Source organism: Streptococcus gingivalis, from assembly GCF_035544715.1.
GTDB lineage: Bacteria > Bacillota > Bacilli > Lactobacillales > Streptococcaceae > Streptococcus > Streptococcus gingivalis.
The window spans coordinates 518,143-979,515 of sequence record NZ_JAYKTO010000001.1 but is presented as its reverse complement, the minus strand read 5'-3'; the positions used below and the strand labels follow the sequence as shown (position 1 = coordinate 979,515).

Annotated in this window: 449 protein-coding genes, 12 tRNA genes, 3 rRNA genes, 2 other RNA genes, 5 pseudogenes, 2 riboswitches and 2 other annotated features (2 of these 475 cut by a window edge); of the genes and pseudogenes, 411 read left to right on the top strand and 60 right to left on the bottom strand. The window is 41.5% G+C overall.

Annotated elements, in window-relative coordinates; all coding sequences use genetic code 11:
* Both pbp1a and recU read right to left on the bottom strand, forming a co-directional pair.
* Positions 1-1,234, bottom strand: partial view of a penicillin-binding protein PBP1A gene (gene pbp1a / locus SM122_RS04855; protein ID WP_021154545.1) — the 5' portion only. 881 nt of this gene lie to the left of the window's left edge; only the first 1,234 of its 2,115 coding nucleotides appear in the window; its start codon is at positions 1,232-1,234; the stop codon falls past the left edge of the window.
* Positions 1,235-1,828, bottom strand: coding sequence for a Holliday junction resolvase RecU (gene recU, locus SM122_RS04850; RefSeq protein WP_195529697.1), 594 nt, complete (start codon positions 1,826-1,828; stop codon positions 1,235-1,237).
* A gap of 64 nt (positions 1,829-1,892) precedes the next feature.
* Here recU and SM122_RS04845 point away from each other — a divergent pair, with 64 nt between their 5' ends.
* From SM122_RS04845 to SM122_RS04825, 5 genes are all read left to right on the top strand, one after another.
* Positions 1,893-2,420 (top strand): DUF1273 domain-containing protein, encoded by a 528-nt coding sequence (locus SM122_RS04845; RefSeq protein ID WP_023920293.1) that lies wholly within the window; start codon positions 1,893-1,895, stop codon positions 2,418-2,420.
* 69 nt (positions 2,421-2,489) lie between these two features.
* Positions 2,490-2,831: a cell division regulator GpsB gene (gpsB, locus tag SM122_RS04840; RefSeq protein WP_003010351.1), complete on the top strand. Its 342-nt coding sequence runs from the start codon at positions 2,490-2,492 to the stop codon at positions 2,829-2,831.
* Between the two features lie 16 nt (positions 2,832-2,847).
* Positions 2,848-3,213, top strand: an RNA gene (gene rnpB / locus SM122_RS04835) — RNase P RNA component class B.
* Between the two features lie 66 nt (positions 3,214-3,279).
* Complete coding sequence (locus SM122_RS04830; protein ID WP_195529696.1) at positions 3,280-4,437, top strand: THUMP domain-containing class I SAM-dependent RNA methyltransferase; 1,158 nt, start codon at positions 3,280-3,282, stop codon at positions 4,435-4,437.
* Between the two features lie 11 nt (positions 4,438-4,448).
* Entirely contained in the window at positions 4,449-5,873 is a 1,425-nt protein-coding gene (locus SM122_RS04825; protein ID WP_195529695.1) for a cell division site-positioning protein MapZ family protein, read from the top strand.
* A gap of 78 nt (positions 5,874-5,951) precedes the next feature.
* Here the strand turns inward: SM122_RS04825 and SM122_RS04820 are convergent, their stop codons facing one another.
* Entirely contained in the window at positions 5,952-6,434 is a 483-nt protein-coding gene (locus SM122_RS04820) for an S-ribosylhomocysteine lyase (protein WP_061455957.1), read from the bottom strand.
* 234 nt (positions 6,435-6,668) lie between these two features.
* On the opposite strand from SM122_RS04820, the gene SM122_RS04815 reads away from it, so the two are divergent.
* The 13 genes from SM122_RS04815 to SM122_RS04755 all read left to right on the top strand — a co-directional run bounded on the left by SM122_RS04815 (position 6,669) and on the right by SM122_RS04755 (position 20,973).
* On the top strand, positions 6,669-8,276 hold the full coding sequence (locus SM122_RS04815) for a ribonuclease Y (RefSeq protein WP_049492366.1): 1,608 nt from the start codon (positions 6,669-6,671) through the stop codon (positions 8,274-8,276).
* 106 nt (positions 8,277-8,382) lie between these two features.
* Positions 8,383-9,015, top strand: coding sequence for a guanylate kinase (gene gmk / locus SM122_RS04810; RefSeq protein ID WP_049486051.1), 633 nt, complete (start codon positions 8,383-8,385; stop codon positions 9,013-9,015).
* Between the two features lie 25 nt (positions 9,016-9,040).
* Positions 9,041-9,355: a DNA-directed RNA polymerase subunit omega gene (rpoZ, locus tag SM122_RS04805; RefSeq protein ID WP_003010339.1), complete on the top strand. Its 315-nt coding sequence runs from the start codon at positions 9,041-9,043 to the stop codon at positions 9,353-9,355.
* A gap of 63 nt (positions 9,356-9,418) precedes the next feature.
* Complete coding sequence (locus SM122_RS04800; RefSeq protein ID WP_049486052.1) at positions 9,419-11,827, top strand: primosomal protein N'; 2,409 nt, start codon at positions 9,419-9,421, stop codon at positions 11,825-11,827.
* 11 nt (positions 11,828-11,838) lie between these two features.
* On the top strand, positions 11,839-12,774 hold the full coding sequence (gene fmt, locus SM122_RS04795) for a methionyl-tRNA formyltransferase (protein WP_324737844.1): 936 nt from the start codon (positions 11,839-11,841) through the stop codon (positions 12,772-12,774).
* A complete protein-coding gene (rsmB, locus tag SM122_RS04790; RefSeq protein ID WP_049473351.1) occupies positions 12,764-14,077 on the top strand; it encodes a 16S rRNA (cytosine(967)-C(5))-methyltransferase RsmB in 1,314 nt (437 codons plus the stop codon). Before fmt ends, rsmB begins: the two co-directional genes overlap by 11 nt.
* A 21-nt stretch (positions 14,078-14,098) precedes the next feature.
* Positions 14,099-14,839 carry a Stp1/IreP family PP2C-type Ser/Thr phosphatase gene (locus SM122_RS04785; RefSeq protein WP_049474471.1) on the top strand — a complete coding sequence of 247 codons (741 nt, stop codon included), beginning with the start codon at positions 14,099-14,101 and terminating at the stop codon, positions 14,837-14,839.
* A complete protein-coding gene (pknB, locus tag SM122_RS04780) occupies positions 14,836-16,704 on the top strand; it encodes a Stk1 family PASTA domain-containing Ser/Thr kinase (protein ID WP_049473349.1) in 1,869 nt (622 codons plus the stop codon). Before SM122_RS04785 ends, pknB begins: the two co-directional genes overlap by 4 nt.
* 119 nt (positions 16,705-16,823) lie before the next feature.
* Entirely contained in the window at positions 16,824-17,519 is a 696-nt protein-coding gene (gene liaF, locus SM122_RS04775) for a cell wall-active antibiotics response protein LiaF (protein WP_049483467.1), read from the top strand.
* Positions 17,516-18,532 carry an envelope stress sensor histidine kinase LiaS gene (locus tag SM122_RS04770; RefSeq protein ID WP_195529693.1) on the top strand — a complete coding sequence of 339 codons (1,017 nt, stop codon included), beginning with the start codon at positions 17,516-17,518 and terminating at the stop codon, positions 18,530-18,532. The genes liaF and SM122_RS04770 overlap by 4 nt, the downstream gene beginning before the upstream one ends.
* Positions 18,529-19,161, top strand: a complete 633-nt coding sequence (locus SM122_RS04765; protein WP_049473347.1) for a response regulator transcription factor — start codon at positions 18,529-18,531, stop codon at positions 19,159-19,161. Before SM122_RS04770 ends, SM122_RS04765 begins: the two co-directional genes overlap by 4 nt.
* A gap of 44 nt (positions 19,162-19,205) precedes the next feature.
* Positions 19,206-20,606 carry a bifunctional Cof-type HAD-IIB family hydrolase/peptidylprolyl isomerase gene (locus tag SM122_RS04760; protein WP_324737843.1) on the top strand — a complete coding sequence of 467 codons (1,401 nt, stop codon included), beginning with the start codon at positions 19,206-19,208 and terminating at the stop codon, positions 20,604-20,606.
* Between the two features lies 1 nt (position 20,607).
* Positions 20,608-20,973, top strand: coding sequence for a S1 RNA-binding domain-containing protein (locus SM122_RS04755; RefSeq protein ID WP_049496180.1), 366 nt, complete (start codon positions 20,608-20,610; stop codon positions 20,971-20,973).
* 49 nt (positions 20,974-21,022) lie between these two features.
* Here the strand turns inward: SM122_RS04755 and cysK are convergent, their stop codons facing one another.
* Both cysK and SM122_RS04745 read right to left on the bottom strand, forming a co-directional pair.
* Positions 21,023-21,946, bottom strand: a complete 924-nt coding sequence (gene cysK, locus SM122_RS04750) for a cysteine synthase A (RefSeq protein WP_223141298.1) — start codon at positions 21,944-21,946, stop codon at positions 21,023-21,025.
* Between the two features lie 122 nt (positions 21,947-22,068).
* A complete protein-coding gene (locus SM122_RS04745; RefSeq protein WP_070589936.1) occupies positions 22,069-22,710 on the bottom strand; it encodes a YigZ family protein in 642 nt (213 codons plus the stop codon).
* Between the two features lie 55 nt (positions 22,711-22,765).
* Between SM122_RS04745 and SM122_RS04740 the strand changes: the two genes are divergently transcribed.
* The 17 genes from SM122_RS04740 (at position 22,766) to SM122_RS04660 (ending at position 31,597) form a co-directional block, all read left to right on the top strand.
* Positions 22,766-24,064: a DEAD/DEAH box helicase gene (locus SM122_RS04740; RefSeq protein ID WP_324737842.1), complete on the top strand. Its 1,299-nt coding sequence runs from the start codon at positions 22,766-22,768 to the stop codon at positions 24,062-24,064.
* On the top strand, positions 24,061-24,726 hold the full coding sequence (locus tag SM122_RS04735) for a ComF family protein (RefSeq protein WP_151191408.1): 666 nt from the start codon (positions 24,061-24,063) through the stop codon (positions 24,724-24,726). Before SM122_RS04740 ends, SM122_RS04735 begins: the two co-directional genes overlap by 4 nt.
* Before the next feature lie 81 nt (positions 24,727-24,807).
* Positions 24,808-25,350 carry a ribosome hibernation-promoting factor, HPF/YfiA family gene (hpf, locus tag SM122_RS04730; protein ID WP_003010301.1) on the top strand — a complete coding sequence of 181 codons (543 nt, stop codon included), beginning with the start codon at positions 24,808-24,810 and terminating at the stop codon, positions 25,348-25,350.
* Between the two features lie 310 nt (positions 25,351-25,660).
* Positions 25,661-27,209: ribosomal RNA gene (locus SM122_RS04725) — 16S ribosomal RNA — on the top strand.
* Positions 27,210-27,262: 53 nt separating this feature from the next.
* Positions 27,263-27,335 (top strand) — tRNA-Ala (locus SM122_RS04720).
* A gap of 123 nt (positions 27,336-27,458) precedes the next feature.
* Positions 27,459-30,362: ribosomal RNA gene (locus SM122_RS04715) — 23S ribosomal RNA — on the top strand.
* Between the two features lie 79 nt (positions 30,363-30,441).
* Positions 30,442-30,557: ribosomal RNA gene (rrf, locus tag SM122_RS04710) — 5S ribosomal RNA — on the top strand.
* Together the 16S, 23S and 5S rRNA genes with 11 tRNA genes alongside form the textbook arrangement of a ribosomal RNA operon.
* Positions 30,558-30,690: 133 nt before the next feature.
* Positions 30,691-30,763: transfer RNA gene (locus SM122_RS04705), tRNA-Val, on the top strand.
* Between the two features lie 2 nt (positions 30,764-30,765).
* Positions 30,766-30,838, top strand: a tRNA-Asp gene (locus SM122_RS04700).
* Positions 30,839-30,862: 24 nt separating this feature from the next.
* A tRNA-Lys gene (locus SM122_RS04695) sits at positions 30,863-30,935 on the top strand.
* Between the two features lie 6 nt (positions 30,936-30,941).
* A tRNA-Leu gene (locus SM122_RS04690) sits at positions 30,942-31,023 on the top strand.
* Positions 31,024-31,040: 17 nt separating this feature from the next.
* Positions 31,041-31,113, top strand: a tRNA-Thr gene (locus SM122_RS04685).
* Between the two features lie 23 nt (positions 31,114-31,136).
* Positions 31,137-31,208: transfer RNA gene (locus tag SM122_RS04680), tRNA-Gly, on the top strand.
* Between the two features lie 7 nt (positions 31,209-31,215).
* Positions 31,216-31,301, top strand: a tRNA-Leu gene (locus SM122_RS04675).
* A gap of 19 nt (positions 31,302-31,320) precedes the next feature.
* A tRNA-Arg gene (locus SM122_RS04670) sits at positions 31,321-31,394 on the top strand.
* Positions 31,395-31,430: 36 nt separating this feature from the next.
* Positions 31,431-31,504 (top strand) — tRNA-Arg (locus SM122_RS04665).
* A gap of 19 nt (positions 31,505-31,523) precedes the next feature.
* Positions 31,524-31,597 (top strand) — tRNA-Pro (locus tag SM122_RS04660).
* Positions 31,598-31,695: 98 nt separating this feature from the next.
* Here SM122_RS04660 and ntdP read toward each other — a convergent pair.
* The 3 genes from ntdP to SM122_RS04645 form a co-directional block, all read right to left on the bottom strand.
* Positions 31,696-32,229 (bottom strand): nucleoside tri-diphosphate phosphatase, encoded by a 534-nt coding sequence (gene ntdP / locus SM122_RS04655; protein ID WP_003005798.1) that lies wholly within the window; start codon positions 32,227-32,229, stop codon positions 31,696-31,698.
* Between the two features lie 109 nt (positions 32,230-32,338).
* Positions 32,339-33,121 carry a recombination regulator RecX gene (recX, locus tag SM122_RS04650; protein ID WP_155168774.1) on the bottom strand — a complete coding sequence of 261 codons (783 nt, stop codon included), beginning with the start codon at positions 33,119-33,121 and terminating at the stop codon, positions 32,339-32,341.
* Positions 33,122-33,131: 10 nt separating this feature from the next.
* Positions 33,132-33,908 (bottom strand): aminoglycoside 3'-phosphotransferase, encoded by a 777-nt coding sequence (locus SM122_RS04645; protein WP_049485509.1) that lies wholly within the window; start codon positions 33,906-33,908, stop codon positions 33,132-33,134.
* A gap of 55 nt (positions 33,909-33,963) precedes the next feature.
* Here SM122_RS04645 and rlmD (SM122_RS04640) point away from each other — a divergent pair, with 55 nt between their 5' ends.
* The 8 genes from rlmD (SM122_RS04640) to SM122_RS04605 all read left to right on the top strand — a co-directional run bounded on the left by rlmD (SM122_RS04640) (position 33,964) and on the right by SM122_RS04605 (position 41,814).
* Positions 33,964-35,316, top strand: a complete 1,353-nt coding sequence (rlmD, locus tag SM122_RS04640; RefSeq protein WP_049485510.1) for a 23S rRNA (uracil(1939)-C(5))-methyltransferase RlmD — start codon at positions 33,964-33,966, stop codon at positions 35,314-35,316.
* Positions 35,317-35,348: 32 nt separating this feature from the next.
* Positions 35,349-35,585: a DUF1858 domain-containing protein gene (locus tag SM122_RS04635; RefSeq protein ID WP_003014300.1), complete on the top strand. Its 237-nt coding sequence runs from the start codon at positions 35,349-35,351 to the stop codon at positions 35,583-35,585.
* The gene (locus SM122_RS04630) at positions 35,582-36,925 is read left to right on the top strand and encodes a DUF438 domain-containing protein (protein ID WP_155168776.1); all 1,344 of its coding nucleotides are present in this window, start codon (positions 35,582-35,584) and stop codon (positions 36,923-36,925) included. The genes SM122_RS04635 and SM122_RS04630 overlap by 4 nt, the downstream gene beginning before the upstream one ends.
* A gap of 2 nt (positions 36,926-36,927) precedes the next feature.
* Positions 36,928-37,182 carry a DUF1912 family protein gene (locus SM122_RS04625; RefSeq protein ID WP_013903179.1) on the top strand — a complete coding sequence of 85 codons (255 nt, stop codon included), beginning with the start codon at positions 36,928-36,930 and terminating at the stop codon, positions 37,180-37,182.
* Positions 37,183-37,362: 180 nt separating this feature from the next.
* The gene (locus SM122_RS04620) at positions 37,363-37,710 is read left to right on the top strand and encodes a helix-hairpin-helix domain-containing protein (protein WP_003011968.1); all 348 of its coding nucleotides are present in this window, start codon (positions 37,363-37,365) and stop codon (positions 37,708-37,710) included.
* A 288-nt stretch (positions 37,711-37,998) separates the two neighbouring features.
* Positions 37,999-38,577, top strand: coding sequence for a flavin reductase family protein (locus SM122_RS04615; RefSeq protein ID WP_155168778.1), 579 nt, complete (start codon positions 37,999-38,001; stop codon positions 38,575-38,577).
* Positions 38,564-39,133 carry a GNAT family N-acetyltransferase gene (locus tag SM122_RS04610; RefSeq protein WP_155168780.1) on the top strand — a complete coding sequence of 190 codons (570 nt, stop codon included), beginning with the start codon at positions 38,564-38,566 and terminating at the stop codon, positions 39,131-39,133. The genes SM122_RS04615 and SM122_RS04610 overlap by 14 nt, the downstream gene beginning before the upstream one ends.
* Before the next feature lie 29 nt (positions 39,134-39,162).
* Positions 39,163-41,814 (top strand): valine--tRNA ligase, encoded by a 2,652-nt coding sequence (locus SM122_RS04605; protein ID WP_155168782.1) that lies wholly within the window; start codon positions 39,163-39,165, stop codon positions 41,812-41,814.
* A 71-nt stretch (positions 41,815-41,885) separates the two neighbouring features.
* On the opposite strand, the gene SM122_RS04600 is transcribed toward SM122_RS04605, so the two are convergent.
* Complete coding sequence (locus SM122_RS04600; protein WP_049483445.1) at positions 41,886-42,500, bottom strand: TVP38/TMEM64 family protein; 615 nt, start codon at positions 42,498-42,500, stop codon at positions 41,886-41,888.
* 182 nt (positions 42,501-42,682) lie between these two features.
* Here SM122_RS04600 and SM122_RS04595 point away from each other — a divergent pair, with 182 nt between their 5' ends.
* From SM122_RS04595 to SM122_RS04550, 10 genes are all read left to right on the top strand, one after another.
* Positions 42,683-43,210, top strand: a complete 528-nt coding sequence (locus SM122_RS04595; RefSeq protein WP_155246332.1) for a YqeG family HAD IIIA-type phosphatase — start codon at positions 42,683-42,685, stop codon at positions 43,208-43,210.
* Positions 43,211-43,212: 2 nt separating this feature from the next.
* Complete coding sequence (yqeH, locus tag SM122_RS04590) at positions 43,213-44,319, top strand: ribosome biogenesis GTPase YqeH (protein ID WP_324737841.1); 1,107 nt, start codon at positions 43,213-43,215, stop codon at positions 44,317-44,319.
* Positions 44,320-44,538: 219 nt separating this feature from the next.
* The gene (yhbY, locus tag SM122_RS04585; RefSeq protein ID WP_003005853.1) at positions 44,539-44,850 is read left to right on the top strand and encodes a ribosome assembly RNA-binding protein YhbY; all 312 of its coding nucleotides are present in this window, start codon (positions 44,539-44,541) and stop codon (positions 44,848-44,850) included.
* Between the two features lie 21 nt (positions 44,851-44,871).
* The gene (locus SM122_RS04580; RefSeq protein ID WP_003012335.1) at positions 44,872-45,504 is read left to right on the top strand and encodes a nicotinate-nucleotide adenylyltransferase; all 633 of its coding nucleotides are present in this window, start codon (positions 44,872-44,874) and stop codon (positions 45,502-45,504) included.
* Positions 45,501-46,097: a bis(5'-nucleosyl)-tetraphosphatase (symmetrical) YqeK gene (yqeK, locus tag SM122_RS04575; RefSeq protein WP_013903187.1), complete on the top strand. Its 597-nt coding sequence runs from the start codon at positions 45,501-45,503 to the stop codon at positions 46,095-46,097. Before SM122_RS04580 ends, yqeK begins: the two co-directional genes overlap by 4 nt.
* Positions 46,098-46,598 carry a cysteine hydrolase family protein gene (locus SM122_RS04570; RefSeq protein WP_195326848.1) on the top strand — a complete coding sequence of 167 codons (501 nt, stop codon included), beginning with the start codon at positions 46,098-46,100 and terminating at the stop codon, positions 46,596-46,598.
* A 14-nt stretch (positions 46,599-46,612) separates the two neighbouring features.
* The gene (rsfS, locus tag SM122_RS04565; protein WP_155168784.1) at positions 46,613-46,966 is read left to right on the top strand and encodes a ribosome silencing factor; all 354 of its coding nucleotides are present in this window, start codon (positions 46,613-46,615) and stop codon (positions 46,964-46,966) included.
* 444 nt (positions 46,967-47,410) lie between these two features.
* The gene (locus SM122_RS04560) at positions 47,411-48,151 is read left to right on the top strand and encodes a class I SAM-dependent DNA methyltransferase (RefSeq protein WP_277754748.1); all 741 of its coding nucleotides are present in this window, start codon (positions 47,411-47,413) and stop codon (positions 48,149-48,151) included.
* 6 nt (positions 48,152-48,157) lie between these two features.
* Positions 48,158-49,255 carry a nucleotidyltransferase gene (locus SM122_RS04555; protein ID WP_155168788.1) on the top strand — a complete coding sequence of 366 codons (1,098 nt, stop codon included), beginning with the start codon at positions 48,158-48,160 and terminating at the stop codon, positions 49,253-49,255.
* Positions 49,256-49,375: 120 nt separating this feature from the next.
* Positions 49,376-50,092 (top strand): YebC/PmpR family DNA-binding transcriptional regulator, encoded by a 717-nt coding sequence (locus SM122_RS04550; RefSeq protein WP_003005873.1) that lies wholly within the window; start codon positions 49,376-49,378, stop codon positions 50,090-50,092.
* Between the two features lie 51 nt (positions 50,093-50,143).
* On the opposite strand, the gene SM122_RS04545 is transcribed toward SM122_RS04550, so the two are convergent.
* Genes SM122_RS04545 through SM122_RS04530 form a run of 4 tightly spaced genes read right to left on the bottom strand, consistent with a single transcriptional unit; the run spans position 50,144 to position 52,887 of the window.
* Complete coding sequence (locus tag SM122_RS04545) at positions 50,144-50,446, bottom strand: DUF5960 family protein (RefSeq protein ID WP_049514180.1); 303 nt, start codon at positions 50,444-50,446, stop codon at positions 50,144-50,146.
* Positions 50,427-50,798 (bottom strand): hypothetical protein, encoded by a 372-nt coding sequence (locus SM122_RS04540; protein ID WP_155168790.1) that lies wholly within the window; start codon positions 50,796-50,798, stop codon positions 50,427-50,429. Before SM122_RS04540 ends, SM122_RS04545 begins: the two co-directional genes overlap by 20 nt.
* Positions 50,795-52,207: a Y-family DNA polymerase gene (locus tag SM122_RS04535; protein WP_155167935.1), complete on the bottom strand. Its 1,413-nt coding sequence runs from the start codon at positions 52,205-52,207 to the stop codon at positions 50,795-50,797. The genes SM122_RS04540 and SM122_RS04535 overlap by 4 nt, the downstream gene beginning before the upstream one ends.
* Before the next feature lie 2 nt (positions 52,208-52,209).
* On the bottom strand, positions 52,210-52,887 hold the full coding sequence (locus tag SM122_RS04530; RefSeq protein WP_324737840.1) for a helix-turn-helix domain-containing protein: 678 nt from the start codon (positions 52,885-52,887) through the stop codon (positions 52,210-52,212).
* A 160-nt stretch (positions 52,888-53,047) separates the two neighbouring features.
* Between SM122_RS04530 and asnA the strand changes: the two genes are divergently transcribed.
* The 14 genes from asnA to trpB all read left to right on the top strand — a co-directional run bounded on the left by asnA (position 53,048) and on the right by trpB (position 65,926).
* Complete coding sequence (gene asnA, locus SM122_RS04525) at positions 53,048-54,040, top strand: aspartate--ammonia ligase (RefSeq protein ID WP_003005888.1); 993 nt, start codon at positions 53,048-53,050, stop codon at positions 54,038-54,040.
* Positions 54,041-54,287: 247 nt separating this feature from the next.
* A complete protein-coding gene (gene rsmD / locus SM122_RS04520; protein ID WP_031575882.1) occupies positions 54,288-54,827 on the top strand; it encodes a 16S rRNA (guanine(966)-N(2))-methyltransferase RsmD in 540 nt (179 codons plus the stop codon).
* On the top strand, positions 54,817-55,305 hold the full coding sequence (gene coaD / locus SM122_RS04515) for a pantetheine-phosphate adenylyltransferase (protein ID WP_155168794.1): 489 nt from the start codon (positions 54,817-54,819) through the stop codon (positions 55,303-55,305). The genes rsmD and coaD overlap by 11 nt, the downstream gene beginning before the upstream one ends.
* Entirely contained in the window at positions 55,289-56,368 is a 1,080-nt protein-coding gene (locus SM122_RS04510) for a SepM family pheromone-processing serine protease (protein ID WP_155168796.1), read from the top strand. The genes coaD and SM122_RS04510 overlap by 17 nt, the downstream gene beginning before the upstream one ends.
* Positions 56,369-56,530: 162 nt before the next feature.
* Positions 56,531-57,241, top strand: a complete 711-nt coding sequence (ccdA2, locus tag SM122_RS04505) for a thiol-disulfide oxidoreductase-associated membrane protein CcdA2 (RefSeq protein WP_155168798.1) — start codon at positions 56,531-56,533, stop codon at positions 57,239-57,241.
* Positions 57,242-57,267: 26 nt separating this feature from the next.
* Positions 57,268-57,591 carry a hypothetical protein gene (locus SM122_RS04500; RefSeq protein WP_004219828.1) on the top strand — a complete coding sequence of 108 codons (324 nt, stop codon included), beginning with the start codon at positions 57,268-57,270 and terminating at the stop codon, positions 57,589-57,591.
* Between the two features lie 56 nt (positions 57,592-57,647).
* Positions 57,648-58,208, top strand: a complete 561-nt coding sequence (locus SM122_RS04495) for a TlpA family protein disulfide reductase (protein ID WP_154358963.1) — start codon at positions 57,648-57,650, stop codon at positions 58,206-58,208.
* A 12-nt stretch (positions 58,209-58,220) separates the two neighbouring features.
* Positions 58,221-59,342 (top strand): peptide-methionine (R)-S-oxide reductase MsrB, encoded by a 1,122-nt coding sequence (gene msrB, locus SM122_RS04490; RefSeq protein WP_155125252.1) that lies wholly within the window; start codon positions 58,221-58,223, stop codon positions 59,340-59,342.
* A 58-nt stretch (positions 59,343-59,400) separates the two neighbouring features.
* A complete protein-coding gene (locus SM122_RS04485; protein ID WP_023917426.1) occupies positions 59,401-60,135 on the top strand; it encodes a response regulator transcription factor in 735 nt (244 codons plus the stop codon).
* Positions 60,132-61,844, top strand: coding sequence for a cache domain-containing sensor histidine kinase (locus tag SM122_RS04480; protein ID WP_155168800.1), 1,713 nt, complete (start codon positions 60,132-60,134; stop codon positions 61,842-61,844). Before SM122_RS04485 ends, SM122_RS04480 begins: the two co-directional genes overlap by 4 nt.
* Positions 61,845-62,128: 284 nt before the next feature.
* Positions 62,129-62,704 carry a YutD family protein gene (locus tag SM122_RS04475; RefSeq protein ID WP_155168802.1) on the top strand — a complete coding sequence of 192 codons (576 nt, stop codon included), beginning with the start codon at positions 62,129-62,131 and terminating at the stop codon, positions 62,702-62,704.
* A 6-nt stretch (positions 62,705-62,710) separates the two neighbouring features.
* Positions 62,711-63,799 (top strand): 23S rRNA (adenine(2503)-C(2))-methyltransferase RlmN, encoded by a 1,089-nt coding sequence (rlmN, locus tag SM122_RS04470; RefSeq protein ID WP_154358750.1) that lies wholly within the window; start codon positions 62,711-62,713, stop codon positions 63,797-63,799.
* Positions 63,786-64,313: a VanZ family protein gene (locus SM122_RS04465; protein WP_155168804.1), complete on the top strand. Its 528-nt coding sequence runs from the start codon at positions 63,786-63,788 to the stop codon at positions 64,311-64,313. The genes rlmN and SM122_RS04465 overlap by 14 nt, the downstream gene beginning before the upstream one ends.
* 67 nt (positions 64,314-64,380) lie before the next feature.
* Positions 64,381-64,616: a binding site (T-box leader), on the top strand.
* Between the two features lie 122 nt (positions 64,617-64,738).
* The gene (gene trpB / locus SM122_RS04460) at positions 64,739-65,926 is read left to right on the top strand and encodes a tryptophan synthase subunit beta (RefSeq protein WP_324737839.1); all 1,188 of its coding nucleotides are present in this window, start codon (positions 64,739-64,741) and stop codon (positions 65,924-65,926) included.
* Between the two features lie 6 nt (positions 65,927-65,932).
* Here trpB and SM122_RS04455 read toward each other — a convergent pair whose 3' ends face one another.
* Complete coding sequence (locus tag SM122_RS04455; protein ID WP_155168808.1) at positions 65,933-66,592, bottom strand: prepilin peptidase; 660 nt, start codon at positions 66,590-66,592, stop codon at positions 65,933-65,935.
* A gap of 87 nt (positions 66,593-66,679) precedes the next feature.
* On the opposite strand from SM122_RS04455, the gene SM122_RS04450 reads away from it, so the two are divergent.
* Together SM122_RS04450 and SM122_RS04445 are read left to right on the top strand one after the other, a co-directional pair.
* Positions 66,680-66,898, top strand: a complete 219-nt coding sequence (locus tag SM122_RS04450; RefSeq protein WP_003017930.1) for a YqgQ family protein — start codon at positions 66,680-66,682, stop codon at positions 66,896-66,898.
* Positions 66,898-67,281, top strand: coding sequence for a rhodanese-like domain-containing protein (locus SM122_RS04445; RefSeq protein WP_125826167.1), 384 nt, complete (start codon positions 66,898-66,900; stop codon positions 67,279-67,281). Before SM122_RS04450 ends, SM122_RS04445 begins: the two co-directional genes overlap by 1 nt.
* A 43-nt stretch (positions 67,282-67,324) precedes the next feature.
* Here SM122_RS04445 and SM122_RS04440 read toward each other — a convergent pair whose 3' ends face one another.
* On the bottom strand, positions 67,325-68,050 hold the full coding sequence (locus SM122_RS04440; RefSeq protein WP_031575919.1) for a 16S rRNA pseudouridine(516) synthase: 726 nt from the start codon (positions 68,048-68,050) through the stop codon (positions 67,325-67,327).
* 177 nt (positions 68,051-68,227) lie between these two features.
* Here SM122_RS04440 and typA point away from each other — a divergent pair, with 177 nt between their 5' ends.
* The 13 genes from typA to ileS all read left to right on the top strand — a co-directional run bounded on the left by typA (position 68,228) and on the right by ileS (position 83,154).
* On the top strand, positions 68,228-70,075 hold the full coding sequence (gene typA / locus SM122_RS04435; protein WP_155168810.1) for a translational GTPase TypA: 1,848 nt from the start codon (positions 68,228-68,230) through the stop codon (positions 70,073-70,075).
* Between the two features lie 23 nt (positions 70,076-70,098).
* Positions 70,099-70,347 carry a DUF3165 family protein gene (locus SM122_RS04430; RefSeq protein ID WP_004219693.1) on the top strand — a complete coding sequence of 83 codons (249 nt, stop codon included), beginning with the start codon at positions 70,099-70,101 and terminating at the stop codon, positions 70,345-70,347.
* 90 nt (positions 70,348-70,437) lie between these two features.
* On the top strand, positions 70,438-71,787 hold the full coding sequence (gene murD, locus SM122_RS04425; RefSeq protein WP_155168812.1) for a UDP-N-acetylmuramoyl-L-alanine--D-glutamate ligase: 1,350 nt from the start codon (positions 70,438-70,440) through the stop codon (positions 71,785-71,787).
* A 1-nt stretch (position 71,788) separates the two neighbouring features.
* Positions 71,789-72,871, top strand: coding sequence for a UDP-N-acetylglucosamine--N-acetylmuramyl-(pentapeptide) pyrophosphoryl-undecaprenol N-acetylglucosamine transferase (locus SM122_RS04420; RefSeq protein ID WP_070465413.1), 1,083 nt, complete (start codon positions 71,789-71,791; stop codon positions 72,869-72,871).
* On the top strand, positions 72,855-74,078 hold the full coding sequence (locus SM122_RS04415) for a cell division protein FtsQ/DivIB (RefSeq protein WP_125826170.1): 1,224 nt from the start codon (positions 72,855-72,857) through the stop codon (positions 74,076-74,078). The genes SM122_RS04420 and SM122_RS04415 overlap by 17 nt, the downstream gene beginning before the upstream one ends.
* A 142-nt stretch (positions 74,079-74,220) precedes the next feature.
* On the top strand, positions 74,221-75,609 hold the full coding sequence (gene ftsA, locus SM122_RS04410) for a cell division protein FtsA (RefSeq protein ID WP_155168814.1): 1,389 nt from the start codon (positions 74,221-74,223) through the stop codon (positions 75,607-75,609).
* Positions 75,610-75,624: 15 nt separating this feature from the next.
* Positions 75,625-76,890, top strand: coding sequence for a cell division protein FtsZ (ftsZ, locus tag SM122_RS04405; protein ID WP_003005955.1), 1,266 nt, complete (start codon positions 75,625-75,627; stop codon positions 76,888-76,890).
* A 2-nt stretch (positions 76,891-76,892) separates the two neighbouring features.
* A complete protein-coding gene (locus SM122_RS04400; protein WP_155168815.1) occupies positions 76,893-77,561 on the top strand; it encodes a YggS family pyridoxal phosphate-dependent enzyme in 669 nt (222 codons plus the stop codon).
* A gap of 9 nt (positions 77,562-77,570) precedes the next feature.
* Positions 77,571-78,206 (top strand): cell division protein SepF, encoded by a 636-nt coding sequence (locus SM122_RS04395; protein ID WP_155168817.1) that lies wholly within the window; start codon positions 77,571-77,573, stop codon positions 78,204-78,206.
* 1 nt (position 78,207) lies between these two features.
* Positions 78,208-78,471 carry a YggT family protein gene (locus tag SM122_RS04390; protein ID WP_324737838.1) on the top strand — a complete coding sequence of 88 codons (264 nt, stop codon included), beginning with the start codon at positions 78,208-78,210 and terminating at the stop codon, positions 78,469-78,471.
* Positions 78,472-78,477: 6 nt separating this feature from the next.
* Complete coding sequence (locus SM122_RS04385) at positions 78,478-79,269, top strand: YlmH family RNA-binding protein (RefSeq protein WP_324737837.1); 792 nt, start codon at positions 78,478-78,480, stop codon at positions 79,267-79,269.
* 9 nt (positions 79,270-79,278) lie between these two features.
* Complete coding sequence (locus SM122_RS04380) at positions 79,279-80,106, top strand: DivIVA domain-containing protein (protein WP_315377116.1); 828 nt, start codon at positions 79,279-79,281, stop codon at positions 80,104-80,106.
* A gap of 255 nt (positions 80,107-80,361) precedes the next feature.
* On the top strand, positions 80,362-83,154 hold the full coding sequence (gene ileS / locus SM122_RS04375; RefSeq protein ID WP_324737836.1) for an isoleucine--tRNA ligase: 2,793 nt from the start codon (positions 80,362-80,364) through the stop codon (positions 83,152-83,154).
* A gap of 102 nt (positions 83,155-83,256) precedes the next feature.
* Here the strand turns inward: ileS and SM122_RS04370 are convergent, their stop codons facing one another.
* The 3 genes from SM122_RS04370 to SM122_RS04360 all read right to left on the bottom strand — a co-directional run bounded on the left by SM122_RS04370 (position 83,257) and on the right by SM122_RS04360 (position 86,599).
* Positions 83,257-83,559, bottom strand: a complete 303-nt coding sequence (locus SM122_RS04370; protein WP_003012157.1) for a DUF1827 family protein — start codon at positions 83,557-83,559, stop codon at positions 83,257-83,259.
* Positions 83,560-83,626: 67 nt separating this feature from the next.
* Complete coding sequence (locus SM122_RS04365) at positions 83,627-84,076, bottom strand: NUDIX hydrolase (protein ID WP_004219690.1); 450 nt, start codon at positions 84,074-84,076, stop codon at positions 83,627-83,629.
* Positions 84,077-84,340: 264 nt separating this feature from the next.
* Positions 84,341-86,599: an ATP-dependent Clp protease ATP-binding subunit gene (locus tag SM122_RS04360; protein ID WP_324737835.1), complete on the bottom strand. Its 2,259-nt coding sequence runs from the start codon at positions 86,597-86,599 to the stop codon at positions 84,341-84,343.
* A gap of 248 nt (positions 86,600-86,847) precedes the next feature.
* Between SM122_RS04360 and SM122_RS04355 the strand changes: the two genes are divergently transcribed.
* The 18 genes from SM122_RS04355 to metG all read left to right on the top strand — a co-directional run bounded on the left by SM122_RS04355 (position 86,848) and on the right by metG (position 103,017).
* A complete protein-coding gene (locus tag SM122_RS04355) occupies positions 86,848-87,078 on the top strand; it encodes a DUF1797 family protein (protein WP_003005989.1) in 231 nt (76 codons plus the stop codon).
* 165 nt (positions 87,079-87,243) lie between these two features.
* A complete protein-coding gene (locus SM122_RS04350; protein WP_041826248.1) occupies positions 87,244-88,098 on the top strand; it encodes a bifunctional methylenetetrahydrofolate dehydrogenase/methenyltetrahydrofolate cyclohydrolase in 855 nt (284 codons plus the stop codon).
* Positions 88,099-88,111: 13 nt separating this feature from the next.
* Positions 88,112-88,885 carry an HAD-IIB family hydrolase gene (locus SM122_RS04345; protein WP_049487481.1) on the top strand — a complete coding sequence of 258 codons (774 nt, stop codon included), beginning with the start codon at positions 88,112-88,114 and terminating at the stop codon, positions 88,883-88,885.
* 52 nt (positions 88,886-88,937) lie between these two features.
* Entirely contained in the window at positions 88,938-89,813 is an 876-nt protein-coding gene (locus SM122_RS04340) for an NAD(P)H-hydrate dehydratase (protein ID WP_324737834.1), read from the top strand.
* Positions 89,814-89,822: 9 nt separating this feature from the next.
* Positions 89,823-91,277 carry a glycoside hydrolase family 32 protein gene (locus SM122_RS04335; protein ID WP_324737833.1) on the top strand — a complete coding sequence of 485 codons (1,455 nt, stop codon included), beginning with the start codon at positions 89,823-89,825 and terminating at the stop codon, positions 91,275-91,277.
* A 74-nt stretch (positions 91,278-91,351) separates the two neighbouring features.
* Positions 91,352-91,549 (top strand): type 2 periplasmic-binding domain-containing protein, encoded by a 198-nt coding sequence (locus SM122_RS04330; RefSeq protein ID WP_070589596.1) that lies wholly within the window; start codon positions 91,352-91,354, stop codon positions 91,547-91,549.
* 152 nt (positions 91,550-91,701) lie between these two features.
* Positions 91,702-93,042 (top strand): exodeoxyribonuclease VII large subunit, encoded by a 1,341-nt coding sequence (xseA, locus tag SM122_RS04325; RefSeq protein ID WP_324737832.1) that lies wholly within the window; start codon positions 91,702-91,704, stop codon positions 93,040-93,042.
* Complete coding sequence (locus SM122_RS04320) at positions 93,020-93,232, top strand: exodeoxyribonuclease VII small subunit (protein ID WP_003006013.1); 213 nt, start codon at positions 93,020-93,022, stop codon at positions 93,230-93,232. Before xseA ends, SM122_RS04320 begins: the two co-directional genes overlap by 23 nt.
* Positions 93,229-94,104, top strand: a complete 876-nt coding sequence (locus tag SM122_RS04315; RefSeq protein WP_324737831.1) for a polyprenyl synthetase family protein — start codon at positions 93,229-93,231, stop codon at positions 94,102-94,104. The genes SM122_RS04320 and SM122_RS04315 overlap by 4 nt, the downstream gene beginning before the upstream one ends.
* Positions 94,097-94,915 (top strand): TlyA family RNA methyltransferase, encoded by an 819-nt coding sequence (locus SM122_RS04310; RefSeq protein ID WP_324737830.1) that lies wholly within the window; start codon positions 94,097-94,099, stop codon positions 94,913-94,915. The genes SM122_RS04315 and SM122_RS04310 overlap by 8 nt, the downstream gene beginning before the upstream one ends.
* Positions 94,905-95,339, top strand: coding sequence for an arginine repressor (locus SM122_RS04305; protein WP_003006022.1), 435 nt, complete (start codon positions 94,905-94,907; stop codon positions 95,337-95,339). The genes SM122_RS04310 and SM122_RS04305 overlap by 11 nt, the downstream gene beginning before the upstream one ends.
* A 6-nt stretch (positions 95,340-95,345) precedes the next feature.
* Positions 95,346-97,004 carry a DNA repair protein RecN gene (gene recN / locus SM122_RS04300; RefSeq protein WP_324737829.1) on the top strand — a complete coding sequence of 553 codons (1,659 nt, stop codon included), beginning with the start codon at positions 95,346-95,348 and terminating at the stop codon, positions 97,002-97,004.
* 20 nt (positions 97,005-97,024) lie between these two features.
* Positions 97,025-97,753: a metallophosphoesterase gene (locus tag SM122_RS04295; protein ID WP_324737828.1), complete on the top strand. Its 729-nt coding sequence runs from the start codon at positions 97,025-97,027 to the stop codon at positions 97,751-97,753.
* Between the two features lie 89 nt (positions 97,754-97,842).
* The gene (locus SM122_RS04290) at positions 97,843-98,676 is read left to right on the top strand and encodes a DegV family protein (RefSeq protein ID WP_070594395.1); all 834 of its coding nucleotides are present in this window, start codon (positions 97,843-97,845) and stop codon (positions 98,674-98,676) included.
* A gap of 110 nt (positions 98,677-98,786) precedes the next feature.
* Positions 98,787-99,062, top strand: coding sequence for an HU family DNA-binding protein (locus SM122_RS04285; protein WP_003006038.1), 276 nt, complete (start codon positions 98,787-98,789; stop codon positions 99,060-99,062).
* A 464-nt stretch (positions 99,063-99,526) separates the two neighbouring features.
* Positions 99,527-99,973, top strand: a complete 447-nt coding sequence (locus SM122_RS04280; protein ID WP_003006041.1) for a Fur family transcriptional regulator — start codon at positions 99,527-99,529, stop codon at positions 99,971-99,973.
* A 144-nt stretch (positions 99,974-100,117) separates the two neighbouring features.
* On the top strand, positions 100,118-100,810 hold the full coding sequence (locus SM122_RS04275; RefSeq protein ID WP_003012031.1) for a phosphoglycerate mutase: 693 nt from the start codon (positions 100,118-100,120) through the stop codon (positions 100,808-100,810).
* Positions 100,811-101,025: 215 nt separating this feature from the next.
* Complete coding sequence (gene metG / locus SM122_RS04270; RefSeq protein ID WP_324737827.1) at positions 101,026-103,017, top strand: methionine--tRNA ligase; 1,992 nt, start codon at positions 101,026-101,028, stop codon at positions 103,015-103,017.
* Positions 103,018-103,522: 505 nt separating this feature from the next.
* Here the strand turns inward: metG and SM122_RS04265 are convergent.
* Together SM122_RS04265 and SM122_RS04260 are read right to left on the bottom strand one after the other, a co-directional pair.
* Entirely contained in the window at positions 103,523-103,729 is a 207-nt protein-coding gene (locus tag SM122_RS04265; RefSeq protein ID WP_003006064.1) for a helix-turn-helix domain-containing protein, read from the bottom strand.
* Positions 103,730-103,739: 10 nt separating this feature from the next.
* The gene (locus tag SM122_RS04260; protein ID WP_155168846.1) at positions 103,740-104,261 is read right to left on the bottom strand and encodes a DUF2975 domain-containing protein; all 522 of its coding nucleotides are present in this window, start codon (positions 104,259-104,261) and stop codon (positions 103,740-103,742) included.
* Positions 104,262-104,509: 248 nt separating this feature from the next.
* Here SM122_RS04260 and SM122_RS04255 point away from each other — a divergent pair, with 248 nt between their 5' ends.
* The 3 genes from SM122_RS04255 (at position 104,510) to SM122_RS04245 (ending at position 110,287) form a co-directional block, all read left to right on the top strand.
* A complete protein-coding gene (locus SM122_RS04255; protein WP_155168848.1) occupies positions 104,510-105,772 on the top strand; it encodes a DUF6287 domain-containing protein in 1,263 nt (420 codons plus the stop codon).
* A 344-nt stretch (positions 105,773-106,116) separates the two neighbouring features.
* Positions 106,117-107,049: a metal ABC transporter solute-binding protein, Zn/Mn family gene (locus tag SM122_RS04250; RefSeq protein WP_155168850.1), complete on the top strand. Its 933-nt coding sequence runs from the start codon at positions 106,117-106,119 to the stop codon at positions 107,047-107,049.
* Positions 107,050-107,056: 7 nt separating this feature from the next.
* On the top strand, positions 107,057-110,287 hold the full coding sequence (locus SM122_RS04245; RefSeq protein ID WP_324737826.1) for a pneumococcal-type histidine triad protein: 3,231 nt from the start codon (positions 107,057-107,059) through the stop codon (positions 110,285-110,287).
* A gap of 88 nt (positions 110,288-110,375) precedes the next feature.
* On the opposite strand, the gene SM122_RS04240 is transcribed toward SM122_RS04245, so the two are convergent.
* Positions 110,376-111,560 (bottom strand): DUF2974 domain-containing protein, encoded by a 1,185-nt coding sequence (locus SM122_RS04240; RefSeq protein WP_155168854.1) that lies wholly within the window; start codon positions 111,558-111,560, stop codon positions 110,376-110,378.
* Between the two features lie 169 nt (positions 111,561-111,729).
* On the opposite strand from SM122_RS04240, the gene SM122_RS04235 reads away from it, so the two are divergent.
* The 5 genes from SM122_RS04235 (at position 111,730) to SM122_RS04215 (ending at position 116,378) form a co-directional block, all read left to right on the top strand.
* Positions 111,730-112,407 carry a response regulator transcription factor gene (locus SM122_RS04235; RefSeq protein ID WP_003006080.1) on the top strand — a complete coding sequence of 226 codons (678 nt, stop codon included), beginning with the start codon at positions 111,730-111,732 and terminating at the stop codon, positions 112,405-112,407.
* Positions 112,400-113,374, top strand: coding sequence for a sensor histidine kinase (locus tag SM122_RS04230; RefSeq protein ID WP_324737825.1), 975 nt, complete (start codon positions 112,400-112,402; stop codon positions 113,372-113,374). The genes SM122_RS04235 and SM122_RS04230 overlap by 8 nt, the downstream gene beginning before the upstream one ends.
* A gap of 115 nt (positions 113,375-113,489) precedes the next feature.
* Complete coding sequence (locus tag SM122_RS04225; protein WP_272107311.1) at positions 113,490-113,618, top strand: hypothetical protein; 129 nt, start codon at positions 113,490-113,492, stop codon at positions 113,616-113,618.
* Between the two features lie 15 nt (positions 113,619-113,633).
* Positions 113,634-114,392 (top strand): ABC transporter ATP-binding protein, encoded by a 759-nt coding sequence (locus SM122_RS04220; RefSeq protein WP_049486585.1) that lies wholly within the window; start codon positions 113,634-113,636, stop codon positions 114,390-114,392.
* Positions 114,393-116,378: an FtsX-like permease family protein gene (locus SM122_RS04215; protein WP_049486586.1), complete on the top strand. Its 1,986-nt coding sequence runs from the start codon at positions 114,393-114,395 to the stop codon at positions 116,376-116,378.
* Positions 116,379-116,745: 367 nt separating this feature from the next.
* Here SM122_RS04215 and SM122_RS04210 read toward each other — a convergent pair whose 3' ends face one another.
* A complete protein-coding gene (locus SM122_RS04210; protein ID WP_003012241.1) occupies positions 116,746-117,009 on the bottom strand; it encodes a SemiSWEET family transporter in 264 nt (87 codons plus the stop codon).
* 288 nt (positions 117,010-117,297) lie between these two features.
* On the opposite strand from SM122_RS04210, the gene SM122_RS04205 reads away from it, so the two are divergent.
* The 13 genes and pseudogenes from SM122_RS04205 to SM122_RS04140 all read left to right on the top strand — a co-directional run bounded on the left by SM122_RS04205 (position 117,298) and on the right by SM122_RS04140 (position 130,888).
* Positions 117,298-117,555, top strand: coding sequence for a SemiSWEET family transporter (locus tag SM122_RS04205; protein ID WP_003006102.1), 258 nt, complete (start codon positions 117,298-117,300; stop codon positions 117,553-117,555).
* Between the two features lie 107 nt (positions 117,556-117,662).
* Entirely contained in the window at positions 117,663-118,040 is a 378-nt protein-coding gene (locus SM122_RS04200; RefSeq protein WP_324737824.1) for a YbgA family protein, read from the top strand.
* Positions 118,041-118,406 (top strand): TIGR02328 family protein, encoded by a 366-nt coding sequence (locus tag SM122_RS04195; RefSeq protein ID WP_324737823.1) that lies wholly within the window; start codon positions 118,041-118,043, stop codon positions 118,404-118,406.
* A 126-nt stretch (positions 118,407-118,532) separates the two neighbouring features.
* Positions 118,533-121,526, top strand: a complete 2,994-nt coding sequence (locus tag SM122_RS04190; protein WP_324737822.1) for a type I restriction endonuclease subunit R — start codon at positions 118,533-118,535, stop codon at positions 121,524-121,526.
* A gap of 417 nt (positions 121,527-121,943) precedes the next feature.
* Positions 121,944-122,822, top strand: a complete 879-nt coding sequence (locus SM122_RS04185; RefSeq protein WP_324737821.1) for a hypothetical protein — start codon at positions 121,944-121,946, stop codon at positions 122,820-122,822.
* A gap of 131 nt (positions 122,823-122,953) precedes the next feature.
* Positions 122,954-124,186, top strand: a complete 1,233-nt coding sequence (locus SM122_RS04180; protein ID WP_324737820.1) for a restriction endonuclease subunit S — start codon at positions 122,954-122,956, stop codon at positions 124,184-124,186.
* Between the two features lie 165 nt (positions 124,187-124,351).
* Positions 124,352-124,717, top strand: coding sequence for a type II toxin-antitoxin system RelE/ParE family toxin (locus SM122_RS04175; RefSeq protein ID WP_324737819.1), 366 nt, complete (start codon positions 124,352-124,354; stop codon positions 124,715-124,717).
* Positions 124,707-125,000, top strand: a complete 294-nt coding sequence (locus SM122_RS04170; protein WP_021144391.1) for a helix-turn-helix domain-containing protein — start codon at positions 124,707-124,709, stop codon at positions 124,998-125,000. The genes SM122_RS04175 and SM122_RS04170 overlap by 11 nt, the downstream gene beginning before the upstream one ends.
* Positions 125,001-125,021: 21 nt before the next feature.
* Positions 125,022-126,623, top strand: a complete 1,602-nt coding sequence (locus tag SM122_RS04165) for a type I restriction-modification system subunit M (protein WP_324737818.1) — start codon at positions 125,022-125,024, stop codon at positions 126,621-126,623.
* 115 nt (positions 126,624-126,738) lie between these two features.
* Complete coding sequence (locus tag SM122_RS04160; RefSeq protein WP_129824376.1) at positions 126,739-127,650, top strand: Rpn family recombination-promoting nuclease/putative transposase; 912 nt, start codon at positions 126,739-126,741, stop codon at positions 127,648-127,650.
* A 152-nt stretch (positions 127,651-127,802) separates the two neighbouring features.
* Positions 127,803-128,726 (top strand): L-lactate dehydrogenase, encoded by a 924-nt coding sequence (locus SM122_RS04155; protein ID WP_129824375.1) that lies wholly within the window; start codon positions 127,803-127,805, stop codon positions 128,724-128,726.
* Positions 128,727-128,975: 249 nt separating this feature from the next.
* Positions 128,976-130,034 (top strand): annotated as a pseudogene (locus SM122_RS04145) (Rpn family recombination-promoting nuclease/putative transposase).
* 314 nt (positions 130,035-130,348) lie between these two features.
* The gene (locus SM122_RS04140; RefSeq protein WP_155168870.1) at positions 130,349-130,888 is read left to right on the top strand and encodes an NADPH-dependent FMN reductase; all 540 of its coding nucleotides are present in this window, start codon (positions 130,349-130,351) and stop codon (positions 130,886-130,888) included.
* Between the two features lie 30 nt (positions 130,889-130,918).
* Here the strand turns inward: SM122_RS04140 and SM122_RS04135 are convergent, their stop codons facing one another.
* On the bottom strand, positions 130,919-131,614 hold the full coding sequence (locus SM122_RS04135) for a VIT1/CCC1 transporter family protein (RefSeq protein WP_003006131.1): 696 nt from the start codon (positions 131,612-131,614) through the stop codon (positions 130,919-130,921).
* A gap of 481 nt (positions 131,615-132,095) precedes the next feature.
* Entirely contained in the window at positions 132,096-133,490 is a 1,395-nt protein-coding gene (locus SM122_RS04130; protein WP_155168872.1) for an MFS transporter, read from the bottom strand.
* 322 nt (positions 133,491-133,812) lie between these two features.
* Between SM122_RS04130 and SM122_RS04125 the strand changes: the two genes are divergently transcribed.
* From SM122_RS04125 to SM122_RS04100, 6 genes and pseudogenes are all read left to right on the top strand, one after another.
* The gene (locus tag SM122_RS04125) at positions 133,813-135,105 is read left to right on the top strand and encodes a PTS transporter subunit EIIC (RefSeq protein ID WP_155168874.1); all 1,293 of its coding nucleotides are present in this window, start codon (positions 133,813-133,815) and stop codon (positions 135,103-135,105) included.
* A pseudogene (locus tag SM122_RS04120) lies at positions 135,092-135,948 on the top strand (alpha/beta hydrolase). The gene SM122_RS04125 and the pseudogene SM122_RS04120 overlap by 14 nt, the downstream one beginning before the upstream one ends.
* A gap of 83 nt (positions 135,949-136,031) precedes the next feature.
* Positions 136,032-137,150 (top strand): DUF4767 domain-containing protein, encoded by a 1,119-nt coding sequence (locus SM122_RS04115; protein ID WP_324737817.1) that lies wholly within the window; start codon positions 136,032-136,034, stop codon positions 137,148-137,150.
* 213 nt (positions 137,151-137,363) lie between these two features.
* Positions 137,364-137,933, top strand: a complete 570-nt coding sequence (locus tag SM122_RS04110; protein WP_155168877.1) for a hypothetical protein — start codon at positions 137,364-137,366, stop codon at positions 137,931-137,933.
* Positions 137,934-138,112: 179 nt separating this feature from the next.
* Positions 138,113-138,880 carry an ABC transporter ATP-binding protein gene (locus SM122_RS04105; RefSeq protein ID WP_031576714.1) on the top strand — a complete coding sequence of 256 codons (768 nt, stop codon included), beginning with the start codon at positions 138,113-138,115 and terminating at the stop codon, positions 138,878-138,880.
* Positions 138,873-140,876: an FtsX-like permease family protein gene (locus SM122_RS04100; protein ID WP_129299576.1), complete on the top strand. Its 2,004-nt coding sequence runs from the start codon at positions 138,873-138,875 to the stop codon at positions 140,874-140,876. Before SM122_RS04105 ends, SM122_RS04100 begins: the two co-directional genes overlap by 8 nt.
* A gap of 99 nt (positions 140,877-140,975) precedes the next feature.
* On the opposite strand, the gene SM122_RS04095 is transcribed toward SM122_RS04100, so the two are convergent.
* Positions 140,976-142,940 carry a peptide ABC transporter substrate-binding protein gene (locus SM122_RS04095; RefSeq protein ID WP_150905657.1) on the bottom strand — a complete coding sequence of 655 codons (1,965 nt, stop codon included), beginning with the start codon at positions 142,938-142,940 and terminating at the stop codon, positions 140,976-140,978.
* Between the two features lie 259 nt (positions 142,941-143,199).
* Between SM122_RS04095 and SM122_RS04090 the strand changes: the two genes are divergently transcribed.
* From SM122_RS04090 to SM122_RS04005, 18 genes and pseudogenes are all read left to right on the top strand, one after another.
* Positions 143,200-143,529: a PadR family transcriptional regulator gene (locus SM122_RS04090; RefSeq protein WP_003012258.1), complete on the top strand. Its 330-nt coding sequence runs from the start codon at positions 143,200-143,202 to the stop codon at positions 143,527-143,529.
* Positions 143,523-144,323 (top strand): hypothetical protein, encoded by an 801-nt coding sequence (locus tag SM122_RS04085; RefSeq protein WP_324737816.1) that lies wholly within the window; start codon positions 143,523-143,525, stop codon positions 144,321-144,323. Before SM122_RS04090 ends, SM122_RS04085 begins: the two co-directional genes overlap by 7 nt.
* Positions 144,320-145,150, top strand: coding sequence for a hypothetical protein (locus tag SM122_RS04080; RefSeq protein ID WP_003006164.1), 831 nt, complete (start codon positions 144,320-144,322; stop codon positions 145,148-145,150). Before SM122_RS04085 ends, SM122_RS04080 begins: the two co-directional genes overlap by 4 nt.
* A 77-nt stretch (positions 145,151-145,227) precedes the next feature.
* A complete protein-coding gene (locus SM122_RS04075) occupies positions 145,228-146,619 on the top strand; it encodes an APC family permease (protein ID WP_155168886.1) in 1,392 nt (463 codons plus the stop codon).
* 105 nt (positions 146,620-146,724) lie between these two features.
* Entirely contained in the window at positions 146,725-146,961 is a 237-nt protein-coding gene (locus SM122_RS04070) for a DUF2829 domain-containing protein (RefSeq protein WP_000141913.1), read from the top strand.
* Positions 146,954-147,652, top strand: a complete 699-nt coding sequence (locus SM122_RS04065) for a 3-oxoacyl-ACP reductase (protein ID WP_155168888.1) — start codon at positions 146,954-146,956, stop codon at positions 147,650-147,652. Before SM122_RS04070 ends, SM122_RS04065 begins: the two co-directional genes overlap by 8 nt.
* 381 nt (positions 147,653-148,033) lie before the next feature.
* Entirely contained in the window at positions 148,034-148,693 is a 660-nt protein-coding gene (locus tag SM122_RS04060) for an ABC transporter ATP-binding protein (protein ID WP_049483424.1), read from the top strand.
* 4 nt (positions 148,694-148,697) lie between these two features.
* Positions 148,698-149,873: an ABC transporter permease gene (locus SM122_RS04055; RefSeq protein WP_229042347.1), complete on the top strand. Its 1,176-nt coding sequence runs from the start codon at positions 148,698-148,700 to the stop codon at positions 149,871-149,873.
* Positions 149,874-149,998: 125 nt separating this feature from the next.
* Positions 149,999-150,496: an NUDIX hydrolase gene (locus SM122_RS04050; protein ID WP_049483425.1), complete on the top strand. Its 498-nt coding sequence runs from the start codon at positions 149,999-150,001 to the stop codon at positions 150,494-150,496.
* Positions 150,493-150,933 carry an ASCH domain-containing protein gene (locus SM122_RS04045; protein ID WP_155168889.1) on the top strand — a complete coding sequence of 147 codons (441 nt, stop codon included), beginning with the start codon at positions 150,493-150,495 and terminating at the stop codon, positions 150,931-150,933. The genes SM122_RS04050 and SM122_RS04045 overlap by 4 nt, the downstream gene beginning before the upstream one ends.
* A gap of 401 nt (positions 150,934-151,334) precedes the next feature.
* Positions 151,335-152,714, top strand: coding sequence for a bifunctional UDP-N-acetylglucosamine diphosphorylase/glucosamine-1-phosphate N-acetyltransferase GlmU (glmU, locus tag SM122_RS04040; RefSeq protein WP_155168891.1), 1,380 nt, complete (start codon positions 151,335-151,337; stop codon positions 152,712-152,714).
* 9 nt (positions 152,715-152,723) lie between these two features.
* Positions 152,724-153,269 (top strand): NUDIX hydrolase, encoded by a 546-nt coding sequence (locus tag SM122_RS04035; protein WP_070666328.1) that lies wholly within the window; start codon positions 152,724-152,726, stop codon positions 153,267-153,269.
* Positions 153,270-153,280: 11 nt separating this feature from the next.
* Entirely contained in the window at positions 153,281-153,616 is a 336-nt protein-coding gene (macP, locus tag SM122_RS04030; RefSeq protein ID WP_155168893.1) for a cell wall synthase accessory phosphoprotein MacP, read from the top strand.
* Between the two features lie 24 nt (positions 153,617-153,640).
* Positions 153,641-154,333 (top strand): 5'-methylthioadenosine/adenosylhomocysteine nucleosidase, encoded by a 693-nt coding sequence (locus tag SM122_RS04025; protein WP_155168895.1) that lies wholly within the window; start codon positions 153,641-153,643, stop codon positions 154,331-154,333.
* Between the two features lie 22 nt (positions 154,334-154,355).
* Complete coding sequence (locus tag SM122_RS04020) at positions 154,356-154,664, top strand: YjgN family protein (protein ID WP_049473168.1); 309 nt, start codon at positions 154,356-154,358, stop codon at positions 154,662-154,664.
* A gap of 104 nt (positions 154,665-154,768) precedes the next feature.
* Positions 154,769-155,392 (top strand): endonuclease III, encoded by a 624-nt coding sequence (nth, locus tag SM122_RS04015; RefSeq protein WP_049506625.1) that lies wholly within the window; start codon positions 154,769-154,771, stop codon positions 155,390-155,392.
* A gap of 266 nt (positions 155,393-155,658) precedes the next feature.
* Positions 155,659-157,626: a peptide ABC transporter substrate-binding protein gene (locus SM122_RS04010; RefSeq protein ID WP_324737815.1), complete on the top strand. Its 1,968-nt coding sequence runs from the start codon at positions 155,659-155,661 to the stop codon at positions 157,624-157,626.
* A gap of 168 nt (positions 157,627-157,794) precedes the next feature.
* Positions 157,795-158,004 (top strand): annotated as a pseudogene (locus SM122_RS04005) (PaaI family thioesterase); the annotation flags it as partial.
* Between the two features lie 106 nt (positions 158,005-158,110).
* On the opposite strand, the gene SM122_RS04000 reads toward SM122_RS04005, so the two are convergent.
* From SM122_RS04000 to SM122_RS03990, 3 genes are all read right to left on the bottom strand, one after another.
* Positions 158,111-158,704, bottom strand: a complete 594-nt coding sequence (locus tag SM122_RS04000) for a helix-turn-helix domain-containing protein (protein ID WP_031577145.1) — start codon at positions 158,702-158,704, stop codon at positions 158,111-158,113.
* A gap of 170 nt (positions 158,705-158,874) precedes the next feature.
* Positions 158,875-159,261, bottom strand: a complete 387-nt coding sequence (locus tag SM122_RS03995) for a bleomycin resistance protein (protein WP_070505835.1) — start codon at positions 159,259-159,261, stop codon at positions 158,875-158,877.
* 11 nt (positions 159,262-159,272) lie between these two features.
* A complete protein-coding gene (locus SM122_RS03990; RefSeq protein ID WP_070505833.1) occupies positions 159,273-160,100 on the bottom strand; it encodes an exodeoxyribonuclease III in 828 nt (275 codons plus the stop codon).
* A 135-nt stretch (positions 160,101-160,235) separates the two neighbouring features.
* On the opposite strand from SM122_RS03990, the gene SM122_RS03985 reads away from it, so the two are divergent.
* From SM122_RS03985 to SM122_RS03915, 15 genes are all read left to right on the top strand, one after another.
* Positions 160,236-160,703, top strand: coding sequence for a DUF3290 family protein (locus SM122_RS03985; protein ID WP_070505831.1), 468 nt, complete (start codon positions 160,236-160,238; stop codon positions 160,701-160,703).
* Positions 160,700-161,332 (top strand): DUF421 domain-containing protein, encoded by a 633-nt coding sequence (locus SM122_RS03980; RefSeq protein WP_272107339.1) that lies wholly within the window; start codon positions 160,700-160,702, stop codon positions 161,330-161,332. Before SM122_RS03985 ends, SM122_RS03980 begins: the two co-directional genes overlap by 4 nt.
* A gap of 292 nt (positions 161,333-161,624) precedes the next feature.
* Positions 161,625-163,676: a penicillin-binding protein PBP2B gene (gene pbp2b / locus SM122_RS03975; RefSeq protein WP_195189684.1), complete on the top strand. Its 2,052-nt coding sequence runs from the start codon at positions 161,625-161,627 to the stop codon at positions 163,674-163,676.
* Positions 163,677-163,686: 10 nt separating this feature from the next.
* Positions 163,687-164,283: a recombination mediator RecR gene (gene recR, locus SM122_RS03970; protein WP_021152853.1), complete on the top strand. Its 597-nt coding sequence runs from the start codon at positions 163,687-163,689 to the stop codon at positions 164,281-164,283.
* 76 nt (positions 164,284-164,359) lie between these two features.
* Positions 164,360-165,406, top strand: coding sequence for a D-alanine--D-alanine ligase (locus SM122_RS03965; RefSeq protein ID WP_150905683.1), 1,047 nt, complete (start codon positions 164,360-164,362; stop codon positions 165,404-165,406).
* A gap of 277 nt (positions 165,407-165,683) precedes the next feature.
* Entirely contained in the window at positions 165,684-167,051 is a 1,368-nt protein-coding gene (locus tag SM122_RS03960) for a UDP-N-acetylmuramoyl-tripeptide--D-alanyl-D-alanine ligase (protein ID WP_150905685.1), read from the top strand.
* 56 nt (positions 167,052-167,107) lie between these two features.
* Positions 167,108-167,803 (top strand): YwaF family protein, encoded by a 696-nt coding sequence (locus SM122_RS03955; protein WP_031577111.1) that lies wholly within the window; start codon positions 167,108-167,110, stop codon positions 167,801-167,803.
* Between the two features lie 28 nt (positions 167,804-167,831).
* The gene (locus tag SM122_RS03950) at positions 167,832-168,518 is read left to right on the top strand and encodes a YwaF family protein (RefSeq protein WP_031577112.1); all 687 of its coding nucleotides are present in this window, start codon (positions 167,832-167,834) and stop codon (positions 168,516-168,518) included.
* 13 nt (positions 168,519-168,531) lie between these two features.
* Positions 168,532-169,212 carry a YwaF family protein gene (locus tag SM122_RS03945; RefSeq protein WP_031577114.1) on the top strand — a complete coding sequence of 227 codons (681 nt, stop codon included), beginning with the start codon at positions 168,532-168,534 and terminating at the stop codon, positions 169,210-169,212.
* A gap of 58 nt (positions 169,213-169,270) precedes the next feature.
* Positions 169,271-171,196, top strand: a complete 1,926-nt coding sequence (locus tag SM122_RS03940; RefSeq protein ID WP_324737814.1) for a DUF2207 domain-containing protein — start codon at positions 169,271-169,273, stop codon at positions 171,194-171,196.
* A 185-nt stretch (positions 171,197-171,381) separates the two neighbouring features.
* The gene (locus SM122_RS03935) at positions 171,382-172,929 is read left to right on the top strand and encodes a peptide chain release factor 3 (RefSeq protein WP_070450462.1); all 1,548 of its coding nucleotides are present in this window, start codon (positions 171,382-171,384) and stop codon (positions 172,927-172,929) included.
* A gap of 78 nt (positions 172,930-173,007) precedes the next feature.
* Positions 173,008-173,388 (top strand): PH domain-containing protein, encoded by a 381-nt coding sequence (locus SM122_RS03930; RefSeq protein WP_004219989.1) that lies wholly within the window; start codon positions 173,008-173,010, stop codon positions 173,386-173,388.
* Positions 173,389-173,429: 41 nt separating this feature from the next.
* Positions 173,430-174,338 (top strand): magnesium transporter CorA family protein, encoded by a 909-nt coding sequence (locus tag SM122_RS03925; protein ID WP_003006305.1) that lies wholly within the window; start codon positions 173,430-173,432, stop codon positions 174,336-174,338.
* A 788-nt stretch (positions 174,339-175,126) separates the two neighbouring features.
* Positions 175,127-176,698, top strand: a complete 1,572-nt coding sequence (locus SM122_RS03920; protein ID WP_324737813.1) for a DEAD/DEAH box helicase — start codon at positions 175,127-175,129, stop codon at positions 176,696-176,698.
* A 353-nt stretch (positions 176,699-177,051) separates the two neighbouring features.
* Positions 177,052-177,945: an aldose 1-epimerase family protein gene (locus SM122_RS03915; RefSeq protein WP_070595120.1), complete on the top strand. Its 894-nt coding sequence runs from the start codon at positions 177,052-177,054 to the stop codon at positions 177,943-177,945.
* A gap of 16 nt (positions 177,946-177,961) precedes the next feature.
* On the opposite strand, the gene SM122_RS03910 is transcribed toward SM122_RS03915, so the two are convergent.
* From SM122_RS03910 to SM122_RS03900, 3 genes are all read right to left on the bottom strand, one after another.
* Positions 177,962-178,225 carry a GIY-YIG nuclease family protein gene (locus tag SM122_RS03910; RefSeq protein ID WP_049472126.1) on the bottom strand — a complete coding sequence of 88 codons (264 nt, stop codon included), beginning with the start codon at positions 178,223-178,225 and terminating at the stop codon, positions 177,962-177,964.
* Positions 178,215-178,961, bottom strand: a complete 747-nt coding sequence (locus tag SM122_RS03905; protein ID WP_021152863.1) for a tRNA1(Val) (adenine(37)-N6)-methyltransferase — start codon at positions 178,959-178,961, stop codon at positions 178,215-178,217. The genes SM122_RS03910 and SM122_RS03905 overlap by 11 nt, the downstream gene beginning before the upstream one ends.
* A 234-nt stretch (positions 178,962-179,195) precedes the next feature.
* Entirely contained in the window at positions 179,196-181,535 is a 2,340-nt protein-coding gene (locus SM122_RS03900; RefSeq protein ID WP_155168913.1) for a cation-translocating P-type ATPase, read from the bottom strand.
* A gap of 175 nt (positions 181,536-181,710) precedes the next feature.
* Between SM122_RS03900 and SM122_RS03895 the strand changes: the two genes are divergently transcribed.
* The 14 genes from SM122_RS03895 to SM122_RS03830 all read left to right on the top strand — a co-directional run bounded on the left by SM122_RS03895 (position 181,711) and on the right by SM122_RS03830 (position 198,381).
* A complete protein-coding gene (locus SM122_RS03895) occupies positions 181,711-182,457 on the top strand; it encodes a lysophospholipid acyltransferase family protein (RefSeq protein WP_003006324.1) in 747 nt (248 codons plus the stop codon).
* 66 nt (positions 182,458-182,523) lie between these two features.
* A complete protein-coding gene (locus SM122_RS03890; RefSeq protein ID WP_031573507.1) occupies positions 182,524-183,192 on the top strand; it encodes a helix-hairpin-helix domain-containing protein in 669 nt (222 codons plus the stop codon).
* Positions 183,173-185,419 (top strand): DNA internalization-related competence protein ComEC/Rec2, encoded by a 2,247-nt coding sequence (locus tag SM122_RS03885; protein ID WP_031573504.1) that lies wholly within the window; start codon positions 183,173-183,175, stop codon positions 185,417-185,419. Before SM122_RS03890 ends, SM122_RS03885 begins: the two co-directional genes overlap by 20 nt.
* A 75-nt stretch (positions 185,420-185,494) precedes the next feature.
* The gene (locus SM122_RS03880; RefSeq protein WP_031573501.1) at positions 185,495-186,097 is read left to right on the top strand and encodes a DUF805 domain-containing protein; all 603 of its coding nucleotides are present in this window, start codon (positions 185,495-185,497) and stop codon (positions 186,095-186,097) included.
* Between the two features lie 23 nt (positions 186,098-186,120).
* Positions 186,121-187,155 (top strand): DNA polymerase III subunit delta, encoded by a 1,035-nt coding sequence (gene holA, locus SM122_RS03875; RefSeq protein ID WP_049474295.1) that lies wholly within the window; start codon positions 186,121-186,123, stop codon positions 187,153-187,155.
* 88 nt (positions 187,156-187,243) lie between these two features.
* On the top strand, positions 187,244-187,849 hold the full coding sequence (gene sodA, locus SM122_RS03870) for a superoxide dismutase SodA (protein ID WP_003006336.1): 606 nt from the start codon (positions 187,244-187,246) through the stop codon (positions 187,847-187,849).
* 210 nt (positions 187,850-188,059) lie between these two features.
* The gene (locus SM122_RS03865) at positions 188,060-189,532 is read left to right on the top strand and encodes a helicase HerA-like domain-containing protein (protein WP_324737812.1); all 1,473 of its coding nucleotides are present in this window, start codon (positions 188,060-188,062) and stop codon (positions 189,530-189,532) included.
* A 98-nt stretch (positions 189,533-189,630) separates the two neighbouring features.
* Positions 189,631-190,698 carry a serine hydrolase gene (locus SM122_RS03860; protein ID WP_324737811.1) on the top strand — a complete coding sequence of 356 codons (1,068 nt, stop codon included), beginning with the start codon at positions 189,631-189,633 and terminating at the stop codon, positions 190,696-190,698.
* 317 nt (positions 190,699-191,015) lie between these two features.
* Positions 191,016-191,705: a Crp/Fnr family transcriptional regulator gene (locus tag SM122_RS03855; RefSeq protein WP_324737810.1), complete on the top strand. Its 690-nt coding sequence runs from the start codon at positions 191,016-191,018 to the stop codon at positions 191,703-191,705.
* A gap of 237 nt (positions 191,706-191,942) precedes the next feature.
* Positions 191,943-193,172: an arginine deiminase gene (gene arcA / locus SM122_RS03850; protein WP_324737809.1), complete on the top strand. Its 1,230-nt coding sequence runs from the start codon at positions 191,943-191,945 to the stop codon at positions 193,170-193,172.
* Between the two features lie 95 nt (positions 193,173-193,267).
* Positions 193,268-194,284: an ornithine carbamoyltransferase gene (gene argF / locus SM122_RS03845; RefSeq protein WP_126403994.1), complete on the top strand. Its 1,017-nt coding sequence runs from the start codon at positions 193,268-193,270 to the stop codon at positions 194,282-194,284.
* 85 nt (positions 194,285-194,369) lie between these two features.
* A complete protein-coding gene (arcC, locus tag SM122_RS03840; RefSeq protein ID WP_048789627.1) occupies positions 194,370-195,314 on the top strand; it encodes a carbamate kinase in 945 nt (314 codons plus the stop codon).
* 203 nt (positions 195,315-195,517) lie between these two features.
* Entirely contained in the window at positions 195,518-197,029 is a 1,512-nt protein-coding gene (locus SM122_RS03835; RefSeq protein WP_006596655.1) for a YfcC family protein, read from the top strand.
* Between the two features lie 17 nt (positions 197,030-197,046).
* Positions 197,047-198,381, top strand: coding sequence for a dipeptidase (locus SM122_RS03830; protein ID WP_324737808.1), 1,335 nt, complete (start codon positions 197,047-197,049; stop codon positions 198,379-198,381).
* A 29-nt stretch (positions 198,382-198,410) separates the two neighbouring features.
* Here SM122_RS03830 and SM122_RS03825 read toward each other — a convergent pair whose 3' ends face one another.
* The 3 genes from SM122_RS03825 to SM122_RS03815 are packed head-to-tail and all read right to left on the bottom strand — an operon-like array spanning position 198,411 to position 200,103.
* Positions 198,411-198,881, bottom strand: coding sequence for an arginine repressor (locus SM122_RS03825; RefSeq protein ID WP_003006364.1), 471 nt, complete (start codon positions 198,879-198,881; stop codon positions 198,411-198,413).
* Positions 198,882-198,892: 11 nt separating this feature from the next.
* Positions 198,893-199,921 carry a tRNA preQ1(34) S-adenosylmethionine ribosyltransferase-isomerase QueA gene (gene queA, locus SM122_RS03820; protein ID WP_303469383.1) on the bottom strand — a complete coding sequence of 343 codons (1,029 nt, stop codon included), beginning with the start codon at positions 199,919-199,921 and terminating at the stop codon, positions 198,893-198,895.
* An 11-nt stretch (positions 199,922-199,932) separates the two neighbouring features.
* On the bottom strand, positions 199,933-200,103 hold the full coding sequence (locus tag SM122_RS03815; RefSeq protein WP_003006369.1) for a hypothetical protein: 171 nt from the start codon (positions 200,101-200,103) through the stop codon (positions 199,933-199,935).
* 125 nt (positions 200,104-200,228) lie between these two features.
* On the opposite strand from SM122_RS03815, the gene SM122_RS03810 reads away from it, so the two are divergent.
* From SM122_RS03810 to alaS, 10 genes are all read left to right on the top strand, one after another.
* Positions 200,229-200,936, top strand: a complete 708-nt coding sequence (locus SM122_RS03810; protein WP_324737807.1) for a glucosamine-6-phosphate deaminase — start codon at positions 200,229-200,231, stop codon at positions 200,934-200,936.
* A 188-nt stretch (positions 200,937-201,124) separates the two neighbouring features.
* The gene (locus SM122_RS03805) at positions 201,125-202,471 is read left to right on the top strand and encodes a DUF1958 domain-containing protein (RefSeq protein ID WP_324737806.1); all 1,347 of its coding nucleotides are present in this window, start codon (positions 201,125-201,127) and stop codon (positions 202,469-202,471) included.
* 70 nt (positions 202,472-202,541) lie between these two features.
* Complete coding sequence (locus SM122_RS03800; protein ID WP_195487053.1) at positions 202,542-203,714, top strand: MFS transporter; 1,173 nt, start codon at positions 202,542-202,544, stop codon at positions 203,712-203,714.
* Positions 203,715-203,881: 167 nt separating this feature from the next.
* Positions 203,882-204,463 carry a lipoprotein gene (locus tag SM122_RS03795; RefSeq protein WP_155168933.1) on the top strand — a complete coding sequence of 194 codons (582 nt, stop codon included), beginning with the start codon at positions 203,882-203,884 and terminating at the stop codon, positions 204,461-204,463.
* 73 nt (positions 204,464-204,536) lie between these two features.
* Positions 204,537-205,487, top strand: a complete 951-nt coding sequence (locus tag SM122_RS03790) for a competence protein CoiA family protein (RefSeq protein WP_155168935.1) — start codon at positions 204,537-204,539, stop codon at positions 205,485-205,487.
* Between the two features lie 72 nt (positions 205,488-205,559).
* On the top strand, positions 205,560-207,362 hold the full coding sequence (gene pepF / locus SM122_RS03785) for an oligoendopeptidase F (protein ID WP_049486343.1): 1,803 nt from the start codon (positions 205,560-205,562) through the stop codon (positions 207,360-207,362).
* Position 207,363: 1 nt separating this feature from the next.
* The gene (locus SM122_RS03780; RefSeq protein ID WP_031573456.1) at positions 207,364-208,083 is read left to right on the top strand and encodes an O-methyltransferase; all 720 of its coding nucleotides are present in this window, start codon (positions 207,364-207,366) and stop codon (positions 208,081-208,083) included.
* Positions 208,084-208,155: 72 nt separating this feature from the next.
* Positions 208,156-209,100 (top strand): peptidylprolyl isomerase PrsA, encoded by a 945-nt coding sequence (prsA, locus tag SM122_RS03775; protein WP_155168936.1) that lies wholly within the window; start codon positions 208,156-208,158, stop codon positions 209,098-209,100.
* A 253-nt stretch (positions 209,101-209,353) separates the two neighbouring features.
* A complete protein-coding gene (locus tag SM122_RS03770; protein ID WP_070589439.1) occupies positions 209,354-209,839 on the top strand; it encodes an LURP-one-related/scramblase family protein in 486 nt (161 codons plus the stop codon).
* A gap of 24 nt (positions 209,840-209,863) precedes the next feature.
* On the top strand, positions 209,864-212,482 hold the full coding sequence (gene alaS / locus SM122_RS03765) for an alanine--tRNA ligase (protein WP_004219906.1): 2,619 nt from the start codon (positions 209,864-209,866) through the stop codon (positions 212,480-212,482).
* A 374-nt stretch (positions 212,483-212,856) separates the two neighbouring features.
* Here the strand turns inward: alaS and nrdF are convergent, their stop codons facing one another.
* The 3 genes from nrdF to nrdH all read right to left on the bottom strand — a co-directional run bounded on the left by nrdF (position 212,857) and on the right by nrdH (position 216,422).
* Complete coding sequence (gene nrdF, locus SM122_RS03760) at positions 212,857-213,816, bottom strand: class 1b ribonucleoside-diphosphate reductase subunit beta (RefSeq protein ID WP_155168938.1); 960 nt, start codon at positions 213,814-213,816, stop codon at positions 212,857-212,859.
* Between the two features lie 113 nt (positions 213,817-213,929).
* Positions 213,930-216,089: a class 1b ribonucleoside-diphosphate reductase subunit alpha gene (gene nrdE / locus SM122_RS03755; protein WP_031573442.1), complete on the bottom strand. Its 2,160-nt coding sequence runs from the start codon at positions 216,087-216,089 to the stop codon at positions 213,930-213,932.
* Positions 216,090-216,203: 114 nt separating this feature from the next.
* A complete protein-coding gene (gene nrdH / locus SM122_RS03750; protein ID WP_003006408.1) occupies positions 216,204-216,422 on the bottom strand; it encodes a glutaredoxin-like protein NrdH in 219 nt (72 codons plus the stop codon).
* A 476-nt stretch (positions 216,423-216,898) separates the two neighbouring features.
* Here nrdH and SM122_RS03745 point away from each other — a divergent pair, with 476 nt between their 5' ends.
* From SM122_RS03745 to SM122_RS03630, 24 genes are all read left to right on the top strand, one after another.
* Complete coding sequence (locus SM122_RS03745; RefSeq protein ID WP_003006411.1) at positions 216,899-217,162, top strand: phosphocarrier protein HPr; 264 nt, start codon at positions 216,899-216,901, stop codon at positions 217,160-217,162.
* 4 nt (positions 217,163-217,166) lie between these two features.
* On the top strand, positions 217,167-218,900 hold the full coding sequence (gene ptsP, locus SM122_RS03740; protein ID WP_155168940.1) for a phosphoenolpyruvate--protein phosphotransferase: 1,734 nt from the start codon (positions 217,167-217,169) through the stop codon (positions 218,898-218,900).
* Between the two features lie 339 nt (positions 218,901-219,239).
* Positions 219,240-221,147 (top strand): 1,4-alpha-glucan branching protein GlgB, encoded by a 1,908-nt coding sequence (glgB, locus tag SM122_RS03735; RefSeq protein ID WP_031573435.1) that lies wholly within the window; start codon positions 219,240-219,242, stop codon positions 221,145-221,147.
* Between the two features lie 50 nt (positions 221,148-221,197).
* Entirely contained in the window at positions 221,198-222,340 is a 1,143-nt protein-coding gene (locus SM122_RS03730; protein ID WP_324737805.1) for a glucose-1-phosphate adenylyltransferase, read from the top strand.
* The gene (glgD, locus tag SM122_RS03725; RefSeq protein WP_324737804.1) at positions 222,330-223,466 is read left to right on the top strand and encodes a glucose-1-phosphate adenylyltransferase subunit GlgD; all 1,137 of its coding nucleotides are present in this window, start codon (positions 222,330-222,332) and stop codon (positions 223,464-223,466) included. The genes SM122_RS03730 and glgD overlap by 11 nt, the downstream gene beginning before the upstream one ends.
* Entirely contained in the window at positions 223,466-224,893 is a 1,428-nt protein-coding gene (gene glgA, locus SM122_RS03720) for a glycogen synthase GlgA (protein ID WP_003012102.1), read from the top strand. Before glgD ends, glgA begins: the two co-directional genes overlap by 1 nt.
* 233 nt (positions 224,894-225,126) lie before the next feature.
* Entirely contained in the window at positions 225,127-231,081 is a 5,955-nt protein-coding gene (locus SM122_RS03715; protein WP_324737803.1) for a ZmpA/ZmpB/ZmpC family metallo-endopeptidase, read from the top strand.
* Positions 231,082-231,309: 228 nt separating this feature from the next.
* Complete coding sequence (locus SM122_RS03710) at positions 231,310-231,510, top strand: F0F1 ATP synthase subunit C (RefSeq protein ID WP_003006433.1); 201 nt, start codon at positions 231,310-231,312, stop codon at positions 231,508-231,510.
* A gap of 33 nt (positions 231,511-231,543) precedes the next feature.
* Entirely contained in the window at positions 231,544-232,257 is a 714-nt protein-coding gene (gene atpB, locus SM122_RS03705) for a F0F1 ATP synthase subunit A (protein ID WP_023917700.1), read from the top strand.
* A gap of 19 nt (positions 232,258-232,276) precedes the next feature.
* Positions 232,277-232,771 (top strand): F0F1 ATP synthase subunit B, encoded by a 495-nt coding sequence (gene atpF, locus SM122_RS03700; RefSeq protein ID WP_155168944.1) that lies wholly within the window; start codon positions 232,277-232,279, stop codon positions 232,769-232,771.
* Positions 232,771-233,307, top strand: a complete 537-nt coding sequence (locus tag SM122_RS03695; RefSeq protein ID WP_024055549.1) for a F0F1 ATP synthase subunit delta — start codon at positions 232,771-232,773, stop codon at positions 233,305-233,307. Before atpF ends, SM122_RS03695 begins: the two co-directional genes overlap by 1 nt.
* Before the next feature lie 15 nt (positions 233,308-233,322).
* Positions 233,323-234,828: a F0F1 ATP synthase subunit alpha gene (gene atpA / locus SM122_RS03690; protein ID WP_324737802.1), complete on the top strand. Its 1,506-nt coding sequence runs from the start codon at positions 233,323-233,325 to the stop codon at positions 234,826-234,828.
* 15 nt (positions 234,829-234,843) lie between these two features.
* Complete coding sequence (locus SM122_RS03685) at positions 234,844-235,725, top strand: F0F1 ATP synthase subunit gamma (protein WP_324737801.1); 882 nt, start codon at positions 234,844-234,846, stop codon at positions 235,723-235,725.
* Positions 235,726-235,813: 88 nt separating this feature from the next.
* Positions 235,814-237,220 (top strand): F0F1 ATP synthase subunit beta, encoded by a 1,407-nt coding sequence (gene atpD, locus SM122_RS03680; protein WP_031573407.1) that lies wholly within the window; start codon positions 235,814-235,816, stop codon positions 237,218-237,220.
* 13 nt (positions 237,221-237,233) lie between these two features.
* Positions 237,234-237,653, top strand: coding sequence for a F0F1 ATP synthase subunit epsilon (locus SM122_RS03675; RefSeq protein WP_003002471.1), 420 nt, complete (start codon positions 237,234-237,236; stop codon positions 237,651-237,653).
* 96 nt (positions 237,654-237,749) lie between these two features.
* Positions 237,750-237,980, top strand: a complete 231-nt coding sequence (locus tag SM122_RS03670; protein ID WP_003006458.1) for a DUF1146 family protein — start codon at positions 237,750-237,752, stop codon at positions 237,978-237,980.
* Between the two features lie 66 nt (positions 237,981-238,046).
* Positions 238,047-239,330 carry a UDP-N-acetylglucosamine 1-carboxyvinyltransferase gene (gene murA, locus SM122_RS03665; protein WP_031573401.1) on the top strand — a complete coding sequence of 428 codons (1,284 nt, stop codon included), beginning with the start codon at positions 238,047-238,049 and terminating at the stop codon, positions 239,328-239,330.
* Complete coding sequence (locus tag SM122_RS03660; protein WP_003006464.1) at positions 239,320-239,508, top strand: DNA-directed RNA polymerase subunit beta; 189 nt, start codon at positions 239,320-239,322, stop codon at positions 239,506-239,508. Before murA ends, SM122_RS03660 begins: the two co-directional genes overlap by 11 nt.
* Positions 239,509-239,591: 83 nt before the next feature.
* Positions 239,592-240,431 carry a DNA/RNA non-specific endonuclease gene (locus SM122_RS03655; protein ID WP_023917705.1) on the top strand — a complete coding sequence of 280 codons (840 nt, stop codon included), beginning with the start codon at positions 239,592-239,594 and terminating at the stop codon, positions 240,429-240,431.
* Between the two features lie 81 nt (positions 240,432-240,512).
* The gene (locus SM122_RS03650; protein WP_023917707.1) at positions 240,513-241,235 is read left to right on the top strand and encodes a M57 family metalloprotease; all 723 of its coding nucleotides are present in this window, start codon (positions 240,513-240,515) and stop codon (positions 241,233-241,235) included.
* A 104-nt stretch (positions 241,236-241,339) separates the two neighbouring features.
* Complete coding sequence (locus tag SM122_RS03645) at positions 241,340-243,247, top strand: ABC-F family ATP-binding cassette domain-containing protein (RefSeq protein WP_023917708.1); 1,908 nt, start codon at positions 241,340-241,342, stop codon at positions 243,245-243,247.
* Positions 243,248-244,123: an XRE/MutR family transcriptional regulator gene (locus SM122_RS03640; protein WP_023917710.1), complete on the top strand. Its 876-nt coding sequence runs from the start codon at positions 243,248-243,250 to the stop codon at positions 244,121-244,123.
* Between the two features lie 21 nt (positions 244,124-244,144).
* Complete coding sequence (locus tag SM122_RS03635; RefSeq protein ID WP_023917712.1) at positions 244,145-245,323, top strand: MFS transporter; 1,179 nt, start codon at positions 244,145-244,147, stop codon at positions 245,321-245,323.
* A 108-nt stretch (positions 245,324-245,431) separates the two neighbouring features.
* Complete coding sequence (locus tag SM122_RS03630) at positions 245,432-246,619, top strand: MFS transporter (RefSeq protein ID WP_272106484.1); 1,188 nt, start codon at positions 245,432-245,434, stop codon at positions 246,617-246,619.
* Positions 246,620-246,642: 23 nt separating this feature from the next.
* Here SM122_RS03630 and SM122_RS03625 read toward each other — a convergent pair whose 3' ends face one another.
* Genes SM122_RS03625 through murT form a run of 3 tightly spaced genes read right to left on the bottom strand, consistent with a single transcriptional unit; the run spans position 246,643 to position 249,069 of the window.
* Positions 246,643-246,927: a lipopolysaccharide assembly protein LapA domain-containing protein gene (locus tag SM122_RS03625; RefSeq protein ID WP_272106485.1), complete on the bottom strand. Its 285-nt coding sequence runs from the start codon at positions 246,925-246,927 to the stop codon at positions 246,643-246,645.
* Positions 246,928-246,937: 10 nt separating this feature from the next.
* On the bottom strand, positions 246,938-247,726 hold the full coding sequence (gatD, locus tag SM122_RS03620) for a lipid II isoglutaminyl synthase subunit GatD (protein ID WP_324737800.1): 789 nt from the start codon (positions 247,724-247,726) through the stop codon (positions 246,938-246,940).
* On the bottom strand, positions 247,726-249,069 hold the full coding sequence (gene murT / locus SM122_RS03615; RefSeq protein ID WP_272106487.1) for a lipid II isoglutaminyl synthase subunit MurT: 1,344 nt from the start codon (positions 249,067-249,069) through the stop codon (positions 247,726-247,728). Before murT ends, gatD begins: the two co-directional genes overlap by 1 nt.
* Before the next feature lie 103 nt (positions 249,070-249,172).
* On the opposite strand from murT, the gene cdaA reads away from it, so the two are divergent.
* From cdaA to whiA, 11 genes are all read left to right on the top strand, one after another.
* Positions 249,173-250,021, top strand: a complete 849-nt coding sequence (gene cdaA / locus SM122_RS03610) for a diadenylate cyclase CdaA (RefSeq protein ID WP_070673848.1) — start codon at positions 249,173-249,175, stop codon at positions 250,019-250,021.
* Positions 250,018-250,767 carry a CdaR family protein gene (locus SM122_RS03605; RefSeq protein ID WP_324737799.1) on the top strand — a complete coding sequence of 250 codons (750 nt, stop codon included), beginning with the start codon at positions 250,018-250,020 and terminating at the stop codon, positions 250,765-250,767. Before cdaA ends, SM122_RS03605 begins: the two co-directional genes overlap by 4 nt.
* Before the next feature lie 21 nt (positions 250,768-250,788).
* On the top strand, positions 250,789-252,138 hold the full coding sequence (gene glmM, locus SM122_RS03600) for a phosphoglucosamine mutase (protein ID WP_272106488.1): 1,350 nt from the start codon (positions 250,789-250,791) through the stop codon (positions 252,136-252,138).
* 47 nt (positions 252,139-252,185) lie between these two features.
* On the top strand, positions 252,186-253,511 hold the full coding sequence (locus tag SM122_RS03595; RefSeq protein ID WP_324737798.1) for an Ig-like domain-containing protein: 1,326 nt from the start codon (positions 252,186-252,188) through the stop codon (positions 253,509-253,511).
* Positions 253,512-253,628: 117 nt separating this feature from the next.
* A complete protein-coding gene (locus tag SM122_RS03590; protein WP_003011566.1) occupies positions 253,629-253,760 on the top strand; it encodes a DUF4044 domain-containing protein in 132 nt (43 codons plus the stop codon).
* A gap of 33 nt (positions 253,761-253,793) precedes the next feature.
* Positions 253,794-255,107, top strand: a complete 1,314-nt coding sequence (gene obgE / locus SM122_RS03585) for a GTPase ObgE (protein WP_023917726.1) — start codon at positions 253,794-253,796, stop codon at positions 255,105-255,107.
* Positions 255,108-255,158: 51 nt separating this feature from the next.
* Entirely contained in the window at positions 255,159-255,323 is a 165-nt protein-coding gene (locus SM122_RS03580; protein WP_003006512.1) for a hypothetical protein, read from the top strand.
* Positions 255,324-255,341: 18 nt separating this feature from the next.
* Positions 255,342-255,725 carry a RidA family protein gene (locus SM122_RS03575; protein ID WP_003006514.1) on the top strand — a complete coding sequence of 128 codons (384 nt, stop codon included), beginning with the start codon at positions 255,342-255,344 and terminating at the stop codon, positions 255,723-255,725.
* A gap of 77 nt (positions 255,726-255,802) precedes the next feature.
* Positions 255,803-256,693 carry an RNase adapter RapZ gene (rapZ, locus tag SM122_RS03570; RefSeq protein WP_009732574.1) on the top strand — a complete coding sequence of 297 codons (891 nt, stop codon included), beginning with the start codon at positions 255,803-255,805 and terminating at the stop codon, positions 256,691-256,693.
* Complete coding sequence (locus SM122_RS03565; protein ID WP_003017791.1) at positions 256,690-257,667, top strand: YvcK family protein; 978 nt, start codon at positions 256,690-256,692, stop codon at positions 257,665-257,667. Before rapZ ends, SM122_RS03565 begins: the two co-directional genes overlap by 4 nt.
* Positions 257,664-258,581, top strand: coding sequence for a DNA-binding protein WhiA (gene whiA, locus SM122_RS03560; RefSeq protein ID WP_003006525.1), 918 nt, complete (start codon positions 257,664-257,666; stop codon positions 258,579-258,581). Before SM122_RS03565 ends, whiA begins: the two co-directional genes overlap by 4 nt.
* 454 nt (positions 258,582-259,035) lie before the next feature.
* Here whiA and SM122_RS03555 read toward each other — a convergent pair whose 3' ends face one another.
* Positions 259,036-260,004 (bottom strand): NAD(P)/FAD-dependent oxidoreductase, encoded by a 969-nt coding sequence (locus SM122_RS03555; RefSeq protein ID WP_031573342.1) that lies wholly within the window; start codon positions 260,002-260,004, stop codon positions 259,036-259,038.
* Positions 260,005-260,183: 179 nt separating this feature from the next.
* Here SM122_RS03555 and rpsU point away from each other — a divergent pair, with 179 nt between their 5' ends.
* Positions 260,184-260,360: a 30S ribosomal protein S21 gene (gene rpsU, locus SM122_RS03550; protein WP_000048054.1), complete on the top strand. Its 177-nt coding sequence runs from the start codon at positions 260,184-260,186 to the stop codon at positions 260,358-260,360.
* Positions 260,361-260,461: 101 nt separating this feature from the next.
* Here rpsU and mscL read toward each other — a convergent pair whose 3' ends face one another.
* Positions 260,462-260,842 (bottom strand): large conductance mechanosensitive channel protein MscL, encoded by a 381-nt coding sequence (mscL, locus tag SM122_RS03545; RefSeq protein WP_031573326.1) that lies wholly within the window; start codon positions 260,840-260,842, stop codon positions 260,462-260,464.
* A gap of 214 nt (positions 260,843-261,056) precedes the next feature.
* Between mscL and dnaG the strand changes: the two genes are divergently transcribed.
* The 11 genes from dnaG to lepB all read left to right on the top strand — a co-directional run bounded on the left by dnaG (position 261,057) and on the right by lepB (position 273,324).
* Complete coding sequence (dnaG, locus tag SM122_RS03540) at positions 261,057-262,835, top strand: DNA primase (protein WP_155168963.1); 1,779 nt, start codon at positions 261,057-261,059, stop codon at positions 262,833-262,835.
* A gap of 2 nt (positions 262,836-262,837) precedes the next feature.
* The gene (gene rpoD, locus SM122_RS03535; protein ID WP_155168965.1) at positions 262,838-263,947 is read left to right on the top strand and encodes an RNA polymerase sigma factor RpoD; all 1,110 of its coding nucleotides are present in this window, start codon (positions 262,838-262,840) and stop codon (positions 263,945-263,947) included.
* Positions 263,948-264,167: 220 nt separating this feature from the next.
* Positions 264,168-264,497 (top strand): metal-sulfur cluster assembly factor, encoded by a 330-nt coding sequence (locus SM122_RS03530; RefSeq protein ID WP_004220168.1) that lies wholly within the window; start codon positions 264,168-264,170, stop codon positions 264,495-264,497.
* 171 nt (positions 264,498-264,668) lie between these two features.
* A complete protein-coding gene (locus SM122_RS03525) occupies positions 264,669-265,376 on the top strand; it encodes an ABC transporter ATP-binding protein (protein WP_118228334.1) in 708 nt (235 codons plus the stop codon).
* Positions 265,377-265,385: 9 nt separating this feature from the next.
* Entirely contained in the window at positions 265,386-266,180 is a 795-nt protein-coding gene (locus SM122_RS03520) for a hypothetical protein (RefSeq protein WP_049506670.1), read from the top strand.
* A 103-nt stretch (positions 266,181-266,283) separates the two neighbouring features.
* Positions 266,284-266,632, top strand: a transfer-messenger RNA (tmRNA) gene (ssrA, locus tag SM122_RS03515).
* Between the two features lie 8 nt (positions 266,633-266,640).
* Positions 266,641-266,728 (top strand) — tRNA-Ser (locus SM122_RS03510).
* A gap of 95 nt (positions 266,729-266,823) precedes the next feature.
* On the top strand, positions 266,824-269,925 hold the full coding sequence (locus tag SM122_RS03505) for a DNA polymerase III subunit alpha (RefSeq protein WP_324737899.1): 3,102 nt from the start codon (positions 266,824-266,826) through the stop codon (positions 269,923-269,925).
* A gap of 84 nt (positions 269,926-270,009) precedes the next feature.
* Positions 270,010-271,023, top strand: a complete 1,014-nt coding sequence (gene pfkA, locus SM122_RS03500; protein ID WP_070673889.1) for a 6-phosphofructokinase — start codon at positions 270,010-270,012, stop codon at positions 271,021-271,023.
* Between the two features lie 69 nt (positions 271,024-271,092).
* The gene (pyk, locus tag SM122_RS03495) at positions 271,093-272,598 is read left to right on the top strand and encodes a pyruvate kinase (RefSeq protein ID WP_031576612.1); all 1,506 of its coding nucleotides are present in this window, start codon (positions 271,093-271,095) and stop codon (positions 272,596-272,598) included.
* A 165-nt stretch (positions 272,599-272,763) separates the two neighbouring features.
* Positions 272,764-273,324, top strand: a complete 561-nt coding sequence (lepB, locus tag SM122_RS03490; RefSeq protein WP_003006560.1) for a signal peptidase I — start codon at positions 272,764-272,766, stop codon at positions 273,322-273,324.
* Positions 273,325-273,411: 87 nt separating this feature from the next.
* Here the strand turns inward: lepB and SM122_RS03485 are convergent, their stop codons facing one another.
* Complete coding sequence (locus SM122_RS03485; RefSeq protein WP_031576616.1) at positions 273,412-274,605, bottom strand: cation diffusion facilitator family transporter; 1,194 nt, start codon at positions 274,603-274,605, stop codon at positions 273,412-273,414.
* Positions 274,606-274,803: 198 nt separating this feature from the next.
* Between SM122_RS03485 and pcrA the strand changes: the two genes are divergently transcribed.
* From pcrA to SM122_RS03470, 3 genes are all read left to right on the top strand, one after another.
* Positions 274,804-277,089 (top strand): DNA helicase PcrA, encoded by a 2,286-nt coding sequence (gene pcrA / locus SM122_RS03480; protein WP_155168970.1) that lies wholly within the window; start codon positions 274,804-274,806, stop codon positions 277,087-277,089.
* A gap of 367 nt (positions 277,090-277,456) precedes the next feature.
* Positions 277,457-278,731 (top strand): DUF2130 domain-containing protein, encoded by a 1,275-nt coding sequence (locus SM122_RS03475; protein WP_155168973.1) that lies wholly within the window; start codon positions 277,457-277,459, stop codon positions 278,729-278,731.
* 3 nt (positions 278,732-278,734) lie between these two features.
* On the top strand, positions 278,735-279,535 hold the full coding sequence (locus SM122_RS03470; RefSeq protein WP_155168975.1) for an alpha/beta fold hydrolase: 801 nt from the start codon (positions 278,735-278,737) through the stop codon (positions 279,533-279,535).
* A gap of 36 nt (positions 279,536-279,571) precedes the next feature.
* On the opposite strand, the gene SM122_RS03465 is transcribed toward SM122_RS03470, so the two are convergent.
* Positions 279,572-280,888 (bottom strand): FAD-containing oxidoreductase, encoded by a 1,317-nt coding sequence (locus SM122_RS03465; protein WP_003006573.1) that lies wholly within the window; start codon positions 280,886-280,888, stop codon positions 279,572-279,574.
* A gap of 180 nt (positions 280,889-281,068) precedes the next feature.
* Here SM122_RS03465 and truB point away from each other — a divergent pair, with 180 nt between their 5' ends.
* The 13 genes from truB to SM122_RS03400 all read left to right on the top strand — a co-directional run bounded on the left by truB (position 281,069) and on the right by SM122_RS03400 (position 293,690).
* Positions 281,069-281,965 (top strand): tRNA pseudouridine(55) synthase TruB, encoded by an 897-nt coding sequence (gene truB, locus SM122_RS03460; protein ID WP_173018881.1) that lies wholly within the window; start codon positions 281,069-281,071, stop codon positions 281,963-281,965.
* A gap of 4 nt (positions 281,966-281,969) precedes the next feature.
* Positions 281,970-282,905, top strand: coding sequence for a bifunctional riboflavin kinase/FAD synthetase (locus tag SM122_RS03455; RefSeq protein WP_155168979.1), 936 nt, complete (start codon positions 281,970-281,972; stop codon positions 282,903-282,905).
* A 309-nt stretch (positions 282,906-283,214) separates the two neighbouring features.
* A complete protein-coding gene (locus SM122_RS03450) occupies positions 283,215-283,616 on the top strand; it encodes a Spx/MgsR family RNA polymerase-binding regulatory protein (protein WP_009732658.1) in 402 nt (133 codons plus the stop codon).
* 12 nt (positions 283,617-283,628) lie between these two features.
* Positions 283,629-283,907 (top strand): UPF0223 family protein, encoded by a 279-nt coding sequence (locus SM122_RS03445; protein ID WP_003003480.1) that lies wholly within the window; start codon positions 283,629-283,631, stop codon positions 283,905-283,907.
* Positions 283,897-284,667 (top strand): inositol monophosphatase family protein, encoded by a 771-nt coding sequence (locus SM122_RS03440; protein WP_023917761.1) that lies wholly within the window; start codon positions 283,897-283,899, stop codon positions 284,665-284,667. The genes SM122_RS03445 and SM122_RS03440 overlap by 11 nt, the downstream gene beginning before the upstream one ends.
* Entirely contained in the window at positions 284,668-285,972 is a 1,305-nt protein-coding gene (locus SM122_RS03435; RefSeq protein WP_155168981.1) for an RsmF rRNA methyltransferase first C-terminal domain-containing protein, read from the top strand.
* A 107-nt stretch (positions 285,973-286,079) separates the two neighbouring features.
* Positions 286,080-286,946, top strand: coding sequence for a phosphate ABC transporter substrate-binding protein PstS family protein (locus SM122_RS03430; protein ID WP_324737797.1), 867 nt, complete (start codon positions 286,080-286,082; stop codon positions 286,944-286,946).
* 16 nt (positions 286,947-286,962) lie between these two features.
* Entirely contained in the window at positions 286,963-287,874 is a 912-nt protein-coding gene (gene pstC, locus SM122_RS03425; RefSeq protein ID WP_003003307.1) for a phosphate ABC transporter permease subunit PstC, read from the top strand.
* Positions 287,864-288,748 (top strand): phosphate ABC transporter permease PstA, encoded by an 885-nt coding sequence (pstA, locus tag SM122_RS03420; protein WP_003006597.1) that lies wholly within the window; start codon positions 287,864-287,866, stop codon positions 288,746-288,748. Before pstC ends, pstA begins: the two co-directional genes overlap by 11 nt.
* Before the next feature lie 10 nt (positions 288,749-288,758).
* Positions 288,759-289,562: a phosphate ABC transporter ATP-binding protein PstB gene (pstB, locus tag SM122_RS03415; protein ID WP_003011874.1), complete on the top strand. Its 804-nt coding sequence runs from the start codon at positions 288,759-288,761 to the stop codon at positions 289,560-289,562.
* Positions 289,563-289,591: 29 nt separating this feature from the next.
* The gene (gene pstB, locus SM122_RS03410) at positions 289,592-290,350 is read left to right on the top strand and encodes a phosphate ABC transporter ATP-binding protein PstB (RefSeq protein WP_003003393.1); all 759 of its coding nucleotides are present in this window, start codon (positions 289,592-289,594) and stop codon (positions 290,348-290,350) included.
* 12 nt (positions 290,351-290,362) lie between these two features.
* Entirely contained in the window at positions 290,363-291,016 is a 654-nt protein-coding gene (gene phoU / locus SM122_RS03405; protein WP_003006603.1) for a phosphate signaling complex protein PhoU, read from the top strand.
* A 130-nt stretch (positions 291,017-291,146) separates the two neighbouring features.
* The gene (locus tag SM122_RS03400) at positions 291,147-293,690 is read left to right on the top strand and encodes a M1 family metallopeptidase (protein ID WP_155168983.1); all 2,544 of its coding nucleotides are present in this window, start codon (positions 291,147-291,149) and stop codon (positions 293,688-293,690) included.
* Positions 293,691-293,746: 56 nt separating this feature from the next.
* Here SM122_RS03400 and SM122_RS03395 read toward each other — a convergent pair whose 3' ends face one another.
* Positions 293,747-294,280 carry a biotin transporter BioY gene (locus SM122_RS03395; RefSeq protein WP_021152981.1) on the bottom strand — a complete coding sequence of 178 codons (534 nt, stop codon included), beginning with the start codon at positions 294,278-294,280 and terminating at the stop codon, positions 293,747-293,749.
* Positions 294,281-294,484: 204 nt separating this feature from the next.
* Between SM122_RS03395 and SM122_RS03390 the strand changes: the two genes are divergently transcribed.
* From SM122_RS03390 to SM122_RS03370, 5 genes are all read left to right on the top strand, one after another.
* On the top strand, positions 294,485-295,024 hold the full coding sequence (locus tag SM122_RS03390) for a hypothetical protein (protein WP_003006614.1): 540 nt from the start codon (positions 294,485-294,487) through the stop codon (positions 295,022-295,024).
* A gap of 135 nt (positions 295,025-295,159) precedes the next feature.
* Positions 295,160-295,840, top strand: coding sequence for a response regulator transcription factor (locus tag SM122_RS03385; RefSeq protein ID WP_037607818.1), 681 nt, complete (start codon positions 295,160-295,162; stop codon positions 295,838-295,840).
* On the top strand, positions 295,824-297,185 hold the full coding sequence (locus SM122_RS03380; protein WP_155168985.1) for a sensor histidine kinase: 1,362 nt from the start codon (positions 295,824-295,826) through the stop codon (positions 297,183-297,185). Before SM122_RS03385 ends, SM122_RS03380 begins: the two co-directional genes overlap by 17 nt.
* Before the next feature lie 29 nt (positions 297,186-297,214).
* On the top strand, positions 297,215-297,595 hold the full coding sequence (gene gloA, locus SM122_RS03375; RefSeq protein ID WP_324737796.1) for a lactoylglutathione lyase: 381 nt from the start codon (positions 297,215-297,217) through the stop codon (positions 297,593-297,595).
* Between the two features lie 109 nt (positions 297,596-297,704).
* Positions 297,705-299,087 (top strand): polysaccharide deacetylase family protein, encoded by a 1,383-nt coding sequence (locus SM122_RS03370; RefSeq protein ID WP_324737795.1) that lies wholly within the window; start codon positions 297,705-297,707, stop codon positions 299,085-299,087.
* Between the two features lie 42 nt (positions 299,088-299,129).
* Here SM122_RS03370 and SM122_RS03365 read toward each other — a convergent pair whose 3' ends face one another.
* Together SM122_RS03365 and SM122_RS03360 are read right to left on the bottom strand one after the other, a co-directional pair.
* Entirely contained in the window at positions 299,130-300,215 is a 1,086-nt protein-coding gene (locus SM122_RS03365; RefSeq protein ID WP_324737794.1) for a DEAD/DEAH box helicase, read from the bottom strand.
* On the bottom strand, positions 300,212-301,192 hold the full coding sequence (locus SM122_RS03360; protein WP_324737793.1) for a Gfo/Idh/MocA family protein: 981 nt from the start codon (positions 301,190-301,192) through the stop codon (positions 300,212-300,214). The genes SM122_RS03365 and SM122_RS03360 overlap by 4 nt, the downstream gene beginning before the upstream one ends.
* Positions 301,193-301,319: 127 nt before the next feature.
* Here SM122_RS03360 and SM122_RS03355 point away from each other — a divergent pair, with 127 nt between their 5' ends.
* The 16 genes from SM122_RS03355 to SM122_RS03280 all read left to right on the top strand — a co-directional run bounded on the left by SM122_RS03355 (position 301,320) and on the right by SM122_RS03280 (position 320,152).
* Positions 301,320-302,030 carry a glycosyltransferase family 2 protein gene (locus tag SM122_RS03355; RefSeq protein ID WP_155168993.1) on the top strand — a complete coding sequence of 237 codons (711 nt, stop codon included), beginning with the start codon at positions 301,320-301,322 and terminating at the stop codon, positions 302,028-302,030.
* 1 nt (position 302,031) lies between these two features.
* Positions 302,032-302,361, top strand: a complete 330-nt coding sequence (locus tag SM122_RS03350; RefSeq protein WP_155168995.1) for a DUF2304 domain-containing protein — start codon at positions 302,032-302,034, stop codon at positions 302,359-302,361.
* A complete protein-coding gene (locus SM122_RS03345; protein WP_125826270.1) occupies positions 302,351-303,634 on the top strand; it encodes a lipopolysaccharide biosynthesis protein in 1,284 nt (427 codons plus the stop codon). The genes SM122_RS03350 and SM122_RS03345 overlap by 11 nt, the downstream gene beginning before the upstream one ends.
* Entirely contained in the window at positions 303,630-304,406 is a 777-nt protein-coding gene (locus SM122_RS03340) for a glycosyltransferase family 2 protein (RefSeq protein ID WP_125826376.1), read from the top strand. Before SM122_RS03345 ends, SM122_RS03340 begins: the two co-directional genes overlap by 5 nt.
* A 9-nt stretch (positions 304,407-304,415) precedes the next feature.
* Positions 304,416-305,894 (top strand): DUF2142 domain-containing protein, encoded by a 1,479-nt coding sequence (locus tag SM122_RS03335; RefSeq protein WP_155168999.1) that lies wholly within the window; start codon positions 304,416-304,418, stop codon positions 305,892-305,894.
* 82 nt (positions 305,895-305,976) lie between these two features.
* Entirely contained in the window at positions 305,977-306,906 is a 930-nt protein-coding gene (locus SM122_RS03330; RefSeq protein ID WP_155169001.1) for a glycosyltransferase family 2 protein, read from the top strand.
* Entirely contained in the window at positions 306,903-308,804 is a 1,902-nt protein-coding gene (locus SM122_RS03325; protein WP_155169003.1) for a hypothetical protein, read from the top strand. Before SM122_RS03330 ends, SM122_RS03325 begins: the two co-directional genes overlap by 4 nt.
* A gap of 65 nt (positions 308,805-308,869) precedes the next feature.
* Complete coding sequence (gene rfbD, locus SM122_RS03320; protein WP_061590794.1) at positions 308,870-309,721, top strand: dTDP-4-dehydrorhamnose reductase; 852 nt, start codon at positions 308,870-308,872, stop codon at positions 309,719-309,721.
* Between the two features lie 107 nt (positions 309,722-309,828).
* Positions 309,829-310,977, top strand: a complete 1,149-nt coding sequence (cps2T, locus tag SM122_RS03315) for a beta 1-4 rhamnosyltransferase Cps2T (protein ID WP_155169005.1) — start codon at positions 309,829-309,831, stop codon at positions 310,975-310,977.
* Positions 310,974-311,915 carry a glycosyltransferase family 2 protein gene (locus tag SM122_RS03310; protein WP_155169007.1) on the top strand — a complete coding sequence of 314 codons (942 nt, stop codon included), beginning with the start codon at positions 310,974-310,976 and terminating at the stop codon, positions 311,913-311,915. Before cps2T ends, SM122_RS03310 begins: the two co-directional genes overlap by 4 nt.
* Positions 311,915-312,721 carry an ABC transporter permease gene (locus SM122_RS03305; protein ID WP_003003247.1) on the top strand — a complete coding sequence of 269 codons (807 nt, stop codon included), beginning with the start codon at positions 311,915-311,917 and terminating at the stop codon, positions 312,719-312,721. The genes SM122_RS03310 and SM122_RS03305 overlap by 1 nt, the downstream gene beginning before the upstream one ends.
* Complete coding sequence (locus tag SM122_RS03300) at positions 312,721-313,944, top strand: ABC transporter ATP-binding protein (RefSeq protein WP_003015769.1); 1,224 nt, start codon at positions 312,721-312,723, stop codon at positions 313,942-313,944. Before SM122_RS03305 ends, SM122_RS03300 begins: the two co-directional genes overlap by 1 nt.
* Positions 313,945-313,956: 12 nt before the next feature.
* Complete coding sequence (locus SM122_RS03295; RefSeq protein ID WP_155169009.1) at positions 313,957-315,306, top strand: glycosyltransferase; 1,350 nt, start codon at positions 313,957-313,959, stop codon at positions 315,304-315,306.
* Between the two features lies 1 nt (position 315,307).
* Positions 315,308-317,056, top strand: coding sequence for a rhamnan synthesis F family protein (locus SM122_RS03290; protein ID WP_155169011.1), 1,749 nt, complete (start codon positions 315,308-315,310; stop codon positions 317,054-317,056).
* On the top strand, positions 317,056-319,581 hold the full coding sequence (locus SM122_RS03285; RefSeq protein WP_155169013.1) for an LTA synthase family protein: 2,526 nt from the start codon (positions 317,056-317,058) through the stop codon (positions 319,579-319,581). The genes SM122_RS03290 and SM122_RS03285 overlap by 1 nt, the downstream gene beginning before the upstream one ends.
* Before the next feature lie 94 nt (positions 319,582-319,675).
* On the top strand, positions 319,676-320,152 hold the full coding sequence (locus SM122_RS03280; RefSeq protein WP_003003650.1) for an EbsA family protein: 477 nt from the start codon (positions 319,676-319,678) through the stop codon (positions 320,150-320,152).
* A gap of 9 nt (positions 320,153-320,161) precedes the next feature.
* Here SM122_RS03280 and SM122_RS03275 read toward each other — a convergent pair whose 3' ends face one another.
* Positions 320,162-320,362 (bottom strand): ferredoxin, encoded by a 201-nt coding sequence (locus SM122_RS03275; protein WP_155169015.1) that lies wholly within the window; start codon positions 320,360-320,362, stop codon positions 320,162-320,164.
* Positions 320,363-320,407: 45 nt separating this feature from the next.
* Between SM122_RS03275 and SM122_RS03270 the strand changes: the two genes are divergently transcribed.
* The 17 genes from SM122_RS03270 to SM122_RS03190 all read left to right on the top strand — a co-directional run bounded on the left by SM122_RS03270 (position 320,408) and on the right by SM122_RS03190 (position 334,492).
* Complete coding sequence (locus SM122_RS03270) at positions 320,408-320,863, top strand: SAG1386/EF1546 family surface-associated protein (RefSeq protein WP_155169016.1); 456 nt, start codon at positions 320,408-320,410, stop codon at positions 320,861-320,863.
* A 14-nt stretch (positions 320,864-320,877) separates the two neighbouring features.
* Positions 320,878-321,558: a (d)CMP kinase gene (gene cmk / locus SM122_RS03265; RefSeq protein WP_155169018.1), complete on the top strand. Its 681-nt coding sequence runs from the start codon at positions 320,878-320,880 to the stop codon at positions 321,556-321,558.
* 23 nt (positions 321,559-321,581) lie between these two features.
* Positions 321,582-321,710: a sequence feature (ribosomal protein L20 leader region), on the top strand.
* A gap of 16 nt (positions 321,711-321,726) precedes the next feature.
* The gene (infC, locus tag SM122_RS03260; protein WP_003003721.1) at positions 321,727-322,257 is read left to right on the top strand and encodes a translation initiation factor IF-3; all 531 of its coding nucleotides are present in this window, start codon (positions 321,727-321,729) and stop codon (positions 322,255-322,257) included.
* A gap of 33 nt (positions 322,258-322,290) precedes the next feature.
* Positions 322,291-322,491, top strand: a complete 201-nt coding sequence (gene rpmI, locus SM122_RS03255) for a 50S ribosomal protein L35 (RefSeq protein ID WP_003003453.1) — start codon at positions 322,291-322,293, stop codon at positions 322,489-322,491.
* A 49-nt stretch (positions 322,492-322,540) separates the two neighbouring features.
* Positions 322,541-322,900, top strand: a complete 360-nt coding sequence (gene rplT, locus SM122_RS03250; protein WP_037596870.1) for a 50S ribosomal protein L20 — start codon at positions 322,541-322,543, stop codon at positions 322,898-322,900.
* Between the two features lie 300 nt (positions 322,901-323,200).
* Positions 323,201-323,668, top strand: a complete 468-nt coding sequence (locus SM122_RS03245; RefSeq protein WP_049490930.1) for a deoxycytidylate deaminase — start codon at positions 323,201-323,203, stop codon at positions 323,666-323,668.
* Between the two features lie 170 nt (positions 323,669-323,838).
* Entirely contained in the window at positions 323,839-324,279 is a 441-nt protein-coding gene (locus SM122_RS03240) for a hypothetical protein (RefSeq protein ID WP_155169020.1), read from the top strand.
* A 219-nt stretch (positions 324,280-324,498) separates the two neighbouring features.
* On the top strand, positions 324,499-324,846 hold the full coding sequence (locus SM122_RS03235; protein ID WP_241679644.1) for a hypothetical protein: 348 nt from the start codon (positions 324,499-324,501) through the stop codon (positions 324,844-324,846).
* Between the two features lie 143 nt (positions 324,847-324,989).
* Positions 324,990-326,216, top strand: a complete 1,227-nt coding sequence (locus SM122_RS03230; protein WP_155169022.1) for an ABC transporter permease — start codon at positions 324,990-324,992, stop codon at positions 326,214-326,216.
* 397 nt (positions 326,217-326,613) lie between these two features.
* Positions 326,614-327,804, top strand: a complete 1,191-nt coding sequence (gene metK, locus SM122_RS03225) for a methionine adenosyltransferase (protein ID WP_324737792.1) — start codon at positions 326,614-326,616, stop codon at positions 327,802-327,804.
* A 192-nt stretch (positions 327,805-327,996) separates the two neighbouring features.
* Complete coding sequence (locus SM122_RS03220; protein ID WP_049471988.1) at positions 327,997-329,256, top strand: UDP-N-acetylglucosamine 1-carboxyvinyltransferase; 1,260 nt, start codon at positions 327,997-327,999, stop codon at positions 329,254-329,256.
* Positions 329,257-329,312: 56 nt separating this feature from the next.
* On the top strand, positions 329,313-329,864 hold the full coding sequence (locus SM122_RS03215; RefSeq protein WP_324737791.1) for a GNAT family N-acetyltransferase: 552 nt from the start codon (positions 329,313-329,315) through the stop codon (positions 329,862-329,864).
* Positions 329,857-331,134: a CBS-HotDog domain-containing transcription factor SpxR gene (spxR, locus tag SM122_RS03210; RefSeq protein ID WP_003006721.1), complete on the top strand. Its 1,278-nt coding sequence runs from the start codon at positions 329,857-329,859 to the stop codon at positions 331,132-331,134. The genes SM122_RS03215 and spxR overlap by 8 nt, the downstream gene beginning before the upstream one ends.
* Before the next feature lie 21 nt (positions 331,135-331,155).
* Positions 331,156-332,016, top strand: a complete 861-nt coding sequence (locus tag SM122_RS03205; RefSeq protein ID WP_003003694.1) for a methionyl aminopeptidase — start codon at positions 331,156-331,158, stop codon at positions 332,014-332,016.
* Between the two features lie 83 nt (positions 332,017-332,099).
* Positions 332,100-333,071, top strand: coding sequence for a YihY/virulence factor BrkB family protein (locus SM122_RS03200; RefSeq protein ID WP_155169026.1), 972 nt, complete (start codon positions 332,100-332,102; stop codon positions 333,069-333,071).
* Between the two features lie 252 nt (positions 333,072-333,323).
* Positions 333,324-333,788: a MarR family winged helix-turn-helix transcriptional regulator gene (locus tag SM122_RS03195; protein WP_155169028.1), complete on the top strand. Its 465-nt coding sequence runs from the start codon at positions 333,324-333,326 to the stop codon at positions 333,786-333,788.
* On the top strand, positions 333,785-334,492 hold the full coding sequence (locus SM122_RS03190) for a B3/B4 domain-containing protein (RefSeq protein WP_049523405.1): 708 nt from the start codon (positions 333,785-333,787) through the stop codon (positions 334,490-334,492). The genes SM122_RS03195 and SM122_RS03190 overlap by 4 nt, the downstream gene beginning before the upstream one ends.
* Before the next feature lie 25 nt (positions 334,493-334,517).
* On the opposite strand, the gene SM122_RS03185 is transcribed toward SM122_RS03190, so the two are convergent.
* Complete coding sequence (locus SM122_RS03185; protein ID WP_003006737.1) at positions 334,518-334,961, bottom strand: GtrA family protein; 444 nt, start codon at positions 334,959-334,961, stop codon at positions 334,518-334,520.
* 28 nt (positions 334,962-334,989) lie between these two features.
* Positions 334,990-335,096: riboswitch (PreQ1 riboswitch) on the top strand.
* Between SM122_RS03185 and SM122_RS03180 the strand changes: the two genes are divergently transcribed.
* From SM122_RS03180 to pulA, 4 genes are all read left to right on the top strand, one after another.
* On the top strand, positions 335,094-335,603 hold the full coding sequence (locus SM122_RS03180; protein WP_003006740.1) for a QueT transporter family protein: 510 nt from the start codon (positions 335,094-335,096) through the stop codon (positions 335,601-335,603). It overlaps the preceding riboswitch by 3 nt.
* Positions 335,604-335,846: 243 nt before the next feature.
* Complete coding sequence (ligA, locus tag SM122_RS03175) at positions 335,847-337,805, top strand: NAD-dependent DNA ligase LigA (RefSeq protein ID WP_324737790.1); 1,959 nt, start codon at positions 335,847-335,849, stop codon at positions 337,803-337,805.
* A 9-nt stretch (positions 337,806-337,814) separates the two neighbouring features.
* Positions 337,815-338,777 carry a diacylglycerol kinase family lipid kinase gene (locus SM122_RS03170; RefSeq protein WP_003006748.1) on the top strand — a complete coding sequence of 321 codons (963 nt, stop codon included), beginning with the start codon at positions 337,815-337,817 and terminating at the stop codon, positions 338,775-338,777.
* Between the two features lie 78 nt (positions 338,778-338,855).
* On the top strand, positions 338,856-341,165 hold the full coding sequence (gene pulA, locus SM122_RS03165; RefSeq protein WP_324737789.1) for a type I pullulanase: 2,310 nt from the start codon (positions 338,856-338,858) through the stop codon (positions 341,163-341,165).
* Between the two features lie 52 nt (positions 341,166-341,217).
* Here pulA and SM122_RS03160 read toward each other — a convergent pair whose 3' ends face one another.
* The gene (locus tag SM122_RS03160; protein ID WP_070586093.1) at positions 341,218-343,377 is read right to left on the bottom strand and encodes an LTA synthase family protein; all 2,160 of its coding nucleotides are present in this window, start codon (positions 343,375-343,377) and stop codon (positions 341,218-341,220) included.
* Positions 343,378-343,607: 230 nt separating this feature from the next.
* On the opposite strand from SM122_RS03160, the gene SM122_RS03155 reads away from it, so the two are divergent.
* The 15 genes from SM122_RS03155 (at position 343,608) to msr(D) (ending at position 359,534) form a co-directional block, all read left to right on the top strand.
* Positions 343,608-344,771, top strand: a complete 1,164-nt coding sequence (locus tag SM122_RS03155) for a class I SAM-dependent rRNA methyltransferase (protein WP_155169034.1) — start codon at positions 343,608-343,610, stop codon at positions 344,769-344,771.
* Positions 344,768-345,445: a type I 3-dehydroquinate dehydratase gene (gene aroD / locus SM122_RS03150; protein ID WP_031574997.1), complete on the top strand. Its 678-nt coding sequence runs from the start codon at positions 344,768-344,770 to the stop codon at positions 345,443-345,445. The genes SM122_RS03155 and aroD overlap by 4 nt, the downstream gene beginning before the upstream one ends.
* Positions 345,435-346,307, top strand: coding sequence for a shikimate dehydrogenase (aroE, locus tag SM122_RS03145; RefSeq protein WP_031575000.1), 873 nt, complete (start codon positions 345,435-345,437; stop codon positions 346,305-346,307). The genes aroD and aroE overlap by 11 nt, the downstream gene beginning before the upstream one ends.
* A 162-nt stretch (positions 346,308-346,469) precedes the next feature.
* Complete coding sequence (gene aroB, locus SM122_RS03140) at positions 346,470-347,543, top strand: 3-dehydroquinate synthase (RefSeq protein WP_049474749.1); 1,074 nt, start codon at positions 346,470-346,472, stop codon at positions 347,541-347,543.
* A gap of 6 nt (positions 347,544-347,549) precedes the next feature.
* Positions 347,550-348,716 (top strand): chorismate synthase, encoded by a 1,167-nt coding sequence (gene aroC, locus SM122_RS03135; protein WP_155169036.1) that lies wholly within the window; start codon positions 347,550-347,552, stop codon positions 348,714-348,716.
* 16 nt (positions 348,717-348,732) lie between these two features.
* Positions 348,733-349,839, top strand: a complete 1,107-nt coding sequence (locus SM122_RS03130; protein WP_155169038.1) for a prephenate dehydrogenase — start codon at positions 348,733-348,735, stop codon at positions 349,837-349,839.
* 100 nt (positions 349,840-349,939) lie between these two features.
* Entirely contained in the window at positions 349,940-350,278 is a 339-nt protein-coding gene (locus tag SM122_RS03125; RefSeq protein ID WP_003014453.1) for a YlbF/YmcA family competence regulator, read from the top strand.
* Positions 350,279-350,450: 172 nt separating this feature from the next.
* A complete protein-coding gene (gene aroA, locus SM122_RS03120; protein WP_155169040.1) occupies positions 350,451-351,734 on the top strand; it encodes a 3-phosphoshikimate 1-carboxyvinyltransferase in 1,284 nt (427 codons plus the stop codon).
* On the top strand, positions 351,727-352,212 hold the full coding sequence (locus SM122_RS03115) for a shikimate kinase (RefSeq protein WP_155169041.1): 486 nt from the start codon (positions 351,727-351,729) through the stop codon (positions 352,210-352,212). The genes aroA and SM122_RS03115 overlap by 8 nt, the downstream gene beginning before the upstream one ends.
* Positions 352,203-353,057, top strand: a complete 855-nt coding sequence (gene pheA / locus SM122_RS03110) for a prephenate dehydratase (RefSeq protein WP_155169043.1) — start codon at positions 352,203-352,205, stop codon at positions 353,055-353,057. The genes SM122_RS03115 and pheA overlap by 10 nt, the downstream gene beginning before the upstream one ends.
* Positions 353,054-354,367 carry an LCP family protein gene (locus tag SM122_RS03105; RefSeq protein WP_324737788.1) on the top strand — a complete coding sequence of 438 codons (1,314 nt, stop codon included), beginning with the start codon at positions 353,054-353,056 and terminating at the stop codon, positions 354,365-354,367. Before pheA ends, SM122_RS03105 begins: the two co-directional genes overlap by 4 nt.
* A gap of 62 nt (positions 354,368-354,429) precedes the next feature.
* Positions 354,430-355,785 (top strand): 23S rRNA (uracil(1939)-C(5))-methyltransferase RlmD, encoded by a 1,356-nt coding sequence (gene rlmD / locus SM122_RS03100; RefSeq protein ID WP_324737787.1) that lies wholly within the window; start codon positions 354,430-354,432, stop codon positions 355,783-355,785.
* Between the two features lie 392 nt (positions 355,786-356,177).
* The gene (locus SM122_RS03095) at positions 356,178-356,348 is read left to right on the top strand and encodes a hypothetical protein (RefSeq protein WP_002941306.1); all 171 of its coding nucleotides are present in this window, start codon (positions 356,178-356,180) and stop codon (positions 356,346-356,348) included.
* A 385-nt stretch (positions 356,349-356,733) separates the two neighbouring features.
* Entirely contained in the window at positions 356,734-357,951 is a 1,218-nt protein-coding gene (mef(A), locus tag SM122_RS03090) for a macrolide efflux MFS transporter Mef(A) (RefSeq protein ID WP_024052921.1), read from the top strand.
* 119 nt (positions 357,952-358,070) lie between these two features.
* Positions 358,071-359,534, top strand: a complete 1,464-nt coding sequence (gene msr(D), locus SM122_RS03085; RefSeq protein WP_000420313.1) for an ABC-F type ribosomal protection protein Msr(D) — start codon at positions 358,071-358,073, stop codon at positions 359,532-359,534.
* 117 nt (positions 359,535-359,651) lie between these two features.
* Here the strand turns inward: msr(D) and SM122_RS03080 are convergent, their stop codons facing one another.
* From SM122_RS03080 to SM122_RS03060, 5 genes and pseudogenes are all read right to left on the bottom strand, one after another.
* Positions 359,652-359,951 (bottom strand): DUF5960 family protein, encoded by a 300-nt coding sequence (locus SM122_RS03080; protein WP_048716980.1) that lies wholly within the window; start codon positions 359,949-359,951, stop codon positions 359,652-359,654.
* On the bottom strand, positions 359,938-360,306 hold the full coding sequence (locus tag SM122_RS03075) for a hypothetical protein (protein WP_150866938.1): 369 nt from the start codon (positions 360,304-360,306) through the stop codon (positions 359,938-359,940). The genes SM122_RS03080 and SM122_RS03075 overlap by 14 nt, the downstream gene beginning before the upstream one ends.
* Positions 360,303-361,718: a Y-family DNA polymerase gene (locus SM122_RS03070; RefSeq protein WP_150866936.1), complete on the bottom strand. Its 1,416-nt coding sequence runs from the start codon at positions 361,716-361,718 to the stop codon at positions 360,303-360,305. Before SM122_RS03070 ends, SM122_RS03075 begins: the two co-directional genes overlap by 4 nt.
* A 154-nt stretch (positions 361,719-361,872) precedes the next feature.
* A complete protein-coding gene (locus tag SM122_RS03065; protein WP_224783665.1) occupies positions 361,873-362,067 on the bottom strand; it encodes a hypothetical protein in 195 nt (64 codons plus the stop codon).
* Between the two features lie 2 nt (positions 362,068-362,069).
* Positions 362,070-362,360 (bottom strand): annotated as a pseudogene (locus SM122_RS03060) (S24 family peptidase); the annotation flags it as partial.
* Positions 362,361-362,389: 29 nt separating this feature from the next.
* Here SM122_RS03060 and SM122_RS03055 point away from each other — a divergent pair.
* From SM122_RS03055 to SM122_RS02935, 25 genes and pseudogenes are all read left to right on the top strand, one after another.
* The gene (locus SM122_RS03055; RefSeq protein ID WP_241679647.1) at positions 362,390-362,626 is read left to right on the top strand and encodes a hypothetical protein; all 237 of its coding nucleotides are present in this window, start codon (positions 362,390-362,392) and stop codon (positions 362,624-362,626) included.
* 81 nt (positions 362,627-362,707) lie between these two features.
* The gene (locus SM122_RS03050; protein ID WP_046391402.1) at positions 362,708-364,444 is read left to right on the top strand and encodes a hypothetical protein; all 1,737 of its coding nucleotides are present in this window, start codon (positions 362,708-362,710) and stop codon (positions 364,442-364,444) included.
* Positions 364,445-365,129: 685 nt separating this feature from the next.
* Positions 365,130-365,558 (top strand): aminoglycoside 6'-N-acetyltransferase, encoded by a 429-nt coding sequence (gene aac(6') / locus SM122_RS03045; protein WP_155169051.1) that lies wholly within the window; start codon positions 365,130-365,132, stop codon positions 365,556-365,558.
* 47 nt (positions 365,559-365,605) lie between these two features.
* Positions 365,606-366,214: a Type 1 glutamine amidotransferase-like domain-containing protein gene (locus SM122_RS03040; RefSeq protein ID WP_155169053.1), complete on the top strand. Its 609-nt coding sequence runs from the start codon at positions 365,606-365,608 to the stop codon at positions 366,212-366,214.
* A 168-nt stretch (positions 366,215-366,382) separates the two neighbouring features.
* Entirely contained in the window at positions 366,383-367,012 is a 630-nt protein-coding gene (locus SM122_RS03035) for a TetR/AcrR family transcriptional regulator (protein ID WP_002890498.1), read from the top strand.
* A gap of 278 nt (positions 367,013-367,290) precedes the next feature.
* Positions 367,291-368,031 carry a hypothetical protein gene (locus SM122_RS03030; RefSeq protein ID WP_155169055.1) on the top strand — a complete coding sequence of 247 codons (741 nt, stop codon included), beginning with the start codon at positions 367,291-367,293 and terminating at the stop codon, positions 368,029-368,031.
* Positions 368,032-368,165: 134 nt separating this feature from the next.
* Positions 368,166-368,903 carry an ABC transporter ATP-binding protein gene (locus SM122_RS03025; RefSeq protein ID WP_155169057.1) on the top strand — a complete coding sequence of 246 codons (738 nt, stop codon included), beginning with the start codon at positions 368,166-368,168 and terminating at the stop codon, positions 368,901-368,903.
* A gap of 2 nt (positions 368,904-368,905) precedes the next feature.
* Positions 368,906-370,588: an ABC transporter ATP-binding protein gene (locus SM122_RS03020; protein ID WP_155169059.1), complete on the top strand. Its 1,683-nt coding sequence runs from the start codon at positions 368,906-368,908 to the stop codon at positions 370,586-370,588.
* 258 nt (positions 370,589-370,846) lie between these two features.
* Positions 370,847-371,599, top strand: a complete 753-nt coding sequence (locus tag SM122_RS03015) for a CPBP family intramembrane glutamic endopeptidase (RefSeq protein WP_150905908.1) — start codon at positions 370,847-370,849, stop codon at positions 371,597-371,599.
* An 88-nt stretch (positions 371,600-371,687) separates the two neighbouring features.
* Complete coding sequence (locus SM122_RS03010) at positions 371,688-372,179, top strand: phosphoribosylanthranilate isomerase (protein ID WP_150905910.1); 492 nt, start codon at positions 371,688-371,690, stop codon at positions 372,177-372,179.
* A 119-nt stretch (positions 372,180-372,298) separates the two neighbouring features.
* Positions 372,299-372,439 (top strand): annotated as a pseudogene (locus SM122_RS03005) (VOC family protein); the annotation flags it as partial.
* Between the two features lie 21 nt (positions 372,440-372,460).
* Positions 372,461-372,784 (top strand): TfoX/Sxy family protein, encoded by a 324-nt coding sequence (locus tag SM122_RS03000; protein WP_003006804.1) that lies wholly within the window; start codon positions 372,461-372,463, stop codon positions 372,782-372,784.
* A gap of 301 nt (positions 372,785-373,085) precedes the next feature.
* On the top strand, positions 373,086-374,138 hold the full coding sequence (locus tag SM122_RS02995) for a DMT family transporter (RefSeq protein ID WP_324737786.1): 1,053 nt from the start codon (positions 373,086-373,088) through the stop codon (positions 374,136-374,138).
* Positions 374,139-374,304: 166 nt separating this feature from the next.
* On the top strand, positions 374,305-374,913 hold the full coding sequence (locus SM122_RS02990; RefSeq protein ID WP_324737785.1) for a Type 1 glutamine amidotransferase-like domain-containing protein: 609 nt from the start codon (positions 374,305-374,307) through the stop codon (positions 374,911-374,913).
* Between the two features lie 72 nt (positions 374,914-374,985).
* Positions 374,986-375,477 carry a phosphoribosylanthranilate isomerase gene (locus SM122_RS02985; RefSeq protein WP_254804003.1) on the top strand — a complete coding sequence of 164 codons (492 nt, stop codon included), beginning with the start codon at positions 374,986-374,988 and terminating at the stop codon, positions 375,475-375,477.
* Positions 375,478-375,879: 402 nt separating this feature from the next.
* On the top strand, positions 375,880-377,346 hold the full coding sequence (locus tag SM122_RS02980; RefSeq protein ID WP_223325680.1) for a hypothetical protein: 1,467 nt from the start codon (positions 375,880-375,882) through the stop codon (positions 377,344-377,346).
* A complete protein-coding gene (locus SM122_RS02975; protein ID WP_324737784.1) occupies positions 377,343-378,476 on the top strand; it encodes a hypothetical protein in 1,134 nt (377 codons plus the stop codon). The genes SM122_RS02980 and SM122_RS02975 overlap by 4 nt, the downstream gene beginning before the upstream one ends.
* Positions 378,477-378,708: 232 nt before the next feature.
* Positions 378,709-379,485 carry an alpha/beta fold hydrolase gene (locus SM122_RS02970; RefSeq protein ID WP_223325678.1) on the top strand — a complete coding sequence of 259 codons (777 nt, stop codon included), beginning with the start codon at positions 378,709-378,711 and terminating at the stop codon, positions 379,483-379,485.
* A 32-nt stretch (positions 379,486-379,517) separates the two neighbouring features.
* Positions 379,518-380,255 carry a DUF4336 domain-containing protein gene (locus SM122_RS02965; protein ID WP_003003604.1) on the top strand — a complete coding sequence of 246 codons (738 nt, stop codon included), beginning with the start codon at positions 379,518-379,520 and terminating at the stop codon, positions 380,253-380,255.
* A gap of 259 nt (positions 380,256-380,514) precedes the next feature.
* Complete coding sequence (gene relB, locus SM122_RS02960; protein WP_049497549.1) at positions 380,515-380,808, top strand: type II toxin-antitoxin system RelB/ParD family antitoxin; 294 nt, start codon at positions 380,515-380,517, stop codon at positions 380,806-380,808.
* Positions 380,801-381,139 (top strand): type II toxin-antitoxin system RelE/ParE family toxin, encoded by a 339-nt coding sequence (locus tag SM122_RS02955; RefSeq protein WP_023026905.1) that lies wholly within the window; start codon positions 380,801-380,803, stop codon positions 381,137-381,139. Before relB ends, SM122_RS02955 begins: the two co-directional genes overlap by 8 nt.
* A 12-nt stretch (positions 381,140-381,151) precedes the next feature.
* The gene (locus SM122_RS02950) at positions 381,152-381,589 is read left to right on the top strand and encodes a hypothetical protein (RefSeq protein WP_324737783.1); all 438 of its coding nucleotides are present in this window, start codon (positions 381,152-381,154) and stop codon (positions 381,587-381,589) included.
* A 172-nt stretch (positions 381,590-381,761) separates the two neighbouring features.
* Complete coding sequence (locus SM122_RS02945) at positions 381,762-381,962, top strand: helix-turn-helix transcriptional regulator (protein ID WP_003003382.1); 201 nt, start codon at positions 381,762-381,764, stop codon at positions 381,960-381,962.
* A complete protein-coding gene (locus tag SM122_RS02940; RefSeq protein WP_037615666.1) occupies positions 381,949-382,467 on the top strand; it encodes a DUF3278 domain-containing protein in 519 nt (172 codons plus the stop codon). Before SM122_RS02945 ends, SM122_RS02940 begins: the two co-directional genes overlap by 14 nt.
* A gap of 24 nt (positions 382,468-382,491) precedes the next feature.
* The gene (locus SM122_RS02935; RefSeq protein WP_407700472.1) at positions 382,492-382,935 is read left to right on the top strand and encodes a GNAT family N-acetyltransferase; all 444 of its coding nucleotides are present in this window, start codon (positions 382,492-382,494) and stop codon (positions 382,933-382,935) included.
* Between the two features lie 279 nt (positions 382,936-383,214).
* Here the strand turns inward: SM122_RS02935 and SM122_RS02930 are convergent, their stop codons facing one another.
* Both SM122_RS02930 and SM122_RS02925 read right to left on the bottom strand, forming a co-directional pair.
* Positions 383,215-384,000, bottom strand: a complete 786-nt coding sequence (locus SM122_RS02930) for a CPBP family intramembrane glutamic endopeptidase (RefSeq protein ID WP_070845504.1) — start codon at positions 383,998-384,000, stop codon at positions 383,215-383,217.
* Positions 384,001-384,004: 4 nt separating this feature from the next.
* Positions 384,005-384,892 carry a helix-turn-helix domain-containing protein gene (locus tag SM122_RS02925; RefSeq protein WP_324737782.1) on the bottom strand — a complete coding sequence of 296 codons (888 nt, stop codon included), beginning with the start codon at positions 384,890-384,892 and terminating at the stop codon, positions 384,005-384,007.
* Between the two features lie 350 nt (positions 384,893-385,242).
* On the opposite strand from SM122_RS02925, the gene SM122_RS02920 reads away from it, so the two are divergent.
* The 18 genes from SM122_RS02920 (at position 385,243) to SM122_RS02835 (ending at position 403,122) form a co-directional block, all read left to right on the top strand.
* Positions 385,243-386,262, top strand: coding sequence for a DNA/RNA non-specific endonuclease (locus SM122_RS02920; protein WP_155125324.1), 1,020 nt, complete (start codon positions 385,243-385,245; stop codon positions 386,260-386,262).
* Between the two features lie 119 nt (positions 386,263-386,381).
* Positions 386,382-386,558: a hypothetical protein gene (locus tag SM122_RS02915; protein WP_003017298.1), complete on the top strand. Its 177-nt coding sequence runs from the start codon at positions 386,382-386,384 to the stop codon at positions 386,556-386,558.
* The gene (locus SM122_RS02910; protein ID WP_023023568.1) at positions 386,558-387,169 is read left to right on the top strand and encodes a Fic/DOC family protein; all 612 of its coding nucleotides are present in this window, start codon (positions 386,558-386,560) and stop codon (positions 387,167-387,169) included. Before SM122_RS02915 ends, SM122_RS02910 begins: the two co-directional genes overlap by 1 nt.
* 259 nt (positions 387,170-387,428) lie before the next feature.
* Positions 387,429-389,177, top strand: a complete 1,749-nt coding sequence (locus SM122_RS02905) for a glycoside hydrolase family 13 protein (protein ID WP_324737781.1) — start codon at positions 387,429-387,431, stop codon at positions 389,175-389,177.
* Between the two features lie 82 nt (positions 389,178-389,259).
* A complete protein-coding gene (locus SM122_RS02900; RefSeq protein ID WP_155125321.1) occupies positions 389,260-389,799 on the top strand; it encodes an RDD family protein in 540 nt (179 codons plus the stop codon).
* Positions 389,800-389,859: 60 nt separating this feature from the next.
* Entirely contained in the window at positions 389,860-390,303 is a 444-nt protein-coding gene (locus tag SM122_RS02895) for an 8-oxo-dGTP diphosphatase (RefSeq protein WP_155125320.1), read from the top strand.
* A 288-nt stretch (positions 390,304-390,591) separates the two neighbouring features.
* Complete coding sequence (locus tag SM122_RS02890; RefSeq protein ID WP_155125319.1) at positions 390,592-390,903, top strand: hypothetical protein; 312 nt, start codon at positions 390,592-390,594, stop codon at positions 390,901-390,903.
* A 151-nt stretch (positions 390,904-391,054) separates the two neighbouring features.
* Complete coding sequence (locus tag SM122_RS02885) at positions 391,055-391,777, top strand: Ltp family lipoprotein (RefSeq protein WP_272106564.1); 723 nt, start codon at positions 391,055-391,057, stop codon at positions 391,775-391,777.
* 107 nt (positions 391,778-391,884) lie between these two features.
* Positions 391,885-392,157 carry a hypothetical protein gene (locus SM122_RS02880; protein WP_324737898.1) on the top strand — a complete coding sequence of 91 codons (273 nt, stop codon included), beginning with the start codon at positions 391,885-391,887 and terminating at the stop codon, positions 392,155-392,157.
* Between the two features lie 151 nt (positions 392,158-392,308).
* Positions 392,309-393,124 (top strand): Ltp family lipoprotein, encoded by an 816-nt coding sequence (locus SM122_RS02875; protein WP_324737780.1) that lies wholly within the window; start codon positions 392,309-392,311, stop codon positions 393,122-393,124.
* Positions 393,125-393,325: 201 nt separating this feature from the next.
* Positions 393,326-394,213 (top strand): DUF4300 family protein, encoded by an 888-nt coding sequence (locus SM122_RS02870; protein WP_324737779.1) that lies wholly within the window; start codon positions 393,326-393,328, stop codon positions 394,211-394,213.
* A 3-nt stretch (positions 394,214-394,216) separates the two neighbouring features.
* Positions 394,217-394,630, top strand: coding sequence for a hypothetical protein (locus tag SM122_RS02865; protein ID WP_195623055.1), 414 nt, complete (start codon positions 394,217-394,219; stop codon positions 394,628-394,630).
* 67 nt (positions 394,631-394,697) lie between these two features.
* Positions 394,698-395,549: a CbrC family protein gene (locus SM122_RS02860; RefSeq protein ID WP_324737778.1), complete on the top strand. Its 852-nt coding sequence runs from the start codon at positions 394,698-394,700 to the stop codon at positions 395,547-395,549.
* Between the two features lie 252 nt (positions 395,550-395,801).
* On the top strand, positions 395,802-397,241 hold the full coding sequence (locus SM122_RS02855; RefSeq protein WP_324737777.1) for a helix-turn-helix domain-containing protein: 1,440 nt from the start codon (positions 395,802-395,804) through the stop codon (positions 397,239-397,241).
* Between the two features lie 309 nt (positions 397,242-397,550).
* Positions 397,551-399,059, top strand: a complete 1,509-nt coding sequence (gene glpK, locus SM122_RS02850; protein ID WP_324737776.1) for a glycerol kinase GlpK — start codon at positions 397,551-397,553, stop codon at positions 399,057-399,059.
* A 33-nt stretch (positions 399,060-399,092) separates the two neighbouring features.
* Positions 399,093-400,919 carry a type 1 glycerol-3-phosphate oxidase gene (gene glpO / locus SM122_RS02845; protein WP_195327084.1) on the top strand — a complete coding sequence of 609 codons (1,827 nt, stop codon included), beginning with the start codon at positions 399,093-399,095 and terminating at the stop codon, positions 400,917-400,919.
* 69 nt (positions 400,920-400,988) lie between these two features.
* Positions 400,989-401,690, top strand: coding sequence for an MIP/aquaporin family protein (locus SM122_RS02840; protein ID WP_195327085.1), 702 nt, complete (start codon positions 400,989-400,991; stop codon positions 401,688-401,690).
* A gap of 667 nt (positions 401,691-402,357) precedes the next feature.
* Positions 402,358-403,122 (top strand): (S)-acetoin forming diacetyl reductase, encoded by a 765-nt coding sequence (locus SM122_RS02835; RefSeq protein WP_023023545.1) that lies wholly within the window; start codon positions 402,358-402,360, stop codon positions 403,120-403,122.
* A gap of 48 nt (positions 403,123-403,170) precedes the next feature.
* Here SM122_RS02835 and SM122_RS02830 read toward each other — a convergent pair whose 3' ends face one another.
* The gene (locus SM122_RS02830) at positions 403,171-403,590 is read right to left on the bottom strand and encodes an SP_0198 family lipoprotein (protein WP_023023543.1); all 420 of its coding nucleotides are present in this window, start codon (positions 403,588-403,590) and stop codon (positions 403,171-403,173) included.
* 316 nt (positions 403,591-403,906) lie between these two features.
* On the opposite strand from SM122_RS02830, the gene SM122_RS02825 reads away from it, so the two are divergent.
* From SM122_RS02825 to SM122_RS02510, 64 genes are all read left to right on the top strand, one after another.
* Positions 403,907-405,226, top strand: coding sequence for a haloacid dehalogenase-like hydrolase (locus SM122_RS02825; protein WP_195327086.1), 1,320 nt, complete (start codon positions 403,907-403,909; stop codon positions 405,224-405,226).
* Between the two features lie 9 nt (positions 405,227-405,235).
* A complete protein-coding gene (locus SM122_RS02820; RefSeq protein WP_049472785.1) occupies positions 405,236-405,670 on the top strand; it encodes a EutP/PduV family microcompartment system protein in 435 nt (144 codons plus the stop codon).
* Between the two features lie 50 nt (positions 405,671-405,720).
* Complete coding sequence (cobD, locus tag SM122_RS02815) at positions 405,721-406,803, top strand: threonine-phosphate decarboxylase CobD (protein WP_049472786.1); 1,083 nt, start codon at positions 405,721-405,723, stop codon at positions 406,801-406,803.
* Entirely contained in the window at positions 406,803-407,678 is an 876-nt protein-coding gene (locus SM122_RS02810; RefSeq protein WP_023023532.1) for a GHMP family kinase ATP-binding protein, read from the top strand. The genes cobD and SM122_RS02810 overlap by 1 nt, the downstream gene beginning before the upstream one ends.
* Positions 407,671-408,735: a nicotinate-nucleotide--dimethylbenzimidazole phosphoribosyltransferase gene (gene cobT, locus SM122_RS02805; protein ID WP_049474834.1), complete on the top strand. Its 1,065-nt coding sequence runs from the start codon at positions 407,671-407,673 to the stop codon at positions 408,733-408,735. The genes SM122_RS02810 and cobT overlap by 8 nt, the downstream gene beginning before the upstream one ends.
* Before the next feature lie 20 nt (positions 408,736-408,755).
* A complete protein-coding gene (locus SM122_RS02800) occupies positions 408,756-409,358 on the top strand; it encodes a cob(I)yrinic acid a,c-diamide adenosyltransferase (RefSeq protein ID WP_003006874.1) in 603 nt (200 codons plus the stop codon).
* A gap of 300 nt (positions 409,359-409,658) precedes the next feature.
* Positions 409,659-409,804: riboswitch (adenosylcobalamin (AdoCbl) riboswitch) on the bottom strand.
* 278 nt (positions 409,805-410,082) lie between these two features.
* The gene (locus tag SM122_RS02795) at positions 410,083-411,225 is read left to right on the top strand and encodes a 1-propanol dehydrogenase PduQ (protein ID WP_003006876.1); all 1,143 of its coding nucleotides are present in this window, start codon (positions 410,083-410,085) and stop codon (positions 411,223-411,225) included.
* Positions 411,226-411,696: 471 nt separating this feature from the next.
* Positions 411,697-412,041, top strand: a complete 345-nt coding sequence (locus SM122_RS02790) for a BMC domain-containing protein (protein ID WP_003006878.1) — start codon at positions 411,697-411,699, stop codon at positions 412,039-412,041.
* 22 nt (positions 412,042-412,063) lie between these two features.
* Positions 412,064-412,642 carry an ANTAR domain-containing response regulator gene (locus tag SM122_RS02785; protein WP_037607841.1) on the top strand — a complete coding sequence of 193 codons (579 nt, stop codon included), beginning with the start codon at positions 412,064-412,066 and terminating at the stop codon, positions 412,640-412,642.
* Positions 412,629-414,065: a sensor histidine kinase gene (locus SM122_RS02780; RefSeq protein ID WP_195327087.1), complete on the top strand. Its 1,437-nt coding sequence runs from the start codon at positions 412,629-412,631 to the stop codon at positions 414,063-414,065. The genes SM122_RS02785 and SM122_RS02780 overlap by 14 nt, the downstream gene beginning before the upstream one ends.
* A 108-nt stretch (positions 414,066-414,173) precedes the next feature.
* Complete coding sequence (gene eutA / locus SM122_RS02775) at positions 414,174-415,604, top strand: ethanolamine ammonia-lyase reactivating factor EutA (RefSeq protein WP_049472790.1); 1,431 nt, start codon at positions 414,174-414,176, stop codon at positions 415,602-415,604.
* A gap of 26 nt (positions 415,605-415,630) precedes the next feature.
* Positions 415,631-417,001: an ethanolamine ammonia-lyase subunit EutB gene (locus SM122_RS02770; RefSeq protein ID WP_049472791.1), complete on the top strand. Its 1,371-nt coding sequence runs from the start codon at positions 415,631-415,633 to the stop codon at positions 416,999-417,001.
* Positions 417,002-417,017: 16 nt separating this feature from the next.
* A complete protein-coding gene (eutC, locus tag SM122_RS02765; protein WP_195327088.1) occupies positions 417,018-417,941 on the top strand; it encodes an ethanolamine ammonia-lyase subunit EutC in 924 nt (307 codons plus the stop codon).
* A gap of 16 nt (positions 417,942-417,957) precedes the next feature.
* A complete protein-coding gene (gene eutL / locus SM122_RS02760; RefSeq protein WP_003006890.1) occupies positions 417,958-418,611 on the top strand; it encodes an ethanolamine utilization microcompartment protein EutL in 654 nt (217 codons plus the stop codon).
* A 14-nt stretch (positions 418,612-418,625) separates the two neighbouring features.
* Positions 418,626-419,246: a BMC domain-containing protein gene (locus SM122_RS02755; protein ID WP_195327089.1), complete on the top strand. Its 621-nt coding sequence runs from the start codon at positions 418,626-418,628 to the stop codon at positions 419,244-419,246.
* 11 nt (positions 419,247-419,257) lie between these two features.
* Complete coding sequence (locus tag SM122_RS02750) at positions 419,258-420,742, top strand: acetaldehyde dehydrogenase (acetylating) (RefSeq protein ID WP_053090709.1); 1,485 nt, start codon at positions 419,258-419,260, stop codon at positions 420,740-420,742.
* A gap of 31 nt (positions 420,743-420,773) precedes the next feature.
* On the top strand, positions 420,774-421,061 hold the full coding sequence (locus SM122_RS02745) for a BMC domain-containing protein (RefSeq protein WP_049472794.1): 288 nt from the start codon (positions 420,774-420,776) through the stop codon (positions 421,059-421,061).
* Positions 421,062-421,089: 28 nt separating this feature from the next.
* The gene (locus tag SM122_RS02740; RefSeq protein ID WP_006596190.1) at positions 421,090-421,371 is read left to right on the top strand and encodes a BMC domain-containing protein; all 282 of its coding nucleotides are present in this window, start codon (positions 421,090-421,092) and stop codon (positions 421,369-421,371) included.
* A gap of 167 nt (positions 421,372-421,538) precedes the next feature.
* Entirely contained in the window at positions 421,539-422,180 is a 642-nt protein-coding gene (locus SM122_RS02735; protein WP_195327090.1) for a hypothetical protein, read from the top strand.
* Positions 422,181-422,196: 16 nt separating this feature from the next.
* On the top strand, positions 422,197-422,823 hold the full coding sequence (eutD, locus tag SM122_RS02730; RefSeq protein ID WP_195327091.1) for an ethanolamine utilization phosphate acetyltransferase EutD: 627 nt from the start codon (positions 422,197-422,199) through the stop codon (positions 422,821-422,823).
* A gap of 26 nt (positions 422,824-422,849) precedes the next feature.
* Complete coding sequence (locus tag SM122_RS02725; RefSeq protein WP_003006903.1) at positions 422,850-423,491, top strand: hypothetical protein; 642 nt, start codon at positions 422,850-422,852, stop codon at positions 423,489-423,491.
* Positions 423,492-423,502: 11 nt separating this feature from the next.
* Positions 423,503-423,781 (top strand): EutN/CcmL family microcompartment protein, encoded by a 279-nt coding sequence (locus SM122_RS02720; protein WP_023023506.1) that lies wholly within the window; start codon positions 423,503-423,505, stop codon positions 423,779-423,781.
* Between the two features lie 16 nt (positions 423,782-423,797).
* On the top strand, positions 423,798-424,892 hold the full coding sequence (locus tag SM122_RS02715; protein ID WP_023023505.1) for an ethanolamine utilization protein EutH: 1,095 nt from the start codon (positions 423,798-423,800) through the stop codon (positions 424,890-424,892).
* Between the two features lie 16 nt (positions 424,893-424,908).
* Complete coding sequence (locus tag SM122_RS02710) at positions 424,909-425,355, top strand: cupin domain-containing protein (RefSeq protein ID WP_003006908.1); 447 nt, start codon at positions 424,909-424,911, stop codon at positions 425,353-425,355.
* A gap of 233 nt (positions 425,356-425,588) precedes the next feature.
* Positions 425,589-426,947, top strand: coding sequence for a cobyrinate a,c-diamide synthase (locus SM122_RS02705; RefSeq protein WP_003006910.1), 1,359 nt, complete (start codon positions 425,589-425,591; stop codon positions 426,945-426,947).
* Positions 426,947-427,894, top strand: a complete 948-nt coding sequence (cbiB, locus tag SM122_RS02700; protein WP_003006911.1) for an adenosylcobinamide-phosphate synthase CbiB — start codon at positions 426,947-426,949, stop codon at positions 427,892-427,894. Before SM122_RS02705 ends, cbiB begins: the two co-directional genes overlap by 1 nt.
* Positions 427,895-427,907: 13 nt before the next feature.
* Positions 427,908-428,600 carry a cobalt-precorrin-8 methylmutase gene (locus tag SM122_RS02695; RefSeq protein ID WP_003006914.1) on the top strand — a complete coding sequence of 231 codons (693 nt, stop codon included), beginning with the start codon at positions 427,908-427,910 and terminating at the stop codon, positions 428,598-428,600.
* Positions 428,601-428,607: 7 nt separating this feature from the next.
* Positions 428,608-429,285, top strand: coding sequence for a cobalt-precorrin-8 methylmutase (locus SM122_RS02690; RefSeq protein WP_155169087.1), 678 nt, complete (start codon positions 428,608-428,610; stop codon positions 429,283-429,285).
* A 22-nt stretch (positions 429,286-429,307) separates the two neighbouring features.
* Positions 429,308-430,432 carry a cobalt-precorrin-5B (C(1))-methyltransferase CbiD gene (cbiD, locus tag SM122_RS02685; RefSeq protein WP_155169089.1) on the top strand — a complete coding sequence of 375 codons (1,125 nt, stop codon included), beginning with the start codon at positions 429,308-429,310 and terminating at the stop codon, positions 430,430-430,432.
* Positions 430,423-431,049 (top strand): cobalt-precorrin-7 (C(5))-methyltransferase, encoded by a 627-nt coding sequence (locus SM122_RS02680; protein WP_155169091.1) that lies wholly within the window; start codon positions 430,423-430,425, stop codon positions 431,047-431,049. The genes cbiD and SM122_RS02680 overlap by 10 nt, the downstream gene beginning before the upstream one ends.
* On the top strand, positions 431,027-431,590 hold the full coding sequence (locus SM122_RS02675; RefSeq protein ID WP_324737775.1) for a decarboxylating cobalt-precorrin-6B (C(15))-methyltransferase: 564 nt from the start codon (positions 431,027-431,029) through the stop codon (positions 431,588-431,590). The genes SM122_RS02680 and SM122_RS02675 overlap by 23 nt, the downstream gene beginning before the upstream one ends.
* Before the next feature lie 4 nt (positions 431,591-431,594).
* On the top strand, positions 431,595-432,368 hold the full coding sequence (locus SM122_RS02670; RefSeq protein WP_023023490.1) for a cobalt-precorrin-4 methyltransferase: 774 nt from the start codon (positions 431,595-431,597) through the stop codon (positions 432,366-432,368).
* The gene (locus SM122_RS02665) at positions 432,358-433,416 is read left to right on the top strand and encodes a cobalt-precorrin 5A hydrolase (RefSeq protein WP_195327093.1); all 1,059 of its coding nucleotides are present in this window, start codon (positions 432,358-432,360) and stop codon (positions 433,414-433,416) included. The genes SM122_RS02670 and SM122_RS02665 overlap by 11 nt, the downstream gene beginning before the upstream one ends.
* Positions 433,417-433,441: 25 nt before the next feature.
* On the top strand, positions 433,442-434,167 hold the full coding sequence (gene cobJ, locus SM122_RS02660) for a precorrin-3B C(17)-methyltransferase (protein WP_195327094.1): 726 nt from the start codon (positions 433,442-433,444) through the stop codon (positions 434,165-434,167).
* Positions 434,164-434,925, top strand: a complete 762-nt coding sequence (gene cobK, locus SM122_RS02655; RefSeq protein ID WP_324737774.1) for a precorrin-6A reductase — start codon at positions 434,164-434,166, stop codon at positions 434,923-434,925. Before cobJ ends, cobK begins: the two co-directional genes overlap by 4 nt.
* Entirely contained in the window at positions 434,922-436,382 is a 1,461-nt protein-coding gene (cobA, locus tag SM122_RS02650) for a uroporphyrinogen-III C-methyltransferase (RefSeq protein ID WP_324737773.1), read from the top strand. The genes cobK and cobA overlap by 4 nt, the downstream gene beginning before the upstream one ends.
* On the top strand, positions 436,375-437,142 hold the full coding sequence (locus tag SM122_RS02645; RefSeq protein WP_324737772.1) for a sirohydrochlorin cobaltochelatase: 768 nt from the start codon (positions 436,375-436,377) through the stop codon (positions 437,140-437,142). The genes cobA and SM122_RS02645 overlap by 8 nt, the downstream gene beginning before the upstream one ends.
* A gap of 10 nt (positions 437,143-437,152) precedes the next feature.
* Complete coding sequence (locus SM122_RS02640) at positions 437,153-437,857, top strand: cobalt-factor II C(20)-methyltransferase (RefSeq protein ID WP_324737771.1); 705 nt, start codon at positions 437,153-437,155, stop codon at positions 437,855-437,857.
* Positions 437,858-437,875: 18 nt separating this feature from the next.
* The gene (locus tag SM122_RS02635; RefSeq protein ID WP_324737770.1) at positions 437,876-438,604 is read left to right on the top strand and encodes an energy-coupling factor ABC transporter permease; all 729 of its coding nucleotides are present in this window, start codon (positions 437,876-437,878) and stop codon (positions 438,602-438,604) included.
* Positions 438,601-438,885, top strand: coding sequence for an energy-coupling factor ABC transporter substrate-binding protein (locus SM122_RS02630; RefSeq protein ID WP_049472704.1), 285 nt, complete (start codon positions 438,601-438,603; stop codon positions 438,883-438,885). The genes SM122_RS02635 and SM122_RS02630 overlap by 4 nt, the downstream gene beginning before the upstream one ends.
* Before the next feature lie 33 nt (positions 438,886-438,918).
* The gene (locus SM122_RS02625; RefSeq protein ID WP_049472703.1) at positions 438,919-439,608 is read left to right on the top strand and encodes a CbiQ family ECF transporter T component; all 690 of its coding nucleotides are present in this window, start codon (positions 438,919-438,921) and stop codon (positions 439,606-439,608) included.
* Positions 439,609-439,612: 4 nt separating this feature from the next.
* Positions 439,613-440,428, top strand: coding sequence for an energy-coupling factor ABC transporter ATP-binding protein (locus SM122_RS02620; RefSeq protein WP_155169105.1), 816 nt, complete (start codon positions 439,613-439,615; stop codon positions 440,426-440,428).
* Entirely contained in the window at positions 440,413-441,912 is a 1,500-nt protein-coding gene (locus tag SM122_RS02615) for a cobyric acid synthase (protein WP_324737769.1), read from the top strand. Before SM122_RS02620 ends, SM122_RS02615 begins: the two co-directional genes overlap by 16 nt.
* The gene (locus SM122_RS02610; RefSeq protein WP_049474854.1) at positions 441,912-442,496 is read left to right on the top strand and encodes a cob(I)yrinic acid a,c-diamide adenosyltransferase; all 585 of its coding nucleotides are present in this window, start codon (positions 441,912-441,914) and stop codon (positions 442,494-442,496) included. Before SM122_RS02615 ends, SM122_RS02610 begins: the two co-directional genes overlap by 1 nt.
* Positions 442,497-442,498: 2 nt before the next feature.
* A complete protein-coding gene (locus tag SM122_RS02605; RefSeq protein ID WP_155169109.1) occupies positions 442,499-442,930 on the top strand; it encodes a precorrin-2 dehydrogenase/sirohydrochlorin ferrochelatase family protein in 432 nt (143 codons plus the stop codon).
* Between the two features lie 16 nt (positions 442,931-442,946).
* A complete protein-coding gene (gene hemA, locus SM122_RS02600; RefSeq protein WP_214259604.1) occupies positions 442,947-444,203 on the top strand; it encodes a glutamyl-tRNA reductase in 1,257 nt (418 codons plus the stop codon).
* A complete protein-coding gene (gene hemC / locus SM122_RS02595) occupies positions 444,190-445,113 on the top strand; it encodes a hydroxymethylbilane synthase (protein WP_155199522.1) in 924 nt (307 codons plus the stop codon). Before hemA ends, hemC begins: the two co-directional genes overlap by 14 nt.
* Positions 445,098-445,811 carry a uroporphyrinogen-III synthase gene (locus SM122_RS02590; RefSeq protein WP_324737768.1) on the top strand — a complete coding sequence of 238 codons (714 nt, stop codon included), beginning with the start codon at positions 445,098-445,100 and terminating at the stop codon, positions 445,809-445,811. The genes hemC and SM122_RS02590 overlap by 16 nt, the downstream gene beginning before the upstream one ends.
* A 1-nt stretch (position 445,812) precedes the next feature.
* Positions 445,813-446,781, top strand: a complete 969-nt coding sequence (gene hemB, locus SM122_RS02585; protein WP_118095009.1) for a porphobilinogen synthase — start codon at positions 445,813-445,815, stop codon at positions 446,779-446,781.
* A gap of 8 nt (positions 446,782-446,789) precedes the next feature.
* Positions 446,790-448,070, top strand: a complete 1,281-nt coding sequence (gene hemL, locus SM122_RS02580) for a glutamate-1-semialdehyde 2,1-aminomutase (protein WP_118095011.1) — start codon at positions 446,790-446,792, stop codon at positions 448,068-448,070.
* Between the two features lie 13 nt (positions 448,071-448,083).
* Complete coding sequence (cobU, locus tag SM122_RS02575) at positions 448,084-448,668, top strand: bifunctional adenosylcobinamide kinase/adenosylcobinamide-phosphate guanylyltransferase (protein ID WP_118095013.1); 585 nt, start codon at positions 448,084-448,086, stop codon at positions 448,666-448,668.
* The gene (cobS, locus tag SM122_RS02570) at positions 448,665-449,387 is read left to right on the top strand and encodes an adenosylcobinamide-GDP ribazoletransferase (protein ID WP_118095601.1); all 723 of its coding nucleotides are present in this window, start codon (positions 448,665-448,667) and stop codon (positions 449,385-449,387) included. Before cobU ends, cobS begins: the two co-directional genes overlap by 4 nt.
* The gene (locus tag SM122_RS02565) at positions 449,384-449,995 is read left to right on the top strand and encodes a histidine phosphatase family protein (protein ID WP_324737767.1); all 612 of its coding nucleotides are present in this window, start codon (positions 449,384-449,386) and stop codon (positions 449,993-449,995) included. The genes cobS and SM122_RS02565 overlap by 4 nt, the downstream gene beginning before the upstream one ends.
* Positions 449,996-450,088: 93 nt before the next feature.
* Entirely contained in the window at positions 450,089-451,624 is a 1,536-nt protein-coding gene (locus SM122_RS02560; protein WP_155169117.1) for an ABC transporter substrate-binding protein, read from the top strand.
* A 4-nt stretch (positions 451,625-451,628) separates the two neighbouring features.
* Positions 451,629-452,390 carry an ATP-binding cassette domain-containing protein gene (locus SM122_RS02555; protein WP_006596230.1) on the top strand — a complete coding sequence of 254 codons (762 nt, stop codon included), beginning with the start codon at positions 451,629-451,631 and terminating at the stop codon, positions 452,388-452,390.
* Positions 452,391-452,403: 13 nt separating this feature from the next.
* On the top strand, positions 452,404-453,174 hold the full coding sequence (locus SM122_RS02550; RefSeq protein WP_003006989.1) for an ABC transporter ATP-binding protein: 771 nt from the start codon (positions 452,404-452,406) through the stop codon (positions 453,172-453,174).
* Complete coding sequence (locus tag SM122_RS02545) at positions 453,171-454,157, top strand: ABC transporter permease (RefSeq protein ID WP_006596232.1); 987 nt, start codon at positions 453,171-453,173, stop codon at positions 454,155-454,157. Before SM122_RS02550 ends, SM122_RS02545 begins: the two co-directional genes overlap by 4 nt.
* A 3-nt stretch (positions 454,158-454,160) precedes the next feature.
* Positions 454,161-454,970, top strand: coding sequence for an ABC transporter permease (locus tag SM122_RS02540; protein WP_023023449.1), 810 nt, complete (start codon positions 454,161-454,163; stop codon positions 454,968-454,970).
* 16 nt (positions 454,971-454,986) lie between these two features.
* The gene (gene nikA / locus SM122_RS02535; RefSeq protein WP_023023447.1) at positions 454,987-456,600 is read left to right on the top strand and encodes a nickel ABC transporter substrate-binding protein; all 1,614 of its coding nucleotides are present in this window, start codon (positions 454,987-454,989) and stop codon (positions 456,598-456,600) included.
* A gap of 143 nt (positions 456,601-456,743) precedes the next feature.
* Positions 456,744-457,682: an ABC transporter permease gene (locus SM122_RS02530; RefSeq protein WP_023023445.1), complete on the top strand. Its 939-nt coding sequence runs from the start codon at positions 456,744-456,746 to the stop codon at positions 457,680-457,682.
* The gene (locus SM122_RS02525) at positions 457,679-458,488 is read left to right on the top strand and encodes an ABC transporter permease (protein WP_023023443.1); all 810 of its coding nucleotides are present in this window, start codon (positions 457,679-457,681) and stop codon (positions 458,486-458,488) included. Before SM122_RS02530 ends, SM122_RS02525 begins: the two co-directional genes overlap by 4 nt.
* A complete protein-coding gene (locus SM122_RS02520; protein WP_023023441.1) occupies positions 458,469-459,260 on the top strand; it encodes an ATP-binding cassette domain-containing protein in 792 nt (263 codons plus the stop codon). Before SM122_RS02525 ends, SM122_RS02520 begins: the two co-directional genes overlap by 20 nt.
* Positions 459,247-459,903 carry an ABC transporter ATP-binding protein gene (locus SM122_RS02515; protein WP_003007012.1) on the top strand — a complete coding sequence of 219 codons (657 nt, stop codon included), beginning with the start codon at positions 459,247-459,249 and terminating at the stop codon, positions 459,901-459,903. Before SM122_RS02520 ends, SM122_RS02515 begins: the two co-directional genes overlap by 14 nt.
* 36 nt (positions 459,904-459,939) lie before the next feature.
* Positions 459,940-460,512, top strand: coding sequence for a flavin reductase family protein (locus SM122_RS02510; RefSeq protein WP_009730901.1), 573 nt, complete (start codon positions 459,940-459,942; stop codon positions 460,510-460,512).
* A gap of 31 nt (positions 460,513-460,543) precedes the next feature.
* On the opposite strand, the gene SM122_RS02505 is transcribed toward SM122_RS02510, so the two are convergent.
* Both SM122_RS02505 and SM122_RS02500 read right to left on the bottom strand, forming a co-directional pair.
* Positions 460,544-460,666, bottom strand: coding sequence for a hypothetical protein (locus SM122_RS02505; protein WP_003007019.1), 123 nt, complete (start codon positions 460,664-460,666; stop codon positions 460,544-460,546).
* 40 nt (positions 460,667-460,706) lie between these two features.
* Positions 460,707-461,373, bottom strand: the 3' portion of a protein-coding gene (locus SM122_RS02500; RefSeq protein WP_229042362.1) for a hypothetical protein. The gene runs 98 nt beyond the window's last position; 667 of the gene's 765 nt are visible here — the last part of the coding sequence; its start codon lies beyond the right edge, outside the window; it ends in the stop codon at positions 460,707-460,709.

The window sequence follows — 461,373 nt, the reverse complement described above, 5'->3', positions numbered from 1 at the left end:
GGTCCCAGTTGTAGACAGGCGTTGATGAATGAGGGAAGTTGTATGGCGCATCTGTTGTAGTAGCTGCTGTAGAGGTATATTCCTCATGTTCAAGAGCTGGTGCGTAATCTGTGATTGGTTTCATTGTTGAACCCCAGTCACGGTTCGTTTCAACCGCTTGGTTTGTACCAAAGGAAACATTGCTGGATTGGTGACGAGAACCCAGCTGAGCAATGACTTTACCAGTATTGACATCAATAACGGTAGAAGCTACTTGCATTTCATCATCCGGGTAATTGACATATTCATCTGTATTGTAGATATCCCATAGTTTCTTTTGAGCTTCTGTATCCACGTTTGTATAGACATCCATTCCGGTTGTCAACAAATTGTAGCCCGTTTCTTCTTCGACTTGCTCGATCACTTCTTTTAGGTAATTATCCATATAGGCTGGGTAACTGCTTGAAGAACTGAGACTTTGCAGACCATCTGTAACAGGTGTATTGACCGCTGCTTCGTATTGTTTGTTAGAAATGGTCTTCATATCGAGCATTTCTTTTAATACTAAGTTTCGGCGCTGTTGCGCTGCTTCAGGATGGGAGTATGGATCGTATTGGTTTGGTGCTTGGGGCATCCCCGCAAGGAGTGCCAATTGAGGGAGCGAAAGATCTTTTAGATCTTTTCCGTAATAACTTTTCGCAGCTGTCTGCATTCCGTAGTTCCCATTCGCCATAAATACTTTATTGACGTAATAGGTCAAGATTTCTTGTTTGGTTGCTTTCTTTTCTAGTTGGGTTGCTAACCAAGCTTCTTGGATCTTACGAGAGAGGGTACGGTCAGAGGCTGAAGTGGAGAAATAGGTTAACTTGATCAATTGTTGCGTCAAGGTTGACCCACCTTGACTTCCTCCTCGTAAGTTGTGAAGGAAGGAACCGCCGATCCGAATGATGTCGACCCCACGGTGATTGAAGAAACGGTGGTCTTCAATCGCTACGATAGCATTGACCAAATCAGTAGGGATTTCATTGGCTGTGACATTGATTCGTTTCTCAGCTCCCAAATCCGCGATCAAGTTATTTTGGTTGTCATAGATCTTACTAGATGTTGTTGCAACCAAATCTTTTTCAGACAAGGTTGGTGCTTTCATAGCATAGTAACTAAATATCAGTCCACCGAGGACAAATAAAAGTAAGAAAAATGAAATGGCTGCGATGGCAACATATTTCAACCATTGAATGACTGTTTGTTTATTCATTTAAATACCGCCTAGAAGTTTCTGTTCGATAATATCAAGATAAGGAACGCTTGGAAGACGATTCTTATCTACTAGAAAGCCGTGCTCCTGAATATAGGAGAGGGGCATGGATTTACTACCATGATCGATGTTGTAATAGTGAATTAATGCAGGAGCAGGAAGTAAGTAGGTTTCACTCAACTTTGCAAAATGCAAGAGAACGAAACAGATACCGCCTTGCTGGACAACCGCCTCCATATGATCGATCTGATGTTGATGAAAATTTTTCATCGGCATGGATTGCTTTTGCTGTGTTTCCTTAGCTTCAAAATCGATATAGCGTCCCTTGTATACTCCAGAATAGTCCGTCGTTGAGGCTTGCCTGAAATAGGCTTCAACAATCTTTGCCCGACTGCGACGTGGATAATCCACTTTCACGATTTGAATTGGTGTTGGTTTTTTATGGATGACTGCTAGACCTCGAGAAAGATAGTATTGATTACTTTCATTGATCATTTTTTCAAATGTCATCCCACGATTCGCAAAGTCGACTGGATATTTCCTTTGTGTAGAGACCAAGGTTTTTTTGGCTACTTTATGTGGATAGTTGACCATAGTTCTCCTTATTGGTACAATTACATCACTCTATTATATCATAAATTAGAATAATGAGGAAAAAATGAATACCATACTTGTTGCAGGTTATAAGAGTTTTGATGTGGGCGTCTTTTCCAATAAAGATCCTCGACTGACCATTATCAAAAAAGCCATTGAAAGAGATCTTCGTCGTTTATTTGAAGAAGGAGTGAAATGGCTAGTTTTTTCTGGTAATTTGGGATTTGAGGCTTGGGTACTAGAGGTCGCCTTTGCATTAAAAAAAGATTACGATTTTCAAATGGCGACAATCTTCCTATTTGAGAATGTTGGCGAAAATTGGAATGAAAGCAATCAGGAATTATTAGCACGCTTCAAACAGGTGGATTTCGTGAAATATGCCTATCCCCACTATAGCAATCCGGGTCAACTAAAAGAATACAATCAGTTTTTGATAGATAACGCGGATGGAGCTTATGTTTTTTATGATCCAGAAAATGAAACCAATTTAAAATATCTTTACAAAATGATGGTAGAAAAAGAACCATTTTATGTCAAACAATTAAGTTTTGATGACTTAAATGAACTTGCTGAAAATTTTTACGAAAACTAAGTGTTATACCTTGATTTTTCTTACCATTTTTTTATATAATTGAGATGATGAACTAGATTGGAGAGAGTAATGGCGAGTATTATTTTTACTGCGAAAGATATTTTTGATCAAGATTTCAAACGAGAAGTTCGTGGTTATAATAAAGATGAAGTAAATGAATTTTTGGATGATGTCATAAAAGACTATGAAACCTATGCTGCTTTGGTGAAGGAATTGCGTGAAGAAAACGCCCGCCTTCGTGAAGAACTTGCCCAAAAAGCACAGGAAACACCACAAACATCTCCGATTGCTAGCACTGCTACGCAAGAATTCCCGCAAGTGACAACAGCGACGAACTTTGATATCCTCAAGCGTCTCAATCGTTTGGAAAAAGAAGTTTTTGGGAAACAGATCGTAGATCGCGATTATTAATCCCATAGATCGTGCAATTTTTGGATAATCGCGTGAGAGAATCCTCTCATGAGGAAAGTCCATGCTAGCACAGGCTGTGATGCCTGTAGTGTTTGTGCTAGGTGAATCCATAAGCCTAGGGACTTGGTATTCAAGTTACGGCGAGTGAAGGAGCTAAGTCTAAGGATAAGCTCTAGTAACTCTGAAAGTGCCACAGTGACGTAGTTTTTAGGGAAACCTAAAAAGTGGAACGAGGTAAACCCCTCAAGCTAGCAACCCAAACTTTGGTCGGGGCATGGAATGCGTGGAAACGAACATAGCATTCTGACTGGAAACAGTAGACAGATGATTATCGAAGGAAATGGTACCTAGTCATTTCTGGAACAAAACATGGCTTATAGAAAATTGCATATAGGTTGATGAGGTGGAGAGAGATCTCAACCTCCTTTTTTAAAGTGATAGGAATAAGATGAAAAAACAATTTGAATTGATTGCAACGGTCGCTGCTGGCTTAGAGGCTGTTGTTGGTCGAGAACTACGCGATCTCGGTTACGATTGCCAGGTTGAAAATGGACGGGTTCGATTTCAAGGAGACCGTCGAGCAATCATAGAAACCAACCTCTGGTTGCGCGCGGCTGATCGTGTGAAAATTGTGGTTGGGACTTTTCCAGCCAAAACCTTCGAAGAACTCTTTCAAGGTGTCTTTGCTTTGGATTGGGAAAACTATTTGCCTTTAGGAGCACGTTTTCCTATTTCTAAGGCTAAATGTGTCAAATCAAAGCTTCATAATGAACCTAGCGTTCAGGCTATTTCGAAAAAAGCAGTGGTTAAAAAGTTACAAAAACACTATGCCCGACCAGAAGGTGTTCCTCTCATGGAAAATGGGGCAGAGTTTAAGATCGAAGTATCAATCCTTAAAGACCAAGCCACCGTCTTGATTGACACCACTGGTAGTAGCCTCTTCAAACGTGGTTATCGGACTGAAAAAGGGGGAGCCCCTATTAAGGAAAATATGGCAGCGGCAATTCTTATGCTGTCAAACTGGTATCCAGATAAACCCTTGATTGACCCGACATGTGGTTCTGGAACGTTTTGTATTGAGGCGGCGATGATTGCGAGAAATATGGCACCTGGTTTACGTCGGACCTTTTCTTTTGAAGAATGGAACTGGATGGATGATCGCTTGATTCATGAAGTCCGTCAAGAAGCAAGCAGAAAAATCAATCGCGAGATCGAATTGGATATTATGGGAACTGATATCGATGCACGGATGGTTGAGATTGCCAAAGAAAATGCCCATAAAGCGGGCGTTAGCAGTGACATTACTTTTAAACAAATGCGAGTCCAAGATCTTCACTCAGATAAGATCAACGGGGTGATTATCTCCAACCCTCCATATGGAGAACGCTTATCCGATGATGAGGGTGTGACGAAATTGTATACTGAAATGGGGCACGTATTTGCACCTCTCAAAACCTGGAGTAAATTTATCCTAACCAGTGATGAAGGTTTTGAATCTAAATTCGGTAGTAAAGCAGATAAAAAACGAAAACTTTATAACGGAACCCTAAAAGTTGATCTTTACCAATATTTTGGGGAACGAGTAAAACGGCAGATTAAGGCATAGAAAGGATTTTTATGACAGAGAAGGATAAAAAGCCATTAGAGCAAGAAACAGAATCAATTTTAGAGTTTGAAGATGCTAAAGAGATGACGATTGGGCAGGCCAATCGAAAGGCAGAAGAAATCGAAGCAGGTGTAACGGAAGGTGATAATGTCTTAGACAAATACATCAAACAACACCGAGCTGAAATTGAAGCTGAAAAATACGATACAAAAATTTTGGCCAAAGAAGAATTGGCTAAAGCTGAAGAGTTGGCAGCTACAGAAACAGTTGCTGAAGTAGCTGAAGCAGTGGATGCACCGGAAGTAACGGAAACGGTCTTGGAACAAAGACCTGAAATGGATGCTATCTCAACAGAATTACCAGCTAAGATTAAATTTGGCCCCACACCAACTGAACCAATTGTAGAAGCTGAGGAACTTCCTGAGGAAACACCAAGCAATGCGGGTAAACGAATCAAAGCGATTCTATACTCTGCATTAGGTCTTGCGATTGTCGGTTCGGCCATTTTTGTGACCTATAACTGGATGCACAGTCGTGGAAAATCTGGTGGTACCACAGTTGTATCGTCTTCATCTAGCAAGTCATCTTCTACTTCTAAATCAAGTAGCAGTGAAACACAAGCTCAAAAACTAGAAGAGTTTACCAAAGCCTACGATGCCTTTTTTGTAGATGAATCAAAAAGTGCTCTTAAAAATGATAAATTCGGAGACTTGGAAAATCTGAAGAAACTGCTGGACAAATTAGAAGGAAGCAGTGATTATAATGCGGCTAAAACAAAATATGAAGACCTTGTGAAGCAAGTTTCTGCTATTCAAAAAGTGAATTCTCAATTTAGTTCTCCAGTCATCAAAGATGGAGTTCTTGATGCAACTGCCAAAGCGAAAAGTGATGCGACCTTTGCAGAAACAAAGACAGGCAATGAAAAATTAGATAGCTTATTGAATGAAGCGGTTTCGCAAGGACGTTCACAACAAGTTGCGACACCGGCACCAGTAACTGGAACAGGAGGTACAGATACTTCTAATGCAACTCCAGCCCCGGCTCAAGTAGCAACGCCTACGGCCCCAGCCGTCAATGCTGCTACAGGTGGTGCAGGAACGGCAAGTCCAGGTTATTCAGGGTACGGTCTTCCAAGCGATGGTGTCCCACTTCAGCGGAACTTGAGTCGTGTGCCATATAACCAAGCAGCTATCAATGATGTCAATAACCCAGCTTGGGTATTTGGTGATGGGATCCTTGAAAAAGTATTGAATATTGCTCGTAAACGTGGACATATCACTGGCAATCAATACATTTTAGAGCGTGTCAATATCATTAACGGTAATGGCTATTACAACCTCTTCAAACCAGATGGAACCTATCTCTTTAGTATCAATGCCAAAACGGGTTATTTCGTAGGAAACGGAAAAGGTCATTCAGATGCTCTGGATTATTAATGCTTGATCAGACATACCATTTCTGGGAAAAAATGACAATAAAAAAGGATGAACCAGAGGTTCATCCTTTTTTTAGTCTTAAACAAGATGACGTTCAAACGGATCGTCAGAAATTCCTTGGTCTAGAATCAAGCGACACCATTCTTTGGCTGAGAAGAGGCTGTGGTCCTTGTAATTTCCACAAGACTCAATGGTTGTGCCTGGGACATCCTCCCAAGTGCTGACTGATGAAATTTCTTCTAAAGATTCTTTAATCACTTTAGCAATTTCCGTACTCGAATGCTGTCCCCACATGATCATATGAAAACCGGTGCGACATCCAAATGGGGAACAATCAATCATACCATCGATGCGTTTGCGAATAAGCATCGCAAGAAGGTGCTCGATCGTGTGGAGCCCTGCAGTTGGAATCGCATTTTCATTGGGTTGCACCAGACGAATATCGAAGTTAGAGATGATGTCTCCTTTGGGTCCAGTTTCTTCCCCAATCAAGCGTACATAGGGAGCCTTCACCGCCGTGTGGTCCAATTCAAAACTTTCAACAATTACTTCTTTTGTCATACTCAAATCCTTCTTTGTTTTTCTTGATTATAGCATAAAAAAGCAGATTCAACAAAGTGGAAATAAATGAATTCCTCACAGATGTTCCATGAAAGAAAAGACGATAAAAGAATAAGCGTTAAGCAAAAATATAAAAGGTTTTTCCTGTTTTTTTAGATTGTTAATTTTAGTAATTTATGGTAAAATGTAAAAGAATTTTTAATTCAACTAATTAAATAGATTTGGGGTAAAAGCATGAATTTTGTTATTACAGGTGTTTTTGCCGCGGTCATTGGTTTAGTCATTGGATATGTGGGAACTGCTCTTAAAATGAAAGCTTCAAAAGAGGCTGCGGAACTCACCCTTTTGAATGCTGAACAAGAAGCAACGAATTTACGTGGACAGGCTGAACGCGAAGCCGATTTGATTTTAAAAGAGGCGAAGCATGAGTCAAGTTCACTTAAAAAAGAAGCACTTTTGGAGGCAAAGGAAGAAGCCAGAAAATATCGTGAAGAGGTCGATGCTGAGTTTAAGTCAGAACGACAAGAATTGAAGCAATTAGAAAGCCGTTTGGCAGAACGTGCTAGCAATCTTGATCGCAAAGACGACATTTTAACAAGCAAAGAACAGTCTCTTGAACACAAAGAGCAAAGTCTTACAGATAGAACTAAACACATTGATGCGCGTGAACAACAGCTGGAAGAGCTTGAACACAAGAAAGTAGAAGAACTGGAACGTGTCGCTGCTCTAAGTCAAGGAGAAGCGCGTGACATTATTTTGAGTCAGACGGAAGAGCAACTTTCAAAAGAAATTGCCTCACGGATTCGTGATGCTGAATTGGAAGTGAAAGAACGTTCTGATAAAATCGCAAAAGACATTCTCGTGCAAGCTATGCAGCGAATGGCGGGTGATTTTGTTGCTGAGCAAACAAACTCAACCGTTCATTTGCCAGACGATAGTATGAAGGGTCGGATTATTGGTCGTGAAGGTCGCAACATTCGTACCTTTGAGAGCTTGACAGGTGTCGATGTGATTATTGATGATACGCCTGAAGTGGTGACCTTGTCAGGGTTTGATCCGATTCGTCGTGAAATTGCCCGCATGACAATGGAGAGCCTTCTCAAAGATGGTCGGATCCATCCAGCCCGTATCGAAGAGCTGGTTGAGAAGAACCGTCAGGAAATTGACAATCGTATTCGTGAATACGGTGAGGCGGCTGCCTATGAAATTGGTGCGCCAAACCTCCATCCAGATTTGATGAAAATCATGGGACGGTTGCAATTCCGTACTTCTTATGGTCAAAACGTTTTGCGTCACTCCATTGAAGTTGCCAAACTTTCTGGTATTATTGCTAGCGAGTTGGGTGAAAATGCTACCTTGGCACGACGTGCAGGATTCTTACATGATATCGGAAAAGCGATTGACCGTGAAGTGGAAGGAAGTCACGTCGAGATTGGAACTGAATTGGCACGGAAGTACAAGGAACATCCAGTGGTTGTCAATACTATTGCCAGCCACCATGGTGACGTGGAACCAGAAAGTGTCATCGCAGTCATTGTCGCTGCAGCTGATGCCTTGAGTGCAGCTCGACCTGGAGCACGAAGTGAGTCACTTGAAAGCTACATCAAACGCTTGCAAGATCTTGAAGAAATTGCAAATAGTTTTGAAGGAGTTAAGACAAGTTTCGCCCTTCAAGCGGGTCGTGAAATCCGTATTATGGTTAGCCCTGAGGCAATCAAGGATGATAAAGTGACGATCTTGGCTCATGATATTCGTGAGAAGATCGAGTCTAATCTTGAGTATCCTGGAAACATTAAGGTTACCGTGATTCGAGAATTGCGTGCAGTCGATTACGCAAAATAAACAAAAAGCTTGAGATCTAGCATCTCAAGCTTTTTGAATGAAAAAATCAGTTGAAAATTAGGCCGATTTTTGTTACACTAGATAGAAAGACATTGAAGGAGAAATCATGGCGGATCGTGGCTTATTAATCGTATTTTCTGGCCCTTCGGGGGTTGGAAAAGGAACGGTCAGACGAGAAATTTTTGAAAATTCGGACAATCAGTTTCAGTATTCTGTATCGATGACGACGCGTGCACAACGTCCAGGTGAAGTGGATGGTGTCGACTATTTTTTCCGTACACGTGAAGAATTTGAAGATTTGATCCTTCAAGGGCAAATGTTGGAGTACGCTGAGTACGTTGGAAATTACTATGGGACTCCTTTAACCTATGTGAATGAAACCTTGGACAAGGGAATCGATGTATTCCTTGAAATTGAAGTTCAGGGTGCCCTTCAAGTAAAGAAGAAAGTTCCAGATGCAGTTTTTATTTTCTTAACTCCGCCTGATTTGGATGAATTGCAAGATCGATTAGTGGGTCGCGGGACAGATAGTGCAGAAGTTATTGCGCAACGGATTGAAAAAGCAAAAGAAGAAATCGCCATGATGCGTGAATATGACTACGCCATTGTGAACGACGAGGTTCCTCTTGCTGCTGAGCGTGTCAAACGTGTGATCGAAGCAGAGCATTTCCGTGTAGACCGTGTCATTGGCCATTATCTGGATATGTTACCAAAAACACAAACTATTGTGAAGAGATAAATAATTAGAAATTAGGTATAGGAATATGATGTTAAAACCTTCTATTGATACATTGCTTGACAAAGTACCATCAAAATATTCATTGGTCATTCTTGAGGCAAAACGGGCCCACGAATTGGAAAGTGGTGCAGTACCAACTCAAGAATTCCAATCAGTTAAATCAACATTACAAGCGCTTGAAGAAATCGAGTCTGGAAACGTAGTTGTTCACCCGGATCCAGAAGCAAAACGTGAAGCGCTTCGTCGTCGGATTGAAGCAGAGCGGATTCGCAAAGAAGAAGAAGAGCGCAAAATTAAGGAACAAATTGCCAAAGAAAAAGAAGATGGTGAAAAAATTTAAGGTTGGGGCTTCTCAATCTTATTTTTTGCTATTTAAAGGGTTCCGTGATAAAGTAAAGCTCATATGATAGAGGCTGGAGGTGAAAAAGTGATAGCAAAAGTCATCGTAGATGTCCCATTGATGCAGACAGATAAACCCTATTCTTATCAGATCCCATCAGAATTTGAGGATATGGTGGAGGCAGGTATGCGAGTTCATGTCCCCTTTGGTAAAGGGAATCGCCTCATTCAAGGGATTGTGGTAGATGTTTTAGAAGAGGCAGACACAAGCGAGGAATTGAAAGCGATTGTGGAGATCTTGGATTACACTCCGGTCTTAAATCAAGAGCAGTTTTGGTTGGCGGATCAATTACGAAAAAGTGTTTTTTCTTATAAGATCACGATTTTAAAAACCATGCTTCCTTCTCTCCTCAATTCGAGTTATGATAAGATTTTGTATCCTCAACCTTCTTTAGATCCCACTCTCAAAATAAAACTTTTTGGTGCAAAAAATGAAGTTTCTTTTTCTTCTCTAGATGCAGCCGATCAAGCCCAAGTGATGCGGTTGGTCAGAAAAGGAGATTTGGTACTTGAATACAAGGCCAAGGATAAGAAACAAATTAAAACAGAAAAATGGTATCGCGTTAACCAGGAAGGATTAAAAGAACTTCAACCATCAGCGAGAGCTAAAAAAAGGCTAGCATTGAAAGAGCGCCTGTTACTAGAGCAAGGGGAGCAACCCTTAGCAGGATTGTATCAGGATTTTTCACGAGAAGTAGTGGCTTATTTTATTGATCAGGGTGTTTTAGAAATTACAGAACGAGAAGTGAATCGGGCGGCTGCATATTATGAAGGAAAAGAACAGACCCAGGCCCTGCTTTTAAATTCAGAGCAAGCAAAAGCTGTCGAAACAGTAGTTTCTCAAATTGGGAAAATATCAAAGCCTTTTTTATTAGAAGGTGTGACTGGAAGCGGGAAAACAGAAGTTTATCTGCAGATTATTCAGGAAGTTCTAAATAAGGGGAAAACGGCTATTATGTTGGTCCCTGAGATTTCCCTGACGCCACAGATGACGGATCGTTTTATCTCGCGTTTTGGCCAGGAAGTAGCCATTCTGCACTCGGGTTTATCAAACGGTGAGAAGTATGATCAATGGCGGAAAGTTGAACGTGGGGAGGCTAAGGTAGTCGTTGGAGCGCGCTCAGCCATCTTTGCCCCTTTAAAAAACATCGGAGCCATCATCATTGATGAAGAGCACGAGGCTTCCTACAAACAAGATAGTAACCCACGCTACCACGCAAGGGAAGTCGCGGTCTTAAGAGCTCAGTACAATCAAGCAGTTTTGCTTCTTGGATCTGCTACACCAAGTTTAGAATCGCGGGCTCGTGCAACAAAAGGGGTTTATGAATTAATTCGTCTCACCCAACGGGCCAATCCGGCAGCCAAAATTCCAGAAGTTAAAGTCGTTGATTTTCGTGATTATATTGGTCAAAATGAAGCTGGTAACTTCACTCCGGTTCTAGTGGAAGCTATTGCTGATCGCTTGCAGAAAAAAGAGCAGGTTGTCTTGATGTTGAACCGCCGTGGTTATTCCAGCTTTGTCATGTGTCGCGAGTGTGGAACTGTAGATACTTGTCCCAATTGTGATATCTCACTGACCCTCCACATGGATACTAAAACCATGAACTGTCATTATTGTGGCTATAGCAAAGCGATTCCTCGACACTGTCCAAATTGCCAAAGTCCTTCCATTCGTTATTACGGGACAGGAACGCAAAAAGCCTATAATGAATTACAAGAGATCTTTCCTGAAGCTAAAATTCTGCGCATGGATGTGGATACCACTCGAAAAAAAGGGAGCCACGCAGCGATATTAGATGCTTTCGGGAATGGAGAAGCGGATATTTTGTTAGGGACGCAAATGATTGCGAAGGGGTTGGATTTTCCAAATGTGACGTTAGTGGGTGTCTTGAATGCGGATACTTCTTTAAATTTACCGGATTATCGATCCTCTGAGAGAACCTTTCAACTCTTGACTCAGGTGGCAGGAAGGGCCGGACGAGCAGAGAAAGAAGGAGAGGTTATCATTCAAAGCTACAACCCCAATCATTATGCGATTCGATTTGCCAAAGACCAAGATTATGAAGGCTTTTTTGCCTATGAAATGCAGATTCGCCGGCAGTTAGGCTATACACCTTATTACTTCACAGTTGGGTTAACCCTATCCCATAAGAGTGAGGAAATGGTGATGGAGAAGTCACATCAGGTCATGGAAATTCTCCGATCTGGCTTATCTGATCAGGTCCAAATCTTAGGACCAACACCTAAACCAATTGCACGCACACATAATTTGTATCATTATCAAATCATTGTGAAATATCGTTTTGAAGAAGGCATGACACAGGTCTTGAATCAAATCTTAGAATTTACACAAGAAAGAGGCAACCAAGATTTACGTGTCAGTATTGATAATGAACCTCAAAGTTTTATGTAAGGAAGAAAGAAATGACAAAATTAATTTTTATGGGAACGCCTGATTTTTCAGCGACGGTTTTAAAGGGATTGTTAGCAGATTCGCGCTATGAAATTTTGGCAGTTGTGACTCAACCAGACCGCAAAGTAGGTCGCAAAAAAGAGATTCGAATGACCCCGGTGAAGCAGGTAGCTTTGGAATATCAACTACCGGTTCTTCAGCCGGAGAAATTATCGGGTAGTCCAGAAATGGAAACTCTCTTATCACTGGATGCAGATGGAATTGTGACCGCTGCTTTTGGACAATTTTTACCGACAAAATTGTTGGAGAACTTTCAGTTTGCGGTGAATGTCCACGCGTCTTTATTACCTAAATATAGAGGTGGAGCTCCCATTCACTATGCCCTGATCAATGGTGACGAAGAAGCTGGGGTTACAATTATGGAAATGGTCAAGGAAATGGATGCCGGAGACATGATTGCAGCTCGTTCTCTCCCAATTTTAGATGAGGACAATGTGGGAACTTTGTTTGAAAAATTGGCAGTCCTTGGACGTGACTTACTCCTAGATACTTTGCCAGCTTACCTGGCAGGGGAGATCAAGCCATGTCCACAAGATCCAAGTTTGGTCACATTTTCACCGAATATTTTACCGGAAGAAGAGGTTTTGGACTGGACAAAAACCAATCGCCAAGTCTTTAACCAGATTCGGGGAATGAATCCTTGGCCGGTCGCTCATACGTTATTAAATGGTCAACGCTTAAAAGTCTATGAAGCTGAACTATGCGAAGGAAATGGAAATCCAGGAGAAGTGATTGCTTTGACCAAAAAAGAGTTGCTGGTCGCTGCAGGAGAAGGCGCATTGTCCCTTAAAGTTGTGCAGCCAGCAGGAAAACCAAAAATGTCCATCACAGACTTTTTGAATGGCGCTGGCCGTCAATTGAAAGTAGGAGATCACTTTGGAAGTTAAACAAATGAATGCGCGTGAACAGATCGTTCGAGTATTAGAAGAGGTTTTTGAACAGGGGGCTTATTCTAATATTGCACTAAATCAAGCGCTAGAACACTCTCAACTTTCAGATAAAGATAGAAGCTTTGTTACGGAAGTTGTATACGGTACTGTAGCACGGAAGATAACACTCGAGTGGTATCTCGCCCACGTAATTGAAGACCGGACGAAATTAGATCCTTGGCTCTATTATCTTTTGATGATGAGTTTGTATCAACTTGTCTATTTAGACCGCATTCCCGATCATGCCATCGTCAATGAAGCTGTCCGGATAGCAAAACGTCGTAAAGAAGGCAGTGAGAAGTTTGTCAATGCTATTCTTAGAAAGCTCCTCCGCGAGGGACTACCAGCTATTGATACGATCAAGCGAAAGAACAAACGTTATTCGGTAGAGTATTCCCTACCTGTATGGTTGGTCAAAGCATTGATCGAAGAATACGGTGAGGAACGTGCTTGCGCTATTTTTAAGAGTCTCTATCAGCGTAATAAATCCAGTATTCGTGTGATTGATCTAGACGAAAAAGAAGAGTTGGCTCAGCTACTCGAAGCAACCTCCTCTCTACTTGCTCCGTCCGCTCTCGTGAAAGAACAGGGACATTTTGCAGCGCATTCCTTGTTCAAAGAAGGGCGCATTACTATTCAAGACGAGTCCAGTCAATTGGTGGCACCGGCTTTGGATTTGCAAGGAGATGAGTGGGTTTTAGATGCCTGTGCGGCGCCAGGTGGAAAGACGACTCACCTGGCTTCTTATCTCACAACTGGGAAAGTCACAGCCTTGGATCTCTATGACCATAAGCTCAAATTGATTCAAGAAAATGCTAATCGGCTCCATGTTGCGGACAAAATTTTGACAAAGAAGTTAGATGCGACAAAAGTCTTTGAAACATTTGGACCTGATGCTTTCGATAAAATTTTGGTGGATGCGCCTTGTTCAGGGATTGGTTTGATCCGGAGAAAGCCTGATATCAAGTACAATAAAGAGAGTGCAGATTTTGTATCTTTACAAGCTATTCAATTGGCCATTCTGGATAGTGTTTGTCAAAGTGTGCGTAAAGGTGGTATAATAGTGTACAGTACGTGTACAATTATGGGTAAAGAGAATTTTGAAGTGGTGGACCAATTTTTGAAAAACCATCCAAATTTCGAACAAGTCCCATTGGATCACGAAAGAAAAGATATTCTTAAAAATGATTGTATCCTTATTACACCCGAATTATATGGAAGCGACGGCTTCTTTATCAGTCGTTTTAAGAGAATCTCATAATATCAGGAGGAAACTGACAGTATGGATATGACGATCTTAACCGATGTAGGTCAAAGACGGACAAATAACCAAGACTATGCAAATCAATATAAAAACAAGGCAGGAAAATCTATGGTTTTACTTGCTGATGGTATGGGAGGACACCGTGCCGGAAATATTGCTAGTGAAATGGCAGTCACAGATCTAGGTGCGGCTTGGGTTTCTTCTGAGATCGAGACGGTTAATCAAGTACGGGAATGGTTTGCAGAACATTTAGAAGCTGTGAACCGTCGGATCCATTTAGCTGGGCAAGATGATGAGCACAAAGGAATGGGAACTACACTGGAAGCTTTGGCTTTTGTAGAAGGACAAGTGATTTATGCCCATGTTGGAGATTCGCGGATTGGCCTCATTCGTCAGGGCGAATACCAGCAGTTGACCAGTGATCATTCTCTTGTAAATGCTCTTTTGCGAGCAGGTCAAATCACAGAGGAAGAAGCAGCCCATCATCCTCAACGTAACATCATCACTCAGTCCATTGGCCAAAAAGATGAGTTGGAGCCGGATTATGGTTTGGTGACGGTTGAAGCAGATGATTATATTTTGATCAATAGTGACGGTTTAACTAATATGATTGGCCCGGATGAAATCAGAGATATTGTCTTGAGTGATGTTTCACTGGAAGAAAAAGCTCAAACCTTGATTCGTTTTGCCAATAATGCTGGAGGCTTGGATAATATCACTGTTGTACTGCTCCACTTTACTGAGGAGGACGCAGCATGATTCAAATCGGCAAAATTTTTGCCGGGCGATATAAAATCATCCAACAAATTGGACGCGGCGGGATGGCAGATGTTTATCTTGCGCGTGATTTGATTTTAGATGGGGAAGAAGTTGCAGTCAAGGTACTGCGTACGAATTACCAGACGGATCCCATTGCAGTTGCGCGTTTTCAGCGTGAAGCAAAGGCGATGGCAGAGCTGGACCATCCAAATATCGTTCGGATTACAGATATTGGCGAAGAAGAAGGACAACAATACCTTGCAATGGAATATGTTGCAGGTTTAGACTTGAAACGCTATATCAAAGAAAATGCTCCTTTATCAAATGAAGAAGCTGTTCGTTTGATGGGGCAGATCCTTCTAGCTATGCGTCTTGCCCATACGCGTGGCATTATCCATAGAGATTTAAAACCACAGAATGTCCTCTTGACACCAGATGGAACAGCAAAAGTTTCAGACTTTGGGATTGCAGTGGCCTTTGCAGAGACTAGTTTGACCCAGACCAACTCGATGTTGGGGTCGGTTCATTATTTGTCCCCTGAGCAGGCGCGTGGTTCAAAAGCTACGGTGCAAAGTGACATCTACGCTATGGGAATCATTTTCTATGAGATGTTGACAGGACACATTCCTTATGATGGAGATAGTGCAGTCACAATTGCTTTGCAGCATTTTCAAAAGCCACTCCCATCTATTCGTGAAGAAAATAAGAATGTTCCACAAGCTTTAGAAAATGTAGTGATCAAAGCGACAGCTAAAAAACTGACGGATCGCTATAAATCAGTGGCAGAGATGTATGTGGATCTTTCAAGTTGCTTGTCCTATGAGAGAAGAAATGAGAAAAAACTGGTTTTTGAAGACCAAGCGAAAGCTGATACAAAGACTCTTCCAAAAGTGAGTCCAACTCCAAAAACGGCTCCTGTTCCAATCTCTGAGGTACGCAGTGAAATCAGTTCGGTAGATCCTAATCGACCATTATCTGACCAGCAGACCATGGCACCAAGTAAAAAGCCAAGAAGACGCTTGCGGGCGCGCTACAAGGTCTTGTTTGTTGCCATTGCCCTAGTTCTTGCTGCCTTTACTTTCTTGTTGTATATGAGCCCAGCCAATAAAACCGTTCCAGATGTTTCCGGCAAAACCATTGCCGAAGCTAGAGCGGTTATTGAGGGACAAGACCTTCAAGTCGGTGAAGAGAAAGAAGAGTACAGTGATTCGGTTGCAGAAGGCTATGTCATTCGAACCAATCCAAATGCAGGGGCCCAAAAGAAAGAACAAAGTCGAATTGATTTGATTGTTTCAAAAGGACCAAACAGCTTTGAAATGCCAAATTACGTGGGTGAAACACGGGCAAAAGCAGAAGAAGATTTGAAAAATACTTATAAAGTATCAAGCAAAATGATCACGATTGAAGAAGTTGAGACCTTCGATTATGCTGCAGGGACAGTTCTTGAACAAACTCCAGCTCCAGGAGAGCAATATTCTCTGAATTCAAAAACTAAGATTGTTTTGAAAGTAGCGAAAGAAACGACTTCAATTGAAATGCCAAACTATGTTGGATCAACTTATGATTTTGCTAGAAGTAATTTGATTGAGATCTATGGTATTAAAGAAGCCAATATCGAATTAAGAAAAACAGAACATCTCCCTGATGGAGTATCTGTTTCTGCAGGTCAAATTGTCAGTCAAACTCCAGAAGTTTCGAGTACGGTGGATATTAACCGAACACGAATTGTTTTGACTGTATATGAGCCTAAAGTGACAGCTTCTTCAAGTACGAAAGCCTCATCAAGTTCTGATACATCTAGTTCATCCTCTGGTGAACGATCAGATACAGAAAGTTCAAGCAGTAGTGCAACTAGTGGAGATTAATAAATCAGTCTAAGACTCAGATGGATTTCTGGGTCTTTTTGATTGTCTGCTATTATCCAACCACAGACGGAAGTCAAATGAGGAAAAATTTGATAAAATAGGAAAAGATGAGGTAGACTATGTGGAAAATACAAATTTTTATTTTCGTTGAAGCCGTTTTGTTAACATTAGCAGCGATCACCATTTTATCAATCGATTTTTCCAGATTTGTTGTCTTGATGGTTCTCTTTTTGCTCCTTTTGTATTACTATTTTGGCAAACAAAAAGCGAATTTTCTATTAATCGCGCTGAGTGTGCTATTGTTTTTTATCGTGATGCTGAATCCTTTTGTGATTGCAGCCATTTTATTTGCGGTGGTTTATGGTTTATTGATTGCTTACCCTTATATGTATAAGGAAAATAAAGCCGTTGTGTTTGATGTTGAAGAGGATACGAAAATTCGTCAGGAAAAAACTCGATGGATTGGTGATTTACAACATTTTTCAAAGCAAAGTCGAGGGTATCGAGATCTGAATGTAATCCGAGTTTTTGGAAATGACACCCTCCATTTAGAGGAGGTAGCCATTTGCAATTGGGACAATGTAGTGATCATTCGGAAAGGGTTTGGAAATACAAAAATTATCTTACCGATTGATTTGGAATTGCATTTACAAATTAACACCCTGTATGGAGATCTGAAGTTTTTAGATCTTCCTGTCCGTAAAATGAGGAATGAAACCATAGACATTGAAACGGCACATTATCGGAGATCGCACCGTTCTATAAAAATTGTGTTAGTTGGTATTGTTGGGGATGTTGAGGTGATTCGCGCATGAAGAAATTAGACTATCTCCTATTGTATTTCTATTCCCTAATGGTGGTTGCGGTCATTTGTCATACCATTTTCCATTTTGTTGGTTTTCAGTGGGGCAAACTTCTCTCAGATCTTTCCTTGCTTCAATCATTCCTATTTTTGGTTTTTAGTCTGACGCTTGCATTAACAGCTTTGGTTATCTTAATTATCAAAATCACGCAATTTGTAACGGTCCATGCAGTACAACAAAAGGTAGAATCTATCTTGACTGCTTCACAGCGAAAAGAAATTGCCCCTAAAGAATTGAATCAACAGTTAGATTTATTGGACAGCAAATTGCTTCGACTAGAAGAAAATTTACAAAAAAGTGAAAATCGTGTGATGCGAAATGAAGAAGAAATTGTGGAAATCGAGCGTAAGAGAATTGCGCGTGATCTACATGACACGGTTAGTCAAGAATTGTTTGCAGCCAATATGATTTTATCTGGAGTGGCAGCACAGGCCCTTGAGTTAGAGAAAAGTCAGATCCAGCAGCAACTAAATGGTGTGTCAGATATTCTAGGTACAGCCCAAAATGATTTACGCGTCTTGCTCCTACATCTTCGTCCTACAGAATTGGAAGGAAAAAGTTTGGTAGAAGGTATGGAGATGATTTTTAGAGAATTGAAGGAAAAGAGTAACCTAACAGTTGTCTTCCATCATAATGACGTGAGCATTCCAAAAGAAATGGAAGAACATCTATTTCGAATCGTCCAAGAAATTGTCAGCAATACCTTAAAACACGCTAGAGCTCAACAAATGGATGTCTATTTGCATCAGGAAGGAAAACAACTTCATTTACGGATGGTAGATGATGGAATCGGCTTTGAGCAGGAAAAATTGGAACGATTGAGTTATGGGTTGAAAAATATTCAAGAACGTGTAGAAGACATGGCGGGAACCATTAAAATAAGAACGAGTCCTCAAAAGGGAGTGGCTGTAGATATTCGCGTTCCCCTCCTTGTAAAAGATAAAAATGAAAAGGAAACTGTATGAAAGTATTATTAGTAGATGATCATGAAATGGTCCGATTGGGATTGAAAAGCTTTTTGTCCATGCAAACCGATATTGAGCAAGTCTTAGAGGCACAAAATGGGCAAGAAGGGGTGGACTTGGCGTTGAAAGAAAGACCAGACGTCATCATCATGGATATTGTGATGCCAGAGCTAAATGGAATCGATGCGACTCTAGCCATCCTAAAAGAGTGGCCGGAAGCAAAAATTGTCATTTTGACGTCTTATTTAGATAACGAAAAGATTTACCCTGTCTTAGATGCCGGTGCAAAAGGGTATATTTTAAAGACCTCGTCAGCAACTGAGATCTTACAGGCTGTCCGGAAGGTTGCAAAGGGAGAATTTGCAATTGAGACAGAAGTTAGTCAAAAAGTTGAGTCACGAAAGAACCATGCTGAATTGCATGATGATTTGACAGCTAGAGAACGAGATATTCTGGCTTTATTGACGAAAGGATATGAAAATCAGCGAATAGCAGATGAACTCTTCATTTCTTTAAAAACAGTGAAGACCCATGTCTCCAACATCTTATCGAAATTAGAAGTCAGTGATCGGACGCAAGCAGTCGTCTATGCCTTTCGACACCATCTGGTGAATCAAGAAGATTTTTAAAAGGAAACATGCTATAATAGAGCGTGATCATAAGGGGGAGACAAGTGGACGCAAAATTACGTTATAAAGCCAAAAAAGTTAGAATCGTCTTTTTTGATATTGATGATACATTACGTGCAAAAGAAACTGGATTGATCCCAGAATCTGTCAAAGAAGTCTTTCATCAGTTGAAAGAAAAAGGAATTCGAACAGGGATTGCAACCGGTAGAGGGATTTTTGGGGTTGTTCCTGAAATCATGGACTTAAAGCCTGATTTTCTAGTAACCTTAAACGGTGCCTATATAGAAGATACAAAAGGAACTGTGATCTACCAATCACCAATCAATGAAGCAATCGTTTCTTCTTTTGTAGATTGGGCCAAAAAATCCGAGATTGATTATGGGTTAGTGGCTAGTCATCAAGCTGCCCTGTCTAATCGGACACCCTTGATCAGTGATGCTATTGACATCATTTATCCCAACTTACCTGTAGATCCAGATCTGCATCTGAAAGAACCTATTTTCCAAATGTGGACCTTTGATGAACAGGATAGTGAGCTAGAGTTGCCCCCTTCTTTGCAAGAGGATTTGCGCCTAGTTTCGTGGCATCCCCATTCGTCAGATGTTGTTCGCTTTGAAGCTTCAAAAGCTTCAGGAGTTTCTCATCTTGTAAATCATTTGGGCTTGAAGCCAGAGAATGTTTTAGTATTTGGGGATGGATTAAATGATCTAGAACTGTTTGATTATGCTGGAATTAGTATCGCAATGGGAAAATCTGCTCCAGAGTTACAAGAAAAAGCTGATTATATCACTAAGAATTTAGAAGAAGATGGCATATTCTATGCCTTAGAGGAGTTAAATATGGTTGAAAAAGAATTGACATTACCACAGTTAGAACTTGCTACGGTTGACGGTCCTGTCGCTGTGATCAAAACCAATCACGGTGAGATGAACATTCAATTGTTCCCGGATCAAGCGCCAAAAACAGTTGCAAACTTTGTAGCTCTTGCTAAATCCGGCTATTATGATGGTGTCATTTTCCACCGGATTATTAAAGATTTTATGATCCAAGGGGGAGATCCAACAGGCACAGGTATGGGTGGTGAATCCATCTATGGGGAGAGCTTCGAAGACGAGTTTTCAAAAGAATTGTACAATATTCGCGGAGCCCTTTCAATGGCAAATGCTGGACCAAACACAAATGGCAGCCAATTCTTTATTGTACAAAATCAACATCTCCCATATTCGAAAAAGGAATTGGTCCGCGGTGGCTGGCCTGAAGAAATTGCTGAAATCTATACGACAGAAGGAGGAACTCCTCACCTAGATCAACGCCATACCGTATTTGGACAATTGATGGATGAAGCTTCTTTTGCTGTGTTGGATGAGATTGCGGCTGTTGAGACAGGTATGATGGATAAGCCAGTAGAAGATGTCGTGATTCAAACCATCGAAATTGAGGACTAAAATGAAAATTGGAGATAAGTTAGAAGGAACCATCACAGGCATTCAACCTTATGGAGCCTTTGTTGAACTAGAGTCGGGTGTCACAGGCTTGATTCATATCTCAGAGATTCGAAGTGGCTATGTAAGTAATATTCATGATATTCTTTCGATTGGAGAGAAAGTCTTTGTCCAAGTCATCGATGTTGATGAATATTCTAAGAAAGCCAGTCTTTCTTTGAGAACCTTAGAAGAAACGCCGCAACGAAGTATTCGACACCATCGTTTTTCAAATGACCGCAACAAAAGTGGTTTTGCTCCCTTAGCTCAACAGATGCCAACCTGGGTCAAAGAAGGAAAAGCATTCTTTAGCAAACAAGAAAAAAAATAAAAACTTCGATAGGTTGATGAAACCTACCGAAGTTTTTTGGTATAGTGAGTTATTCAAATTCGTAAAGAGTAGTGGAAAGGTAACGTTCCCCATTATCTGGTGCAAGGGCAAGAACTTTTTTACCGCTACCTAATTCTTTTGCGACTTCAATAGCAGCATAGATAGCAGCTGCGCTTGAGATACCGACTAAGAATCCTTCAGTTCCACCGATAGCGCGTGCAAGTTCGAAAGCTTCTTCTGAAGATACGCGACGAACACCATCATATGCATTAGTGTCTAAAGTATTTGGGATAAAACCAGCTGAAATCCCTTGGATTTTATGTGGTCCAGGTTTTTCGCCAGAAAGGACTGCGGATTCATTGGCCTCAACGGCATAGACTTTGACAGCAGGATTATTCTTTTTCAAAGTATGAGAAATACCAGAAACAGTACCACCAGTACCAACACCTGCGACAAAAGCATCTAAACCATCTTTTCCAAAGGCATCAACGATTTCTTGTCCTGTTGTTCTTTCATGTACCTCTGGGTTAGCAGGGTTTTCAAATTGAAGAGGAAGGAAGCCATTTCTTTCTGCAGCGATTGCTTCAGCTTTAGCGATAGCGCCTTTCATTCCTTCACTTCCAGGAGTCAAAACGAGTTCAGCTCCATAGGCTTGGATGATTTTACGACGTTCCACACTCATGGTTTCAGGCATGACAATCACAACTTTGTAGCCTTTAGCTGCGCCGACCCATGACAAGCCAATCCCTGTGTTCCCACTAGTTGCTTCGACAATGGTATCACCTGGTTTGATCAAGCCATCCGCTTCAGCTTTTTCAATCATGCTCAAAGCAATCCGGTCTTTAACAGATGATCCAGGATTGAAGGCTTCGAGTTTGACATAGACATCTGCAGCTCCTTCAGGAACAAGACGGTTCAATTTGACAATCGGAGTGTTCCCAATCAATTCTGTAATATTTTCATAAATAGCCATAATATACCTCAGTTCTAGGTTTTCTTGATACTAACAAGTATAGTCTCTTGCGAGAAGAATGTAAAATATAGAAATTTTATGGGTGTGATAAAAAAAAACTATCGTTGCCGATAGTATTTTAATTATTTTTCTACAGAAAGTAGGGGTACTTCAACCTCACGAATTCCTTGGTCCTCAATAATGACTTTGCCATTGTAAAATTCGACTAAAGCTGCTGTGATAGAACTTGTGTTTTCTTTATCTACAAAAATAGTTGTCATCACCTGATCTGTGAACATCGGATCTTGTTCTGCCAATTGATGGTCTTTTAAGAAATTAGCAAACTCTTGGTATTGGGAATAAGAAAGTGTGATCCCAAGAATCACTTGCTCTTTGATTTCTACCAGTCCAATTTCTCGAACTGCTTGTGCAACACTTCCAGCATAAGCACGAATCAGACCGCCAGCGCCTAATTTAATACCTCCGAAATAGCGGGTAACCACGACACAACTATTAGTGATGCGATGATTCTCCAAAACTCCTAACATCGGTACCCCAGCGGTTCCACTAGGCTCTCCATCGTCACTGGTCCGTTTGATGTCACTTTGTTCCCCAATGATGAAAGCAGAGCAGTTATGTGTAGCCTTATAGTGTTCCTTTTTGATGGCATTGATAAAATCTCTAGCTTCCTCTTCAGAGGAGACTCGCTTGACATGACAAATGAATTTTGATTTTTTGATTTCTTCTTGAACAGTGCCGTTCTCTTTAAATGTAACATATTCCATATTCTTATTTTACAAAAAAAGAATGATTTTCTCCAACTTTTGCGAATTAATAAGTATGAAGATAGAAGAATCTTATGGAAGACTCTTAACGGAGAGTCAAATGACAAATGATTTAAAAGAAATTGCCCAAGAACTTCCCGCTATAGAAAAACAGAATGGAAGGTACCAATGCTTTCGATGTGGCAGTTTGATTGATCAAAAACTGTGGAAGTTGAGTGAAGAGGTACTGTATTGTAGAGCCTGTATCCAATTGGGGAGGATCCGGAGTGATCAAAAACTTTATACTATTGCACAGCAAGACTTTGAAGGACAGGAGGTGTTAAACTGGAAGGGAACCTTGACTTCCTATCAACAAGAGGTATCCGAAGGTCTCATCCAAGCAGTTAAGGCGGGAAAACATGCCTTGGTACATGCTGTGACAGGAGCTGGAAAAACGGAAATGATGTATCAGGTTGTAGCAACAGCGATCAAGGCAGGAAAAGCAGTCTGTATTGCCACCCCAAGAATCGATGTCTGTATCGAACTGTACGGAAGGATGAAGGAAGATTTTTCCTGCCCCATCTCTTTACTTCATGGAGAATCGGAACCCTATTTTAGAACACCCTTGGTGATCGCTACAACCCATCAATTGCTAAAGTTTTATCAGGCCTTTGATCTCCTTATTATAGATGAAGTAGATGCGTTTCCCTATGTGGACAATCCAATCTTATATAAAGCAACTCAGAATGCAATAAAAAAAGAGGGAAATACCCTATATTTAACAGCAACCTCTACAGATGAGTTAGATAAAAAGGTCAAGAAAAAAGAAATCATTCGTTATAGTCTTCCAAGAAGATTTCATGGGAACCCACTAGTGGTCCCTGAAATAAAATGGGTGCCGAAAATTAGAGAAAAAATAGAAAAAGGAAGAATCCCTTACCAACTATTGCAACTGATCAAGAAACAAAGACAGACTCACTACCCATTGTTAATCTTTGTATCTGAAATAGAATTAGGACAACAATTCACTGAGAACTTAAAAAAATACTTTCCAAAAGAAACAGTAGGTTTTGTATCCTCTCAGACACAGGATCGCTTGAGAATTGTAGAAGAATTTAGAAATAAAGAAAAAACAATACTAGTCTCAACTACCATTCTAGAAAGAGGAGTGACCTTTCCGCTTGTAGATGTTTTTGTTTTAGAAAGCAATCACAAATTATTTACTAAAAGTGCTCTCGTACAAATTTCAGGAAGGGTCGGTCGAAGTAAAGAAAGACCAACAGGTAAACTACTTTTTCTATCAGATAGCATAACACGAGAAATGAAGAAAGCGATCAAAGAAATAAAGGAAATGAATCAGGAGGCTGGATTTTGAAAGAATGTTTGCTTTGTACTAAAGAGTTGAAAACTGGTGAACATTTCACAGACCTTATTTTTATGAATCAACAAGAAGAATGGATTTGTAAAGAATGCAAAGAAGACTTCGAACAAATTGGCGAAATCCATTGTCCTAGATGTTATAAAGATAAGGAGGAGAAAGTATGTAAAGATTGCGAATACTGGATACAAAAGGGGAATATGGTCGAACATGAAGCATTATATAGATATAATACAGCAATGAAGGACTATTTCAAGCGATATAAATTTGAAGGCGATCGTTTATTAGGAATGGTATTTGCAAGTGACCTCAAAAAAGCCTTGAAAAAGTATAAAAGCTATACGATAATACCGACTCCAATCAGCCATGAAAAAAGGCAGGAAAGAGGATTCAATCAAGTATCGACTATACTAGATTTTGCAGAGATAAAGTACAGCAGTGTCTTCCAAAAAGAAGACACTTTAGCCCAATCAAAAAAAACAAGAGAAGAAAGATTAAAAACCTCTCAGCACTTTCAATTAAAAGGAGAAATTTCAGGAAAGCAGAAATATCTAATCTTCGATGATATCTACACAACGGGCAAAACAATCGAATTAATGAAGCGCCTACTAATTGAAAAAGGTGTGAAAGAAATAAAGACATTTTCAATCGCAAGGTAAAAAAAGATTTGCAAAAACTTTATGAAAGCGTTATAATATACATATAAATAAAAACATAATGTTTAGAAAGTAGGTACTAATATGATTAAATATAGTATCCGTGGTGAAAACCTAGAAGTAACAGAAGCCATTCGCGACTATGTCGTTTCTAAACTCGAAAAGATTGAAAAATATTTTCAGGCAGATCAAGAGCTAGACGCTCGAGTAAACTTAAAAGTTTACCGTGAAAAGACCGCAAAAGTAGAAGTGACCATTCCGCTTGGATCTATCACACTTCGTGCAGAAGATGTCTCTCAAGATATGTACGGTTCAATTGATCTGGTTGTGGATAAAATTGAACGTCAAATTCGTAAGAATAAAACAAAAATCGAAAAGAAAAATCGTATTAAATCTGGTGCGGGTAAATTGTTTACCGATGCAGTTGTAGAAGAAGCAGCAACCACAGAAAAAGTTGTTCGCTCAAAAACAATTGATCTAGAACCAATGGATTTAGATGAAGCGATCCTTCAAATGGATCTATTAGCACACGATTTCTTCATTTATCGTGATGCAGAGGATAACACAACAAATGTGATCTACCGTAGAGAAGATGGAGACATCGGTCTATTGGAAGTAAAAGAATAGAGATCAAAAAAGAGATCGAAAACATCAATTAATTATAGAGGAATCAGGAGCATTTATGCTCCTGATTTTTTTATATAAACCAAAAAAGTAAAAAAACTTTCAAAAAAATAAAATTTTTTGGAAAAAAGTGTTGACAGTAAGGAGAGGTCATGATATACTAATATAGTTGTCGCGCGAGAGCGACAAAGACCTTTGAAAACTGAACAAGACGAACCAATGTGCAGGGCGCTATAACGAAAGTTATAGTAACTGAACAATAAAAAAACAATAAATCTGTCAGTGACAGAATGAGTTTAAGACAAACAATTATTTTAAAGAGAGTTTGATCCTGGCTCAGGATGAACGCTGGCGGCGTGCCTAATACATGCAAGTAGAACGCTGAAGCTTGGTGCTTGCACCGAGCGGATGAGTTGCGAACGGGTGAGTAACGCGTAGGTAACCTGCCTCTTAGCGGGGGATAACTATTGGAAACGATAGCTAATACCGCATAAAAGACGATATCGCATGATATTGATTTGAAAGGTGCAAATGCATCACTAAGAGATGGACCTGCGTTGTATTAGCTAGTTGGTGAGGTAACGGCTCACCAAGGCAACGATACATAGCCGACCTGAGAGGGTGATCGGCCACACTGGGACTGAGACACGGCCCAGACTCCTACGGGAGGCAGCAGTAGGGAATCTTCGGCAATGGGGGCAACCCTGACCGAGCAACGCCGCGTGAGTGAAGAAGGTTTTCGGATCGTAAAGCTCTGTTGTAAGAGAAGAACGAGTGTGAGAGTGGAAAGTTCACACTGTGACGGTAACTTACCAGAAAGGGACGGCTAACTACGTGCCAGCAGCCGCGGTAATACGTAGGTCCCGAGCGTTATCCGGATTTATTGGGCGTAAAGCGAGCGCAGGCGGTTAGATAAGTCTGAAGTTAAAGGCTGTGGCTTAACCATAGTACGCTTTGGAAACTGTTTAACTTGAGTGCAGAAGGGGAGAGTGGAATTCCATGTGTAGCGGTGAAATGCGTAGATATATGGAGGAACACCGGTGGCGAAAGCGGCTCTCTGGTCTGTAACTGACGCTGAGGCTCGAAAGCGTGGGGAGCAAACAGGATTAGATACCCTGGTAGTCCACGCCGTAAACGATGAGTGCTAGGTGTTGGGTCCTTTCCGGGACTCAGTGCCGCAGCTAACGCATTAAGCACTCCGCCTGGGGAGTACGACCGCAAGGTTGAAACTCAAAGGAATTGACGGGGGCCCGCACAAGCGGTGGAGCATGTGGTTTAATTCGAAGCAACGCGAAGAACCTTACCAGGTCTTGACATCCCTCTGACCGCTCTAGAGATAGAGTTTTCCTTCGGGACAGAGGTGACAGGTGGTGCATGGTTGTCGTCAGCTCGTGTCGTGAGATGTTGGGTTAAGTCCCGCAACGAGCGCAACCCCTATTGTTAGTTGCCATCATTCAGTTGGGCACTCTAGCGAGACTGCCGGTAATAAACCGGAGGAAGGTGGGGATGACGTCAAATCATCATGCCCCTTATGACCTGGGCTACACACGTGCTACAATGGCTGGTACAACGAGTCGCGAGTCGGTGACGGCAAGCTAATCTCTTAAAGCCAGTCTCAGTTCGGATTGTAGGCTGCAACTCGCCTACATGAAGTCGGAATCGCTAGTAATCGCGGATCAGCACGCCGCGGTGAATACGTTCCCGGGCCTTGTACACACCGCCCGTCACACCACGAGAGTTTGTAACACCCGAAGTCGGTGAGGTAACCTTTTAGGAGCCAGCCGCCTAAGGTGGGATAGATGATTGGGGTGAAGTCGTAACAAGGTAGCCGTATCGGAAGGTGCGGCTGGATCACCTCCTTTCTAAGGAAATGGAAACCTGTACGTTGGTCTTGTTTAGTTTTGAGAGGTCTTGTGGGGCCTTAGCTCAGCTGGGAGAGCGCCTGCTTTGCACGCAGGAGGTCAGCGGTTCGATCCCGCTAGGCTCCATTAACACTGTAAGGGTGTTAAGATTGAACATTGAAAATTGAATATCTATATCAAATAGTAACAAGAAAATAAACCGAAACGCTGTAAATATTTAAAGAGTTTAGGTCGTAAGACCAAAAATAAGGTTAAGTTAATAAGGGCGCACGGTGGATGCCTTGGCACTAGAAGCCGAAGAAGGACGTGACAAACGACGAAATGCTTTGGGGAGCTGTAAGTAAGCGACGATCCAGAGATGTCCGAATGGGGGAACCCACTAGCTAATGGCTAGTACTCCTATCTGTTAAGGATAGGTAGAGGAAGACGCAGTGAACTGAAACATCTAAGTAGCTGTAGGAAGAGAAAGCAAAAGCGATTGCCTGAGTAGCGGCGAGCGAAACGGCAGGAGGGCAAACCGAAGAGTTTACTCTTCGGGGTTGTAGGACTGCAATGTGGACTTAAAGAGTATAGAAGAATGACATGGGAAGGTCAGCCAAAGAGAGTAAGAGCCTCGTATTCGAAATAGTCTTTATACCTAGCAGTATCCTGAGTACGGCGGGACACGAGAAATCCCGTCGGAATCTGGGAGGACCATCTCCCAACCCTAAATACTCTCTAGTGACCGATAGTGAACCAGTACCGTGAGGGAAAGGTGAAAAGCACCCCGGGAGGGGAGTGAAATAGAACCTGAAACCGTGTGCCTACAACAAGTTCGAGCCCGTTAATGGGTGAGAGCGTGCCTTTTGTAGAATGAACCGGCGAGTTACGATATGATGCGAGGTTAAGTTGAAGAGACGGAGCCGCAGGGAAACCGAGTCTGAATAGGGCGCTTTAGTATTATGTCGTAGACCCGAAACCATGTGACCTACCCATGAGCAGGTTGAAGGTGAGGTAAAACTCACTGGAGGACCGAACCAGGGCACGTTGAAAAGTGCTTGGATGACTTGTGGGTAGCGGAGAAATTCCAAACGAACTTGGAGATAGCTGGTTCTCTCCGAAATAGCTTTAGGGCTAGCGTCGACATTAGAGATTCTTGGAGGTAGAGCACTGTTTGGGTGAGGGGTCCATCCCGGATTACCAATCTCAGATAAACTCCGAATGCCAATGAATTATGGTCGGCAGTCAGACTGCGAGTGCTAAGATCCGTAGTCGAAAGGGAAACAGCCCAGACCACCAGCTAAGGTCCCAAAATAATTGTTAAGTGGAAAAGGATGTGGGGTTGCACAGACAACTAGGATGTTAGCTTAGAAGCAGCTATTCATTCAAAGAGTGCGTAATAGCTCACTAGTCGAGTGACCCTGCGCCGAAAATGTACCGGGGCTAAAACAATTTACCGAAGCTGTGGATACCTTTATAGGTATGGTAGGAGAGCGTTCTATGTGTGGAGAAGGTGTACCGTGAGGAGCGCTGGAACGCATAGAAGTGAGAATGCCGGTATGAGTAGCGAAAGACAGGTGAGAATCCTGTCCACCGTAAGACTAAGGTTTCCAGGGGAAGGCTCGTCCGCCCTGGGTTAGTCGGGACCTAAGGAGAGACCGAAAGGTGTATCCGATGGACAACAGGTTGATATTCCTGTACTAGAGTATGTAGTGAAGGAGGGACGCAGTAGGCTAACTAAAGCGTGCGACTGGAAGTGCACGTCTAAGCAGTGAGGTGTGAATTGAGTTAAATGCTTAATTCTATAACATTGAGCTGTGATGGGGAGCGAAGTTTAGTAGCGAAGTTAGTGACGTCACACTGCCAAGAAAAGCTTCTAGCGTTTAAACATACTCTACCCGTACCGCAAACCGACACAGGTAGTCGAGGCGAGTAGCCTCAGGTGAGCGAGAGAACTCTCGTTAAGGAACTCGGCAAAATGACCCCGTAACTTCGGGAGAAGGGGTGCTGGCTTTCAGTCAGCCGCAGTGAATAGGCCCAAGCAACTGTTTATCAAAAACACAGCTCTCTGCTAAATCGTAAGATGATGTATAGGGGGTGACGCCTGCCCGGTGCTGGAAGGTTAAGAGGAGTGCTTAGCGGTAACGCGAAGGTATGAATTGAAGCCCCAGTAAACGGCGGCCGTAACTATAACGGTCCTAAGGTAGCGAAATTCCTTGTCGGGTAAGTTCCGACCCGCACGAAAGGCGTAATGATTTGGGCACTGTCTCAACGAGAGACTCGGTGAAATTTTAGTACCTGTGAAGATGCAGGTTACCCGCGACAGGACGGAAAGACCCCATGGAGCTTTACTGCAGTTTGATATTGAGTGTCTGTGCCACATGTACAGGATAGGTAGGAGCCATTGAGATCGGGACGCCAGTTTCGATGGAGGCGTTGTTGGGATACTACCCTTGTGTTATGGCCACTCTAACCCGGTAGGTTCATCATCTACGGAGACAGTGTCTGACGGGCAGTTTGACTGGGGCGGTCGCCTCCTAAAAGGTAACGGAGGCGCCCAAAGGTTCCCTCAGAATGGTTGGAAATCATTCGCAGAGTGTAAAGGTATAAGGGAGCTTGACTGCGAGAGCTACAACTCGAGCAGGGACGAAAGTCGGGCTTAGTGATCCGGTGGTTCCGTATGGAAGGGCCATCGCTCAACGGATAAAAGCTACCCTGGGGATAACAGGCTTATCTCCCCCAAGAGTTCACATCGACGGGGAGGTTTGGCACCTCGATGTCGGCTCGTCGCATCCTGGGGCTGTAGTCGGTCCCAAGGGTTGGGCTGTTCGCCCATTAAAGCGGCACGCGAGCTGGGTTCAGAACGTCGTGAGACAGTTCGGTCCCTATCCGTCGCGGGCGTAGGAAATTTGAGAGGATCTGCTCCTAGTACGAGAGGACCAGAGTGGACTTACCGCTGGTGTACCAGTTGTCTCGCCAGAGGCATCGCTGGGTAGCTATGTAGGGAAGGGATAAACGCTGAAAGCATCTAAGTGTGAAACCCACCTCAAGATGAGATTTCCCATAACTATATGTTAGTAAGAGCCCTGAGAGAAGATCAGGTAGATAGGTTAGGAGTGGAAGTTGTGTGAGCAATGGAGCGGACTAATACTAATAGCTCGAGGACTTATCCAAAGAGTCAGAAGATATTGACAACGTGAGTTTAACTTGTTAGAATATAGATATTCAATTTTGAATGTTTAAGCATTCAGAGTTAAGTGACGATAGCCTAGGAGATACACCTGTACCCATGCCGAACACAGCAGTTAAGCCCTAGAACGCCGGAAGTAGTTGGGGGTTGCCCCCTGTGAGATAAGGTAGTCGCTTAGCAAGAGATTGAGCCTAGTTAATTCTAGGCTCATTTGGGAGTTTAGCTTAGTTGGAATCGAGAGGTATTCGAGATTCCAATCGGCGGATAAGAGAAACGTAGTTTCTCACCGTTGGCTGAGTTAAACGACCATCTGGGAGTTTAGCTCAGCTGGGAGAGCATCTGCCTTACAAGCAGAGGGTCAGCGGTTCGATCCCGTTAACTCCCATAGGTCCCGTAGTGTAGCGGTTATCACGTCGCCCTGTCACGGCGAAGATCGCGGGTTCGATTCCCGTCGGGACCGTTAAGATAATGAAAATTATTTTAAGACTCGTTAGCTCAGTTGGTAGAGCAATTGACTTTTAATCAATGGGTCACTGGTTCGAGCCCAGTACGGGTCATATTTTGCGGGTTTGGCGGAATTGGCAGACGCACCAGATTTAGGATCTGGCGCTTTACGGCGTGGGGGTTCAAGTCCCTTAACCCGCATAGAAGAATAATAATGAGCCGGCTTAGCTCAGTTGGTAGAGCATCTGATTTGTAATCAGAGGGTCGCGTGTTCAAGTCATGTAGCCGGCATTTTTTTATATAAAGAAAGTGATGCGAACGTAGTTCAGTGGTAGAACACCACCTTGCCAAGGTGGGGGTCGCGGGTTCGAATCCCGTCGTTCGCTTGAGGAGGCCGGGGTGGCGGAACTGGCAGACGCACAGGACTTAAAATCCTGCGATTGGTAACGATCGTACCGGTTCGATTCCGGTCCTCGGCATAGACAAAGGTTGAAAGAAGCACCCTTAGCTCAACTGGATAGAGTACCTGACTACGAATCAGGCGGTTAGAGGTTCGACTCCTCTAGGGTGCATGGTCGTGAGACTATGTAAGAATAGAATAAGAAAGAGCACCCTTAGCTCAACTGGATAGAGTACCTGACTACGAATCAGGCGGTTAGAGGTTCGACTCCTCTAGGGTGCATAAAGCGGTAGCTTTAGATCGGGAAGTAGCTCAGCTTGGTAGAGTACTTGGTTTGGGACCAAGGTGTCGCAGGTTCGAATCCTGTCTTCCCGATAGTGTATTGAAAAAGTCTAATGATTGTCATTAGGCTTTTTTTGTAGGTGATTATCTTATTGGATTACAAGAAAAAAGAGCTTTCGCTCTTTCCAACTTTATTTATTTCGCAGTTCAACATAACGGTTATACCAAATTTTGATATATTCCTCAGAAAAGGGACCTTTGTTTTGGTTTATCCAATCTACTAGAACCTTAACATTTTCCTTTAAAATAAAATCGATGTCATCTGAATAGTGCATTTTTTCTTTATGCTGCTCGTATTCTTCCACATCTAACAATTTTTTTTCACCATTGGTAAAGACCTTGACATCGAGATCATAGTCGATATATTTTAAGGCTTCTTGGTCAATGTGAAATGGACTTGCTAGGTTACAGTAGTAAGACACACCATTGTCACGGATCATGGCGATGATGTTAAACCAATATTTTTTATGGAAATATACGATCGCTGGTTCACGTGTAATCCAACGTCTACCATCACTTTCAGTAACAAGTGTATGATCATTTACTCCAATAATTGCATTTTCGGTTATCTTTAATACCATGGTGTCACGCCATGTTCGGTGTAAACTGCCATCATGTTTATAACTTTGAATTGTAATAAAGTCGCCTTCTTTAGGTAGTTTCATAACTTACCAACTTTCTACAATCTAAGTATATCCTCTATATTGTATCATATTTTTTCAAATTTTTTCTTATTTTTCTATTATATTTCCAAATTGATTGTTTAAGATAGAATTATTCATCTAAGAAGTCCCTGATGGCTGATTTTATATCAGAATAGTCGTGGCCTTTTCTGGCCAGTGCTTGAGTCAAGCGTTGTTTGAGGTCATAGCCTTCATATTTTTTACTGTATTTACGGTATTGTTTTTCTAACTCTTTTAGAACGAGCTCATTGGTTGTTTTTTCATCTGCTTCTAGTTCAAGATTTTGGAATGCTATCTTTGCATGGTTGTAAGCAAAGCCTTTTGAAATGAGTGCTTGGATGATTTTCGTTTCAATGGCTTTTAACGGATATTTACCTTGGTATTTTTTTAGGAGTTTTATTGCGGTACGGTCGATCACTTCTGAAAAATCATAGTCTGTAAGTATTTCTTGAAGGATAGATTTTGGGATCCCTTTTTGTTGAATTTTTTGTTGTAATAAGAGAGGGCCCTTATCGCCACTGAGAAGGTTGGCCTCTATCAAGTTTCTTGCATATTGACGATCATCTAACCACTTGTCTTCTTTTAGGGCTTGGATGACTTGTGGTATGATTTTCTCATCAATCTCATGTTTAACTAAATAGTCTCTGACTTCTTTTTCAGTACGGGCCTTGAAGGATAAGTGGTAGAGCGCCAAGTTTTTTCCGTAGGAAAATTGTGCAAAGGTTTGAATTTCTGTAAACTCTTGAGGACTAATTTCCTTATCCTTGGTCAACATAAAGTGAACAATGGTATCCTCTGTAATATAGCAGGTTTGGTCGCTATCAAGTTCTAGCAGGTAGAGACGTTTTTTCTTTTCTAGTTTTGTGATTTTCATGGTTTTCCTTTTATCCAAACGCTTCAAAGGCAGCAACGAGTCGAAGTTTATTTATATCGACCTGTTCTCTCCCATAATAGTCAAGAAATAGTTCAGCGTATTTCGGGTCATGTAGGTTATAGTTGAGGGACCAAACTGCCCAAAAGAGATCGATATGTCGGTCACTGAAATCAGCTAAGCCAAGGTCAATAAAGCAAGAGAAGTGGTCAGCATCTTTTAGAATAAGGTTCGGTAGACAGGCATCCCCGTGAATAAAGGCATCTGTCTTTAAAAGGTGCCCTTGTTCTCGAATGAGCTGGAAGGCCTCTTCACGACTGCTAATCCGGAATTGGGGTAGGAGAGCCTTGGCATAGAACTCACCTTTTTCATAGTTTTTTAAGGCTCTGTCTTTATAGGCCTGTAAATGATTTTCTGATGGAAAATTTTGCGGATAAAAGCTGTGAAGTTTTTTAAGAGCTTCGGCCATGGTTCGGCAGATTTTTTCTGGCTGGTCTAAAAAAGCGAGAGTATCATGACCAATAGCCTCTTTAGTCAGGAGGTAGTCTTTATCTGTAGATAGATAGTGGATGACTGGAGTTCCTATTCCCTCTTGTTCAAACAAACTTGCAATTCTAGCTTCTCGCTCTAATCTTCCCTTTTGATCTATTTTCAAATAGTAACCTGAATCAAGATAGAGAACCGTTGCGCCTGAATGAGAAGAGCTGTCAGAAAGAGTTGTTCCCTCTATATAAGTTCGTAATTGCTCAGGAAAATCCAATGGGGAAAAATGAGATATCTTTGTATTCATGGTTTTATTGTAACATATTCTTAAACATTGAGAAACTACGTGGTATAATAGACTTATGAGTCTTAAAGTTAAACAAAAAATTCCATTAAAAATCAAGCGTATGGGGATTAACGGAGAAGGAATTGGCTTTTATAAAAAAACACTTGTCTTTGTGCCTGGTGCTTTGAAGGGAGAAGATATCTTCTGCCAAATTACAAGTGTCAAGAAAAATTTTGCGGAAGCCAAACTCCTATCTGTGAATAAGGCCTCTAAGTTTCGTGTGACGCCCATGTGTGATATCTATGAGACCTGTGGTGGCTGTCAAATCATGCATTTGAAGTATGACAAGCAGCTGGAGTTTAAGACAGATTTATTGCAACAGGCCTTGAAGAAGTTCTCACCTGAAGGATTTGAACAGTATGATATTCGGCCGACAATTGGAATGCAGGAGCCTCTTTACTATCGGGCAAAATTGCAATTTCAAACAAGGAAATTCAAGGGCCAGGTGAAGGCGGGGCTTTATGCTCAAAATTCACATTATTTGGTGGAATTAAAAGATTGTTTGGTTCAAGATCCGGTTATTCAAGCTATCGCTAACGATCTAGCGGATTTATTGACCTATTATCAGATTCCGATTGCTGATGAGCGTAAAGAACTGGGGGTCAAAACCATGATGGTTCGACGGGCGCGGAAGTCTGGTCAAGTTCAGATCATTGTGGTCACTAGTCGTCAGATTAACGTAAAGAATTTGGTGGAAGACTTGGTCACGAAACATCCTGAGATTGTCACAGTTGCCGTTAATAAAAATACGTCTCGCTCCAGTGAGATTTATGGGGAACAAACGCAGATTATTTGGGGAGAAGAGGCTATTTTGGAAGGTGTTTTGGATTACGAATTCTCCCTTTCTCCTCGAGCCTTTTACCAGTTGAATCCGGAACAAACTGAGGTATTGTATAGTGAGGCTGTTAAGGCTCTAGATGTTTCTCCAGAAGATCACCTGATTGATGCCTACTGTGGGGTTGGAACGATTGGGTTTGCTTTTGCTAATAGAGTGAAAAGTGTTCGGGGGATGGATATTATTCCTGAAGCAATTGAAGATGCCAAATACAATGCTAAGCGGATGGGATTTGAGAATACCCACTATGAGGCTGGTACAGCAGAAGAGATCATTCCTCGCTGGTACCAAGAAGGCTATCGGGCTAATGCTGTGATCGTGGATCCACCTCGTACGGGCTTGGGTACAAAATTAATCGAGACCTTGTTGCACTATGCACCTGAAAAGATGGTCTATGTCTCTTGTAATGTCTCTACTTTGGCACGGGATTTAGTGGCTTTGACAAAGGTTTATCAGGTTGAATACATTCAATCAGTGGACATGTTCCCCCATACTGCAAGGACAGAAGCAGTTGTGAAATTAGTGAAGAAGTGAAAATGAACAGAATGAGTGAAGGAAATAGGAAAATGGACAATGTTATTGATGTATCGATTCCAGTGGCTCAAGTCATTGATCAACATCCGGAAGTATTGGATTTGTTGGTGGAGTTGGGCTTTAAACCCTTAGCCAATCCTATCATGCGCAATACAGTTGGGCGCAAGGTTTCTTTGAAACAAGGATCAAAATTAGAAGGTACTCCTATGGAGAAGATTGTGCGAACACTAGAGGCTAATGGCTATGAAGTAGTGGGGCTAGACCAATGAGTGATGAACGAATTCACGTCTTAAGAGATATCTTATTAGAGCTTCATCATGGAGCTTCCCCTGAATCGGTTCAGGAACGGTTTGATGCGACTTTTGCAGGGGTGTCTGCGATTGAGATCTCTCTTATGGAGCATGAACTGATGAATTCAGATGCAGGTGTGACTTTTGAAGATGTTATGGAGCTTTGTGATGTCCATGCCAATCTCTTTAAGAATGCGGTTCAAGGGGTCGAAGTAGCAGATACCGACCACCCTGGCCATCCTGTTCAAATCTTTAAACAGGAGAACTTAGCCCTTCGTGCGGCTATGATGCGGGTACGTCGTTTGCTAGACAATTATGAGACAACCGATGATCCTGAGATGATTCAGGAAATTCATAAGGGCTTGTTACGTCAGCTGGGCTTGGTGGGTCAATTTGACCGGCATTACCGACGCAAGGAAGAGTTGATGTTTCCGATTATGGAAAAATATGGGCATGATTCCCCACCAAAAGTGATGTGGGGAGTAGATGACCAGATTCGGGACCTCTTTGCGAAAGTTTTGGACACTGCCAAGGAACTGCCGAATTCTGGCATCTTAGAAGTCAAAGAGCTCTTTGAAGCCTTTGCGCAAGAGTTTGAGGCCATGATCTTCAAGGAAGAGTCGATCCTCTTGATGATTTTGCTGGAGGCCTTTACTCAGGATGACTGGCTCTCCATTGCAGAAGAAAGTGATGCCTATGGTTATGCCATTATTCTCCCAAGTGAGAAATGGGTGCCGAAACGTGTTGACTTCAAGGAGGAAGCTTCGAAAGAGTCAGAGGGTTCAACTGAGCTTCCTTCTTCAAAAGGCGATGAGCAACGTCAGGTCATTGAGACTCCTGAGGGGCAGTTGACGATTACCTTCACGCCTAAGAAAAAAGAAGAGAGCTTCGATCGCAAGCAGCCACAGGCTTTTGGCCATGGCTTTCTATCGGTGGAGCAAGCGAATTTAATCTTGAACCAGTTACCAATGGAGATCACCTTTGTCAATAAGGATGATATTTTCCAATATTACAATGATGCTGCGCCTTTTGAGGAAATGATTTTTAAGAGGACGCCATCGCAGGTAGGACGCAATGTTGAGCTGTGTCACCCACCGAAATATTTGGAGAAGGTCAAAGCCATCATGCAAGGGCTTCGTGAAGGGAAAAAAGACAAGTATGAAATGTGGTTCAAATCAGAATCGCGTGGGAAATTTGTCCATGTCACCTATGCAGCCGTGCGTGATGAAGCTGGAGAGTTTCAAGGAGTCTTGGAATATGTTCAGGACATTCAACCTTATCGGGAGATCGATACGGATTTTTATAGAGGAATGGAGTAAAGATGAGTTACGAAACAGAGTTTATGAAAGAGTTTGAGGAGTGGATCAAGACTCAAGTCATGATCAATGAAATGGCTCTCGAAGAAAGTAAGAAGGTTTTTGATGAAGATCAGGATGAGCGAGCTAAAATTGCTATGATTCGCTATGAAAGCCGTTTGGATGCGTATCAGTTTTTGCAAGGGAAGTTTGAAAATTTCCATGCTGGAAAAGGATTTCATGATTTACCAGATGGCCTCTTTGGTGAAAGAAAATACTAGAAGGTGATTATTGAAGGCGTTTTACTAGCTAGATTTACCTGAAAATCGAGCAATGACTTGATTTTTTAGGGGATTGTGTTACAATAAAAAAGTTGAAATGACATCAACGGATTATTGAATGGAATAATGGTGATGAAACCTTGTTGCCTTAGGGATTGATCACTGAATTTAGGAGGAAAAATGGCAAAGAAGAACGTAAACCGTGCGAAACAATACAAACATCAAAATAGACATCTTTTGAAAAAAGCTGTCGCAACTGTAACTGCAGCTGTGAAAGAAGCACCTAAAAAGGTTGAGAAAGCTACAAAAGCAGTGGCGAAAGAAGTGAAACAAGCGGCTTCTTCAGTGGAAGAATTTGCTGCAAGTTTGGAAGGTGTGGCACTTGATCGTGCGCAAACATTCTATGATGAAGGTATTCGCTCTGTTGCGGACTTCGCAAACTGGACAGAAAAAGAGTTGTTGGCCCTTAAAGGAATCGGTCCAGCTACGATCAAGAAATTGAAAGAACTAGGCGTTAAATTTAAATAATTGTTTTTGTGATTTCTTGCTATTTCAAGGAAAACTTGCTAAAATGAACCTATTAGAGGTGTTTTGAATCCCACATTTTACAGAAAGTGGCGGTGCTGAGAAGTCCACAAATGTGTCAAAACTGGTTGCTAATGGATGAAAATGAAATAATAATGTCTTTTTGTTTTAAAGACGAGAGATGCGGGCTTTGCCCGAATTTGGGTGGTACCGCGGATCAACACATTCGTCCCTGTCAGATTAATGACAGGGACGATTTTTCTTTTACACCCCTAGCCAAAGGAGGTTGTCATGAAACAATCTTTTAACACCAGTAAACTCTACTATGGTTTTCCGATCTTCATCTTGGGGTATCAGGACCAGAACTTTGAGCACAATATCACAACCTGCAGTTCCTCTTATAGTCTGGGAGATTGGCTGGTCATCGGTGTTGGTGCTGAGGAAAATGCGGCAGACCAGATTAAGCATTATCGACAGTTCACTGTCAACATCCCTGATGAACATCTCATGCTTGAGATGGAGCAAGCTGGCTTTATTAGCCATCGGGAGAAATTGAAACACCTAGGGCTGGACTACGAGATTTCTGAGCAGACTCAGGCCCCAATTTTGGAGGCTTGTCCAGTCGTTTTGGATTGCCAGGTAGATCGGATTATCGAGGAAGATGGCATCTGCCATATCTTTGCTAAGATTCTCGAACGACTGGCCGATCCAGAGCTCTTAGATGACAAGGGGCATTTTAAAAATGACCGTTTTGCGCCGACTTACTTTATGGGGGACGGCCATCAGCGCGTTTATCGTTATCTAGATGACCGAGTCGATCCCATGGGAAGCTTTATGAAGAAAGCGAGGAAGAAGAATGACAAGAGCTGAGTCGCCAGATAAAATCGAAACGGAGCGTCTGGTCTTACGAGTCCGAACAGTGGCTGATGCAGAGGACATCTATGCTTACGCTAGTCTTCCAGAGGTTTCTTACCCAGCAGGCTTTCCACCCGTCAAGACCTTGGAAGACGAGATTTATTACCTAGAACATATCCTTCCTGAGCGCAATGAAAAGGACAATCTCCCAGCAGGCTATGGAATTGTGGTCAAAGGGACCGATAAAGTAATCGGTTCTGTTGATTTCAACCATCGCCACGAAGACGATGTTCTAGAACTTGGCTATACCTTACACCCAGACTATTGGGGTCGAGGCTATGTGCCAGAAGCAGCGCGTGCTTTGATTGATCTGGCTTTTAAAGAACTGGGGCTTCATAAGGTAGAATTGTCTTGCTTTGGCTACAATATCCAAAGTCAACGCGTCGCTGAGAAACTTGGTTTTACCCTCGAAGCTCGCATAAGAGACCGCAAAGATGCTCAAGGCAACCGCTGTGATGATTTGAGATATGGCTTGCTGAAGAGTGAGTGGGAAACTCAAGATCAACATTAAAAATAGAAATAACTAGAAAGGACACACACATGTCTAAAGAACTTTCACCTAAATACAATCCAGCCGAGGTTGAGGCTGGTCGTTACCAAAAATGGCTTGACGAAGATGTTTTCAAGCCTTCTGGAGATCAAAAGGCTAAGCCTTACTCAATCGTGATTCCACCACCAAACGTAACTGGGAAACTTCACCTTGGTCACGCTTGGGATACGACTTTACAGGATATCATCATCCGTCAAAAACGCATGCAAGGTTTTGATACGCTTTGGCTTCCAGGGATGGACCATGCTGGGATTGCCACTCAAGCTAAAGTAGAAGCGCGATTGGCTGAAGATGGCATCTCTCGTTATGACCTGGGTCGTGAAAAATTCCTTGAGAAAGTCTGGGAATGGAAAGACGAATATGCGACGACTATCAAGGAACAATGGGGCAAGATGGGGCTCTCTGTAGATTACTCTCGTGAGCGTTTCACCCTTGACGAAGGTCTATCAAAAGCCGTTCGTAAGGTCTTTGTAGAGCTTTACAAGAAGGGCTGGATTTACCGTGGTGAATTTATTATCAACTGGGATCCAAAAGCTCGTACAGCCCTTTCTGATATCGAGGTTATTCACAAGGATGTGGAAGGTGCCTTCTACCACATGAACTACATGTTGGAAGACGGTTCACGTGCCCTTGAAGTAGCAACAACACGCCCTGAAACCATGTTTGGGGATACAGCCGTAGCGGTTAACCCAAATGATGACCGTTATAAAGACTTGATTGGTCAAAATGTTATCTTGCCAATCTTGAACAAGCCAATCCCAATCGTTGGCGATGAGCACGCAGACCCTGAATTTGGTACTGGTGTGGTGAAAATCACTCCTGCCCACGACCCGAATGACTTCTTGGTTGGTCAACGTCATAATCTTCCGCAAGTGAACGTTATGAACGATGATGGTACCATGAATGAATTGGCTGGTGAATTCAACGGCATGGACCGCTTTGAAGCTCGTAAGGCTGTTATCAAGAAGTTAGAAGAAATCGGTGCGCTTGTTAAGATTGAGAATATGACCCACTCAGTTGGTCACTCAGAGCGTACTGGAGTTATGGTTGAGCCACGCTTGTCTACGCAATGGTTCGTGAAGATGGACCAATTGGCTAAAAATGCTATCGCAAACCAAGATACAGACGACAAAGTAGAATTCTACCCACCTCGTTTCAACGATACCTTCCTTCAATGGATGGAAAATGTCCACGATTGGGTTATTTCTCGTCAGCTCTGGTGGGGTCACCAAATCCCTGCTTGGTACAATGCTGAGGGTGAAATGTACGTTGGCGAAGAAGCTCCAGAAGGTGACGGATGGAAACAGGATGAAGACGTTTTAGATACTTGGTTCAGTTCTGCCCTCTGGCCATTCTCAACTATGGGCTGGCCGGATGTCGACTCAGAAGACTTCAAACGTTACTTCCCAACATCAACCTTGGTAACAGGTTACGACATTATCTTCTTCTGGGTATCTCGTATGATTTTCCAATCATTGGAATTCACTGGCCGTCAGCCGTTCCAAAATGTCCTTATCCACGGTCTCATTCGTGACGAGCAAGGACGCAAGATGTCGAAATCTCTTGGTAACGGTATCGACCCAATGGATGTTATCGAGAAATACGGTGCCGATGCCCTTCGTTGGTTCCTTTCAAACGGTTCTGCACCAGGTCAAGACGTGCGTTTCTCTTACGAGAAAATGGATGCGTCATGGAACTTCATTAACAAGATTTGGAACATTTCACGTTACATTCTCATGAACAATGAAGGGTTGACCTTGGATGCGGCACGTGAAAATGTAGCTAAAGTGGCTGCTGGTCAAGCAGGAAACGTTACAGATCGTTGGATTCTCCACAACCTCAACGAAACGATCAGTAAGGTCACTGAAAACTTTGACAAGTTCGAATTCGGTGTGGCTGGTCACATCCTTTACAACTTCATCTGGGATGAGTTTGCGGACTGGTATGTTGAGTTGACTAAGGAAGTGCTATACAGTGACAATGAGGACGAAAAAGTCATCACTCGTTCTGTTCTTCTTTACACCTTGGATCAAATCTTGCGTCTCCTTCACCCAATCATGCCATTCGTGACTGAGGAAATCTATGGTCAAATCTCTGAAGGAACGATCGTGACTGCGGAATACCCAGTGGTTCGTCCAGAATTTGAAAACGAAGAAGCAGCAGCCGGCGTTGAAGCTCTTAAAGATGTGATTCGCTCCGTTCGTAACTCACGTGCAGAAGTGAACGTAGCTCCAAGCAAACCAATCACTATCTTGATCAAGACAAGCGACAGCAAGCTTGATGCCTTCTTCAATGATAACGTCAACTACATCAAACGCTTCACAAATCCAGAACACTTGGAAATTGCAGCAGATGTAGAGGTACCTGATTTGGTTATGTCAAGCATCATCACAGGTGCAGAAATCTACTTGCCACTTGCTGACCTTCTCAATGTCGAAGAAGAATTGGCTCGTCTTGAAAAAGAATTGGCCAAATGGCAAAAAGAACTGGATATGGTCGGTAAGAAGCTCTCTAACGAACGCTTCGTAGCCAATGCCAAACCAGAAGTCGTCCAAAAAGAACGCGACAAACAAGCCGACTACCAAGCGAAGTACGATGCGACTGTCGCACGTATTGATGAGATGAAGAAACTCGTTAAATAAACACAGAAACACGGCGGTATGCCGTGTTTTTTGTATGATTCTGTAAGAGAAAAAGTTTAAGTAACCTATTTTTAGACCATTTTCCAGAAATAATCGATGATATAGGTCAGGCCATAGGTGTAGATAACGAGGGTGATAGGCTTGCAGAGGATGATGATAGTCATGTAGCGTTTGAAGGTCATCTTCGTCAGACCTGCCAGCATACAGATGAAGTCAGCGGGACTAATGGGCCAGATCATCATGAAGATAAAGAAGCGATCGAACCGCTTGCCTTCATTGAGCCAGCCAATGTACTTGTCGTAGGTCTTCTGACTGACCATAGATTGGACGAACTTAGGCCCGTACATTCTGGCTAGGTGGAAGATAATGGCACAGCCAATGACGATTCCGATGTAGTTGTAGATGGTACCAATGATGTGGCCATAGATAAAGACACCAGCGACAGATGTCAGGGCGCCAGGAATAATAGGGACCACTGTTTGAAGGATCTGAAGAAAGATAAAGAGAGGTGGTCCAAAGATGCCTGCTTGGAGAATAAAAGCTGACAAGGTTTCTTTGGATTGAAGGATGCCAGAAAAGTAGGCCCAGATACAAAAGGCCAAGGTTGCGAGGGCCCCAATAATGGATGACCAATTGATGATGCGCTGGAGAAGAGGAGAGACCTCTTTTAAGCTTGTTTGTTTCATAAAAAATTCCGAGTTCTTTTTCTTCTACTATACCATGTTTTTGGAAGTTTGTAAGGATTTTGTCTATTTTTTGAGTAGTGAAAGCGACCTGATCGGAGTCTGTCGCTGTTTTAGTCGTGAAGCGGGTGCAAAATGGGCCTTTTTATGCTACAATGAAAGGAGTATAAAAAATGGAGAAAAACGTGTCAATCGAAAATTACAAACCAGATTTTGCGGTGGAAGCAGCCTATGATCTCACCGTTACAGACTTGAAAAAACAGGGTATCAAGGCGGTCCTTGTGGATTTGGATAATACCTTGATTGCTTGGAATAATCCGGATGGGACTCCTGAAATGCGCCAGTGGTTGCATGACCTTCGTGATGGAGGGATTCGTGTTATCGTGGTGTCTAATAATAGTCCCAAACGGGTCAAGCGCGCTGTTGAGCAATTTGATATTGACTATGAAGCCTGGTCGCTCAAGCCCTTTACTTTTGGGATTGATCGGGCCCTCAAACGTTTCCACTATGAGAAAAATGAAGTGGTCATGGTCGGGGATCAACTGATGACGGATATCCGGGCTGCCCATCGTGCAGGCATTCGTTCGATTTTGGTCAAGCCTTTGGTCGAGCATGACTCGATCAAGACGCAGATCAACCGGGCGCGTGAACGCCGTGTTATGAAGCAAATGGCCGAAAAATATGGTCCGATTGTATACAAAAAAGGAATTTAAGAATGGAAGAATTATTCTGTATTGGCTGTGGAGCGTCCATTCAGACAGAAAACAAAGAGGGGCTAGGCTATACTCCCCAATCAGCTCTTGAAAAGGGCTTGGAAACAGGCGAAGTCTATTGCCAACGCTGTTTTCGTCTCCGTCACTATAATGAAATCACAGATGTGCATCTGACAGATGATGATTTCCTAAAACTCCTTCACGAAGTAGGGGATAGTGACGCACTAGTGGTCAATGTAGTGGATATTTTTGACTTTAATGGATCCGTTATCCCTGGCCTACCGCGCTTTGTATCAGGAAATGATGTCCTCTTGGTCGGGAACAAAAAAGATATATTGCCCAAATCTGTCAAGGACAGCAAGGTAACTCATTGGTTGATGGAGCGGGCTCACGAAGAAGGGATGCGTCCTGTCGATGTGGTCCTCACCTCTGCCCAAAACAAGAGTGCTATCAAGGACTTGATGGAAAAGATCGAACAGTACCGCAAGGGCCGTGATGTCTATGTGGTAGGTGTGACCAACGTTGGAAAATCAACCCTCATCAATGCGATTATCCAAGAAATCACTGGAGACAAGGATGTCATCACGACCTCTCGCTTCCCAGGGACGACACTGGACAAGATTGAAATCCCACTGGACGATGGATCCTACATCTACGATACACCGGGGATTATCCATCGCCACCAGATGGCTCACTACTTGACGGCGAAAAACCTCAAGTATGTCAGCCCTAAAAAGGAAATCAAGCCCAAGACCTATCAGCTCAATCCAGAGCAAACCCTCTTCTTGGGTGGCTTGGGACGTTTTGACTTTATTAAGGGAGAAAAGCAAGGTTTCACCGCCTTCTTTGACAACGAACTCAAGCTTCACCGAACCAAGCTAGAAGGAGCGACCGCCTTTTATGACAAGCATGTCGGTGGTCTATTAACACCCCCTAATAGCAAGGAAAAAGAAGAATTCCCGTCCTTGGTTTCTCATGAGTTTACCATCAAGGATAAGACAGACCTGGTCATCTCAGGACTCGGCTGGATCCGCGTCAATGGAGAAGCCAAAGTAGCCGTCTGGGCACCAGAAGGCGTTGCCGTCGTTACCCGCAAAGCTATTATTTAAAAATTTGAAAGGAAATAGTTTCTTTATAGACTGGGCGAATGCAACGAGCCTAGAAAGGATACTTTTCGCTGTGGTGAAAGCCTAAGTAGATATTTTACTACTTAGGCGCGGAAAATTTGAGACTTTAGGCTCAAATTTAAGTCATGGAACTCCGCTAGGAGGTCGCTGACGACCGCCACCACATCAGAAAAGTATCAAAAAAGAAACAATGAAAAAAGCATGACATTAACATCCAAACAACGGGCTTTCCTCAATAGCCAAGCCCACAGCCTCAAACCCATTATCCAAATCGGGAAGAATGGGCTCAATGACCAAATCAAAACCAGTGTGCGCCAAGCGCTAGATGCGCGCGAATTGATCAAGGTGACTCTTCTTCAAAATACGGATGAGAATATCCATGAAGTAGCAGAAATCTTGGAAGAAGAAATCGGTGTGGAAACGGTCCAAAAGATTGGTCGGATTCTCATCTTGTTCAAACAATCGAGCAAAAAAGAAAATCGTAAAATTTCAGCGAAGGTAAAAGAAATTTAGGACATCGAGGAGAGCAAACCTATGGCAATTGAACTATTGACTCCCTTTACCAAGGTAGAGTTAGAGCCAGAGATCAAAGACAAGAAACGCAAACAAGTTGGTATTTTGGGAGGGAATTTCAATCCGGTCCACAATGCCCATTTGGTCGTTGCGGATCAAGTGCGCCAACAATTAGGGTTAGATAAGGTGCTCTTGATGCCTGAATATGAGCCACCGCATGTCGATGCCAAGGGGACGATTGCAGAGCACCATCGCCTTAAGATGCTGGAATTAGCCATTGAAGGTATTGAAGGTCTGGAAATCGAGACGATTGAACTCGAGCGGAAAGGGATTTCCTATACCTACGACACCATGCTATTGCTCAATGAACGCGATCCAGACACAGATTATTACTTCATTATTGGTGCAGATATGGTAGATTATTTACCAAAATGGCACCGCATCGATGAATTGGTGGAGATTGTGCAATTTGTCGGGGTCCAGCGACCACGCTATAAGGCAGGGACTTCTTATCCGGTGATCTGGGTGGATGTTCCTCTAATGGACATCTCCTCTAGTATGGTGCGTGATTTTGTAGCCAAAGGCCGGACGCCGAATTTTATGTTGCCAAAACCAGTCTTGGACTACATCAAGAAAGAAGGATTGTATCAATGACCTATGAAAACTATCTAGGCTTTTCTCGTGAGGTCTTGCTTGAAAAAATGCGTCAAATCCTGCCAGAAAAGCGGCTTACTCACTGTTTAGGGGTTGAGAAGGCTGCGCGTGACTTGGCCAAACGCTATGGGGCTGATGAAGAGCAGGCTGGCCTAGCAGGTCTCTTACATGACTACGCCAAGAAATTATCAGATCAGGAATTTCTAGACTTGATTGATCGCTATGAGCTAGATCCAGCATTAAAAAACTGGGGCAACAATGTCTGGCATGGGATGGTCGGGATATACAAGATCCAAGAAGATCTGGGGCTGACAGATCCAGCCATTCTTCGCAGTATTGAGATTCACACCGTGGGGAGTGGACAGATGTCAACCTTAGACAAGATTGTCTATGTGGCTGATTACATTGAGCACAACCGGGCCTTTCCAGGGGTAGATCAGGCGCGCGACATTGCGCAAGTCTCCTTGGATCGTGCCGTGGCCTATGAGACGGCTCGCACAGTCGAACACCTAGCCCACCAAGGATTGCCGATTTATCCCCAAACCCTTGAAACCTACAATGCCTTTGTGAAGTATTTGAAAGAGGAGCAGTGAGTGAAAACAGCTTTAATCATTATTGATGTTCAAAATATTCTCGTGGAAACAGGTTTTGAGACAGAAAAACTCTTAGAGAAGATTGCTTATTTGCAAGATCGGGCTAGAAAACAGCAGATTGAAATCATCTACATACAGCATATTGAAACGCCAGAGGCTTTAACTTCAGAAGATTGGCAGTTATCGCCCCTGTTGAATAGACAGGAGAATGAAAAGGTGTTTCAGAAGCGATACAATAGCATGTTTAAAGAGACAGGATTAAAAGAATACTTGGATCAACAAGGGATTGAACAACTGGTCCTGTGTGGTATGCAGACAGAATATTGTGTCGATACATCCGTCAAAGTCGGGTTTGAATACGGCTACAAGCTGGTCATTCCAGAAGGAGCTGTCACAACCTTTGATGGAGAGGATATTCCGGCAGGAACGCTTAATGAATTTTATGAAAATATTTGGGCAGAACGTTTTGCGGATGTCTTAGATTACAAATCAATTTTTTAAGGAAAGAGAATTACATGAAAGAAAAAGAACTACTTGAATTAGTTGTCAAAGCAGCAGATGAAAAGCGTGCAGAAGACATTGTGGCTTTGGATGTTCAAAGCTTGACCAGCGTGACAGACTACTTTGTCATCGCAAGTTCTATGAACAGCCGCCAGTTGGAGGCGATCGCTGAAAATATTTGCGAGAAGGTCGTTGAAGCTGGTGGCAATGCCAGCCACGTCGAAGGTGATTCAGCTGGAGGTTGGGTCCTTCTTGACTTAGGTGGTGTAGTGGTTCATGTCTTCTCAGAAGAAATGCGTGCCCACTATAACCTAGAAAAGCTTTGGCACGAAGCAAGTGCTGTCGATCTTTCAGCAGCCCTAGCATAAGCAGGTAAACTCAGTTGGTAGCAACTGAGTTTTGTTGGTTAAATTGAAATTCTATGGAAAGAAAGGATAGGGCCTCGTGTTTGGTTAATTTGATAATTGAACACGAGCTAAAAGCTGTGAAAAAAGAGTAACTTCCTTTGTATCTGAGGATAGGGCAGAAAGTTCCCTATTTTCTCTATGCTTTTAAGGCTCTTTGTATCTTAGAAAGGATTTGAACCCGTCCTGTAATCCTCGGAAAATAGATAGGGCTATGTCAAATTATTAACTAAAAAATTTATTGTTTGACGCAGTAGCTGATTGGACTCTTCATTCGCTTTTTAAGGTCGGAAGAGTACCTAATCAGCCTTGCGGGGGTGAGACAACGAACGAATTTTCTAAGAAAACTCGTTCTGTCTCACTCCCCTAATTTTCTATCGGATTATGGGCGGACTTGGTATCATGAATATGGCGACTTATGAAACGTTTGCAGCGGTCTATGATGCGGTTATGGATGACAGTCTGTATGATTTGTGGACGGATTTTTCCCTCCGCCATCTCCCAAAGACAAAAGATAAGAAAAAATTGCTGGAATTGGCTTGTGGGACAGGGATTCAGTCTGTCCGCTTTTCCCAAGCTGGCTTTGACGTAACAGGATTAGACTTGAGTGCTGACATGCTGAAGATTGCTGAAAAAAGAGCGGCTTCAGCCAAGCAAAAGATTGATTTTATCGAGGGCAATATGCTGGACCTGTCTCAAGCGGGTACCTACGATTTTGTGACCTGCTACTCTGATTCTATCTGCTATATGCAGGACGAGGTGGAAGTGGGAGATGTCTTCAAAGAAGTCTATAACACTCTTAATGAAGATGGTATCTTTATTTTTGATGTCCATTCGACCTACCAGACGGATGAGGTTTTTCCGGGCTATTCTTACCATGAAAATGCAGAAGACTTTGCCATGCTCTGGGATACCTATGAGGATGCGGCCCCTCACTCGATCGTCCACGAGCTGACTTTCTTTGTCCAAGAAGAGGATGGCAGCTTTAGTCGGCACGATGAAGTCCATGAGGAGCGCACCTATGAAGTTTTAACCTATGACATTTTGCTGGAGCAGGCTGGCTTTAAATCTTTCAAATTGTACGCGGACTTTGAAGATAAGGAGCCAACAAAGACCAGCAAACGATGGTTTTTTGTAGCACAGAAGTAGGACAGCATGACAGTTACAGGTATTATTGCAGAATTTAATCCTTTTCACAATGGGCACAAGTACCTGCTGAAACAGGCAGAGGGGCTGAAGATTGTGGCTATGTCTGGGAATTTTGTTCAACGTGGCGAGCCTGCCATTGTAGACAAGTGGACACGGGCGCAGATGGCTTTGGAAAATGGAGCAGACCTGGTGGTCGAGCTACCCTTTCTCGTAGCTGTTCAGTCGGCGGATCATTTTGCCAAGGGAGCGGTGGAGATCTTGTCCCGTCTGGGAATCGACCAATTGACCTTTGGGACAGAAGAGGTCTTAGACTACCAAGCGATTGCAACTATTTACTCTGAGAAAGAAGTGGAAATGGAAGCTTTCTTGCGAAGCCTTCCGGACGATTTATCCTATCCACAGAAGACCCAAAAAATGTGGGAAACCTTTGCTGGAGTGGAGTTCACAGGAGATACTCCCAATCATATCCTGGGTTTGGCCTATGCCAAGGCTTGTGCTGGGAAGGGAATTGCGCTCAAGTCCGTCCAGCGCCAGGGAGCAGGCTACCATTCAGAAGAAAAAGAGGTGGCCTATGCTTCTGCCACTAGTCTACGCCTGCACAAGGCAGATCAGGACTTTGTTGACAAATTTATGCCCAATAGCCAGCTCTTTCAGACGTCTTCTCAGGTGTCTTGGGAGGATTATGACCAACTGCTCCGTTATCAAATCCTAACCCATCCGGAGCTGACACGGATATTTCAGGTCAATGAAGAGCTGGCCAATCGGATAAAGGATGCGGTTCGAAGTGCTAGCTCTGTGGAAGACTTGGTGGAGAAAGTCGCAACCAAGCGCTATACCAAGGCGCGTGTCCGCCGCATTTTGACTTATATTTTAGTAGGTGCGAGAGAAGAAATCTTGCCGACCGCTCTCCATGTCTTGGGTTTCACTGAAAAAGGACAAGCTCACCTCAAATCACTAAAAGGTCAAGTGGACTTGGTGACCCGAATTGGTAAGGAACCTTGGGATGCTTTGACCCAACAAGCGGATCAGGTGTATCAACTAGGCCATCCCCAATTGCCAGAGCAGATCTGGGGCCGGGTGCCTGTGAGGGTGGAAGATCAATAAGAGGTGAATAGCCGAGCAACTCCAATTGGAAGGATACGCAAAAAACTCTTCCAAGTCTTGTGATTTGTGATATAATATAAAAGATTGAAAATAATTTGAAAAAATTTAAGGAGAATCCTCATGGGACGTAAATGGGCCAATATTGTTGCCAAAAAAACTGCCAAAGATGGTGCCAACTCAAAAGTATATGCCAAATTTGGTGTGGAGATCTATGTAGCTGCTAAAAAGGGTGAACCAGATCCAGAACTAAATACTGCTTTGAGATTCGTTATTGACCGTGCGAAACAAGCGCAAGTGCCAAAACACGTGATTGATAAAGCGATCGATAAGGCAAAAGGAAACACTGACGAAACCTTTACAGAAGGACGTTACGAAGGATTTGGACCAAATGGTTCGATGTTGATCGTTGATACCTTGACTTCAAACGTTAACCGTACAGCTGCCAATGTCCGTGCTGCTTTCGGTAAAAACGGTGGGAACATGGGAGCTTCAGGTTCTGTATCTTACCTCTTTGACAACAAGGGAGTTATCGTCTTTGCTGGTGATGATGCCGATGCCATCTTTGAGCTTTTGCTTGAAGCAGATGTTGATGTAGATGATGTCGAAGCAGAAGAAGGAACGATCACAGTCTACACTGCTCCAACTGATCTTCACAAAGCGATCGTTGCTTTGCGTGAATCAGGTGTCGAAGAATTCCAAGTAACAGAATTGGAAATGATTCCTCAATCAGAAGTTGAGTTGTCAGGTGAAGATTTGGAAACATTTGAAAAACTTTATAGCGTTCTTGAAGACGATGAAGACGTACAAAAAATCTACACCAACGTAGATGGATTCTAATCACTCGTACGGACTGTAGTGAAATTAAAAATTAAATAAAAGGATAGCTTCTCAGATAAAGCTATCCTTTTTTTGTAAGAAATGTCCTGTATAAGCGTAAATACGGGTCAGGGGTGATTGGGAGAGTGTGGAAACCTTAAAATAGAAATAATGGTCTCGATGATCCCGACTTTTGGTGTGGTGGAGACGAAAATAATTTCGCTGGCCTGCTGCCATAGAGTGGAGGATATCGTCTTCTAAAAAGACAAGTGGCGTAGAAGTAGCCGCCCACTTGTAAAAGTCTGTCTCAAATTGGTGGTAATTCTCTGAAAAATAATCAAATTGTAATTCGTGTTTAGTCTGAATAGGTTTCATACGGTGTTTCCTCAGCTTCAATAAAAATGATAGAGGTCAGAAGGAGCCGGTGGTAGTGACCATCGCTTTTGAGAAGAAGCTCAGAAGCAGATAAGGTGTGAATCGAACCTGTGTAGGTTGCAAATTGATTCCCCTCTAGAGTCGTGATCGAGATCGTCGTTTGTTGTTGGAAGGCCTGCTCGAGGAGCTGGATCTGCTCAGAAAGAGGAAGAATCGTAAGCTGACTGCGGTCGATTTCTTTAGTATGCAGGGCGGTTGTGTGCTCAGATAAAAAGAAGCCGGCCCATTTGGCCATGCCACGGTCTTGAAATTCGCGTGCGGATTGATAAGGGAGATAAGAACGGTCGATCATGTTAATCCATCTAAGCCTCCTGCGGAATGTCCGCCTGTTAGTTTACTGCGAGCAATGGCGCGTGAGTTTTCTAGTAGTGAGGAGCCTTTCTGAAGAGAGGTAAAGCCAAATTGATCCCGAATGCGGTCAATGGTCTGCTGAAGTTTCTCCTCTTTTTCCAGGGCTACTGGATCATCAAAGAGAGAAAAGAGTTGAAGAGACTCCTCGACAAGTTCTCCATAAAAAACGCCGATCTGCCGAATGGCGCCTCCTTCGTACTTGGAGCGAAAGAGCCGCAGAACCGTATCGGATAAAACCTTGGTGGATTGGGTAGGCTCAATCTTTTGCTGGCAGTGAATGGACGGAAGCCCCTCGATTTTGGAGTAGGAGGCATGAATGGAGACCAGCTGGGTCTTCTTTTTTTTCCGTCGCAAGCGAATAGCCACCTGTTCAGCCATCTCCCGAAACACCAGTTCAATGTCGGTTTGTAGATGGTAGTCATAGGGCAAGATTTGAGAGTTGCCAATGCCTCGTGATTTCGGACGATAAGGCTTGTGGACATTGCTTTCATCAATGCCATGAGCATGGAACCAAAGTTGAAGGCCCATGACTCCAAATTCTTTCTTTAAGAGATCTGGATGAGCCTGGGCCAGTTCTTTAATCGACGTGATCCCGATCTTTTGCAATCGCTTTTCAGTCCGACGTCCAATGCCCCAAAAATCAGTGAGCTGGGGCAGTTTCCAGACCTTACTTTCTACATCTTCATAAGACCAATTGGAGCGCATATTTCGGCAATGCTTAGCTTCATTGTCCAAGGCTAGCTTGGCAAGAAGGGGATTGGCATTGCTGAGGCCGATGGTAGAGTAGATCCCAGTTTCCTGCCAGATCCTTTTTTGGATTCTGGCAGAAAGGAGATCCAGTTTCTCCTTTCGAGAGAGGGAGGGATCTGGAATAAAATAATTTAAGGAAGAGGTCAGATCGATAAAGCCTTCGTCAATCGAGTAAGGGAAAATATCATCTGGTGCCGCAAATTCCTGAAAGACCTTCTGAATTTCCATATTGACCTGAATGTAAGCATTCATCCGTGGAGGGACAATCAGGGTCCTCTTGGCCCAGGATTCAATGTAGGAAACAAAGGATGGATCCGTTGGCAATCCTTGCTTTTTGGCCACGTAGCTATTAAATTTTCTAGTCTTGAGATCAAAAGGTAGGTCGTAGCTACGGCTGACATTTTTCTTGCCAAAGACTTGTTTAAAAACGGGAGAGCTCGCCAAAATCAGGCCAGCAGAATTGTCGCTTCGACTCATGACGCAAAGGGAAGTCGTCAAGGGGTTGAGCCCCAGACGGACACATTCACAACTGGCATAAAAACTTTTCATATCCACAAAAGCAATATCAGAATGAGGCTCACGTGAATAATCAAATAGCATATTTACACCTCAAGTGGAAGAAAATGCCCGACCACAATGCCGACAATTTTGGGCTCGTCTTCATAGGGAGCAAATAAATCATCGTAGTCAGGGTTGATGGATTCTAAGCGCAAGCCTTCAGCCTCCCGATAGACTTTCTTGATGTAGGTTTTTCCATTCCAGATGAGGGCGTAGACAGCACCATCATAGTCAAAACCAGTCTGCTTCATGAGGGCAACAGAGCCATTGAGATAGAGAGGTTCCATCGAATCTCCGGATACCCAAGAAGCGAAATCGTGCTGGATCTCTTGATCAAAATAGACAGTTTCATAGTCCGTTTCGTTGTCATAAAAGGTGTGTCCTAAACCGGCTGCTAGCTCAATCGAAAGAACCTTATAAGCAGTCAAGGAAACAACTTTTTGCTGCTGTTCCAATAACTGGCTGGCCAACTGGTCGACTTTCTTTTGATGAGGTGGGGTTAATAAAGGGTAGGTGTAGAGTGCGGAGTCTTTGTTAATAAAGTAGTCCTCTTTAACGGAGAGGCGCTTGGCCAACCTCCTGAGATTTTTTTCGTGTGGCTCCGCCAAGCCATTCTCCCAACTGGAGTAAGTCTTGCGAGAAATCTTGAGATCCTCGTAGACATCTGCTTGGGTCAAGCCTTTTTCCAGGCGTCTTTCTTTTAGTTTTTTTGCATCAAACATGTTGCTTCTCCTATGTAACGTTTTAAAAGTTACATATAGTTTATCAAAAATGAATCCTTTTTGCAAGAGAAAAATTCAGTTGAAAACGAATGAAAAGGCTTGGATTTTGAATGAAAAAGGAGTATAATCAGTTTTACAACTTCTAACAACGAGGAATTATATGAAAAAAAGTTTTATCCATCAACAAAAAGAAATTTCGTTTGTTAAAACGACTTTCACACAATATTTAAAAGATAAATTGGACATCATTGAAGTCCAAGGACCAATTTTGAGCAAGGTCGGAGACGGGATGCAGGATAACCTTTCTGGGATTGAACATCCGGTATCTGTCAAGGTCCTTCAAATTCCTGATGAGACTTATGAAGTCGTGCATTCACTCGCAAAATGGAAACGCCATACTTTGGCACGTTTTGGTTTTGGCGAAGGAGAAGGTCTCTTTGTCCATATGAAGGCTCTTCGTCCAGATGAAGATTCGCTAGACGCTATCCACTCTGTTTATGTAGACCAATGGGACTGGGAAAAAGTCATCCCAAATGGTCAACGCAATATCGCCTACCTCAAAGAAACGGTTGAAAAAATCTACAAGGCGATTCGTTTAACAGAACTAGCAGTAGAAGCGCGCTATGATATTGAGTCAGTTCTTCCAAAACAAATTACCTTCGTTCACACAGAAGAATTGGTGGAACGCTATCCAGATTTAACTCCAAAAGAGCGTGAAAATGCCATTGCCAAAGAATTCGGAGCCGTTTTCTTGATCGGGATTGGTGGAGAGCTTGCAGATGGCAAACCACACGATGGACGTGCACCTGACTACGATGACTGGACAACAGAGTCTGAAAATGGCTACAAGGGCTTGAATGGTGATATCCTCGTCTGGAATGACGTTCTAGGTTCAGCCTTTGAGCTGTCTTCAATGGGGATCCGTGTCGATGAAGATACGCTTCGCCGTCAAGTTGCGATCACAGGGGACGAGGATCGTCTCCAATTAGAGTGGCACAAGGCTTTGTTAAATGGTCTCTTCCCACTCACGATTGGTGGAGGGATTGGGCAATCTCGTTTGGCTATGTTCTTGCTTCGTAAGAAACATATCGGTGAAGTCCAAACCAGTGTCTGGCCTCAATCTGTCCGCGATGAATATGAAAATATCCTATAAGGAAGAAAGAGAGTGGGACAGAAATCGGTAATTCGTTAGAATTCGATTTCGTCGTCCCACCTCCGCACAGTTGAGTAGGGGTGTAAAAGCTGATGAAATCAGCGTAGTAGAGCCCACTCAACCACTGCGTCTTACTCGACAATCCAAAAATAATTGAGAGGCTAGGACTTTTGTCCCAGCCTCTTTTAGTTGTCGCTTGACCATATCAAATCGCAATTTTCTGATTTTTTTTGGTATAATGGTCCCTATGAAAATAGTATCTGGAACCTATGGGGGACGTCCCCTCAAAACACTTGAAGGAAAAACAACCAGGCCGACTTCTGATAAGGTCAGAGGGGCCATGTTCAATATGATTGGTCCTTACTTTGATGGTGGAAGAGTGCTAGATCTCTATGCAGGAAGCGGTGGGCTCTCTATCGAAGCAGTTTCTCGAGGCATGTCAGAGGCCGTTCTAGTGGAAAGAGATCGTAGAGCGCAGGAGATTGTAGCAGCCAATATTGCCATGACCAAGGAAAAGGAACGGTTTCAACTGCTAAAAATGGAGGCCAAGCAAGCCTTAGGGCTTTTAACGGGCACCTTTGATTTGGTGTTCTTAGACCCTCCGTATGCTAAGGAAGAGATTGTTCGCGATATCGAAACCTTGTGCGAGCGTCAACTCTTGTCAGAGGAGATCATGATTGTGTGCGAAACCGATAAACACGTAGAACTTCCTGAGGAAATCGGACAAGTGGGAATCTGGAAAGAAAAAATCTATGGAATTAGTAAGGTAACAGTATATGTCAGATAGAAGTGGATTGTTTACAGGATCGTTTGATCCGATTACCATTGGGCATGTGCAATTGATCGAGCGAGCTAGTCGCTTGTTTGACCGTGTCTATGTCGGAATTTTTTATAATTCGGAAAAAGTCGGACTCTTTTCCATTGAGCAGCGTGTGCGCATGGTGAAAGGGGCCTTGGCTCATTTGGAAAATGTTGAAATTGTGACGTCGACTCAAAAGTTGGCTGTGACAGTGGCGCGCAATCTTGGCGTGGTCACCTTGATCCGGGGCTTGCGCAATGCACAGGATCTGGTATACGAAGCCAATATGGATTATTTTAATCACCAGTTGGCGCCTGAATTGGAGACGGTTTATCTCTATGCCCAGCCTCCTTACCAGGCCATTAGTTCAACCCGTATTCGAGAGTTGCTGGCTTTTCAGCAGGATATCTCACCTTATGTACCAAAGAGTGTAATGGAGGAAATCAAAGATGACACAAGCGAATAAACCAAGCTTGACTACTAAAAAGAAAAAAGGACGGTTGAAAGAATACCGATGGCCGATTGCAGGAGTTCTTTTCTTGCTTCTCTTGCTAGCTGCTTTTGTGATTCGCCTTCCCTATTATATTGAGATGCCGGGAACGGCAGAAGATATTCGATCCGTCATGACAGTGGATGGAAAAATAGATACCAAGTCAGGATCCTATGATTTTGTAACCGTAGCAGTGAAAGAAGCGACCCCGGCTGATTTGATCTATGCTTGGGCGACACCTTTTACAGATATCTACTCTGCCAAGGATATGACAGGTGGTAGTTCGAGCCAAGAATTTACGCGGATTAACCAATTCTATATGGAAACCTCTCAAAATATGGCCATCTACCAAGGGTTAAAGACAGCTGGGAAAGAAACCCAGATGGACTTTCTAGGTGTTTATGTCATGCAAGTGGCAGATGACTCGACCTTTAAAGGAGTCTTGAACATTGCGGATACCGTCACTGGTGTGAATGGCAAGACCTTTAAGAGTTCCAAAGAATTGATTGACTATGTTGGTTCTCAAAAAATTGGCGCCCCTGTTTCGGTGACCTATATAGAGGATGGACAAACCAAGACCGCAGATGGGAAGATCATCAAATTGACCAATGGGAAAAACGGAATTGGGATTAGCCTGATCGACCGAACTGAAGCCAAAGGCGATGTTCCTGTCCAGTTTGCGACAGCTGGCATCGGTGGCCCAAGTGCCGGTATGATGTTTAGCCTAGCCATCTACACTCAAGTGGCAGAACCGGACCTTCGTCAGGGACGCCATATTGCTGGGACAGGAACCATTAACCAAGATGGAACGGTTGGCGATATCGGTGGGATTGACAAGAAAGTCGTTGCAGCAGATAAAGAAGGAGCAGAAATTTTCTTTGCCCCTAATAACCCTGTTTCCAAAGAAGAAAAGAAAGCCAATCCCAAGGCTAAATCAAACTACGAAACCGCTAAAGATGCAGCAAAACAAATTCATTCGAAGATGAAAATTGTGCCCGTCAAAACCCTTCAAGACGCCATTGATTATCTGAAGAAGTAGAAGTATCTTGTTAGATCAGTCTCGTACTTGAAAGTACGAGGTAGAGTTGGCAGATAGGAAGATTCACCTTCTAATCAAATTCAAGTTTTTGCTTATCAATCTCTCTATTTTTAGAGGGATTTTTTCTTTATACTGGTATCAGAAAGAAAGGGAGGTAGTGAAATGATTCAAACCAGTTTGTTTTCCATTTCAGTATTCTTAGCGGGAGTTCTATCCTTTTTCTCCCCATGTATTTTGCCACTGATGCCAGTCTATGTAGGGATTCTATTGGATTCTGAACGTGTGAAAACCGTTCGGATTTTTGGAAGAGATATTTCTTGGTATGGCTTGGTGAAGACTCTTTGTTTTATCGCAGGTCTATCAACTGTTTTCCTGATTCTAGGATACGGTGCAGGGGCCCTTGGGCAGGTGCTTTATGCTCCATGGTTTCGCTATCTGCTAGGAGGGATTGTGATCTTACTAGGGATTCACCAAATGGAAGTGATCAATCTGAGACAACTCCAAAAACAAAAGAGTATCCAACTGAAGAAGGATGAAAAACGCAATGAATTCTTCAATGCTTTTCTGATAGGGGTCACCTTCAGTTTTGGTTGGACCCCTTGTGTCGGACCAGTTTTGAGCTCTGTTTTAGCCATTGCAGCTTCTGGAGGAGATGGTGCATTGCAAGGCGCTCTCCTGATGCTGGTATATACATTAGGCTTGGCTCTGCCTTTCTTGCTTTTGGCCTTGGCTTCTAGCTGGGTTCTACAACATTTTGCTAAACTCAAGCCCCATATGGGAACCTTGAAAAAAATTGGTGGTGCCCTCATCATCTTGATGGGCATCTTGCTGATGCTAGGAAATCTTAATAGCCTCGCATCCCTGTTTCACTAATCTTGAATGATTAAAGGAGAAAAATCATGAAAAAAATTCTTGCACTTTCTATTGCTACACTTAGCATCGTCACTTTAGCAGCTTGTTCTGGACAGAAATCAGATTCAGACATGAAAAAAACGGACGATAGTAGTATGATGAAGAAGGACGATATGAAGAAGGATGACATGAAGGATTCATCCATGTCCGATGATAAAATGAAAAAAGAAGACATGAAAGATTCATCTATGATGTCTGACAGCAGTTCTGAAATGAAGGACGATATGAAAAAAGATGAGATGAAATCTAGCGATTCAGAAATGAAAGACGAAAAGAGTGGATCATCGGATATGAAATCAGACAAGGAATAAAAGAAGGGAGAGGTCATCTGAGGATGACTTTCTCCTTGTTTAAAGAGGTGATAATGATGAAAAAATTAGCTTTAGTAGCTGCAGGAATCTTGTGTACTGGACTTTTGGGGGCTTGCTCGAGTCAAGGAATGGCTACTTCCAATAAGGACATGAGCCAACAAACAGCCAAAGCTGGGGCTAGGCAGCCATCTGGCAAGAAAGTGAAGGAGTTTAGCTTGCAAGGAGTGGATGGTAAGACCTACCGCTTATCCGATTACAAGGGAAAGAAAGTTTACCTCAAATTTTGGGCTTCCTGGTGCTCTATTTGCCTATCGACATTAGAGGATACCAATGAGTTGGCAAAAGAAGAGGCGGGTAAGGATTATGTGGTCTTATCCGTTGTAGCTCCAACTTTTAATGGTGAAAAATCAGAAGCAGATTTCAAAAACTGGTACCAGTCTTTGGATTACAAGGATTTCCCAGTCTTGCTCGATAGTAAAGGGGAACTGCTAAAAGAGTATGGGATTCGTTCTTATCCATCGGCACTCTTTATTGCAAGCGATGGAACTCTCGCTAAGACCCATATCGGTTATATGAGCAAGGAAGACATCGTCCAGACTCTAAAAGAAATGAAGTAAGGAGGACATAAAATGGAAACAAAATGGAAACTCATTTCCATTCTTTTAGTGGGGCTATTTTGTTTTGGAATCTTTTTCCTTGTCAAAGGATCCATGGCCTTGGATACATCAGATGCGACGACTGAGCAGATCAAAAAAGCGTCCATGAGTCAGACACCAGTAGCAAACAAAAAGAAGGAAGAAAAAGTCAATCCAGAAGACCAACGAGAAATCTATCTAGCTGGTGGTTGCTTCTGGGGTGTGGAAGAGTATTTTTCCCGTGTTCCGGGTGTCATTGATGCCGAATCAGGTTATGCCAATGGAAAAGGGGATACCACCAAGTATGAATTAGTCCCTCAAACAGGCCATGCTGAAACAGTTCATATCACTTACAATGTCAAGCAGGTATCTCTGAAAGAATTGCTCCTGCATTATTTCCGGATTATCGACCCAACGTCGAAGAATCGTCAAGGAAATGATCAAGGGACTCAATACCGAACAGGTGTCTATTATGTCTCTCAAGAGGATCTTCCAACTATTAACCAAGTCTTTGAAGAGGTAGCAAAAAAATACGACAAACCGTTAGCAGTGGAAAAAGAGCCACTGACCAATTTCATCAAGGCTGAGGACTACCACCAGGATTATCTAAAGAAACATCCGAATGGGTACTGCCATATCGATGTCAATCAGGCTTCTTATCCTGTTATTGATGCTAGTCGCTACTCCAAGCCAAGCGATGAGGAAATCAAAAAGAAGTTATCTCCCGAAGAGTATGCGGTGACACAAAAAAATGATACTGAACGTGCCTTCTCCAATCGTTACTGGGATCAGTTTGATGCCGGTATTTATGTAGATGTCGTGACTGGTGAGCCCCTCTTCTCCTCTAAGGATAAATTTGATTCTGGTTGTGGTTGGCCAAGTTTCAGTCGTCCTATTAGTCCGGATGTGGCAACCTACAAGGAAGATAAGAGTTTCAATATGACTCGGACAGAGGTTCGGAGTCGAGTAGGAAATTCCCATCTAGGCCACGTCTTTACTGATGGACCTAAGGAAAAAGGCGGCCTTCGCTATTGCATCAATAGCTTGTCAATCAAATTCATCCCTAAAGCAGAGATGGTGGAAAAGGGCTACGGTTATTTATTGGACTATGTCTGAGACATTTGGAACTACAATTTGCTATAATAAGCCTAGCAAAAACAAGTAGGTGAAAGACATGTATGCGATCATGATTGTGGAAGATGAAGAGCTTATCCGGCAGGGACTGACTTCCTTAGTGGATTATGAACAGTTTGGAATGACCGTCATCAACCAGGCAGAAAATGGCCGTGAGGCCTGGGAGAAGTTTCAAGATCAACCAGCCGATATCCTTCTAACCGATATTAATATGCCACAAATGAATGGCTTGGATCTGGCCCGTCTCGTCAAAGAGCAGTCTCCGTCTTGTCATATCATTTTTTTGACAGGTTATGATGACTTTGAGTTTGCGAGGAAAGCCATCAAGTTAGGTGCAGATGATTATTTGCTGAAGCCTTTTTCAAAAGATGATATCGAAGAGATGTTAGCAAAGGTGAAAGGAAAACTCGATCAAGAGCGAAAAAAGGCGCAAGTCGAAGATTTGGTCAGTCATGGTTATTCGACAGACTTGGAAGAAGCTATTCATGCTCGTTTAGCAGATTCCCAGTTAACCCTGAAGGATTTGGCCTATCAACTTGGTTTCAGTCCCTCTTATCTAAGTGTATTGATCAAGAAAAAATTGGGACTTCCCTTTCAAGAATACCTTATCCAGGAGCGAATGAAGAAGGCTCGGCTCTTGCTTCTCACGACAGATTTAAAGATTTATGAGATCGCCGATCAGGTTGGTTTTGAAGATATGAACTATTTTTCTCAACGCTTTAAGCAGGTTGTTGGGGTGACGCCAAGGCAGTACAAAAAAGGAGAGCATGAATGAAACGATATCCCTTGCTGATTCAGCTGGTCCTCTACTTTTTTCTCTTCATTCTCCTACTTTTTGGTCTCATCGGTAGCCTTTACTATCAAACGAGTTCAGGGGCGATCCGCCAGCTAACGGAGCGGACGACAAGAAATAGTATCGACCAAAGTAGTCAGTTTATCACGTCTTATCTAAAAAAATTAAAGCAGACCACAACAGTGCTTAGTAAGGAACAGGCTGTTCGCCAATTTGCCCAAGATAGAAGTGCGGATCAAGAAACGGTTCAGCACTTGATGCGAACGATGATTGAAACGGATCCGGACCTGGTCTCAGCGGTCTTGGTGACCAAGGACGGACGTCTGGTAGCGACAGATACCAAAATCAGCATGCAGACTTCTTCAGATATGATGAATGAAAGTTGGTATCAAGAGGCGATTAAGGAAAGAGCCATGCCGGTCTTGACGCCAGCTCGAAAGGAATCCTTGACCTCGGAAAAAGAAAAATGGGTGGTTTCTATTACCCAAGAAGTGGTCGATCAGACTGGTCAAAATCTCGGAGTAGTACGCTTGGATATTGGCTACGATAGCCTTCAGGCTTACTTGGATCACCTTCAACTAGGGAAACAAGGCTTTAGTTTTATCATTAATCAAAAGCATGAGTTTGTCTACCATCCTAAAAAGGCGGTCTATTCCTCCAGCCAAGAAATGCAGGCCATGCAGCCCTATATTGCTGTGAAAGATGGCTATGCTAAAGGTGGGCAAAATTTTATCTATCAGGTTCCGATTCCAGATAGTGATTGGACCTTGATTGGAGTGGCTTCACTTGAAGGACTTCAGATGCTTCAGTCGCAGCTCCTGTACTCTTTCATTGGACTAGGATTGCTAGCTTTGATTATGTGTTTAATAGGGATTGGCTTTGTTCTGCGTTTGTGGATCAAACCCTTACGAGACCTTCAGACTATCATTTTGAGGATTGGAGCAGGAGATGCTCACGTGAGAGCTGCAGCCAAAGGATCTCCAGAATTGGTGGACCTCGCTCAAGCTTTTAATGCCATGTTGGACCAAATCGATAACCTCATGCAACAGGTCAAGGAAGAGGAGCAGAACGCACGGCGTTACGAGTTGCGGGCACTTTCGGCTCAGATTAATCCGCATTTCCTCTACAATACCTTGGATACGATTGTCTGGATGGCGGAGTTTAATGATAGTCGGCGCGTGGTCGACATCACTAAGTCTCTGGCTCAATATTTTCGACTGGCTCTCAACCAAGGCCAGGAACAAATCCTACTGAGAGATGAAATTGACCATGTCCGCCAGTATCTTTTCATTCAGAAGCAACGCTATGGTGAAAAGCTCAACTATGAAATTCTAGAAGATGAACGGTTGGGCGACTATCAGCTCCCCAAATTGGTACTTCAACCCTTAGTGGAAAATGCGATTTACCATGGCATTAAAGAAATCGATCGGCCAGGTCTCATTCGAGTGACGACTGAAGTCAGTGGAGACTCCGCCTGCGTATCGATTTTTGACAATGGACGAGGGTTTGACCGATCAGAGTCAACAGACCAAACCCTTCTTCGTTTAGGAGGTGTTGGCTTGAAAAATGTGGACCAACGATTGCATCTTCAATTTGGCGAAGCCTATCATATGGAGATTGATTCTAAGGCCAATAGCTATACGAAAATCACTCTTTATTTGCCTCTTCCATCCGGCAATGAATATTCATAGAGGCTGGGACAAAAGTCCTAGCCTCTCAATTATTTTTGGATTGTCGAGCAAGACGCAGTGGTTGAGTGGGCTCTACTACGCTGATTTCATCAGCTTTTACAGCCCTACTCAACTGTGCGGAGGTGGGACGACGAAATCGAATTCTAACGAAATACCGATTTCTGTCCCACTCTCTTTTTGCTCTCAAAGGAATTTCAACTCTTTTCTAGTCAAATCTGACGCAAGTCATCAAATTTATGATAGAATAAAGTGTTACAGTAAATAGATTTTGATGAAGGAACACTATGCGAAAAGAGATTGACCCTGAATTATATAATTACAATAAATTTCCTGGACCTGTGTTTCGTCAGGTAGGAGACCAGATCCTTTCAGAAAACCTCTCCTTTGAGCTATTGAAAAATGAGAAGGAAGCTTTTGATGCGACTGTTTTTGGTCAGCGATTTTCTGAGATTTTAACCAAGTTTGATTACATTGTTGGTGATTGGAGCAATGAGCAGTTGCGCTTGCGTGGCTTCTATAAGGAAGAGCGCGATGTTGCAACGATGGATAAACTAAGTCGCTTAGACGATTATTTGTTAGAATATTGTAGCTATGGTTGTGCTTATTTTGTCCTTGAAAATAAGGAACCTCATCGTGCTTCTTTTGATAAGAAATCACCGGTCAAAAAAGCTCAATCAGAAGAAAGAGATCCCAAAAAGCGTTCGCGCAATCGCAAACAAAAAGATCGTTTCCAAAAACGAGAACGCGACAAGGGACAACCAGCCAAAAACTCGAAAAAAACAAGACCGTCTGCTGAAAATAAAAAAACAACGAAGACAGACAACAAACGTCATTTTGTGATTCGGCAAAAAGAGGAGTAAGAAAGAATGAAACCATCCATTTATAGTTTAACACACCAAGATATGATTGATTGGGCGGAAGAAAACGGCGAAAAGAAATTCCGTGCAGCACAAATCTGGGAATGGCTCTATCGCAAACGCGTCCAGTCCTTCGAAGAAATGACCAATCTGTCCAAAGATTTAATTGCGAAGTTGAATGATCAGTTTGTTGTCAACCCACTCAAGCAACGGATCGTGCAAGAGTCAGCAGATGGAACGGTTAAGTATCTTTTTGAATTGCCAGACGGCATGTTGATTGAAACCGTCTTGATGCGTCAGCACTATGGTTTATCTGTCTGTGTAACAACTCAGGTAGGATGCAATATCGGTTGTACCTTCTGTGCTTCTGGTTTGATTAAAAAACAACGCGATTTGAACAATGGAGAAATCGTGTCTCAAATCATGTTGGTCCAAAAATACTTTGACGAACGTGGCCAAGATGAACGGGTCAGCCATATCGTTGTCATGGGGATCGGAGAACCATTTGACAACTATAACAATGTCTTGAAATTTATCCGGACAGTTAACGATGACAAGGGATTAGCGATTGGTGCTCGCCATATTACAGTGTCAACTTCTGGTTTGGCTCATAAAATTCGTGACTTTGCAAATGAAGGTGTGCAGGTCAATTTGGCAGTGTCCCTTCATGCTCCAAACAATGACTTGCGCTCTAGCATCATGAAGATCAACCGGGCCTTTCCAATTGAAAAATTGTTTGCGGCGATTGAATACTATATTGAGACTACGAACCGTCGGGTGACCTTTGAGTACATCATGCTCAATGAAGTCAATGATGGAGTCGAGCAAGCCTTAGAATTGGCAGAATTGCTTAAGAATATCAAGAAATTGTCTTATGTTAACTTGATTCCTTACAATCCTGTCAGTGAGCATGACCAATATAGCCGGAGTCCAAAAGAACGGGTCATGGCCTTCTATGATACCTTGAAAAAACAAGGTGTTAACTGTGTAGTGCGTCAAGAGCACGGTACAGATATTGATGCTGCCTGTGGCCAATTGCGTTCAAATACCATGAAACGGGACCGGGAGAAAGCGATTGTTGAACATGCGCAACCTTAAACAAGGGCTGATCGATCATACAGAACTAACAAAAAGAGGAAGAAGGCTGTTACGGAGTGGCAGCTTCTTCTATTTTATCCTTTTGTGTCTGATGTGTTTTTTGCCCCAACAGCCAGAGCCGGGTATGGAAACACCGGGTATTCAATATTTCGGTCGCATCGTCGTCCTGCTGGTTCCTCTTAATTCGGTGATGAACCTTGGTCAGATCACCAGTGTCCTCCAACTCATTATGGTCATTCTCCAAAATATAGCCAATATCTTTTTGTTAAGCCCGCTAGTCTTTCAACTTCTCTGGCTATGGCCCTGGTTGAGGAGTCGAAAACGGGTCTTGTGCTTCGGCTTTGCCATGAGCTTGTGGATTGAATGTAGCCAAGTTCTGTTAGATCTCTTGTTTGATGCCAATCGTGTCTTTGAGCTAGATGATTTGTGGACCAATACCTTAGGGGCTTATCTGGCTTATATAGGCTTTCAGTATTTCAGAGCACGATTGCTAGCAAAAAATGGTGAAATGTAAAATCCGAACATTTTAACCACTTTTTAAAATTTTTGTTGACAAAATCAGAAGCGGGAGCTATAATAGCTTCAAGACATCAGAAAAGTAGAGGTTTTTCTCACTTCCAGGGAGCTTGTGGTGATTGCGAACAAGCAGTGGTGAATCTTGAAATGGGCTGATGCGTTTATGATAATGAATTTGAAACAATAAAAATTCGGTGAGCACACCTTATCGTGCACCCTGTTGTTAGACAGGTCAGAGATGTAGGAGAAAGAATATCTTCCTACAATTGAGGTGGCACCGCGGTATCGAATCGTCCTCACACAGATTTTTCTGTGTGAGGTTTTTTTGTATCTCAAAGGAACCCAGTGAGACTGCAGCTCAAAGGGCCCGCGAGAGAAAAAGATCATAAACAGGATTGAAGATATAGAAAAGAGGACACAATCATGACAGAAACAAAAGGCTATTTCGGACAATTTGGTGGATCTTTCGTACCAGAACCCATTCAAAACTTGCTCAATCAATTAGAGGAAACCTTTGAACAGTATAAAAATGACCCAGAATTTATTGCAGAATACAAACATTATTTGAAAGACTATTCTGGACGCGAAACACCGCTCTACTTTGCAGAAAGTTTGACAGAGCATTTAGGTGGGGCAAAAATTTATTTGAAGCGCGAAGACTTGAATCACCTAGGTTCGCATAAATTAAATAACGTCTTGGGGCAAATCCTCTTGGCTAAACGCATGGGCAAAACGCGCGTGATTGCTGAAACAGGAGCAGGTCAACACGGTGTCGCTACAGCAGCTGCGGCAGCTAAATTTGGTATGGCCTGTGATGTCTACATGGGGGCAGAAGACGTGGAGCGTCAACGTCTCAATGTCTTCCGCATGGAAATGATGGGGGCAACCGTTCATGCGGTTGAAACAGGAACCAAGACCTTGAAAGACGCCGTTGATGCTGCTTTTGGAGCATGGATGGCGGATCTGGATGCCTTTTACGTTTTGGGTTCTGCTGTTGGACCTCACCCTTACCCAACCATTGTGCATGAATTCCAAAAAGTGATCAGTGAAGAGTCTAAACGTCAAATTTTGGAAAAAGAAGGTCGTTTGCCAGACTATGTGATTGCCTGTGTTGGTGGTGGCTCCAATGCCATCGGTGCCTTTTCTGAATATGTCGAAGAAGAGGAAGTCGGCTTGATTGGGGTAGAAGCAGCTGGTCATGGCTTGGATACCGATCAGCACGCCGCTACCATGACCAAAGGGACTGTAGGAGTTGTCGATGGTATGAAGACATATGCTGTTTTTGGCGAAGATGGAAAAGTAGCGCCAGTTTACTCGATTTCTGCTGGTTTGGACTACCCAGGGGTTGGTCCAGAGCATGCTTTCTTTAAAGATTCTGGTCGTGTCGAATATGTAGCAGCGACAGATGATGAAGCAGTAGAAGCTCTTCTTCTTCTCAGTAAGACAGAAGGGATCCTCCCAGCCATTGAAAGCTCACACGCGATTGCGGAAGCTGTCAAACGTGCTCCACAATTGGATAAAGACAAGATCATCATCATCAATGTTTCCGGACGTGGGGACAAGGACGTAGCTGCCATCGCTGATTATCTAGAAGCGAAGGCTACAAAATAAGCAATCTTATCTGCAAAACATTGTATAAAGCAGTAAAGCGTGATAACTGAGAAAGAGACAGGGAACAAAGGGAATCCGGTCTCTTTCTTTTTTGAGAGCAAAGAAGAGAATGCCTAAGATGGATGCGATCTGGATGAGAATGAGGATCTGGGTAGAAGAAAAGCTTAGCGAAAAGGTGGCGAGTAAGAGAAAATCTCCCGCCCCCATTCCAATAAAGAAAAAGTGGGCACCGATCGCAAGGAGTAAAAAGACCAGCATGAGGAGATTACTAGCGGATAAAAAGAGGACTAAGGCATGGAGACAACACCAGATGACCAAGGGGTATTCCATAAAGCGTAGGTCATAGATGGCTAAAATAGCAGATCCGAGTAACGTCAGAAGTTGAGGCAGAGAAAGAAAACCATTGGCACAGGCTAAGAAGATCAGGCCACTCCAGATCTCAAAAAGGCAGTACCAAAATGGGTAGGTCTGATGACAATAGCGACAGCGAAAACGATGCAGTAGTTGCGAGATAATGGGGATTAGATCCCAAACGCCAAGGACGTGCTGGCAGTGATCGCAATGACTGCGAGGAGCGAGAATGGATTGGTTTGGGAAGCGATCGATCACTAGTCCCAAAAAAGAGGCGAAACAAGTACCGATGGTAAAAAAATAAAAGTTGATCATACTTATTTATTCGTAAAGCAATCGAAAAATGTCATCATTTACTTGAAAATCTTGTAAAGCCTTTCTAAATTTGATACAATAATGAACATGAAAAACCTGTATGATGTTCAACAATTTTTAAAACGTTTTGGAATCATCATTTACGTAGGGAAGCGCCTCTATGACATCGAATTGATGAAAATTGAGCTTCAACGTCTTTATGATGCAGGCCTGATGGAGCGGCTTGATTATTTAGAAGCCGATACCGTTTTAAGAAGAGAGCACAAGCAAGAATTAGAATTTTTGAAAAAGAGTGAGGTAGAGTGATGGGAAATATCATTTTTTGGTTGGTTGTTTTAGGAGTAGTTGGATGGATGGCCTTTAATTATTTCCGCATCCGTAAAGCTGCTAAATTTGTGGACAATGCCGCTTTTGAAGAGTTGATTCGTAAAGGGCAGTTGATTGACTTGCGAGAGCCAGTTGAGTTTCATGCCAAGCATATCTTGGGTGCACGTAATATTCCTTCCAGTCAATTGAAGCTGAGTACAGGTGCCTTGCGCAAAGACAAACCGATTTTGCTCTATGAAAATAGCCGTAGTTCGCGTGTAACCAATGCGGCTCTCTATCTTAAGAAACAGGGCTATACAGACATTTATGTCTTGTCTTATGGTCTCGATTCTTGGAATGGGAAAGTGAAAAAAGACGCTTAATAAAAAGAGCTCTAACTGCACAAAGTGTGTGGTTAGAGCTTTTTTATCTCGTTTTTTCAAGGTAGTCTTTGACCCATGTGAGCTCTACCTCATTCAAAGGCCGGCTTTCTCCAGGGGCTAACTGAGGATCCAAGGTGAAGGGACCAAAAGACAAGCGTTTTAAGGTCATTACTTTGACCCCAATGGCCAAAAACATCTTTTTCACTTGGTGGTATTTTCCTTCTGAGATTCGGACCTGGGCCTTGCTGTAGCTGGGGTGGCTTTCTAGAATGGTCAAGGAGGCAGGCTTACAGATAGGGCCGTCCGTGAATGAAATCCCATTCTGAAATTGCTCGATGTGGGCTGCACAGAGCGGACCATTGACTTCTACCTCATAGACCTTCTCCACATGGTATTGAGGATGGAGCAGTTGAAAGCCTAAGGGACCATTATCTGTGATGAGGAGCAGACCACTGGTGTCGCGATCGAGGCGACCAAGCGGATAGAGGTCGGGGTACTCTTGCTGAGGGTCCACTAGCTCGATCACCGTTGGATGGTGGGCGTCTCTTTTGGCGGTCACGGCCCCGATTGGTTTATGGAGCATATAGTAGTGGTGACGCGGTTCTTGAATGATTCGTTCCCCGATTTGAATCTGTTGAAGTCCAGGGTCGATGTTTTGGGATAGCTTTTTAGCTGGTAGGTGATCGACCAAGATTTGCCTTCGGGCCAGAAGTTGTTTGATGTCTTTGCGAGCGTACTGATGGTCTGCCATCAATTGATCTAATCTCATGGGACCTCTTTTTCTGAAATTCTTATTATCAGTGTATCATGAAAAGAAAAGGAAATCGAGTCGGAGAAAAGAAACGAAGATGAAAACATTTACAACTAGCTGAACTGTGTTTTTTAGATAGGACTGTGGTATAATTGTTCAGTTAGAAATATTATTTAAAATTTTATAGAGGAAATCATGACAAAATTAAGAGAAGATATTCGTAACGTTGCGATCATTGCCCACGTTGACCATGGTAAAACAACCTTGGTAGACGAATTGTTGAAACAATCGCACACCTTGGATGAACGTAAAGAATTGCAAGAACGTGCAATGGACTCAAACGACCTTGAAAAAGAACGTGGGATCACGATCCTTGCTAAAAATACAGCTGTTGCTTATAACGGAACTCGAATCAATATCATGGACACACCAGGACATGCGGACTTCGGTGGAGAAGTGGAACGGATCATGAAAATGGTCGATGGGGTTGTATTGGTCGTAGATGCTTACGAAGGAACCATGCCTCAGACTCGTTTCGTATTGAAAAAAGCCTTGGAACAAGATCTTGTTCCGATCGTTGTAGTTAACAAAATCGATAAACCATCTGCTCGTCCAGAAGAAGTTGTAGATGAAGTTCTTGAACTGTTCATCGAATTAGGTGCGGATGATGACCAATTGGAATTCCCAGTTGTTTATGCATCAGCGATCAACGGAACATCTTCACTTTCAGATGATCCAGCTGATCAAGAGCACACAATGGCACCGATCTTTGATACCATCATTGATCATATCCCAGCTCCAGTTGATAACTCAGATGAGCCTCTTCAATTCCAAGTATCCCTGCTTGATTACAACGACTTCGTTGGACGTATCGGTATCGGACGTGTCTTCCGTGGTACTGTAAAAGTTGGGGACCAAGTAACCCTTTCTAAATTGGATGGAACGACTAAGAACTTCCGTGTTACCAAACTCTTTGGTTTCTTTGGTTTGGAACGTCGTGAAATTCAAGAAGCTAAAGCGGGTGACTTGATCGCTATTTCTGGTATGGAGGATATCTTCGTTGGAGAAACCATCACACCGACAGACGCAGTTGAAGCTCTTCCAATCCTTCACATCGATGAACCAACGCTTCAAATGACCTTCTTGGTTAACAACTCACCATTTGCTGGTCGCGAAGGAAAATGGGTAACCTCTCGTAAAGTTGAAGAACGCTTGGAAGCGGAATTGCAAACAGACGTCTCTCTTCGTGTTGACCCAACTGATTCGCCTGACAAATGGACAGTTTCAGGACGTGGGGAATTGCACTTGTCTATCTTGATCGAAACCATGCGTCGTGAAGGATACGAATTGCAAGTATCTCGTCCAGAAGTTATCATCAAAGAAATTGATGGTGTCAAATGCGAACCGTTTGAACGCGTGCAAATCGATACACCAGAAGAATACCAAGGATCTGTTATCCAAAGTCTTTCTGAACGTAAAGGTGAAATGTTGGATATGATCTCAACTGGTAACGGTCAAACTCGTTTGGTCTTCCTTGTTCCAGCGCGTGGGTTGATTGGGTACTCAACTGAGTTCTTGTCAATGACACGTGGTTACGGAATCATGAACCACACCTTTGATCAATACTTGCCAGTGATTCCAGGAGAAATCGGTGGACGCCACCGTGGTGCTCTTGTTTCAATCGATAACGGAAAAGCAACCACTTACTCTATTATGTCTATCGAAGAACGTGGTACGATCTTTGTCAATCCAGGTACAGAAGTTTACGAAGGAATGATCATCGGGGAAAACTCTCGTGAGAACGACTTGACCGTAAACATTACGAAAGCAAAACAAATGACCAACGTTCGTTCAGCTACTAAGGACCAAACAGCGGTTATCAAGACTCCTCGTATCTTGACCTTGGAAGAATCTCTTGAGTTCTTGAACGACGATGAGTACATGGAAGTAACACCGGAATCTATCCGCTTGCGGAAACAAATCTTGAACAAAGCAGAACGCGAAAAAGCAAATAAAAAGAAAAAATCAGCAGCTGCTGAATAATACGGAAAGAAAGGAGAAACAAAATGGTCTATTTTATCTTAGGGATTTTGATTCTCCTTTTTTACCTTTTTATGACCCCAAAAAGTATTCGTGGTACCTTGAACAGTGTCACAATGGTGGTCTTGATCGTCTCCATTATCGTACTGACTTGTCTCGCCATTTTTCAGATATTCCAATTACCGTCTGAGTTTTTTGTCGGTGCCTTTCTCGCCTTTGTTGGCTACCTGGCTTTGGTAGATATTTCCAAAATGACGACCAAACAGAAAAAATAAACGCTGACCTGATTTTTAAAGCCCTTTGGGCTTTTTAATTTTGCTAAAAAAAGGTAAAATAGAGAGTGATAAAAATGGAGCGAAGAAATCATGAAATTTGTGAAACAATTTGAAAATAAAAAGGTTCTTGTATTAGGTTTGGCTAAGTCAGGCGAGTCAGCTGCCCGTTTGTTGGATCGCTTAGGAGCGATTGTGACCGTCAATGATGGCAAACCTTTTGAAGAAAATCCAGCAGCACAAAGTTTACTGGAAGAAGGGATTAAAGTTGTGACAGGAGGCCACCCTCTGGAATTGTTGGATGAAGACTTTGCAGTCATGGTCAAAAATCCAGGAATCCCTTATTCCAATCCAATGGTTGAAAAAGCGCTTGAAAAAGGCATTCCCGTCCTCACTGAAGTGGAATTGGCTTATCTGATTTCGGATGCGCCAATTATTGGGATTACAGGATCAAACGGAAAAACGACGACAACAACCATGATCGGGGAAGTCTTGACGGCTGCCGGCCAAGGTGGTTTATTGTCTGGGAATATCGGTTTTCCAGCTAGTCAAGTTGCACAAACAGCAACAGAAAAGGATGTTCTGGTCATGGAATTGTCTTCTTTCCAATTGATGGGAATTGAAACCTTCCATCCAGAGATTGCAGTGATTACCAACCTCATGCCAACCCATATCGACTATCATGGTTCTTTTGAAAATTATGTAGCTGCCAAATGGAATCTTCAAAAGAATATGACAGAAAAAGATGTCATTGTCTTGAACTTCAACCAAGACCTGACCAAGGAACTGGCTACAAAAACCAAGGCAAGGGTCCTTCCATTTTCAACGGTTGAAAAAGTGGACGGGGCTTATTTGGAAGATGAACTTCTAAAGTTTAAGGGAGAAGTTGTTATGCGTGCAGATGAACTGGGCGTTCCAGGTAGTCACAATGTAGAGAATGCCTTGGCAACGATTGCGGTTGCAAAAGTCCGGGGTGTGGAGAATGAGGTCATTAAAGAAACCTTGTCAGCCTTTGGAGGTGTCAAACACCGCCTTCAATATGTGGATGAAATTCAAGGTGTCAAATTCTACAATGACAGTAAATCGACCAATATTTTAGCAACACAAAAAGCCCTTTCTGGTTTTGATAACAACAAGGTGATCTTGATTGCAGGGGGGCTCGATCGTGGCAATGAATTTGATGAATTGGTGCCTCACATTACTGGCTTAAAGGAAATGGTGATTCTAGGGGAATCAGCTCCTCGAGTGAAACGCGCAGCCGATAAAGCAGGCGTCCCTTATGTCGATGCGACAGATGTAGCAGATGCTACAAAGAAAGCCTTCGACTTGGCTAGCCCTGGCGATGTTGTACTACTAAGTCCTGCCAATGCCAGCTGGGATATGTATCCGAATTTTGAAGTGCGTGGGGATGAATTCCTTGCTACAGTAAAAGGGTTGAAATAAGATGAAAAAAATAATGTTTACTGGTGGGGGAACCGTGGGACATGTGACCCTTAATCTCCTCTTGATTCCAAAATTTATCGAAGATGGATGGGAAGTCCATTATATTGGAGACAAAAAAGGAATCGAATACCAAGAGATCAAAAAGTCTGGCTTAGACGTACGCTTCCATTCAATTGCAACGGGGAAATTGCGCCGCTATTTCTCTTTCCAAAATATGATGGATGTGTTCAAGGTAGCTTGGGGAACGCTCCAGTCCATTGCAATCCTGCTTCGTGTGCGCCCACAAGTTCTCTTCTCAAAAGGGGGATTTGTCTCTGTGCCACCAGTGATTGCGGCCCGACTCACGCGTGTTCCTGTCTATATCCATGAGTCCGATCTCTCGATGGGATTGGCCAATAAAATTGCTTATAAATTCGCTACCAAGATGTACACGACTTTTGAGCAAGCTCATGGTTTAACAAAGAGTGCGCATATCGGTGCGGTAACCAAGGTTACAGATCATATTCCGACAACTTCTGAAGAATTAGACGAAAAAACAAAAGGTTTCCGAAAAGATTTGCCGATCCTTCTCTTTGTCGGAGGATCTGCTGGTGCGCGTGTCTTTAATGAATTTGTGACAGAGCATCAAGCAGAGCTCTTGCAGCACTACAATATCATCAATTTGACGGGCGATTCAACATTGAATCAGGCTGAGGGTGGTTTGTATCGAGTGGATTATGTAACCGATCAGTATTTGCCAATGCTCCAGAAGGCTGATTTAGTGGTGACTAGAGGTGGGGCCAATACCTTGTTTGAACTCTTGGCCATGAACAAACTCCACCTGATCGTACCGCTAGGAAAAGAAGCTAGCCGTGGCGATCAGATTGAAAATGCCCAATATTTTGTGGATAAAGGTTATGCAGAGCAATTGCAGGAAGATCAATTGACCCTCGAAACCTTTAATGAAACCATTCAAGAAATGTTGAAGCAAAGCCAAGTCTACCACCAAGCAATGGAAAAATCGACAGAACTCCTTTCACTAGACGATTTTTATGGCCTGCTTCAAAAAGATATCAGTAAGGGAAAAGATGACGGACGACAATAAAAAAACGCCAACGGATGACAAAATTACAGAATTGTCAGCCTGGCAAAAAAGAAACAAAGAATATTTAGAAAAAAAAGCGCTTGAAAAAGCGGAAGAAGCTGAAACAGAGGAAACTGAAAGCGAAGAAGCACAAGAAGACGAAGACCTTTCAGAAAAAGAGACAGCTTCCGTCTCAGAGGAAGAATCTGAAGAAATAGAAGAGTCTGAAGAGGAAGATGAATCTGAGGCCGAAGAGGATCCAGATGCGGATGGAGAAAGTTCAGAAGGAGAAGAAGTTGATCCGGCTAAAGAGGAGCTAGATCCTTCAGAGAAACAAGAGAAAAAGCCTTCATTCTTTAAAGGCTTAAAGACGAAAAAGCCAAAGAAGGAACCGACAGTGGCAAAACGCCATATCTATCGTGCCCTTCCGGTTATCGGAATCAGCTCGCTTGTCGCCCTTCTCTCCATCTATTTTTTAAGTCCCTTGTCCACACAGAAAGTGATTGAATTTTCAGGGAACAAGGCGGTTGACCAGCAACTCTTGTATGAAAAAAGTCGCATCAAAGAAGAAGATTATACTCTGACGACTTTCCTTCATAAATCGGTCTATGAACAAAATATGAAAACGGCTAGTCCATGGATCAAAGAGGTTCACATGCATTATCAATTCCCGGTGACCTTTAAAGTCAATATCGTGGAACACAAAGTGGTTGCCTATTATGTGACCGGAGAAGACCACTATCCAGTATTGGAAAATGGAGAAGTCGTTGAGACAGTAACTCCAGCTTCGGAATTGCCGTCCTCCTATATTAGTTTAAAATTCTCAGATCGAGAATTAGTTAGACAATTTGTCCAAGAAATGAAGTCTATTTCTTCTTCCATTACGGATAAAATTGTTTCGGTTGATCTGACACCGAGCAAGGTCACCAAGGATCTGGTGACCATCACCATGAAAAACGATAATAAAATCTTGGTGCCTGTTTCCCAAATTACCCGCAAGCTTCCTTACTATAAGGCGATCAGTAAGAAATTAGACGATGATTCGACTATCGATATGGAGGCTGGAGTCTTCAGTTATAGTGAACAATCCATCGCAGATGCCAAAGAGCAAGCTGAGAAAGAAAAGGCTGAAAGTACAGAAAATCAGAATGAACATTCTGAGGAAACAAGCCAAGAACAGAATCAAGAACAGAATCCAGAAGGGGAGAATTCTTCTGGGAATGAGTAAAGCCCATAAATTATCTCAAATAATTGAAGAAAAAATGTCCATTTTAGGCTTCTTTGTGATATAATGAAGTTTGGATAGTTCCAACTAAAAGGGCTATAAATAGATGTAAAGTGAAAACAAATAAAGAGAGAGGACTGGTGTAATGGCTAGAGACGGCTTTTTTACAGGTTTAGATATCGGTACTAGTTCAATAAAAGTATTGGTGGCAGAACATGTCAATGGAGAAATGAATGTAATTGGAGTCAGCAATGCAAAAAGTGCTGGCGTCAAAGATGGAATTATAGTAGATATCGAAGCTGCTTCAAATGCAATTAAAAATGCAATCAGCCAAGCTGAAGAAAAAGCAGGGATTTCAATCAATCTAGTCAATGTTGGGTTGCCTGCAAATTTACTACAAATCGAAGCAACTCAAGGAATGATTCCAGTCACAAGTGATTCAAAAGAAATCACAGATGCAGATGTTGAAAATGTTGTCAAATCTGCACTCACAAAAAGTATGACACCGGATCGTGAAGTAATCACCTTCATTCCTGAGGAATTCACAGTTGATGGTTTCCAAGGAATCCGCGATCCACGCGGAATGATGGGGATCCGACTTGAAATGCGTGGTCTTCTTTATACAGGACCTCGTACAATCTTGCACAATTTGCGTAAAACAGTTGAACGTGCAGGCTTACAAGTAGAAAACATCATCATTTCCCCACTTGCGATGATCAAAACAGTCTTGAACGAAGGCGAACGTGAATTCGGAGCAACTGTGATTGATATGGGTGGTGGCCAAACAACAGTGGCATCTGTGCGTAGCCAAGAACTTCAATTTACAAATATCTACCAAGAAGGTGGCGATTACGTTACCAAAGATATTTCTAAAGTATTGAAGACTTCTCAAAAATTAGCAGAAGGCTTGAAGTTCAACTACGGTGAAGCCTATGTGCCATCTGCTGGAAACGAAGTGTTCCATGTAGAAGTTATTGGTGAAGTTGAGCCAGTTGAAGTGACTGAGAAGTACTTGGCTGAAATCATTTCAGCACGTATCAAACACATCTTTGAGCAAATCAAGCAAGACCTTGAGAGAAGACATTTGTTGGATCTTCCTGGTGGTGTTGTGATTATCGGTGGAGGCGCAATCCTTCCTGGTGTTGAAGAATTGGCTCAAGAAGTCTTTGGTGTAAATGTGAAATTGTTTGTTCCAAATCAAATTGGAATTCGCAATCCAGCTTTTGCCCATGTGATTAGTTTGTCTGAATATGCAGGCAATTTGACAGATGTGGATATTATTGCTCAAGCTGCGGTTCGTGGAGACGAAGTCTTGCGTCAACAACCGATTCAATTTGATCGACCTGTGCAACCACAAGTACAACCACAACCTGCTGCTCAAGCACAACCGGTAGTACCTGCGTACAATGCTGAGAAGATTGAATCTCCAGTAGATGCTCAAGAAATTCCAGTAGCAAGCAATGATAGCAAACAAGAACCAAAAACTACATTCACAGACCGAATGAAAAATTTGATCGGTAATATGTTTGATTAAGGAGTGTAAGTATTTATGACATTTTCATTTGACACAGCAGCGGCACAAGGTGCAGTAATTAAAGTAATCGGTGTCGGTGGCGGTGGCGGTAACGCCATCAATCGTATGATTGACGAAGGCGTTGCCGGTGTAGAATTCATCGCAGCTAATACAGATGTTCAAGCACTTTCAAGTGCTAAAGCTGAAACAGTTATCCAATTGGGTCCAAAATTGACTCGTGGATTGGGTGCTGGAGGTCAACCTGAAGTTGGTCGCAAGGCAGCTGAAGAAAGCGAAGAAGTGTTAACAGAAGCTTTGCAAGGTGCAGACATGGTCTTCATCACTGCAGGGATGGGTGGAGGATCTGGTACAGGTGCTGCACCAGTCATCGCTCGTATTGCTAAAGCAGTTGGTGCTTTGACAGTAGCAGTTGTTACTCGTCCATTCGGGTTTGAAGGTTCAAAACGTGGGAACTTCGCTATTGAAGGGATCAATGAACTTCGCGAACATGTAGATACATTGTTGATTATTTCTAATAACAACTTACTTGAAATTGTGGACAAGAAGACACCGCTTCTTGAAGCGTTGAGTGAAGCTGACAACGTTCTTCGTCAAGGTGTTCAAGGGATCACTGACTTGATCACAAGTCCTGGATTGATCAACCTTGACTTTGCAGACGTGAAGACTGTTATGGAAAACAAAGGAAATGCCCTCATGGGTATTGGTGTTGGTAGCGGTGAAGAACGCGTTATCGAAGCAGCTCGGAAAGCCATTTACTCTCCACTTCTTGAAACAACCATTGACGGTGCTGAAGACGTGATCGTCAACGTAACAGGTGGTTTGGATATGACATTGATCGAAGCTGAAGAAGCTTCAGAAATTGTGAACCAAGCTGCAGGTCACGGAGTAAACATCTGGTTGGGTACATCTATTGATGAATCTCTTAAAGATGAGATCCGCGTGACGGTTGTTGCAACTGGTGTCCGTCAAGACAAGGTAGAACGTGTTAGCGGAATTGCTTCCTCACAACGTCCTTATAAAACAGGACCACGTGAACAACGCCCACAAGCTGCACCATTTGACCGTGAATTTGATTTGAAACAAGATGTTGAATTGCCAACAACTCCAAGTCGTCCAGCGGTAGAACCAAACCGTGGCTCAGCCTTTGGTGATTGGGATATTCGTCGTGAGAATATCGTTCGCCAAACTGAACCAACATCAACACATCAAGTTGATCGTTACGTAGATTCATCTTCAGATGATGATGAATTGGAAACACCACCATTCTTCCGGAATCGTTAATCATGAATCTGGTAGAGAATGCTGATCTTGTTCGGCAACAAGTAGAAACAGCAAGAAACAAAGCTAACCGTCAAGATCAAGTTAATGTGATAGCTGTCACCAAGTATGTGGATGTTGTTACAACAGAAGCAATGGTGAAAACAGGTATCCAACATATCGGTGAAAATCGTGTCGATAAATTCCTAGAAAAGTATCAAGCTCTAAAAGGGTATGATCTCACTTGGCACTTGATTGGGAGCCTCCAACGGCGGAAAGTAAAAGACGTGATTAATCTCGTCGATTACTTTCATGCCTTGGATTCGGTGAAACTGGCTCAAGAAATTCAAAAGCGAGCAGAACACCCGATCAAGTGTTTCCTCCAAGTGAACATTTCTGGTGAAGAAAGTAAGCACGGATTTGCACCCGATGAACTGGATGATGTTTTAGCGGAAATCGCACAGCTGGACAAAATTGAAATTGTTGGTTTAATGACGATGGCTCCCTTTGAGGCTAGTCAAGAAGAGTTGCAGGATATTTTTTCAAAAACTCACCAACTTCAGAAACAACTAGAAAAGAAACAATTAAAAAATATGCCTTTTTCAGAACTAAGTATGGGTATGAGTCGTGACTTTGAAGTAGCCGTTGCGAACGGAGCGACTTATGTTAGAATTGGGACATCATTTTTTAAATAGGAAAGAACTATGTCATTAAAAGATAAATTTAACAACTTTATTGACTACTTCACAGAAGACGGTGAAGAAGTAGAAGTTAGCGAGGCAAAAGCAGCTGGTGCGGAAACACAACCAGTTCCACAGCCACAGCCAACTCCTCAAGTGACTTCTCCACGTCCACAGATTAGTCAAAAAGAACCGGTAAAACCAAAACCAAAACCGACTCCTGTCGCACCTGTTACAACTCCTGTATCTACAGCAGCTGTGAAGGAATCTGTGCCTACAACGAAAAATACATCTGAAAATATCACTCGCTTGCATGAACGTCAACGTGAATTGGCTGCTAATCGTGCAAATACAGATGAAAAGATTACCATTGATGTACGCTATCCCCGTAAATACGAGGAAGCGACTGAAATTGTCGATCTATTACTATCTAATGAGAGTATCTTGATTGATTTCCAATATATGACAGAGGTACAAGCCCGTCGTTGTTTGGATTATTTGGATGGAGCTCGTTATGTTTTGGCAGGAAATCTTCGCCGTGTTGCAAGCACCATGTACTTGTTGACTCCAATTAATGTAGTCGTTAATGTGGAAGATATTCGCCTTCCAAATGATGTGGAAGTGACAGAATTCGACTATGATATGAAACGTAATCGCTAAGATGATTATCTTTCAATATCTTTCAAATATCATTCAAATCTATTCCATCATTCTTGTCATCTATGCCTTACTTTCTTGGTTCCCTGGGGCACCTCAGAGTACTCTTGGACAAATGGTTCACCGCCTAGTTGAACCATTTTTGAGCCTTTTTAGAAAGTTACCTTTGCAGGTTGGAGGCTTGGATTTTACGGTACTTGTAGCACTTTTTGTCTTGAACCTAATGAATCAGCTATTAGCTCGGTTGTTTCTATTTTTGATTGGTTAGAATACGATGGGACAGAAAGAGATTTACCAACATTTCAATCGCGAAAATCACGAATTTATTGATCGTTGTATTGAATTGTCAGAAAGAGTAATTGAACGCTATTCTGTTGAAGTGACGGGGTTTTTAAATCCTCATCAGGTCGCTATTTTACGAAATGTTGCGGCAAGCTATCAATTACAGGTCTTTGCTTCCAGTGATGAGCAGAAAATGGAGTATGCCAAGGTCATTGTGGCTCCGGATTATTATCAATTGGATCCAAGTGACTTTGATCTGGCATTAATAGAGATGGTCTATGCTTCCAAATTTCATCACTTGACCCATTCCCAGGTTCTGGGGACCATTGTTCACCAATTAGGAGTGGAGCGCAAGTCCTTTGGAGATATTCTGACAAGTGATGGAAAGATCCAAGTATTTGTTGAACAGCGTTTTGTTCCCTATTTCATGGATCACATCCAGAAAATTTCTCGGGTACCTGTTAAGCTTAGGGAAGTTTCTCTATCTGAACAGATTGTTGTAGAGGAAGAAAGCCAACAGCGAGATATTCTCGTGTCGAGTTTTCGGTTAGACAAGGTGATTGCTGGGACTTTCAAGCTTTCACGCTCACAAGCCAGTCAGTTGATTAGTTCTGGCTTGGTGAAAGTTAATTATGCGACAACTTCCAATGTTAGCTATACTGTAGGTTTGAATGATTTAGTCAGTGTTCGACGCTTTGGGCGTCTTAAAATTGTTTCTGAAAATGGTATTTCAAAGAGTGGAAAATATAAAGTAACTGTTGAAGTACTCTTGAGTAAAAAATGAGGAGGAGTTATGGCTCTTACTGCTTTAGAAATTAAAGATAAAACTTTTGGCGTTAAATTTAGAGGATATGATGCGAACGAAGTAGAAGAATTTCTAGATATCGTTGTTCGCGATTATGAAGATCTTGTTCGTTTAAATCATGATCAAGAAGCAAAAATTCATGCTCTTGAAGAACGCTTAAACTATTTTGATGAAATGAAAGATTCATTGAGTCAGTCTGTTTTGATTGCACAAGATACTGCTGAACGTGTAAAACAAGCAGCTAACGAACGTTCTGAAAATATTGTTCGTCAAGCTGAACAAGATGCACAACATTTAGTAGATGAAGCAAAACAAAAAGCAAATGAAATCCTTCGTCATGCAACGGATAACGCCAAGAAGGTTGCCGTTGAAACAGAGGAGTTGAAGAACAAGACACGCGTCTTCCATCAACGTTTGAAATCAACAATCGAAAGCCAATTGAGCATTATCGATACGCCTGAATGGGATGAAATTCTTCGCCCAACAGCTATGTATATTCAAACAAGTGATGAAGCTTTCCGTGAAATTGTGGAGAAAGCTTTGGGTGAATCTGTTCACCATCATCATGCAGAAGATGAGAACATTGATTTGACTCGTCAATTCTCTCCAGCTGAAATCGAAGAATTGCAAAAACGCATTGAAGCAGCTAACTTAGAATTGGGTGCGACACAAGCGTTTGAAGGTTTGAATGAAAAAGTTCAATCCGCTTTAGAAGAAGCAGAGCACGCTCGTTATGAAAATGAGGAAGTTGTTGCGGTTGAAGAAACTGTTCAACCTGAAGATAATGCAAATCGTGAATCTGTCAATATTTTATAATTTTGTAAAAACAGGTCCATTAATGATAGGTCTAGCGAGCAGATGATGGTGGAAGATCTGCACTCCCTCTTAATGGATGATCCTTTTACAGTATTCGTTCTGAATCATTGAGTAAGAACGGACGTTTCCCTCGTTACGGGATGAGAGGAGAAAGTCTCTTGCGACTTCTCGAACAAAGGTGGTACCACGAGCAATCGTCCTTTTTAGGATGCTCGTGTTTTTTTTTATAGCTTTTTAAATCAATAAGGAGACACAATGAAACTTAAAGAAACATTGAATCTTGGGAAAACAGCCTTTCCAATGCGGGCTGGTCTTCCAACGAAAGAACCTGTTTGGCAAAAAGAATGGGAAGATGCAAAATTGTATCAACGCCGTCAAGAGTTGAATGAAGGAAAACCGCATTTTACACTTCATGATGGCCCTCCATATGCCAACGGAAATATTCACGTAGGACATGCCATGAACAAGATTTCAAAAGATATCATTGTTCGTTCCAAATCTATGTCAGGATTTTACGCCCCTTATATCCCAGGTTGGGATACCCATGGTTTGCCAATTGAGCAAGTATTAGCTAAACAAGGTGTGAAACGCAAAGAAATGGACTTGGTTGAGTACTTGAAACTCTGCCGTGAATACGCTCTTTCTCAAGTAGATAAACAACGCGAAGACTTCAAACGCTTAGGTGTTTCAGGTGATTGGGATCATCCTTATGTAACCTTGACGCCTGACTATGAAGCAGCACAAATTCGTGTCTTCGGTGAAATGGCCAATAAAGGCTATATCTATCGTGGAGCGAAACCAGTTTACTGGTCTTGGTCTTCTGAATCAGCCCTTGCTGAAGCAGAGATTGAATACCATGATTTGGTATCAACGTCTCTTTACTATGCTAATAAGGTTAAAGATGGCAAAGGTATTCTAGATACAGATACCTACATCGTTGTTTGGACAACAACTCCATTTACGGTTACAGCTTCTCGCGGTTTGACTGTTGGTGCAGAGTTTGATTATGTCGTAGTGAAACCTGCTGGATCTGATCGTAAGTATGTCGTAGCATCTGAGCTCTTGCCAAGCCTTTCTGAAAAATTCGGTTGGGAAAATGTTGAAGTCCTTGCTACTTACCAAGGGAAAGAATTGAACCACATCGTTACAGAACACCCATGGGATCCTGAAGTGGATGAATTGGTGATCCTTGGTGAGCATGTAACCCTTGATTCAGGTACTGGTATTGTCCATACGGCTCCTGGTTTTGGTGAGGATGACTACAATGTAGGGATTGCAAATGGGCTCGAAGTAGCCGTTACGGTAAACGAACGCGGTATTATGATGGAGAATGCTGGTCCTGATTTTGCAGGTCAGTTCTACGACAAGGTTGTTCCAACAGTTATCGAAAAACTTGGCGATTTACTCCTTGCTCAAGAAGAAATTTCTCACTCCTACCCATTTGACTGGCGGACGAAAAAACCAATCATCTGGCGTGCAGTTCCACAATGGTTTGCCTCAGTATCAAAATTCCGTCAAGATATCTTGGACGAAATTGAAAAAGTGAAATTCCACTCAGAATGGGGGAAAGTCCGTCTTTACAACATGATTCGTGACCGTGGTGACTGGGTCATCTCTCGTCAACGTGCCTGGGGTGTGCCTCTTCCAATCTTCTATGCAGAAGACGGAACGCCAATCATGACAGCTGAAACAATTGAGCATGTAGCTCAACTCTTTGAAGAGCATGGTTCAATCATCTGGTGGGAACGTGATGCTAAAGACCTCTTGCCAGAAGGATTTACCCATCCAGGTTCACCAAATGGGGAATTCAAGAAAGAAACTGACATCATGGACGTTTGGTTTGACTCAGGTTCATCATGGAATGGGGTTGTGGTTAACCGTCCAGAACTCAAATACCCAGCTGATCTTTACCTAGAAGGTTCAGACCAATACCGTGGTTGGTTCAACTCATCTCTGATCACTTCTGTGGCGAACCATGGTGTCGCACCATACAAACAAATCTTGTCTCAAGGTTTTGCTTTGGATGGGAAAGGTGAGAAGATGTCTAAATCTCTTGGAAATACCATTGCTCCAAGCGATGTTGAAAAGCAATTTGGTGCTGAAATCTTGCGTCTCTGGGTAACCAGTGTAGATTCAAGTAATGACGTGCGTATCTCAATGGATATCTTGAGCCAAGTGTCTGAGACTTACCGTAAGATCCGGAATACTCTTCGTTTCTTGATTGCCAACACTTCTGACTTTAACCCGGCTGAGGATACAGTTGCTTACGACGATCTTCGTTCAGTGGACAAGTACATGACGATTCGCTTTAACCAGCTTGTCAAGACTATCCGTGATGCTTATGAAAACTTTGAGTTCTTGACGATCTACAAGGCGCTTGTTAACTTTATCAACGTTGATTTGTCTGCCTTCTACCTGGATTTTGCCAAGGATGTTGTTTACATCGAAGGAGCTAAATCCCTCGAACGCCGTCAAATGCAAACAGTCTTCTATGATATCCTTGTAAAAATCACGAAACTCTTGACGCCAATTCTTCCTCACACTGCTGAAGAAATCTGGTCCTATCTTGAGTTTGAAACAGAAGACTTCGTTCAATTGTCAGAATTGCCAGAAGCAGAAACGTTTGCCAACCAAGAAGAAATCTTGGATACTTGGTCAGCCTTCATGGACTTCCGTGGTCAAGCTCAAAAAGCCTTGGAAGAAGCGCGGAATGAAAAAGTGATTGGTAAATCACTTGAAGCTCACTTGACTGTTTATCCAAATGAAGTTGTGAAAACACTTCTTGGAGCTGTTGATAGCAATGTTGCTCAACTCTTGATTGTTTCTGAATTGACCATCGCAGAAGGCTCAGCTCCAGAAGGTGCAGTGGCCTTTGAAGATGTAGCCTTCACAGTTGAACGTGCCACTGGTGAAGTTTGTGACCGTTGCCGTCGCATCGATCCAACAACGACTGAACGCCACTACCACGCAACCATCTGTGATCACTGTGCACGCATCGTCGAAGAGAACTTTGCGGACGCAGTCGCAGAAGTATTTGAAGCTAAATAAAAGCCATTAAAAGAAGTTCCATAAAGGAACTTCTTTTTTAATAGCTAGAATGGTGTAGAGGTTCATCCATTAAGGAAATAAAAAAAGTAAGGCAAATTGGCCTTACTTTGTAATTGGAAAGGAAATTTCAATTAGTTTATCGGAGTAGAGGGTTTTAATAGCGGATTGGTCAATGATTTGAAGATCAATCTTACGTTTTAAAAAGAACTCACGAATTTTTTCTACTTCAGTTTCACGAATAGCTCGGTGTTTGTTACTGATCAATAATTCATAGTGGGTTGGGGCCTGTGTAAAAACGACATCAGTATTGCCCGCGGAATAAACCTCGACAAGCAAGGCGTCAGTGCTGGCAAGTTGGCTTTTGACCAGTGCAGCATGACTATTTGTGGTATTAATGAGCTTCATATGAGTTCCTCCTAACCTCTATCTTCATTTATTATAGCACTTTTTTATTTTTTGTGAAAGAATCCCTTTATTTTTTGTGGGTATTTTTCCACTGTTCAATGCCCCATTTGTGACTGCCACGTTTGAGTTTTTCAATGGCTTCATCTACAGGAAACCAAGCAAGATTGTTAAAATCTTCCAGTGGTTTTTGAGCCTCTGTATAATCCACTACTTCATAAATATAGGCAGGATTGTAGTAGTAGGTGTCGCGATGACTGGAATAGAAATACTCATCTGCTTGGCCATAGTATTGTCCTAAAACAGCGGTAAAACCTAATTCTTCGATCAGTTCCCGTTTCAGAGCTTGCAAGTGATCTTCACCTGCCTCGATTTCCCCGCCGGGCAAGAACCAGGCTCCATTAGGAGCTTGAACGAGGATGATCTGATCCTGGTCCTTATTGGGAATAACAGCGTAGACACCATAGCGATTGACGTAGGTCACGTCTTGTTTCTTATCACCAAAACTAGGAATGGTCATGGTTTTCTCTTTTCTTATTTTTTCATTATTATAACATATTTTTTAGCAAAAATCTGGAGGAAAAAAAGAAAGAGACTGGGACAAAAGTCCTAGCCTCTCAATTATTTTTGGATTGTCGAGCAAGACGCAGTGGTTGAGTGGGCTCTACTACGCTGATTTCATCAGCTTTTACAGCCCTACTCAACTGTGCGGAGGTGGGACGACGAAATCGAATTCTAACGAATTACCGATTTCTGTCCCAGTCTCTGAATGTACATTTACTGATTATGATTCTGAAGTCTGTTCAACTGGTTTGTGAGCAGACTTGATAGAGATTTTCCCATTGCTGGTCAAGACGGCTTTGAGTTGTTTTTCACTTGGATGTTCCAGGTAATAATCGGTAATGGCATCTTCGATATGGTCTTGGATGGTACGACGGAGTGGGCGGGCCCCCATTTTTGGATCGTATCCCAGATCGACCAATTTTTCTTTGACCTTCTCTGTCACGTCCAGATGAATCTCATTTTGTGCGAGACGTTGATTGACTTCATCGAGCATGAGGGTAACGATTTGAAGCAGATTTTCTTTTGATAGAGGTTGGAATTCAATGATGCCATCAAAACGGTTCATGAATTCGGGACTAAAGAAGTTACCGAGTTCTCCAAGTACAGAGTTGGTGCGTCCTTCTCGAGCCGCTCCAAAACCAACATTGGCCTCAGCTTTGCCGGTTCCAGCATTAGAGGTCATGATGATAATGGTATCTTTGAAGCTGACGGTACGGCCTTGACCATCTGTCAAACGGCCATCATCCAAGACTTGCAAGAACATGTGCATGACATCTGGATGGGCTTTTTCCACTTCATCCAACAACACGAGGGAGTATGGATTGCGACGAACCTTTTCCGTTAGTTGTCCAGCTTCATCGTAGCCAACATAGCCCGGAGGAGCTCCGACTAGTTTCGCTACGCTATGTTTTTCCATGTATTCGCTCATATCAAAGCGGATCATATTATCTGAAGAGCCAAAGAGCTCGATCGCCAATTGTTTAGACAATTCGGTCTTCCCGACACCGGTTGGTCCGACAAAGAGGAAGCTTCCGATTGGACGGTTAGGCGATCCTAGGCCGACACGATTGCGTCGAATGGCTTTCGCAATTTTATCAACAGCATCATCTTGACCGATCACATGGGCTTTCAAATCAGAAGCCAGATTGATCAATTGAGACTGTTCTTTTTCTTTCAAATCACCAACAGGAATATTGGTCTTTTGTTCAACGATGTGTTCAATCGTTTTTTCGCTGATGACAGGGGTTTCCTGATCGGTGACATGTTGACCTTGCATTTCCTTGTATTTCGCGATTTGGTCGCGGAAGTAGGCTGCTTTTTCAAAGTCTTCTTCGCGTGTCGCTTGGGCTTTGAGGTTTTCCGCTTCAATCAAGCGCTGGTCGATCACTTTTGGATCCACAAAGTTTAGGGTCAGGTTCATCTTAGATCCCGCTTCATCCAACAAATCAATGGCCTTGTCTGGCAGGAAGCGATCTTGGATGTAGCGGTTTGAAAGAATAGCTGCCGCTTCGATGGCCCCGTCTGTATAGTGGACGTGGTGGTAGTCTTCGTATTTTTTCTGGATGCCCTTGAGGATGGTGATGGTTTCTTCAACCGTTGGCTCATCGACCTTAACGGGCTGCATCCGACGTTCCAAGGCTGCATCTTTTTCAATGATACGGTATTCATTGAGGGTAGTAGCACCGACTAATTGGAGTTCTCCACGCGCCAAGGCTGGTTTGAGGATATTTCCAGCGTCCATATTGCCTTCGCCAGCAGATCCTGCGCCAACAATTTCATGGATTTCATCGATGAAAAGAATCACATCTTCACGTTGACGAATTTCATCCATTAATTTTTGCATGCGTTCTTCGAATTGACCACGAATACCTGTGCCTTGAACGAGGCTAACGACGTCCAGGCGGATGACTTCTTTTCCTTGCAATTTATGAGGAACGTCTCCGTCGACGATTTTTTGGGCCAAGCCTTCCACAACGGCAGTTTTTCCGACCCCAGGTTCTCCGATCAGAACCGGATTGTTCTTGGTTCGACGGTTGAGAATTTCGATGACACGGATAATTTCTTCATCACGGCCGATGACAGGGTCAATATCCCCTTTGCGGGCAATTTCTGTGACATTGATACCGAATTCTTCTAATAGTCCTTTAGGCTTTTGAGGGCGAGCTTGACGTGGGTCTTGATTGCCGCTACGGTTATTGTTTTGGCCGTAACCGCCACCTCCATAACTGCCTCCAGATTGAGTTGGAGGTGTTTGAGGTTCTTGTGGACTTTGGAAGTTTCCAAGGTTATTGAAGAAATCTTCGAAGGGATCTCCAGTCAGTTGGCTCCGTTGGGTCATGCCTTTCAAAAAGCTGTTATTTGGGTCTGTTTTCATAATTTTATAGCAATTTTGACAGAGGTCTACTTGCTGCTGACGTCCATTTACATTTGTATATAAATGGATGGTTGATTCATTTATTTTACAATTTTGACAAAGCATATACATACCTCACAGTAGGTTTTTGATGGTCTTCCATCAAGAGACGAGCCTATTTTTAAAAGGTCAAAAATAGTCAAAGATTTATAGTTTCATTATATCAGTATTCTAGAAGTTTGCAAGAATTTGCTACGAAATGTCGCTTAGGAATACTGAAGAAAGCAAATCAATGGAAAAATGTGAATTTTTATTGGAAGAGCTTTCTCTTTTATGATAAAATAGGAGAGTAGAAAGTAAAGAGGAGAAATAAAATGGAATCACATTTAGTACGGATTATCAACCGTTTGGAGACGATGACAAAAGACGGTGGAAACTTAAAACGTAATTTTGAACGTGACGGTGTTGTTGTCGCTGAAGTAGCCTACAACCACAATGAAGAAGAAGGTTCAACCTTTACACTTCGTGATGTTGAAGCGCGTGAAACCTATACATTTGATAGCATTGATTTAATTGCAATGGAAATTTATGAATTGCTTTACTAAGCAGCTGTGTGGATGAGTTTGGGGTGGTCTCAAGCTCATTTTTTGTCCATCTGGCTATAGTTTTCGTCTATAAGAAATTCTAATTAGGAACAGTTAGGTTTGAGAGTTGAAATCTGCTATAATAGAGAGGACTATTTTCATTACTTGACTAGAAAGAGAATTGATATGACGACACTCATTGATGGGAAGGCGCTCGCTACAAAATTACAGGGTGAGATTGCAGAGAAAACAGCACGATTAAAAGAAGAGACAGGAGTTGTGCCTGGCCTCGTTGTCATCGTGGTAGGAGATAATCCAGCTAGCAAAATCTATGTAAGAAATAAAGAGCGTTCTGCTATTGCGGCAGGCTTTCGGAGTGAAGTGAGACGACTTCCTGAAAGCATCAGCCAAGCTGAATTATTAGAAGTGATCGAACACTACAATCAGGATCCCCTTTGGCATGGGATTTTGGTGCAGTTGCCACTGCCTAAGCATATCGATGCGGATGCAGTCCTTTTAGCGATTGACCCGGCAAAAGATGTGGATGGCTTTCATCCATTGAATATGGGGCGCTTGTGGGCTGGAAATCCTATTATGGTGCCATCGACCCCCGCTGGCATCATGGAGATGTTCAAAGAGTACGGGATTGATCTAGAAGGGAAGCGAGCAGTCGTGATTGGTCGTTCCAATATCGTTGGAAAACCAATGGCGCAGTTGCTCCTCGCCAAAAATGCGACGGTAACCTTGACCCATTCCCGGACCCATCATCTGCCTAAAATTGCTAGAAGAGCAGATATCTTGGTTGTTGCGATCGGTCGTGCGAAATTTGTAACAGCAGACTTCGTGAAAGAAGGTGCCGTCGTTATTGACGTCGGAATGAATCGCGATGAGAATGGCAAATTGTGTGGGGATGTCGATTTTGACTCCGTTGCCCCTTTGGCCAGTCATATTACTCCGGTACCAGGAGGGGTTGGGCCTATGACCGTCACAATGCTGATGGAGCAGACCTACGAAGCAGCTGTTCGTGCCTTAAAAAAATGAAAGTGTGAACAAGATGAAGTTTGTATTTGATTTAGATGGAACCCTTTCATTCGATGGTGTCACAATCGATGATGAAATCAAACAGGTCTTATTGAGAGCAGAAGAATTTGGTCATGAAGTTGCCTTTGCTTCTGCACGTTCTTACCGGGACTGCTTGGGCCTTTTAGGAGATCCATTGAGTCAGCAACTCGTGATAGGCTTAAATGGTGGATTGGCCTATCGCCAGGGGCAATTGGTATATGAGGAACAATTGGACAAGGATGTGTATCGGGAAGTCCTTGGCTTTTGTCGCCATTACAATCTACCATTTTTTGTGGATGATACCTTTGATTATAGCGGACAGATTTTGGAAAAGATTCCTTTTGTTGCGAATGTAGATCCCCTCAAGAAAGCCCAGTATCGGTCTTTAGAGGAGCTGACAGATCCGATTAAGGTCGTGATCTATATGGGTGGCCATGAGGAGCTCGTGGATGAGATCATCGAGCGGATTGAAAAGACAGACAAGGCCCATATCCGCTATCATGCGCATGAAAAATGCATCTATCTCAATCCAGCAGACACGCATAAAGCGACAACCGTAGAAGAACTCTGTGGAGAGAATTTCGTGGCTTTTGGCAATGATCAAAATGATATCGAGCTCTTTGAAAAAGCTCTTTATGCAGTTCAGATTGGTGATTTTCCAGCCCTTCAGCCTTATGCGGATGATCAATTGGTAGCCAAACAAAATCAACCACAAGCTGTGGCTGCTAAGATCTTGCAAGTCTTCGCAGAATTCAGAGGAAAATAAAAGATGGAGGGGGAGTCGTGGCTTCTCCTTTTTCGCTAGAAATGAGGAAGGTATGAAAACAGTTCAGAAAGAAGAGATCCAACGTGTCATTGCAAAGCGAGAGGTGAATTCTTATAAGGGAGATTTTGGTCGCCTGCTCTTGATTGGGGGGACTTACCCCTATGGGGGAGCCATCATTATGGCGGCGCTTGCTGCGGTTCATAGTGGTGCGGGGCTGGTTACTGTAGCAACAGATCCTGATAATCTGACAGCCCTTCATAGCCATCTTCCTGAAGCTATGGGCTTTGATTTGGCAGATCACGAACTCCTTTGTGAGCAGCTCCAAAAAGCTAGCGTGATTCTCGTAGGACCGGGCTTAAAGGAAGCAAGAGAAAACCAAGCAATCTTGCACATGATTTTTGAACAAGTCTCTAGCCAGCAGGTCTTGATATTAGATGGAGGAGCTATCAGTCTTTTTACAGCCTCTCAGTTTGACCTGCCAGAAGCTCAGTTGGTCTTTACCCCTCATCAAAAAGAATGGGAAAAACTGTCAGGGATTGATCTTGCAAGCCAGACTAAAGACAAGAGTCGAAGAGCAGTACAGAACTTTCCTCAAGGGACTGTCATTGTAGAAAAAGGGCCTCACACCCGCATTTGGACAAGTGGGCAAGAAGAGGGCTATCAGCTAGATGTTGGTGGTCCCTATCAAGCAACAGGGGGTATGGGAGATACCTTGGCAGGGATGATCGCAGGATTTGCGGGTCAATTCCCACAGGTCAGTCTCTATGAGCGCGTGGTGGTTGCGACCTATCTCCATTCAGCCATTGCTGAGGACTTGAGCAAGGAGGCCTATGTGGTTCTACCCACGACCATTAGCCAAGAAATTCCCAAATGGATGAAAAAGTGGAGTGACAAAGATCAGGTTACCAGCACTGAAAATAGAAAATAGGTAAAAAAGATGAAGGAAAGCATTCGAAAAGCAAATCAGTATATCGATGAAAACAGGGAGAGGGTTAACCAGCAATATAGAGGAGCATTTCATTTGCTACCTCCAATCGGCTGGATGAACGATCCAAATGGCTTTGTTTATTTCCATGGGGAATACCATTTGTTTTACCAATTCTATCCCTATGATAGTGTTTGGGGGCCCATGCATTGGGGGCATGCCAAATCAAAAGATCTTCTCCATTGGGAAGAATTGCCAGTAGCTTTAGCACCAAGTGAAAGCTATGATAAGGATGGTTGTTTCTCGGGTAGTGCTATTGTGAAAGATGACAAGCTCTATTTGCTGTATACTGGTCATGTAGACGATGAGGAAAAGCGCGAAGAGACTCAGTGTCTTGCGGTTTCGACAGATGGCATTACCTTTGAAAAAATCCCCACTAATCCAGTGATCCATTCTCACCATATTGAGGGGATTGCAGATATTGCAGATTTTCGTGATCCTAAAGTATTTGAATACCAAGGAAGCTATTACGCTGTCGTTGCTTCTAAGACACCGGATGAGAGAGGTCAAATTCTCCTATTTGCATCAAGTAATCTAGTAGATTGGACCTTTACATCAGTTCTTTTAGAAGGTGAAAAAGGGCAAGGGATTATGTGGGAGTGTCCCGATTTCTTCCCTTTAGATGGCAAATGGGTCTTGATCCTGTCTCCCATTGAAATGGAAAGGCAGCAAGAAAAATACTGGAACTTAAATTCGACGGTTGCCTTTATCGGTGACATGAATTGGGAAACAGGGCGCTTTCATGTCGATTCCTATGATGAAATCGATGGCGGTTTGGATTTCTATGCCCCTCAAACTTGTCAAGGACCAAATGGCGAACGATACATGGTTGCCTGGATGCAAATGTGGCACCGGTCTATCCCCAGTCATGATTTAGCTCATGGGTGGGCAGGTAGTATGACTCTTCCAAGAAAATTGTCTCTGAAAAACGGACGATTGGTTCAGGGGTTACCTGAGTCAGTGAAAGAACACTTTCTTGTAGAGCATGCGTCAGAAACCATTGTTAAGGCCAATCAGATCACGATCCCAGCGAAAGGGAAACAAACCTTGTTTGAACTAAATGCCAAACCGGGTCGCTCCTTTATCCTAGGTTATGGTGATGAAACTGATCCTGATAGTGTCTTGCAATTGAGTTACGACGCCTCTCAAAAACGCTTTAGCTTAAGTCGAGACCAATTTGGGCACCCAATTTCTGGAAAAGAAAATCCAGCATTTCAATCGAGATGGATTCAGTTGGATGCTGAAAAAGATCATCATTTTTCGATCATTCGCGATACCAACTCCATCGAAGTATTCGTGGATGGTAAAACTCTCTCGATGACTTTTTATGAAACGACTGAGAATCCCGTCTATACTCTCACGGCAGATGAAGGGGTTGATTGGGTCGTGAAAACCTATCAAAAATAGAAAATCAATAGCCTCCTAAAGAATAAAAGACAAGTCCTATGACTTGTCTTTTTGTTGTATCCTAAATAGGATTTGTGTTCATCGAAGAAAATTTGGGAATTGGTCTCATGACCGATCTGACTCTCTTCCCAGAATATCCAAATCTTGTCAAAATTCCGCTGGTTGAAGAGGAAAAAACAGTCTTCTATATTAGTTATGCCTATCCAAATGAAGGGGAACCCCAAGCGCTTCTTAGCTCCTTTATTGAACGGTTGGAGAAGTGTGAAAAATAAGGAAGCTGGTGTCAAACAGACAAATAGAAAGTGTCTTGAATAAAATGAGGCTTGTAGAGAAAGGAAATTCATGATTTCGCTTTGTCTGCCAGCCTTTTTTGGCGTTTTTTGGTATAATTAAACTTGATCATATTCTGCAGAAAGGAGTTCCTATGTCCAACTATTTATCCGTATCAAGTTTGACCAAATATTTGAAATTAAAATTTGATAAGGATCCCTATTTGGAAAGGGTTTATCTGACAGGGCAGGTCTCCAATTTCCGAAAACGCCCCAACCACCAGTATTTTTCATTAAAGGATGAAAAAGCGGTTATTCAGGCGACGGTCTGGGCTGGGGTTTATCGAAGCTTTGGTTTTGAGCTGGAAGAAGGCATGAAGATCAACGTCATCGGTCGCATTCAGCTCTATGAGCCAAGCGGGAGTTATTCCATTGTCATTGAAAAGGCTGAGCCAGATGGGGTAGGGGCCTTGGCCATCCAATTTGAACAACTCAAGAAAAAGTTGACCGAAGAAGGGCTGTTTCAGGATCGGTGGAAGCAAGCTCTGCCACAATTTCCAAGAAAGATTGGGGTCATCACCAGTCAAAGTGGGGCCGTGATTCGCGATATTATCACAACGGTGAGCCGACGCTTCCCTGGTGTAGAGATTGTGCTCTACCCGACCAAGGTTCAGGGTGAAGGCGCATCTAGTGAGGTGGTTGCTAATATTCAAAGAGCCAACCAACGGGATGATTTGGATGTCTTGATTATCGGTCGTGGGGGTGGTTCGATTGAAGACCTCTGGGCCTTTAATGAAGAAGCGGTGGTGCGAGCCATCTTTGAATCGCGGATTCCGATTATCTCCAGTGTTGGACATGAGACAGATACGACTCTAGCCGATTTTGTAGCAGACAGACGAGCCGCTACTCCGACAGCCGCTGCTGAATTGGCCACTCCAGTAACCAAATTGGATCTCTTGTCCCATTTACAAAAGCAGGAAAATCGCATGGCAACAGCCATGTCCAATCGCTTGGCCTATAATCGTGAACGCTTGGCCAAATTAAGTCAATCGGTCATTTTTAGACAGCCTGAAAGACTCTATGATGGCTACCTGCAAAAGATTGACCAGTTGCAATTGCGATTGAAACAAGGGATGCGGGATGCTTATGGCCAAGGGGCCAATCAGCTGCAAGGTCTGCGTCATCGCCTAGAAGCCATGTCTCCTTTGCATCGCATCGAGCGCTACCAAGATCGCCTGCTCCAAGATAAGAGAATCTTAACCAACCGAATGGAACAAGTTTTAAAAGAGCAAAAAATCAAGGTGCAAGGCTTATCAGAAGCCCTCTTGATGCTCGATACTAGTCGGATTATTGCGCGTGGCTATGCCATGGTTAAGGAAGGGGATCAGGTACTAGATTCGGTTGCAAAAGTAACAGAAGGGGACCCGCTGTCACTCATCATGAGAGATGGCCAGTTAGAAGTAGAGGTAAAACATGTCGAAAGAAAAGAAATTTGAAGAAAATTTAGCAGATTTGGAAGCCATCGTCCAAAAATTGGAAAGTGGGGATGTGGCTCTTGAAGAAGCCATTACAGAATTTCAAAAAGGAATGAAGTTGTCAAAAGAATTGCAAGATACCTTGGATCAAGCAGAGAAAACCTTGGTCAAGGTCATGCAGGCAGATGGTACTGAAGCGGATCTAGCATGAGACAAGAAGAAAAACGAAATAGAGTAGAGCAAGCAGTTCGCTCTTTTTATGAGGAGAAAGCCGTCGCCCCCCATTTAGTGGAGTCGGTCCTGTATTCGATCCAGGCAGGCGGAAAACGCCTGCGCCCCATGCTCCTTCTAGAATTGTTAGAGGCCTTTGGACTGGAATTGACGGAGGCTCACTTTCAAGTGGCAGGAGCTTTGGAGATGATCCATACAGGAAGCCTTATTCATGATGATCTGCCTGCCATGGACAATGATGATTACCGTCGGGGGCAATTGACCAATCATAAGAAATTCGGAGAAGACCTGGCAATTTTAGCAGGGGATGCGCTTTTTCTCGATCCCTTTGGGATGATAGCTGCGAGTGCCCTTCCAGATGCGGTCAAGGTCTCTTTGATTCTTGAATTGTCAGATGCTTCCGGTAGTCGTGGAATGGTAGCTGGCCAAGTCCTTGATATGGAAGGGGAACACAAACAGCTCACGCTAGCAGAGTTGCAGACTATCCATGCCAATAAGACAGGACGCCTCCTTGCCTATCCTTTCATCGCAGCAGGTTTGATGTTAGAGTTGCAAGCAGACATTGCTCAGCTCTTAGAAAAAATCGGGAAAAAATTAGGCCTGGCTTTTCAAGTGCGGGATGATATTTTGGATTTGGTAGCTGATTTTGAAGCTTTGGGGAAGACTCCTCAAAAGGACTTAGTAGCTGAAAAATCGACCTATCCAGCCCTGTTGGGATTGGAAGAATCAAAAGCTTTGCTGACAAGTGAATTAGACGCTTGCGAGGACTTGTTGGATCAGATTACAAGTGCTTGTGACTTTGATCCGCGAGCGATCAAGAAATTAATAGAAGGATTACGAATAGATGGCTAAGGAAAGAGTGGATGTATTAGCCTATAAACAAGGCCTATTTGATACCCGCGAACAAGCCAAAAGAGGGGTGATGGCAGGTCTTGTCGTTGCCGTTATCAATGGTGAGCGCTTCGATAAACCGGGTGAAAAAATTGATGAAGCAACCGAGTTGAAATTAAAGGGCGAAAAGCTCAAATATGTCAGCCGGGGCGGTCTTAAATTAGAAAAAGCCCTGAACCAATTCGGTTTATCTGTAGAGGATAAAATTGCGATTGATATTGGAGCTTCTACAGGTGGCTTTACAGATGTCATGCTGCAAAACGGAGCCAGCCAGGTCTTTTCGGTGGATGTCGGGACCAATCAGTTGGCCTGGAAATTGCGCAATGATCCTCGGGTGGTCTCGATGGAACAGTTCAATTTCCGCTATGCCGAGCCAGATGATTTTGAAGCGACACCGAGCTTTGCGAGTATCGATGTCAGCTTTATTTCCTTGGACTTGATTCTGCCAGCCCTTCACCGGATTTTGGCAGATAATGGACAAGTCGTGGCCTTGGTGAAACCTCAGTTTGAGGCAGGACGCGAACAGATCGGGAAAAATGGGATCATTAAGGATCCTAAGATTCATTTAGCCGTTCTGGAAAAGGTCGTTGCTTTTGCAGGAACACATGGCTTTTCCGTGATGGGAGTGGATTATTCCCCTATCCAAGGAGGCCATGGCAACATCGAATTTTTGATGTATCTAGAAAAAAAAGAAGAGAAAACAAAGCCGACTACAGAGCAGCTGGAGGCTGTTGTGGAGCTGGCACACAAGGAATTTAAACATGAAGAGTAAGAATATCAGATTAGAAAAAATTCGTCGCTTCATTCGCGATCATGAAGTGGGGACGCAAGAAGAGATCGTCGAACATTTGAAAGAAGAAGGCATCTCAGCAACTCAAGCGACGGTGTCACGGGATATCAAAGAATTGGGCATCGTAAAACGCCCTCTGAAAGACATGACCTATGTCTATGAATTGCCACGTAAGCACCACCAAGGGATTGGGATGATTGAAAGCAATATCTTGTCTCATCGTCGCATGGGAGAATATGTCAATTTCACCATGGTTCCAGGGACAGCTCCTTTAGTTAAACGTCGCTTGCGGGAGATTTATAAGGAGCATATCTTTAGTATTGTTGCAGATGATGACACGATCTTACTGATCGCCTATTCAGCTCCAGAAGCAGAGAACATCCTCAAATCAATTTTTGGGTGGTAAGAGCCTATGCTATTAGAAATTTCGATTAAGAACTTTGCCATTATCGAAGAGATTTCCTTAAATTTCGAAAAGGGAATGACGGTACTGACAGGGGAAACAGGTGCAGGGAAATCCATCATCATCGATGCCATGAACATGATGCTGGGAAGCCGCGCAACGACGGACGTCATTCGACATGGAGCCCCAAAAGCGGAAATCGAAGGGCTCTTCACCATTGAGAGCAATCGCCACTTGACGGCTCTCTTTGAAGAACAAGGACTAGAGTGGACCGATGAATTGATCATTCGCCGAGAAATCTTGCAAAATGGACGAAGTGTCAGCCGGATCAATGGTCAGATGGTGAATTTATCTGTCTTAAAGGCAGTCGGTCAACATTTGGTGGACATCCATGGCCAGCATGATCAGGAAGAACTCATGCGCCCCCAATTGCATATCGCTATGCTGGATGAATTTGGGGATGCAGCCTTTTTCCAAACCAAAGATGCTTATCGTCAGACCTTCGAAGACTACAAACGCTTGCGCAAACAAGTAGTGGAACTTCAGCGCAACCAGCAGGAAAACAAGGCCCGTATTGAGATGTTGGAGTTTCAAATTGCAGAGATTGAGGCAGCTGCCTTGGAAGTGGATGAGGACCTGCGTCTGGAGCAAGAACGCCAACGCCTGCTCAACCACAAGATGATTGCAGATACCTTAACCAATGCCTATACCATGCTGGATGCAGAAGAATTTTCGAGCCTCTCCAATGTTCGCTCAGCCATGAATGATCTGGAAAGTATCGAAGAATATGATCCCAGCTACAAAGAGCTCTCAAGCCAGTTATTGGAAACCTTCTATGCCCTTGAGGATATTACCAAGCGCTTAGAAGATGTGGTCGATGGTCTGGAGTTTGATGGCAATCGTCTCATGCAGGTGGAATCGCGTTTGGATTTGATCCACTCCATCACTCGCAAGTATGGTGGCCAAGTCAAGGACGTCTTGGAATACCTGGCGCAAATCACCAAAGAATATAGCCTCCTCACCGGAAGTGACCTCTCGTCTGAGGACTTGGAAAAAGAACTGAAACGTTTGGAAAAGAGTTTGGTCACCTTGGCTCAAGATTTGAGTGATCAGCGGCATACTCTGGCTCAAGCTTTGGAAAATGAAATCCAGCAAGAATTGGCAGATCTCTACATGGACAAGGCGCGTTTTCAAGTGCGTTTTAGCAAGGCTAAGTTTAATCGTGAGGGAAATGAAGCTGTCGAATTTTACATTTCGACCAACCCAGGTGAGGACTTTAAACCTCTTGTCAAGGTAGCATCCGGCGGAGAATTGTCACGCTTGATGTTGGCCATTAAGTCTGCTTTTTCTCGAAAAGAAGGAAAAACCAGTATCGTCTTTGACGAGGTGGATACAGGAGTCTCTGGGCGCGTGGCCCAAGCCATCGCAGCGAAAATTCATAAGATTGGTCAAAATGGCCAAGTGCTTGCCATTTCTCACCTGCCTCAAGTCATCGCTGCAGCAGATTATCAATTCTATATTGAGAAAATCAGTGATGAACACTCAACTGTATCTACTGTGCGTTTGCTCAATAGAGAAGAACGAATCGAAGAAATTGCTAAGATGCTGGCAGGAGAGGATCTAACGGAAGCTGCCCGTCAACAGGCAGAGCAACTTCTCAAGCGTTAAGAGAAAGAAGGTTTATAACCATGTCAACATACTTTGTAGTCGGAGATATTCACGGGAAAGCACAAATGCTAGAAGAGCTCATGACAGAGTGGGACGGAAAAGCTCAATTGGTCTTTTTAGGGGATTTGATAGATCGAGGCGAAAACAGCAAACGATCGATTGAGATCGTAAAAGACTACGTAGACCATCACGGAGCTGTTTGCCTTTCCGGGAACCACGAGTACATGTTTTTAGCTTGGTTGGACAATCCAGAAGAACGTTATGACCACTACCGAAGAAATGGTGGCGATACGACCATTAATTCTCTATTGGGACGCCCGCTCGATGCTCCTGTAGATGGGGTTGCAGATGCGCAAGCAATAGAGAGCACTGTTCCTGAATTGGTGGCCTTCATCCGCAGTTTGCCTTTTGACTACGAGACAGAGACCTATTACTTTGTTCACGCTGGTGTGGATCTAAGCCTTGAAAATTGGCGAGAAACCAGTGATTACCAAAAAGTTTGGATCCGAAAACCATTCCATGAAGCGGAGAATCATACAGGCAAATGGATCGTCTTTGGCCATACACCAGTCTATGGACTGCTCAATGAGCCAGTCGGTACCGAAAATCTTTGGATTTCAGATCAAAAAATGGGTGTCGATGGGGGCGCTGTTTATGGAGGGGTTCTCCATGGGTTGCTCTTGGATGATCAAGGAATTGTCCAAGACCATGTCCTTCACAATACAGGTTTTTCTGCTGCAGATGATTAAGGGAGCCGAACTAGTTATCTTTCACTGCAAAAACCCGTGTTTTTTGATATAATGAAAGCAGAACATTCTTAGGAAGAGTATAGAAATATATGGCAAATATTAAAATAGTTACAGACTCATCTATTACAATTGAACCTGAAGTGGTTGAAGAATATGGCATTACCATTGTGCCACTTTCTGTTATGGTGGATGGAGTCCTTTATTCCGACAGTGAGTTGGGCGAAGGGGACTTCTTGCGCTTAATGCAGTCTAGCAAAAATCTTCCAAAGACCAGCCAACCACCCGTTGGAGTCTTTGCGGAGATTTATGAAAAGTTAGCAGCAGACGGAGCTCATATCGTTTCGATTCATATGTCTCATGCCTTGTCAGGAACAGTAGAGGCGGCACGTCAAGGAGCAACCTTGTCAGGAGCAGAAGTGACTGTGATTGATAGTGGCTTTACAGACCAAGCCATGAAGTTCCAAGTCGTTGAAGCAGCCAAGTTGGCCAAAGAAGGAGCTGATTTAGACACTGTCTTGGCCCGCATTGAAGAAGTTAAAGAAAAGACAGAGTTGTATATCGGCGTATCTACCTTGGAAAATCTGGTTAAAGGTGGTCGGATTGGCCGTGTTACCGGACTTTTGAGCTCGCTTCTTAACATCCGTGTGGTGATGCAAATGAAGGACCATCAGTTGGAACCAATCGTCAAGGGCCGTGGAAACAAGACCTTTAAGAAATGGTTGGATGAATTGGTAGAGAAACTTTCCCATAGTAAGGTGGCTGAGATCGGGATTTCTTACGCAGGGACACCAGAATGGGCCAATGAAATGAAGGCTCAGTTGCAATCGCTCGTTGAAAAAGCAATCCCAGTTCTCGAAACTGGATCGATTATCCAAACTCATACAGGTGAGAATGCATTTGCAGTTTTGGTACGCTACGAATAAGCTGAATAAAAGTTTGAAAAAACAGGTTTAGTACTTGACCTAAAGGCTTTTTTTAGATATTATAGTACTGTTAAGGCGTAAAGCCTAAAAAAAATTGGAGGATTTGTTAAATGGCTAACAAACAAGATTTGATCGCAAAAGTGGCAGAAGCTACAGAATTGACTAAGAAAGATTCAGCAGCAGCTGTTGATGCTGTATTCGCAGCAGTTTCAGAATACCTTTCAAAAGGTGAAAAAGTTCAATTGATCGGTTTCGGTAACTTCGAAGTTCGTGAACGTGCAGCTCGTAAAGGTCGCAACCCACAAACTGGTAAAGAAATCAAAATCGCAGCTTCTAAAGTTCCAGCATTCAAAGCTGGTAAAGCTCTTAAAGAAGCAGTTAAATAATTGCATTTTGAAAAGCCATCCTAGATTTCTAGGATGGTTTTTTTGTTGGACAGCTCTATAGGATAAGGGTATAATAGGAAAAAAGAAAGAGAGAAAAGACCATGCGATTCATTTTAGGCCTCTTTGCCTTGTTGTTTATCCGACCTATTTTGTATCTATTGAAAGGGCTGTGGTTCGTACTGGAATTTTGCTTTATGATCCTCGTGGTCAAAATGATCCTAGGGACCGTGCGCTGGATGACCAGTTGGATCGGTTGAGAGAAGATTAGACTCGCTTTTCCATTTTCAGGCTCGTGAATCAATGTCCACTGGACATAAACTCGCTTTTCGGTTTTCAGGCTCATGAAAAAAATGTCCCCCGGACATTTTTTTTAATTAAAAGCATTCTAAATAGTGATTTATTTTGAAACATGATATAATAAGGGTAACGAATCGATTAAATCATATTGGAAAGGGGGAATCATAGTGAACGCATTGCATCGTCATGAAGAAGAGCGCGTGGAAGAAGTCTTGCAAAATTTGCGTGCCAAGGGCATTCGGATTACCGATACCCGCAGAGCAGTTCTTTCCTATTTAGTGGCGAGTCATGAACATCCAAGCGCTGAGAAGATCTATCGTGATTTATTGCCTCAGTTTCCAAGCATGAGTCTAGCAACTGTCTACAACAATATCAAGGTTTTAATTGATGAGGGTGTTGTTTCTGAGATCAAGGTTCGCAATGATACCACGACCTATTTTGATTTCATGGGGCATGACCATTTGAATGTGGTGTGTGAAAAATGTGGCCGTATCGCAGATGTGGACATTGAAGTCCCAGATCTGCGCGAAGAAGCAGCCAGTCAAAGTGGCTACCAGATCACCAAGACCCAGATGACCGTCTATGGCATTTGCCCTGACTGTCAGAAAAATTAATGTGAGAGAAATCAGAGCTGTCAGGCTCTTTTTTGTGAGAAATTGCACTTTTCTATGGTCGCCACTAGATTTTTTACTGAAAATCTAGTAGAATAAAATAGATAAACGGGGGAAACCTCGGAGAATAAAAAGGAGATCCATCTAATGGTAAAATTGGTTTTTGCTCGCCACGGTGAGTCTGAATGGAACAAAGCTAACCTTTTCACTGGTTGGGCTGATGTTGATTTGTCTGAAAAAGGTACACAACAAGCGATCGACGCTGGTAAATTGATCAAAGAAGCTGGTATCGAATTTGACCAAGCATACACTTCAGTATTGAAACGTGCGATCAAAACAACAAACCTTGCGCTTGAAGCTTCTGACCAATTGTGGGTCCCAGTTGAAAAATCATGGCGCTTGAACGAACGTCACTACGGTGGTTTGACTGGTAAAAACAAAGCAGAAGCTGCTGAACAATTTGGTGATGAACAAGTTCACATCTGGCGTCGTTCATACGATGTATTGCCTCCTGCAATGGACCGTGATGATGAACACTCAGCACACACTGACCGTCGTTATGCTTCACTTGACGATTCAGTGATTCCAGATGCTGAAAACTTGAAAGTGACTTTGGAACGCGCCCTTCCATTCTGGGAAGATAAAATCGCTCCAGCTCTTAAAGACGGTAAAAACGTATTCGTAGGAGCACACGGTAACTCAATCCGTGCTCTTGTAAAACATATCAAACAATTGTCAGACGACGAAATCATGGATGTGGAAATCCCTAACTTCCCACCATTGGTATTCGAATTTGACGAAAAATTGAACGTTGTAAAAGAATACTATCTTGGAAAATAAAAATATCCAGTGGATATTTTTATCCCGAGCCTGAAAACGCAAAAGCGAGGCAATTATAACGTGATTCGTTATCAATCATAGAAAGCTGACTTCGGTCAGCTTTTTTGCTTGTCTTTCCAAGCTCCTAGCTGGTTTTGGGTTTTCAGGGTCTCCTAAAAATGTTATAATAGAGTGTTACTAAATTGGGTTCCATTAGCCCTGAAAGGAAAAGAAACATGACAAAATCATTCTACATCACAACCCCTATCTATTACCCATCTGGTAAATTGCATATTGGTTCAGCATACACAACGATCGCCTGTGACGTCTTGGCGCGTTACAAACGTATGATGAACTACGATGTGTTCTACCTGACTGGTCTTGATGAGCACGGTCAAAAGATCCAGCAGAAAGCAGAAGAAGCTGGGATCACGCCGCAAGCTTATGTAGATGGGATGGCCGTTGGAGTGAAAGAACTCTGGCAATTACTCGATATCTCATATGATAAATTCATCCGTACGACAGACGACTACCATGAAAAAGTGGTGGCCCAGGTCTTTGAACGCTTGCTGGCACAAGATGACATCTACTTGGGTGAGTACTCTGGCTGGTATTCAGTCTCTGATGAGGAGTTCTTTACAGAAAGCCAATTGGCTGAGGTTTACCGTGATGAGAATGGCAAGGTCATCGGTGGGGTAGCCCCATCAGGCCACGAAGTAGAATGGGTTTCTGAAGAATCTTATTTCCTTCGTCTCAGCAAATACCAAGACCGCTTGGTTGAATTTTTCAAATCCCAACCAGATTTCATCACGCCAGATGGTCGTCTCAATGAAATGTTGAAAAACTTCATCGAGCCAGGCTTGGAAGATTTGGCAGTATCTCGGACTACCTTTACTTGGGGAGTCCCAGTTCCATCTAATCCAAAACACGTGGTCTATGTATGGATTGATGCCCTTCTCAACTATGTGACGGCTCTTGGTTACGGTCAAGAAGATCATGAAAACTTTGATAAATTCTGGAACGGAACCGTCTTCCACATGGTTGGAAAAGACATCCTTCGTTTCCACTCGATCTACTGGCCAATCCTTCTAATGATGTTGGATATCAAATTGCCAGAACGCTTGATTGCCCATGGTTGGTTTGTCATGAAAGACGGCAAGATGTCGAAGTCTAAAGGGAATGCCATCTATCCAGAAATGTTGGTGGAACGCTTCGGCTTGGATCCACTCCGTTACTACCTCATGCGTAGCCTTCCAGTTGGTTCTGATGGGACCTTCACACCAGAAGACTACGTGGCTCGTATCAACTATGAATTGGCCAATGACCTTGGAAACCTCCTTAACCGGACGGTAGCCATGATTAACAAATACTTTGGTGGTCAAGTTCCAGCTTATGTGGAAAATGTCACTGCATTTGATGCAGATTTGGCTAAGGTAGTTGAAGAAAACATCGCAGAATACCACAAGCAAATGAACGCGGTTGATTACCCACGCGCTTTGGAAGCCGTATGGAACATCATCTCTCGGACCAATAAGTACATCGATGAGACTGCTCCTTGGGTCCTCGCTAAAGAAGATGGGGACAAGGAACAATTGGCAGCGGTCATGGCTCACTTAGCGGCTAGCCTTCGTGTTGTGGCTCACTTGATCCAACCATTCATGATGAACACCTCAAATGCCATCATGGAACAACTTGGCTTGGGCTTGGACTTCGATCTTGAAAACTTGACCCTAGCAGGTTTCCCTGAAAATGTCACAGTGGTTGCCAAAGGAACTCCAATCTTCCCACGTCTCGACATGGAAGAAGAAATTGCCTACATCCAATCTCAAATGACTGCTGGAAAACCAAAAGAAAAAGAATGGATTCCAGAAGAAGTGGAACTCAAGTCTGAAAAAGACGAGATCAAATTTGAAGACTTTGACAAGGTTGAAATCCGTGTAGCAGAAGTCAAAGAAGTGGAACGCGTCGAAGGATCAGACAAACTGCTTCGCTTCCGCCTAGACGCAGGAGATGGCGAAGACCGTCAAATCCTCTCTGGTATCGCGAAATTCTATCCAAATGAACAAGAATTGGTCGGTAAAAAACTTCAAATCGTGGCCAACCTTAAACCACGTAAGATGATGAAGAAATATGTCAGCCAAGGCATGATTCTTTCCGCAGAACACGGAGATCAATTAACAGTCTTAACAGTTGATCCATCTGTTCCAAATGGAAGCATCATCGGCTAAACGATAGAAAAAGAAAAAATCATCTAAAAAACTTTCCTTAGGTGAGTACGGACGTCAGCGAACTTCGAAGAAGTTCCATGACTTAGTTTTGGACCCTAGGTTCCAAAACTCCCGAGTGCTAGAAACACAATTGTTTCTAGCACTTTTCTCACGGCGGAAAGTTTCAGTAGATGATTGAATAATTCTAACGAATAAATTTTTTGATTTTTATAAAATTAATTTGATTTGTAAGGAAAAACAAATTGTATACGCTCTCAAGCACTCCCGCGGGAGTGCTTTTCTTGTATTGATATAGTTCCCATCATTGAGTTTTACAAGGATGGTATTTGAGTCCTATTAGTAATGGATATTAATGGAGACTTCCGCAGTGAGAAAAGAGTCTGAAACGGTATCATTTCAGACTTTCGGGAGATTTGAGACAGTAGGCTCAAATCTTAGGTATGGAATCCCAAAGGGATTCGCTACCGTCCGTCCTCACCCAAGGAAGGTCTCAAATTATATTTTCCTATTCATCCGGCCGGTATTCTAGGATATCTCCTGGCTGGCAGTCGAGTTCTTTGCAGATGGCTTCAAGGGTGGTGAAGCGGATGGCTTTGGCCTTGCCGGTTTTGAGGATGGAGAGGTTGGCTGTGGTGATGCCGATTTTGTCGGCTAGCTCGTTGGATTTCATCTTTCGCTTGGCTAGCATGACATCTAGATTGACGATAATCATGGCACCCTCCTTAAATGGTTAGCTCATTTTCTTCAGCAATCTCAATACCTCTCTCCAGAATCTTGCCAGAGACCCAGACGATTGGAACGGCAAGGAGAAGCCCTGTGTTAAAGGTAAATTGGAAAGTGAAGGGAAGGAGATAAGCATTTCCACTGGTTTCAAGTGTGCCAGACATAAAGGACAAGACCAAGAGAATCTTCCAAGCTCGGTTGCAAAGATCAATGTTAGAGTGAGAAAAGATCTTTTCTTGGTAGAGATTTTGGAGGAAGTTGCGAATGGTGATGAGAAGGTAAATATAGATAGCGCTTGAGGCTAGTGGGAAGAGCAGCTGCCAGAGAGGTTGTGGATGTTTGGGAAAGAGCTGGATGCCATTCGCATCAAAGGACAAGCGACCTGATTGAATGAGATCTTTGAAAAGCCCCATGCGGGAAAGCAGGTGGACGACCAGTGCAGCCAGGGTCATAAAGCCACAGAAGTAAATGAAAGCCGTTAAGACTTCAATGACATTTTTTAAGGTTTTTGAGTTTTTCATCGCAAGCCTCCTTGAAGTTTATTTATTTTTCACTTATAGTATACTCCTTATAAAAAATTAGTCAATAAAAAAGTATCGAAAAACGATAAAAAAATAATGATAAACAAAATATAATTTTTGAGAAACAGGTATTCTCTGCTCAAACTAGTCAGTTCAAGCCTGGAAAACCACTACATAGAGGGGAATTTTACTATACTTTCGATTTAGGGTATACTAGTGTAAAGATCTTATTCCATGGAGGTAGTAAAATGAATCTTAAGTGGAAGAAAAAATACCTGGTACCGATTCTGGGGCTGGTCGGAGCAGCTGTTCTGATCGGTGGAGTCTATCTCTACTCTAGTTCCAACATCCAACCAGACCATCAAAAGGAATTTAAGCAGACCAGCAAGAAGGTCACCAAGCCAAAGGAAAAAGCCATTGACTTGAGTGGTGACTATGTCTCTAATGAACGGGATGAAGCCAAAATCGAGAAAAAGGGCAAGGCCTGGAAGATCGATTACCAAACGGCTGACGGCAAGGTATCCGCTGAATTTAGTACGGATTGGAAGGTCGAAGGGTCTAACAAAGTTTCGACAGGCAAGATGAAAAAGTCCGATGGCAATACAGACTTTACAGTCACTGTTCGTGTCTTCAAATACAAGACAGATAAGAAGCCTTTGATCACGGTCACCATGTCTGATAAAAATCCCTACCACGAGATGGTCTTTGCCAATCGAGAGGATTTTTTCAAATCGACAGATCCAAATGATGTCGTCCTTGATGGCAATCTCTCACCGTTTGAAGGTGCTTATTCCAATGATACCTATGAAAAGGAAATCGCCGATTCCGGTTTTAAACTTTATGGCTATACTCCAGAAGAATATTACCAAAACAAGACCAATGCCTTTCCAAGTATTGTAAATGGGGAGACTGGCTGGACTTTCTGGAGTGGAGGCACTCGGGCAAGTTACTTGTTCAATAAAGAAAAAGAGCCCAAGAAGCGAAAAGGCTATTATGAAGTTTATTTCACTGGGGCAAATGGGACTGCGATCCAAGGGCAAGAGCAAACCTTGTACTTAATCCCAGCGGGTGTGACAGGTCCTGATGGAGTAGCTTCCCAAGAACGTCGGATTCTCTTTGGGGATGCGGCCTACCGGGATTATCATCTAGAGTGGTGGAAAGCATACCCACAACCGAAAAAAGAGAAAGACTTGGATATTGCGGCCATTAACGGAGGCGACTTCTCTAGCTTAGCTGGAACCTGGCGCAATGGCAAGGGTGCTGAAATCGTCATCCAAGCAGACGGAAAAGTCAAGGGCCAAGGTAGCCTCAAGGCTGTTGCGGACTCGGATAAGAAGAGCAAGATCCCTTATGTTGAGATGAAGATGGGTGAGACTGGTGCTGCGATTGGACTTCTGAAAATCGGTTTCCAAAATCCGGATGGAGACCAGTCTGACACCAGCAAGCCACGTCTGGTGCTCACGCAATCTGCAGGAAACTACCCAGCTGATCAATATTTCTACCGTCAATAAAAGAGAGTGGGACAGAAATCGGTCATTCGTTAGAATTCGATTTCGTCGTCCCACCTCCGCACAGTTGAGTAGGGCTGTAAAAGCTGAGGAAATCAGCGTAGTAGAGCCCACTCAACCACTGCGTCTTGCTCGACAAACCAAAGACAATTGAGAGACTAGGACTTTTGTCCCAGCCTCTTTTTTTCTGCAAGGAAGGCTCGTAGAATCTCGTAAAATGCTCGCACCTAACATTAAAAGGGAAAAAATGTAAAAAAAGCTTGACAAAGCAAATGATTCGCAGTATGATTAACTAGTTAATTAACTGATTAATAAACTAGTTAACAAAAATGAAAAAGAGGTGAAGAATGATTAGGAGAAAAATGAAGGTTCTGGGACTCATGTTCCTCAGTTTCTTTCTGCTGACAGCTTGTGCTAGTCAAGGAAATGCAAAGCCCCCTTCTAAAAAAGGTCTTAAAATTGTCACGAGTTTTTATCCCATCTATGCCCTGGTCAAGGAAATCTCTGGCGATCAAAATGATATCTGGATGGTTCAGTCAGGTGCAGGGATCCATGATTATGAACCCTCAACCAAGGAAGTGGCCCAGATCTATGATGCGGATGTATTTGTCTATCATTCTCAGACCCTGGAATCTTGGGCCGGTCGCTTAGATCCCAATCTTCAAGGTTCCAAGTTGCGAGTGATCGAAGGCAGCCAAGGAATGACCCTTGATAAGGTGGCTGGATTAGAGGATGTCGATGCTGGTCAGGGAAAAGAATCCAAGCACTTGTATGATCCGCATACTTGGTTGGATCCTGTAAAAATTGCAGAGGAAGGAAAGGTTATCGCCCAGCGTTTGGGAGAGATCGATCCAAAGAACAAGGAGCTCTATCAGGCCAATGCTCAAAAGCTTGAAAAGCGCTGTGAGGACCTAGTAGCCCACTACCAGCCTCTCTTTGACAAGGCCAAGCAAAAGACTTTTGTGACCCAGCATACGGCCTTTTCTTATCTGGCCAAACGCTTTGGTCTCAAGCAGTTAGGGATTGCAGGGATATCCCCAGAGCAAGAACCGACCGCTCGGCAATTGGCCGAGATCCAGCAGTTTGTCAAAGACTACAAGGTGAAAACGATCTTTGTGGAAAAGCACACGTCGTCAAAGGTGGCAGATAGTATCGCCAAGGCAACAGGGGCGCGTGTTAAGGTTCTGGATCCACTGGAAGCTGATCCACAAAATGATAAGGATCTATTAGAAAATTTAGAAGAAAATATGGCGACTTTAGCCAAGGAATTAGAGGAGTAAATCAAGAATGAAGAAAAAGGGAACGATTGGAATTGTAGCGACTTTGGGGCTAGGACTCTGTGCCTATGCGCTCAGTCAGCAACCACAAGTCAAGGAAGAGAAAAAGAATCAGATTCAGTATTTGCAAGCGGACAAGAAATCGTCATCGTCTGCCTCCAGTAAAAAGGAAGACAGCATCGAAGCGGTCAATGCCAAGGAAAAGACCCAGGCAGAGCAGATTGTCATCAAGATTACAGATGAAGGCTTTGTCACTTCTCATGGGGATCATTTTCATTACTACAGCGGCAAGGTCCCATTTGATGCCATCTTTAGTGAAGAGTTGATTTTGCGGGATCCAACTTATCAGCTGCAAGAAGCAGATATCGTGAGCAAGGTCAAGGATGGCTATATCATCAAACGCGCTGGGAAATACTATCTCTACTTAAAGGATGCCCAACATACAGTTAATGTGCGCTCGATCGAAGAGATCGCCCAACAACAAAAGGGAGGCACCAAAGAAGAAGGAGAGACGGGAGCGGTGCAAGCGAGCTCCTCGCACAAGGCAGGCAAGACCCGTGACTTCCGTCAACCGAGTCAAGCGCTGAAAGAAGGAAAGACTCTAGAGATGCTGACGGCTAAGAACCATACAGGTGATGGCTACCGTACGGACGATGGTTATGTCTTTAGCCCTGGAGATGTCATTTCAGATACAGGGGACGGCTTTATTGTGCCCCATGGCGGCCATTTCCATTTTATTCCAAAGAGTGCCTTATCTGCTGGAGAGTTAGCAGCAGCTCTCTCTGTCTTAGGTGGTCAAGCTGGCCATCAGGCAGGAGGTTCACACCTAGCTGGAGCAAGTACAGAGCAAGGAACTCCGGATCAAGCCTCTCCAAGCCTTGGGAAGCAAGCGAGCAACCAGCCGTCATCCAGTCCAAGCAATACACAGACAACCCCAACGACTTCTAAACCGGCTGACTCTAAACCGAGTCTAACCCTGACCAACTTGATCGAAGAATTGCAGAAAGCCCCGTTGTCTTCTCGTCATGTGGAGTCTGATGGTTCTGTCTTTGATCCAAGTAAGATTACCAAGTGGACCGATCAAGGGATTGTCTACCCTCATGGGGATCATTTCCACTTTATCCCATACAGCTCCCTATCTCCTTTAGAGCGTGAGCTGGCGCGGCAATTCCAACTGCTTCGTGCTCAAGGAACTGATAGTTCAACAGAAGAAAGTCCAAGCTTGCCTTCAAATCCAAGCACAAGACCAGTTGAACATGAGCATGATCATGAGCATGGCGACAGTCACGAGCACGAAGAGGAGCACGATCATGGTTTCCACGCAGACAAGGTCATCAGCAAGGACGAGGAAGGCTATATGGTCGCTCATGGCAACCATGCCCATTATTTCTATAAAAAGGACCTCTCTCCTCAAGAGATTGCAGCAGCGGAGGCAACTCTAACTGGTAAGAAAGAAGAAGACAAGGGTCAGCCCCTGACAGATGATGTTGCGACCTATTCTCGTGATGCCTCAGATGAGGAAAAGATCCAGTACATCAGTAAGACCTACGGTGTCCCTCGCGAGGCCATTAAAATTTCCAATGGTTTCTTTGTCTTTAATAATCCAGACCAAGAATACGATCCGACCCACATCCATCCTTATGCCGTTCGGAAGGAACATGTCCGCATCCCACTTGAAACTGGCAATCCTGAACTAGACTTTATCAATGAACTCTATGCAACAGCGCTTCGTTCGGGGATTTCTCCTTATAGCCTCCAGATTGAAAATGGTCAGTTTGTCATCCCGCACGGCGATCACAACCACTACATCAAGGTGCGTTCAGCAGGACTAGCAGACTACTTAGCCCACCGTCTTCCAACCATCCAATCTCCTTACAAAAAAGGAGACTTGGACAAGAAAGTTGTAGAGGACAGGGTCAACCAGCTCTTAGCAGAAAGCCGCAGTCTCTATGCTTCTGATCCATTGCAACAACGACGGATTGAGCTGATCTTGGGCCACTTCTTGGAAAATGTCAAGAGCTTCCCAAGTAACTCAACAGAGGGCTATCTAGCCAGTCTCAAACAGGTTGATGAGCAGTACATTCATGCGACCCAAGCGGTCAAACCAAAAGAAGAGACAGCCCTAGATCGTCGTTACCAAGAATTGCTGGAACAAGTGCGCTTGCTAGACACAGAAGCCTTCCAATTGAAGAAGGAAGAGTTGGTCTCTCAACTGCAGGAAGCCTATGCTGCCAAGGACAGTAAGCGTCTAGAGCAGGAAGGGAAGCTATTAGAAGCTGTTCAGGAGATGCAAGATCGGACGGGTGTGACATCGGTCGACTACCTCAAGTATTTCTACCAAAGCTTGAGCGATGCGCGCTTGACACCAGAACTCCGCACCAAGGCAGCAGATCTAGCCTTGAAGCTCTACCGAGCTCAAGCCTTTGAAGAAGCTTGGGATTCCAAGTCTCACTTTATGGAGCTCTACCAAACTAAGCAAGCTATTGACCAGCTCTTCTCCCAAGAAAAAGGCCAAACCTATCCTATTGAAAAAACAGTTTTGGATCAAAAAGGAAGTCAAACCCCATCCTACAACGTAGCGGTTTATGATTTCCTCAAAGGTTTGTATGGAGAGTTGGACAAGGCGACAGAATCCCGTCAACGAACCAACATCCTGACAGCACTATCAGAGCAAATCCAGTCGCTCTTGCCACAAGTCGAAGACCAGGCCAAACGAACTGCCTTTGAAGCAAGTTTGGCTCAACTTGGAAATGAGACGGATCCAGACAAGGCTATTGCAAGTGGACAAGCTCTGTTACGCGAAATCAGTGACACCATTGAAAAGCAAAAACAAAAGCAAACAGAAGAGCCTCAGATTGGGGATGTCGCCCTTTATCAACAGCTCTATAACCAATTGATGGCCCTACACCAACAATTGCAGGACAAGGGGGCTAGTGATGCTGTATTTGACCGCTTAGAAGCTCTCTTTGACCAATTGGCTAATCCAAAGAGTGACAAGTCAGCCTTACTACAGGCTATCCAAGCCTTTCAGGCAGAGTTAGCAGCAGTGCCATCTGCAAGCGAAGCGGGGAAACCAGCTAGCATGGTCGAAACGCCTGTAGCTACAGAAACTCCGGTAGAAAAAGAAGCAGCAGCTTCAGCAGGGAACAAACCTGCCACAACTGAGACAGAAACAGAGCTTGCAAGCCCAGCTTCCATAGAAGAAGGCACGCCAGATGCTCTATCTTCTCAGGACCAATAGAAAATAGAAAATCATCTGAAAGACATTTCAGATGATTTTTGCGTTCTAGTGAATAGAAGAGGTGGTCTCTTTTTTCAGTTGTTGAGTCTCAATCTTTGTGCTCAAGGAGCAGAGGTGAGGAGGACTCGACTGCTTTTTTTCGCTTAAAAAATGCTGCCATTTGAACCAGAATACGGGGAACCGTCTGCCATTTTTTCCAAGCTTGGACACGGGTATCGAGGAGTTGCTTGGCTAGACGTTCCAGCATTTCCCTTTCTGTAGGATCTAGGTCTTGAGCATTTTGAAAGATCTCTTTGATCTTGGAGAAATTTTTCAAGTTCCTCAAATCATTGATTGAAGTAATGCCTGCATCTAAGAAGAGGCCGAAGAAGGTATCAAAGAACTTCTTGCGCTCATCCGCCGATGTTTCGCGAACCCACTGCTTCAAGGTCTCGTTGGTCTGCTGGCTATCGGGACTGGTTTGATCCAGGGTCACAAATTTATCTTTCTCAATCATCCAAGTAAAAGCGTCATGCTGGACAAAGCCACCAAAAGCTCGGCTTTTTACGATTGTAGCAGGCTCAGGCACTTCAAACATCATGCCAACGATGGATCCTTGGGGGACAAAGCGACGAATGTTTGGGGATGTCCGCTGGTAGCCTTCGGTCTCGATAATGGCCCTGTTGAGGCCAGGAGCATCGTAGCTGTAGATGGCATCGACTCGTTCAAATAAGGAATCCGGCAGGTAAGTGCAGGCATAGGTTGCGAGATTGCCCCCTTTGGAGTGACCGGCTACTAAGAAGCGCCCTTTAGGAAATTCCTTCATGACGTTTTGCAGGTAGCTGGCTGCGCGCCTCTGAGCTGGGACATGATCCATATAGGTCATGTGGAAGTCTTCCTTCCAGCCGATCAAGGTGTCATCCGTCCCTCTGAAGACAACTAAATAAACATCCATGGTAAGACGATAGGTCATAGCCGCAAACTGCTTCTGAACATCGGGGTCATATTCGTTGACATAGTTGAGGAGTTTGATGTTCTTAAAACGCTTTGAACTAGCTAAGTCATCGACTAATTGCAGGTGTTGGTCTGTCACGATGAAATCGGTGGTTCGATCGACTAGCTTTGCAGCATCAGATAAGCGGACTTCAATATTGGTCGTATCCCCTTGGGGCACGATCCGATCAAAAGGAAGATAGGTCAGCTCTGTCAGTGCCAGGACATCCAGTTCATTGAAAGGGCGGTCATATATGGAATCGTAAGTCACTTCTTTTAGGTAATCAAAAATCGTCGACATCTGTGCCTCCCGTGTCTTATTTCTCTCAGTATAGCACAAAAATGGATGGAGAAAAAGCGCCTCCCATCAAGAAAGTAGGCCTTAGCTCTTCTTTCCCTCTGAAACAGCCTTTTTCTCTGCTGTTTAATCTGTTATAATAGGAAGAAGAAAAAAAGAAGGAAAGAAAGCCATGCATAAAATTCTCTTAGTGGAAGACGATGAAATTATCCGCCAACAGGTCAAACAATTATTGGAACAATGGGGCTATGAAGTGGTCGCAGTCGAGGATTTTATGGATGTCCTCGGGATCTTTGTCGAAAGTGACCCCCACTTGATCCTCATGGATATTGGCCTGCCTCTCTACAATGGTTACCACTGGTGCCAGGAGATTCGTAAGGTTTCAAAGGTTCCGATCATGTTTCTTTCTTCACGGGATCAAGCCATGGATATTGTCATGGCCATCAATATGGGTGGAGATGACTTTGTCACCAAGCCCTTTGACCAAAATGTCCTCCTTGCCAAGGTCCAAGGACTCTTGCGTCGCTCTTACGAATTTGGGACAGATCAAAATCTGCTAGAGCACCGGGGAGCCATCCTCAATCTCAAGTCCACGGACTTGGTGTATGAAGGGGAAGTCATCAAGCTGACCAAGAATGAATTTCAGATCCTGCGCGTCCTGTTTGAGCATGCAGGCAGTATCGTGGCGCGCGATGACATGATGAAGGAGCTCTGGAATAGCGACTTCTTTATTGATGACAATACCTTGTCTGTCAATGTGGCCCGCCTTCGCAAGAAACTAGAGGAGGCTGGCTTGTCAAACTTCATCGAAACCAAGAAAGGCATCGGTTACGGGTTGACCCATGAATAAATTTGGAACGATCTTCTGGCAGTATGTGGTATCCCGCAGGCGCTTGCTCTATCTAGTGCTTATCTTTTTGATCGTCGATTTGGTTTTTGCCTTTCTCTTTCCAGAGACGGGGACGGTTTTCCTCTATGCGACTCTGATGCTAGGATTCTTTACCCTCTGTATCTTGATCTGGGATTTCTCTATGACCCTTCAGGACTACCGCAAAGCCTTGCTGTATGAGGAAATAGAAGTTGCCTCACCACTGGAACATCTCCTTTATGAAAAATACACGGAAGAACAGCAGGCGCGCTTGGAGGAAGGGAAGACAGCCCAGGCCAAGTTCAATGACCTGATGGATTACTACACCCTCTGGGTTCACCAGATTAAGACGCCCATTGCAGCTAGCCAGCTCTTGGTCCAAGATGTCGAGACACCTATTGTCAAGCAGCAGATGGAGCAGGAGCTTTTCAAGATTGACTCCTATGCCAATCTGGTTCTGCAGTACCTGCGATTGGAGAGTTTTCATGACGATCTGGTCTTAAAGCGCGTGTCGCTAGAGGACTTGGTCAAAGAAGTGGTCCGCAAATATGCCCTCTTTTTTATCCAAAAGAACTTGACAGTGAACCTGCATGATTTGGATGTCGCCGTCATTACCGATCGCAAGTGGCTTTTGGTCATCATCGAGCAACTCTTGTCCAATAGTCTCAAGTACACCAGTACCGGTGGAATTGAGGTCTATTTCAAAGACCAGACCCTCTATATAAAAGACAGCGGGATTGGGATCAAAAATAGCGATGTCCTCCGCGTATTTGAGCGGGGCTTCTCCGGTTACAATGGCCACATGACCCAGCAATCCTCAGGGCTGGGGCTCTATCTGTCTAAGAAAATTGCCGAGCAATTGGGCCACAAGATTAGCCTCCACTCAGAGGTTGGGCAAGGCACAACCGTCGCCATTCACTTTGAAGAGAAGAAGCTGGTCATGGATTAGTTTTTTTCCATCTTACAAAAATGTAAGAAATAAACGGTAAAATGAAAGGTTAGGTTATGGTAGCCGCCTTTTATTTTTTATACAATAGTCTCATCAAATGAAGGAGGTCAAGAAAATGAAACTCTTGAAATGGATGAAACAACCCAAAAAGATTAAGAAACCAAATGAGCAAATCGATCTGGAAAAGACGGAATTTGGTCTCCAAGTCCTGCAACAAACCCAAGAATTTTTCTTGATCTACTAGAAAAAGGAGAAAAGTATGTCATTGCTAGACGTTCAACATATCAAAAAAATCTACAAAACCCGCTTCCAAGGAACCCAGGTTGAAGCCTTAAAGGATATTCACTTCACTGTGGAGAAAGGCGAATATGTCGCCATCATGGGGGAATCAGGATCCGGGAAATCGACCCTTCTCAATATCCTAGCCATGCTGGACCAGCCGACGGAAGGACGGGTCTACCTCAATGGCACCGATACTTCAACGATCAAGAACAAGGATGCCTCCAGCTTCCGTCGGGAAAAACTGGGCTTTGTCTTTCAAGACTTTAATCTGCTAGATACCTTGTCTGTCAAGGATAATATCCTCCTGCCTCTAGTCCTCTCACGCAGACCGGTCAAGGAAATGATGAGCAAGGTCGATAGCGTGAGTCGGGAATTGGGCATTCACCAACTCCTTGAGAAATATCCCTACGAAATTTCTGGTGGGCAAAAGCAACGGGTGGCTGTAACACGGGCCATCATCACCTCACCTGAAATTCTCCTTGCTGATGAGCCAACAGGGGCGCTGGATTCCAAGTCATCAGCTGCTTTGCTAGATGTCTTTGAAGATATTAATAGCATGGGCCAAACCATCCTCATGGTGACCCACTCAACTGCAGCGGCAGCTCGGGCCAAGCGCGTGCTCTTTATCAAAGACGGAATTCTCTACAACCAGATCTTCCGCGGGGAAAAGACAGAGCGTCAGATGTTCCAAGAAATCTCGGATACCTTGACGGTCATGGCAAGTGAGGTGGAGTAGATGTTACGATTAACCACTAAATTAGCTTGCTCTAATCTGATCAAGAACCGCAAGCTCTATTATCCCTTTGCTATTGCGGTCATTCTCGCAGTGACCATCGCCTATCTCTTTGACTCCCTGACCTTTAATCCTCGCATTTCCGAGCTTCGAGGGGGCTCTTCTATAGTGTTCACCCTCAGCTTGGGATTCTTCGTGGTCAATGTCGCGGGGGCCATCATCGTGCTTTATGCCAATAGCTTCGTCATGAAAAACCGCTCCAAGGAGCTGGGAATCTACAGCATGCTGGGCCTTGAGAAACGCCATCTCATCAGCATGATTTTCAAGGAACTCTTGCTTTTTGGCTTTCTAACCATCTCAGCCGGAGTCTTGATCGGAGCTCTCTTTGACAAGTTGATCTTTGCCTTTCTCTTGAAACTCATGAAGATGAAGGTCCAGCTAGTATCCACCTTCCAACCTGGGATTGTGGTTTTGGTCTTTGTCACCTTTGGTCTCATCTTTGGCCTCCTGGTTTTTCTCAATGCTTGGCGCATTCTCCGTTTGAATGCCCTGCAGTTGACGCGTGAGAAGGCTAGTGGTGAAAAGAAAGCCCGCTTCTTGTGGCCCCAAACCATCCTTGGCTTAGCCTCTCTCGGTTTTGGCTACTACCTAGCTGTGTCTGTCAAAGACCCTATCATTGCGCTTGTGACCTTCTTTCTAGCCGTTATCTTGGTCATGATCGGGACCTACCTGCTCTTTAATGCTGGGATCACCGTCTTCTTGCATCTGCTTAAGAAAAAGAAGAGTTATTATTACCAACCCAACAACATGATCTCGGTCTCTAATCTCATCTATCGTATGAAGAAAAATGCAGTGGGGCTTGCGACCATTGCCATCCTCTCGACCATGGTATTGGTAACCATTTCTGCTGCGACCAACATCTATATCGGTGGTGAAACGATCAAGAAGATCATGTCTCCTCATGATTTCTCTGTCCAAGGAAAAGGGGTAGACCTAGAGCAAATCAACCAGAAATTTGATGAATTTGCCTCTGAGCATCATCTTGAGATCAAAAATCGTGACCTGATGACCTATGCCAACTTTGGAGTTAAATCACAAAAGGGTACGGATTTCACCGTCTATCCAGCTGATGAACGCAACGTCACTCCCAAAACTGTCTTTATGGTCTTTGATGCAGCTAGCTATGAACAAATGACCGGAGAAAAGGTCGATCTGACCGGTAACCAAGTCATCCTCTTTGCTCATAACAAGGCTCTGACAGGGCAAAAGCAGTTCACTATCAATGGGCAAGACTTCCAAGTCAAGGAAGAAGTGAGCAAGGATTTTATCACGGATCATGTGCCAAATCAGTTCAATATGCTGACGGAGGATTTCAATTACCTGATCGTGCCAGACCTTTCAGCCTTTGTCGCTCAGTTTCCGGATCTTGCCATCAATACCAATATTTACGGTGGCTTCAATGTCAATGTTGACGAAGACCAGCAACTCAAGCTGGCAGCCAGCTATGACAAGATGATCGATGAATTGAGTAGCCAACAGGCCCAAGGAACATTTATCTATGGAGGCAACCGAGCCAATGATGTGGCAGAGTTGAATAGCCTCTTTGGCGGCATCTTCTTTATCGGTATTTTCTTGTCATTGATCTTTATGGTCGGAACCGTCATCGTTATCTACTACAAGCAAATCTCAGAAGGCTATGAAGACCGTGACCGCTTCGTCATCCTCCAAAAGGTAGGGCTTGATGAAGATGAGGTCAAACGGACCATCAACCGTCAAGTGCGGACTGTCTTCTTCCTCCCCCTCATCTTTGCCTTTGTCCACCTGGCCTTTGCCTACCATATGATCCGCCTCATTCTCAAAGTGCTCGGTGTCATCAATAGTGGCCAAGTCCTCATCGTGACCCTCAGCGTCTGCGCCGTCTTTCTCATCACCTACCTGATCGTCTTTTGGATCACCTCACGGAGTTACCGTAAGATTGTCCAGATATAAGAAAAGAGAAGCTCGAATCAAATTAGAAACTTTCCTTAGGTGAGTACGGACGTCAGCGAACTTCGAAGAAGTTCCATGACTAATTATTGAGCCTAAGGTCTCAATAATTCCGAGTGCCTGAAACAATCGTGTTTCAGGCACTTTTCTCACAGCGGAAAGTTTCAATATACTCTAAATAATAATCAGAAATCATTTTGATATTTTTGAACAATAGTCCAGCTAAGGTTATTCAAAGAAAAGAATTGTCAATTTTTAAGCTCTCTCATTGCGGGCTTTTTGTTTGAAAACCGATGCGATTGTTTGTGTTTTTCAAAGGGATATACAAAAAAAACCGAACCACTACAGTTCGGTTTTTTATCGATTTCTATTAAAGTGATGTAAGGAAAGTCAATCCCCCTAGGATGACACCTGCTGAATTTGGAATGATCAAAATCCAGTCTTTTTTAGGTTCCTTTGTCCAACCATAAATGACCCAGATCAAGCAAGAAATAGCAGCTGACAAGGGTTGGAAAGGTTGGGCCTTGTTTCCCTGTAAATTAGCAATAATTTGTGGGATGTAGGCAATGAAAACGATAATCCCAATAAAGGCACCGATCGAGCCAACGATTTGGTTGATTTTTTGTTTATTCATAAAATTTTACCTCTGTGTATTAAAATAGCATAAGTAGGAAGAAAATGCAATTAATTTGCATGCTATGCAAGATGAAAATGATTACATTCGCACAAAATTAGACAATGTGTCAAAAAAATGGCAACTAGAGAGAAGACTCTCTCGAAAAGAAATCCATCTTCCTGCAAAATCACAAGATTGTGACACTTTACAGTTCGGTAACATTTGAAAAAAAGACTTGAATTTGTAAAGGACAAAAGGTAGAATAGTGCATACTTTAAAAAAAGAAAAGGAAATGGTAGTTTCAAAATGAATGAAAAACAAATGAAAATTCTTGGTTGGGTTGCGACCTTTATGTCTGTTATGATGTATGTGTCTTACTTCCCACAAATCATGGATAACCTCGCAGGTCACAAAGGGAACTTTGTTCAACCCCTTGTCGCAGCCATCAACTGTAGCCTTTGGGTCTACTACGGCCTCTTTAAAAAAGAACGCGATATCCCACTTGCTGCAGCCAATGCACCAGGGATCATCTTTGGTTTGATCACAGCGATCACAGCCTTGTAATTAATTAAAAAAGCTGGACAAAAGTCTTGCTTCTTTTTTTATGACTTAACTCATTTCCATGGTATAATGGGAGGACTATTCATAGAGAAGATCAAAAGGAGACACGAGTGGATCAAAAACATCACTGCCAAGTCCTATGGGCGAAAAATAAATACCTGGTGCTGAGTCATTCCAGCAACATTTACAAGGAGATCCGGGAATACCTCAAGCAAGACCAGGTGGAGGTCAGTCATGTCGAGGCTCTGATCCATCAAGCGTTGGCCTTGCCGGAAAATCGTGGCCAGGTCTCCAATGCCTTTCAGCATATCTGGGGCTATTTCAAAAAGGAGGCGACTCCTGAGGAAAAGGCGGACTTTATGCTGCTACTTGAGAAATACCAGCATGGCCAAGCTAGCCAAGAGGATCTCATCAAGGGGATCCAGACGCTCCTTGAGTGCTATCCCAATCGCTACTTGCAAGACTCGACACTACTAGGAGGTCAATAGATGAGACTGTGGCACCAAGATTTGATTACCAAACTCCCTCGTCCCCAGCTTCTCGGCCAACACCGGGAATGCTGCGCCCTGAGAGGCAATGGCTGGGGCAAGAAGCACGCGACGGTCAACTATGTCTTTGACTACTCGCCTTATCGCCTCTATGCCTATCACCGCTTGATCATGGAGGAGATGACGGCTCGTGGCTACAAGGTCAGCCCGGAGTGGTGGGAGCCGACTTACCGAGGCAAGACCTGCCCAGCCTATCCAGAACTGAAAGAAGAAGCCTTGAGCACCCCTATCTATCCCGAGCATCAGGACACTTACCTCCAAGAATGCATAGACAATCTAGCAGAAAAAGGGATTCAACTAGACTAAGAAAAAACGAACCAAATCAGGTTCGTTTTTTTGCGCGAAAAACCAACAAAATGCTTTGAAAGCGTTAATTTCTTTCCCAAACATGCTATAATAATAGGAGATTATGTACAGGAAAAGGATAGACGGATGAAGGCAGTAGCAACTCCAGAACTTGAGATTGAAAGACAGTTGATCCAGCAGTTGACATCAGGGGAGAGTCAGTGGACTTATCGCGAGGATCTCAAGAACGAAGACCAGTTATGGGACAATTTCTTTGACAAGCTCGCGCAAAACAATGTCGCCTTGTTGGCGGACCATCCCTTGACCGAGCAAGAAAAGCGCCAGATCAAGAACCAGCTCAACTTTGTCAGCTACTATGAAGCGGCCAAGTGGCTAGCTGGTGAAAATGGCATCGCCAAGGTAGAAGTCCAGCGTGAAGATGCCAGTCTAGGAACCATCCGTCTGGCTGTCATCTGGCGGGACAATATCGCAGCTGGTAAGTCAAGCTACGAAGTGGTCAACCAAGTCGAACGCGACAAGGCCTATCCGCTAGACCAGGATCGACGGCTCGATACGACCCTTCTGATCAATGGCCTTCCCCTCATCCATATCGAACTTAAGAGTCCACGAGTGGCCTTTCTAGATGCCTTTCATCAGATTAAAAAGTATGATCGTGAAGGCAAGTTTCGGGGTATTTACTCAATCTTGCAGATGTTTGTCGTGACCAATAAAGTCGACACACGCTATATCGCTGCCGCCCGTGAAAGCAAGCTAAATAAGCAATTCCTGACCAAGTGGGTGGACAAGGACAACCAGCCCATGATCGATCTCAATAGCTTTGCTCATGAGGTCCTCTCCATCCCTCGGGCCCACCAGATGGTTATGCAGTACTCAGTCATTGACGATAGTAAGAAAGCTCTCCTCCTCCTGCGTCCCTATCAGATCCATGCCATTGAGGCTGTGCAGGAAGCTTCCCGCCGTCAAGAGTCAGGTTATATCTGGCATACGACCGGTTCAGGTAAGACCCTGACCTCTTACAAGGTAGCGCGCAATCTCTTGCAAATCCCAGCCATTCAAAAGACCATCTTTGTCGTCGACCGCAGAGACCTGGACCAGCAGACGACTTCATCCTTCCTCTCTTATGCGGCCAATGATGTCATCGACATCGACGAGACGGACAATACCCATGAGCTGGTCAAGCGCCTAGGGGGCAATGACAAGCGCGTGGTAGTCACGACCATCCAGAAAATCACGACCATGATGCGCAAGTTCGAAGAAGGAAAGTACCAGCGGGATGCTGGGAAGATCAAGGATTTGCGCGTGGCCTTTGTCGTGGATGAGTGCCATCGGGCAGTCACTCCACAGACGCAAAAAGAGATCAAAGCCTACTTCAAAAACTCCCTCTGGTACGGCTTTACAGGAACTCCGATCTTTAAGGAAAACAAACGCAAACAAGTGGGAGACCTGGCTCAGACTACCCACCAACAGTATGGCGACCGCCTACATGAATACACGGTCAAGGAAGCTATCCATGATGGAGCGGTTCTAGGCTTTAAGGTAGATTACCGCAATACCATCATCTCAGATCTCCTAGAAGAAGAGATCCCAGACCAAGCCTATGAGGACAAGGAGCACATGCTAGAGGTTCTAGATGCCATCCTCAATAAGAGCCAGCAACAGCTCAATATCCCTAAAGGGGTCGGAAAGAGCTACGAGGTTATCTTGACGGTTAAGTCTATCCCACGAGCACAGGCCTATTATAATCTGCTCAAGAGCATACTCGCTGGTAAGGAGCGGGTCAAAGTCTCTGAGCGGGTCAAACGTTATTTGCCAGATTTTCCAAAGTTCACCATCACCTACTCGGTGTCTGAAAATGAGGAGGAGTCTATCGGCTACCAAGACCACATGAAGCAGGTCATGGAGGACTACAACCAAGAGTTTGGTACGCATTTTAGCCTAGCGGATCTGCGGGGCTTTAATAGCGATGTCAATAATCGCCTGGCTAGAAAGCAGGACAAGTACCTCTACCGCAATGAGCAGTTGGACCTGGTCATCGTGGTCGACCGTCTCTTGACGGGCTTTGATGCACCCTGTTTATCTACCCTCTTTATCGATCGCAAGCCTATGCGCCCACAGGACTTGATCCAGGCCTTCAGCCGGACCAATCGGATCTTTGATGATAAGAAGCACTTTGGCCATATCATCACTTTCCAGCGCCCTCAAGCCTTTAAGGAAGCTGTCGACAATGCCCTCAAGCTCTACTCTAATGGAGGAGAAAATGAGGTCCTGGCACCGAGCTGGGAAGAAGAGAAGCGCAACTTCTTAAAAGCCTGGGCAGAGTTTAAAGGCCAAGTCACAGACTTGGAAGAAGAGGGAGTCGCCCTCGAGCAGGCTCCAACGGCCCAGCTCCGTAAGGTCGCAAAAGCCTATCAGGTCTTTGACAAGTACCAAGCCTCGATCCGTGTCTACTCAGAGTACGATAAGGAAGAGATCTACCGAGAAACAGGCCTCAGCGATAGCCAGCTCGAAGCCTATCTGGGCCTCTATCAAAATATCCTGGCGGAGATCAAGAGCAGGGATCCAGAAGTGGACAGCGAGGATGAGCTGGACATCCATTATGAGCTGGAGTCTGTCCAAGTCGATGAGATCAACTATGCTTATATCCTCATGCTGATCCAAAGCATGATCCAGCAGGAGGAAAATGACGAGCAAGCCCTCAGTGACAAGGATATCGCAACTGTAGATAGCTATATCGAGAGCCTGAACCGGACCAATCCAAGCCTAGCGGAGATCATCCAAAACCTCTGGACCCAAGTCCAAGAAGAGCCCGAACGCTACCGAGGACAATCCATCACCGGAGTCTTGGACCAGATGATCGAATTCATCATCGATAGCCATATCGTAAGCTTTGCTAAAAACTGGTATATCGGAGCCGACGAACTGCGCTACTATATCCAACACTACCGCAAAGGTGCTAAAAAACAAGCCGGTGAAAGCCAGCTGACCAAGAGCCAACGCTACAAAGACTACAAGGCAGAAGTAGCCGATGCCCTCAACCCACTCAGCTACAAAAAACAAATCAAAGAAGCCTATACCCAACTGATCGAAGAGGTGATTGAACCACTGAGAGTGGGGAGGTAGGATATGAAGAAAGTATCAATATAAAACCCAAAATCTCCCCTAGAACAGTCATTCTAGGGGAGATTTTGAATTTTGCATTAAGGAATTAAATACACTACATATAGATTATGATAGGAATATGAACTTAAAAGGGTAATAAATAACTATATATTGTGTTCATTAAATTTATTTTCAAAAAATACCACAAGATATTGATTTTTTATTTTTGTATGCTATAATTTTAAATGTAGAAAAAAGACGTCAGTTGGGGCTGACGACTTAATAGAACAGTGAATTTTCAAAATGGTGATAGAGGCACTATTTAAAAAATCATTTTTATTTTAACACTAAATAAAAGAAATGTAAATCTTATTTTGAAAATTTATCTTTTTCTACAAATTATTAAGAAATGAGGAAAAGAACATACATATTTCAGAAATGTTAAATCGAGAATCTATCCAAGTAGGACTAGATTTTGTTGATGTAGATACATCAAAAGATGTTAAATTATTTGTAGATCCATTGCTTTTACCAGATAGGTTTAGTTATATTGCTAACGATTTTGTAAAAACAGTTTATCAAATCTATAATTTGGGTGATAAATCAGGCGCATTGAAATTATTTTCACACTCTAAAGAATGCGATGCTGTTCATTTTGGTTATTCTTCAAATAAATCTAAAGGTACAGGTGTTTCAATGCAAATGCTTGATCAATTTTTTGGATATATCTATAAATCTGTCGATACAATAAAAGATAAATTATTGACTCCGTTAGCTATGCCGATCTTTGTCAAGAAATTTTCAGAAGATAGGATGTCTGATTTATTAGTGAGTCTATTAAAAAAGGAATTGATTCTATTTTCTTTAGAACAAGCGAAATTACACGGCCTAAAAATTAGTAAAGAAGTAGCCTGTTTTGATTATTGGGATGTTGATAAACATGAATGGGCTAGCTTTGAAAGTCAATATGTACTTGCTCCTAAGGAAGGTGACGATGAGGAACTTTTAATCTTAGTTCCTAAGTCGATTGTAAGTAAAAGATTTCTGGTAAATCCGTCTAGATATATTTCAGTAATATTTCAACACTTGCAGTCTTTAGAAGAGTATCAAAGAACGAATGGTACACCGAAGACTAAAAAAGAATTACGAGAATCAGAGATAGTAGCAAATTATCAAAAAGATAAAGATAAAAGTTACATTCTAGATAAAACATTAGCTTCACCGGAATACTATGAGGCGTACTATGATGATTCAATCAGGTTTAGTGATAATAAATCTCTGACAGATGAAGAGTTGATAGAATGTCTGACTAAGTAAATAAATATAATTAAATAGTGCCAAAAGAGAAGAGTGATATTCTTCTCTTTTTAGTTGTTAATTTTTTTCAAATTGTATATATGATAATAAATCATGTTATAATGCTAGTTGTAGTTACAAACATGATTAAGATGAAAATTAAAAAGAAGGGAGATTTTATGTCAATCTCTAAAATTAGATTTAAGGGATATGATAATTCTCTTGAAAGAAAAACAATAGGAGATATAACGACTAGTTTTTCAGGAGGGACTCCAAAATCAAGTAATAAGGCTTATTATGAAGGAAATATTCCTTTTATCCGTTCTGGAGAAATTAAATCAAAGCAAACAGAATTATTTATTAGTGATGACGCTTTAAAAGACTCTTCAGCAAAAATGGTAGAAAAAGGTGATATTTTATATGCACTGTATGGTGCAACAAGTGGAGAGGTCGCAATAAGTCAGATAAATGGTGCCATCAATCAGGCTATACTTGCTATTAAACCAAATTCAGGATATTCTTCTGAGTTTATTATGAATTATCTAAAAAAAGAGAAAGATAATATTTTAGAAAAATATCTACAAGGTGGGCAAGGGAATCTTTCTGCGGCAATAGTTAAAAGTATTGAATTACATTTACCTAGCCAAGAAGAACAAACCGCTATTGGCTCTCTTTTCCGCACCCTCGACGACCTTCTAGCTAGCTACAAGGACAATCTTGCCAACTACCAATCTCTCAAGGCGACCATGCTCTCCAAGATGTTTTCCAAAGCTGGGCAGACCGTTCCTGAGATTCGTTTGGATGGATTTGAAGGCGAGTGGGAAAAGTCTAAATTAAAAGATGTCGCTCATCGTGTACAGGGGAATGATGGAAGAATGGCTTTGCCAACTTTAACAATTTCTGCTTCTGGCGGTTGGATGAATCAAATTGATCGATTTTCTGCTAATATTGCGGGAAAAGAACAAAAGAATTATACCTTGTTAAAAAAGGGGGAACTATCATATAACCATGGTAATTCAAAATTAGCAAAATATGGAGTCGTTTTTGAATTACAGGATTATGAAGAAGCTCTTGTTCCAAAGGTTTATCATAGTTTTAGAGTTAATCAACTTGCAGATGCAAAATTTATTGAAATAATGTTTTCAACAAAAATCCCAGATCGGGAATTAGGAAAACTCGTTTCATCAGGGGCTAGAATGGATGGATTGTTAAATATTAGTTTTGATGATTTTATGAATATTACTATTATTATCCCAACTATTGAAGAACAACAAGCTATCGGCTCTTATTTCTCTAACCTCGATAACCTCATCACTGCTCATCAAGAAAAAATTTCTCAGCTAGAAACTCTCAAAAAGAAACTCTTACAAGATATGTTTATCTAACCTTCAAAAATTCCCTTTATCAACATCCATAAGCACAGCATTTTTCGAATAGTATAAGTGAGCCCCTTTGATTCGTTCAAAGGGTGTTCCTTAGTATTTAATAACTTAAAAGTATTTACTTTTAATAACTTTAGAGTTATAATAAATTCGAAAAGGGGTTGCTTTGTGCACGCTATTTATTTTTATAAGGACAAACAAGGGAATCAACCGGTCTTGGACTACATGAGGGAGCTAGCTCGTCACGATAGCAAGGACAGCCGGATCAAACTCAACAAGCTCAACGACTATATCGAGCTTTTAAGCCAGCATGGAACCCGTGCTGGCCAACCCTACATCAAGCAACTGGATGCAGAGATTTGGGAGTTGAGACCCTTGCGGGATCGGATTTTATTCGTGGCTTGGCTGGATGGGAGCTTTGTCTTGCTGCATCATTTTGTCAAAAAGACGCAAAAGACACCGAGACGAGAGATCGAGAAAGCCAAGCGGGAGTTGCAAGATTTGAAGGAAAGAGGGCTAAGAGATGAAAAATAGTGCCATCGGCAGCAATTGGAAAGATGTGAGAGCAGAGCTCTTCACCAAGGAAGAAATCCTGGAAAGTGATCTGCGGGTCGCGATTATGACAGAGCTGATCGAAGCTCGGCATGAAAAGGGCATTAGCCAAAAGAAACTAGAAGAACTCAGTGGGGTCAGTCAACCGGTCATCGCTCGGATGGAGACGGGCAAGACCAGTCCTCAATTGGACACAGTTTTGAAAGTCTTAGCCAGTCTGGGCAAGACCCTCGCTGTCGTCCCACTGGAACAAGAAAAGGTCTAAAAGAAATCAGAAAGAATTACTATGGAAACAACACAAACCTCCCAGTCGCTCTACCAAGCCCTGTGGAACTCAGCGGATGTGCTCCGCTCTAAGATGGATGCCAATGACTATAAGTCCTATCTATTGGGGATGATCTTTTACAAGTACCTCTCAGATAAATTGCTCTTCTTCGTGGCGGAGACCATGGAGGAGGAGACAGAGAGTCTGGATGAAGCCTTGGCGCTTTACCGAACCTACTATGAGGATCCAGACTCTCAAGAGGATCTCATCACCGTCATTACCGATGAGCTCAACTATGTTATCAAGCCCGACTTGACCTTTACGGCCTTGGTAGACCGGGTCAATGAAGGGACTTTCCAGCTAGAAGATCTAGCTCAGGGCTTCCGAGACATCGAGCAAAGTGACGATCTCTATGAGAATCTCTTTGAGGACATTGATCTCTACTCCAAGAAGCTAGGGGCGACACCTCAGAAGCAAAACCAGCTAGTGGCTGCTGTTATGAAAGAGCTGGCAGTGCTGGATGTGGCAGGTCATGCAGGAGACATGCTTGGGGATGCTTACGAGTACTTGATTGGTCAGTTTGCGACCGACTCGGGTAAGAAAGCAGGAGAGTTCTATACGCCCCAGCCTGTAGCCAAGCTCATGACCCAGATTGCCTTTTTAGGGCGTGAAGACGTGCAAGGCTTTACTATCTACGATGCCACCATGGGATCGGGCTCACTCTTGCTCAATGCCAAAAAGTTTTCTCACCAGCCTCAAACGGTCCAGTATTTTGGTCAGGAGCTCAATACCTCTACCTATAACCTGGCTCGGATGAACATGATCCTACACGGGGTTCCGGTGGAAAACCAGTTCTTGCACAATGCCGATACGCTGGACGAAGACTGGCCGACCCAAGAGCCGACCAACTTTGATGGGGTTCTTATGAACCCTCCTTACTCAGCTAAGTGGTCCGCAAGCTCCGGCTTTCTCCAGGATCCACGCTTCTCCCCATTTGGTAAGCTGGCGCCTCAGTCCAAGGCAGACTTCGCCTTTCTCTTGCACGGTTATTACCACTTGAAACAAGACAATGGTGTTATGGCCATCGTCCTCCCTCACGGAGTTCTTTTCCGTGGTAATGCGGAAGGAACCATTCGCAAGGCCTTGCTGGAAGAAGGGGCCATTGATACCGTCATTGGTCTTCCTGCCAATATCTTCTTCAATACCAGCATCCCAACGACGGTCATCATTCTCAAAAAGAACCGGACCAATCGGGACGTTTACTTTATTGATGCCTCTAAGGAATTTGACAAGGGCAAGAACCAGAATATCATGACGGATGCTCATATCGAGAAGATCCTCAAGGCCTATAAGAGCAGAGAGGACATGGAGAAGTTTGCCCATCTGGCTAGTTTTGAGGAGATCGTCGAGAATGACTACAACCTCAATATCCCACGCTATGTGGATACCTTTGAGGAAGAAGAAGTGGAGCCACTGACAGAGATCGTGGCTAAGATCAACCAGACTAACGCAACCATTGATACCCAGACAGCCTCTCTTCTAGACATGCTTAGCCAACTTCATGGAACGACACCAGAAGCCGATGCCGAACTCAAGAAATTTGTCCAAGAGTTTAAGGGCTAGGGTGTGAGGAGATAGGGATTAGGTAAAGGGTACTCTATTCGCTATTTCCCAAATTTTTTTCGAATAATAGAAGTAGAGGGACCTTCCCTCTATTTTTTATCGAAAAGGAGCAGGGATGCAGAAAAGACACGCGCATGTATCGCCGACCTTGGACATCATGGCCAAGAAGATTTTTAGTTTGCCGGAGGTGACGGCAGCATTTATTCGGGACATTTTGGAGCTGGATGTGGCGGATGCTCAGATTGTGGAGGGAAGCCAGCCCCACAGCATGGCTTATGAGGAGGATGACTTGTTCTCCACTGCGGTGGATGTGAGAGCCAAGCTCCATGACGGGACCGAGGTGATCATCGAGATCCAGATTCGCAAGCAACAGTATTTCTTGAATCGGTTCCATTACTATTTGGCCAATCAGCTGGTGGAAAATGTGCAAAAACTGCGCCAGCAAGGCCAGACACATAAGATGTACGAGCAGATGGAGCCCGTCTACGGGATTGCGATTTTGGAGAAGTCGCTCTTACTGGACGAAGAGGCCGCCATCAATAAATACTGGCTGACCAATAGCCGGTCTGGCAAGCAACTCAAGGCCTATTATAAAAATGGCAAGCACCAAAATCTTCTGCAGGTTGCCTTTTTAGAGCTAGACAAGTATAATAAAGATGAGAACCTGACAGATGCAGGCAGACAGTGGCTGGAATTTTTTGGGAATCTTCCCTTCACAAAAGCTCCCAGTCAGGCTGTAGCTCACGCAGATTCATTACTGGATTCATCTAGCTGGACCAAGGAGGAGAAGACCATGATAGACGAGCGGATTCGTATTCAAGAAAATTATGATATGACCCTGGAGACGGCTATAGACGAAGCGCGTGAAGAAGGCCTAGTACAAGGTCTGGAACAAGGTTTAGAAAAAGGCTTGGAACAAGGTCGTAAACAGTTGGTATGCGAGATGGTCTCACGAGGAATGACGCCTGATCTTATATCGGAGATGACGGGTTTGTCGCTGGAAGAGATTGAGACTCTTCTTTCTTGAGTAGTTAAAAGAGGCACTGCCTCTTTTCTTTTTGAAAAAACTTGAAAATTTTCCCATTTTTTCAATCCGCCTTTCTAGAATTGTGGTAGAATAGAGTCAACAAAGAGCTATCCTCACCAACAGTGTGATCGATACTAGAAAAGAGGATTCTGATGACAAGAAAAATTGGTATTATTGGTTTGGGGCATGTGGGTGCGACCTTGGCCCACAGCATGATTTTGAAACACACCTGTGATCATTTGGTTTTGATTGATACCAATGAGAAAAAGGTCAAGGCAGATGCCTTGGATTTCTGTGATACAGTTGCCAATACCGGGTATCCGGTTCATATCACGGTCAATGACTACGCGGCTTTAAAAGATGCGGATGTCGTAGTGTCGACTCTTGGAAATATCGAGTTGCAGGCTAATAACACTGATGACCGTTTTGCAGAGCTTCCCTTTTCCAGCAAGCAAGTGGTGCAAGTAGCGCGTGATTTGAAAGCTTCTGGCTTTAGTGGTGTTTTGCTAGTGGTGACCAATCCGGTCGATGCGGTCACTCAACTCTATCAACAATATACCGGCCTTCCAAAAGAGCAGGTGATTGGGACAGGGACCTTACTGGACACAGCTCGAATGAAGCGTGCAGTCGCCGATCGTTTGCAGGTTTCTCCTGCTAGTGTATCAGGCTACAACCTCGGTGAGCATGGAAATTCTCAATTTGTCGCTTGGAGTCAGGTCCGTGTCAAGGGACATGCTATTACAGATATCTTCTCTCAAGAAGAGCTTGACGCCATCAACTACGAGTCCTTGCGTGGCGGCCACACGGTTTTCTTTGGCAAATTTTATACCAATTTTGGGATTGCAGCAGCAGCCCAACGCCTGGCAGAAGCTGTGATCAATGATAGCCACGAGGAAATGCCTGTGTCTAACTATCGTCCAGAATATGGAACCTATCTTGGCTACCCAGCAATTGTAGGTCGAAAAGGAATTCTTGAACGATTGGATTTGCATTTGACAGAAGAAGAAAAAGAAAAATTACTCCATTCAGCCGAAACCATTAAGGAAAACACACGAAAAGGATTGGAGCATGCATAAAAGCAAAGAGAGTGGGACAGAAATCGGTCATTCGTTAGAATTCGATTTCGTCGTCCCACCTCCGCACAGTTGAGTAGGGCTGTAAAAGCTGATGAAATCAGCGTAGTAGAGCCCACTCAACCACTGCGTCTTGCTCGACAATCCAAAAATAATTGAGAGGCTAGGATTTTTGTCCCAGCCTCATTTTCTGCAATTTTTTCGAATAGTATAAGTGAGGGGATTCCCTATACGAAATCATCGGAGGTTGCTATGAAAAAACGACATGAGTATGTATCGCCCACCTTGGATTTAATGGCGAAAAAGATTTTTAGTCTGCCGGATGTGACAGCGAAATTCATCCGCGAAGTCTTGGATCTGCCAGTAGAGTCCGTTGAGATTTTAGAAGGAAGACCAGATCCATGAGCAGGGGTTTTTAGGAGATCTTCTTTTGAAACATCTGTTGATGTGAGAGCAAGACTAGATAGTGGGCTTGAAGTCATCATTGAGATTCAAGTTTTGAAGCAAGAGTATTTCTTGAATCGTTTTCACTATTATTTAGCCAATCAACTGGTAGAAAATGTCCAACGCAAGCGAAAGAAAGGGGCAACCCATTCTATGTACCAGGAGCTGGAGCCGGTCTATGGGATCGCTATCCTGGAGCGAAGTATTTTTCCTCATTTAGATTCACCTGTCAATGTCTATGAAATGCGCCATACAGTAGATGGGACACCTCTTTATAGCTCTCGAAAGGATGGAGTAGCTCATAATATGTTAAAGGTTGCCTTTTTAGAGTTGGATAAGTATAATGAAAGTAGAGATACGGAGTTGAATGCTCACTGGAGACAATGGCTTGAATTTTTTGGCAATCGCCCATTCAGTCATCAACCAGATCAAGTGATCGAGCAGGCAGAATCACTCCTGATCCCATCAAATTGGACAAGGGAGGAAAAAGAAATGATTGATGAACGGATTCGTATCAGAGAAAATTGGGAAATGAGCATGGATACCTTTCGGAAAGAACAACTGGAAGCCGGTTTTCAGAAAGGGTTGAAAAAAGGTCTTGAACAGGGACTCGAACAGGGACTCGAACAAGGTCTTGAACAAGGTCTTGAACAAGGTTTAGAACAAGGTCTCGAGCGTGGTCTTGAACAGGGATTGGAACAAGGCAGACAAGAAGGCATGGAGTTAGGAGTTCAAGCTGGTCAGCAGTCTCTGATTCAGAAACTGGCTTTGAAGGGGATGAGTATCGAGATGATTGCTGAAATGACGGATTTATCCAGCGAATCCATCAAAAAAATGTTGGCTACGGATTCGTCTGACGAGGAGTAGTAGCGTGAACAGAATTTTGGGAACAATGAAACTTCGAGAATTACCTTGCTGAGAAAAAAGTAGTTCTAAAATGGATTGTAAAGATCGTCAGGAGTTCGTTATTTTTGGATCTTGATCCTCTACAGATTTATACGGTTATGATGTATTGAAGGTTGGAAACTTTTATCCAACCTTTTTTCTCACTCCTCTTGCCCCTCACCTAGTGAACTGGAATAGAAGTTTAAAAATACGAGTTGTAATCCTTGACATTACATTTTGATCCTGTATAATAACTATTGTAATGAATAATCTTACAACAGAAAGAGGAAACAACTATGAAAAACATTTTATTTATCGTCGGATCTCTTCGTCAAGGATCATTCAACCACCAAATGGCCCAGAAAGCAGAAAGCCTTCTTGAAGGAAAAGCAACGGTGACTTACTTGGACTACAAGGACATCCCAATGATGAACCAAGATTTAGAAACACCAACCTTGCCAGCTGTGCAAGCAGCGCGTGATGCGGTCCTTGCTGCGGATGCCATCTGGATCTTCTCACCAGTCTACAACTTTGCCATTCCAGGTGTAGTGAAAAACCTGATCGACTGGCTTAGCCGTGCCCTTGACCTGTCAGAAACTCGTGGTCCATCTGCCCTTCAAGACAAGATCGTAACCGTCTCTTCAGTCGCTAATGCAGGACACGAGCCAATGTTTGCGGCTTACCAAGCGCTCTTACCATTCGTTCGGACTCAAGTGGTTGGAGAGTTTACTGGAACAACCGTTAACCCAGAAGCTTGGGAAACAGATGAATTGGTCTTGACAGATGAAGCGGTCGCAGGACTGGAAAAACAAGCACAAGCCTTATTAGAAGCATAAGAAAAAGCTGAGACAAAATTCTCAGCTTTTTTAGATACTAAAGAGTTGTCCGAAGAAGTAAGTCACACCCATGGTGAGAAGTCCAATGATGAGATTGCGAAGCATGGCTGGCTTGGTTGGTGCTTTTCCCAGTTTTGCACTGGTATAGCCAGTGAAGATCAAGGATAGTCCAACAACGAAGACCGTCACCGGAATGCGATAGGCAGCTGGAAAGAGGATGATAGAGAGCATTGGAGGAAGGGAACCAACCGAAAAAGCAAGGAAGCTAGATGCAGCAGCATGCCAAGGATTGGTAAACTCCTCATATTCGATACCATATTTCTCTTCGACCAGGGCTTTGAGTGGATGTTTCAGAAAGGCCCGTTCTGTCAAAATCTTTGCGGAAGTTTCGCATTCTCCATTTTGAAGATAAGCGTGGTAGAGAGATTCTCTCGCTAACTTTGGATCGCGATCCAACAAGGCTTGTTCGCGGTTCACAGCGGCTTCTTCCGTGTCTTTTTGTGTGGAAACAGAGACATACTCACCGCCCGCCATCGAGAAAGCACCTGCCAGAATCGCCGATAAGCCAGAAAGGAAAATGATCCAGATGTTTGACGTGGCACTGGCTACCCCGATCACCACCCCAGCTATAGAAATAATCCCATCATTGGCCCCGAGAACAGCGGCTCTCAAGATATTCAAGCGGTCGTTAAATGATTCATCTACTCCATGTTTCATTTCAGTCATACAATATCTCCTTCATCTTATTTAGAATGATTATAAATAAAATACAAAAAGAAAGCAAGGATTTTAACTCAAATGATAAAAGTTCGACAATTTAATGAAATTTAAGTTATAATCTTTGGTATTGCAAGCAAAAAGAAAGAATAGGACATACGCCTATTCTAGCAAGATTTATTTAGCAGAAGTGACTTTACCTTTGAGGATCCTGATGGCATTGTCACACGGGTCAGAAAAGGATAATAAAAAGGGAGTGGGAAAGAACTCCAACTAATTAAGAAGAGTTCGTTTTCCCACCCCCGCACAGTTGATTAGGTCATCTTTGGAGCTTAATCAAGCGAACAACTACTTAGGAAACTTGCTTCGCAAGTCCTATCTACCACCTCAAAGCAGTGCTTTGAGCAATCAACCACTGCGTCATACAATTATTTCTATCAAAGATCGAAGGCTGGACAGTTTATTCCCAGCTCCTATTTAATGAGATAAATTAGTTCATTTCATTTTCTTTTCCGACAACCCAAAATAAGAGAAGGAGTTGGAAGATGCCCAAGGCGAATAAGACCATAAAACCGTTGCGACTTCCTTTAGCAGTGGCTTGGGTGAAGTCCATCTTTTGATTAGCTTGGCTCATGGCAACGATCAAGGAAGCCAGGGTTGTTCCGACAGCGCCTGCAAATTGTTGCAAGGTGTTAAAGATCGCGTTCGCATCGGGTTGCTCTTCCAGAGAGAGTTGTTTTTGTCCGTTGGTCATGATATTGCCAAAGGCAAGGCCCATACCGGTCATGAAGATCATGTAAAAGATAAGAATCAAGCCATTTGTCAGCTTCAGGCCAAAGAGGGTGAAGTGGAAATGGGCCAGAAGGATTAAAGCAGCTCCAAGGAGAATCGGTTTACGGGCGCCCAACTTATCTAGAATGAGACCGGAGAAAGGAGCAAAACCTGCTCCAATGATGGCTCCTGGAAGCAGCATCAAGGCTGCAAGCGTGGTACTCGAGTGGTTGACCAATTGGACATAATTGGGCAAGAGGAAACTCATGGCCAGAGAACCTAATTGAAAAGTGAAAAAGGCAAGAACATGGCCAGTGAGGAGAGGATTTTTTAAGATGGCGAGGTTGATAATGGGAGTCTCTAACTGATTGGACCGGTAGACTAAGAGAACCAGTCCCAAGAACCCAATCACCAGCCAACCAAGGACAGAAAAACTAAAGAAAGCATGATCAGAAAGACCGTGAATACCTAGAATCAAGCCTAAAAATGAAGCAATAATAGCGAGAAGGCTCATGATATCAAGGGTTTCTCGTTTGACTGTACTGATTTGTTCAATGGAGCGAAGTCCTGCAACTAGCGAAGCTAGAAGGATCGGGAATTGAACCAAAAAGATGGACCGCCAACCGAAGTTAGCAGTCAAGAGACCACCGACAGTAGGCCCAATGGCGGGAGCGATGGCTGTGATCAGGGTACCCACTCCCATCATGAGACCGATCTTGCGTTTTGGGACCTGCTCTAAAATGATATTAAACATCAGAGGAAGGGCAAAACCAACCCCCATTCCTTGGACCAAGCGACCCAAAACCACAAAGCCAAAACTAGGAGCTAGGAAGTCAATGAGAACACCTAAAACAGATAGGAGATTTCCAACTAAAAAGATGGACTTCATTTTAAAAGAGCGCTTGAGGTAGGCAGATAGTGGGACTACACAGGCAACCACTAGAAGATAGATGGTGGTGACCCACTGGACGGTTGCGGTATTGATCTCAAATTCCTTCATCAATATTGGGAAGGTGATATTCATGGCAGTTTCTCCAGCCACCCCGCAAAAGGAAAGGATCCCTGTTGCAAAAATAGCATACAGGACCTTGGCTGAAATTTTTTCTTGTGACATCGGTGTCTGATTCCTCCTAAATCTTTCTATAATCTTGTAAAAATGGTCTGAAAATCCATCCTAGCTCTCTCATTTCCCATCAATTCCAATTGCTATGAGCATAGCAGGACCGATGGTAACCTGATTCATCGTTTTGTTAGCTAACAAATAGTATAGAGGAAATGAAGACCCCTGTCAAAGAATTTTTGAAAAATTGTGAAAATTTTAAAAGTGTTCTCAACTGATGACGTCTCTCCAAACGAAAGGATATGCTCGCCACTATGGTATAATAAGAAGAAAGTAAGCAATGTGAATAAGTCAATCAACTCGAACAGGAGGCCCCATGACCAAGTATTTAGTCCAGAAGTTTTTCTGGTTACGAGAAAAAAGTTTGATTCAAATTTCCCAGAAAACCCTGGTTTCCTTATTTCCTTTTTTCCTATTTTCAGGGATCATTCGGGTGATCGCGCTATCGGTCTTCTCCGATCGAGGCTATATCCATCAGCTCTTTTCGATGGATAGCTGGTTGCCGTGGGATCAAGCTATTAGTCAAGTCCTTATCAATTTTTCCAATTTTTTAGGAGGTCTAGCAGGACCTTTAGCGACTTACTTCGCTGGGAAATATACAGCTGGGCATTACGGTCGAAGTACGGGGACAGCCGGCGTGACTGCTCTTTTGGTCAGCTTGATTGTAGGGTCTCAGGAATTGTTGGTGGGACCACTCCATGATGGGCAACTGACGCGTATCAACTTACCTGCGACGACCAATATCGTCTTAGCGATTTTTTTAGGCTATCTAATCGGGCAAATCTTTCGTCTATCCAAGGCTAGTGACGACCAGATTGTGGACAAGGATTTCATCTATCAGCCCAAGACTGTGCGTCCCATTTTCTTGTCCTTAGTTCTAGGGGTCAGCCTCAATCTTCTTTTGGTTCTTGGAAATCAATTTAATATTTTTCAGACTATCCGACAGTTCTTGGCTTCTCTAACGGTAAGCAGTCATCATCTCCTGTCCACCTTTGTCATGGGACTATTTAGTGGGCTATCTGCTTGGTTTGGTAATAGTCAAGCCTTTGCCTTGAACTCAATTGCGGATGATAACTTTGCTTTGGAAAATCTCACCTACGCTGTGACCCATCATTCAACGACAGGCATTCCTCATCTCTATACCTTGACCAATTTGTACCGCAGTTTTGGTCTGGTAGCTGGAATTGGTGCAGTTCTAGCCTTATTGGTAGCGATCCTGCTGGTTTCACGAAGTCAAAAGGACAAGAAAGTCAGCCTCCTCAGTCTGTTTCCAAGTCTCTTTAACAATGGGGCTTCTTTCATGGTAGGAATACCGGTCCTTCTCAACCTCCTATATGTGATTCCCTTCTTATTGATCCCTTTGGTGAATATGGCGATAGCAGCTCTAGCTTTGTGCTTCAAGCTGATGCCAGCAGCCGTCTATCCGGTGCCAGATGGGACTCCTAGCCTTCTCTATGCTTTTATTGGAACAGGAGGGAGTCTGAGAGCCTTAGCTGTCAGTATACTTTGTTTTGCCGTCGATGTGCTCCTTTATCTACCATTTGTCCGTATGGGAAATCGTATTCGAAAAGACATAAAAGTGAAAGGAGAAAGCGATGAAGCCATCTAAAAAAACAGCCATCGTCCTTACTTTGGTCAGTCTTTTCTTGATCGCTTTAGCCATTCCTTCTTATAGCTGGACTCGGACGAATGTATCCAAAATCGAGAAATTCTACAATTCAAAATTATCTCCTATCATTATGATTCCAGGAAGTTCAGCGACAGAGAATCGATTTGATGGTTTGGTAACCAAACTAAACCAAGATCGACGCGGGACCAAACACAGCCTGCTCAAGGTCAAAGTTTGGAATGATGGGCATATCACCTATAGTGGAAGTATTGATGCCAAGGACAATGAGCCGGTAATTGTGGTTGGTTTTGAAAATAACAAAGATGGCTATAGCAACATTAAAAAGCAGGCTAAACTATTCAATCAAGCCTTTGAAGCCCTTCAAGAAAAATATAAATTTAATAATTTTAAGGGCTTGGGTCATTCCAACGGTGGCTTGATTTATACAGCCTTTATTGAAAATTATCTAGGGGATTATGATGTGGATCTCAAGACCCTTATGACCATCGGAACTCCCTACAATTCACGGAGACCAATATCAAAAATAAATCTGAGATGTTGGCCGATTTTATCAAGGCCAGAAAAGCTATCCCGACAACCCTTCATATGTATTCAGTAGCAGGGACCATTACCTATGATTCAGATGAGTTGGTCCCAGATGCCAGTGTTTCTGCTGGGAAGTATATCTACCAAAACCAAGCAGCTAGCTATACGGAGATTACGGTGACGGGGGAAGATGCACAGCACTCGGACCTTCCAACCAATGATGAGGTGGTTGCCTTGGTGAAAGAGCATATTGAAAGTCAACCGGATCGTAGAACCAAACCAAATAAAGAAAACTAAGTGTGAAGAAGGGATTCCTTCCTCACACTTTTTTTAGTATAATAAAGTTTAGTATGAAAATAGGGGAGATTATAGGAAATAAGATGAAAAGAAAACAATGGGTGCAATTGGGCTTAGTGGCTTCGAGTATGGTCATGTTAACAGGATGTTACCAGAGATACCAACGCCAGTCCAGTCCCAAAAAAGAGGCTGCAACAAGCCAGACTTCAGCAAAAAAACAAGCCAAAAAAGCAGATAACAAACAATTATACCAGTCTGTTTTTTCAGACTACCAAAGGATTTTTGCCACTTCAAAAGATTTAGATGCTATTTCCAAATTGAATGATGCATTAGCCAAAGAAGATCGTATGATCAATAGCTGGGTGATCGAGACCGTGATCAATCAGCCAGATGCCGTTCGCTATGCCTTTAAGGACTTAAATAACGATGGGGTAGATGAGATGATCATCGCCAATCAGCAGACCGATGGAAGCTACTTTGTGACGGGAGTCTACTATCTCAAGGGCCAAAAACCGACTCTACTAGCTGAAGGTTTCGTCGCTGGACACGGTGGAGCACGCAATGCGACGACCCTCTATAAGGGAGGAGAAGTCTTAGAAATCAGCTGGATGTCAGGAACTGGCCGTGGGGTAGCTGTGCTCTCACGGATAGAAAAGACGCCTCAAGCCGCGACCAAAGTCCAGGAAGAAGAAGTCCAAGTACCTGGTTCAGATCTGAATGCCCTCTTTGGGAAATCGGATGAAGATAAACTGGATCTCAAGAGTTTTGACTGGCAAACTTTTGACAGCACACCATCAGCGGGAAATAGCCAAAGCCAGGAAAAAACGCCTTGGAACGCTGAGAAATCAGCAAAATTAGCAGAATTTATGAAGACCTGGGGCGAAAAGATGGGCCAACCCAACTACCAAAAAGGCATCGCTGGCGGTGATGTAGGCCCAGACAACCTCTATACTCTAGGGGAAAATAGTAAGATGGATGCCATTTATACAGATACTGGTCAGGGAAATGCAAAATACCGCATCGTGGAACGCTATAGCAATTGGGACAAGTATCCAGATGTGCATAGTTATTTCTTTGCCATTACAGATACAGGAGAAGGTATTGTCTTTCATTCTCCAACGACCAATGGTGGAAAGATGTATCTAAAACCAACGGACAACAAGGAACTTCAAGAAGAATTTACACAGTTGCTTCATCAATAAAAAGAAGAATAAACCAGAAAAAGACTGTTTTTCTGGTTTTGTTTATTCAAATAATAAATAAAAATACAATAAAAGAAATAATTTTTAGGATATAAAATATGTTAAAAACTAGTGATAATTAGCGGTTCATAAGTATTTGAAAACAGAAAATGTTTGACAATTAAAGGAAAATCATTTAAAATATATTCATTCTTTATTTATAGGAGAAAAAATATGAAAAAACTTCTTACAGCCGGTGTGGCTCTCTTGTCCGTTGCAACGTTAGCAGCTTGTTCTGGTAAAACTGCTTCAGAATCATCAAGTAAAGATGCAAAAGCTTCTTCTAGCAAAGTAGAAAAATCATCTACTTCAGAAAGCAAATCAAGCAGTTCATCAAAATCATCTAAATCAGCAACCTCTTCTGTTAAAATTCCAGAAATTGTCTTGTTGACTGATGAAGAAATCGATAACGCCAAAACAATTGGTGATATGAAAACTCTTTATAGTAAATTAGTGGATAACTATAAAAAATATGCTCAAGATCTTGGCGATCAAATTCCAGAATCACATAGATCTATATATACTCAACAAGTAGAGCCAGCTCTCAAGACACTGGACGAATCAAAAACTCAATTTGATTCAGCACTTTCAACTGGTGGTTCAGATGATACAGTTGTTCCTGAACAAGGGCGTACTATTTTTGTACAACAATTGAAATCTTCTCGTGATGCAATGGAACAAGCTCTTGAAACTGCTTATCAAGCAATTTCACCATATATTTCTTCATCTTCAGATGATGAATAATTCATAAATAAAGATAGGTTAGGGCCTCAAGCTCTAGCCTGTTTTTTTGCTTTCTTACAAAAATGTAAGAAATAAAGGGTAAAATGTAAGGTTATGTTATGGTGAAAGCGTTTCAGTTTTAGTACAATAGATTTGTAAAAAACGATTGAAGCTTTTATCGAGCTAGAAAGGAATGGACCATGACCCTACTAGACGTTCAACATATCAAAAAAATTTACAAAACCCGCTTTCAAGGAACGCAGGTTGAAGCCTTAAAGGATATTCACTTCACCGTGGAAAAGGGTGAGTACGTGGCTATCATGGGGGAATCAGGATCCGGGAAATCCACCCTCCTCAATATCCTAGCCATGCTGGATCAGCCGACGGAAGGGCGGGTCTACCTCAATGGCACCGATACCTCAACCATCAAAAACAAGGACGCCTCCAGCTTCCGCCGGGAAAAACTAGGCTTTGTCTTTCAAGATTTCAACCTGCTCGACACCTTATCTGTCAAGGACAATATCCTCCTGCCCTTGGTCCTTTCCCGCAGACCAATCAAGGAAATGATGAGTAAGGTCGATAGCGTGAGTCGGGAGTTGGGCATTCACCAGCTCTTAGAAAAATACCCTTACGAAATCTCTGGTGGACAAAAACAACGGGTAGCCGTAGCACGGGCCATCATCACCTCACCTGAAATCCTTCTTGCGGATGAGCCAACAGGGGCGCTGGATTCCAAGTCTTCGGCAGCTTTGCTAGATGTCTTTGAAGATATCAATACCATGGGGCAAACCATTCTCATGGTGACCCACTCAACCGCAGCAGCAGCTCGGGCCAAGCGCGTGCTCTTTATCAAGGACGGGATTCTTTACAACCAGATCTTTCGTGGGGAAAAGACAGAGCGTCAGATGTTCCAAGAAATCTCAGATACTCTGACGGTCATGGCGGGAAAGGAGGATCCTGATGTTTAAATTAACAAGTAAATTAGCACTTTCCAACCTCAAACAAAATCGAAAGTTGTATTATCCTTTCGCTATAGCTGTCATTTTAACGACCATGATCCTTTATAGTTTTATCGCCTTGTCATTGACCCCTCATTTAGAGGATTCTTACGGAGGGGGATCGGCGAGAACTGTTCTTGGTTTTGGCAGTTTCGTCGTCCAGCTGGTCGTCATCATTTTGGTGGCTTATGCCAATGGCTACGTCATGAAAAATCGTTCCAAAGAACTGGGACTCTACAGTGTTCTGGGAATGGAGAAGAAGCATCTCCTCATCATGACCTTATGGGAATTGCTCTTCTTCTATGTTCTCACAGTTGGAGTAGGACTGGGTTTGGGACTCTTGTTTGATCGCTTGATTTTCGCCTTGCTTCTAAAATGTATGGGTTTACCAGTCGTCATTCAATCAACCTTCCAGATAGAGGCTGTTCTTAACACTTTACTTGGGTTAGCCTTAGCTTTTGGCCTCATTCTCTTGTTGAATTCTTTCCGCCTCTTGCGCTACAGTTCCCTCCACCTTATGCAGCAAAAGAAAGCAGGAGAGAAGAAGGGACGCTTCTTGCTGGTTCAAACTCTGTTAGGACTTGGGCTCTTAGGAATTGCGTTTTATATAGCGCTAACCGTTGAGCGGCCAGTTGCGGCTGTCCAAGGATTCTTTATTGCCGTCATCTTGGTCATTCTAGCGACTTATCTCTTATTCAACGCAGGCTCTATTACCTTCTTAAGATTTCTCAAAGGTCGGAAATCCTACTATTACAAGCCAGAGAATTTTATATCTGTCTCCAACTTAATAGCTCGGATGCGAAAAAATGCAGCGGGCCTTGCGACCATTAGTATTCTATCCACCATGGTCTTGGTCACCTTAACCGGGTCGCTCAATATCTTTATTGGAGGGCAGAATTACCTAGATACGGTTTACCCTTCTGATTACATGATTAGTGTGGGGCATATGCCTTCAGATGCTGAAACAGAATCGGTTATTGAGGATGTTCAAGCTCAAATTAAGAAAACAGCCGATGCGACACATCTATCAGATTATCAGGTGGCACAGACTACATACTGGTCGGCTGAAATTCGAAAGATTGATGGAAGGAGCTTAGAGGTGAATGACCAGTCCACTCCATCAACTGGTCAGGAGTTGAAGTCAGAAGGAACAGTCTACTTTTTTGATCAGGCGACTTATGAGCAACTGACCGGTCAAAAAGTTGAGCTTGGGGAAAATGAAATCCTAGCCTATGGGTATCAATATCCTGGAAAATTAGACGCACAATTAGAAATCAATGGGAAGACCTTCACGATTAAAGAAAAACTAAACTCCAATTTTATCCAAGGGAAACTCCCTCAATCCGACCTGTTTCAACACCAAATGGGCTTGTACCTGGTCCTCCCTGACTTGAACCAACTGGGACTAAAAGTTGATAAAAATTTGGAATTCTCTATTACTGCTAAAAATAAAGATAACCAAGATTTTATTTCTGGCTTGATCAAAGAGCTGTATTCGACAGACAAAATCAGTCAATATGGTGCGACTTATTTTGGTGGATTTGATCGATACAGTATAGAGAAAGATTGGCGTGAAACAGCAGGGACTCTTCTATTTATCGGGATTTTTCTATCGGCGATCTTTCTATTAGCTACAGTTCTCGTGATTTACTACAAGCAGATTTCAGAGGGTCATGAGGATCGAGATAATTTTGTGATCTTGCAACAAGTAGGATTGGACCAAAAGCAAACCGGCACCACCATTCGCAAACAGATACTCACTGTCTTTTTTCTTCCATTATTCTTCTCCTTCCTGTACCTAGGAGTAGCCTACAAGATGATCGCAAAAATCGTTGCTATCTTAGGAGCAACCAATGCGGGCTTGGTGCTTCAAACAACTCTTTCTATCTGCGCTGTCTTCTTCATCTCCTATGTCCTTGTCTTTCTTCTGACTTCTAGAAGTTATCGGAAGATTGTCGTGAGGTAGCGTTCGAGTCTATAAAAGATTAGAAATAAGATGAAACATACAACATTTTGTTAGCACAAAAAACACCGAGGATCAAATCCCCGGTGTTTTCTATCACGATTATTTCACGTGTTTTGCAAGTTCTTCTTGCGCTTTTTTGTTTGATTCTTCTTTTTCTTTCAACCAATTCTTATAAGCTTTTTCGTAATCAGCAGTTGTAACTGTCTTATCTTGAACTTTTTGGTATTTGAAGAAGCTTGATTCACCTTTAATACCAATTGCAGAATTTGCTGCTGAGAATGGCGTTACCTTCGTGATAGATGGAACTCCACCCTTAGAGTAGATTGGAAGTACCATTGCGTTTTCAGTCAACCAAGCTTGGGCAGCAGCGTATTTTTCATAACGCGCATTGGTATCCAATTTTTCAGCATTAGCAGCATCCAACAATTCTTTGTATTGGTTCAAACCAATTTTTTCGATGAGAGCTTGGTCTTTCTTAGGATCAAGTCCCATACCAGTCAAGGTTGAACCATCTGTTGGGTTCAAGATATCCAAGTAAGTAGATGGATCTTGGAAGTCAGGTCCCCAACCTGTGATATCCATATCAAAGTCTTTTTGATCTGGTGATTGGGCGAAGTAAGTAGCGTTGTCTGCATCGTCTGTAGACAATTTTTGTACATCGATCACGACATTGTCTTTACCAAGAGCTGTTTCAATAGAACTCTTCATAGAGTCTGCTTGTTGGACAAGAGCATTAGAAGATTGGTCTACGACATAGTCGATATGGATTGGGAATTGAACACCTTGTGATTGCAATTCAGATTTCGCTTTTTCAAGTTCCGCTTTGGCTTTATCCGCATTATGCAAGCTATCTTGCGCGTCAGCAAAGCTAACACCTTTCCACTCATCTCCTGTTGCGGCAAGTTTTTCTTCAACGAGCGTACCGAAGTCTTTTCCGTTGGCTTGCACAAATGTTGGTGGAACTAGAAGGGTACGTAGAGTTTTTGATGCTCCGTCTTTCCCGTTAACTTGAGCGCTGTAGGAAGTTCTGTCTAAAGCAAAGTTCAAGGCTTGACGGAAATTCTTGTTTTGAAGAGCTGTCTTAGTACTGTTCTTTTGCTCATCAGACGTCTTCTTCGTATGACCGTAGTTTTGACGGTTAACGTTGAAGTAAGCGTAGTAAACAGTAGAATCTTGAGGTGTATAAACGATGTTATCCTTGAATTTCTTCTCAATTGTGCTGTAAGTTGAGCTTGTTGGGAAGAGACGAGCAGTAGATAGGTTCCCATCTGAGAAGTTACGAGCAAGATAGTCTTGGTCAGATCCATCGAAGTAAGTCAATTTAACCGTATCGATGTGAACATTTTTCTTGTCGTAGTAATCAGGGTTTTTATCCAACTCGATTTGTGATTTTGAAGTGAAGGATTTCAAAATGTATGGACCATTGTAGAGGATACCATTTGGTTTCACGCTACCAAAGTCTTTCCCAGCTGATTCCAAGAATTTTTCATTAACTGGCATCATGGTAGCAGTCGTCAATTTAGAATTCCAGAAAGATTCTGGTTGGTTCAAAGTGTATTGAAGAGTGTGATCATCAACAGCTTTTACCCCAACAGTTGAGAAGTCTTTGGTTTTCCCGTTTACATAGTCATCCAAGCCTTTGACCGAGTTTTGAACCAAGTAAAGAGCATCCGATTTTTTATCTGCTACGTATTTTAGAGATGTCACGAAATCTTGTGCAGTGACGTCAGCGTATTCATTTCCTTCTGAATCATACCACTTCGCATCTTTTCGAAGCTTGTAAGTATAAGTCAGACCGTCTTTTGAAACGGACCAGTCCTCAGCAAGAGCAGGCACTAAGTTACCGTATTGATCGTTTTCAAACAAACCATCGACCAAGTTGGTTGTAATGTCGCTTGTAGTTGAACGATTTGAAGTCAAATAGTTCAAGGAATCAGGGTCTGTACCATACACGTAGTTGTAAGTAGTCCCTTTTGACGCATTAGAAGATGAGCCACATGCAGCAAGGAAAAGCGTTGAAGCCGCGGCGACACCTGCTAAAAGAGCAAGCTTCGATTTTTTCATATTCGTGTCTCCTTTTGAATAATTTTAATTATTATACTCCAATCAATCTACAAAATAAAGTGTTTTTTGAACTTTTTTTGTATATTTACACACCACTATACAGTAAAACCCTTGATTTTAAGGGATTTTTAAGGAATAAAAATTTTTTTAAAAAATTACTATTATGCTTTACATACTAGTAAAGAAAGAGTATACTGATAGTGAGCAAACTAGTATGTAAAACAAACTAGTGAAAAATGTGAAGAAAGAGGTGAGAAGGATGAAAGAGTCCCAATTACTAAAGGGAGTCTTGGAGGGCTGTGTGCTGGAGATTATTTCCAAAAAGGCTATCTATGGCTATGAATTGATCCAAAGTCTCAAAGAGATGGGATTTGATAAGATTGTCGCTGGGACCATTTATCCCCTGCTTCAAAAATTAGAAAAACAAGGGGTCATTCATGGGGAAATGAGGCCGTCTCCAGATGGTCCTGATCGCAAGTATTTTTCACTCAGTGATGCTGGAAGAGAGCGCTTAGAGGAATTTTGGGACCAGTGGCAGGAGCTAGTCACAAAAGTAGAACGTATCAAGAAGGAGGGAGAAGAATGGTAGAAAGTTATACCGAAAAAATGTCAGATGAATTGATTCATCTAAACAAAGAGGATCAAGCCTATGTGAAAAAAATGGTGGCCTATATTGGGGCCAAATCCTATTTTTATGATGATGAAGCACTCGGTGAACAACTCTACAATATGGTTTGCGACCTGAAAGTTGCTGAAAAAGAAGGCATTCGGGCAGTGGATTATTTTGGAAAGGATCCACGGGCGATGGTGGATCAAGTTCTTTCAGATTTGCCTAAACGCTCTTTAGGATCTTATGTGGGACTCGTCTTCCTAATTGGAGTGATCTTAGTTGGCATGCGTTATTTAATGGATTTCACCTGGATGACACCACTGAAAATCGAACCCTTAACCTATATTGTCATTCTCCTCAATTTCTTGGTGTTTAGCCAGTTCATCACGTGGCTTTGGTCCAAACAGAGCTATGGTGAAATGAAGTGGTCTTGGGCTATTTTTATCAGTGTGATCTGCCTGATGGTATTTCTGAACATCGTACGACTATTTTCGATTTATTTTGGCCACATTGGGAGTCTCTTCTTATCAGATGGTTGGGCGGTTGTTCTTGCTGTCCTAGTCCTACTTGGGTTTGCGGTTATGGCTTATAGAAGCAGGGAGCGTTTGATGACGAGTCTACTAGTCATGGGCCTGACTTTCCTAGTTACGGGATGCTGGATTCGTCTTGTGAATCAGGAAACTGCTCACTTATTAGGCTGGCTACTTCCTCTCATAGGACTAGTCCTTACCTTCGTTGTATTTCGTCTCCAAAGAAAGGGGGAAGAAAGATGACATCAGTTATTTATTATGAAGAAACGCAGGCTTTGGTTCAAACCTTTAGCCAAGAGGACCAAGCTTATTTCCAAGATCTCTGGGATTATTTCAATTTCGCCGGTTTCTTATATGAGGAGAAGGCTTTGAGAGAGCAGGTCTATAATTTAGCACTAGATTTTTCGCAAGCAGGAGCGGATGGATGGACGGCCAAGGACTATTTTGGTCTCGATCCAAAGGAAATGGCAGACCAAATCATAGAGAACATGCCTAAAGAATCCACGCGATCTGTTCTAAAATATGGGGCGATCATCTCGGGAATTGTGATTTTTTATCGCCTCTTAAGTGATTTTGCTTCACAAGCGGTCCTTGTGCTCAAGCCTCTAGTCTATTTAACCGACATCATTTTGGGACTCCTAGCAATTGGGCTACTCTTCTATCTCCTTCGTCGCCTCATTTTTGCAGAAGTAAAGTCGAAAAAAGTAATCCATGTGGCAATCGTTTTGGTTTTAGGAGTCTATTTCGCTAGTGAGATCGTGGGGGTCCGTTTCTTACCAGCACTTGCTTGGTTGACAGTGCCGAATCCATGGGATACTCTCCTTATGACAGGAGCTAGTGGAGCTCTCATTCTTTGGCAATGGAAAGAAGAGCTTGGCAGAGCCTTCGTCTTTCCTATCATTGCCTTTTTAGTGGTTGGATTCTTACATCGCTGGACCTTGGCACAAGGAGTTCAGAATCTTGGTATGACAGTTCTTCTGCCCACAGTGATCATCATCTTTGGGCTGGTTATTTATTATTGGTTTACGATTCGTTCTTTGAAAAAGAATAGGACTGAAAGTGATAAATAGAAAGAAAAGGGGGAGAAAGTGTCTCCCTTTTCTCTTCCAAGTATGATAGAATAAACTCAATAGATGGGAGAATAGACATGAATATTTTTCGAAAAAAAAGTCTCGGGCAAGTACACCCGGCTCTAAACCGTCATTTACGGTTGTGGGATTTAATTATTTTAGGAATCGGTGCCATGGTGGGGACAGGGATCTTCACGATTACGGGGACTGCAGCGGCGAATTTAGCTGGTCCAGCCCTCATTATTTCGATTGTGATTGCGGCTTTTTGCGTCGGCTTATCTGCCCTTTTCTTTGCTGAATTTGCGTCTCGCATCCCTTCAACTGGTGGAGCCTATAGTTACCTCTATGCCATCTTTGGAGAGTTTCCCGCCTGGATTGCCGGTTGGTTGACCGTGATGGAATTTATGACAGCCGTATCAGGGGTGGCTTCAGGTTGGGCTGCTTATTTCAAGGGCTTGTTGGCCAATCTTGGCTGGAGTCTGCCGACGGCTTTAAACGGGACTTTTGATCCAGCTAAGGGAACTTATGTGGATCTCTTGCCTATTTTGGTCATGGTCCTCGTAACTGCCTTAGTTCTTATGAATGCAAAAGCGGTCTTACGTTTTAATTCCTTGCTGGTCTTACTCAAGTTCTCCGCTCTTGCCTTGTTTATCCTTGTGGGGATTTTTCATCTAAATCCTAGCAACTGGGAAAACTTTGCTCCGTATGGATTTGGCGAAATCTATGGTGGTCAGACAGGGATTATGGCTGGTGCTTCGCTCATGTTCTTTGCCTTTCTTGGTTTTGAGTCCATTTCAATGGCGGTCGACGAAATCAAGGAACCACAAAAGAACGTCCCTCGCGGGATTGTCCTCAGTCTCTTGATCACAACCGTTCTTTATATCTTGGTCACCCTGGTTTTGACCGGTATGGTTCCTTTTAAGAACTTAAATGTAGAAGACGCGGTTGCCTTTGCCCTTCGTCAGGTCGGAGCTGGCTGGGCAGGGAATTATGTATCGTTGGTCGCTATTTTGACCCTGATTACCGTCTGCATTTCGATGACCTTTGCCCTCTCACGGATGATTTACAGTTTGGCGCGAGATGGCCTTTTGCCGAAAGCGATGAAACAGCTCGATCCTAAAACCAGAATTCCCAAAAATGCGACCTTGGTCGCTGGATTGATGGCTGCCATTGCTGGTGGAGTTTTTCCGCTAGCTAGTATCGCTTCCTTTTTAAATATCTGTACCTTGGCTTACCTGGTTATGTTGGCCTTCGCCCTCTTGAAATTGCGCAAGGAACACGGGGCTCCTGGACCTGGTGAATTTAAAACGCCTTTGGTTCCGGTCTTGCCAATCCTATCAATTGTGGTCTGTGTGTCCTTTATGACCCAGTATTCTCTATCGACCTGGCTGGCCTTTGGAGTTGCTCTCCTGATTGGGGCTGGAATTTATTTTGGCTATGGGTATCGCCATTCAGAAGAACATAAATAAAAGATGAAAGCTAGAGTAGAAGGACTCTGGCTTTTTGTATAGGGAAAGCTCTTTTTTTGGTATAATAAAGGGAGAAAGTTAAATAGATAACAAAGGAGAAAAAACATGACATTTGAAGAGATTTTACCAGGCTTAAAGGCCAAGAAAAAATACGTACGTACGGGCTGGGGTGGAGCAGAAAACTACGTCCAACTTTTTGATACCATTGAGCAAAATGGGGTGGCTCTGGAAGTGACACCTTATTTCCTCATTAACGTGTCTGGTGAAGGGGAAGGCTTTTCTATGTGGAGTCCAACCCCTTGTGATGTCTTAGCGACAGATTGGGTGGAAGTCCATGACTAAAGGAGTCTTGATTACAGGCGTGAGTTCCGGGATTGGTCTGGCTCAAGCTCGCCTCTTTCTAGAAAAGGGCTACCAGGTCTATGGGGTGGATCAGGGAGCGGATCCTCAGTTAGCAGGTGATTTTCACTTCTTGCAGCGGGACTTAACTCTTGATTTGACGCCGATTTTCGACTGGTGTCCTGAGGTAGATGTCTTGTGCAATACAGCGGGTGTATTGGATGATTACAAACCGCTTCTCGAGCAAAGGGCACAGGAGATTCAGGAGATCTTTGAGATCAACTATGTGACTCCGGTAGAGCTGACACGATATTATCTGCCCCAAATGTTGGAGAAGAAGCAAGGGATTATCATCAATATGTGCTCCATTGCTTCTAGCCTAGCAGGAGGAGGCGGCCACGCTTATACTTCCTCCAAGCATGCCTTAGCAGGTTTTACCAAGCAGTTGGCCCTGGATTATGCAGAAGCTGGGGTTCAGGTCTTTGGCATCGCACCAGGAGCCGTCAAAACAGGCATGACCGCAGCAGACTTTGAACCAGGTGGCCTAGCAGACTGGGTAGCTAGTGAAACGCCCATCAAACGCTGGATAGAGCCAGAAGAAGTGGCAGAAGTCAGCCTCTTTTTGGCTAGCGGGAAGGCATCTGCCATGCAGGGACAAATCCTGACCATTGATGGCGGGTGGAGTTTGAAGTAGGAGGATGAAAAAGCAAGAGTTGAAATCTTGCTAAGAAATGTAATTGTTTTTTCCTTACTGAAAGAGGATCAAACCTAGGTGAACAATTAAGTTAGGACAGTGGAGAGACAGGTATTTATCTCTATGCTAAAGAAGATCTTACTGAACGAAATTAAACCTACCAGAGTGATCAGGATGAATCAGATTTCTTTATGATTGGTCACGATGGAGATCTAGCCTATTTCACCAAAAAAAGACAGGGATAATAACAATTATGAAGATAACTGAGGGTAAGTTCAGAAGAACTTTTTGAATGGGCTACCTGAAACCTTAAGAGATTGTTTTAGAAGAAACGAATAGTACAATTGATTTGCTAAGTTATTGTGGAATGAAGGTGAAGTCATGATTAAATTAGTGAATGTTACTAAATGTTTTAGTGATGGATCGAATGTCAGATATATTTTCAAAAATTGTAATTTTGAATTTAAAAAAGGTAGCACGACTGCAATAGTTGGCCGTTCTGGATTAGGAAAAACTACTCTTGTTAAAGTAATATTAGGGATTACCAGTTTAAATGAGGGGGATATCTTAGTCTGTGGTAGTTCCATTTTAGATATGAAAAATTTGAGTAAGGTAAGGCGTAGGAATATTGGCTGTGTCTTCCAAAACTTTAATTTGATTTCAGGTTTCACGGTGAAAGAGAATATTCTACTTCCAAGATATTTTTTTGAAAATGGAGAGAATAACATTAACGAAATTTGTAACACTCTAGGCCTTTCAAAGGAAATATTAAGTAAGAGTATTGATAAGATTAGTGGAGGTGAAAAACAAAGAGTTGCTTTGGCAAGAGCTCTTATTAACAATCCAGAAATATTGATAGCGGATGAACCTACTGGTAATTTAGACGCTGCTAACGAACAAAATATAATAGAATTGTTGAAGCGGATCAATGAGGAGTTAGGTATCACGATTATAACAGTAACTCATAGTGATAAAGTGGCCAGTAGTATGCAGTCTATTTGCACAGTTGTAGATGGCAAAATTGAGTACGTAAGGAGATGATAAAATGAATCATTCCATATTATTCATTGCTAAAAGAGATTTAGAAGTTAACAAACGAAGATATAGATTAGTTCGACTGTCAATAGCGATCTCTGTTTTACTAATTGTTTTAGTGATGCTCATTTCTAATTCTTTCTATAATAAAATGATTAAAGAAATGACTGTAGCAAATAAAAATGTTGTTACTGTTGCCTTTGGTAATAAAGAAAATTCTCTGAATTATAAAGCTTTACCTTTATTTTCTAGTGATGATATTAATCGAGTTAAAAAAATAGATGAAGTAAAAAATATTACTGGTGTAAAACTATTATTTACGGATGATATCAAATTCCAAAATGGTAAGACATCGGTTTCCAATACTATCCATTGTCTAGAAGAAAAGTATTTAAAAAACCTGAATATTAGAATTGCTGAAGGGAAATTTCCAGAGAAGAACAATGAAATATTAATCGGAGATTCCGTACACAAGGCTACATCAATGAATGTCGGAGATACGGTGACTATTAAGATTGATAATCATAATGTAAAGTTTGTAATTTCTGGCATTATAGACAAGCAAGTAGCGCAGTTATTTTCTACCTTGCCAACAGAAATAAATCAAATGATGGCAATCAATGTAAAAAGTAGTAGCGTTTCATCAAATAAGTATTACTATCTGAATGCTACTGTAAAAAATGGAACCGATTTAAATGAGGCAGCAAACAGGATAGAAAAGATTGTTTTAAAAAATGAAAATTTAAAACAATCTTTATCAGGGACAGGATTAGATGTTGTTGTAGCAACACAACAGGATGTTATCAATATGCTATCCAGATGGTTTTCCTACATCGACCTTTTTATCCTATTAATCATAGTTCTTATCTCTATTGTAGCGATTATTAATATTATCAATATTCTAGCTATTACCATTCAGGAGAATTATAAACAGATCGCAACTTTTAAAATCATCGGTGCATCTGATCGACAGATAAAAAGAATATATTTATTTGAAAGCTTCATGATGGGAGTACGAGGCACAAGCGCGGGATTGGTGATAGGAATTGCTATTTCTTATTTGATCATCTTTTTGAGTGGATTACCACTAGATATTGAACTTATCAGATTGTTGTTCCCAGTATTAATAGGGATTCTCACTTCAGTTTTTGCAGGATTTTTGGTATCTAAAAAATTACTAAAATAGATATTGAAAAAGTATTAAATCAATAGAGAAGAAATGATTAGTGGCAATCAGAGATGGTGTTGCAAAAAGAATATCTATACTGATTTCACTATCGACTGAGATTTAAATGAAAGTAGGAGGATTTGATGGAAATCAAAAATCACTTTGGCGTTTACGGAGTCTGTGTTCAAGAAGGGAAACTGCTCTGCATTGAGAAAACGAGAGGACCTTATCAGCATCGTTTTGATTTACCTGGTGGTAGTCAAGAACCAGGTGAGGGACTGACAGAAACCCTCAAGAGAGAAGTTCTGGAAGAGACAGGATATTCTCTTAGCAGTTATTCAAATCCTAGAATTTACGATGTGATGGTTCAAGAAGAAGGGCAAGACTTCGCCGTACACCATATCATGGCCTTTTATGATATCGTACTCGATTTCGAGAGCTCTCAACAATCCCTTCCTCAGGAGGTTCTTGATGGGACTAATGATTCAGCCAATGCCATTTGGTTGAATGTGGAAGACATTACTGCCGACAATGCTTCTCCTTTAGTATTGAAGGTGAAGGCAGAGTTAGGAGGATTTCCAGAATTAGAACTGACAAGCTATAGAAATTGGAAGGTAAAAGAAAAAAAGGAGAACCTATGACACCTCAAGAAATGTGGAATGCCTACAAGCAAATCAATCCCTCTATTGGAGATGAGATAGATGCCTGGGCCTTTGGAGTGGACCCAGACCTTTTAGCGGAACTGGTCTTTAAAGGCGAAAAAACAGCAACAGCCTCAGCTCATGACCTCTACGCAGTAGAGGACGAACCCCTTCCACAAGAAGGGACCTTTGATGTTGTTTTAGACAGTAAGGATCAAGCTGTCTGCATTGTCGAAATTACAAAGGTTTCTGTTCAGCCTTTCCATCAAGTGTCAGCTGACCATGCCTATAAGGAAGGTGAAGGAGACAAATCTCTAGCTTATTGGCGTCAGGTTCATGAAGACTTTTTCAAAGACTGCTTAGGAGAAGCGGGACTAACTTTTACACCTGATAGCAAGGTGGTTTTAGAAGAATTTCGCAAGGTTTATCCATTATAGAACACTTTTTTCTTTTAGAAAATCAGAAAAGAGAATAACTGTTTTCTATTAAAAAATAGCTAGTGATTGTGTCAAGCTAAAAATACTGCCCAGTTCTTAGAACTATTAAAAGATTTTTTGAGACTTTCCGCTGTGAGAAAAGTGCTTGAAACCTAAAGTTTCAAGCGCTCGGGAGTTTTGAAACTTTAGGTTCAAAACTAAATCATGGAACTTCCTGGATTGCTGAAATCATCCACTGGATAATTTCACCTAATGTCCGTACTCACCTAAGGAAAGTCTCAACGAAGATATGATCTTAATCTAACTCTCCTTCTAGTAGAGTTTTTTGATCTGGTCTTATTTTCCAAAAGGGGTGAAAAATGGTATAATAAGTACGATATTGTACAGAAAAGAGAAATGTTATGCCAAATTATGCCATTATTTTAGCAGCGGGGAAAGGTACCCGTATGAAATCAGATCTGCCCAAGGTTCTCCATAAGGTTGCAGGGATCTCTATGTTGGAGCATGTCTTCCGTAGTGTTGGAGCCATCTCACCAGAAAAGACTGTAACAGTTGTGGGCCACAAGGCGGAATTGGTAGAGCAAGTCTTAGCGGGACAAACAGAGTTTGTCAAACAAACCGAACAATTGGGAACTGGTCATGCGGTCATGATGGCAGAGCCAGTCTTGAAAGGTCTTGAAGGGCATACCCTCGTCATTGCAGGAGATACTCCTTTGATTACGGGTGACAGTCTCAAACACTTGATCGACTTCCATATCAACCACAAGAATGTGGCAACGATTTTGACAGCCGAAGCAGCTAATCCATTTGGCTATGGCCGGATTGTTCGTAATGACAATGCGGAAGTGCTTCGCATCGTCGAGCAAAAAGATGCGACAGATTTTGAAAAACAAATCAAAGAAATCAATACAGGGACTTATGTCTTTGACAATGCCCGCCTCTTTGAAGCTTTGAAGAATATCAATACCAACAATGCCCAAGGTGAATACTACATCACAGATGTGATTGGGATTTTCCGAGAAGCAGGAGAGAAAGTTGGAGCCTATACGCTCAAAGACTTTGATGAAAGTCTCGGGGTTAACGACCGCGTGGCCCTTGCGACAGCAGAAGGCATCATGCGTCGTCGCATTAACCAAGCCCACATGGTCAATGGGGTGAGCTTTGTCAATCCGGATGCAGCCTATATCGATGTCGATGTTGAAATCGCTCCTGAGGTACAAATCGAAGCCAATGTTACCCTAAAAGGACACACAAAAATTGGGGCTGAAACAGTCTTAACCAATGGAACCTATATTGTGGACAGTGAAATTGGGGCAGCTGCTGTCATCACTAACTCTATGATTGAAGAGAGCACGGTAGCTGATGGCGTGACGGTAGGACCATACGCTCATATTCGTCCAGGATCTAGCCTCGCCAAAGATGTCCATATTGGAAACTTTGTCGAAGTCAAAGGTTCGTCTATTGGCGAAAATACCAAAGCAGGTCATTTGACCTACATTGGCAACTGTGAAGTCGGCAGCAACGTTAACTTTGGTGCAGGAACCATCACAGTGAATTATGATGGCCAACATAAGTTTAAAACGACGATTGGAAACAATGTCTTTGTCGGCTCCAATTCGACGATCATTGCGCCAGTTGAATTAGGCGACAATTCCTTAGTCGGTGCTGGATCAACCATTACCAAGGATGTACCAGCTGATGCGATTGCGATTGGTCGTGGCCGTCAAGTGAATAAAGAAGAGTATGCCCTTCGCTTGCCACACCATCCTAAAAATAAATAGGAGATTCTCATGCAATTTGAAGAAAAAACCATTGAGCGCAAGGAGATTTATCAGGGACCGATTTTCCAAGTGGTCACTGATCAAGTAGAACTACCCGCTGGAAAAGGCCAAGCGCAGCGTGATTTAATCTTCCATAATGGAGCAGTAGCGATTTTGCCGATCACAGAAGATGGGAAAACGATCTTGGTCAAGCAGTACCGCAAGGCGATTGAAAGGACCTCAGTGGAGATTCCAGCAGGGAAGTTAGAAAAGGGAGAAAATGCAGATCCCCAAGCAGCTGCTCTGCGTGAATTGGAAGAAGAAATTGGCTACACAGCGGATCTAGAGTTATTGTATGATTTTTATTCTGCCATTGGATTTTGTAATGAGCGGATCAAACTTTATGGTGCGACCAACTTGAAAAAGGTGGAAAATCCACGTCCACAAGATGCGGATGAGACCTTAGAGTTATTAGAAGTGACCTTGAAGGAAGCGAAAGATTTGATCCAAACTGGCGAAATCTGTGATGCCAAAACCATCATGGCCATCCAATATTGGGACTTAATCAATAAATAGAGGAGGATCCGATGGGAAAACCTTTATTAACCGATGAAATGATTGAACGAGCAAGGCGAGGCGAGGACATCACCGGTCCTAAAATGGTCGATGCTGAAGAGACGAAAATTATTCGAACAGACCACAGGGGATTTGGCTATGAACGTCCTATGAGAGAGAGTCGTATGGAGCGTCCACAAGAGCGTTATTCTCAGGATACTGTGCAGATCCAAGTGGAGCCCACAGTGACCAAGAGTCGTCGTATTGAAGAGCGCAAACAAAGTGTGGTCCAATCCAAACTCAATAAGATTTTGTTCTGGATCATTGTGCTCCTCATTGTTTTAATTATTGCTATTTGGCGTCTATAAGGTCGTTACAAGGAGAGAAATGACATGAAAATTGGAATTATCGCAGCCATGCCCCAGGAGTTGAAGATCTTGGTTGAAGCCCTTGAAAATGGGGAAAAGCATCTGCGTCTTGGAAAAGTCTACTATACAGGATCTATTGGACGCCATGAGGTCGTTTTGGTTGAAAGTGGTATCGGAAAAGTCATGTCTGCTATGAGTGTAGCAGTCTTGGCCAATGATTTTAAGGTGGAAGCCATTATCAATACGGGTTCTGCAGGTGCGGTTGCACCGGGAATGGCTGTTGGGGATATCGTCCTTGCAGACAAATTGGCTTATCATGATGTGGATGTGACAGCCTTTGGCTACAAGTATGGTCAAATGGCAGGTCAACCACTTTACTTTGAATCCAGTCGCTATTTTGTTTCAGAGATGAAAAAAGTTCTGGAAGAAGAAGCTGCAACCACACATGTGGGCTTGATTACAACAGGAGATAGCTTTATCGCGAGTGAAGAAAAAGTCGCAACAATTCGGGAGCATTTCCCAGAAGTATTAGCAGTTGAGATGGAAGGGGCAGCTATTGCCCAAGCCGCTCATGCAGCTGGACGTCCCTTCATGGTCATCCGAGCGATGAGTGATACGGCAGATCACGCAGCCAATATTTCTTTTGATGAATTTATCGTAGAGGCTGGCGAACGCTCTGCTCAAATCCTGATTACCTTCTTGAAGAGATTGGTGTAGAAAAAATATAGGGAGATGGACCATGTATCGTGAATCGTATTTTGATGGAGGCTTATTTTCATATATTGGCCATGTTTTATTAGCAACCTTCATTACAGTATTTACTTTTGGGATTTGTGCTCCTTGGGGCGTGTGCATTATGTATAACTGGAAGGTCAAGCATACCGTGATTGATGGTCGTCGTCAGTACTTTGACGGCACGGCTATGCAGTTATTTGGAAATTGGATCAAATGGTGGTTCTTTACCATCATTACATTTGGGATCTATGTGTTCTGGTTAAATATCAAGGTCACTCAATGGATTACCAAGCATACTCATTTTATAGACTAATTGAAAAGGACTCGTCTACGGACTAGTCTTTTTCTGAAGCCGATTCTTTCAGAAATAGGGTGCTTTCATGCTATAATAAGGACTAGTAGTGTAAAGGAGAAATGATGGTTTTATCAAAGAAACGGGCACGTCATGTGATTGAAGAAATTATCGCCCTTTTTCCAGATGCTAAACCGAGTCTGGATTTTCGTAATCATTTTGAATTATTAGTGGCAGTCATGCTCTCTGCTCAGACGACTGATGCGGCTGTTAATAAAGCGACACCAGGTTTGTTTGCGGCTTTTCCAACCCCACAAGCCATGGCAGCAGCCAGTGAAGCAGCTATCGCCAAGCATATTTCTAAATTAGGTCTCTATCGAAATAAGGCCAAATTTCTCAAAAAATGTGCCCAACAATTGCTAGACAACTTTGATGGGCAGGTGCCTCAGACTCGTGAAGAGTTAGAAAGCCTGGCAGGAGTAGGACGGAAAACAGCTAATGTCGTCATGAGTGTAGGATTTGGGATTCCAGCTTTTGCTGTCGATACCCATGTGGAGCGGATCTGCAAGCACCATGATATTGTCAAGAAATCAGCGACGCCATTGGAAGTTGAAAAGCGGGTCATGGATGTTCTGCCAAAGAGCGAATGGCTGGCGGCTCACCAAGCCATGATTTACTTTGGACGGGCCATCTGCCATCCTAAAAATCCTGAATGTGACCAGTATCCTCAACTCTATCATTTTGATTAGGAATCAGTTCCTCTGCTCGAAAGTGCAGAGGTTCTTTTTTGTGATGAAACGTATATTTATTAAAATGATTGAAAGGTGATATCTTTGTTGGATCTGGTGGTAGGTGCCTAGACTCCCCTATCCGGCTTCTTTGAGATCGATTTCAAGATGCTTTTTCTTTATATCTTATTATATTCATTCAGAAATAACGAACTTTTTTTAAATAAATTTGGTTTTTTTTAAGAAATAGTGTATAATGGTAGAAAATCTAACATAAGGAGATAGTGATGAAAGCAAAAAAACTGTTAGCTCTTGCAGGAGTTTCTGTTGCAGGTGCCTTTCTTTTAGCAGCATGTGGCGGTGGTAGTAGCAATCAAGCAACCTACTCATTCGTCTATTCAGCAGATCCAAATACCTTGGATTACATCGCTGCAACTCGTACAACAACTTCAGATGTCACAAGTAACCTTGTAGATGGTCTTCTTGAAAACGACCGATACGGAAACTTTGTGCCAAGTCTAGCAGAAGATTGGACTGTCTCTGAAGATGGATTAACCTATACTTACAAACTTCGTAAGGATGCCAAATGGTATACGAGTGAAGGAGAAGAATATGGTGCTGTAACGGCTCAAGACTTTGTTACAGGGATCAAACACGCGGTTGAGTCTAAATCAGAAGGTCTCTTCTTGATTCAAAATTCGATCAAAGGTTTGGATGCCTACGTAAAAGGGGAAACCAAAGACTTTAACACAGTTGGTGTCAAAGCCTTAGACGACCACACCATCCAATATACTTTGGTTCGTCCAGAAAGCTTCTGGAACTCAAAAACAACCTCAGGTGTTCTTTTCCCAGTCAATGCGGATTTCTTGAAATCTCAAGGAAAAGATTTTGGTTCTTTGAAACCTAGCAGCATCTTATACAATGGTCCATTCTACTTGAAATCTTTGACTTCAAAATCTGAAATTGAATTGGTCAAGAACAAAGACTATTACGATGCGAAAAATGTTCATATCGACAATGTCAAATTGACCTTTAACGATGGATCAAACCCAGATTCTATCATTAAAAACTTTGAAAAAGGTCAATATTCCTTTGCATCTGTTATGCCAAACAGCTCGACTTATAAGAGTGTCAAGAAAAACTTTGGCGACAACATTGTCTACGGTTTGCAATTGGGAACATCCTACTATCTTGGATTCAACTTGGACCGTCAAAAGTATGACCACACTGCCAAAACAACGGATGAACAAAAAGCTTCTACTAAGAAAGCAATTCTGAACAAGGACTTCCGTCAAGCGGTGAACTTTGGCTTTGACCGCAAATCATATGCGGCACAAGTATCTGGATCTGATGCGGCTGAAAATACCCTTCGTAGCACTTTGGTGCCACCAACTTATGTCCAAGTCAATGGAGAAGATTTTGGTAAAGTCGTTGAAAAACAATTGGTTACCTATGGGGATCAATGGAAGGGTGTGAGCCTGGCCGATGGTCAAACGAGCCTTTACAACCCAGAAAAAGCCAAAGCTTCCTTTGCGAAAGCCAAAGCTGAATTGCAAAAACAAGGCGTTCAATTCCCAATTCATTTGGACTACATTGTCAGCCAAGTGGACAACAGCATGGTCCAACAAGCGAGCTCCTTCAAACAATCTGTAGAGTCAGCGCTTGGTGCAGACAATGTCGTTGTAGACCTTCAAAAGGTTTCGGATGATGATTTCCAAAATATCACCTACTTCAGCGATACTGCTGCTGCGAGAGATTACGATATCTCAGGCGGTGGTTGGGCTCCTGACTACCAAGACCCATCGACTTACCTCGAAAGTATCAGCCCAGTAAATGGTTCTGTCTTCTACTATCTTGGTATTGATGCAGGTTCAAATAATCCAGCCATTGCAGCAGTTGGTTTGGATCAATACGCTAACATGTTGAAAGATGCCGATGCTGAATTGTTGGATCAAGCAAAACGCTACGAAAAATATGCAGCAGCACAAGCTTGGTTGACGGATAGTGCGATTACGCTTCCAACTGTTTCAAATGGTGGTTCTCCAATGCTTCAACGGACCGTACCATACAGTCGTGCTGCTTCATGGGTTGGTACAAAAGGAACAGGAACATTCTACAAATACCTTGAAATGTCCAAAGATGTTGTCACAACCAAAGACTTTAACAAGGCCAAAGAAGAATGGTTGAAGAAAAAAGCAGAATCCAATAAAAAAGCTCAAGAAGATCTCAAAGATCACATTGAGAAGAAAAAATAAAAAATAAAAAATCAATCATTGGTCTATCAATGAAGATAAAAAAGTCGAGGCTGGGACAAAAGTCCTAGCCTCTTAATTATTTTTGGATTGTCGAGCAAGACGCAGTGGTTGAGTGGACTCTACTACGCTGATTTCATCAGCTTTTACAGCCCTACTCAACTGTGCGGAGGTGGGACGCTCCAGTCTTCTATCAACTATTTGAAAGCTGGCAATCTAGGGGATGTCCTAACCATCAGGGGGGAATGTGTCCATCAAGGTCGTACAACCTGTGTCGTCGATGTAGATATCACCAACCAAGATGACCGAAATGTCTGCAAGGCAACCTTCACCATGTTTGTCACAGGCCAACGGTCTGAAGATAGACAGGTGAGGATATAGGAAAGCATGAGTAGGAAGTTACATCCCAAAAATCCCGAGTGTGATCACTATCCGCAACTCTATAACTTTAAAGACATTTGAAAAGCGAGGTCTGATGACTTCGCTTTTATTTGATAGGGAAGAAAGTCAGTAAGAGCCAAGAAAACAACAGAGCAATAGCTCCAATTCCAAGGCAAAATAGAACAGGAAGGATAATATTTTGGTAAGGAGCCTTGCCCCTTTCCTCGGCTTCTTCAATCTCGCTCAGGCTGCGTCCTTGATCATAGGCGACAATCTGGCGAAAGGTACGAAGATTATGCTGTTTCTTAAATTTCTCAATGCGTAGGGCGTAGAACATTGTGATAGCATAAATCAAGCAACTAATAGCGATACCGAACCATTCCAGATAAAGAATTAGAGGAATCATTATTATAGGACTTCCAATTAGTAAAATGGTAAAAACCACTCCATCTTTTTGATAGCGCATAAATTCTTGGTCGTGAATAATTTGTTTCATGGTTTCCACATCTCCTTTTATGAGTTGGTCCAATGACACTTCAAAGACCTTGCTCAGTAAAAGCAGGTTTTGAATATCAGGGTAGGTTGCTCCGCGTTCCCAGTTGGAAATGGATTGACGGCTGACAAAGATGATTTCAGCCAAATCATCTTGAGATAAATTTTTCTCTTTACGATAGTGCTGGATCTGCTTTCCGACTTGCATAAGATTTCCTCGCTTTCTGATTTCATTCTACTCAATTATACAAAAAATGGCTATCAAAGTTCTTTGACATGCTGATTTCATGGGCTTTAGCAAAGGTTTCTGTCACTGGATTTACAGTTCTGTCAATTTATATTTACTTACTGAAAAAGAGGCCAACAACCTCCTTTTTCTTATTCACTAAATCTTAAAAAATAGCCATCTGGGTCTAAAACTGCAAATTCATGAGGATAGATAAAATGGTCGTCAACACGAAATTTTCTTTTGGTCAGGGGACGATGGATGTGATAGTCAGCTTCCAGCAGTTTTTGGTGGAGCTGAGGAACATCCTCAATGCCAAAGGAAATATTGACACCACGCCCGAAAGGATAAGTCAGCTGAGCTAATTCTTCTGCGTCGCCTTCTTCTAACATGAGTTGGCAGTCTTCAAGGGAGAGGAAGAGAAATTTCTCCTCGGGGCGTTCGTATTCGACAGAGAAGCCCAGCAAGTTGCAGTAGAAGTAGCGCGATTTTTCGATGTTGGATACCACAAATTCGGGGATGACAGCTTGATAGTCCATTAGCTTTCTCCTTAGAGTTCAATCTCCATCACAATTGGTGTATGATCTTGACGAGCGCCTGAGTCAATCATATCTGATTTAGTGACCTTGTCAGCAATGCGGTTTGAGGTCAACCAATAGTCGATTCTCCAGCCTGTGTTGTTGATTTTTGAGGTTTTACTTCGTTGTGCCCACCAAGTGTAGCGTTCTGGGACATCACCATGGACATGGCGGAAGGTATCTGTAAATCCTTTGGCCAAAAGATTTGTAAATCCTTCACGTTCTTCGTCTGTGAAACCTGGTGAACGGCGGTTGCTGGCAGGGTTGGCGAGGTCGATTTCCTTGTGAGCGACATTGTAGTCACCTGTAGCAAGAACAGGCTTTTGCTTGTCTAGTTCAGTCAAGTATTCCGCATATTTGACATCCCAGACTTGACGTTCTTCCAAACGTTTGAGTCCATCACCAGCGTTTGGTGTGTAGACCTGAGTCACGAAAAAGTGATCAAATTCTAGTGTAATGATCCGACCTTCCAAGTCCATGGTCGAAGGAGCTCCGATTTCTGGGAAAGTCACAATGGGAGTAAGTTCTTTTTTATAGAGGAACATGGTTCCAGCATAGCCTTTGCGAGCAGGCTCTTGAGAGGAACGCCAGGTATTTTCGTAGCCAGGGAAGAGCTCCTCAAGGATTTCGAGGTGTTTTTTAGTAGGACCTTTGGCGGATAACTTGGTTTCTTGAATGGCAATGATATCCGCATCCTCAGCAACCAAGGTTTGAAGGACTTCTTGAGAGAGTTTGGCGCGTGCTGAGTCGCTAGTCAATGCAGCGTTTAGCGAGTCGATATTCCATGAAATGAGTTTCATTGTGTTTCCTTTTCTTGACATAATTGATAGTTTTATTATAACAAAATTTTAATGATTTCCTGATCACAATGCCTTGAAAATTCTTATAAAATCCGTTATAATAGCTTGAATTCATTTGGAGAAAGGGAGTTGTTTATGAAATTTTACTCTTATGACTATGTATTGAGTCAGATCAGCCAGCAAAACTGGGTGACCATTGGGATATCTGGCTTGCTCATTCTTCTGACTGGTTTTTTTGTGGCGAAAGCCTATCGGAATAAGCACGATAGCAATAAGCACGATAGCAAATTCCGCGAATTGTCTATTATCTCCATTTTAACTCTGGTGGTAGTGGTCTTGATCAGTATCAGCAATTTTCAATATAGCCAAAGTAATAATGACCAGTTCCAACGCTCACTCCATTTTATTGAAGTCATCTCAAAGGAGTTGGATGTCAAAAAAGAAGATGTCTATGTCAATACTTCAGCGGCCACAGATGGGGCGATTCTGAAAGTTGGAGAGGTTTATTACCGAGCTATCGCAGGCTCTGACCCGGATCGCTATCTATTAGAAAAGATGGATCTATATAAAACAGACGTAGAACTTGTGGAGGTGAACAAATGACAGTAAATTTTATAACCATTTTGATTAAATTAGCTCTTGGCTTGATTTCCTTGGTATTTGTGATCAATGTGACCGGGAAAGGAAACTTAGCACCAAGTTCTGCAGTAGACCAGATACAGAACTATGTTCTGGGGGGAATTATTGGTGGGGTGATTTACAATAGCTCCATTACCATTCTTCAATACATAGTGATTCTCTTGATGTGGACTATTTTGATCTTGCTCTTAAAATGGCTCAATACCAATGTCCGTTTTATGAAGCACTTGATCGATGGCAAACCAACTGTCATTATCAAAAATGGGAAGCTTGATCCGGAAGCTTGTCGATCCAAGGGACTTTCTGCTTCAGACGTTGCCTTGAAATTGCGTTCACAAGGAATTTTCCAATTAAAGGGAGTGAAACGAGCTGTCATTGAACAAAACGGTCAAATGATCGTTGTCCGTGCGGGGGATGAAAATCCTAAATACCCAATCATTACGGATGGTGTGGTTCAGCTTGAAATTTTGGAAACAATTGGGAAAAGTGAAGAGTGGTTGCTAGCTGAATTGGAAAAAGAAGGCTATGACAACGTTTTGGATATTTTCATTGCTGAGTATGACAAAGGAAAAATCAATGTTGTGACATATTAGAAGAAGGAGGCTGGGACAAAAGTCCTAGCCTCTCAATTATTTTAGGATTGTAGAGCAAGACGCAGTGGTTGAGTGGGCTCTACTGCGCTGATTTCATCAGCTTTTACAGCCCTACTCAACTGTGCGGAGGTGGGACGACGAAATCGAATTCTAACGAATTACCGATTTCTGTCCCACTCTCTTTTTTCCTTATAAAATTCCAGGAAAGGTCTCTTCCTTTTCTTGAGATACTCTTGGAAAAATAGTAAAATGGAAGGTAAGTGTTGATTAGAAAAGAAGGATAGAACATTTCATGAAGAAGAAAATACGGAAGTTTGAGAATCATTCGATCACACGCAGACTCTATCTGCTGTTTAGTTTGATTTGCCTTCTTTTTTTGGTTCTGATTACCCGACTTGGCTATATGCAGATCTCTCACCAAGCCTACTATACGGATAAATTGGCAAAAGCTACCAAAAAGACGGTCAAACAAGGGAGTGTGCGAGGGCAAATTTATGATGCTTCTGGTAAGCCCTTGGTGGAAAATGTGGGAAAACAAGTCTTGACCTTTACTCGGGATCGTAAAATGACGGCCCAAGAAATGCGAGAGACAGCTGGAAAACTCTTGCAGTATGTCGATGTAGAAAATCCTCAAGTAACCGAACGGCAAGAAGTGGATTACTATCTAGCCAATACCAAGGTCTACCAAGAGGTCGTGGAACACCTGCCTGAGAAAAAGAAATTTGATACCGATGGCAACCGCCTGCCGGAAGCCAAGATTTATCAAGCGGCAGTGGATAGTATCGACCCTTCAAAACTCGGCTATACGGATGATGAGAAAAAGATTATTTATCTCTATAGCCAGATGAATGCTGTGGAGAATTTTGCGACGGGGATTATTTCGACGCAAGCACTAGGAGCTGAGCAGATTGCGACCATCGCGGCTGACAGTCAGGACCTTCCTGGAATTGCGATCACGACCAGCTGGGACCGCAAGGTTTTGGATACTCCTTTAGCTTCTATCATCGGAACGGTTTCGACTGAGCAGGCAGGACTTCCAGCAGAAGAAGTCGAGGACTATGTCAAAAAAGGTTATGCCCTCAATGACCGGGTTGGAACCTCTTATCTCGAAAAGGAATACGAAAACGTCCTTCAAGGAAAACGCAGTGAAAAAGAAATTCTCCTGGATAAAAATGGCAATATGGATAAAGTGGTAGACATTTCAAAAGGAGCTAAGGGGGAAAACCTCAAGCTCTCGATTGACTTGGATTTCCAAAAAGGGGTGGAAGATATTCTCCGCTCTGCCTTTAGCGCAGAGTTGCAAGCTGGAAATGCGACCTACTCCGAAGGTGTCTATGCTGTAGCCCTTGAGCCTGATACAGGGAAAGTCCTTGCCATGGCAGGGATCAAACACCAGGCTGGTAGTCAAGATTTATCAACCGATGCTTTGGGAACAGTCACCAATGTTTTCGTCCCAGGATCGGTCGTTAAAGGAGCAACCTTGACTTCAGGATGGGAAAATGGTGCCATTTCCGGCAATCAAGTACTGACCGATCAGCCCATTGTTTTTGCAGGATCAACGCCGATTAACTCTTGGTTTACCCAATATGGCAGTCGCTCCATCAATGCAGTAGAAGCTTTGGAATATTCTTCCAATACCTACATGGTTCAAATTGCTCTTAAGATGATGGGGCAACCCTACACTCCAAATATGACCTTACAAGTAGATCAAGTGGACCCTGCTATGAAAAAACTCCGTTCTACTTTTGCAGAGTACGGTCTTGGAACGTCAACGGGGATTGACCTTCCCAATGAATCGACCGGTTTTATCCCGAAAGAGTATACAGTCGGTAATTATTTGACCAATGCCTTTGGCCAGTTTGACAACTACACCCCTATGCAATTGGCTCAGTATGCGGCAACCGTTGCAAATGATGGGAAGCGGGTGAGTCCTCATGTCGTCGAAGGCATCTATGACAATAATGATCAAGGTGGCCTCGGTCAGTTGAAAAAAGCGATCGAAGCCAAGGAGCTCAATCAAGTCCATATCTCAGCGGAGAACATGGCTTTGATCAAGCAAGGGTTTTACCAAGTGGCCAATGGTACGAGTGGGTTGACGACAGGAAAAACCGTTGGTCGTGGGGCCAGTGTGCCCATCAGTGCAAAGACTGGTACAGCTGAAACCACTGTCGATGGGGGCAAACAAGCCATTAATACTAATGTGGTGGCGTATGCACCATCGAATAATCCAAAGATTGCGGTAGCGGTGGTCTTTCCACATAATACCAATCTACAGGCGACAGTTAGTCATTCCATTACGCGTGACATTATTAACTTATACAATCAGAAACACCCCATGAATTAGAAAGGAAACTATGCTTTATCCAGCACCTATTGCAAAATTAATTGACAGCTATTCCAAGTTGCCAGGAATTGGGATCAAAACAGCGACCCGTCTTGCTTTTTACACTATTGGCATGTCAGATGATGATGTTAATGAATTTGCCAAGAACTTACTAAATGCCAAGCGTGAGCTAGGGTATTGCAGTATTTGTGGCAATTTGACTGATGAAGAAACCTGCGAGATTTGTCGAGATGAAACGCGGGATCCATCCCTCATTCTTGTTGTAGAAGATAGCCGGGATGTCTCTGCTATGGAAAATATCCAGGAATACCACGGTCGCTATCATGTCTTGCATGGCTTGATCTCACCCATGAATGGCGTGGGACCCGATGATATCAATCTCAAGAGTTTGCTCAGTCGCTTGATGGATGGAACAGTTACTGAGGTCATTGTTGCGACCAATGCGACGGCAGACGGGGAAGCGACTTCTATGTATATCTCACGCGTGCTCAAACCAGCAGGCATCAAAGTGACCCGTTTGGCACGGGGGCTAGCAGTTGGAGCCGATATCGAGTATGCGGACGAAGTGACCCTTCTTCGCGCGATCGAAAATCGGACAGAATTATAAGAGAAGTTCTTTCGAAAGGGCTGTCATTGTGGTATACTATCAAGTAAGAAATCAAGGGAACAATTAGGGAGAAACTATGAGTAAACAAGACTTAATCCTGTTATATGGTGGACGTAGTGCAGAACGTGAAGTATCTGTTCTTTCAGCAGAAAGCGTGATGCGCGCGATTGATTACCAAGCATTTTCGGTTCAAACCTACTTTATTACGCAGTCAGGAGATTTCATCCAGACGCAAGCTTTTGAAGAGAAACCAGCGGATGATGAGAAATTGATGACCAATGAGACAGTGGACTGGTCTAAAAAAGTGGCACCATCTGCGATTTACAAGGAAGGAGCAGTAGTCTTTCCAGTTCTTCATGGACCAATGGGAGAAGATGGTTCCATTCAAGGCTTCTTAGAAGTCTTGAAGATGCCTTATGTCGGCTGTGGCATCCTAGCTTCCAGTGTTGCGATGGACAAGATCACGACCAAACGGGTCTTGGAGTCTGCTGGAATTCCTCAAGTTCCTTATGTAGCTGTAGTGGAAGGCGATGACGTGGATGAGAAAATTGCTACAATTGAAGCGACTCTCTCTTATCCTGTCTTTACCAAACCATCCAATATGGGCTCTAGTGTTGGGATTTCAAAATCTGAAAACCAAACAGAGCTTCGGACTGCTCTCGAATTGGCCTTCAAATACGATAGCCGTGTCTTGGTAGAGCAAGGAGTCAATGCGCGTGAGATCGAAGTTGGACTGCTTGGAAACTATGATGTGAAGAGTACCTTGCCAGGTGAAGTTGTGAAAGATGTGGCCTTCTATGATTATGATGCCAAATACATCGACAACAAAATTACCATGGCGATTCCAGCTCAATTGGACCCTGAGGTTGTGAAAACCATGCGGACCAACGCAGAAAAAGCCTTTCGTGCAATCGGTGGTCTAGGTTTAGCGCGTTGTGATTTCTTCTATACCGATAAAGGAGAGATCTTCTTAAACGAACTCAATACCATGCCAGGATTTACCCAATGGTCTATGTATCCTCTGCTTTGGGACAATATGGGACTCAACTATACAGATTTGATCACCAAGTTAGTAGAGCTTGGAAAAGAAGTCTTCCAAAAACACGAAGCGCATTTGTTGTAAGAAAAGAGAGAGTGGGACAGAAATCGGTAATTCGTTAGAATTCGATTTCGTCGTCCCACCTCCGCACAGTTAAGTAGGGCTGTAAAAGCTGATAAAATCAGCGTAGTAGAGCCCACTCAACTACTGCGTCTTGCTCGACAATCCAAAAACAATCAAGAGGCTAGGACTTCTGTCCCAGCCACTTTTTTTGTGGTCTAGAATATGGTATAATGAGAAGAATTTGAAACGAGCGTTTAGACCTTTGGGGAAGACGCTACGGAGAACTGAGGAGTCGGATATGAATCTCACATTACATGAAGTTGCTCATCTAGTACACGCAAAAAATGATATCAGCCAATTTGAAGATGTGGCCCTCGTCAAGCCGGAATTTGACAGCCGATTGATTGGGCCTGGAGACCTGTTTGTTCCTTTAAAGGGAGCGCGTGATGGTCATGACTTTATTGAGACTGCTTTTGAAAATGGAGCCGTAGCCACTTTTTCAGAGAAAGTGGTAGAAGGCCACCCTTATATTTTGGTGGAAGATGTGCTGAGCGCTTTTCAAACACTTGCTGCAGCCTATCTTCAAAAGACAAAAGTAGATGTTTTTGCAGTGACGGGGTCAAATGGTAAAACCACCACAAAAGATATGTTGGCACAGCTTTTGTCCACCACCTACCTGACCTATAAAACACAAGGAAACTATAATAACGAAATTGGTCTTCCTTATACGGTTTTGCATATGCCAGAAGGGACGGACAAACTGGTCCTTGAAATGGGGCAAGACCATCTAGGAGATATCCATCTCTTGTCAGAACTGGCGCATCCAAAAGCTGCTATTGTCACCTTGATTGGGGAAGCCCATTTGGAATTCTTCAAAGATCGAAGTGAGATCGCAAAAGGAAAACTCCAGATTGCGGATGGGATGCCAGAAGGCGGTCTTCTGGTAGTTCCAGCTGATCCGATCGTCAATGCCTACCTCCCTGAAAATCAAACAGTCGTTCGCTTTGGGCCAGATGAGGAGATTTTTATTACCGAGTTAATCGAGCGAAAGGATAGCTTAACTTTCCGAGCTAATTTCTTAGAAGAAGCGATCGATCTTCCAGTAACAGGAAAATACAATGCGACCAATGCTATGATTGCAGCTTATGTTGCCTTGAAAGAAGGAGTGAGTGAAGCTGCGATTCGTGATAGTTTTGAAACCTTGCAATTAACGCGCAACCGGACAGAATGGAAGAAGGCCAGTAACGGAGCGGATATCCTATCCGATGTCTACAATGCTAATCCGACGGCTATGCGCTTGATTTTAGAAACTTTCTCGACTATTCCTGCGAATCCAAATGGCCGAAAATTAGCCGTACTTGCAGATATGAAAGAACTAGGGGAGCAATCTGTAAATCTACACAACCAAATGATCCTCAGCCTCTCACCGGATGTCTTGGATACCGTTATTTTCTATGGGCAAGACATTGCGGGCTTGGCTCAATTAGCGAGTCAGATGTTCCCACTCGGACATGTCTATTATTTCAAAAAGACCGCTGAGGAAGATCAATTTGAGGACCTGGTCAAACAAGTCAAGGAAAGCTTAAAAGAGCAGGACCAAATCCTCATCAAGGGAAGCAATTCCATGAATCTAGCCAAATTGGTAGAGGAATTAGAAAAAGCCTAGCAAATGTGAAGGAAGTTATACAAAAATAGGCTACTATAAACTAAAGGAATAGAAAAATGACACTTTGGGATTTATTGTTTACGAACCAAAAATCAGCCCCGCCTGAGTTTGGACTCTGGTATGTTTTCCTACCAGCTTCCTTGTTGGTGGTTGGCTATTTTTCCATCAAATATGCACAGTCTAAAAGCTACCAACGCTTTTGGTATTGGGCACAATTGATTCAAGTCTTAACCATCAATGCTTGGTATATTCTAGCCCACATGCCTTTGACAGACAATTTACCTTTTTATCATTGTCGCTTGGCTATGCTTGCGATCCTCTTTGCTCCTAGAGGGACCTATATCAAGCAATATTTTGCCTTGTTGGGTGTTCTAGGATCCATTGCGGCTTTGGTTTATCCGGCCTTTGACCCCTTCCCATTCCCCCATATTACTGTACTCAACCTGATTTTTAGTCACTGGGCCTTGTTTGCCAATAGTTTGATTTACCTGCAGGAGTTTTATCAGTCGGAAAAACAGGACACCTTACGGATTGTTAAGATCACCTTTGGTATGAATGCAGTCATCTTTTTGGTCAATCTTTTGACCAGAGGAGATTACGGCTTCTTACGACGTCCACCAATCATTGGAGACCACGGTGCTCTCTTGAACTACCTCTTGGTCAGCATCGTGATGGTGGCTGGTATTTGCTTGGTCAACCAGCGCTACAAATACAAGATGGTTGAAGAGACTGTCGTTTCGCGTTCGGAATAGAAAAAAGAGTAGATGAGGGAAAGAAATCATGGCACTTTGGGACTTATTTTTCACTAGTCAACCAACATCCCCTCCTCAATTGGGGGTCTGGTATTTCTTATTGCCTACTTCTTTGGTAGTAGTGGGAGTTCTGTCCGTTCGATTTGCTCACTCCAAAAGCTACCAAACCTTTTGGTATTGGGGACAGTTGATCCAGTTGCTCATTATCAACTCTTGGTATTTAGCAGCTCGCTTGCCTTTTTCAGAGAGTCTTCCCTTCTATCATAGCCGGATGGCTATGTGGATTATTCTTTTGGCCCCCAAGGGAAGCTTCAAGCAATATTTTGCCCTCGTGGGAGTCTTTGGCTCCATTATGGCCTTGGTTCATCCTGTTTTTTATCCCTACCCTTTTCCTCACGTTTCCTCGATCAACAATGTCTTTGGTCACTGGGCCCTCTTGGCCAACTGTCTAATCTATCTGGTTCAATCCTACCAGGTGGAAGAAGGGGCTGTTTGGAAGATCTGTCAGATGACGTTTGGAGTCAATGCCATTATTGTTCTAGCCAACCTTGTAACGGGCGGAAACTATGGCTTTCTGCGTCGACCACCTGTCATAGGTGACCATGGCCTTGTGCTCAACTATTTGATCGTGACAGTCCTAATGACGGGGACACTGATCCTCATCAATACTATCGTTCAGTACAGTAAGAAAAGAAGAATACCTGAATCTGTTTAAATAAGGAGACTTTATGCATCATTTTTTTACCACAGAATCAACAGCACCACCAGCAATCTCAGCACTTTGGTATAGTGTGATGGTCTTGTTAATTGTGACAGCGATCATGATGTCACTTCGCTATTATCAGAATGAGCAATTTCGCAAATGCTTTCAATACTTACAAGGCTTCCAGTTAATTTGCTTGTATCTTTGGTATTTTGCCTACCACATTCCTTGGTCCAATAGCCTGCCTTTTTATCACTGTCGCTTGGCTATGTTTGCGGTCTTGTTTTTACCAGACAGATGGAAAAGCAAACAGTTCTTTGCCTTGATGGGAGTGAGTGGAGCCATCTTTGCTTTGGGCTATCCAGTCTTTGACCCCTACACTTTCCCTCATATTACGAGCTTTTCTTTCCTCCTCGGACATTACTGTCTCCTGATCAATTCCTTGATTTATCTCTTGAGATGGTATGATCGAAACCTCTTAAAAAATAGTCAGATTGTTCTCTATACCTTTGTTTTAGATTTATTTCTGGTTGGAGTCAATCAATTGACGGGAGGTAATTATGGTTTGATGGCCCGCCCTCCGATTATGAGAGGGGATAAAGTCTGGCTCAACTACCTGGTTGTATCTAGTATTTTAGCCCTTGCTTTATTACTCTTTAATCAGATCTTCAATCGTAGAAGTGAGCGGGTAAAAGTGAGAAAATAACCAGTATAAAGGTTGGGGCATCTCTGTCTCAACCCTGTTTTATATCAAAGGAGAATATATGAAGCGTTTCTTGCTAATGATCTCCCTCGTTTGGAGTTTGTTTTGTACAATAACGACAGCACATGCGGATGAAGAAGTTCGCTATTCGATTGAATCCTATGTAGGACACCTCCAATTGCAGGAAGATAGCCAGGCAACATTTACACAAGAGATCACCTATCAGTTTCAGACAGGCTATCATGGTCAATATGTGACTCTAGGAAGCGCAGATCCTCTTCCAAAAGGGTTTAAGATTCATCGTAATCCTGAGGTGGAAGCCTATGTGGATGGGGAAAAACGAGAGATTCGTGTAGAGGAAACAGACCTGGAAGATGGCCGTCAATTAAAAATATACAATGCCCGTATCGTCGGTGGCACGGTCAAGATCAAAGTGAAATGGAAGATTGATCATCTCTTGACTTTCTACAAGGATAGTGCAGAATTGAACTGGTTTCCTATTTCAGATGGAGATGAGAAAGTCGCGAAATTAGACTTTTATGTGGATGGCTTGGATGCTAAGCAGGGAAAACTGTATGCCCATACTGGTTACTTTAATCCACCAGCCCAAGTCGAACGGACTGAAACTGGTTATCATATTTGGACAAAGGATTTTCCAAAAAATGGAAAGCTCGAACTGCATGCCTATTGGCCAATGACAGAAGCCCTGCGTCAAGACCAAGCAAATGAGATTAACAAGGGAAATGGAAAAGAGAAATTTCTCAAAAAAGAGAAATCCATTGAACAAAAAACGTTCCTCTATCGGACCCTTCTACTTAAGGTTGTACCAATTGTATCGATTCTTTTATTTATCCTCGCTTTCATTCCATGGATCCGGTATTTTATCAGTACCAGAACTCGTCGGATTGCAAAAGGAGTACGATTATACGAACCACCACAGAATTTACCTCCTCTTGTCCTAGCTAAGGCACTGTATCAACTTGATTTTGAACGGATGGTGATATCTAGAGAGAAAGGACCATTAACATTTAATCATCTCATTCAAGCAAGCATTTTAGATCTCATTGACCGGGGAAATCTTCGTTTGACTAGGGATGAAAATGGGGAAACCTTGACCTGTCTCCATTATGAAGGTTTGGCTGATTTTGAATTGAAGTTTATTGAAATGATCTTTGATCAAGAATCTGAAATCAATATCAGTGAAGTATTTTCAAGGTATAAAATCGACAAAGCAGCCTTAAAAAAAGATTTTCGAGCTGCTAAATCAGACACACAACGAGACCGTATTCGAAAAGTCGGAAGTGCCGTTCAATCGCTTTTAAAAAAGGATGCCCAGCAATTGTCAAAAGGGGTAGAAAAGGAAATTGCAAAATTAGGATTGCCTTCTTATTTTAGAGACTTATCTGAAAAAGAAGAAGCTTTTTCTAAAACAGGCTGCGCCTTACATTTTTGGCTCTTACTGATCTTATTTGTGAGCATGTGTTTCTTATCTCTTGGATTTGGATCACACCTATCTTCCTTCTATTTTTGGATTATTTTACTTTTGGTTTTGTTATTCATTCCATTTTATATTGTTGTGAAAATCCGTGAAGATCATCTACAATCCTTAGAGAACTTGGATTCACAATTCCAATGGATGGCCTTTCGAAATATGATCGAAAGTATTCCAAATTTCAACCAAGCAGAACTTGAGAGTGTCATCCTATGGAATCGCATCTTAGTCTATGCAACCATGTATGGCCAAGCAAAAAAAGTGAGCCAGGTACTCCAAAATCATCAGATTTCCTTACCATATGAAGACTGGGATACTGTTCTTTGGCTAACAACCTCCCCAAATACCTTCCTAGACGGCTCTACCTTGATGAACTATGCAGATGATTCCTATAGTGTTTCAAGCTTCTCTATTAACTCTTCAGATGGCAGTGGCGGCTTTGACGGCGGTGGCTTCTCTGATGGTGGCGGTGGCGGAGGATTTGGTGCCTTTTGATTGCCGTGAAAAGAAGACTAGAATCTACGGATTTTGGTCTTTCTTTTTGCTCTCAAAGAAGAATCATCGTTGAAAAAAGTGCCTATTTTCGCTATAATAGGACAGATAGAGAAATTGAGGAGAAATCCGATGTAGAGATGGATTTGTAAATTTATCAGAAAATAAAAAGAGAAAGAATTAGGAACATGAACGTACAAGAAGAAATTAAAAAACGCCGTACCTTTGCCATTATCTCCCACCCGGATGCTGGTAAAACGACGATTACAGAGCAGTTGCTCTACTTTGGGGGAGAGATTCGGGAAGCCGGTACTGTCAAAGGGAAGAAAACAGGAAACTTTGCTAAATCTGACTGGATGGATATCGAGAAGCAACGTGGGATTTCGGTAACCTCATCTGTTATGCAGTTCGACTATGATGGCAAACGGGTCAATATCCTTGATACGCCAGGGCACGAGGACTTCTCAGAAGATACTTATCGGACCTTGATGGCGGTGGACGCTGCCGTCATGGTGGTAGACTCTGCCAAAGGGATTGAAGCTCAAACCAAGAAATTGTTTGAGGTTGTGAAACACCGTGGCATTCCAGTCTTCACTTTTATGAATAAGCTGGACCGTGACGGTCGTGAGCCACTGGACCTCTTACAAGAATTAGAAGAAGTCTTGGGAATCGCCAGTTACCCAATGAACTGGCCGATTGGGATGGGGAAAGCCTTTGAGGGACTCTATGACCTTTATAACCAACGTTTGGAACTCTATAAAGGAGACGAGCGTTTTGCTAGTCTAGAAGACGGAGACAAGCTTTTTGCCAACAACCCTTTCTACGAGCAAGTAAAAGACGATATCGAACTCTTGCAAGAAGCAGGAAATGACTTTTCAGAAGAAGCCATCCTTGCGGGTGAATTGACTCCCGTCTTCTTCGGCTCAGCCTTAACCAATTTTGGAGTACAGACTTTCTTGGAAACCTTCCTCAAGTTTGCTCCGGAGCCACACGGCCACAAGAAGACAGATGGCGAACTTGTCGATCCTTATGATAAGGATTTCTCAGGCTTTGTCTTTAAAATCCAAGCCAATATGGACCCTCGTCACCGCGACCGGATCGCCTTTGTGCGGATCGTATCTGGCGAATTTGAGCGTGGGATGAGCGTCAACCTGCCTCGTACTGGTAAGGGTGCTAAGTTATCTAACGTGACTCAATTTATGGCCGAAAGCCGTGAAAATGTCAGCAATGCTGTAGCAGGAGACATCATCGGGGTTTACGATACCGGTACTTATCAGGTTGGAGATACTTTGACAGTGGGCAAAAACAAGTTTGAATTTGAACCACTGCCAACCTTTACGCCTGAAATCTTCATGAAAGTGTCAGCCAAGAACGTCATGAAGCAAAAATCCTTCCACAAAGGGATTGAGCAATTGGTGCAAGAAGGAGCTATTCAGCTCTATACCAACTACCAAACAGGTGAATACATGCTTGGTGCCGTTGGTCAATTGCAGTTTGAAGTCTTTAAGCACCGGATGGAAAATGAATACAATGCCGAAGTGGTCATGAGCCCAATGGGTAAAAAGACAGTTCGCTGGATCAAACCAGAAGACTTAGATGAGCGCATGTCTTCAAGCCGAAATATCTTGGCGAAGGACCGCTTTGACCAACCTGTCTTCCTCTTTGAAAACGACTTTGCCCTCCGCTGGTTTGCGGATAAGTATCCAGACGTTGAGCTGGAAGAAAAGATGGGGTAAGGAATTTTTCAAAACTGATCCATAACAAAAAAATAAGAAAACGAAAATCTATCCGTTTTCGCTTATAAAGGAGAAATGATGGGATTATTAAGTGGTTTGATGGGCAATGCCTCTCAAAAAAATGTCGATAAGGTAGAAAGAGATCTGGAAGATATCTTGGTGCCGGGAGAGCAAGTCACACTTGCTTTTAGCTTGATTCGTGATTTAATCGTCTTTACAGAGTTTCGTTTGATCTTGGTGGATAAGCAAGGAGTAACAGGGAAGAAAACGTCCTACAAATCCCTTCCTTATCGCTCTATCTCTCGATTTTCAGTAGAAACTTCTGGTCATTTTGATTTGGATGCCGAATTAAAAATCTGGGTCTCTTCTGCAGTCGAGCCTTCAGAAGTTTTACAATTCAAGAGTGACAGCAGCGTCATTGAAATCCAGCAAGCATTAGCCAGTGCAGTTTTTAAATAAAAATATCATTTTGATAGAGAACAGTTGAGAAAGGAGACGGAATGTTTATCGAAAAACAATTGGGTCAAGATCGGAAATGGATCAATATCGACTCGGATATGATTGCTGAAAACTCATATCTTTATAAAAAATACGAGATTGACAAAGAAACCATTGAGTACGCGATGGATAAGAACGAACGTGCCCATATGGATTATAATCGAGAAAACGGTACGATCACATTTATCTACAATGTATTGGATTTAGAAAAGGACAAGGAATACTACGAAACCATCCCTATGACCTTTATCGTTCAAGATACGCGACTCGTGACCATCAGTAACCAGGACAATGCCTATATCATTGAACAAATGGTTCGCTATTTGGAAAGCCATGGGGAGTTGTCGATCTATAAGTTGCTTTTTGCAGGTCTTGAAATGATCAGTAATGCTTATTATCCGATTATTGATCGCTTAGATAAGCACAAGGATGAACTCAATCGTTTGCTTCGAAAGACAACGACGACCAAGAATCTTTATGCCCTGTCTGACCTTGAGACCGGTATGGTGTATCTGGTCGCAGCAGCCAAGCAGAATCGGATGTTGCTAGAACATATTAAAGCGCATGCCATTTATCGCAGGATGAATGATGTTGAAAAAGAGCAGTTTGATGATGCCATGATCGAAGCGCGTCAGTTGGCTTCGATGACTGAGTTGATTTCCAATGTCTTGCAACAGTTGTCAGGATCTTACAACAATATCCTAAACAACAACTTGAATGACAACTTGACAACCCTAACCATCTTTGAAGCCTTGTTGGCGGTTTTAGCCGTTATCACCGGTTTCTTTGGAATGAATATCCCTCTTCCGATGACAAAGGATCCCAATGCTTGGATTTATGTATCCGTATGTAGCTTTATATTATGGCTCATTTTGGGAAAGGTTATGCGGTGGATTGTGAAACAAAGATAAAAAAGAGGCTTGGAGAAATCCGAGCCTCTTCGTATCTAGAATAATCTGAGAAATAGGAACCATCTAGACACCTGCCCTCCTCTCCAAAGAAGGGGCAGTGTGAATAGTTCATTGACTGTACAAAATCTTCTTGGAAATAGTAGGAGTAGATTTAATAGTACTGAGTGGTTCTAAATAAATCAGAACTTAGAATAAATCGTTGAATCAGATAAAATGATCCTATTTCTTTATACAGAAATATTTTAGATACTAACTGTATTATACATATTTATTTGTAAAAACGCAAGAACTACCAAAAAAAGTTTTTCCGAAGTTTTTATACTCCTATTTAAAGGGATTCTTGAACGGTGTCAGAAGAAAGTCAGCTAAATCTAGGGGAAACTGCCCTCTTGACTATTTTCAAGTTTTTAAAAATTTTTCCTAAAAAATAAAATTATTCTCCTTTGACTATCATTTGGTCGTCCATTGTGTTATACTAGATAAGTTGCAAACTTGTATGAGAGAAATGCTGGTGAGATGGAACAATTAGAAAAGGAATGTTGGTCAATCTCCCACAAGGAGGATCTTGGTGTCTTTTCGTTTGGAAAACGACTTTAATCAACCAAATCCGCTAGTGCGAAAACATTTTTCGCAGAAGGGAATTCCATAAAAAAACGATTGGGTTTTCCTTTAGATGAGTCTTGCGACAGGTAACCGGGAAGGAGACTTCCTATGCAATCAGTGCGTTTTCGCATTGAAAAGAAGTGTGATAAAGTGGCTTCGCACCACTTTTTAGAAAGAAGAAAGAATTGAAATTCAATGAATTTAACTTATCTGCTGAATTATTAGCAGAAATTGAAAAAGCTGGCTTTGTAGAAGCGAGCCCCATCCAGGAACAAACCATTCCTTTGGCCCTTGAAGGAAAAGATGTCATTGGTCAGGCACAAACAGGGACCGGTAAAACGGCTGCTTTTGGTCTTCCAACTTTGGAGAAGATTGATGTTGATAACACAGTAATCCAAGCCCTTGTTATTGCCCCGACACGTGAGTTGGCGGTTCAAAGTCAGGAAGAACTCTTCCGTTTTGGACGCAGCAAGGGTGTCAAAGTCCGCTCTGTCTATGGTGGATCAAGCATCGAAAAGCAAATCAAAGCCTTGAAGTCAGGTGCTCATATCGTTGTGGGAACCCCTGGACGCTTGCTAGATTTGATCAAGCGCAAGGCCTTGAAACTCGATCATATTGAAACCTTGATCTTGGATGAAGCAGATGAAATGCTCAATATGGGCTTTTTGGAAGATATCGAAGCTATCATTAGCCGTGTTCCAGAAACACGTCAAACTTTGCTCTTTTCAGCAACGATGCCAGAAGCCATCAAACGCATTGGTGTTCAGTTTATGAAAGAGCCAGAACACGTTAAGATCGCAGCCAAAGAATTGACAACTGACTTGGTCGATCAATACTATATTCGTGTCAAAGAAGGCGAAAAGTTTGATACCATGACTCGATTGATGGATGTCGAGCAACCGGAGCTTGCCATTGTCTTTGGTCGGACTAAACGCCGGGTCGATGAATTGACGCGTGGCTTGAAGATCCGTGGTTTCCGAGCAGAAGGGATTCACGGAGATTTGGATCAAAACAAACGTCTTCGTGTACTTCGTGACTTTAAAAATGGGAACTTGGACGTCTTGGTGGCAACGGACGTTGCGGCACGTGGTTTGGATATTTCAGGTGTGACTCATGTCTACAACTACGATATTCCACAAGATCCAGAAAGCTATGTTCACCGGATCGGACGGACAGGTCGTGCTGGGAAAACAGGGCAATCCATTACCTTTGTTTCGCCAAATGAAATGGGCTATTTGCAAATCATTGAGAACTTGACTAAAAAGCGGATGAAGGGAATGAAACCTGCAACAGCAGAAGAAGCCTTCCAAGCGAAAAAACAAGTAGCACTGAAGAAAATTGAGCGAGACTTTGAGGATGAAAAAATCCGAACGAACTTTGAGAAGTTTGGTAAGGATGCTCGCAAATTGGCTGCAGAATTCACTCCTGAAGAATTGGCTATGTATATCTTGAGCTTGACCGTTCAAGATCCAGATAGTCTTCCAGAAGTTGAGATTGCGCGTGAAAAACCATTGCCATTTAAACCATCCGGTGGTGGCGTTGGTGGAAAAGGCAAAGGTGGCCGTGGAAATGGCCGTCGTGGAGACCAACGCCGTGATCGAAATCGCAGAGATGACCGTGAAGGTGGACGACGTGATTTCAAACGCAAGTCCAATAAAAACAGCCGGGACTTTGAAGGCAAAGGCAACAAACGTCCTCATCGTACGTCAAGTGAAAAGAAAAATGGATTTGTCATCCGCAATAAAGGGGATAAATAAGTCCTAAGAACGGTCTAGCAATAGGCCGTCTTTTTAATGAAAATCAAAAATACAAGGGTTAACTAGCTGTTAACCCTTGTATATTTATAAGGAGACCTAAATGATAACTGACTCTTTTAGAAAAAATGTATCATGATAAGGAGCATCCTAAAAAAGTCAGAAAACAGAAAGAACGGATTCCTAAAACGGAATGTTTCTGTTAACATATTAAGTTTACAATTATTTCTAAGCTTTGTCAAGGTTTTTTTCTTATATTTTTAAAAATTTTTAACGAAAAAGATAAAAATTGACAATCTTAGCTAAAAGGTTATAATGAATATAATAACTATATTAATCATAAAGAGGTGGCGTCCATGGTGATTGCATTAAAAAACGATGATCTAGAAGTACAATGTAAGACATTTGGAGGGGAATTGAGCTCCATTCGTAATAAAGAAGGCTTAGAATATCTCTGGCAAGGGGATCCGGAGTATTGGTCGGGACAAGCGCCTGTTTTGTTTCCAATTTGCGGAAGCGTTCGTAATGGCCAAGTACAGTATCATCTAAAAGATGGAGTGAAGACAGGTCAGCTGCCAAGACACGGTCTCATTAGGAAGAGAGAGTTTGAACTTAAAGAACAAACAGACCATCGTCTTGTCTTTGAAATCACCTCTAACGAAGAGAGCCTGCAAAATTATCCCTACCATTTTCGAGTTGAAATCGTTTATGAACTACAAGGGAAAGAAATCACCATCACCTATCGTGTACAAAATCTAGAGTCTGATCAAGTCATGCCTTATTTCATTGGAGGGCATCCAGCTTTTCATTGTCCCCTTTTAGCAGATGAAGACTATGAAGACTACGAGTTGATTTTTGAAAAAGAAGAAACCTGCAGCGTCCCTCTCTTGTTCACAGAAACTGGATTGGTCGATCGCCTGCAGCGGACGCCATTTTTCGATCATAAGCGTAGCCTACCTTTGCGACATGAACTATTTGAAAAAGATGCCATTATTTTAGATCAGTTAACCTCTAAATCTGTGAAGCTTATCTCGAAAAAATCAGGTAAAGGTTTGGAATTTGATTTTGCAGATTTTGAAAATCTGGTCCTTTGGTCTACCAATAACAAGGGCCCCTTCATTGCCTTAGAGCCTTGGACAGGTATTTCCACATCTGCAGAAGAGGGCGATTTCTTCGAAGACAAAAAAGGTGTGATCCAGTTGGACCCTCAAGAGACACGGAGTCATCAGTACCGTATCACCATTTTGTAAATGAAAAACCGTTGGACTATGGAGTCCGACGGTTCTTTTTGATATAGTTTAGTTTTGCCTGGCGCGATTTCTTTTTAAAGAGAGCTTCGGCAGACATCGCAGAGGGTTTATCTGGATAGGATTCTTTGTAAAGAAGTTTAACGGGGAGGCGAGCCCGTGTGTATTTGGCCCCTTTTCCAGCATTGTGAGTCTTCAGGCGTTTTTCGACATCCGTGGTATAGCCAGTGTAGAGAGAGCCATCCGCACACTCTAAAACATACATGTAAGCCTTAGTTTCCATAGTAGATCTCATGAATCTCGTCTGTATAGCTGCCATCTTCATTGTGAATAAAGAGAGGAGGAAGAATTTTTAAACCATCCAGTGAGCCATCCTTGATCGCCTCAATCAATAACATATTCGCCTCTTTAGTCACTTTGGGGTAGACAAACTGGATCCGCTTAGGTGCAAGATTGTATCGTTTCATGGTTTCGATGATATCTAAAAAGCGATCTGGACGATGGACCATTGCTAAGCGACCATTTGATTTGAGAACCCGCTGGGCCACATGGCAAATCTCATCTAAGTTGGTGGTAATTTCATGTCGAGCTAAGAGGTAGTGTTCACTCTCATTGAGATTGGAATGCTCATCCACCTTGAAATAAGGAGGATTGCAGAGGATGATATCCACCTTACTCCCCTTGATATGTTGAGGCAAATGCTTGAGATCATCGGTGATCATGGACATTTGCTGGTTCAAGCCATTGAGAGCAATGGAGCGGGTTGCCATATCCGCTAGACGTTCCTGTATTTCGACACCAATGATCTGGGCCTCTGTACGAGTACTCGCAAAAAGTCCCACGGCCCCATTTCCAGCGCAGAGATCTACGATCAAGCCCCGCTTGGGCAATTTTGGAAAGCGCGAGAGGAGGACGCTATCCACGGAATAACTAAAGACTTCCCGATTTTGTATAATTTTCACATCACTTGAAAAAAGTTGATTGACGCGCTCGCCGTCTTTTAATTCGATATCTGTCATGGCTCTATTATAGCATGAAAAGAAGCTTGGGGAAAGATCGATAAAACATAAAAAGAGGCTGGGACAAAAGTCCTAGCCTCTCAATTATTTTTGGATTGTCGAGCAAGACGCAGTGGTTGAGTGGGCTCTACTACGCTGATTTCATCAGCTTTTACAGCCCTACTCAACTGTGCGGAGGTGGGACGACGAAATCGAATTCTAACGAATTACCGATTTCTGTCCCACTCTCTTTTTTCAATCAAATTCATATTTTTGGAGAATCGTAGTGAGGATAAAGACTCCTGTAAAGATAGCCATCAATGCCAGATAAACTGGGAAAGTAGTGGCTGTAAGGAGGGAAATCTCGATCAAGTTTTTTAACACGACCGCAGATGTGTAGAATCCTACTACAGAGAAGAGGATGAGGAGAGCCCGCCAGATATTTAGCGGCAGGCAAGCACGGATAACGGATAGGAAACCGATGGAGCCAAGTAAGTAGTAGGATACAGTAGACATATCGGCTGCAGACCAACCATGGCTTGCTCCCCAAAGGTGAATAAACAAGACACTAAAGACGACCATCAAGGCGCTTGGTAAGGCTAACAGAAGGGAACGTCTCAAGAAGTGTTTTTCAACCGGTTTGATATTGCGTTCAAAGGTCAACACAAATGGTGGGATTCCTTCGACGAATTGGTCGATCAGGGTGATTTGAATAGGAATGAAAGGGAAAATCAGCAAATAGTTGACGTTAAAGAAGAGAGCACTGGCAATACAGATGATAGCCAAGAGGAAGGAATAGATCGTTTTGATAAAGAAGATTGGAGCGATTCGTCCAATGTTATTGACCACACGACGGCCTTCAAAAAGAATTTCTGGAACGTCATTAAAGTCAGAGTTTAAAAGAACAATATTGGCAATTTGACGAGTTGCGGGATCTCCCTCAGCCATCACGATGGAGCAGTCTGCTTCGCGAAGAGCAAGGATATCATTGACCCCATCTCCTGTCATAGCAGTTATCCGACCAGCAGCTTTCAAGGTTTGGATAAGTAGTTTTTTCTGGTGAGGAGACACGCGCCCAAAGATAGCTGTTTCTTCTGCTTGATCCACTAATTGATCATCAGAAATTTTTGAACAATCGACGTAGTTCTCATAATTTTTGAAGCCAGCTTGTTGAGCGATATAAGAGACCGTCACAGGGTTGTCACCAGAGATGATTTTGAGATCCACTCCTTGAGAGCGCAAATACTCAAGAGTATCTGAAGCCCCTTCACGAATGGGGTCTGTAATCTCAATAACCGCAATCCCTTCAAGATTTTCAGGCAGTTTCAATTCCTGCATGCTGATCAGTTCTGAACTGTGAGCCAAGACGAGCACGCGCGATCCACGAGCTTGTGCTTCGACGACAGCAGCGGGATTTTCTTTAAGGAGCATTTCAGGAGCACCGAGAAAGACGGTGCCAAGATTGGAGAGGTGCATGGCTCCCCATTTCCGATCACTTGAGAAAGGAATAATGTTTTCCGCAGTATAAGCATGCTCCAACTCCCCATAAGCCTTGCGAATAGCTTGAGCAGTAGGATTGGTGTCCTCGCTATATTGCATGTAAGCTGAAAGGATAACTTTGATGGTTTCCTCAGAAAAATGATCCGATAAGCTATGGAGAGATTCGACTGTCATCTTCCCTTGAGTGATGGTACCGGTCTTATCTAGACACAAGGTATCCACACGTGCGAGAGTTTCCACGGAATACATTTCTTGAACAAGTACCTTGCGCATGCCGAGCTTAATGACAGCAGTCAAGAGAGACGTAACTGTCAGAAGGGCGATTCCTTTTGGCAACATTCCCAGGAGAGCTGTTGAAGAATTCACGACAGAATCCTTGATCGGCAGCATCTTGATCAACAATGCTTCAAAGAAGAGGGCAAGGCCAAATGGGATGATAATTTTACCAGTGAAGCTAGAAATTTTCGCTAAGTTATAAAGAATACGCGAATTGATAGGCTTCAGGGTTTTAGCTTCCATCATCAGTTTGTTGGCATAGTTGTTTGCTCCAACTCGCTTGACACGGGCATAGACTTGACCACTGGCAATATAACTACCAGAAAGCAGTTCATCGCCAACTTCTTTTAAGACCAGATCACTCTCACCAGTCAGCATAGCTTCATTGGCTTCAGCGATACCAGACATGACTTCGGCATCACTAGGGATCTGCTCACCCGAAGACAGAAGCATTAGATCACCTAGGACAAGCTTCTCTGGTGGAATCGCATCTTTTTCCCCGTCTCGAATGACAGTCACCAGCTCACGACTCATGAGATTGAGTTTATCAATCATCCGCTTGGCGCGCATCTCGGTCATGATTCCTGTAATGGCATTGAAGCAAATAACCGCGAAAAAGATCATATTGCTCCAGGCCTGTACAGCAGCCAAGGCTACGGCAATCACAAAGTTTAAGGTATTAAACAAGGTGAAGACGTTGCGCTTGATGATTTGCCAGGTACTGGTACTTGTATTCGTTGTAAAATCATTGGTTTGTCCGCGATCCATTTTCTTGCGGACTTCACTGAGGGATAACCCCTTTAATTCATTCGTTTCCATAGACAATATGATATCATTTTTTTGAGAAAAAGACTATCTAGAATCGGTCCGCTGAGACATTTTTTATCTAAAAAAGGTTTGCGGTCAAAATCAGGATACGGTATAATAAGAAAGACCCTTTTACAGGATGGAATATCTTGTAGAGAGACGAATGAAATGGATTTGAGGAACAACTATGTTTTATACCTATTTACGTGGCCTTGTTGCCTTTATTCTGTGGGTTTTAAATGGGAATGCCCATTACCATCATAAGGACAATATTCCAGATCGGGAAGAGAACTACATCCTGGTATCCCCTCACCGGACTTGGTGGGATCCGGTCTATATGGCCTTTGCAACCAAGCCAAAGCAATTTATCTTTATGGCGAAAAAAGAACTCTTCACCAATCGTATTTTTGGCTGGTGGATTCGCATGTGTGGGGCATTTCCGATCGACCGTGAAAATCCGGGAGCAGAAGCCATTAAGTATCCTGTCAATATGCTGAAAAAGAGCAACCGTTCCTTGATTATGTTTCCAAGTGGAAGCCGTCATTCTCAAGACGTAAAAGGCGGTGTTGCCATCATTGCCAAAATGGCGAAGGTCCGTATCATGCCAGTGACTTATACTGGTCCAAGAGACTTGAAAGGGTTGGCAACGGGTGAACGCATTGATATGAACTTTGGACATCCCATTGATATTTCGGATATTAAAAAGATGAATGACGAAGGAGTGGCAGAAGTTGCCCGCCGTATCCAAGAGGAGTTTGACCGTTTGGATGCGGAAGCGCAAGCGATCAACACCCCAACAAAACCGTTTATCTTGATTCGTTTGTTAAAAATCCTTTTGATTCCCCTTGTCTTAGTCGTTGGCATCTTGACCTTGCTCTTTAGTTACCTAGCAAGCTTTGTATGGGATCCAGACAAACATCGGAAAAACAAGTAAAAAAACTGAGAGTTTTTCTCAGTTTTTTTTATTTTTACGAATAATAAAAGTGAGAGGAGGTTTCTTATGGAGGATATCATCGAAAAAATCAAAGAATATAAGCTATTTTTAGCTCTTACTGCTATCGGACTCTTACTTGGAGGGTATTTTCTTTTTCATCGACCTCAGTCAAGTGCATCCACCATACCGGATCTTTATCAGGCTTCTAGTTCAACTTCGAGCAAAGAAAAGGTGCAGACCACTAGTTCCAAAGAAGAAAAGACGGCGACTTCTGTGTCTGATGCACCCGAGATCATTACGGTCGATGTCAAAGGAGCCGTCAAACAACCAGGTGTCTATGAGTTGCGCTCCAATAGCAGAGTCCACGATGCTATTTATAAGGCAGGCGGGATGACAGCAGATGCCAATAGTCAATCGGTCAACTTGGCGCAAAAACTCTCCGATGAAGCAGTGATCTATGTTGCTAAAGAAGGAGAGGATGTTCCAGCACTTGGAAGTTCAGAAAGTCCTGCAACTTCGTCAGCACCAGCAGAAAAAACAGGCAAGGTCCATTTAAATCGAGCAACCGAATCAGATCTCCAGACAGTATCAGGCATTGGCCAGAAACGTGCCCAGGACATTATCGCCTATCGCGAAGCAAATGGTCCTTTTCGATCAGTGGATGATCTGAAGAATGTTTCAGGAATCGGAGAGAAAACACTGGAGAAACTAAGAGATGCTTTCACGGTGGATTAAAGACCTTCCTTTTTCGCTTGTCCATCTTGCCTTTGTACTCCTATGGTTGTATTTTAGTGTCTATCAACCATCTTGGCTTTCGATCAGCGGTCTAGTAGTAGTGGGAGTTTTAGCGGTTTATCACTATAAAGGGGATCGCTTAAGTTTGCTAGATCTTGGTTTAGCAACCCTTTGTTTTGCGGCCTTCTTTGTTTTTCAGCGACTACAGGATCATCCAGTACAAGTGGAAAGTCAGCCCTCATCCCACTTACGACTGATTCCAGATACCATCAAGATCAATGGGGACGCCCTGTCTTTTCGTGCTAAAAATCAGGGAAGGACCTACCAAGTCTTCTACACTTTAAAATCAGAAAAAGAAAAACAGCAGTGGCAAAGTCAAACCCACTTGCTGGAGTTGACATATAAAGGTGTTATAGAAGAACCAGAAGGGCAGCGAAATTTTAGAGGATTTGACTACAGGTCTTATTTGCAAACACAGGGGATTCACTATCAAATAAAAATTGAAGCGATCCAATCCGCACTTCCTATACAGACTTGGAATGTTTTTGACTGGCTATCTCAATGGAGGCGCCAAGCCATTGTTTGGAGCAAGGAGCACTTTCCGCAACCAATGAACCAGTATATGACCGGCCTTCTTTTTGGCTATTTAGATACGGATTTTGAAGAGATGGACCAGCTTTACACGAGTTTAGGAATCATCCATTTATTCGCCTTATCTGGTATGCAGGTCGGTTTTTTCATCAATGGGATCCGGAAAGCTCTCTTACGTCTAGGAATCTTGCAAGAAACAGTCGATATTTTGATGGTTCCAATCTCTTTGGTCTATGCTGGCTTGACAGGTTTTTCTGTTTCAGTGGTTCGTAGTCTCTTGCAGAAGATCCTCTCTCAAAAGGGCATCCGAGGGATGGAGAATACGGCGATGACCTTGATGCTCTTAATGTTTCTCATGCCCAAGTTTCTCCTGACAGCTGGAGGGGTTTTGAGTTGTGCCTACGCCTTTATTTTGACCTTGGTAGATACCAGTTCTTATTCCGGACTGAAAAAGCTACTAGTGGAAAGTTTATGGATTAGCCTGGGGATTTTGCCCCTTTTGACCTATTACTTTAGCGTCTTTCAACCCTGGTCACTCCCTTTAACCTTCCTCTTTTCTTTCTTATTTGACCTTGTCCTTCTTCCAGGTTTAACGGTGCTATTTATCTTATCGATTCTAAAGCCCCTTACAATTTTTAACAGTTTCTTTCTTCTCATAGAGGAGTGTATTCGTTGGATTTCAAAGCTCACGTCGCTACCTTTGGTATTTGGTCAGCCGACGGGACCAGCTCTGATCGCTCTCTTCCTTCTTTTAGGAATCTTGTATGATCTTCGAAAGCAAAAAAAAAGTCGTTTCCTGTTAATCGGTATGATTCTACTCATCTTTTGTTGGACCAAGCATCCTTTAGAAAATGAGATTACCATGGTGGATATCGGTCAAGGAGATAGTATCTTTTTACGCGATTGGAAAGGAAGAACCATATTGATTGATGTCGGAGGACGTGTCACTTTTAAAAGTGGAGAAAAGTGGCAAGAGCGCAGTCAATCTGCCAATGCGGATCAAACCTTGATTCCCTATCTCAAGAGTCGAGGTGTTGGAAAACTCGATGCTTTGGTCTTGACTCATACAGACCAGGACCATATGGGCGATATGGTGGAGGTTGCCAAACAAATCCCAGTTAAAAAAGTGTATGTCAGTCCAGGTAGTCTAACTAATTCTCAATTTCGAGAGAAATTGAAACAGCTTCATAGTCCGATTAAAGTAGTCCAGAGAGGAGATCAACTACCTATTTTTGATCATCATCTAGAAGTCTTATCCCCTGATGAAGTGGGGGATGGTAAAAATGATGATTCGATTGTCCTCTATGGGCAGTTCTATCAGAAACGATTTTTGTTCACGGGTGATTTGGAAGAAGCTGGAGAGAAAAAACTATTGAAAAACGATCCACAATTACAAGTAGATGTCTTGAAAGTAGGCCACCACGGTTCTAAAGGTTCCTCTAGTGATGTGTTTTTAGATCAGTTACATCCTCAGTTGGCCTTGATCTCTGTTGGAAAGAAAAATCGCTACCAACATCCCCATAAAGAATTGCTCGATCGTCTAGAGGAACGCTCTATTTCTTATCTTCGTACCGATGAAAGGGGAGCAATTCGCTTGATTGGGTGGGACCATTGGAGGGTAGAAACGGTCCGCTAGAGACGAGGAGAGGTTTGCTTTCTATGCTGAAAATTGCTATTATAGAAAGTGAAATCAATGTAAAGGTAGAATCGTATGAACGCATTTAAGCAATTTTGGATACAGTATGCAGATTTTTCAAGTAAGACCAGTCGGGCCCATTTTTGGCTAGCTTTTTTCTGGAATTCCCTGATTTCTTTGCCTCTTTGGTTTTTTTACATCGTGACCTCTTTATCCCATCAAAATGCTCAAGAAACGCTCAATTTTTCAACTGTTCATTCTAAGACAGGTTTATGGGCGCTCGCTTTCTTAGCATTCTTTTACTTCCTCATTTTAGTACCCAGTCAAGCCATTTGTGTACGTCGCTTGCGGGATGCGGGAATCCATTGGTCTTGGATCTTTTTGAACCTTGGACCGGTTCTGCTCTATTTGTTGACGGGGCTAGATATTTTCCTATTTCTTTGGGGGATTACAGTTATTTCTCTCTTGATTCTCATGATGCTTCCAGGGAAAAACACCTTCCCACAACCAGTAGAAACTCCTATGGGAGTGGCTTCTGAACCACAGGTCACAGCGACAGGGGGGAGCTTTGGCGGCAACTCGTTTGAGCAAATTCCAAATTTTGTAGCAGCACCTGATTTGTCTGATGAAAAACCACCATTGGAACAAAAAATGGCTGCTGAACACGAAATACACTAGACTGATAGAGATAAGAGAGTTTCATGCAAGCAATTACCGACATTAAACATCTGACGGTTCAAACTCTGCCTCCTATTCTTGTCTTGACGGGTGAGGATGTAGGTCAATTTGAATGGTTAAAAAAAGACATTTTAAAAAAAATAGGCTATGATCCCTCAGATTTGAATTATTCTTATTTTGATATGAAGGAAGCCTCCTATGCTGAAGTCGAGCTAGATTTGGTCAGTCTTCCCTTTTTTGCAGATGAAAAAATCGTGATTTTGGATCACTTATTGGATTTGACCACTGCCAAAAAACGCAATTTAACCGATGAAGATCTGAAGCAATTTGAAAATTATCTGGAAAATCCTTCTGAATCAACCCGTTTGGTGATATTTGCAGAAGGAAAATTAGATAGTAAGCGTCGCTTAGTCAAACTCCTAAAACGGGATGCCCAGATCATTGAAGCAACAACACCTAAAGAGCAAGATTTAAAGCGTTATTTTGCAAGTCAGGCCCAAGAATTGGGCTTGCAGTTTGTGGGCGATTCCTTGGACCAGCTACTCTTAAAATCTGGCTATGATTTTGGAGAGTTACAGAAGAATCTCGCTCTGTTGCAGGCTTATAAAGAAGATGGTCAGATTACCCTCCAAGATATCAAGGAGGTTGTTCCAAAGTCCTTGCAAGATAATATTTTTGATCTGACACAGATGATTCTCAAACGCCAAATCGATCAAGCCCGGAATTTGGTTAAGGATCTCCGCTTACAAGGAGAAGATGAAATAAAATTGATCGCTATTTTGTTGGGACAATTCCGAATGTTTTCTCAAGTTAAAATTTTCTCAGAAGAAGGCCAATCCGAAAGCCAAATTGTAGCGAGCTTGTCGGAGTTGTCAGGACGCAAGGTCAATCCTTATCAGGTGAAGTTTGCCTTACGGGATAGCCGCAGGCTTTCCTTGTCCTTTTTGAAGCAAGCTATGATAACCTTCATCGAGACGGATTATGCGATTAAAAGTGGAACATATGAAAAAGACTACTTATTTGATTTGGCCCTGTTGAAAGTAGCTAATAACGTCTAACGATGAATGAAATCGCAAGCAGATTAGTTGAATAATTTAGCTGTTTACGTTATCATCAAGTCAGTAATAAAGAAAAGAGGACCATAAAATGGCTATCATTTTACCAGAATTACCATATGCTTATGATGCATTGGAACCTTATATCGATGAAGAGACCATGCATTTGCACCATGATAAACACCATCAAACATATGTAAACAATGTGAATGCAGCTCTTGAAAAACATCCTGAAATTGGAGAAGACCTTGAAAGCTTGTTAGCTGATGTTGAATCCATTCCAGCTGACATTCGCCAAGCTGTGATCAACAATGGTGGTGGTCATTTGAACCACGCTCTTTTCTGGGAATTGATGACTCCAGAACAAACAGCTCCTTCAGCAGAACTTGCTGCAGCGATTGATGCTACATTTGGTTCATTTGAAGACTTCAAAGCAGCCTTCACAGCAGCAGCAACGACACGTTTTGGTTCTGGCTGGGCATGGTTGGTTGTCAACAAAGAAGGCAAACTCGAAGTGACTTCAACAGCAAACCAAGATACACCAATCTCTGAAGGTAAAACACCAATCCTTGGTTTGGATGTTTGGGAACATGCCTACTACGTGAAATACCGTAACGTACGTCCTGACTACATCAAAGCTTTCTTCTCAGTGATTAACTGGAATAAAGTGAATGAATTGTTTGCAGCAGCAAAATAATAAAATGAAGGAATCTATAAGAGCAAGTATTGGCTCTTATAGATTTTTTTATTTGCATCCGAAAAATCGGAGTATAATTTCTTGCGTTTGGTCAGGAAAATGATACACTAGTAGGAGTGTGTCTTACTTGTCTGAAGCCTGGTTTGAAGGGCCTAGGCAAGGAAAAGATAAACCTTAAAATGAAAACTGAAACATTCAGGGAGAAATGAAATGACTAGTATTACCATTACTAAAGGAGCCGTTGAGACGCCTATCTATTTGCGGATGTTGAATCGTCATGGCTTGATTGCAGGTGCAACAGGAACAGGAAAAACGGTTACTCTCAAGGTCCTAACAGAAAAATTAAGCAAAGAAGGTATTCCGGTCTTTCTAGCCGATATCAAGGGAGATTTATCTGGCTTAGCCAAAGCCGGGCAATGGACGCCAAAACTGGAAGAACGCTACAAGCTTCTTGGGATCACAGATCCGTTTGAGCCACAAGCTTTCCCTGTTCGATTGTGGGACGTCTTTGGCCAAGCTGGTCATCCTGTTCGGGCGACTGTCGAAGGGATGGGGTCATTGCTTTTTTCTCGTCTGCTTGATTTGAATGAAACCCAATCAGGAATTCTCGCAATTGTCTTTAAAGTGGCCCAAGAGAAAGATTGGCCCTTGATTGATTTGAAGGACCTACAAAGCCTTTTAAAGGAAGTCTATGAGCACAGTTCAGACTATTCAGCCCAATATGGCAATATCACCAAACAATCTGTCGGAGCCATCCAAAGAAGTCTCTTGGTTCTTGAAGAAGAAGGAGCAGATCAGTTTTTCGGAGAGCCAGCACTTGATTTAAATGATTTCATGCAACTCGATGCATCTGGTCGTGGGTATATCAATATTCTTTCGGCTACAAAGCTCTTTCATTCACCAAAATTGTACTCAACCTTTTTGATTTGGATGCTGTCTCGTCTTTTTGAAACACTTCCAGAGGTTGGGGATCCTGAAAAGCCAAAACTGGTCTTCTTCTTTGATGAAGCGCATCTCCTCTTTAAGGATGCAAGCAAGCTCTTTCTTGAGAAGGTCGAGCAAGTGGTACGCCTGATTCGTTCGAAGGGTGTAGGGATTTACTTTATTACCCAGAATCCTCAAGATCTTCCAGAATCTGTTTTGGCACAGCTTGGAAATCGTGTTCAGCATGCGCTTCGAGCTTATACACCCAAAGAAATGAAGGCAATTAAGGTTGCTGCCCAAAGTTTTCGTCCGAATCCAGATTTTGATACAGAAACAGTGATCACAGAATTAGGGACAGGGGAAGCCTTGGTTTCTTTCCTCAATGAGAAGGGGCAGCCTAGTGTGGTTGAGCGTGCTTATATTCTCTCTCCTCAATCGAGTTTTGACCTCTTAAATGAGAGTGAACAATTGGCCTTGATCACGACATCGCCTTTCCATCAAAAGTATGCGACGACGATTGATCGAGAATCTGCCTATGAAAAATTAGCAGCTAAAGCAAGCAAGGAAGCAAAAGAAAAAGAGCAAAAAGAAGCAGAAAAGGAAGAGGCTGCAGCAGATAAGGCGGCTCAAAAACGTAGTCCAGGTCGTCCAAGAAAATCCAGTCTTGAAAAGGCAAAAGATTCCTTTTTGAGTTCCTTATTCCGGACGATTGCGCGTGAGATTGCTAAGCTAATTATGGGCTCCTTTAAACGGAAATAAGCCTTTTATGAAAAGAAATAAACTTTTTAAAAAGAAACCGTTTTCTCTTTCTGATAATTCTTGTTATTTTCAGTAGAATCTTTTATAATTAATCTCGTATGAAAAAATATTTTAATCTACGCTCGATCATGATTGCGATCAGTATTTTATTGTGCTTAGTGGGAACAAGCGCACTGGGCTACTTGCATGTTACGCAACCAACAGCATCAGCAATTGAAAAAAAAGCAAAGAAAACAAAAGAAGCAAAAGAACAAGATATCGAAAAGTCTACCCCTGAGACGAAAAAACCGCGTGTCAAATCTCCTGAAGCTAAGCAAGCAGTAGTCGATGCAGACATGGAAACGATGAGTGCTTATGGCCTTGTCTATGATTATGCTAATAAAGGCTTGGTAGAGGTTGTTCAGGATTTCCTAGCGGAAAGTGGAATTGATCCGTCACAAGTTGCCTTCACGTATCGCAATGCCATTACTGGAGAGCAATTTGCCATGAATGATCTTCAACCAATGACGGCAGGTAGTACCTATAAGCTACCCTTGAACATGTTGGTGGTGGATGAAGTCGCAAAGGGCAAACTCAATTTAACAGACCGGTTTGACATTACCAATACCTACTATGAATATGTAGGAGAGCATGACAATTATGTTGCTGCCTTTGATGGAGCCATGTCTATCCCTGATATGCAGCGCTATTCATTGGTTTACTCTGAAAATACCCCAGCCTATGCCTTGGCAGATCGTTTAGGGGGGATGGAGCAAGCACGCAAGTTATTCAGTCGCTATGGTCAATCCCGTTCACCAGAAGTCAAAACCTTTAGCGAAGATAATAAAACGACAACGGATTATTACATCCATGTCTTAGAATATCTTTGGAATCATCAAGAAAAATATGCAGATTTACTAGAACTGATCGGGGAGTCTTTCCCAGGTGAGTACTATAAAAAATTCTTGCCAGATTTGGTGATTCAACAAAAACCAGGGTATGTTGCTGAAGCACTTAATGTGGATGCGATTGTCCATGAATCGACTCCTTATTTGGTTGCCATCTACACTGCAGGACTTGGAGGGACGACTCCAGAAAGTTCTGAAATCAGTGGCGTTGGTCTTTATCAATTAGGGCAACTGGCTTATGTTATCAATGAATGGCATCGTGTCAATATGAATGAATAATTGACGGAAGAGGCTGGGACAAAAGTCCTGGCCTCTTCAATTGTCTTTGGATTATCGAGCAAGACGCAGTGGTTGAGTGGGCTCTACTACGCTGATTTCATCAGCTTTTACAGCCCTACTCAACTGTGCGGAGGTAGGACGACGAAATCGAATTCTAACGAATTACCGATTTCTGTCCCACTCTCTTTTCTTCTATCACAGTAGCATAAAATTCACTTGGTGTTTCGAAATACTTTTCTGTTTTAAAGAGGCTTCTTTCCCTCTTCTATCAAAAAAATATGTTATACTAATTAATAGTAATAAGAGGAAGTATAAACATGATTACAAAGGAAGATTACCAGTTGCTCCGCTCGCATCCAGCCTTTTCTGCGCTACCAGTGGAGCTATTTGATAAATTAGCTGTTGAAATTCATGCCAGGGATATCCCTAAAGGACAAATTTTATTTTATGCAGGAGATAGGCGGGAGCGCATTTTTCTTCTGACAAAAGGCTTTGCTCGTATTGAGCAATTTGATTCGTCGGACCAATTCTCCTATATGGATTATATAAAGAAGGGGGCTCTGTTCCCTTATGGTGGGATGTTCAAGGATGAGCGTTACCATTATACAGCTAGTGCGGTGACGGATTTGCGTTGTTTCGTTATCCCCGTCAACCTCTATGAATTATATGCCCAAGAGAGTAAGGAGCAGTTGCTCTTTATTATGAGAAAGCTTTCCTCCATCCTAGAATTTCAAGAGTTGCGCTTGCGCAATGTCGTGACAGCTAGTGCCAGTGAGCGCGTGATTCAATCCTTAGCCATTCTGTGCAAGGACTATGAAAGCCTTGGAAATCAACTTCCATTTCCAATTAGTATGAAGGAAATGGCCAAATTAGCAGCCACAACCCGAGAAACCGTCAATCAAGTTTTAAAGAAACTCATCGATTCTCGTAAGATCCAGTATGAGAGAAAACAACTAACATTTCTAGATACAGCCTACTTTTTAAAGAGTTTTGAAGAGATCAACTAATTCGTTGATCTTTTTTTATTTTTTACAAAAAAATATATATTCATAAAAATAATATAAAAGGCAAAATATGCAAAGAAAACGCTTCATATTAACTAAAAAAATAGGAGGGATTCAAAAAAACGCCAAATTCTTTGCATTCAAAAAGTAGAATCCTTTGTGAAAGCGGTACCAATAAAGAATATAATAACAATTGTAATAAGCTTGTGAACAAGCTCAAAGAAAAAAGGAGGACTATAGATGTCTACACACCCAATTCATGTTTTCTCAGAAATTGGAAAACTGAAAAAAGTAATGTTGCACCGTCCAGGTAAAGAGTTGGAAAACTTGATGCCTGACTATCTTGAACGTCTTCTTTTTGATGATATTCCATTCTTGGAAGATGCTCAAAAAGAACACGACGCATTTGCTGAAGCACTTCGTAACGAAGGAATCGAAGTACTTTATCTTGAGCAGTTGGCTGCTGAATCATTGACTTCTCCAGAAATTCGCGATCAGTTCATCGAAGAATACCTTGAAGAAGCGAACATTCGTGGACGCCAAACAAAAATTGCGATCCGTGAATTGCTTCACAGCATTGAAGACAACCAAGAATTGGTTGAAAAAACAATGGAAGGGGTTCAAAAAGCTGAACTTCCAGAAATTCCTGAAGAAGCAAAAGGATTGACAGACCTTGTTGAATCTGACTATCCATTTGCTATCGACCCAATGACAAACTTGTACTTCACACGTGACCCATTTGCAACAATTGGTAATGCAGTATCATTGAACCACATGTACGCAGATACACGTAACCGTGAAACTTTGTATGGTAAATACATCTTCAAATACCACCCAGTTTACGGTGGAAAAGTTGAACTTGTCTACAACCGTGAAGAAGATACTCGTATCGAAGGTGGAGATGAGTTGGTACTTTCTAAAGATGTATTGGCAGTTGGTATCTCACAACGTACTGATGCTGCATCAATCGAAAAATTGTTGGTAAACATCTTCAAGAAGAACGTTGGCTTCAAGAAAGTATTGGCCTTCGAATTTGCTAACAACCGTAAATTCATGCACTTGGATACAGTATTCACAATGGTGGACTACGATAAATTCACAATCCACCCAGAAATCCAAGGTAACCTTCGCGTCTTCTCTGTAACTTATGAAAACGAACAATTGAAGATCGTTGAAGAAAAAGGTGATTTGGCTGAATTGCTTGCTGAAAACCTTGGTGTAGAAAAAGTTACTTTGATTCCATGTGGAGATGGCAACATCGTTGCTGCTGCACGTGAACAATGGAACGACGGATCAAATACTCTTACAATCGCACCAGGTGTGGTAGTAGTATACGACCGTAACACTGTTACCAACAAGAAATTAGAAGAATACGGACTTCGTTTGATCAAGATCCGCGGAAGTGAATTGGTTCGCGGTCGTGGTGGACCTCGTTGTATGTCAATGCCATTCGAACGTGAAGAAATCTAATCATCCTTCTACAGGTTAGACGGGCTCAGTGTCTAAACTGAGCCCTCTAAACTGATTGACAGGATCTTATCATGCATAATTAAAGGAGATAATTAATGACAACTTCAGTATTCCAAGGACGTAGCTTTTTAGCAGAAAAAGACTTTACACGTGCAGAGTTAGAATACCTTATCGGACTTTCAGCTCACTTGAAAGACCTTAAAAAACGCAACATCCAACACCACTACCTAGCTGGTAAAAACATTGCGCTTTTGTTTGAAAAAACTTCAACTCGTACTCGTGCAGCCTTCACTACTGCAGCCATCGACCTTGGTGCTCACCCAGAATACCTTGGTGCAAACGACATCCAACTTGGTAAAAAAGAATCTACAGAAGATACTGCAAAAGTTCTTGGACGTATGTTTGATGGTATTGAATTCCGTGGTTTCAGCCAACGTATGGTTGAAGAATTGGCTGAATTCTCAGGTGTTCCAGTATGGAATGGTTTGACTGACGAATGGCACCCAACTCAAATGCTTGCTGACTACTTGACTGTTCAAGAAAACTTTGGACGTTTGGAAGGTTTGACACTTGTATACTGTGGTGACGGACGTAACAACGTTGCAAACAGCCTTCTTGTAACAGGTGCTATCCTTGGTGTGAACGTACACATCTTCTCACCAAAAGAACTCTTCCCAGAACAAGAAATTGTTGAATTGGCAGAAGGATTTGCAAAAGAAAGTGGCGCTCATATCTTGATCACTGAAGATGCTGACGAAGCTGTGAAAGGTGCAGATGTACTTTACACTGACGTTTGGGTATCTATGGGTGAAGAAGACAAATTTGCAGAACGCGTTGCCCTTTTGAAACCTTACCAAGTGAACATGGAATTGGTTAAGAAAGCTGATAACGAAGACTTGATCTTCTTGCACTGCTTGCCAGCTTTCCACGACACAAACACTGTTTATGGTAAAGATGTTGCTGAAAAATTCGGCGTAAAAGAAATGGAAGTTACTGACGAAGTGTTCCGCAGCAAATATGCTCGTCACTTTGACCAAGCTGAAAACCGTATGCACACAATCAAAGCGGTTATGGCAGCTACTCTTGGTAACTTGTACATTCCAAAAGTTTAAGACTTTATAACCGTATACCAACAGCTATAGGGGCTGGACTGCTAGCTTTAGTCCTGCCCCTATTTTTTATAGAAAGGGAAAACCTATGTCAAGAAAAATCGTCGTTGCTTTGGGAGGAAACGCCATCCTTTCATCTGATCCTTCTGCAAAAGCTCAACAAGAAGCACTTGTAGAAACAGCAAAACACTTAGTAAAATTAATCAAAAATGGGGATGACTTGATCATCACTCACGGAAATGGTCCTCAAGTAGGAAACCTCTTGCTCCAACACTTGGCTGCAGATTCTGAAAAGAACCCAGCTTTCCCATTGGATTCATTAGTTGCTATGACCGAAGGAAGCATTGGCTACTGGCTTCAAAATGCTCTTCAAAATGCTCTTCTTGAAGAAGGAATTGAAAAAGATGTGGCTTCAGTTGTGACACAAGTCGTTGTGGATAAGAACGACCCAGCCTTTGTCAACCTCAGCAAACCAATCGGTCCATTCTACTCAGAAGAAGAAGCAAAAGCAGAAGCTGAAAAATCAGGAGCAACCTTCAAAGAAGATGCTGGTCGTGGCTGGCGTAAAGTTGTTGCTTCACCAAAACCAGTGGATATCAAAGAAATCAATACCATCCGTACCTTGTTGAACGACGGACAAGTCGTTGTTGCTGCTGGTGGTGGCGGTATCCCAGTTGTGAAAGAAGCAAATGGTAGCTTGACTGGTGTTGAAGCTGTTATCGATAAAGACTTTGCATCTCAACGTTTGGCTGAATTAGTAGAAGCAGACCTCTTCATCGTTTTGACAGGTGTGGACTATGTTTTTGTGAACTATAACAAACCAGACCAAGAAAAATTGGAACATGTCAATGTCGCTCAATTGGAAGAGTACATCAAACAAGATCAATTTGCACCAGGAAGCATGCTTCCTAAAGTAGAAGCTGCCATCGCCTTTGTAAACGGTCGTCCAGAAGGAAAAGCAGTCATCACTTCACTTGAAAACCTTGGCGCTTTGATTGAGTCTGAAAGTGGAACAATTATCGTTAAAGACTAATTCATGCACATGAGGAGGGGAGTAAATCTTATTTTTACAGGATTTTGTATAAAGATTCTCCCCTTGTTTTTTCTAAAAAAGATTAGGAAAAACTAGTTTTTTAATCTTAAATATGATAAAATAAACATATAGGTAAGCGCTTTCTAAAAGATAAACCTTTTGAAAGAGTCACTCAAACTTTGTTGCGTTAGGAGGATAAGCAAATGAGTGAAAAAGCGAAAAAAGGGTTTAAGATGCCTTCATCTTATACCGTATTGTTAATCATCATTGCCATTATGGCAGTGTTAACTTGGATTATTCCAGCTGGTCAATACAAAGTTGACGATGGTGGTGCCATCATCGCAGGTAGTTATGAAGCTGTGAAACAAAATCCTCAAGGGATTTGGGACGTCTTGATGGCCCCAATCAATGCCATGCTTGGTAAAGCACCAACCAGTGCAGCCATTGACGTAGCCTTCTTTATCTTGATGGTCGGTGGTTTCCTTGGTGTTGTGAACGAAACAGGTACCCTTGATGTAGGGATTGCTTCTATCGTTCGTAAATACAAAGGCCGCGAAAAAATGTTGATCTTGATCTTAATGCCATTGTTTGCCCTTGGTGGGACAACTTATGGTATGGGTGAGGAAACCATGGCCTTCTATCCACTTCTTGTACCTGTTATGATGTCTGTTGGTTTTGACAGCTTGACAGGGGTAGCCATTATCTTGCTTGGTTCACAGATTGGATGTTTGGCATCTACCTTGAACCCATTTGCGACAGTTATCGCATCTGATACTGCAGGTATCTCAAGTGCTTCAGGTCTCTTGCTTCGTTTAATCTTCTGGATTGTCATGACAGCCCTTAGCACCTACTATGTATACCGTTACGCTGATAAAATTCAAAAAGACCCAACCAAATCTCTCACCTATGCTACTCGTGAAGAAGATTTGAAACACTTCAACGTTGATAGTGGCGAAGAAATTCCTTCACAAATGAACAAGAAACAAAAACGTGTCTTGCTCGTCTTCATTTCAACATTCGTCATCATGGTTGCTGGATTTATCCCATTCAAAGATTTGGGTATTACATTCTTTGACAGCTTTAACGAGTCTCTCCATAAAGTTCCTTACCTTGGTCAATTGATCGGTAACACAGATGCTCTTGGTACTTGGTACTTCCCTCAAACAGCTATGCTCTTTGCCTTCATGGGAATCCTTGTTGGTATCATTTATGGCTTGAAAGAAGAACAAATCATTTCATCCTTCATGAATGGTGCAGCTGACCTCTTGAGTGTTGCTATTATCGTAGCAGTAGCACGTGGTATCCAAGTCATCATGAACGACGGTATGATCACTGCAACAATTCTTCACTGGGGTGAAGAAGGACTTAAAGGTCTTTCATCTCAATTGTTCATTGTCTTGACTTACATTTTCTACTTGCCAATGTCATTCTTGATTCCATCATCATCTGGTCTTGCCAGCGCGACAATGGGTATCATGGCACCTCTTGGTAAATTCGTCAATGTACCAGCTAGCTTGATTGTTACAGCTTACCAATCTGCATCTGGTGTCTTGAACTTGATCGCACCAACTTCAGGTATCGTAATGGGAGCTCTTGCTCTTGGACGTGTTGAATTGAGTGCATGGTGGAAATTCATGGGTAAATTGGTCGTAGCGATTGTAGTGATTACCATTGCCCTTCTTCTACTAGGAACTGTGGTTCCATTCTTACAATAGAATAAAGTAGGTGTTTCATGAAAAATAGAATAAAGGACGATGTAAAAGAGCAGTTTTTAACCTCTCTTCAAACCATCATTTCTTATCCTTCGGTTTTAAACGAAGGCGAAAATGGAACACCGTTTGGACAAGCTATCCAAGATGTCCTTGAGAAAACGTTAGAAATTGCTCAAGAAATGGGCTTTCAAACCTATCTAGATCCTGAAGGATACTATGGATATGCAGAGATCGGTCAGGGGGAAGAACTCCTGGCCGTTCTTTGTCACTTGGATGTTGTTCCAGCCGGTGATTTAGAAGATTGGCAGACGCCACCTTTTGAGGCGACTCTGAAAGATGGATGGTTGATCGGACGTGGAGTACAAGATGACAAGGGGCCATCCCTTGCGGCCCTTTACGCAGTTAAGAGTCTGCTTGACCAAGGACTTGTATTTACCAAACGGATTCGCTTTATATTTGGTACGGACGAGGAAACTCTCTGGCGCTGTATGAACCGCTACAATCAGCTAGAAGAAAAAGCAGATCTTGGCTTTGCTCCAGATTCGTCCTTCCCATTAACCTATGCTGAAAAAGGCTTGTTACAAGTGAAATTGCATGGCCCAGGTTGGGATGATCTTCCTTTACAGGCTGGTCAGGCCCTCAATGTTGTTCCAGATAAAGCGACCTATGCAGGTCATCGTTTAGAAGAATTGCTTCCCGTTTTGGATCAAAGTGGGGTTCAGTATAGCCAAACAGAAGATTCTGTAATGGTTATGGGAGTTTCAAAGCACTCCAAAGATGCAGCCGAAGGAGTGAATGCCATTGTCGGTTTAGCGGAAAGTCTGTCCCTCATCCAACCCCACCCAGCCTTGCTCTTTATTGCAGATGCTGTTGGTGAGGATGCAACTGGAGAAGCCCTATTTGGAAAAATTACAGATGAACCAAGTGGGGATCTTTCCTTCAACCTTGCGACCCTTGTGATCGATCAAGAGCAATCGGAAATTGGAATTGATATTCGAATTCCAGTCCTTGTAGATAAGGAGAATTTAGTGGCTCGTCTGCAAGAAATTGCGGCTAGCTATCAGTTAGAGTATGAAGAATTTGACTATTTGGCTCCTTTATATGTACCGCTAGATAGTCCTTTAGTCAGCTCTTTGATGGCCGTTTACCAGGAAGAAACTGGGGATAGGACACCAGCCATGTCTTCAGGTGGTGCGACATTTGCACGAACTATGGAAAACTGTGTAGCTTTCGGCGCTCTTTTCCCAGGTGCAGAACAGACCGAGCACCAGGCCAATGAACGAGCAAAAATTGACGATCTCTACGCTGCGATGGAAATCTATCGAGAAGCCATTCAGCGCCTAGCGACAAAATAAAAAGTTTGGAAACCAAGTTTCCAAACTTTTTATTTACTAAAGAAGAAGGGTGGGGTGAATTCTTTTAATTTTTCAAAACAATCCAAAGCTCCTTGGTTGTCTTCGCAGATGACCAAACAGACATCGTCTCCGCAGATGGTCGCTACAATTTCTTGGAGTTCCAATGCATCTAAGATCGCTCCAAAGGATTGGGCAAGACCTGGAAGAGTTTTTACAACGACCTGGTTTTGAACGGGCCGTAACATAACTAAGGCATCTTCCATATACATCCGCAGGCGCTTTTCCCAACGGGAAGGAGCGATGGTGTTCATGGCATAGTAGGAACTATCCCCCTCGTTAATTTTTACTAGATTCAAGGATTTGACATCCCGTGAAAGGGTAGACTGGGTAACGAGAACGCCATTAGCTTCTAAGGCTTCTTGAAGTTCTTGTTGGGTATGAATCCTACGCTCAGAAATGATAGAGCGGATCAAGCGGTGGCGACTTTCAATTTTATTCATGAGAGACTCCTTTACTTGATGAACATAGCATCCCCAAAACTGAAGAATCGGTAGCGTTCTTGAATCGCATGGTGGTATGCTTCGAGGGTTAATTCACGGCCGGCAAAGGCAGAAACCAACATGACCAGAGTTGATTTTGGAAGGTGGAAGTTGGTTGAAAAGGCATCGACGACTTTCCATTCATAACCAGGCTTGATAAAAATATTGGTCCAGCCTGAATCGGCTTGGATATCACCATCAAATTTGTTTCCAATCGTTTCAAGAGTTCGGATAGAAGTCGTTCCGACGGCTACGATGCGTTTCCCTGCAGCTTTTACCTGACGAAGGGTCGCAGCAGCTTCTTCAGAAAGTTGGTAGAATTCAGAGTGCATCTCATGGTCTTCAAGATTGTCCACAGATACTGGACGGAAGGTTCCTAGGCCCACATGAAGGGTCAAATAGACCAGGTGAACCCCTTTTGCTTCAATTTTTTGGAGCAATTCTTGGGTGAAATGAAGACCTGCCGTCGGAGCTGCAGCAGAACCATTTTCTTTGGCGTAAACGGTTTGGTAACGCTCGCGGTCAGCCAGTTTTTCATGGATATAGGGAGGAAGTGGCATTTCACCAAGGCTTTCCAAAACTTCTAAAAAGATCCCTTGGTAGTAGAAGCGAACGATACGGCCTCCGTGCTCTAATTCTTCCTCAACGGTTGCGGTCAATCGACCATCTCCGAAGCTGACTGTGGCCCCTACCTTTAAGCGTTTTGCAGGTTTTGCCAAGACTTCCCAACAGTCATCTTGCGTATTTTTAAGGAGAAGGAATTCGACGTGACCACCTGTTTCTGGTTTGACTCCATGAAGGCGGGCTGGTAGAACGCGCGTATTGTTCATGACAAGAGCATCTCCTGGCTCTAATTCATCCAAAATTGCATCAAAATGACGGTCTTGGAATTGCCCTGTTTTTCGATCGAGGATCAAGAGTTTAGAGGCATCTCGTTTTTCAAGAGGGGTTTGAGCAATCAGTTCTTCAGGCAAATCAAAGTCAAAGTCGTTGGTATTCATTTGCGCTCCTTTTATAATAAATTTGTGAGTAGATAGATGGTAGTCCCGACAGCTAAGAGCATCAGGCTGATTCCCATCAAAAAGATCAGGACCTTGAGAATCTTTCTTTGATGAATCAAGAAAGATAAGAGAAAGACAAGGAGTCCGATCAAAAAAATGATGAATAATAGTGATACAATCATACCTTTCATTATATCACGAATCGACTTGAAAATGAAAAAAACGCCAGAAAAAGATAGCGGTTTCACTTGACAAAAATTGGTCTATACCATATAATAAAAGCATAGAGAAATAGGAGGTCTATCCAATGAAAATTATTGAAGTAAAGGACCAAATTGAGGGTGGAAAAGTTGCCTTTGATATATTGAAAGAAAGATTACAGGAAGGTGCGCAAACCTTAGGTCTTGCGACAGGAAGCAGTCCCCTTGAGTTTTATAAACAAATTCGTGAAAGTGATTTGGATCTGTCCAATCTAATCAGTGTGAACTTAGATGAATACGTAGGCTTGACGGGAGATGATCCTCAATCTTATCGGTATTTCATGGAGAAAAATCTCTTTGATGCCAAACCATTCAAAGAAAGCTATCTCCCATCAGGTGTAGAAGAATCTGCCGATCAGGAAGTGATCCGTTATAACAAAATACTCGAAGACCATCCAGTGGATCTTCAAATCTTGGGAATCGGACGCAATGGGCATATCGGTTTTAATGAGCCAGGGACATCCTTTGATAGTCAGACCCACTTAGTTCAGTTGGATGCCTCTACCATTGAGGCTAATTCTCGTTTCTTTGATAAGATCGAAGATGTACCAACCCAAGCCATTTCGATGGGGATTGCCAATATCTTAGCTGCGAAATCAATTGTCTTGTTTGCTTATGGGGAATCAAAAGCCCAAGCAATCAAAGGTACAGTAGAGGGTGAAAGGACAGAAAAAGTGCCAGCTAGTGCCCTTCAAGGACATCCAAATGTGACCATTATTGCGGATAAGGAAGCCTTGAGCTTGTTAAGTCGATAAAAAACAGGACCTATCGCCGATTTATTCGGGCCAGATAGGTTTTTTTCTGCTTCAAAATATGGTACAATACAAGTAATTATCTGCTGGGATTAGCTCTTTTCATCTACTGGGAGACAAGAGGAAAGGGCATGAGGGCTAGAAGCTTATTTTAGCCTCCAGCTGATTAGTCTGTTATAAAGGAAAAGTTTATGATAAAAAAATATTTGATCCATATTTGCCTCCTTCTGAGTCTCTTATGCCAGCCAATTCTAGCGAGTGCGGATGAATTGGTGGATATGGCGCAAAAGATGTATCCAAATGACAATGTCCAAGCCATTAACCGTCCACATTCTTCGCTTATTATTGACGGAAATACGGGCAATGTTCTTTGGAAAGACAATATCGATGAAGTCAGAGATCCTGCCAGCATGAGTAAGCTCATGACGCTCTATCTCTTGTTTGAAGATATGGCAAATGGCAAGATCAGTAAGGATACAGTGATCAAGGCGACCGCTTCAGACCAAGCGATCGGAAAGATCTATGAGATCTCCAACAATAATATTGTTGCTGGGGTAGACTACACAATTCCTGAGTTGATTACCATGACAGTGGTTCCATCCTCAAATGTATCGACCCTCATGTTGGCCAATCTTATGTCCAACAATGATCCAGATGCCTTTATCGAGCGCATGAATGCCAAGGCTAAGGAATTAGGGATGACCAACACGGTCTGGAATAACCCGAGTGGGGCGGCCATCTCCACCTTGCAAGGCTACTATCAGGTAAACAATTATCCAAATGATGCGGCCAACCAGACAACTGCTCGTGATTTAGGAATTCTGGTTTATCATTTTATTAATCAATACCCAGATATTTTAAACTATACCAATCAAGCACAAGTCACGGTCAAAAAAGGGACTCCATATGAGGAAACCTTTGATACCTACAATTATTCATTGCCAGGAGCCAAGTATGCCTTGAAAGGTGTGGATGGTTTGAAAACTGGTTCAAGCCCTCGTGGAGCTTTCAACTATATTGCGACCATCAAACGGGGCAATCAGCGCTTAATTGCTGTCATTATGGGCGTAGGAGATTGGGCAGACCAAGATGGGGAATATTACCGCCATCCGTTTGGCAATGCCTTGATCGAAAAAGCCTATAAAGATTTTGGCTATAAAAAATTGTTAGATGCAGGTGTCCAGAAGATTGACGGCAAGACCTATACACTTGAAAAACCCTTCTATGCAACGGTCAAAAGAGGTGCTAAAGAACCGACCCTTGCGGTAAAAGATGGCTATCTGACAGTAGATAATGATCTCTACACCTTGTCTGAAGGTATCCGAGATGATATGAAGGTAGAAGAAGGGGCCAAGCCAGAGCTTGTCAAAGAAGCAGCAAGTGGGAAAAAGACAACGGCTAAGCACAGTAAATGGCTTTCGCTGGATCACTTCCTGATCTTGATTCCAATTCTCATTCTTGTCATCATTCTCTCGATTGAAAAACAAAGTCGTGAGAGACGCAAAAAAGATGCTCAAAAACGCTATAATAAAGAATAAAATAAAACCTAACTGATTGTCAGTTGGGTTTTGTCATTGTTCCATTATGATACTTTTAGAAAGGATGTAAATGAAAAAATTCCGAAATTCTTATGCGGCTTATATGCTGCTCTATAGTTTTTATTTTATGTCCACATCTCTCTTTACGACCCTCATTTCCGTCTATTTGATGGGAAAGCACTATAGTGCAACTCAAGTGTCGACTTTGGTATCGGTTGCCTTTTTCTTATCCATGGTAGCCCAACCCTTCTTTGGGTATATCAATGAGCGATTTGGAATCGTAAAAATGACGACCCTCAGTCTGAGTGTGATCATTGGTGGTGTCTTCGGTTTTCTTTGGGCCCCCAATCTCTTTTGGCTGACTGTTTTTTATGGGATTGTTCTAGTCTGTTTGAATGGGACAGCTCCCATGATGGAAGTTTTTGCAACGCAAAGTCCATACGCTTTTGGGAAGATTCGCGTTTGGGGAACCATTGGCTACTCGGTCGGTGTTCAAATAGCCGGCTGGGTCTATCATCAGTTTAGCCCCCAAGCTGTCTATTATACGGTTTTGATCACCATTGTACTCAGCATTTTCTGTCTAAGTGCCGTTCGGATGAAGACAAGAGAGAAAAAAGAAGAAAAGGTTAAAGAGCCAGTTTCTATTCGTCCCCTTCTTCACAATGGACCTTACCTCTTCTTTATCATTTTGATTGGCTTGGCTTCAGGGGTTGGAAATATTGGTCATACCTATATTCCTGAGCTACTCATGGATAGTGGTCTACCAGTTCATATTGCCTCAACAGTTGTGGCTATCTCCGTCGTAGTGGAAGCTCCCTTGATCTTTTTCTCTGATCGATTCATGGACCACTGGCCTTTACGGGTTTTGATCGCTCTTCCAATCGGGATTATTTTTGCTCAATATGTTGTCTACGCTCTTCCAAGTCCTGTCTTCTTAAAAGTGCTTTTGACTCTTTTAGCCAAGCATACAACAGGGATGGTTTTGATTATGGTCTCCTTACGGTTTATCGCCCAACAGGTAAATGGCAAAGACTTGGTTCTTGCTATGGCCATTGTCCAAGGAGCTCGTTATTTAGGAACCATTCTTTTACAACCCCTCGCAGCCCTCTGTATTGAAAGAGGCGGTTACCAAGTCATGAGTTTCTTTTTAGCAGGGGTTGTAGGGATCGTCTTTTTGCTGAGCTTTGCCTTAAAAATGCCCCAAGGGAAGGCTCACGGCCTTTTTGGTGGCAAAGTAGACTAATGAAATTGTTACAATTGTATGACTAATCATCGAGGAGTTGGACAGAAACACTGATTTCACAGTGTTTTGTCCGGCTTTTTTGATATTATTAAGAACTAGTAATTGATTTGGCAATCAAAGTATTCGATGGTAGAATGAGGTAAAATAAATATAAAGGAGACCATTTTATGAAAAAAATGATCTTATCGACAGCTGCTCTTTTGACGATTGTTTCCCTAGCTGCTTGTTCAAACAAACAAGACACAAAGAAGGAAACTTCAAATAGTCAATCAACTACTAAAGTGACGAGCAAATCTGCCAACACTTCAAAAAGCAAGGATACCTCAACAGATTCAGAAGAGACTTCATCTTCTAGCCTCTTAACAGACGCTGAAATCAGCAAGGCTAAAACAGTTGGAGACTTTAAAAAGTTGTTTGCAAAATTAATGGATCAATCTGTTTCTATTACTGAAGAAGCAGGTACTTCTGTGACAGGTTCTGCAAAAGAACAATACGATGCAATGATTAGTACCTTAAAGCAAGGATTAGAAAACCAAAAAGATATCTTTAATGAAAGCTTGGAAAGCATCGGTTCAGATAGTACTGTCGTTCCTAAAGAAGACCGTGAAGCTCTGATCGAAAGCTTGAAAGATGCTCGAGAAGAGTTGGAAAGTACTCGTAAAGAAATGAAAGATATGCAGAAAGAATTGAGTAAATCTCCTGTTGCTGATGATTCTAGTGACGATTCAGACTCAGATTCTGACGAATAATAGCAAAAAAAGGTTGGAAATTTCCAGCCTTTTTCTTATTTTTTTCGAATGATATAGATGAGGAGGTGGGGCTATGTTTATTGCCATGGATAAAAATAAAGAGCGCTGGAATTGTATGGAGGAGATTCCGCCTGTGACAGAAGGTCCCTTCTATTGCTTGGTTTGTCATAGTCCAGTGCGTCTAAAAAATGGCTCGGTTCTACGGGCTCATTTTGCTCATATAAAATTACAGCATTGTCCCTATCATCACGAAGCTGAGAGTTTTGAACATCTGGAATTGAAAGCTTGTCTTTATGATTGGGCCTCTAAGGAATCTAATACAGAGGTAGAAAGTTATTTAGCAGACTTTCAACAAATTGCCGATCTTTTGGTAGTAGACAAGAACTTAGCTTTGGAAGTGCAGTGCAGCTCCCTATCTTTAGAACGCTTGAAGGAGAGGAGCGATGCTTATCGATCCAACGGTTACCAGGTCTATTGGTTACTTGGTAAAAAGTTGTGGCTCAAGGAAAGACTAACAAAGCTACAGGCTGGCTTTCTTTATTTTAGTCAGAATCGAGGGTTCCATCTTTGGGAATTGGATCTGACAAAGAAAGAGCTACGTCTGCAATACCTCATTCATGAGGATTTACGAGGGCGATTGCATTATCAAACAGAAGTTTTCCCTTTTGGTCAAAGGTCTTTACTGGAAGTCTTACGGACCCCTTATCTTTCGCAACCCATGCAGCAAATGGCAGTCGAGCTCGATCGTACATTTTTAACGTATATACAGCAGCAACTCTTTTATCGTCATCCAAAGTGGCTGAAGCTTCAGGAAGAACTCTATTTGCAGGGACACCATCTGATGGAACTGGGGCTGGATTTCTTTTATCCTCTTTGTCGTCCGATCCTTTCACAGAACTTGCTCCAAATTGAAGAGGATGTAGAAGATTACTACCAGCAATTTATGGTCTATTATCAGTCGCAAGGGATCCAACCCGTTCAGATCCTTTATCCCCCACGTTTTTATGCTCAACAGAAAAGCTAACTTTCTAAGATAGAAATCCTCCCGAAATGTTCATTTTTATGCTAAAATAGAACCATTGGAGGATTAATCGAAATGGTAAAACAACGTAATGAAATTGATGAAAAATACCAATGGGATTTGTCGACAATTTTTGCGACAGATCAAGCTTGGGAAGAAGAAGCAGCCAGCTTAGCTGCAGATATTAAAGCAGCAAACCACTATGCTGGCCATTTGTTGGATTCAGCGCAAACACTTTTGGATACAACCAATGCATATTTGGAATTGAGCCGTCGCTTAGAAAAGGTCTACGTCTATGCCCATATGAAAAATGACCAAGATACACGAGTGGCTAAATACCAAGAGTACCAATCAAAAGGGATGTCTCTTTATAGCTTGTTAGGCGAAACCTTTGCCTTCTATGAGCCTGAATTCATGGCCATTACGGATGAGCAGTACAAAGCCTTTGTGAGTGAGGTTCCAGACTTGGAGCAATATGGTCATTATTTTGATCGTTTGCTTGAGAAGAAAGAACATGTCTTGTCTCAAAAAGAAGAGGAATTACTTGCAGGAGCTGGTGAGATCTTTGCGGCTGGTGGAGAAACTTTTGAAATCTTGGACAATGCAGATATTGTTTTCCCAACTGTACATGATGACAAGGGCGAAGAAGTTCAATTAACCCATGGGAACTATATTTCTTTGGTAGAATCTAAAGATCGTGCCGTTCGTAAAGAAGCTTACGAAGGTCTCTACAAGGTCTATGAACAGTACCAACATACCTATGCTAAAACCTTGCAAACCAATGTGAAAGTTCATAACTTTAATGCCAAAGTTCGCAAATTCTCATCTGCTCGTGAAGCGGCCCTTTCTGAAAACTTTGTACCAGAAAGTGTTTATGATAGCTTGGTAGCAGCGGTGAACAAACATTTGCCACTCTTGCAACGCTATGTGCAATTGCGCTCAAAAATTCTTGGAATCTCAGACTTGAAGATGTACGATATGTATACGCCATTATCCGATACAGACTACAAGTTTACTTATGAAGAATCATTGGCCAAAGCAGAAGAAGTCTTGGCTGTTTTGGGTGAGGACTACCTTTCTCGTGTAAAACGTGCCTTTAGCGAACGGTGGATTGATGTGCATGTCAACCAAGGAAAACGCTCAGGTGCTTATTCAGGTGGTTCTTATGATACCAATGCCTTCATGTTGTTGAACTGGCAAGATACATTGGATAATCTCTTCACCTTGGTGCATGAAACTGGTCACAGTATGCATTCTAGCTATACCCGTGAAACCCAGCCTTATGTCTATGGGGACTATTCCATCTTCCTTGCCGAAATCGCCTCTACAACCAATGAAAATATCCTGACCGAACGTCTGTTAGAAGAAGTAGAAGACGATGCAACTCGCTTTGCTATTTTGAATCACTTCTTGGATGGCTTCCGTGGAACCGTCTTCCGTCAAACCCAGTTTGCCGAATTTGAGCATGCCATTCATAAAGCAGACCAAGAAGGTACCGTTTTGACTAGTGAGTTCTTGAACAACCTTTATGCAGAGCTCAATGAAAAATACTATGGTCTTTCAAAAGAAGACAACCCTGAGATCCAATATGAATGGGCTCGGATTCCTCACTTCTACTATAACTACTACGTCTTCCAATATTCAACAGGTTTTGCAGCAGCTTCTGCCTTAGCTGAAAAAATAGTTCACGGAACTCAGGAAGATCGTGACAAATATATCGACTACTTGAAGGCTGGAAATTCTGACTATCCACTCAATGTCATCCGCAAAGCAGGTGTTGATATGGAAAAAGAAGACTACTTGGACGCAGCCTTTGCGGTCTTTGAACGTCGTCTCAATGAATTTGAAGCCCTAGTAGAAAAATTAGGACTCGCATAAGATGGTAGAGTCTTATAGTAAAAATGCCAACCACAATATGCGCCGGCCAGTGGTTAAAGACGAGATCGTTGACTTTATGCGCACGCGTCAAAAACCGGTAGCAGGTGCCTTGGAGGAGTTAGAAGCATTCGCCCGCAAGGAAAATATTCCGATTATTCCGCATGAAACGGTAGCTTACTTTAGACTACTCCTACAAGCCCTACAACCAAAGAAAATCCTTGAAATTGGGACAGCAATTGGATTTTCAGCGCTCTTAATGGCTGAAAATGCTCCCGATGCACAAATTACCACTATTGATCGGAATGAAGAGATGATTGGCTTTGCTAAGGAAAATCTGGCTAAATACGATCAGAGAAAGCAAATCACCTTGCTTGAAGGAGATGCAGTAGATGTATTGCAGGATTTAACAGAGACCTATGACTTTGTCTTTATGGACTCTGCTAAGTCTAAGTACATCGTCTTTTTACCACGGATTCTCGAACTCTTAGAGGTTGGGGGAATTGTGGTACTGGATGATATTTTCCAAGGAGGAGATGTTGCCAAGGACATCATGGAAGTGCGTCGTGGGCAACGAACCATTTACCGGGGGCTTCAGAACCTCTTTCATGCGACTCTCAATCATCCAGATTTGACCGCCAGTTTGGTGCCACTTGGAGATGGTATTTTGATGATTCGGAAAAATGCAGAGACGGTAACCTTGCCAGATCCTAGCTCTTTTTAGGTAAATTTAAGGTATTCTCTCTAATTTGTGGTAAAATAGAAGAAGTTTAAAAAGGAACGGAGAATAATTTTCATGAAGAAAAAACTTGTAGCAGGTGCTGTGACCTTGCTATCAGTCGTAACACTAGCAGCGTGTGCCAATGGCACAAACAAAGATATCGTGACCATGAAAGGGGACACGATCACAGTTTCTGATTTCTATAATGAAATCAAAACCAACCAAGGTGCTCAACAAGTTCTTTTCCAAATGACCATCAATAAAGTCTTTGAAAAAGAATATGGATCAAAAGTTTCTGATAAAGAAGTCGATAAAGAATTGGCTAAACAAAAGAAACAATTAGGCAACCAATTCGATGCTTACTTGGCGCAACAAGGCTTGACGGAAGAAACAGCGAAGAAACAAATCCGTAGCAATATGTTGTTGGAGTATGCAGTCAACCAAGCGGCTAAGAAAGATATCAAAGAGTCTGACTACAAGGCAGCTTTTGAATCTTACACACCAGAAGTAACAGCACAAATTATCAAGTTAGATTCAGAAGATAAAGCAAAAGAAGTGTTGGAAGCTGCTAAAGCGGAAGGTGCAGACTTTGCCCAAATCGCCAAAGACAATTCAACAGATACTGCTACAAAAGATAAAGGTGGCGAAGTCAAGTTCGATTCAGGAACATCAGGTATCCCATCTCAAGTCAAAGAAGCTGCCTTTAAATTGGATGAAAACGGCATTTCAGATGTGATCACAGTTTCAGCAGGTCAAAACTATTCTGCTAGCTACTATATTGTCAAATTGAATAAGAAAACAGAAAAAGGTTCTGACTGGAAGAAATACGAAAAACGTTTGAAAGAGATCATTGTTGACGGTCGTAAGCAAGATACCAACTACATCCGTAGCATTATTGCAAAAGCGATGACCAATGCTAATATCAAGGTCAAAGATGATGCCTTCAAATCAACATTTAACCAATATTTGCAAAATATCGGTGTTCAAACGAGCGATAGCAAATCATCATCTAAAAAATAGTTGACGGTTCCTTTTGGAACTTGTATAATGAAATAGTTGAGAATAAATCATTGTTACTCGGAATCAGAGAAGTGGCGGGGGTGCGAGCCATGGAAGAGAAATGATTTTGCTACTCGGCTGAGACAATTGCATATAAAATGAAGAATGACAAGTTCATTGAATGAAGGTGGTACCGCGGTTTTTCGCCCTTCGTTTAGTGGCTTGTTTTTTGTTTATGGGCAGTTGTCTGGAGCTTTTTAAAGGAGATCAAAAGATGCGAACCTATCAAGTGAAACAAAAATTTCGATTGGGTGGCGAGCGGTTCGATATCAAAGATGAGTTGGGAAATGTTGAGTACCAGGTTGAGGGATCTTTTCTTAAGATTCCCAAGACTTTTACCATCTACGATAAGAATGGACAAGAAGTGAGCCACATCGTTAAAAAAACAATCAGCCTTCTTCCTAAGTTTGTGGTTGAGTTGAAGGATGGGGACCGCTTTTTTATCCATAAAAAACTGACGCTCTTCAGGGATAAATACGATATCGAAGATTTGGGACTTCGGGTACAAGGAAATATCTGGGACCTAGAATTCAAATTATTCGATGATCGGGATCAAATCGTCGCTGAGATTAGCAAGGAACTCTTTCATCTAACCTCTACCTACCAAGTATCGGTCTATGAGGATGAATACGCTGATTTAGTCATCTCACTTTGTGTCGCCATCGATTATGTCGAAATGTTAGAAGCTGGCGCAAATTAAGCTTAAAAAAATTAGGAGAAAAATATGAAACAATTATCTAGTGCACAAGTCCGTCAAATGTGGCTTGATTTCTGGGCAAGCAAAGGTCACTCTGTAGAACCATCTGTTAGCTTGGTTCCAGTAAACGACCCAACGCTTTTGTGGATTAACTCAGGGGTTGCCACTCTTAAGAAATACTTCGACGGAACCATCAAACCTGAAAATCCACGGATTACCAATGCTCAAAAAGCCATCCGTACCAACGATATCGAAAACGTAGGGAAGACTGCCCGTCACCATACCATGTTTGAAATGTTGGGGAACTTCTCTATTGGAGATTACTTCCGTGATGAAGCCATTACGTGGGCTTATGAGCTTTTGACAAGTCCGGAATGGTTTGATTTCCCTAAAGACAAACTTTACATGACCTATTACCCTGACGACAAGGATTCATACAACCGTTGGATCGCTGTTGGGGTAGATCCAAGTCACTTGATCCCAATCGAAGACAATTTCTGGGAGATCGGTGCGGGACCTTCTGGACCAGATACAGAAATCTTCTTTGACCGTGGAGAAGCCTTTGACCCTGAAAACATCGGTCTTCGTCTGCTTGCGGAAGATATCGAAAACGACCGTTACATCGAAATCTGGAACATTGTCTTGTCACAATTTAACGCTGACCCAGCAGTTCCTCGTAGCGAATACAAGGAATTACCACACAAGAACATTGATACGGGCGCAGGTTTGGAACGTTTGGTAGCCGTTATCCAAGGGGCGAAGACTAACTTTGAAACAGACCTCTTCATGCCGATCATCCGTGAAGTGGAAAAGATGTCTGGTAAAACCTATGATCCAGATGGCGATAACATGAGCTTCAAGGTGATTGCTGACCACATCCGTTCGCTTTCATTTGCGATTGGAGATGGGGCTCTTCCAGGTAATGAAGGACGCGGTTACGTTCTTCGTCGTCTCCTCCGTCGTGCTTCCATGCATGGTCAAAAATTGGGGATTGAAGGAACCTTCTTGTATAAATTGGTTCCAACCGTTGGGAAGATCATGGAAAGCTACTACCCAGAAGTACTTGAAAAACAAGACTTTATCGAAAAAATTATCAAGAGTGAAGAAGAATCATTTGCTCGTACCTTGAACTCTGGTCAACACTTTGCCCAAACCATCGTTGAAGACTTGAAAGCCAAAGGTCAAACAGTGATTGCTGGTCAAGATGTCTTCAAACTCTATGATACATACGGATTCCCAGTGGAATTGACAGAAGAAATCGCAGAAGAAGCAGGTATGACAGTCGACCGTGAAGGTTTTGAAGCAGCCATGAAGGAACAACAAGAACGTGCGCGTGCATCAGCTGTTAAAGGCGGATCCATGGGGATGCAAAATGAAACCCTTCAAAACATTACAGTTGAAAGTAGCTTCAACTACAATGCTAGCCAATTGCCTTCTAAGTTGGTGGCTATTGTAGCGGACAATGCAGAAGTAGAAGCTGTATCTGAAGGGACTGCATCACTGATCTTTGCAGAAACTCCATTCTATGCTGAAATGGGTGGACAAGTTGCGGACCATGGTCAAATCTTGGATGCTGCAGGAAACGTCGTAGCGACAGTGACAGATGTTCAAAAAGCACCAAATGGACAACCACTTCATACTGTTGAAGTTCTTGCTCCTCTTGCCTTGAACCAAGAATACACCTTGGCGATCGATACCAATCGTCGTCATCGTGTCATGAAGAACCACACTGCGACTCACTTGCTCCATGCGGCTCTTCACAATATCCTTGGTAACCATGCAACCCAAGCAGGATCTCTCAACGAAGTAGAATTCCTTCGCTTTGACTTTACCCACTTCCAAGCCGTAACTCCTGAAGAATTGCGAGCTATTGAACAACAAGTCAATGAAAAGATTTGGGAAGCGATCGCAGTCGAAACAATTGAAACAGATATCGATACTGCTAAAGAAATGGGAGCCATGGCCCTCTTTGGTGAGAAATACGGTAAGGAAGTCCGTGTTGTCACTATTGGTGATTACTCTGTTGAGCTCTGTGGTGGTACTCACGTAGGTAACACTTCTGAAATTGGTCTCTTCAAGATTGTCAAAGAAGAAGGGATCGGATCAGGAACTCGTCGTATCTTGGCAGTGACTGGTAAGGAAGCCTTTGAAGCTTATCGTGAACAAGAAGATGCTCTGAAAGCAGTCGCAGCAACTTTGAAAGCTCCTCAACTCAAAGAAGTCCCTCACAAGGTGGAAGGTCTTCAAGAACAACTCCGTCAATTGCAAAAAGAAAATGCAGAATTGAAGGAAAAAGCAGCAGCAGCGGCAGCAGGTGATGTCTTCAAGAATGTTCAAGAAGCAAACGGACACCGTTACATTGCCAGCCAAGTTTCTGTATCAGATGCAGGTGCCCTTCGTACCTTTGCGGATAACTGGAAACAAAAAGATTACTCTGATGTGCTTGTTCTTGTCGCAGCCATCGGTGACAAGGTCAATGTCCTTGTAGCCAGCAAGACAAAAGATGTGCATGCAGGTAATGTGATCAAAGAATTGGCTCCAATCGTCGATGGACGTGGTGGTGGTAAACCAGACATGGCCATGGCAGGAGGAAGCAACCAAGCCAAGATCCAAGAATTGTTGGATGCTGTAGCAGGTAAATTGTAATTATCGAAGAGGTTGGATGTTTGTTCAACCTCTTTTTTCAAAAAAGAAGCAGATCCAATTAGAAAAAGATTGCAACAAAAAAACCTTTCCGTCTGGAAAGGTTTCAGATTGAAGATAAAGTCTTCTGAAAAACTTTCCTTAGGTGAGTACGGACGTCAGCGAACTTCTACGAAGTTCCATGACTAATTCTTGAGACTAAGGTCTCAAGAATTCCGAGTGTCTGAGACTACTATGTCTCAGACACTTTTCTCACGGCGGAAAGTTTTTAATCTTTAAAAAATAAAAGTCATTTTTTGAAAATCATCTATCTGTTTTATGTAAAACAATAGGTTGTCTACATTTAAAAACCTTTCCAAACGGAAAGGTTTTTCTTCTTATAGTCCGTAATTGTAATCGTCATCCTGCATGGCTTCTACTTCACCGAGAAGGTAACCATTTCCGACTTGAGAGAAGAAGTCGTGGTTAGATGTACCGGTTGAGATTCCGTTCATAACGATTGGGTTGACGTCATCCGCTGAGTCTGGGAAGAGTGGATCTTGTCCCAAGTTCATGAGGGCTTTATTAGCATTGTAGCGAAGGAAGGTCTTGACTTCCTCTGTCCAGCCCACACCGTCATAGAGGCTCTCTGTATAGCCTTCTTCATTTTCATAGAGGGTATAGAGCAGGTCATACATCCATTCTTTGAGTTTTTCTTGTTCTTCTTCTGGTAATTCGTTAAATCCAAGTTGGAACTTGTAGCCGATATAGGTTCCGTGAACTGATTCGTCCCGAATGATCAACTTGATGATCTCAGCTACGTTGGCCAATTTGTTGTTTCCAAGATAGTAGAGAGGTGTGAAGAAACCAGAGTAGAAGAGGAAGGTCTCAAGGAAAACGCTGGCGACTTTCTTTTCAAGGGGAGTCCCATTGAGATAGATTTCGTTGATGATTTCTGCCTTCCTTTGAAGGAAAGGATTGGTGTTGGTCCATTTGAAAATCTCTTCGATTTCTGACTTGGTATTCAAAGTAGAAAAGATAGAAGAGTATGACTTAGCATGGACAGATTCCATAAATTGGATGTTGTTAAAGACAGCTTCTTCATGGGGAGTACGAATATCCGCACGAAGGGCTTGAACACCTGTTTCAGATTGCATGGTATCTAGAAGAGTTAATCCCCCAAAGACTTTACCAACTAGGTCTTTTTCTTTATTAGATAACTTTCTCCAGTCATCCAAGTCGTTTGACAAAGGGATACGTGTATCCAACCAGAATTGCTCTGTCAGTTTTTCCCAGGTCGATTTATCGATGACATCTTCGATCGCATTCCAGTTAATGGCTTTGTAGTATGTTTCCATTTGCATCACTTTCTTTTTCTATTCATTCAATCGTTACTATTCTACCATAAATTGATAGAATACCGCACAAAAAGTCGGCGAACCGACTTTTGATAGCTATCTAGGATAGCGGATTAGATGACACAGCTTTCACATTGGTTGGCGCCAACTTCTCCACCATCATCTGTAAAGGTACGGACGTAGTAGATAGACTTGATACCCTTGTTAAAGGCGTAGTTCCGAAGGATAGACAAGTCACGAGTGGTTTGTTTGTTTTCAGTTTTCCATTCGTAAAGACCCTTTGGAATATCGCTGCGCATAAAGAGAGTCAGTGAAAGACCTTGGTCTACATGCTCAGTTGCAGCAGCATAGACATCGATGACTTTTCGCATATCCATGTCGTAGGCAGAAGTGTAGTAAGGAATCGTTTCCGTTGACAATCCTGCTGCAGGGTAGTAGATCTTACCGATTTTCTTCTCTTGGCGTTCTTCAATCCGTTGTGTAATTGGGTGGATAGAAGCAGATACGTCATTGATGTAGCTGATAGATCCATTTGGTGCGACAGCTAGGCGGTTTTGGTGGTAAAGACCATCTGCTTGAACTTTAGCACGCAGTTCTGCCCAATCCTCAGCACTTGGGATAAAGATATCTTTAAAGAGTTCTTTGACGCGATCAGATTTTGGTACAAATTCTCCAGTCGTGTACTTATCAAAGTAAGTACCATTGGCATAATCAGATTTTTCGAAGTTGTGGAAGGTAACACCACGTTCGCGCGCAATGTTGTTTGATTCTACGAGAGTCCAGTAGTTCATGAGCATGAAGTAGATGCTCGTAAACTCAATAGACTCCGGTGATCCGTATTCGATCAATTGTTGGGCAAGGTAGCTATGAAGTCCCATGGCTCCAAGACCAAAGGTATGCGCCAGTTTATTTCCGTGGTCAATAGTTGGAACGGCTACGATATGAGAGCTATCTGTAACGAAGGTCAAAGCACGAACCATGGCACGAATCGAACGACCAAAATCAGGTGAAGTCATCATGTTAACTACGTTGGTTGAACCAAGGTTACAGGAGACGTCTGTTCCCATTTGAACAAATTCTTGGGCATCGTTGATCAAGCTTGGTTCTTGAACTTGAAGGATCTCTGAACACAAGTTACTCATGATGATTTTTCCATCAACAGGGTTTGCCCGGTTAGCAGTATCAATGTTGACTACATATGGATAGCCAGATTCTTGTTGCAATTTAGAAATTTCAGTTTCCAAATCACGTGCCTTAATTTTAGTCTTGCGGATATTTGGATTAGCAACCAACTCATCGTATTTTTCAGTGATGTCGATGTAGTTAAATGGTACTCCGTATTCACGTTCCACAGAGTATGGGCTGAAGAGGTACATTTCTTCATTCTTACGCGCCAACTCGTAGAACTTGTCTGGCACGACGACACCAAGTGAGAGAGTCTTCACCCGAACTTTTTCATCAGCATTTTCTTTCTTAGTTGAAAGGAAGGCGATGATGTCTGGGTGGAAGACGTTGAGGTAAACCACCCCAGCCCCTTGGCGTTGTCCCAATTGGTTAGAGTAAGAGAAGCTATCTTCGAAGAGTTTCATAACTGGAACCACTCCAGAAGCGGCTCCTTCATACCCTTTGATTGGTGCTCCAGCTTCACGAAGGTTGCTGAGAGAAATCCCAACCCCACCACCGATACGAGACAGTTGAAGGGCAGAGTTGATGGAACGTCCGATCGCATTCATATCATCGGTTACTTGGATCAAGAAACATGATACCAATTCCCCACGGCGGGCACGTCCAGCGTTTAAGAAAGAAGGAGTAGCTGGTTGGTAGCGTTGGTGGATAATTTCGTTTGCGATGTCTCGCGCGATAGCTTCATTTCCATCAGCAAAATAGAGAGCATTGAAAAAGACACGGTCTTCCATGCTTTCAAGATAGTATTCTCCATCATTTGTTTTCAAAGCGTATTGGTTATAGAATTTGTAGGCCGCCATGAAGGACTTGAATTGGAAGTTTTGATCTTTGATAAATTGGGCCAATTCCTCTAAAAATTCAGGACGGTATTTCTCGATAAAAGCTCTCTCAATGTAATTGTGCTCGAGAAGGTACTGAATCTTGTCTGTAATCGAGTCAAAGGTTTTAGTATTTGGTACAACATTTTCTTTAAAGAACGCATCCAAAGCTTCTTTATCTTTATGAAGCATGATTTGGCCGTTTACTGGACGGTTGATTTCATTGTTAAGACGAAAATACGTCACATCTTCAAGAGATTTTAATCCCATAATAATCCTTTTCTAGTTCAAAAAAATGAAGAGGAGAAGTCCTCTCTTTCCAAGTAAAAAGTCTAGTGTTAGGTTGCTAACGCTAGACCCTATTTAAGCAAAATACTGTGTTTATTAAGAAAGTTTCTTCAACTTAGCTGGTTGAAAACCAGAAAATACTTCATCCGGTGTTTGAATAACTGGAGCAGCATTGAAGCCAAGGTTCTTAACATGCTCTACAAATTCTGGCTGTTCATCTAAGTTAATTTCGCGGTATTCCACATGATTGCTATCGAGGAATCGCTTGGTCATTTTGCATTGAACACAATTATTTTTTGAATAAATGGTTACCATTTCTTTTTCGTTCTCCTATCGAAATATAAATCTGTAAACAGTATAAACAAAATCCAGCAACTTGTCAACAAAATAAAACTAAATATTGTGCAAAGATATGAAATGGGGTTTTTAAAACACAATATATTGTGGTGAACGGAAATTGAGAAATTCCAAGAAATGGGATAGGAATAGGCTTTAAAGCATCTTTAATTAGTTATAATTTTTTTGTGAATCAATATCCTGTGGTACACTTGCTTCTTTTTATTTGAAAGCGGAGGAAAATGTTACTTATAATATAGTAGAAAATTGAAAAGATTTGTTCTCCATTCTTCAGGTACTTCTTAGAATGTATCTAAATTGGGATTTTTCGCAGTCTTTTTCTGTAAGTCAGTGATAAAAATCTTGAAAAAAATTTCAAAAGATGATATAATACCAAATTGTAAGGGTTATCAAAAGGTAACTCAAAAACTATTTTTTAAAAGGAGAGTCCAATTATGGCTTCTAAAGATTTCCACATCGTGGCAGAAACAGGTATCCACGCACGTCCAGCAACTTTGTTGGTTCAAACTGCTAGCAAATTTGCATCAGACATCACTCTTGAATACAAAGGTAAATCAGTTAACTTGAAATCAATCATGGGTGTTATGAGCCTTGGTGTTGGTCAAGGTGCTGACGTTGTAATTTCTGCTGAAGGTGCTGACGCTGATGATGCAATCGCAGCTATTTCAGAAACAATGACTAAAGAAGGATTGGCTTAAAAATATGACAAAAATGCTAAAAGGAATTGCAGCATCTGACGGTGTTGCCGTTGCTAAGGCATATTTGCTCATTCAACCAGACTTATCATTTGAGACTGTTTCAGTCGAAGATACAAGTGCAGAAGAAGCTCGTTTGGATGCAGCTCTTGAAGCTTCACAAAACGAGCTTTCTCTTATTCGGGAGAATGCAGTAGCAAGCCTTGGTGAAGAAGCAGCGCAAGTTTTTGATGCGCATATGATGGTTCTCGCTGACCCTGAAATGATTGGTCAGATCAAAGAAACGATTCGTACGAAAAAAATCAATGCAGAGGCTGGCTTGAAAGAAGTCACTGACATGTTCATTGCAATCTTTGAAGGAATGGAAGACAATCCTTACATGCAAGAACGTGCAGCAGACATTCGCGACGTTACCAAACGTGTCCTTGCCAACTTGCTTGGTAAGAAATTGCCAAACCCTGCTTCTATCAATGAAGAAGCAATCGTGGTTGCGCATGACTTGACTCCATCTGATACAGCACAGTTGAACAAAAAGTATGTAAAAGCTTTTGTCACGAATATCGGTGGACGTACAAGTCACTCAGCTATCATGGCTCGTACACTTGAAATCGCAGCTGTTCTTGGTACAAATAACATCACAGAACTTGTCAAAGATGGCGATGTTTTGGCTGTTTCAGGGATCACTGGTGAAGTGGTGATCAACCCTACTGAAGAACAAATCGCAGCCTTCAAAGCAGCTGGTGAAGCTTATGCCAAACAAAAAGCTGAATGGGCTCTCCTTAAAGATGCGAAAACAGTGACTGCTGATGGAAAACACTTCGAATTGGCTGCCAACATCGGTACACCTAAAGACGTTGAAGGTGTAAACGATAATGGTGCAGAAGCTGTTGGTCTCTATCGTACTGAATTCTTGTACATGGATTCTCAAGACTTCCCAACTGAAGATGATCAATACGAAGCCTACAAAGCAGTTCTTGAAGGTATGAATGGTAAACCTGTGGTTGTTCGTACAATGGATATCGGTGGGGATAAAGAACTCCCTTACTTTGATCTTCCTAAAGAAATGAACCCATTCTTAGGTTTCCGTGCTTTGCGTATCTCTATCTCTGAGACAGGTAACCAAATGTTCCGTACACAATTGCGTGCTTTGCTTCGTGCATCTGTTCACGGTAAATTGCGGATCATGTTCCCAATGGTTGCTTTGTTGACTGAGTTCCGTACAGCTAAAGGTATTCTGGAAGAAGAAAAAGCGAAATTGGTTGCTGAAGGTGTTGCCGTTGCTGACGACATCGAAGTAGGGATCATGATTGAAATCCCAGCCGCAGCGATGTTGGCTGACCAATTTGCCAAAGAAGTTGATTTCTTCTCAATTGGTACAAACGACTTGATCCAATACACAATGGCTGCTGACCGTATGAACGAACAAGTTTCATACCTTTACCAACCATATAACCCATCTATCCTTCGTTTGATCAACAACGTGATCAAAGCGGCGCACGCTGAAGGCAAATGGGCAGGTATGTGTGGTGAAATGGCCGGTGACCAAACTGCTGTTCCACTTCTTGTCGGAATGGGCTTGGATGAGTTCTCTATGTCAGCGACATCTGTCCTTCGTACACGTAGCTTGATGAAGAAACTCGACACAGCTAAAATGCAAGAATATGCTAACCGTGCTCTTACTGAATGTTCAACAATGGAAGAAGTTCTTGAACTTTCAAAAGAATACGTGAACGTAGACTAAGAATTTAACAAGACTAAGACAAATCCGTCTTAGTCTTTTTTTGATTTTTTTACATTGTTCATAAAAATGTTCATTTTATTCGTAATAAACTAGTTAGTAATAAAAATAGCGATTTGAATGTTCGGTTTTTTGTTTATTTTTCCTCGTATATATAGTATAATCGTAAGTAAGATTAGGAGGAAAGCGAAGGAATGAAGTAAAAGGTTCGGAAGAGAAAATGAAAGAACTTTTCCTGATAAATTTACATGATTTTCCTGGAATCAACTTGAAAATTAAGTGATTTTATAGTAAAATAAAAACAACTAGAAAACGCTTTCAAAAAAATAAAGAGGTGAGTATATGGATAGAAGCACAGACTTATGGACATTTGGAAGAGGGGATAATTTCCATCTTCAAGAGTACTTAGGAGCTCACAAGGAAACAAGGGGAGAACAAGAAGGCTTTACCTTCCGTGTTTGGGCTCCCAATGCTCAGGCGGTGGATCTGATTGGTGATTTCACTGATTGGGAAGCTCGTAAGATTCCAATGGTTCGTAATGAAGGAGGCGTCTGGGAAGTCTTCTGTTCCGATGCAAAAGAGGGAGATATATACAAGTATTTGGTGACTCGACAAAATGGTCATCAGGTGCAAAAAATCGATCCTCTAGCGTTATGGATGGAAAAGAGACCCAATACAGGATCTATTATTAAGACCATTCCAGAGAAAAACTGGAAAGATGGTCTCTGGAGAGCACGCCGTAAAAAACTTGGTTTTAAGGAACGACCTGTTAATATTTACGAGGTTCATGCAGGATCTTGGAAACGAAATGAGGATCACAGTTCCTACACCTTCAAACAACTAAAAGATGAACTCATTCCGTATCTGGTAGAGATGAACTACACCCACGTGGAATTTATGCCGGTGATGGCCCATCCATTGGGCTTGAGTTGGGGCTATCAGCTTATGGGATATTTTGCACTCGAGCAGACTTATGGTAGCCCAGAAGAGTTTCAAGACTTCGTGGAAGAATGCCACCTCAACAATATCGGAGTGATCGTGGATTGGGTACCAGGACATTTCATTATCAATGATGATGCCTTGGCTTATTATGATGGAACACCAACCTTTGAATACCAGGATGAACATCGTGCCCATAACTACGGATGGGGAGCCTTGAACTTCGATTTAGGGAAGAATCAAGTCCAGTCATTCTTGATTTCTAGTTTGAAGTTTTGGATTGATACCTATCATTTAGATGGGATTCGGGTCGATGCTGTGAGCAATATGCTCTATCTTGACTACGATAGTGGTCCATGGACACCAAATATTGATGGTGGAAACCTCAACTACGAAGGCGTTCATTTCCTTAGACGGTTGAATGCGATTATCAAGAACGAACACCCAGATGTCATGATGATTGCAGAAGAAAGTTCTGCTGGTCAAAAGATCACGGGTCCTGAAGAAGAAGGTGGACTTGGCTTTGACTATAAATGGAATATGGGGTGGATGAATGATATCCTTCGATTCTACGAAGAAGATCCCATCTACCGGAAATTTGACTTTAACCTGGTAACCTTTAGTTTCATGTATGCATTTTCTGAAAACTTCTTACTACCATTTTCACATGATGAAGTGGTGCATGGTAAGAAGAGTTTGATGCATAAGATGTGGGGAGATCGTTACAATCAATTTGCTGGACTCCGTAACCTCTTGACCTATCAGATTTGCCATCCAGGTAAGAAATTACTCTTTATGGGTTCAGAATTTGGTCAATTTTTGGAATGGAAGTCAGAAGAGCAACTGGAATGGGGCAATCTAGAGGATGAAATGAATGCTAAGATGCGTCGTTTCACTTCTCAGCTCAATCATTTCTACAAAGAACACAAGGAATTGTGGGAGATTGATGATAGCTTTGATGGCTTAGAGATTATTGATGCAGATAACCGGGATCAGAGCGTCTTGTCTATGATCCGGAAAAATCGTAAAGGCGATCTTTTGGTTTGCGTCTTCAATATGGCACCAGTAGAACGCAAGGACTTTACGATTGGTGTGCCTGTATCAGCGGTCTATGAAGAAATTTGGAATACAGAATTAGAAGAATGGGGAGGTGTCTGGAAAGAGCACAATCCGACAGTTCAGTCTCAAGATGGACTGTGGAAGGATTATGAACAAACTTTGACCTTTACTTTGCCGGCTTTAGGGGCTAGCATTTGGAAGGTGAAACGGAAGGTTCGCAAAACGAAATCTAAAACATCAGATAAAAAATGATGATCGGTTGACTCTAAGGGAGTCCAAGCTTTAAAAAGAGGAAGTAGTCAATGAAGAATGAAATGCTCGCTTTAATTCTTGCCGGTGGGCAAGGAACACGTCTTGGAAAATTAACCAAAAACATCGCGAAACCTGCGGTTCAATTTGGTGGGCGCTATCGGATTATCGATTTTGCGCTATCAAACTGTGCCAACTCAGGAATTCACAATGTTGGTGTGATTACACAGTACCAGCCACTTGCCCTTAACAGCCATATTGGGAATGGTTCCAGCTGGGGCTTGGATGGAATCAATACGGGTGTGTCTATTCTCCAACCTTATTCAGCTAGTGAAGGAAATCGTTGGTTTGAAGGAACTAGCCATGCCATCCTCCAAAACATCGACTATATCGACAGCATCAATCCGGAATATGTCTTGATATTATCTGGGGACCACATCTATAAGATGGATTACGATGATATGCTTCAAGCGCACAAGGATAATGATGCAAGCTTAACTGTTGCCGTCCTAGATGTACCTTTGAAGGAAGCAAGCCGTTTTGGAATCATGAATACAGATGCCAATAATCGGATTGTCGAATTTGAAGAAAAACCAGCTGAACCAAAATCCACCAAGGCTTCCATGGGGATTTACATCTTTGACTGGGCTCGTCTGCGCAATATGTTGGTTGCTGCTGAAAAGAGTGATATCGATATGTCAGACTTCGGTAAAAATGTCATTCCAACTTATCTAGAATCAGGCGAAAGTGTTTATGCTTATGAATTCAATGGTTATTGGAAAGACGTTGGTACGATTGAGTCTCTTTGGGAAGCCAATATGGAATATATCGATCCAAATAATGCCTTGGATAGTCGCGATCGTCACTGGAAAATCTATTCACGCAACCTCATTTCTCCACCGAACTTCTTTGGGGAACATGGCCACGTCGAAGATTCTCTTGTCGTCGACGGTTGTTCGGTAGACGGTACAGTCAAACACTCCATCTTATCAACAGAAGCTCAAGTTCGTGAAGGAGCAGTTGTCGAAGATGCTGTCGTGATGAGCAATGCCATTATCGGTAAAGGAGCTGTCGTGAAACGCGCGATTATCGGGGAAGGTGCAGTCATTGCAGAAGGTGTCGTGATTGATGGAACAGAGGAAGTACAAGTTGTCGGTTACAATGAAAAAGTGGGGGTAGCAACAGATGAAGATTGATAAATATTCAGCCATTTTAGGAAATACAGTTGGGTATCATGATATGTCCACTTTGACCAGCCATCGTCCGGTAGCATCCCTACCGTTTGGTGGGAAATACCGCTTGATTGATTTCCCGTTGTCTAGTCTTGCGAATGCTGGTATTCGTAGTGTTTTTGGGATTTTTCAACAAGAAAATATTAGTTCAGTCTTTGACCATATTCGTTCAGGTCGTGAGTGGGGCTTGTCTACTTTATTGAGCCACTATTACCTCGGAATCTATAATACTCCAGTTGAAAATACAACGGTAGGGCCAGAATACTACCGACAATTATTGACCTATTTGAAACGGTCTGGTTCTAACCAAACAGTTGCTTTAAACAGTGATGTTTTGATGAATATTGACCTCAATCAGATTTTCCACCTCCATAATACCATTGATCGTCCGATTACAGTGGTTTATAAAAAGTTGCATCTTCAAAATATCTCTGAAGTCAATGCTGTCTTGGAAATTGATGAAACAGACCATGTTACAGAGCAAAAACTTTTTGATGGCAAGGATCCTGACGAAGTCTACAACATGTCAACAGATGTCTTTATTGTGGACACTCCTTGGTTGATTGAAAAAATTGAAGAAGAAGCCAAGAAAGAATACCCACAAAAATTGCGCTATATCTTGCGTGATTTGGCAGTGGAATACAATGCTTTTGCCTTTGAATATACAGGCTACCTTGCCAATATTCATTCAGTGGAATCCTACTACCATGCAAACTTGGATATGTTGGAAAACCAAAAATTCATGAAGCTCTTTTCACCAAATCAAAAAGTGTATACGAAAGTGAAGAATGAAGAACCAACGTATTATTCCAAGACTTCACATATTAAATCGTCTCAATTTGCTTCGGGTAGTATTGTAGAAGGAACCGTTGAACGCTCCGTTGTTTCACGTCGAGTACACCTTCATCAAGGTTCAGAGGTCCGCAGTAGTCTTCTCTTCCCTGGTGTGGTGGTTCGTGAAAATGCAATCGTTGAACATGCTATCCTGGATAAGGGTGTCGAAGTGGCTGCTGGTGTGACGATTCGTGGGACAGAAGAAGCACCTGTCGTGGTTAAAAAAGGAACGATTGTTACAGAGGATATTGTCTAATGAAACTATTATTTGTTGCAGCTGAAGGTGCACCATTTTCTAAAACAGGGGGGTTGGGAGACGTTATTGGCGCTCTTCCTAAATCCTTAGCTAAAAGTGGTCATGACGTGCGCGTGATCCTCCCTTACTATGATATGGTAGAGGCCAAGTTTGGAGATCAAATCGAAGATGTCTTGCATTTTGAGACCAAGGTTGGCTGGAGAAGTCAATATGTTGGTGTGAAACGCATTGTGCGCGATGGAGTCACCTTTTACTTTATTGATAACCAACATTATTTCTTTAGAGGTCATGTCTATGGTGACTTCGATGATGGGGAACGCTTTGCCTTCTTCCAGCTCGCGGCCTTAGAAACGATGGAACGGGTTGACTTCATTCCAGATGTTCTTCATGCCCATGATTACCATACGGCGATGATTCCTTTCTTGCTGAAGGAAAAATACCGTTGGATTCAAGCTTATCATGGAATTAAAACAGTATTGACTATCCATAATTTGGAATTTCAAGGTCAGTTTGACCCAGGAATGTTGTGGGATCTATTCGGAGTTGGATTTGAACGCTATGCAGATGGAACGCTTCGTTGGAATGATTGTCTGAACTGGATGAAAGCCGGTATTCTATATGCTGACCGTGTAACAACCGTTTCTCCTAGCTATGCGCATGAGATTATGACTGCTGAATATGGTTGTGGCTTGGATCAGATCCTTCGGATGGAGTCTGGCAAGGTGACCGGAATTGTAAACGGGATTGATGCGGATCTGTATAATCCTGAAACGGATCCACTCTTGACCTATCACTTCAGTCTCTCAGATCTTTCAGGTAAAGCAGCTAGCAAACGTGCTCTTCAAGAACGTGTCGGTCTGCCTGTTCGCGATGATGTACCTTTGTTTGGAATCGTCTCTCGTTTGACACGTCAAAAAGGTTTTGATGTTGTAGTAGAAGAGTTGCATCAACTCTTGCAAAAGGATATTCAGATTGTCTTGCTCGGTACAGGAGATCCTGGATTTGAAAATGCCTTTGCTTGGTTTGGTCAAGCCTACCCAGATAAACTTTCAGCGAATATCACATTTGATGTCCAATTGGCTCAAGAAATCTATGCAGCGTCGGATGTCTTCTTGATGCCAAGTCGCTTTGAACCGTGTGGCCTTTCTCAAATGATGGCCATGCGTTATGGAACCCTTCCTTTGGTGCATGAAGTCGGCGGACTTCGTGATACCGTTCAACCGTTTAATGCTGTTGATGGAAGTGGAACAGGCTTTAGCTTCAATAATTTGTCTGGTTATTGGTTTAACTGGGCGGTTGATGAAGCCTTGGCTGTCTACTACAATGACAAACAGGCTTGGTATGGTCTCCAAGAGCAAGCTATGACGCGTGACTTCTCATGGGATACGGCTAGTCAACGATACAATGATTTGTACCAATCCTTATAAATAGATCTATAATACAAACGCCTTTCGAGGCGTTTTTTGTGTTGCTTTCTTCCTATAAAGAAAACGGTTTATTTTTTTGAGTTTTAGAGCTTGCTAAAATAGAAGAAAAAAGATAAGATAGGTAAAGGTAAAAAATCCCGGGAAGGTTCTTATTTCTAGAAAGGATCCCAACCTCTCTAAAAACAATCAGGTCCTTGCTTGAGGGTTAAATATTACTATATAGGAATTTTAGGATGAAAAAAGCGAAACAAACGTTTGAAAAAATGACCAAATATTCGATTCGAAAATTATCTGTCGGTGTTGGTCCGGTAGCCATTGGAGTCTTTTTATTAGGAGGAAGCTTGTTAGGAGCTCGTCCTGTCAAAGCAGATCAGGTGACTCTACCTGCTCATGTGCACTTAGGATATGTGACAGAAGAAGAGCTGACTGCTGAAGAAAAAGAACAGGTGATTCATGCAATCCCTGAAGAGTATCAAAATGAAGATACTTTCTATCTCGTCTATAAGAAGAAGGAAGCAATTCAGTCGGTTCTTCCTCAAACAGGAAGTCAGGAAGTCGCCCTATTTGGCCTAAGTCTAGCCACTGCTTCCTTTGCGGTCCTCTTACTCTCTAAAAAGCACCGGAAGAAGGTCATGGGCGTCCTTTTGATTGGAGCCATGGGACAAAGTCTTCTACTTCCAGTTGAAGTCGCAGCCCTACAAAATCAAGTCTTGCGCGCTTATAATCAGGATCTTGCGATCGCATCGAGCGAAGATCTTGCAGATGGTGTGATTCAAATTGATGGCTATGACTATGTGGGCTATCTGCGCTACCCGTCAGTCCAAAAGACGAGCTTACGAGAGCCAAAGGCTATGCAGGAAACGAAACCTTCTGTAGAAGGAACGATCAAAACAAGTACAGGTATTCCACAAGTGGAAGCACAAGCGCGTGTGACGCCAGAAGTCGCTCCAGCCTTTCCTCAAGTTGAAAAACCAAGCCTGGAAGTCTCTACTGAGCCTGTGCCATTTGAAACCGTCAAGCAAGCTGATCCTACATTAGCCAAAGGGCAAACCAAGGTGCTGACTGCTGGCCAAAATGGGGAGCGTACCATATTGACGGAAGTGAGTGTGGTAGATGGACAAGAAGTTCGCAGAGTAGTCGAAAGCAAGGTCACCAAAGAACCAGTTTCACAAATTCTTGCTGTTGGGACAAAAGAAGATGCCCAACCAACCCCTCAACCCAGCCCTTCTCCAGTTGTAACGGCTAAGGGGACACAAGAAGAAGGCCATGTCGGCGAAGCTCCTGTTCAACCAGAGAATCAAGCCTATACAGGTGTGGTGGAAGCCAAGGGGACACAAGAAGAAGGCCATGTCGGCGAAGCCCCAGTTCAACCGGAGAACCCAGTCTATACAGGCGTGGTAGAAGCCAAGGGAACACAGGAAGAAGGCCATGTCGGTGAAGCTCCTGTTCAACCAGAGACTCCAGCCTATACAGGTGTGGTGGAAGCTAAGGGAACGCAGGAAGAAGGCCATGTCGGCGAAGCCCCTGTTCAACCAGAGAACCCAGCCTATACAGGTGTGGTGGAAGCTAAAGGGACACAAGAAGAAGGCCATGTCGGCGAAGCCCCTATTCAACCGGAGAACCCAACCTATCAAGTAACGGAAGGGACGGTAACAGAGACAGAAACGGTAATCCTTCCATATGAAACAGAGTATGTAACGGATGCCAATCGTTACACAGATGAAGAAAGCCTTCTTCAGAAAGGCGAGGCTGGTAGCCAGGAGATTCGTCGTGTTTATAAGACGGTCAATGGTGAGAAGATTGGCGAACCCGTGAGCACGACAACTGAAACAGTAAAAGCTCCTGTGACAGAAAAAATTAGTCGTGGGACTAAGGCGATTGAAGGCCAAACAGAGGATGTTTCGTATGAGGAAATTCCATTTAAGACGGTAACCGAACAAGATGCCACCTTGCTAAAAGGATCCGAAAGGGTTTCTCAAGTCGGTAAAAATGGGAAGAAGAAAATCACCAAGGTTTACAAGACCATTAAGGGAGTTAAGACAACGGATGCTCCTACAATTTCTGAAGAAGTAGTAGAACAAGCCCAAGATCAGATCATTCAACAAGGGACCAAAGAACTTGATAAGCCTACCTTAACTTTGACCCAGGTCGATAAGGAAGAATTGAAGCGCAGTGCTAAAGCTACTTATCATTTGGATAAACCAGACGGTGTGACCATCAAGTCCATCCAGGCTGTATTGAAGAAGGGTGATCAAGTGGTGAAAACTTTTGCCCTTTCTGAGACAGATTTGGCAGCTGCCTTAGCGGACTTGGACTACTACAAGGATTATACGCTCGCAACGACCATGGTGTATGACCGTGGAAATGGGGATGAAGAAGAAGTTCTCAAGGAAAAACCACTGAGAATTGATCTTAAAAAAGTTGAAATCAAAAACATCAAGGAAACCAGTCTGATTAGCGTGGATGACCAAGGTCTTGAGACCGATAGCAGCCTCTTGTCTGAAACACCATCAGATGTGAAGCCTTACTACTTAAAGGTCACTACCTATGATAATAAGGTTACAAAACTAGCCGTTGATAAAATTGAAGAAGTAACGGTAGATGGCGTGACCCTCTACAAAGTAACAGCCAAAGCTCCTGATCTCATCCAACGGACTGCGGACAACCAGTTCAGTGAGGACTATGTCCACTATATTGCAAAACCCAAAGCTCATGAAGGGGATGTCTACTACAATTTCAACGAACTTGTAAAAGCTATGCAAGCCAATCCGACTGGTACCTTTAAACTGGGTAGCAATATGAATGCGGCTAATGTCCAGCCAGTAGGGAAATCCTATGTGACCAATGCCTTCAAGGGAATTTTGGAAAGTACGAATGGAAATAAATTTGCCATCCATAACATTACAAGACCATTATTTGGGAACATCGAAGGTGGCTCGGTTAAGAATCTCTTGCTTGAAAATGTCAATATTGACCTACCTGGGACAGATCGAGTAGCCCCAATAGCAGGTGTTATCAAAAACAATGCAACTGTTGAAAATGTTAAAGTAACAGGAAGTGTTGTTGGGAACAATGACGTAGCAGGGATCGTCAATAAAATTGATGGCAGTGGGAAAGTAAGTAATGTCGCCTTTATCGGGAAACTGCATGCTGCTGGGAACAAAGGTGGCTATCTAGCGGGTGTTGTTGGCGAGAACTGGAAAGGTGTTGTTGAAAAAGCTTACGTTGATGCTGAAATCACTGGGAACAAAGCCAAAGCTGCAGGTCTCGTTTATTCCTCTCAAAATGGTGGAAATAACCACACAGTCGGTAAAGAAGGGGTTCTCAGAAACTCCGTTGCTAAAGGTTCAATTGAACTCAAAGAAGCGGTTCAATCTGGTGGATTACTAGGGACCAACTGGGCCTTGGGGACTATTGAAGACAACATCACCATGATGAAAGTCAAAACTGGTGAGATGGTCTTCGGACATTCGGATATCGACGCTGATGATTACTTCACCTATTCAAGAACCAAGCGCAATTACAGTGTGGAAGGCGTGAGTGAAGGGAAGAAAACCTTTAACAACTCCCGTAAAATCCCAAGCATCTCGCTGGCAGAAGCTGAGCAGAAAATCGAAGCAATGGGAATCACTGCTGATAAATTCACCAGCAGCAAACCGATTGAAGATACGCTCAATCACCTTGTTAGCAAAGACGATCAATACAAGGCCATCACTGCTTACGATGCGACTCGTGAGTTAGCTTACCGCAATATTGCTAAATTGCAACCATTCTACAACAAAGAATGGATTGTCGACCAAGGGAATAAATTGGCTGCAACGAGTCCTCTCTTGACCAAGGAAGTCTTGTCTGTGACCGCTATGAAGGGCAATGATTTTGTCACTAAACTAGCGGATGCGGATCACATCCTGATCCATTACGCGGATAAGACCAAAGATATCTTTAGCATGACACCGAAAGATTCTAAGGTCAAACAAGTCAAAGAGTACAGTGTAGCAGAGTTCGGTGAAGTGGTCTACACACCGAATATGGTGGACAAAGACCGGAGCGATCTCATTGGTGCCATCGTAGGAAAACTAAGTCCAGTAGAATTGCAATCAGATCCAATCTACACTCACTTAGGTCGAACAGGACCTAACAAAGTCAATGCCATCAAGAACCTTTACCTCGAAGAAAGCTTCCAAGAAGTCAAGGACAATCTGACTCACTTTGTCAAACAACTGGTTGAAAACCAAGATCATCAATTAAATACAGATGAAGCTGCCAAACGTGCGCTCATTAAGAAGATTGATGATAATAAGGCTGCTGTTCTTTTGGGTCTTTCTTACCTCAACCGTTATTACGGGGTGAAATTCGATAATGTCAATCTCAAGCAACTCATGTTGTTCAAGCCAGACTTCTATGGGAAGAATGTTGATGTCTTAGACCGCTTGATTGAAATCGGCTCAAAAGAAGACTACATCAAAGGGACTCGTACCCACGATGCTTTCCGTGAAGTCGTGGCTAAATCGACTCTTTCTGGCAACCTCAATGACTTCTTGAAGTACAATATGGAGCTCTTTACAAAAGAGACAGACTTGAACGATTGGTTCATCAAAGCAACCAAAGACAATGTCTATATTGTGGAGCCTGAGACGACCAATCCAGCATTCGCGTCTGCTAAACACAGAGCCTATGAGGGCTTAAACAATGATGTTCACGGTAAAATGATCTTGCCACTCTTGAACTTAAAAGATGCTCATATGTTCTTGATTTCAACTTACAACACTATGGCCTATAGTTCCTTCGAGAAATATGGCAAGAACACGGAAGCGGAACGAACGGCCTTCAAAGAGGAAATTGACAAGGTAGCGAAAGGCCAACAGAATTACCTAGATTTCTGGTCACGTCTAGCAACGGATAAGGTTCGCAATCAGCTCCTGAAGAGCAACAATATGGTGCCGACCCCTGTTCTCGATAACCAAAACTATAAAGGCATTAGCACAGATCGTTATGGACATACAGATAGTGGCAAAGATGTGGCTCCAATCCGTGAATTGTACGGGCCTACCGATCGTTACCATGCGACAGATTGGCGCATGGGGGCTGTAGCTCGAATTTACGGAAATCCATATAAAGACGACTCTGTCTTCTTCATGGTGACCGATATGATTAGTGACTTTGGGGTTTCTGCCTTTACCCACGAAACGACGCATGTCAATGACCGTATGGTTTACTTAGGTGGTTGGAGACACCGCGAAGGAACAGATATTGAAGCCTTTGCCCAAGGAATGCTCCAAACACCATCTGTATCTAATCCAAATGGGGAATACAAAGCCTTAGGTCTCAACATGGCCTATGAACGTCCTAACGATGGCAACCAATGGTACAATACCAATCCAAACAATCTTCAATCACGTGATGAGATTGATCGCTACATGAAAGGTTATAACGATACGCTCATGCTTCTGGATTACCTAGAAGGGGAAGCTGTATTGGACAAACATAGTAAGGACTTAAACAATGCTTGGTTCAAGAAGGTTGATAAACAATACCGAGGAGCGAACACCAAGAATCAATTCGATAAGGTTCGGGCTTTGAGTGATGAGGAAAAAGCGATCACCTTACATTCAGTAGATGATCTCATCACCAACAACTTCATGACCAATCGTAGTCCTGGAAATGGAGTCTATAATCCATCTGACTTTGGCTCAGCCTATGTGACGGTACCGATGATGACAGGTATCTATGGTGGGAACACCAGTGAAGGGGCTCCTGGAGCCATGTCCTTCAAACACAATACCTTCAGACTCTGGGGTTACTATGGCTATGAAAAAGGATTCCTGGGTTATGCTTCAAACAAGTATAAACAAGAGTCCAAACAAGCTGGACGTGCCACTCTAGGAGATGACTTCGTCATTCAGAAGATTTCTGATGGGAAATTCAGTACCCTTGAAGACTGGAAGAAAGCTTACTTCAATGAAGTGGTGACCAGTGCCAAAAATGGAATTCAGGCTATTGACATCGATGGGAAGACCTACAATAGCTATGAAGGCTTGAAACGTGCATTTGCTGAAGCAGTGGATAAAGATAAGGTTACTCTAAGTAACGGTTCTGTCAAATTTGACAATACGGTTGCACTGAAAGAAAAAATCTTTAAGAAATTGCTGCAACAAACAGACAGTTTCAAAACGTCTATCTTTAAATAATCGAATTCTCTCATCTGCTGAGCAGGTGAGAGTTTTTTAGAAGAAAAAATGAATAGAGGTGGACAAAGCGTCTAAAAATTAAAAGAAATCAATCGTAGATAGGAAAAATTATCATATTAAAAAAATAACGTAATTTCACTAAAACGCTTACTTTTATAGGAAATATTTGACTATTTTATCTTTTAGGAGTAAACTAAGGAGGTAAAATTTATAAAAGGAGAATTCATCATGAATTTAACATTTTTAGGTCTTTGTTTAGCCTGTTTTGGTGTATCACTGGCAGAAGGTTTGATGATGAGTAGCTTATTGAAATCTGCGTCTCGTCAACCAGAAATTATCGGTCAATTGCGTAGCCTCTTGATTCTTGGTGTTGCCTTTGTCGAAGGTACTTTCTTCGTAACCTTGGTTATGGCCTTTATTATCAAATAGACGCTTCTATTTTAGAAAAGGAGGTGTCAAACCTTGGAAGAAAGTATCAATCCAACGATTACTCTTGGACCTGTATCTTTTAATTTGACCCTACTTGCTATGACCCTGATTTCTGTTTTCGCCGTTTTTGGCTTCATTTATTGGGCCAGTCGAAAAATGTCGATCCGACCAAAAGGCAAACAAAATGTGCTGGAATACGCATATGACTTTGTCGTAGGCTTTACAAAAGGAAATATTGGGGAACATTACATAAAGGACTATTCCTTGTTCTTGTTTGTTCTTTTCCTCTTTCTTTTAGTAGCCAATAACATTGGATTGATGGCTAAAATCGAAACGACCAATGGTTACAATTTGTGGACATCACCAACCGCTAACCTGGGTTATGACTTTGCCTTTTCATTTTTGATCACCTTAATCGCCCATGTAGAAGGAATTCGCAGACGTGGTGTGAAGGAATATTTAAAGGCTTTTGTGACACCCGGATTTATGACCCCCATGAATATTTTGGAAGAATTCACGAATTTTGCCTCCTTGGCCCTTCGGATCTTCGGAAATATCTTTGCGGGTGAGGTACTAGCAAGCTTGCTTGTGACTTTGTCGCATCAAGCTGTTTATTGGTATCCATTTGCCTTTATTGGAAGCATGGCGTGGACAGCGTTTTCGATTTTCATTTCATGTATCCAAGCCTATGTGTTTACCATGTTGTCATCAATTTATATTGGTAAGAAAATTAATGGTGAAGAGTAAGTAGAGGAGGAGTAGAAGAATGCATGTATCAATGAGTGAAATTATTGGTGACTTTATTCTCATTGCTGGTTCCTTCCTATTATTAATCTTTTTAATAAAGAAATTTGCATGGAACAATATCAATGGAATTTTAGAAGCGCGTGCCAAAAAGATTACAGATGATATTGATGGAGCTGAATCAGCTCGTCAAAAAGCTGAGGAACTAGCAAGTAAACGTGAAGAAGAGTTGGCAGGTAGCCGCAAAGAAGCTGCGTCTATCGTCGAAAATGCAAAGGAAACTGCAGAAAAGAATAAATCTCAGATCCTTTCAGAAGCCACTCAAGAAGCAGTACGTTTGAAAGAAAAAGCGCAACAAGAAATTGCGCATAACAAAGAAGAAGCATTGAACAGTATCAAAGGTGATGTGGCAGATCTCACTGTCAATCTTGCCAGCAAATTGTTGAGCCAACAGCTGGATGCTGAAGGTCAACGCCAACTGATCGATCGCTATCTTGATGAATTAGGAGAAGCTTAATGGACAAAAAGCAACTGATGGTGATTGAGAAATATACCCAGCCTTTTGTTCAATTGGTCTTTGAAAAAGGAGAACAAGATCTAGTCTTTGAAAAATTGACCCAAATCAAGGGGATTTTTGAGGAGACTGGACTTGCTAACTTCTTAGCTCATATCGGTGTAGAGGATGAAGAGAAAGCAAAAAGTCTCAGACTTTTTCAACCCTCGGATTCACAATTACTCGACCATTTGATTGAAGTGGTTATTCTCAATCATCGTGAAGCCTTATTTTATGACATTGTAACGATTTGTTTGGATCAGATTCAACTGTTGAGCAACGCTTTTGTCGTCACTGTTACGACGGTTGCTGGTTTGGATCCTGTTCAAGAGCAAAAGCTAATCCCCATTATCGAAAGAAAATTTGGGATTCAAGTTCGCTCGATCCAACAAAAGATCGATCCAGATTTAATTGGTGGCTTTGTCGTGACAGCCAATCATAAAACGTTGGATACCAGTCTCAAACACCAATTGCAAGTTATAAAATCTAAATTGAAATAGAAAGTGGTGTGAATTTTGGCGATTAACGCACAAGAAATCAGCGCTTTAATTAAGCAACAAATTGAAAATTTCAAGCCAAACTTTGACGTCACTGAGACAGGTGTTGTAACCTACATTGGTGACGGGATTGCCCGTGCTCATGGCCTTGAAAATGCAATGAGTGGGGAGTTGTTGATCTTTGAAAACGGCTCATACGGAATGGCGCAAAACTTGGAAACGACAGATGTCGGGATTATCATCCTTGGAGACTTCACAGACATTCGTGAAGGAGACTCGATTCGTCGGACTGGTAAAATCATGGAAGTCCCTGCTGGGGACGCCTTGATTGGTCGGGTTGTCAATCCTCTTGGTCAGCCAGTGGATGGCTTGGGAGAAATCGTAACAGATACCTTCCGTCCAGTTGAAACACCAGCTCCTGGTGTTATGCAACGGAAATCTGTATCAGAGCCTCTTCAAACGGGCTTGAAAGCCATTGATGCCCTCGTTCCGATTGGACGAGGCCAACGGGAATTGATCATCGGAGACCGTCAAACAGGGAAAACATCGATTGCCATCGATACTATCTTGAACCAAAAGGATCAAGATATGATCTGTATCTATGTGGCGATTGGTCAAAAAGAATCAACAGTTCGTACGCAAGTAGAAACTCTTCGTAAATACGGAGCCATGGATTATACGATTGTGGTAACCGCTTCGGCTTCTCAACCATCTCCATTGCTCTACTTGGCACCTTATGCCGGGGTTGCTATGGCCGAAGAGTTCATGTACAATGGCAAACACGTTTTAATCGTCTATGATGATTTGTCTAAACAAGCCGTTGCTTACCGTGAACTGTCCCTTCTTCTTCGTCGTCCGCCAGGACGGGAAGCCTTCCCAGGGGATGTTTTCTACCTTCACAGCCGTTTATTGGAACGTTCTGCGAAAGTATCGGATGAATTGGGTGGTGGTTCCATTACTGCGCTTCCAATCATTGAGACACAAGCAGGGGATATTTCTGCTTATATCGCGACTAACGTAATTTCGATCACAGATGGCCAAATCTTCTTGCAAGATAGCCTCTTTAACTCAGGAATTCGTCCAGCCATTGACGCAGGATCATCTGTGTCACGGGTTGGTGGATCAGCCCAAATCAAGGCTATGAAGAAGGTTGCGGGGACTCTCCGTATTGACCTAGCTTCTTACCGTGAGTTGGAAGCCTTCACCAAGTTTGGTAGTGACTTGGATGCCGCTACTCAAGCGAAATTGAACCGTGGTCGCCGGACAGTAGAAGTCTTGAAGCAACCAGTCCATGAACCATTAACTGTCGAAAAACAGGTAGTCATCTTGTATGCTTTGACACATGGATTCTTGGATAGTGTACCTGTTGATGATATCCTTCGCTTTGAAGAGGAATTGTTTGCCTTTGTAGAAGTGCATCATCCAGAAATCTTTGAAACCATTCGGACGACCAAAGATCTTCCAAGTGAAGAAACAATGGATGCAGTGATTACTGACTTTGTCAACCAATCAAGTTTCAAATAGAAATAGGAGTGGCAGATGGCAGTTTCTTTAAATGATATCAAAAATAAAATTGCATCGACAAAGAATACCAGTCAAATTACAAATGCTATGCAGATGGTATCTGCTGCCAAACTTGGGAAGTCTGAGCAAGCTGCCAAGGACTTCCAAATTTACGCATCTAAGGTTCGTAAGCTATTGACCGACCTCTTACATGGACATGAGGCTGAGAATTCTAAGTACCGTCCATTTTTAAAGAGTCGGCCTGTCAAAAAGTCTGCTTATATTGTCATCACTTCTGACCGTGGACTAGTGGGTGGCTACAACGCCTCTATTCTCAAGTCTGTCATGGAATTGAAGGAAGAATACCATCCAACGGGTGAGGATTTCGAAGTCATCTGTATTGGAAGTATTGGGGCAGATTTCTTTAGAGCAAGAGGCATCCAGCCGGTTTATGAACTACGTGGCCTAGCTGATCAACCAAGCTTTGATGAAGTGCGGAAGATCATTAACAAGACAGTCCAAATGTATCAAAATGAATTGTTTGATGAATTGTATGTCTGTTATAACCACCACGTCAATAGTTTGACCAGTCAATTGCGGGTTGAGCAAATGCTTCCGATCATTGACTTGGACCCCAACGAAGCAGATGAAGATTATATCTTGAATCTGGAGTTGGAATCAGACCGAGATGCGATTTTGGATCAATTGCTTCCACAGTTTGCTGAAAGTATGATTTATGGAGCCATCGTTGATGCCAAAACAGCTGAAAATGCTGCCGGTATGATGGCCATGCAAACAGCAACAGACAATGCCAAGAAGGTAATTGATGAATTGACCATTCAATACAACCGAGCTCGTCAGGCAACCATTACGCAAGAAATTACGGAAATTGTTGCAGGAGCGAGTGCGCTTGAGTAGTTGATTCGATGCACATTTTAACAATACAAAAATAAGCTTGCTTATATGTATGACCAAGCTTAGAAACTTAATAGAATAGGAGAATGACATGAGTTTAGGCAAAATTTCTCAGGTTGTAGGTCCTGTCGTTGACGTAGCTTTTGCTGCGGGCGATAAACTCCCTGAGATTAATAATGCGCTTGTAGTCTATAAAAATGACCAACAAAAATCAAAAGTCGTTCTTGAAGTAGCTCTTGAACTTGGGGATGGTGTCGTTCGCACCATTGCCATGGAATCAACAGATGGCTTGACTCGTGGGATGGAAGTATTGGACACTGGTCGTCCAATCTCTGTGCCTGTCGGAAAAGAAACTCTTGGACGTGTTTTCAACGTCTTGGGAGATACCATTGACTTGGAAGAAGCATTTCCAGAAGATGCTCCTCGTGAATCCATTCATAAAAAAGCTCCATCCTTTGATGAGCTTTCTACTTCAGAAGAAATTCTTGAAACAGGGATCAAGGTCATTGACCTCTTGGCCCCTTACCTGAAAGGTGGGAAGGTCGGCCTCTTCGGTGGTGCCGGAGTTGGGAAGACTGTCTTGATTCAAGAATTAATCCATAATATTGCCCAAGAACACGGTGGTATTTCTGTATTTACCGGTGTTGGGGAACGGACCCGTGAGGGGAATGACTTGTACTGGGAAATGAAGGAATCTGGCGTTATCGAAAAAACAGCCATGGTCTTTGGACAAATGAACGAACCACCAGGAGCACGGATGCGTGTAGCCTTGACTGGTTTGACCATTGCGGAATACTTCCGTGATGTGGAAGGTCAAGACGTTCTCTTGTTTATCGATAATATCTTCCGTTTCACCCAAGCCGGATCAGAAGTATCAGCCCTTTTGGGACGGATGCCTTCTGCCGTTGGTTACCAACCGACCTTGGCAACTGAAATGGGTCAATTGCAAGAACGGATTACCTCAACCAAGAAAGGTTCTGTTACATCAATCCAGGCCATCTACGTGCCAGCCGATGACTATACAGACCCTGCTCCAGCAACAGCTTTCGCCCATTTGGACTCTACGACCAACTTGGAGCGTAAATTGGTTCAATTAGGGATTTACCCTGCCGTGGACCCATTGGCATCAAGCTCGCGTGCCCTTTCCCCAGATATCGTTGGAGAAGAGCACTATGCAGTGGCCTCTGAGGTCAAACGCGTCCTTCAACGTTACCACGAATTGCAAGATATCATTGCTATCTTGGGGATGGATGAATTGTCTGATGATGAAAAGACCTTGGTGGCTCGTGCCCGTCGTGTCCAATTCTTCTTGTCTCAAAACTTTAACGTGGCGGAACAATTTACTGGTCAACCAGGTTCTTATGTACCAGTTGCAGAAACTGTTCGTGGCTTTAAGGAAATTTTGGATGGGAAGCATGACCACTTGCCAGAGGATGCTTTCCGTGGTGTCGGTTCGATCGAAGATGTGATCGCCAAAGCTGAAAAAATGGGATTCTAAGAAGAGGTGAAAGATGAGTCAAATGAACGTCCAAATCGTTACACCGGATGGACTGGTTTATGATCATCATGCCGCATTTGTATCTGTCAAGACAATTGATGGTGAATTAGGGATTTTACCTCATCATATCAATACCATTGCGGTTTTGGCTGTAGACCAAGTAAAGGTTCGTCGTGTCGACGATGACAAACATATTGATTGGATTGCAGTCAATGGTGGGATTATCGAAGTAGCTGATAATGTCATTACCATTGTTGCCGATTCTGCCGAACGTGCTCGAGATATTGACATTAGTCGTGCAGAACGTGCCAAACTGCGAGCTGAAAAAGCGATTGAAGAAGCCAAAGATCAGCATTCGGTTGATATGGAACGTCGTGCTAAAATTGCTCTTCAACGCGCCATTAACCGGATTAATGTCGGAAATCGTTTATAAGATATTCAAAATAAGGTGGAGGTATGTCCTCACCTTATTTTTGTTGGGAGAGAATCAAAAGAAGAAAGTACGGACCAAATATGGTATAATAGCTGTATGATTCAAATGATTTTTAATCTTTCAAGCCATCTATTGTTTATCTTTTTTGCCTATTACCTATTGATGAACCTGGTTCAATGGGAAAAGTTTTTAAAAGTAAGTGCTGAAAATGCGGTTAAAATCCGTTTTTTGATCTTGATGATCAGCGTCGGAATCGGCTATCTAGCCAGCTCATTTTTTATCAGTGTCTATGAGATGAGTCGACAGATTTTTATTGGCCAATTCTAGCCACATTTTATAAAAAATATGGTATGATAGAAAGCGTGACTTTAAGAAATTGGAGAACAATCCCGTATGGAAAAAATAATCGTTAATGGTGGTCATAATCGACTGGTTGGAACCGTCAAAATCGAAGGAGCAAAAAATGCTGTCCTTCCTCTTCTTGCTGCAACAGTTCTAGCAAGTGAGGGCGTGACAACCTTGAAAAATGTACCTGTTTTATCAGATGTCTTTACAATGAACAATGTTGTTCGTGGGTTGAATGCACAAGTGACCTTCAATGAAGAAGAAAATACAGTTGTCGTAGATGCACGAGAGAAATTGTCTGAGGAAGCACCTTATAAATATGTGAGTAAGATGCGGGCTTCTATCGTTGTCTTGGGTCCTGTCTTGGCACGCAATGGCCATGCTAAAGTTTCCATGCCTGGAGGCTGTACGATCGGTAGTCGTCCGATTGACCTCCATCTGAAAGGTCTGGAAGCTATGGGAGCTGAAATTACCCAAACAGCTGGCTATATTGAAGCAAAAGCAGATCGTCTAAAGGGTGCACACATCTATATGGACTTCCCATCAGTTGGGGCGACACAAAATATTATGATGGCCGCAACCTTGGCTGATGGAGTCACTGTAATTGAAAATGCAGCTCGGGAACCTGAAATTGTTGACCTAGCACTCTTGCTAAATAAAATGGGGGCTAATGTTAAGGGAGCAGGAACTGAGACCTTGACCATTGTTGGTGTGGAGAGCTTGCATGGGGCAGACCACAATGTTGTGCAAGACCGCATCGAGGCTGGAACCTTTATGATTGGGGCAGCCATGACTGGTGGAGACGTATTAATCGAAGATGCCATTTGGGAACACAACCGTCCGCTTCTATCTAAGATGCAGGAGATGGGTGTAACGGTAACCGAAGAAGAAAATGGCATTCGGATTCAGTCGGATATCAGTAAGCTCCGTCCAGTAACCGTTAAAACCCTTCCCTACCCAGGATTCCCAACCGATATGCAGGCTCAATTCACAGCCTTGATGGCCATGGCTAAAGGTGAGTCTACCATGATTGAAACGGTCTTTGAGAATCGCTTCCAGCATTTGGAAGAAATGCGTCGAATGGGCGTTCACTCGGATATTATGCGGGATACAGCTCGTATCGTTGGAGGGGAAAGCTTCCAAGGTGCAGAGGTCATGTCGACCGATTTACGAGCAAGTGCAACCTTGGTCTTGATGGGCTTGGTAGCAGAAGGAGAAACAAAGGTCAGCAAATTAAGTCACTTAGATCGTGGTTATTATCAATTCCATGAGAAATTGGTGGCGCTAGGTGCAGACGTGAAACGTGTAGAGGAAGAAGACGATGAAAACTAATCTTCGCTATGTTGGAAAACAGCTAGGAATTGTCCTCCTGTTGGCTGTGATTGGAATCATCATTTTTGCAGTTGGTTTGGTCATTGGCTATGGAGTGATTGGCGATGGGAAAAATCCATGGTCCATTCTCTCTCCGGACACTTGGTCAGAGATCATTGGAAAGCTAACAGGCAAATAAGCTTTTAACTAAAATTGAGTAAAAAGGAGAGCAGCGAATCGAGTCAATGACCCATCTAGCGCTGCTCTTTTTTGGAGAGAGATATGGCAAAACAAACAGTAAGCAAACGAACCAAACAAACCCTAGCGGGCTTTGTGGTCGCAACGGCCCTAGCTATTGGGGGCTATTATTTTAATCAACCGGCGGTAAAAGAAGCGACGGATCAGGTTGTTTCGGTGGTAACTAGTAGCCAGCAAGAAACACCTAGTAAAGAGTTAGCTAGCTCTGTACTAACGAAATCTGCCCGTTCACAATTGGGGAATGACTTGGAATGGAATGGTGCTGGAGCCTTTGTAGTTAAGGGGAATCGCACAGATCTGGATGCTAGTGTGGCCAGTCAACCCTATGCCGATAACAAGACAAAAGAAGTGAATGGAAAGACCGTACCGACGGTTGCGAACGCTATTATGACCAAGGCGACTCGCCAGTACAGAGATCGAGATGCAACAGGTAGTGGCCTAACCGATTGGAAACCAGCAGGTTGGCATCAGGTCCATAATCTGTCCGGTGAGTATGACCATGCTGTGGATCGGGGCCATCTATTGGGCTACGCCTTGATCGGCAATCTCAAAGGTTTTGATGCTTCGACTAGCAATCCCAAAAATATCGCTGTGCAAACGGCGTGGTCCAATCAAGCCAATGATCCTCATTCCACTGGTCAAAACTACTACGAGACCCTGTTACGAAAAGCATTGGATAAGAACAAACGGATCCGCTATCGAGTAACCTTGATCTATAACCAGCCAGAAGATTTGATTCCATTAGGTTCTCAGATCGAAGCCAAATCGAGTGATGGAACCCTTGAATTCAATGTCTTTGTTCCCAATGTTCAAAGTGGGATTAGTCTGGATTACCAGACAGGAAAAGTAACCGTTCATCAATAAGCTGGAAAGCGGATGTGCTTAAGCCTTTTTTAAGTATGGTGCGATATAATTGTGTACCTTCTTTAAGAGAAAGGAGAATATATGAGAACCATTTTTCGGTTTTTCAGAGGAATCCTTCGCATGGCTTGGAGTCTTTTTTGGGGATTTTTCTGGACCATTGCCATCAGTTTTCTCGTTCTAGTGGGGATCATCTATTTCACAGATTCTCCTAGTTCTGGTATGGATGGAGTTGGCCGAGCTGCCCAAAAGGTTGTCTATCAAGTCGGCAATTTATTTGGTGATCAGGGTTTTGCATCGCGCTTCGGGATGACACCTAGCTCACAGACCACGCAGACGGACAATCATGAGCATAGTGGCGCTCGCTGGGAAAAAGCGGAAGCTACGGTCTATTTGGATCCCAATATCAATCAAACCTTTATAAAAGCTTATCGGGATGCTATTGAGGCTTGGAACCAAACAGGCGCCTTTACCTTCAAGCTGGTTACAAATGAAAAAGAGGCTAATGTGGTCTTGACGGAAATGGATAACGCATCGGTTTCTGCTGCAGGAGAGACTGCCTCTCAGACCAACCTCTTAACCAACCGCTTCACCCACATCACAGTTCGTCTCAATCGCCATTATCTTTTAAACTATGTCTATAACTATAGTTATGATCGGATTGTCAATACAGCTGAGCATGAGCTAGGCCATGCGATAGGGCTGGACCACACTGATGGAGAATCGGTCATGCAACCGGCTGGTTCCTTTTACAGTATTCAGGATACAGATGTGGAAGCAGTCAGACAATTATACAAGGAAGAATAAGTTTTAAAATACTTTCTAAAAGTTCTGAGCCTCAAGGGGCTCAGGATTTTTTTGATGGCTCGTCTTTCCTTGTTTAATCTGGAAAAAGATAGTAAAATAGGGACATGATTATTTTACAAGCCAACAAAATTGAACGCTCTTTTGCAGGGGAGGTTCTTTTTGATAATATCAGCCTGCAAGTGGATGAACGGGACCGGATTGCCCTGGTTGGAAAGAACGGAGCCGGTAAGTCAACACTCTTAAAAATCTTGGTGGGGGAAGAAGAACCAACTTCAGGTGAAATCAATAAAAAGCGGGATCTTTCTCTCTCCTATCTGGCCCAGGATAGTCGATTTGAGTCGTCCAATACCATCTACGATGAGATGCTCCATGTCTTTGAAGACCTCCGTAAAACGGAGAAAACTTTGCGGCAGATGGAGCTTGAGATGGGTGAAAAAACTGGGGCTGACCTAGAAAAACTCATGCAGGACTATGACCGTCTATCGGAAGAATTCCGTCAGGCAGGTGGCTTCACCTATGAAGCAGATATCCGCGCGATTTTAAACGGCTTCAAGTTCGATGAGTCCATGTGGCAGATGAAGATTGAAGAGCTGTCTGGTGGGCAAAATACCCGTCTAGCTCTGGCCAAGATGCTCTTAGAAAAACCAAATCTCTTGGTACTGGACGAGCCAACCAACCACTTGGATATTGAGACCATCGCCTGGTTGGAAAATTACTTGGTTAATTATAGCGGAGCTCTTCTCATTGTCAGCCACGACCGGTATTTCCTAGACAAGGTCGCCACCATTACACTGGACTTGACCAAGCATTCCTTGGATCGCTATGTCGGCAATTACTCCAGCTTTGTCGAGCAAAAAGAACAAAAATTGCTGACCGAAGCCAAAAACTACGAGAAGCAACAAAAAGAAATAGCAGCTCTGGAAGACTTTGTTAATCGCAATTTGGTGCGGGCTTCGACTACCAAGCGGGCTCAGTCTCGGCGTAAGCAGTTGGAAAAAATGGAGCGTCTAGACAAGCCGGAAGCTGGGACCAAGTCTGCCCATATGACCTTCCATTCCGATAAGACATCTGGAAATGTCGTCCTGACAGTAGAAGAGGCAGCCGTCGGCTATGACGATCAAATCCTCTCAGAGCCTATTAATTTGGATATCCGCAAGATGAATGCAGTCGCCATTGTGGGACCAAATGGGATCGGGAAATCTACTCTTATCAAGTCCATCGTCGGGCAGATTCCTTTTATCAAGGGTGAAGCTCGTTTTGGAGCCAATGTCGAGGTGGGCTACTATGACCAGACCCAAAGTAAACTAACGCCTCACAACAGTGTCTTGGATGAGCTCTGGAATGATTTTAAACTGACGCCAGAAGTGGAAATTCGCAATCGCCTGGGAGCCTTTCTTTTCTCTGGGGATGATGTCAAGAAAACCGTCGGCATGCTGTCGGGTGGAGAGCGGGCCCGCTTGCTTCTAGCTAAGCTGTCCATGGAAAATAACAATTTTTTGATTCTCGACGAGCCGACCAACCACTTGGACATCGATAGCAAGGAAGTGCTAGAAAATGCCTTGATTGATTTTGACGGCACCCTGCTCTTTGTCAGCCACGACCGTTACTTTATCAATCGGGTGGCCACACAAGTTTTGGAACTGTCAGAAGAGGGCTCAACTCTTTACCTAGGCGACTATGACTATTATCTGGAGAAAAAAGCTGAGTTAGAAGCCCTTGCTGCAGCGCAAGCAGAAGCTATGCCTGTTTCTTCGACCGAAGAAGTCACCAGCAATGATTATCACTTGCAGAAACAAAACCAGAAGGAACTCCGTAAAATCACCCGTCGCATTGAGCAATTGGAAGCAGAGATGGAAGAGCTGGATCAAAAAATCCAAGCCATCACCGAAACCATGCATAGCACCAACGATGCAGCTGACTTGGTACAACTCCAGAGCGAGCTGGACCAACTAACTGTCCAGCAGGAAGCGGTTATGGAAGAGTGGGCAGAACTGTCAGAGCAGGTGGAATAGATGGAAGATCTTGGAAAAGTTTTTCGTGAATTTCGAATCAGTAAGAATTACTCGTTAAAAGAAGCTGCAGGAGAGGCCTGCTCGACCTCCCAATTATCCCGTTTTGAATTGGGGGAGTCGGATTTGGCTGCTTCGCGCTTCTTTGACATTTTGGACAATATCCATGTGACGATTGAGAATTTTATGGATAAGGCCAGAAATTTTCAACACCATGAGCATGTCGCTTTGATGGCTCAGATTATTCCGCTTTACTACTCAAATGATATTGCAGGTTTTCAAAAGCTTCAAGAAGAGGAACTTGAAAAAGCCAAACATTCCACCAATCCTCTCTATTTTGAGCTGAACTGGATCCTGCTACAAGGCCTGATTTGCCAGAGAGATGCTAGTTATACCATGAAGCAGCGTGATCTAAACAAGGTGGCGGATTACCTCTTTCAAACGGAAGAGTGGACCATGTATGAATTGATCCTCTTTGGCAATCTCTACAGCTTTTATGAGGTGGACTATGTCACACGGCTTGGGAGAGAAGTGATGGAGCGTGAAGATTTCTACAAAGAAATTGGTCGCCATCGAAAACTGGTCTTGATTCTGGCTCTGAATTGCTACCAACATTGTTTAGAACACTGTTCTTTTGAAAACGCCAGCTATTTTGAAGCCTATGTAGAAAAGATTATCGGGAAGAGCATCAAGCTCTACGAACGCAATGTCTTTCATTATCTTAAGGGATTTTCTCTGTATCAGAAGGGGCAAACTGAAGAAGGCCGGCAGCAAATGCAGGAAGCCATGCATATTTTTGACGTGCTAGGACTGCCGGAGCAGGTGGCCTATTATCAAGAACACTTTTATAAATTTGTAAAAAATGAATGTTCTAAATAGGACAGTGATAAAGGAGATTTTATGAACCGACATGCGGTCCAATTAATTAGTCGTGGAGCTATTAACAAAATTGGAAATATGCTCTATGACTATGGAAATAGTGTCTGGCTGGCTTCGATGGGGACTATAGGAAAGACGGTATTAGGGATCTATCAAATTTCTGAGTTAGTGACAGGGATTCTCGTGAATCCTTTTGGAGGAGTGATTTCAGACCGTTTTTCTCGTCGCAAGATTTTGATGACGACCGACCTGGTTTGTGGACTCCTTTGTTTGGCGATTTCTTTTATCACAAATGATAGCTTGATGATTGCGGCTCTTATTTTTGCCAATATTGTTCAGGCCATTGCCTTTGGTTTTTCTCGACCTGCCAATAAAGCCATTATTACCGAGGTAGTAGAGAAAGACGAGATTGTGACCTATAACGCCCACTTGGAGTTAGTCTTACAGGTTGTTAGTGTCTGTTCACCTGTTTTTTCTTTCCTAGTTCTACAATTTGCCAGTCTTCATATGACCCTCTTATTAGATGCACTGACCTTTTTCATTGCTTTTGTCCTAGTGGCTTTCCTTCCGAAAGAAGAAGCTAAGGTTCAAGAGAGGAAACAGTTTACCGGGAAAGATATTTTTTCTGATATCAAGGATGGGTTAGACTATATCTGGCATCAGAAAGAGATTTTCTTTCTCTTATTAGTGGCTTCTAGCGTCAATTTCTTTTTTGCGGCTTTTGAGTTTTTACTTCCCTTCTCGAATCGTCTATACGGGGTTAAAGGAGCTTATGCGACTATTTTAACGCTGGGAGCTATTGGATCTATTCTAGGAGCGCTTGTTGCTAATAAAATGAAATCAAGTATGAAAATTCTCCTGTTTTTACTGATCATGGCAGGGGTCGGAGTGTTCATAATGGGCTTGCCCCTTCCGCCTTATCTTTCCTTTTCAGGAAATCTGGTCTGTGAATTTTTTGTGACCATTTTCGACATCCACGTTTTTACCCAAGTACAAACCAAGGTGGAAGATGATTATCTGGGGAGAGTCTTGAGCACAATTTATACCTTGGCTGTTCTCTTTATGCCCATCGCCAAAGGGTTGATGACTTGGTTGCCAAGCGTCCGTATGGAAACATTTCTCTTGATTGGAGCTGGGATTATTCTCTTTTCACTCTTGGCTCAGCTAGTAGCTAAGCAGCTTCAATCAAAAGAACAGTAGGGATCCTTTGATAAATTTGTAAACCATTATTTTTCCCAAATAGGGGACAAAATGAAAACCTCTTTCATGAACTGATACAATAGTTTCAGAAAATGAAGGAGGTTTTTTATGAATCGACATGCAGTCCAATTAATTGCTCGTGGAGCTATCGATAAAATAGGGAATATGCTCTATGATTATGGGAATAGTGTTTGGCTGGCCTCAATGGGTACGGTGGGAAAGACGGTGTTAGGGATTTATCAAATTTCGGAGTTGGTGACAGCGATACTAGCTAATCCATTTGGTGGCGTGATCTCAGATCGTTTTTCCCGTCGCAAGATTTTGATGACGACCGACTTGGTTTGTGGCCTCCTTTGTTTGGGAATTTCTTTTATTACAAATGATAGCTTGATGATTGCAGCCCTGATTGTTGCCAATATTGTCCAGGCCATAGCCTTTGCTTTTTCACGACCTGCTAATAAAGCCATTATCACAGAATTTGTAGACAAGGACGAGATTGTGACCTATAATGCCCACTTGGAGTTGGTCTTACAGGTTGTAAGTGTCAGCTCTCCTGTGTTCTCTTTCCTTGTTTTACAATTTGCCAGTCTCCATGCGACCATCTTACTGGATGCCCTGACTTTTTTTATCGCCTTCGTTCTGGTGGCATTCCTTCCGAAAGAAGAAGCCAAAGCTCAAGAGAAGAAGCCTTTTACGGGAAAAGATATTTTTTCGGATATGAAAGATGGACTAAACTACATCTGGCATCAAAAAGAAATTTTCTTTCTCTTATTAGTAGCTTCCAGCATGAATTTCTTTTTTGCAGCCTTTGAATTTTTGCTTCCTTTTTCCAATCGCCTTTACGGGGTCAAAGGAGCCTATGCGACCATCTTAACCATGGGTGCTATTGGCTCTATCATCGGAGCCTTGATCGCTAATAAATTTAAATCAAGCATGAAGGCGCTTCTCTTCTTATTGATTTTAACAGGAGTGGGAGTGCTTATGATGGGCTTGCCTCTTCCGCCTCTTCTTTCCTTTTCTGGAAATTTGGTCTGTGAACTCTTTATGACGATTTTTAACATTCACTTTTTTACCCAAGTTCAAACCAAGGTAGAAGGAGACTATCTCGGCCGGGTCTTAAGCACCATTTTTACCCTAGCCATTCTCTTTATGCCCGTAGCTAAAGGATTGATGACCTGGTTACCAAGTGTCCGTGTAGAATCCTTTCTCCTGATAGGAGCTGGTGTCATCCTATTTTCACTCCTAGCTCAAGTGGTCGCCAAGAAATTACAAGCAAAAGAAGGTACATCAGCATGAAAAAAGCACCAATCGGTGCTTTTTTAGTTGTTATCTTTGTCTTCTGCTTTAACTTCTTTCTTTTCTTCCTTCAGTTGCTTTTGAGTGCTCTTGAGTTCTTTTTTTAGGGAGAATCCCTTTGAAAAATTAACCAAGGTCATGACGAATGCACCCAAGAGGACACAGAGCAAGATCAGAATGATCAAGGGCAATTTAAATTGGACCAAGAGGAAATTTACGGTAACCGATTGCATGTTTGCAAGGGAAATACCAGCAATCAATAAAATTAAAAGTAATAAAGCAATGTAGTGTAGATTATTTTTGTTCATCATTATCTCCTTATTGTTCAGTAGGGGCCTTGCTTTTCACATCAGCGTACTCTTCCGGCTGCTCTAGGCTTAGAATCTCCTCATAAGCCGGTAGGGAAAGGTCCTTGCCATATTTATTTTTTAAAGCAGTGATCACTAGGCGATAGGCCAAATTGGCATTTCGGGACAAGATAGGACCGTGGAAGTAGCTGCCAAAGACGTTCTTGTAATGAACCCCTTCGCATCCATCTTCTTTGTTGATCCCATTTCCATAGACGACCTTGCCCAGTGGTTTTTCATCCTCAGCCAAGAAGGTCCGACCTTGGTGGTTCTCAAAACCATAATAGGTTTCGTTAAATTCTTCGTTATGGATTTTGATATCACCGATATAGCGGTTGTTGACTTGGTTGAGCGTATAGTGGCCCATAATACCGAGGCCCTCAATGCGTTTGCCAGAAGCTTCAATGTAGTATTGGCCTAGAAGTTGAAAGCCACCACAGATAGCAAGGACTACCCCATCGTCATGAATAAAGCGTTCGAGGTCTTCTTTTTTATCTGGTAGATCCTCGGATACAATGGTCTGTTCGTAGTCTTGCCCGCCGCCGAAAAAGGCGATATCGTAGGCATCAGGGTCGAACCGGTCTTTGAGAGAGACGATATCAACAGTGACATGGGCTCCAAGCTTTTCCGCAACGTACTTGAGCATGAGGATATTTCCATTGTCCCCATAGGTATTCATTAAGTTGCCATAGAGATGGGCAATGCGCAGGCTGTAGGGATACTGTGCCTGATCAGAAGATTCTAGGGAAGTATAAGTCATTAGTGCATCTCCTTTTCAATCAGGTGTTCTTGGGCCAAGAGTTCACGGAATTCTAGCATGGCTGTATAGGTAGCTAAAATGTAAGCATGAGGGGTTTCCTGTTGCTGGATACGTTGGAAGACCTCTTTTAAATCAGCCATTTCAGTGATCTGGTCAGCAGGATAGCCAGTGACCCGGAGTCGCCGAGCGATCTCAGAGTGGCGTACTCCTCCGGCGTTAATCTCTGGGATGTCCATCTGGGTGATTTGCTCAAAGTCCGCATCCCAGATCCAGCTGGTGTCGATCCCATCTGCATAATTCGCATTGAGGAGGACCGACAAGCTAAAGGAATAAGGGGCTAGTTTGATCATTTCAATGGCTTGGGTCGCACCAACTGGATTCTTAATCAGAACCAAGGTACATTCCTTATCCCCAATCTTAAAGGTTTCCTGACGACCAAAGACAGCGCGACTGCGATCAAATCCTTGCTTAATCACTTCAGGTTGAACTCCAAAGAATCCAGCAACGGAAACAGCAGCTAAGGCATTGTAGATGTTGTAAAGACCGCCGATATTGATGTGGTAGTCTTGGCCTTGAATCCGGAATTGGGAAGAGCGCTGGGTTAATGAGAGGAGGTCTGATACGGCATAAGTCAGAGGAGGCCTGTGGAAACCACAGTGCTCACAGATATAATCCCCAAGATTTGCATAGGTATTGAGCTTGTACTTGAGGATGTTGTGGCAATGCGGACAGAGGATTCCTTCCGTATTGTAATGAGCTAGTTGTGGCTCTGATTTGTCAGTATCAAATCCATAATATTGGATCGGATTGGATAAGGTCTGACTATTAAAGAGCGGACTATCACCATTTAACAAGACTGTTGCAGTTGGGACCTTGTGAATGGCATCCAAAATCATTTGGTAGGTCGTATAGATCTCTCCATAGCGGTCCATCTGGTCCCGGAAAATATTAGTGATCACAAAAAGGCTGGGCTTAATATAATCACAAATCCGAGAGAGGCTCGCCTCGTCAATTTCAAGTACCGCAATCGGTCGATTTGATTTCGAATGCTTAGCCCGTAAGAAGGTCGTTGTAATCCCAGAGATCATATTGGCCCCACTTGGATTGGTCAAAATAGGTCCAAAAGCTTCTTGGAGAATACCTACTGTTAGCGCAGTGGTCAGGGTTTTTCCATTTGTCCCTGTAATCACAACAATCTCATAGTTTTTTGCCAGTTGACTGAGAATATCTTTATCAAATTTGAGGGCTACTTTACCTGGTAGGGTTGATCCCCGCCCCATTTTTTCTAGAATAGAGCCGGAAAGCTTTCCTGCCAGAAGGCCCAAGGTTGTATTTATCTTCATAAATCATATTTTATCATAAAAAGCGTCAGAAGGTTACAGAAAAATCTGTTGAAACGTGTTATAATAGGATGATGTCTTTTAGAGAAGTGGTAGGTATGAGAATATGAATATTCAACAGTTTACAAATCCACAATTTTGGACCAGTTTGTTCCCGAATTGGTGGAGTATTATTATCAATATCATCGATATTGCCCTGGTGGCTTGGTTGTTGTATTTTTTGATCAAGGCCATCGTTGGGACCAAGATCATGATTTTGGTTCGTGGAGTTATTATCTTTTTCTTGATGCAGTTTTTAGCCAATTTCTTAGGTCTCACGACTATTTCATGGCTGATCAATCAAGTCATTACCTATGGGGTTATTGCCCTGGTTGTGATTTTCTCCCCTGAGATTCGGATTGGTTTAGAACGTCTGGGTCGAGCGACAGAATTCTTTACGACGAGTGAAGTCAGTCAGGAAGAGAAGATGGTGCAGGCCTATGTCAAGGCAGTAGCTTATATGAGCCCACGTAAGATTGGTGCCTTGGTAGCCATTCAAGGAGCCAGAACCCTTCAGGAATATATTTCCACAGGGATTCCTCTAGATGCAGAAATTTCAGGAGAATTGCTGATTAATATCTTCATTCCTAATACTCCCTTGCATGATGGAGCCGTCATTGTCCGCAATGATAAAATCGCTGTTTCTTGTGCCTACCTGCCCTTGACCGAAAATACTGGAATTTCAAAAGAGTTCGGAACGCGTCACCGCGCAGCCATTGGTTTATCTGAAGTTTCGGATGCCTTTACCTTTGTGGTATCAGAAGAAACGGGTGGGGTCTCTGTGACCTACAATGGAACCTTCCGACACGATTTAACTTTAGAAGAGTTCGAATCAGAATTGAGAGCCTTCTTGGTTCCTGAAGAGAATAAAACGATTAGTTGGAAAGAGCGTCTATTTGGGAGGGTGACAAAATGAGATCGAAAAAAGAATTTCTTTATGTTTTCGCCTCCGTCTTATTGTCCTTTATCTTGTTTATCAATGCGTCTTCCTTTAATTTTCAAAATAATAGTAGCGCTAGACAAGTCAGCTCAGAGACCTACACCAATACCTTGACCAATATTCCAATTGATGCCAAGTATAATGACAAGACATACTTTGTCAGTGGGTTGACATCAGAGCTAACGGTCTTTCTGAAAGGTTCAAACCGGGTTGCTCTTGCTAGTGAGATGCAACCGGGCACTCGGAAGTTTCGTGTGGTAGCAGATCTTCGTAAGGCCAAGGAAGGTACCGTTGAAGTGCCGTTGATTATAGAAGATCTTCCAGCCGGTTTGACAGCAACTGTAGAGCCTCAGAAAGTTACAGTAAAAATCGGGAAGAAAGCGAAAAAATCATTTGCTGTCAGGGCTACGATCCCGGACAATCAAATTGTGGATGGGATAACAGTAACGGATATTTCTCTTGAAACAACTAAGGTGGAAGTGACGAGTGATCAAGAAACCTTAAGTCGCATTGATCATGTCGAAGCTGTCTTTCCATCTAGTGAGATCATTAGTGGGAATTATAGCGGAACCATTTCCTTAAATGCAGTAGATGCCCAAGGAAATGTTCTACCAGGTCTGGTCAAGCCGAGTGAAACACGGATTCAAGTGACCACAAAGAGTAGTTCGTCTACGTCAAGCTCTAGCAGTTCGTCGTCGACCTCTTCCAGTTCAAGTAATTAGAAAGTAAAAAGGTAATAAAGAATGGGTAAATATTTTGGAACGGACGGTGTCCGCGGAGAAGCAAATGTAGAATTAACACCAGAATTGGCCTTTAAATTAGGCCGTTTCGGTGGTTATGTGTTGAGCCAACATGAAGAAGAAACACCCTTGGTGTTTGTTGGACGTGATACGCGTATTTCTGGTGAAATGCTGGAGCATGCTTTGATCGCTGGCCTCTTATCAGTTGGGATTCGCGTTTATAAGTTGGGTGTGATTGCAACGCCAGGTGTTGCCTATCTGGTTCGTACGGAAAAAGCCAGCGCCGGCGTTATGATTTCTGCTAGCCACAATCCAGCCTTGGACAATGGCATCAAATTCTTTGGTGGTGATGGTTTCAAATTGGATGATGATCGCGAACTTGAAATTGAAGCCTTGCTTGATGCTGCTGAAGATACCCTTCCACGTCCAAGTGCCCAAGGTTTAGGAACGGTCATGGAATATCCAGAAGGCTTGCGTAAGTATCAAGAATTCCTTGTATCGACAGGTGTCCAACTCGAGGGCATGCACGTAGTCTTAGATACAGCAAATGGTGCAGCCTCTACTAGTGCCCGTCAAATCTTTGCAGATCTGGGAGCTCAATTGACCGTCATCGGTGAAAACCCAGATGGTTTGAACATCAATGATGGGGTTGGTTCTACTCACCCAGAGCATTTGCAAGAGAAAGTCAAAGAAGTAGGCGCAGCGATTGGTCTAGCCTTTGACGGAGACAGCGATCGCTTGATTGCAGTGGATGAAAATGGAGAGATCGTTGACGGGGATAAGATCATGTACATCATCGGTTCTTATCTTTCAAGCAAAGGCTTGCTCGAAAAAAATACGATCGTCACAACCGTCATGTCCAATCTCGGCTTCCACAAGGCATTAGATGCGAAGGGAATTCAAAAAGAAATCACAGCTGTTGGAGATCGTTATGTGGTCGAAGAGATGCGCAAGTCTGGTTACAACCTTGGTGGTGAACAATCCGGTCACGTCGTCATCATGGATTACAACACGACTGGTGATGGTCAATTAACAGGAGTTCAATTGACTAAAATCATGCAAGAAACCGGCAAGAAATTATCTGAATTGGCTGCTGAAGTAACCATTTATCCACAAAAACTCGTCAATATCCGGGTTGAAAATAGCATGAAAGATAAGGCGATGGAAGTACCTGCTATTCGTGAAATCATTGAAAAAATGGAAGCGGAGATGGCAGGAAATGGACGTATTTTGGTACGTCCAAGTGGAACTGAACCCCACCTTCGAGTGATGGCAGAAGCACCAACCCATGAAGAAGTGGACTACTATGTAGATACCATTGCTGCAGTTGTTCAAGCAGAAATCGGACTTTAACCTTGTAAAAAACATGGCTCGCAAATAGGCGAGCAGAGGAGGTATATATGAAACAGGTTCGTCAAATTGTATGGGCACTTGCCTTAGTGCTAACGATTCTATTCACAGCTGGTTTGACTAAAACAATACATGCTGCAGAAGTCTCATCATATACACAGACAGCACGTCTAACGAAAGACGGTAACACGCTAACAAATGGGAGCAAGGTGTTGACAAATGAAAAATTGTCAGCAAGTATTTATTTAGCCTTTCCAGATTCGCAAACTATTCAAGCTGGTGATACCTTAACTCTTAGTTTGCCAAAAGAATTAGCCCTCTACACAGCACTGGAATTCAATGTTCTTGAGGAAGGTCAATCAAATGGTCAGACGGTGGGGAAAGCTGTCGTTGATACAGCTAAGAAAACAGTGACCGTTACCTTTAATGATTATTTCGCATCTCATCCACTCAACAAACGAGTTGCTCTTCATTTTGATGTAAAAGTAGACTCAGAAGTAGTTACAAAAACTTCTCCAATCCAGTTTAAACTAGGAAATACAGATTTTTCATTTAATTATGAAAAAACAGCTGGAGAAGCTGGAGACTATGAGATGAAATACGGTTACCAAGATAAGTCTGATCCAACCATTATCAAATGGCGGATTCTCTTAAATGCTCGCCAAGATATGCTTCGTGGAATGGTCATTAAAGACCAATTCGGAGATGGATTAACATTGGTTGAAGGTAGCTTACGTGCGGTTCGCTATGCTCCTGTAGAAGGTGGGATCAAGAACGAAGCGCAGATCTTGAGTCTCCCAGTTCTTGATAACTTTACTAAAAAAGCTGTTTTCAATAAGAATGCAGATGGAAAGACCACTGGTTTTACAATTGAATTTGGTGATAACTACAATTGGCCAATGTATATTGAATATTCTACAAAAGTAGCTCCTGGAACGAAAGTAGGCGATATTGTCCATAATACATTAACATGGACAGCAACCAATTTCCCAGCACCGCGTAGTTTAACCCGTGAATTGAGATTGGAAACAGGATCCGGAGAGGGATTAGGTGAGAAAGATCAAACGCCACCGACACCTAGCTCAACCTCCTCATCAAGTTCTAGTTCTTCATCAAGCTCATCATCTTCAACGAGTTCTAGTTCTTCATCAAGTTCATCATCTTCAACGAGTTCCAGTTCTACATCGAACTCAACATCCACATCAAGTTCTTCATTGAAATCATCTTCATCTTCTGTTAAAGAAGAAGCCCCAAAACCTGGTAAGAAAAAAGTTCTTCCAAGTACAGGTGAAAAGATGACACCGGTGGTTCTTATCATGGGTGTCTTTCTAGCAGTTCTATCGGTTGGAGTTTTACGTGTAAGAAAAGATTCTTAATATGATCAATGAAAGATCAGACTTCTGTCTGGTCTTTTTGTGTAGGCTCGATTTGAAAAATCCCCTATTTCGTGGTAAAATAGGGCTAATGAATTTATAGTAATCGAGGTATTAGAAGTGGCTTTTGGAGATAACGGAAAACGTAAAAAAACACCATTTGAAATGATCACGATGGTGGTCATTGTGATTATGTTGATTGTAACGGTTGGTGCAATCTTTGCAACCGCAATTGGTGCTCTTTCTTACTAAGACGCACACAGAAATAAAGGAAATCATCTATTTATGAGTATGTTTTTAGATACTGCCAAGATTAAGGTCAAGGCTGGAAATGGCGGCGATGGCATGGTGGCTTTTCGCCGCGAAAAATATGTCCCTAATGGCGGACCTTGGGGTGGTGATGGAGGTCGTGGTGGCAATGTCATCTTCGTAGTAGACGAAGGCTTGCGCACCTTGATGGACTTCCGTTATAATCGGCATTTCAAAGCCCAAAATGGGGAAAAAGGAATGACCAAAGGGATGCACGGACGGGGAGCAGAAGATCTCTATGTACGAGTCCCTCAAGGAACGACCGTCCGAGATGCTGAGACTGGCAAGGTCATTACAGACCTAGTTGAAAATGGACAAGAGTACATTGTCGCACACGGTGGCCGTGGCGGACGTGGAAATATTCGTTTTGCTACTCCAAAGAATCCAGCTCCAGAGATTTCTGAGAACGGGGAACCTGGCCAGGAGCGCGAACTCGAATTAGAACTCAAAGTCTTGGCAGACGTTGGTTTGGTTGGCTTCCCTTCTGTTGGGAAATCTACCCTTCTTAGTGTCATCACTTCAGCCAAACCAAAGATTGGAGCTTATCATTTCACTACCATCGTTCCAAATTTGGGAATGGTTCGGACGCCATCAGGTGAATCGTTTGCAGTCGCAGACCTTCCTGGATTGATTGAAGGAGCTAGCCAAGGAGTCGGACTAGGAACCCAGTTCCTTCGCCACATCGAGCGCACACGAGTTATCTTACATGTTATTGATATGTCAGCGAGTGAAGGACGCGATCCTTACGAAGATTATGTTCAAATCAATAAAGAGCTTGAAACCTATAATCTTCGTTTGATGGAACGTCCTCAGATTATCGTGGCAAATAAGATGGATATGCCAGAGAGCCAAGAAAACTTGAAAGAATTCAAGAAGAAATTGGCGGCCAATTATGATGAGTTTGATGAACTGCCACAGATCTTTCCGATCTCTAGTTTGGCGCATCAAGGTTTGGACAACTTGTTAGAAGCAACGGCAGAATTGTTAGACAAAACGCCAGAATTCCTCTTGTATTCAGAAGACGAAATGGCCCAAGAAGAAGTCTACTATGGCTTTGATGAAGACCAGCCAGCCTTTGACATCAGTCGGGATGACGATGCCGCTTGGGTCTTGTCTGGTGAAAAACTTGAAAAACTCTTTAATATGACGAATTTCGATCGTGATGAAGCGGTCATGAAATTTGCTCGTCAATTGCGTGGCATGGGTGTTGATGAAGCTCTCCGTGCGCGTGGGGCAAAAGATGGCGATATTGTCCGGATCGGTAAATTTGAATTTGAGTTTGTAGATTAAGATAGATCCCCAGAGGATCAAGGATTCCAAATAAGAAGTGAGGCTTTTTCAGTGGGAGATAAACCAATATCTTTTCGAGATGAAAATGGAAATTTTGTTTCAGCAGCCGATGTTTGGAATGCTGAAAAACTAGAAGAACTCTTTAACACGCTAAATCCTAAGCGAAAATTGCGTTTACAAAGGGAAAAATTAGCAAAAGAAAACCAGCAGAAGTAAATAGACTTGGAGAATACTATGGCAAAAACAATTCATACAGATAAAGCACCCGCAGCAATTGGACCTTATGTTCAAGGGAAAATCGTAGGGAATCTTCTCTTTGCAAGTGGACAAGTTCCCTTGTCACCTGAAACTGGCGAAATCATTGGCGAAACCATCCAAGAACAAACAGAGCAAGTCTTAAAGAATATTGGGGCTATTTTGGAAGAGGCTGGGACAGACTTTGACCACGTGGTGAAAACCACTTGTTTCTTAAGTGATATGAATGACTTTGTACCTTTTAATGAGGTCTATAAAACAGTCTTTACCACAGAGTTTCCAGCTCGATCTGCTGTTGAAGTAGCACGCCTGCCACGTGATGTGAAGGTTGAAATTGAAGTTATTGCGGAAATCAAAGCCTAATAACCATTCAAAGACAAAAAGACAGAGTGGAGAGCAGGAAACTGTAGGCCACTCTGTTTTATTTATGGGAGGAGAAAATGACAGAAAGTAAGATTCAACTGGTCATGGTAACCGGGATGAGCGGTGCGGGCAAGACCGTCGCCATCCAATCGTTTGAGGATTTGGGTTACTTTACCATCGATAATATGCCACCGGCGCTCTTGCTGAAATTTATTGAGCTCATGCGTCATAGCCCGGATAACAATAAATTAGCCGTTGTTGTGGATATGCGGAGCCGTTCTTTTTTCAATGAAATTCGCACCATTTTGGATGAATTGGACAACCAAGAAGACCTCGATTTCAAGGTCTTGTTCTTGGATGCCACTGATAGTGAGTTGGTAGCACGATACAAGGAAACCCGTCGTAGCCATCCATTAGCGGCAGATGGCCGTGTCTTAGATGGGATTACCCTAGAGCGCGAACTCTTGTCCCCTTTAAAAAATATCAGTCAAAATGTGGTGGATACGACTGAGTTGACACCTCGTAATTTGAGAAAAACCATTGCAGAACAATTTGCCAGTCAAGATAATCAGCCAGATTTTCGGGTTGAGGTCATGTCATTTGGTTTTAAATATGGCCTTCCGATCGATGCTGACCTTGTCTTTGACGTGCGTTTCCTTCCAAATCCCTACTACAAATTGGAACTTCGGAATTTGACCGGTCAGGATCCAGCAGTCTATGATTATGTCATGGATCACCCTGAATCAGAGGACTTTTACCGTCATCTCCATGACTTGATCGTACCTATTTTACCGTCTTATAAACGGGAAGGTAAATCCGTTCTCACCATCGCTATGGGCTGTACCGGTGGGCAACACCGTTCAGTAGCCTTTGCAGAGCGCTTAGCGCATGATTTAGAAAAAAATTGGCAGGTCAATTGCAGTCATAGGGACAAGGACAGACGGAAAGAAACGGTGAATCGCTCATGAGAAAACCTAAAGTAACCGTTATTGGAGGAGGAACAGGGATTTCTGTTATTCTCGATAGTCTGAGAAAGAAACCGGTCGATATTACTGCTATTGTAACCGTTGCAGATGATGGTGGGAGTTCAGGTGAATTGCGGAAGAACATCCAAAAATTGACACCACCTGGAGATCTTCGAAATGTGCTGGTTGCCATGTCAGATATGCCTCGTTTTTATGAGAAGGTCTTTCAATACCGCTTTGCAGACGATGATGGCCCTTTGGCTGGACACCCTTTGGGAAACTTGATCATTGCAGGGATTTCGGAGATGCAAGGCTCGACCTATAATGCCATGCAGTTGTTAACCAAATTCTTTCATACGACCGGAAAGATCTATCCTTCCAGTGATAGTCCCTTGACCCTTCATGCCGTTTTTCAAGATGGAAAGGAAGTGGTAGGAGAAAGCCACATTGCCAACTACACCGGCATGATTGATCATGTTTATGTGACCAATACCTTTGATCAAGAGCGCCCAAAAGCTAGTAAGAAAGTGGTGGAAGCTATTCTTGAAAGTGATATGGTCGTCTTAGGTCCTGGTTCGCTCTTTACCTCGATCCTTCCTAATTTGATGATTGATGAGATTGGGAAAGCCATCCTTGAAACCAAGGCTCAGGTAGCCTATGTTTGTAACATCATGACCCAAAGAGGAGAAACCGAGCATTTCACAGACAGTGACCACGTTGCCGTTCTCCATAAACATTTGGGAGAGAAGTTCATCGATACGGTCCTTGTCAATATCAATCAGGTTCCCGCAGCTTACATGAACAGTAACAAATTTGATGAATACTTGGTGCAGGTAGAGCACGATTTCAAGGGGCTACACTCGCAAGTTCCCCAAGTGATTTCTTCTGATTTCTTGAAGTTGGTCAATGGAGGAGCCTTTCATGATGGCGAAAAAGTAGTCGAAGAGTTGATGCAGATCGTGCAGGTGAGAAAATGAGTTTTACGGTTCGTGTCAAAGAAGAATTATTGTCTCTCAAGCGATTTGAAAAGAGTGAATTGGCTGCCATTATCAAGATGTCTGGAAGTCTTGGGATTTCAATGGGGGGCTTGACGCTCTCGGTAACAACAGAAAATGCCAAGATCGCTCGCCATATCTATGAATTGTTGCATCATTTCTATGAGGCTAAATCGGATATTCGCCACCACCAAAAAACCAATTTGAAAAAAAATCGTGTTTACACAGTATTTTTGGATGAAAAGGTGGAAGAGATTCTAGCTGACTTGCATTTGGCAGATGCCTTCTTTGGGATTGAGACAGGCATTGATGCCAGTGTTTTAGAAGATGAGGTGGCTAGTCGTGCTTATCTTCGAGGAGCTTTTCTATCGAGTGGTTCCATCAAGGATCCTGAAAAAGGGAAGTACCAGCTGGAAATTCATTCTGTTTATACAGACCACGCGGAAGGAATTGCCCTTCTCATGCAAGGATTTTTACTAGATGCGAAAACCATCGAGCGGAAAAAAGGAGTGGTGACCTATCTGCAACGAGCGGAAGATATTATTGATTTTCTAATTGTAGTAGAGGCCATGCAAGCCATGCAGGAATTTGAGTCTATCAAGGTTATGAGAGAGACGCGTAATGACCTCAATCGGGCGAATAATGCCGAGATGGCCAATATTCAGCGCACAGTCACTGCTAGCATGAAAACCATTAATAATATTAGTAAAATTGTGGATACGGTCGGTCTAGGAAGTTTACCAAGTGACCTGCAAGAAGTTGCCTATATCCGGATGAACCATCCAGATTATTCTATCCAGCAGATCGCTGATAGTTTGCAACAACCTATTTCAAAAAGCGGTGTCAATCACCGCTTGCGTAAGATCAATAAGATCGCAGACGATTTAGACAAATAAAAAAGGCCAAAGGCCTTTCATAATGAGGATAAAGTCTTTTTAAAAACTTTCCTTAGGTGAGTACGGACGTCAGCGAACTTCGTAGAAGTTCCATGACTAAATCAAGATACTAAGGGCGTCTGCGGATCAAGTCAAAATAGGAAGTTTGACGCAGAAACCTTAGGTTCTAGGAAAACTTATCTTTTTGACACAAGCCGCAGCCCGTGTTCAATTCGTATTGAGCCCCTTCGCTCTTTATTTTCTGGGCTCAGGCTAAAACAGTTTCCCAAACTGTTTTACTCTCAAAACTCCCGAGTGCCTGAAACGTATTGTTTCAGGCACTTTTCTCACAGCGGAAAGTTTTTGTATTTTCTTGATTCATACTAAAAATAGGAACTCATTTTTACTTCTTTGCAGAATCGATTAACTTAAAATAGTTTGACTTCAATTTAAAAAAGGCCAAAGGCCTTTTTTATTATAAACTAGTTGAGTGCGTTGGTTGGACTTTCTTATCTGGATAGATGTAGTTGATGGCATTGTTTACGGCTGTTGGAGCTTCCCCAAGACCTGTAGCGATGAGATCAATCTTTCCTTCGTAGAAGCAGCAGTCTCCACAGGCATAAATTCCAGGAAGGCTGGTTTCTTGTTTTTGGTTCACCTTGATTTTATGGCGTTGCAATTCTACACCCCATTCTTTCAAGTTTCCGATAGAAGATTTAAAGCCATAGTTGACAAATAAGTGATCAATCGGGATAAGTTCGGTTTCATCGGATTTAACTTTTGTGATTTCAAGATGAGTGGCATGACCATTTTCGCCAATCAAGCGGCTAGGAACAAATGGTGTTTTGATGCTGACAGAAGATTGTTTGAGTTCTTCAACGCTATGTTCCAAGGCACGGAAGTTGTCCCGACGGTGAATGATTGTAGTTGGAGCAATCTTGTCAAAAGCAAGAGCCCAGTCCACAGCAGAGTCCCCACCACCAAGGACGGTCACTTGCTGTCCTTCATATTGCTGGATGTTTGAAACATGGTAGTGGACATTATCGAAGTCTTCAGCCCCCTCGATATCAAGAGCACGTGGTTTAAAGGCACCGCCACCCATGGCAATGATGACGGCTTTAGACTGATGTACCTGACGAGAAGTAGTGATAGTGAAGAGGTCGCCCTCTTTTTGAATATCCTCTACAGTTTCATTGAGGAAGATCGGTGTATCGAATCGTTTGACTTGCTCGATCAAGCGGTTGCTCAATTCTTCACCTGTTAAATTGGTAAATCCGGGTACATCGAGGATACTTTTTTCTGGATAGAGAATGGCTGGTTGTCCTCCAAGTTGAGGTAAGGAATCAATCAGTTTGACTTTAACTTGGCGCATATTGCCATAAAAAGCAGCAAACAGACCAACTGGTCCGCCCCCAACAATCGTAATATCATAAATTTCTGACATGGTATCTCCTTCAGGGTTTTCTATGTTTCCATTGTATCATAAAATAGAAAGAATGAAAAAGTCGGAAAAAAGAAATGGCATGAAGGCTAGGAAGGCTAGAAAAGTTTTAAAAGATCTTGACAGCGTCCTTAAAGTGTGATAAAATGATTAAGATTTTAGGCTTGAAGGGAGTGAAAAATATGTCAAAAACAGTAGTACGTAAGAATGAATCTCTTGACGATGCTCTTCGTCGTTTCAAACGTGCGGTTACTAAAGCTGGTACTCTTCAAGAAACACGCAAACGTGAATTCTATGAAAAACCTTCTGTAAAACGTAAACGTAAATCAGAAGCAGCTCGTAAACGTAAAAAATTCTAATTGAATACAGAAACAGACTTCGGTCTGTTTTTTGTTTTTTCTCATCCATCAAAGACAAAAAAACCGACCTTCCAGCTAGAAGATCGGATCTTTTTATCTGATTATTTGTTTGCAAGCAAGTCGCGGATTTCAGCAAGCAACTCTTCTTGAGTAGGAGCAGCAGCTTCTTCTTCGACAGCTTCTTCTTTTTTACCAAGGTTTTGAGCTTTTTCAGCAGCTTTCACTACGAAGAAAAGAACAGTACCAACAACAAGGAAGTTGATCACAGCGCTCAAGAAGCTACCGTATGCAACACCGTTCCATGACAATTGTGCAATATTTTCAACATGAGCAGCTTTCAAAGCTGGTTTCAAAATAAGTGGAGTGATGATATCGTTAACAAATGATGTTACGATAGCTCCGAATGCAGCTCCGATAACGACTGCAACAGCAAGGTCAACAACGTTTCCACGAAGGAGAAAAGCTTTCAAATCTTTTAACATATCCTATATATGTCCTTTCATAATAATTTTTTACTATGATAGTATAACGGAAAAATATGTGACTGACAAGAAATATGCCCAATTTTTTTAAATTAGTGATAAAGGTTGAAAATCTTTTCTTTTCTGTGTGAAATCGGTAGGAAAAAATTTACTTTTACTAACTTTTAGTATAAAATATAAAGTGATAATCTATGGTAAAATGGAGGCACTGTTTATGGTTGATAAAGAGCTGATTGCAGAGATTAAAAACAGTGTAAACATTGTTGAAGTCATTGGAGAAGTTGTTTCTTTGACCAAGGCGGGCCGTAACTTTTTAGGCCTCTGTCCTTTTCATGGTGAAAAGACTCCTTCCTTTAATGTCGTTGAAGACAAGCAGTTTTACCATTGTTTCGGATGTGGTCGCTCTGGAGATGTCTTTAAGTTTATTGAGGACTACCGTGGAGTCGCCTTTATGGATGCGGTCCAGATCGTAGCAGAAAAAGCTGGCATTGCGCTTCAGTACCAAGTAAGGCCGGCTCAACCAACGTCTATCAATCCCAACCAAGAACTTTATGAGATTCATCAGGAAGCTAGTAAGTTTTATCAGGCGATTTTGATGACGACTAAGATGGGGGAAGAAGCGCGACACTATCTGCATGAACGTGGTCTGACGGATGAAGTCATCCGACATTTTCAATTGGGCTTAGCCCCTGCAGAAGGAAATTACCTCTATCGCAATCTCTCTGAGAAATTCTCTGAGAAAGTGATTACCGATTCGGGTTTGTTTACAATCTCAGATGCTGGAACGGTTTTTGATGCTTTTCAGGATCGGATCATGTTTCCCTTGACAGATGATAGTGGACGTGTCATTGCCTTTTCTGGTAGGCTGTGGAAAATGACGGATGATGGCAGTCATCAAGCCAAGTACAAGAATAGTCGTAGTACCCGTCTATTTAATAAAAGTTATGAACTCTATCATTTAGATCAGGCTAAGGCAAGCGCCAAAAAGCAACATGAAATGTATATCATGGAAGGCTTTATGGATGTCATTGCGGCATATCGAGCTGGGATTGAAAATGCGGTCGCTTCTATGGGGACAGCCTTGACACCAGAGCATGTCCAGCACCTGTCTCATTTTACCAAAAAGGTCATCTTGACCTATGATGGGGATAAGGCAGGGCTTGAAGCAACAGCTAAGGCCTTGGATGTCTTGCAGGATCTGGAGTTAGAGATCGTCCGTATCCCAGATCAGATGGACCCTGATGAGTACCTCAAAAAGACGTCCCCAGAAGATCTTGCTACCCTCTTGAAGAATTCTCGAATCAGTAAGGTTGAATTCTGGATGCACTACTGGAAACCCCAGTATATTGAGAACTTGCAGGCGCAAATTGAGTTTGTCGAAAAGCTGGCACCGATGATCGCCCAGACGCGCTCCATTACAGCGCAAAACACCTATATTTATAAGTTGGCTGATTTATTGCCGGACTTTGATTACTTGCAGATTGAGCAGATTGTCAATAATAGTCGCTTGCATCAACGGCAAGAAGCGCAAAAAGGTGGACGATCAAAAACGTCGAATTTTTCAGTAGAGCTCTTGCCGAATCGTGGGATGACGCGCTTGATCAAGGCGGAAAATCATTTATTAAGTAGGATGAAGGATTTTCCAATGGTGCTCAATGATTACCGTTTGCGACCTGATTTTGCCTTTGACACGCCGGAGTTACAGATCTTGTATCAATTGCTCTGTCAAAATGGAGAAGTCACCTCTCAGGATTTATCCGAGCAGCCTGAAGGGATCCAGCACGCCTGGTACCGGATGTTAGAAGAAGATTTACCAGAAGAGATAGCAGATGGTGAGTTAGAAGAAGTAGAAGCGACGCGGAATCGTGAGCTTCTTCGCAAAGAAAGTCAACAAATTGGAAATAAAGTGAAGGAAGCTTCCTCAATAGGGGATGCGGAAAAAGCTTTATTGGAACTCGAGCGTTTAATCGCTCAAAAAAGAAGAATGGAGTAGGAATGGCTAAAGAACAAAAAGATATTACAACATTGGACGTTCAAATTGCAGAATTTATTCGCAGCCACAAGAAAAGCGGAACTGCAACAGATGATGAAATTAATGACCAATTGGTTATTCCATTCACGCTAGATGCAGATTGGATTGAAGATCTTTTGCAACGCATTCAAGATGCAGGGATTTCGATCACTGATAAAGACGGCAACCCAAGTGCGCGTGTGTTGAACAATGAGGAAGAGCCAGAGTTGTCAGATGAGGAATTGCTTGGAAGCAACTCTGCTAAGGTCAATGACCCGGTACGTATGTACTTGAAAGAAATTGGGGTTGTTCCTCTTTTGACCAATGAAGAAGAACAAGAATTGGCTATCTTGGTGGAACAAGGTGACTTGGAAGCTAAGCAACGTCTAGCAGAAGCCAACCTTCGTTTGGTTGTATCCATTGCGAAACGTTACGTTGGTCGTGGGATGCAATTTTTGGATTTGATCCAAGAAGGAAACATGGGCTTGATGAAGGCGGTTGATAAGTTTGACTATACCAAAGGGTTCAAGTTCTCTACTTATGCTACTTGGTGGATCCGTCAGGCCATCACTCGTGCCATTGCAGACCAAGCGCGTACCATTCGGATTCCTGTTCACATGGTGGAAACCATTAACAAGTTGGTTCGTGAGCAACGCAATCTCTTGCAAGAATTGGGACAAGATCCAACACCTGAACAAATCGCTGAACGTATGGATATGACACCAGACAAGGTGCGTGAAATCTTGAAGATTGCTCAAGAGCCTGTTTCTCTTGAAACTCCAATCGGAGAAGAAGACGATAGCCATTTGGGAGATTTCATCGAAGACGAAGTGATTGAAAATCCAGTAGACTACACCACTCGTGTGGTTCTACGTGAACAATTGGATGAAGTCCTCGATACCCTGACAGACCGGGAAGAAAATGTTTTGCGTCTTCGTTTTGGTCTGGATGATGGAAAAATGCGGACCTTGGAAGATGTGGGGAAAGTCTTCAATGTGACCCGTGAACGGATCCGTCAGATCGAAGCCAAAGCCCTCCGCAAACTCCGCCACCCAAGCAGAAGCAAACCATTGCGTGACTTTATAGAGGATTAAAAAGGTCCGGGGGACCTTTTTAACGGTCGCCTAGAAATGAAGAAGCGACCCAGGTCCGGGGGACCTTTTTAACGGTCGCCAAGAAATCAAAAAGCGACCCAGGTCCGGGGGATCTTTTTAACGGTCGCCTAGAAATGAAGAAGCGACCCAGATCCTGCGGATCTTTTTAACCCGAGCCCAGAAATTCTATCGAGAGTAAATAGCAGAAAAAGGAAGTCATATGGCATATACAACTGAGCAAATTGAAGAAATTAAAAATAAAATCTTAAATGCTTTGGAAGAGGTAATCGATCCTGAGCTTGGGATTGACATTGTCAATTTAGGTCTTGTCTACGAGATCCATTTTGACGGTGAAACTGGAGCAACCATCATTGATATGACCTTAACGACCATGGGGTGTCCATTAGCGGACCTTCTGACAGATCAGATTCATGATGTTTTAGCAGAAGTAGAAGAAGTGACATCGGTGGATGTGAAGTTGGTCTGGTATCCTGCTTGGACGGTTGAAAAGATGAGCCGTTATGCACGGATCGCACTTGGAATTAGTTAACCATTCTATGCATCAAAACAAATCAGAGGTTGGGGGTTCCCTAACCTCTGATTTGTTTATCCTTGTTTTTTTGAACAAACATTTACAAATTCTTAGCAAATTTTCAGATAAAGTTGCAATCATCAAGGGGACAAGGTATAATAGCATAAATAGAAAATAAAGGAGATTTACATGAATCAGTATCCTTTGGTCTACTTGGACCATGTGACAAAGAATTATGGGCATGAAGTTGCTCTCATGGATGTTAGTTTGAACATCCAACCTGGCCGTATTATTGGCCTTTTGGGGCCTAATGGTAGCGGGAAAACAACCATCATTAAATTGATTAATGGTTTGTTGCAACCAAGCCTTGGAAATATCTATATTCATGGTCAATTACCATCCCCAGCTTCTAAAAAAGTTGTTTCCTATTTGCCGGATACGACTTATTTGAGTGAAAATATAAAAATTAGTGATGCTATTAGCTATTTCCAAGATTTTTATTCAGATTTTAATGTCCAACGAGCTTACCAATTGCTCAACGATTTGCATTTGCATCCAAATCAAAAATTGAACAGCCTTTCAAAAGGGAATAAGGAAAAAGTACAATTGATTTTGGTGATGAGTCGTGAAGCTGACTTGTATGTTCTTGATGAACCAATCGGTGGGGTTGACCCAGCAGCGCGTGATTATATTTTGCGGACCATTATTCAAAACAGACGTCCAAACTCTTCTGTCTTGATTTCTACTCACTTGATTGCGGATATTGAGCAAGTTTTGGATGAGGCCATTTTCATCAACCAAGGAAGAATCCTCTTGCATGAAAATACGACTGTTATGCGCAATCAACACGGAAAATCAATCGATGAGATCTTCCGTGATCAATTCCGTGTTTATTAGGAGGAACCCATGTTTGGTAAATTATTAAAATATGAATTTAAATCGACAGCTAAGTGGTATTTATTGATCACCCTGATCGCACTAGGTTTGTCAGTGATTACAGGTGTTATTGGTGGAAGTGCTACAAACGGTTTTGTGAATATGGAAACCAATAGTATGCAAATCATAACGGGGACTCTTGGGATTCTCATTTTTGGAGGAGTCATTGGTCTTTATCTTAGTAACTACTATATTATTATCCGTCGTTTCTATTCCAACTTATACGGACGCGAAGGTTACTTGACCTGGACCCTTCCAGCTAGCCCGCATGCGATCATTTTATCTAAATTTGTGGGAGCTTTAGTAGCGAGTCTTTACTGCCTATTCCTTCTATTTTTGAGTGGTTTTATCACAATACTTGTGATGGGCGCTGTCATTGGACAAGACCTCTCTCCTGTATTTAGTATTATCGCTGAGGCTTTTAGTCATTCAATTGCTTATTGGATTATCGTTTGGTGGATTTTTACCACAGCTTCAGGGATCTTCCTATTTTATGTATCGATCGCACTTGGCCAACTCTTCCAAAATCGTCGTGGATTGAAGGCTATTCTGTTTTTCTTTCTCTTGTGCCTTGTTTTAAGTATCATCGGTACAGCAGTCAATCCATTAAAAGATTCATATGCTGTTGGGTCTGCATTGGTTTATGGAAATATTGATGAATTTGGACCTAACTTCATCCCAGGTCTTATCTATGAAGTCATCAAGATTGTTTCTATGTACTTCACGATTCACTATATCAGCAAGTACAAGTTGAATCTTCAATAAGAACAGTTAATTGAACAAGGAGCTTCCCGGTGGAAGCCTTCTTGTTCAATTTTTTTCTTTTGCATTTTTAGCTACATTTTGATATACTAATTGTATTCGTTTTGGGGTCGTTACGGATTCGACAGGCATTATGAGGTATATTTTGCAACTCATCTAGCGGATGTAAAACGCCAGTTAAATATAACTGCAAAAAATAATAATTCTTACGCTTTAGCTGCCTAAACACCAGCAGGCGTGACCCGATTCGAATCGCTCGTGTTTGATGACAGGTCTTAATTTTAGCGAGATACGATCTAACTTTGTCTAGAAGTTAGATAAGAGATTGATAGACTCGCAGGTACAGGACTTGAGTTATGTGTCATGTAGCTGTTAAAAGAAGACATAACCTATGGTTGTAGACAAATATGCTGGCAGGTGTTTGGACGTGGGTTCGACTCCCACCGGCTCCATATATAGTTTTGGAAGATTACTCAAGAGGCTTAAGAGGCCGTGTTGGAAACGCGGTAGGCGTGTAATAGCGTGCGTGGGTTCGAATCCCATGTCTTCCGTTGTTGAGACATCATTGTGTAGCAGTGGTGTTTTTTTGTACAAAAAGGAGTGACCAAAGGAGGCACCAAAATAGACAATGCAGAAAGGAGAAAAAGTGATTACACAGCTAGATACCAAATCAGTCTATACCTTTATGGAAAGTCTTGTGACCATAAAAGACTATGTCCAAGTGGCTAAAAGCATGGGGTATGGCGCATTGGGAATCATGGATGTAGATAATTTGTATGGTGCTTATGAATTTATCGAAGCCTGTCAGGCCCACAACCTCAGCCCCTTGGTCGGTTTAGAAATTGGACTAAAAGTAGACAATGAAACAATTCCGTTTCGGATGATCGCCCTGTCAACGAAAGGCTACCAGAATCTGATGAAGATGTCGACCGTCAAAATGATGGGGAAGAGCAATTGGGAGGATGTAAAGCACCTTACAGAAGGAGTAGCGGTCATTGTCCCAGCGCCTTTTGCTAGTGAAGACATACCGCTTGGTCTAGATTACTTCATCGGAGTTTTTGCCGATACGCCGGACCAAGAGTTTAGCCACCCTGTGCTTCCTCTTCATACTGTGCGTTTTTTTGAGGCGGAAGATATGGAAGCCATGCAGATGCTCGCGGCCATCAAGGACAATCAAAGCTTGACAGAAACAGGACAAATTGATCCTAGAACTGTCCTAAAAACTCCTCAGGAGTTACAGAATGATTTTGCTGAGCGATTTCCTCAAGCCATCACAAATCTTGAAAAACTTGTCCAAGGGATTCAATACGACATTGATACTCAGTTGAAATTGCCTCGCTTCAATCCTCAGAAACCAGCTGTTGAGGAATTGAGAGAATTAGCCCAAGCCGGTCTTCTTCGAAAGAACTTGACTAGTCCGGTCTATCAAGAACGTTTGGAGCATGAATTAGACATAATTCACCAAATGGGCTTTGATGATTATTTCTTGATTGTCTGGGATCTTCTTCGTTTCGGACGAAGTCAGGGATATTATATGGGAATGGGGCGTGGGTCTGCTGTAGGCTCACTGGTAGCTTATACCCTGGAGATTACAGGGATTGATCCAGTGGAGAAGAACCTTCTGTTTGAGCGCTTTTTAAATGTGGAGCGCTATACCATGCCGGATATTGATATTGATATTCCTGATATCTATCGTCCAGAATTTATCCGTTATGTGAGAGACCGTTATGGGAGTTACCATGCGGCTCAGATCGTGACCTTTTCAACCTTTGGGGCCAAACAAGCCATTCGAGATGTCTTCAAACGTTTTGGGGTACCAGAGTATGAATTGACCTCCATTACCAAGCGGATTGGGTTTAGGGATACACTGACAACCGCGTATGAACAGAATCTAGCTTTTCGACAAGTGATTCATAGCCGAGCAGAATTTGAGCGTGGCTTTGAAATTGCTAAAAGAATTGAAGGCCAACCAAGACAGACATCGATCCACGCGGCTGGGGTTGTGATGAGTGACCAGGATTTGACGGATCACATTCCTCTCAAGTACGGAGAAGATATGTTTGTCACCCAGTATGATGCCCATGCGGTTGAAGCCAATGGTCTGTTAAAGATGGACTTTTTGGGTCTGCGAAATTTAACCTTCGTTCAGAAAATGAAGGAAGCGGTCTATGAAAAGTACCAAGAAGAGATCGTGATTGAAGCCATTGATTTAGAAGATCCAGAAACCTTGGCCTTGTTTACTGCTGGGGATACCAAGGGGATTTTCCAATTTGAACAGGCTGGAGCCATTCGCCTCTTGAGACGAGTGAGACCCAATCATTTCGAAGAAGTGGTAGCGACCACCTCTCTCAATCGTCCAGGAGCTAGTGATTACATTGATAATTTCGTCAAAAGAAAGCACGGTCAAGAAAAAGTTGAGATTTTAGATCCAGCTATTGAAGAAATCTTAAGGCCCACTTATGGGATCATGCTCTACCAAGAGCAGGTGATGCAGGTTGCCCAGCGTTTTGCAGGCTTTAGTCTAGGGAAAGCCGATATTTTACGTCGGGCTATGGGCAAAAAAAATGCAGCTGAAATGCATCAGATGGAAGACGATTTTGTCTCAGGTGCTCTTAAACTTGGGCATACGGAAGAAAAAGCCAAAGAGGTCTTTGCGATCATGGAAAAATTCGCAGGCTATGGGTTTAACCGTTCCCATGCCTATGCCTATTCTGCCTTGGCCTTTCAGATGGCCTATTTCAAGGTCCATTATCCAGATGTTTTCTTTGATGTCATGCTCAATTATTCGAGCAGCGATTATCTGACAGATGCTCTCCAGTTTGATTTTAAAGTCGCACCATTATCCATCAATACCATCCCTTACAGAGATAAGTTCCAGGATCGAAAAATCTACTTGGGAATGAAAAATATCAAGGGACTCCCAAGAGATTTAGCGTATTGGATTATTGATAATCGTCCCTTTGAAAGTGTCGAAGATTTTATTTTACGACTCCCCAATCAGTATCATAAATTGCCTTTGTTAACACCTTTAGTGGAGCTTGGACTGTTTGACATCTTTGAAAAAAATAGACGCAAGGTGCTTCACAATTTGCCGAATTTATTTGTCTTTGCAGATGAGTTAGGTAGTTTATTTGCAGATTCTAACTATTCCTGGACAGAAGCGGAAGACTTTAGCCAGGCTGAAAAATATGAGAAGGAAGAGGCCATTATTGGCGTCGGTCTCAGTACCCACCCATTGGTTGCGATTGGGCAAACGAGTCCCTATGAGATCCAACCAATTTCTCAACTCATACAAGGAGAGCAGGCGCGAATTCTCATAGAGGTGCAAGCCATCCGGACCATTCGAACCAAGTCGGGTGATCTCATGGCTTTCTTACAAGTCAGTGATACCAAGAAAAAATTGGATGTGACCCTTTTCCCTGAAACCTACAATCGATTTTCCTCCTTGATAAAAGAAGGTGGCTTTTATTACTTGACAGGGAAGATACAAGAGCGTGATGGGCGCTTGCAGATGATTCTAGCAGAGGCACAACTGGCAACCAATGAAAAGTTCTGGATCCAGTTGCTCGATCATCGTCAGGATAAAACGATTCTTTCTATCTTGAAAAAATATCCGGGCCCATATCCTGTGATATTACGCTATGAAGACGAGAAAAAAACTCTTCAATTGAGGGGCTATACAGTCCAGAAAAACAAAGAATTGGAAGATGAACTAAAGAATCTCGTTATGAAAACGATTTATCGGTAAAAACTGCGAAAAATACGAGAATTTTAGTCTTCTTTGTGTTATAATTACGTAGAATGTAAAAGAAAAAAAGGAGCAAACAACGAAATGAAACGTATTGCTGTTTTAACTAGTGGTGGAGATGCCCCTGGAATGAACGCTGCCATCCGTGCAGTTGTTCGTCAAGCAATTTCAGAAGGAATGGAAGTTTTCGGTATCTATGATGGATATGCGGGAATGGTTGCTGGTAAAATTCAGCCCCTTGACGCCTCATCTGTTGGAGATATTATTTCCCGTGGTGGTACCTTCCTTCATTCAGCTCGTTACCCTGAATTCGCACAACGCGAAGGTCAATTAAAAGGGATCGAGCAATTGAAGAAACACGGGATCGAAGGTGTTGTCGTTATTGGCGGAGATGGTTCTTACCATGGTGCGATGCGCTTGACTGAGCTTGGATTCCCAGCTGTTGGTCTTCCTGGTACGATCGACAACGATATCGTCGGAACTGACTTTACAATTGGTTTTGATACGGCAGTCACAACTGCAATGGACGCGATCGATAAGATCCGTGATACTTCATCTAGTCACCACCGTACTTTCGTAATTGAAGTTATGGGACGTAATGCTGGAGATATCGCTCTTTGGGCAGGGATTGCATCTGGTGCAGATGAAATCATCATCCCTGAAGAAGGATTCAAGATCGAAGAAGTTGTTGAGAGCATCAAAGAAGGTTACGCAAAAGGTCGTACCCACAACATCATTATCTTGGCTGAAGGCGTGATGTCTGCAGATGAATTTGGTCAAGCTTTGAAAGATGCTGGAGATACAAGTGACCTTCGTGTGACTGAGCTTGGGCATATCCAACGTGGTGGTTCACCAACTGCGCGTGACCGTGTTCTTGCTTCACGTATGGGAGCACACGCTGTTAAATTGTTGAAACAAGGAATCGGTGGTGTAGCAGTTGGTATCCGTAATGAAAAAATGGTTGAAAACCCAATCCTTGGTAAAGCAGAAGAAGGAGCCCTCTTTAGCTTGACAGAAGATGGTAAGATTGTGGTAAACAATCCACATAAAGCTGATCTTGGTCTTGCCGAGTTGAACCGTAGCTTGTCTTCAATCTAATTTTATTTCATAAATTCGTTAACCTTGTCTTAAAAAGACAGATATATTTAAAAAGGAGTCATATATATCATGAACAAACGTGTAAAAATCGTTGCAACTTTGGGTCCTGCGGTAGAAATCCGTGGTGGTAAAAAATTTGGTGAAGATGGATACTGGGCTGAAAAACTGGACGTTGAAGCTTCAGCACAAAACATTGCTAAATTGATCGAAGCTGGCGCTAACACTTTCCGTTTCAACTTCTCACACGGTGACCACCAAGAACAAGGTGAACGTATGGCGACTGTTAAACGTGCAGAAGAAATCGCTGGTAAAAAAGTTGGTTTCCTTCTTGATACTAAAGGTCCAGAAATCCGTACTGAATTGTTCGAAGGCGAAGCTAAAGAGTACTCATACAAAACTGGTGAACGTATTCGCGTTGCTACAAAACAAGGCATCAAATCAACTCGTGACGTTATCGCATTGAACGTTGCTGGTGGACTTGACATCTTCGATGACGTTGAAGTTGGACACCAAGTATTGGTTGATGATGGTAAATTGGGTCTTCGCGTTGTAGAAAAAGATGCTGCAAAACGTGAATTTGTTGTTGAAGTTGAAAACGACGGTATCATTGCTAAACAAAAAGGTGTGAACATCCCTAATACTAAGATTCCTTTCCCAGCACTTGCTGAACGCGATAACGACGATATCCGCTTCGGTTTGGAACAAGGTATCAACTTCATCGCGATCTCATTCGTACGTACTGCAAAAGACGTAAATGAAGTTCGTGCAATTTGTGAAGAAACTGGTAACGGTCACGTTCAATTGTTTGCGAAGATCGAAAACCAACAAGGTATCGATAATTTAGATGAAATCATTGAAGCTGCAGACGGTATCATGATTGCTCGTGGTGACATGGGTATCGAAGTACCATTCGAAATGGTTCCAGTTTACCAAAAAATGATTATCACTAAAGTGAATGCTGCTGGTAAAGTTGTTATCACTGCAACAAATATGCTTGAAACAATGACTGAAAAACCACGTGCAACTCGTTCAGAAGTATCTGACGTCTTCAACGCTGTTATCGATGGTACTGATGCTACAATGCTTTCAGGTGAATCTGCAAACGGTAAATACCCACTTGAGTCAGTTACAACAATGGCTACAATTGACAAGAACGCTCAAACTCTTCTTAAAGAATACGGACGTTTGAACTCAGATTCATTTGAACGTAACTCTAAGACAGAAGTTATGGCTTCAGCTGTTAAAGATGCTACAAACTCAATGGACATCAAATTGGTTGTAACTCTTACTAAGACTGGTCACACAGCACGTTTGATTTCTAAATACCGTCCAAATGCTGATATCTTGGCATTGACATTTGACGAATTGACAGAACGTGGATTGATGTTGAACTGGGGTGTTATCCCAATGTTGACAGAAGCTCCATCATCAACTGATGACATGTTTGAAATTGCTGAACGCAAAGCAGTTGAAGCTGGTCTTGTACAATCTGGTGATGATATCGTTATCGTTGCAGGTGTACCACTTGGTGAAGCAGTTCGTACAAACACAATGCGTATCCGTACAGTACGTTAATAGACAATTATATCTGAAAGCCTTGCTGGTTGGTCCGAAAGGATCGGCCGCGAGGTTTTTCTTTTTCTTCTGGTTTGTGTTGATAAGAATTCTCACTAATGCTTACTTTCTCTTTTTTAAAGATCAAAAACATGGTATAATAAATAAAAAGGAAGGGAGACATACATGCCAAGGAGAGATTTAATTAGAAATGTCATCATTGTTGGTGTACTGGTTTTGGCACTGATTTTGCTTCGAATCTTTGTATTTCATCCATTTAGTATCAATGATAAGATGGCCAATGCTTCTGTGAAAACTGGAGATCTTGTGGTAGCGACTAGAAATGCTCAGGTAGATCGCAGTGATTTGGTCTTATACAAGGTCGGTGGAAAAGAATACCTTGGACGTGTCATTGCCAAAGAAAACGACGAAGTCAGCTACGTAGATGACGTCCTCTATTTGAATGGACAGGCAACACCAGAACCTTACCTAAATAAAATGCTGAATAAACACTTGGCGGCTCCAACGAGTAATGGGTATTATACGGATGATTTCTTCTTATCAGAGTTAAAGGGAACCAAGGCTGGCCGCGTACCATCGGATACTTACTTGGTTTTAAATGATAACCGTGGGGATACAGAAGATAGTCGGGAATTTGGGTATATCCATAAAAATCAGATCGAAGGAGTTGTCAATCTCCGCCTCTACCCCCTCAATAAATTTGGATTTATAAAAGTTGAAGAATAGCCGAAAGGCTATTTTTTCTTACAAAAAAACTACTGCAAAAAAGAATTGCAGTAGCTTTTTATTCTGGTTAGATTGAGGTAGAGGGTTCTATTTTTTCTGTTTACTGGTAATTTGGTGAAAGACCTTTTGCCAGTGTTCATGACGCCGCCAGAGACTGGTATGGATCTGGTCATTTAACTCATAGCGAATCAATTTGGTCTTTTGACTGATAGATTCAATTTCGAAATTCTTAAAGGGAATTTGATGTTCTTCCTGCAAACGGACCAGGTCCTCTTTGTGGCTTTCTTGGCCATACTCATTGATGAGGGTGAAGTTGTCTGCTAGGAGGGTTTGGTATTCCTGCTGAGCCTGCAAGCGTTCCTCATAGGTCTTTAATTTGAGAAGGACATTGTCCAGAATCTCATCTTCAGGGATAGAACTTGGCTCCACATGGACATCGATATCAAAGACGCCAAACTGTTCCTTGAGAAGGCGCTCGACCTCTTCGGTAATAGCATGGCTCTCATAAACAGAGAGGTCTGGATTCATTTCGATGACGACATCTAGGTAAATGTTGCTTCCGTAAGTCCGTCCCCGTTGGGATTTGACCCGGCTGACCTTTGGCAATTCCAGAATAGCCGCCTTGTATTTATCCAGGAGACTTTCATCAAAACCATCGGAGAGGCTGAAGGAGGATTCAATGAAAATGTCGTAGGCAGTTTTTAGGATAAAGAAGGTAATAACGATGGCCACTAATTGGTCCACAATCGGATAGTTAAGAGCACTAGCTCCAATCGCAACAGAGGTTCCTAAAGAAGTGACCACGTCAGACAGGTTGTCTTTGGCAGCTGCCTTGAGGGCCTTGGATTGAGCTTTCTTAGCTAAAGTCCGGTTATAAAGATAGACCGCAAACATGACAAGGGCTGATCCAACTCCGACAATGGCCCCTAAAGGATCAATGACAGTGGTTTCCCTACTGAGGATTTTCTGAACGGTATCTCGTAGGACATCGAAGCCCACATAAAACATGATGATGGAAGTTACCAGGCTAGCTAGATCTTCAATCTTCCAATGACCAAATCGGTGGTCGCGGTCAGCTGGCTGGCGGGCCATGCGAATGCCGATGAGAAGGGCGACGTTACTGATAATATCGGATAAGTTATTAAAACCATCCGCGACCAAACTGGAGGAGTGAAGGAGATGTCCTGTTGCTAATTTAGCTGCGGAAAGAATCAGGTAGGCGACAATACTGATCAGGGCTCCACGTTCGGCTAGTTTTAAATTACTTTGTGATTGATTCACTGATAACTCCTCCAGACTTCTGTAGATTTCCTCCTAAGCGAAAAACTTGGATCGTTGTTGATGAGGAAATATTCGTTCTTCTTAAGCCTTTATTATAGCCTTTTTGAGTGCAAAATTCAAATGATGCCAACTGTTTCCAAAAGGAGAAAGGGCGAAAATGTGGTATAATAGAACGATTGAATGAATGAGGAGTATGAGATGAATCCTTTATTGAATGGTATGAATGATCGCCAAGCAGAGGCGGTCCAAACGACAGAAGGTCCCCTCTTGATCATGGCGGGGGCTGGTTCTGGTAAGACACGTGTCTTGACCCACCGCATCGCTTACTTGATCGATGAAAAAATGGTCAATCCTTGGAATATTTTGGCCATTACCTTTACCAATAAAGCCGCTCGAGAGATGAAGGAGAGGGCTTATCAGCTAAATCCAGCCACCCAAGATTGCTTGATTGCCACCTTCCACTCTATGTGTGTGCGCATCCTTCGCCGAGATGCGGATCACATTGGCTACAATCGTAACTTCACTATTGTCGATCCAGGTGAGCAACGGACCTTGATGAAGCGGATCTTAAAGTCCTTGAACTTGGATCCTAAGAAATGGAATGAACGGACCATTTTGGGGACCATTTCCAATGCCAAAAATGACCTGATCGATGAAGTGGCCTATGCTGCCCAGGCTGGAGATATGTATACCCAGATCGTCGCTAAGTGTTATGAGGCTTACCAAAAGGAACTACGTCAGTCAGAAGCAGTGGACTTTGATGATTTGATCATGCTGACCCTGCGTCTCTTTGATCAGCATCCTGATGTTTTGACCTATTACCAGCAGAAGTTCCAATACATCCACGTAGATGAGTACCAAGATACCAACCATGCCCAATACCAGCTGGTCAAACTCTTGGCTTCACGCTTTAAAAATATCTGTGTCGTTGGGGATGCGGACCAGTCTATTTATGGTTGGCGGGGAGCGGATATGCAGAATATCCTGGACTTTGAAAAGGATTATCCTGATGCCAAGGTCGTTTTGTTGGAGGAAAATTATCGTTCCACTAAAACTATCCTGCAAGCAGCCAATGATGTCATCAAAAACAATCGCCACCGCCGTCCGAAAAATCTCTGGACACAAAATGAAGACGGGGAAGAGATTGTTTATTATCGGGCTAATGATGAGCAGGATGAAGCAGTCTTTGTTGCTAAAACCATTGAAGAGCTTAGTCGCGAAGCTGGCTACAAACACCGTGATTTTGCCGTTCTCTACCGGACCAATGCGCAGTCACGGACCATTGAAGAAGCGCTACTCAAGTCTAACATTCCCTACACCATGGTAGGGGGCACCAAGTTCTACAGCCGGAAGGAAATTCGGGATGTCATTGCTTATCTGAACTTGATTGCCAACCTCAGTGACAATATCAGTTTTGAGCGCATTATCAATGAACCCAAGCGGGGAATCGGGCCAGGTACAGTGGATAAGATTCGTGATTTTGCTCAAATGCAAGAGTCCTCACTCCTGGATGCTTCAGCCAATATCATGCTCTCTGGCATCAAAGGAAAGACTGCCCAAGCCATCTGGGACTTTGCCAATCTCATTTTTGATTTGAGAGAAAGATTGGACCAGCTGACCATTACAGAATTGGTCGAAGAAGTCCTTGACAAGACAGGTTATATGACAGCCCTAACCAATCAGGGAAATTTGGAAAGTCAGGCCCGCATCGAGAATATCCAAGAGTTCCTATCTGTTACCAAGAATTTTGATGAAAATGGAGAGACCGTCGAAGACGAATCAGGTGTGGAAACCTTGAGTCGTTTCTTGAACGATTTGGCTTTGATTGCCGATACAGATGATGGGGCCCAAGAAACTTCAGAAGTCACCTTGATGACCCTTCACGCGGCTAAGGGATTGGAGTTTCCAGTCGTCTTCTTGATTGGGATGGAAGAAAATGTCTTTCCTCTTAGTCGTGCGGCTGAGGATCCAGATGAGTTGGAAGAAGAGCGTCGCTTGGCTTATGTAGGGATCACGCGGGCAGAGAAGGTTCTCTTCTTGACCAATGCCAATTCACGTTTGCTCTTTGGACGGACCAGCTACAATCGTCCGACGCGTTTCATCAATGAAATTAGCTCGGATTTATTGGCCTATCAGGGCTTAGCCCGTCCAGTCAACACTAGCTTTAAGGCTTCTTATAGTAATGGTGGCGGAACTACCTTTGGAAAAGGCATGAGCTTGTCACAAGCCCTTCAAGAGCGCAAGAGACAAGCAGCCCCAAGTGCTTTGACTTCATCAAACCTCCCCTTTGGCAATAGCAACCGTTCTAGCGCCAAAGAAAGCGTCGCATGGTCCATTGGCGACATTGCCATTCACAAGAAGTGGGGCGAAGGAACCGTGCTTGAAGTATCTGGTAGTGGCAGTACCCAAGAACTCAAGATCAACTTCCCAGAAGTGGGTCTCAAAAAACTCTTAGCCAGTGTCGCGCCAATTGAGAAGAAATAAGTGGAGATCAGGAAGCGAAGTCCACTGTTTCAGATTATAAACAAGTAACCTCTATTCAGAAATCTAAAGATATTACTGAATGAGACTATTGAAAAAATATTTTGGAACTAGTGCAAAATAGATTGAGACTTTTCGCCGTGAGGAAAGCATCAGAAACGCTTTAGTTTCTGGTGCTCGGTAGATTTGAGACGTAAGGCTCAAATCTAAGGTATGGAATCCCAAAGGGAGTCGCTACCGTCCGTCCTCACCTAAGGAAAGTCTCTATAGAGAAATGAATATTCAGTCGAAACCAGCAAGCTTAGCTTGCTGGTTTTGATTTTACTGGTGGCATGATATAATATACTAAGAATAGAGAAAGAGGCATGCTATGAACGAAATCAAGTGTCCCAACTGTGGGGAAGTTTTTACAGTCAACGAAAGTCAATACAGCGAACTCTTGTCACAGGTACGGACAGCTGAGTTTGACAAGGAAATTCATGGGCGGATTCGGCAAGAGTTGGCTTTAGCTGAGCAAAAGGCCCTTAATGAGCAACAAGAGAAGTTAGCTAAGAAAGATCAAGAAATTGCCCAGTTACAAAATCAGATTCAACAGTTTGATACTGAAAAAGAATTGGCCAAAAGAGAGGTGGAGCAAACGGCTAGCCAAAGTCTGCTAGAGAAAGAAAAAGAAGTGCAAGCGCTGGAAAATCAGTTGGCCACCTTGCGCTTGGAGCATGAGAACCAGCTGCAAAAGACCCTTTCTAATTTGGAGAAGGAGCGTGATCAGGTACAAAACCAATTGCTCCTTCAAGAGAAGGAAAACGAACTGTCCCTAGCTTCTGTTAAGCAAAACTATGAAGCCCAACTTAAGGCAGCAAATGAGCAAGTAGAGTTCTATAAGAACTTCAAGGCCCAACAGTCGACCAAGGCCATCGGGGAAAGTCTGGAACAGTATGCGGAAAGTGAATTCAACAAGGTTCGCAGTTTTGCTTTTCCAAATGCCTATTTTGAAAAGGACAACAAGGTCTCTGCGCGTGGGTCTAAAGGCGACTTTATCTTCCGCGAGTGCGATGAAAATGGGGTAGAGATTATCTCCATTATGTTCGAGATGAAAAATGAAGCTGACGGGACCGAGAAGAAGCATAAGAACGCGGATTTCTACAAGGAATTGGACAAGGACCGTCGAGAAAAGAACTGTGAGTATGCGGTTTTAGTGACCATGCTTGAAGCAGATAACGACTACTTTAACACAGGGATTGTCGATGTCAGCCACGAGTATGAGAAGATGTATGTCGTCCGTCCTCAGTTCTTTATCCAGATCATTGGGCTCCTGCGTAATGCGGCCCTTAATTCCCTTAAATACAAGCAGGAATTGGCGCTTGTCCGTGAACAAAATATTGATATTACCCACTTTGAAGAGGACCTAGATGCCTTTAAAGTAGCCTTTGCTAAGAACTACAATTCGGCTTCTGTCAACTTTGGCAAGGCTATCGATGAAATCGACAAAGCCATCAAGCGGATGGAAGAAGTCAAGAAATTCCTCACCACATCAGAAAACCAACTTCGCCTCGCTAACAACAAGTTGGATGATGTTTCCGTTAAAAAATTGACTCGGAAAAATCCAACCATGAAAGCTAAGTTTGATGCTCTGAAAGGAGAATAATCTTTGTATTCAGCTAAGAACGCTACCTTGTCCATGAATGGGAAAACTATGGACTATGTGACATTTGGAAAAGGAAAGGACGCTCTAGTAATTATACCAGGCTTGGGGGATGGGTTACAGACCGTTAAAGGAAAGGCCCAGCTCTTTTCCCTCTCTTATCATCTACTTGCTAAGCATTATAAAATCTATGTTTTTTCTCGAATCAATGAGTTGAGGCAGGGCTATACGACGCGGGATATGGCAGCAGATGTAGCAGAAGCAATGGAGACACTAAACCTAGATACCGCATATGTTATAGGGATTTCCCAAGGTGGAATGATTGCCCAATGGTTGGTGGCGGATTTCCCTGAAAAGGTTCAAAGGCTCATCTTAGCCGTGACCACTGCAAAACCTAGTCAACTTGCTAGAGAACGAATTGAGCATTGGCAACAACTTAGTCAATCTGGAAATTTTAAGCATCTCATGCTGGATATTGCAAAGCATTCATACACGCAAAAGAGTTATCAAAAGTGGCGGTTGCTTTATAATATCATGGGTCGCTTGGGGCGAATCAAAGATGAAAATAGAATAGCCATTCAGTCTCAGTCTTGCCTGGAACATAATAGCCTTGAGGTCTTAAAAGAAATTCATTGTCCAACCCTGATCCTTGGTGCGCTTGAAGATGATGTGATCGGTGTGAACGACTCCAAGGAACTGGCAAAAGCGATTTCGGGTTGTCAACTCCTCATTCTTAAGCACTCTGGGCATGCTCTTTATGAAGAAAATAAAGTATTTCAAGAGGCTGTCTGTAAATTCTTAAACTAAAAAAAGCTGGAATATTTTCCAGCTTTTTTATGTTAGTTAAATCGCAAAGAGATCGTTTAGGTTTTCTGCCATGGTTGGGTGGGTAAAGATTTGTTTTGCGATGTAAGTGTAAGGGATCTTGTTGTCCATGGCCATGGTGATCAGGTTGATAAGTTCGCCTGCAGCTTCTCCAAAGAGCGTCGCTCCAAGGATTTCTTTGGTTTCTGGGTTGACCACGGCTTTGAAAGCACCTCGAAGGTCTGCATTGACGTGTCCGCGTGGCATAGCAGCAACTGGCAATTCTTTAACAGCAACTGGAAGCCCTTTGTCGCGTGCTTCTTGCTCGGTCAAGCCGACTTGGGCCAGTGGAGGAGCAATGAAGAGTGTTGTCGCATAATTGTTACGAGTTTCGAGATTGTAGCTACCATCGCCTGTAAGGTAGTTGAAGACGATGCGGAAGTCATCAAGTGACATGTAGGTGAATTGTGGACCACCATTGACATCCCCAACTGCAAAGACTCCAGGGACGCTGGTTTCCAAATGACGGTTAACTTGGATCGCTCCACGATCAGTGACTTGGATGTCTGTGTTTTCAAGACCAAGTCCAGCTGTGTTTGGCTTACGACCTGTTGCGTAGAGAAGGATATCGAACTCAAAGTCTCCCTTATCTGTGACAACCGTTAAGCTGTTTTGGCCATCTTTGATTTCTTGGGTATGAATGCCTTGCAAGAATTGAATACCGTCTTCTTCAAGGTAGCCTTTTGCAAGAGCTGCAATACTTGGCTCGATCCGTGGCAAGAATGTTTCAGAAGCATCCAATACCGTTACTTGGCTGCCCAAGGTATTATAGAGATGAGCAAATTCCAATCCGATTGGTCCACCACCAAGGACACCCAAGCGTTTAGGTAGGTTTTCCAAACGTTGAATGCCGGTTGAATCCACGGCAAATTTACTTTCAGCCAAACCTGGAATCGGAAGGACATTTGGCACAGCACCAGTATTAATAATAATGGTTTCAGCTGTCAATTCTTCCTTTTCATCTCCAGCTTGAATTTCGATGACCTTGTTAGAAACGAAACGAGCCGTCGCGTCGATAATGTCTACGCCAGTTCCAGCAATGGTTGCGTAGTTCTTGCCGTTGAGACGAGTCGTCACTGCATTTTTCTCATTCATAGCTTGCTCAAAATCCAAGCCTTTTTCTGCTGCAACAATCAAGGTCTTGGTTGGAATACAAGCGATATTGATACAAGTACCACCGTACATAGATTTGCTCTTTTCAATCAGAGCGACTTTTTTTCCTTGGCTTGATAATTTCGCTGCGAGTGTTTTACCAGCTTTACCAAATCCAATCACAATAACATCATACATTAACATATGTTACACCTTCTTTCGCTTTCTATTGTATCAAACCCATTTTAAAAAGTCTGAAATCTGCTACGGGATTTTTTGGAAGCTCATGGGGAGGGAGAAAGAGGGACAAGAAGTCTTGTTTCATGATATAATAAAGGGTCGGTGTCCCGGATGGTCACACAAGAGTTAGAAAGAGCAAATCAGATGGACGGAATTATCAATGTAAAAAAAGAAGCAGGCATGACCTCACATGATGTGGTTTTTAAACTGCGAAAAATCCTGGGAACTAAGAAGATCGGCCATGGGGGAACGCTGGATCCGGATGTGGTGGGAGTGCTTCCGATTGCAGTTGGCAAGGCGACCCGGATGGTCGAATTCATGCAAGATGAAGGCAAGATCTATGAAGGAGAAATCACTTTGGGATTTTCTACCACGACGGAGGATGCCAGCGGTGAAATCGTAGAGCGGACCCCAGTGGAAGCCCCTTTAGATGCAGAAGAGGTCGATCGCATGATTGCCCAAATGGTGGGAGAAATCGAGCAAGTACCACCTATGTATTCCGCGGTCAAGGTCAATGGACGTAAGCTTTATGAATATGCGCGGGCAGGAGAAAAAGTGGAACGCCCTGTCCGACAGGTAACCATTTATGAATTCACGCGCACTAGTGAAATTAGCTATGAAGAAGGACTAGCCCGTTTTCGTTTCCGGGTCAAATGTAGCAAGGGCACCTATATCCGGACCTTGTCGGTGGATTTGGGTCAAAAACTGGGCTACGCAGCCCATATGTCTCATCTGACACGGACCAGTGCTGCCGGTTTGTCACTGGAAGATGCCCTGACCTTAGAAGAGGTGGCTGAAAAAGTAGGGCAAGGAGATTTGAGCTTCCTTCACCCACTTGAAATTGGCACCGGGGATCTGGAAAAAGTAGAGCTGACAGTAGAAGAGGTTGGCGAAGTCCAAGTGGGACGCTTTATTCCAGTTGAGAGTGACTCCAAAGAGTTAGCTGCTTTTTACCAAGGAAAATTGGTAGCCATTTTAGAAAAAAGAGAAGAACTTTACAAACCTCGAAAAGTCTTTCTAACAGAAAGTGTGTTACAATAAATTCATGAATATTCGTACGATAACTACTGCTAACCAGATCCATTTGGAGAATGAGACAGTTTTAGTTCTGGGCTACTTTGATGGCCTGCATCTGGGGCATCAAGAACTCTTTAAAAAGGCGCGTCAGATAGCGGATGAAAAAGGCTTGAAGGTCGCTTTGTTAACCTTCCCTGAATCTCCTAAGTTAGCCTTTGTTCGCTACCAACCAGAATTACTGCTTCATTTGCAGAGCCCTGAGGATCGGTTCCAAAAATTAAACGAACTAGGTGTGGATGAGCTCTTCCTCATTGATTTTACGACCGATTTTTCTTCTAAAACAGCCAAAGAATTTGTCGATCAATTTGTCAAAGCCTTGAGGGCCCGAGTTTTAATTGCTGGATTTGATTATAGTTTTGGCTCTGATAAGAAAACGGCCTCTGACTTAGCTGATTATTTTGATGGTCAAGTGGAAGTCATTTCTCCTGTATTGGATCAGGGTGAAAAGATTAGTTCGACCCGCATTCGTCAAGCTATCCTAGAAGGACGCGTCCACGAAGCTGCCCGTCTACTTGGTCACCCTTTATCCAGTCGAGGAATCGTTGTGCATGGGGATGCGCGTGGCCGCACCATTGGCTATCCTACTGCCAATTTAGCGCCGATTGACCGGACCTATTTACCATCAGATGGGGTTTATGTAGTTGATGTCGATTTTAAAGGGCAGACCTACCGTGGGATGGCTTCTGTTGGGAAAAATGTCACCTTTGATGGAAAAGAGCTTCGTTTCGAAGTCAATCTCTTTGATTTTACAGGAGATATCTACGGTCATACCCTGACCATTCATTGGTTAGATAAGATTCGAGAAATGGTCAAATTCGATGGGATCGATCAACTAGTGGCGCAACTAGAAGAAGATGAAGCAGTTTCACGAAACTGGACCAAGAGGCTGGGACAAAAGTCCTAGCCTCTCAATTGTTTTTGGATTGTCGAACAAGACGCAGTGGTTGAGTGGGCTCTACTACGCTCATTTCATCAGCTTTTACAGCCCTACTCAACTGTGCGGAGGTGGGACGACGAAATCGAATTCTAACGAATTACCGATTTCTGTCCCACTCTCTTTTTTCGAGCCTCTTCTTGGGAAAAATGAAAGGGATTTCTTTTTTCCACTGAAATTCAGAAAAATCGTCGAGAAATCAAAAAAGCGCTTTTCAAGCACCTATTTTTTTTGTATAATAGAGTCAGATAGTTATATATAAAAAAAGAAGTGAACCACATGATTACATTATTTTTATCACCGAGTTGTACATCATGTCGAAAAGCTCGGGCTTGGTTAAAAAAGCACGATGTTCCATTTAAAGAACACAATATTATGACAAGTCCTTTGAGCAAACAGGAGTTGACAAGTATATTGGCCTTGACCGAAAACGGAACAGACGACATTATTTCAACTCGTTCAAAAATTTTTCAAAAATTGGATGTTGATGTTGAAGATTTATCCATCTCGGCCTTGATCCATCTGATTGAGGAAAATCCTAGTCTCTTGCGGAGACCGATTATTTTAGATAACAAACGCATGCAGATTGGCTTTAACGAAGATGAAATTCGGGCCTTCTTGCCACGGAGTTATCGCAAACAAGAGTTACGCTCTGCCACTCTAAGAGCAGAAATAAACTAAGAAGTATGTCGAATGCAAAAAAATTATAGTTACCCACTGGACTTATCGTGGAGCACTGAAGAGCTTGCTTCAGTGCTTTCTTTTTTCAATAAAGTTGAAGAAGCCTATGAAAGTAAGGTAGAGGCCAAAGAATACATGGAAGCCTACCGCGCTTTTAAGAAGGTCGTGCCTAGTATCGGAGAAGAAAAGCGTCTCGGACGGGAGTTTGAAGAAGTGAGCGGTTATTCTCTCTATCGTGCGACCCAGGCTGCAAAGCAAAAAGAGGAAGGATGGTTTTCTCTTGAAGAATAAATTAGAGTTTGCCAAACAAATCGTTTTAGAGGCTGGAGACTACTTGCGTCTTCATCTCCATGATGACTTGATGATCTCAAAAAAGACTGGGCCGACAGATTTAGTCACCCAGATGGACCAACAGGTTCAAAAGGATTTGGTTGAAAAAATCACACATCGCTACCCAGAAGATCGGATTTTTGCGGAGGAAGATGGCCTTCGCTCACCGATTTCAGAAGGATCCGTTTGGGTGATTGATCCTATTGATGGGACCAATAATTTTGTGACCCAAAAGGAAGATTTTGCGGTGATGGTGGCCTATTTTGAAGACGGAATTGGTCAGTTTGGCCTGATCTACGATGTGATGAGGGATCACCTTTTTTACGGGGGTGGAGAATTCCCTGTTTATCGCAATGAGGTTGAACTGACGCCCTTTGTGGACCAACCTCTGGAAAACTTTTTGATTGCTTCAAATGTCGGCATGCTTGAGAAAAATGACTGGGGCATGGCCGATCTTGGTATGGATTCTCTTGGCATTCGGGTCTACGGAAGTGCCGGTATTAGTTTTTCAAAAATTCTCTCAGGTGGGATTCTAGCTTATTTTAGCTACATCTGGCCTTGGGATTATGCCGCAGCTGCGATCATGGGGGACCAGTTGGGCTATACCGTTTTAAATTTAAATGGAGATAAACCTAATTACCAGACAGTGGAACCCATTATGATGGTTCCAAAAGTGAAGTTAACAGAAATTCAAACCTATCTTAAGAAAGGGAGAAGTTAAATGAATTTTCCCAATGGTTTTAAAGAAAAATACCAGCATCTTCTAGGTGAGGATGCTGCTGCTTTTTTTGCGACCTTTGATCAAGAAGCAGTATCGGCCTTTCGGACTAATCCCTTGAAAGAAGCGCAAAAAGCATTTGATGATCCGATTCATAATACCCCTTGGGGCCATTATGGAAAGGTCTCAGGAAAATCCATTGAGCACGCAACGGGCTTGGTCTATTCGCAAGAGCCAGCAGCTCAGATAGTGGCCCAAGTCGCCCAGCCGAAACCAGGAATGAAGGTCCTGGACTTGGCCGCAGCTCCTGGCGGAAAGACTACCCAACTCTTGTCTTATTTGGACAATCAGGGACTTTTGGTCTCCAATGAAATCCACAAGGGCCGCTCGAAAATTCTTGTAGAGAATGTAGAACGCTTTGGTGCCCGAAATGTATTGGTAACCAATGAGTCTGCCGATCGTCTGGCCAAAGTTTTCTCAGGCTTTTTTGATCTGATTGTACTGGACGCCCCTTGTTCAGGTGAGGGGATGTTCCGTAAGCAACCAGATGCCATGGACTATTGGTCCATCGATTATCCCCGAGAGTGTAGTCTCCTTCAAAGAGAGATTCTAGGGGATGCCCTCAAGATGTTGGTTCCAGGAGGTTCCTTGGTGTATTCAACCTGTACCTGGGCTCCAGAGGAAAATGAAGAGATCGTATCCTGGCTTTTGGAAAACTATGATCTGGAGCTGGAAACGATCGAGAAGATCAATGGTATGGCAGAAGGCATTGACTATCCAGAAACCGCGCGTATGTATCCTCATCTCTTTAAAGGGGAGGGACAATTTGTTGCTAAGTTCCGTTATCTAGGAGAGAATCGTCCTGCCAAAATCCCTTCCAAAAAGGACCAATTATCTGCGGAGCAAAAGAAATGGTGGCAGGAGTTTGCTAAGAAACACTTGAAGATCACTCTAGAAGGTGTCCTCGAAACTTTTGGAGATGAACTCTACTTGGTTCCACTTGGTTTACCAGATTTGCGCAAAGTAAAAATTGCCCGAAATGGTTTGCACCTAGGGACCTTCAAGAAAAATCGATTTGAACCTAGTTTTGCCCTTGGCCTAGCATTGAGACCGAGTGAGGTCAAAGAGACCGTTTCGATCACGCCTGAGGACTTTGTTCATTATGTGGCGGGAGAGACGGTCCAATTGAAGGAAACGCATCCAAATGGATGGTACCAGGTCCTTGTTGAAGGCAATGGTTTGGGCTTTGCCAAAGTGATCGGACAGACCCTGAAAAATTTCTATCCAAAGGGGCTTCGTTTTAGGTAAAATGCTGGGCAAAGAACCCGTTCTATGATATAGTGGAAGTACAGGTTTTTTTGAAAAAAACTTGTCAAAATCATAAGTGAAATAGTGAAATATCAAGGAGACATGATTTGAAAAAGTCTAAAAAGCTGATCCTAGGACTAGCGACGATCGCATTAGCAGGAAGTTTATCTGCTTGTGCTTCTTGGATCGATCGCGGAGAATCCATCACTGCTGTCGGATCGACTGCCTTACAACCCTTGGTTGAAGGAGTAGTAGATCGCTACATTGAAGAACATCCTGGTAAGATTGTGAATGTACAAGGAGGAGGTTCTGGTACGGGACTTTTACAAGTTCAATCAGGCGCTGTAGATATCGGAAATAGTGACCTTTTTGCGGAGGAAAAATCTGGGATCGATGCCTCTAGTCTGGTCGACCATCAGGTAGCCGTAGCAGGGACAGCCATCATTGCCAATAAAAATATCTCAATCGACAATTTGACAACAGAGCAATTGCGAAAGATCTTTACGGGTGAATATACCAACTGGAAGCAATTGGGAGGTCCAGATCTTGAAATCACGATTGTGAACCGGGCGGTTGGTTCTGGTAGTCGAGCTGTCTTTGATGCCATTATCATGGATGGCAAACAACCCAAGCAGGCCCAAGAGCAGGATTCTAATGGAATGGTGAAAAACATCGTTTCTCAAACGCCAGGAGCTATCTCTTATCTGGCCTTTACCTACTTGGATAGCAGTGTCAAAACCATGAAGCTTAACGGTTATGAACCAACCAAAGCCAATGTTGTCAACAATAACTGGCCAATCTGGTCCTACGAACACATGTATACCAAAGGAAAACCCAATGAGTTGTCTAAAAAATTCATTGACTACATGATGACCGATGAGATCCAGCAAAAGGTTGTTGGTAAGATGGGCTATATCCCAATCAATGATATGAAAGTCACCCGTGATTTAAAAGGGAATGTGACAAAAAAATAAAAGAATTAGGTAAAAAATGAACGAAGTAGCAAAAAAAATGCTGACGAAATCAAAAAACTCCCGCCTAGAAAAATTTGGGAAGACCATTACCTTTCTATGTATGAGTTTGATTGTTGTCGTCGTTGCCATGATTTTGATTTTCGTGGCCCAAAAAGGTTTATCGACTTTCTTTGTCAATAAAGTCAATATCTTTAGTTTTCTATTTGGGAGTACTTGGAATCCTGCTGCAAAGGAATTCGGAGCCCTACCAATGATTCTAGGTTCCTTTATTGTAACCTTGCTTTCTGCCCTCTTGGCAACGCCGTTTGCCATTGGTGCAGCAGTTTTCATGACAGAAGTCTCTCCTAAAGGAGCTCGTTTCTTGCAACCAGCCATTGAGCTCCTAGTGGGGATTCCTTCAGTTGTTTATGGATTCATTGGTCTTCAAGTCGTTGTCCCTTTCACCCGTAGTCTCTTTGGAGGGACTGGTTTTGGGATACTCTCAGGGGTCTTTGTCCTCTTTGTTATGATCCTGCCAACTGTTACCTTTATGACGACCGATAGCCTCCGAGCTGTGCCCCGTCATTACCGGGAAGCTAGTATGGCTATGGGTGCGACACGCTGGCAAACCATTTGGCATGTCACGCTCAAGGCAGCTCGCTCTGGAATCTTTACAGCGGTTGTCTTTGGTATGGCGCGTGCCTTCGGGGAAGCCTTGGCTATCCAGATGGTGGTCGGAAACTCGGCAGTGGTACCAACCTCGCTCACGACACCAGCTTCCACCCTCACCTCTATTTTGACCATGGGAATCGGAAATACCGTCATGGGTACGGTCAATAACAATGTTCTTTGGTCACTTGCCTTGGTATTGCTCCTCATGAGTCTTGCCTTTAACAGTGTGATTAAACTGATTACGAAAGAAAGAGGTAAGAAGAACTATGCACGCTAAACGAATGGATAAAATAGCCACAGGAGTGCTGTATGCTATTTCAGGGATCATCGTTGCGATTCTTGCCTCATTGATCCTTTATATCTTGGTCCGTGGCTTGCCTCATGTATCTTGGCACTTCTTGACTGGGAAATCCTCTTCTTACCAAGCAGGAGGAGGGATCGGAATTCAATTGTATAATTCCTTCTTCCTCTTGGTCATTACCTTGGTGATTTCCTTCCCACTTTCTCTTGGAGCTGGGATTTACCTCTCTGAGTATGCTAAAAAAGGTCGCTTGACCAATTTGGTTCGTACCTGTATTGAGATCTTGTCTTCTTTGCCATCTGTCGTTGTAGGTCTCTTTGGTTACCTGGTCTTCGTTGTTCAGTTCAAATATGGATTTTCGATCATTTCAGGAGCCTTGGCCTTAACCGTCTTTAACCTGCCACAGATGACTCGCAATATCGAAGATAGCTTGCAACACGTCCACCATACGCAGCGCGAAGCAGGTCTAGCACTGGGCTTGTCTCGCTGGGAAACTGTGATTCATGTCGTGGTACCAGAAGCTCTTCCAAGTATTATCACTGGGGTTGTCTTGGCCTCTGGACGGATCTTTGGGGAAGCCGCTGCCTTGATCTATACAGCAGGTCAATCGGCTCCAGCCCTTGATTGGTCAAACTGGAATATCTTTAGTGTGACCAGTCCAATTTCGATCTTCCGTCAGGCTGAAACCTTGGCTGTCCATATCTGGAAGGTCAACAGTGAAGGAACCATTCCAGACTCGATCGAAGTCTCAGCCGGTTCTGCCGCCGTTCTTTTGATCTTTATCTTGATCTTTAACTTTGGAGCGCGCAAACTCGGAAGTTACCTCCATAAAAAACTAACATCTGCTTAAAGGAGAAGAAATGTCAAAATACAATTGGGATGAGAGACACATCATTACTTTTCCTGAAGAAAAGGTGGTCCTATCGACCAAAGATTTGCATGTCTATTATGGAACGAACGAGTCCATTAAAGGCGTCGACATGCAGTTTGAAAAGAATAAAATTACAGCCTTGATCGGTCCTTCAGGATCTGGGAAATCAACCTACCTCCGTAGTTTGAACCGGATGAATGATACCATCGATATTGCGCGTGTAACGGGTGAAATTTGGTATGAAGGAATCGATGTCAATCGTCCAGATATCAATGTTTATGAAATGCGTAAGCATATTGGGATGGTTTTCCAACGGCCCAATCCTTTTGCCAAATCGATTTATAAAAACATCACCTTCCCGCATGAACGCGCTGGGGTGAAAGACAAGAAGATCTTGGACGAATTGGTCGAAACTTCTTTGAAACAGGCAGCTCTGTGGGATCAGGTCAAGGATGACCTTCATAAATCAGCCTTGACACTTTCAGGTGGCCAACAGCAACGACTTTGTATCGCACGGGCCATCTCTGTGAAGCCAGATATCTTACTCATGGATGAGCCAGCTTCAGCGCTTGATCCGATCGCAACAGCGCAATTAGAAGAAACCATGCTTGAGTTGAAGAAGAATTATACCATTGTCATCGTGACCCACAGCATGCAACAAGCAGCCCGTGCTAGCGATTATACCGGTTTCTTCTACCTAGGAAACCTCATCGAGTACGATAAGACTTCGAATATTTTCCAAAATGCGAAATTGCAATCGACCAACGATTATGTATCGGGTCACTTTGGATAAAGTAAAATGACAACAAAAAGGAAAATAGAATGACAGAACCAATTTTGCAAGTCAAGGACTTGTCGGTTTATTACAATAAAAAGAAGGCTCTAAATAGCGTCTCCTTGGACTTTGCTCCAAAGGAGATTACAGCCTTGATTGGTCCTTCAGGATCAGGGAAATCTACCCTTTTAAAAGCCATTAACCGCATGGGCGACCTCAACCATGAGGTCACCACTACAGGAACTATCCTCTACAATGGACATAATATCTACGGACCACGGACCGATACGGTCGAATTGCGTAAGGAAATCGGAATGGTCTTCCAACAGCCCAATCCTTTCCCAATGTCCATTTATGATAATGTGACCTATGGCTTGATGATTAATGGTGTCAAGGACAAGGCTGTCTTGGACGAAGCAGTTGAAACCTCTTTGAAACGCGCATCCATCTGGGATGAAGTCAAGGATCGCTTGCATGATTCAGCTATCGGACTTTCTGGTGGTCAGCAACAGCGGGTCTGTGTGGCGCGGGTCCTTGCGACCAGTCCAAAGATTATTCTTTTGGATGAGCCAACTTCAGCGCTGGATCCAATTTCAGCTGGGAAGATTGAAGAAACCTTGTATGGACTAAAAGACCGCTACACCATGCTCTTGGTGACACGTTCCATGCAACAAGCAAGTCGGATTTCCGATAAAACAGCCTTTTTCTTGGATGGGGATTTGATTGAGTACAATGACACCAATGAAATGTTCTTGAACCCAGCTAAGAAAGAAACAGAAGACTATGTCTCTGGTAAATTTGGATAGGAAGAAAATAAAATGTTACGAGTTCAATTTGAAGAAGATTTAGAGAAGTTGCATAACCAGTTTTATGCAATGGGAAATGAAGTGTTGAGTCAGATCAACCGTACAGTTCGTGCTTTCGTGACCCATGACCGTGAATTGGCCCGCCAGGTCATCGAAGATGATGCGGAGATCAACGAATACGAAGTGAAGCTTGAGCGCAAATCTTTTGAGATTATTGCTCTTCAACAGCCGGTTTCACAAGACCTTCGTGTCGTGATGACCGTCTTAAAAGCAGTTTCTGACTTGGAGCGGATGGGGGACCACGCTGTATCGATTGCCAAGGCAACGATTCGCATGAAAGGGGAAGTCCGTATCCAATCTGTTGAAGAAGAAATCAGCAAGATGGGCCGTGAAGTCAAAGATTTTGTCGAAGCAACACTTGATGTTTACCTCAAAGGCGATGTGGATTTGGCCTATGAAGTTGCTTCACGAGATGAAGTCATCAACCATTATTTCGATAGCATCCAAGAATTAGCAACAGAAGAAATTCGGAAAAATCCAGAGTCCATCGTGACGGGACGTGATTATTTCCAAGTGATCAACTTCTTGGAACGCATCGGAGATTATGCAAAAAATATCTGTGAATGGGTAGTCTACTTTGAAACAGGTAAAATTATCGAAATGTAAGATCTTGGAGTCTTTTCGATCTCAGACAGGCATTGTCATGCTTGTCTTTTCTTTTATCCCAACTTTGTGATAAAATAGTTTTATTAGGGCTTTTGATTGGAAAAGCGTGAAACATTTAAAGGAGGAAATTATGCAAGCAGTTGCACATTTTGTAGAAACATTCGTTCCAGAACATTATGAAGTGTTTTTGGATTTAAGTCGTAAAACTAAGACCTTTAGCGGTCGTGTGGTGATCACAGGTCAAGCCAAGGCGGACAAGATCTCGCTTCACCAAAAGGATTTGACCATTGAAACAGTAGAAGTAGCAGGTCAAGCTCGTCCATTTACGGTTGATGATGCCAATGAAGCAGTTTATGTTGAATTGGAAGGCACAGGTCAAGTGACAGTTACTCTGACCTATTCTGGTAAGATCACAGACAATATGACAGGGATTTACCCATCTTACTACAGTATTGATGGTGTGAAGAAGGAAGTCCTCTCAACTCAGTTTGAGAGCCATTTTGCGCGTGAAGCCTTTCCAAGTGTGGACGAGCCTGAAGCCAAAGCAACTTTCGATCTTTCTTTGAAATTTGACCAAGAAGAAGGTGAAATTGCCCTTTCAAATATGCCTGAAATCGACGTGGAAAACCGCAAAGAAACAGGAATTTGGAAATTTGCTACGACTCCACGGATGTCTTCTTACCTCTTGGCTTTTGCGGCTGGAGACCTTCAAGGAGTGACAGCTAAGACCAAGAATGGAACCCTAGTCGGTGTCTACTCTACCAAAGCTCACCCATTAGAAAACTTGGACTTCTCATTGGATATTGCCGTTCGTGCTATTGAATTTTATGAAGACTACTATGGCGTGAAGTATCCAATCCCTCAATCTCTTCATATCGCTCTTCCAGACTTCTCTTCCGGAGCGATGGAAAACTGGGGCTTGGTAACCTACCGTGAAGTCTACCTTCTAGTAGATGAAAACTCTACGGCCCAAAGCCGACAAACAGTAGCCTTGGTCGTAGCTCACGAATTAGCTCACCAATGGTTCGGAAACCTAGTAACTATGAAGTGGTGGGATGACCTCTGGTTGAACGAAAGTTTTGCCAACATGATGGAATATGTATCTGTCAATGCCATCGAACCAAGCTGGAATATCTTCGAAGACTTCCAAACAACAGGTGTTCCATTGGCCTTGAAACGCGATGCAACCGATGGAGTTCAATCTGTCCATGTGGAAGTTAAACACCCTGATGAAATCAATACTCTTTTTGACCCAGCTATCGTCTACGCTAAAGGTAGCCGTCTCATGCATATGCTCCGCCGCTGGTTAGGGGATGATGCTTTCCGTAAAGGTCTTAAAGCTTACTTTGAAAAACATCAATACGGCAATACCATCGGTCGTGACCTTTGGAATGCCCTAGGTGATGCATCTGGCCGTGATGTAGCAGCCTTCATGGATTCTTGGTTGGAACAACCTGGTTATCCAGTTCTTACAGCAGTGGTGGAAAATGATACCTTGAAGATCAGCCAAAAACAATTCTTCATTGGAGAACATGAAGACCAAGGCCGCCAATGGGTTGTGCCATTGAACAGCAACTGGTCTGGTATTCCAGACACACTTGAAACAGAAACGCTTGAAATCCCAGGTTATGCTGCCCTTGCTACTGAAAATAGTGAACCGCTTCGTTTCAATACGGAAAATACAGCCCACTACATTACCGATTACCAAGGAGAGCTCTTGGATGCGATTGTAGACAACATGGCTTCCTTGGATAACTTGAGCAAGCAACAAATCCTTCAAGAACGTCGTCTCTTGGCAGAAAGTGGTGTCATCTCTTATGCAAGTCTCTTGCCAGTCATCGAGAAATTGACCCAAGAAACGTCTTATTTGGTTGTATCTGCAGTATCATCAATCCTTCAAGGTCTCAGCCTCTTTGTGGATGAAGGGACTGAAGTAGAAGCAGCCTATAAGAAGTTGCTCGTAACCTTCAACCAATTCAACTTTGAACGCCTTGGTTTTGAACCAAAAGCTGGAGAAGCCGATGAAGATGAAATGGTTCGTCAATTGGTTATTTCAAATATGATCAAGGGAGACGATGCCAAAGCAAGCGCTAAAGCAAGTGAAATCTATGCAGCCCATGCAGAGGATATCAGCAAGCTTCCAGCCGCTATTCGTTTGCAAATTTTGATTAACCAAATCAAACACCATGAAAGCAAAGAATTGACTGATTTGTACTTGAACACTTATGCTCAAGCGACAGATGGTAACTTCAAGCGTCAATTGTCTACAGCTCTGGCTTATACAACCGATGCAGACACAGTTGAAAAGATTTTGACAGAGTGGAAGAACAAGGATGTTGTGAAACCACAAGACTTAGCAATGAGTTGGTATTTCACTTTCTTACATCATGAGTTCACTCAAGAATCTGCCTGGACTTGGGCGCGTGAAAATTGGGAATGGGTCAAAGCAGCCCTTGGCGGAGACATGAGCTTTGACAAGTTTGTCATCTACCCAGCCAATACCTTCAAAACAGCAGAGCGCTTAGCAGAATTCAAAACCTTCTTTGAACCACAATTGTCTGATATGGCTATCAGCCGAAACATCAGCATGGGAATCAAGGAAATCGCAGCGCGTGTGGATTTGATTCAACGGGAAAAAGCAGCAGTAGAAGCCGCTATCCTTGCGACAAAATAGATTTAAAAAAATCGATACAGAAATTTCTGTATCGATTTTTTAGCGTCCTTTGAATCTTATTTGAAATACCAGTGGTGTTTGAGGCTGGCAAAAATCGCCTTGCTGGTGATCGTGATGATGACCAGTTTAATGAGGTCGGCAAGGATAAAGGGAGCAACGACCAAAGTAAATGCTTTTTGGAGATCGGTATGCGTGACCAGCATAAAGCCGATAGCTCCTGACACAAAGAGGAGAGCACTACTGAGGAGATTGGCCAAAAAGATAGTGAAAATGCTGGATTTAGCATTGGTAAATAGAGACGTGATCCATGCTCGGAATGGGAAGAAGAGGAGGAAACCAGCAGTAGGACCAAGGAAATGCGAAGCACCACCAGCACCTCCGGCAAATACTGGAAAACCTAAGAAGCCTAAAAGCAGGTAAAGACAGACTGTGACAAAGGCATGGCTGGGTTTATAGATGGTCCCGATGATCCCGATCATGAGTGTCTGTAGGGTCAAAGGAATTGGTCCAAAGGGAATGGTGAATTGAGATAGGACGGAGATCATGGCCACTCCAATGGAGATGAGAACTAAGGGAAAGATTTTCTTCATAACAGTTAACCTCTGATTTATTTTATGGTAACTATTCTACAATAAGGAGCTCAACCTGTCAATAGCCACGCTTGTTTTAGGTTTTTTTAAGTAAAAATTTAGTCAGGCTTAAGACTCCTGAAGTATAATCGCCTTACTAAAGGATCGAGCTCCCTTTAAATTTTAAAAGACAAGTGCTTGTACAAAAAGATAAAAGGTAAAAAGATGAATCAAAAAGAAACAAAACAAGTAGTCGAAACGCAAGAATCCAAAGAAAAAATGGTTGTCCTAAAACGAAGTCCTAAGTGGTGGATTGGCATGGCAGCAGTTGGTGGATTGTTAGTTGGTGCTGGAAGCGGCTTTGGTGTCGGTGTCATCGCCTCTCAATCCTCCAATAACCAACAATTTTCTCAACCAGTCCAAACGGGTCAGAACCAAGGATCTAATCAGCAACAAAATAGCCAAAATGGCCATGCTTCACAAGGAAACCAGCAAAATGGTGGCCCACAGGATGGCGGTCCTCAAGGCGGTGGTCCACAAGGTGGTGGCCAAGGACAAGGCGGCCCACAAGGTGGCGGACCTGGTCAGATGCCACAGGAAGGCAATGGTGGCCCACAAGGGAATGGTCCAGATAACGGCATGAACCAATCTGGCGGACAAGAAGGGAACCAGGGTTCCTCTAAAAAGTCCAACAAGAAGAATTCAAAAAATAAAAACAAGACGAGTGATAGTCAAAGTAACAAAGAAAACACGACAAACTCATAGAATTAGCCTTCCTCAGGCAGGCTGAATTTGATCATAAAACCAGGTTCTAAACTATAGGAAATGAAGGCAAGTCGTGTTATAATGGTTAAGAATAGATTAGAAAGACTCGCTCACGAAAGAGAAGAGGATACGATAATGATTAAAATTCTATTGGTCGAAGATGACCTTGGTTTGTCAAATTCAGTATTTGATTTTTTAGATGATTTTGCGGATGTCATGCAGGTCTTTGACGGAGAAGAAGGCCTTTACGAAGCAGAAAGCGGGATCTATGATTTGATTTTGCTGGACCTCATGCTTCCTGAAAAAGACGGTTTCCATGTCTTGAAAGAATTGCGTGAAAAAGGCGTGACAACCCCTGTTTTGATCATGACAGCCAAAGAAAGTCTGGATGACAAGGGACACGGATTTGAGCTAGGGGCAGACGATTACCTCACTAAGCCTTTCTACCTAGAAGAGCTTAAGATGCGGATTCAAGCCCTCTTGAAGCGCTCAGGAAAGGTCAATGAAAACACCCTTAATTATGGCAATTTGAAGGTCAACTTATCTACCAATTCGACTTATGTGGATGGGAAAGAAGTGGAACTTCTTGGGAAGGAATTTGATCTTCTGGTCTACTTCCTTCAAAACCAAAATGTCATCCTTCCAAAAACACAGATTTTCGATCGCCTTTGGGGCTTTGACAGTGATACGACCATCTCTGTTGTTGAGGTATATGTTTCAAAAATCCGTAAAAAATTAAAAGGTACCGATTTCGTTGAGAGCTTGCAAACATTGCGCAGTGTGGGGTATATCTTAAAAGATGCTAACCAGAATTAAGAAAACCGTCGGAGAAGATGATTTTTCCTACTTCATCCGATATTTTGGGCTCTTTACTTTGATATTCTCAGCTATGACCTTGATTATCATTCAGGTCATGCGCTCGAGTCTCTATACAACGGTCGATGAGAACCTCAAGACTCTCAGTCAGGATCCCTACTCGCTTGTAGCGATTGCTTATCGAGACCAGCGACAGTCAAATACCAAAGGAGACGATAATGATCATGAGATGATGATCCCAGATCATGATAAATCAGAACCTAAAGGGGATGTCACATCCAATACCACTGTTGTTTTGCTCAATAAAAAATATGAAAACTTGACAACCGGTAATGGGTTTTTAAACTTCAAAACGGTGACGTTTGGTCGAAAGCTCCTCAACAAGGTTTCCCAGCTTCAAATTACAAATAGCTATGGGAAAAAAGAAAGTTACCGGGCCTATATGGCAGAGTTGAGTTTATCTGATGATGAAAGTGATAGTGACATCAAGTATGCGGTTGTCATGACCAATATCAGTCAACTAGAGCAGACCAGTGAAGAGCACGAAAGTCAAATCGCCCTCATCATGATCTGCTTCTGGGGAATCTCCTTATTCGCTAGTCTCTTCTTAGCACGTCTCAGCGTCAAGCCCCTTCTTGAGAGTATGCAAAAGCAAAAGTCTTTCGTGGAAAATGCTTCCCATGAGTTGCGGACGCCTTTAGCAGTTCTGCAAAATCGCCTCGAAACGCTTTTTAGAAAGCCTGAAGCGACCATTATGGAATCGAGTGAGAATATTGCATCCAGCTTGGATGAAGTTCGAAATATGAAGCTTTTGACTACCAACCTTCTCAATATTGCCCGAAGAGATGACGGCTTGAAGCCAGAGATGGAAGACATCGAACCAAGCTTTTTCGATCAGACCTTCTCGAATTTTGAGATCATTGCGGAAGAAAATGACAAAATCTTCCGAGGAGACAATCAGGTGGACAAAGTCATTTGTTCTGATAGAACGCTCCTCAAGCAATTGATGACCATTCTCTATGACAATGCCTTGAAGTATACCGATGAAGATGGCGAGATCCAGTTTGAAGTCCAATTGAAAGATAAAAATCTTCTTTTGAGGGTGCTGGATAATGGTCCAGGGATTCGAGATGAGGATAAGAAACGGATCTTTGATCGTTTTTACCGGGTCGACAAGGCCAGAACCCGTCAAAAAGGTGGATTTGGCTTGGGATTATCCCTCGCTAAGCAGATTGTAGAAGCCTTTAAAGGGACTATTCAAGTCAAAGATAATAAACCAAAAGGGACTATCTTTGAAGTGAAATTATCCATTAAGACGGAAAGTCGTAAAAAAAATCGTTCATAATCTTTTAAAAATAGAAAAGAGGAAAACCTATGAGTTCAAAAATGTTGCACACTTGCCTTCGTGTAGAAAACTTAGAAAAATCAATCGCTTTTTACCAAGATGCTTTTGGTTTTGAAGAAAAACGTCGGAAAGATTTTCCAGACTATAAGTTCACGATTGTCTATTTGGCCTTGCCTGGAGATGACTATGAGTTGGAATTGACTTACAATTATGATCATGGTCCATATGTCATCGGAGATGGCTATGCTCACGTTGCCTTGAGTACTCCTGATCTAGAAGCTTTAAATGCTGAACACAAGGCTAAAGGCTATGAAGTGACGGAACCAAAAGGTCTTCCAGGAACGAAACCGAATTATTATTTCGTTGTAGATCCGGATGGATATAAAGTAGAAGTCATTCGCGAAAAATAAGAGGGACTAAAAACAAGGGCCGCTGTCGGCGACGACAGTCGCCCTCTTTTTATGAAACCATTTACAAAAAAGGAATGTTTTTTCGATAGAAATTTGCTATAATAAAGTTATGAGATTCAAACACACGAAAACTATTTTATTAATCATTACAAATCTCCTTTTATTGAGTCTTTTGTATATTAGCTATCAAAAGATTCAAAGGGTTCGTGAACAAAAAGCCTATCAGGATCAGTTTGCCAAGGTCACCCAACTCGAGAAAAGCTCTGAAAAAGGGAAAGATGTTCAAGTTCAGGAAGGGATTTTAGGAACTTCTTATGTGACAGCTTATTATCCTACTAAAGATGGACAAGCTGTTGAGATTGTGAAAGAGAAGATCCAAGAAGATCTTCAGCGTCTAGGATCCGATGAGAAAACCAAGGAGCCAAAGCATTTGACCTTCTACCATAGTGAAGAAGCAGAAGCACCTTTTGTCGGCTATCACCCGATCCAAATTAAACGGGCTGAATACCAGTACAAAAAAGGAAAATTCATTAAAGATGAGACGGTGAAGTTGCCCCTCTTTTACTTGGATGATGAGAGTAACCCTCTGACCCTCAGCCAGGTTTTTGCGGATCCAGATGGAGCCAAGCAGATCTTTTTGGAGGAATTACGAGGGAATCTATCCTTTCGTCAGCTAGATGAGGAAAGCATTGATCAAATGGTTGCCCACTTCTCAGAGTTGGACTTGAGCCAATGGGAATTCCAATATGAAAAAGGGAATTTCACCATTCCATTTCCAAGCAAGGTTAAAGGCGACGATACCTTTACTGTTCCCTTATCTAAATTCTATGACGTGATTGATACAGAGCGCTTGCTTCCTGATGATCTAGCTTCTTACCAATCCTATATTGAAGAACGCCATCGTAAGATGATTGCCTTGACCTTTGATGATGGACCGGATCCAACGACGACTCCTCAGGCACTGGCTATCTTGAAGAAATACAATGCAAAAGCTACCTTCTTTATGGTCGGAAAAAATGTCAGTGCGAATCCTGATATTGCTAAGCGAGTCCGCAAAGAAGGTCATCAAATCGGGAACCATACCTGGGATCACCCTCAATTGCCAAAATTGAGCTTGGATAATGCCAAAAAAGAGATATTGGATACCCAAGAAGCTATTCAAAAAGCGACAGGCGTTCAGACTAAGATCACGCGGCCTCCGTATGGAGCCATCAATAACGCCATCCAATACAGTGTAGACCAGTCCTTCATCATGTGGGATGTGGATAGTCTAGATTGGAAGACACATAATACGACGGCCATTCTCAATGAAGTGAAAAAAGAAGTCAAACCGGGTTCGATTATCCTCATGCATGATATCCATCAAACCACGATTGACGCTCTACCGACCGTCCTTGACTACCTCAAATCACAAGGCTATACCTTTGTAACGGTGGATGAGTTGTTGGATTACCAACTTGAAAGTCATCGCATCTATTACAATGGAAATTAACGTAAAAATCCTCTGCAGTTCTTTCACTAGCAGAGGATTTTCTTATTCATTTAAAAAGAGTTCGGAATTTTTTAAAACCAGTTCACGGACAGAAGCGTATTTTTTCAAGGCTTTGAGTTCTTCTGGGTGGGTGATAAAGGTGATCACATAGCCATCACGCCCCATTCGTCCTGTTCGACCGGCACGGTGGGTATAGGTCTCCACATCACGAGGAATATCGTAGTTAATCACACACTCAAGATGTTCAATATCGATTCCACGAGCGACCAAATCGGTGGCCAGCAAGAGGGTCAGCTGATGGTCTTTGAAGCGTTCCAGAATGACCTTGCGGTATTTGACATTGACATCGCTGGCGAGCGATACGGCCTCAACACCACGGTATTGTAGTTTTTCTTCAGCACTACCCAGATCAGACAGGCTATTGAAAAAAGCCAGACCACGAAAATCTTCGACGTAGGCGAGTTTGCGGAGCAATTCGACCTTGTCCCGCTTATCCACTTGCATATAAAAATGTTGGATATTGTCCAAAGAAACTCCATCAACTGTAATGCGAAGAGTATTCTCTTCTAGCTGATCTGGATCGACCTTGGCTGTGGCGCTCATGTAGATATGTTGGTGGTCGCGGGGAGCATAGTGGCTGATCTTTTCGACGAAGTGGTACTGAGAATCACTCAGTAATTGGTCAAATTCATCTAAAATGATGGTTTCCACATTCATCATTTTGATCTTTTTCAGCTTGATCAGTTCAAAGATTCGACCAGGCGTCCCAATTAGAATTTCAGGTCCTTTTTTGAGACGTTCGATTTGCCGTTTTTGACTGGATCCTGACAGGAAGAGTTGGGTCTGGAGCCCAAGAGGCTCTGCCCATTGCTTGGTGACATCAAAAATTTGTCCAGCTAATTCTGTATTAGGAGCCAAAATCAAGAGTTGTTGGGCCTTCTTCGGTTTGAGTTTGAGCAAGCTCGGAAAGAGGTAGGCGAGAGTCTTACCAGTACCGGTAGGACTGATCCCGAGGACATTTTCTCCTTCATAGATAGGGGAGAAGATTTGTTCCTGAATTTCAGTGAATGTATCAAATCCGAGTGTTTCTAGCTGATCTTTCCAGTTTTGTGGAAATTGTTCTTTCATTCTTTTTCATCCTTAAATTGTATTCCAGCGCTTTGACGCATCTGGTAGAGGGTTTCATGGACCTGCTCAGCTGTTTGTAACCACTCAAGATAAGCAGACGGCTTTTGATGAGCGATGGCAAGGGCAAAGGCTTCCGCCTCTTCTTGCATTTGGTGTGGGCAGGGCTGGATCGGAAGGTCGATGACCTCTCCAGAATAGCTGACGAAGCGAGCCTGGTTGATGGCTGCTACAGCATTGAGAGTTAGTGTTCCAGTCTTGGTGTAGATTTCAGCAGGTAGATGGCTGGTGATATTTTTCCCTGCCTGAATAGCAACCTGAAAATCTGGATAAATCAAGACACCTTGACCATAGAGATCAACCGAATTGGGTAATTGCTGAGCGCTATAGTGGCTGGAGATGGGTTCTCCAAAGAAGCCAATGGTCAGGTAGAGGCAGTAGACTCCCAGATCCATCAAGGCTCCACCTGCATAGACATCTGAGAAAATATTGGGCATCTCACCTGCAAGAAGGGCTGGCAATTTGGAAGAATATTTGGCAAAGGTGAAGTTGGCACCCAGTATTTCCTGATTAGAGAGGAAGTCTTTAACTACTTGAAAGGCTGCTTCTTGGTAATTTCTGGCAGCTTCAAAGAGATAGACCTGGTGCTCATTAGCGAGCTTGACCAGTTCCTTCCATTCAGAGGGGGTGGTCACAGCCGGTTTTTCAATGATGACATGCTTCTTGGCCAGAATAGCAAGCTTGGCCTGAGCGAAATGAAGAGAATTGGGGCTAGCAATGTAAATCACATCCAGCTCACTGTCTAAGAAGTCGATGATATCCGTGTAGCAAGAGATCTCTCCATAAGGCTCACAAAACTCTTGAGCTGTCTTCATCTTTCTCGAATACACAGCCTGCAAGTGATAGTGGCCCGTCTGATGAGCAGCTGTAATAAATTCATGTGAAATCCAACTCGTACCAATAATTCCCAGCTTTAACATAAGGTGTCCTTCCGTAATCGATTCACTCTATTATACCATGAAAAGGGGGAGGGGACAGTATAAAGTAGAAAATATGCACTGATTATTGTATAATGAAGTGATATGCTTAGAAGGGAAAACAATAGGATTGAGAAATTCAGAATTATTGATCATTATTCCGGCTTATAATGAGAGTGGAAATATTGAAAAAACAATCAAGATGATTGAAGAACATACACCTGAATTTGATTATGTCATTATCAATGATTGTTCTACAGATCATACACTTGAAATTTGTCGCAAGAACAACTTTAATGTTATCGATTTACCGATTAATTTAGGAATTGGTGGTGCTGTCCAAACTGGTTATCAATATGCAGTTAAAAATGGCTATCAATATGCTGTTCAAGTGGATGGAGATGGTCAGCATAATCCTGAATTTATCAGAAAGATGCTTCAAGTCCTTCAAGAGAAGAATGTGAACATGGTGATTGGCTCTCGTTTTATTGAAAATCAAGGTTTCCAATCCTCTTTCGCACGACGGATTGGAATTTCATTTTTTGAAAAATTAATTAAGATTTTAACCGGTCAAAAGGTAACAGATCCTACATCAGGATTGCGGGTGGCTGATCGAAAAGTGATTGAAGAATTTGCTAAACAATACCCAAGTGATTATCCAGAACCAGAGACGATTGTGTCCCTGTTAACCTCAGGATATTCAGTTGCAGAAGTGCCTGTATTAATGAACGAACGAGAGCACGGGGAATCATCTATCACATTAAGCAAATCTGTTTACTATATGATTAAAGTGACTATGGCAATGTTATTGGCTAGAATTGGTGGAGGATATAAGAAATAACATGTTAAATATTTGGTTAACCCTTATTGTAATTATTTTTATCGTTTATATTCTACGCCTAGTTGCAAAGAAAGTCGTTGAACTGAGAAATGTCATCTCTTGGCTTATTCTTTGTATCGTCTCGTTGCCAGTCATTTGGTTTCCTAATTTGATTGGACAGGTATCAAAAATGTTAGGAATTCAAGTTCCAAGCAATCTAATCTTTTTCTTAGGATTCTGTTTACTTGTCTATTTAAACTTCTCTTTAACTCGGATTACCTCAAAACAATCCGTTCAAATTCGACAATTGTCTCAGAAGATTGCATTACAGGTAAAAGAGCATGAAGAATAATCAACCTGTTTCAACGGAGAAGGTGTATTTTTGGAATCTGTTAGGGAACTTGGCATTTGCTGGATCATCTGTACTATTTACATTGATCGTTACACGCATGACCTCGCCAATGGAAGCAGATTCTTTTAGTCTTGCCTATGGGATTGCTGCGATTCTAGTAGTAGTAGGCATGTTTCAAGTTCGAAGCTACCAAGGGACAGATGTTCTCTTTAGACACTCCTTTACCAGTTACAGTATTGCCAGATGTCTCTCTTTCCTACTCATGATGGCGATCTTTTTTCCTTACCTTTTTGTTTCAGGAATTGATCTACATGAGAGTTCAAAAATTGCGATTATTGGCTTGTACGTTCTATTTCGTATGTGTGAGGCAATTTCAGATCTTTTCCAAGGATTGTTTCAACGTCACGAACGATTAGATATCGCTGGCAAATCAATGACCATTCGTTATTCTTTCAGCACGATTCTTTTGTTGGCATTTTTGCTTATTACAAAGTCATTAACACAATCATTGCTTTACTTAGTTGTTTTAAACTTTATCTTTGTATTTTGTTATGATTATGTAAAATCAAAAGAATTTGAAACAATTGATTTCTCAGTAAAAAATCTCAAAAGAGACCTATTTGATGCGATCACTATTTTAAAGAATTGTATTCCTCTCTTCATTAGTGGATTTTTACTAGCTTATATTTTCAATGAGCCTAGAATCGCGATTGACTCTGAAATTAGACTGGGACACTTTATTGCAGGGACACAACGGGACTTTAATATTTTGTTTATGCCTGTCTTTTTTATGAGTCTCTTTATTTTAATTCTTAGACCCTTAACAACGCAATTAGCGATCTTATGGAAGAATAAAGAATTGAAAAAATTTGATGCCATCATTGCGAAGATGTTTGTCATTGTTTTGGGTGTCGGCTTGGTATTAACTGTGCTAGCTTATTTGATCGGGACGCCGATATTAAGTCTTGTTTTTGGTTTACCTTTAAACCAGCATAGTACTACCCTAGCCATCCTTGTTTTTTCTGGAATTCTGTATTCTATTGGGATTGTTTTTGGGGATGTCATGACGGTTATTCGAAAACAAACGTATCTATTGCCTGTGTATTTATTCATGTTTATAGCTTCCAAATTGACAAATAATGATTTGGTACAAAAAATGGGACTTCTAGGTGCGTCTTTAAGCTTTTTCATCGTGATGTCTGTTTATTTTAGTGGAAGTTTACTTGCTTATTTTATTGCAAGAAAAATAGAAAGGAAGGACTATGCTCATTAATCAACAACATACGTGGGTGATTTGTGCTTATGGTGAGAGCGAATACTTGGAAGCTTGTATTCAATCCTTGAAGAATCAAACTCTCCAATCACAGATTATCTGTTACAGTTCAACACCACTGGATTCGATCAAGGAACTTTGTCAGCGTTATGCTATTCCATTTTACACCAAGCAAGGTGGTGGGATTGGTAAGGATTGGAACAATGCCATGTCTTTTGTAGAGACGAAGTATGCTACCATCGCCCATCAGGATGATTATTATGAGCCGGACTATGCTGAGAAAGTTTTGGCTAAGATGGAAAAAAATCAAGATGTGTTGATTGGGTATTCTGATTATTTTGAAGAAAAAGATGGCCATAAGATTCCTGCGAATACAAATCTGAAGATCAAAACCTTGATGTTAAAAACCATGAATCTTTTTCCTGCTAGTCACTTTTGGCGAAACCGTGTAATGGCTTTTGGGAATCCGATTTGTTGTCCAGCTGTCACCTATAATCGTGAAAATTTGAAGAATTTCTATTTTGATGAAGGAATGAGAGTGAGTTTGGATTGGTACGCATGGTATAAGATCAGCGAGTACAAAGGTCGTTTTGCTTATGTATCTGACAAACTCATGTGCCACCGTATCCATGGAGAGTCTGAAACATCAAAAACCATTGCAGACAATACGCGTAGTAAAGAAGATCTATACATGTACCAACTCTTCTGGCCTAAATGGATGGCCAAGTTGTTGATGAGACAATATGTGAAGAGTCAAAATTCGAATAAGTAGGAGAAACTGATGGGATATTTTGTTGATAGTTATGAGCGAAATAAAAAGTATTTAGTAACTTTCGCAGTTTTGGCCTTTTGTATTGCAGTGATTTATACAAAGCGCTTAGTAGATTTTCCTAAAATTGGTGTAGCGTTATTTGTTGTATTGGCTTTTTTCATTTTTCTTTTACCGAAGAAGAGTGTTGGGACATTCCTTGCGATGCTCATTGGTGGTCTGTCCTTTGCTTTCATTACACCCGTTTTGAATACACCAGATGAACAAGTTCACCTTTCAAGAACCATTCATATTGTGGAAGGCAACGTCAATATGGGGAATAAAAACATCCATATTACGGAAGATTACTTTGATGTTTATAAGAACTTCAAAAAACCATTTACTAAATCTTCTTTATTTGAAGAAGGGCAGACGACCAAACAAGTGAAGTTTGGGAAAGAAACAGATTACAGGGCAACCAACTCATATTGGTTTATTGGTTATATCCCTCAGGCTCTTGGATTTGGGATTGGAAAATTTTTGAATTTGAGTGTAGGAGTCTCCTATTATCTTGGTCGAATTTTTAATGTCATTGCTTACTGTATTTTAGCTCTCATTGCCATTAAATTAAGTGGGAAAGCGAAGCAGTTGATGACAATGGTAACAATGTTTCCAATGAACCTGGTTCTAGCTGCTTCTTATAATCAAGATAGTGTAGCCTTAGGTTTAACCTACATCATTATTGGACTGTTTTTGAATTATGTAACAGATGATGAAAAAGTAGTTAAAATAAAGGATTTATTGCTTTATGCTTTCCTTTGCGTGATCCTTGTAACAATGAAGCTTCCTTATGTCTTGCTTGTGGGATTATTGCTATTTATACCGAAAAAGAAAACGCAATGTAAAAACTACTATCTCATTTCTCTCGCTTTGATTATCTCAGTCTTTGTCTTTACGATTTTTTGGTATGTTCTTACCCAGCAAGTTCGAATTGAGAACTTTAAACTGGAGGGCGCAGATGTAAAAGGGCAAATTAGTAGCATCATTTCAAAACCTCATTGGTATCTTCCAGTGATTTTGAAGGAGATGTTATTATCAGTCAGTCATTTGAATCAACTCTATACCTTTGGTTGGTTAGATTTGTCGATGTCAGAAGTCCTTATTCCAATTTATGCTCTTTATACTTTGATTACTTTTTCAAATATTGGGAAAATCAAACTTCCTAAAGTATCAGTAGTAGGAGCAAGTTTGGTTTCTTTTGCAATTGTTGGTTTAATTTCTTTGACCTTGTATCTGACCTGGACACCAGTTGGAAATTTTGAAGTTTTAGGAGTTCAAGGCCGATATTACTTAGGTGTTGTCGCTCTTTGTCTACCAGTTATTTGTAGTTTATTTAAGCAAAGAGTTCCAGATGAACAAAAGTTCTCTGATCATTTTGTGGTACAAAGTAGTCTCATTATTTTATCTCTAACATTACTACAAACCATCTCTGTTTTATATGCTGCAGTTTAATTAAAAGACTAAAATAAGTTATTACTAGGGGAAACCCTAGTTTTTTGTTACAATAGAAAGTGAATAAGTCAAGGAGTAAGAGATGACCATATCAGTTGTAGTCCCATGTTTTAACGAAGAAGAATCCATTCCATTGTTTTATCGAGAGATGGAACGTGTTCGGATGAAAATGGGAGAAAAGTTTGAATATATTTTTATAAATGATGGCTCTTCAGATGGTACGCTATCCGTTCTTCGAAAGCTACATGTTACAGATTCAAATGTGCACTACCTTTCTTTTTCTCGAAATTTCGGGAAAGAGGCGGCGCTGTACGCTGGACTTGAACGTGCTAATGGCGAATATGTGACGGTTATGGATGTAGATTTGCAGGACCCACCGGAGTTATTGATCGAAATGAAGCAGAAGTTGGAGGAACAACCAGATCTAGACTGCGTCGGAACGAGACGCGTAACCCGTGATGGGGAACCGCCGATCCGCTCTTTCTTTGCGCGGATGTTTTATAAATTAATCAATCATATTAGCCAAGTGGAAATGGTGGACGGGGCCCGTGATTTCCGTTTGATGCGACGTCCAATGGTTGATGCTATCATGGAATTATCGGAGTACAATCGTTTCTCAAAAGGAATTTTTGCTTGGGTAGGATTTGAGACAGAATACCTCGAATATAAAAATGTAGAGCGTGTGGCAGGAGAGACGTCCTGGAATTTTTGGTCCCTCTTTAAGTATTCGATTGAAGGGATTGTCAATTTCTCGGATGCTCCATTAAACATTGCTTTTATTGGTGGACTGTTATCTTGGATTTTGGCCTTTATCATGATGATTTTGATTGTAATCCGCACCTTGGTCTTTGGGGATCCTACTTCAGGTTGGCCATCTCTTATGACAGTGATTCTTTTCCTGGGAGGGTTCCAATTATTGACCATCGGGATTTTAGGGAAATATATTGGTAAGATCTTCATGGAAACCAAGAAACGTCCAATCTATGTGATCAAAGAGAAAAGTGAAGAATGAAGAATATCCTAAGTATGAGTCTTGCTGCTAAGCAAAGGATAGATAGATTTTACGAGGGAATGGATCGGCTCCTCGATAAGATCAATCAGTTGGATATGGTAAAAGGGATCCGCAGTTATATTGACCGGCTTATAGATGTTTTCAACCAAATCAGCAATAAGTTGGTCTTTCTATTACTAACTTCCTATGCGCTCATTTTTACATTTGTATCTTTCAATCTGATCAATTTTCAAAGTCGCTCATATGACTATGTCTTCCATTTATCCCGCATTGTCGGCTTAGCAGAGTCCATTGAGCATTGGGATTTACTCCCCAATCTGAATTTTTTATTTGCATTCGGTACGGGATATGCTTCTCCTATGTTTTATGGAAATTGGCAGTTTTATCCGTCAGCCATCGTTTATATGATGACCAACGATGGAAATCTTGCTTATTCTATATTTGCATTTTTGATCACTCTTGGTACAAGCCTAACAAGTTATATTGTTGTTTCAAAAATAGTAAAAAATAAGCTGACTGGTATAGTAGTGGCCTTGACCATTCCTTGTTATTACACCTTATTTGGTTTTGGAATGACCATGGTAGTGCCACTTGTCCCAATTCTTATTTATTCTATTTATCGTGTGCTCTACTTAAACAAAAAGAACCCTCTTTATTTGGGGATTGTAGTAGCGCTTTTAATTCAAACCCATATTTTATCAACGATCATATTAGCAATTTTTTCTGCGGTATTTTTATGTTTAAATTATAAAAGGATCACACTTGAAAAGATTATCTCTTTTGTATTTTCTATCTTGTTTGCCTTATGTTTGTCGGCAGGATACATTTTTCAATATCTGGAACAGGTTTCATCACAAAAATTTTTCTTCACATGGACAGCGAGAAATTTTCCTGTCAATGTGAAAGATACTTTTTTGGTTCCTTTTCCATTTCAAGCAGATCGATATGGTTTTTATAAACCTTTCACACCATTAGAGTGGCCGATCCATCAATTCGTACGAGATGGCCTATTCTATGCGAGTATGATGGTGATCTTATTTTATCGCCGTCTAGGGAGTTTAAGTAAAACCATATTTTGGACTTGTTGGATCTTATATTTTTCTGCAACGAGTCTTCTGCCTTGGAATTCCGTATTGAAATACACTTTTTTAGGGAGTATGCAGTATTCAGGGCGTCTATTGTTTTTCATTCCCCTCTTGTTCCTATTCTTTCTTGCTGTAACAAATAGAAATGGATTTTTCTCTATTGTCTTATGCATCTTGAGTTTAACTTTCTATTTCAATCATGTTGTCCCTCAATTTGATACCTCTTCAAAAAACTATAAACAGATGCGGGATGATAATAAAAAGAATGAAAAATTACTGAAATCAGTATATAGAGGGGACAAATCAAAATATATTGATCCTGTAGGTGATGAATATTATAATCTTGATATCAATAACCAAGATATACGCTTACCACAATTTACAGAATTTCAAACAGCTAAGGATGTAAAAATATCAACTATTAAAAAGAGATACAATCTTTTAGAATTCGATATAGAGGTTCCTGATGATAAAAAAGAAACAACTATTTCTATACCAATGATATGGTACAAAGGATATCGCGCAGAATATTCTAAGGGTGCAGAAGGTTCTCAACCTGTGTTGAAACAGCGTGCTTTTACCGAATCAGAATTAAAAGAAAATAAAAAAGATCGGAAACCAACTGTCTCAGAAAAGGTTTTAAATAACGGAAAAATTTATTTATCTATTCGAAATTCTGGCCATGTCAAAGTTTCTTATCACAAGACATTTATACAGAATCTTGGTTTCATGATAGAATGGATCTCTTGGATACTGGTATTCTTTATTTTTAAGCAGAAGTATTCAAAAAATAAGGAGCAATTCCCATCTTAAAAAGCAGAAAACTTCTGCTTTTTTTGCTATAATGATAGGGAAAAAGCATTTGAAAGGAATTTAACATGATTTTAATTACAGGTGCAAATGGTCAACTTGGAACGGAGCTTCGCCATTTGTTAGATGAACGAAATGAAGAATATGTAGCTGTTGATGTAGCTGAAATGGACATCACAAATGCAGAGAAAGTAGACGAGGTATTTGAGGAAGTAAAACCAACCTTGGTATATCACTGTGCTGCCTATACAGCTGTTGATGCGGCAGAAGAAGAAGGAAAAGAGTTGGACTATGCCATCAATGTGACTGGTACGGAAAATGTAGCAAAGGCATCTGAAAAGCATGGTGCAACCTTGGTCTATATCTCAACCGACTACGTTTTTGACGGTAAAAAACCAGTTGGACAAGAATGGGAAGTAGACGATCAACCAGATCCTCAAACTGAGTACGGTCGTACCAAACGTATGGGAGAAGAATTGGTTGAGAAACATGTTTCCAATTTCTATATCATCCGTACAGCTTGGGTCTTCGGGAACTACGGTAAGAACTTTGTCTTCACCATGCAAAACCTTGCCAAGACTCACAAAACACTTACGGTCGTTAATGATCAACATGGTCGTCCAACCTGGACACGTACTCTTGCAGAGTTTATGACTTATTTGGCTGAAAACCGTAAGGAATATGGTTATTACCACTTGTCAAATGATGCGAAAGAAGATACAACTTGGTATGACTTTGCAGTTGAAATCCTCAAAGATACGGATGTAGAAGTGAAACCAGTGGATTCTAGCCAATTCCCAGCTAAAGCGAAACGTCCACTGAACTCAACAATGAGTTTGGCAAAAGCGAAAGCTACAGGATTCGTTATTCCAACTTGGCAAGATGCCTTGAAAGAATTTTATAAACAAGAAGTGAAATAAGAGAAATTTGAAGCGGCCCTTGAGGGTCGCTTTTCTGTTTGGATTAGGCAAAAAGCCTAGAAAATGGTATAATTGAATAGACTGTAAATGATTTGAAAGGGAACTCTATGCAACATGTTTTTATTATCGGAAGTCGTGGGCTTCCGGCTCAATATGGCGGTTTTGAGACTTTTGTGGACCAATTGGTTTCGTATCAAGTGTCTCCAGATATCCAATATCATGTTGCCTGCCTTTCTAATGATCAAGCTTTTCAACATTTTGACTACAAGGGTGTCGATTGTTTTACCATTAAAGCCCCTAAGCTTGGGCCTGCGCGGGTCATTGCCTATGATATGATGGCCATCAGCTATGCCCTGAAGGTCATCGAGAAGCAAGGAATTGAAAAGCCGATTTTTTATGTTTTGGGCAATACCATTGGTGCTTTCGTAGCACCTTTTGCGCGCAAGATCCATAAAATGGGTGGCCAATTTTATATCAATCCAGATGGACTGGAGTGGAAGCGGGCCAAGTGGGCCAAACCGATCCAAGCCTATCTCAAGTATTCTGAAAAAATCATGACGCGCCATGCTGACTTGGTGATTTCTGACAACCCGGGTATTGAGTCTTATATCAAGGAAGCCTATCCTTGGTCCAAGACGACCTATATTGCCTATGGGACGGACTTGTCTCCAACCAGCCTAAGTAGTCAGGATAATAAGGTCCGAGAATTCTATCACAAGTGGCAGACTCAGGAGAAAAACTATTACCTAATTTTGGGCCGTTTTGTCCCAGAAAATAATTACGAGACCGCCATTCGTGAATTTATGGCCTCTTCCACCAAAAGGGATTTGGTGATCATTTGTAACCAGGAAGGCAATCCTTATTTTGAGGAGCTCCGAGATTGTACTGAATTTGATCAGGATCCACGCGTCAAGTTTGTAGGAACGGTCTATGACCAAGACCTGTTGAAGTATATCCGTAAAGAAGCCTTTGCCTATATCCATGGTCATGAAGTGGGCGGAACCAATCCGGGTCTCTTAGAGGCTCTTGCTCACACGGATCTGAATTTAGTTTTAGGAGTCTCCTTTAACCAAACGGTTGCCAAGGACACAGCTCACTATTGGACTAAAGAAACTGGAAATTTGGCGCATTTGATTGATCAGGTCGATCCTTTAGAAGATGTATCTGAATGGGGTCAACGTGCCAAGGCCAATATGAAGCAAAACTTTACCTGGGAAAAAATTGTAGGTGAGTACGAGGAATTATTCTTATCATGAAAGTAAATATCTTGTTGTCCACCTATAATGGTGAACAGTATCTAAAAGAGCAGGTCAAAAGTATCCAAGACCAGACTTATCAAGACTGGAAACTCTTGATCCGAGATGATGGGTCGACAGATGGTACGGTGAAGATTATTCAAGAGTTGGTGGCCCAGGATGAGCGCATTCGTTTTATCAATCAAGGAGCTATCGAAAATCTCGGTGTTATCAAGAGCTTCCATGCGCTTCTGAAATACGAGAAAGCAGATCTTTATTGCTTCAGTGACCAAGATGATGTCTGGCTTCCTGAAAAAATTGCTCTTCAAGTAGCAGAAGCCGAGAAGCATCCTCAAGAAATGCCTTTGCTGGTCTACACCGATTTAAAAGTAGTCGATGAAAACTTGAATGTTCAGCATGAGAGTATGATTCGCACCCAGTCTGATCATGCCAATACAGAATTGATTCAAGAGTTGACGGAAAATACGGTAACTGGCGGTGTAGCCATGATTAACCACGCGCTGGCTGACTTATGGACGGGTCAAGAAAAACATGCACTTCTTATGCATGATTGGTATTTGGCCTTGTTGGCAACTGCATTTGGGAAGCTCATCTATATCGATCGGCCAACAGAATTGTACCGTCAGCACAGTAGCAATGTTCTGGGGGCTCGTACCCTTAGAAAACGGGTTAAAAATTGGGTTCGCCCTCATATTCTTTTTGCTAAATATTGGAATCTCATTGAGTCCAGTCAAGAACAAGCAAAAAATCTATTGGATCTGCCTGTCAGTTCCCAAACTAAAGAAATCATTGAAAACTTTGTCACCATTATGGATGTTTCACTAAAAGAACGTTTGAGACGGATTCGTCAGTACGGTTACCGGAAGAACCGGGCTTTTCATACGGTTGTGTTTACCAGCTTGATTCTGACAAAGTTTGCATATCGAGGTAAAAAATAATGTTTGACGTTTTTAGTCAGAAAAATCGAATTTTATTAAGAGAATTAATCAAAACAGACTTTAAATTACGTTACCAAGGATCAGCAATCGGTTATCTTTGGTCGATTTTAAAGCCCCTGATGACCTTTACGATCATGTATATTGTCTTCATCCGATTCTTACGCTTGGGTGGAGATGTGCCCCATTTCCCAGTTGCCCTCTTGTTGGCCAATGTAATCTGGGGCTTTTTCTCAGAAGCAACATCTATGGGGATGGTGTCTATTGTTAGTCGAGGCGACTTGTTGCGAAAATTGAACTTCTCCAAACACATCATTGTCTTGTCTGCGATTTCAGGAGCAGCGATTAACTTTGTCATTAACCTGGTTGTTGTCTTGATTTTTTCATTCTTTAATGGGGTGACATTCTCTTGGACAGCTTTGATGGTGATTCCGCTATTCTTTGAGTTGTTCTTGATGGCGACAGGATGTGCATTGATCTTAGCGACATTTTTTGTCCGTTTCCGTGACCTAGGTCAAGTCTGGGAAGTACTCCTGCAAGCCGGCCTGTATGCGACGCCAATTATCTATCCAATTACCTTTATTGCAGACCGCAATCCCTGGGCTGCTAAGTTGGTCATGATGAATCCTTTGGCCCAAATTATTCAAGACATGCGATACTTCTTGATTGATAAGGCCAACACCCCTGTCTGGCTTTTGGTGGAAAATAAGTTCTTGGTTTTGATTCCTTATGTTTTACCAATTCTTATTTTTGTTGCTGGCTTTGCTTACTTTAACAAACATGCTAAGAAATTTGCGGAGATTCTCTAATGACAGATAAACAAATTGCAGTAAAAGTAGACCATGTCAGCAAGTACTTTAAGTTGCCAACAGAGGCGACCAATAGTCTTCGAACTGCCCTGGTCAATCGCTTCAAAGGAATCAAAGGCTATAAAGAACAACATGTGCTTAAGGATATTTCTTTTGAAGTAGAAAAAGGAGACTTTTTCGGGATCCTCGGAAGAAATGGTTCTGGAAAATCGACTCTCTTGAAAATTATTTCTGAAATCTATGTGCCAGAAAAAGGCACCGTCACCATCGATGGGAAACTGGTGTCCTTTATTGAGCTTGGAGTGGGCTTTAACCCAGAACTGACAGGTCGAGAAAATGTCTATATGAATGGAGCTATGCTGGGTTTCTCGACAGCTGAAATTGATGCCATGTATGATGATATCGTAGACTTTGCTGAGTTGCATGAATTCATGAACCAAAAGCTTAAGAACTACTCATCAGGCATGCAGGTTCGCTTAGCCTTTTCAGTTGCCATTAAGGCCCAAGGAGATATCTTGATTTTGGACGAGGTCCTAGCAGTAGGAGATGAGGCCTTCCAGCGCAAGTGTAATGATTACTTCCAAGAACGCAAGAAATCAGGGAAGACCACGATACTGGTTACCCATGATATGGGAGCTGTCAAGAAATATTGTAACAAGGCTGTTTTAATTGAAAATGGTTTGGTGAAGGCTTTAGGGAGTCCAGAAAATGTTGCCAATCAGTACAGTTTTGATAATACAGCTCCTTTGCAACAGGGAGGAGAAGCTAATGGAGCAGGTAATTCAAACCAGGAAGAAAATGTCTTGGTTGAAAATTTTCAGCTTCAGTTGTTAAGCTCAAACAAATTACGTCCTCAAGATCCTATTCAGTTTCAGATTGATTTTGATGTTCGTGAAGATATCAGGACCTATATCGCTCTGTCTTTAACAGATATCGATCGGAACATTTGGATCTACAATGATAATTCTATGAATCAACTGATGAGTGGAACTGGGCATAAAACGGTTCATTATACTTGTTCACTGCCAACTGTAAATGACTTAAAAATGAAATTGGAAGTGACAGTAAGGGATGAGGAAGGGCAGATGTTGGCCTTTTCAGATGCCACTCAGACCCCACTGATCTTTATCAATCGAGATGATATCGCTTTGGATGATAAATCAGCAATGGATTCGGCAAGTGGCTTAATCCAACGCAATGGAACATGGTCAATGACTGACTAGACTGAGGGAAATATGGAAACGACGCCTTTTGTTTCGATTATTTGTACGGTTTTTAATAAAGAGCCCTGGCTAAAGAAGACGATTGATAGCTTCTTAGCCCAACAAACTGAGTTTGATTATGAGATTATCTTGGTAGATGATGCTTCAAGCGATGGATCTCGTTCTATCATTCAGGATTATCAAGCCAACTACCTTGATCTGATTCGTGCCTTTTATCAGGATGAGAATCAGGGAATTTCTAAAACCTGGGTCTCTATCTGTAAAGAAGCACGTGGAAAGTATATTGCCCGCTGTGACGGAGATGATTTTTGGTTAGACCCTTTAAAACTTCAGAAACAGGTTGACTTATTAGAAAGTGAGCCTGATTGCAAATGGTCCAATACAGATTTTGATATTTATGGTGAAAATGGAACTCTCATTTCTAAGGCTGGCTTTGCTAATCATACGATTCCATTAGCAGATACCTATGAAAAGATGCTTGCAACAAGAGGTTTTACCATGGCCTCTACATGGCTAGTTGAAAGAGATCTGATGTTAGAAGTCAATCAAGAGTTAGATTTAACGACATCAGATGATACTTTCAACCTCCAATTGGAACTCTTTCAACGGACTTCTTTAGCCTATCTGGATGAAGCGACAGTTGCTTATACCATTAATCAAGGATCGGATTCTCGTCCTACTGATTTTAAAAAATTAGAACATCGTTTTCATAAGTTGCTACAAACACAACTGGACTATCTTGATAAATATCCAAATGCCGATTATAAAGAGATGACGAAGATCCTTTTAGATCGTAATAATACTTATGAGATTCGCCTTTCCAAACCAATGGATTCTCTTTCACACATCGGAATGGAGTCTGTTACAATTTATTTTGGTGACGAAGAAAATACTTATTCGGAAGATCGTACCATGACCAAACTTCTTCAAAAAGAAGATAGTCTGGCAATCGAAATTCCGAAGGGAACTTCTGTTATCCGAGTTGATCTGTCTGAAAGTCCAAGTTATTACTCTGATGTTGAATTGAGAGATTCTAACGGAAAGGTTTACTCGCCAGTTTATAGTAACGGAGTCATTGTTGATGGTTACTTTTTCTTTAGCGAACCGGATCCACAACTGATCTATGATGTTAAGGAAGAAGGAGAATATAGATTAAGTTATAAGATGATTCCTGTCGATGATATAGCTGCACCGGATTATATTGGAAAAGTTTTTGCAGCTGAGTTCTTGGATAGTCAGAATAGAATAAAAAAACTTGAGGCTGATCTAGAAGCTACGAAAGTAGCATATAACGCCGTTATCACATCCAAACGTTGGACCATTCCAACAAAGATCTTGAAATTCTTAAGAATAAGGAAATAATATGCAACGTTTACTTTTATATGTCCACTTCAATAAATTTAACTTTATCAGTGGACATGTACTTTACCAATTAGAAAAAATCCGCCCCTTGTATTCACGGGTGGTCTTTATCTCCAATAGTCAGCTACCAGAAGATATGAAGGATCATTTGTTCTCGCAACAGTTGGTAGACGATATTCTAGAGCGCCAAAATAGTGGCTTTGACTTTGCGGCGTGGCGGGATGGAATGAAGACAGTCGGCTTTGATCAACTGGCTCACTTTGATTCTGTTACCCTCATGAATGATACCTGCTTTGGACCGCTTTGGGATCTAGAACCTATTTATCAGCAGTTTGAACATGATGATGAAGTAGATTTCTGGGGTATGACCAATTACCGGAAAGACAAGGATTTTAACGAGCATATTCAGAGTTATTATCTCAGTTTTAAAAAACAGGTGCTGACATCAAACGCCTTCCCAGAATTTTGGCAGGGTGTTCAAGACTTCACCAATGTTCAAGATGTGATTGATCACTACGAGACCAAGGTCACAACGAATTTCTTGGATGCTGGTTTTCGCTATAAAACTGTTTTTGATACCATTCATGAAGACACCACAGGGATGCTCTATCCAGACTTTTCTTACTACAATCCTACAGCGATTCTCCGTCATAAGGTTCCTTTTATCAAAGTCAAAACCATTGCGAATAATGAAGGAATCATTCCTTACATTTTTGACGAATTGGAACGTATATCGGACTATCCATTAGATTTGATCCTCAACCACATGTCTATGATTGATCGTCCGGACTATCCTTATCTCTTGTCTCGTAAGTACTTGAAAAATCAGGAATTAGCTGGAGAGTTCGGTAAAAAAGTTGCTGTTCATCTTCATGTCTTTTATGTGGACCTCTTGGAAGAATTTCTAGATGCTTTCCAAGCTTTTCATTTTGCTTATGACTTATGGATCACGACAGATGTAGAAGAGAAGAAGCAGACTATTGAGAAAATTCTTTCTCATCGAGCACAAGATGCCACGGTTTTGGTGACTGGAAACATTGGACGGGATGTATTGCCAATGCTGCTCTTAAAAGAGCAACTTTCTCAATATGATTATGTTGGCCATTTCCATACTAAGAAATCCAAAGAAGCAGATTTCTGGGCAGGTGAATCTTGGCGCAAAGAATTGATCGAGATGTTGGTCAAACCGGCTGATCAAATCCTAGCCAATATGGAAGCCAATCCAAAAGTCGGAATCACTATCGCAGATATTCCAACCTTCTTCCGTTACAATCGAATAGTGGTTGCCTGGAATGAAGCCCTCATTTCACCAGAGATGAACAAGCTCTGGGAACGGATGGGAGCGACCAAGACGATTGACTTCAAAAATCTCAATACCTTCATTATGAGTTATGGGACTTTTGTTTGGTTTAAATACGATGCTTTGAAACCACTCTTTGACTTGAATTTGACAGCAGCAGATGTTCCAGCAGAACCTCTACCACAGAATTCAATCCTTCATGCGATTGAACGCTTGTTGATCTACATTGCTTGGGATCAAAAATATGACTTTAGAATCTCTCAAAACCCACATGTTCTGACACCGTTTATCGATAATAAGCAATTGAACAATCGTGAGGATCTCCAACCGCATACCTTTGTGGACTTTAATCAAATAGGAGGGATTAAAGGGGCCTTGAAGTATATTGTGATTGGACCAGCAAGAGCTGTGAAATATATACTAAAAAGAATGATAAAGAAAGTGAAATAATGAAACGGAAAAAAGAGTTTAATATTAAGAAATTTATCCTCTCAGTTTTATCAAAAGTCTCAAGAACCCAGTGGTATTATGTGATTACTTTCGTTCTATTTTCTTTTTTTAATTTTTATCTAGCCCAGAATAATCTTGCTGTTCACAACAAGGCAACTGGTACAGTCTTACAATATGTCAATTTTTTAGGAATTTTATTTGGAATAAGTTTCCTACTATTAGTTCCAATATTATCCCAGTTCAATTTTAAAAAATGGTTTCCATTCAAACTGGTTGTCAGTTATTTGGTTTACAATACTCTATCTTATTTGACGGAAATCACGATCTATTTGAATAATCCAAAATACAAGGTTTGGAATTTTGATCAGAATCCATTCTTTAGAACGGATTCCTTCCTTGTCATTTTCCTTCTGTTTGCTTCTACAGGTGGTTTGGTTCTATTGCGACAGCATTATGATAAGCTACCAAGTCGGAAAAAAGGAGGAGAAGAGATTGGCGAGAACTATCAGTATCTGGTCTTGTCGCAACTCTTGATCACCTTTATCGTAACAGACAAAAATTTTTCGACCCTGATTTACAGGACAGATAATTTTTTGTATAAGGCCTTTGAAATTGGCAAATACTCAGCTCAGCAATTTTGGTTAACAAATGAATTCTTATACATTCTCTTTCCATTGATTTCCTTACTTGGATTCTTGTATACAAAAGGGCAGCGAGATTTCGTCAAGAACAAACCGAGTTTCTCTTTAGTGTTCTTCTCTAGTACCACTATTGCAATTGTATTGAATTATTTTATCCAATTCAGTTTAGGTCGAACAGAACCCTTCTTAGGCGTTCATTACACGATTCCAGATGCCATCTTATTTCAGATCCTTATTTTGACAGCGATCCTTATCTTTGTATACATTTGTATCAATCAATATTGGATTGCTACCTGTCTCATTTCCATTGTATCTATAGCTTTTGTAGTTGCAAATTCCATCAAGTTTGGCATGAGGAATGAGCCGGTTTTACCAAGTGATTTAACTTGGTTGACCAAACCAATGACGCTTTTGAGCTTTGTGGACAAAGCGCAAATGTTTTACATCTTTTTATTGGTGGCCTTCCTGGTTTGTCTACTGATTGTCGGGAAAAAGTACCTCTTTAAAGGAAGAATTATTTCTTCATGGAAAATACAAATCGGAGCTATTGCAGTGATGCTCTTATGTTTTAAGAGTGTCAATGGGATATTCAGTGATAAAGAAAACGGGAAGATCAAGGCTAATGTACCAATTATAAGTACCCTGAACAATTACCAGGATATTAATTGGCTAGGGAATACGACCAATGCACGTTATAAGGGCTTGTCTTATGTTTGGATGAATCAATTGACGACGGAGGTTGTTCCAAAACCGGATGGTTATTCCAAAGAACGTCTTGAGAAAATAGCTCAAAAATATACCAACTTGTCGAATGAGATCAATAAGGAGAGAAGTAACTACTTAAACGATCAAACGGTCATTTATATTCTGAGTGAAAGTTTTTCTGATCCTAGAAAGGTCGAGGGAGTAGAGCTTACGCAAAATCCGATTCCCAATATTGAGAACATCATGAAGACCCATACGAGTGGGCAAATGCAATCGGATGGATATGGTGGCGGAACTGCAAATATGGAGTTCCAGACTCTGACAGGTTTACCTTTCTATAATTTATCACAAACTGTATCTGTCTTGTATACAGAAGTCCTTCCTAAGATCCATGATGTGCCGTCTATCAGTAATGCATACTCAAAACAGAATAAGGTTGCTGTTCACTTAGCAGGTAAATCGAATTATTCTCGGGATATCGTGTATTCGAGATTGGATTTCAAAGATTTTATTACGACGGATACAAAGGGAATCAAGTACAGAAAAGAAGGAATTAGTCCGAGTGATGAATCCACCTATAATATTGTATTGGATAACTTAAACGACAAAACCGGACAATTCTTTTCTGTGATGACCATGCAAAATCATACCCCATGGTTAGAAGCAAATCCAGAAACCTTGGATGCCAAAGGTAAAGGTTTTAGTGATGAAGAAAATTCAAAACTGACTTTCTACAGTCGTTTACTTTCACAAACTGACACTGCTACCCAATCCTTCCTGGAAAGTCTTTCTAAAATAGATAAGAAGATTACAGTGGTATTTTATGGGGATCATTTGCCAGGTCTTTATCCTGAGTCCGCCTTTAAGAATAATCCGGAGAGTCAGTATCAGACAGACTACTTTATTTGGAGTAATTTTGATGCACCGAAATTGAACTATCCTTTGGTCAATTCAAGTGATTTCTCAGCTATGGTCTTTGAACAGACCAATTCAAAAGTTTCGCCTTACTATGCTTTGTTGACAGAAGTATTGAAAAAAGCAAGTGTCGATAAAAAGGCTTTAGAAGGGGAAGCGCAAGAAATTGCAGAGGATTTGAAAATGGTTGAATACGACTTGATTAGTGGGAAAGGTTACCTTTCTAAAGACTTCTTTAAAGTCCCAACCAACAAATCCAATTAAAAGGAGTGCTAGCAGGTAAAAATCTTTGTGATTTTGGCTGTCTGGCTCCCTTTTTTTTGTTTTTTATGCTAAACTATTAGATGGGGGTATGCTCATGATTAAGATATTTGGAAAGGTCCATTATCATTGGCAACCGGACTTATCTATTCTTGTGACTTATTGGTCCATTGCAGTGATTCCGGTCTTTATTGGACTGGCCTTGATGTATGAGAGCTCTAGTGTGCCAACGCTAGTTTTGTTTTCGTTCTTTTTATTTATGGTCTTGCTCGCGATTGGGGTCCATCGTTACTTCACGATCTATGAGGATGGGATCTTGCGGATTATTACAGCTAATCCTTTTACTCCAATCAAGGTGAAGATTGACTCGATTGAAAAGGTCGAAGTAAATAAGAAATCGATCAAGCTCATTTTTAATGATGGTTCGCGCAGTCGGACATTCTGTATGCGTAAATGGCCGAAGAAATATTTTATCAATGCACTTGCCTTAAATCCTTATTTTAAGGGAGAAGTAATCCTGACGGACAATTTCATCCATGTGGATTACTATGAGATGTATTATGCAGACAAATAAAAAGCCCTCTTAATCTTTTAAGAGAGCATGAGTGGGGCATTCTTTAATAGCCTCGAGAACATCGTTTGTGACAGGGACTTCCTTTTCAAGGAGGTCGTCGTCTTCAGTAGCAAATTTAACGATGCCATTGTCATGGTAATCAAATAATTCAGAATAGGTCTGACAGAGACCGCAAGCGATGCAACGATCTGGTATTAACGTAACTTTCATACTTCTATTGTAATGATTTTTACGAGAAAAAACAAGGAGGAAGTCATGGCAAAAGAACCATGGGAAGAAGATATTTACGATGATGGAGAAGAAACATTGAAAAGAACGAGTAAGTTAAATGGAATAAAGGCAGATCGTCTGTTGACGATTTTAGCCATTATTTTCTTTGTAGTAGTAGTGGCGATGGTCTGCTTGTTGATTTTCCTTTCAACAGGTGGCAGCAATAAATCAAAACAAATGTCTGGTTTCTACAATGGAGAGACTAAGGTTGAACAGAAATCATCAGCCCCTGCAGCACAAACTGACCAAGCGCCTAAAGACGATAGTTCAAAAGATGAGAACTCTGAAGAAGGCACGATCACTGTTCAAGCAGGTGAAGGGGAAGCAGCGATTGCTGCGCGTGCTGGTATTTCCATTGCCCAATTGGAACAGTTAAATCCATCTCACATGTCTACAGGATCTTGGTATGCCAATCCTGGTGATGTCGTTAAGATTCAGTAGGAGTTGAGGACAACATGAAACAAATTCAAATTGCCATTGATGGACCGGCTTCTAGTGGAAAATCCACAGTTGCAAAGATCATTGCCAAGGATCTAGACTATACGTATCTAGACACAGGAGCTATGTACCGTGCGGCGACTTATCTAGCTTTGCAAAATAATCTGACAGCTGAACAGGTTGATGACCTCTTAGCCCTTTTAGATCAGTATCCAATTAGTTTCGGTCGATCGGAAGAAGGAGAGCAACTTGTCTTTGTAGCAGACGTGGATATTACCCACCCAATTCGCGATAACCAAGTGACCAACAATGTTTCATGGGTTGCAGCGCTTGCGCCAGTCCGTGAAAAACTTGTCGCTCTACAGCAAGAAATTGCAGCAGAGGGGGGCATCGTTATGGATGGACGCGATATTGGGACGGTCGTCCTTCCACATGCAGAGTTGAAGATCTTTTTGGTCGCTTCTGTTGAGGAGCGGGCAGAACGTCGTTATAAGGAAAATGTTGAAAAGGGCATTACAGCGGATCTTGAATTGTTGAAAAAAGAAATCGCCGAGCGGGACTATAAGGACAGCCACCGTGCCGTTTCTCCTTTGAAACCTGCAGCTGATGCCATTCATTTTGACACAACGGGTGTTGGAATTGCAGACGTTGTTGCATTTATTGAAGAAAAAGCAAAAAAAATTCTTGACAAAGAATAAAAAACTTGATATCATATAAAAGTTGAGAAAAGCAGAAGTGAGAACTTCTCGCCTTGTGACGCAAGTTGCCTGGCCCCTACGGATCAAGTTTCAGTAATGAAATACATCATGTAGTTCGGGCCTGTTTTGCAGGTCCGTTCTTTGTTTTTCTCGAATAATAAAAAAGAGGTGAAAACCATAGCAAAGCAAGACTTATTCATCAATGATGAAATTCGTGTACGTGAAGTTCGCTTAATCGGTCTTGAAGGTGAGCAATTGGGTATCAAACCACTTAGCGAAGCGCAAGCACTTGCGGACGACGCTAATGTTGACTTGGTTCTCATTCAACCTCAAGCTAAACCTCCTGTTGCGAAAATTATGGACTACGGTAAGTTCAAATTTGAGTACCAGAAGAAGCAAAAAGAACAACGCAAAAAACAAAGCGTTGTGACCGTGAAAGAAGTTCGTTTGAGCCCAGTGATTGACAAGGGTGATTTCGATACAAAACTTCGCAATGCTCGCAAATTCCTTGAAAAAGGAAATAAAGTGAAGGTATCCATTCGCTTTAAGGGTCGTATGATTACCCACAAAGAGATTGGTGCTAAAGTTTTAGCCGACTTCGCTGAAGCGACACAAGATGTGGCAATCATCGAACAACGAGCTAAGATGGATGGACGTCAAATGTTCATGCAATTGGCGCCAGCAACTGACAAGAAATAATCTGTCAGAAAGTTAAAAAAAGGAGAAAATATCATGCCAAAACAAAAAACACACCGCGCATCAGCTAAACGTTTCAAACGTACAGGTTCTGGTGGACTTAAACGTTTCCGTGCTTACACTTCTCACCGTTTCCACGGAAAAACTAAGAAACAACGTCGTCATCTTCGTAAAGCATCTATGGTGCATGCAGGAGATTTCAAACGTATCAAAGCAATGCTTACTCGCTTGAAATAATCGCGTATTCGTAAGTAAAGAATTCTAGGAAATATTGGAGGAAATATAAATGGCACGTGTTAAAGGTGGCGTTGTATCACGCAAACGTCGTAAACGTATTCTTAAATTAGCTAAAGGTTACTATGGAGCTAAACATATCTTGTTCCGTACTGCAAAAGAACAAGTAATGAACTCTTACTACTATGCATACCGTGACCGTCGTCAAAAGAAACGTGACTTCCGTAAATTGTGGATCACACGTATCAATGCGGCAGCTCGTTTGAACGGACTTTCATACTCACAATTGATGCATGGTTTGAAATTGGCTGAGATCGAAGTTAACCGTAAAATGCTTGCTGACTTGGCTGTTAACGATGTAGCAGCTTTCACAGCTCTTGCAGATGCAGCTAAAGCAAAACTTGGTAAATAATGTTTATAATAGGCTGGGCAAAAGTTGTCCAGCCTTTGATGTATGATAGAAATAACTGTATGACGCAGTGGTTGATTGGTATCTTTATTCGCTTTTTAAGCTCTAAAGATGACCTATGTTGACGGAAACTATGTTTCCTTTATCTGCAACCTTCAACAGTCTCCCAGACTGTTGAAGCTGTGCGGGGGTGGGAAAACGAACTCTTTTTTACTAGTCAGAGTTCTTTCCCACTCCCTTTTTTTCTTGTTGATTTCATGCTATAATGAAAATAATCGTAACCGATATGAGGAGGATATAAAGGTGACACACAATCGACTAGCATGGGACGAATATTTTGCAGCACAGGCCTTACTGATTTCGAATCGAGCGACCTGTAATCGAGCTAAGGTTGGGGCTGTACTGGTAAAGGATAATAAGGTCATTGCAACAGGTTATAATGGATCCGTTTCGGGGACAGATCATTGTCTAGAGGATGGCTGTCTTATGGTCGAGGGACACTGTGTCCGGACGATTCATGCGGAAGTCAATGCTATTTTGCAAGGAGCTGAACGTGGAATTCCCAAAGGCTTTACAGCTTATGTGACGCATTTTCCTTGTCTCAATTGTACCAAGCAATTGCTTCAAGTCGGCTGCAAGCGGGTGGTATATATCCATCAGTACCGCATTGATGAATATGCCGAGTATCTTTACCGTGAAAAAGAAGTAGAACTGGTCAATTTACCAATTGAAGAAGTGAAACGAGCTATTGCTGAGGCTGATTTTATTTAGGGAAGCTTCCAGTCTATTTCATGATATGTTAGCAATCTAATTGAAAACCTGTTCAAATTAATGTTTAAGAGATAGCATTGAATAGATGGCTATCATGAAAAGAATAATGGAATCAAGTATAATGGTGTTAACGGAAAAACATAAAAATATAAGAAAGGTAGGAGAAAGTGATGATAAACCAAGAGAAACATCTTGAGGAAAATAAAGAACATAGTAAGATCAGTGAAGATTATCCAAATTCTGTATCTGTTCAGAATCCTCCAAAAGAAAATAGCTTACATTCTATTCTTCTTTCAGCGACATTTTACTTATCCATTATCTATCTTGTATTGTTTGTCTTTTACTTTGCACCTTGGGATTATGGTTGGGGATTTGTCGTTTTGATTTTCCTTGGTCCAAACTTATTAAGTCTTGCGATTGGGGCCTTTCTAATTCGACTAGGGATGAAGAAGGGGAATAAAAGCCTTCTCTATGCGAGTGTTGGACTCTATCTGCTGTCTATCATCTTGGCTTTTGATCCGGACTGGGAAATATTTCGAATTGCTCCCTTATGTTTAGGTATTTTGAATTTAATCGGAACACTCCTGGTTAAAGAAGAGAAAAGCTCTTAATCAAAAAATGGGTATGGTCAACTCTACTCAATAAAAAGTATTCGGGTCGATCAAAGAGATAGTTAAATCAGTTCTTCCGCTCTATTTTTAAGCGCTATTATTTGAAAGAATAACTAAAAATGTTAGTAGAAAGTTATGACAGATTAACAGAAAAATCCTGAAGTAGATAAAGAAAAAGAGGCATTCGTTTCAGATGAAAGTCTTCTTCCTAACAATGAAATGAAGCCAGAGAAGAGAATTGGAAATTCTGTAATCCTTTCTATTGATTTGTTCTTGGCCATTGTTTATACAGTTTTACTTTTATTAGGTCTCTTTTCAATGGGAGCGTGGGCTGGCGGCTTTTTGTACTTTTTGGGAATCCATATGATTAGCTTTTTTATTGCAACCATCCTGCTTTGGAATGGAAATGTGAATGGCAATAAAGCAACTCTTTATATAGCAGCAGCTATTTATGTTCTTTCATTTATTGCTGCGGGTGATCCTTCTTGGGTGATTAATCATATACCACCGCTTGTGGTAGGAGTGCTGGTATTGATTGGAACTGTATTGTTAAAAAATGAAGAGTGATGATAGGAGGTAGGGTGTTCAATCCTATCTTTTTTATTTATTTATTTAGTACTGATAACGCAATAGGAAAACGGTTACAAATTGTGTTATAATTTAAATAAATGAATCGTTAAATACTTTTCTTAGAAAGTGGAGGAGAATCTATGTCTAGAAAAAAATGGTATGGTATACTGCTAATTCTTGAAGCAATTCTTTATCTTGTTTCTTATGGTAGTAGTCTAGTAGTGAACTATAGTTCCCAAAGTTTAAATGAAAATACACCACTGTTCACTGTCTCTAGTATTTTTTCTATATGGAATGGAATGATTATTTGCTGGGTAATTTGGAGAATCATGAATCAGCGTTTAAATGTTGAAGGATTGATAGCTGCTCTTCTCCTCTCAATTACCCAACTACTGATGTTTTTTTTACCACCTTTCTCCCCAACAAATCTGATGAACATTTCCTTTGTGCTAAATATCATTTGTTTAATATGGATTTGCCTGCTTATAAAGAATGTAGAAATGAGGGAGCTTTTAAACAATTGGAAAAGTAAAGATGGTTGGAAATCATCGATAGCTTATTTAGTACTATTTGTTTCCTCTACAAATATTTCTCCACTATTTATATTGATTGGTATGGATAGAACGAGTGACATTTACGCTTTTACACTTCGATACATTGTAATGGAGTTAATGTTTTTACTTCTGATTAATGCTATGATCACAAGTACAAGTGAGAAACTTCAGAAAGTATTTTCTCTCTTGCTCATTTTATCTTCTCTTGTTGTGATAGGTGCAGTATACTCTTTCATCTCTCGTATAAGCTTTTACGGTCTCTTTTATCTTCTCTTATCGATTTATATTGCTTGTCGTGTTTTTAGTTTACTTGAGAAAGTTGCAGTTAGCTGGGAGTCCAAGGTGAAAGTACAAGATCTATCATCTATTGACACTAAACCAGAGATGGCGGACTCTCAAGTAGAAGGAGACATAGATGTAAACGATCAGTTGAATGCTGATATACAATCAAACAATGATAAAGAAAATTCGCCAAAGAGGATCATTCTTCATTCGTCTTGGTTATGGAGCGCCCTTATAATAGCAGTCTGCCACCTTGGTATTATGATTTTTCCTTTATTTTTAGGAAACCCTATGTATCTACTGATCTTATATATTGGTGCCATCCATTATATTTGTTTTATGATTGCGACTTTCATCCTTTTCATAGCTATGAGGAATGGAAATGTGGGTCTCTTAAATACATCAGCCGTCTTATTTATTGTTTCCATCATAGGTACGCTAGATCCTTATTGGACAGGTCCAAATATTTTATCCTTGGTTTTAGGAGTCCTGGTATTTATTGGAGGTATATTATTTAAAAATGGAGACTGATTAAAGTAGATAGGGTTGAAAATTTTTAAAGAACTGTTATCATTTAAGTAGGTGGTAGGTTTTCGAGTACCCATTGGTACGCGGATGTCTACCATTTTTGAAGATAAAAAAGCACCGTGTGAGGGTGCTAGATCTTGCCTGCTGAACTCGTCAATTGATAGATACCCTACGGGGTATTTTTGTGAACTTTTTAGGAACTTTGAGGACTGTTTAAGTCAGTTTAACTGGGTAGTGCATAGACCGAAAAAGCTGATTTAATGGGCTTTTTGAAAAATCATTTTCCATATCATATGTAATGTGTTATAATGAAGTGTTATATGGTCCCGATAAGGTGGTAGAAATCTTCTATCAGTACTTTGTAACTCTATAACAATATTTTTTAAGGGGGGACATTTTTATGTCAGAACGTAAACTTTTCACGTCTGAATCAGTATCTGAGGGGCATCCAGATAAGATTGCAGACCAAATTTCAGATGCTATTTTAGATGCTATTTTAGAGCAAGATCCAGAAGCTCACGTTGCGGCTGAAACAGCTGTTTATACAGGTTCAGTCCATGTTTTTGGTGAAATTTCAACCAATGCCTATGTCGATATTAACCGTGTTGTTCGCGATACGATTGCAGAAATTGGCTATACCAATACAGAATATGGTTTCTCTGCTGAAACTGTTGGAGTACACCCATCATTGGTGGAACAATCTCCTGATATCGCTCAAGGGGTAAACGAAGCCTTGGAAGTACGTGGAAATGAAGATCAAGATCCACTTGATTTGATCGGAGCGGGAGACCAAGGTCTTATGTTTGGTTTTGCGGTGGATGAAACAGAAGAACTTATGCCATTGCCAATTTCACTCAGCCACAAGTTGGTTCGTCGTTTGGCAGAGCTTCGTAAGTCTGGTGAAATCAGCTATCTTCGTCCAGATGCTAAATCACAGGTCACTGTTGAGTACGATGAAAACGACCGCCCTGTGCGCGTGGATACAGTCGTTATTTCAACTCAACACGATCCAGATGTCAGCAATGAACAAATCCACGAAGATGTGATTAACAAGGTCATCAAAGAGGTGATTCCAGCTTCTTATCTAGATGCTGAGACCAAATTCTTCATCAACCCTACTGGTCGCTTTGTTATTGGTGGACCTCAAGGGGACTCAGGTTTGACAGGTCGTAAGATTATCGTGGATACTTATGGTGGTTACTCACGTCACGGTGGTGGTGCCTTCTCTGGTAAGGATGCCACTAAGGTGGACCGTTCCGCTTCTTATGCAGCTCGCTATATTGCCAAGAACATCGTGGCAGCAGGTCTTGCTAAGAAGGCGGAAGTGCAATTGGCTTATGCCATTGGGGTTGCTCAACCTGTCTCTGTTCGGATTGATACCTTTGGTACTGGAACAGTCGCTGAAAGCAAATTAGAAGCTGCAGCGCGTCAAATCTTTGACCTTCGTCCTGCAGGGATTATCCAAATGCTGGATTTGAAACGTCCAATCTATCGTCAAACAGCGGCTTATGGCCATATGGGACGGACAGATATTGACCTTCCATGGGAACGTTTGGACAAGGTAGAAGCCTTGAAAGAAGCTGTAAAATAATTCGTTGAAATGGAAAAGTTAGGGTCAAGTTGATCCTAGCTTTTTTTCGTTTTGAAAATTCCTACAGATGGAAAAATAGGTCGATCTGTGGTATAATAGATGCAGTATTTTAAATACGTTGTCCCTTTTATTTTCGTTACAAAAAACGATAGTAAAAGGAAAAAGACTTGAAAGAGCTAATAAATTATTAAGATGAAAAAAATTGTAATAAATGGTGGTCGCCCTCTAAAAGGAGAGGTGACCATTAGTGGTGCAAAAAATAGTGTAGTAGCCCTGATTCCAGCGACCATTCTGGCGGACGATATCGTGACCCTAGATGGGGTACCGGATATCTCCGACGTGGCGAGTCTGATTGAAATCATGACCATCATGGGCGCTAAGATCGAGCGCAAAGAAGACAGTTTGATCATTGATCCACGTGGGGTGAAGAATATGCCTATGCCATTTGGAAAGATCAATAGCTTGCGAGCTTCCTATTATTTCTATGGTAGCTTGTTAGGACGTTATGGTCAAGCAACTGTTGGACTACCTGGAGGGTGTGACCTTGGACCACGTCCGATCGATTTGCATTTGAAGGCCTTTGAAGCAATGGGAGCCGCTATGACCATGGATGGCTCTAGTATGAAACTTGCGACTGATGGCAAGCCTCTTCAAGGAGCAAATATCTATATGGATACTGTTAGTGTCGGTGCAACGATCAATACGATTTTGGCAGCGGTCAAGGCTGAAGGTCGGACAGTGATCGAAAATGCTGCGCGGGAACCTGAGATTATCGATGTGGTAACCTTGCTCAACAACATGGGAGCCCATATTCGGGGAGCAGGTACGGATATCATAATCATTGATGGTGTTCCACAATTGCATGGAACGAGACATCAGGTGATTCCAGATCGCATCGAAGCTGGAACCTATATTGCCCTTGCAGCTGCTATTGGAGAAGGTATCCAGATCAATAATGTCCTGTATGAGCATTTGGAGAGCTATATTGCCAAGTTAGAGGAAATGGGTGTGCGCATGACCATTTCTGAAGATAGCATCTTTGTAGAAAAGCAGACGGGCTTGAAGGCGATCCAGATTAAAACGTCTCCTTATCCTGGTTTTGCGACTGATTTGCAACAACCGATCACACCTTTGCTCTTAACGGCTGCAGGACGTGGTCGCATTGTTGATACGATTTATGAAAAACGGGTCAACCATGTACCAGAATTGGCTAAAATGGGGGCCACCATTTCGACCTTGAACGACCACATTATTTATGAAGGGCCAAATCAATTGACAGGATCCAGTGTGAAAGCGACGGATCTTCGAGCTGGTGCGGCTTTAGTGATCGCCGGTCTCATGGCTTCTGGAACAACAGAAATTACAAATGTGGAATACATCCTTCGCGGGTATTCAGATATTATTCATAAATTGACCCAACTTGGAGCAGACATCCAGTTGGTAGAGGAATAGTGACAGAACTTGGGATCTGATAGTGGCGGCTGGATACACGAACAATGGAGTTTGAAATGAATATTTGGACGAACTTAGCTGTCTATTCACTAATTGAAACACAAAGGTTGTATTTACGACCTTTTCTCTTTGAGGATGCGGAAGATTTTTATAAGATTGCTTCGAATCCTGAAAATTTACAATTTATCTTCCCTGCACAAGCCGATCTTGCTGAAACTCAATATGTACTAGCCAACTATTTCATGAAAAATCCTTTGGGGGTTTGGGCGATCTGTGATAAGGAAACTAATCAGATGATCGGCTCCATCAAGTTTGAAAAGTTGGATGAAATTAAGGGAGAGGCTGAGTTAGGCTACTTTTTACACAAAGATTTTTGGGGAAAGGGTCTGATGACAGAAGCGGTCAAAGAGTTGGTCTCTCTATCGTTTGAAAAATTTCAACTGAAGGAGCTTAAGATTGTCACCCATGTTGAAAATGCAGGGAGTCAAAAGGTTGCTTTGAAGGCTGGTTTTCGTCTCTTTCGTCAATTCAAAGGGAGTGACCGCTATACGCGTAAAATGCGCGATTATTATGATTTCCGCCTAGGTAGAGGGGACTTCTATGAGTAAACACCAAGAGATTTTAGACTATCTCGAAAAATTACCGATTGGAAAACGGGTCAGTGTCCGCAGTATCTCCAATTTTTTGAATGTCAGTGATGGGACGGCCTATCGTGCCATTAAAGAAGCTGAAAATCAAGGAATTGTCGAAACGCGTCCTAGAAGCGGGACCATCCGTGTCAAATCGCAAAAAGCTGTACTAGAGCACCTGACTTATCGGGAAATTTTAGAAATCACCGGTTCTGAAATATTAGCTGGTGAAGAGGGACTCGAAAAAGAATTTAATAAATTTTATATCGGTGCCATGACAGAAAAGCACGTCCTTGACTATGTGTCTGAAGGGGGGCTTTTGATCGTGGGTGACCGCACTAGCATCCAACGATTGGCTCTTAAGCATGACAATGCGGTCTTAGTGACGGGTGGCTTTGAAGTGAGTGAGGATGTGATTGATCTGGCCAATCAGGTACAAATCCCAGTCATCCGAACTTCACACGATACCTATACCGTCGCGACCATGATCAATAAGGCTTTGTCTAACATGCAGATCAAGACGGATATCTTGACAGTCGAGCAGGTCTATCGGCCCTTCCATGAGTACGGCTATCTTTCTGAGACGGATACGGTAAGGGATTATTTAGATTTGGTTCGAAAGAATCGCTTTAGTCGTTTTCCGGTTGTCAATCAGCACCAGATGGTAGTGGGCGTCGTAACCATGAGAGATGCTGGAGATAAGGCGCCTCAGACGACCCTTGATAAGGTGATGTCACGGACCATTTTTACCACTAATTTGTCCACCAGCATTGCGACGATTAGCCAACGGATGATCGCTGAAGATTATGAAATGATTCCTGTTGTTCGTAATAACCAGACCTTGCTGGGGGTTATTACGCGTCGGGATGTCATGGATCGGATTAGCAAGGTGCAGTTTTCGAGCTTACCAACCTTTAGTGAGCAGATCGGTCAAAAGATTCAGACAGAGAACGACCATTACCAATTCACAGTGGAGCCAAGTATGCTGGAGAAAAGCGGTGTTTTGGCCAATGGGGTCATGATCGAAGTGCTGATGAAGATTATTCGCAAGATGATGCAACACAGTGGGCGTAGCTTGATTGTCGAACAGTTGATCATCAATTTTTTACAGGCTGTGCAGGTGGATGATGTGATCCGCATTGAACCACAACTAGTTCGACGAACCAGACGTTCGGCCTTGGTTGATTTTAGCTTGTATTTAGATCTGCAGCTAGTTGCGAAAGCAACCATTACAATTAAGATTAATTAAACAAAAAGAAATGAGGAGACAATGATTACATTAAAATCACAACGTGAAATTGAAGCCATGGATCGTGCAGGTGATTTCCTTGCCAGTATCCATATTGGATTACGTGACTTGATCAAGCCAGGGCTTGACCTATGGGAAGTAGAAGAATATGTCCGTCGTCGCTGTAAAGAAGCCAATGTCTTGCCGCTTCAGATCGGTGTAGAAGGCAGTCTCATGGATTATCCTTATGCGACTTGCTGTGGTTTGAATGACGAAGTAGCCCATGCTTTTCCACGTCATGTCATTCTCAAAGATGGTGATCTCCTCAAGGTAGACATGGTCTTGTCAGAACCGCTTGATAAATCTGTTTTGGATGTATCGAAATTAGATTTTGATAATGTAGCCCAAGTGAAGAAATACACTGAGTCTTATAGTGGTGGCTTGGCGGACTCTTGCTGGGCTTATGCGGTGGGAAATGTTTCGCAAGAAGTCAAAGATTTGATGGACGTGACCAAAGAATGTCTCTATAAGGGAATTGAAAAAGCGGTCGTTGGCAATCGCTTGGGAGATATTGGTGCAGCGATTCAAGAGTATGCAGAAAGCAAAGGCTATGGCGTGGTGCGTGATTTGGTCGGACACGGTGTCGGGCCTACCATGCATGAAGAACCAATGGTCCCACATTATGGTCGTGCTGGACGCGGTCTTCGCTTACGTGAAGGGATGGTCTTGACGATTGAGCCAATGATTAATACCGGTACTTGGGAGATTGATACAGATATGGAAACTGGTTGGGCCCATAAGACCCTCGACGGTGGACTTTCTTGTCAATACGAGCATCAATTTGTGATTACAAAAGATGGTCCAGTGATCTTGACTAGTCAAGGTGAAGAAGGAACATACTAAAAAATAGAGAGGAAAGAATGGAGCTGAAGGCTAGTGTCTGGTTTCGCTCTTTGCTCTTTTTTAGTAAAATGGGGAGGTGACGAATGAAAAAGGTCTTACAAAAAGTACTGGGACAGCCATTTATAAAGGGCTTCGTGCGGTTTTATCAGAGCGCAGAGTCTGATATCACCAGCATTGCGGTGGCTTATTATTTGCTGATCTCCATTTTTCCTTTGATGCTGATTGCAGCCAATATTTTACCCTACTTTCATATTCGTCCCACTCAGATTCTTTTGAGCTTACAGAAAATTTTGCCAGCCTCCTTATATCGAATAGTGGCACAGATGATTTCGAGTGTCTTGACCAAACCTTCGACAGGCTTACTGAGTTTCTCGATTATTTCTGCTTTGTGGATCTTCTCTCAGAGCATTGCCTACCTCCAAAAAGCCTATAACAAGAGTTATGGGGTGGAAAAGGAGCGTGGTATTATCTGGGGGCGACTCTTTAGCTTTCTGATCAGTTTTGCCTTGCAGGGCTTGTTTGGACTTTCGCTCATTCTTTCCATGTTTGGAAAAATGATCGTTCGCTATCTCTATCGGACCTTTTCATTTGATCGGACGATTTATGTACGTTTACTGAATTTGACAGAGCCGACCATCTACCTCTTACTTTTTGTCAGTCTGGTCTTGCTCTATTACACCCTTCCAAATGTCAAAATTCCAAAATTTAGATATGTATTGCCAGGAGCGACCTTTGTTGTTGCTGTCCTGTATGCGATTTTGAAAATCTTTTGGAAATATGTGGATCGCTATGTGAGTCATTTCTTAGATGCTCGTTTCTTCGGTTCGGTCGTCTTAGCGGTCATCATGTTCTGGTTCATCTTGGTGGCAAAAATCATGATTATTGGTTGTATTTTAAACGCCAGTATCCAATTTGCCAGAGAAGCCAAGTTCCAAACGCGCAGTGGAGAAATTGTCTCCAAATTAAAAACGGAAGAAGTAGCCTTTCGGCATAAAGAAGTTTCACAGAAATTAAAGCGACGGTTACGCTTGATAAAAAAAGATAAAACGGAATAAGGGAGAGTGGGACAGAAATCGGTCATTCGTTAGAATTCGATTTCGTCGTCCCACCTCCGCACAGTTGAGTAGGGCTGTAAAAGCTGATGGGATCAGCGTAGTAGAGCCCACTCAACCACTGCGTCTTGCTCGACAATCCAAAAACAATTGAGAGGCTAGGACTTTTGTCCCAGCCTCTTTTTTTCTTATCTATTTTGTTGCATTTGCAACAAAAGTGTGTTATGCTATTGTCAATAGGAAAGGAGGAGTGAGATGAGTATTTTACGTGAGATTGGCATCATTGCGAGAGCACTGGATTCTATAGCCAATATTGAATTTCGGGATTTGGATCTAGCACGTGGTCAATACCTCTATCTGGTACGAATTGCGGAGCAACCTGGAATTATTCAGGAAGAACTCTCTGAGCTCTTAAAAGTCGATCGCTCAACTGTTGCCCGATCCGTAAAAAGACTAGAAGAACGAGGAATGATTCAACAGCGCCCAAAGGGTGAAAACCTTAAAACAAAGGAATGGGAATTAACTGAAAAAGGTAAGCAGATTTACCCCTTCATTTTAGGGGAGCATCTTTACTCTGAGACAATTGCCTTAAAAGGATTTTCCAAAGAAGAAGTCGCACAGTTAGAAGAGTATCTGATCCGAGTTCGTGAGAATATCACCTTGGATTGGGAACTAGTCAAAAAAGGTCAAAAAAGAAATTATAGTGAGGTAAAGCAATGAAAGTGACAGTCGATCAAGCATTTTGGGATTTATTTCCAACAGCTAGAATTACAGTAATGTCCTTGTATGGTATTGATAATACAGTAGATGAGGCCAAGGATCCTTATTTCAAAGAATTGTTGGACAAGGGTGCCAAGCGAGCATGGGAATTTATCGATGAAGAAAACTATACCCAGAGTGAGTTCGTTCAAGAGTGGCGCCAAGCTTTTAGCAAGTTTAAAACAAAAAAAGGAGCCCGATCTTCCATCGAAGCACTCTTAAAACGGGTTCACCAGGGACGTGAATTCTATCCGATTAATCCTTTGGTGGATCTTTACAATAGCGTGTCGATGGCTTATGCCCTTCCTTGTGGGGGAGAAGATATGGATAAATTGGTGGGTGGCCTCTCTCTAGGTCAAGCGAAAGGAGGCGAACCTTTCTTTCCATTAGGAGCTGACGAAGATGCGCCAGCTTTGGAAGGGGAGATCATCTACTACGACCAAGAAGGCGCCGTTTGCCGTTGTTTGAATTGGCGTGAGGCTCAAAGAACCATGCTAACTGAAGATACCAAGGACGCTATTTTGGTCATTGAAGCCATCAACGAGGAGCAGGCCAAACGAGCCCAAACAGCCATGCAGGAATTGAAAGATCTAGCCAAGGATTATTTTGGGGTTGAAGGCACCATCTATCAATTAAGTGCAGAGCATGCAAGTATAGAAGTTTAAAAGAATAAGGCTTGAAACAATCGTTTCAAGCCTTATTTTTGTTTTTAAAGACAAAGAGTTTACTAAAGACGTAATTGAGGACCACAATGGCCACTTGTGCAAAGAGGGTTTCAATCAGATTGATTTGACTCTTGTTATTGTTGACAAATTGCCCGATAATTCCTGGGAATTGCTTGACAAAAATCTCAGTCAAGGCCATATCTAGAATAAAGGTCCCAGAGCGCGCAATTGCAAATCGAATCAAGCGCTGAAACCAGCCCTTTCTTTCTTGTTTAAAGACAATGGTATCGTTGGTCGCAAAGGCAAAGAGGATCCCAGCGATGTTTCCAATCGCGGTCGCTAATCGTTCATCACGAGACACTTGATAGATGAAGAGGCGGGTTCCGACGGAAACAATGGTTGTGGCAACCCCAAAAAAGAGATAGGATAAAATTTCATTATCAAAAAATTTTTTAATTAGTATTTTCATAAATTCAGTCTACCATAAAACCTCAAAATATGCTATACTTGAAAGGTTGAAGAAATCAAACCTTCAACCCTTGGTGCTTAAGATCCTTTCGCCAAGCATATTACACGCGGGAAAACCGCTAAAGGAGAATAGATGAAACAGTTAACTGCTCGTGATATGGCACAAATTGCCATTGTTGCTGCGATTTATATCGTATTGACCATTACCCCACCTCTTAACGCTATGGCCTACTATGGCTATCAATTCCGTGTTTCGGAAATGATGAATTTCTTAGCTTTTTACAATAAGAAGTACTTGATTGCGGTGACGCTTGGTTGTATGATTGCTAACTTATTTAGTTTTGGATGGATCGATGTCTTTGTCGGTGGAGGTTCAACCTTTGTCTTCTTAGGACTTGGACTCATTCTATTTGGTCGATTCAAAAACAAGTTCTTGTTTGACGGTCTTATTCGCTTGGACCATTTCTTGTTTGCGATTTTCTTTTCCATCTCCATGTTTACGATTGCCTTGGAACTATACTACCTTCAAGGCCAACCATTCTTCTATAACTGGTTGACTATGGGATTGGGTGAATTCGCATCCTTGATTTTTGGAGCGATTGTGATCAATCAACTTTCTAAACGGATCGATTTTACAAAATAAGAAGAGAGTGGGACAGAAATCGGTAATTCCTTAGAATTCGATTTCGTCGTCTCACCTCCGCACAGTTGAGTAGGGCTGTAAAAGCTGATGAAATCAGCGTAGTAGAGCCCACTCAACCACTGCGTCTTGCTCGACAATCCAAAAATAATTGAGAGGCTAGGACTTTTGTCCCAGCCTCTTTTTTTAATGCTAAGAATGCAGTAAATTCAAGGCTAAATTAAGATTTTATGATAAAATAAGAACATGAAAACCAGAATGAAAGAATTAGTGGAATTACTCAATCGATATGCTTACGAGTATTACACAAAAGACGCTCCATCTGTTTCAGATAGTGAATATGATCAATTATATCGGGAGTTGGTGGAACTAGAAACCGCTCATCCTGATGAGATCTTACCAGAGAGTCCAACTCACCGTGTAGGTGGGGTGGTTTTAAAAGGTTTTACCAAATACCAGCACCAGTATCCCCTTTATAGTTTGCAGGATGCTTTTTCGCGTGAAGAATTAGAAGCCTTTGATCAGCGTGTCCGTAAGGAATTTCCTTCTATCAGCTATGTATGTGAGCTGAAAATCGATGGCTTGTCCATTTCCCTCACCTATGAAAATGGTGTCCTTGTAACAGGAGCGACACGTGGGGATGGTTCTGTCGGTGAGGATATTACAGAGAACCTCAAGCGGGTCAAGGATATTCCTTTGGTGTTACCAGAGCCAGTGAACATTACAGTTCGAGGCGAGTGCTACATGCCACGGGCTTCCTTTGATCGGGTCAATCAGATCCGTCAAGAAAACGGCGAGCCGGAGTTTGCTAATCCGCGGAATGCTGCTGCAGGAACACTTCGCCAATTGGATACGACAATCGTGGCCAAGCGAAATCTTGCAACTTTCTTGTATCAAGAAGTGAGCCCGACGGATCAAAGCAGTCAGGAAGGCGTGCTTGAGAAATTAGCCCGCTTAGGCTTTGTCGTGAACCAAGAGCGAGTGCTGGCTGAGGATATGGAGCAAATTTGGGACTTCATCCAAAAAGTAGCTCAGCTTCGAGAGGATCTTCCCTACGATATCGATGGGATCGTCATCAAGGTCAATGACCTAGCTGTTCAAGAAGAACTAGGCTTTACCGTAAAAGCTCCTAAATGGGCTGTCGCCTATAAGTTTCCAGCTGAAGAAAAAGAAGCGAAAATCTTATCGGTGGATTGGACGGTTGGACGGACCGGAGTTGTGACCCCAACTGCCAATCTAACTCCAGTCCAGCTAGCCGGAACCACTGTTAGTCGGGCAACCTTGCACAATGTGGACTATATTGCTGAAAAAGACATTCATCAGGATGATACCGTCATTGTCTACAAGGCGGGTGATATCATTCCAGCGGTCTTGCGTGTTGTCAAAGATAAGCGAGTCTCTGATCAAGCATTAGCCATTCCAACTCATTGTCCGAGCTGCCAGAGTGAGTTGCTTCATTTTGAGGATGAGGTGGCCCTTCGCTGTATCAATCCGCTCTGTCCAGCACAGATTAAGGAAGGATTGAACCACTTTGCCAGTCGGGATGCTATGAATATCACAGGCTTGGGTCCAGCTGTTGTAGAGAAACTCTTTGCAGCTCAGTTAGTAGAGGATGTGGCAGGGATCTATCGCCTAAGCGTAGAGGATCTATTGACCTTAGAAGGCTTTAAAGAAAAATCTGCTGAAAAACTCCATGAAGCCATTCAAGCTTCAAAAGAGAATTCAGCTGAGAAGTTACTCTTTGGTTTGGGGATCCGCCATGTCGGTAGCAAGGTTAGTCAAATCTTGCTCCAAGAATTCCATGACCTCGATCAATTGGCAACAGCTGATCCAGAACGGATTGCCAGCATTGATAGTCTCGGTATGGTCGTGGCTGAAAGCCTTAAGAGTTATTTCGCGCAAGAAGGATCCAAGCGTCTCTTGCAAGAGCTCAAAGAAGCTGGTGTCAATATGGCTTATCTTGGTGAAAAAGTCGCTGCTGATGCGGCCCTATCAGGAATGACAGTCGTTTTGACTGGGAAGCTAGAGCGCCTCACGCGTTCAGAAGCCAAGGCAAAATTAGAAAGTCTGGGCGCTAAGGTAACTGGATCGGTTTCCAAAAAAACAGATTTGGTCGTTGCAGGTAGTGACGCTGGTAGCAAGTTAACCAAAGCACAAGAATTAGGAATCCAGGTAGAAGATGAGGCCTGGCTTGAAAGTTTATAGAGGATCTTTATGGTAGAACGAATCAAAAAAGCCCGTTTAATTTATAATCCGACCTCTGGGCAAGAAATTATCAAGAAAAATATTGCGGAAGTCTTGGACGTACTCGAAGACGTGGGCTATGAAACCAGCGCTTATCAAACGACTCCAGAACCATTTTCTGCCCAAAATGAAGCAGAAAGAGCCGCTAAAGCAGGCTTTGATTTAATCATTGCCGCTGGTGGAGATGGTACGATTAACGAAGTGGTCAATGGGGTCGCAGGTCTGGAAAATCGTCCGCAGATGGCCTTTATCCCGACCGGTACCACCAATGACTATGCGCGTGCCTTGAAGATCCCGATGGGTGATCCTGTGGCGGCTGCTCGCATTATCGAAAAGAATCAAACCATTCAGATGGATATTGGTCGTGCCTATGGCAGTAAGTATTTCATCAACATTGCTGCAGCAGGAACCATGACAGAATTGACCTTCAGTGTTCCAAGTAGTGTTAAATCTCGCTTGGGTTACTTTGCCTATGTGGCAGAAGCTGCTAAAATGTTGCCGCGAAACAAGGCTCGTAAGGTGCGGATTGAGCATGACAATGGTGTCTTTGAAGGGCCAGCGTCTATGATTTTCGTGGCCTTGACCAACTCCATTGCTGGTTTTGAAAGTGTCGCGCCAGATGCTAAGCTTGATGATGGGAACTTTACCTTGATTATCGTAAAAACTGCTAAGCTCTTTAACATGTTGTCCTTGATGATTCAGGCCATCAATGGAGGCAAGCATGTGCACGATGAAAATGTAGAATATCTCAAGACCAAGAAGTTGACGATCGAAATGTTAGGAAAAAATGCTCAACCATTCCGTATCAATCTAGATGGGGAGTACGGAGGAGATACGCCGGTTGAATTGGAAGTCTTCCATAATCACTTGGAATTCTTTGCAAATATTGATGAAATCAACAACGATGCTTTGGTTCACCCATCTGAAGAATAAAAACAAATAGTTGGAGTCCATTACGTGTTTTACAAGCGGATGGTTCCTTCGGTATTAAATTGGAAATAGGAAAATGTTATGCGACAATACCATGTAAAGCTTCATTTTCATAAGCAAAAAGGAAATTATTTTGCCTATGATATGTGGCAGTGGCAGGATCAAGTAGAAGGAAAATCGGTCTCTTTCTCCAAGTTGGATTATTTTGGAGTGGAGGGAAATCTGGTATACGAGAGTGAGCATGCCTTGAACCGGGGCCATGTCCTGGTTAAAGAAGGGGATTGGCTCACCAAGACCCGTGATTTTGAAATCGAACTCTTACCAGAAGGGCATGTTCGAGAAGTGTGGATTCTCGATGGAGACGACACAGTCTATTATTCTTTGCAAGCTGCTTTGACGAGTCATGCATACAGCCATCGTCAGCCTCATGCCTACGATATGGCGATGCACCCTAGAGAGTTTGATGCTAAATGGGCGTATCAAGGCTGGCTCGGTCATCGGGAGGAAGAAGGGGAGCATTGCTTTAAACTATGGGCACCAACGGCTAAGAAAGTTGAATTGTTGCTTTATCAATCAACTGAGCTGGATGCGCCTATTTGGAAGACTATTCCGATGATGCGAGGCAAACAAGAGTCTAGCTACCATCCAGAAAACACCCAAGGTGTTTGGATTCTAGATTTTCTAGGAAATTTAAGTGGCATGGCTTATCAATATCGTGTGCATTTTGAACACCAGACTCAAGTGACGCGCGATCCTTATAGCATTGCAACGACAGCCGATGGAATGCGTTCAGCCATTCTCTCAAGAGCAGATCGTCAGTTTGATTGGGGTCCTAAAAAATGCGCCGATGCGACTCCTTGGCGTTTGGACAATCCTTGTCAAGCAGTGATTTATGAGATGCACCTTCGGGATTTGACCAAGTCACCGACATCAGGTGTAGACGAAGTCCTGCGTGGGACCTATCTGGGGGCTTGTCAAAAAGGAACCGTCAATAGCCATGGTGATGCAACTGCCTTTGATTATATCCGTCAGTTAGGGGTCAATGTCGTGCAACTTCAGCCCATTTCTGATCGCTTTAAACAGTACGACGAAGAAGGCCAGGTGACCTATAATTGGGGCTACGACGTTCAGAATTATTCTGCACCAGAAACTAGCTTTTCGACGGATCCATCCAATCCGAAACAAACCATGAAAGAGCTCAAAACCATGATCCGGGCTTATCATGAAGCTGGGATTTCTGTAGTCATAGATGTGATCTACAATCATACCTACTCAACTGAGAATGGTCCTTTCCAAAATACAGTTCCGGATTATTATTACCGGATGGAGCCAGATGGGCGCTTCCAAAATGGGACAGGTGTCGGTAATGAGACGGCAAGTGAGCATGAAATGTACCGCAAGTACATGATTGATTCCCTCACGCACTGGGTAAAAGAGTACCAGATCGATGGTTTCCGCTTTGATTTGATGGGCATTCATGATGTGACGACAATGAATGCTATTCGGGAGGCGATGGATGCTCTGGATCCTCGCATTCTCCTTTATGGAGAAGGTTGGGACATGGGAACCGGTCTCGCACCAGAGGATAAGGCTAAGAAAGACAATGCGGCGCAATTGCCACGTATTGGATTCTTTAACGACACGGAGCGCGATGCTATTAAAGGGGCTGAGGTTTATGGTTCCATCAAACGTGGCTTTGTCAGCCGAAAATCAACAGAGAATATCGTTGCGCGTGCTGTTCTAGGTAGTGCGGAGCTGGGTCATTATTTAAGTCCCAATCAGGTTTTGAATTATGTGGAGGCTCATGACAATTATAATCTCTATGACTTGCTTCAGACCCTCCATCCGAATGAAAAAGTAGCAGGATTGGTCAAGCGCTCAGAGTTGGCTACGGCTATGAATCTGCTCTTTCAGGGCATGACCTTTATGCAATTGGGTCAAGAGTTCATGAGGACCAAATTGGTAGCGACAGGTCCTGATGGAGAAATCACTCCTTTGGATCGTGAACGGGCCATGAATTCCTACAATGCTCCAGATTTTGTGAATCAGGTCAACTGGGATCTGGTCAGTCAAAACAAGGAATCAATTGCCTATATCCGAAGCTTGATCAATTTGAAGACAAGTCTTCCTGTCTTAGGGCTTGAAAGCTACGATAAAATCTACCAACAAGTCTTTATCCAATCTGCAACTGATTGTAGTGGACTTCTGATATTTGAACTAACAGGAGACAAGAAGTACTTGGTCATCTTCAACGCCAGCGGACTTCCATATTACCTCCAAAATTCAAATAAATTGAAATTGATGGTTGGGAATAGTCGTCATAAACGACCATTCTATGTGGAGAATTTAACAGCTTCTGTTTTTGAAGTCCTAGATGAAGGTAAAGCGTAATCTTTTTAAAGAAATCACAGAATCCCTGAGTTTTTAAACTCAGGGATTCTCTTTATTTAGAAGAACTGCTACTGGTCTCTGTTGAGGAAGAACTATCGTCTTCTGGGTGCAATTCTTTATAAGTTGGTGCCTTGAAGAGATCAACGGTAGACTGGTTGCCACGTTGGTTATAAAGGCTGGTTGATTTGTCACCTTTTTCCTTTTCAATCTTCTTCAATGCCTTGAAGGAATTGGTGTAGGAATAATCTTCTGGATTGACTTTTCCAAGATCATTGCCCTTGAAGAAGCGAAGGAGATCACCGGTCTGGATGCTATCACTAATCTTCAATTGCAGGTTAGCAGCTTCCCTAATCTTGTCCAGTTCTTCCTTGGTTTTTTCGTCTGGGTTCGTGATTTCCTCACCTGTTTTTGTATAGTAGGTCCGGCCACTATAGCTTGTATACTCAGGAGTTACAAAGTAGTTAGCAGAGCGGAAGGCGACGATTTGATCATGATCTGGTGAGAGCATATCTTGACCAACTTGGAGGAATTTGTTGGATTCAATACCTAACAAATGTTCCAAGGTTGGAAGCATATCAATTTCGCCACCATAGGTATCAATGATGCCACCCTTATCCATACCTGGAATGACTACCATATAAGGAACGCGTTGCAACATGGCATTGTCATAACTTGACCACGTTTCAGAGTTCTTACCAAGTAGAGGAGCAAGAGCTGGGTTACGAGAGTTTGAAATTCCGTAGTGGTCCCCATAGAGAACGATGATGGAATTTTTGTAAAGACCAGATTCTTTCAGGTAATCAAAGAATGCTTTGATCGAAGAATCTAGGTAGTTAGCGGTCGCAAAATAGCCATTGATGGTTTCGTCCTGAGTCTTAGCTAGAGGGAAACCAAGATCATCTCCTGACAAGCTGGTTGTATAAGGATAGTGGTTGGAAACCGTAATGAACTTGGTATAGAAAGGCTGTTGCAATCTTTCTAGGTATTTGATGGAATCCTTGAGCATGTATTTGTCATTAAGACCATACTGGAAGGAATTGCTGCTGTTTTGTTTGGTGAAGTAGCTGGCATCAAAGAAGTAATTGTAGCCCCATTGTTTATAGGCGGTATTTCGGTTCCAGAAACTTCCAGCATTTCCGTGGAAAACAGCGCTCGAGTTGTAACCATTTTTTGAAAGAATAAATGGTGCAGCCTGTTGGGTATTGGTTCCACCATAGTTGACCATAAAGGAACCTTGGTTGAGTCCGAAGAGGCCTGTTTCAATCATGGTCTCCGCATCAGACGTTTTCCCTGCCTTAACTTGGTTAAAAACATTTGAAAAGGCAAAGGTTTCTTTCGAGTGGTAAAGTGAGTTTAAGAAAGGTGTCACTTCATATTCTTTATCGTCTACTTTCAACTTGTAATCGATCAAGAATTGTTGGAAACTTTCCAAGTGAATGTAGATGACGTTACGGCCTTTGGCCATTCCAAAGTACTCAGGATTAGGCTTGGCGTAATGCTGTTGGATATATTCTTCCACCGGTTTTAGATCTGCTTCGGAGGCTTTGGAACGTTCTTTGTTGGCAGCATAGGTCTGATTAGCGCTATACCCCAGAAAGGCTGGTAATCCTAGGGCACGAACGACATAGTAGTTTGAGAACCCACGAGTCAAGAGCTCAGGTCGGTCAATTTCTGCGAGGAAAAGGTTGGCCGAAAAGAGCATAGCCGATAAAGAGGTAACCGCAAAACTAGCTCGTTTATTGAAGGGACGATTGTCCATTCGAATCCATTTCTTAAAGAAGAAGAAAGCTAGAATAGGGAAATCTAGAATGTAGATCACATCCCAAGGTCGGAACAATTCTAAAGCAGCAGCTCCGAGACCGGCAGAAACCTTGCTGGAAGCCAACATGGTATTGACCGTTACGAAGTCTGTAAACTCTCGATAATAGATGGAGTTGGAAATCAACCAAATAAATAAGAGAAGGTAGATCCCAAAGGCCAAACTATAAAAGAGCTTGGTTCGTTTGATATAAAGTGCAAGACCAATGAAGAGCAGACTAATCGGCAATGGGTTGATCACTGCTAGAAAAATCTGATACGGTCCCTGAATGTCTAAATTAAAATCAACTGAATAGGCCCACATGGTTTTGAACCAGTAGAGCAACAGAAGGGTCAAGACAAATCCTAGTCTGGTACTCATGAAATTGAGTATCGAATTCGTAATTTTTTTCACAAAATGTTACTTCCTTGTCTTATTTCCTAAAAATTTTCATATACAAGTATACCACAATTTTATGGAGAAAGAAAAAAATGACTGTAAAGGAGAGGAAAGAAATAGGAAAGATCCGGCATTTTATATCATTTGAAGCTAAATGATGAAAGCTAGGATAAAACGGTAAAAAAAGTTCCAGTAAATAAAGCCTCTCTTTGTGAAAACTGCAGACTTTTGCTATAATAGAGGATATGAAAAAACTCACAGTCAGTCGCCAAGTAGCTCGAAAATTAAAACAAGGACAATCCCTTCTTGAAAAGCAAGATTTTGAGTCACTTCCTGCTTTGGATCAAGAGGTTCAATTGCTTTCAGGAGATGGACAATCCCTCGGGGTCGGATACTTATCTGAACAAAATAAAGGGATTGGATGGTTTGTTTCACAAGAGTTGGTCGCTTTTGATCAAGACTTTTTTAAAAAGCTTTTCATCAAAGCCAAGCAATACCGTCGTTCTTATTATGCGGATGAAACGACGACGGCCTTTCGTCTCTTTAACCAAGATGGAGATGGTTTTGGTGGCTTTACGGTTGACTTATATGGTGAGTTTGTTGTTTTTTCTTGGTACAATCCCTTCGTATTTCAGATTAAGGAAACCATTCTAGCAGCCTTTCAAGAAGCTTTTTCAGAAGTCCGAGGTGGCTATGAAAAGATTCGCTTTAAAGGTTTGGACTATGAATCGGCTCATGTCTATGGAGAAGAAGCTCCGCAAGAATTTTTGATTCTTGAAAATGGGGTCTCTTACCAAGTCTTTCTCAATGATGGCTTGATGACGGGGATCTTTTTGGACCAGCATGAAGTCCGAGGAAGTTTAGTTGAGGGGCTCGCTGCTGGTAAGTCCTTGCTCAATATGTTCTCTTATACAGCTGCTTTTTCTGTTGCAGCTGCCATGGGCGGAGCAGTAGAGACGACTTCGGTCGATCTGGCTAAGAGAAGTAGAGAATTATCAGAAGCGCATTTTGTGGCAAATGGCTTGGCGCTGGATGCTCATCGTTTTGTCGTGATGGATGTCTTTGACTATTACAAATATGCCAAACGCCATGACCTAAGCTATGATGTGATCGTGCTTGATCCGCCTAGCTTTGCGCGGAATAAAAAACGGACATTTTCAGTCGCTAAAGATTACCATCGATTGGTCAGCGAGGCACTCGAGATTTTAAATCCAGGTGGGATCTTGATTCTCAGTACCAATGCGGCAAATGTGACCAAAGAAAAATTTAAAAAACAAATCGAAAAGGGATTTCAAGGCCGTAAGCATTGCTATCTAGCGGAATACGGACTTCCGGGAGATTTTCGATGGAACAAGAAAGAAGAAAGTAGTAATTACTTAAAAGTATTTACGATTAGGGTGGATGTATGAAATTAGTTGTTTCGATTATGCCTCGCTCCTTAGAAGAGGCGCAACAACTAGATAGTTCGCGTTACGAGGATGCAGATGTTATTGAGTGGCGTGCGGACTTTTTAGAAAAAAGCGAGATCTTAACCGTCGCTCCTGCAGTTTTTGAGAAATTTGCTGGACGCGAGATTTTATTCACCTTGCGGACTCGAGCTGAAGGTGGAGGGATGGAGATGACTAATGAAGAATATGTTGGGATCCTGAAAGATATTCAATCCATCTATCATCCGGATTATATCGATTTCGAGTATTATAGTCACCGTGAAGTCTTTGAAGAGATGTTGGAATTTTCAAATCTTGTTCTCAGCTACCATAACTTCCAAGAAACTCCGGAAAATATGATGGAGATCTTATCGGAATTGACCAGTTTTTCTCCAAAATTAGTCAAAGTATCTGTCATGGCCCACAATGAACAAGATGTTCTTGACTTGATGAATTATACGCGTGGTTTCAAGACACTGAACCCTGAGCAAGAATATGTAACGATTTCCATGGGCAAGGTCGGGAAGATTTCGCGCTTGACAGCTGATTTGACAGGCTCTTCTTGGTCTTATGCTAGAGTCGGAGATGAAAGTGCTCCAGGTCAAATTCCTCTTGAAAATATGAGAAGAATTCGGGAGTTATTAAATGAAGATTGACGGATATACTCGGATGGCAGCGGTCATTGCCCATCCCATTCGTCATAGTATTTCTCCTTTCATCCATAATCTAGCCTATGAATTAACAGCGACCAATGCTGCTTATCTAGCTTGGGATATTGCTGAAGAAGACTTAGAAAGCACCATCAGCCAAATTCGTAAGTTGGATATGATTGGGGCCAATATCTCCATGCCCTACAAGCAGAAGGTCTTTCCTTACTTAGATGAAGTGGATGAGATGGCCCGAAAGATCGGTTCTGTCAATACTATCGTTCACCGCGATGGTAAGCTTAAAGGCTATAATACAGATGGGATAGGTTTCTTTCGTAGTTTACCTCCTGCTTTCTCTATTAAGGGAAAAACAATGGTTCTCTTAGGTGCAGGTGGTGCAGCTTTAGCGATTATTGCACAGGCGATTCATCTAGGTGTGAAACGTATCCTTGTCTTTGTGAGAGAGGAGAGATTAGTTCATTATCGTTCAATAGTTCAGTTGGTTGAAGAAGGCTTTGATTTCTTGATAGAATTGTATGCGATTGAGAAAGATGAAGATGTTCAAAACTTTTTTCATCAAGCTGATCTCATCTTAAATGCCACTGGTGTTGGAATGGATGGTCAGTCTCTTCCAATAGCGAGTCACTTGACCTTTCCCCCACATGCCTTAATCGTAGAGATGGCTTACTATCCGGCAGTGACCCCCTTTCTGCAATTGGCAGTGAATCAAGGAAACCAGAGGGAAAATGGGCTGGGAATGCTCTTTTATCAAGCTGAAGCAGCCTTTGAATTAATGACTGGGAAAGTATTTCCTACAGAGTCTGTATGGGAAGCATTGACAACAGAATATCGCCAATTTGTATGTGACTAAGAGAGGGTTTTACCTTTTCCTATTGAAAAAGCTTTATGAGATTAGAACAAGAACTGATTTTTTAAAAAACAGTCTTGCTCTAGTCTCTTTTTCATTTTGATTGAGACATGTGCCCTATTTCATGATAAGATAGAATCAAAGAAAAACGTGAAGGAGATTCCTATGAACGTATCGGTACCTATTCCAGGACATTCCTATGATATTGTGATTGAAAGAGGTGGTCTTAACCAGGTTGGAGACTGGTTGCGCACTCTTTGGAGCGATAAAAAAGTCGCGATTATTTCCGATAACCGCGTGGCTAAGCTATATGCGTCTATCGTAGAGAAGAGCCTTGAGAAAGCTGGTTTTCAAGTGGTGCGCTTTGAGTTTCTTCAAGGGGAAGCCAGTAAGAATCTAACCACTGTTTCAAAAGTTTATGAATTTCTAGCTACCCAGGGCATGACGCGCAGTGATGGAATCGTTGCTCTTGGGGGTGGCGTAGTTGGTGATTTGGCTGGTTTTGCTGCCTCGACCTATATGCGTGGAATTTCCTTTGTTCAGATCCCGACTAGCTTGACCGCACAGGTAGATTCTTCTATCGGGGGAAAGACGGGGGTCAACACAGCACTTGCTAAAAACATGGTAGGGACCTTTGCTCAACCAGACGGTGTGTTTATTGATCCTGAAGTGTTGAGCACGTTGGGGCACCGTGAATTGATCGAGGGAATGGGCGAAGTCATTAAGTACGGCCTCATCCAAGATACGGAACTTTGGGAAGAATTGGAAGCCATGGATGGTTCTGTCCAGAGTATTTTAGAGCATGCAGAGAGCATCATTTCCCATTCTTGCCTGGTGAAGCGAGACCATGTTGTGGCAGACGAGTTGGACAATGGCATTCGCCTGTATCTCAACTTTGGGCATACTATTGGACATGCTATTGAAGCGACAGCTGGTTATGGGCAGGTTATGCATGGAGAAGCTGTCAGTATGGGCATGGTGCAGCTCTCCCGAGTTGCAGAAGAAAAGGGCTTGATGCCAAAAGGAATCAGCCAACAAATCGAAGAAATGTGCCGGAAATTTGGCCTTCCGGTGACCTATGAGAACTGGGATAAAGAAGCCCTTTATCAAGCCTTGACCCATGACAAAAAAGCGCGTGGGACGAACTTGAAATTAGTCATTGTTCCAGAGTTGGGGCGAGCAGCGATTCATCAAATCCCTCTTCAAGAAATGAAGGACTTTTTAGAAAGAAAGGAATAAGGTCGTATGAGATATTTAACAGCAGGAGAGTCCCATGGGCCTCGACTAACAGCCATCATTGAGGGGGTTCCGGCAGGCCTTCCTTTATCTGAAGAGGATATTAATAAAGAGCTCAGACGTCGACAAGGTGGCTATGGTCGTGGTGCTCGGATGAAAATCGAGAGTGACCGTGTTGAGATCACATCAGGGGTCCGTCATGGCTTGACCATGGGAGGTCCGATTACTCTGAATGTGACCAATCTGGATCACCAAAAATGGCTGGAGATCATGAATGTAGCACCGGTTGAAGAGAAAAAGAAAAATCTGCGTAAGATCACCAAGCCACGTCCTGGTCATGCCGATCTAGTCGGAGGGATGAAATACCGTTTTGACGATCTTCGTAATTCGCTCGAACGTTCTTCTGCCCGTGAGACGACCATGCGTGTAGCCGTTGGTGCAGTTGCTAAACGGATTTTAGAAGAGATCGGCCTTGAAGTAGCCAGCCACATTGTTAATTTTGGGGGAATCGAGATTGTAATTCCCGAGAATCTAACCGTTTCAGAAATCAAGGAAAAGGCAGCGAAGTCGGAAGTTTCGATCGTTGTGCCAGAACAAGAAGAAGCCGTTAAGGCCTACATTGACCAAGTGAAAAAAGATGGCGATACCATCGGGGGAATTGTGGAAACTTTGGTTGGCGGTGTGCCTGTTGGACTAGGCTCCTATGTACAATGGGACAAGAAATTGGATGCCAAAATCGCTCAAGGAGTGGTCTCTATCAATGCCTTTAAGGGAGTTGAGTTCGGTCTTGGTTTTGAAGCAGGTCGCCTAAAAGGGAGTCAAGTTATGGATGAAATCGTCTGGTCTGAAGAAGCTGGCTATACCCGTCGTACTAATAATCTTGGTGGTTTTGAAGGGGGCATGACTAACGGAGAGCCGATTCTGGTTCGTGGCGTCATGAAGCCTATTCCAACGCTTTACAAACCCTTGATGAGTGTGGATATCAAAAGCCATGAGCCTTATAAGGCAACAGTTGAGCGTAGCGATCCAACGGCTCTACCAGCTGCAGGAGTGGTGATGGAAGCAGTGGTCGCAACGGTCCTTGCTACAGAAGTACTTGAAAAATTCTCATCCGATAATATGGAAGAATTGAAAGAAGCCGTTGCCAAGCACCGGGATTTTACGAAGAATTTTTAAGAGAAAGAGTTTTCCTTTGGAGAAGAAAGTTGTTTATATTGCAGGCTTGGGCTTAATTGGTACATCCCTCGCGCTGGGCATTAAGAGGGCCCACCCACATTTGACCGTTCTTGGTTACAATCGTAGTGAAGCCTCTCGAACCATCGCCCTTGAAAGAGGAATGGTGGATCAAGTGACGGATGATTTCGCAGCTTTTGCCCCTTTAGCAGATATCATTATTTTGGCGCTTCCGATTAAGCAAACCAAGTCTTACTTAGAAACCTTAGCTGGCCTGAATTTGAAAGACCAGGTACTGGTGACAGATGCAGGCTCTACCAAGGCAGAAATTGTCGCACAAGCTGAAAAATTGTTTACAGACAAGGCTGTTCGCTTTGTGGGAGGGCACCCCATGGCTGGTAGTCATAAGACAGGTGCTGCAGCGGCAGATGCCACCTTATTTGAAAATGCCTATTATATTTTTACCCCTTCCAGCTTGACGACAGGGGGTGCCATGGAAGAGTTGAAAGAGCTTCTGATTGGACTGGGATCTCGCTTTATTGAAATCGACGCCGAGGAACACGATCGGGTGACTTCCCAGATCAGCCATTTCCCTCATATTTTAGCCTCGACACTGGTCGAGCAGGCCGTAGCTTATGGGGAAGAGCATGAAATGACTCGCCGTTTTGCGGCTGGTGGCTTTCGAGATATGACACGGATTGCGGAAAGTGAGCCAGGCATGTGGACTTCTATTCTCTTGTCCAACCCTCAAGCGATATTAGAGCGGATTGAAGATTTCAAAGGCCGTTTGGATCAGGTGGCTGAGACCATTCAAGCAGATAACGAGGAGGCCATTTGGTCCTTTTTCCAAGAAGGGCGGAAGCACCGAAAAGAATTGCAGATCCATCAGCGTGCTGGACGCGATAGTGCCTATGATCTCTTTATCGATGTCCCCGATAAGGAAGGTGTGATCCTCGAAATCTTACAACTCCTACAAGGGATTTCCTTGGTCAATATTCACATCAATGAAGAAAATCGGGAGGATATCCACGGAATTTTGCAGCTGACCTTTAAAAATGCAGAGGATCAAGAGCGGGCTCAAACATTGATCAGCCAAGCGACGTCTTATACCGTCCTTGCTCGCTAGGTCTACAGAAGGATTTGCATCAAAAGGCCTGCTTCATTTTAGGAATATTGAAGGAAAAGCAGTATAATAGAAGTATCTTATCAGTAAAGGAGCCTAGAAAATGGCAAATATTTATGATGTAGCAAACGAACTCTCTCGGACTCTGCGAGACCTTCCTGAATATAAGGCTGTCGTAGAAAGCAAGCAAGCGATCGAAGCAAATCCAGAAGCGAAAACGCTGTTTGACGAATACGTCGCTTTCCAAAATCAACTACAAGGCTTGATGCAATCCGGTCAACTTCCAACAGAAGCTGTGCAACAAGAAATGAAGGACTATATGGAAAAAATCCAAGCAAGTCCGATTGTGAATGAATTCTTCACCAAACAACAACAATTGTCTATTTATCTTGCAGATCTTGAAAAGATTATCTTTGAGCCAATTCAAGATTTATACAAATAGAAATTTCTACCAGAGTTGTCATTTCGACTCTGGTATTTTCGTTCGCCACTAGAGGAAAACAAGCTCAAAAAATGCTTGGAAACATTCGTTTTTTGTTCCAAATTTTTGATCAAAAATTGAATTCATGTCCTATTTATGATAGAATATGTGGAAAAGCACTCTGGAGATGGCAATGAAATTAAGAACCAATAGCAAGGGTCTAAAGGGAACCATTCGAGTCCCTGGTGACAAATCCATCAGTCACCGATCCATTATTTTTGGAAGTCTTGCAAAGGGTGAAACCAAGGTCTATGATATCTTGCGAGGCGAAGATGTGCTTTCAACGATCCAGGTGTTTCGAGATTTGGGAGTCTCCATCCAGGATGATGGGGATGTGATTCGGATTCAAGGGGTAGGCTTTCAAGGTCTTCAAGCTCCGACCGCTCCCCTTGACATGGGCAATTCAGGAACGTCTATTCGTTTGATATCAGGTGTCCTAGCAGGTCAGGATTTTGCAGTGACCATGGTTGGAGATGATAGTCTTTCCAAACGGCCCATGGATCGTGTCGCGATCCCACTGCGTCAGATGGGGGTAGAGATTGCTGGTCAGGGAGATCGCGATTGCCCACCTTTACATGAAAAAGGGACCCATCAGCTCCAACCGATTCATTACCGTTTGCCAGTGGCATCGGCCCAAGTCAAGTCTGCTCTCATTTTTGCCGCTCTACAAGCTGAAGGTGAATCGTCGATTATCGAGAAGGAAAAGACACGTGACCATACGGAGGATATGATTCGCCAATTTGGTGGAGAGATCCAGGTGGATGGAAAAACTATCCGCATCCAAGGTGGACAAGAGTTCCAAGGTCAAGAAGTCATCGTTCCTGGAGATATTTCCAGTGCAGCTTTTTGGTTAGTGGCAGGCCTCATTCTGCCAGATAGTGTGATCAAGATTAATAATGTTGGCATCAACCAAACGCGGACAGGGATTCTCGATGTGATTCAAGAAATGGGGGGAGATCTCACCATTGAGGATCGCGATGAAAAAGCGGTCTCTGCGAGTCTCACTGTCAAGACTTCGTCCTTAAAAGGGATTCGGATTGATGGGGAGTTGATTCCACGCTTGATTGATGAATTGCCGATTATTGCCTTACTAGCGACACAAGCAAATGGTCAAACCGTGATTGCGGATGCTGAGGAGCTTCGTGTGAAAGAAACGGACCGCATACAGGTCGTAGCAGATAGCCTCAATGCTATGGGAGCCAATGTCGTGCCAACAGAAGACGGCATGATCATCACTGGACCGACTCCCCTACATGGAGCAGACTTAGAGACCTTTGGAGATCACCGGATCGGCATGATGGCTGCGATAGCAGCCTTGTTAGTGAGTGAAGGAAATGTGATGCTGGATCGGGCAGAGGCCATTAACACCAGTTACCCTAGTTTTTTTGAAGATTTGGAGACCTTACTGCATGGCTAAAATTTTACTTGGTTTTATGGGAACAGGTAAAACGACCGTTGGTCGCATTCTTGATCCAAAGTTCCATGATATGGATGAATTAATTGTTGAAGAGATAGGGATGTCGATCAATGACTATTTCGCAGTGGAAGGGGAAGTTGCCTTTCGTCGTCGTGAGGCTGAAATGCTGGAGCGTTTATTGGAAAATGAAGCGGCCATCATTTCCCCCGGAGGTGGGATTGTGGTCAATCCTCATAACCGTGCGCTCTTGGAAAAAAATCCTCACAACATTTATCTGCGGGTAGATTTTGAAACTTTGTACAGACGAATTCAAAATGACAAAGCTATGCAACGTCCCCTCTTTTTAAACAACACAAAAGAAGAATTTAAGAAGATTTTTGATGGTCGTTTGCCTTTGTATGAGGATATTGCTACCCATATTGTGGATGTTGAGGACAAAACACCTGAAGAAATTGCGGAGATCATTCGATGCTTGTAGGCTATCTTGGTCCCAAGGGATCTTTTACCCATGATGTGGCGACACATAGCTTTCCAACTTCTGAACGCATTGCTTATCGGACGATCACAGATGTCATCAAGGCTTATGAGAATCAAGAGATCGATTTTGCAGTCGTCCCAGTTGAAAACTCTATTGAAGGCAGTGTTCATGAGACCCTTGATTACCTCTTTCACCAAGGGACCATCCAGGCCGTTGCAGAAGTGGTCTATCCCATCAAGCAACAGCTCTTGGTGACTAAAAAGGACCGCCCCATTCGAACGGTCTATTCGCATCCACAGGCCTTGGCCCAAGGGAAGGCTTTTTTAAGAGCCCATTATCCGGATGTGGCCATGGAAATGACGGCTTCAACAGCCTATGCGGCTCGCTATGTAGCAGAGCATCCAGACTTGGAAATTGCAGCGATTGCCCCTCTGGCAGCAGCCAGTGAGTATGGCTTGGAAGTCCAGGCCAAAGACATCCAAGAAATCGAGGACAATTATACACGTTTTTGGATTTTAGGGGCAACTGAGCCAGCGATCTCAGAAGCATTGAATCCCTCTCTTCAAAAAGTTAGCTTGGCCTTAACCTTACCAAGTAACTTAGCAGGAGCCCTCTATAAAGGTTTGTCCACCTTTGCTTGGCGGGGGATCAATTTGACCAAGATTGAAAGTCGTCCCCTAAAAACAGCTTTAGGAGAATACTTTTTCATTGTTGACCTCCTAAATGAAGTGCCTGATCTTCTGCAGTTTGCCTATCAAGAATTAGACAGTTTGGGCATTCAGACAAAAGTCTTGGGTCAGTATCAGGTCTATACCTTAAAAGATAAAGGAATGGAGAAAAAATGAGTAAGGAATCAAACTTTCTATCTCACCATGAGCGAAAGCGATTAGAGTACTTATACTCAAATTTTCATTATTTGAATGAACGAGAACAACTAGAATACAATTACCTGCTCCAAAAAAGCCAAGGAGCTTATGAGGAAGCAGAAGCCCTTCGACCTGAAGTAGTTGCTACAGAAGAAGTGCAAGGAGAGATTGCTGAATCGATTGGGGATCTCCCGGTTTACCAATCACGTAGCAAAAAAACGAAGACAAAAGCAGCTGCTGCGACGAGCGATACACCCAAGAAACCACGGAAAAAGATCCGCGTCAAGCGGATTCTCAAGTGGCTTGCTCTCTTTTTCTTGCTCATTATCGGTGGCATGGTCTTCATGTTTGTGAAAGGCCTGAACAGTAAGCCGACAGGTCCAGATGCCAAACCAGCTGTCGTTGAGAAATTTAACGGCAAGAAGTCGCGAGATGGGGTCAATATCCTGATTTTGGGGACAGATGGTCGGATCGGTGAGAAATCGGATGAGACCCGGACAGACTCCATCATGGTGGTCAATGTCAATAACAAAGAAGGCAAGATCAAGATGGTCAGCTTCATGCGGGATACATTGGTCCATATCGATGGTGTCAGCCAGCAAAATATTCCTGAATATGATGGCTACTACGACCAGAAGCTCAATACTGCCTTCATCATCGGGGAGCAAAATAACAACCAAGGGGCTGAATTGGTGCGTCAGATGCTAAAAGACAACTTTGACATTGACATCCAATATTACGCCATGGTCGATTTCAAGACCTTTGCGACAGCGATCGATACCCTCTTCCCAAATGGGGTCGAGATGAATGCGCAGTTTTCAACGGTTGATGGCGAAAAGGTCAGTGAAGTAGAAGTACCAGATGATTTGAACATGAAAGACGGTGTCGTTCCGCAGCAAACCATCAAGGTTGGAAAACAACGGATGGATGGCCGGACCCTTCTCAATTACTCACGTTTTCGTAAGGATGATGAAGGGGACTTTGGCCGGACCCGTCGCCAGCAAGAGGTCATGTCTGCTATCATGCATCAGATTAAGGATCCAACCAAACTCTTTACGGGATCAGAAGCCCTTGGGAAAGTCTTTGCTATGACGTCTACCAATGTACCTTTCTCCTTCCTATTGACCAATGGCCTTGGCCTAGTCGGTAGTGCTGGAAAAGGAATTGAACGAGTGACCATCCCAGAAAATGGGGATTGGGTCGATGCCTACGATATGTATGGGGGCCAAGGCTTGCTCGTTGATTTCGATGCTTATAAAAAGAAATTGTACCAAATGGGACTGAGATGATATAATAAGGGGATAGGAGTTTTGGACTCCACCTCTTTTAATTTGTAGAAAGATAGAACACCATGTTAAAGAAAAATGAAATTGTAACCGTTGAGATTGTTGATTTGACACACGAAGGAGCTGGAGTGGCTAAGGTCGATGGCCTGGTCTTTTTTGTGGAGAATGCCCTGCCAGGAGAAATCATCCGCATGCGCGTGCTTAAAGTCAACAAAAAGATTGGCTACGGAAAAGTAGAGGAGTACTTAGAAAAATCCCCTCATCGTAATGAAGAGCTTGATCTTGCCTATTTACGAAGCGGAATCGCCGACTTGGGACACCTAGCTTATCCGGAGCAACTGAAATTCAAGGCCAAGCAGGTCAAGGATAGTCTATATAAAATGGCAGGAATCTCTGATATGGAAGTGCCCCTGACCTTGGGGATGGACCATCCTATCCAATACCGCAACAAGGCACAAGTCCCTGTTCGTCGTGTCAATGGTCAGGTAGAGACAGGATTCTTTCGGAAGAACTCTCATGATTTGATGCCGATCGAAGATTTCTACATCCAAGATCCAGTCATTGACCAAGTGGTCTTGGCTCTTCGAGATTTGATTCGTCGGTTTGACCTCAAGCCTTATGATGAGAGGGAACAATCTGGCTTGATTCGCAATCTTGTAGTCCGCCGAGGACATCATTCTGGAGAAATCATGGCCATTTTGGTCACTACTCGTCCCAAGGTTTTCCGTGTGGACCAGTTGATCGAGCAGTTTATCAAGCAATTCCCGGCCATCAAATCCGTTATGCAAAATATCAACGACCAGAATACCAATGCCATTTTTGGGAAAGAGTGGCGAGTTCTCTATGGTCAAGACTATATTACCGATCAAATGTTGGGCAATAGCTTCCAAATCTCAGGACCAGCCTTTTACCAGGTCAATACCGAAATGGCAGAGAAGCTCTATCAGACAGCCATTGACTTTGCGGAGTTAAGAGAAGATGATGTGGTGATCGATGCCTACTCAGGAATCGGAACTATTGGATTATCCGTCGCTAAGCATGTCAAGGAAGTTTATGGTGTCGAAGTCATTCCAGAAGCAGTAGAAAATAGCCAGAGGAATGCTAGCTTAAATGGCATCACAAATGCCCATTATGTCTGTGACACAGCTGAAAATGCCATGAAAAGTTGGCTCAAGGAAGGCATCCAACCAACTGCCATCCTGGTCGACCCACCACGCAAGGGCTTGACTGAAAGCTTTATCAAAGCAAGCGCCCAAACAGGAGCTGACCGCATCGCCTATATCTCATGCAATGTCGCAACCATGGCGCGTGATATCAAACTTTATCAAGAGTTGGGATACGAATTGAAGAAAGTTCAGCCGGTGGATTTGTTTCCGCAGACGCACCACGTGGAGTGTGTTGCTCTGCTCGTAAAAGCCTAGAAACCTTTGAACGAAAGGGATAATGAAAAGCCTTGAATTGTAAGGCTTTTTGTCGTATGGGGGGGAGTATCAGAGTGAGTAATTTTTTGGAGGGAGTAGAAGTGATAGCTAGAAATTATCAGTTTCTATTTCCATTTACACTGTGGGTACGTGTTTGTTTCCATTGACAAGGAGTTTGTGGGAATAGATACATCCCCACCTTGTTTGAATCAAGTGAAGTGTAGTTGAAGGAAAGCTGTTGAAAGGAATACTGCATTTTACCGAATAAGTAATAATTTAGGCAACTTCAAATCGTTTTTAAAAAAACTATTTTAAAGGTCAAGAGTAGACAAAAATTGTCCACTCTTTTTTGTAAACTCAATTTATCAATAAATGAAATGAGGGAATGTAAAATGAAATATTTTGAGGTTGAGTTAGAAAATCCTGATGAATTTTTAAAACTACAAACAGAAGATTTTGTGAAAGCTAATCGCTTGCTACTAAGGAAGATAATCCAGAGCGTTACAGTCTATGAAGAACACTTCGTCATATCCTTTAAATCTGGCATCGAATTGGAAGTATGAGACTCATTCCATAACTTTTATATTGAACATATCATCTTGTTGTGTTATACTATAAATTGATATAAACAAAGATGTAGGAGGAACCGAAACTATGACAGCCTCAATGCGTTTAAGATAAGCTGGCAATAAAAAAAGCAGAATCTATACCCAATGATAGGCTTTTTTGTTGTGCTTATTTATACGATATTGAGCATTCATTAGTTACGGTGAGGATATTGGTTATTTAACTATACCTTTATTTAACTATGTCTTTAATATGAATGTTTCCAAATTGTATGTATGCAGACCAAAAGCCACATTGTGGGGTTTGGCCTGCATTTTTTATTGCCTAGAATGCTATTCAAAATAGAAATTCAAGCAAAATAATATGCAGGAGATAATATAAATGGAAAAATACAACAATTGGAAACGAAAATTTTATGCAATATGGGCAGGGCAAGCAGTATCATTAATCACTAGTGCCATCCTGCAAATGGCGATTATTTTTTACCTTACAGAAAAAACAGGATCTGCGATGGTCTTGTCTATGGCTTCATTAGTAGGTTTTTTACCCTATGCGATTTTGGGACCTGCCATTGGTGTGCTAGTGGATCGTCATGATAGGAAGAAGATAATGATTGGTGCCGATTTAATTATCGCAGCAGCTGGTGCAGTGCTTGCTATTGTTGCATTCTGTATGGAGCTACCTGTCTGGATGATTATGATAGTATTGTTTATCCGTAGCATTGGAACAGCTTTTCATACCCCAGCACTCAATGCGGTTACACCACTTTTAGTACCAGAAGAACAGCTAACGAAATGCGCAGGCTATAGTCAGTCTTTGCAGTCTATAAGCTATATTGTTAGTCCGGCAGTTGCAGCACTCTTATACTCCGTTTGGGATTTAAATGCTATTATTGCCATCGACGTATTGGGTGCTGTGATTGCATCTATTACGGTAGCAATTGTACGTATACCTAAGCTGGGTAATCAAGTGCAAAGTTTAGAACCAAATTTCATAAGAGAGATGAAAGAAGGAGTTGTGGTTCTGAGACAAAACAAAGGATTGTTTGCCTTATTACTCTTAGGAACACTATATACTTTTGTTTATATGCCAATCAATGCACTATTTCCTTTAATAAGCATGGAACACTTTAATGGAACGCCTGTGCATATTTCTATTACGGAAATTTCCTTTGCATTTGGGATGCTAGCAGGAGGCTTATTATTAGGAAGATTAGGGGGCTTCGAAAAGCATGTATTACTAATAACAAGTTCATTTTTTATAATGGGGACCAGTTTAGCCGTTTCGGGAATACTTCCTCCAAATGGATTTGTAATATTTGTAGTTTGCTGTGCAATAATGGGGCTTTCGGTGCCATTTTATAGCGGTGTGCAAACAGCTCTTTTTCAGGAGAAAATTAAGCCTGAATATTTAGGACGTGTATTTTCTTTGACCGGAAGTATCATGTCACTTGCTATGCCAATTGGGTTAATTCTTTCTGGATTCTTTGCTGATAAAATCGGTGTAAATCATTGGTTTTTACTATCAGGTATTTTAATTATTGGCATTGCTATAGTTTGCCAAATGATAACTGAGGTTAGAAAATTAGATTTAAAATAAACAATATTGGAGGAATATTTATGTATCTTATTTTCATGTAACTCTTCCTGCTAAAATCGCAGGGTTTTCCCTGCATACAAGCAAATGAAAGCATGCGATTATAGACAGGAGGAAATGTTATGGAATTAATATTAAAAGCAAAAGACATTCGTGTGGAATTCAAAGGACGCGATGTTTTAGATATAAATGAATTAGAAGTATATGATTATGACCGTATTGGTTTAGTAGGAGCAAATGGTGCTGGAAAAAGCACTTTACTCAGGGTACTTTTAGGAGAATTAACTCCCCCAGGATGTAAAATGAATCGTCTGGGTGAACTTGCCTATATTCCCCAGTTGGACGAAGTAACTCTGCAGGAGGAAAAAGATTTTGCACTTGTAGGCAAGCTAGGTGTTGAGCAATTAAATATACAGACTATGAGCGGTGGTGAAGAAACAAGGCTTAAAATAGCACAGGCCTTATCGGCACAGGTTCATGGTATTTTAGCGGATGAACCTACGAGCCATTTAGACCGTGAAGGAATTGATTTTCTAATAGGACAGCTAAAATATTTTACAGGTGCACTGTTAGTTATTAGCCATGACCGCTATTTTCTTGATGAAATAGTAGATAAAATATGGGAACTGAAAGATGGCAAAATCACTGAGTATTGGGGAAACTATTCTGATTATCTTCGTCAGAAAGAGGAAGAACGTAAGAGCCAAGCTGCAGAATACGAACAATTTATTGCGGAACGTGCCCGATTGGAAAGGGCTGCGGAGGAAAAGCGAAAACAGGCTCGTAAAATAGAACAGAAGGCAAAAGGTTCTTCAAAGAAAAAAAGTACTGAAGACGGAGGGCGTTTAGCTCATCAAAAATCAATAGGAAGTAAGGAAAAAAAGATGTATAATGCTGCTAAAACCCTAGAGCACAGGATTGCGGCCTTAGGAAAAGTAGAAGCTCCGGAAGGCATTCGCAGAATTCGTTTCAGGCAAAGTAAAGCATTGGAGCTCCATAATCCATACCCTATAGTCGGTGCAGAAATTAATAAAGTATTTGGGGATAAGGCACTGTTTGAAAATGCATCTTTTCAAATTCCGTTAGGAGCAAAAGTGGCGTTAACTGGTGGTAATGGAATCGGAAAAACAACTTTAATCCAAATGATCTTAAACCATGAAGAAGGAATTTCTATTTCGCCTAAGGCAAAAATAGGTTACTTTGCACAGAATGGTTACAAGTACAACAGTAATCAGAATGTTATGGAGTTTATGCAGAAGGATTGTGACTACAATATATCAGAAATTCGTTCAGTGCTAGCATCTATGGGGTTCAAACAGAACGATATTGGAAAAAGTTTATCTGTTTTAAGCGGTGGAGAAATTATAAAATTGTTGCTTGCTAAAATGCTCATGGGTAGATATAACATCCTAATAATGGATGAACCCAGTAACTTCCTTGACATACCAAGTTTAGAGGCTTTGGAAATACTAATGAAGGAGTACACCGGAACTATCGTGTTTATCACCCACGATAAACGATTACTCGAAAATGTAGCAGATGTAGTTTATGAAATTAGAGATAAGAAAATAAATCTGAAACATTAAATTTAAGGTAGTCGCTGGTCAGTATAGTCTGTTCTGGTTGGCGACTCCATTGTTAAAGAGTATAAAGACTTTAGATTTTATGAATATTAAAAATAGGAACAGTCAATTGAACTGCTCCTATTTTTCTGCTAAATATATTGTAGTTTTCTTATATGTATAATGATAGATTAGTGGATTCTCTTCTAAGGTTCTTACTTCAAATATGAAGAAGTGATCGCGGTTATCTTTGGACTTTTCCTTATTGAGGACAAAGTAATTCTTATGTGAAGTCGCCATTGTTTTGAGGATATCATCCGTCAGGAAGGTTAATGGAATATTCATGTTAGAGTAGCGGTAGAAGTCACGTTCAAAATCTTGGTAGCTCTCGCTATAATAGTCCATTTGTAGGTGATTACGCTGAAACTCAAGCTGATTCATAGAGCACCTCCTCGACAAGTTCAATACTAATAATGTCTTTTAATTTCAAATTGATGTGACCTGTTGTAGTTTTTATCAAAATGAAATCTTTGGTCAGACTTGGTATTGTTCCAGTGTAGGAAACACGCTTGTTTTTTTCAATCACTTGAATGCGTGTGTGTAGCTGCCCGGCGTATACTTGACTGAGGAGTAATAATTTCTTCTCTAGTGATAAGTCAGACATGTACGTTACTTTGTTTGTATCATCAGAGAGTGCTGATGCATGTTCAGATAGGAAAAAGCCCATCCATTTTTGCATCTTTGTATCCTGGTACTCTCTTGCTGACTGAAATGGTAAGTATGAACGGTCAATCATTTTAATCCCTCCAATCCACCAGCGGAATGACCGCCGATAAGTTTACTGCGTTCAATATTTCTGGAACCTTCAGTTAGGACGGTTCCTTTTTGTATGGCTAAAAAGCCAAACTGTTCTCTGACAACATCAATAGCTGTCTGAAGTCTATTTTCTTTTTCAATTTGTTCTACATCATCAAAGAGTGATAGTAGAGTATAGCTTTCATCTACGAAACCACTATAAGATACACCAATTTGTCTCACTGCACCAGAGGTGTATTTCTTTCGGAATAACTCAAGTACATGACCAATCATTGTTTTTGGAAGATTTGCGGGGTCAATTTTTTTCTGAACATTTATAGATTTTTTCATCTCAGTCCTAGAATAGCCAATATGAATTGAGACGACAGTAGCTTTTTTATGTGCCGAGCGAAGACGGTTAGCAACCTGATCAGCCATTTCAGCTAATACGATTTCAATTTCTCTTTGGGTTCTGTAATCTCTAGGAAGTACTTGTGAGTTACCCAATCCTCGTGATTTTGGTTTATAGGGTTCATGGACGTTGCTCTCGTCAACTCCATTGGCGTGAAACCATAGCTGAACACCGACTTTACCGAATTCTTTTTTGAGAATATCAGGATTGAAATTTGCTAGTTCTTTGATTGAATGAATACCAAGTTTTTGTAAATGAATCTCGGTTTTACTACCAATCCCCCAAAAATCGGTTAGGTTTGGTATTGCCCAGACTTTAGTTTCCACATCCTTATAGGACCAGTTAGCTCTCATTGTAGCAGTTTTCTTGGCTTCATTATCTAGAGCTAGTTTAGCTAGAAGAGGATTGGAATTGCTCATTCCAACAGTTGAGATAATACCTGTTTTACGGTAAATATCTCTCTGAATCATAGCCGAAACATTATCTAACTTATCTTTCCTTGACATTAACTTATCAGAAATAAAGTAAGAAAGTGAGCTAGTAAGGTCAATAAAGCCTTCATCAATTGAATAGGGGAGAATGTCATCTAGAGCAGCATAATCTTGAAAGATATGCTGAATCTCTAGATTCTTCTCAATATATCTGTCCATTCGAGGAGTAACGATGAGTGTACGCTTTGCCCAGTGTTCAATAAACGATTTATACTTTGGTGTTACCTCAATCCCCTGTTTCCATGCATTTTGATAGCTGAATTTTCGAGTGTTGATATCAAATGGTAAGTCGTAAGAACGACCTACGTTCGCTTTACCGAATACTTTCTTAAACATTGGAGAAGAAGCGAGAATCAATCCTGCCGAGTTGTCTGCACGGCTCATGACGCACAGTGATGTGTAGAGTGGATGTAAACCTCTATCCACACATTCTACTGAAGCGTAGAAGGACTTCATATCGAGGAAGGCTATGTCACTTTGAGGTTCAATAGAATAGTTAATATAGCCCATAGAATTATCTCCGTTTGAGTTTTTCTAGCTCTTCGATAAGTTCTCCAATGTAATCAGTGATGTCGTATTCGAACTTATCAGGAGTGAAGATAATACGTTCATTCTTTATGTAAATCATTTCTTTAAAGTTCATTGGTATTGTCGTCCTCCTCGGTCATAGCAATAAAACAGAATCTTCTATCAAAAAAGCGTAAGGATAAATTTTTGCATCTTCATTTTGAGGAATAAGAATTTTATCGAATCCTTCATTTTCTAGTCGCTCTTCAAAGTTGTCCATATTGAAAATTTCAACTTTACAGTCCGGATTGAAACCATACGTCCTAAGTTCTAAAATATCCTTTAGCTTCATGACTATACTCCCTCTACAGGCATGAAGTGGCCTACAACTAGGCCAACAATTCGGAAATTATCATCTTTGGAAATAAAGCGTTCTGGGTTACCTACCTCATTGATTGACACCATTCGGAAACCATCTTCAACTTTGTAGAGCTTTTTGATGTAGGTCTGTTCATTCCATACTAAGGCATAGACTGCTCCATCATAGTCAAAACCAGTTTCACGAATAAGTGCTACCTCGCCATCTAGGTATTTTGGAGACATAGAAGTTCCTTTGATCCAAGTAGCAAAGTCATAACCATATTGATGAAGAAACGCTAGAGAAAGCCGTAGTAATGGCTGTAGAACTATTGAGTGAGAACGTGGATCTATTGCATGGAAAGTGGAATAAGATCCTGGAAGAAAATCGTCCACTAGAAAAGCATTATTGTACGAAGTTGGCTGAAATGATAAACAAGCCTTTATGGGAATTCGATTCGTATGAGATGTGTCAGGTTTTGGACAGTATTACAATCTCAGAAGATGGGCAGATAAGTGCAAAATTCTTAGAGGGGACTGAGGTAGATTTGTAAGTGACTGTGGCCGAAAGGTTGCAGTTTTTTTCGTTTTTAGTGGTATAATAGCCGTATAAATCATAATTGATGGTGAATTACATGGAAAATAATTTGAATTTCGATATTTACGAGCATCACTTTGGAGCATTATATTATCACATAAAATCTTTGATTGGGGAATCCCCTATCTATGATGAAACTATTGATGAGGAAGATTTAATATTTCTTCCCTCGAAGCATCTATTTGATATTGGAAATGTAGAATTTAATAGGTTCAAAGCTCAAGAATCAGAGTACCGTTCTTGGATTGAAATATATATCTTTAAAATCATCAAAAATATTTTAGAGCGAAAATCAATCTTCTTTGAGGAACATTATTATGGAGATGGAACTGAGGCATACTCCATGTTGCTTTGCCCTAATGGCATACGAGTTGAAGTATTTTTTCTTTATGATATTTCATATGAAAGTGCTAGCAATACGGATTATGATAAAATTTCAAAATCTCTTCATGCTAAGGCTGATAATGTTGATGAAATCCATATATTTATTTTACGTGATGCAATACATTTTGTGGACTTAGCTAACTTGGTGAATGGGAATAGTGAGTTAAATCAAAATGGTTTAGTAAAAGTCTTCCCAATAAAATCATTCTTTTTACAGTATTTTGATGAAGCAGAATATAATTCTTTTATCAGTTTCGCAAGAGAGTTTCATGAACGAATCATGAGTGAAATAACTTATAAAACGGTAATTATCCCAAGTAAAAATACATTATCAGCTTTTCGAACAAAAAAGTCCGAAATGTTACAAACTATGGATTATAAAGCAATATTCGACTATGGTAAATCAGGATTCCTTACAAATGAAGATTTTTTGAAAGTTGAAGGGAAGTTTTTAGAGAATAAGATGTATCTCGCAATGACTGGCAAAAATGATTTTTCAGAGAGTTTCATCAGTGCTGAATGGTTATTTGATATTTATAGCCATTCGATGGGTGAGTTAGAATTAACAGGTATAATATCAGGGTATCTAAAGTCAATAGAACAATTAATGTATAAGATAGTTCAACTTAATATTGATAAGGGATTTTCTATAAGATCAAACAGACAAAACGGAAACCGAAGGATTCAATATACTAAAGACAATGCTGAAATGATTGATAGTACGTTAGGGTCATTGAATGAATTCATTACCTCGAAAGAAGCAAAATTAGCTTTATCAGCAAAAGTCAGAGGCTGTATGAATCATGCAATTTCACAATGGACAAGATATCAACGAAATGGGTATTTTCATAAACATAATCTATATAAACAGGATAATAAAATCGATGAGATAAGATCGTTAACACTATTTTTATACTTTATCATATTAGGCGGGTTGGAGTTTTCAAGTATACAACTGAAGGAGTTGGGAATACATGATAAAGAGGTAATAGTGAAAGAAAAGTTTAACATTGACTCAGTGTATATAAATTTCAAGAATTGGTTTAATAAAGCTTTAAAGTTTGATTTACCAATTGAAATTCCAGGTCTAGTGTTCATGGTAAGTTCTCATAATGGGGAGTGGCAACTTAATGCATATTTGCTCAAAGTGTTTGATAGAAAAAAATATATCTCCCAAAAATATCAACTGTTAAATGGAGAACATTTGGAATTGAGTCACTTATATAATGTGCAATCTTTAAATTTGTGTGCTGCAGATATTGCTGAACTACAAGTAGTCGATTTGGTTGAGAAATTATTGGATATTTACAAAGCTGAACATAAGATTTTAATGAATAAAATAAGTGGGATTGTCCTATATTGTCGGAAAATTGAAAAACTAGTTCATTAAAAAAAGACAAAGTCAGTATAGACTTTGTCTAGAGTTGAGCGTTATCGTTTAAACATTTGGATGATATCCTTGACAGCATATATGATGTCACGAACACTACGAGTAGTATTCTGTATGTCCTTGACGATATTAAGGATGTCCTGGTCACTTAAATTCTTCATGGAATTATTCTCCTTTCGAATAAGATAAAGAGAACATCGATACTCAACAGGAACATTATAATATTTTTTTATCTAAATAACAATAGATTTAAGAGCAGTAATGATTACGTTTCATAGTGTAATTTAAATTTTACCTTGGTCATTTCGTTCCATAATATGGGTAAGACCTATCACCACATGTCGAGTGTGTAAGCTTGTTAGTGAAACGTAGCTAAACCTCAAAAGGTTTCCCAAACCTTTTGAGTCCCACAAACACATCACGTCGAATGTGTAAGTTTGTTAGTGAAACGTAGCTAAACATCTCGCTTTTACATTTCAAGGCGAGATGCTTCAAAGCTCCACTGGAGCTTTGAACTCCCCTTACCTTTTGAGTCCACAAACGCATCATGTTGAGGCGGTATCACTGCTCTTCCGATCTGAGACAGTCGAAAAGTAGAAGGGGATGGTATTGGTATCAATCAATGAGTAACAAAGTAACAGCATGATTCGTAATATTTACTTGTAATTCGCGGAGGAACATCAATATGGATGGAATAACAAAAGATTCTATAAAAACGGCTAAATTAATGAAACAATTATGGCCCCAATTGACCGATAAAGAAGCTATTGATGAAGTAAAAAGATATACGAATGGCAAAAATACTGCAATCTTTACTGAAGTTGAAGGTGACACAATTGTAGGTCTAGCACTATGTTCACTCAGATTTGATTATGTTGAAGGTTGTAAATATAGCCCTGTTGGATTCTTAGAAGGGATTATTGTCGACGAGGAATATCGTTTAAAGGATATTGCTAAAAATCTCTGTACAAAATGTGAGGAATGGGCGAAAAATAAAGGATGTAAGGAATTTGCAAGTGACTGTACTTTAACGAATACGGATTCTATAAGATTTCATCTCAATATTGGATTTCAGGAGGCAAATAGACTTATTCATTTTAAGAAGAAATTATAATTTCAGAACGTGGTAAAAATTTATGTATCTTTAGAAAGTGTGAAAGTTTGAACGAACAAATTTTTTTGATGGGTGGAAATCCGCCGATAAAGAACCATACGATTGTTAATAAAATTGTGTCATCAAGGAAGATCGAAAGAATTGTCATTTTTACAGTTTATCGAGAAAATTGGCAACCGTATATGAAAAAGTACACGGAAGTTTTCCAAAGTCAATTTCCTAATCTAAACACTGATTACTTACTCTTGGACACTGAGCAGATTGATTTTGATAGCTATCTAGATGTGGATCTAATTATCATTGGTGGTGGAAATACGGAAAAATATATAGCTACTTATGTCAATCAGGAGTTCAAAAATTATATCGATCATATGCTGAATAAAGGGGTGAAAGTTATAGGTTTTTCTGCAGGAGCCCTATTATTAGGAGAAAAAGTCTATGTCTCACCTAATGATCATTCAGATCATCAGATAAAGATAAAAAATGGATTAGGACTCTTTAGTCACTTTTTAATTAGTGTCCATTATGATTCCTGGAATGATAAAGCTAATAAGGATAGAGCTGAAGAACTCGTTCATGTTCCCATAATTCCACTAAATGATCATTCATGTCTTGTATTGGATAAACTTGGAAACATCACAGAGAAAATTGACTAGTTTTCATTATTTAAATCTTGATCTAGATGACTAAAGTGTAGACGAACTGTTTAATGAAAAGCCTTGATTTTAAGGCTTTTTTGCATTTTCCAATAAAGAACTTGACATTATTAGTTACTTCCACTACAATAGAATTACATACCATCGGTATGATAGAAAGGGACTAAAATGGCAAGGAATAGAAACTCACATGAAACTAGAAAAAAAATACTAGAGGTCTCTAAAAACTTATTTTTAGAAAAAGGATTTGATAATACGTCAATCCAAGATATCATAGATGGCTTAGGTGGATTAACAAAAGGTGTTATCTATCATCATTTTGAGTCTAAATATGATATACTTCAAACAATCATTAGCGAAAATAATCAAGAAATTTTAAATTATAATTGGAGAGGAAATACTGGATTAGAAAAGATACAAAATTCTTTGATGGACTCTTTCTCTAATTTTGAACACCAAAGGCTCGTATACTCTGCCTCAATCATGCTAAGAAGTCCACGTTTGTTAGGGGAGCAGTATCTAGGTCTATTTTCTGATTTTTTACCCGAAATTAGAGAAAAAGTTTACGAAGGAGTTGAAGATGGGTCTATTAAAACAGAATATCCAGAAGAGCTAGCAGATTTAATTGTTTTAACTCTAAATATTTGGATTGGTTTTCAAATTTCTGTTTTTTCATTAGTAGAATTAAAGCGAAAAATGAATTTCATTAAACTTACTTTTGAAGGTCTAGGGGTACAGTTAATTTCTGATGAAATGATGGAGGTGATTTTCAACTTATTTGATCACTTAAAAAAATAGTAAATAAGTCGTCGCATGACATTTTTGTTAATACTCATTTCTATTTATGTATTATTAATTGAATAAATTATCTTACATAATTGATAATTAAAAAATAACATACTTTAAGTGTGTTATTAAAAATCTATTATACATACCGCAGGTATGTTTGTTTTTTAGTATATACATACCGATAGTATGTATAGTGATATTGTTTTAAAAATAAGCTTATTTTTAAATATTTGTTGAGATTAGTTTGAATAGTTTATTCTTTATTTACACTTCGGAGGAAAGAATCTATGTTGTCGCTTATTAAAATTGAATTAAATAAAGTTTCTAAATCTAAATTATTTTTAGCCTGGTTGTGTACTATATTTATAGTGTTAGGTATTACAGCAATCATTATTATGGGGTTAGGTACTGACAATAAACTAGGAGAATTCACTGGACAGGATTCTAATCTTATTAGAATTACTGGGAAATGGGAAGGTTGGGCAATTGTAGCATCATTGTTTTCATCTTTATTTACAAAAGCCGCATTTTTGATTTTTGAATCTTATTTATTATCTACGATTATCATTGATGAATTTAAACGAAGAACAATTTTTCAGTTGTTTTCTTACCCTATTTCTAAAATAAAATTACTATGGGGAAAAATTCTTTCAGTCATTCTAATAGCATTTATTGCCCATTTTTCTGCACATTTAGTGATTCAATTATTCATTAGATTCATGGCTGTTGTAACTGAATCTAGTTATATTCCTGTAGCTAATCAATTAATTAACTTAGCTGGAGTTACGTTTGGAACAGTACTAATAGGGTTACTATCATTTGTTTTAGGTATGATTAAGCATTCAACAGCTATAACAATGCTTACAGGACTTGGTTTAGCAGCATTACTTTCGAATGTCAGTCCAGGAAATTTATCTAATAATATTGCTGATAGCTTATTCTTTTTGATATTTGCAAGTTTCATAAGTTTAATGATTACTTCATTTTCAATTTATAATATTTCAAGACAAGATATTAGTATCAAGTAGCTTAGCTGAGTTTAATTGAAGGAAAGTTACAATTCCTTGATGATTTCTATAAAAAAGAAACCGTATAAGTTTGTATTTATACTCCGGGAGAAAAATTCTTGCATTTAAAGCTAGATATAGAAAGAGAGATAGAAATGAGAAATATTGTTGAAATAAAAGAAGTTTTTAAAACAATTGATAATGAAGAAATTTTGAGTGGTATCAACCTTCAAATTTCTGAAGGAGAAATCTATGGTTTTTTAGGACCGAATGGTGCTGGAAAAACAACGTTAATGAAATGTATGTTATCCTTATCAACAATTACATCAGGTAGTATTGAAATTTTTGGAAAAAAACTACAAGAAAATAGAGAAGAAATCCTAAGCCAGATTGGAAGTATTATTGAATCACCAATTTTTTATGATAATTGCACTGCAAAAGAAATTTTAGAAATGCACACTCAGTATATGGGGAAAACTGTTATTGAATCAGATATAATAAGAGCCTTAAGAATGGTCGGATTAAAAAATACGTCTAAAAAAGTAAAAGATTTTTCGTTAGGAATGAGGCAGAGGCTTGCTTTAGCTCGTGCTTTTCTAACAAAACCTAAATTGTTAATTTTAGATGAGCCAATCAATGGTTTAGATCCAATAGGAATTCAAGAGATTAGAAATCTTTTGTTGTCGCTTTCTAAGGAGCATGGAATTACAATACTAATATCGAGTCATATATTATCGGAAATTTCACAGATAGCAGATAAGATTGGTTTTATCAAAAATGGAGAAATGGTAGAACAGGTCTCTATGAAAGAGATTAGGAGAGAGAATATTGACTTAGAAGAATATTTTATGTCACATTTTCTAAATGAAATTAAGAATTATGAGGTAGATTAAGGATGAAACAATTGATAAAGAACCATCATAAGGCTTTTTATGCTTTCATGATATTTAATATACTGGTCCCTTTAACTAATATTGTTTTTGCCTATTCTATTAAAGGTATTATTGATAGTGGCATGTCCCAAAATAAAGAAGCCTTAACTCAAGCGGTACTAATAGGAGCTACTGTTATTTTCATCTATGCAGGACTCAACTTTATATCTCTTCGATTGAAAAATAAACTTGTTAGGCAAATCATGTCAAGATACAAAAACAAGGTGTTCCAATCTATTTTAGATAGCGATTATAGAGACTTTTCTAAAGAAAAATCAGGGAAATTTATTTCTGTATTAACCGAAAATATGAAGAAAATTGAGCAAGATTATCTACACCAGTATTTTAATATTTCAAAAAACCTTTCCTTAATGATTTTTTCGCTCCTAGCTATGTTTATAGGTAATTGGTATTTGACCTTATTGGTTATCATTGCTAGCATTATTCCAATGATGATTTCTGGATTCATTGGACAAAAATCAGCTTATCTTCAAAAGAGTGCCATGATTGCCGATCAGAAGTATTTAGCTAAGGTTAAAGATATTTTAGCAGGATTTCTGATTATTAAAAGTTTTAATGTGAAAGAGGCTATCCGTCAAGATTACAGAAATAAAAGCGAAAAATTGGATGAGATATATTTTATGAAAGGAAAATTTGATGTCTTAGCTAATGTTATTTCGCAGCTTTCGGGGATGATTGTTTTTTTAGTAGCCTTTGGTGGAGGAATGTATCTTGTTTTTAATGGCTATACCACAATTGGAAGTGTAACAGCTATTGTTCAACTGGTCAATTTTGTAGTAATGCCACTAAATGAAATTGGTATGGGAATGAGTAAATTTCGTGAAGGGCAAGCAACACTTAATGCATTTGAGGTAAAAGATGTAACTGGACTTCAGACTGGTGAAACGAAAGAATATTTCGATGATGTTATTTCTTTTTCAAATATAGACTTTTCTTACCCTAATGCTGAAGAAAAAATTTTTAATCATTTATCTTTAAAGATTCAAAAAGGGGAAAAAATTGCAATTGTAGGAATGTCAGGGAGTGGGAAATCAACTTTGCTCAATCTATTACTGCGTTTTTACGATATAACAAGTGGGCACATCTCCATTGATAATATAGATTTGCAAGCTATTTCAGCAGAGAGCCTTTATAACTTAATGACTATTGTTCAACAAGATGTTTATATCTTTGATGATACTTTAAGAGCCAATATTACTCTTAATCAATCCTTTACTGATGAGGAAATAAAGCAAGCTGTACAGCAGTCAGGTTTAGAAAGTTATGTTTTAGAAAATGAATCTGGTCTACAGACTTTATGTGGAGAGAATGGCTCAAATCTATCTGGCGGACAAAAACAAAGACTTAGTATTGCGCGTGCCTTGATTCGAAAAACACCAATCTTATTATTGGACGAGGCAACCTCGTCTTTGGATAATCAAGTAACTACTGAAATTGAAAAGTCAATCTTGGATATTCAAGATTTAACTGCACTTGTAGTCACCCACAAGTTGAATGAGAACATTTTGAAAAGATATGATAGGATTCTCTTTATGAAAGCAGGCGTCATTGTTGAAGATGGTTCTTTTTGTGACTTGATGGATAGGAGAGGTGAGTTTTATAAGTTGTTTGAGTTGAGTGTGTAATTCTCTTTCGTTTTATAGTATAATTTTATAAAACAATCTATCACTTTCGTTCTGTAGTATAGATGTTTGCTAGCATCACACGTCGAGTGTGTAGCTTTGCTGGTAAAAGCCTAGAAACCTTGGAACGAAAGGGATACTGAAAAGCCTTGATTGTAAGGCTTTTTTTGCATTTTTGTGATAGAATATAGGTAGTTATAATCGAGAGCAACTAAGAAGCAGAAAATATTACATTTAAAATAATCAAGATATGGAGATGAAATGACAGAAATTGATAAAAGGAATTTAAAAAATTATCTTTATATTACATTTGGAATTACTTATATAACATGGGGGCTTCTCGCCATAATTACGCAATCTCATATTTTGGGATTAGAAACGATTATAGGGAGATCATTACATATAGTAGGTGCACTTGGACCAGCTATTGCAAGTGTCTTTTATTTGAAAAGGAATAATATAAAATTTCAACATTTTGTATTTAGTAAGAAAGAAAATAGTAGTATTTATTTCATTATTCATTTGTTAGCAATTTTGATACTATTTTCTTTATCTTCCTTAGAATTAAACGGAGTATCAATTTACCTGATGCCACTATTCTATATTCAATTAATCTTTTTTGGTGGTGGTCACGAAGAATTAGGATGGAGAGGCATACTACAACCCTTACTTGATAAAAAATATACTTATTGGAAATCTAATTTGATTGTAGGATTAATTTGGGGGATATGGCATCTGCCTTTATGGTTTATTGTTGGAGAAAGTCATCAAGGATTTCCTTTTATTTTATTTTTTATATATACGTTATTTTTAAGTTTTGTTTTAGGGCTTCTTTACCGTCAAACACAATCTGTGGGGTATTGTATTTTATTTCATGCGTTCGCAAATTTGTTAAATCTCTATTTTGTGTTGAAGATTAATCTTACTTTTATTATCATTTTTATTGCTTATTTAATTTATACAATATTGGCGAGTAATAGAATTAGTAAGGAAAAGAATTTGTATCCAAAATAACTGGCTATACTCTAGAAAATGAAGGTGATTTTGTTCAAGGTTATATAGTAGAAATAACGAAAATCTATATGAAAGGTTTAGAGTAAATATGAGTCTCTTATTTGAAGAATTTAAAACCATTTGTTTCCATTTAAATCGAGTCGGAATTACACCGACACTGATGGGCTCTTTGGGATTTGAGTTTAGAACGAAAGAAAATTGGGGGCCGTCTGACATTGACATTCATGTGCCTGGTGACCCTAGAGGTTGGGAAGCACCTGATCATCTCAGAATTTATGAATGGGACAAGATAATGAAAGTGATGAAAGACTTAGGCTACGTCTTAATAGATATTCATGAGCATGAATTCCAAAAGGATCGAGTGAGTGTTGAATTTGGAAGTATCGATTCCTTACTTGATTTTGCAGGAGTTTCGGAATCGGATATAGAGCTTATTCACATTGAAGGCATCGCTTTTCGTCTTCCAAGTCTGGAGCAGTATCTAAGTATTTACAAAGCTTCTTCTCAAGACTCATATCGAAATGATCACAATAACAATAAGGATTTTAAAAAGATCGAGTGGCTGGAAAGACATTTGTAAATTATCATATGAAAAGTAGTAAGTTGTAAGACTGGCTGCTATGTTATTTTTATCTTCATTTTTATTGGTCATTTAATTTATACTATATTGGCGAGTACTAGAATTAGTAATGAAAAGCAGGTGGAAAAATTGTAAAAGAGCCACAGGGACTTTTCTGGGGTGGATATCACGCATATTTTTCGGATTTAGATGGATATTATTGGGAAGTTTCTTGGGAACCCAATTTTCAATTTGATGAAAATGGATTGCTGAAATTTTAGTAATTAAGGGAGATAGCAAAAATGGCTTCAAGTAAAGAATATTTAGATTTCATTTTAGAACAATTGTCTGAGTTGGAAGAAATATCATATAGAGCAATGATGGGTGAATATATAATTTATTATCGAGGGAAAATCATGGGTGGGATTTATGATGATAGATTTTTAGTGAAGCCTGTCAAAACTGCAATAGCGTATATGCCGAATGTAGAATACGAATTGCCGTATGAAGGTGCAAAGGAAATGCTATTGGTAGATGATGTTGACAACAAAGAATATTTAACCGGCTTATTTAATTCAATGTATGATGAGTTACCTGCACCAAAACCAAAGAAAAAGAAATTATGAAATCTCAGTTTATCTAGGTTATACCATTTAACGATAACCTTATGCGATCGTTAAAAAGTATGTGAATATGTTCTCGATGACTGCGCATGTTGAGTGTGTAAGTTTGTTAATAAAACGCAGTTAAACCACTCGCTTTGACATTTCAAGGCGAGAGGTTTCAAAGCTCCACTGGAGATTTGAACTCCCCAAACCTTTTGAGTTCTAGGCGAATTCCTGTTTGGATGGAGTGATACTTTGGTTTGGATCTGGGCTGTGATATAGAGGTCATGACCAGAAATAATGAAATAGAGGAGTAAAATTGATGGAGAAAAATAAGCTCAAAGCAATTATGTTTGCCTTTCTGGCAGCTGTTTTTTATGCCATAAATGTACCGATATCAAAGGTTCTTTTGCAGTATGTGGGCCCGACTACAATGGCAGCATTGCTGGATCTCGGTGCTGGGATTGGTATTGGTATGATGTCACTCTTTAATAAGAAGGACAGGGAGAAAGCTGAGAGCCTGACAAAAGCAGAACTTCCCTATATTGTCGGAATGATTGTTCTCGATATTGCTGCACCGATTTTTCTGATGCTTGGAATCAGCTATGGTTCCTCTGCCAATGCCTCGCTTCTCGGGAATTTTGAAATTGTGGCGACGACGGTCATTGCACTGATTCTCTTTAAAGAAGCTGTAACCAAAAGATTATGGCTGGCCATTGGACTAATCACCCTGTCAAGTATCCTGCTGTCGTTTGAAGGAACAGATAGCTTTCATTTCTCTTATGGTTCTTTGCTGGTGATCATGGCTACCGTTTGCTGGGGACTTGAAAATAACTGCACTAGAGAACTATCATCAAAGAGCACCTATCAAATTGTGATGCTAAAAGGCCTATGCTCTGGTCTTGGCGCTCTGGTCATTGCTCTGATAAAAAGAGAGTCCTTTCCAGGAATCGGCTATATCGCCATTGCCTTGGCTTTAGGTTTTGTGGCTTACGGACTCAGCATTTTCATGTATGTGAGAGCGCAGAATGTTCTCGGAGCAGCTAAAACCAGTGCCTATTATGCTGTCAATCCCTTGATCGGAGCTCTCCTTGCTTTTGTATTTTTAAGTGAATCCTTATCCTGGATGTATGTGATCGCCTTGATCGTGATGGTCATTGGTTCTGCTTTAGTGGTAGTCGATACGTTTATTCGCCAACATGACCATGAGCACCAGCATACATTCACGCATAGCCATGGCGGAAGTACCCATACGCATACGGTAAGGCATTCGCATGTCCACAAGCATTATCTAACAGAAGAGAAGCACAGGCATCGTCATTCTATCGAGGAACTAGAGTGTCTAGCAGAGGAAAAGATAGGTAAAAGCAAATAGAAGACAGACTATTACGAGAGTCTGATATGAAATCAGAATGAGCTGCCTTTGTTCTGAAATTCGGTAGATGCGAAGAGTTTCTGAGAGCTATCGGTAAAACTTGTATGGACAGATTAAAAGTTAGAGTACCATCTTTGCCTCGTTTTTGAGAAAGGACAAAGAAAAAATGGAAGCACAAATTTTTTTGATGGGTGGAAATCCGCCGATAAAGAACCATACGATTGTTAATAGAATTGTGTCATCAAGGAAGATCGAAAGAATTATCATTTTTACAGTTTTTCGAGAAAATTGGGAACCGTATATGAAAAAGTACACGGAAGTTTTCCAAAGCCTTTTTTCTAACCTAAACACTGATTACTTACTCTTGGACATTGAGCAGATTAATTTTGGTAGCTATCTAGATGCTGATGTCATTATCATCGGTGGTGGAAATACAGAAAAGTATCTAGCTACTTATGTCAATCAAGAGTTCAAAAATTATATCAAGCATATGCTGAATAAAGGTGCGAAAGTTATGGGATTTTCTGCAGGAGCCCTATTATTAGGAGAAAAAGTCTATGTGTCACCTAATGATAATTCAGATCATCAGATAAAGATAAAAAATGGATTAGGAGTCTTTAGTCAGTTTTTAATTAGTGTCCATTATGATTCATGGAATGATAAAGCTAATAAGGATAGATCTGAAGAACTCGTTCATGTTCCCATAATTCCACTAAATGATCATTCTTGTCTTGTATTAGATAAACTTGGAAACATTATTGAGAAAATTGACTAGTTTTCATTATCTAAATCTTGATTTAGGTAACTAAAGTATAAACGAACATTAGATGAAAGGTTTAAAGTAAACATGAGTCTCTTATTTGAAGAATTTAAAACCATTTGTTTCCATTTAAATCGAGTCGGAATTACACCGACACTGATGGGGTCTTTGGGATTGGAGTTTAGAACGAAAGAAAATTGGGGGCCGTCTGACATTGACATTCATGTGCCTGGTGACCCTAGAGGTTGGGAAGCGCCTGATCATCTCAGAATTTATGACTGGGACAAGATAATGAAAGTGATGAAAGACTTAGGCTACGTCTTAATAGATATTCATGAGCATGAATTCCAAAAGGATAGAGAGAGTGTTGAATTTGGAAGTATCGATTCCTTACTTGATTTTGCAGGAGTTTCGGAATCGGATATAGAGCTTATTCACATTGAAGGCATCACTTTTCGTCTTCCAAGTCTGGAGCAGTATCTAAGTATTTACAAAGCTTCTTCTCAAGACTCCTATCGAAATGAACAAAATAACAATAAGGATTTTAAAAAGATAGAGTGGCTGGAAAGACATTTGTAAATTATCATATGAAAAGTAGTAAGTTGTAAAACTGGCTGCTATGTTATTTTTATGATCATTTTTGTTGGTTATTTAATTTATACGATATTGGCTAGTAATAGAATTAGTAAGGTAAAGGATTCTAAAATTTAGATTAGCGTATCTATTATTGAAAGAAACGATTGGCTAATTAGATGATTAATGTTAGAGAATTTTCAATTGTAATTTTAAGTGGAGTTATGGATGTTGTTTCCTTTGGAAGAGGTTCTTCGCACAGAACACATAACCTGTCTATCAAAGGCAGAGTGGATTTCATTTAAGTAAATCTCAGTTTGTACTTGTTCCATATTGAAGCAGTGAAGTAGAAGTGGATACTTCCGGCACATGCGATAGAAACCGTAGAATTAGGAGTAATTGGAGCAGATGACTACATTTCATAAAAAGATAAATAATGAACCGTTCATGTTGTTGGAGCTCGGCATAAATGAAAATGGGTATAAGTTTGCTTCTGATATCAAGACAGCACTATCTACAGCTGAAGGTGAACTTGATTTAGTATCTAGTAAATTAGAGGAAAGCTTAGATTCCTTGAAAAAGCTAACACCTGAATGTGATAAGACCGATTACATTTTATCTGCGTGTAGTGGAGCCCTATGTGGTGTTATAGATGTATTTTTGGTAGGAAAACCGGGAGAGTCTCCAATTGGAGAAATTACAGATAAGTGGTTTGCTAATAGAACAGAAGACTTTGCTAAATTGTGTGGATGGACGGGTGACAAAGGAAATTTATCATCAGCAGTTAGACACTTAGAGAAAAAGTTCAAAATACCTTACGATCAAAATGGCATTGGAGACATAGCGAAGGGATTGTTGGATTTGACGCCAACCAATCATCATTTTAAGTCGTTAGGCCACAATCCTACAATACTTGGGCTATTCTTTTCCATTCTAGATCAGTTTACAAATACATCGCATTTTGTTTCAGAAGGAGAATTGATCACATTCTCTAAATTTGATGGTGATTTTCATTTAGAAGGTAAAAATATACCAAGTAAACTGTTCTGTGGATTTGTAAATTGGTTTGGACACTTGATCTCAGATATATCAGGATCATCAAGTAGTAAAGGAAGAGGAATGGGAATTCCTTCACCTTTCTGGAGCTGGACAAATGATATTATTACAATAAAGAGGAAGTTGAATCTTCCTGTTGGAGAATTTGATAAATCAATAAATAAATTAGCACTCGATATTTATAAGCAAGGCTATGATGCAAGATTTCAGACGGCACAAGCTATACCGGTCTTTGTTAATGAATTATTGGTAAGGATTATTTACTCAATAAGACGTCTAGTCAGATATTTCTCAATGACAAAAAAGGACGATAGATCCTTTTCGTTGTTATGGAAGTCATGTGAACCATTTTCGAATGCGACAGTAAAACGAATGTTGACTGTAGCACATGGTACTTTCTGTGCTATAGACGCAGGAGATGCTATTGCAAGAGGGCTTACTAAAGGTGGTGGTAGTTTAAATGTCACCGAATTTGTAATGAGATTGAATATTTTTGGAATTGGAAGATTTACGATTTCATTATATGGAGAGACAAGCAGAGGTTTAAAGCGTCATGTTATCAAGGAGAAAATAATTATCCTGAAACGTGAAAAATTAATACTAGCTGATTATGTTGATGGTTTGAAGTTCCTTGCTGAAATATATGATGATGAGTCATTGCTGCTATTTACAATAGAACTAAAAGAAAGCGATATGTATGTTCAAGCCTTTGAGAAGTCGGTAATCTTGGCAGAAAAAAGAAATGTTCCTAAAGATGAGATACTTAGAAATAAAGCAGATATCGATTCTTATTTTAAAGGGAGTGAGAAAGAAAAATGAGTAAAAAGAAACAGAAGAAATCAAAACTCCAAGTAGCTCAAGATAAAGCTCAGGCTGCAATCAAAGAAACAAATAATGCCATTGGAGAGCTAGGAGAATATACAAGAAGTTTATACAAGTCATTAACAAGCATACAGGAACAATTTGATAAAATACGCAATGTACCTAGTGAACAGAAGCTTCAGTATGAAGAATTAAAACAGATAAGATTAAATTGGAAGCAACAAGCAGATAAGATTGATAAGGACTATAAAAACGTAACAGTAAAAAATGCAGGTGTAGGAGCAGCTGGAGCAGGACTGGGTGTTGCAGTAGTAACAATGGGGCCGACAGTAGCAATGGGTGTTGCTACAACTTTTGGAGTTGCATCAACTGGTACTGCTATCTCTACTTTAAGCGGAGCTGCGGCTACTAATGCTGCATTGGCATGGCTTGGTGGTGGAGCACTTGCTGCAGGCGGTGGCGGAATGGCAGCAGGAAATGCTTTTCTTGCTTTGGCAGGTCCAGTTGGATGGGCTATCGCTGGTGTCTCTTTATTAGCTAGTGGATTAATCTTTTGGAAAAGTAAGAGTGATAAGAACTACTTAGAAAATGTATTTATCGCTATAAGTGAAAGAGATATAAAATCATATGAGCTTGCTATTATTGAATTAAAGGAACGTATTAGTCGAATTATTGATGAGAACAGTAAATTAACTGATGCCATAGGTGAAATTGAAAGTTTTGGGTTAGATTATAATAAGATGTCTGAAGCGCAGCAATATGCACTTGGTTCATATGTAAATCTGATGCTTTCATCAACGCAGTTGCTAGTAAATCCAATACAAGGATTATTACCTAAATTTTCTGAGGAAGATTTTGATAGCTTTATGTCTTGGAAAGATAGAGAAATAAATAAAGAGACTTGCACAGAACACAAGGATTTTATTGTGTCTTTAGCAAATCTTCTTTATAAGATTGAACTTTATGATCGTGATAAAAAGCTATTATGGAAGTCTCTTAGAAATAATAAGAAGATGATTAAATCGATGGATATCTCAAGGAAAGAGTTTGATTTGGATATCATGAATGCAATTATGGAAGCATTAAATTTCAAATATAAAGTAAGAGGTAGTGAGGGTGTGGAATAGAAAAGGACTACCGTATAAAGGTTGAAAAAATATATATTATTGATTTAACTGAATTTGCAGAGCAATGAGGACCAATCCCATATGAGCAGTGAGAAATATGTGGAAATGAGAAAATACGATATACGCATGTTATGATGCATCCTAATTACGCCGAAGAAGTATGGTAGAATGTATCCTGGTGCTGATTACTCGGCAAAGTATTACTAAAAGCCCTACAGTAAGGAGTTTAAACATGAAATTCCATGAATTTGGTGATAAGAATTTGCCTCCTATCTTACTGATACATGGCGGTGGTAGTTCTTGGTGGAATTATCTTCGTCAAGCACGGATTTTGTCAGAAGACTACCGTGTTATTCTACCCACTTTGAATGGCCACGGCGAAGAATATCAACTCGATTATGTTTCTACGGAAGATTCTGCTTTGGAGATCCTAGACTATGTCAAAGCAAACTGTGGTGGAAAGGTGTTTGCGATCGGTGGCGTTTCACTTGGTGGTCAAATTGCCATGGAACTTTTATCCTTAGACAGCGAGATAGCTGAGAAGGCCATCATAGATGGAAGCATCTGTATTCCTCAACCAAGGTTAGCTAAAATCAGCATCTTTCTAGTATCACTATTTGGTAAATTGATGTTCAGTAAATTCTCTTGCAAACTTCAATTAAGCATGATGGACAAACTCTATCCTAAACTGGCTTATCCAGAGGAGATAAAAGCATATTATTTAGAGGATCTGCCAAGGACACCTATCAAAACATTGGTGACCATTTACAAAACCTATATGGGGCGTTACAAGCTGAAGGAGACGATTTCTGCTAGCAAGGCCCAGGTTCTGTATATCTATGGTGAAAAAGAATTAAACTGTGTGAAAGCATCGGCGAAATTATTTCAGCAGCTACATCCCAACACTATCCTGTATGAAGCAAAGGGGTATAACCATGGCTATCTATCAGCTTACCTGCCTCAAGAGTGGATTGATTTGGTGGTACCATTTTTGGAGAATAACGATTGATTATACTTTATTAATTTAGAAAGCAGAGTTTCATGGAAGTCAAAAAATATAGTCCGCTCAATTCCTTAAAAAAGATAGCAGATAACCTCTGGATTGTAGATGGGGAAGAAGTACTGATGAATTTCAAACTCTTCAAAGTGCCTTTTTCAACTAGAATGACAGTTATCCGTCTGCAGAATGGTGGTCTTTGGGTGCATTCGCCGATTAAGCCTAGTGATAATTTACTTTTTGAAATCAAGCAATTAGGTGAGGTAAAACACCTTATTGCACCCAATGTCTTACATTATAGTTATATAAATGAGTGGCACGAACTATTTCCGGAAGCAGAAGTATGGCTAGCTAGTGGTGTTCAAAAGCGTGCCAGAAAATCGGGAATGAATTTATATTATGGTCATGAACTAGAGAAAGCCAATTGGAACGAGGAAATTTGTTTTACAACATTTGAGGGAAGTTTTTACGTGAAAGAGGTTGTTTTTTTCCATACTGAAAGTTCAACTCTAATTTTAACGGATCTTATTGAAAACATAGAAACAGAAAATTTATCGATTTTTGAAAAGCTACTGTTAAAAATAGGTGATAATCACTATCCAAATGGTAAAACACCAAGAGATTTAAGAATGACCTTTTTATTTGGTAAAAAACAAGCATTGAAGAGTTATCATAAAATAAAGAAATGGGAACCTAAGAATATTATTATTTCTCATGGACCGTGTATCATTGGACAAACAAAAGAGATGTTAAACCAAGCGTTCTTTTGGCTAGAGAAATAGGAATTTACTATAAAGAAATTAATAAAATATATCTAATATAATTGACTAAAATTACTTGGAGTTGTTAAATTAAGATGTGGAATCTACTTAAATTGTTGATTCTAAGAGGTATCAGTTGACACGAGAGAAAGAATATAGATTAACTAACGGTATCTCTTAATTAGATTTAGTGAAAGAAGAATCCATTTTTCACTTGAATCCCTTCTCTTTCGTATGGTAGAATGTATATACAAATTGTATGTACAAAGGAGAGGTAGAAATGGCAAACACGAAAGCAGTGAATTTTCGAGCAGATGCGATGTTTTACCAGAAAACAAAAGAGGTACTTGCTGATGAAAAAATTTCTGTGTCAGATGTCCTAAATGCAGCACTTCGAAAAATTGCTAACGGGACTGTGGATCCAAGAGAATTTGTTTCAAGTGATTTGCAGAACACGCAGTATCAAGTGGCCTTTGAGGATTTGAAGAAGGAGATTTTAGTTGGGCACCAGGAAATTGCTCAAGGGAAAGTCACTTCTGTAGCCGATGTGAGAAAGGAATTTGGTCTTGACTAAGTTGAAACGCTATCAGGTCTTTCTTGCAGATCAGGCTAAGCAGGACTTGCGTGGCATTCACGACTATATTCTTGTGAATTTTTATAGCCAGCAAGCTGCAGATGGCAAAGTTGATTTGCTATTAAGTGCTCTTGAGACCCTAGAACTGTTTCCAGAAGCCTGTCCTCTGGTATCAAGCCGGGGCTATGGTGAGATGACGAATGATGTGAAACCCTATCGTTATATGCCAATAGAGAACTATCTCGCATTTTATTATATTGAGAAGCATACAGTGTATGTTGCTCGTATACTCAGTGCAAAGCAGGATTGGGTCAAGATTTTTTATAAGTAGGATGAGGACCCCATGTTAAAATCGAATAAGCTGATTATTTTTTTAGTTTCCCTACCTTTTCTGATGGTCATTATTTTCTATTCTCTTAGTGAGCATCCTGGATATAGTGATGATGGGAATTTTGTCAGAAATCATGAGGCTGCTATTAAGAGTGAAATCATCGCACACTTAGCTCAGGAAAGGCAAGACATAAAATCTGTGACGCTCTTACCAAATACTGCTAGAGGAGAGTATGATAATGGTGGTGATGTGAGCGGACATTACCATATCTATTTTACAGCCTACGTCAATCATAATCGCGAACGAACGATAAGCGTAGAACTATTCTTCCCAGATGCCAGCATCCCCCCTTTCACCTTGTTTCCTCCTAACCCTTATAAAGACAAGGGCAAAAAGATGTCCAATTGGGTGATGGGGAATATTGAAGTATCGGAAGAAACCTCTAGATAGTATATAAAAGAAATCACAACGATAGCTACAGAAGTCTATCGTTTTTTAATGCTTTTAAAGTTGAGAAAATAGTTTTAGGAAACGATGTCAAATATACTTGACATCCGGCAACTAGTATTGTAAAATAAATGTATCAAATATATTTGACACATTTACATTTAGGAGGTGCCAAGTGAACCGTGTGAAAGAATACAGAGTCAATCTTGGTCTTTCTCAATTGGCTTTGGCAAAAAGTATTGGAGTTTCCAGGCAAACGATTAATATGATTGAGAATGGGAAGTATAACCCTTCCCTAGATCTCTGTATCAATCTAGCAAAAGAGCTTGGGACGGATTTGAATTCTTTATTTTGGAGGATCGATGATGATGAATAAAAACTGGCAATTGAAATGTGTGAAAGCTTTCTACGATATTACAGGTGAGCTTGACGAATACAAGGAAAAAGAATTGAGTACTTTTGGGAACAACATGTACATGCTCTTTATGTCGGGAATTATCCTTGGATTCCTGCTCAGTTTCATGTTTAATACGGATTATGTCAGTGTGATCACGTTTTTAGTATTTTGCTACTCCCTGTACCAACAAGAGCAAGTGATTCATCGTTTGGAACTCGACATCTATGAGGTTTCAGAAGATGAAGTAGGAGAGGCAAAGAAAAAGATGCTAAAAAGAACATTCCTTCAAACCTTGATTGTGATGGGACTAGCTATTTTTGTTGCGATTGGTCTTTGGAGAACAGGATTGCTACAAGAAAATAAGATAAGCTTTGAAATGTATTTCACTTTTATTTTCCCTCTTGTCATTGGGCTGATTACCATGATTAGTTTCTTGAGTAATTTCATTGCAAATAGAAGAAAAATCAAAGTGATCCGGGATTAGATCCATCAGAAATAAGAACAAGTCATGATGAATAGAATAGTAGACGAACAGATAACGCTTATTCCTTATTATAGGAATGATGACATCTCCCTTCTTTGGTATCAGGATAGTGAGGTTTGCAAACAAGTGGATAATACTGATCAGATTTACGATGTAACAAAACTTCATAAAATGTATGATTACCTAACTTCACATGGTTCGTGCTATTATATCCAATATGAGGGAGTGTTAGTTGGAGATGTGACACTTCAAGATAATTCAGAGCTTTCTATAGTGATCAGCAAAGAGTATCAGAATTTACAGATCGGAAGACGGTGTATTTCTGAAATGATACAGCTGGCCAAAGAGAAAAAAATGGTTAAGGTAACTGCTCAAATTTATCCTTTTAATACTCAAAGTCAAAGAATGTTTTTGGCTTTGGGATTTCAGAAAGTAGATGAAGAGTGGTATGAATATAAGTTGATTTAGGAAAGGTGTGTATCTCCACATAGATTAAGACTGTAATCTGCTGTTTATAAAACAATGTTCATGAAAAATAGAGATAAAGGGTAGCCACTGATACATGGACAAGAGTTTTTTCCGAAATCTAAATATGAAGAGAACACCAACAGATGATTTTTGTTGGTGTTCTTTTTATATGATTTTACAATCTATCACTCTGATTCATGTTTGAAACAAGTTAAACAAACAGTTGTAGGAGGACCTTCGAAGTCGAAATTTTGTACGGTTAATGGAGGGATTTTCCCACTATAATCTCTCCACAGTTTTATTTCGTATATGAATTGCAATCGGTGTGATAAGTAGGTATAGCAAGGTCAAAATGATAAAAAATCCGATATCAGCATCCAAAAATACATAAACGATATTAAAGCCAAAATGCATGAAAATAGAATAAATCAGATTATTATATTTTTCCAAAATAATATTCATACAAATAGTAATAGATGTAATCACAACTATATTAGCAATAATATAAGGAACAGCCCGCCAGTCCGTAAATTTTGAATCTACAACCCACAGAAGTGTGTGCCAGAAACACCAGACTAGGCCTTGATAGATAGAGGATTTTAAAAAATGATATTTTTTATTAAATTCTTCTCTCATATAACCACGCCACCCTAATTCTTCACCAGTCGGACCTGATGTAAATGATAAGAATATACTTAGTGGCAATGATACGGTTCCTAGATTGATGTAGGAGAACATTGTTTTTTGGGTCATAAGTGAGTAGAGGAAGAGTGATAAAATACTGAGCCCAAATGTAAGACCAAATGAAGATAGAAGTGGGAGTAACGACACTTTAGCAGAGAAACACCGCTTAAGGAAAGTTGTTCTTTTCTCATCAGTCCTGAAATACTTCCATCCAAATAAAAGAAGGTATGATGGAGACCAAGCGACAATATTTCGTACAATCCACATGATAACAGGTGGAACCTTAAATATTAAACTTGCAGGAGCTGCTACAAAAATAATGAGTGCCCAAACAAGTATATAAGAACTGATGATGTATCTTTTTAAATAATTTACATTCATTTAGTTACCCTCTTTCTTCAGCTGTATAGATAACTAGTTCACTCTTAATACCATTCAATTCAATTATATTATCTGCATCGGGTGAATCGAATGGTTCAGTTTTTTGCCCATTTTTTTCATAATAAATATTTGTTCCAATTCCTTTGGTAACAGCAGTAAATAGGCTGTTTTCAGGAATACGAATTCTGGATGTTGCCGAAATCTGGTTAATGTCAATTTCACCGTTTAATGAATGACATAATACTTCCATATCATGATTACAGTTTATTTTTACTTTACCTGAAATATCTTCTAGGGTTAAATGAGATGTCTTAACGTCAAGTTCGATATTGTCACATTCTAGGGAGTGAATTTCTACAGACTTTGCACGAACCGCACATTCAATGTGACTAATATAAGGAGTTGGGATTTGCACAAAGATACTGACAGTTTCTTTAGCCGTTGCCTCTGTTACACCATTATAACGTTTTACATCTACGTCAATTCTTTTTCTACTATCATCAATTTTTACTTTAAAATCATTTTGAAGTGTAGGAAGAAGGTTAGATACCAGACGAACTCGAATTTTTTCTCCCTTGTATCCAGACAATACAAACTTTTCTGCGCCTCCAAATTTCATATCATAGCTCTTGATCTTATCGATATCATACTCTGTGATACTCTCAAAAAGATATTCGCTCGTCTTAAGAGTAGTTCTTTCATTACAGATTAGTTCATCGATAGAGATGTTAAATAGGTTTGAGATGGATATCATATTTTCGATATCTGGAATTCCAGCACCAGTTTCCCACTTTGTTACAGCTTGTCTTGATACACCGATTTTTTCAGCTAAAAGTTCTTGTGACATCCCTACTTGTTTACGTATGGATTTTAATTTTTCAGCAAATGTCATGTTGTATGACCTCCTCTATATTTTATGATGTAATTTGTCATAAAGTAGCAATATGACTGATTTTAGTATAGAATAAATGATGATTACAGCACAAGCAAGTAGAGGTTGCATTCTCATTTTTTTTGCTACTTTGCGTAGCATTTATCGTTTTAACGTTGATTTTTAGCATTATTTTAGTTATTTTATCATACATTCAAATTGAATGATGAATAGAATTTAAAATAATATTTTAAATTCCCAGATAGTCTGGTAGTAATAATAAATAGCATAAAATAATTTCTAAAAGCTATTTATTTGTAACCGTTTTTTCTGCTATAATATCACTAGATAGAAATGTGGGAGTTTCAATCATGGTTACAAAACGGTTTTTGAAAAATGTTATTGTTGCGATAGTCTCGGTTTTTATGTCCTTGGTTGTTGTTCAAGGGGCTCAAGCTCAGCAAACTGGATTCGATTACCAGAGTCTTCATCTACTGCCTTTTAATGGCAATAAGCAGCTAGTACTGGGGGATTTTGATCATTTAGGTCGTGCGACCTCCGCTCATATTCAGCTGCAGGACAAGGATGAGCCAAAGAAAAAAAGAGAACCGCGTCTCAGCTATAATCCGGTTGGTTGGCACAATTATAAGATTGCTTATGGAAATAAAGGAAAGAAGGCCTGGTTGTTCCATAGAGGGCATTTGATCGGGTATCAGTTTAGTGGTCTGACCAATGAAGGAAAAAATCTGGTTTCTCTAACTGCCTGGACCAATACGGGGAATTATAAAGGGACAGCGGATAGCAATGTGGAGGGCATGCTCTACTACGAGAAACGACTCGATAGCTGGCTGGCCACCCACCAAAATTACTGGTTAGACTACAAGGTGACTCCGGTATATACGGGGGATGAATTGATTCCTCGGCAGGTGACCTTGCAATATGTAGGAATTGATCGAGATGGCAACCTTCTACCAATCAATTTAAGTAGTCCCAAAGAGTCGGTAGATGCTTATGGGATCACCACCGTTACCTTGGATAATTATTCCAAGAATGCGACCATTGACTATCTGAAGGGGACTGCCAAGCCATCTTTAGTGCCGACAGAACCAAGTAGTCAACCTCAACCTGCTAGTCCTTCTGTAGAGACGCAACCAAGTCAAGCCCCTCAACCGAGTCAAGCAGTAGAGCCAGCTCAGCCAGTTCAATCTGTCGAGCCTGCAGAGCCAACTCCTCAACTGGCTCCAGTAGTTTATGTAGCCAGAAATGGGAGTGCGGAAGTTTATTGGTATTCTTTGGACAGTATGCCTCGCAATACTAATTTTTCTAAGGTTGTTCAAATGTCAGAAGAGCAAGCGCTAAGTCTTGGAAAGCGGCATACAAGTAAGGAATGAGGATCAGTTATTCTGCTAATGAAGAAGCCCAATTGTTGGGCTTTTTGTGTAGGGTAAGTACTAAATAGGAGAACTAAAATGATTGAAAATATGCTATAATAATAGGACGGAGGTAGAATATGACCTTAGATGTAGATAAAGAAAAAATGATGATTATGGGTGTGATTTTTGACAACAAAAAGGTATTTAAGAGTGTCTGGTTTGCTCTGAGCACCAATATGATTGAAGGATGGCATCCCACGGTAGAAGACGTGGAGCGACTGAGAGAAGAGGCAGTTGCATTAGGAGTTGGATAATGGTCAGAAAAATATATGATGGGTATGATTATATAGACCCTGATAATTTATACACTTATCCCCATTCATCTGTTCTCATAAATAAATTTAATGAGAAAAATGATAATAAAGCACGAGAATTAGAATATCGTTTAGTAGCAAGCCAAAGTTTAAAACTGTTTATTAATCCAATTGAAGTAAATACTGTTTCAGATATTTTAAAGATTCATAAGTTTCTTTTTGAAGGAATGTATACTTGGGCAGGTCAATACCGTCAAGTAAATATCTCTAAAAGTGGAAATGCTTTTATGCCAGTTCAGTCTTTTGATATGGCAGAAAAATTTTTAAATACTTTGCTTTCAAACTATTTACTTAACGCAAATAATAAAATTGAGATTTGTAAAAGTTTAGCTGAGATATTAGATAATCTAAATTATTTTCACCCATTTCGAGAAGGAAATGGTCGTACTCAACGAGAAGTTATCCGTTCTTTAGCTTTGATGAAAGGTTATGAATGTGAAATTTCAATTGGTTTAGATGATGATATCTATCATTTATATATGGATGGAACAGTTTATGGAGATACTAGTAAGCTCGAACAACTGTTCAATAAACTATTAACAGAAATATAGATCTGTAGTATATTTTAGTAAGAAACAGTATAAAGTGATGATTATAAGGTAAAGTCATTGCTTCAATAAAGATCTTTAAGCCCAATAACTGGGCTTTTTGTGTTGCACTACAATCTTAAAAAGTTAGTAGTCTAAAATTATCTCTCACAAGATCTTGCAAAGCTTTTTCTAAAGTTGTATACTAGAATGAGTTTTGTGTAATCGTTTGCATAAATTGATGAATGATGAGAAGAGAGAGCAAAGTAGGAGACGAGGACAGATGGAATTAACAGCGATTTATCACCGGCCTGAATCAGAGTACGCCTATCTTTATAAGGACGGCCAGCTCCATATTCGCATCCGGACCAAGAAAGAGGATATCAAACGGATTGTCTTGCGCTATGGGGATCCTTTTATTTTTATAGAGGATCTATATGAGGCGACCAAGGAAATGGACAAGGTGACGACCGACGACCTCTTTGATTATTGGCAAGTGTCGGTGTCTGTCCGTCATGCCCGGATCCAGTACCTCTTTGAATTAGAGGATATAGCGGGAGAGAAGATCTTGTACGGAGACCGGGGTGTGGCAGCTTACACCAAGGAGAACCTAGACTTCGTCATGAACGGTTTTAAGCTTCCTTTTATCCATGAGATTGATGGGTGTGCTGTTCCGGATTGGGTAGCTCAGACAGTTTGGTATCAGATTTTTCCTGAGCGCTTTGCCAATGGGAATCCAGCTATTTCGCCAAAAGGTGTTCGTCCTTGGGATGCCTCTATTGCTCCTCAAGTATTGGATTTCTTTGGTGGTGATTTGCAAGGGATCATCGATCATCTGGACTACTTGCAGGAGTTAGGGATCACAGGGCTCTATCTTTGCCCGATTTTTGAGTCTCCAAGTAACCACAAGTACGATACCATTGATTATTTTGAAATTGATCGACATTTTGGTGATAAGGAGACCTTCCGCCAGCTAGTGAAAGAGGCCCACGCGCGTGGGATGAAGATTATGCTGGATGCCGTCTTCAACCATATTGGTTATGATTCACCCCAATGGCAGGATGTGGTCAAATACGGGGAGGATTCGATTTACAAGGACTGGTTCCATATCAAAGAGTTCCCTGTCTCCTCAGAAAATCTGTGGAATAGTCGCGACTTGTCTTACCATGCTTTTGCCTTTGCGGGCTTTATGCCTAAGCTCAATACGGCTAATCCTGAGGTGAAGGCCTATCTCTTGAAGGTGGCGACTTACTGGATTGAAGAGTTTGATATTGATGCTTGGCGACTGGATGTGGCCAATGAAATCGACCATCAATTTTGGCGGGATTTCCGTAAGGCAGTCTTGGCCAAGAAACCAAACCTCTATATCCTTGGAGAAATCTGGCATTCGTCCCAACCTTGGCTCAATGGCGATGAGTTCCATGCGGTGATGAACTATCCCCTCTCTGAAAGTATCAAGGATTATTTCCTGCGGGGGCATAAGGAAACGCAACGCTTCATTTGGGAGATCAATAGCCAGTCCATGTACTATAGGCAACAAATCTCTGAGGTGATGTTTAACCTCTTGGACTCCCATGATACAGAGCGCATTTTGACGACGGCCAAAGGCGATCTTCAGTCTGTCAAGTCTGCTCTGGCCTTCCTCTATCTGCAACGAGGAACGCCCTGTATTTATTATGGAACGGAGCTAGCCCTCATCGGTGGTCCAGACCCAGATTGCCGCCGTGTCATGCCATGGGAGCGCGTGTCAGCGGACAATGACATGCTCAACTTTATGAAGGAATTGATCCAGCTCCGAAAAGAAGTAGCAGGCATGATTCAGTATGGTAAAGTGAGTCTGGAAGAAGTAGAGCTAGATATACTGGCAGTAGAATGGCGGTATGAAGGACAGCTCCTCAAAGCATATTTTAACCACTCCAAGAAAGACGTTGTCTTAGAAAGAGAACAAGCAGATCTGATCAGCCTTGGGAGCATCTCTGATGATCAATTGGTTATCCAACCAAATGGATTTGTTATTTATAGAGAAGATTAATAAGAAAGAAGACTGGAATTTAGGTATTTCAGTCTTTTTTTATAAATGGTTTCTTTATTCGTACCCTTATATTATAATGGAGATGAGAAAGGAGGAGCCGGCGATGAAGATGTTAGCAATCAATCCTATTTCGGTTAAAAAAAGAATGATAGAATTTCTATTTGATTATCTTTTCATTCTAACTTATTTAGTTTTTCTGTTTATAGGTTCGATGCTTATTTACATCATTTTTTTTAATGGTGTCCCAGAGTTTACAGAAATTCAGTCACAGTGGCTTGTATTTTTAACATCTATTTTGCCAATCACCCTCCTGTTTACATATTTGGATTATGCAAAAAATGGGAGCTTGGGGAAGGGAAAAGCGGGACTTGAGCTGGTCTACCAGAAAAAAACAGTGCAAGCTAGCTTAATCAGAAACACCATTAAATTTTTACCTTGGCAAATTGGTCATATGGGCACGATTCATGGTTTCTATAGTAATTTTGACGGATTATCCATTAGCCTCTCTATTTCGGCGACTCTCCTCGCAGTTTTGCTACTGGTAATGACGCTGTTTAGGAAAGATAAGAGGCATATAGGTGACCTGCTAGCCCATACGCAAGTGCAACTAAAAGAAGAATAGGGTAGAGATTGTTTATCCTATCCTTAAAGAAAAAGACAAACATAGTTAGGAAATATCTATATGAATGAAAACGTCGAGTTTACAAATCTTTGTATGGTAAGAGATGGCGATAGAGTTCTTGTTATTGATCGTAAAAAAGAGGACTGGCCAGGCATAACCTTTCCTGGAGGTCATGTCGAAGCGGGAGAATCATTTACGGAAGCAGTAATCCGTGAAGTGAAGGAAGAAACTGGCTTAAGGATTGCTTCTCCCCAGATTTGTGGAATGAAAGATTGGGTGGAAGATGGCATTCGTTATGTAGTTCACTTTTATAAGACAGAAAAGTTTGACGGAGACTTAAGATCCTCTGAAGAGGGGGAAGTCTGGTGGGAGGACCTGAAAGAATTGCCAAAACTAGACCTCTCCTTAGATATGGAGGATATGCTTCGTATTTTCCTTGAAGAAGACCTGTCTGAATTTTTCTACTACCAAGATGGAGAAGACTGGAAGTACGATTTAAAGTAAAATTGAACGCTGATTCTGAAAAAATAACCTGATCCAAGTGTAATAGAGCAAAGTCCCAAATTGAAGGTGATGAGTAACTTGGTCAAGAAATATGATCGGAATTGGGATAATAACTGTGTTAGATCTCACCATGATAGCATGCTTAGTCTATTAGAAACCGAGATAGAAAAACACAAATAAGTGTGGCTTACCCTTGGTCTATTTTTCAATTCGTTTAATTGTACTTTTACCTACATAGGTGTATAATGTGTCCCTAGGTAAAGAAAATAGTAGAATAAGGAGATTCATATGGAATTAAAAGATTTTACAGAAAAAGAACAAGAACAGATCAACCAAGGTTTGAGTACAGCTGATATTTCTGATAAAGAAGCAGCTAAGAAGTTGCTCGCTCTTGTCCCGCAGGAATGGATCAAACGAATTCCTTTCTTTGTCAGAGGGCATGCGACGACCAAGACTGTTGAGCGTGTAGCCAAGCAATACCCTGAACTCTATGCTGTGGCGAAACGTCAAGGGGATCTTCCTGAAAAAGAAGGAGAAGAGCTCCGCAAGATTATGACAGCTATCTTTGAAGAAAAGATGAACAAACACAAGATTAAATAATCCTTTATGATTTTTATCTCACAATTGAACGAGTGATTGCAGTTGAAAGATTGCAGTCGCTTTTTTATACATTGTATAATGACTTTTACATTAGTAAATAAAAATGAAGAATATTTCATGATATAATACGAATGAAAGTAGTTCAAGAGGAATGAAGGATTCCATTGGAGAAAAACAAATAAAGGTGTTCATTATGAGAAGATTTTTGACATTTATTTTTACGATGGTTGGAATGATGGTAGTATTTGTAGCTTTTATGGTATATAGTTATGAAAGAAGTTATAATGAATGGAAAAGTTCACGTTCAGGATCAAAAGTAACTTATCCTGTAGAAAACTACGCTTCTTCAAGTGATAGGAAAAATAAGGATGATTTAGAATCATTAATGAAAATGTTTAAGCAAAGACTTTTTCCTATAACCTTACTAGAACCAGTAGATAAAGAGGCATATGCAAAAGCTAAATCTTTGTCAGTGAAATCTCCTTTATCGGAGCAGCAAATTAAAATTTATCTTACTAAGTATGACTCGTATACAGAGGATACTTCCCAGTCCGCTGTCAATAAGCTTAATATAGACTGGAAAGAGCGAGCTGTTTTAAGAGCAAAATCATATCAAAAGTTTCATTATTCAAAAGAATATTTAGTTTGGCAACTTGTAAATGATGATTTATTTACTCAAAAAGAGGCTGACTATGCTGCAGAACAAGTTCATTTCGATTGGAAGGAGAACGCTGTGAAAGAAGCGGAATCTTATGCAAACGTTAGCAAAATTTCGAAAGAAAAGATATTAGAAATACTTGTTGAAAATAGAAAATTTACTCAAGAGGAAGCGGAGTACGCAATAGAACATGCCAAAATAGATTGGGATGACTAAAATATAATAGTGATATGTTTTTATCTAAATGTTCTTCCATTACAAACAAATTTGTCAATAAAAACATTTTTAACTTTTAGAACTTTACAGAAAAAGAACAAGAACAAATCAAGCAAGGATTGAGTACAGCTGAGATTTCTGATAAAGAAGCGGCGAAGAAGTTGCTCGCTTTAGTCCCGCAAGAATGGATCAAACGTATTCCATTCTTTGTCAGAGGGCATGCAACGACCAAGACAGTTGAGCGTGTAGCCAAGCAATCCCCTGAACTCTATGCCGTGGCTAAACGTCAAGGGGACCTTCCTGAAAAAGAAGGAGAAGAGCTCCGCAAGATTATGACAGCCATCTTTGAAGAAAAGATGAACAAACACAAGATTAAATAATCCTTTATTATTTTTTATCTCACATTGAACGAGTGATTGCAGTTGAAATATTGCGGTCGCTTTTTTGTTTACTAGTATGAAGACTTTTACACTAGGAAATAAAAATGAACAATATTTCATGGTATAATACTAATGAATGTAGTTCAAGAGGATGAAAGATTCCATTGGAAAAAAACAAGTAAAGGTAGTCATTATGAAAAAATTTTTGATATTTATTTTTACAATTTTTGGATTATTTGCAGGAATGCTAGCTCTGATGGCAATTGAGTATCAAATAAGTTATAATAAATGGAAAAATTCATATTCAGGATCATTAGTAACTGATTCTGAAGAAAAATACTCTACTTCAAGTGATGGAAATAAGGATGATTTTGAATCATCAAAACAAGAATACGCTTCTTCAAGTTCTAGTACGCAGAATTATGATTATAAAAAATATGCTTCTTCAAGTGATGGAAATAAGGACGATTTAGAATTATTATTTAATTTGCTTGTGAAAAAGCTTTTTCATCCAGCTTTAGTAGAAAAAGAATTTAGAAGGGCATATGCAACAGCTAAGCAACTGTCAAAGGATTCTCCTATTTCGAAGCAGGCTATCAAAAATAAAATAAAGATTTATAATTATTCAGACGGAGCCAACCAGTATGCTGTATATAAGCTTAATATAGACTGGAAAGAGCAGGCTGTTTTAGCAGCAAAATCACTTCAAAGGTATCGTTATTCAAAAGAAAAATTAGTTTGGCAACTTATAAATGTTGAACTATTTACCCAAGAAGAGGCTGACTATGCTGCAGAACAAGTTCATTTCGATTGGAGGGAGAACGCTGTGAAAGAAGCGGAATCTTATGCAAATGGTAGCAAAATTTCGAAAGAAAAGATATTAGAAATACTTGTTGAAAATAGAAAATTTACTCAAGAAGAAGCTGAGTACGCAATAGAACATGCTCAAGTAGATTGGTTGAATTAAACAATAATTTTAATTTTGATCTTTGTAACATATTGAAGAGCTGGACAGTTTGCCAGCTCTTTTTTACTACTTATAAAATTTTCTTATTTCGTAAAAAATAGTTGGAGCAAAGCCAGTTTTAAACTATAATATAGGAAAAGGATTATCGATATGAAAAATTTATAGAACAAACATTTTAATCAATAGAGAAGGAACCAGTTTATGAAACTATCTAAAAAAATCATGCTCCTTACTAGCTGTGCTTTGGCGATCTTTGCTTTAGCGGCTTGTGGGACCAACCAAAAGCAATCCAAGGAAAAGAAGGAAACTTCCACTGTGCAGAAATCTAGTTCAGACAAGGAGCACTACAAGGGAACATACAGCAACCTCAATAGCAAGGCTAGTGTCGAAGAAGTGCGCACTCTCTTGTCTGCTTATTTGGATCAGGAGAGTGTAGATAAATTTTTGGGTCTAGTAACGGACTATGATAGCATTGTCGGCTCGGTCGGTTTGACGGGTGACTTCAGCAAGTTCAAGAAAACAGACTACAATGTCGAGAAGATCAGTGACTTATGGACCAAGCAGAAGGGCGATTTTGTCGGGACCAACTGCCGGATCAATAGTTATACCTTGCTGAAGAATCGCATCGAGATTCCTAAGATGAAAGCGGATAGTGAACTCTTGTTCGTGGACAATGATGCTATTGACAAAGGAAAAGTCTTCGATGAGGCAGACAAGGAAGCTTTTAACATTCTGTATTCACGGGTTCCGACAGAGGCGACGACGGATGTCAAAGTCCATGCCAAGAAGATGGAAGAGTATTTTTCTCACTTCAAGTTCAATGAAAATGCCCGCATGCTTTCCGTTATCGTTCATGATAACCTAGATGGGAATACCCTTTTTGTAGGGCACGTCGGTGTCTTGGTTCCTGCAAAAGACGGCTATCTCTTTGTTGAAAAGCTAACCTTTGAAGAGCCTTACCAAGCCATCAAATTTGCGACCAAGGAAGATGTCTACAAATACTTGGAGACCAAATACCAAGATTACACCGGTGAAGGTCTAGCAAAGCCCTTTATCATGGACAATGAAAAATGGGTTGAAATGAAATAGAGGATGAAGGACATTGTGATAGCATTTATAAAGATAATAGAGAGTGCTCCTATTCTATATATGCTGGTTTTCTTACTCTTTTTCAGTCTTCTCCTTTTCCTGAGAAGAAGGGCAATCGTGAGACGTAGCGGTGGCCCCTTCTTTGCCCCTTTCCATATTAGCTATGGAATCTTCTATATTCATGTGTCTCTGTGTTTCAGCCGTCGCAGGATCCCACTGAAAGAAATCAAGCAAATCACGTATGCAATTTTTCGTGGTCGCGCTGGTGGTGGGAGTCGCTATGCTTTCTATATCGAACTCAGAAATGGAAAGACCATTCCCTTCTTTTTTGGTAAAAGTAAACAGAATGAACTGTTGGTTGAAAAACTCAATCAAAATGCTGGTAAGTATGGGTTTAAAGTACATTTTCAACGCTAGAATACAATCACCTGAAGGAAACAAAACTAGGATTTGATTCTCTGTAAAAACGAAAGTGAGCAATTCTATGAACGATTCTATGAAAGAATATATCTACTTAAAAAAGCAGTTCCAAGCGCAAGATAAGGATTCATCCAGCGTGCTGGCTTTCTATGAATTTGCGGATCGGCTGACCTTACTGGAAACTCCAGAAGCTAAGCAGGTCTTGGTGGATGTGTATCAGGAGTTGGGCTTGTATGCCAGTGCCTATGCTCTCTTTTCAGAGTTAGTAGACAAGTCTGATCGCAAGCAAGTTAAGAAACTTTTCACATTAGAAAAGATGAGTCTAAGTCATGGAGATCGTTTTGCGCTCTCTCGTCCCTTGACCGAAAAAGAAAAAGAGGCTCACAAGGAGAAAGTCAGTGAATTGCCAACCTTCCGCTATCATCCGGACCCACTAGCGACGGGTTCCTTTAAGGAAGGGGAGCCTAAGACCTGCCCTTCGTGTGGGGAAGACCACACCATCTATTATGCTCTGAGACCTTATTGTGTAGAAGAGCTAAGACATCTCTGTCCAACTTGTATTTCTACTGGTCGTGCTGCCCAAAAGTTTGAAGCAGAGTTTATCCAAGATGCTGATTGGCAAGGAGTCATGGATAAGGAAAAAGATCAGGTCCTATTCTGTCAAACTCCAGGCTATAGTAGCTGGCAGGGCGAACATTGGCTCTCCTGTTGCCGAGACTACTGTGCTTATCTGGGGACAGTTGGCACTCGTGAACTGGAAGAAATGGGCATTGCTGAGCAAGTCTTAGCAGAATACGAGTCACGTAATGAATTTCAGGATGTGGCTGAATACTTAGTCAAGGATGGTTCTATGTGTGGCTATCTCTTTCGATGTCTTCATTGTGAACAACACCATCTGTGGGTTGATGCGGATTAGGGTGCGATCTATCTGATTTATCATCCTGTTACGGAGGTAAAATGAGCAAATTATTTTCGAAATCCTAGTAGCCTCTTGGCTAGTGGCTATACGAAAATCATAGAGTAGAGCTTTACCTCTCAGCCGATTTCGGTGGGAGGTTTTATAATTTAGAGATTTGTGATATTTAGATAGAGCTGGTAAGCATTATATTTCGACTTTCATAAGTTTTGTGTTATGCTAAAACTAATATCATGGAAGGGTTTTCTGAAAATGCATTTAGCTGATTTAATGGAAAAAAGTGAGGGTGGGCAGTTTTTAATCCTGTCACATCTGCAGCAGCATTCTCCAAGCAGTCTGTCAGAAGTGATGGCGGAGACAGATTTTTCCAAAGCAACCTTGAACAAATATCTTGCATTGATCAATGACAAGGCCAAAGAGAATCAGCTGGCCCTCTCTATTGAGCTAGAAGATGAAAATCTTCGCCTTCTTATAGGTTCGAATACCAAGGGGCGAGACATTCGGCGGGCTTTTTTGGACAATTCGATCAAGTACCAACTATTGATCTATTTGCTGTATCATGGTCAATTTCAAGCTCAACAATTAGCGCAGGAGCTCTTGATTAGTGAAGCGACATTAGGGCGTCATATTTCGGGCTTAAACAAATTATTAGCTGAGTTTCAATTTTCCATCCACAATGGGCGCTTGAAAGGACCTGAACATAAAATTCGTTATTTTTATTTTGGCTTGTTACGAAAAGTTTGGGCTAGTGCAGACTGGAAACAAGAACTGAACAGGAAAGAAAGACAAACTGAAATTGCAACCTTAGAGGAGGTGTGTGGTGCCCAGTTGTCTCAAGGCCAACGCTTGGATTTTGTTCTCTGGTCTCACATTACCCAGCAACGACTAAAGGTCAATGCCTGTCAGTTCCGAGAAATTGAACAGAAGATGAAGGGCTATACAGACAACATTTTTTACCAACGCTTGTTTCGTCGAGTAGACCAGCTCTTTTCTGGGAGACACATTGCCCTTAGTCATGATGATGGAGAGATGTTGGTCCACTTTGCTTTCCTTGTTACCCATCGGATCCTCCCGCTTCATACTATGGAGTACATCTTAGGCTTTGGGGGAGAGATTGGGGCTTTGACTACGCAGCTCATTCAAGAGATGAAAACGCAGAAGCTTTTAGGAGAGTATATAGAGGGTCCAGTGACCTATGAATTGAGCCAAATTTGTGGGCAGGTTTATCTTTTTACAGGCTACCTTCTTCAAGACAAGTATAAGTACCAACTTGAAAGCCACAATCCTTATGTCTTTAGTAGTCATGATTATAGAGAAGTAGCAGATACTATCTTCAGCAAACTTCCGATCTTTTGCCAAGGAACAGCTCTGGATAAAAAAATCAAGTGGGAGTGGCTCCAGTTAATGGATTATATCGCAGAAAATAGTGGGAGACAAATTAAGATCGGCTTAGACTTAACAGTGGGCTATTTAGGCTATACACGGATGACAGAAGTCCTCAAGCGCTACCTAGAGTACAATCGTTTTATTACCATTGAAGCTTTTGATCCAGCTTCAGATTACGATTTGATCGTGACCAACAATCCGATTAGCCTTACCCAGCGGATTCCTGTCTATTATTTAAAATATGATTTAGATATGATCGATCTAGCCAATATTCGCCAGATGATCTACCAAGAAGAAGGTCAATAAAGCTATTCAATGCTTGATGAGACTTTTACGATATTATTGAGCTGAGTTAGAAGTAATAAAAAATTTGAGGTTAGGCAGAACAAATTCAAAACGAATTGTTCCTCCTAGCTTTTTTATTAGATTTTTCTAAAAATTTCATTTTTTCTAAGTCTTAAAAATCCTTATGAAACAAGGGTTCTGAATCCATCTACTCAATTTTTTTAAAATTCTTAAAAAAATTGATGACATGAAAGCGGTTTATTTTGTATAATAGAAAATGTAAGGAGTACGTCTCCTAAAGAATATTTCTTTTTCCCAGGAGGACAGTTCATGTCACAAGAAAAATACATTATGGCAATTGACCAAGGAACAACAAGTTCAAGAGCCATCATTTTCAATAAAAAAGGAGAAAAAGTAAGCTCTAGCCAAAAAGAGTTCACGCAAATTTTCCCTCAAGCTGGTTGGGTTGAACACAATCCAAATGAAATCTGGAACTCTGTTCAGTCTGTTATCGCTGGTGCCTTTATCGAGAGTGGCATCAAACCAGGACAAATCGAAGCTATCGGAATTACCAACCAACGGGAAACAACCGTTGTTTGGGATAAGAATACTGGACTTCCAATCTACAATGCCATTGTCTGGCAGTCTCGCCAAACTGCTCCTTTAGCTGAACAGCTTAAGAGCCAAGGGTATGTCGAAAAATTCCACCAAAAAACAGGTTTGGTCATTGATGCCTACTTCTCAGCAACTAAGATTCGCTGGATCTTGGACCATGTAGAAGGAGCACAAGAACGGGCTGAAAAAGGAGAATTGCTTTTCGGAACCATCGATACTTGGTTGGTTTGGAAGTTGACAGACGGAGCTTCTCACGTAACAGACTATTCAAATGCTGCTCGTACCATGCTCTACAATATTAAAGACCTAAAATGGGATGATGAGATTTTGGAAGTCCTCAATATTCCTAAGGCTATGCTTCCAGAAGTGCGTTCAAACTCTGAAATCTATGGAAAAACAGCTCCTTTCCATTTCTACGGTGGAGAAGTTCCTATCTCAGGTATGGCGGGTGACCAACAAGCAGCCCTCTTTGGACAGTTGGCCTTTGAACCAGGTATGGTCAAAAATACTTACGGTACTGGATCTTTCATCATCATGAATACAGGTGAAGAGATGCAGTTATCTGAAAATAACTTGTTAACTACCATTGGATATGGAATTAACGGGAAAGTATACTATGCCTTAGAAGGATCCATCTTTATCGCGGGTAGTGCCATTCAATGGCTTCGTGATGGTCTTCGTATGGTGGAAAACTCACCTGAATCTGAAAAATATGCGCGTGATTCTCACAACAATGATGAAGTTTATGTGGTACCGGCCTTCACAGGTCTAGGAGCACCATACTGGAATCAAAATGCTCGTGGTTCTGTCTTTGGCTTGACTCGTGGAACAACCAAAGAAGACTTTATTAAGGCGACTCTTCAATCCATTGCTTACCAAGTACGGGATATCATCGATACTATGCAGGTTGATGCTAAGACGGCTATTCAAGTCCTTAAAGTGGACGGTGGAGCAGCTATGAATAACTTCTTGATGCAGTTCCAAGCGGATATTCTTGGTATTGATATCGCTCGTGCTAAAAACTTGGAAACAACAGCTTTGGGGGCAGCCTTCCTTGCTGGCCTGTCAGTCGGCTACTGGAAAGACCTAGATGAATTGAAAGAACTCAATGCAACTAGTGAACTCTTCGAGCCTTCTATGAACGAATCTCGTAAAGAACAACTCTACAAGGGATGGAAGAAAGCTGTTAAAGCTACCCAACTCTTTGCAGAAATTGAAGACTAGTCAAGACTTCAGTAGGATAGAAAGTGAAGAATTATGGAATTTTCAAAGAAAACTCGTGAATTATCGATTAAGAAAATGCAAGAACGCACCCTGGATCTTTTGATTATCGGGGGAGGGATCACAGGTGCTGGGGTAGCCTTGCAGGCAGCAGCAAGTGGTCTTGAAACAGGTTTGATTGAAATGCAGGACTTTGCGGAAGGGACATCAAGCCGTTCAACAAAATTGGTCCACGGTGGACTTCGTTACCTCAAACAATTTGACGTAGAAGTGGTATCAGATACGGTATCAGAACGTGCAGTAGTGCAACAAATTGCTCCTCATATTCCAAAACCAGACCCAATGCTCTTACCAGTCTATGATGAAGATGGGGCAACTTTTAGCCTCTTCCGTCTCAAGGTAGCCATGGACCTCTATGACCTCTTGGCAGGTGTCAGCAATACACCAGCAGCCAACAAGGTCTTGACCAAAGAAGAAGTGTTGGCTCGTGAGCCTGAGTTGAAACAAGAAGGTCTAGTCGGAGGTGGGGTCTACCTAGACTTCCGTAACAACGATGCTCGTTTGGTGATTGAAAATATCAAACGTGCCAACCAAGATGGGGCCCTCATTGCCAACCACGTAAAAGCAGAAGGATTCCTCTTTGATGAATCTGGTAAGATTACAGGTGTAGTGGCGCGTGATCTCTTGACTGATCAAGTCTTTGAAATCAAGGCACGATTGGTGATTAATACAACTGGTCCTTGGAGCGATAAAGTGCGTAACCTCTCAAACGATGGAGAGCAGCATTCACAAATGCGTCCAACCAAGGGTGTTCACTTGGTCGTAGATTCAAGCAAGATCAAAGTTTCTCAACCAGTCTACTTTGATACTGGTCTTGGAGATGGTCGGATGGTCTTCGTCTTGCCACGTGAAAACAAAACTTACTTCGGAACGACTGACACGGACTACACTGGCGACTTAGAGCATCCAACAGTAACTCAAGAAGATGTCGACTACTTGTTAGGAATCGTGAATAACCGCTTCCCAGAAGCTCACATCACCATCGATGATATCGAAAGTAGCTGGGCTGGTCTTCGTCCGTTGATCTCAGGAAACAGTGCTTCTGACTACAATGGTGGAAACAACGGCACTATCAGTGATGAAAGCTTTAATGCTTTGATTGCAACAGTTGAAGGCTATCTTTCTAAAGAAAAATCGCGTGAAGATGTTGAATCAGCAATCAGCCACTTGGAAGGCAGCACTTCTGAAAAACATTTGGATCCATCTGCTGTTTCTCGTGGATCAAGCTTAGACCGCGATGACAATGGTCTTTTGACCCTGGCTGGTGGGAAGATTACAGACTACCGCAAGATGGCTGAAGGAGCGATGGAGCGTGTCTTGACCATTCTCAAGGAAGAATTTGACCGTCAGTTCAAATTGATCAACTCTAAGACCTATCCAGTATCAGGTGGAGAAATTAACCCAACGAACGTGGATTCTGAAATCGAAGCCTTTGCTCAACTTGGCGTATCTCGTGGCTTGGATAGCAAGGAAGCTCACTACCTAGCTAACCTATACGGTTCTAATGCACCTAAGGTCTTCGCCCTCGCTCATAGCGTGGAACAAGCACCTGGATTGAGCCTAGCAGATACCTTATCACTTCACTATGCAATGCGCAATGAATTGGCACTTAGCCCAGTTGACTTCCTTCTTCGTCGGACGAACCACATGCTCTTCATGCGAGATAGCTTAGATGCAATTGTCGAACCTGTTTTGGATGAAATGGGACGCTTCTATGAATGGTCAGAAGAAGAAAAAGCTGGCTACCGTCAAGACTTGCAAGTCGCTTTGGAAAACAATGACTTGGCAGCATTAAAAAATTAAGAAAAACAAAAAGGGGTTGGAAAGAAGAATATCTGACCGGCCCCTCTTTATAATGGAGAAATAAATCATATGAAAGAATTATTTGGTGAATTTTTAGGGACCTTAATCCTGATTCTTTTGGGAAATGGGGTTGTAGCAGGAGTGGTTCTTCCGAAAACGAAGAGCCATAACTCAGGTTGGATCGTCATTACTCTTGGTTGGGGGATTGCAGTTGCAGTGGCAGCCTTTATCTCTGGCAAGTTAAGTCCGGCACATTTGAATCCAGCGGTGACAATTGGGGTTGCTCTTAATGGTGGACTAGCTTGGGCATCTGTGATTCCTTATATCATCGCTCAATTCGCTGGAGCCATGGTAGGGCAAGTCCTTGTCTGGTTACAGTTCAAACCGCATTACCTAGCAGAAGAAAATCCTGGAAATATCCTTGCAACCTTCAGTACAGGTCCAGCTATCAAAGACACTACTTCCAATCTAATCAGTGAAATCCTTGGAACCTTTGTTTTGCTATTGACCATCTTTGCACTTGGTCTTTATGACCTTCAAGCAGGACTTGGTACTTTTGCCGTTGGTACCTTGATTGCAGGGATTTGTTTGTCTCTCGGTGGAACTACAGGCTGCGCTCTCAACCCAGCTCGTGACCTAGGACCTCGTATCATGCACAGCCTCCTTCCTATTCCTAACAAAGGAGATGGTGACTGGGGTTACGCTTGGATCCCAGTAGTTGGTCCAATCATCGGTGCAGTACTTGCAGTAGCAGTCTTTAAAATGTTTTAAAAAATGAAAGAGGCTGGGACAAAAGTCCTAGCCTCTCAATTGTCTTTGGATTATCGAGCAAGACGCAGTGGTTGAGTGGGCTCTACCACGCTGATTTCATCAGCTTTTACAGCCCTACTCAACTGTGAGGAGGTGGGACGACGAAATCGAATTCTAACGAATTACCGATTTCTGTCCCACTCTCTTTTAAAATACTGTATCAGATAAAGAGAGCTTTGTACGTTCTAACTTAAAACAAGCTATAAGAAATGTAAAACGCAATAAAGAAAATAATGATCGCAATAATGTATTGAACTGGTTTAGGTAGGTTATTCAATTTATCCATGAATTCTTTCATTGTTAGATCTCCTTATTATTTGATTGTCTTATAATTAGTGTAGCATGAAATAAGGCCCAAAACAATAGGCAATAGGAGTGTTTTTGTCAAGATATAAAACCCTTTTCAAAATTATTATAATCAGTTAATCTATTACTAAATAAAGATAAGATAGATTGTAAAATACTTTAGAAAATAACAGGCTAGAGTTTGACACTTTTTTCACAAAGGAGTATACTGTTAGCATAGTTTTGGAAGGAACTTATGATAGATTCACCCAAAACTGACTGTCAACCTTTGCTGTTCTTCTATGAACGTTTGCTGGTATCGGGGATACCAAGGAGGAATCATATGTCTAAAGTAGCTATTGTCACAGGTGCAGGTCAAGGGATCGGTTTTGCGATTGCAAAACGATTGGTACAAGATGGCTTCAAGGTCGGAGTCTTAGACTACAATGCTGAGACAGCAGAAAAAGCAGTAGCTGAGTTATCAGCAGAGAATGCTTTTGCGGTCGTTGCTGATGTCTCCAAACAAGCTGAAGTGGCTGCAGCTTTCCAAAAAGTTGTGGATCATTTCGGAGATTTAAATGTTGTCGTTAACAACGCTGGTGTTGCTCCAACTACACCACTTGATACGATTACAGAAGAACAATTTGAACGCACTTTTGCCATCAACGTTGGTGGTGTCATCTGGGGTGCTCAAGCTGCACAAGCTCAATTCAAGGCGCTTGGCCATGGCGGAAAAATCATCAATGCAACTTCACAAGCAGGTGTTGTAGGTAACCCTAACTTGACTGTCTATGGTGGTACTAAGTTTGCAGTTCGTGGTATCACTCAAACTTTGGCACGTGACTTGGCTGATTCAGGTATTACTGTCAATGCGTATGCACCTGGTATCGTTAAGACTCCAATGATGTATGATATCGCTCATGAAGTAGGTAAGAACGCAGGTAAAGATGACGAATGGGGTATGCAAACATTCGCTAAAGATATCACTTTGAAACGTCTTTCTGAACCAGAAGATGTAGCAGCAGCGGTCAGCTTCCTTGCTGGACCTGATTCAAACTACATCACAGGCCAAACCATTATCGTGGATGGTGGAATGCAGTTCCATTAAGATGAAAAAAAGAGGTGGGATCAACATCCTAACCTCTTATTTTTTATGCTATTTCGTTAATACAATGGTATCAGAAGGATCGCGATCGTCATCTTCAATAGTGAGTTGGTTACCTTCTAGTTTGTAAAATTTGAGATCATCCCCTACAGTAAGAGTATGATTGTCAGCGTGAATGGTTACAGGCTTGCTTTCTTTCTCGCCATCACTTTCAACCTCTTCCCATGTGCCAGTTGTACCAGAGAGGGTCAAAGTGATCTGATCAGTTTCATCAGTCCCTTTGTATGTACCATCAAGATTTTCACCCTGGCTAGCAGTTTGAGAATCCTTAGAGTTTGAAGCGCTTGATGCGATCTGTTGTGAACTAGCAGAGCTTGCAGGTGTTTGAGCTGTCTGGTTCGAGCAGGCTGCTAAAAGACCAAGAACTGCCAGTGAGGCAAGAGAAAGTGTGAATTTATTGGACAATGTCATAGGCTTGTCTCCTTTCTTTGATACCCAAAGTATAGCAAAGGAAGAAGGAGAACTCAATGAAAATGACTTTTCTGAAAGAGAATGAATCCCTCAGTTAGCATGAAAACATTAGAAGATGTAGTTTCTGACACGATTAGAATAAGAATGGCGAAAAAATGTAACCGTTTTCGGTTGACATTCTATCTGCTAATTAGTATAATGGGTGTGGAATAATATAAAAGGCAATGAGGCCTATGATTGCAATGGCGCAACCGTTTCAAATCATAGGTCCTTTATTGCCTTTTTTCTAATTAAATTTTATTTTGGAGGTTTTCTTATGAAGAAACATCGTCTCTTTTTCGTTTGTGGTTTAGCCTTATTTATGGTTGGGTGCCAGGCTTCTCAGTCATCCAAAACAACAGAGCCTAGTAAAGCTAAACAAGAAACAAGTGTTTCTAAGGAAGATCAAGTACTCAATCGTGGTCAGTGGGAGGATAAGCTATATAAGAAATTAAGCAATGTCATTAAAGATAATGGTAAATCTAGCTCTAAATATGATGAATCAGCAAAACCATATGCTGTATTTGACTGGGATAACACAACCGTCATCAATGATATCGGTGAAGCAACCTTCACTTATCAGATCGAAAACTTGGAATTTAAGATGACACCGGAAGAGTTAGATAAGGCTATTCGTACAAATATCCCAGAGGATAACTTTAAAGAAGATCATAACAATAAACAAGGAAATCCTGTCAACATTGATAAGATTGCTAAGGATATCGTTTCTGATTATACTGTTCTTTATAACGAATACAAAGGTTTCAAGGGGACTAAGAGTCTTGATGAAGTGAAACAATTAGACGAATATAAAGATTTCAGTGCTAAATTACGTTATCTTTACGAAGCAATTGGTGGAACTTTCAGTTCAGATATTTCTTATCCATGGGTTACCTACTTATTTACAGGTATGACTTCAGAAGAAGTTCAAGCCTTATCTGAAAAATCAATTGAACGTGCCTTAAAAGAAGATTTAGTTTATGAAACTTGGGTGAGCCCAGAAAGCTTGAAGGGTGAAGCTGGTCAAGTAGAAATCAAATTTAAACGTGGTGTTCGCGCAGTAAAAGAGATGCAAAATCTTTATAAGACACTACAAGATAATGGCATAGATGTTTATGTTGTTTCTGCTTCATTCCGAGATGTTGTTGTTCCTTTTGCTACTAAGGAAAAATTTGGATATAATATTACTGAAGACCATGTCTATGGAATGGAACTTGTTAAAAATGATTCTGGTGTCATTCAATCAGAATACAATAACGACTACTTCCAAACACAAGGTGAAGGAAAAACAAAAACAATCAAGAAGTTCATTGCAGATAAACATGGGAACCAAGATCCTATTCTAATTGCTGGAGATAGTAATGGGGACTATGCAATGTTGAAAGATTTTGAAGGATTACAGATGGGAATCATCTTTAACCTATTACGGGATCCATCTAAAGGAATTGGCTTACTTTCACAGACTGCAGTAGATACATATGATAGCAAAGATGCCAAATACTTCTTACAAGGTCGTGATGAAAACAAAGGTGTTTTAGTTAAGAGTAGAGAAACAATCAAGTTGGGAACTGATGAGGCACAATTAATTAAAAAATAGGGGAGATTTATGAAGAAAATCATGTTTGTTGGTTCAGTGGGAGTGGGTAAAACAACGCTAACCCAACGATTAAAAGGATTAGATATTGAGTATTTTAAAACGCAGGCTGTTCAATTTCACGATAGTATTATTGATACGCCAGGGGAATTTTTACAACACAGACGCTATTACAATGCTTTAACAGTGACTGCAGCAGAAGCTGAAATCATTGGACTCTTAATTGCAGGGAATTCAACCATGCAAACTTTTCCTCAAGGATTTTCTTCATTATTCACCCAAGATGTGATTGGAATCATTAGTAAGATTGACCTAGTAGACTCTGAGGAGCAATTGGAATTTGCGCGTAAACAATTGTTAGATGCAGGTGTTAAACAAATTTTTGAGATTTCTTCAACTGAAAATACTGGGATCGATGCTTTAAAAGACTTTCTTGAGAGTGAGTAAACATGATATAATCTAAAAGGACTACTTTATCTTTCAAGAAGGAGATGTGTATGATTGTTGAACACGGAGGGAATGGACGTCTATTAGCTGAAAAAAATGGAAACTCTTCTGAAAAGTGGATTGATTTTAGTGCCAACATCAATCCTCTTGGAGTTTCCGAAAACCTCCGCCAAGTCTTAGTGGAGAGCATTGATAGAATTACAGAGTACCCAGATATCACAAACCAATATGAAAAAGATTTACTTAGAGACCATCACGGTAATCATGATCTAGAAATTCTTTTGTCAAATGGTGCGGTAGGTTTATTTTATGAGTTAGCTCAGATCTTAAAACCCAAGAGATTACTGATTTTAAGTCCAACCTTTATGGAATATGAAAAGGCTTTTTATCAAGAAGGGACAGAAATTATTTATCATCATTTAACATCTCCTAATTTTGTTTGGACAGTGAAAGATCTTTTATCAGACATGGATCATTTGAAAGCAGGAGATGTTGTCTTATTATGTAATCCCAATAATCCAACTGGATCTGTTGTTCCAGTTAGTCAATTGCTAGAAATTGCGAAAAAATTACTGGAACGGAATATTCATTTTATTCTAGATGAAGCTTTTATTGACTTTTTAGAAGACGAGGAAAAGTATAGTTTTGTTCCATATTTGAGTGAGTTTACAAATACAATTGTTGTTCGATCTCTAACCAAGTTTTATGCGATTCCAGGATTACGATTAGGATACGCCCTTGGGAAACATCCATGCTTAACAAAGATTAATGAACGTAGGGCTCCGTGGACAATTAATGCACTGGCTCTTCAAGCTTTGCCTGTGATTTTAAAGGATCAGGATTATCAAGCTCAGACTCTAAAATGGTTACAAGAGGAAAAAGACTTCCTGTATCGTTCTTTGGAAACTTTTTCTGCATTAACTGTTTTAAAACCAAGTGTTAATTATATCTTTTTTAAGTATACGGGGTCTAAGAATTTACGTGAAGAATTATGGCGCTATAACATTTTTATCCGCTCCTGTTCCAACTACCGTAATTTAAGTAGTGATTACTACCGCGTTGCAATTCGTAGCAGAGAAGAGAATACCTGTTTATTAGTCGCCTTGAAAGCGATTCTTGGAGGACATGAGTAGTGGAAGGGACAATGATAGCATCTTGTCCAGGATCTTGTGGAGAATTATTCCAATGTGTTGTAGATGGTCGTGAATTTTTGATGTCTTATGGCATTGAAAAGAAAAGCCAAGTATTAATTGGCCCTCAAACAGGTGTAGTAGGAGAAGAGTTGCGTCCTAAAATGCTGCGAGTTATAAATGAATTAACAGATCAGATAGATTTCGACTTCTCTTTTCAAACAGATATCTCTGTTGGAAAGGGATATTCTAGTAGTACAGCGGATATGCTGTCAATTTTAGGTGCTTATTTTTCTTGCAAACAAAAGGAAGTGTCAGTCCCTCTGTTAACGAGCTTATGTTCTAAGATTGAACCAAGCGATTCCGTCGGTTTTTCAGACTGGACTGTGATGAATCCTCTTGACGGTGCGATCAAATGGCAGACAAAATGGAAACCGAATCTTTATGTGTACATTCTAGAGCCAGATCAAATCGTCGATACAACGAGTTTCATAAGAATGACAGATAGTCCCTTGTATCCTGCTAAGCAATCAAAGAAATTGCTGATTGATTTCAAAACTGCCTGTGACAAACAAAATGTGAAGCTATTAGGTAAGTTGGCGACTACAAGTGCCTTGTTAAATAACAAACGGTTGCCCAAACCCTATTTAGAAGAAATTATAGAAATTACAACAGAATTAGGTTTACTAGGAGTAAATGTTGCTCATAGTGGTAGCATCGTTGGTATTCTGTTGACTCAAGATCAGCTGATTCACTTGAATAAGTTAGAAGAACGACTTTCCCAACATCCTCTGGCAAGCTATTATTCTATAAGGAATCTAAGCAAAATTATATATGATGGGCTAAAAGTGAAGAAGGTGGAGGAAATCTGTGGATAGGCAAGATGAATTAAATCAAATCCTAAAAAATATTGTACCGATTGATGCTAAAGCATTAGAAGAGGGAAAAAACTATTGTGATCGATTAGCGAAACCTCTAGGTGCATTAGGAAAAATGGAAAAAATGTATGCTAGATTACATGCGATGTTCCCTGACAATATCCAGTTGACGAAGAAAATGGTCATGATTTATGTAGCGGATAATGGAGTTTGCGATGAAGGAATCTCCTCAAACCCTATCGAAACAACATTTATTGTAGCCAATAATATTAGAAATGGGAAAGCAGGGGTGGCTAATATTGCTGAATATGCGGGTTCAGATATTTGCGTCATTGATATTGGTTGTAAAAGCCCAATCTATCCTGATAATCCAGACCATATTCTAAATGGAACACGAAATATGCTAAAGGAACCTGCCATGACTCGTCAGGAGGCCCTAGAAGCGATTTTGGTTGGGTATAGAAGAACTGTTGAATTGATTAATCAGGGCTATACCTTATTTGGGACTGGTGAGATGGGGGTTGGAAATACCACGACATCCGCAGCAGTTATTGCCGCAACTTTGGGGCTCCCTGCACAAGAGGTGACGGGATATGGAGCGGGTGTTACGGAAAAGATGAAGGCTCATAAAACAGCAGTTATCCAAGAAGCAGTAACCAATCATGCACCTTATAGTGATATGATTGATCTGGTTTCAAAAGTTGGTGGGCTGGATATGTTGGGAATGGTTGGCACCTATCTAGCATGTGCCCAACATCAACTGCCTTGTGTCATCGATGGACTGATTTCTTTAACGGGACTCTTGATAGCTTCTCAATTAAAGAAAGAGGTTTTAGATTATTGCTTCCCATCGCATTGTTCAACAGAACCAGGATATCGAATCGTTTCTGACTACTTAGGATTATCCCCTATGCTTCAAATGGATATGCGTTTAGGAGAAGGTTCTGGCTGTCCTTTAGCTTTCTTTTTAATGGAAAGTTCTGTATATACCATAGAACATATGCCAACTTTTGAAGAAGGAAAATTGGACCGGGATGACTATGTCGATATTAGATAATAGGAATAAAGGAGGAAAATATGCAATTATATACAAAGACCGGTGATAAAGGTCTTACAAAATTAGTAGGTGGTCAAAGTGTTGCAAAGGATTCGGATCGAGTCAATGCATACGGGACTATTGATGAACTAAATACTTGGGTTGGTTATACGATTAGTAAAATGGATCCTGAAGATGAATTGAGAGACGAATTGTATCAGTTACAAAATTATTTGTTTGATTGCGGTTCAGATTTATCTACTCCACATGGTGTTTACCCATATAAAGTGGATGAAAGCCTCATCAAATGGATTGAAGAACGAATTGATACGTATGCGGATATTCCACCAGCTCTGGAAAGATTCATTTTACCTGGCGGTGATGAAATTGCTTCAATGGTTCATGTAGCAAGAACCATTGCGCGTCGTGCAGAACGACATATTGTCGCGACCATGTGGACAAATGAAATTAATAATCAAGTCTTAATTTTTGTGAATCGTTTATCTGACTATTTCTTTGCTCTTGCCAGAGTGATTAATTATCGAAAACACTGTGAGGATATTCCTTATGAAAGAGGAGCAAAAGTGTTTCACAATATTACAAAAGCAGATGTGGAGCGGTGGGCAAAGAAAAATAATAACTAGAATAAAAGCACTACCTCTAATAAAAAAATAGGGGCAGTGCTTTTTTATCTATGTCATAATTTTTTGATTAAAGGTGATAAGAAAAAAAACCTTGTCTTTCCTAAAGGGAAGGACAAGGTTAGAATTCGAAAGCCAGATGTACAACAGTGTACAAATTTCGTGCTAAGCTTCATTGGTTAACAGTAGCTTTCCAAATATTGACTCTGCTTCTTTGCAGATGATGGGAACCCCATCCTTAGAAAATGATACGTACTCATACGTAGAGTCAATAGGGGAAAGCACTATTTTGGTGTATTTCCTAACTGACATCACCACCTTACATCGAGGCGTGAAATCTACTAAAATTTAAGAATAAAGACCTGACTTAAAGCTAAGCTTATCACAGTGGCGGGACCGTGTTGGATTTTCACCAAACTTCCATACTCTTAAAAGTACCAAAATCATTTCTAGTAACTTTATGATAGCACGATCTAGAAGAATCTGCAAGTATTATGATCAAAAAAATAAAATATATGTTTTTTCTTTTGCGTTGTAAGCGTTTTTATGATATACTTTTTGTAAAGTACAAGGACGTACAATTTTAAGCAATGAAGCTATATGAAATATGCCAAAATTTATACTATTTGGTAGTGTTTCATGTGGCTTCTTTTTATGTTGTTTTAAGAGTTTCAAATGATAAAGGGGGTAAAATAAAATAAGAAACTCTGAAAAGAAAGGAGAAAGAATGTATAATATTTACTACAAAACTAAAATTTTTGTCGGCAAAGGTGCTTTGGCCCAATTAGAAAACTATCATAACAAAACCATATTGGTTGTTGCTGATCCGTTTTTAAAAGAATCTGGACAGTTAGATAAAATTCTTGATTATTTAGACGCTAGTAACGATATCATAACCTTTACTGATATTGTTCCAGATCCGCCTATTGATGTTATTGTGGCAGGGATTCACGCGACTGAAGGGAAATCAATCGATATTGTCTTATCTGTCGGTGGGGGATCTGCAATTGATGCATCTAAAGCAATGTATTACTTTGCGAAGAAACAAGGGATTTTTACTGATGTGGAATTGATCTCTATCCCAACTACTAGTGGAACAGGATCTGAAGTGACAAGTTTCGCAGTTATTACTGATGCTGAGAAAGGACAAAAGTATCCGATCGTAGATTGGGATATTCTACCGGATATCGCTATATTAGATTCCAATTTGGTGGAAACACTACCAGCTAATATTACAGCAGATACTGGTATGGATGTATTAACACATGCGATTGAGGCCTATGTTTCAAATAAAGCAACTGATTTTTCTGATGCTTTGGCTGAAAAAGCTATCAAATTAGTATTTGAATACTTGCCTCGTGCATACAAAAATGGACATGATTTAGAAGCACGTGAAAAAATGCATGTAGCCTCTACTTTGGCGGGAATGGCCTTCAACTCAGCTTCATTGGGGATTAATCATAGTATCGCCCATGCAGCTGGAGCTAAATTCCATATTCCTCATGGACGACTTAATAGCATCTTAATGCCACATATTATCCAGTATAATGCGAATGTGGCAACGACAGGTACCCGTGCTGGTAATTTGAATAAAGAAACTGCTGAAAGATATCAACAGATTGCTCGTTTATTAGGGTTGAGTGCTTCTACACCTATTCTAGGTGTAAGACAATTAGTGGATGCTGTTCGAAAACTTCAGAAGAAATTAGATCATCCGACTTCTTTAAGATCTTATGGAGTGGGAGTGGATGATTTTAATGCTCATAAACGTGAGATTGCGGAAGCTGCTTTATTGGATAAGTGTACGATTACAAATCCGAGAGTCCCTACAGTTGAAGAATTATTGAAGGTTTTAGAACAAGCTTTCTAAAAAGAGTCATTTTAAATTAACAAAAATAGAGTATAAAGTCTAATTCATTTAGTAGAAATGAATCTGCTGGTGAAAATTAAAAAAGACATGTGAGTTCAGATTTTTTTATGAATATATATATATAATAAAAGTTCACATGATTAATTGGAATTTTTAAATTTATTTTGTTTAATATAGGCTTACTTTTATAATTTTTTAAAAGCACTAATAAGTTGTCTTGTATTGGTTTTGCATAGTACATAATTAGATGTTAGTGGTTCTATATTTTATAATCAATTATTTCAAATAGTTAAATTAACATACAAAAAATTAAAGGATTAAAAAAATTTCCCTCAAATTTAGGATCTTTAATTTGACACTGTTATGTAATAATTTAATTAATAAATTTTATTGAAAGCGAATACTAAATATAGTATAATCAAATTATTTAGAATTATATTTATTGTAAAACCAATCCAGAGGTGGTAATAAATGTCAGAAAAACAAAGAATGATTCAGGAATACGTTCCTGGTAAACAAGTCACATTAGCACATTTAATTGCTAGTCCTGATCCTGTTATTTTTGAAAAATTGGGGTTACAGACAGATTTTCGTGATGCTATTGGGATATTGACCATCACTCCAAGTGAGGCTGCAATTATTGCTGTGGATATAGCTACTAAAGCAGCTGGGGTACAGATTGGTTTTGTGGATCGATTTAGCGGATCTGTTGTAATGACAGGGGATGTTGCGTCAGTAGATGCATCACTCCACGCAGTATTAAATGGTTTAGAAGAGATTCTAGGCTTTTCAAGTACAGTTGTAACAAGAACATAATTTCATATGAGGGATGGAGTTTATGAAAGGCAGAATACTAATTTGTGATGATGATCCGATTATTCGCTTAGATATCAAACAAATTTTAGAACAGTCAGATTATGAAGTGGCTGCAGAAGCAAGTGATGGTTTTGAAGCTATTGAACTTTGTCAAAAACACTTTTTCGATCTAGTAATAATGGATATTAAATTACCGTTATTAGATGGTTTGTCAGCAGGTAAAAAAATATTAGATGATGAATTAGCATACGGTGTGATAATTCTTTCTGCTTATAATGATGACCATTATATCAAAAAAGCAAGTTTAACTGGTGCTAGTGCTTACTTGGTAAAACCGTTGGATGCAAAGTCTTTAATTCCTACAATAGCAGTTTGTATAGAGAAAGGACGGCAACAGCAATTACTTTCGAAGGAATTAATTAAAATTAGTAAGAAGCTCGATGATCGAATTGTTTTAGAAAAGGCTAAAGGACTTTTGATGACGAGAGATAATCTTACGGAACCAGAGGCTTTTAAACAGATTCGGACAATCAGTATGCAAAAGCGTGTTCCAATGATTGAAATTGCAAAGTTGCTGTTATTGAATAATGAAGTACAATAATCAGATAAAGAAATTTTGCGAGGATAAAACAGATCTTAATGAAGCAGATATTGATTATTTGATTCGACAATCAGAGGCAGTTTTATCAAGCAAAGAGTTTATGGATAAGGACGTCTTCATTGATGTAAAAAATATTTTTTCTGATCATGCAATTGTCGTTTTTCATAGAAAGCCTCATACAAAGGAGAGCTTGTATGAAAAAACAGTTGTTGGGCAGTCTGCCTTTTTAGAAAATGAACCTGGGGTTCTTCGTACACTTCAAACAGGTGTTCCTTCTGTGGGTCTTCGAGGACAATCGCAAGAAGGAGTTGCAATTGAACAGACTGTTTTTCCAATTATCAGAGGAAAAAAAGTAATTGCTACTTTAATCGTTGAAAGTGATTTTTCAGATAGTTTCTCATCAAGTTTTTCTCTCCAGCATTCGAAAGGTGACCATTCTTATATTTTTCAAGCACCTTCTGAATCAATCCGGGAAGAAGAGGTATCATTATTAGATTATGTAGAAGATGCAGTATTAGTATTTGATCGAGGAGGATTTTTACTACATTGCAATCAATCAGCGGTTGTCTTATATCGAAGTAAGTTGGGTTACTTAGAAAGTATACAAGGAATGCATTATGATAATCTCTCTTTAGATGGAACAATTTTTTCTGAATTAGTAGAGGATAATTTTTCAAATAGTAATAAAACAGTTAAGTACGGAAAACATTATTTTCAAGTGAAGTGTTATCCCAATGCTCGCAATCATCAAACGATTATTACTATAAAAGATACCAGTGAACTACGGGAAAAAGACAAAGAAATCCAAGAGAGTTTGATTGCTTCTCGAGAAATTAATCACCGAGTTAAAAATCATCTTCAAACCATTATTTCTTTATTGCGATTGCAAGGAGCACAGGTTAAAGAGTTTGGTACAAAAGTTGCTTTTGAAGACTGTATAAACAGAATTTTCTCGATAGCTGCTACCTATGAACTTCTTTCTAATCAAGAAAATGAAAAAATAGATTTGAAGTCTTTGGTTGAAATTGTTTCATCAAATCTTCAACGCTGTTTTGCAGAAAAATCAGAAATTCAATTAAAATTAAAATTATGTGATGATATTTACTTGGATCATAATAGAGCATCGTCACTGGCATTGGTAATAAATGAATTATTACAAAATGCTTATGAGCATGCTTTTTCCAATAAAAAATATCAAAAAAATAAAAAAAATCAATGTATTCGTTTGCAAATGACGAAAAATGATGATATAATACGTATACAAGTAATTGATAATGGTAGCGGTTACAATGTCGAAACCGTGGGTCAAGAGCATCTTGGCTTAATACTTGTTCAAAGATTTGTAGAGAGTAAATTATCCGGAAGACTAGACACGACCTCAAACAATGAGGGAACGCAAGTTAAGATAATTTTTAAAGTGTAAATAATTCTAGACTAACAATGAAGTCAGTCGAAAAGCAATGACGCTTAAAGGATGCAAGAAACCGATGTTTCAGTGCATTCTTTAAGCGTCTTTTTTTGGAGGTTTCCTATGTCGGATAAAATTTTGAGTGTTGGGTTAGATCTTGGAACTGCAACTACTCAATTGGTCCTATCTGAACTTACGATTGAAAATATTGCTTCTGTATTTACAATCCCAAGAGTATATATAACGGATAAAAAAGTCCTTTATAAAAGTAAAATTATTTTTACACCAATTTCACATCAGTCTTTGATAGAAGTTGATAAGATAAAAGATTTTGTTATCCAAGAATATCAAAAAGCTGGGATTGAAAAGCAAGATATTCAGATGGGGGCAGTAATTATTACCGGTGAAACAGCTAGAAAAGAAAATGCCAGCCAAGTTTTGCAGGCGTTGAGCGGTTACGCTGGGGACTTTGTAGTTGCTACTGCGGGGCCAGATCTAGAGAGTATTATCGCAGGCAAGGGAGCGTGTGCACACCAATATTCTCAAGAACACCATACTTCCGTTGTAAATATTGATATTGGAGGTGGAACTTCAAACTTCGCTGCATTTCGCGAAGGAGATGTAATTGATACAGGTTGTTTTGATATTGGCGGTCGTTTGATCAAGATTGATCCTAATACACTTAAAATACATTATATTTCACCGAAACTACAAGAAATTATAAAACAAGAAAATTTAAGACTGTTTTTGGATGAAATTGTAAATAGGGATGAATTGAATAAATTAATCCAAATTTTAGTGAGAGTTTTAGAAAAGGCAGTTGGGCTTGAAGTGGATGCTCCATATTACGAGTTTTTACAAACCAACCATGGATTGCGACTCGATTATGAATTGAAATGTGTTTCATTTTCCGGAGGAGTAGCCGATGCTATTTATCAAGATTCTGCTACTAATGATTTTGCCTACGGTGATATTGGTATCATATTGGGACGTGCTATTCGTCAATCAAAGATTTTTGAACAAAAGAGAGTGATTGAATCAGCCGAAACAATTCGAGCAACAGTCGTAGGTGCTGGAAGTCATACAACAGAGGTAAGCGGAAGCACCATCACTTATATTTCTAAAACTTTACCGATTAGAAATATACCTGTTTTGAAATTAGCGAAGGACGACGAGCTAGAGAGTTGTGAAAAATTAACAGAAATAATTCATGATAAATTAGAATGGTTTACCTTAGAAAATGAAGTTCAACAGGTTGCTTTAGCAATTAATGGTGAAAAAAGTCCAAGTTTTGTTAGAGTACAAGAATATGCAAGCGCTATCATAAAAGGAATGGGAGAAAGTATTCGAAAGAACATTCCATTACTTGTAGTTGTTAGAGAAGATATGGCTAAGGTTTTAGGGCAATGTTTGTTTGCTGAATTACCAAAAGATTATCCGTTTGTATGTATTGACTCAGTTGATGTCCAAAATGGTGACTACATCGATATAGGTAATCCAGTGATAGAGGGATCGGTCTTGCCGGTCGTTGTTAAAACGTTAGTTTTTAATTAAGAAATTATTAAAGGAGGAGACTTTAAATGATTTTAAAGACAAAATTATTTGGAAGAGTCTATGAATTCAAATCAGTAAAAGAAGTTCTAGCTAAAGCCAATGAATACAAGTCGGGTGACCAACTTGCTGGGGTGGCGGCTGAATCTTCTGAAGAACGTGTAGCAGCTAAGGTGGTTTTATCACAATTAAAACTATCAGATTTGTTTAACAATCCTGTTGTTCCATACGAAGAGGACGAAGTAACTCGCATTATTATTGATGATGTAAACCTTCGAACTTATGAAAAGATTAAAAATTGGACTGTTTCTGAACTTCGTGAGTGGATTTTAGATAACAACCACCAAAATGTTGATATTCAATGGCTTTCTCGTGGATTGACCTCAGAAATGGTTGCAGCGGTTGCTAAGTTGATGACAAACTTAGACTTGATTGTTGCAGCAAATAAGATTGTCATTACAAAACGCGCTAATACAACCATTGGTATGCCGGGAACATTCTCTTCTCGTTTGCAACCAAACCACACTACAGATGATCCTGATGGAATTATGGCCTCTACAATGGAAGGTTTTGCTTATGGATGTGGGGATGCTCTGTTAGGGTTGAACCCAGTTGATGATTCTGTAGAGAGTACAAAACGAATTCTTCATAAGTTTAATGATTTTATCGAAGAGTATAAGATTCCAACACAACACTGTGTGCTAGCTCACGTTACAACTCAGATTGAAGCAATGAACCAAGGAGCTCCAACTGGATTGGTATTCCAGTCTATCGCAGGTTCTGAAAAAGGGAATGCGGCATTCGGTTTTGATGCAAAAGTTCTTCAGGAAGCTAAAGATACAGCTCATAAAGTTGGTACTGCAGCTGGTCCGAACGTGATGTACTTTGAAACTGGTCAAGGTTCTGAGTTGTCATCAGATGCTCACCATGGTGCTGACCAGGTAACGATGGAAGCACGTTGTTATGGTTTTGCGAAACGTTTTGATCCATTCTTGGTTAACACAGTAGTTGGATTCATCGGTCCGGAATATTTGTATGATTCAAAACAAGTTATTCGTGCTGGTTTGGAAGATCACTTCATGGGCAAACTGACCGGTATTTCCATGGGTTGTGACATTTGTTACACGAACCACATGAAAGCCGATCAAAATGACGCTGAAAATCTATTGGTTCTTCTTGGAGCAGCTAATGTTAACTACATCATGGCAATTCCTCATGGTGATGATATCATGTTGAACTATCAAACTACTGGTTATCATGAAACTGCTACGATGCGTGATCTATTGAACAAACGTCCAATCAAAGAATTTGAAGAGTGGATGGAAAAAATGGGATTGATGAAGGATGGACATCTTACTGAAATCGGTGGAGACGGATCTATCTTTATGAAACAAAATTAGTAAGGAGGTATTGACAGTGAATGAACAAGATTTAAAAGAAATGATTCGTTCTTTGTTAAGCGAAATGGATACGGATACTGTTACAGAGCTAAAAAAGGAAGAGCAAACACAAAACTCTGAATTTAAGTCTCTTGAAAAGAATGGTGTTCAACCTGATAAAGAAGAAACGACTATTGAAGATGGAATTATTCCAGATATAACAGAAGTGGATATTCAGGAACAGTTTTTAGTTCCAAATGCAATTAACGAAGAAGCTTATCGTAAAATTAAAAAATTCACACCAGCTCGTTTGGGATTGTGGAGAGCAGGAAACCGTTATAAGACTGAGACAGTTCTTCGTTTCCGTGCAGACCATGCTGCAGCTCAAGATGCGGTGTTCTCATATGTTTCAGATGATTTTGTTAAAGAAATGGGATTCATTCCTGTTCAAACAAAAGCATCAACGAAAGATGAATACTTAACTCGTCCGGACTATGGTCGTGTATTCCCAGAAGATCAACAGAAAATCATTAAAGAATCTTGTAAACCAAATCCAAAAGTACAAATCGTTGTTGGTGATGGTTTGAGTTCATCAGCGATTGAAGCAAACGTAAGAGATTTCTTACCAGCCTTAAAACAAGGTTTGAAAATGTTTGGTCTGGATTTTAATGAAGTTCTTTTCATCAAACATGCTCGGGTAGCTGCAATGGACCAAATCGCTGAGCTTACAGGAGCTGAAGTTATCTGTATGCTAGTTGGAGAACGTCCTGGTTTGGTTACAGCTGAATCGATGAGTGCATATATGGCTTATAAACCAACAGTTGGGATGCCAGAATCACGTCGTACAGTAGTATCAAACATTCATAAAGGTGGAACTCCTGCAGTTGAAGCTGGAGCCTACGTGGCTGAAATTATTAAGAAGATTCTTGATAATAAGAAGTCAGGGGTAGAATTAAAATAGAAATGGGGTTTAGATTTTGAAAAATGATAGACTTGGCGCTAACGTATTAAGTGCATTATTAATTCCTAATGTAGATGCAGGGTTAGCAGCATCATTGGAACTGAAACCACATCATAGAAGTTTGGGAATTGTTACCTCTGACTGTGATGATGTAACCTATGTTGCTTTGGATGAAGCGACAAAAGCAGCTGATGTTGAAGTTGTTTATGCTCGTAGTATGTATGCTGGAGCTGGGAATGCTTCTACTAAGTTAGCTGGTGAAGTTATCGGTATTTTGGCGGGTCCAAATCCGGAAGAAGTTCGTAGTGGCTTAGATGTTGTAGTTTATGAAATTGAAAACGGGGCTAGTTTCTATAGTGCAAATGATGACGACAGCATCCCATATTTTGCTCATTGCATTTCAAGAGCAGGTAGTTATCTTTCGGAAGGTGCAAACGCAGAAGAAGGAACAGCCATTGCTTATTTAATTGCTCCTCCTGCAGAAGCTATGGTAGCTCTGGATGCAGCTTTAAAAGCTGCTGATGTATCGGTTGGTGCATTTTATGGACCACCAAGTGAAACAAACTTTGCAGGTGGATTATTGATTGGCTCTCAATCTGCATGTCGTGCAGCATGTGATGCATTTGCCCAAACTGTTCAAAGTATTGCAGATAATCCAAAGAGTTATTAAGATGAGGTGTGCTTATGGCAGAAAAAGCACTTGGATTAATTGAAGTACGAGGTTTTCTTGGGGCGGTCGTAGTTGCCGATGCTGCACTGAAAGCTGCCAACGTCTCACTATTGAATGTAGAAACTGTTAAGTCAGGGTTAAATACGGTTCAATTGGTTGGAGATGTTAGTGCAGTTAGATCAGCAGTGGAAGCTGCAGTTGAGATTGCACAAGATCAACCATACTATCTTCATAGTCACGTGATTGCACGATTAGACTCGCAAACTGATTCGATCCTCCTTCCAATTCAAAAGGAAGTGAATAAAGATGTGTCCAAAGCTGAAACTTCTTCATCTTTAGAAGAGAGTGTTTTAGAAGTGATTGATTTGATGGATGTACCCGAAGTTAATCCAAAACCTTTAATATCAGATAATGAAACAGCTTTTGTTGAAGATGTCATTTCTGAAATTATAGTTGATGAAGAGGTTCTAACAGAAGGACAGCAGAAATATTCTGAGGAAGAATTAAATAAATTCAAAGTTGTTGAATTAAGAAGTATTGCTTATCGGGAAGATAAAATCGATCTATCTAAGAAAGAAATTAAATTTGCGAACAAACAATTACTAATTCAAGCTTTACTGAAATTGAAATCATAGGAGAAAGTTGAATGTATATTGAAGATAAAGATCTTTTATCTATACAAGAAGTTCGCCATTTGATTCAACGAGCTAAAGTTGCACAACAAAAACTAGCATTGATGAGTCAGGAACAAATCGATACGATTGTAAAAGTTGTAGCTAAAGCTTGTTATGATCAAAGAGAACGTTTAGCCAAAATGGCCGCAGAAGAAACTGGATTTGGTAAGTGGCAAGATAAAGTTTTAAAAAATGCCCTTGCCTCAAAAGGTATTCTTGAAGAAATCAAGGATATGCGTACAGTTGGTATTTTGAACGAAGATAAAGAAAACAAAGTTATTGAAGTTGGTGTTCCAGTTGGTGTGGTTGCCGGATTAATCCCTTCAACCAATCCAACTTCAACAGTCATGTATAAAGCGCTTATCGCTTTAAAAGGTGGAAACAGTATTGTTTTCTCTCCACACCCACATGCTGCAAAATGTATCAATGAAACTGTTGATATTATTAAAAAAGCTGCAGTTTCAGCAGGTTGTCCCGAAGGTGCAATCGGAGTTATTCAACGAGTTTCTATTGAAGCAACCAATGAATTGATGAAACACAAAGATACAAACTTGATCTTGGCAACTGGTGGGAATGCAATGGTAAAAGCTGCGTATTCATCAGGAACACCTGCTATTGGGGTAGGTCCTGGTAATGGTCCAGCCTTTATCGAAAAAACTGCCGATATTCCTAAAGCAGTTCGTCAAATCCTAGATTCAAAAACGTTTGATAATGGTGTGATCTGTGCTTCTGAACAATCAATCATTGTCGAAGAAGAAACAAAAGATAAGGTTGTTGAAGAGTTCAAACGTCAAGGTGCTTACTTCGTTCCTAAAGAAGATGCTAAGAAACTTGGTTCCTTCATTATTCTACCTAGTGGAGCAATGAATCCAAAAATGGTAGGTAAAACACCTCAAGTGATCGCTAAACTGGCAGGAATTTCTGTTCCAGATGATGCTCGTGTTTTGATCGCTGACGGTGAAGGAGTCGGAAAACAATATCCATATTCTATGGAAAAACTTGCTCCTGTTCTTGGTTTCTATACTGTTAAAAATTGGGAAGAAGCATGTGAGTTGAGTATTCGAATTCTTCATCATGAAGGAGCTGGACACACATTAGCTATCCACACCCAAGATGAAAGTATCGTTCGAGAATTTGCCTTAAGAAAACCTGTTTCAAGACTTTTGGTCAATACTCCTGCTGCTTTAGGAGGAGTTGGTGCTACAACAGGTTTGTTCCCAGCCTTTACTTTAGGTTGTGGAGCTGTAGGTGGAAGCGCAACATCTGATAATGTCAGCCCATTGAATTTGATTAATATTCGCCGTGTCGCTTATGGTACTGCAGAATTGTCAGATTTAAGAAAGGCTGAAAATCAAGAAAATCTTGACTGTCAACGCTGTGAAGTTGATAAGCAAGTAGATGAAGAACAATTAGTTGATCTGCTTGTTCAACGTGTGTTATCAAAATTAACTAAATAACTTATTCATTTCATAATTGGAGGAAATTAAAATGGCAAACGCAAACGCATTAGGAATGGTTGAAACAAAAGGTTTAGTAGGTGCTATCGAAGCAGCAGATGCTATGGTAAAAGCAGCAAACGTTACATTGATTGGTAAACAACAAGTCGGTGCTGGATTGGTAACTGTAATGGTTCGTGGTGACGTAGGTGCGGTTAAAGCAGCAACAGACGCAGGAGCAGCAGCTGCTGAAATTGTGGGTGAATTAATTTCAGTTCACGTAATCCCACGTCCACACTCTGAAGTAGAAGTTATTCTACCACATCCATCAGCTGAATAATTAGGTTTAATAATAGGAGGAAAAGATTATGTCAAACGCAAACGCATTAGGAATGGTTGAAACAAAAGGTTTAGTAGGTGCTATCGAAGCAGCAGATGCTATGGTAAAAGCAGCAAATGTTACATTGATTGGTAAACAACAAGTTGGTGCTGGATTGGTAACTGTAATGGTTCGTGGTGATGTAGGTGCAGTTAAAGCTGCAACAGATGCAGGAGCAGCAGCTGCTGAAAATGTAGGTGAATTAATTTCAGTACATGTCATCCCACGTCCACATTCTGAAGTAGAAGTTATCCTACCTCATAAAGAGTAGATTTTTATAATTTCTCAATCAGGTAATCAGCAATTAATGTTTTGATAGGAATAAGCATTTTGATGTAAAGAATATTCATTCATGTTAATAGCTGTACGAGGTTGGGAAGTTGAATCTCAACCTCGTTGTATCCCTGTGGTTAATTTGTGGTAGAAGGATGTGAATGCATGACAGTTTATACTGAATCACGAATTAGAAAGCTAATAAAAGATGGCAAGATCAGTGAGCAAAATATCTTAAAACTTTCGAATGATGATAAATTGACTCCAGCTGCAAAAGGTTTTTTGCATGATCGCCATATTCAGATAGTTTATTCTGATTTGCCAAATAAAACTCAAACAGAGATTAGTAAACCATTTCATATGACTGTTTCGTCTCTAGAAGAGTCTGCTGTGTATCCACTACTTTTCAAGCTAACGAAACTATATACGTATTTTCTAAAATGTCAAAAGGAACTTCATCTTTCATATTTAGATGAGAAAGTTGATCAATTAGGGATTTTACTTCAAATAGTAGAAAAACTTGTCGGCTGTTATATCGAAGAGGATATCTCATTTTATAATCCAAATTTTGGGACAAATGAAGATTTACAGTCCATTCGAGTCATTAAACAGTTGGATCAAGGTAGTATAAGAGTTGATTTTAAATGTGAAAGCTGGAAACTTTCTTGTTATGAATTATATCTTGAAATTGTAAATATCCGTAAGGAATTACTGCTAGTATCATCGGATAATCAGGATATCTATGCAGAGAAACTGATAGCATTATTGAAATCAATTGAAGTTTTAGTGTGGCTTATTTTAGAATAGAATGTGGAGAATAACAATGTCATTTGAAAATTTAATTGATAAAGTTATTGATAGGATTCAAAATGAATTAGATGGCTCATTTGAAGTGGAAGCTAGTGGGAGACATGTGCATTTAAGTCGTAAAGAATTAGATGCGCTGTTTGGGACTGGATATGAATTGACGAAGGCTAAAGATTTATCTCAGCCTGGACAATATGCTTCAAAAGAACGGTTGACTGTAGTAGGTCCAAAAGGAGCTTTTCATAATGTCGTTATTTTGGGACCTGTTAGAAAAGAGTCTCAAGTAGAGGTATCACTTACAGACTGCTTACAACTAGGAGTCAAAGCACCTATTCGTGAAAGTGGTGATATTGAAGGTACTCCAGGTATTGTATTAGTGAATGGTGATAAGTCAGTTTCCTTGGATAAAGGTTTAATTGTAGCAAAACGCCATGTTCATATGACGCCTGAAGATGCAGAAAAAATGGGTGTGAAAAATCATGATATTGTTAAAGTGAAGGTTGAAGGTGCAAGACCATTAATCTTTGACGATGTTGTAATTCGTGTCAGCCCTAAATTTGCAACTTATATGCATATCGATTACGATGAAGCCAATGCTTGTGGTTTTAGCAAAGGAATCCGTGGTCGGATTATTAAAGACTAGTATTGGTTGTTGGAGGTAGGTCAAAAATGGAGAATCTAGATAAGATCGTAGATTTGATTACAGACCGTTTAATGGATAAAATACAGGTTGAAACGCATAAGGCCTCAGTATTTGTTATCGGAGCATTTGATATTCCTGAAATCGTAACGAAAGAAGGTTATCAAGTTGTGAAACAATCAAGTAGTGCTGACATCATTCTAGTAGAATCAATTGGTTTTGATGCAATGATGCGAATCGCTTCTTTGTGTCCGCTAAATGCTGATGAAGCTGTTGTCATTAAAAGTTTGTTGAAAGGAAAGAAAGTTTTGGTTCCAGTAGAATCATTTGACTTCCATCAGTTTAAACAAACTTCAAAAGCCTTATTGTTTCAAGATCTTCAAGAACAGTACGAAAAACTTCTTCGATATGGTGTTCAATTCTATAAAAAAGAAGAATTGCTATCATTGCTAGAAGAATCTACTTGTGGAGAAAACAATAAACCTTTAAATGATGTGACAAAGAATGAAACACAACCGAAATCTGTTGAAAAGGTTGGCTTATTAACTGAAAAAAAGTTAATTGAAATGAACCTATCTGATCATGATAGGATTCGGATTAAAAAAGGAATGATTGTGACCGCTCTTGCGAAAGACTATTTGAAACGTCACAATATTATAATAGAAGAATAAGGAGTAGCGAGATGTTTGTTGGGAAAGTGAAAGGAAGTCTATGGGCTACGAGAAAAGATGAAAAACTTAATGGATTAAAGTTTTTAGTGGTCGAACGACAACTGGATGACCATCAAACAGATCCTGCCTTAGTCATTGCTGCAGACTGTATTGGTGCTGGTGAAGGTGACCAAGTATTGGTTACTACAGGAAGTTCAGCTCGAGTGAGCTTGAATAGACAGGATATTCCAGTAGATATGGTTATTGTTGGGATCATAGATAAAGTTGAATATCAACTGGATGATTATTGAAAGTAGGGAAGAATTTATGAGTATAAATGAAATTATCATTTACATTATGGTTCTCTTTATGCTTGTTGGTGCAATTGATAGATGTATCGGCGGGAAATTGGGCCTGAGTAAGCAGTTTGAAGAGGGGATTATGGCTATGGGAGCGCTGGCGCTTTCTATGGCAGGGATTATGGTTGTAGCTCCTTTGTTAGCTGATTTGTTAAAACCTATTATTGTACCTCTTTATGGTTTGGTTGGTGCGGATCCTTCGATTTTTGCAACAACATTTATCGCGAATGATATGGGCGGAGCACCTTTAGCCTTAAGCTTGGCACAAGATAAAGCTGTTGGTGATTTTGCTGCCTACGTTTTAGGTTCTATGATGGGACCAACGATCGTATTCACGATCCCTGTTGCCTTAGGAATTATCGAAAAATCAGATCGTCCTTACTTGGCTCGTGGTATTTTGTACGGTTTGGTAACCGTGCCTGTTGGATGTTTAGTTGGTGGATTACTTGTTCCAGGTTTGTCTTTTGGTACTTTATTAATCAACTTGATCCCTATTGTCATCGTTTCTGCCCTTATTTTCCTAGGTTTGCTTCTTATTCCAAATGGAATGATTAAAGGATTTGAGATCTTTGGTCAAATCATTGTTGTGATCGCAACTTTAGGTTTGGCATTCGGTGCAGCACAACTCTTGACTGGTAATAAATGGTTGCTTGAACTTTATCCAAAAGGTGCAGAAACCCTTCAAGAAGCATTTGTCGTTGTTGGTTCAATCGCAGTAACCTTGGCTGGTGCTTTTGGTTTAGTTGCTGTCTTTACTAAAGTAGCCAACAAACCTCTTTCAGCAATTGGTAAATCATTGGGAATGAACGAAGTTGGAGCTGCTGGTTTGGTTGCTTCTTTGGCAAACAACATTGCCATGTTCCAAATGTTAAAAGATATGGATAACCGTGGTAAAATCTTGAATATTGCCTTTGCTGTATCTGCTTCATTCGTTATCGGGGACCACTTAGGATTTACTGCTGGACAATCTCCTAAGATGATTGTTCCAATGATGATTGGTAAGTTTGTTGGTGGGGTTACTGCCGTATTACTTGCCTACTTCTTGACTAAGAAAGAAGCCTAATTGGAGGTATTGGTAAATGGATTATAATCGTACAGATATTGAATCTTTAGTTCGCAAAATTCTTCTAGAAGAATTGGCAGGTAAAGGTTCTGCTAAACGTGTTAGTAAAGCTGGTGTAGCCTCTATTTCACTACCAAGCTTAGATGTTCGTCCTGAAGATCGTTTGGACACAGGAAATCCTGAACATCAAGTCTATACACGTGATCTTTTGACTCTTGAAGAAAGTCCTCGACTTGGCTTAGGTTTGATGACAATGGATAAGACAACATTCCCTTGGCATTTAGACTATGATGAAGTTGACTATGTGATCGAAGGTCGTTTGGATGTTATCTCTGGTGATGAAGTGATGAGTGCTGGTCCAGGTGAAATCATCTTTATTCCAAAGGGAAGCGATATTCAATTCTCTGTTAAAGATAAAGCACGCTTTATTTATGTGACTTATCCAGCAGATTGGCAAGGATAATGAAATTTTATATACAATAGTTTATAAGGAGCACCATAAGTGTGCTCTTTTTGATTGCGTTTTCAATTTTTCATTGACAAATGCTATAATTTATATTAGAATAAAGACATCTTTGGTGTTTAAGAATGAAGAGAGCACAACGAGGTGCTTAGTAATTTAATAAAGCAACGGAGCTACAAAAAATAGTGTATTTTTTGTAGCTCTATTTTTTTCAAGAGATGGGGGTTTTTAGGATGAAACAGTTTATGTTAGCTGGTGTATCTAGTGGTGTTGGAAAAACTACCGTAACACTGGCTGTATTAAGAGCTTTAACAGATATGGGGTACAATGTTCAGCCGTATAAAATTGGTCCTGATTATATTGATACTTCTTACCATAGTCGTATTACGAAGAACTCATCTCGTAATCTAGATAATTTTTTAATTCCTGATACGGATTATCTGAAGTGGTCTTATTATCGTTGGCATCAAAATTCTGATGTCGCAGTGGTAGAAGGGGTGATGGGACTCTATGATGGATTAGGAACAGATAAAGATTGTGCCTCTTCTGCATCTGTTGCTAAACAGCTCAATCTACCTGTTGTTTTAATTATTGATGGGAAATCAACCTCGACTTCAGCGGCAGCAATTGTCCATGGCTTTTCTTCATTTGATCCAGCGGTAGATATTGTTGGTGTCATTGTCAATCGAGTGGCTTCGGAAACCCATTATCAGCTGATTAAGGGAGCGATTGAGCGCTACACTGATATAGAAGTCCTGGGGTATTTCCCAAAAAATGTTCAGGTTGAATTGCCTTCTAGACATTTGGGATTGATTCCGGATGTGGAGATGGATGATCTTGAAGAAAAGTTTGCTATTCTTGGAGAGCAGGCTAAAAAAACCATTCAGTTTGAGCGCCTATTGGAGAAAGTTGATAGAGAATCAGTTGAACTTTCTTCTCCATTCAAGCTTGAGAATTCTACCCCATTAACCATTGCTTATGCACTGGATGATGCCTTTCATTTTTATTACGAAGATAATCTGGATTTATTAAGAAGTGCTAATGTCGAGCTCATTCCATTTAGTCCCTTAAAAGATGAACGCTTACCGGAAGCTAATGCCTATTATTTTGGTGGGGGCTATCCGGAGTTGTTTGCAAAAGAATTGTCTGACAATCGTTCCTTTAGAGAATCCGTTCTAGAAGCTCATCAAAAGGGAATCCCCATCTATGCTGAATGCGGAGGATTGATGTATCTTGGAAAAAATCTTGAGATTGAAGATCAGTTCTTTGAAATGGTTGGGGTATTTGATGGTACTAGTGTGATGACCAACGGACTAAAACGTTTTGGTTACTGTTTTGCAACCACTAATGAAGATTCTTTATTTGGTCCGTCTGGTACGGAAGTTCGAGGCCATGAGTTCCATCATTCCATCTTCAATACTTCTGAAAAAACAGTTTTAGACCTCAGAAAAGAAAGAGATGGAGAAGTGGTTTCCAATTGGACAGGGGGCTACCAGAAAGGGAGAACTTTTGCAAGTTATCTTCATGTTCATTTTTATCAAAAGGAACAACTCCTTATGAGTTGGATTGATTATATCTTGGAGTCAAAATAATGATAATTATTGCAATTTTTATCGCTCTTCTTCTTGATTGGTTAATTGGAGATCCCTATTCGTGGCCACACCCGGTCAAACTAATTGGAAATTTCATTTATGCTTGTTTACGGATGGAAAACTTAAAAACGAGATATCCTTTTCTGTTCGGAATATTCCTTTGGATATGCACCGTTTCTTTGACAGTTTCCATCACGTATGGAATCTTGTGGGGTGCTAGTCAGCTTCACCCGATTCTTTATTGGATTTTGTGGATTTATTTAGCCTACACCTGTTTAGCAACTCGCTCTCTTGCCTTTGAAGCTCTCAAAGTATACAAAGCCATTCAGTCTGGTTCCATTGAGAAGGCTAGGTATCAAGTGGGAATGATCGTTGGGAGAGAAACAGATCAGCTTACCATACCTGAAATTTGTAATGCGACCATTGAAACCGTCGCAGAAAATGCAAGTGATGGAGTGATCGGCCCCTTATTATGCTTATTTATTGGCGGTCCCGTATTAGCAATGGGATACAAAGCCATTAATACACTAGATTCAATGGTCGGTTATAAAACAGCCAAATACCGTAAGATTGGATATGTTTCGGCTAAAATAGATGATTTGGTCAATCTCATTCCTGCCCGTTTAACTTGGTTGTTTATGATGGCAAGTGCCAGAGTCCTGCAATTGGATTTCGAAAATGCCTTAAAAATAGGTTGGAGAGATCGCTATCAACACGCGAGTCCAAATAGTGCTTTTCCTGAGTCGGTCGTGGCAGGTGCCCTGGGGATTCAATTAGGTGGAGCTCATATCTATCATGGTGAGTTGATTACAAAACCAACTATTGGTGATCCTTCAAGAAGTGTAGAGCCAGATGATATTTTAACATCCATTTCTATGCTCTATATGACAACGACGATTTCAGTTTTCGTTTTGTCGATCATTTATTTCATTGTTGCAATTTATTAAAAGAGGAGTATGTATGTCCTATATCAAAAATCCTTCCTCAATTGAGGAAAAAAGTTTCCAGATCATTCAATCTGTGATCGATCAGGATCATCCAGGTTATGAATTCCATGAAGATATGGAAGAAGCCATTATTAAACGTGCGATTCATACCACTGGTGATTTTGACTATCTCTATACCATGAAATTTATCAACCATGTTAATGAACGTATTGTTGATGTAATTCAGAATAAAGGGACCATCATTGTTGATTCAAGTATTTCTTTAAATGGGATCAATAAACGAGTGTTGGACCAAATGGGTGTTTCCTACCGTTGCTTGATTAATGATGAAGATGTCATCCAACTTGCTAAGGAAAAAAATATCACTCGAGCTATGGCTGCTGTTGAAAAAGCAACAGAGATCGAAGGGCCTAAAGTATTTGCTTTTGGTGGAGCACCTACCGCTTTGTTCCATCTCCTTGATTTGATCAAAGATAAAAAAGTAGAGGTAGATGCGATTATCGGTGTACCCGTTGGATTTATCAATGTCTTAGAGTCAAAGGAAGCTTTATTAGCGACCGACTTGCCTGTTATGGTAAATGAAGGACGTAAAGGCGGAAGCACCCTTGTCGTAGCCATTATTAATGCGATTATCTATCAAATGCAAACGATCGTGACAGAAGACTATGTTCGTTATTCAACAGCTTTAAATGATAAAAAAGGATAAGGTATTCATGAGTTATATAAAAGTATCAAATCAGATTGAAGAAGCCAGCTTTAAAAAGATTCAAGAAATCATTGATCAAGAACATCCAGATATTGTTTTTGATAATCCCTTTCATGAAGCAGTTTGGAAACGAGTCGTTTTTGCGAGTGCAGATTTCGATTACCTCTACAATATCAAATTTTCAAATGATGCCATTGACCATATTTTGGATGTTATTAAAAATAAGGGAACCATTTTTACGGATACGACCATGGTTCTAGGTGGCTTTAATAAAAGAATCTTGGATGAACTTGGTGTGGCCTACAGATGTTTGGTAAATGAACCAGCAATCTTTGAAGAAGCTAAGGCAAAAGGGATTACTCGCTCCATGGCAGCGGTCGAACATGCGGCCAATGAATTGGGTCCTAAATTGTTTGTATTCGGAAACGCTCCAACTTCTATCTTTAAAGTCTTGGATATGGTAGAAGAAGGAACACTAGTCCCTGATGCTGTTATTGGTGTTCCGGTTGGCTTTGTCGGGGCGGCAGAATCAAAACAGAAGCTTCATGAGAGCCCAATTCCTTCTATTGTTGCATTGGGAAGTAAGGGAGGAAGTACTATTGCAGCAGCAGTGGTCAATGCCATTCTGTACCAGTACAAACAAGAAATGGATGATTACCAACGCTTCGTAGTCCCAAATAATTAAGTAGTGAAGGAAATGGAACTATATGGATGATTACGCATATGTCAATGGAAAAAAACTAAGAAAAGGGTTCACTACTGGAACTTGTGCGACAGCTGCTACAGCCGCAGCGATTAGCATGATTTTGAATCAAGATATCGAAGAAAAAGTTACAGTTTCTACGGCGAATGGTGTCGAAGTAACGATGGATATCAAAGATCCTTCTTTTGGTGAACTGACTGCTAGTGCCGCTGTCGAAAAGGATGGTGGTGATGATGCAGATGCGACGCACGGACTCCTGATTTATTCGACAGTGACTCTCATACCAGATTCAAACGACATTGAGATCGATGGAGGAGAAGGTGTTGGTCGCGTCACACAAAAAGGGCTGAAATGCGATGTTGGAATGGCCGCAATCAACCCAACTCCTCGGGCTATGATTGAAAAAACAGCCCGACAATTACTGGGGCCAAACTGCGGAGCGAAGATTATTATTTCAGTACCGGGTGGGGAAGAAACAGCCAAGTTGACCTATAATTCACGCTTAGGAATTGTAGGTGGGATCTCCATTTTGGGGACGACAGGAATTGTCAATCCTATGTCAGAAGAGAGTTGGAAAGCTTCTATTACGATTGAATTAACCATGTTATACAATCAAGGGTATCGTTCAGTAGTTTTAGCTCCTGGTAATTATGGCGAAGACTTTGCAACCAATGTACTGGGGATTCCACCTCATCGGATTGTGAATATGAGTAACTTTGTCGGTCATGTCCTAAAAGAAGTTCAGCGGATCGGATTTACTCGTGTTCTGATGGTTGGGCATATGGGTAAATTTGTCAAGGTGGCTGGTGGGATCTTCTCAACCCATAGTAAAGACTCAGATGCACGAATGGAAATCATTATGGCCAATCTAGCCTTACTGGGTGCTCCAGTTGAACTGCTTGAGAAAGTGGATCAGTGTATTACAACAGATGCAGCTGGTACTTTGATTGAGGAGTATCACTACGAAGAAGTTTATCAAGTGTTAGTAGACAAGATGAAATTCCGTTCGGAACGTTTGCTGCGAAATCGGAAGCCGGAAGTCAGCATCGATGTAGTGACCTTTGGGACAGAAGCTGGGTATCTAGCATCAACACAAACATTGGAAGAAATAGCGGAGGAATGGACGTGATCTATGTAATTGGAATAGGGCCTGGAGCCCCTTCCTATGGACTTTTGGGAAGCGAAGAGATATATGAAAAGTCAGACTATATTCTTGGAAGCGAGCGACATTTAGAAATCCTTCCAGCTGCCTATCAAGAAAAAGGAGTTGTACCTCCAAAGAAACTTGCTGAGTTGGCTCAATTAATAGAGTCTTATCCAGAAGAGTCAACTATTCTTTATCTGGCTTCAGGTGATCCCTTGGTTTATGGTTTAGGAAAATGGTTATCTGAAAAATTTAAGGGGCGCGTGGTTATTCAGCCAGGAATTTCGTCTTTTCAGTATTTGGCAAGCAAGGTTTCTTTGCCAATGAATGAGGCCTACTTGACGAGTAGTCATGCGAAGATTCCTGATTTTGATTTCTTGCTTTCTCTACCCAAGGTATTTATGGTGACGGATAAGAAAATTGGTCCCTATGAAATTGCTCAAGAAATTATAAAACGGGGCTTGAAAAAAGTCTTAGTCATAGGTGAAAATCTTAGCTATGAAGATGAAAAAATTGAAATTTTAGCAGAAGATCAAGTTATCGATCGACAATATGAAATGAATGTGGTGGTGATACTAAATGAAGGATTCGGCATTTATTAGAGCAAAGGTCCCAATGACTAAAGAAGAAGTCAGGGCTATCAGTATTGATAAATTGGACTTACACAAGGCAAAGATAATGTTGGATGTTGGCTCTGGTACGGGTAGTGTAACCATTCAAGCAGCTGTATCTTTTCCGAATTTAGAAGTCGTTGCAATTGAGCAAAATGAAGACGCAGTTGCACTGACACAGGAAAATATTGATTACTTTGGATGTCAGAATATTACTCTAATAAAAGGTAAAGCTCCTGTTGAGCTAGAAGGACAATTTGATGCTATATTTGTCGGTGGAACCGGTGGCAACATGGCTGAAATATTTGAGTGGTGTGAACATCTGTTAGTTCCGGGAGGACGCTTTGTTTTAAACTTCATCCTTTTGGAAAATGCGATGGAAGCGATTCAACTTGCTGAAGAGATGGAATGGCAAGACTTAGACGTCGTATCCATCCAAGCGAGCAGATGGTCTGCCCTAGGAAAAGGGCATTATTTCAAACAACAAAACCCAACTATTATTGTTTCAGCTGTAAAACCAGAAAGGAAATAAAGGTATGTCAATTGTACATTTTGTAGGCGCTGGACCCGGTGATGTGGAACTCATTACCCTAAAAGGTTATCGAAAATTATCCCAAGCGGACGTGGTCATTTATGCGGGTTCACTTGTGAATCCTGATCTTCTTCAATATTGTAAGGAAGGTGCCGAGATTCATGATAGTGCGTCTATGCATTTGATGGAAATTATCGATGTCATGGAAGAAGCGGTGAAGGCTGGAAAAGATGTCGTTCGCTTACAAACAGGGGATTTCTCTATCTATGGTTCCATTCGTGAGCAAACAGAAGAGATGAAGAAGAGAGGAATTGAATTTGACTGTATTCCTGGAGTGAGCTCTTTCCTAGGAGCTGCCTCAAGTATCGGAACAGAATATACAGTCCCTGAAGTTTCTCAGAGTGTAATTATCACTCGTATGGCTGGACGGACCCCTGTTCCTGATCGGGAATCACTCCGAAGTTATGCTCAACACAGAACCTCAATGGCCATTTTCTTATCTGTACAGGGTATTGAAAAAGTGGTGGCTGAATTGGTCGAGGGTGGCTATCCCAAAGAAACTCCTGTCGCTGTGATTTATAAGGCAACTTGGCCAGATGAGCGCAAGGTCTTTGGGACATTGGAGACCATTGCTGAGAAGGTCAAAGAAGCTAAAATTAGAAAAACTGCCTTGATTTTAGTTGGAGATTTCTTGGGTGAAGAGTTTTACTACTCTAAGCTCTATCACAAAGATTTTCACCATGAATTCCGTAAAGGATTGAGTTCGCATGCTAAATGATTCCCCTCGTTACGCCATTGTGGCGGTTACCAACAATGCAAAAAATCTAGGACTAGAGCTCAAGGAAAAACTTGGGATTGATTGTCCGGTCTATACCACTGTGAAAATCGCTGACTCACGAACGGTACCGATTGAAGGTCGTGTCATTGAAGGGCTTCGGACGGTATTTCAAGAGGTGGATGTCTTAATTTGTATCATGGCGATAGGTGCGGTTGTTAGAGGCATTGCCCCAGTTATTAAAGATAAAACAACTGATCCTGCTGTGATCGTTATGGATGAAAAAGCCAATCATGTGATTAGTTTGTTGAGCGGTCACTTAGGTGGGGCCAATCAGGTTACACTTAAAATTGCTGAATTATTGGATTCAAATCCAGTAATCACGACCGCAACAGATACACAAAATGTTGTAGCGCTAGATAATATTGCTAAAGAAGTAAATGGGTGGCGGGAAGAATTGCGCCCCTTAGTGAAAGTATTTAATTCTTATCTAGCGAATAAGGACTGTGTCTATTTTTATCAAGAAAAGCCTTGGGTATCTGACCTGAGAGGGCTAACAGTAATTGAAGAAAATCAGATTCAGGAAGTCCTTGCTACTAAGAGCCCATTTATTTGGTTGACCTCTCAAGCAGTTGAGGTTGACGAAGAAGTGGTAGCCCTGATTCATCCAAAACCCTATGTTTTAGGAGTTGGAGCAAAGAAGGATCTTCCACCTTCAACGTTTATGGAATCTTTTCGTGCCTTTTGTGAGCAAGAGGGAATCTCTGGTTCAGAAATTGCAAAAATTGCTAGTATTGATGTCAAAAAAAATGAACAGGCTATACTAGAATTGGCCCAACACCTTGACTGTCCTTTCCACACCTACACTAAGGAGGAACTGCTAGTGGTGGCGGATAAATATCCGCAATCAGAATTTGTCAAGAAAACTGTTGGGGTTGGAAGTGTGGCGCTTGCTAGCGCTGATCTTGCAAGTAAAGGAAATGTGCTGACCCAACGGTTCGCACAAAATGGTGCAACATTTGCACTTGGTAAATTAGTTAACAATTATTAATTATTAAATTTAAGGAGAAATACATATGTTATACGTTATTGGACTTGGCCCAGGTAAAGAAGAATTGATGTCTCAAGAGGCATTGGAAGCAATCAAGGATTGTGAAATTATTGTAGGGTATTCTACCTACATGCGCTTGATTAAAGATTTAGTAAAAGACAAAGAAATGGTTGCGACTGGGATGCGTCATGAAATTGAACGCTGTCAAAAAGCCATTGATCTAGCTCACGAAACTGGAAAAAATGTTGGGGTTGTTTCTAGTGGTGATGCCGGTGTTTATGGAATGGCTGGTTTGATCCTTGAGTTATTAGAAGAGAACGATCCTCTTGAAGTGAAAGTGGTACCAGGAATTACAGCAAGCCTAGGAGCAGCTGCAGTTATGGGAGCACCTCTCATGAATGACTTCTGTCATATTTCACTTAGTGACTTGATGACTCCATGGGAAATGATTGAAAAACGTCTTCATGCAGCAGCACAAGGTGATTTTGTCGTATGTCTCTACAACCCAAGAAGTAAAGGTCGTCCAGAGCACTTAGCAAGAGCACTTGAAATTATGTCTCAATACAAATCGAAAGACACGATTGTCGGAATTGGGAAGGATATCGGACGTAAGGAAGAAGAAATTATTCTTACTACGATTGAAGACTTGGATGAAACTCTTGTAGATATGACAACGATTGTAATTGTTGGAAACAAAGAAACTTATGTGAAAAATGGACGCATGATTACACCTCGAGGATATACACTATGATGAAACTACTTTTTGGTGGAACAGCTGAAAGTACAGAGATTCTTGAATTCCTCTCGCAACAGAATATTCCGGTGACTACCTCTGTTGTATCAGATTATGGCCGCCATTTAGCTTCAAAATTTGGGCAGGACGTGGTCCAAGGGAGAATGACGGCTGACCAAATGGTGGCTTTCATCAAAGAGAATGACGTAGATGAAATTATTGATGCTTCCCATCCCTTTGCGGATATTGTCTCTCAAGAAGCGATGAAAGCAGCCAATCAGGCGGGAATTCCCTATGTGCGCTTCGAAAGACAAGCTACCCTCGACTTATCTGGTGCTACCGTTGTCCATTCAACAGAAGAAGCCATTGAATACATCAAAGAGAAACAGTATAAAACAGTCTACTTAGGAACTGGAAGCAAAACTTTGCCATTATTTGTCCATGGTTTACCAGAGTCACGTATTGTGGTTCGTGTTCTTCCGACTTCAGAAGTTTTAAAAGGTTGTGAAGAGTTGGGACTTGTTCCGGATCAAATTGATGCGATAAAGGCTCCTTTCTCTAAAGAGTGCAACAAGCAATTGCTGGCTCGCTCCAAAGCGGAAGTGTTTGTTTCCAAAGAAAGTGGAAGTATTGGTGGGATTCGAGAAAAAATCGAAGGCTGTCAAGAACTTGGAATGGATTGTGTGATTATTTCACGACCTATTGTCAACTATCCTAAAGTAGTGTCAACTATTGAGGAATTGGAAACTCATTTAAAGAAAGAGGTGAATGGATGAGCGGCTTTGTTAGTTTAGTAGGTGCGGGTCCAGGAGATGAAGAATTAATCTCTCTTAAAGGAGCACGGAGACTTGAAGAAGCGGATGTTCTCATCTATGACCGCTTAGTAAATCCTATGCTTCTGTCCTACACAAAAGCGAACTGTGAAAAGATCTATGTTGGTAAGATTCCTAATCAACCTTGTGTTTCTCAAGAAAAAATTGAAGAAGTCTTGGTTGCAAAAGCCAAAGAAGGGAAAAAAGTTGTTCGCCTAAAAAGTGGCGATCCCTATATCTTTGGCCGAGGAGGAGAGGAAGCTCAAACTCTTATTCAAGAAGGGATTCCCTTTGAAGTTGTACCAGGAATTACCTCAGCTATAGCAGGCCTTGCCTATGCAGGTATTCCCATGACCTTTAGAAATATCGCGACTAGCTTCCATGTCTTTACTGGCCATCTACAAGATGCCAGTGAAGCATTGAACTGGGATGCGATTTCCCACTTAAAAGGAACTTTAGTCTTCCTTATGGGAATGAAAAACTTGCAGACCATTTGTGAAGAATTGATGGTTCGTGGTTACGATAAGGAAACTCCGGTTGCGATTATCGAATGGGCTACTCATCCTCAACAACGCTCGATCGATGGAAAATTAGAGACCATTGTTGAACTGGCTGAAAAACACCAGATGAAAGCACCGAGTTTGATTGTGATTGGGGACGTTGTTGCTTTTCGTGAGGAATTGAACTACCATGAAAAACTGCCTTTGTTCGGTCGAACCGTTTTGGTGCAAGAAACTCCTAATGCCAAGCTTCCTAAACTATTGAAGGATGCTGGGGCGACGGTGTATGCTTTTCAGTCACCAAGTAAATTACTTGCAAAAGAACTGCAACTTCCTCAACTTTCTAGCATCGACGGTTTAGTAGTGACAGACCCAAGCTCTTGGAACTTCTTTGTTGCCTATTTGCAACAAGAAGATCTGGATATTCGGAGTCTCAGTCATTTGAAGATTGTAGCAAGTGGTCATCATACCATCAAGACCATTAAAGAAGCAGGTATTCGCCTCTATGATCAAATCAATGATGTTGCAGAAGAGAATTTTGTGAAACGGATGAGGGAGCAAGAAGGAAACTGGATCATTCTCACTTCTGATATTAAGCAAAAAGCAGTAGCAGAAGTTTTGAACTTCCCGATCCACACCACTCATTCTGTGGCCTTTGAAAGTGAATCTTTTGCTTACCATGCAGAGGATATCCAGCTGATCTGTTTGCCAAACTCTGCCGCAGCTTACCACTTTGTGTTGATGGCAGAGAAAACCCAAGAGAATTGGAAAGAGAAACCGATTGTCATTATGGGAGACAATACTAGGTCTGTATTGGAAAAAGCTGGCTATCATCAGTTGATTGAAACAGAAGAGAGAACCTTAAAATCGGTTTGTGAAGCTTGCCAAACTTTTTTTAGAAGGGAAAGTGAAAATGACTAAAGCGATTATTGTTGTCAGTTTCGGTACTACCTATCCTGATACACGAAAGAAAACCATTCAAGCCTGTGAAGAGACGATCCAACAGCGGTTCCCAGATTTTCAGGTCCACCGTGCCTTCACTTCAAATGTTGTCATTAAGCGCATTAAAGAAAATGAAGGAATCTCAGTTCCAACTGTGAACCAATTATTGGAACAATTGAAAAAGGATGGTGTCAAGGAAGTTTATATTCAACCACTCCACATTATCTTGGGAAGTGAGTATGAAAAAGTGGTTCACCAAGCCAACCAGTTTAAAGAAGATTTTGAACTTCTAAAAATCGGGAAACCTCTTCTTTTTAGTGAAGAAGATTATGAAAATGTTGCAAATATTCTTGTAAAAGAATACAATAATGATGATGTAGACGAAGCAACCATCCTTATGGGACATGGTAGTCAGCATTATGCCTTTACTGCCTACGCCGCTTTGGATCATATGTTGACGGATGAAGCTGTCTATATCGGCTGTGTCGAGTCTTATCCTCCGGTAGAGTTACTCGAAAAACGTCTGGAAGCTAAAGGCGTTAAAAAAGTTCATCTTGCTCCCTTTATGTTAGTGGCTGGCGATCATGCTACCAATGATTTGTGTTCGGATGAAGAAGGATCATGGAAACACTTCTTTACAGAAAAAGGCTACCAAGTAGAGACACACTTGATTGGACTTGGTGAATACCCAAGTGTTCAAGAACTCTATGTTCAACACTTAGAAAAGATTATTAAATAGGAGGTCTAAAATGGCAACATTTTACGGTATTGGGATTGGTCCAGGAGACAGTGAACTCGTAACCGTTAAAGCCAAAAATATTCTGCAAACATTGGATATTTTGTACACTCCTGAAGCCAAACGCGGTTCCAAGAGTGTGGCATTGACGATTGCGAGTCCCTATGTCAGTGATCATCTAGAGATTAAACAACGCCACTTTCCAATGGTTCGTTCCTTAGAAAAGAAGGAACCTCAATGGGAACAAATTGCTGCTGAAATTGTAGAAGATGTAAAAGCTGGGAAGAATGTCGGCTTTATCACATTAGGGGATCCAATGGTCTATAGTACCTATAGTTATCTGTTGAGATTAATTGGGGATGGTATCAATACCCAAACGATTCCTGGAATTACCTCATTTGGTAGTATGGCTTCTGTCCTGGGGCAACCTTTAACCATGGATGAAGAATCCTTTGCAGTGGTACCTGCTACAGCAGAAGCTGATAAGATTGACCAAGCCTTGGCAATTCATGATACTGTGGTCATTATGAAGGTGGCTAGACATTTGGATGTCGTTCTTCCTTTATTGGAAAAACACAACTTGATCGAAAAAACATTTCTAGTGAGCCATGCTTCCACAGATAAGCAGAAAATCCTATACGGAGTATCAGAATTAACTGTCGATGACAAATTAGATTATTTTACAACCCTATTGGTTAAAAAACATCCATTGGGGTAATGAAAAAGGAGTGATATTATGAAACGAAATAAAAAAATGCTAGCAATTGCTCTTTTGGTATTGCTATTCATCTTTAGACCGCAACCTGTATCTGCCATGCACATTATGGAAGGCTATCTCCCTTTGGTATGGTGTATTGTATGGTTCTTGCTATTTTTACCATTCTTCATCTTCGGTTTGATCAAGATTAAGAAGATTGTTTCAAAAGATCCAAATTCTAAAACCATGTTGGCCTTGTCAGGTGCCTTCATCTTTATCTTATCTTCATTGAAAATCCCTTCCGTAACTGGATCTAGCTCTCACCCAACTGGTGTAGGTTTGGGAACTGCGATGTTTGGGCCATCTGTTATTAGTGTCTTAGGAACCATTTGTTTGTTGTTCCAAGCTCTTCTTTTAGCCCACGGTGGTTTGACAACACTTGGTGCTAATGCCTTCTCAATGGCTGTAGTTGGTCCTTTTGTCGGATTTGCAGTTTATAAATTCAGTCGCTCTTTGAAACTATCTAAACCAGTCTCACTCTTCTTGTGTGCGATGATTGCTGACTTGGCAACTTATGCAACAACTTCCCTTCAACTTGGCCTGGTTTTCCCAGATCCAACTACAGGAGTATTCGGATCTACCATTAAGTTCTTGGGAGTCTTTCTCATTACACAAATTCCAATTGCGATTGTAGAAGGACTACTTACAGTAATCTTCTATAACTTGATTTCAGAAAATGCTAGTGAAAGAGAGGGTCTATTCCTATGAAAAAACATAAGAATCTTTTGTTATTAGCAGCTATTGTTGTAATTATTGTCGGTGCTTTCTTATTTGCCCCTAAAGGAGTAGAATATAGTGGTACGGATGATGCCGCAGAAAATGCTATTTCGACTATTCAAAAGGACTATAAACCTTGGTTTTCACCATTGTTTGAACCACCAGGATCAGAAGTAGAGAGCTTACTCTTTACCCTACAAGGTAGTATCGGTGCAGGGATTATCTTCTATGTCATCGGCTACCAAAGAGGGAAGAAGCATCAAGATAAATAAATATTTCATTTAGCATTTGTATGGGAGGAAACTATGTTTGTAATTGATCGCTACGCTTATAATAATCGATGGACTGATGTTCCAGAATTAAATAAATTCATTCTATTTATTATATTAATGGTAATTTCATTTTCTGGTTTTCTTCCCTTACAAATACTGTTAATTGTTATTATGATTCCCTTAACTTGTTATATTGCTAAACTTCCAGTTTTAAAATACTTGAGTTGGTTTCGTTATCCTTCTATTTTCATTTTATTAAGTATGGCTACTTTTGTTATTAGTTACGGTGAAAATAGTCATCAATTTTTAATGGCGATACCAGTTGGAAGTCATGGCTATTTAGGAGTTTTTCATTCTTCTGCCAAACAAGTTGGACCAATTGTTATGAGAATTTATTGTTCTTTAATTTCAACCTATTTTATGGCTTTAACCATTCCTTTTAACCAAATGATGAAACTCTGTAAAAGACTTCATTTGCCGGATATCCTAATGGAATTAATCGTACTGATGTATCGTTTTATCTTTTTAGTATTAATCGAATTTTTAACCATTCGAGATACCTTAGATTTGAAATTTTCATTTGTTAATAAGAAAAAATCTTATCTTGGCTGGGGAAGATTAGCCAATACCTTGTTTGTTAAATTATTAGCGGATAACCAGCGCTTAAATGATGTCTTAACTTTGAAATTTGCGCAAGCTAAAGAACTCGATGAGGAGGAATAAAAATATGTTGAAATTAGAGAATATTACGGTTTTGTTTGATGATTTAAAAGCCTTAGACCATGTGAATATGGAGTTCATGGAAGGTAAAATTACCGGGATCATTGGTACCAATGGTTCAGGGAAATCTACGTTGATGAAGGTGATGACCAAACTGCTTAAACCCCAAGAAGGGAGTGTTTATTTGGATCAGCAGCTCATTCAAGACAAAAAGAAAGATTTATTTGCTTATCGACAAGAAGTCAATATGGTGTTTCAAAATCCGGAACAACAACTATTTTATACCATTGCAAAAGATGATATCGGAATGGCTTTGGAGAATTTAGGGTATTCGAAAGAGGAATGCGATAAACGAGTGCAAGAAGCTATTGAGTTAATGGATATCAAAGAGTTGCAGGACCGTCCGGTACAATACTTAAGTTATGGTCAAAAGAAGAAAGTTGCTATTGCGGGAATGTTGGCCCTCAAACCGCGCTTTTTGCTCTTAGATGAGCCGACAGCTGGTCTTGATCCGAAAGGACGAGATCAAATGGCGATGATTATGAAAAAACTAGTCTCCAATGGGACGAGCATTATTGTGACAAGCCATGACATGGATCTCATGTATGACTGTTGTGACTATGCCTACCTGATCAAAAAAGGAAAAATCATGACCCAAGGGACAAAATACGAAGTATTTCAACAAGAAGAGATTCTACTAGATGCTGGTCTTTCGGTCCCATGGATTGTCAAACTCCATCAGGCCATCCAAACGCCTTTAGTTGAAAATGAAGAGATTCTATTCGATCAGTTGAAAGAAGGATATTTATGGCAAAATCGTTAATGATTCAGGGGACGGCTTCCGATGCAGGTAAAAGTTTAATTGCCGCAGGTTTGTGTCGTATTTTAAAACAAGATGGTTACACGGTTGTTCCCTTTAAATCCCAAAATATGGCTTTAAATTCTTTTATCACCAAAAAAGGATTTGAGATGGGGAGAGCTCAGGTCGTGCAAGCAGAAGCCGCAGGGATCGATCCAGATGTTCGCATGAATCCTGTCCTACTGAAACCAACTTCGGATCGTAAATCCCAAGTTGTTTTTATGGGCAAAGTCCTTAAAGATATGGATGCGGTGGATTATCATGAATTTAAGCAGGAGTTACTGCCTAAAATCAAAGAAGTTTACCAAGAATTAGACCAGGAATACGATGCCATTATCCTAGAAGGTGCGGGTAGTCCAGCAGAAATCAACTTAAACGAACGGGATATCGTCAACATGGGAATGGCGCGTTTGGTCGATGCGCCTGTCATTTTAGTAGCGGATATTGACAAAGGAGGAGTTTTTGCCTCTATTTATGGGACAATTGAACTAATGCCAGAAGAAGATCGTAAGCGCATCAAAGGGGTTTTGATCAACAAATTTAGGGGGGATGTAGCCCTGCTTCAATCAGGTATTGATATGATTGAAGAGCTCACTCAAGTACCGGTATTGGGAGTTGTTCCTTATGCAGACATTGACATTGATAGCGAAGATAGTGTAGCTTTAGGTAATAAGGGACGCACTTTTAATCAGGAAAAAGATCTTGATGTGGCTATTATTACCTTGAAACGGATCTCTAACTTCACCGATTTTCATAGTTTGGAAATTCAACCGGACGTTTCGGTCCGTTATGTCATGCCAGGTGATGAGATTGGGAATCCGGATCTTCTGATTTTGCCTGGAAGTAAGAATACGATTGAAGATATGCAAGTCTTACAAAATGCAGGGATTGTCGAGAAAATCCAGCAGTGTGCTGATCGAGGTATTCGCATTTTTGGCATTTGTGGAGGTTTCCAGTTATTAGGCAAGACGATTTCTGATCCTAATCATGTCGAGTCTGAATTGGATGAAATTGAAGGGCTAGGGCTGCTGGATATCGTAACGCAGATGCAGGGAACAAAACGGACAACCCAAGTCCAGGCAGAACACGAAGGTCAAATTCTGGAAGGTTACGAAATCCATATGGGGGAAACAGAGATATCAGATAGCTTGACACCATTTTCTCGTATCATTCTTCAGAATGGTGAGGAAACAAGCAGACATGATGGAGCTGTTTCACCAGACAAACGAATTCAAGGGACCTATCTCCATGGTGTCTTTGATAACTCTCAATGGACTCGCGATTATTTGAACCAAATTCGAATTGAAAAAGGCTTGGAACCCGTAACGGATCAAGTTATGGATCTGAAAGAATTTAAAGATTTACAATATGATAAACTCGCAGCAGTCATTCGTGATTCTGTCGATATGAAGAAGATTTACCAGATTATGAACGGAGAAGAGCTTTAATGAGAATTTACACAAAGTATGGGGATAAAGGGTTTACCCGTCTATATGGCGGTGATCGTGTATCCAAAACACATATTCGTGTGGAAGCATACGGGACCATGGATGAATTGTGCTCTCAAGTTGGCTACCTGGTATCTGAGATGAAGGAATACAAAGAATTAGATGATATCAGAGAAGAATGTGAAGAAATTCAGCAACACTTGTTCGATTGTGGAAGCGACCTTGCCACTCCTAGAGAATTAAGACCATATAAGCAAAAAGAATCCGATATTACCTTCCTAGAAGAAAAAATGGATGCTTATATGCACATTCCTGAAAAAATTGATCGTTTCATTATTCCTGGTGGACATCGAATTGCGAGTCTCTTTCATGTAGCTCGTACTATGACACGGCGCTTAGAGAGAAGAATGGTCGCTGTGATTGAAGCAGATGAAACAGTTAACGAGGTTGGACTGATTTATATTAATCGCTTGTCAGATTACTTTTTTGTGGCGGCCCGTTTGGTCAACCACCGTTTAGATGTCAAAGATACAGTCTATAAACGAAGCGCTAAGATTTTTAGAGAAAGAAAAGAGGAGAAATAGCCATGTATCCTGTCATGATGAATATCCAAAATAAACCAGTAGTGGTGATTGGTGGAGGAAAAGTGGCAGCTCGTAAAATTAAGACCTTGTTGTCTGAAGGAGCGAAGGTTACAGTCATTAGTCCTGAACTCAATGAAGAAATTCCTAAATCACAGGTTGAATGGGTTCAAAGAAGCTATCAAACAGGTGATTTGGAGGGAGCTAAACTAGTTTTTGCCTGCACTGATAACCAGGATATCAATAAAAAAGTGATGGAAGAGGCTCACCCTAGTCAGTTCGTGAATAATACAGGGGATAAGAAAAATTCCGACTTTTATAATGTTGCAATTGCATCAAATAATGAATTATCCGTCATGATTTCTACCAATGGTTTATCTCCATCGCGCTCAAAAGAAGTTAGAAAAAAGATAGAACAACTTTTAGATCAATTATAAGAACGAGGCGGATAGAATGTATTTATTATATGTTGGTGTCACACATCGTGTAGCACCCTTATCAGTTTTAGAGCGAGTACATTTTTCTGATGAGGAAAAAATTTCTGCGCTCAAAAAATTAAAAGCAGAAAAAAGTATTCTGGAGGATGTCATCCTTTCAACCTGTAACCGGACAGAGTTGTACTTAGTTGTTGATCAGTTACATACTGGTCGGTATTATTCCAAGCACTTTCTAGCGGATTGGTTTCAGATAGATATTGAAGAATTGGAGCCTTATCTTACGTTTAAAGAGGGCAATGAGGCCTTAGAACATTTATTCCGGGTATCTATTGGTTTAGATTCCAAGATAGTTGGTGAAACCCAAGTTCTTGGGCAATTAAAGCAGGCTTTTTTGACTGCGCAAGAAACTGGAACTACTGGGATTGTTCTGAACCAAGCTTTTCGGCAAGCAGTTACCTTTGCAAAAAGAATGCATGATGTCTATCGGATTAATGCCCGTCCCATGTCTATTGGGTTGACTTCTTTACAAATGTTGGATAGGGAAGACCTTGATTATGAAAACACAAAGATCGCTATCATTGGCTTAGGGGAAATTGGCCAATTGGTGACCAAGTATGTTCTACAACGTCCCTTTCAGTCTATCCGCTTGGTCAACCGTACTCTATCAAAGGCCAATCCTTATTTAACAGAAGATCGTATTCAGGCTTATTCTTGGGATGATTTAGATGATGCTATAAAGGATGCGGATATTATTTTCACAGCCATTAAGTCAGAAGGCTATATCCTCTATCCTGATATGGTAAAAGCAGGAGCTATCGTTTTTGACTTATGTTTGCCACGAACTTGTCATCCCAATTCGTCTATTACCATTCACAATATTGAAAATATCACCAGTGAATTGCAAGCTTTCTTTGAAGAAAGAAATGAAATTGCAAAGAATATCGAAGTAGAGATCTCCAGTGAACTAGTGAGCTTTGAAGAGTGGAAGCAGCAATTAGGCATAATCCCTTTGATTCAAGAAATTCGAGAAAAAGCTATCCAGGCTCAGCAATCGGCAATGGAAAGTTTATTACGCAAACTTCCAGATCTCACCGAACGGGAAAAGAAACAAATTTCCAAGCATATGAAGAGCATCATCAATCAGATCTTAAAGGAGCCTTTGTTGCAATTAAAAGAAATGTCTGTTGGAGAAAATTCAGAATATGATATTGCCTTGATTGCAAAAATCTTCGATCTTCATAGTGGAAAGGGAGTAAACCATGAGAAGCATTAAAGTTGGAACAAGAAAAAGCCAGTTGGCCATGACCCAAACCAAAATGGTGGTACAACGTTTAAAAGAATGCCATCCTGAGGTTGACTTTGAATTGGTCCCTTATAAAACTCAGGGAGATCGTTTAGTACATGTATCTCTTCAAACCATTGGGGGAAAAGGCGTTTTTGTAAAGGAAATTGAACAGGCTCTCTTGAATAAAGACATTGATATAGCGATCCATAGTTTAAAAGATGTTCCTTCTATTCTTGTGGATGGCTGTACCATTGGAGCCATACCGGAGAGAGAAGATGTCAGAGACTGTCTGATTTTTAGAGAAGAAGGGATGACCTTGACCACTCTTCCTCAAGGAGCCGTTGTAGGGACCAGTAGTATTCGTCGCCAGGTGCAACTACAAAGTTTAAGAAGCGATCTTCAATTTAAACCCTTACGTGGCAATATTGATTCTAGAATTCGGAAATTACAAGAATGCGAATGCGATGCTATCGTGCTAGCCGTTGCTGGCTTGAAACGGATTGGTTATTTGGACCAATCTCCATCTTTGAATATAGAATTTCTAGATCCAAACGAATTCATTCCTGCAGTTTCGCAAGGGGCATTAGCCGTTGAATGTCGTGAAGATGATGAGGAAGTCCTGGAAATATTGGCTTCTATCCATGATAAAGAAGTAGAAAACTGCATCCAATTGGAAAGAAGTTTCTTAAGCTTGATGAATGCGGATTGTACCTTCCCAGTAGGAGCTCATGCTCAATATATCGATGGTCACTATCGCTTAGAGACTATGTTAGCGGATGCCAAAGATCGTTGCCTTTATGTAGCTCTTACGTCTAAGGATGGTAGCGATCTTCCCAAACGTGCTCTGGAGCAATTAATAGATAAAGGGGCCTTAACAGACAAATGGTGGGAAGCTTAATTATTTTTACAAGAGAACAAAAACCCTCTGTCGAATTACAAACTTTACTGGAACAAAAACAAGTTGGCTGGTTACATGCGCCACTGATTTGCACGCAAGGTAATCCTGTTCCACCAATTTTAAATGAGAAACTGAAAAAAGCTGATTGGGTCTTTTTCACTAGTGCCAATACAGTCCAATTATTTCTTCCCTATTTAAAACCTGATTTTAAAATTGCTTCTATTGGAAGTCAAACAAGTAAGTTATTAAAAGAACATCATATTGATGTTACCTTTGAGTCGACTAGCCAGTATGGAGTGGATTTTATCAAGGAGTGGGGTAGTCAATATGGGGAGCATCAATCTATCTTGTTCCCTCACAGTGATCTTGCTAATCCAATTTATCCAAAAATGTTACAAGAATTGGGGCATGATGTTTATGCTTGGCCCCTCTATCAAACTGTTGCCAATCAAGAGGGAATCGCTAAAATAAGAGAGCTTCTATCCTTAAAAGAACCATGTGTATGGACCTTTGCTAGTCCATCAGCCTGGGATGTTTTTTATCAAGAAGGGCTTTCTTTGCCAAAACATCACCAAATTGGTGTTATTGGAGAGACTACAGCAAAAGCTGTTTTAGATTGTGGTGTTTCCGTAAACTATATTCCTTCAAGTCCATCAATGGTGAAATTGGTTGAGCTGATCATAAAGGAGATGCAATAAAATGAATTTTAAAAGACATCGTAGATTAAGAAAGAATTCTCTAATGAGAGATTTAGTAAGAGAAACGACTCTCAGTGTCAATGACTTTATTCAACCCCTCTTTGTAAAGGAGAATCTAGAGCAAAAAGAAGAAGTGGCTTCCATGCCAGGAGTCTATCAATTTTCCTTAGCAGATCTTCTGGAAGAAGTCGAATCCTGTGTACAACTCGGGATTAAATCTTTTATAATCTTTGGAATTCCAGCTCTTAAAGATGAAGTTGGTTCAGAAGCTTCTAATCCGGATGGAATTGTTCAAAAAGCCCTTCGCTTGATCAAGCAACACTATCCAGATCTCATTCTTGTAGCAGATACCTGTCTCTGTGAATTTACGAATCATGGCCATTGTGGCATTCTAGATGGTGAAACGGTTGTGAACGATCTTTCTTTGGAACGCTTAGTCCAAGTAGCGATTAGTCAAGCTGAAGCGGGAGCAGATATCATTGCGCCGTCCAATGCCATGGATGGATATGTTGCAGCGATTCGAGAAGGCTTAGACAAGTCTGGCTTTGACATGGTACCGATTATGTCTTATTCGGTTAAATTTGCTTCTAGTTTTTATGGACCATTTCGTGATGCTGGTGAGAGTGCTCCGGCATTTGGTGATAGAAAAACCTATCAGATGGATCCAGCAAACCGTTTAGAAGCTCTGCGGGAGGCTCAAAGTGATGAGGAAGAAGGAGCAGATTTCCTAATGGTAAAACCGGCTCTTGCCTTCTTAGATGTCTTAAGAGATATACGAAATCAAAGCGATCTTCCACTTGTGGCATACAATGTCAGTGGGGAATACAGTATGGTGAAGGCTGCTGCTGCCCAAGGTTGGATTGATGAGAGAGCAGTGGTCCTGGAAAGTCTCATCGGAATGAAACGAGCAGGAGCGGATTTAATCATATCTTATTTTGCCAAGGATGTAGCAGGATATTTGAAAGGCTAGGTTGAAACATGAAACGAACACAATCAAATGATTACTTCAAGGAGGCAGAATCCATTTTCCCAGGTGGTGTCAATAGCCCTGTACGAGCTTTTAAGGCAGTTGGTGGCAATCCTCTCTTTATAGACCATGCTCAAGGAGCTTATCTCTATGATGTAGATGGGAATCAATTTGTGGATTACGTGCTCTCTTGGGGACCAATGATTTTAGGACATGCTCCTAAAGATGTTCTTGAAAAAGTACAAGATGCCCTATGGGAAGGTACTAGTTATGGTGCACCGAGTCCACGTGAAATCAAACTAGGCAAGCTTATTAAAGAACGTCTCCCTTTTGTAGAGAGAATTCGAATGGTCAATTCTGGAACAGAGGCAACCATGAGTGCCATCCGTTTAGCGCGTGGGATTACTAAAAGACCAAAGGTAGTGAAATTTATTGGTTGCTACCATGGTCATAGTGATTCTTTCTTGGTTCAAGCGGGGTCTGGTGTAGCAAGTTTTGGCATTGCAGATTCTGCAGGTGTGATACCTGAGGTGGCGCGTGAGACGATTGCCCTTCCTTATAACGACTTAGATGCATTGCGAACTTGTTTTGAAGAGCATGGTCATGAAATCGCTTGTGTCATTGTAGAAGCCATTGCAGGAAACATGGGCTTGATTCCAGGCCATAAAGAATTCATCGAAGAGATTCGCCGTCTGACGACAGAAGCTGGTTCTCTCTTTATCATTGATGAAGTCATGACTGGTTTTCGTGCTCATTATCAAGGGGCTGTGGGCTTGTATCAAGTTGATCCAGATTTGATCTGTCTGGGAAAAGTCATCGGTGGTGGTTTCCCAGTAGCTGCTTTTGGTGGAAAAGCTCAATACATGAACCAAATTGCTCCTTTAGGAGATATATATCAAGCGGGTACTTTATCAGGAAATCCAATCGCCATGGCAGCTGGTTATGAAAACTTACGCCTTTTGACCAAAGAAGTCTTTGAACAAACTGTTGAAAAGACAGACTACCTCTGTCAAGGTATCCGTAAATTAGCTGAAAAGCATGGGCTAGCCCTCCAAGTGGTTTCTGTTGGAACCATGTTTGGATTTTTCTTCTCAGAAAAAACAGTATTGAATTTTGAGGATTCTAAACAAGCAGACCATCAACTTTTTGCCAAGGCACATGGGCTACTTTTGCAAGAAGGGGTTTATATTGCTCCATCTCAGTATGAAAGCAACTTCTTATCAAGTGCTCATTCTTATGAGGATCTAGACCGCACCTTAGCTGCTTTTGACAAAGCCTTTAGCCAGTTATAATGAGAGGAAAAATATGGGGAAGATTGTTTTAGTCACAGGTGGAGCTCGTAGTGGTAAATCCTCCTTTGCTGAATCAACACTCTTGCAGAAAGAGGGAGTTTGTTACATTGCAACAGGCCTCGTCATGAAAGAAGATCCAGAGTGGCAGGAACGGGTCAAACTCCATCAACAAAGACGACCAAAAAGCTGGGATACGCTCGAGCAATACCGAGACTTAGCTAGCTGGATTGATCAAGACAACCATAGCGATTACTTATTAGACTGTGCCACCATGTTAACCACCAATCGACTATTTGATCTTGTTAACGAGTGGTATCCGGAGAAAGGATTCTTATCGGACGAGCAGTTTTTAAGTAAAGCAGAACAAGCTCGTATTTTGGAAGCCATCGAAGCCGAGTGGTCTCAGATACTTTCTGCCATGAAGGGGCGCGAAGCTACTTTTTGGATTGTCACTAATGAAGTGGGTCTTGGCATCGTTCCAGACACTCGTCTTGGACGATACTTTAGAGATCTTCAAGGTCGGGTCAATCAATTAATCGCAAAGGAGGCAAGTGAAGTCTACTTAATTATTTGTGGGCTAGCACAGCAGTTAAAATGATTTCAGCACTCATTATCTATACACAATTTTTTAGTCGGATTGTAATTCCCAAAGCGGTTGATCTCTCCTATGTTCGAAAAGGAGTTCCAATTTTAACGCTCTTTGGTCTCCTATTAGGTCTCATTTCCTCCTTATTTTTTGTTTTAACTTCTTTGGTGCTTCCTGAGAACATTGCTTGGATTTTGACCTTGTTCTTTGATGTGCTTCTCACTGGAGGCTTTCATTTGGACGGCCTTGCTGATACAGCAGACGGATTGTTCTCTTCACGTTCTAAGGACCGAATGTTGGAAATTATGAAAGACAGCCGTATTGGAAGCAATGGTGTTTTGGCCTTGATTTTCTATTATGGCCTCATGATTGCGATGGGACCTTATCTCCCTCAGCCCAAGTGGCTCATTGTAGCTTCTTTATCAATGATTGGGAAGGTTGGATTGACTATTCAGCTCTATAAAATGCGCTATGCACGAGAATCTGGTGGTTCTGGGAACTTCTTTTCTGGAACCAAGACCAGCTCTATCCTTCTTGCTCAGCTTGTTCCACTAGCTGTCCTTGTTGGTGGTTTTTGGTTAAAAGGGCTCCTTGCTTATAGCTTAGTCATCATAGGGTCTCTTGCCTTTCGCTGGTTCGTTTATCAAAAGATTGATGGGGAGACAGGAGATACCTTAGGAGCATCAGTAGAAGTAGCACAGATATTATTTTTGTTAGGAATGATCATATGACAGTAAAAAAGTGGTACCTGATTCGTCATGGGGAAACAGACTTTAATAAAAAACGTTTTTTTTACGGAAAAGCGGATGTTTCTATCAATGAAACAGGAAAAGAGCAAGCAAGTCAAATTCATCAGTTGCTGAAAGGAAGAGCCATTTCTCGGATCTATACCAGTCAGCTCAAAAGAACTCTAGAAACAGCTGCCATTATTTTTCCAGATCAGATCCCCACAGCATATAAAGCATTGAATGAAAGAGATTTCGGACTATGGGAGGGAAGGACAGCCAATGAAATTCAAGTGGCCTTTCCCTTAGTTTGGGAAGAATGGTTGGAAAGTCCCTTTGACGTAACTCCATCTAAGGCAGAACCCTTTCAAAAATTTAAAGATCGGGTCCAATCCATTGTCGAAGAGATTCGTGAAACAGAGGATGATGAAATTGCGATAGTTGGGCATCTAGGTGTTTTGCGCTTGATTTATCAATTTTTAGTAGATCCGGAAGCTGACTTTTGGTCGATTGATATCCCTCAAGGTACTGTTTTACTCCTAGAAAACAAGGATCCTTGGGAAGAAACGTTGCTTACAGAAGGTGGCGAGAAGGATCCCGCAAGCGAAAGCTGATGAAGATGGAAACTGGGTCAAGAAGGTAAGAGAAATTTTCTTTTGTTCTTACTTTCTTAAAGAAAAAAATATATTAATAGGATGAGGATACAAATGAAAAAATGGAAATTACTTTTAGGAACAGCTTTAGTAAGCGTCGCTCTTCTTGGTTGTGCAAAAACGAAAAAACCTTCCTCACCTGAGGAAGCAAAAAAAGCTCAAACCGTCACCATTGGTTATACCCAATTCCCAACCAATATTGATCCGGCAGATGAATATAATGGTTGGTTTACTGTTCGTTATGGAGTTGGAGAAACCTTATTTAAAATGGATGATCAGTTAGTCCCTCAACCTTGGCTAGCTGAAAAAATAGAACAAACTTCTCAATTAGAGTGGAAAATCACCCTTCGCAATGATGTAACCTTCCAAAATGGGGAAAAGATGACTGGTGCGAAGGTGGAGGCTTCTTTAAAACGACTGATTGAAAAGAGTAAGCGCGCGGCTGCTGATCTTGGAATAGAGAGTATCCAATCTGACGGTCAAACTGTGACCATCAAAACCAAATCAGAACAGCCCATCATGAAGAATCTATTAGCAGAGCCTTACTCTGTTATTGTAGACGTAGATGGAAAAGCTGCCTCAGATAAAGCTCCAGTAGGGACAGGCCCATTTTTAATCAAGACCTATACGCCAGAAACAGGCGCTACATTAGAGGCCTATTCAAATTATTGGGGTGGTAAAGCCAAGGTTGCACAGGTCAAGATTAAATATTTCTCTGATCCAACAGCGATTTCTGCTGCCCTACAATCCAAAGAAGTTGATGCTGTTTATGGGCTCCCATATGCTAATTTAGCAAGCTTTAAAAAAGACAACCATTATAAAATATCTGAAAAAGAAGGTGGCCGTTACTTAAGCTATGTCTACAACTTTGAAGATCCTTATATAGCTGATGATCAGTTCCGTCAAGCTTTGGATACTTTGGTCGACAAGAAAACTTATACAGAATCCCTCTTTAAAGGAGCTGCTGTTCCAGCCACAGGACCTCTCCCTTCTAGCTCTGATTTTGCTTTGGATAAAAGTGTTCATGAGTTCAATGTAGAAAAAGCGAAGAAACTGTTAGATGAGGCTGGCTACAAGGATACCGATGGAGATGGCTACCGTGAAAAAGATGGAAAGAAAGTCACGATTGAATTGCTCTCCTTTACTCGTTTACCAGAAATGCCGTTAGCCATTGAAGCTTCTCAACAACAATTAAAAGAGGTTGGAATTGAAGCGAAGATTCGTAAGGTGGAAGTGAGTGCCGTCGCAACGGAGAAAGATTATGCCTTCACACCTTATGCTGTAGTAGCTGCTCCGATTGGCGATCCATATGCTTACTTTAACTCAGCTGTCAAAACTGGGGGAGTAGGAAATATCGGTCATTATAGCAATGCGGAAGCTGATCAGAAGATCGAAGCGCTAGCAACTGAGACCGATCAGAAAAAACGGATCCAATTAAGCAAGGACATTCAAGCCCTTGTGGATAAGGATTATGGTTATACAATCATTGGATTTTATAAAGTTGCCATCGTCATGGACAAATCCATCTCTCATTTGGAATCCCATCCAACAGATTATTACCATGTAACAAATAAACTCTCGAAGGAGTAAAGCTATGTTGCAACTGACGAATGTCACGGTTTCTTCCCCGTCCAAGATTATTTTAGATCAACTTTCTCTAACCGTTTCGGCAGGTGAAGCAGTCGGAATCGTCGGAGAAAGTGGCAGTGGCAAAACAACGATTTTAAAACTGCTTTTGGGTCTTCCCTTGAATGACTTAGTCATTACCCAAGGCAGTATTTCTTATAGGGATCAGGCCATCAGCCCACAAAAGAAGCGGGTTTCTTATCCCTTTGTAGGAACAGAATTGGCCTGGGTGACGCAGCAGTCCAGTCTAGGTTTTAACAACAACCGTAAAATCAAAGACCATTACGAGGATCTCGTCAAGAGTCATCGCTCTCAAGTAGAAAAGATGAGATCTTTAGAGGAATGCCTCCAGATGGTTGGCTTAGATCCAGCACAGGTACCATCAAAGTATCCTTTTGAACTCAGTGGAGGTATGATGCAACGAGTGGCCATTGCTTTGGCCTTAGCCACTCATCCTAAATTGCTCTTGGCAGATGAGCCGACCAGTGCCCTGGATGTTCTCTCCAAGGAATCGTTTATTCAAACCTTGATTCAATTGCTAAGGACCGAAGAATCCAGCCTCTTATTTGTCACTCATGATATGAGTGTCGCTAAAAAGTTGGCAGATAGGATCTTGGTTATGAAGGAGGGGAGGATTGTGGAAGAAGGAAGACGCGACCAAATTTTCCAAAATCCGCAACATCCCTACACCCAGAAATTACTAAGGGCTATTCCCAAACTAAAATTGTAGCAGGAGTCACCAAATGACCTATTTACTCGAATGTAAAGATCTCACTCATCATTATCAAGATCCACTTCATCATCAGGCTGGTGTTTTTGATGTATCCTTTACTCTAAATAAGGGTCATCGGCTTGGTTTGGTCGGAGAATCTGGTTCGGGTAAAAGTACCATTGCCAAAATTCTGAGTCGACTCCTGGATGTGCAAGAGGGAAGGATTCAGTTTCTGGGGCAATCGCTGACAAGTTTTACTGACCTTGAGTTTTACAAAAAGGTCCAGTACATCTCTCAACAGCCTCAAGAAGCCTTTCATCCCAAAAGGACCTTACAAGCAAGTTTAGAAGAGGTTTGCCAGAATTTTAAGATTTGTAAGACTAAGAAGGAGATGGAAGAGAAGATTCACCAACTCCTGGAAAGGGTTGGCTTGGATCCTGTCCTGGCCCAGCAATTTCCCCACCAATTAAGTGGTGGAGAATGTCAACGGATGGCCATTGCCAGGGCTCTCTTGGTCCAACCTGACTTATTAATTTGTGATGAGATCACCAGTGCCTTAGACGTGACCGTCCAAGAGGGAGTGATGGAACTCTTAGAAGAGATTCAGAATAGCTCCCAAACATCTTTTCTCTTTATTTCACACGATATTGCGCTGGTCAGCCAATTTTGTGATGAAATCATGGTACTAAAAGATGGAAAAATTCAAGAGAATGGGGTGATGTCAGACGTTTTGCGAAATCCTCAGTCGGACTACACCAAACTGTTGATGAAACCTTATCAGGAAGAAGGAAGGGAGCCATGACAAGATATTTCATCAAATTACTATTTCAAATGGTTTTGATCCTGCTCTGTGTTAGTTTTCTTTCTTTCTTGTTAGTGTATCTGGCTAAAGGGGACCCTGCAGAAAGTATCTTAAATGCGCAAGGAATTCCTTATACCAAAGAACTACTAGAGATAAAACGAGCTGAGATGGGCTTAAACGATAGTTTTATTTTGCAATATCTGAGATGGTTAGGAAACATCCTCCAGGGAAATTTTGGGATCAGCTATCGTACAGGAGCCCCAGTTTGGGATCAATTGGTCTTTTACTTTCCAAATACGATCTATCTAGGGATCCACATCTTGCTGGCAACCCTTGCCATATCCCTTCCTCTCTCGATTTATGCAGCCTATCATATCGGTAGTCGACTGGATCGATTGATAATGACGGTCTGCGCATTTTTAAATGCCATTCCTAGTTTTGTCATTGGAATTCTCTTGATGCTTGTCTTTTCAGTCAAGCTTGGCTGGTTTCCTATTCAGTCAACCGCAAATGAATGGGGCTTAATTTTACCGATTTCTACCATGGCGCTGACCATGTCTACACGCTATATTCCTCAATTGAGAACGGCTATCATTGATGAGCTGCAGTCGCCAGCAGTAGAAGGCGCAAGAGGACGTGGCATACCGGAAGGTCGCATTCTTTTTAAGGATGTCTTGTATAATACCCTTCCCTTTTTGTTGACATTGGTGAGTTTGTCACTGGGTTCTCTGTTAGGAGGTGTTGCCATTATAGAGTATTTATTCTCTTGGCCAGGCATCGGAAAAATGCTGATTGCAGTTGTGGTCAATCGGGATTATCCTCTGGTCCAAGGAGCTGTTCTGGTGATTACACTTGGGGTATTGCTTGTCAATTTCACCACCCAAGCCTTGATCACCTGGTTAAATCCTAAGGCCCGTCTATCGCAACCAACCCACTTCCTTCTTTTTAAGAAAGAGGCTAGTCCTAAAGGAAATGGAGGCTAAGCGATGAAAAAAGTTAGTAACCGCAACCTCTATCTCTTGGCTGGATGCCTTCTCTTGGTCCTCTTGATTTCTTGTCTGTCTCCCTTCTTTTTAGGAGACAGCATTACCAAGGTCCATTTAGGAAATGCCCTCCAAGCACCCAATAGTCAAGAATGGTTTGGTACAGATGCCGTGGGCCGCTCTGTATTTGCTCGAACCCTAAGTGGTGGGGTACAAACCATTGTGCCTGCAGTTGGGATCCTTCTCTTTGTCACCCTAGTTGGTTCTTTTATTGGAGTGACCAGTGCCTTGATCGGTGGGAAGTTGGATCGTGCTATTTTCTTGTTTATTACGGCTTTTCAGTCCTTTCCATCTATCGTCTTAGTGATTGCTATTGTGAGCCTGTTAGGAGTAGGTTTGCAACAAACGGTCATAGCGATTGGCTTAACGGCTTGGACCAAATATGCCTACATCACTCGGTCGCTGACCCTGCGTTTAAAACATGAATTCTATGTTCAATCAGCAAAAATGTACGGAAATAACTTTTGGAACACCATCAAAAATTACTATGTTCCTAGTTTATTTCCGCAAATTGTCACTACCATGACTTTTAATGTTTCGACGATCATCATGGAGATTGCTGGCCTTAGTTTTGTTGGACTAGGCGCGCAGGCTCCGTCTCCAGAGTGGGGAGCCATGATGAACGATGGTCGGACCTATATCCAGGAAGCTCCCTGGATTGTCGCTTTCCCTTGCATCTTCTTAATTGGGATCATTTTATTGGTTACAAAATTTGGAGATGCTCTACAAACTTATGTGAATCAAAAATATTAATCATGAGGTTTATCTAATGAAAAATTTTTGGAAATTAGCTGTTACTAGTTTAGCAGTTTTGTGTTTAGCTGCCTGCCAGCAAAATGGTAAGTCTTCAGACAGCAGCGCTGAGAAAGATAAGATTACCCTCGCCTGGGGAGAAGACTTTGGAGATGTCAATCCTCACGTATATAATCCAGATCAATTTATTATTCAAGATTTGGTGTATGAAGGTCTTGTCCGTTACGGAGACAATGGGAAAATTGAGCCTGCCTTAGCAGAGAGCTGGAAGGTTAGTGACGATGGGAAAACCTATACCTTCAACTTGAGAAAAGCCAAATTCTCAGATGGCTCTGATTTCAACGCAGCTAATGTGAAGCGGAATTTCGATACGATTTTCTCAAAAGAAAACAAAGGAAACCATGAATGGTTTAACTTCACCAATGTATTGGATAGTTACAAAGTTGTTGATGATCATACCTTTGAAATTACCCTTAAAGAACCATACAGTGCCACACTTTACGATCTTTCTATGATTCGTCCAATTCGTTTCTTAGCAGATGCCAGCTTCCCGGATGGTGATGATACAACTAAGAATAAAATCAAATCCTCTATTGGTACTGGTCAATGGGTGGTCAAAGATAAAAAATCTAACGAGTACATCACTTTTGCACGTAATGAAAACTACTGGGGTGAAAAACCAAAACTGAAAGAAGTAACCATTAAGATAATTCCAGATGCCCAAACACGTGCTTTAGAATTTGAATCTGGTAAAGTAGATTTGCTTTATGGAAATGGTGTTATTGGTTTAAATACCTTCGCTCAATACAAGAAAGATAAGAAATATACAACGGATGTTTCGCAACCAATGTCTACTCGCTTGTTGCTCTTGAATGCCAAACAAGAAGTCTTCCAAGATAAGAATGTTCGTAAAGCTATTAACCATGCCATTAACAAAAAAGAAATTGCAGAGAAATTATTCATGGGGGCAGAAACTCCTGCCGATACCATCTTCTCTAAATCAACTCCTCACTCAGATGCTGGCTTAAAACCATATACATTTGACGAAAAAGAAGCAGAAAAAATGTTGGATGCTGCTGGTTGGAAGAAGGGATCTGATGGAATCCGTGCCAAAGATGGCAAGAAGATGGAATTGAATTTCCCTTACATTTCGACAAAAGCAACGGATAAAGATCTTGCAGAGTATTTCCAAGGCGAATTGAAGAAAATTGGTGTCGAAGTGAAATTGACGGCCATGGAAGAAGACGATTATTGGGCAAATGCGAAAACAGGAAACTTTGATATGATGCTTACCTTCTCTTGGGGAGCTCCATGGGACCCTCACGCATGGATGACAGCATTGACAGCTGAGTCTGCACATGGTCACCCAGAAAATGTTTCTCTTGAAGCCCTTCCAATTAAGAAAGAATTGGATGAAACCATCAAACAAACCTTGACAGAAGCTGATGAAGATAAAGTAGATGCTGGCTATAAGAAAGCTTTGACCTTGCTCCATGAGGAAGCGGTTTATATCCCATTGACTTATCAGTCAGTGATCTCTGTTTATCGTACAGGTGAGTTGAAAAATGTTCGTTTTGCTCCAGAAGAAAATGCCCTTCCAGTTCGCTATATCGAAAAAGTGAACAAATAAGGACAAGGTCTTGAATGAAGTAGACAATGTGGCCTCCATCAAAGTGACTTTCCTTTTATTTTGATATGGGACTCCGCTTTAGAGGATCAATGTTGATCTTTTAAAGCGGATCACATTGTTTTAGGAACTAAGTTTTATATGATATGAAAGCTATTTTTAAAAAAATTATTAGTTTTATAAGTGGTTTACTTGTTATCTCTATTATCACCTTTATCCTTACAAAATTTACGTCGCAGGATCCAGCAGAGAATTATCTGCGAATTCGGCATTTGCCAATCACTCCAGCGGCTCTTGAAAATGCAAGAACCTATTTGGGTTTGGATAAATCCTGGATTGAACAATATTTATCCTGGTTCGTAAAAGTTCTTCACCTAGACTTTGGAACCTCTTATTTACTGAAGGAATCCGTTGTCAGTTTAATTGCTAGTCGTTTTCTATCCACTTTTTATTTAGGACTGACTTCCTTTATTCTTATCATTGTCGTTTCTATTCCCATTGGGGTTATCAGTGGCTTGAAGACCAATTCCTTCTTTGACAAATGCATGCGTTTCATTGGCTTTAGCTCGGTATCCATGCCTGCCTTTTGGCTCGGTTACATGTTGATTTTTATTTTTTCTGTAAAATTAGGCTGGTTGCCTGTATCTGGTAAAAATGAACCTCTCAGTATCGTCTTACCGAGTATCACCTTAAGCTTTTCACTGATTGGCCAATACATTGCCTTAGTGCGAAAAGCCGTATCGACCCAGTTGGAGAGTCCACATGTTGAAAATGCACGCATGAGAGGGGTTAAGCTACGCTATCTTTTACCCCATCATATTCTACGAAATGCCTTACCTGCGATTGCCACTGGATTAAGTCTGACATTTGTTTATTTAATGACAGGATCCTTGATTGTTGAGGAAGTGTTCTCCTGGAATGGATTAGGAAGTTTGTTTGTAGAGGCGATTCGTTCGATTGATACACCTTTAATTCAAGGATGTATGATGTTATTTGGCTTATTATTCTTATTAAACAATGGCATGACGCAAGCGGTCAACCACTGGATTGACCCACGAGTAAGGAAGAGAGGAAAGAGTTCATGAGAAAAAGTGTTATTTTTTCCATTTTCATATTAGGTCTATTGATTTTCCTTGCTTTGTTTGCTTCCTTTATAGCGCCTTATGATCCGCAATATGTAGATGTTTCTAATAAGCTCTTAAGTCCAAGTCCCCAACATCTTTTAGGGACAGATCAATTGGGTAGAGATGTTTTTTCGAGACTCTTATATGGTGCACGCTATTCCTTATTCTTAGCTGTCGCAATTAGTGTCTTAGAAGTAGTGACTGGCTTTATTGTAGGTCTGGTCGTAGGGTGGTATCAGGGAAAAATGGAAGGAGCCTTTCTTTGGCTGACCAATGTCTTGATGGCCTTTCCTAGTTTTCTTCTTTCACTAGCTACTGTTGGAATCCTAGGACAAGGAATGAGCAATATGATCATTGCCATTGTCATTATCGAATGGATCTACTATGCAAGGATTGTGACAAATTTGGTCATTTCTACCAAACAAGAGCCCTATGTCATTAGTTCCCAGATCATGGGTATGGGTTCCATTCACATTCTGAAAAAGCATATTTTGCCCTTTATCTACAAGCCCGTACTGGTGATTCTTCTCATGAACATCGGGAATATCATTCTGATGATTTCTGGTTTTTCTTTCTTAGGAATTGGAGTCCAACCCAATGTTTCAGAGTGGGGCTTAATGTTGCATGATGCGCGGGCTTACTTCCGAGTGGCGCCTTGGATGATGATCGCACCAGGCTTAGCTATCTTTTTAACCGTCATTTCCTTTAACCTATTTGGTGAATATATCGAAGAGAAAGGAGAGAAGAATGGAATCATTCATCATTAAAGATCTTTCTCTTGTAGACCAAGAGGAGATGCGTCTGGATCGGGTGTCTTTCACCCATCCCTTAGGCCAATCCCTGCTAGTGGTGGGAGAAAGTGGATCTGGAAAAACGCTACTGACCAAGGCATTAATAGGGATTATCCCTCGGAACATGAAACAGACCGGATCGATTCATTATGGGGATCTCCATCTAGATTCTTTTTCAGACAAAGACTGGAAGGCATTTAGAGGGCAGAAAATCGCCTACCTGGTTCAAAATCCTATGTCCATGTTTAATCCCTTTCAAACGATTTGGACGCATTTCTATGAGACCATAAAAAGTCACTCAACTCTTTCCAAAAGTGAATGCCGCAAGAAAGCTCTTGAGGTTCTAGAAAAGGTTCGGATCGCAAATCCAGAATCGGTTCTCCAGCAATACTCCTTTGAACTAAGTGGAGGCATGCTCCAACGGATTATGTTAGGCATTATCTTATGTCTCGATCCAGAAACGATTATACTGGACGAACCAACCTCAGCGGTTGATCGTGTGAACCGTGAGATGATCCTAAGCTTGATCAAAGACTTACTGGCTCAGCATAAGACGGTTATTACCGTTACCCATGACTATTATTTGGCGAGGGAACTCGGGGGCAATATGTTGGTCTTGGAGAAGGGAAAAGTCGTTGAATTTGGAAAAACCGAGGATCTATTGACAGCTCCAAAAGAAAGTTATACCAAGGAATTATTCTTAGAACAAGATTTGAAGCAGGTGATCAGAAATAATGCTGGAATGTAAAGATATTACGGTCAACTATCAAGGTAAAACTGTATTAGATCATTGCAATCTATCCATCAAAAAAGGTGAAATTGTTGGAATTATGGGAGAAAGTGGGAGTGGCAAGTCCACCCTGGCACGTGTTATCTTAGGAATTGAAAAGCCAAGTCAAGGACAAGTTCTCTTAGATGGCAAGACCTATTCCATCAAAGAGGACGGCGTCCGCATCTTGGTCGTTTTCCAAGATTCCTTTCACGCAGTCAATCCACGATTTACTGTGAGAGAAATCTTACTAGAAGCTCTTCCCAAAGATTTTCCGATGGACCAGGTCGACACTGTTTTAAAAGAGGTAGGTCTACCATCAGAAGTACTAGAAAAAAGAGCAAGAGAATTAAGTGGTGGCCAGTTGCAAAGAGTTTGCATTGCCAGAACCTTGCTCCTAAACCCAGATGTCATTATTTTTGATGAATCTCTTAGTGGTTTGGATCCCAAAACCCAGGTTCAGATTTTACAATTGCTTTATAAGATTCATGGTAAGTATCAGAATACCTTTATCTTCATCGCCCACGATGAGCAATTGTGCCAGGCTATTTGTGATCGCATCCTGATCTTAGAAAATGGTCAATTTAACCGTGAAATTCAGGACGTAGCGGAAGCTACCTGATGTTTCGGAATAAGAAGTAGTAAAAAGGAGATAAGTGTGAAACAAACATTTGAAACACGTAAATTATATTTTGGATTTCCTGTGTTTTTCTTAGGATACAAGGATGATGCGCATGGCTATAATATTTCGACCTCTAGTTCAGCTTACACTCTCGGTAGTATGATGGTGGTTGCTATGAGAACCAAAGGAAATGCCGTCACAGAAATTAAAAAACACGGATCGTTCACCGTGAATATCCCTACAGAGGAGCTCTTAACAGAAGTTGAAATTGCTGGTTTCAATAGCCGCAAGGACAAGTTTGCTCTTACAGGTCTAGACTATACAATTGGGGAAACTGTAGACGCTCCAATGGTAACGGCTTGTCCAGTTTCCATTGAATGCCAAGTTGTTGAATTTGTAGAATGTGGAGCATTGACCAATATTATCGCTCGTGTAACCCGTCGTGAAGTAGAAGAAGACTTGATTGACGAAGATGGTACCTTCAAGAGCGATACTTTCTCACCGATCAGCTATATTGGAGATGGAGCTGGCCGTTATTATAGAAACTATAAAGATGGTGGTGTTCAAATGGGAAGCATCATCAAGAAAATCAGAGAAAATGAAGAATAGCAGAAAAAGGCTAGGTTACCCCTTAGCCTTTTTACTTTCCAAGCGCCACCTTTCGAAGAAGGGCTTTGCGTTTTCGTTCCTCTACCATGCTTAGAAACTTTTGGTAGGCTTTTTCTAGGTCAGCTTGGTATCCTTGTGGAACATTGAATTCCATCTGATCCAGAAAGACAGGAGCACTGGCCCCTTTATAAATTTCACCTTGAAAGAAGTAGTGCTTGCTGACAATGTCGATAGAAAGTTGAGAAGAGCGCCAGCGTCTTTTGCGGCGTGTGTTTAGGTTTCCATTGAAGTTTTAGCTGCTGATCCCGCAAGTACCAGCCCATGATCTCAAGGCTAGCTCTTTGACCAGTTTTGGGGTCTAGGTAGTCAGCAGGAACGCTTAAGACCTTGCTCCCTCGCTTACTAGATAAAAAAGGATGAAAATCAGGAATGAAGTCATAGTCTTTACTGGAGACAACCGATAGAGCATCAGGATCTTCCACCTGAGAACGGCTCGTATAGCGAAAAGGATCAAAGTCTGCCAGGTTTTTTGCTGTTCTTTTCCACTCGAGTTCATAAGCCGTGACCTGGTCCCCTATAGTACGTGTCAACTTTAGAAAAGAAAGGACGTCCTCGTGCGCCTGATAGAGAGCAACGATATTCTTTAACCGTGCTTCTGCAGAAAATTCGTAAAGATCTCGAGGAAAAGCCAAAATGTAGAGACTATTCAGAGATTCTAGAGGAACCTCAGCAATGCCATCAAAGAGCTCCTGACGCTCTATGAGACTAGCATGGGCAAATAAAAGGCTCTGCCCAGAATCTTGTTCTAGATCAATCACAAACAGTTGCATCTCTCTTTTAAAGCAGAGAATGAAATTATCC

Coding starts and splice junctions, on each gene's coding strand:
- SM122_RS03525 (WP_118228334.1), top strand. CDS start 264,669: ATGAATCAGTATCCTTTGGTCTACTTGGACCATGTGACAAAGAATTAT.
- SM122_RS04195 (WP_324737823.1), top strand. CDS start 118,041: ATGAGACTGTGGCACCAAGATTTGATTACCAAACTCCCTCGTCCCCAG.
- cobD (WP_049472786.1), top strand. CDS start 405,721: ATGATTGTTGAACACGGAGGGAATGGACGTCTATTAGCTGAAAAAAAT.
- SM122_RS02555 (WP_006596230.1), top strand. CDS start 451,629: ATGTTGCAACTGACGAATGTCACGGTTTCTTCCCCGTCCAAGATTATT.
- SM122_RS04605 (WP_155168782.1), top strand. CDS start 39,163: ATGTCTAAAGAACTTTCACCTAAATACAATCCAGCCGAGGTTGAGGCT.
- SM122_RS02605 (WP_155169109.1), top strand. CDS start 442,499: ATGTATCCTGTCATGATGAATATCCAAAATAAACCAGTAGTGGTGATT.
- cobJ (WP_195327094.1), top strand. CDS start 433,442: ATGTTATACGTTATTGGACTTGGCCCAGGTAAAGAAGAATTGATGTCT.
- SM122_RS03675 (WP_003002471.1), top strand. CDS start 237,234: ATGAGTCAAATGAACGTCCAAATCGTTACACCGGATGGACTGGTTTAT.
- metK (WP_324737792.1), top strand. CDS start 326,614: ATGTCAGAACGTAAACTTTTCACGTCTGAATCAGTATCTGAGGGGCAT.
- msrB (WP_155125252.1), top strand. CDS start 58,221: ATGGAAACAAAATGGAAACTCATTTCCATTCTTTTAGTGGGGCTATTT.
- SM122_RS04000 (WP_031577145.1), bottom strand. CDS start 158,704: ATGCAAGTCGGAAAGCAGATCCAGCACTATCGTAAAGAGAAAAATTTA.
- SM122_RS03455 (WP_155168979.1), top strand. CDS start 281,970: ATGAATATTCGTACGATAACTACTGCTAACCAGATCCATTTGGAGAAT.
- SM122_RS04625 (WP_013903179.1), top strand. CDS start 36,928: ATGAGTTACGAAACAGAGTTTATGAAAGAGTTTGAGGAGTGGATCAAG.
- pcrA (WP_155168970.1), top strand. CDS start 274,804: ATGAATCCTTTATTGAATGGTATGAATGATCGCCAAGCAGAGGCGGTC.
- SM122_RS04185 (WP_324737821.1), top strand. CDS start 121,944: ATGTTAAATCGAGAATCTATCCAAGTAGGACTAGATTTTGTTGATGTA.
- SM122_RS02935 (WP_407700472.1), top strand. CDS start 382,492: ATGATGAATAGAATAGTAGACGAACAGATAACGCTTATTCCTTATTAT.
- SM122_RS02795 (WP_003006876.1), top strand. CDS start 410,083: ATGTATAATATTTACTACAAAACTAAAATTTTTGTCGGCAAAGGTGCT.
- hemB (WP_118095009.1), top strand. CDS start 445,813: ATGAATTTTAAAAGACATCGTAGATTAAGAAAGAATTCTCTAATGAGA.
- SM122_RS02625 (WP_049472703.1), top strand. CDS start 438,919: ATGTTTGTAATTGATCGCTACGCTTATAATAATCGATGGACTGATGTT.
- pulA (WP_324737789.1), top strand. CDS start 338,856: ATGCGACAATACCATGTAAAGCTTCATTTTCATAAGCAAAAAGGAAAT.
- SM122_RS03905 (WP_021152863.1), bottom strand. CDS start 178,961: ATGACAGATATCGAATTAAAAGACGGCGAGCGCGTCAATCAACTTTTT.
- SM122_RS04600 (WP_049483445.1), bottom strand. CDS start 42,500: ATGAAACAAACAAGCTTAAAAGAGGTCTCTCCTCTTCTCCAGCGCATC.
- SM122_RS04290 (WP_070594395.1), top strand. CDS start 97,843: ATGGCAAATATTAAAATAGTTACAGACTCATCTATTACAATTGAACCT.
- aroC (WP_155169036.1), top strand. CDS start 347,550: ATGAGATATTTAACAGCAGGAGAGTCCCATGGGCCTCGACTAACAGCC.
- macP (WP_155168893.1), top strand. CDS start 153,281: ATGGGAAAACCTTTATTAACCGATGAAATGATTGAACGAGCAAGGCGA.
- SM122_RS02855 (WP_324737777.1), top strand. CDS start 395,802: ATGCATTTAGCTGATTTAATGGAAAAAAGTGAGGGTGGGCAGTTTTTA.
- glmM (WP_272106488.1), top strand. CDS start 250,789: ATGGGTAAATATTTTGGAACGGACGGTGTCCGCGGAGAAGCAAATGTA.
- SM122_RS03290 (WP_155169011.1), top strand. CDS start 315,308: ATGCAACGTTTACTTTTATATGTCCACTTCAATAAATTTAACTTTATC.
- pstA (WP_003006597.1), top strand. CDS start 287,864: ATGCACGCTAAACGAATGGATAAAATAGCCACAGGAGTGCTGTATGCT.
- SM122_RS02870 (WP_324737779.1), top strand. CDS start 393,326: ATGAAACTATCTAAAAAAATCATGCTCCTTACTAGCTGTGCTTTGGCG.
- SM122_RS03800 (WP_195487053.1), top strand. CDS start 202,542: ATGAAAAAATTCCGAAATTCTTATGCGGCTTATATGCTGCTCTATAGT.
- SM122_RS03885 (WP_031573504.1), top strand. CDS start 183,173: ATGCTTTCACGGTGGATTAAAGACCTTCCTTTTTCGCTTGTCCATCTT.
- rsmD (WP_031575882.1), top strand. CDS start 54,288: ATGAAAATAGTATCTGGAACCTATGGGGGACGTCCCCTCAAAACACTT.
- glpO (WP_195327084.1), top strand. CDS start 399,093: ATGGAATTTTCAAAGAAAACTCGTGAATTATCGATTAAGAAAATGCAA.
- SM122_RS04400 (WP_155168815.1), top strand. CDS start 76,893: ATGAATCTGGTAGAGAATGCTGATCTTGTTCGGCAACAAGTAGAAACA.
- SM122_RS02530 (WP_023023445.1), top strand. CDS start 456,744: ATGAAAGCTATTTTTAAAAAAATTATTAGTTTTATAAGTGGTTTACTT.
- SM122_RS02680 (WP_155169091.1), top strand. CDS start 430,423: ATGGACGTGATCTATGTAATTGGAATAGGGCCTGGAGCCCCTTCCTAT.
- nrdH (WP_003006408.1), bottom strand. CDS start 216,422: ATGGTAACCATTTATTCAAAAAATAATTGTGTTCAATGCAAAATGACC.
- SM122_RS04495 (WP_154358963.1), top strand. CDS start 57,648: ATGAAAAAATTAGCTTTAGTAGCTGCAGGAATCTTGTGTACTGGACTT.
- SM122_RS04180 (WP_324737820.1), top strand. CDS start 122,954: ATGAAAATTAAAAAGAAGGGAGATTTTATGTCAATCTCTAAAATTAGA.
- SM122_RS03965 (WP_150905683.1), top strand. CDS start 164,360: ATGAGTAAACAAGACTTAATCCTGTTATATGGTGGACGTAGTGCAGAA.
- SM122_RS03310 (WP_155169007.1), top strand. CDS start 310,974: ATGAAAGTAAATATCTTGTTGTCCACCTATAATGGTGAACAGTATCTA.
- SM122_RS04140 (WP_155168870.1), top strand. CDS start 130,349: ATGAAAAACATTTTATTTATCGTCGGATCTCTTCGTCAAGGATCATTC.
- SM122_RS02800 (WP_003006874.1), top strand. CDS start 408,756: ATGCAATTATATACAAAGACCGGTGATAAAGGTCTTACAAAATTAGTA.
- SM122_RS02630 (WP_049472704.1), top strand. CDS start 438,601: ATGAAAAAACATAAGAATCTTTTGTTATTAGCAGCTATTGTTGTAATT.
- coaD (WP_155168794.1), top strand. CDS start 54,817: ATGTCAGATAGAAGTGGATTGTTTACAGGATCGTTTGATCCGATTACC.
- SM122_RS03645 (WP_023917708.1), top strand. CDS start 241,340: ATGATTATTTTACAAGCCAACAAAATTGAACGCTCTTTTGCAGGGGAG.
- SM122_RS03370 (WP_324737795.1), top strand. CDS start 297,705: ATGAGATTCAAACACACGAAAACTATTTTATTAATCATTACAAATCTC.
- SM122_RS04645 (WP_049485509.1), bottom strand. CDS start 33,908: ATGAATACAAAGATATCTCATTTTTCCCCATTGGATTTTCCTGAGCAA.
- cbiB (WP_003006911.1), top strand. CDS start 426,947: ATGATAATTATTGCAATTTTTATCGCTCTTCTTCTTGATTGGTTAATT.
- SM122_RS04155 (WP_129824375.1), top strand. CDS start 127,803: ATGACAAGAAAAATTGGTATTATTGGTTTGGGGCATGTGGGTGCGACC.
- arcA (WP_324737809.1), top strand. CDS start 191,943: ATGTCTACACACCCAATTCATGTTTTCTCAGAAATTGGAAAACTGAAA.
- SM122_RS02985 (WP_254804003.1), top strand. CDS start 374,986: ATGAGTCTCTTATTTGAAGAATTTAAAACCATTTGTTTCCATTTAAAT.
- hemL (WP_118095011.1), top strand. CDS start 446,790: ATGAAACGAACACAATCAAATGATTACTTCAAGGAGGCAGAATCCATT.
- SM122_RS03445 (WP_003003480.1), top strand. CDS start 283,629: ATGCAAAAAAATTATAGTTACCCACTGGACTTATCGTGGAGCACTGAA.
- SM122_RS04345 (WP_049487481.1), top strand. CDS start 88,112: ATGAAGTTTGTATTTGATTTAGATGGAACCCTTTCATTCGATGGTGTC.
- SM122_RS04165 (WP_324737818.1), top strand. CDS start 125,022: ATGGAAACAACACAAACCTCCCAGTCGCTCTACCAAGCCCTGTGGAAC.
- SM122_RS03745 (WP_003006411.1), top strand. CDS start 216,899: ATGGCTTCTAAAGATTTCCACATCGTGGCAGAAACAGGTATCCACGCA.
- SM122_RS03435 (WP_155168981.1), top strand. CDS start 284,668: ATGAATTTTCCCAATGGTTTTAAAGAAAAATACCAGCATCTTCTAGGT.
- SM122_RS03930 (WP_004219989.1), top strand. CDS start 173,008: ATGGGATTATTAAGTGGTTTGATGGGCAATGCCTCTCAAAAAAATGTC.
- SM122_RS03050 (WP_046391402.1), top strand. CDS start 362,708: ATGGAAAATAATTTGAATTTCGATATTTACGAGCATCACTTTGGAGCA.
- SM122_RS04380 (WP_315377116.1), top strand. CDS start 79,279: ATGGCTCTTACTGCTTTAGAAATTAAAGATAAAACTTTTGGCGTTAAA.
- recN (WP_324737829.1), top strand. CDS start 95,346: ATGCTATTAGAAATTTCGATTAAGAACTTTGCCATTATCGAAGAGATT.
- atpF (WP_155168944.1), top strand. CDS start 232,277: ATGCATGTATCAATGAGTGAAATTATTGGTGACTTTATTCTCATTGCT.
- cobS (WP_118095601.1), top strand. CDS start 448,665: ATGATTTCAGCACTCATTATCTATACACAATTTTTTAGTCGGATTGTA.
- SM122_RS02965 (WP_003003604.1), top strand. CDS start 379,518: ATGGAAGTCAAAAAATATAGTCCGCTCAATTCCTTAAAAAAGATAGCA.
- SM122_RS02975 (WP_324737784.1), top strand. CDS start 377,343: ATGAGTAAAAAGAAACAGAAGAAATCAAAACTCCAAGTAGCTCAAGAT.
- eutA (WP_049472790.1), top strand. CDS start 414,174: ATGTCGGATAAAATTTTGAGTGTTGGGTTAGATCTTGGAACTGCAACT.
- SM122_RS04620 (WP_003011968.1), top strand. CDS start 37,363: ATGGCAAAGAAGAACGTAAACCGTGCGAAACAATACAAACATCAAAAT.
- SM122_RS04530 (WP_324737840.1), bottom strand. CDS start 52,887: ATGTTTGATGCAAAAAAACTAAAAGAAAGACGCCTGGAAAAAGGCTTG.
- murA (WP_031573401.1), top strand. CDS start 238,047: ATGGAAAAAATAATCGTTAATGGTGGTCATAATCGACTGGTTGGAACC.
- queA (WP_303469383.1), bottom strand. CDS start 199,921: ATGAATACCAACGACTTTGACTTTGATTTGCCTGAAGAACTGATTGCT.
- SM122_RS03575 (WP_003006514.1), top strand. CDS start 255,342: ATGGCAAAAACAATTCATACAGATAAAGCACCCGCAGCAATTGGACCT.
- SM122_RS04800 (WP_049486052.1), top strand. CDS start 9,419: ATGATAGAGGCTGGAGGTGAAAAAGTGATAGCAAAAGTCATCGTAGAT.
- SM122_RS03730 (WP_324737805.1), top strand. CDS start 221,198: ATGAAGAATGAAATGCTCGCTTTAATTCTTGCCGGTGGGCAAGGAACA.
- SM122_RS03350 (WP_155168995.1), top strand. CDS start 302,032: ATGTTAAATATTTGGTTAACCCTTATTGTAATTATTTTTATCGTTTAT.
- SM122_RS03295 (WP_155169009.1), top strand. CDS start 313,957: ATGGAAACGACGCCTTTTGTTTCGATTATTTGTACGGTTTTTAATAAA.
- SM122_RS04765 (WP_049473347.1), top strand. CDS start 18,529: ATGAAAGTATTATTAGTAGATGATCATGAAATGGTCCGATTGGGATTG.
- rlmD (WP_049485510.1), top strand. CDS start 33,964: ATGAGTCTTAAAGTTAAACAAAAAATTCCATTAAAAATCAAGCGTATG.
- SM122_RS03030 (WP_155169055.1), top strand. CDS start 367,291: ATGTTGTCGCTTATTAAAATTGAATTAAATAAAGTTTCTAAATCTAAA.
- SM122_RS03555 (WP_031573342.1), bottom strand. CDS start 260,004: ATGTCAGAAATTTATGATATTACGATTGTTGGGGGCGGACCAGTTGGT.
- SM122_RS04065 (WP_155168888.1), top strand. CDS start 146,954: ATGACTAAAGGAGTCTTGATTACAGGCGTGAGTTCCGGGATTGGTCTG.
- SM122_RS02875 (WP_324737780.1), top strand. CDS start 392,309: ATGAAAGATTCCATTGGAAAAAAACAAGTAAAGGTAGTCATTATGAAA.
- SM122_RS04075 (WP_155168886.1), top strand. CDS start 145,228: ATGAATATTTTTCGAAAAAAAAGTCTCGGGCAAGTACACCCGGCTCTA.
- SM122_RS04825 (WP_195529695.1), top strand. CDS start 4,449: ATGACAGAGAAGGATAAAAAGCCATTAGAGCAAGAAACAGAATCAATT.
- SM122_RS04420 (WP_070465413.1), top strand. CDS start 71,789: ATGAAAAAAATAATGTTTACTGGTGGGGGAACCGTGGGACATGTGACC.
- metG (WP_324737827.1), top strand. CDS start 101,026: ATGACAAAATCATTCTACATCACAACCCCTATCTATTACCCATCTGGT.
- SM122_RS03390 (WP_003006614.1), top strand. CDS start 294,485: ATGAATCAAAAAGAAACAAAACAAGTAGTCGAAACGCAAGAATCCAAA.
- rpoZ (WP_003010339.1), top strand. CDS start 9,041: ATGATGTTAAAACCTTCTATTGATACATTGCTTGACAAAGTACCATCA.
- SM122_RS03035 (WP_002890498.1), top strand. CDS start 366,383: ATGGCAAGGAATAGAAACTCACATGAAACTAGAAAAAAAATACTAGAG.
- SM122_RS03055 (WP_241679647.1), top strand. CDS start 362,390: ATGGCTGTAGAACTATTGAGTGAGAACGTGGATCTATTGCATGGAAAG.
- SM122_RS03335 (WP_155168999.1), top strand. CDS start 304,416: ATGGGATATTTTGTTGATAGTTATGAGCGAAATAAAAAGTATTTAGTA.
- SM122_RS02620 (WP_155169105.1), top strand. CDS start 439,613: ATGTTGAAATTAGAGAATATTACGGTTTTGTTTGATGATTTAAAAGCC.
- prsA (WP_155168936.1), top strand. CDS start 208,156: ATGAAGAAAAAACTTGTAGCAGGTGCTGTGACCTTGCTATCAGTCGTA.
- SM122_RS04560 (WP_277754748.1), top strand. CDS start 47,411: ATGGCGACTTATGAAACGTTTGCAGCGGTCTATGATGCGGTTATGGAT.
- SM122_RS03860 (WP_324737811.1), top strand. CDS start 189,631: ATGAAAAAATATTTTAATCTACGCTCGATCATGATTGCGATCAGTATT.
- SM122_RS02665 (WP_195327093.1), top strand. CDS start 432,358: ATGCTAAATGATTCCCCTCGTTACGCCATTGTGGCGGTTACCAACAAT.
- SM122_RS02905 (WP_324737781.1), top strand. CDS start 387,429: ATGGAATTAACAGCGATTTATCACCGGCCTGAATCAGAGTACGCCTAT.
- SM122_RS04055 (WP_229042347.1), top strand. CDS start 148,698: ATGAATCATTCCATATTATTCATTGCTAAAAGAGATTTAGAAGTTAAC.
- truB (WP_173018881.1), top strand. CDS start 281,069: ATGGACGGAATTATCAATGTAAAAAAAGAAGCAGGCATGACCTCACAT.
- SM122_RS02635 (WP_324737770.1), top strand. CDS start 437,876: ATGAAACGAAATAAAAAAATGCTAGCAATTGCTCTTTTGGTATTGCTA.
- dnaG (WP_155168963.1), top strand. CDS start 261,057: ATGGTTGATAAAGAGCTGATTGCAGAGATTAAAAACAGTGTAAACATT.
- yqeH (WP_324737841.1), top strand. CDS start 43,213: ATGGAAGAATTATTCTGTATTGGCTGTGGAGCGTCCATTCAGACAGAA.
- SM122_RS03105 (WP_324737788.1), top strand. CDS start 353,054: ATGAGTAAGGAATCAAACTTTCTATCTCACCATGAGCGAAAGCGATTA.
- SM122_RS02930 (WP_070845504.1), bottom strand. CDS start 384,000: ATGAATGTAAATTATTTAAAAAGATACATCATCAGTTCTTATATACTT.
- cobU (WP_118095013.1), top strand. CDS start 448,084: ATGGGGAAGATTGTTTTAGTCACAGGTGGAGCTCGTAGTGGTAAATCC.
- aroB (WP_049474749.1), top strand. CDS start 346,470: ATGAACGTATCGGTACCTATTCCAGGACATTCCTATGATATTGTGATT.
- gatD (WP_324737800.1), bottom strand. CDS start 247,726: ATGACTTATACTTCCCTAGAATCTTCTGATCAGGCACAGTATCCCTAC.
- nikA (WP_023023447.1), top strand. CDS start 454,987: ATGAAAAATTTTTGGAAATTAGCTGTTACTAGTTTAGCAGTTTTGTGT.
- fmt (WP_324737844.1), top strand. CDS start 11,839: ATGACAAAATTAATTTTTATGGGAACGCCTGATTTTTCAGCGACGGTT.
- SM122_RS04555 (WP_155168788.1), top strand. CDS start 48,158: ATGACAGTTACAGGTATTATTGCAGAATTTAATCCTTTTCACAATGGG.
- lepB (WP_003006560.1), top strand. CDS start 272,764: ATGCCAAGGAGAGATTTAATTAGAAATGTCATCATTGTTGGTGTACTG.
- SM122_RS03190 (WP_049523405.1), top strand. CDS start 333,785: ATGAAAGTGACAGTCGATCAAGCATTTTGGGATTTATTTCCAACAGCT.
- SM122_RS03595 (WP_324737798.1), top strand. CDS start 252,186: ATGAAACAGGTTCGTCAAATTGTATGGGCACTTGCCTTAGTGCTAACG.
- SM122_RS02890 (WP_155125319.1), top strand. CDS start 390,592: ATGGAATTAAAAGATTTTACAGAAAAAGAACAAGAACAGATCAACCAA.
- SM122_RS04125 (WP_155168874.1), top strand. CDS start 133,813: ATGACCAAGTATTTAGTCCAGAAGTTTTTCTGGTTACGAGAAAAAAGT.
- SM122_RS03830 (WP_324737808.1), top strand. CDS start 197,047: ATGAAAAATAGAATAAAGGACGATGTAAAAGAGCAGTTTTTAACCTCT.
- SM122_RS03195 (WP_155169028.1), top strand. CDS start 333,324: ATGAGTATTTTACGTGAGATTGGCATCATTGCGAGAGCACTGGATTCT.
- SM122_RS03400 (WP_155168983.1), top strand. CDS start 291,147: ATGCAAGCAGTTGCACATTTTGTAGAAACATTCGTTCCAGAACATTAT.
- SM122_RS02910 (WP_023023568.1), top strand. CDS start 386,558: ATGGTCAGAAAAATATATGATGGGTATGATTATATAGACCCTGATAAT.
- SM122_RS04445 (WP_125826167.1), top strand. CDS start 66,898: ATGGGAAATATCATTTTTTGGTTGGTTGTTTTAGGAGTAGTTGGATGG.
- SM122_RS04820 (WP_061455957.1), bottom strand. CDS start 6,434: ATGACAAAAGAAGTAATTGTTGAAAGTTTTGAATTGGACCACACGGCG.
- SM122_RS04830 (WP_195529696.1), top strand. CDS start 3,280: ATGAAAAAACAATTTGAATTGATTGCAACGGTCGCTGCTGGCTTAGAG.
- glgB (WP_031573435.1), top strand. CDS start 219,240: ATGGATAGAAGCACAGACTTATGGACATTTGGAAGAGGGGATAATTTC.
- SM122_RS04480 (WP_155168800.1), top strand. CDS start 60,132: ATGAAACGATATCCCTTGCTGATTCAGCTGGTCCTCTACTTTTTTCTC.
- cobA (WP_324737773.1), top strand. CDS start 434,922: ATGAGCGGCTTTGTTAGTTTAGTAGGTGCGGGTCCAGGAGATGAAGAA.
- SM122_RS03095 (WP_002941306.1), top strand. CDS start 356,178: ATGAAATATTTTGAGGTTGAGTTAGAAAATCCTGATGAATTTTTAAAA.
- ligA (WP_324737790.1), top strand. CDS start 335,847: ATGAAAACCAGAATGAAAGAATTAGTGGAATTACTCAATCGATATGCT.
- SM122_RS04100 (WP_129299576.1), top strand. CDS start 138,873: ATGTTTAAATTAACAAGTAAATTAGCACTTTCCAACCTCAAACAAAAT.
- SM122_RS04455 (WP_155168808.1), bottom strand. CDS start 66,592: ATGATCAACTTTTATTTTTTTACCATCGGTACTTGTTTCGCCTCTTTT.
- SM122_RS04105 (WP_031576714.1), top strand. CDS start 138,113: ATGACCCTACTAGACGTTCAACATATCAAAAAAATTTACAAAACCCGC.
- SM122_RS02515 (WP_003007012.1), top strand. CDS start 459,247: ATGCTGGAATGTAAAGATATTACGGTCAACTATCAAGGTAAAACTGTA.
- SM122_RS03710 (WP_003006433.1), top strand. CDS start 231,310: ATGAATTTAACATTTTTAGGTCTTTGTTTAGCCTGTTTTGGTGTATCA.
- glgA (WP_003012102.1), top strand. CDS start 223,466: ATGAAACTATTATTTGTTGCAGCTGAAGGTGCACCATTTTCTAAAACA.
- SM122_RS02525 (WP_023023443.1), top strand. CDS start 457,679: ATGAGAAAAAGTGTTATTTTTTCCATTTTCATATTAGGTCTATTGATT.
- SM122_RS04540 (WP_155168790.1), bottom strand. CDS start 50,798: ATGATCGACCGTTCTTATCTCCCTTATCAATCCGCACGCGAATTTCAA.
- SM122_RS03955 (WP_031577111.1), top strand. CDS start 167,108: ATGACACTTTGGGATTTATTGTTTACGAACCAAAAATCAGCCCCGCCT.
- rplT (WP_037596870.1), top strand. CDS start 322,541: ATGGCACGTGTTAAAGGTGGCGTTGTATCACGCAAACGTCGTAAACGT.
- SM122_RS02820 (WP_049472785.1), top strand. CDS start 405,236: ATGAAGAAAATCATGTTTGTTGGTTCAGTGGGAGTGGGTAAAACAACG.
- SM122_RS03960 (WP_150905685.1), top strand. CDS start 165,684: ATGAATCTCACATTACATGAAGTTGCTCATCTAGTACACGCAAAAAAT.
- SM122_RS03205 (WP_003003694.1), top strand. CDS start 331,156: ATGATTACATTAAAATCACAACGTGAAATTGAAGCCATGGATCGTGCA.
- SM122_RS03950 (WP_031577112.1), top strand. CDS start 167,832: ATGGCACTTTGGGACTTATTTTTCACTAGTCAACCAACATCCCCTCCT.
- SM122_RS04035 (WP_070666328.1), top strand. CDS start 152,724: ATGCAATTTGAAGAAAAAACCATTGAGCGCAAGGAGATTTATCAGGGA.
- SM122_RS02675 (WP_324737775.1), top strand. CDS start 431,027: ATGAAGGATTCGGCATTTATTAGAGCAAAGGTCCCAATGACTAAAGAA.
- SM122_RS04360 (WP_324737835.1), bottom strand. CDS start 86,599: ATGCTTTGTCAAAATTGTAAAATAAATGAATCAACCATCCATTTATAT.
- SM122_RS04510 (WP_155168796.1), top strand. CDS start 55,289: ATGACACAAGCGAATAAACCAAGCTTGACTACTAAAAAGAAAAAAGGA.
- SM122_RS03640 (WP_023917710.1), top strand. CDS start 243,248: ATGGAAGATCTTGGAAAAGTTTTTCGTGAATTTCGAATCAGTAAGAAT.
- SM122_RS04265 (WP_003006064.1), bottom strand. CDS start 103,729: ATGATTATCGTCAATCTAGATGTCATGCTAGCCAAGCGAAAGATGAAA.
- SM122_RS04550 (WP_003005873.1), top strand. CDS start 49,376: ATGGGACGTAAATGGGCCAATATTGTTGCCAAAAAAACTGCCAAAGAT.
- SM122_RS04305 (WP_003006022.1), top strand. CDS start 94,905: ATGAAGAGTAAGAATATCAGATTAGAAAAAATTCGTCGCTTCATTCGC.
- SM122_RS04815 (WP_049492366.1), top strand. CDS start 6,669: ATGAATTTTGTTATTACAGGTGTTTTTGCCGCGGTCATTGGTTTAGTC.
- ntdP (WP_003005798.1), bottom strand. CDS start 32,229: ATGAAACTACCTAAAGAAGGCGACTTTATTACAATTCAAAGTTATAAA.
- cmk (WP_155169018.1), top strand. CDS start 320,878: ATGAAACAAATTCAAATTGCCATTGATGGACCGGCTTCTAGTGGAAAA.
- SM122_RS03795 (WP_155168933.1), top strand. CDS start 203,882: ATGAAAAAAATGATCTTATCGACAGCTGCTCTTTTGACGATTGTTTCC.
- typA (WP_155168810.1), top strand. CDS start 68,228: ATGACAAAATTAAGAGAAGATATTCGTAACGTTGCGATCATTGCCCAC.
- SM122_RS04295 (WP_324737828.1), top strand. CDS start 97,025: ATGTCAACATACTTTGTAGTCGGAGATATTCACGGGAAAGCACAAATG.
- SM122_RS03450 (WP_009732658.1), top strand. CDS start 283,215: ATGATTACATTATTTTTATCACCGAGTTGTACATCATGTCGAAAAGCT.
- SM122_RS04090 (WP_003012258.1), top strand. CDS start 143,200: ATGAAAGAGTCCCAATTACTAAAGGGAGTCTTGGAGGGCTGTGTGCTG.
- SM122_RS03380 (WP_155168985.1), top strand. CDS start 295,824: ATGCTAACCAGAATTAAGAAAACCGTCGGAGAAGATGATTTTTCCTAC.
- pknB (WP_049473349.1), top strand. CDS start 14,836: ATGATTCAAATCGGCAAAATTTTTGCCGGGCGATATAAAATCATCCAA.
- SM122_RS02640 (WP_324737771.1), top strand. CDS start 437,153: ATGGCAACATTTTACGGTATTGGGATTGGTCCAGGAGACAGTGAACTC.
- SM122_RS04610 (WP_155168780.1), top strand. CDS start 38,564: ATGACAAGAGCTGAGTCGCCAGATAAAATCGAAACGGAGCGTCTGGTC.
- SM122_RS04045 (WP_155168889.1), top strand. CDS start 150,493: ATGACACCTCAAGAAATGTGGAATGCCTACAAGCAAATCAATCCCTCT.
- rpoD (WP_155168965.1), top strand. CDS start 262,838: ATGGCTAAAGAACAAAAAGATATTACAACATTGGACGTTCAAATTGCA.
- SM122_RS03685 (WP_324737801.1), top strand. CDS start 234,844: ATGGCAGTTTCTTTAAATGATATCAAAAATAAAATTGCATCGACAAAG.
- murT (WP_272106487.1), bottom strand. CDS start 249,069: ATGAAGATAAATACAACCTTGGGCCTTCTGGCAGGAAAGCTTTCCGGC.
- SM122_RS04350 (WP_041826248.1), top strand. CDS start 87,244: ATGACGACACTCATTGATGGGAAGGCGCTCGCTACAAAATTACAGGGT.
- SM122_RS04635 (WP_003014300.1), top strand. CDS start 35,349: ATGGACAATGTTATTGATGTATCGATTCCAGTGGCTCAAGTCATTGAT.
- SM122_RS03080 (WP_048716980.1), bottom strand. CDS start 359,951: ATGAATCAGCTTGAGTTTCAGCGTAATCACCTACAAATGGACTATTAT.
- spxR (WP_003006721.1), top strand. CDS start 329,857: ATGAGTAAACACCAAGAGATTTTAGACTATCTCGAAAAATTACCGATT.
- SM122_RS03985 (WP_070505831.1), top strand. CDS start 160,236: ATGAAATTTTACTCTTATGACTATGTATTGAGTCAGATCAGCCAGCAA.
- SM122_RS04215 (WP_049486586.1), top strand. CDS start 114,393: ATGTTACGATTAACCACTAAATTAGCTTGCTCTAATCTGATCAAGAAC.
- SM122_RS04135 (WP_003006131.1), bottom strand. CDS start 131,614: ATGACTGAAATGAAACATGGAGTAGATGAATCATTTAACGACCGCTTG.
- SM122_RS03625 (WP_272106485.1), bottom strand. CDS start 246,927: ATGAACAAAAATAATCTACACTACATTGCTTTATTACTTTTAATTTTA.
- SM122_RS04230 (WP_324737825.1), top strand. CDS start 112,400: ATGAATAAATTTGGAACGATCTTCTGGCAGTATGTGGTATCCCGCAGG.
- SM122_RS02885 (WP_272106564.1), top strand. CDS start 391,055: ATGAAGGATTCCATTGGAGAAAAACAAATAAAGGTGTTCATTATGAGA.
- nrdF (WP_155168938.1), bottom strand. CDS start 213,816: ATGGAAACATACTACAAAGCCATTAACTGGAATGCGATCGAAGATGTC.
- rpsU (WP_000048054.1), top strand. CDS start 260,184: ATGTCAAAAACAGTAGTACGTAAGAATGAATCTCTTGACGATGCTCTT.
- SM122_RS03070 (WP_150866936.1), bottom strand. CDS start 361,718: ATGGGCTATATTAACTATTCTATTGAACCTCAAAGTGACATAGCCTTC.
- glgD (WP_324737804.1), top strand. CDS start 222,330: ATGAAGATTGATAAATATTCAGCCATTTTAGGAAATACAGTTGGGTAT.
- xseA (WP_324737832.1), top strand. CDS start 91,702: ATGTCCAACTATTTATCCGTATCAAGTTTGACCAAATATTTGAAATTA.
- SM122_RS02615 (WP_324737769.1), top strand. CDS start 440,413: ATGGCAAAATCGTTAATGATTCAGGGGACGGCTTCCGATGCAGGTAAA.
- recX (WP_155168774.1), bottom strand. CDS start 33,121: ATGAAAATCACAAAACTAGAAAAGAAAAAACGTCTCTACCTGCTAGAA.
- SM122_RS03115 (WP_155169041.1), top strand. CDS start 351,727: ATGGCTAAAATTTTACTTGGTTTTATGGGAACAGGTAAAACGACCGTT.
- SM122_RS04785 (WP_049474471.1), top strand. CDS start 14,099: ATGGATATGACGATCTTAACCGATGTAGGTCAAAGACGGACAAATAAC.
- SM122_RS03270 (WP_155169016.1), top strand. CDS start 320,408: ATGGCAAAAGAACCATGGGAAGAAGATATTTACGATGATGGAGAAGAA.
- SM122_RS03895 (WP_003006324.1), top strand. CDS start 181,711: ATGTTTTATACCTATTTACGTGGCCTTGTTGCCTTTATTCTGTGGGTT.
- rfbD (WP_061590794.1), top strand. CDS start 308,870: ATGATTTTAATTACAGGTGCAAATGGTCAACTTGGAACGGAGCTTCGC.
- SM122_RS02835 (WP_023023545.1), top strand. CDS start 402,358: ATGTCTAAAGTAGCTATTGTCACAGGTGCAGGTCAAGGGATCGGTTTT.
- arcC (WP_048789627.1), top strand. CDS start 194,370: ATGTCAAGAAAAATCGTCGTTGCTTTGGGAGGAAACGCCATCCTTTCA.
- SM122_RS02705 (WP_003006910.1), top strand. CDS start 425,589: ATGAAACAGTTTATGTTAGCTGGTGTATCTAGTGGTGTTGGAAAAACT.
- SM122_RS03695 (WP_024055549.1), top strand. CDS start 232,771: ATGGACAAAAAGCAACTGATGGTGATTGAGAAATATACCCAGCCTTTT.
- atpD (WP_031573407.1), top strand. CDS start 235,814: ATGAGTTTAGGCAAAATTTCTCAGGTTGTAGGTCCTGTCGTTGACGTA.
- SM122_RS02560 (WP_155169117.1), top strand. CDS start 450,089: ATGAAAAAATGGAAATTACTTTTAGGAACAGCTTTAGTAAGCGTCGCT.
- SM122_RS03325 (WP_155169003.1), top strand. CDS start 306,903: ATGAAGAATATCCTAAGTATGAGTCTTGCTGCTAAGCAAAGGATAGAT.
- SM122_RS03855 (WP_324737810.1), top strand. CDS start 191,016: ATGATTACAAAGGAAGATTACCAGTTGCTCCGCTCGCATCCAGCCTTT.
- SM122_RS02830 (WP_023023543.1), bottom strand. CDS start 403,590: ATGACATTGTCCAATAAATTCACACTTTCTCTTGCCTCACTGGCAGTT.
- SM122_RS02785 (WP_037607841.1), top strand. CDS start 412,064: ATGAAAGGCAGAATACTAATTTGTGATGATGATCCGATTATTCGCTTA.
- pstB (WP_003011874.1), top strand. CDS start 288,759: ATGTCAAAATACAATTGGGATGAGAGACACATCATTACTTTTCCTGAA.
- SM122_RS03220 (WP_049471988.1), top strand. CDS start 327,997: ATGAAAAAAATTGTAATAAATGGTGGTCGCCCTCTAAAAGGAGAGGTG.
- alaS (WP_004219906.1), top strand. CDS start 209,864: ATGAAACAATTATCTAGTGCACAAGTCCGTCAAATGTGGCTTGATTTC.
- nrdE (WP_031573442.1), bottom strand. CDS start 216,089: ATGGGATTAAAATCTCTTGAAGATGTGACGTATTTTCGTCTTAACAAT.
- SM122_RS04080 (WP_003006164.1), top strand. CDS start 144,320: ATGACATCAGTTATTTATTATGAAGAAACGCAGGCTTTGGTTCAAACC.
- SM122_RS02980 (WP_223325680.1), top strand. CDS start 375,880: ATGACTACATTTCATAAAAAGATAAATAATGAACCGTTCATGTTGTTG.
- SM122_RS03980 (WP_272107339.1), top strand. CDS start 160,700: ATGACAGTAAATTTTATAACCATTTTGATTAAATTAGCTCTTGGCTTG.
- trpB (WP_324737839.1), top strand. CDS start 64,739: ATGACAGAAACAAAAGGCTATTTCGGACAATTTGGTGGATCTTTCGTA.
- SM122_RS03305 (WP_003003247.1), top strand. CDS start 311,915: ATGTTTGACGTTTTTAGTCAGAAAAATCGAATTTTATTAAGAGAATTA.
- SM122_RS03890 (WP_031573507.1), top strand. CDS start 182,524: ATGGAGGATATCATCGAAAAAATCAAAGAATATAAGCTATTTTTAGCT.
- SM122_RS04340 (WP_324737834.1), top strand. CDS start 88,938: ATGAAAACAGTTCAGAAAGAAGAGATCCAACGTGTCATTGCAAAGCGA.
- yhbY (WP_003005853.1), top strand. CDS start 44,539: ATGACATTAACATCCAAACAACGGGCTTTCCTCAATAGCCAAGCCCAC.
- cdaA (WP_070673848.1), top strand. CDS start 249,173: ATGAATATTCAACAGTTTACAAATCCACAATTTTGGACCAGTTTGTTC.
- recU (WP_195529697.1), bottom strand. CDS start 1,828: ATGGTCAACTATCCACATAAAGTAGCCAAAAAAACCTTGGTCTCTACA.
- SM122_RS04755 (WP_049496180.1), top strand. CDS start 20,608: ATGAAAATTGGAGATAAGTTAGAAGGAACCATCACAGGCATTCAACCT.
- pstB (WP_003003393.1), top strand. CDS start 289,592: ATGACAGAACCAATTTTGCAAGTCAAGGACTTGTCGGTTTATTACAAT.
- rlmD (WP_324737787.1), top strand. CDS start 354,430: ATGTTAAAGAAAAATGAAATTGTAACCGTTGAGATTGTTGATTTGACA.
- SM122_RS03235 (WP_241679644.1), top strand. CDS start 324,499: ATGAAGCCAGAGAAGAGAATTGGAAATTCTGTAATCCTTTCTATTGAT.
- SM122_RS02545 (WP_006596232.1), top strand. CDS start 453,171: ATGACAAGATATTTCATCAAATTACTATTTCAAATGGTTTTGATCCTG.
- SM122_RS04390 (WP_324737838.1), top strand. CDS start 78,208: ATGATTATCTTTCAATATCTTTCAAATATCATTCAAATCTATTCCATC.
- SM122_RS02860 (WP_324737778.1), top strand. CDS start 394,698: ATGAACGATTCTATGAAAGAATATATCTACTTAAAAAAGCAGTTCCAA.
- SM122_RS03065 (WP_224783665.1), bottom strand. CDS start 362,067: ATGAAGCTAAAGGATATTTTAGAACTTAGGACGTATGGTTTCAATCCG.
- SM122_RS04050 (WP_049483425.1), top strand. CDS start 149,999: ATGGAAATCAAAAATCACTTTGGCGTTTACGGAGTCTGTGTTCAAGAA.
- SM122_RS03125 (WP_003014453.1), top strand. CDS start 349,940: ATGGCAAATATTTATGATGTAGCAAACGAACTCTCTCGGACTCTGCGA.
- SM122_RS02540 (WP_023023449.1), top strand. CDS start 454,161: ATGAAAAAAGTTAGTAACCGCAACCTCTATCTCTTGGCTGGATGCCTT.
- SM122_RS04395 (WP_155168817.1), top strand. CDS start 77,571: ATGTCATTAAAAGATAAATTTAACAACTTTATTGACTACTTCACAGAA.
- SM122_RS04465 (WP_155168804.1), top strand. CDS start 63,786: ATGCGCAACCTTAAACAAGGGCTGATCGATCATACAGAACTAACAAAA.
- SM122_RS03790 (WP_155168935.1), top strand. CDS start 204,537: ATGTTTATTGCCATGGATAAAAATAAAGAGCGCTGGAATTGTATGGAG.
- SM122_RS03075 (WP_150866938.1), bottom strand. CDS start 360,306: ATGATTGACCGTTCATACTTACCATTTCAGTCAGCAAGAGAGTACCAG.
- SM122_RS04485 (WP_023917426.1), top strand. CDS start 59,401: ATGTATGCGATCATGATTGTGGAAGATGAAGAGCTTATCCGGCAGGGA.
- SM122_RS03000 (WP_003006804.1), top strand. CDS start 372,461: ATGGCTTCAAGTAAAGAATATTTAGATTTCATTTTAGAACAATTGTCT.
- SM122_RS02670 (WP_023023490.1), top strand. CDS start 431,595: ATGTCAATTGTACATTTTGTAGGCGCTGGACCCGGTGATGTGGAACTC.
- SM122_RS03805 (WP_324737806.1), top strand. CDS start 201,125: ATGATAAAAAAATATTTGATCCATATTTGCCTCCTTCTGAGTCTCTTA.
- SM122_RS03650 (WP_023917707.1), top strand. CDS start 240,513: ATGAGAACCATTTTTCGGTTTTTCAGAGGAATCCTTCGCATGGCTTGG.
- SM122_RS04240 (WP_155168854.1), bottom strand. CDS start 111,560: ATGTCGACGATTTTTGATTACCTAAAAGAAGTGACTTACGATTCCATA.
- SM122_RS04845 (WP_023920293.1), top strand. CDS start 1,893: ATGAATACCATACTTGTTGCAGGTTATAAGAGTTTTGATGTGGGCGTC.
- pepF (WP_049486343.1), top strand. CDS start 205,560: ATGGTAAAACAACGTAATGAAATTGATGAAAAATACCAATGGGATTTG.
- SM122_RS02565 (WP_324737767.1), top strand. CDS start 449,384: ATGACAGTAAAAAAGTGGTACCTGATTCGTCATGGGGAAACAGACTTT.
- SM122_RS03185 (WP_003006737.1), bottom strand. CDS start 334,961: ATGAAAATACTAATTAAAAAATTTTTTGATAATGAAATTTTATCCTAT.
- SM122_RS03880 (WP_031573501.1), top strand. CDS start 185,495: ATGAACGCATTTAAGCAATTTTGGATACAGTATGCAGATTTTTCAAGT.
- SM122_RS03865 (WP_324737812.1), top strand. CDS start 188,060: ATGACTAGTATTACCATTACTAAAGGAGCCGTTGAGACGCCTATCTAT.
- SM122_RS03635 (WP_023917712.1), top strand. CDS start 244,145: ATGAACCGACATGCGGTCCAATTAATTAGTCGTGGAGCTATTAACAAA.
- SM122_RS03280 (WP_003003650.1), top strand. CDS start 319,676: ATGATTAAGATATTTGGAAAGGTCCATTATCATTGGCAACCGGACTTA.
- recR (WP_021152853.1), top strand. CDS start 163,687: ATGCTTTATCCAGCACCTATTGCAAAATTAATTGACAGCTATTCCAAG.
- SM122_RS02695 (WP_003006914.1), top strand. CDS start 427,908: ATGTCCTATATCAAAAATCCTTCCTCAATTGAGGAAAAAAGTTTCCAG.
- SM122_RS04385 (WP_324737837.1), top strand. CDS start 78,478: ATGGGACAGAAAGAGATTTACCAACATTTCAATCGCGAAAATCACGAA.
- SM122_RS04170 (WP_021144391.1), top strand. CDS start 124,707: ATGAAAAATAGTGCCATCGGCAGCAATTGGAAAGATGTGAGAGCAGAG.
- pfkA (WP_070673889.1), top strand. CDS start 270,010: ATGAAACGTATTGCTGTTTTAACTAGTGGTGGAGATGCCCCTGGAATG.
- SM122_RS02505 (WP_003007019.1), bottom strand. CDS start 460,666: ATGGAATTCAATGTTCCACAAGGATACCAAGCTGACCTAGAAAAAGCC.
- SM122_RS04205 (WP_003006102.1), top strand. CDS start 117,298: ATGAATGAAAAACAAATGAAAATTCTTGGTTGGGTTGCGACCTTTATG.
- SM122_RS03925 (WP_003006305.1), top strand. CDS start 173,430: ATGTTTATCGAAAAACAATTGGGTCAAGATCGGAAATGGATCAATATC.
- rsfS (WP_155168784.1), top strand. CDS start 46,613: ATGAAAGAAAAAGAACTACTTGAATTAGTTGTCAAAGCAGCAGATGAA.
- SM122_RS02780 (WP_195327087.1), top strand. CDS start 412,629: ATGAAGTACAATAATCAGATAAAGAAATTTTGCGAGGATAAAACAGAT.
- SM122_RS03935 (WP_070450462.1), top strand. CDS start 171,382: ATGAACGTACAAGAAGAAATTAAAAAACGCCGTACCTTTGCCATTATC.
- SM122_RS02865 (WP_195623055.1), top strand. CDS start 394,217: ATGAAGGACATTGTGATAGCATTTATAAAGATAATAGAGAGTGCTCCT.
- SM122_RS03910 (WP_049472126.1), bottom strand. CDS start 178,225: ATGGAAACTAAGGCTTACATGTATGTTTTAGAGTGTGCGGATGGCTCT.
- SM122_RS04160 (WP_129824376.1), top strand. CDS start 126,739: ATGCAGAAAAGACACGCGCATGTATCGCCGACCTTGGACATCATGGCC.
- SM122_RS03365 (WP_324737794.1), bottom strand. CDS start 300,215: ATGAAAGAACAATTTCCACAAAACTGGAAAGATCAGCTAGAAACACTC.
- SM122_RS04245 (WP_324737826.1), top strand. CDS start 107,057: ATGAAGAAAAAGGGAACGATTGGAATTGTAGCGACTTTGGGGCTAGGA.
- SM122_RS03285 (WP_155169013.1), top strand. CDS start 317,056: ATGAAACGGAAAAAAGAGTTTAATATTAAGAAATTTATCCTCTCAGTT.
- argF (WP_126403994.1), top strand. CDS start 193,268: ATGACAACTTCAGTATTCCAAGGACGTAGCTTTTTAGCAGAAAAAGAC.
- SM122_RS04615 (WP_155168778.1), top strand. CDS start 37,999: ATGAAACAATCTTTTAACACCAGTAAACTCTACTATGGTTTTCCGATC.
- SM122_RS03020 (WP_155169059.1), top strand. CDS start 368,906: ATGAAACAATTGATAAAGAACCATCATAAGGCTTTTTATGCTTTCATG.
- SM122_RS04010 (WP_324737815.1), top strand. CDS start 155,659: ATGAAAGCAAAAAAACTGTTAGCTCTTGCAGGAGTTTCTGTTGCAGGT.
- relB (WP_049497549.1), top strand. CDS start 380,515: ATGGCAAACACGAAAGCAGTGAATTTTCGAGCAGATGCGATGTTTTAC.
- sodA (WP_003006336.1), top strand. CDS start 187,244: ATGGCTATCATTTTACCAGAATTACCATATGCTTATGATGCATTGGAA.
- SM122_RS04355 (WP_003005989.1), top strand. CDS start 86,848: ATGGAATCACATTTAGTACGGATTATCAACCGTTTGGAGACGATGACA.
- hemA (WP_214259604.1), top strand. CDS start 442,947: ATGTATTTATTATATGTTGGTGTCACACATCGTGTAGCACCCTTATCA.
- SM122_RS04535 (WP_155167935.1), bottom strand. CDS start 52,207: ATGCTATTTGATTATTCACGTGAGCCTCATTCTGATATTGCTTTTGTG.
- SM122_RS03395 (WP_021152981.1), bottom strand. CDS start 294,280: ATGAAGAAAATCTTTCCCTTAGTTCTCATCTCCATTGGAGTGGCCATG.
- SM122_RS04220 (WP_049486585.1), top strand. CDS start 113,634: ATGTCATTGCTAGACGTTCAACATATCAAAAAAATCTACAAAACCCGC.
- SM122_RS02550 (WP_003006989.1), top strand. CDS start 452,404: ATGACCTATTTACTCGAATGTAAAGATCTCACTCATCATTATCAAGAT.
- SM122_RS03465 (WP_003006573.1), bottom strand. CDS start 280,888: ATGTTAATGTATGATGTTATTGTGATTGGATTTGGTAAAGCTGGTAAA.
- gpsB (WP_003010351.1), top strand. CDS start 2,490: ATGGCGAGTATTATTTTTACTGCGAAAGATATTTTTGATCAAGATTTC.
- SM122_RS02895 (WP_155125320.1), top strand. CDS start 389,860: ATGAATGAAAACGTCGAGTTTACAAATCTTTGTATGGTAAGAGATGGC.
- SM122_RS04370 (WP_003012157.1), bottom strand. CDS start 83,559: ATGAAGCTCATTAATACCACAAATAGTCATGCTGCACTGGTCAAAAGC.
- hemC (WP_155199522.1), top strand. CDS start 444,190: ATGAGAAGCATTAAAGTTGGAACAAGAAAAAGCCAGTTGGCCATGACC.
- SM122_RS03385 (WP_037607818.1), top strand. CDS start 295,160: ATGATTAAAATTCTATTGGTCGAAGATGACCTTGGTTTGTCAAATTCA.
- SM122_RS02745 (WP_049472794.1), top strand. CDS start 420,774: ATGGCAAACGCAAACGCATTAGGAATGGTTGAAACAAAAGGTTTAGTA.
- rapZ (WP_009732574.1), top strand. CDS start 255,803: ATGACAGAAAGTAAGATTCAACTGGTCATGGTAACCGGGATGAGCGGT.
- SM122_RS03900 (WP_155168913.1), bottom strand. CDS start 181,535: ATGGAAACGAATGAATTAAAGGGGTTATCCCTCAGTGAAGTCCGCAAG.
- SM122_RS03475 (WP_155168973.1), top strand. CDS start 277,457: ATGAACGAAATCAAGTGTCCCAACTGTGGGGAAGTTTTTACAGTCAAC.
- SM122_RS04415 (WP_125826170.1), top strand. CDS start 72,855: ATGACGGACGACAATAAAAAAACGCCAACGGATGACAAAATTACAGAA.
- aroD (WP_031574997.1), top strand. CDS start 344,768: ATGAAATTAGTTGTTTCGATTATGCCTCGCTCCTTAGAAGAGGCGCAA.
- aroA (WP_155169040.1), top strand. CDS start 350,451: ATGAAATTAAGAACCAATAGCAAGGGTCTAAAGGGAACCATTCGAGTC.
- SM122_RS03630 (WP_272106484.1), top strand. CDS start 245,432: ATGAATCGACATGCAGTCCAATTAATTGCTCGTGGAGCTATCGATAAA.
- SM122_RS02990 (WP_324737785.1), top strand. CDS start 374,305: ATGGAAGCACAAATTTTTTTGATGGGTGGAAATCCGCCGATAAAGAAC.
- SM122_RS04190 (WP_324737822.1), top strand. CDS start 118,533: ATGAAGGCAGTAGCAACTCCAGAACTTGAGATTGAAAGACAGTTGATC.
- SM122_RS02520 (WP_023023441.1), top strand. CDS start 458,469: ATGGAATCATTCATCATTAAAGATCTTTCTCTTGTAGACCAAGAGGAG.
- SM122_RS04250 (WP_155168850.1), top strand. CDS start 106,117: ATGATTAGGAGAAAAATGAAGGTTCTGGGACTCATGTTCCTCAGTTTC.
- SM122_RS03810 (WP_324737807.1), top strand. CDS start 200,229: ATGAAAATTATTGAAGTAAAGGACCAAATTGAGGGTGGAAAAGTTGCC.
- SM122_RS03660 (WP_003006464.1), top strand. CDS start 239,320: ATGAAAACTAATCTTCGCTATGTTGGAAAACAGCTAGGAATTGTCCTC.
- rpmI (WP_003003453.1), top strand. CDS start 322,291: ATGCCAAAACAAAAAACACACCGCGCATCAGCTAAACGTTTCAAACGT.
- SM122_RS04745 (WP_070589936.1), bottom strand. CDS start 22,710: ATGGAATATGTTACATTTAAAGAGAACGGCACTGTTCAAGAAGAAATC.
- ileS (WP_324737836.1), top strand. CDS start 80,362: ATGAAACTTAAAGAAACATTGAATCTTGGGAAAACAGCCTTTCCAATG.
- yqeK (WP_013903187.1), top strand. CDS start 45,501: ATGACCTATGAAAACTATCTAGGCTTTTCTCGTGAGGTCTTGCTTGAA.
- pstC (WP_003003307.1), top strand. CDS start 286,963: ATGAACGAAGTAGCAAAAAAAATGCTGACGAAATCAAAAAACTCCCGC.
- SM122_RS02710 (WP_003006908.1), top strand. CDS start 424,909: ATGGATTATAATCGTACAGATATTGAATCTTTAGTTCGCAAAATTCTT.
- SM122_RS03300 (WP_003015769.1), top strand. CDS start 312,721: ATGACAGATAAACAAATTGCAGTAAAAGTAGACCATGTCAGCAAGTAC.
- SM122_RS04210 (WP_003012241.1), bottom strand. CDS start 117,009: ATGAATAAACAAAAAATCAACCAAATCGTTGGCTCGATCGGTGCCTTT.
- SM122_RS03520 (WP_049506670.1), top strand. CDS start 265,386: ATGTTTGGTAAATTATTAAAATATGAATTTAAATCGACAGCTAAGTGG.
- SM122_RS02790 (WP_003006878.1), top strand. CDS start 411,697: ATGTCAGAAAAACAAAGAATGATTCAGGAATACGTTCCTGGTAAACAA.
- SM122_RS02735 (WP_195327090.1), top strand. CDS start 421,539: ATGACAGTTTATACTGAATCACGAATTAGAAAGCTAATAAAAGATGGC.
- SM122_RS03780 (WP_031573456.1), top strand. CDS start 207,364: ATGGTAGAGTCTTATAGTAAAAATGCCAACCACAATATGCGCCGGCCA.
- pyk (WP_031576612.1), top strand. CDS start 271,093: ATGAACAAACGTGTAAAAATCGTTGCAACTTTGGGTCCTGCGGTAGAA.
- murD (WP_155168812.1), top strand. CDS start 70,438: ATGAAATTTGTGAAACAATTTGAAAATAAAAAGGTTCTTGTATTAGGT.
- SM122_RS02590 (WP_324737768.1), top strand. CDS start 445,098: ATGGTGGGAAGCTTAATTATTTTTACAAGAGAACAAAAACCCTCTGTC.
- SM122_RS04740 (WP_324737842.1), top strand. CDS start 22,766: ATGAAGATAGAAGAATCTTATGGAAGACTCTTAACGGAGAGTCAAATG.
- SM122_RS02720 (WP_023023506.1), top strand. CDS start 423,503: ATGTTTGTTGGGAAAGTGAAAGGAAGTCTATGGGCTACGAGAAAAGAT.
- SM122_RS02740 (WP_006596190.1), top strand. CDS start 421,090: ATGTCAAACGCAAACGCATTAGGAATGGTTGAAACAAAAGGTTTAGTA.
- ftsA (WP_155168814.1), top strand. CDS start 74,221: ATGGCTAGAGACGGCTTTTTTACAGGTTTAGATATCGGTACTAGTTCA.
- SM122_RS02915 (WP_003017298.1), top strand. CDS start 386,382: ATGACCTTAGATGTAGATAAAGAAAAAATGATGATTATGGGTGTGATT.
- SM122_RS02970 (WP_223325678.1), top strand. CDS start 378,709: ATGAAATTCCATGAATTTGGTGATAAGAATTTGCCTCCTATCTTACTG.
- cobK (WP_324737774.1), top strand. CDS start 434,164: ATGATGAAACTACTTTTTGGTGGAACAGCTGAAAGTACAGAGATTCTT.
- mscL (WP_031573326.1), bottom strand. CDS start 260,842: ATGTTAAAAGATTTGAAAGCTTTTCTCCTTCGTGGAAACGTTGTTGAC.
- SM122_RS03200 (WP_155169026.1), top strand. CDS start 332,100: ATGAAAAAGGTCTTACAAAAAGTACTGGGACAGCCATTTATAAAGGGC.
- SM122_RS03240 (WP_155169020.1), top strand. CDS start 323,839: ATGATAAACCAAGAGAAACATCTTGAGGAAAATAAAGAACATAGTAAG.
- SM122_RS02920 (WP_155125324.1), top strand. CDS start 385,243: ATGGTTACAAAACGGTTTTTGAAAAATGTTATTGTTGCGATAGTCTCG.
- SM122_RS03010 (WP_150905910.1), top strand. CDS start 371,688: ATGAGTCTCTTATTTGAAGAATTTAAAACCATTTGTTTCCATTTAAAT.
- SM122_RS02900 (WP_155125321.1), top strand. CDS start 389,260: ATGAGAAAGGAGGAGCCGGCGATGAAGATGTTAGCAATCAATCCTATT.
- SM122_RS03670 (WP_003006458.1), top strand. CDS start 237,750: ATGATTCAAATGATTTTTAATCTTTCAAGCCATCTATTGTTTATCTTT.
- SM122_RS03825 (WP_003006364.1), bottom strand. CDS start 198,881: ATGAATAAAATTGAAAGTCGCCACCGCTTGATCCGCTCTATCATTTCT.
- SM122_RS02725 (WP_003006903.1), top strand. CDS start 422,850: ATGGAGAATCTAGATAAGATCGTAGATTTGATTACAGACCGTTTAATG.
- SM122_RS04310 (WP_324737830.1), top strand. CDS start 94,097: ATGGCTAAGGAAAGAGTGGATGTATTAGCCTATAAACAAGGCCTATTT.
- SM122_RS04450 (WP_003017930.1), top strand. CDS start 66,680: ATGAAAAACCTGTATGATGTTCAACAATTTTTAAAACGTTTTGGAATC.
- SM122_RS03345 (WP_125826270.1), top strand. CDS start 302,351: ATGAAGAATAATCAACCTGTTTCAACGGAGAAGGTGTATTTTTGGAAT.
- SM122_RS04225 (WP_272107311.1), top strand. CDS start 113,490: ATGAAACTCTTGAAATGGATGAAACAACCCAAAAAGATTAAGAAACCA.
- pbp2b (WP_195189684.1), top strand. CDS start 161,625: ATGAAGAAGAAAATACGGAAGTTTGAGAATCATTCGATCACACGCAGA.
- SM122_RS03815 (WP_003006369.1), bottom strand. CDS start 200,103: ATGATTGTATCACTATTATTCATCATTTTTTTGATCGGACTCCTTGTC.
- SM122_RS04285 (WP_003006038.1), top strand. CDS start 98,787: ATGGCTAACAAACAAGATTTGATCGCAAAAGTGGCAGAAGCTACAGAA.
- aroE (WP_031575000.1), top strand. CDS start 345,435: ATGAAGATTGACGGATATACTCGGATGGCAGCGGTCATTGCCCATCCC.
- liaF (WP_049483467.1), top strand. CDS start 16,824: ATGTGGAAAATACAAATTTTTATTTTCGTTGAAGCCGTTTTGTTAACA.
- SM122_RS02610 (WP_049474854.1), top strand. CDS start 441,912: ATGAGAATTTACACAAAGTATGGGGATAAAGGGTTTACCCGTCTATAT.
- SM122_RS04115 (WP_324737817.1), top strand. CDS start 136,032: ATGAAAAGAAAACAATGGGTGCAATTGGGCTTAGTGGCTTCGAGTATG.
- SM122_RS03360 (WP_324737793.1), bottom strand. CDS start 301,192: ATGTTAAAGCTGGGAATTATTGGTACGAGTTGGATTTCACATGAATTT.
- SM122_RS04110 (WP_155168877.1), top strand. CDS start 137,364: ATGAAAAAACTTCTTACAGCCGGTGTGGCTCTCTTGTCCGTTGCAACG.
- SM122_RS04545 (WP_049514180.1), bottom strand. CDS start 50,446: ATGAAACCTATTCAGACTAAACACGAATTACAATTTGATTATTTTTCA.
- SM122_RS04260 (WP_155168846.1), bottom strand. CDS start 104,261: ATGAAAAACTCAAAAACCTTAAAAAATGTCATTGAAGTCTTAACGGCT.
- SM122_RS04095 (WP_150905657.1), bottom strand. CDS start 142,940: ATGAAAAAATCGAAGCTTGCTCTTTTAGCAGGTGTCGCCGCGGCTTCA.
- SM122_RS04235 (WP_003006080.1), top strand. CDS start 111,730: ATGCATAAAATTCTCTTAGTGGAAGACGATGAAATTATCCGCCAACAG.
- SM122_RS03530 (WP_004220168.1), top strand. CDS start 264,168: ATGGCATATACAACTGAGCAAATTGAAGAAATTAAAAATAAAATCTTA.
- eutD (WP_195327091.1), top strand. CDS start 422,197: ATGTCATTTGAAAATTTAATTGATAAAGTTATTGATAGGATTCAAAAT.
- glmU (WP_155168891.1), top strand. CDS start 151,335: ATGCCAAATTATGCCATTATTTTAGCAGCGGGGAAAGGTACCCGTATG.
- SM122_RS03915 (WP_070595120.1), top strand. CDS start 177,052: ATGGTGATTGCATTAAAAAACGATGATCTAGAAGTACAATGTAAGACA.
- SM122_RS03770 (WP_070589439.1), top strand. CDS start 209,354: ATGCGAACCTATCAAGTGAAACAAAAATTTCGATTGGGTGGCGAGCGG.
- holA (WP_049474295.1), top strand. CDS start 186,121: ATGCAAGCAATTACCGACATTAAACATCTGACGGTTCAAACTCTGCCT.
- SM122_RS04500 (WP_004219828.1), top strand. CDS start 57,268: ATGAAAAAAATTCTTGCACTTTCTATTGCTACACTTAGCATCGTCACT.
- glpK (WP_324737776.1), top strand. CDS start 397,551: ATGTCACAAGAAAAATACATTATGGCAATTGACCAAGGAACAACAAGT.
- SM122_RS02645 (WP_324737772.1), top strand. CDS start 436,375: ATGACTAAAGCGATTATTGTTGTCAGTTTCGGTACTACCTATCCTGAT.
- SM122_RS04060 (WP_049483424.1), top strand. CDS start 148,034: ATGATTAAATTAGTGAATGTTACTAAATGTTTTAGTGATGGATCGAAT.
- SM122_RS03565 (WP_003017791.1), top strand. CDS start 256,690: ATGAGAAAACCTAAAGTAACCGTTATTGGAGGAGGAACAGGGATTTCT.
- SM122_RS04320 (WP_003006013.1), top strand. CDS start 93,020: ATGTCGAAAGAAAAGAAATTTGAAGAAAATTTAGCAGATTTGGAAGCC.
- SM122_RS03155 (WP_155169034.1), top strand. CDS start 343,608: ATGAAAAAACTCACAGTCAGTCGCCAAGTAGCTCGAAAATTAAAACAA.
- SM122_RS04475 (WP_155168802.1), top strand. CDS start 62,129: ATGCGAAAAGAGATTGACCCTGAATTATATAATTACAATAAATTTCCT.
- SM122_RS04335 (WP_324737833.1), top strand. CDS start 89,823: ATGAAGGAAAGCATTCGAAAAGCAAATCAGTATATCGATGAAAACAGG.
- SM122_RS03945 (WP_031577114.1), top strand. CDS start 168,532: ATGCATCATTTTTTTACCACAGAATCAACAGCACCACCAGCAATCTCA.
- SM122_RS04315 (WP_324737831.1), top strand. CDS start 93,229: ATGAGACAAGAAGAAAAACGAAATAGAGTAGAGCAAGCAGTTCGCTCT.
- SM122_RS03655 (WP_023917705.1), top strand. CDS start 239,592: ATGGCAAAACAAACAGTAAGCAAACGAACCAAACAAACCCTAGCGGGC.
- rlmN (WP_154358750.1), top strand. CDS start 62,711: ATGAAACCATCCATTTATAGTTTAACACACCAAGATATGATTGATTGG.
- SM122_RS03180 (WP_003006740.1), top strand. CDS start 335,094: ATGAAACAGTTAACTGCTCGTGATATGGCACAAATTGCCATTGTTGCT.
- SM122_RS04630 (WP_155168776.1), top strand. CDS start 35,582: ATGAGTGATGAACGAATTCACGTCTTAAGAGATATCTTATTAGAGCTT.
- whiA (WP_003006525.1), top strand. CDS start 257,664: ATGAGTTTTACGGTTCGTGTCAAAGAAGAATTATTGTCTCTCAAGCGA.
- gmk (WP_049486051.1), top strand. CDS start 8,383: ATGGCGGATCGTGGCTTATTAATCGTATTTTCTGGCCCTTCGGGGGTT.
- obgE (WP_023917726.1), top strand. CDS start 253,794: ATGAGTATGTTTTTAGATACTGCCAAGATTAAGGTCAAGGCTGGAAAT.
- ftsZ (WP_003005955.1), top strand. CDS start 75,625: ATGACATTTTCATTTGACACAGCAGCGGCACAAGGTGCAGTAATTAAA.
- SM122_RS04130 (WP_155168872.1), bottom strand. CDS start 133,490: ATGTCACAAGAAAAAATTTCAGCCAAGGTCCTGTATGCTATTTTTGCA.
- hpf (WP_003010301.1), top strand. CDS start 24,808: ATGATTAAATATAGTATCCGTGGTGAAAACCTAGAAGTAACAGAAGCC.
- SM122_RS04365 (WP_004219690.1), bottom strand. CDS start 84,076: ATGACCATTCCTAGTTTTGGTGATAAGAAACAAGACGTGACCTACGTC.
- phoU (WP_003006603.1), top strand. CDS start 290,363: ATGTTACGAGTTCAATTTGAAGAAGATTTAGAGAAGTTGCATAACCAG.
- SM122_RS04770 (WP_195529693.1), top strand. CDS start 17,516: ATGAAGAAATTAGACTATCTCCTATTGTATTTCTATTCCCTAATGGTG.
- SM122_RS04025 (WP_155168895.1), top strand. CDS start 153,641: ATGAAAATTGGAATTATCGCAGCCATGCCCCAGGAGTTGAAGATCTTG.
- SM122_RS04580 (WP_003012335.1), top strand. CDS start 44,872: ATGGCAATTGAACTATTGACTCCCTTTACCAAGGTAGAGTTAGAGCCA.
- SM122_RS02940 (WP_037615666.1), top strand. CDS start 381,949: ATGATGATGAATAAAAACTGGCAATTGAAATGTGTGAAAGCTTTCTAC.
- SM122_RS03170 (WP_003006748.1), top strand. CDS start 337,815: ATGGTAGAACGAATCAAAAAAGCCCGTTTAATTTATAATCCGACCTCT.
- gloA (WP_324737796.1), top strand. CDS start 297,215: ATGAGTTCAAAAATGTTGCACACTTGCCTTCGTGTAGAAAACTTAGAA.
- SM122_RS04020 (WP_049473168.1), top strand. CDS start 154,356: ATGTATCGTGAATCGTATTTTGATGGAGGCTTATTTTCATATATTGGC.
- SM122_RS02715 (WP_023023505.1), top strand. CDS start 423,798: ATGAGTATAAATGAAATTATCATTTACATTATGGTTCTCTTTATGCTT.
- SM122_RS03605 (WP_324737799.1), top strand. CDS start 250,018: ATGAGATCGAAAAAAGAATTTCTTTATGTTTTCGCCTCCGTCTTATTG.
- SM122_RS03025 (WP_155169057.1), top strand. CDS start 368,166: ATGAGAAATATTGTTGAAATAAAAGAAGTTTTTAAAACAATTGATAAT.
- SM122_RS02925 (WP_324737782.1), bottom strand. CDS start 384,892: ATGACATTTGCTGAAAAATTAAAATCCATACGTAAACAAGTAGGGATG.
- SM122_RS04275 (WP_003012031.1), top strand. CDS start 100,118: ATGGTAAAATTGGTTTTTGCTCGCCACGGTGAGTCTGAATGGAACAAA.
- SM122_RS03330 (WP_155169001.1), top strand. CDS start 305,977: ATGACCATATCAGTTGTAGTCCCATGTTTTAACGAAGAAGAATCCATT.
- SM122_RS03715 (WP_324737803.1), top strand. CDS start 225,127: ATGAAAAAAGCGAAACAAACGTTTGAAAAAATGACCAAATATTCGATT.
- cysK (WP_223141298.1), bottom strand. CDS start 21,946: ATGGCTATTTATGAAAATATTACAGAATTGATTGGGAACACTCCGATT.
- SM122_RS02755 (WP_195327089.1), top strand. CDS start 418,626: ATGGCAGAAAAAGCACTTGGATTAATTGAAGTACGAGGTTTTCTTGGG.
- cbiD (WP_155169089.1), top strand. CDS start 429,308: ATGGATGATTACGCATATGTCAATGGAAAAAAACTAAGAAAAGGGTTC.
- SM122_RS02825 (WP_195327086.1), top strand. CDS start 403,907: ATGAAGAAACATCGTCTCTTTTTCGTTTGTGGTTTAGCCTTATTTATG.
- SM122_RS04255 (WP_155168848.1), top strand. CDS start 104,510: ATGAATCTTAAGTGGAAGAAAAAATACCTGGTACCGATTCTGGGGCTG.
- SM122_RS03230 (WP_155169022.1), top strand. CDS start 324,990: ATGTCTAGAAAAAAATGGTATGGTATACTGCTAATTCTTGAAGCAATT.
- nth (WP_049506625.1), top strand. CDS start 154,769: ATGGTTTTATCAAAGAAACGGGCACGTCATGTGATTGAAGAAATTATC.
- SM122_RS02750 (WP_053090709.1), top strand. CDS start 419,258: ATGTATATTGAAGATAAAGATCTTTTATCTATACAAGAAGTTCGCCAT.
- SM122_RS03835 (WP_006596655.1), top strand. CDS start 195,518: ATGAGTGAAAAAGCGAAAAAAGGGTTTAAGATGCCTTCATCTTATACC.
- SM122_RS02840 (WP_195327085.1), top strand. CDS start 400,989: ATGAAAGAATTATTTGGTGAATTTTTAGGGACCTTAATCCTGATTCTT.
- SM122_RS03990 (WP_070505833.1), bottom strand. CDS start 160,100: ATGAAACTCATTTCATGGAATATCGACTCGCTAAACGCTGCATTGACT.
- SM122_RS04440 (WP_031575919.1), bottom strand. CDS start 68,050: ATGAGATTAGATCAATTGATGGCAGACCATCAGTACGCTCGCAAAGAC.
- ccdA2 (WP_155168798.1), top strand. CDS start 56,531: ATGATTCAAACCAGTTTGTTTTCCATTTCAGTATTCTTAGCGGGAGTT.
- SM122_RS03940 (WP_324737814.1), top strand. CDS start 169,271: ATGAAGCGTTTCTTGCTAATGATCTCCCTCGTTTGGAGTTTGTTTTGT.
- SM122_RS03275 (WP_155169015.1), bottom strand. CDS start 320,362: ATGAAAGTTACGTTAATACCAGATCGTTGCATCGCTTGCGGTCTCTGT.
- SM122_RS02950 (WP_324737783.1), top strand. CDS start 381,152: ATGTTAAAATCGAATAAGCTGATTATTTTTTTAGTTTCCCTACCTTTT.
- ptsP (WP_155168940.1), top strand. CDS start 217,167: ATGACAAAAATGCTAAAAGGAATTGCAGCATCTGACGGTGTTGCCGTT.
- SM122_RS03015 (WP_150905908.1), top strand. CDS start 370,847: ATGACAGAAATTGATAAAAGGAATTTAAAAAATTATCTTTATATTACA.
- SM122_RS02995 (WP_324737786.1), top strand. CDS start 373,086: ATGGAGAAAAATAAGCTCAAAGCAATTATGTTTGCCTTTCTGGCAGCT.
- SM122_RS04085 (WP_324737816.1), top strand. CDS start 143,523: ATGGTAGAAAGTTATACCGAAAAAATGTCAGATGAATTGATTCATCTA.
- asnA (WP_003005888.1), top strand. CDS start 53,048: ATGAAAAAAAGTTTTATCCATCAACAAAAAGAAATTTCGTTTGTTAAA.
- SM122_RS03995 (WP_070505835.1), bottom strand. CDS start 159,261: ATGGACTATCAAGCTGTCATCCCCGAATTTGTGGTATCCAACATCGAA.
- cps2T (WP_155169005.1), top strand. CDS start 309,829: ATGCAACATGTTTTTATTATCGGAAGTCGTGGGCTTCCGGCTCAATAT.
- SM122_RS02770 (WP_049472791.1), top strand. CDS start 415,631: ATGATTTTAAAGACAAAATTATTTGGAAGAGTCTATGAATTCAAATCA.
- SM122_RS04070 (WP_000141913.1), top strand. CDS start 146,725: ATGACATTTGAAGAGATTTTACCAGGCTTAAAGGCCAAGAAAAAATAC.
- SM122_RS04430 (WP_004219693.1), top strand. CDS start 70,099: ATGGTCTATTTTATCTTAGGGATTTTGATTCTCCTTTTTTACCTTTTT.
- SM122_RS02690 (WP_155169087.1), top strand. CDS start 428,608: ATGAGTTATATAAAAGTATCAAATCAGATTGAAGAAGCCAGCTTTAAA.
- pheA (WP_155169043.1), top strand. CDS start 352,203: ATGCTTGTAGGCTATCTTGGTCCCAAGGGATCTTTTACCCATGATGTG.
- SM122_RS03215 (WP_324737791.1), top strand. CDS start 329,313: ATGAATATTTGGACGAACTTAGCTGTCTATTCACTAATTGAAACACAA.